This window comes from Micromonospora sp. NBC_01638, assembly GCF_045209745.1.
Classification (GTDB): Bacteria; Actinomycetota; Actinomycetes; order Mycobacteriales; family Micromonosporaceae; genus Micromonospora.
This window is the reverse complement of sequence record NZ_CP109273.1, coordinates 6,179,122-6,640,494: the sequence shown is the minus strand read 5'-3', so window position 1 is coordinate 6,640,494 and position 461,373 is coordinate 6,179,122. Positions and strand designations below refer to the sequence as shown.

Annotated in this window: 380 protein-coding genes and 4 pseudogenes (2 of these 384 cut by a window edge); 236 read left to right on the top strand and 148 right to left on the bottom strand. The window is 70.5% G+C overall.

Annotated elements, in window-relative coordinates; genetic code table 11:
- A protein-coding gene (locus OG811_RS30860; protein ID WP_406070776.1) for a dihydrofolate reductase family protein crosses the window boundary here: on the top strand, positions 1-310 show its 3' portion. The gene continues 272 nt to the left of window position 1, outside the view; the window shows 310 of its 582 coding nt (coding positions 273-582); its start codon lies beyond the left edge, outside the window; it ends in the stop codon at positions 308-310.
- A 161-nt stretch (positions 311-471) separates the two neighbouring features.
- Here the strand turns inward: OG811_RS30860 and OG811_RS30855 are convergent, their stop codons facing one another.
- Entirely contained in the window at positions 472-798 is a 327-nt protein-coding gene (locus OG811_RS30855) for a TraR/DksA family transcriptional regulator (RefSeq protein WP_406070774.1), read from the bottom strand.
- A gap of 150 nt (positions 799-948) precedes the next feature.
- Positions 949-2,211 carry an NAD(P)/FAD-dependent oxidoreductase gene (locus tag OG811_RS30850; RefSeq protein WP_406070772.1) on the bottom strand — a complete coding sequence of 421 codons (1,263 nt, stop codon included), beginning with the start codon at positions 2,209-2,211 and terminating at the stop codon, positions 949-951.
- A gap of 131 nt (positions 2,212-2,342) precedes the next feature.
- Between OG811_RS30850 and OG811_RS30845 the strand changes: the two genes are divergently transcribed.
- Complete coding sequence (locus tag OG811_RS30845; protein ID WP_406070771.1) at positions 2,343-3,899, top strand: PucR family transcriptional regulator; 1,557 nt, start codon at positions 2,343-2,345, stop codon at positions 3,897-3,899.
- A 223-nt stretch (positions 3,900-4,122) separates the two neighbouring features.
- Entirely contained in the window at positions 4,123-4,956 is an 834-nt protein-coding gene (locus OG811_RS30840) for a mycofactocin-coupled SDR family oxidoreductase (RefSeq protein ID WP_406070769.1), read from the top strand.
- A 35-nt stretch (positions 4,957-4,991) separates the two neighbouring features.
- On the opposite strand, the gene OG811_RS30835 is transcribed toward OG811_RS30840, so the two are convergent.
- The 5 genes from OG811_RS30835 to ccsA all read right to left on the bottom strand — a co-directional run bounded on the left by OG811_RS30835 (position 4,992) and on the right by ccsA (position 9,594).
- On the bottom strand, positions 4,992-5,861 hold the full coding sequence (locus OG811_RS30835; protein ID WP_406070768.1) for a cytochrome c-type biogenesis protein CcmH: 870 nt from the start codon (positions 5,859-5,861) through the stop codon (positions 4,992-4,994).
- A 74-nt stretch (positions 5,862-5,935) separates the two neighbouring features.
- Entirely contained in the window at positions 5,936-6,499 is a 564-nt protein-coding gene (locus OG811_RS30830; protein WP_406070767.1) for a TlpA family protein disulfide reductase, read from the bottom strand.
- Positions 6,496-8,439 carry a heme lyase CcmF/NrfE family subunit gene (locus tag OG811_RS30825; protein ID WP_406070766.1) on the bottom strand — a complete coding sequence of 648 codons (1,944 nt, stop codon included), beginning with the start codon at positions 8,437-8,439 and terminating at the stop codon, positions 6,496-6,498. Before OG811_RS30825 ends, OG811_RS30830 begins: the two co-directional genes overlap by 4 nt.
- On the bottom strand, positions 8,429-8,839 hold the full coding sequence (locus OG811_RS30820; protein WP_406070764.1) for a cytochrome c maturation protein CcmE: 411 nt from the start codon (positions 8,837-8,839) through the stop codon (positions 8,429-8,431). The genes OG811_RS30825 and OG811_RS30820 overlap by 11 nt, the downstream gene beginning before the upstream one ends.
- The gene (ccsA, locus tag OG811_RS30815; protein ID WP_406070762.1) at positions 8,836-9,594 is read right to left on the bottom strand and encodes a cytochrome c biogenesis protein CcsA; all 759 of its coding nucleotides are present in this window, start codon (positions 9,592-9,594) and stop codon (positions 8,836-8,838) included. Before ccsA ends, OG811_RS30820 begins: the two co-directional genes overlap by 4 nt.
- Before the next feature lie 165 nt (positions 9,595-9,759).
- Here ccsA and coxB point away from each other — a divergent pair, with 165 nt between their 5' ends.
- The 14 genes from coxB (at position 9,760) to hypF (ending at position 22,887) form a co-directional block, all read left to right on the top strand.
- On the top strand, positions 9,760-10,788 hold the full coding sequence (gene coxB / locus OG811_RS30810) for a cytochrome c oxidase subunit II (protein WP_406070760.1): 1,029 nt from the start codon (positions 9,760-9,762) through the stop codon (positions 10,786-10,788).
- Between the two features lie 4 nt (positions 10,789-10,792).
- Positions 10,793-12,721, top strand: a complete 1,929-nt coding sequence (ctaD, locus tag OG811_RS30805) for a cytochrome c oxidase subunit I (protein WP_406070759.1) — start codon at positions 10,793-10,795, stop codon at positions 12,719-12,721.
- Positions 12,718-13,347, top strand: coding sequence for a heme-copper oxidase subunit III (locus OG811_RS30800; protein ID WP_406070758.1), 630 nt, complete (start codon positions 12,718-12,720; stop codon positions 13,345-13,347). Before ctaD ends, OG811_RS30800 begins: the two co-directional genes overlap by 4 nt.
- On the top strand, positions 13,347-13,748 hold the full coding sequence (locus tag OG811_RS30795) for a hypothetical protein (protein WP_405431444.1): 402 nt from the start codon (positions 13,347-13,349) through the stop codon (positions 13,746-13,748). Before OG811_RS30800 ends, OG811_RS30795 begins: the two co-directional genes overlap by 1 nt.
- Positions 13,745-14,668: a cytochrome c oxidase assembly protein gene (locus tag OG811_RS30790; RefSeq protein ID WP_406070757.1), complete on the top strand. Its 924-nt coding sequence runs from the start codon at positions 13,745-13,747 to the stop codon at positions 14,666-14,668. The genes OG811_RS30795 and OG811_RS30790 overlap by 4 nt, the downstream gene beginning before the upstream one ends.
- Positions 14,668-15,054 carry a c-type cytochrome gene (locus OG811_RS30785; RefSeq protein ID WP_355392089.1) on the top strand — a complete coding sequence of 129 codons (387 nt, stop codon included), beginning with the start codon at positions 14,668-14,670 and terminating at the stop codon, positions 15,052-15,054. Before OG811_RS30790 ends, OG811_RS30785 begins: the two co-directional genes overlap by 1 nt.
- A 3-nt stretch (positions 15,055-15,057) precedes the next feature.
- Positions 15,058-15,831 carry a c-type cytochrome gene (locus OG811_RS30780; protein ID WP_406070754.1) on the top strand — a complete coding sequence of 258 codons (774 nt, stop codon included), beginning with the start codon at positions 15,058-15,060 and terminating at the stop codon, positions 15,829-15,831.
- Positions 15,828-16,691, top strand: a complete 864-nt coding sequence (locus OG811_RS30775; RefSeq protein ID WP_406070752.1) for a Rieske 2Fe-2S domain-containing protein — start codon at positions 15,828-15,830, stop codon at positions 16,689-16,691. Before OG811_RS30780 ends, OG811_RS30775 begins: the two co-directional genes overlap by 4 nt.
- Positions 16,688-18,457, top strand: coding sequence for a cytochrome bc complex cytochrome b subunit (locus OG811_RS30770; protein ID WP_406070751.1), 1,770 nt, complete (start codon positions 16,688-16,690; stop codon positions 18,455-18,457). The genes OG811_RS30775 and OG811_RS30770 overlap by 4 nt, the downstream gene beginning before the upstream one ends.
- Positions 18,458-18,635: 178 nt before the next feature.
- The gene (locus OG811_RS30765) at positions 18,636-19,013 is read left to right on the top strand and encodes a helix-turn-helix transcriptional regulator (RefSeq protein WP_406070750.1); all 378 of its coding nucleotides are present in this window, start codon (positions 18,636-18,638) and stop codon (positions 19,011-19,013) included.
- Between the two features lie 10 nt (positions 19,014-19,023).
- Positions 19,024-19,638 carry an SIS domain-containing protein gene (locus tag OG811_RS30760; protein WP_406070748.1) on the top strand — a complete coding sequence of 205 codons (615 nt, stop codon included), beginning with the start codon at positions 19,024-19,026 and terminating at the stop codon, positions 19,636-19,638.
- Positions 19,635-19,877 (top strand): HypC/HybG/HupF family hydrogenase formation chaperone, encoded by a 243-nt coding sequence (locus OG811_RS30755; RefSeq protein ID WP_406070747.1) that lies wholly within the window; start codon positions 19,635-19,637, stop codon positions 19,875-19,877. The genes OG811_RS30760 and OG811_RS30755 overlap by 4 nt, the downstream gene beginning before the upstream one ends.
- A gap of 55 nt (positions 19,878-19,932) precedes the next feature.
- Positions 19,933-20,598 (top strand): SIS domain-containing protein, encoded by a 666-nt coding sequence (locus OG811_RS30750; protein ID WP_406070745.1) that lies wholly within the window; start codon positions 19,933-19,935, stop codon positions 20,596-20,598.
- Positions 20,599-20,607: 9 nt separating this feature from the next.
- Positions 20,608-22,887, top strand: coding sequence for a carbamoyltransferase HypF (gene hypF / locus OG811_RS30745; protein WP_406070743.1), 2,280 nt, complete (start codon positions 20,608-20,610; stop codon positions 22,885-22,887).
- Between the two features lie 95 nt (positions 22,888-22,982).
- On the opposite strand, the gene hypE is transcribed toward hypF, so the two are convergent.
- Positions 22,983-24,134 (bottom strand): hydrogenase expression/formation protein HypE, encoded by a 1,152-nt coding sequence (gene hypE / locus OG811_RS30740; protein WP_406070742.1) that lies wholly within the window; start codon positions 24,132-24,134, stop codon positions 22,983-22,985.
- 98 nt (positions 24,135-24,232) lie between these two features.
- Here hypE and OG811_RS30735 point away from each other — a divergent pair, with 98 nt between their 5' ends.
- Positions 24,233-25,369, top strand: coding sequence for an RNA-guided endonuclease InsQ/TnpB family protein (locus tag OG811_RS30735; RefSeq protein WP_406070741.1), 1,137 nt, complete (start codon positions 24,233-24,235; stop codon positions 25,367-25,369).
- Between the two features lie 122 nt (positions 25,370-25,491).
- On the opposite strand, the gene hypD is transcribed toward OG811_RS30735, so the two are convergent.
- From hypD to OG811_RS30675, 12 genes are read right to left on the bottom strand one after another with little or no spacing between them, the layout of a single operon-like run.
- Positions 25,492-26,619, bottom strand: a complete 1,128-nt coding sequence (gene hypD / locus OG811_RS30730; protein ID WP_406070739.1) for a hydrogenase formation protein HypD — start codon at positions 26,617-26,619, stop codon at positions 25,492-25,494.
- Positions 26,620-26,632: 13 nt separating this feature from the next.
- Entirely contained in the window at positions 26,633-26,905 is a 273-nt protein-coding gene (locus OG811_RS30725; protein WP_354973770.1) for a HypC/HybG/HupF family hydrogenase formation chaperone, read from the bottom strand.
- A gap of 22 nt (positions 26,906-26,927) precedes the next feature.
- Positions 26,928-27,029, bottom strand: a complete 102-nt coding sequence (locus tag OG811_RS30720; RefSeq protein ID WP_405431469.1) for a DUF6893 family small protein — start codon at positions 27,027-27,029, stop codon at positions 26,928-26,930.
- 27 nt (positions 27,030-27,056) lie between these two features.
- A complete protein-coding gene (locus tag OG811_RS30715) occupies positions 27,057-27,260 on the bottom strand; it encodes a hypothetical protein (protein WP_302764264.1) in 204 nt (67 codons plus the stop codon).
- A 14-nt stretch (positions 27,261-27,274) separates the two neighbouring features.
- On the bottom strand, positions 27,275-27,910 hold the full coding sequence (locus OG811_RS30710) for a DUF5947 family protein (protein WP_406070737.1): 636 nt from the start codon (positions 27,908-27,910) through the stop codon (positions 27,275-27,277).
- Positions 27,907-28,506 carry a hypothetical protein gene (locus OG811_RS30705; RefSeq protein ID WP_405431473.1) on the bottom strand — a complete coding sequence of 200 codons (600 nt, stop codon included), beginning with the start codon at positions 28,504-28,506 and terminating at the stop codon, positions 27,907-27,909. Before OG811_RS30705 ends, OG811_RS30710 begins: the two co-directional genes overlap by 4 nt.
- A complete protein-coding gene (locus tag OG811_RS30700) occupies positions 28,499-30,298 on the bottom strand; it encodes a nickel-dependent hydrogenase large subunit (protein ID WP_406070735.1) in 1,800 nt (599 codons plus the stop codon). Before OG811_RS30700 ends, OG811_RS30705 begins: the two co-directional genes overlap by 8 nt.
- Positions 30,295-31,419 (bottom strand): hydrogenase expression protein HypE, encoded by a 1,125-nt coding sequence (locus OG811_RS30695; RefSeq protein ID WP_406070733.1) that lies wholly within the window; start codon positions 31,417-31,419, stop codon positions 30,295-30,297. Before OG811_RS30695 ends, OG811_RS30700 begins: the two co-directional genes overlap by 4 nt.
- Positions 31,416-31,955, bottom strand: coding sequence for a hemerythrin domain-containing protein (locus OG811_RS30690; RefSeq protein ID WP_406070732.1), 540 nt, complete (start codon positions 31,953-31,955; stop codon positions 31,416-31,418). The genes OG811_RS30695 and OG811_RS30690 overlap by 4 nt, the downstream gene beginning before the upstream one ends.
- Positions 31,955-32,311: a hydrogenase/urease maturation nickel metallochaperone HypA gene (locus tag OG811_RS30685; RefSeq protein WP_406070730.1), complete on the bottom strand. Its 357-nt coding sequence runs from the start codon at positions 32,309-32,311 to the stop codon at positions 31,955-31,957. The genes OG811_RS30690 and OG811_RS30685 overlap by 1 nt, the downstream gene beginning before the upstream one ends.
- On the bottom strand, positions 32,304-32,900 hold the full coding sequence (locus OG811_RS30680; protein ID WP_406070728.1) for a hydrogenase maturation protease: 597 nt from the start codon (positions 32,898-32,900) through the stop codon (positions 32,304-32,306). The genes OG811_RS30685 and OG811_RS30680 overlap by 8 nt, the downstream gene beginning before the upstream one ends.
- On the bottom strand, positions 32,897-34,306 hold the full coding sequence (locus tag OG811_RS30675) for a hypothetical protein (RefSeq protein ID WP_406070727.1): 1,410 nt from the start codon (positions 34,304-34,306) through the stop codon (positions 32,897-32,899). The genes OG811_RS30680 and OG811_RS30675 overlap by 4 nt, the downstream gene beginning before the upstream one ends.
- Positions 34,307-34,817: 511 nt before the next feature.
- Here OG811_RS30675 and OG811_RS30670 point away from each other — a divergent pair.
- Positions 34,818-35,165 (top strand): hypothetical protein, encoded by a 348-nt coding sequence (locus tag OG811_RS30670; protein ID WP_406070726.1) that lies wholly within the window; start codon positions 34,818-34,820, stop codon positions 35,163-35,165.
- Between the two features lie 26 nt (positions 35,166-35,191).
- On the opposite strand, the gene OG811_RS30665 is transcribed toward OG811_RS30670, so the two are convergent.
- The 10 genes from OG811_RS30665 to OG811_RS30620 all read right to left on the bottom strand — a co-directional run bounded on the left by OG811_RS30665 (position 35,192) and on the right by OG811_RS30620 (position 62,197).
- Positions 35,192-36,247 (bottom strand): zinc-binding dehydrogenase, encoded by a 1,056-nt coding sequence (locus OG811_RS30665; RefSeq protein ID WP_406070725.1) that lies wholly within the window; start codon positions 36,245-36,247, stop codon positions 35,192-35,194.
- A 72-nt stretch (positions 36,248-36,319) separates the two neighbouring features.
- A complete protein-coding gene (gene ygiD / locus OG811_RS30660; RefSeq protein WP_406070723.1) occupies positions 36,320-37,201 on the bottom strand; it encodes a 4,5-DOPA dioxygenase extradiol in 882 nt (293 codons plus the stop codon).
- On the bottom strand, positions 37,198-37,350 hold the full coding sequence (locus tag OG811_RS30655) for a hypothetical protein (RefSeq protein ID WP_406070722.1): 153 nt from the start codon (positions 37,348-37,350) through the stop codon (positions 37,198-37,200). The genes ygiD and OG811_RS30655 overlap by 4 nt, the downstream gene beginning before the upstream one ends.
- Before the next feature lie 62 nt (positions 37,351-37,412).
- Entirely contained in the window at positions 37,413-38,591 is a 1,179-nt protein-coding gene (locus OG811_RS30650) for a trans-sulfuration enzyme family protein (RefSeq protein WP_406070720.1), read from the bottom strand.
- A complete protein-coding gene (locus OG811_RS30645; protein ID WP_406070718.1) occupies positions 38,588-43,888 on the bottom strand; it encodes an amino acid adenylation domain-containing protein in 5,301 nt (1,766 codons plus the stop codon). The genes OG811_RS30650 and OG811_RS30645 overlap by 4 nt, the downstream gene beginning before the upstream one ends.
- Positions 43,885-44,898, bottom strand: a complete 1,014-nt coding sequence (locus OG811_RS30640) for a TauD/TfdA family dioxygenase (protein WP_406070716.1) — start codon at positions 44,896-44,898, stop codon at positions 43,885-43,887. The genes OG811_RS30645 and OG811_RS30640 overlap by 4 nt, the downstream gene beginning before the upstream one ends.
- Complete coding sequence (locus OG811_RS30635) at positions 44,895-45,962, bottom strand: TauD/TfdA family dioxygenase (protein ID WP_406070714.1); 1,068 nt, start codon at positions 45,960-45,962, stop codon at positions 44,895-44,897. The genes OG811_RS30640 and OG811_RS30635 overlap by 4 nt, the downstream gene beginning before the upstream one ends.
- 1 nt (position 45,963) lies before the next feature.
- Positions 45,964-49,047, bottom strand: a complete 3,084-nt coding sequence (locus OG811_RS30630) for an amino acid adenylation domain-containing protein (RefSeq protein ID WP_406070712.1) — start codon at positions 49,045-49,047, stop codon at positions 45,964-45,966.
- 89 nt (positions 49,048-49,136) lie between these two features.
- Complete coding sequence (locus OG811_RS30625) at positions 49,137-61,043, bottom strand: amino acid adenylation domain-containing protein (protein ID WP_406070710.1); 11,907 nt, start codon at positions 61,041-61,043, stop codon at positions 49,137-49,139.
- Positions 61,044-61,540: 497 nt separating this feature from the next.
- Positions 61,541-62,197: a helix-turn-helix domain-containing protein gene (locus OG811_RS30620; protein WP_406070708.1), complete on the bottom strand. Its 657-nt coding sequence runs from the start codon at positions 62,195-62,197 to the stop codon at positions 61,541-61,543.
- A gap of 328 nt (positions 62,198-62,525) precedes the next feature.
- Here OG811_RS30620 and OG811_RS30615 point away from each other — a divergent pair, with 328 nt between their 5' ends.
- The 10 genes from OG811_RS30615 to OG811_RS30570 all read left to right on the top strand — a co-directional run bounded on the left by OG811_RS30615 (position 62,526) and on the right by OG811_RS30570 (position 73,378).
- Positions 62,526-63,728, top strand: a complete 1,203-nt coding sequence (locus OG811_RS30615; protein WP_406070707.1) for a dipeptidase — start codon at positions 62,526-62,528, stop codon at positions 63,726-63,728.
- Positions 63,725-65,350, top strand: coding sequence for an ABC transporter substrate-binding protein (locus OG811_RS30610; RefSeq protein ID WP_406070705.1), 1,626 nt, complete (start codon positions 63,725-63,727; stop codon positions 65,348-65,350). Before OG811_RS30615 ends, OG811_RS30610 begins: the two co-directional genes overlap by 4 nt.
- A 31-nt stretch (positions 65,351-65,381) precedes the next feature.
- Positions 65,382-66,335 carry an ABC transporter permease gene (locus OG811_RS30605; RefSeq protein ID WP_405431489.1) on the top strand — a complete coding sequence of 318 codons (954 nt, stop codon included), beginning with the start codon at positions 65,382-65,384 and terminating at the stop codon, positions 66,333-66,335.
- Between the two features lie 118 nt (positions 66,336-66,453).
- Complete coding sequence (locus OG811_RS30600; protein ID WP_406070703.1) at positions 66,454-67,335, top strand: ABC transporter permease; 882 nt, start codon at positions 66,454-66,456, stop codon at positions 67,333-67,335.
- Between the two features lie 3 nt (positions 67,336-67,338).
- The gene (locus OG811_RS30595) at positions 67,339-68,520 is read left to right on the top strand and encodes a M24 family metallopeptidase (RefSeq protein WP_406070701.1); all 1,182 of its coding nucleotides are present in this window, start codon (positions 67,339-67,341) and stop codon (positions 68,518-68,520) included.
- Positions 68,517-69,353 (top strand): alpha/beta fold hydrolase, encoded by an 837-nt coding sequence (locus OG811_RS30590; RefSeq protein WP_406070700.1) that lies wholly within the window; start codon positions 68,517-68,519, stop codon positions 69,351-69,353. Before OG811_RS30595 ends, OG811_RS30590 begins: the two co-directional genes overlap by 4 nt.
- Positions 69,350-70,333 (top strand): ABC transporter ATP-binding protein, encoded by a 984-nt coding sequence (locus tag OG811_RS30585; protein ID WP_406070699.1) that lies wholly within the window; start codon positions 69,350-69,352, stop codon positions 70,331-70,333. Before OG811_RS30590 ends, OG811_RS30585 begins: the two co-directional genes overlap by 4 nt.
- Positions 70,317-71,306: an ABC transporter ATP-binding protein gene (locus OG811_RS30580; RefSeq protein WP_406070697.1), complete on the top strand. Its 990-nt coding sequence runs from the start codon at positions 70,317-70,319 to the stop codon at positions 71,304-71,306. The genes OG811_RS30585 and OG811_RS30580 overlap by 17 nt, the downstream gene beginning before the upstream one ends.
- Positions 71,307-71,339: 33 nt before the next feature.
- Entirely contained in the window at positions 71,340-72,542 is a 1,203-nt protein-coding gene (locus OG811_RS30575; RefSeq protein ID WP_406070696.1) for a dipeptidase, read from the top strand.
- Positions 72,543-72,631: 89 nt separating this feature from the next.
- Complete coding sequence (locus OG811_RS30570; protein ID WP_406070695.1) at positions 72,632-73,378, top strand: GntR family transcriptional regulator; 747 nt, start codon at positions 72,632-72,634, stop codon at positions 73,376-73,378.
- Positions 73,379-73,751: 373 nt separating this feature from the next.
- On the opposite strand, the gene OG811_RS30565 is transcribed toward OG811_RS30570, so the two are convergent.
- Positions 73,752-74,723 carry a LuxR C-terminal-related transcriptional regulator gene (locus OG811_RS30565; RefSeq protein WP_406075987.1) on the bottom strand — a complete coding sequence of 324 codons (972 nt, stop codon included), beginning with the start codon at positions 74,721-74,723 and terminating at the stop codon, positions 73,752-73,754.
- A 480-nt stretch (positions 74,724-75,203) separates the two neighbouring features.
- Here OG811_RS30565 and OG811_RS30560 point away from each other — a divergent pair, with 480 nt between their 5' ends.
- From OG811_RS30560 to OG811_RS30510, 11 genes are read left to right on the top strand one after another with little or no spacing between them, the layout of a single operon-like run.
- Positions 75,204-75,464: a hypothetical protein gene (locus OG811_RS30560; RefSeq protein ID WP_406070694.1), complete on the top strand. Its 261-nt coding sequence runs from the start codon at positions 75,204-75,206 to the stop codon at positions 75,462-75,464.
- 25 nt (positions 75,465-75,489) lie between these two features.
- Entirely contained in the window at positions 75,490-77,298 is a 1,809-nt protein-coding gene (locus OG811_RS30555; protein ID WP_406070692.1) for a BTAD domain-containing putative transcriptional regulator, read from the top strand.
- Positions 77,298-79,481, top strand: coding sequence for a TOMM precursor leader peptide-binding protein (locus tag OG811_RS30550; protein ID WP_406070691.1), 2,184 nt, complete (start codon positions 77,298-77,300; stop codon positions 79,479-79,481). Before OG811_RS30555 ends, OG811_RS30550 begins: the two co-directional genes overlap by 1 nt.
- Positions 79,478-81,385, top strand: coding sequence for a TOMM precursor leader peptide-binding protein (locus tag OG811_RS30545; RefSeq protein WP_406070689.1), 1,908 nt, complete (start codon positions 79,478-79,480; stop codon positions 81,383-81,385). The genes OG811_RS30550 and OG811_RS30545 overlap by 4 nt, the downstream gene beginning before the upstream one ends.
- A gap of 9 nt (positions 81,386-81,394) precedes the next feature.
- Complete coding sequence (locus OG811_RS30540; RefSeq protein WP_406070688.1) at positions 81,395-82,990, top strand: nitroreductase family protein; 1,596 nt, start codon at positions 81,395-81,397, stop codon at positions 82,988-82,990.
- Between the two features lie 8 nt (positions 82,991-82,998).
- Entirely contained in the window at positions 82,999-85,719 is a 2,721-nt protein-coding gene (locus tag OG811_RS30535) for a lantibiotic dehydratase (RefSeq protein WP_406070686.1), read from the top strand.
- A complete protein-coding gene (locus tag OG811_RS30530; protein WP_406070685.1) occupies positions 85,716-86,786 on the top strand; it encodes a lantibiotic dehydratase C-terminal domain-containing protein in 1,071 nt (356 codons plus the stop codon). The genes OG811_RS30535 and OG811_RS30530 overlap by 4 nt, the downstream gene beginning before the upstream one ends.
- Entirely contained in the window at positions 86,783-87,982 is a 1,200-nt protein-coding gene (locus tag OG811_RS30525) for a peptidase M50 (RefSeq protein WP_406070684.1), read from the top strand. Before OG811_RS30530 ends, OG811_RS30525 begins: the two co-directional genes overlap by 4 nt.
- On the top strand, positions 87,979-88,905 hold the full coding sequence (locus OG811_RS30520; RefSeq protein WP_406070683.1) for an ABC transporter ATP-binding protein: 927 nt from the start codon (positions 87,979-87,981) through the stop codon (positions 88,903-88,905). The genes OG811_RS30525 and OG811_RS30520 overlap by 4 nt, the downstream gene beginning before the upstream one ends.
- Positions 88,902-89,657, top strand: coding sequence for an ABC transporter permease (locus OG811_RS30515; protein WP_406070681.1), 756 nt, complete (start codon positions 88,902-88,904; stop codon positions 89,655-89,657). Before OG811_RS30520 ends, OG811_RS30515 begins: the two co-directional genes overlap by 4 nt.
- Positions 89,654-91,594 (top strand): TOMM precursor leader peptide-binding protein, encoded by a 1,941-nt coding sequence (locus OG811_RS30510; RefSeq protein WP_406070680.1) that lies wholly within the window; start codon positions 89,654-89,656, stop codon positions 91,592-91,594. Before OG811_RS30515 ends, OG811_RS30510 begins: the two co-directional genes overlap by 4 nt.
- Before the next feature lie 148 nt (positions 91,595-91,742).
- Here OG811_RS30510 and OG811_RS30505 read toward each other — a convergent pair whose 3' ends face one another.
- Entirely contained in the window at positions 91,743-91,919 is a 177-nt protein-coding gene (locus tag OG811_RS30505; RefSeq protein WP_073827725.1) for a thiazolylpeptide-type bacteriocin, read from the bottom strand.
- Positions 91,920-92,068: 149 nt separating this feature from the next.
- On the opposite strand from OG811_RS30505, the pseudogene OG811_RS30500 reads away from it, so the two are divergent.
- Positions 92,069-93,346, top strand: a pseudogene (locus tag OG811_RS30500) (amidohydrolase); the annotation flags it as partial.
- A gap of 431 nt (positions 93,347-93,777) precedes the next feature.
- On the top strand, positions 93,778-95,391 hold the full coding sequence (locus tag OG811_RS30495; protein ID WP_406075985.1) for a beta-1,3-glucanase family protein: 1,614 nt from the start codon (positions 93,778-93,780) through the stop codon (positions 95,389-95,391).
- A 131-nt stretch (positions 95,392-95,522) separates the two neighbouring features.
- On the opposite strand, the gene OG811_RS30490 is transcribed toward OG811_RS30495, so the two are convergent.
- The gene (locus OG811_RS30490) at positions 95,523-96,194 is read right to left on the bottom strand and encodes a response regulator (RefSeq protein ID WP_406070679.1); all 672 of its coding nucleotides are present in this window, start codon (positions 96,192-96,194) and stop codon (positions 95,523-95,525) included.
- The gene (locus tag OG811_RS30485; protein ID WP_406070678.1) at positions 96,191-97,846 is read right to left on the bottom strand and encodes an ATP-binding protein; all 1,656 of its coding nucleotides are present in this window, start codon (positions 97,844-97,846) and stop codon (positions 96,191-96,193) included. Before OG811_RS30485 ends, OG811_RS30490 begins: the two co-directional genes overlap by 4 nt.
- A 99-nt stretch (positions 97,847-97,945) precedes the next feature.
- On the opposite strand from OG811_RS30485, the gene OG811_RS30480 reads away from it, so the two are divergent.
- The 5 genes from OG811_RS30480 to rraA all read left to right on the top strand — a co-directional run bounded on the left by OG811_RS30480 (position 97,946) and on the right by rraA (position 102,231).
- On the top strand, positions 97,946-98,953 hold the full coding sequence (locus OG811_RS30480) for a Bug family tripartite tricarboxylate transporter substrate binding protein (RefSeq protein WP_406070677.1): 1,008 nt from the start codon (positions 97,946-97,948) through the stop codon (positions 98,951-98,953).
- 5 nt (positions 98,954-98,958) lie between these two features.
- A complete protein-coding gene (locus tag OG811_RS30475) occupies positions 98,959-99,687 on the top strand; it encodes a tripartite tricarboxylate transporter TctB family protein (RefSeq protein ID WP_406070676.1) in 729 nt (242 codons plus the stop codon).
- Positions 99,687-101,189 (top strand): tripartite tricarboxylate transporter permease, encoded by a 1,503-nt coding sequence (locus tag OG811_RS30470; protein ID WP_406070675.1) that lies wholly within the window; start codon positions 99,687-99,689, stop codon positions 101,187-101,189. The genes OG811_RS30475 and OG811_RS30470 overlap by 1 nt, the downstream gene beginning before the upstream one ends.
- Positions 101,186-101,578 (top strand): universal stress protein, encoded by a 393-nt coding sequence (locus OG811_RS30465; protein ID WP_406070674.1) that lies wholly within the window; start codon positions 101,186-101,188, stop codon positions 101,576-101,578. The genes OG811_RS30470 and OG811_RS30465 overlap by 4 nt, the downstream gene beginning before the upstream one ends.
- 164 nt (positions 101,579-101,742) lie before the next feature.
- Complete coding sequence (gene rraA / locus OG811_RS30460; RefSeq protein ID WP_406070673.1) at positions 101,743-102,231, top strand: ribonuclease E activity regulator RraA; 489 nt, start codon at positions 101,743-101,745, stop codon at positions 102,229-102,231.
- Positions 102,232-102,499: 268 nt separating this feature from the next.
- Here the strand turns inward: rraA and OG811_RS30455 are convergent, their stop codons facing one another.
- Complete coding sequence (locus tag OG811_RS30455) at positions 102,500-104,680, bottom strand: APC family permease (RefSeq protein ID WP_406070671.1); 2,181 nt, start codon at positions 104,678-104,680, stop codon at positions 102,500-102,502.
- A 430-nt stretch (positions 104,681-105,110) separates the two neighbouring features.
- On the opposite strand from OG811_RS30455, the gene OG811_RS30450 reads away from it, so the two are divergent.
- Positions 105,111-106,529 (top strand): acyltransferase, encoded by a 1,419-nt coding sequence (locus OG811_RS30450; protein WP_406070669.1) that lies wholly within the window; start codon positions 105,111-105,113, stop codon positions 106,527-106,529.
- 270 nt (positions 106,530-106,799) lie between these two features.
- Here OG811_RS30450 and OG811_RS30445 read toward each other — a convergent pair whose 3' ends face one another.
- Together OG811_RS30445 and OG811_RS30440 are read right to left on the bottom strand one after the other, a co-directional pair.
- Positions 106,800-107,591: an SDR family NAD(P)-dependent oxidoreductase gene (locus tag OG811_RS30445; RefSeq protein ID WP_406070668.1), complete on the bottom strand. Its 792-nt coding sequence runs from the start codon at positions 107,589-107,591 to the stop codon at positions 106,800-106,802.
- Positions 107,592-107,684: 93 nt separating this feature from the next.
- Positions 107,685-109,397: a flavin-containing monooxygenase gene (locus tag OG811_RS30440; protein ID WP_406070667.1), complete on the bottom strand. Its 1,713-nt coding sequence runs from the start codon at positions 109,395-109,397 to the stop codon at positions 107,685-107,687.
- 189 nt (positions 109,398-109,586) lie between these two features.
- On the opposite strand from OG811_RS30440, the gene OG811_RS30435 reads away from it, so the two are divergent.
- A complete protein-coding gene (locus OG811_RS30435) occupies positions 109,587-110,228 on the top strand; it encodes a TetR/AcrR family transcriptional regulator (RefSeq protein WP_406070666.1) in 642 nt (213 codons plus the stop codon).
- A gap of 134 nt (positions 110,229-110,362) precedes the next feature.
- Here the strand turns inward: OG811_RS30435 and OG811_RS30430 are convergent, their stop codons facing one another.
- Entirely contained in the window at positions 110,363-111,322 is a 960-nt protein-coding gene (locus OG811_RS30430) for a phosphotriesterase (RefSeq protein WP_406070665.1), read from the bottom strand.
- Between the two features lie 25 nt (positions 111,323-111,347).
- Positions 111,348-112,223: an LLM class F420-dependent oxidoreductase gene (locus OG811_RS30425; protein ID WP_406070664.1), complete on the bottom strand. Its 876-nt coding sequence runs from the start codon at positions 112,221-112,223 to the stop codon at positions 111,348-111,350.
- 117 nt (positions 112,224-112,340) lie between these two features.
- On the opposite strand from OG811_RS30425, the gene OG811_RS30420 reads away from it, so the two are divergent.
- From OG811_RS30420 to OG811_RS30365, 12 genes are all read left to right on the top strand, one after another.
- Positions 112,341-114,515: an acetate--CoA ligase family protein gene (locus OG811_RS30420; protein WP_406070662.1), complete on the top strand. Its 2,175-nt coding sequence runs from the start codon at positions 112,341-112,343 to the stop codon at positions 114,513-114,515.
- The gene (locus OG811_RS30415; protein WP_406070660.1) at positions 114,512-115,297 is read left to right on the top strand and encodes an enoyl-CoA hydratase/isomerase family protein; all 786 of its coding nucleotides are present in this window, start codon (positions 114,512-114,514) and stop codon (positions 115,295-115,297) included. Before OG811_RS30420 ends, OG811_RS30415 begins: the two co-directional genes overlap by 4 nt.
- Positions 115,290-116,438 carry an acyl-CoA dehydrogenase family protein gene (locus OG811_RS30410; RefSeq protein ID WP_406070659.1) on the top strand — a complete coding sequence of 383 codons (1,149 nt, stop codon included), beginning with the start codon at positions 115,290-115,292 and terminating at the stop codon, positions 116,436-116,438. The genes OG811_RS30415 and OG811_RS30410 overlap by 8 nt, the downstream gene beginning before the upstream one ends.
- Positions 116,438-117,523 (top strand): acyl-CoA dehydrogenase family protein, encoded by a 1,086-nt coding sequence (locus tag OG811_RS30405; protein WP_406070658.1) that lies wholly within the window; start codon positions 116,438-116,440, stop codon positions 117,521-117,523. Before OG811_RS30410 ends, OG811_RS30405 begins: the two co-directional genes overlap by 1 nt.
- A complete protein-coding gene (locus tag OG811_RS30400) occupies positions 117,517-118,308 on the top strand; it encodes an enoyl-CoA hydratase/isomerase family protein (RefSeq protein WP_406070657.1) in 792 nt (263 codons plus the stop codon). Before OG811_RS30405 ends, OG811_RS30400 begins: the two co-directional genes overlap by 7 nt.
- Before the next feature lie 68 nt (positions 118,309-118,376).
- Positions 118,377-119,663 (top strand): ABC transporter substrate-binding protein, encoded by a 1,287-nt coding sequence (locus OG811_RS30395; protein ID WP_406070656.1) that lies wholly within the window; start codon positions 118,377-118,379, stop codon positions 119,661-119,663.
- Positions 119,664-119,681: 18 nt separating this feature from the next.
- The gene (locus tag OG811_RS30390; protein WP_406070655.1) at positions 119,682-120,413 is read left to right on the top strand and encodes an ABC transporter ATP-binding protein; all 732 of its coding nucleotides are present in this window, start codon (positions 119,682-119,684) and stop codon (positions 120,411-120,413) included.
- 3 nt (positions 120,414-120,416) lie between these two features.
- Positions 120,417-121,286 (top strand): branched-chain amino acid ABC transporter permease, encoded by an 870-nt coding sequence (locus OG811_RS30385; RefSeq protein ID WP_406070653.1) that lies wholly within the window; start codon positions 120,417-120,419, stop codon positions 121,284-121,286.
- A gap of 38 nt (positions 121,287-121,324) precedes the next feature.
- Positions 121,325-122,380, top strand: a complete 1,056-nt coding sequence (locus OG811_RS30380) for a branched-chain amino acid ABC transporter permease (protein ID WP_406070652.1) — start codon at positions 121,325-121,327, stop codon at positions 122,378-122,380.
- Positions 122,373-123,083 carry an ABC transporter ATP-binding protein gene (locus tag OG811_RS30375; RefSeq protein WP_355174570.1) on the top strand — a complete coding sequence of 237 codons (711 nt, stop codon included), beginning with the start codon at positions 122,373-122,375 and terminating at the stop codon, positions 123,081-123,083. Before OG811_RS30380 ends, OG811_RS30375 begins: the two co-directional genes overlap by 8 nt.
- Before the next feature lie 89 nt (positions 123,084-123,172).
- Positions 123,173-124,390, top strand: coding sequence for an acetyl-CoA C-acetyltransferase (locus tag OG811_RS30370; protein WP_406070651.1), 1,218 nt, complete (start codon positions 123,173-123,175; stop codon positions 124,388-124,390).
- Between the two features lie 125 nt (positions 124,391-124,515).
- A complete protein-coding gene (locus OG811_RS30365; protein WP_406070649.1) occupies positions 124,516-124,968 on the top strand; it encodes a MaoC family dehydratase in 453 nt (150 codons plus the stop codon).
- Positions 124,969-124,977: 9 nt separating this feature from the next.
- On the opposite strand, the gene OG811_RS30360 is transcribed toward OG811_RS30365, so the two are convergent.
- A complete protein-coding gene (locus OG811_RS30360) occupies positions 124,978-125,196 on the bottom strand; it encodes an NAD(P)-binding domain-containing protein (protein ID WP_406070647.1) in 219 nt (72 codons plus the stop codon).
- Positions 125,193-126,050: a helix-turn-helix domain-containing protein gene (locus tag OG811_RS30355; protein WP_406070646.1), complete on the bottom strand. Its 858-nt coding sequence runs from the start codon at positions 126,048-126,050 to the stop codon at positions 125,193-125,195. Before OG811_RS30355 ends, OG811_RS30360 begins: the two co-directional genes overlap by 4 nt.
- A gap of 138 nt (positions 126,051-126,188) precedes the next feature.
- Between OG811_RS30355 and OG811_RS30350 the strand changes: the two genes are divergently transcribed.
- The 9 genes from OG811_RS30350 to OG811_RS30310 all read left to right on the top strand — a co-directional run bounded on the left by OG811_RS30350 (position 126,189) and on the right by OG811_RS30310 (position 137,601).
- Positions 126,189-126,872 (top strand): SDR family NAD(P)-dependent oxidoreductase, encoded by a 684-nt coding sequence (locus OG811_RS30350; protein ID WP_406070644.1) that lies wholly within the window; start codon positions 126,189-126,191, stop codon positions 126,870-126,872.
- A 707-nt stretch (positions 126,873-127,579) separates the two neighbouring features.
- Positions 127,580-128,542 (top strand): ABC transporter substrate-binding protein, encoded by a 963-nt coding sequence (locus OG811_RS30345; protein ID WP_406070643.1) that lies wholly within the window; start codon positions 127,580-127,582, stop codon positions 128,540-128,542.
- Entirely contained in the window at positions 128,539-129,423 is an 885-nt protein-coding gene (locus OG811_RS30340; RefSeq protein ID WP_406070641.1) for an ABC transporter ATP-binding protein, read from the top strand. Before OG811_RS30345 ends, OG811_RS30340 begins: the two co-directional genes overlap by 4 nt.
- Complete coding sequence (locus OG811_RS30335) at positions 129,420-130,250, top strand: ABC transporter permease (protein WP_406070639.1); 831 nt, start codon at positions 129,420-129,422, stop codon at positions 130,248-130,250. Before OG811_RS30340 ends, OG811_RS30335 begins: the two co-directional genes overlap by 4 nt.
- Before the next feature lie 53 nt (positions 130,251-130,303).
- Positions 130,304-132,313 (top strand): hydantoinase/oxoprolinase family protein, encoded by a 2,010-nt coding sequence (locus OG811_RS30330; RefSeq protein WP_406070637.1) that lies wholly within the window; start codon positions 130,304-130,306, stop codon positions 132,311-132,313.
- A 2-nt stretch (positions 132,314-132,315) separates the two neighbouring features.
- Positions 132,316-133,881 (top strand): class I adenylate-forming enzyme family protein, encoded by a 1,566-nt coding sequence (locus OG811_RS30325; protein ID WP_406070635.1) that lies wholly within the window; start codon positions 132,316-132,318, stop codon positions 133,879-133,881.
- Entirely contained in the window at positions 133,881-135,239 is a 1,359-nt protein-coding gene (purB, locus tag OG811_RS30320) for an adenylosuccinate lyase (protein WP_406070632.1), read from the top strand. The genes OG811_RS30325 and purB overlap by 1 nt, the downstream gene beginning before the upstream one ends.
- Complete coding sequence (locus OG811_RS30315; RefSeq protein WP_406070630.1) at positions 135,236-135,985, top strand: enoyl-CoA hydratase/isomerase family protein; 750 nt, start codon at positions 135,236-135,238, stop codon at positions 135,983-135,985. Before purB ends, OG811_RS30315 begins: the two co-directional genes overlap by 4 nt.
- The gene (locus tag OG811_RS30310; protein ID WP_406070629.1) at positions 135,982-137,601 is read left to right on the top strand and encodes a thiamine pyrophosphate-binding protein; all 1,620 of its coding nucleotides are present in this window, start codon (positions 135,982-135,984) and stop codon (positions 137,599-137,601) included. Before OG811_RS30315 ends, OG811_RS30310 begins: the two co-directional genes overlap by 4 nt.
- 5 nt (positions 137,602-137,606) lie before the next feature.
- Here the strand turns inward: OG811_RS30310 and OG811_RS30305 are convergent, their stop codons facing one another.
- On the bottom strand, positions 137,607-138,434 hold the full coding sequence (locus OG811_RS30305; protein WP_406070627.1) for an IclR family transcriptional regulator: 828 nt from the start codon (positions 138,432-138,434) through the stop codon (positions 137,607-137,609).
- A 120-nt stretch (positions 138,435-138,554) separates the two neighbouring features.
- Here OG811_RS30305 and OG811_RS30300 point away from each other — a divergent pair, with 120 nt between their 5' ends.
- The 22 genes from OG811_RS30300 (at position 138,555) to OG811_RS30195 (ending at position 166,619) form a co-directional block, all read left to right on the top strand.
- Complete coding sequence (locus OG811_RS30300; RefSeq protein ID WP_406070626.1) at positions 138,555-140,594, top strand: hydantoinase B/oxoprolinase family protein; 2,040 nt, start codon at positions 138,555-138,557, stop codon at positions 140,592-140,594.
- Entirely contained in the window at positions 140,591-141,577 is a 987-nt protein-coding gene (locus OG811_RS30295; protein ID WP_406070625.1) for a tRNA U-34 5-methylaminomethyl-2-thiouridine biosynthesis protein, read from the top strand. The genes OG811_RS30300 and OG811_RS30295 overlap by 4 nt, the downstream gene beginning before the upstream one ends.
- On the top strand, positions 141,570-142,397 hold the full coding sequence (locus OG811_RS30290) for a 2-amino-5-chlorophenol 1,6-dioxygenase subunit alpha (RefSeq protein ID WP_406070623.1): 828 nt from the start codon (positions 141,570-141,572) through the stop codon (positions 142,395-142,397). Before OG811_RS30295 ends, OG811_RS30290 begins: the two co-directional genes overlap by 8 nt.
- Before the next feature lie 20 nt (positions 142,398-142,417).
- On the top strand, positions 142,418-142,708 hold the full coding sequence (locus OG811_RS30285; RefSeq protein WP_406070621.1) for a BMC domain-containing protein: 291 nt from the start codon (positions 142,418-142,420) through the stop codon (positions 142,706-142,708).
- A 20-nt stretch (positions 142,709-142,728) separates the two neighbouring features.
- The gene (locus OG811_RS30280) at positions 142,729-143,055 is read left to right on the top strand and encodes a BMC domain-containing protein (RefSeq protein ID WP_406070620.1); all 327 of its coding nucleotides are present in this window, start codon (positions 142,729-142,731) and stop codon (positions 143,053-143,055) included.
- The gene (locus OG811_RS30275; protein WP_406070619.1) at positions 143,055-143,306 is read left to right on the top strand and encodes a EutN/CcmL family microcompartment protein; all 252 of its coding nucleotides are present in this window, start codon (positions 143,055-143,057) and stop codon (positions 143,304-143,306) included. The genes OG811_RS30280 and OG811_RS30275 overlap by 1 nt, the downstream gene beginning before the upstream one ends.
- 55 nt (positions 143,307-143,361) lie before the next feature.
- Positions 143,362-144,840 (top strand): 2-hydroxymuconic semialdehyde dehydrogenase, encoded by a 1,479-nt coding sequence (locus OG811_RS30270; protein ID WP_406075984.1) that lies wholly within the window; start codon positions 143,362-143,364, stop codon positions 144,838-144,840.
- On the top strand, positions 144,837-145,631 hold the full coding sequence (locus OG811_RS30265) for a 2-keto-4-pentenoate hydratase (RefSeq protein ID WP_406070617.1): 795 nt from the start codon (positions 144,837-144,839) through the stop codon (positions 145,629-145,631). The genes OG811_RS30270 and OG811_RS30265 overlap by 4 nt, the downstream gene beginning before the upstream one ends.
- Positions 145,628-146,539 carry an acetaldehyde dehydrogenase (acetylating) gene (locus OG811_RS30260; RefSeq protein WP_406070616.1) on the top strand — a complete coding sequence of 304 codons (912 nt, stop codon included), beginning with the start codon at positions 145,628-145,630 and terminating at the stop codon, positions 146,537-146,539. Before OG811_RS30265 ends, OG811_RS30260 begins: the two co-directional genes overlap by 4 nt.
- Positions 146,536-147,558 carry a 4-hydroxy-2-oxovalerate aldolase gene (dmpG, locus tag OG811_RS30255; protein WP_406070614.1) on the top strand — a complete coding sequence of 341 codons (1,023 nt, stop codon included), beginning with the start codon at positions 146,536-146,538 and terminating at the stop codon, positions 147,556-147,558. The genes OG811_RS30260 and dmpG overlap by 4 nt, the downstream gene beginning before the upstream one ends.
- Complete coding sequence (locus OG811_RS30250) at positions 147,555-148,268, top strand: 2-keto-4-pentenoate hydratase (protein WP_406070612.1); 714 nt, start codon at positions 147,555-147,557, stop codon at positions 148,266-148,268. Before dmpG ends, OG811_RS30250 begins: the two co-directional genes overlap by 4 nt.
- Complete coding sequence (locus tag OG811_RS30245; protein WP_406070611.1) at positions 148,265-148,681, top strand: RidA family protein; 417 nt, start codon at positions 148,265-148,267, stop codon at positions 148,679-148,681. The genes OG811_RS30250 and OG811_RS30245 overlap by 4 nt, the downstream gene beginning before the upstream one ends.
- 453 nt (positions 148,682-149,134) lie before the next feature.
- Positions 149,135-150,001, top strand: a complete 867-nt coding sequence (locus OG811_RS30240; RefSeq protein WP_406070609.1) for a CPBP family intramembrane glutamic endopeptidase — start codon at positions 149,135-149,137, stop codon at positions 149,999-150,001.
- On the top strand, positions 150,001-151,284 hold the full coding sequence (locus OG811_RS30235) for a sensor histidine kinase (RefSeq protein ID WP_406070607.1): 1,284 nt from the start codon (positions 150,001-150,003) through the stop codon (positions 151,282-151,284). Before OG811_RS30240 ends, OG811_RS30235 begins: the two co-directional genes overlap by 1 nt.
- Entirely contained in the window at positions 151,272-151,916 is a 645-nt protein-coding gene (locus tag OG811_RS30230; RefSeq protein WP_406070606.1) for a response regulator, read from the top strand. The genes OG811_RS30235 and OG811_RS30230 overlap by 13 nt, the downstream gene beginning before the upstream one ends.
- Positions 151,917-152,563: 647 nt before the next feature.
- A complete protein-coding gene (locus OG811_RS30225; RefSeq protein WP_406070605.1) occupies positions 152,564-155,443 on the top strand; it encodes an ATP-binding protein in 2,880 nt (959 codons plus the stop codon).
- A 151-nt stretch (positions 155,444-155,594) separates the two neighbouring features.
- Positions 155,595-156,611 (top strand): hypothetical protein, encoded by a 1,017-nt coding sequence (locus tag OG811_RS30220; RefSeq protein ID WP_406070604.1) that lies wholly within the window; start codon positions 155,595-155,597, stop codon positions 156,609-156,611.
- Between the two features lie 143 nt (positions 156,612-156,754).
- The gene (locus OG811_RS30215; protein ID WP_406070603.1) at positions 156,755-159,031 is read left to right on the top strand and encodes a TOMM precursor leader peptide-binding protein; all 2,277 of its coding nucleotides are present in this window, start codon (positions 156,755-156,757) and stop codon (positions 159,029-159,031) included.
- A gap of 81 nt (positions 159,032-159,112) precedes the next feature.
- The gene (locus OG811_RS30210) at positions 159,113-160,576 is read left to right on the top strand and encodes a SagB family peptide dehydrogenase (protein ID WP_406070601.1); all 1,464 of its coding nucleotides are present in this window, start codon (positions 159,113-159,115) and stop codon (positions 160,574-160,576) included.
- Positions 160,573-161,382, top strand: a complete 810-nt coding sequence (locus tag OG811_RS30205) for a hypothetical protein (RefSeq protein WP_406070600.1) — start codon at positions 160,573-160,575, stop codon at positions 161,380-161,382. The genes OG811_RS30210 and OG811_RS30205 overlap by 4 nt, the downstream gene beginning before the upstream one ends.
- Complete coding sequence (locus OG811_RS30200; RefSeq protein ID WP_406070598.1) at positions 161,379-163,562, top strand: NHLP family bacteriocin export ABC transporter peptidase/permease/ATPase subunit; 2,184 nt, start codon at positions 161,379-161,381, stop codon at positions 163,560-163,562. Before OG811_RS30205 ends, OG811_RS30200 begins: the two co-directional genes overlap by 4 nt.
- A gap of 24 nt (positions 163,563-163,586) precedes the next feature.
- Positions 163,587-166,619 (top strand): ATP-binding cassette domain-containing protein, encoded by a 3,033-nt coding sequence (locus tag OG811_RS30195; RefSeq protein ID WP_406070597.1) that lies wholly within the window; start codon positions 163,587-163,589, stop codon positions 166,617-166,619.
- Positions 166,620-166,627: 8 nt separating this feature from the next.
- Here OG811_RS30195 and OG811_RS30190 read toward each other — a convergent pair whose 3' ends face one another.
- Complete coding sequence (locus OG811_RS30190) at positions 166,628-167,407, bottom strand: MerR family transcriptional regulator (protein WP_406070596.1); 780 nt, start codon at positions 167,405-167,407, stop codon at positions 166,628-166,630.
- Between the two features lie 333 nt (positions 167,408-167,740).
- On the opposite strand from OG811_RS30190, the gene OG811_RS30185 reads away from it, so the two are divergent.
- From OG811_RS30185 to OG811_RS30165, 5 genes are all read left to right on the top strand, one after another.
- Positions 167,741-168,103, top strand: a complete 363-nt coding sequence (locus tag OG811_RS30185; protein WP_406070594.1) for a hypothetical protein — start codon at positions 167,741-167,743, stop codon at positions 168,101-168,103.
- Positions 168,104-168,251: 148 nt separating this feature from the next.
- Positions 168,252-168,626 (top strand): hypothetical protein, encoded by a 375-nt coding sequence (locus tag OG811_RS30180; RefSeq protein ID WP_406070593.1) that lies wholly within the window; start codon positions 168,252-168,254, stop codon positions 168,624-168,626.
- A 27-nt stretch (positions 168,627-168,653) separates the two neighbouring features.
- Positions 168,654-169,820, top strand: a complete 1,167-nt coding sequence (locus OG811_RS30175) for a YcaO-like family protein (RefSeq protein ID WP_406070592.1) — start codon at positions 168,654-168,656, stop codon at positions 169,818-169,820.
- Complete coding sequence (locus OG811_RS30170; protein WP_406070590.1) at positions 169,813-171,210, top strand: TfuA-like protein; 1,398 nt, start codon at positions 169,813-169,815, stop codon at positions 171,208-171,210. Before OG811_RS30175 ends, OG811_RS30170 begins: the two co-directional genes overlap by 8 nt.
- Before the next feature lie 10 nt (positions 171,211-171,220).
- Positions 171,221-173,353, top strand: a complete 2,133-nt coding sequence (locus OG811_RS30165) for a B12-binding domain-containing radical SAM protein (protein WP_406070588.1) — start codon at positions 171,221-171,223, stop codon at positions 173,351-173,353.
- A gap of 22 nt (positions 173,354-173,375) precedes the next feature.
- Here the strand turns inward: OG811_RS30165 and OG811_RS30160 are convergent, their stop codons facing one another.
- Both OG811_RS30160 and OG811_RS30155 read right to left on the bottom strand, forming a co-directional pair.
- The gene (locus tag OG811_RS30160; RefSeq protein WP_406070587.1) at positions 173,376-175,223 is read right to left on the bottom strand and encodes a glycoside hydrolase family 15 protein; all 1,848 of its coding nucleotides are present in this window, start codon (positions 175,221-175,223) and stop codon (positions 173,376-173,378) included.
- A 324-nt stretch (positions 175,224-175,547) separates the two neighbouring features.
- Positions 175,548-176,429 (bottom strand): fructosamine kinase family protein, encoded by an 882-nt coding sequence (locus OG811_RS30155; protein WP_406070586.1) that lies wholly within the window; start codon positions 176,427-176,429, stop codon positions 175,548-175,550.
- A gap of 347 nt (positions 176,430-176,776) precedes the next feature.
- Here OG811_RS30155 and OG811_RS30150 point away from each other — a divergent pair, with 347 nt between their 5' ends.
- Positions 176,777-177,355 (top strand): DinB family protein, encoded by a 579-nt coding sequence (locus OG811_RS30150; protein ID WP_406070585.1) that lies wholly within the window; start codon positions 176,777-176,779, stop codon positions 177,353-177,355.
- A 128-nt stretch (positions 177,356-177,483) separates the two neighbouring features.
- Here OG811_RS30150 and OG811_RS30145 read toward each other — a convergent pair whose 3' ends face one another.
- The 3 genes from OG811_RS30145 to OG811_RS30135 form a co-directional block, all read right to left on the bottom strand.
- Positions 177,484-179,055, bottom strand: a complete 1,572-nt coding sequence (locus tag OG811_RS30145; RefSeq protein ID WP_406070583.1) for an alpha/beta hydrolase — start codon at positions 179,053-179,055, stop codon at positions 177,484-177,486.
- A gap of 69 nt (positions 179,056-179,124) precedes the next feature.
- Positions 179,125-181,950: a BTAD domain-containing putative transcriptional regulator gene (locus OG811_RS30140; protein ID WP_406070581.1), complete on the bottom strand. Its 2,826-nt coding sequence runs from the start codon at positions 181,948-181,950 to the stop codon at positions 179,125-179,127.
- Positions 181,951-182,028: 78 nt separating this feature from the next.
- The gene (locus tag OG811_RS30135) at positions 182,029-183,153 is read right to left on the bottom strand and encodes an FAD-dependent oxidoreductase (RefSeq protein WP_406070580.1); all 1,125 of its coding nucleotides are present in this window, start codon (positions 183,151-183,153) and stop codon (positions 182,029-182,031) included.
- 28 nt (positions 183,154-183,181) lie between these two features.
- Between OG811_RS30135 and OG811_RS30130 the strand changes: the two genes are divergently transcribed.
- On the top strand, positions 183,182-183,955 hold the full coding sequence (locus tag OG811_RS30130; RefSeq protein ID WP_406070579.1) for a TetR/AcrR family transcriptional regulator: 774 nt from the start codon (positions 183,182-183,184) through the stop codon (positions 183,953-183,955).
- 75 nt (positions 183,956-184,030) lie between these two features.
- Here OG811_RS30130 and OG811_RS30125 read toward each other — a convergent pair.
- Positions 184,031-184,422, bottom strand: a pseudogene (locus OG811_RS30125) (DUF1877 family protein).
- Between the two features lie 450 nt (positions 184,423-184,872).
- On the opposite strand from OG811_RS30125, the gene OG811_RS30120 reads away from it, so the two are divergent.
- Positions 184,873-185,583 (top strand): ThuA domain-containing protein, encoded by a 711-nt coding sequence (locus OG811_RS30120; RefSeq protein WP_406070577.1) that lies wholly within the window; start codon positions 184,873-184,875, stop codon positions 185,581-185,583.
- On the top strand, positions 185,553-186,671 hold the full coding sequence (locus OG811_RS30115) for a Gfo/Idh/MocA family protein (RefSeq protein ID WP_406070576.1): 1,119 nt from the start codon (positions 185,553-185,555) through the stop codon (positions 186,669-186,671). The genes OG811_RS30120 and OG811_RS30115 overlap by 31 nt, the downstream gene beginning before the upstream one ends.
- 78 nt (positions 186,672-186,749) lie before the next feature.
- On the opposite strand, the gene OG811_RS30110 is transcribed toward OG811_RS30115, so the two are convergent.
- The 3 genes from OG811_RS30110 to OG811_RS30100 form a co-directional block, all read right to left on the bottom strand.
- Positions 186,750-187,187: a hypothetical protein gene (locus OG811_RS30110; RefSeq protein ID WP_406070574.1), complete on the bottom strand. Its 438-nt coding sequence runs from the start codon at positions 187,185-187,187 to the stop codon at positions 186,750-186,752.
- A gap of 331 nt (positions 187,188-187,518) precedes the next feature.
- Complete coding sequence (locus OG811_RS30105; RefSeq protein WP_405425881.1) at positions 187,519-188,052, bottom strand: DUF3592 domain-containing protein; 534 nt, start codon at positions 188,050-188,052, stop codon at positions 187,519-187,521.
- A 340-nt stretch (positions 188,053-188,392) separates the two neighbouring features.
- The gene (locus tag OG811_RS30100) at positions 188,393-189,331 is read right to left on the bottom strand and encodes an AraC family transcriptional regulator (RefSeq protein WP_406070573.1); all 939 of its coding nucleotides are present in this window, start codon (positions 189,329-189,331) and stop codon (positions 188,393-188,395) included.
- A 72-nt stretch (positions 189,332-189,403) separates the two neighbouring features.
- On the opposite strand from OG811_RS30100, the gene OG811_RS30095 reads away from it, so the two are divergent.
- Positions 189,404-190,243 (top strand): NAD(P)H-binding protein, encoded by an 840-nt coding sequence (locus OG811_RS30095; RefSeq protein ID WP_406070571.1) that lies wholly within the window; start codon positions 189,404-189,406, stop codon positions 190,241-190,243.
- Positions 190,244-190,429: 186 nt separating this feature from the next.
- Here OG811_RS30095 and OG811_RS30090 read toward each other — a convergent pair whose 3' ends face one another.
- The 5 genes from OG811_RS30090 to OG811_RS30070 form a co-directional block, all read right to left on the bottom strand.
- Positions 190,430-191,089: a DUF2306 domain-containing protein gene (locus OG811_RS30090; protein ID WP_406070570.1), complete on the bottom strand. Its 660-nt coding sequence runs from the start codon at positions 191,087-191,089 to the stop codon at positions 190,430-190,432.
- Positions 191,090-191,298: 209 nt separating this feature from the next.
- Entirely contained in the window at positions 191,299-191,961 is a 663-nt protein-coding gene (locus OG811_RS30085; protein ID WP_406070569.1) for a response regulator, read from the bottom strand.
- Complete coding sequence (locus OG811_RS30080) at positions 191,958-193,097, bottom strand: sensor histidine kinase (protein ID WP_406070567.1); 1,140 nt, start codon at positions 193,095-193,097, stop codon at positions 191,958-191,960. Before OG811_RS30080 ends, OG811_RS30085 begins: the two co-directional genes overlap by 4 nt.
- Positions 193,098-193,264: 167 nt before the next feature.
- On the bottom strand, positions 193,265-193,882 hold the full coding sequence (locus tag OG811_RS30075) for an STAS domain-containing protein (protein ID WP_406070565.1): 618 nt from the start codon (positions 193,880-193,882) through the stop codon (positions 193,265-193,267).
- Between the two features lie 79 nt (positions 193,883-193,961).
- A complete protein-coding gene (locus OG811_RS30070; protein WP_406070564.1) occupies positions 193,962-194,264 on the bottom strand; it encodes an STAS domain-containing protein in 303 nt (100 codons plus the stop codon).
- Positions 194,265-194,515: 251 nt separating this feature from the next.
- Here OG811_RS30070 and OG811_RS30065 point away from each other — a divergent pair, with 251 nt between their 5' ends.
- The 3 genes from OG811_RS30065 to OG811_RS30055 are packed head-to-tail and all read left to right on the top strand — an operon-like array spanning position 194,516 to position 197,117.
- Positions 194,516-195,205, top strand: coding sequence for a response regulator transcription factor (locus tag OG811_RS30065; protein ID WP_406070563.1), 690 nt, complete (start codon positions 194,516-194,518; stop codon positions 195,203-195,205).
- Positions 195,202-196,557 (top strand): sensor histidine kinase, encoded by a 1,356-nt coding sequence (locus OG811_RS30060; RefSeq protein WP_406070562.1) that lies wholly within the window; start codon positions 195,202-195,204, stop codon positions 196,555-196,557. Before OG811_RS30065 ends, OG811_RS30060 begins: the two co-directional genes overlap by 4 nt.
- Entirely contained in the window at positions 196,554-197,117 is a 564-nt protein-coding gene (locus OG811_RS30055) for a GerMN domain-containing protein (protein WP_406070561.1), read from the top strand. Before OG811_RS30060 ends, OG811_RS30055 begins: the two co-directional genes overlap by 4 nt.
- A 91-nt stretch (positions 197,118-197,208) precedes the next feature.
- Here the strand turns inward: OG811_RS30055 and OG811_RS30050 are convergent, their stop codons facing one another.
- Entirely contained in the window at positions 197,209-198,255 is a 1,047-nt protein-coding gene (locus OG811_RS30050; RefSeq protein WP_406070559.1) for a fatty acid desaturase family protein, read from the bottom strand.
- 279 nt (positions 198,256-198,534) lie between these two features.
- Between OG811_RS30050 and OG811_RS30045 the strand changes: the two genes are divergently transcribed.
- Positions 198,535-198,768, top strand: coding sequence for a hypothetical protein (locus OG811_RS30045; protein WP_406070557.1), 234 nt, complete (start codon positions 198,535-198,537; stop codon positions 198,766-198,768).
- 521 nt (positions 198,769-199,289) lie between these two features.
- On the top strand, positions 199,290-200,546 hold the full coding sequence (locus tag OG811_RS30040; protein ID WP_406070556.1) for a cellulose-binding domain-containing protein: 1,257 nt from the start codon (positions 199,290-199,292) through the stop codon (positions 200,544-200,546).
- 374 nt (positions 200,547-200,920) lie between these two features.
- Here the strand turns inward: OG811_RS30040 and OG811_RS30035 are convergent, their stop codons facing one another.
- Positions 200,921-202,120, bottom strand: coding sequence for a DUF418 domain-containing protein (locus OG811_RS30035; protein ID WP_406070554.1), 1,200 nt, complete (start codon positions 202,118-202,120; stop codon positions 200,921-200,923).
- 111 nt (positions 202,121-202,231) lie between these two features.
- On the opposite strand from OG811_RS30035, the gene OG811_RS30030 reads away from it, so the two are divergent.
- Both OG811_RS30030 and OG811_RS30025 read left to right on the top strand, forming a co-directional pair.
- A complete protein-coding gene (locus tag OG811_RS30030) occupies positions 202,232-202,990 on the top strand; it encodes a TetR/AcrR family transcriptional regulator (protein ID WP_406070553.1) in 759 nt (252 codons plus the stop codon).
- 528 nt (positions 202,991-203,518) lie between these two features.
- Entirely contained in the window at positions 203,519-203,839 is a 321-nt protein-coding gene (locus tag OG811_RS30025; RefSeq protein ID WP_406070552.1) for a TraR/DksA family transcriptional regulator, read from the top strand.
- Positions 203,840-204,005: 166 nt separating this feature from the next.
- Here the strand turns inward: OG811_RS30025 and OG811_RS30020 are convergent, their stop codons facing one another.
- Positions 204,006-205,127 carry a cellulose binding domain-containing protein gene (locus tag OG811_RS30020; RefSeq protein ID WP_406075982.1) on the bottom strand — a complete coding sequence of 374 codons (1,122 nt, stop codon included), beginning with the start codon at positions 205,125-205,127 and terminating at the stop codon, positions 204,006-204,008.
- Positions 205,128-205,506: 379 nt separating this feature from the next.
- Entirely contained in the window at positions 205,507-205,923 is a 417-nt protein-coding gene (locus OG811_RS30015) for a hypothetical protein (RefSeq protein WP_406070550.1), read from the bottom strand.
- A gap of 126 nt (positions 205,924-206,049) precedes the next feature.
- Between OG811_RS30015 and OG811_RS30010 the strand changes: the two genes are divergently transcribed.
- The 5 genes from OG811_RS30010 to OG811_RS29990 all read left to right on the top strand — a co-directional run bounded on the left by OG811_RS30010 (position 206,050) and on the right by OG811_RS29990 (position 211,465).
- Positions 206,050-207,057 carry an NBR1-Ig-like domain-containing protein gene (locus tag OG811_RS30010; RefSeq protein ID WP_406070549.1) on the top strand — a complete coding sequence of 336 codons (1,008 nt, stop codon included), beginning with the start codon at positions 206,050-206,052 and terminating at the stop codon, positions 207,055-207,057.
- A 397-nt stretch (positions 207,058-207,454) separates the two neighbouring features.
- On the top strand, positions 207,455-208,183 hold the full coding sequence (locus OG811_RS30005; protein WP_406070547.1) for a peptidoglycan-binding protein: 729 nt from the start codon (positions 207,455-207,457) through the stop codon (positions 208,181-208,183).
- 53 nt (positions 208,184-208,236) lie between these two features.
- The gene (locus OG811_RS30000; RefSeq protein WP_406070545.1) at positions 208,237-209,013 is read left to right on the top strand and encodes a peptidase inhibitor family I36 protein; all 777 of its coding nucleotides are present in this window, start codon (positions 208,237-208,239) and stop codon (positions 209,011-209,013) included.
- Between the two features lie 77 nt (positions 209,014-209,090).
- Complete coding sequence (locus OG811_RS29995; protein ID WP_406070543.1) at positions 209,091-210,017, top strand: SpoIID/LytB domain-containing protein; 927 nt, start codon at positions 209,091-209,093, stop codon at positions 210,015-210,017.
- Positions 210,018-210,436: 419 nt separating this feature from the next.
- On the top strand, positions 210,437-211,465 hold the full coding sequence (locus tag OG811_RS29990; protein WP_406070541.1) for a PP2C family protein-serine/threonine phosphatase: 1,029 nt from the start codon (positions 210,437-210,439) through the stop codon (positions 211,463-211,465).
- On the opposite strand, the gene OG811_RS29985 is transcribed toward OG811_RS29990, so the two are convergent.
- The gene (locus OG811_RS29985; RefSeq protein ID WP_406070539.1) at positions 211,466-211,831 is read right to left on the bottom strand and encodes an STAS domain-containing protein; all 366 of its coding nucleotides are present in this window, start codon (positions 211,829-211,831) and stop codon (positions 211,466-211,468) included.
- A 198-nt stretch (positions 211,832-212,029) separates the two neighbouring features.
- On the opposite strand from OG811_RS29985, the gene OG811_RS29980 reads away from it, so the two are divergent.
- Both OG811_RS29980 and OG811_RS29975 read left to right on the top strand, forming a co-directional pair.
- Entirely contained in the window at positions 212,030-212,452 is a 423-nt protein-coding gene (locus OG811_RS29980) for an ATP-binding protein (protein WP_406070537.1), read from the top strand.
- Positions 212,453-213,055: 603 nt separating this feature from the next.
- Complete coding sequence (locus tag OG811_RS29975; protein WP_272612109.1) at positions 213,056-213,358, top strand: MerR family transcriptional regulator; 303 nt, start codon at positions 213,056-213,058, stop codon at positions 213,356-213,358.
- Positions 213,359-213,528: 170 nt separating this feature from the next.
- Here OG811_RS29975 and OG811_RS29970 read toward each other — a convergent pair whose 3' ends face one another.
- Positions 213,529-214,125 carry a VanZ family protein gene (locus OG811_RS29970; RefSeq protein ID WP_406070535.1) on the bottom strand — a complete coding sequence of 199 codons (597 nt, stop codon included), beginning with the start codon at positions 214,123-214,125 and terminating at the stop codon, positions 213,529-213,531.
- A 124-nt stretch (positions 214,126-214,249) separates the two neighbouring features.
- Here OG811_RS29970 and OG811_RS29965 point away from each other — a divergent pair, with 124 nt between their 5' ends.
- Positions 214,250-214,873 (top strand): hypothetical protein, encoded by a 624-nt coding sequence (locus OG811_RS29965; protein WP_406070534.1) that lies wholly within the window; start codon positions 214,250-214,252, stop codon positions 214,871-214,873.
- A gap of 41 nt (positions 214,874-214,914) precedes the next feature.
- On the opposite strand, the gene OG811_RS29960 is transcribed toward OG811_RS29965, so the two are convergent.
- Both OG811_RS29960 and OG811_RS29955 read right to left on the bottom strand, forming a co-directional pair.
- Positions 214,915-215,553, bottom strand: a complete 639-nt coding sequence (locus tag OG811_RS29960; protein ID WP_406075980.1) for a DNA alkylation repair protein — start codon at positions 215,551-215,553, stop codon at positions 214,915-214,917.
- A 394-nt stretch (positions 215,554-215,947) separates the two neighbouring features.
- Positions 215,948-216,829: an IclR family transcriptional regulator gene (locus OG811_RS29955; protein WP_406070532.1), complete on the bottom strand. Its 882-nt coding sequence runs from the start codon at positions 216,827-216,829 to the stop codon at positions 215,948-215,950.
- A 94-nt stretch (positions 216,830-216,923) separates the two neighbouring features.
- On the opposite strand from OG811_RS29955, the gene OG811_RS29950 reads away from it, so the two are divergent.
- Positions 216,924-218,135, top strand: a complete 1,212-nt coding sequence (locus OG811_RS29950) for a fumarylacetoacetate hydrolase family protein (protein ID WP_406070531.1) — start codon at positions 216,924-216,926, stop codon at positions 218,133-218,135.
- Entirely contained in the window at positions 218,132-219,649 is a 1,518-nt protein-coding gene (locus OG811_RS29945) for an aldehyde dehydrogenase family protein (RefSeq protein ID WP_406070529.1), read from the top strand. The genes OG811_RS29950 and OG811_RS29945 overlap by 4 nt, the downstream gene beginning before the upstream one ends.
- A gap of 262 nt (positions 219,650-219,911) precedes the next feature.
- On the opposite strand, the gene OG811_RS29940 is transcribed toward OG811_RS29945, so the two are convergent.
- Entirely contained in the window at positions 219,912-221,435 is a 1,524-nt protein-coding gene (locus tag OG811_RS29940; RefSeq protein ID WP_406070527.1) for an alpha-N-arabinofuranosidase, read from the bottom strand.
- A gap of 700 nt (positions 221,436-222,135) precedes the next feature.
- Between OG811_RS29940 and OG811_RS29935 the strand changes: the two genes are divergently transcribed.
- From OG811_RS29935 to OG811_RS29905, 7 genes are all read left to right on the top strand, one after another.
- The gene (locus OG811_RS29935) at positions 222,136-223,176 is read left to right on the top strand and encodes a LacI family DNA-binding transcriptional regulator (RefSeq protein WP_406070525.1); all 1,041 of its coding nucleotides are present in this window, start codon (positions 222,136-222,138) and stop codon (positions 223,174-223,176) included.
- A 173-nt stretch (positions 223,177-223,349) separates the two neighbouring features.
- Entirely contained in the window at positions 223,350-224,237 is an 888-nt protein-coding gene (locus OG811_RS29930) for an alpha/beta hydrolase-fold protein (RefSeq protein ID WP_406070523.1), read from the top strand.
- Entirely contained in the window at positions 224,234-225,451 is a 1,218-nt protein-coding gene (locus tag OG811_RS29925) for an alpha/beta hydrolase-fold protein (RefSeq protein WP_406070521.1), read from the top strand. The genes OG811_RS29930 and OG811_RS29925 overlap by 4 nt, the downstream gene beginning before the upstream one ends.
- 154 nt (positions 225,452-225,605) lie before the next feature.
- Positions 225,606-226,913, top strand: coding sequence for an ABC transporter substrate-binding protein (locus tag OG811_RS29920; protein WP_406070520.1), 1,308 nt, complete (start codon positions 225,606-225,608; stop codon positions 226,911-226,913).
- A 76-nt stretch (positions 226,914-226,989) separates the two neighbouring features.
- On the top strand, positions 226,990-227,931 hold the full coding sequence (locus OG811_RS29915; protein ID WP_406070519.1) for a carbohydrate ABC transporter permease: 942 nt from the start codon (positions 226,990-226,992) through the stop codon (positions 227,929-227,931).
- Positions 227,931-228,815 (top strand): carbohydrate ABC transporter permease, encoded by an 885-nt coding sequence (locus OG811_RS29910; RefSeq protein ID WP_406070518.1) that lies wholly within the window; start codon positions 227,931-227,933, stop codon positions 228,813-228,815. The genes OG811_RS29915 and OG811_RS29910 overlap by 1 nt, the downstream gene beginning before the upstream one ends.
- Before the next feature lie 87 nt (positions 228,816-228,902).
- The gene (locus OG811_RS29905) at positions 228,903-230,630 is read left to right on the top strand and encodes an IlvD/Edd family dehydratase (protein ID WP_406070517.1); all 1,728 of its coding nucleotides are present in this window, start codon (positions 228,903-228,905) and stop codon (positions 230,628-230,630) included.
- Here the strand turns inward: OG811_RS29905 and OG811_RS29900 are convergent.
- The 5 genes from OG811_RS29900 to OG811_RS29880 all read right to left on the bottom strand — a co-directional run bounded on the left by OG811_RS29900 (position 230,627) and on the right by OG811_RS29880 (position 235,256).
- Positions 230,627-231,337, bottom strand: a complete 711-nt coding sequence (locus OG811_RS29900; protein WP_406070515.1) for a DNA alkylation repair protein — start codon at positions 231,335-231,337, stop codon at positions 230,627-230,629. The two genes, OG811_RS29905 and OG811_RS29900, sit on opposite strands and share 4 nt — an antisense overlap.
- Positions 231,338-231,710: 373 nt before the next feature.
- Entirely contained in the window at positions 231,711-232,328 is a 618-nt protein-coding gene (locus OG811_RS29895; RefSeq protein ID WP_406070514.1) for a lactate utilization protein C, read from the bottom strand.
- On the bottom strand, positions 232,325-233,800 hold the full coding sequence (locus tag OG811_RS29890; protein WP_406070512.1) for a lactate utilization protein B: 1,476 nt from the start codon (positions 233,798-233,800) through the stop codon (positions 232,325-232,327). The genes OG811_RS29895 and OG811_RS29890 overlap by 4 nt, the downstream gene beginning before the upstream one ends.
- Positions 233,797-234,507 carry a (Fe-S)-binding protein gene (locus tag OG811_RS29885; protein WP_406070511.1) on the bottom strand — a complete coding sequence of 237 codons (711 nt, stop codon included), beginning with the start codon at positions 234,505-234,507 and terminating at the stop codon, positions 233,797-233,799. Before OG811_RS29885 ends, OG811_RS29890 begins: the two co-directional genes overlap by 4 nt.
- A gap of 29 nt (positions 234,508-234,536) precedes the next feature.
- Positions 234,537-235,256: a GntR family transcriptional regulator gene (locus tag OG811_RS29880; RefSeq protein ID WP_406070509.1), complete on the bottom strand. Its 720-nt coding sequence runs from the start codon at positions 235,254-235,256 to the stop codon at positions 234,537-234,539.
- Positions 235,257-235,355: 99 nt separating this feature from the next.
- Between OG811_RS29880 and OG811_RS29875 the strand changes: the two genes are divergently transcribed.
- From OG811_RS29875 to OG811_RS29865, 3 genes are all read left to right on the top strand, one after another.
- Positions 235,356-236,195, top strand: a complete 840-nt coding sequence (locus OG811_RS29875; RefSeq protein ID WP_406070508.1) for a fumarylacetoacetate hydrolase family protein — start codon at positions 235,356-235,358, stop codon at positions 236,193-236,195.
- A 187-nt stretch (positions 236,196-236,382) separates the two neighbouring features.
- A complete protein-coding gene (locus OG811_RS29870) occupies positions 236,383-237,147 on the top strand; it encodes an SDR family NAD(P)-dependent oxidoreductase (RefSeq protein WP_406070507.1) in 765 nt (254 codons plus the stop codon).
- Between the two features lie 12 nt (positions 237,148-237,159).
- Entirely contained in the window at positions 237,160-238,071 is a 912-nt protein-coding gene (locus OG811_RS29865; protein WP_406070505.1) for a hypothetical protein, read from the top strand.
- 18 nt (positions 238,072-238,089) lie between these two features.
- Here OG811_RS29865 and OG811_RS29860 read toward each other — a convergent pair whose 3' ends face one another.
- On the bottom strand, positions 238,090-238,239 hold the full coding sequence (locus OG811_RS29860; protein WP_406070504.1) for a hypothetical protein: 150 nt from the start codon (positions 238,237-238,239) through the stop codon (positions 238,090-238,092).
- A 217-nt stretch (positions 238,240-238,456) separates the two neighbouring features.
- Between OG811_RS29860 and OG811_RS29855 the strand changes: the two genes are divergently transcribed.
- Both OG811_RS29855 and OG811_RS29850 read left to right on the top strand, forming a co-directional pair.
- On the top strand, positions 238,457-239,257 hold the full coding sequence (locus tag OG811_RS29855; RefSeq protein WP_406070503.1) for an ABC transporter transmembrane domain-containing protein: 801 nt from the start codon (positions 238,457-238,459) through the stop codon (positions 239,255-239,257).
- Entirely contained in the window at positions 239,167-239,790 is a 624-nt protein-coding gene (locus OG811_RS29850; protein WP_406075979.1) for an ATP-binding cassette domain-containing protein, read from the top strand. Before OG811_RS29855 ends, OG811_RS29850 begins: the two co-directional genes overlap by 91 nt.
- 12 nt (positions 239,791-239,802) lie before the next feature.
- On the opposite strand, the gene OG811_RS29845 is transcribed toward OG811_RS29850, so the two are convergent.
- Entirely contained in the window at positions 239,803-241,236 is a 1,434-nt protein-coding gene (locus tag OG811_RS29845) for a PepSY-associated TM helix domain-containing protein (protein ID WP_406070502.1), read from the bottom strand.
- A gap of 225 nt (positions 241,237-241,461) precedes the next feature.
- On the opposite strand from OG811_RS29845, the gene OG811_RS29840 reads away from it, so the two are divergent.
- Positions 241,462-242,040, top strand: a complete 579-nt coding sequence (locus OG811_RS29840) for a sigma-70 family RNA polymerase sigma factor (protein WP_406070500.1) — start codon at positions 241,462-241,464, stop codon at positions 242,038-242,040.
- 84 nt (positions 242,041-242,124) lie between these two features.
- Here the strand turns inward: OG811_RS29840 and OG811_RS29835 are convergent, their stop codons facing one another.
- Together OG811_RS29835 and OG811_RS29830 are read right to left on the bottom strand one after the other, a co-directional pair.
- A complete protein-coding gene (locus tag OG811_RS29835; protein ID WP_406070498.1) occupies positions 242,125-247,590 on the bottom strand; it encodes a carboxyl transferase domain-containing protein in 5,466 nt (1,821 codons plus the stop codon).
- Between the two features lie 351 nt (positions 247,591-247,941).
- Complete coding sequence (locus tag OG811_RS29830; protein WP_406070496.1) at positions 247,942-248,226, bottom strand: hypothetical protein; 285 nt, start codon at positions 248,224-248,226, stop codon at positions 247,942-247,944.
- Here OG811_RS29830 and OG811_RS29825 point away from each other — a divergent pair.
- Positions 248,219-248,773, top strand: a complete 555-nt coding sequence (locus tag OG811_RS29825) for a cellulose binding domain-containing protein (RefSeq protein ID WP_406070495.1) — start codon at positions 248,219-248,221, stop codon at positions 248,771-248,773. The two genes, OG811_RS29830 and OG811_RS29825, sit on opposite strands and share 8 nt — an antisense overlap.
- Positions 248,774-248,829: 56 nt before the next feature.
- On the opposite strand, the gene OG811_RS29820 is transcribed toward OG811_RS29825, so the two are convergent.
- From OG811_RS29820 to OG811_RS29800, 5 genes are all read right to left on the bottom strand, one after another.
- Positions 248,830-249,627 (bottom strand): SAM-dependent methyltransferase, encoded by a 798-nt coding sequence (locus OG811_RS29820; RefSeq protein WP_406070493.1) that lies wholly within the window; start codon positions 249,625-249,627, stop codon positions 248,830-248,832.
- A 126-nt stretch (positions 249,628-249,753) separates the two neighbouring features.
- On the bottom strand, positions 249,754-249,981 hold the full coding sequence (locus OG811_RS29815) for a response regulator transcription factor (RefSeq protein WP_406070491.1): 228 nt from the start codon (positions 249,979-249,981) through the stop codon (positions 249,754-249,756).
- Positions 249,982-250,027: 46 nt separating this feature from the next.
- A complete protein-coding gene (locus OG811_RS29810) occupies positions 250,028-250,441 on the bottom strand; it encodes a hypothetical protein (protein ID WP_406070489.1) in 414 nt (137 codons plus the stop codon).
- A gap of 109 nt (positions 250,442-250,550) precedes the next feature.
- Complete coding sequence (locus OG811_RS29805; protein ID WP_406075978.1) at positions 250,551-253,337, bottom strand: BTAD domain-containing putative transcriptional regulator; 2,787 nt, start codon at positions 253,335-253,337, stop codon at positions 250,551-250,553.
- A gap of 940 nt (positions 253,338-254,277) precedes the next feature.
- Positions 254,278-254,658 carry a YccF domain-containing protein gene (locus OG811_RS29800; RefSeq protein ID WP_406070488.1) on the bottom strand — a complete coding sequence of 127 codons (381 nt, stop codon included), beginning with the start codon at positions 254,656-254,658 and terminating at the stop codon, positions 254,278-254,280.
- A gap of 191 nt (positions 254,659-254,849) precedes the next feature.
- Between OG811_RS29800 and OG811_RS29795 the strand changes: the two genes are divergently transcribed.
- Positions 254,850-255,446: a hypothetical protein gene (locus OG811_RS29795; protein WP_406070487.1), complete on the top strand. Its 597-nt coding sequence runs from the start codon at positions 254,850-254,852 to the stop codon at positions 255,444-255,446.
- Between the two features lie 34 nt (positions 255,447-255,480).
- Here the strand turns inward: OG811_RS29795 and OG811_RS29790 are convergent, their stop codons facing one another.
- From OG811_RS29790 to OG811_RS29765, 6 genes are all read right to left on the bottom strand, one after another.
- The gene (locus OG811_RS29790) at positions 255,481-256,179 is read right to left on the bottom strand and encodes a cellulose binding domain-containing protein (RefSeq protein WP_406070486.1); all 699 of its coding nucleotides are present in this window, start codon (positions 256,177-256,179) and stop codon (positions 255,481-255,483) included.
- 107 nt (positions 256,180-256,286) lie between these two features.
- Entirely contained in the window at positions 256,287-256,667 is a 381-nt protein-coding gene (locus OG811_RS29785; RefSeq protein WP_406070484.1) for a DUF742 domain-containing protein, read from the bottom strand.
- On the bottom strand, positions 256,645-257,094 hold the full coding sequence (locus tag OG811_RS29780; RefSeq protein WP_406070482.1) for a roadblock/LC7 domain-containing protein: 450 nt from the start codon (positions 257,092-257,094) through the stop codon (positions 256,645-256,647). The genes OG811_RS29785 and OG811_RS29780 overlap by 23 nt, the downstream gene beginning before the upstream one ends.
- The gene (locus OG811_RS29775) at positions 257,091-259,019 is read right to left on the bottom strand and encodes a nitrate- and nitrite sensing domain-containing protein (RefSeq protein WP_406070481.1); all 1,929 of its coding nucleotides are present in this window, start codon (positions 259,017-259,019) and stop codon (positions 257,091-257,093) included. Before OG811_RS29775 ends, OG811_RS29780 begins: the two co-directional genes overlap by 4 nt.
- Positions 259,020-259,062: 43 nt before the next feature.
- Positions 259,063-261,621: a LuxR C-terminal-related transcriptional regulator gene (locus tag OG811_RS29770; protein ID WP_406070479.1), complete on the bottom strand. Its 2,559-nt coding sequence runs from the start codon at positions 261,619-261,621 to the stop codon at positions 259,063-259,065.
- A gap of 5 nt (positions 261,622-261,626) precedes the next feature.
- The gene (locus OG811_RS29765) at positions 261,627-262,892 is read right to left on the bottom strand and encodes an Hsp70 family protein (RefSeq protein ID WP_406070478.1); all 1,266 of its coding nucleotides are present in this window, start codon (positions 262,890-262,892) and stop codon (positions 261,627-261,629) included.
- A 298-nt stretch (positions 262,893-263,190) separates the two neighbouring features.
- Between OG811_RS29765 and OG811_RS29760 the strand changes: the two genes are divergently transcribed.
- The 6 genes from OG811_RS29760 to OG811_RS29735 all read left to right on the top strand — a co-directional run bounded on the left by OG811_RS29760 (position 263,191) and on the right by OG811_RS29735 (position 273,179).
- Entirely contained in the window at positions 263,191-264,075 is an 885-nt protein-coding gene (locus OG811_RS29760) for an IniB N-terminal domain-containing protein (RefSeq protein WP_406070476.1), read from the top strand.
- A 115-nt stretch (positions 264,076-264,190) separates the two neighbouring features.
- Entirely contained in the window at positions 264,191-266,047 is a 1,857-nt protein-coding gene (locus tag OG811_RS29755) for a dynamin family protein (protein WP_406075976.1), read from the top strand.
- Positions 266,044-267,504, top strand: coding sequence for a GTP-binding protein (locus tag OG811_RS29750; RefSeq protein WP_406070475.1), 1,461 nt, complete (start codon positions 266,044-266,046; stop codon positions 267,502-267,504). The genes OG811_RS29755 and OG811_RS29750 overlap by 4 nt, the downstream gene beginning before the upstream one ends.
- 222 nt (positions 267,505-267,726) lie before the next feature.
- Positions 267,727-271,656 carry a ThuA domain-containing protein gene (locus OG811_RS29745; protein ID WP_406070474.1) on the top strand — a complete coding sequence of 1,310 codons (3,930 nt, stop codon included), beginning with the start codon at positions 267,727-267,729 and terminating at the stop codon, positions 271,654-271,656.
- A 105-nt stretch (positions 271,657-271,761) separates the two neighbouring features.
- Complete coding sequence (locus tag OG811_RS29740; RefSeq protein WP_406070472.1) at positions 271,762-272,109, top strand: PadR family transcriptional regulator; 348 nt, start codon at positions 271,762-271,764, stop codon at positions 272,107-272,109.
- Positions 272,106-273,179 (top strand): hypothetical protein, encoded by a 1,074-nt coding sequence (locus tag OG811_RS29735; RefSeq protein WP_406070471.1) that lies wholly within the window; start codon positions 272,106-272,108, stop codon positions 273,177-273,179. The genes OG811_RS29740 and OG811_RS29735 overlap by 4 nt, the downstream gene beginning before the upstream one ends.
- Here OG811_RS29735 and OG811_RS29730 read toward each other — a convergent pair.
- Positions 273,176-273,670 carry a septum formation initiator gene (locus OG811_RS29730; RefSeq protein ID WP_406070470.1) on the bottom strand — a complete coding sequence of 165 codons (495 nt, stop codon included), beginning with the start codon at positions 273,668-273,670 and terminating at the stop codon, positions 273,176-273,178. The genes OG811_RS29735 and OG811_RS29730 overlap by 4 nt on opposite strands.
- Positions 273,671-273,772: 102 nt before the next feature.
- Between OG811_RS29730 and OG811_RS29725 the strand changes: the two genes are divergently transcribed.
- The 4 genes from OG811_RS29725 to OG811_RS29710 all read left to right on the top strand — a co-directional run bounded on the left by OG811_RS29725 (position 273,773) and on the right by OG811_RS29710 (position 277,334).
- Positions 273,773-274,468 carry a response regulator transcription factor gene (locus OG811_RS29725; protein ID WP_406070469.1) on the top strand — a complete coding sequence of 232 codons (696 nt, stop codon included), beginning with the start codon at positions 273,773-273,775 and terminating at the stop codon, positions 274,466-274,468.
- The gene (locus tag OG811_RS29720; RefSeq protein WP_406070468.1) at positions 274,465-275,754 is read left to right on the top strand and encodes an ATP-binding protein; all 1,290 of its coding nucleotides are present in this window, start codon (positions 274,465-274,467) and stop codon (positions 275,752-275,754) included. The genes OG811_RS29725 and OG811_RS29720 overlap by 4 nt, the downstream gene beginning before the upstream one ends.
- A gap of 28 nt (positions 275,755-275,782) precedes the next feature.
- Positions 275,783-276,337, top strand: a complete 555-nt coding sequence (locus OG811_RS29715; RefSeq protein ID WP_406070466.1) for a DUF5872 domain-containing protein — start codon at positions 275,783-275,785, stop codon at positions 276,335-276,337.
- 481 nt (positions 276,338-276,818) lie between these two features.
- Positions 276,819-277,334: a PepSY domain-containing protein gene (locus tag OG811_RS29710; RefSeq protein WP_406070464.1), complete on the top strand. Its 516-nt coding sequence runs from the start codon at positions 276,819-276,821 to the stop codon at positions 277,332-277,334.
- Positions 277,335-277,429: 95 nt separating this feature from the next.
- Here the strand turns inward: OG811_RS29710 and OG811_RS29705 are convergent, their stop codons facing one another.
- A complete protein-coding gene (locus OG811_RS29705) occupies positions 277,430-279,322 on the bottom strand; it encodes an ABC transporter ATP-binding protein (protein WP_406070463.1) in 1,893 nt (630 codons plus the stop codon).
- A gap of 252 nt (positions 279,323-279,574) precedes the next feature.
- Positions 279,575-281,200 carry a glycoside hydrolase family 43 protein gene (locus OG811_RS29700; protein WP_406070462.1) on the bottom strand — a complete coding sequence of 542 codons (1,626 nt, stop codon included), beginning with the start codon at positions 281,198-281,200 and terminating at the stop codon, positions 279,575-279,577.
- A 249-nt stretch (positions 281,201-281,449) separates the two neighbouring features.
- On the opposite strand from OG811_RS29700, the gene OG811_RS29695 reads away from it, so the two are divergent.
- The 4 genes from OG811_RS29695 (at position 281,450) to OG811_RS29680 (ending at position 285,726) form a co-directional block, all read left to right on the top strand.
- Complete coding sequence (locus OG811_RS29695) at positions 281,450-282,742, top strand: extracellular solute-binding protein (RefSeq protein ID WP_406070460.1); 1,293 nt, start codon at positions 281,450-281,452, stop codon at positions 282,740-282,742.
- Between the two features lie 52 nt (positions 282,743-282,794).
- The gene (locus tag OG811_RS29690; RefSeq protein ID WP_406070458.1) at positions 282,795-283,793 is read left to right on the top strand and encodes a carbohydrate ABC transporter permease; all 999 of its coding nucleotides are present in this window, start codon (positions 282,795-282,797) and stop codon (positions 283,791-283,793) included.
- On the top strand, positions 283,790-284,626 hold the full coding sequence (locus OG811_RS29685; protein ID WP_406070457.1) for a carbohydrate ABC transporter permease: 837 nt from the start codon (positions 283,790-283,792) through the stop codon (positions 284,624-284,626). Before OG811_RS29690 ends, OG811_RS29685 begins: the two co-directional genes overlap by 4 nt.
- Before the next feature lie 89 nt (positions 284,627-284,715).
- Entirely contained in the window at positions 284,716-285,726 is a 1,011-nt protein-coding gene (locus OG811_RS29680) for a LacI family DNA-binding transcriptional regulator (protein ID WP_406075974.1), read from the top strand.
- Positions 285,727-285,732: 6 nt separating this feature from the next.
- On the opposite strand, the gene OG811_RS29675 is transcribed toward OG811_RS29680, so the two are convergent.
- Positions 285,733-286,440, bottom strand: a complete 708-nt coding sequence (locus tag OG811_RS29675; protein ID WP_406070455.1) for a vancomycin high temperature exclusion protein — start codon at positions 286,438-286,440, stop codon at positions 285,733-285,735.
- A gap of 301 nt (positions 286,441-286,741) precedes the next feature.
- The gene (locus tag OG811_RS29670) at positions 286,742-288,094 is read right to left on the bottom strand and encodes a PHB depolymerase family esterase (protein WP_406070454.1); all 1,353 of its coding nucleotides are present in this window, start codon (positions 288,092-288,094) and stop codon (positions 286,742-286,744) included.
- A gap of 344 nt (positions 288,095-288,438) precedes the next feature.
- On the opposite strand from OG811_RS29670, the gene OG811_RS29665 reads away from it, so the two are divergent.
- Positions 288,439-290,499: a cellulose binding domain-containing protein gene (locus OG811_RS29665; protein ID WP_406070452.1), complete on the top strand. Its 2,061-nt coding sequence runs from the start codon at positions 288,439-288,441 to the stop codon at positions 290,497-290,499.
- An 81-nt stretch (positions 290,500-290,580) separates the two neighbouring features.
- Here OG811_RS29665 and OG811_RS29660 read toward each other — a convergent pair whose 3' ends face one another.
- Positions 290,581-293,340, bottom strand: coding sequence for a BTAD domain-containing putative transcriptional regulator (locus OG811_RS29660; protein WP_406070450.1), 2,760 nt, complete (start codon positions 293,338-293,340; stop codon positions 290,581-290,583).
- Positions 293,341-293,489: 149 nt separating this feature from the next.
- On the opposite strand from OG811_RS29660, the gene OG811_RS29655 reads away from it, so the two are divergent.
- Positions 293,490-293,867 (top strand): hypothetical protein, encoded by a 378-nt coding sequence (locus tag OG811_RS29655; RefSeq protein ID WP_406070449.1) that lies wholly within the window; start codon positions 293,490-293,492, stop codon positions 293,865-293,867.
- Positions 293,864-294,235 (top strand): hypothetical protein, encoded by a 372-nt coding sequence (locus OG811_RS29650; protein ID WP_406070447.1) that lies wholly within the window; start codon positions 293,864-293,866, stop codon positions 294,233-294,235. Before OG811_RS29655 ends, OG811_RS29650 begins: the two co-directional genes overlap by 4 nt.
- A 250-nt stretch (positions 294,236-294,485) precedes the next feature.
- Here OG811_RS29650 and OG811_RS29645 read toward each other — a convergent pair whose 3' ends face one another.
- Positions 294,486-297,302, bottom strand: coding sequence for a M14 family zinc carboxypeptidase (locus OG811_RS29645; RefSeq protein ID WP_406070446.1), 2,817 nt, complete (start codon positions 297,300-297,302; stop codon positions 294,486-294,488).
- A gap of 175 nt (positions 297,303-297,477) precedes the next feature.
- On the opposite strand from OG811_RS29645, the gene OG811_RS29640 reads away from it, so the two are divergent.
- On the top strand, positions 297,478-297,852 hold the full coding sequence (locus OG811_RS29640; RefSeq protein ID WP_406070444.1) for a hypothetical protein: 375 nt from the start codon (positions 297,478-297,480) through the stop codon (positions 297,850-297,852).
- 318 nt (positions 297,853-298,170) lie between these two features.
- Here OG811_RS29640 and OG811_RS29635 read toward each other — a convergent pair whose 3' ends face one another.
- On the bottom strand, positions 298,171-298,590 hold the full coding sequence (locus OG811_RS29635; protein WP_406070443.1) for a PPOX class F420-dependent oxidoreductase: 420 nt from the start codon (positions 298,588-298,590) through the stop codon (positions 298,171-298,173).
- A gap of 261 nt (positions 298,591-298,851) precedes the next feature.
- Between OG811_RS29635 and OG811_RS29630 the strand changes: the two genes are divergently transcribed.
- Together OG811_RS29630 and OG811_RS29625 are read left to right on the top strand one after the other, a co-directional pair.
- Positions 298,852-300,078 (top strand): PP2C family protein-serine/threonine phosphatase, encoded by a 1,227-nt coding sequence (locus OG811_RS29630; protein WP_406070442.1) that lies wholly within the window; start codon positions 298,852-298,854, stop codon positions 300,076-300,078.
- 317 nt (positions 300,079-300,395) lie between these two features.
- The gene (locus OG811_RS29625; RefSeq protein WP_406070441.1) at positions 300,396-301,292 is read left to right on the top strand and encodes an acetyltransferase; all 897 of its coding nucleotides are present in this window, start codon (positions 300,396-300,398) and stop codon (positions 301,290-301,292) included.
- A 98-nt stretch (positions 301,293-301,390) separates the two neighbouring features.
- Here OG811_RS29625 and OG811_RS29620 read toward each other — a convergent pair whose 3' ends face one another.
- Entirely contained in the window at positions 301,391-301,861 is a 471-nt protein-coding gene (locus OG811_RS29620; protein ID WP_406070439.1) for a hypothetical protein, read from the bottom strand.
- Between the two features lie 268 nt (positions 301,862-302,129).
- On the opposite strand from OG811_RS29620, the gene OG811_RS29615 reads away from it, so the two are divergent.
- Positions 302,130-302,297 (top strand): hypothetical protein, encoded by a 168-nt coding sequence (locus OG811_RS29615; RefSeq protein ID WP_406070438.1) that lies wholly within the window; start codon positions 302,130-302,132, stop codon positions 302,295-302,297.
- 182 nt (positions 302,298-302,479) lie between these two features.
- Here the strand turns inward: OG811_RS29615 and OG811_RS29610 are convergent, their stop codons facing one another.
- From OG811_RS29610 to OG811_RS29600, 3 genes are all read right to left on the bottom strand, one after another.
- Entirely contained in the window at positions 302,480-303,121 is a 642-nt protein-coding gene (locus OG811_RS29610; protein ID WP_406070436.1) for a DUF305 domain-containing protein, read from the bottom strand.
- Between the two features lie 72 nt (positions 303,122-303,193).
- Positions 303,194-304,087 (bottom strand): DUF1996 domain-containing protein, encoded by an 894-nt coding sequence (locus OG811_RS29605; protein WP_406070435.1) that lies wholly within the window; start codon positions 304,085-304,087, stop codon positions 303,194-303,196.
- 514 nt (positions 304,088-304,601) lie between these two features.
- Positions 304,602-305,138: a helix-turn-helix domain-containing protein gene (locus tag OG811_RS29600; RefSeq protein WP_406070433.1), complete on the bottom strand. Its 537-nt coding sequence runs from the start codon at positions 305,136-305,138 to the stop codon at positions 304,602-304,604.
- Between the two features lie 288 nt (positions 305,139-305,426).
- On the opposite strand from OG811_RS29600, the gene OG811_RS29595 reads away from it, so the two are divergent.
- The 10 genes from OG811_RS29595 to OG811_RS29550 are packed head-to-tail and all read left to right on the top strand — an operon-like array spanning position 305,427 to position 315,633.
- Positions 305,427-307,031 carry an ABC transporter substrate-binding protein gene (locus OG811_RS29595; RefSeq protein WP_406070432.1) on the top strand — a complete coding sequence of 535 codons (1,605 nt, stop codon included), beginning with the start codon at positions 305,427-305,429 and terminating at the stop codon, positions 307,029-307,031.
- 10 nt (positions 307,032-307,041) lie between these two features.
- The gene (locus tag OG811_RS29590; protein WP_406070431.1) at positions 307,042-308,127 is read left to right on the top strand and encodes an ABC transporter permease; all 1,086 of its coding nucleotides are present in this window, start codon (positions 307,042-307,044) and stop codon (positions 308,125-308,127) included.
- The gene (locus OG811_RS29585; protein ID WP_406070429.1) at positions 308,124-309,041 is read left to right on the top strand and encodes an ABC transporter permease; all 918 of its coding nucleotides are present in this window, start codon (positions 308,124-308,126) and stop codon (positions 309,039-309,041) included. The genes OG811_RS29590 and OG811_RS29585 overlap by 4 nt, the downstream gene beginning before the upstream one ends.
- A 1-nt stretch (position 309,042) precedes the next feature.
- Positions 309,043-310,020 carry an ABC transporter ATP-binding protein gene (locus OG811_RS29580; protein WP_406070428.1) on the top strand — a complete coding sequence of 326 codons (978 nt, stop codon included), beginning with the start codon at positions 309,043-309,045 and terminating at the stop codon, positions 310,018-310,020.
- A complete protein-coding gene (locus tag OG811_RS29575) occupies positions 310,017-310,994 on the top strand; it encodes an ABC transporter ATP-binding protein (protein ID WP_406070427.1) in 978 nt (325 codons plus the stop codon). The genes OG811_RS29580 and OG811_RS29575 overlap by 4 nt, the downstream gene beginning before the upstream one ends.
- Before the next feature lie 10 nt (positions 310,995-311,004).
- On the top strand, positions 311,005-312,243 hold the full coding sequence (locus OG811_RS29570) for an amidohydrolase family protein (protein WP_406070426.1): 1,239 nt from the start codon (positions 311,005-311,007) through the stop codon (positions 312,241-312,243).
- Positions 312,240-313,883, top strand: coding sequence for a DUF885 domain-containing protein (locus OG811_RS29565; protein ID WP_406070424.1), 1,644 nt, complete (start codon positions 312,240-312,242; stop codon positions 313,881-313,883). The genes OG811_RS29570 and OG811_RS29565 overlap by 4 nt, the downstream gene beginning before the upstream one ends.
- A 48-nt stretch (positions 313,884-313,931) precedes the next feature.
- Entirely contained in the window at positions 313,932-314,306 is a 375-nt protein-coding gene (locus OG811_RS29560; RefSeq protein WP_406070423.1) for a nuclear transport factor 2 family protein, read from the top strand.
- A complete protein-coding gene (locus tag OG811_RS29555; protein ID WP_406070422.1) occupies positions 314,303-314,629 on the top strand; it encodes a TIGR04076 family protein in 327 nt (108 codons plus the stop codon). Before OG811_RS29560 ends, OG811_RS29555 begins: the two co-directional genes overlap by 4 nt.
- Positions 314,626-315,633, top strand: coding sequence for an LLM class flavin-dependent oxidoreductase (locus tag OG811_RS29550; protein ID WP_406070421.1), 1,008 nt, complete (start codon positions 314,626-314,628; stop codon positions 315,631-315,633). Before OG811_RS29555 ends, OG811_RS29550 begins: the two co-directional genes overlap by 4 nt.
- 18 nt (positions 315,634-315,651) lie before the next feature.
- Here the strand turns inward: OG811_RS29550 and OG811_RS29545 are convergent, their stop codons facing one another.
- Positions 315,652-316,401, bottom strand: coding sequence for a hypothetical protein (locus OG811_RS29545; RefSeq protein WP_406070420.1), 750 nt, complete (start codon positions 316,399-316,401; stop codon positions 315,652-315,654).
- 457 nt (positions 316,402-316,858) lie between these two features.
- Here OG811_RS29545 and OG811_RS29540 point away from each other — a divergent pair, with 457 nt between their 5' ends.
- Both OG811_RS29540 and OG811_RS29535 read left to right on the top strand, forming a co-directional pair.
- Positions 316,859-317,074 carry a hypothetical protein gene (locus OG811_RS29540; RefSeq protein ID WP_406070419.1) on the top strand — a complete coding sequence of 72 codons (216 nt, stop codon included), beginning with the start codon at positions 316,859-316,861 and terminating at the stop codon, positions 317,072-317,074.
- 94 nt (positions 317,075-317,168) lie between these two features.
- Positions 317,169-317,609, top strand: a complete 441-nt coding sequence (locus tag OG811_RS29535; protein WP_406070417.1) for a DUF1801 domain-containing protein — start codon at positions 317,169-317,171, stop codon at positions 317,607-317,609.
- A gap of 45 nt (positions 317,610-317,654) precedes the next feature.
- Here OG811_RS29535 and OG811_RS29530 read toward each other — a convergent pair whose 3' ends face one another.
- From OG811_RS29530 to OG811_RS29515, 4 genes are all read right to left on the bottom strand, one after another.
- Positions 317,655-318,155 carry a DUF2231 domain-containing protein gene (locus OG811_RS29530; RefSeq protein WP_406070416.1) on the bottom strand — a complete coding sequence of 167 codons (501 nt, stop codon included), beginning with the start codon at positions 318,153-318,155 and terminating at the stop codon, positions 317,655-317,657.
- A 116-nt stretch (positions 318,156-318,271) separates the two neighbouring features.
- Positions 318,272-319,321: an SEC-C domain-containing protein gene (locus OG811_RS29525; protein ID WP_406070414.1), complete on the bottom strand. Its 1,050-nt coding sequence runs from the start codon at positions 319,319-319,321 to the stop codon at positions 318,272-318,274.
- Between the two features lie 301 nt (positions 319,322-319,622).
- Positions 319,623-320,459, bottom strand: coding sequence for an aldo/keto reductase (locus OG811_RS29520; protein ID WP_406070412.1), 837 nt, complete (start codon positions 320,457-320,459; stop codon positions 319,623-319,625).
- 130 nt (positions 320,460-320,589) lie between these two features.
- Positions 320,590-322,329 carry a M14 family metallopeptidase gene (locus OG811_RS29515; RefSeq protein ID WP_406070411.1) on the bottom strand — a complete coding sequence of 580 codons (1,740 nt, stop codon included), beginning with the start codon at positions 322,327-322,329 and terminating at the stop codon, positions 320,590-320,592.
- Positions 322,330-322,956: 627 nt separating this feature from the next.
- Here OG811_RS29515 and OG811_RS29510 point away from each other — a divergent pair.
- The 3 genes from OG811_RS29510 (at position 322,957) to OG811_RS29500 (ending at position 325,986) form a co-directional block, all read left to right on the top strand.
- Positions 322,957-323,406: a VOC family protein gene (locus tag OG811_RS29510; protein WP_355174911.1), complete on the top strand. Its 450-nt coding sequence runs from the start codon at positions 322,957-322,959 to the stop codon at positions 323,404-323,406.
- A 145-nt stretch (positions 323,407-323,551) separates the two neighbouring features.
- Positions 323,552-325,504: a beta-propeller domain-containing protein gene (locus OG811_RS29505; RefSeq protein ID WP_406075973.1), complete on the top strand. Its 1,953-nt coding sequence runs from the start codon at positions 323,552-323,554 to the stop codon at positions 325,502-325,504.
- A gap of 131 nt (positions 325,505-325,635) precedes the next feature.
- A complete protein-coding gene (locus OG811_RS29500) occupies positions 325,636-325,986 on the top strand; it encodes a hypothetical protein (RefSeq protein WP_406070410.1) in 351 nt (116 codons plus the stop codon).
- Between the two features lie 102 nt (positions 325,987-326,088).
- Here OG811_RS29500 and OG811_RS29495 read toward each other — a convergent pair whose 3' ends face one another.
- The 3 genes from OG811_RS29495 to OG811_RS29485 form a co-directional block, all read right to left on the bottom strand.
- On the bottom strand, positions 326,089-326,958 hold the full coding sequence (locus OG811_RS29495; protein WP_406070409.1) for an NAD(P)-dependent oxidoreductase: 870 nt from the start codon (positions 326,956-326,958) through the stop codon (positions 326,089-326,091).
- Positions 326,918-327,064, bottom strand: a complete 147-nt coding sequence (locus OG811_RS29490; RefSeq protein ID WP_406070407.1) for a MerR family DNA-binding transcriptional regulator — start codon at positions 327,062-327,064, stop codon at positions 326,918-326,920. Before OG811_RS29490 ends, OG811_RS29495 begins: the two co-directional genes overlap by 41 nt.
- Before the next feature lie 107 nt (positions 327,065-327,171).
- Positions 327,172-328,377, bottom strand: a complete 1,206-nt coding sequence (locus OG811_RS29485) for a D-alanyl-D-alanine carboxypeptidase family protein (protein WP_406070406.1) — start codon at positions 328,375-328,377, stop codon at positions 327,172-327,174.
- Between the two features lie 467 nt (positions 328,378-328,844).
- Between OG811_RS29485 and OG811_RS29480 the strand changes: the two genes are divergently transcribed.
- Complete coding sequence (locus tag OG811_RS29480) at positions 328,845-329,969, top strand: TIGR03118 family protein (protein WP_406070404.1); 1,125 nt, start codon at positions 328,845-328,847, stop codon at positions 329,967-329,969.
- Positions 329,970-330,832: 863 nt separating this feature from the next.
- On the opposite strand, the gene OG811_RS29475 is transcribed toward OG811_RS29480, so the two are convergent.
- On the bottom strand, positions 330,833-331,705 hold the full coding sequence (locus tag OG811_RS29475) for an anti-sigma-D factor RsdA (protein WP_406070403.1): 873 nt from the start codon (positions 331,703-331,705) through the stop codon (positions 330,833-330,835).
- On the bottom strand, positions 331,702-332,280 hold the full coding sequence (shbA, locus tag OG811_RS29470; RefSeq protein WP_406070401.1) for an RNA polymerase sigma factor ShbA: 579 nt from the start codon (positions 332,278-332,280) through the stop codon (positions 331,702-331,704). Before shbA ends, OG811_RS29475 begins: the two co-directional genes overlap by 4 nt.
- A 166-nt stretch (positions 332,281-332,446) precedes the next feature.
- On the opposite strand from shbA, the gene OG811_RS29465 reads away from it, so the two are divergent.
- The 13 genes from OG811_RS29465 to OG811_RS29405 all read left to right on the top strand — a co-directional run bounded on the left by OG811_RS29465 (position 332,447) and on the right by OG811_RS29405 (position 346,713).
- Positions 332,447-333,430 carry an ABC transporter ATP-binding protein gene (locus OG811_RS29465; protein ID WP_406070399.1) on the top strand — a complete coding sequence of 328 codons (984 nt, stop codon included), beginning with the start codon at positions 332,447-332,449 and terminating at the stop codon, positions 333,428-333,430.
- Positions 333,431-333,436: 6 nt separating this feature from the next.
- Positions 333,437-334,207 carry an MlaE family ABC transporter permease gene (locus tag OG811_RS29460; RefSeq protein WP_406070398.1) on the top strand — a complete coding sequence of 257 codons (771 nt, stop codon included), beginning with the start codon at positions 333,437-333,439 and terminating at the stop codon, positions 334,205-334,207.
- A 1-nt stretch (position 334,208) separates the two neighbouring features.
- Entirely contained in the window at positions 334,209-335,012 is an 804-nt protein-coding gene (locus OG811_RS29455; protein ID WP_406070397.1) for an MlaE family ABC transporter permease, read from the top strand.
- A 2-nt stretch (positions 335,013-335,014) separates the two neighbouring features.
- Positions 335,015-336,295: an MCE family protein gene (locus tag OG811_RS29450; RefSeq protein ID WP_406075972.1), complete on the top strand. Its 1,281-nt coding sequence runs from the start codon at positions 335,015-335,017 to the stop codon at positions 336,293-336,295.
- Complete coding sequence (locus OG811_RS29445) at positions 336,292-337,323, top strand: MCE family protein (protein ID WP_406070396.1); 1,032 nt, start codon at positions 336,292-336,294, stop codon at positions 337,321-337,323. The genes OG811_RS29450 and OG811_RS29445 overlap by 4 nt, the downstream gene beginning before the upstream one ends.
- Entirely contained in the window at positions 337,320-338,300 is a 981-nt protein-coding gene (locus tag OG811_RS29440) for an MCE family protein (protein ID WP_406070395.1), read from the top strand. The genes OG811_RS29445 and OG811_RS29440 overlap by 4 nt, the downstream gene beginning before the upstream one ends.
- Positions 338,300-339,550, top strand: a complete 1,251-nt coding sequence (locus OG811_RS29435) for an MCE family protein (RefSeq protein ID WP_406070393.1) — start codon at positions 338,300-338,302, stop codon at positions 339,548-339,550. The genes OG811_RS29440 and OG811_RS29435 overlap by 1 nt, the downstream gene beginning before the upstream one ends.
- Entirely contained in the window at positions 339,547-340,965 is a 1,419-nt protein-coding gene (locus OG811_RS29430; protein WP_406070391.1) for an MCE family protein, read from the top strand. The genes OG811_RS29435 and OG811_RS29430 overlap by 4 nt, the downstream gene beginning before the upstream one ends.
- The gene (locus tag OG811_RS29425; protein ID WP_406070390.1) at positions 340,962-342,218 is read left to right on the top strand and encodes an MCE family protein; all 1,257 of its coding nucleotides are present in this window, start codon (positions 340,962-340,964) and stop codon (positions 342,216-342,218) included. The genes OG811_RS29430 and OG811_RS29425 overlap by 4 nt, the downstream gene beginning before the upstream one ends.
- Entirely contained in the window at positions 342,215-342,958 is a 744-nt protein-coding gene (locus tag OG811_RS29420; RefSeq protein WP_406070388.1) for a hypothetical protein, read from the top strand. Before OG811_RS29425 ends, OG811_RS29420 begins: the two co-directional genes overlap by 4 nt.
- A gap of 14 nt (positions 342,959-342,972) precedes the next feature.
- The gene (locus tag OG811_RS29415) at positions 342,973-343,500 is read left to right on the top strand and encodes a hypothetical protein (protein WP_406070387.1); all 528 of its coding nucleotides are present in this window, start codon (positions 342,973-342,975) and stop codon (positions 343,498-343,500) included.
- A gap of 101 nt (positions 343,501-343,601) precedes the next feature.
- Positions 343,602-344,981, top strand: a complete 1,380-nt coding sequence (locus OG811_RS29410; RefSeq protein WP_406070386.1) for a hypothetical protein — start codon at positions 343,602-343,604, stop codon at positions 344,979-344,981.
- 550 nt (positions 344,982-345,531) lie between these two features.
- Positions 345,532-346,713, top strand: a complete 1,182-nt coding sequence (locus tag OG811_RS29405; protein ID WP_406070385.1) for a Cmx/CmrA family chloramphenicol efflux MFS transporter — start codon at positions 345,532-345,534, stop codon at positions 346,711-346,713.
- A gap of 385 nt (positions 346,714-347,098) precedes the next feature.
- Here OG811_RS29405 and OG811_RS29400 read toward each other — a convergent pair whose 3' ends face one another.
- Complete coding sequence (locus tag OG811_RS29400; RefSeq protein ID WP_406070384.1) at positions 347,099-348,193, bottom strand: DUF5937 family protein; 1,095 nt, start codon at positions 348,191-348,193, stop codon at positions 347,099-347,101.
- A gap of 91 nt (positions 348,194-348,284) precedes the next feature.
- Between OG811_RS29400 and OG811_RS29395 the strand changes: the two genes are divergently transcribed.
- The 12 genes from OG811_RS29395 to OG811_RS29340 all read left to right on the top strand — a co-directional run bounded on the left by OG811_RS29395 (position 348,285) and on the right by OG811_RS29340 (position 361,363).
- Positions 348,285-348,935, top strand: coding sequence for an MFS transporter (locus OG811_RS29395; protein ID WP_406070383.1), 651 nt, complete (start codon positions 348,285-348,287; stop codon positions 348,933-348,935).
- A gap of 44 nt (positions 348,936-348,979) precedes the next feature.
- On the top strand, positions 348,980-349,618 hold the full coding sequence (locus tag OG811_RS29390; protein WP_406070382.1) for an MFS transporter: 639 nt from the start codon (positions 348,980-348,982) through the stop codon (positions 349,616-349,618).
- 76 nt (positions 349,619-349,694) lie between these two features.
- A complete protein-coding gene (locus OG811_RS29385) occupies positions 349,695-350,771 on the top strand; it encodes a LacI family DNA-binding transcriptional regulator (RefSeq protein WP_406070381.1) in 1,077 nt (358 codons plus the stop codon).
- A 4-nt stretch (positions 350,772-350,775) separates the two neighbouring features.
- The gene (locus OG811_RS29380; RefSeq protein ID WP_355174927.1) at positions 350,776-351,711 is read left to right on the top strand and encodes a sugar ABC transporter permease; all 936 of its coding nucleotides are present in this window, start codon (positions 350,776-350,778) and stop codon (positions 351,709-351,711) included.
- Between the two features lies 1 nt (position 351,712).
- Positions 351,713-352,552, top strand: a complete 840-nt coding sequence (locus tag OG811_RS29375; protein ID WP_406070379.1) for a carbohydrate ABC transporter permease — start codon at positions 351,713-351,715, stop codon at positions 352,550-352,552.
- A 34-nt stretch (positions 352,553-352,586) separates the two neighbouring features.
- The gene (locus OG811_RS29370; protein WP_406070378.1) at positions 352,587-353,876 is read left to right on the top strand and encodes an ABC transporter substrate-binding protein; all 1,290 of its coding nucleotides are present in this window, start codon (positions 352,587-352,589) and stop codon (positions 353,874-353,876) included.
- 2 nt (positions 353,877-353,878) lie between these two features.
- Positions 353,879-355,063: an ADP-ribosylglycohydrolase family protein gene (locus OG811_RS29365; protein ID WP_406070376.1), complete on the top strand. Its 1,185-nt coding sequence runs from the start codon at positions 353,879-353,881 to the stop codon at positions 355,061-355,063.
- Positions 355,060-356,412 (top strand): ADP-ribosylglycohydrolase family protein, encoded by a 1,353-nt coding sequence (locus tag OG811_RS29360; protein WP_406070375.1) that lies wholly within the window; start codon positions 355,060-355,062, stop codon positions 356,410-356,412. Before OG811_RS29365 ends, OG811_RS29360 begins: the two co-directional genes overlap by 4 nt.
- A 31-nt stretch (positions 356,413-356,443) precedes the next feature.
- Positions 356,444-357,382 (top strand): ribokinase, encoded by a 939-nt coding sequence (locus OG811_RS29355; protein WP_406070374.1) that lies wholly within the window; start codon positions 356,444-356,446, stop codon positions 357,380-357,382.
- The gene (locus tag OG811_RS29350; RefSeq protein ID WP_406070372.1) at positions 357,379-359,358 is read left to right on the top strand and encodes an SUMF1/EgtB/PvdO family nonheme iron enzyme; all 1,980 of its coding nucleotides are present in this window, start codon (positions 357,379-357,381) and stop codon (positions 359,356-359,358) included. Before OG811_RS29355 ends, OG811_RS29350 begins: the two co-directional genes overlap by 4 nt.
- A complete protein-coding gene (locus OG811_RS29345) occupies positions 359,355-360,542 on the top strand; it encodes a CaiB/BaiF CoA transferase family protein (protein WP_406070370.1) in 1,188 nt (395 codons plus the stop codon). Before OG811_RS29350 ends, OG811_RS29345 begins: the two co-directional genes overlap by 4 nt.
- Positions 360,542-361,363 (top strand): HpcH/HpaI aldolase/citrate lyase family protein, encoded by an 822-nt coding sequence (locus tag OG811_RS29340; protein WP_406070368.1) that lies wholly within the window; start codon positions 360,542-360,544, stop codon positions 361,361-361,363. Before OG811_RS29345 ends, OG811_RS29340 begins: the two co-directional genes overlap by 1 nt.
- 143 nt (positions 361,364-361,506) lie before the next feature.
- On the opposite strand, the gene OG811_RS29335 is transcribed toward OG811_RS29340, so the two are convergent.
- The 3 genes from OG811_RS29335 to OG811_RS29325 all read right to left on the bottom strand — a co-directional run bounded on the left by OG811_RS29335 (position 361,507) and on the right by OG811_RS29325 (position 365,530).
- Positions 361,507-362,166, bottom strand: a complete 660-nt coding sequence (locus OG811_RS29335) for a C39 family peptidase (RefSeq protein ID WP_406070367.1) — start codon at positions 362,164-362,166, stop codon at positions 361,507-361,509.
- Positions 362,167-363,000: 834 nt separating this feature from the next.
- The gene (locus tag OG811_RS29330) at positions 363,001-363,432 is read right to left on the bottom strand and encodes a hypothetical protein (protein ID WP_406070366.1); all 432 of its coding nucleotides are present in this window, start codon (positions 363,430-363,432) and stop codon (positions 363,001-363,003) included.
- A 217-nt stretch (positions 363,433-363,649) separates the two neighbouring features.
- Positions 363,650-365,530, bottom strand: a complete 1,881-nt coding sequence (locus tag OG811_RS29325; RefSeq protein WP_406070364.1) for a Xaa-Pro dipeptidyl-peptidase — start codon at positions 365,528-365,530, stop codon at positions 363,650-363,652.
- A gap of 259 nt (positions 365,531-365,789) precedes the next feature.
- On the opposite strand from OG811_RS29325, the gene OG811_RS29320 reads away from it, so the two are divergent.
- Positions 365,790-366,470 carry a DUF998 domain-containing protein gene (locus OG811_RS29320; RefSeq protein ID WP_406070362.1) on the top strand — a complete coding sequence of 227 codons (681 nt, stop codon included), beginning with the start codon at positions 365,790-365,792 and terminating at the stop codon, positions 366,468-366,470.
- 239 nt (positions 366,471-366,709) lie between these two features.
- Here the strand turns inward: OG811_RS29320 and OG811_RS29315 are convergent, their stop codons facing one another.
- The 6 genes from OG811_RS29315 to OG811_RS29290 all read right to left on the bottom strand — a co-directional run bounded on the left by OG811_RS29315 (position 366,710) and on the right by OG811_RS29290 (position 372,482).
- Complete coding sequence (locus OG811_RS29315) at positions 366,710-367,105, bottom strand: DUF4190 domain-containing protein (protein ID WP_406070361.1); 396 nt, start codon at positions 367,103-367,105, stop codon at positions 366,710-366,712.
- Positions 367,106-367,145: 40 nt separating this feature from the next.
- Positions 367,146-367,550 carry a hypothetical protein gene (locus tag OG811_RS29310; protein WP_406070360.1) on the bottom strand — a complete coding sequence of 135 codons (405 nt, stop codon included), beginning with the start codon at positions 367,548-367,550 and terminating at the stop codon, positions 367,146-367,148.
- Complete coding sequence (locus tag OG811_RS29305) at positions 367,547-370,000, bottom strand: AAA family ATPase (RefSeq protein WP_406070359.1); 2,454 nt, start codon at positions 369,998-370,000, stop codon at positions 367,547-367,549. Before OG811_RS29305 ends, OG811_RS29310 begins: the two co-directional genes overlap by 4 nt.
- Positions 370,001-370,212: 212 nt before the next feature.
- The gene (locus OG811_RS29300) at positions 370,213-371,031 is read right to left on the bottom strand and encodes a ribonuclease HI (RefSeq protein WP_406070358.1); all 819 of its coding nucleotides are present in this window, start codon (positions 371,029-371,031) and stop codon (positions 370,213-370,215) included.
- Positions 371,032-371,075: 44 nt separating this feature from the next.
- Positions 371,076-371,690 (bottom strand): hypothetical protein, encoded by a 615-nt coding sequence (locus OG811_RS29295; protein ID WP_406070357.1) that lies wholly within the window; start codon positions 371,688-371,690, stop codon positions 371,076-371,078.
- Positions 371,691-371,957: 267 nt separating this feature from the next.
- Positions 371,958-372,482 (bottom strand): DUF4352 domain-containing protein, encoded by a 525-nt coding sequence (locus tag OG811_RS29290; RefSeq protein ID WP_406070356.1) that lies wholly within the window; start codon positions 372,480-372,482, stop codon positions 371,958-371,960.
- A gap of 102 nt (positions 372,483-372,584) precedes the next feature.
- On the opposite strand from OG811_RS29290, the gene OG811_RS29285 reads away from it, so the two are divergent.
- Positions 372,585-374,489: an N-6 DNA methylase gene (locus OG811_RS29285; RefSeq protein ID WP_406070354.1), complete on the top strand. Its 1,905-nt coding sequence runs from the start codon at positions 372,585-372,587 to the stop codon at positions 374,487-374,489.
- 2 nt (positions 374,490-374,491) lie between these two features.
- Here OG811_RS29285 and OG811_RS29280 read toward each other — a convergent pair whose 3' ends face one another.
- Together OG811_RS29280 and OG811_RS29275 are read right to left on the bottom strand one after the other, a co-directional pair.
- On the bottom strand, positions 374,492-374,893 hold the full coding sequence (locus OG811_RS29280; protein ID WP_406070352.1) for a hypothetical protein: 402 nt from the start codon (positions 374,891-374,893) through the stop codon (positions 374,492-374,494).
- Entirely contained in the window at positions 374,890-375,201 is a 312-nt protein-coding gene (locus OG811_RS29275; protein WP_406070351.1) for a hypothetical protein, read from the bottom strand. The genes OG811_RS29280 and OG811_RS29275 overlap by 4 nt, the downstream gene beginning before the upstream one ends.
- 160 nt (positions 375,202-375,361) lie before the next feature.
- On the opposite strand from OG811_RS29275, the gene OG811_RS29270 reads away from it, so the two are divergent.
- From OG811_RS29270 to OG811_RS29250, 5 genes are read left to right on the top strand one after another with little or no spacing between them, the layout of a single operon-like run.
- Positions 375,362-376,426, top strand: coding sequence for a serine/threonine-protein kinase (locus OG811_RS29270; protein ID WP_406070349.1), 1,065 nt, complete (start codon positions 375,362-375,364; stop codon positions 376,424-376,426).
- A gap of 12 nt (positions 376,427-376,438) precedes the next feature.
- Positions 376,439-379,240 (top strand): SNF2-related protein, encoded by a 2,802-nt coding sequence (locus OG811_RS29265; RefSeq protein WP_406070348.1) that lies wholly within the window; start codon positions 376,439-376,441, stop codon positions 379,238-379,240.
- Positions 379,237-384,162, top strand: a complete 4,926-nt coding sequence (locus OG811_RS29260; RefSeq protein WP_406070347.1) for a class I SAM-dependent DNA methyltransferase — start codon at positions 379,237-379,239, stop codon at positions 384,160-384,162. The genes OG811_RS29265 and OG811_RS29260 overlap by 4 nt, the downstream gene beginning before the upstream one ends.
- Positions 384,163-384,196: 34 nt before the next feature.
- Positions 384,197-384,445 carry a hypothetical protein gene (locus tag OG811_RS29255; RefSeq protein WP_406070345.1) on the top strand — a complete coding sequence of 83 codons (249 nt, stop codon included), beginning with the start codon at positions 384,197-384,199 and terminating at the stop codon, positions 384,443-384,445.
- A gap of 21 nt (positions 384,446-384,466) precedes the next feature.
- On the top strand, positions 384,467-384,691 hold the full coding sequence (locus tag OG811_RS29250) for a hypothetical protein (protein WP_406070344.1): 225 nt from the start codon (positions 384,467-384,469) through the stop codon (positions 384,689-384,691).
- Positions 384,692-384,752: 61 nt separating this feature from the next.
- Here the strand turns inward: OG811_RS29250 and OG811_RS29245 are convergent, their stop codons facing one another.
- From OG811_RS29245 to OG811_RS29215, 7 genes are all read right to left on the bottom strand, one after another.
- The gene (locus tag OG811_RS29245; RefSeq protein WP_406070342.1) at positions 384,753-384,950 is read right to left on the bottom strand and encodes a DUF397 domain-containing protein; all 198 of its coding nucleotides are present in this window, start codon (positions 384,948-384,950) and stop codon (positions 384,753-384,755) included.
- Complete coding sequence (locus OG811_RS29240; RefSeq protein WP_406070341.1) at positions 384,943-385,824, bottom strand: helix-turn-helix domain-containing protein; 882 nt, start codon at positions 385,822-385,824, stop codon at positions 384,943-384,945. Before OG811_RS29240 ends, OG811_RS29245 begins: the two co-directional genes overlap by 8 nt.
- Positions 385,825-386,041: 217 nt before the next feature.
- Complete coding sequence (locus OG811_RS29235; RefSeq protein WP_406070340.1) at positions 386,042-386,329, bottom strand: hypothetical protein; 288 nt, start codon at positions 386,327-386,329, stop codon at positions 386,042-386,044.
- Between the two features lie 172 nt (positions 386,330-386,501).
- A complete protein-coding gene (locus OG811_RS29230) occupies positions 386,502-387,926 on the bottom strand; it encodes a hypothetical protein (RefSeq protein ID WP_406070338.1) in 1,425 nt (474 codons plus the stop codon).
- A gap of 88 nt (positions 387,927-388,014) precedes the next feature.
- On the bottom strand, positions 388,015-390,369 hold the full coding sequence (locus tag OG811_RS29225; RefSeq protein WP_406070336.1) for an ATP-binding protein: 2,355 nt from the start codon (positions 390,367-390,369) through the stop codon (positions 388,015-388,017).
- Between the two features lie 48 nt (positions 390,370-390,417).
- Positions 390,418-391,029 carry a DUF6879 family protein gene (locus tag OG811_RS29220; RefSeq protein WP_406070335.1) on the bottom strand — a complete coding sequence of 204 codons (612 nt, stop codon included), beginning with the start codon at positions 391,027-391,029 and terminating at the stop codon, positions 390,418-390,420.
- Positions 391,022-391,294, bottom strand: coding sequence for a hypothetical protein (locus OG811_RS29215; protein ID WP_406070334.1), 273 nt, complete (start codon positions 391,292-391,294; stop codon positions 391,022-391,024). The genes OG811_RS29220 and OG811_RS29215 overlap by 8 nt, the downstream gene beginning before the upstream one ends.
- A 115-nt stretch (positions 391,295-391,409) precedes the next feature.
- Here OG811_RS29215 and OG811_RS29210 point away from each other — a divergent pair, with 115 nt between their 5' ends.
- Together OG811_RS29210 and OG811_RS29205 are read left to right on the top strand one after the other, a co-directional pair.
- Entirely contained in the window at positions 391,410-391,808 is a 399-nt protein-coding gene (locus OG811_RS29210; RefSeq protein ID WP_406070332.1) for a hypothetical protein, read from the top strand.
- Between the two features lie 1,121 nt (positions 391,809-392,929).
- Positions 392,930-393,397, top strand: coding sequence for a hypothetical protein (locus tag OG811_RS29205; protein WP_406070331.1), 468 nt, complete (start codon positions 392,930-392,932; stop codon positions 393,395-393,397).
- A 257-nt stretch (positions 393,398-393,654) separates the two neighbouring features.
- Here the strand turns inward: OG811_RS29205 and OG811_RS29200 are convergent, their stop codons facing one another.
- On the bottom strand, positions 393,655-395,358 hold the full coding sequence (locus tag OG811_RS29200) for an AIPR family protein (RefSeq protein WP_406070329.1): 1,704 nt from the start codon (positions 395,356-395,358) through the stop codon (positions 393,655-393,657).
- A gap of 293 nt (positions 395,359-395,651) precedes the next feature.
- On the opposite strand from OG811_RS29200, the gene OG811_RS29195 reads away from it, so the two are divergent.
- The 5 genes from OG811_RS29195 to OG811_RS29175 all read left to right on the top strand — a co-directional run bounded on the left by OG811_RS29195 (position 395,652) and on the right by OG811_RS29175 (position 406,410).
- Positions 395,652-402,080, top strand: coding sequence for a DEAD/DEAH box helicase (locus OG811_RS29195; protein WP_406070328.1), 6,429 nt, complete (start codon positions 395,652-395,654; stop codon positions 402,078-402,080).
- Entirely contained in the window at positions 402,077-404,260 is a 2,184-nt protein-coding gene (locus tag OG811_RS29190; protein ID WP_406070326.1) for a UvrD-helicase domain-containing protein, read from the top strand. The genes OG811_RS29195 and OG811_RS29190 overlap by 4 nt, the downstream gene beginning before the upstream one ends.
- Positions 404,261-404,312: 52 nt before the next feature.
- Complete coding sequence (locus OG811_RS29185) at positions 404,313-405,575, top strand: protein kinase domain-containing protein (protein ID WP_406070324.1); 1,263 nt, start codon at positions 404,313-404,315, stop codon at positions 405,573-405,575.
- 284 nt (positions 405,576-405,859) lie between these two features.
- Positions 405,860-406,162: a DivIVA domain-containing protein gene (locus OG811_RS29180; protein ID WP_406070323.1), complete on the top strand. Its 303-nt coding sequence runs from the start codon at positions 405,860-405,862 to the stop codon at positions 406,160-406,162.
- Positions 406,159-406,410, top strand: coding sequence for a hypothetical protein (locus OG811_RS29175; RefSeq protein ID WP_406070321.1), 252 nt, complete (start codon positions 406,159-406,161; stop codon positions 406,408-406,410). Before OG811_RS29180 ends, OG811_RS29175 begins: the two co-directional genes overlap by 4 nt.
- A gap of 69 nt (positions 406,411-406,479) precedes the next feature.
- Here OG811_RS29175 and OG811_RS29170 read toward each other — a convergent pair whose 3' ends face one another.
- From OG811_RS29170 to OG811_RS29130, 9 genes are all read right to left on the bottom strand, one after another.
- A complete protein-coding gene (locus tag OG811_RS29170; RefSeq protein WP_406070320.1) occupies positions 406,480-406,677 on the bottom strand; it encodes a DUF4926 domain-containing protein in 198 nt (65 codons plus the stop codon).
- Position 406,678: 1 nt separating this feature from the next.
- A complete protein-coding gene (locus OG811_RS29165; protein ID WP_406070318.1) occupies positions 406,679-407,839 on the bottom strand; it encodes a WXG100 family type VII secretion target in 1,161 nt (386 codons plus the stop codon).
- A complete protein-coding gene (locus OG811_RS29160; protein ID WP_406070317.1) occupies positions 407,836-408,156 on the bottom strand; it encodes a type VII secretion target in 321 nt (106 codons plus the stop codon). Before OG811_RS29160 ends, OG811_RS29165 begins: the two co-directional genes overlap by 4 nt.
- Complete coding sequence (locus OG811_RS29155) at positions 408,143-408,541, bottom strand: YbaB/EbfC family DNA-binding protein (protein ID WP_406070315.1); 399 nt, start codon at positions 408,539-408,541, stop codon at positions 408,143-408,145. The genes OG811_RS29160 and OG811_RS29155 overlap by 14 nt, the downstream gene beginning before the upstream one ends.
- Before the next feature lie 162 nt (positions 408,542-408,703).
- Complete coding sequence (locus OG811_RS29150; RefSeq protein ID WP_406070313.1) at positions 408,704-409,330, bottom strand: response regulator; 627 nt, start codon at positions 409,328-409,330, stop codon at positions 408,704-408,706.
- Positions 409,327-410,568 carry a sensor histidine kinase gene (locus OG811_RS29145; RefSeq protein WP_406070311.1) on the bottom strand — a complete coding sequence of 414 codons (1,242 nt, stop codon included), beginning with the start codon at positions 410,566-410,568 and terminating at the stop codon, positions 409,327-409,329. The genes OG811_RS29150 and OG811_RS29145 overlap by 4 nt, the downstream gene beginning before the upstream one ends.
- Before the next feature lie 4 nt (positions 410,569-410,572).
- Positions 410,573-411,019 (bottom strand): ABA4-like family protein, encoded by a 447-nt coding sequence (locus tag OG811_RS29140; protein WP_406070308.1) that lies wholly within the window; start codon positions 411,017-411,019, stop codon positions 410,573-410,575.
- Complete coding sequence (locus OG811_RS29135) at positions 411,016-411,945, bottom strand: hypothetical protein (RefSeq protein ID WP_406070306.1); 930 nt, start codon at positions 411,943-411,945, stop codon at positions 411,016-411,018. Before OG811_RS29135 ends, OG811_RS29140 begins: the two co-directional genes overlap by 4 nt.
- Before the next feature lie 357 nt (positions 411,946-412,302).
- A complete protein-coding gene (locus OG811_RS29130) occupies positions 412,303-412,650 on the bottom strand; it encodes a DUF1330 domain-containing protein (RefSeq protein WP_406070304.1) in 348 nt (115 codons plus the stop codon).
- Positions 412,651-412,793: 143 nt separating this feature from the next.
- Between OG811_RS29130 and OG811_RS29125 the strand changes: the two genes are divergently transcribed.
- From OG811_RS29125 to nrfD, 7 genes and pseudogenes are all read left to right on the top strand, one after another.
- The gene (locus OG811_RS29125) at positions 412,794-413,603 is read left to right on the top strand and encodes a helix-turn-helix domain-containing protein (protein WP_406075970.1); all 810 of its coding nucleotides are present in this window, start codon (positions 412,794-412,796) and stop codon (positions 413,601-413,603) included.
- Between the two features lie 121 nt (positions 413,604-413,724).
- Positions 413,725-414,438 (top strand): annotated as a pseudogene (locus OG811_RS29120) (CDP-alcohol phosphatidyltransferase family protein); the annotation flags it as partial.
- A gap of 242 nt (positions 414,439-414,680) precedes the next feature.
- Positions 414,681-416,351 (top strand): sulfatase-like hydrolase/transferase, encoded by a 1,671-nt coding sequence (locus tag OG811_RS29115; RefSeq protein WP_406070303.1) that lies wholly within the window; start codon positions 414,681-414,683, stop codon positions 416,349-416,351.
- 45 nt (positions 416,352-416,396) lie between these two features.
- The gene (locus tag OG811_RS29110; RefSeq protein WP_406070301.1) at positions 416,397-417,176 is read left to right on the top strand and encodes an FkbM family methyltransferase; all 780 of its coding nucleotides are present in this window, start codon (positions 416,397-416,399) and stop codon (positions 417,174-417,176) included.
- 199 nt (positions 417,177-417,375) lie between these two features.
- Complete coding sequence (gene fdh / locus OG811_RS29105; protein WP_406070299.1) at positions 417,376-420,651, top strand: formate dehydrogenase; 3,276 nt, start codon at positions 417,376-417,378, stop codon at positions 420,649-420,651.
- A gap of 3 nt (positions 420,652-420,654) precedes the next feature.
- Positions 420,655-421,584 (top strand): 4Fe-4S dicluster domain-containing protein, encoded by a 930-nt coding sequence (locus OG811_RS29100; protein ID WP_406070297.1) that lies wholly within the window; start codon positions 420,655-420,657, stop codon positions 421,582-421,584.
- Positions 421,581-422,591 (top strand): NrfD/PsrC family molybdoenzyme membrane anchor subunit, encoded by a 1,011-nt coding sequence (nrfD, locus tag OG811_RS29095; RefSeq protein ID WP_406070296.1) that lies wholly within the window; start codon positions 421,581-421,583, stop codon positions 422,589-422,591. The genes OG811_RS29100 and nrfD overlap by 4 nt, the downstream gene beginning before the upstream one ends.
- Positions 422,592-422,652: 61 nt before the next feature.
- On the opposite strand, the gene OG811_RS29090 is transcribed toward nrfD, so the two are convergent.
- Positions 422,653-424,209 carry an OFA family MFS transporter gene (locus OG811_RS29090; protein WP_406075968.1) on the bottom strand — a complete coding sequence of 519 codons (1,557 nt, stop codon included), beginning with the start codon at positions 424,207-424,209 and terminating at the stop codon, positions 422,653-422,655.
- Between the two features lie 275 nt (positions 424,210-424,484).
- Positions 424,485-425,024, bottom strand: coding sequence for a winged helix-turn-helix domain-containing protein (locus OG811_RS29085; protein WP_406070295.1), 540 nt, complete (start codon positions 425,022-425,024; stop codon positions 424,485-424,487).
- A gap of 329 nt (positions 425,025-425,353) precedes the next feature.
- Here OG811_RS29085 and OG811_RS29080 point away from each other — a divergent pair, with 329 nt between their 5' ends.
- A complete protein-coding gene (locus tag OG811_RS29080) occupies positions 425,354-429,727 on the top strand; it encodes a S8 family serine peptidase (RefSeq protein ID WP_406070293.1) in 4,374 nt (1,457 codons plus the stop codon).
- 73 nt (positions 429,728-429,800) lie between these two features.
- On the opposite strand, the gene OG811_RS29075 is transcribed toward OG811_RS29080, so the two are convergent.
- Both OG811_RS29075 and OG811_RS29070 read right to left on the bottom strand, forming a co-directional pair.
- Positions 429,801-430,316 (bottom strand): winged helix-turn-helix domain-containing protein, encoded by a 516-nt coding sequence (locus OG811_RS29075; protein WP_406070292.1) that lies wholly within the window; start codon positions 430,314-430,316, stop codon positions 429,801-429,803.
- A 325-nt stretch (positions 430,317-430,641) separates the two neighbouring features.
- Positions 430,642-432,903: a catalase gene (locus OG811_RS29070; RefSeq protein WP_406070290.1), complete on the bottom strand. Its 2,262-nt coding sequence runs from the start codon at positions 432,901-432,903 to the stop codon at positions 430,642-430,644.
- Between the two features lie 184 nt (positions 432,904-433,087).
- On the opposite strand from OG811_RS29070, the gene OG811_RS29065 reads away from it, so the two are divergent.
- The 10 genes from OG811_RS29065 to OG811_RS29020 all read left to right on the top strand — a co-directional run bounded on the left by OG811_RS29065 (position 433,088) and on the right by OG811_RS29020 (position 443,520).
- Complete coding sequence (locus OG811_RS29065; protein ID WP_406070289.1) at positions 433,088-433,987, top strand: alpha/beta hydrolase family protein; 900 nt, start codon at positions 433,088-433,090, stop codon at positions 433,985-433,987.
- 139 nt (positions 433,988-434,126) lie between these two features.
- On the top strand, positions 434,127-434,909 hold the full coding sequence (locus OG811_RS29060; protein WP_406075967.1) for an ABC transporter ATP-binding protein: 783 nt from the start codon (positions 434,127-434,129) through the stop codon (positions 434,907-434,909).
- Complete coding sequence (locus tag OG811_RS29055; RefSeq protein WP_406070287.1) at positions 434,906-435,628, top strand: ABC transporter ATP-binding protein; 723 nt, start codon at positions 434,906-434,908, stop codon at positions 435,626-435,628. The genes OG811_RS29060 and OG811_RS29055 overlap by 4 nt, the downstream gene beginning before the upstream one ends.
- A gap of 31 nt (positions 435,629-435,659) precedes the next feature.
- The gene (locus tag OG811_RS29050) at positions 435,660-436,538 is read left to right on the top strand and encodes a branched-chain amino acid ABC transporter permease (RefSeq protein ID WP_406070285.1); all 879 of its coding nucleotides are present in this window, start codon (positions 435,660-435,662) and stop codon (positions 436,536-436,538) included.
- Positions 436,535-437,635: a branched-chain amino acid ABC transporter permease gene (locus tag OG811_RS29045; protein ID WP_406070283.1), complete on the top strand. Its 1,101-nt coding sequence runs from the start codon at positions 436,535-436,537 to the stop codon at positions 437,633-437,635. Before OG811_RS29050 ends, OG811_RS29045 begins: the two co-directional genes overlap by 4 nt.
- Before the next feature lie 84 nt (positions 437,636-437,719).
- The gene (locus OG811_RS29040) at positions 437,720-439,000 is read left to right on the top strand and encodes an ABC transporter substrate-binding protein (protein ID WP_406070281.1); all 1,281 of its coding nucleotides are present in this window, start codon (positions 437,720-437,722) and stop codon (positions 438,998-439,000) included.
- A 129-nt stretch (positions 439,001-439,129) separates the two neighbouring features.
- The gene (locus OG811_RS29035) at positions 439,130-439,333 is read left to right on the top strand and encodes an SDR family oxidoreductase (RefSeq protein WP_406075965.1); all 204 of its coding nucleotides are present in this window, start codon (positions 439,130-439,132) and stop codon (positions 439,331-439,333) included.
- Positions 439,334-439,403: 70 nt separating this feature from the next.
- Positions 439,404-440,039, top strand: a complete 636-nt coding sequence (locus OG811_RS29030) for a TetR/AcrR family transcriptional regulator (protein WP_406070280.1) — start codon at positions 439,404-439,406, stop codon at positions 440,037-440,039.
- A 64-nt stretch (positions 440,040-440,103) separates the two neighbouring features.
- Positions 440,104-442,914 (top strand): AAA family ATPase, encoded by a 2,811-nt coding sequence (locus OG811_RS29025; RefSeq protein WP_406070279.1) that lies wholly within the window; start codon positions 440,104-440,106, stop codon positions 442,912-442,914.
- A gap of 141 nt (positions 442,915-443,055) precedes the next feature.
- Positions 443,056-443,520, top strand: coding sequence for a MaoC family dehydratase (locus OG811_RS29020; protein WP_406070278.1), 465 nt, complete (start codon positions 443,056-443,058; stop codon positions 443,518-443,520).
- 200 nt (positions 443,521-443,720) lie between these two features.
- On the opposite strand, the gene OG811_RS29015 is transcribed toward OG811_RS29020, so the two are convergent.
- Positions 443,721-445,598 carry a transketolase gene (locus tag OG811_RS29015; protein ID WP_406075963.1) on the bottom strand — a complete coding sequence of 626 codons (1,878 nt, stop codon included), beginning with the start codon at positions 445,596-445,598 and terminating at the stop codon, positions 443,721-443,723.
- 32 nt (positions 445,599-445,630) lie between these two features.
- Complete coding sequence (locus tag OG811_RS29010) at positions 445,631-445,762, bottom strand: hypothetical protein (RefSeq protein WP_406070276.1); 132 nt, start codon at positions 445,760-445,762, stop codon at positions 445,631-445,633.
- Positions 445,763-445,906: 144 nt separating this feature from the next.
- Between OG811_RS29010 and OG811_RS29005 the strand changes: the two genes are divergently transcribed.
- The gene (locus OG811_RS29005) at positions 445,907-446,314 is read left to right on the top strand and encodes a nitroreductase family deazaflavin-dependent oxidoreductase (RefSeq protein WP_406070275.1); all 408 of its coding nucleotides are present in this window, start codon (positions 445,907-445,909) and stop codon (positions 446,312-446,314) included.
- Between the two features lie 37 nt (positions 446,315-446,351).
- Here the strand turns inward: OG811_RS29005 and OG811_RS29000 are convergent, their stop codons facing one another.
- The 5 genes and pseudogenes from OG811_RS29000 to OG811_RS28980 form a co-directional block, all read right to left on the bottom strand.
- Positions 446,352-446,858 (bottom strand): polyketide cyclase, encoded by a 507-nt coding sequence (locus OG811_RS29000; protein WP_406070273.1) that lies wholly within the window; start codon positions 446,856-446,858, stop codon positions 446,352-446,354.
- Positions 446,859-446,982: 124 nt separating this feature from the next.
- Positions 446,983-447,321 (bottom strand): annotated as a pseudogene (locus OG811_RS28995) (recombinase family protein); the annotation flags it as partial.
- Between the two features lie 120 nt (positions 447,322-447,441).
- Complete coding sequence (locus OG811_RS28990) at positions 447,442-448,611, bottom strand: cellulose binding domain-containing protein (protein ID WP_406070272.1); 1,170 nt, start codon at positions 448,609-448,611, stop codon at positions 447,442-447,444.
- Between the two features lie 276 nt (positions 448,612-448,887).
- Positions 448,888-449,907, bottom strand: a complete 1,020-nt coding sequence (locus OG811_RS28985) for an acetylxylan esterase (protein WP_406070270.1) — start codon at positions 449,905-449,907, stop codon at positions 448,888-448,890.
- A 21-nt stretch (positions 449,908-449,928) separates the two neighbouring features.
- The gene (locus OG811_RS28980; protein WP_406070268.1) at positions 449,929-450,966 is read right to left on the bottom strand and encodes a LacI family DNA-binding transcriptional regulator; all 1,038 of its coding nucleotides are present in this window, start codon (positions 450,964-450,966) and stop codon (positions 449,929-449,931) included.
- 223 nt (positions 450,967-451,189) lie between these two features.
- Here OG811_RS28980 and OG811_RS28975 point away from each other — a divergent pair, with 223 nt between their 5' ends.
- The 7 genes from OG811_RS28975 to OG811_RS28945 form a co-directional block, all read left to right on the top strand.
- Entirely contained in the window at positions 451,190-453,565 is a 2,376-nt protein-coding gene (locus OG811_RS28975; protein WP_406070267.1) for a glycoside hydrolase family 3 N-terminal domain-containing protein, read from the top strand.
- A gap of 10 nt (positions 453,566-453,575) precedes the next feature.
- A complete protein-coding gene (locus tag OG811_RS28970; protein WP_406070266.1) occupies positions 453,576-454,556 on the top strand; it encodes an ABC transporter permease in 981 nt (326 codons plus the stop codon).
- Positions 454,553-455,461, top strand: a complete 909-nt coding sequence (locus OG811_RS28965) for a carbohydrate ABC transporter permease (RefSeq protein WP_406070264.1) — start codon at positions 454,553-454,555, stop codon at positions 455,459-455,461. The genes OG811_RS28970 and OG811_RS28965 overlap by 4 nt, the downstream gene beginning before the upstream one ends.
- Positions 455,462-455,511: 50 nt before the next feature.
- The gene (locus OG811_RS28960) at positions 455,512-457,149 is read left to right on the top strand and encodes an extracellular solute-binding protein (RefSeq protein WP_406070262.1); all 1,638 of its coding nucleotides are present in this window, start codon (positions 455,512-455,514) and stop codon (positions 457,147-457,149) included.
- Between the two features lie 116 nt (positions 457,150-457,265).
- Positions 457,266-458,807, top strand: a complete 1,542-nt coding sequence (locus tag OG811_RS28955) for a GH39 family glycosyl hydrolase (protein ID WP_406070260.1) — start codon at positions 457,266-457,268, stop codon at positions 458,805-458,807.
- Positions 458,804-459,493, top strand: a complete 690-nt coding sequence (locus tag OG811_RS28950) for a DUF624 domain-containing protein (protein WP_406070259.1) — start codon at positions 458,804-458,806, stop codon at positions 459,491-459,493. The genes OG811_RS28955 and OG811_RS28950 overlap by 4 nt, the downstream gene beginning before the upstream one ends.
- Positions 459,490-461,373, top strand: the 5' portion of a protein-coding gene (locus OG811_RS28945; protein ID WP_406070258.1) for a beta-galactosidase. 150 nt of this gene lie beyond the right edge of the window; the window shows 1,884 of its 2,034 coding nt (coding positions 1-1,884); it begins with the start codon at positions 459,490-459,492; its stop codon lies off the right edge, out of view. The genes OG811_RS28950 and OG811_RS28945 overlap by 4 nt, the downstream gene beginning before the upstream one ends.

Here is a 461,373-nt window from a genome sequence, read left to right as displayed (position 1 = left end):
GCACCGGCCGGAGCCCGAGGGCTGGGACCCCGAAGCTCCGTTTCACTTCGTCGACGGCGTCGAGGCAGCCGTGGCCAAGGCGCAGGAGCTTGCGGGTGACCGCATGGTCGAGGTCGCCGCTGGCGACGTCGGTGGCCAGGTGCTTGCCGCGGGCCTGATCGACGAGGTACGCATGGACGTCGTACCCGTCGTGTTCGGGTCCGGCAAGCGCTACTTCGGGTCGGTCGACGCGCAGCACCTGTTGGAGGATCCTGACGTGGTGATTCAGGGCAACCGGGTGCTTCACCTGCGCTATCGGGTGCGCCGTTGACCGATCTGAGCGGGTACGCGAAGAAGTCCACTGCGAACGGTGACACAAGATCGGGCCTCCGGCCGCGTTCAACAGCGCACCGGGGGTGCGCCGGCGGGCCACCGGGTTCGCGGAACAGTGGTTCCCGGGCGAGCGCGTGAGCCCGGAACCGGCATCCACGGCTATGGACGGCGGGGGTGGGGAGCCTTGGGCTGGCAGGTGGTGCAGAACTGGGCCGCCGGCCGGATCGCCAGCTGCTCGATCGGGATGTCGCTGTGGCACCTCTCGCAGGTTCCGTACCGGCCCTGTTCCAGGTAGTGCAGCGCCCGGGCGATGTCGCCCAGGGCCCGTCGCGACGCTGCGGCCAGCGCGGACGCGGCGGCCAGGTCGCCCTCGTCACCGGGTGCCTGGCGGGCCTGCCGGGCCAGCAGCGCGAGCTGGGTGCTGTGCCGCTCGTACTGCTCCTCCAGGACGATCCGCAGTACACCCAGCTCGTCCTGCCTGCTCACGACGTACACCTCGGAGTCCTTCCTGCTCATGAAAGAGCGGGCGGAGCGCTGTCGCGCTCCGCCCGCTGATGCCGGTCAGGCGAATGTGTTGGGACGACCATGGGGTGACCGGGTCCGGCGATCGCGAGCGACCGCCGGACCGACCAGGGCTCAGCGCAGCGGGTCGAAGGGGTGCAGCTCCGCAGGCTGCCGGCCCGTGGTGATCTGCTCGGCGAGCAGCTTGCCGGTGAGCGGGCCGAGGGTGATGCCCCACATGCCGTGGCCGCCGGCGGCGAAGACCCGCGGCGACCGGGTGCGGCCGATCAGCGGCAGCCCGTCCGGGGTGCAGGGGCGCGAACCGACCCATTCGTCGGTGCGGGCGTCCAGGTCGGCGCCGCGCAGCAGCGGTCGGGCGGCCTCGGCGATGGCCAGGACACGGCGACGGTCCAGGGGCGCCTCGGCGTTGCGGAACTCCATCATCCCCGCGACGCGCAGCCGGTCACCGAGCGGGGTGCACGCGACGCGCTGCGCCGGGAAGTACACCGGACCGGAGGGAACGTGCTCGAGCTGGATGCTGAAGCTGTAGCCGCGGCCGGCCTGCACGACGGTCCGGACCCCGAAGCGCCGGGCCAGGTCACCGAGCCAGGTGCCGGTCGCCAGCACCACCGCGTCGTAGCGCTCGTCCGCGCCGGCCGAGGTCACCACGCGGACCCCGGCTCCCTCGTCGTGAACGGTCACCACCTCCGCCCCGATCTCCAGCGCGCCACCGCGCGCCCGGACGGACTCGGCGAGTGCCTGCACGTACTCCCCGGGGTTGATGAACCGCTGGCCGTGGAGCCGGATCGCGGCGCCGATGCCGTCCGACAGCGAAGGCTCGACCTCGCGTGCCTCCGCCCCGGTCAGGACGTCGAATTCGATCTCCTGGCCGGCGGAGTGGATGTGCGCCAGCTCGTCGAGCAGGACCGACCGTTCGGTCTCGGTCCGGTACGCCGCGATGAACGACTTCGCCTCGTGCGTCGTCGCGTCGACCCCGCCGGCCGTCAGCGCGTCGAACGCGTCGAACGCGCGTCGGTTCATCGGGATGTACGCCCGCATTGCGGTCCGCCACTTGGCCGCGGTGCTGTGCCGGGTGAAGCCCGCCAGGAACCGCAGGAGCCGAGGGTCGGCGCGCGGCGGCACGTAGACCGGCGACGACGGGCTCAGGACGGCGCGCAGGCCGTAGCGGAGCACCGCCGGCTCCGGGAGGGGAGTGGTGATGCCGGGGGTGAGCCAGCCCGCGTTGCCCCAGGAGGCGCCGGCCGCCACACCCTTGCGGTCGAACACGGTGACCTGGATCCCCCGCTCCTGCAGGAACCAGGCGGTGGCCAGCCCGACCATCCCCGCACCGATGACGGCGACGCGCTGAGGGCTGGGCGCGGACTCGATGGCAGGCATCTTTGTCTCCTTCACGGCAACTGAGATCGGCCCCATCCTGTCTCCACTGCGGCGAAACGTCATTGTTCCGCCAGGCCAATGCTCGTCCGTACGATTGGTCGAAACGAACAATGCTGAGGCACAATTCGGTCATGATCACCGTGGCTGGCATCGTGGACGCCGTCGGCGCCGCCCTGCTCAAGGTCGTCGTCGCCGCCGGAGCGGCGGAGGTCCGCGACGTGACCCTCGCCGAACTCGACGAAGCGCCGATCGGTCAGAGCGGCGACCTCGTCCTCGGCGCGGGCATCGCCACCCCGGATCAGGCCCTTGCCGTGATCGAGCGCTGCGCGGCGGCTGCGGCGGCCGGCCTCGTCCTCAAGCCGCCGCTCGCCTCGCACCCCGACGTGACGTCGTCCGCCGCCGATCGTGACCTGACCTTGGTCGAGTTGCAGAGCCACGGGTCGTGGACCCAACTCGTCTGGCTGCTCCGCGGCGTGATCGACCGGGCCGTCGCGCCCGGCTCGCTGGAGACCGGGGAAACCGGGGTGTACGACGAGCTGTTCGCGCTCGCCGACGCGACCGCCGCCATCGTCGACGCGCCGGTGACGATCGAGGACGCCCAGTACCGGGTGATCGCCTACTCGTCGCGTCAAGATCGCACCGACTCCGCGCGGGTCTCGACCATCGTCGGACGGCGGGTTCCCGGTGATGTGATCGCACATTTCCGTTCCCGTGGCGTCTTCCGCGAGTTGGCGAAGGGTAGGCAGCTGATCTTCGTGCCGCAGGGTCCGGACGGGACGCTGCCCCGGCTGGTGATCCCGATCCGCGCCGGAGGTGAGCTGCTCGGCTCGATCTGGGCCGTCGTGGACGGTCCGGTGCCGGACGAGCGCCTGCGCGATCTCCAAGGCACGGCGTCCGTGCTGGCGCTGCACCTGCTCCGCCTCCGGGTGCAGGCGGACGTCGCCCGCCGGGTGTCCGCCGAACGCCTGAAGGCCGCCCTGCGTGCCCCCGCCCGGATGAGCCGCGAGGAACTCGGCCTGCCCCAGGGGCCGTGGCGGGTCGTCGCGCTCGGGGCGCACGGGGGGACCGAGGAGATCGTGCACAACCTGGCCCTGTGGGAGTCGATCACCCGTCGGCACGGTTGGCGCCAGCCGCTGATCGCCGACGTCGGAGACGTCCTGTTCGCCGTCGTGGTCGACCGGGGCGAGCTGCCCGGCTCCTGGCTCTGGATGGAGCGGCTGATCCGCGACATCGCCGTGCACGACTCGGGGCTGGGCGCCGGGTCCGGCGGCGTCGCCGCCGAGCTGACCGACCTGCCCCGATCACGCGCCGAGGCGGCGGAGCTGCTCGCGCTGCGCGGCTCGGCCCGGCAGCGCGGTTCCGTGCTGCGGTTCGAGGACGCCTGGGCCGACGTGGTGGTGCACCGCGTGGTCACCGCCGTACCGCAGCCCGACCTGCTGGTCGGCGGGCCGCTGCCCGCCCTCGTCGACCACGACCGCAGGCACGGCACCGACTACGTCGCCACGGTCGCCGCCTGGCTCGAGCAGCAGGGTGACCCGAACAAGGCGGCCCGGCAGTTGCACGTGCACCCCAACACGCTCCGGCACCGGATGCGCCGCCTCGCCGAGGTCGCCCACATCGACCTGGAGTCGCCGCGTACCCGGCTGGCGCTGCAGATCCAGCTCGCGGCGCGGCGGCCAGGGTCCTGACGGCCGGCTCGGCAGCGGACGCGGGGAGCGCCCCTCCATCACCTGCCGGGCGGCCCTGGGGTGCGCGGGTCAATGGGGCGGGCTGCCTGCTTCACGAGCCCGACAGACGCCGTCCGGCGCTGCCGTTTCGTCGGACAGGTTGTGGGCATCACGTTGTCTCGGGTGCGAGTACCAACATCGGTGGGCGAGCTTCGCCTACCTACCAGGAAAAGGACGAACCGCCATGGGGCGCGTTGAGGGAAAGACAGCGTTCATCACCGGGGCGGCGCGCGGCATGGGTCGGGCGCACGCGGTGCGGCTTGCTCAGGAGGGCGCGGACATCGTCGCGGTCGACCTGGCCCGGAACGAGCCGGACCTCGATTACCGCCAGGGCACGCCGGCAGATCTTGCCGAGACCGCCGCCCTGGTCGAGGCTGCGGGCCGGCGGATCATCGCACGCACAGCCGACGTGCGTGACCAGGGTGCACTTGATGCCGCGGTCGCCGAGGCGACCGAGAAGTTCGGCGGGATCGACATCCTCGTCTCGAACGCCGGCATCGCGAACCAGAACCCCGCTCTCGAGTTGACCGACAAGCAATGGCAGGACATCCTCGCAGTCAACCTCGTCGGCGCCTGGCACGCGGTCAAGGCCGTCGTGCCAGGGATGATCGAGCGTGGCCGCGGCGGATCGGTCGTCATCATCAGCTCCACGGCCGGGCTCATCGGCGCTCCGAACCAGGCCCATTACACCGCGTCGAAGCATGGGCTCCAGGGGCTCATGGGCACCCTCGCGAACGAGCTGGGGGAGCACAACATCCGGGTGAACACCGTCAACCCGGGGATGGTCAACACCGAGATGGCGATGAACGAACGCCTGCTGAGGGCGTACATCCCCGGTGTGGAAACCCCGACCCTCGACGACGTGGCCCGGGTCTTCGGCGGCCTGGCCCTGCTACCGGTGGCGTGGGTGGAGCCCGAGGACGTGAGCAACGCGATGCTCTGGCTGGCGTCGGAGGAGTCCCGCTACGTCACCGGGGTCGCGATTCCCGTGGATGCGGGCCTGCTCGCGAAGTTCTGATTCCCCGCGACCGACGGTGATCGCGTCACGGGCTGTCAGCGCCCGGTGGACTGACCTGCGGCGAGCAGCCGCTTGATCTCTGCGGCGGCCGGATGGGCCGGTGCGACGGCCAGAAAACGCCGCAGCGTCTGCTCCGCCTCGGCGGACCGGCTGTTCCGCTGCGCCAGCCCCAGCACCAGCAGGCCGTCGGGGGAATCCGGCTCGCGGGCCAGGACCTCTCGGGCGGTTCGTTGCGCGCCGACGCCGTCGCCGGCCCGCAGCAGCGCGAAGGCGAGCCGCAGGCGGATCCCATCGTCGGGCCGATCCCGCAACGCCTCCTGGTACATCTGCGCCGCGGCGTCGTACCGGTTCTGCGTCTCGAGGTCGTGGGCGAGCTGGAGGGCGACCGCGACCGGGTCGGCCGGGGCCGGCCGGGCGGGCGGGTCGAGCCGGTCGGCGACGACCGCGACGGACGCCACGAGCGCCACCACGCCCACCGACGCCACCCGCCACACCCGCCGCGCGCCCCGGGCGTCCGGTCGCCAGGGCGCGGCGGGACGGGCCCGGGCGGCGCCGGGCCGCAGCGTCCGCCGGGCCGCCCAGCCGCCGCCCAGCAGGGCCAGCAGGGGTACGCCCCACAGCAGCAGCCGGACCCCGCGAGCCGGCGGATCGGTCAGCACGTCCGCGCCGTACCGCTGGACGAACCACCGCCGGATCTCGTCGCGGTCCCGCCCCTGGGCGACCTGGTCCGTCACCACCTGCCGCATGGCCGCCGCGATCGGTGACCGGGAGTCCGCCACCGACTCGCCCTGGCAGGCCGGGCAGCGCAGCTCGGCGGCGACCGCGAGGACCGGGTCCGGCCGGCCGTGGTCGTCCGCCGAGCGGGCCAGCCCCACGCCGGCCGCGACGGCCAGTGCGCTGAGCACGAACGCCACCACCAGGGAATGTCGCCTGGATCCCGTCGAGATTCGGGAGACGCGCCCCAAGGCGCGCCGCCAGCTCATCCGGCCAGCAGCGGCGTGATCCGCTGCTCCAGCCACTGCCGGGTCACCACGCCCTGCCACCGGTCGACGAGCCGGCCGTCGCGGCCCACCACGAACGTCTCCGGTACGCCTCGCACCCCCCACTCGACCGCCCGGGTGCCGTCCGGGTCCGGCACCACGGTGAGCCCCGTCGCGCCGGTGTCGTCGAGCAGTGCCCGGACCGCGTCGGTGCCGTCGCGGATGTTCAGCCCGACCAGCCGCAGGCCGCGCGTGGACCAGGTCCGTTCGGCGTCCACCAGCAGCGGCAGCTCGTCGCGGCAGGGCCCGCACCAGGAGGCGAACACGTTGACCAGCACCACCTGGCCCCGCACGTCGGCGAGCGCGAAACGGCCACCATCCAGGGTGGCCCCGGACAGTGCCGGGGCGGGCCTGCCCGCCACCGCCGGAGTCTGCTCGGGATTCGACGGGTCGGGCGCGCGCAGGCCGACGACGACCAGCGCGCCGACGGCGACCGTGAGCGCGAGCACCATCGCCGGACCCGTCCGCAGCCACCCGGGGCGCCGCAGGGCCGGGCGCCTCACGTCTCGGCTCCGGCGCCGACCGCCACCGGGGTGGGCCGCGGGTGCTCGCCGCGGTCGGCCGGCCGGGTCCGTGAGCGGGCGGTGGCGGCGGCCGCGAGCAACCCGCCGGCGGCGGTCAGCGCGCCGCCGGCCCAGAGCAGGCCGACCAGCGGGTTCACCGCCAGCCGTACGGTGGCGCTGCCGCTGTCCGCGGCGACGGCGATCAGCGTGACGTACGTGTCGCCCAGCAGGCCGGCGCGGATCGCGGGCACCGTGACGGCGGTGTCCCGGGCGGGGTGGTAGCGCAGCGCCGGGGTCAGCGCCGGAGCGGCCCGGCCCGATGCGGTGACCGCCAGCCGGGCCCGCACCGTCATGGTTTCCTCGCCGCCGGTGCGCTCCACGCCGTCCAGGCGGACCGCGACGTCGCCGACTCGCAGGGTCTCGCCGACCCGCAGCGTCCGTTCCGCGTCCCGGGCGTACGCCGACGATCCGGCCACGCCGACCGCGACGAGGGCGAGCCCGGCGTGTGCGGCCAGCCCGCCGAGCCGGCCGGGTCGCCGGTGCGGGCCGGACCGCCGCAGCCGGTGGGCCGCCTCCCCGGTCAGGCCGGTGAGGACGAATCCCGCCGCACCGAACGCGGTGAGCGCGGCCAGGCCGGGCCGGCTGAGCAGGCCGACCAGGGCCACGGTGCCCAGACCGGCGCCGGCGGGAACGGCGAGCCGCCGCAACGCCGCCGAGCGGTCGCGGACCCGCAGCGCGGGCGCCACACCCATCACCAGGAGCACCACGACCGCCAGCGGCACCGCGGTCCGCTGGTAGTAGGCGGGCCCCACCGAGGCGCGCGTGCCACTGACCGGGGCGGACAGCAGCGGCAGGATCGTGCCGATCAACACCACTGCGGCGATGGTCACCAGGAGTACGCCGTTGACCAGCGCGAGGGTGGGGCGGGACAGCGCCGGTGGGCGCCCAGGACGGGCCGGCTCGGGGGCCCGACGGCCGGTCAGGACGGTCGACGCGAGCACCGCCAGCAGCACGAAGCCGAGCAGCATCGGGCCTAGCGGCGAGTCGGTGAAGGCGTGCACGCTGGCCACCGCGCCGGAGCGGGTGAGGAAGGTGCCGAGCAGTACCAGCAGGAAGCTGGCACAGGCCAGCGCGCTGTGCCAGGCGGCCCGGCCGCGTACGAGGGTGGTGTGCAGGAACGCGGTGGCGGTCAGCCAGGGCAGCAGGGAGGCGTTCTCCACCGGGTCCCATGCCCAGTAACCGCCCCAGCCCAGTACCGCGTACGACCACCAGGCCCCCAGGCCGATGCCGCCGGTGAGTGCGGCCCAGGCGACCAGCGCCCACGGGCGGGCCACCCGCACCCAGCCCGCGCCCTCCCGCCCGGCCAGCGGCGCTGCCAGCGCGAAGGCGAACGGTACGACCAGGCCGAGGTAGCCGGCGTAGAGCAGCGGCGGGTGCACACCCATGGCCGGGTGCTGTTGCAGCAGCGGGTTCGGCCCGGGGCCGTCGACCGGGACCGGGCTCATCGAGCGGAACGGGTTCGCGGCGAAGGTGGACAGCGCGAAGAAGAAGAGCATGACCACGCTGACCACCACCATGGCGTACGCGTGCAGCCGGGGCGGGTACGCGCGCCGGGCCAGCAGCGCCGCGTACCCGCCGAGGACCAGCAGCCACAGCAGCAGCGAACCGTCCAGTGCGGACCAGAGGCTGGTCACCGTGTGGTAGAGCGGGACGTGCCGGCCACCGTTCTCGGCTACGAACCGTACGCTGAAATCGTGCCGTAGCAGCGCCGTCTCCAGCAGGGCGCAGGCCAGGGCGGCGGCGGCCAGGCTGGCGGCGGTGCCGATCCGGGCGGTGCGCACGGCCGTGCCGAACAGGGCCACCCGCAGCCAGAGCAGCGCGGTCAGGGTCGCGCAGGCCAGCCCGACGGCCAGCCCGGCGGTGCCGAGGTCACCGAGCATCGACGGGAGCCACGGGTGCGGACGACGGCTGGTACTCGTTGCCGTGGCGGACCACCACCTGATCCGAGCGGAACACGCCGTCGGTGGACAGGGTGCCCTCGACGATCGCCTCGGTGCCCTCCCGGAACGTCTCCGGAGGTGCGCCGCGCTGCTCGACGGTGATCTCGTGACTGCCCTCGGCGAGGCGGAACACGACCAGGTCACCGTCGTGGCGCAGCGATCCGGGCACCACGTCGCCGCCGAGGCGGACCCGGTGCCGCGCGACGTCCGGGTCGGCGAGCAGTTCGCCCGGCGTCCGGTAGTACGTGACGGTGTCGCGGAGCGCGCTGGTGACCAGCAGCCCGCCGGTGGCGAGCAGCACCGCGAGGAGGGCCACCCGGCCCGCCCGGCGGCGCATCATCCGACGTCCATCGGGGTTCGCTCGGCGGCGGGGGAGGGCTCGGCACCCAGGCGGCGCTCCAGGCAAACCACGCGGTGCAGCAGGACGTAGGAGCCGGCGAGGGTCGCGGCGGCCACGGCCAGCAGCAGCGCGGTGGCCATCCGGGGGTCGATCGGGGGCCGGTGCGGCGCCAGTATCGTCGCCTGCTGGTGCAGCGAACGCCACCAGACGACGGAGAAGTGCACCACGGGTATGAGGAGGGAGCAGGCCACCCCGACGACGGCGGCGGGCTTCGCCACCCGGTGGTCACCCCCGTCGCGCGCCCCCGTCCGCTCGACCAGCGTCCGGCGCACCGCCAGGTAGCCGCCGTAGGCGAGCAGCAGCAGGGCCGTGCTGACCAGGCGGGGGTCCCAGGCCCACCAGGTGCCCCAGACCAGGTGCCCCCAGAGGGCACCGGTGGCGATGGCGGCGGCGGTGAGCACCACCCCCAGCTCCGCCGCCGCCCGGGCGAACCGGTCCCAGCGCAGGTCACCACCTATCAGGTACGCCCCGCTGGCCGCGAGCACGACCGCGAACGCGGCGTACGCCACCCAGGCGGCGGGGACGTGCAGGTACATCAGCCGCTGCGCGTCGCCCTGCAGTTGGTCGGGGGGTGCGAGCCACCCGCCGGCCACCGTGGCCGCCGCGGCGAGCCCACCGGCGGCCCACGCCATCGTCCGACGCGCGGCGGCCGCTCTGGCGGTGTCCGCGGCCAGGTCCACCGTGGAGGGTTGCATGATCTCCCTGTCCGCGTCCCGGAGGCGCTTTACCGCTGTCCGCGTCCCGGAGGCGCTTGACCGAAGGTGGGGACTGGAGCCCACCATAAGGGTCTCAACCCCCTATTCTTCTGCGTTCGGAATAAAAGGGATGAAGTCGGACGACCGCGGCTAGGGTTCTCCCCGGTGAAGACGACGGCGGAGACCAGTTCACGCCCGGCCCGGCGGCAGCGCCGACCCCGGCCGGTGCTGCCGCTGCTGTCCGGCGTGCTGCTGCTCGCCGGCTGCTCCGGCAACAGTCCGTCGGCGTTGAATCCCGCCGGTGCCGGGGCGACCCGGGTCAACGGCCTCTGGTGGCTGCTGTTTTGGATCTCCGTGGCGGTGTTCGCCGAGGTCATGGCGCTGCTCGCCTGGGCGCTGGTGTTCCGGCGGGGCGCCGCCCGGGTGCGCCACAGCCAGCCGCTGCGGTTCGTGGCGATCGCCGGAGCCGGGCTGCCGTTCATCATCCTGGTGGCCGTCTATGGAGTCGGCCTGCGGGATCTCGCCGCGCTCGGTGCCGGGCCCGGCCGGGACGCGTTGACCGTGGAGGTCACCGGGCACAAGTGGTGGTGGGAGGTGCGCTATGAGGGCTCCTCCGGAGCCACTGCCAACGAGATCCACATTCCGGTGGGGGAGCGGGTCAGGGTACGTCTGCGGACCGACGACGTGCTGCACAGCTTCTGGGTGCCACAGCTGATGCCGAAGACGGACCTCATCGCCGGCGAGACCCGGGAGACCTGGCTGGAGGCGCGCCAGGCCGGTCGCTACCGTGGCCAGTGCGCCGAATACTGCGGCACCCAGCACGCCCACATGGCGTTCCTCGTGGTGGCGCAGCCCCGGGCCGACTTCGACACCTGGCGGGCCCGGCTGGACGCCCCGGCCCCGGCGCCCCGGACCGACGCCGAACGGCGGGGTCAGCAGACCTTCGTGCAGGGCACCTGCGCCGCCTGCCACTCGATCCGGGGTAGCGGCGCCCAGGGGCGGGTGGGGCCCGACCTGTCGAACGTAGGTTCCCGGTGGAGCATCGGCGCCGGCGCGGTGCCCAACGACGCCGGGCACCTCGGTGGTTGGATCGCCAACTCCCAGACCGTCAAGCCGGGCAACGCCATGCCCCCGCAGCCCGTCGACGCTGCCCGGCTGCCCGACCTCATCGTCTACCTGCGGTCACTGGAGTAGGGGCATGTCCACGACCACCAGCACACCGTCCGGCGTCAGCCGGGACGACCTGGCCCGGCTCACCGAGCACTGGGACGAGCCCCGGTCGCTGCGCGCCTGGTTCACCACCGTGGACCACAAGAAGATCGGTCGACGCTACCTGGTCACTGCCGGATTCTTCTTCGCCCTCGCCGGGCTCAGCGCCCTGATGATGCGTACGCAGCTCGCCAGGCCCGAGGCGGGCATCCTGTCGCCGCAGGAGTACAACCAGCTCTTCACGATGCACGGCACGGCGATGATCTTCCTGTTCGCCACCCCGATGCTGTTCGGCTTCGGCAACTTCCTCGTCCCGTTGATGATCGGCGCCCGGGACATGGCGTTCCCGCGGCTGAACGCCTTCGGCTACTGGGTGTTCCTCTTCGCCGGGCTGTTCATGTGGGCGAGCCTGCCGTTCGGGGCGGCGCCGAACAACGGCTGGTTCGCGTACGCGCCGCTCAGCGACGTGCGCAACAATCCCGGCCTGCACATGGACGTCTACACGCTCGGCCTGCTCTTCCTCGGCATCTCCACCACCTCGGCGGCGATCAACTTCATCGTCACCGCGCTCAAGCTGCGCGCGCCGGGGATGTCGCTCAACCGGGTGCCGTTGTTCGTCTGGGCGATCGTGGCCACCGCGTTCATGGTGGTCTTCGCGTTGCCGGCGTTGAACGCGGACAACGCGCTGCTCTTCCTCGACCGCCGGTTCGGCGCCCACTTCTTCGACCCGTCCGCCGGCGGGAACGTGCTGCTCTGGCAGCACCTGTTCTGGATCTTCGGGCATCCCGACGTGTACATCATCGTGATGCCGGCGCTGGGCATCGTCTCCGCCGTGCTGCCCGCGTTCACCCGCCGGGGGGTCGTGGGCTACCCGTTGATCGTGCTGGCGATCGTCGCGATCTCCGTCATCTCGTTCGGCGTCTGGGTGCACCACATGTTCGCCACCGGGCTGCCGCAACTGTCATACAGCTTCTTCAGCGCGGCCAGCACGGTCATCACCATCCCCTCCGGGATCCAGATCTTCGCCTGGCTGGCCACCATGCTGCTCGGCCGGCTGGTGCTCCGGGTGCCGCTGCTGTTCGTCATCGGGTTCATCGTGACCTTCGTGCTCGGTGGCTTCACCGGCGCCATGTTCGCGCTGACCGCATTCGACCAGCAGGTCACCGACTCGTACTTCGTGGTGGCCCACTTCCACTACGTGCTGATCGGCGGGGCCGTCTTCCCGATGCTCGCCGGCCTCTACTACTGGCTGCCGAAGATGACCGGCCGGATGTACAACGAGCGGCTCGGCCGGTGGTCCTTCTGGCTGTTCTTCATCGGCATGCACGTCACGTTCTTCCCCATGCACCTGTACGGCCTGTTCGGCATGCCCCGACGGGTCTACACATACGGTGGCGACCTGGGCTGGAATGTGGGAAACCTGATCAGCACCGTCGGGGCCTACCTGCTCGGGGTCAGCCTGCTGCTGGTGCTCATCGGGGTGGTGCACACGGTGCGGTGGGGCCGGCCGGCGCCGGCGGACCCGTGGGAGGGTGACACTCTGGAGTGGTCGGCGGCCTCACCGCCCGAGCCGTACAACTTTCCCGTCATCCCCCGGGTGCACAGCGTGCATCCCGTCTGGGACGAGCGCACCACAGAGTCGATCACCTCCGGAGCGACCGAGGACCGGATCCTCAGCGACGGCCGGCGCACCCTGTTCACCAGCGAGTTGGACGCGCGCCCCGAGCGGGCGGTGGAGATGCCGGAGTCCTCCTTCAAACCGCTCATACTCGCCGGCGCGCTGCTGGTTTTCTTCATCGCCATGCTGCTGGCCTGGTACCCGATCGCCATCATCGCCGCGCTGGCGGTGCTGGCGACCATCGCGGCCTGGCTCTGGCCGGCGCACTGCCCCGACGAGGAACTCGGAGTCGCGTCATGACGGACCGGGGCGGCATCGTGACCGCGGCCACCGGCGCCGAGGCGCTGAGCACGGAACTGCCGGTCGGCCGGCCCACCGGCTGGTGGGGCATGGTGATGTTCGTGGCCACCGAGGCCACCCTCTTCGCCTGCCTGCTGGGCAGCTACTTCTACCTCCGCTTCCAGTACGGCCCGCAGTGGCCGCCCCCCGGCATTGACAAGCCGAAGCTGCTCATCCCGCTGGTGATGACCGCGGTGCTGGTGCCCAGCAGCCTGCCCGTGGTCTGGGCCGAACACGGCATCCGGCGTGGCCAGCGCTGGCGCCTGCAGGCCGGCCTCGCCGCGACCCTGGTGATGGGGCTGTCCTTCATGGCCCTGCTGGCCATCGAGTACCACGAGGACCTGGCGCGCTTCACCATGACCACCAACGTCTACGGCTCGTTGTTCTACGTCGTCACCGGATTCCACGGGCTGCACGTCCTGGTCGGCCTGACCATGATCGGCTGGCTGCTCGCCGCCTCCCTGCGCGGGGGCAGTTTCGGCGCCCACCGCCACGAACGGGTCCGCAACGTCGCCATCTACTGGCACTTCGTCGACACGGTGTGGGTAGCCATTCTGTTCACCATCTACCTCTCCCCGCGGCTGTGATGAGCGTCCAGCCCGGTCCCCGGGTCCGCCTGGCCGGCGGGCTGCTGCTCTGGTACGGCGTGCTCGGCGGCGCCGTCGCCTGGGCGGTGCACCTGCTCGCCGCCTGGAGCCTGGACGAACTGGCCTGCGCCGCCGGATCCGACCGGGTCTCCGGCCTGCCGCTCTGGCAGGCCGTCGGCATCGCCGTGGTCGTTCCGGCCGTGGCCACCGCGGGATCGCTCCTGGTGGCCGCGCTCATCTGGCGGCGGACCGCGCAGGCGCAGTCGGCCGGCGATGAGGACCGCGCGATCGGCCGTTCCCGGATGCTCGCCGTGGTGGGCCTCTGGGCGAACCTGATGTTCCTCACGATCATCGTGCTCGGTGGGGTCGCCGTGCTGGTGTTTCCACCATGTCAAGGGTGAGCGGCTACGGGGCCCACGGGCCCGGCCCGAGCGACGTCGCGGACGGCCTGCTGACGATGCTGGTCGTCGCCGTGCTCTGTCTGATCGCGGCCGGCTACGGCCGGGGCGTGCAGGAGCTGTGGGCACGCCGGGGCCGGGGCCGGATCGTGTCGGGTTGGCGGGTGGCCGCGTTCGCCGGCGGGCTGCTGGTGGTGCTGGCGGCCGACCAGGGGCCGCTGCACCGGCTGGCGGAGGCGTCCTTCGCCGGGCACATGGCCCAGCACATGCTGTTCGTGCTGGTGGCCGGCCCGCTGCTGGCGGCCGGCACGGCGGGGCTGCCACTGACCCTGGCCGCGCCCCGGTCGCTGCGCCGGCTGCTGGCCCGCTGGCGGGCCGCCGGGCCGCTGCGCTGGTTGCGCCGCCCGGCCCGGTACGCCCTGCTGGCCGGAGCGGGGCAGACCGCCGCCCTGTGGCTGTGGCACCTGCCCGGCCCGTACGTCGCCGCGGTGGACCACCCGGTCGTGCACGCCGCGGAGCACCTGAGCCTGGTGGCGGCGGCCTGGCTGCTGTGGGTGCCCGTGCTCGGCGCGGCTCGGCACCACACCCCCGCGCCAGTGTCGGTGCTGCTGTTGGTCGGCACCATGCTGCCCGCCTCCGCCCTCGGCGCGGCCCTCACCTTCGCCCCCGAACCGGTCTATCCGGCGCGCGTCCTCGGCCCCGAACCGCTGGCCGATCAGCAGCTCGCCGGGCTGCTGATGTGGGCACCGATGGACCTGGTCGTGCTGGTGGCGGCGTTGTCGGTCTTCCTGGGCTGGCTGCTGCGCCTGGAGCGGGAGCGACCCGACCGTCTGGTCGCGGCACGCCCGGGCCGGCCCGCGGCGACCGGCGCCGCAGACGCAAGGGACGGTGCGTTGACATCCTCCCGGTTGAAGGAGTCCTGATGAGCCGTCGTCTCTGGATGCTGGGAGCCCTGCTGGCGGCGCTGCCGGTCGTCGCCGCGACCGGCTGCGCGTCGACATCGCCACCACCGCCGCCCGAGTCCCGCGCCGGCCGGCCGGACCGGGGTGCGCAGTTGATCGCCCAGTACGGTTGCGGCTCGTGCCACACCATCCCCGGCATCGGGCGGGCCGACGGGCTGGTGGGGCCGCCGTTGACCCGCTTCGGCGCCCGTTCCTACGTCGCCGGGGAGCTGCCCAACAACGCGGACAACCTGCAACGGTGGATCACCGACCCGCAGGCCGTCGAGCCGGGTACCGCCATGCCGAACCTGGGCGTCAGCGCGATCGACGCGCAGGACATCGCCGCGTACCTCTACACCCTGGACTGACGGATGCGACGACGAGAGGTGACCCTGCCCGCCCTGCACCCGCGCCGGATTCTTGCGGCCGGGTCCGTCCTGGTGCTCGCCGTGGGTCCGGTGGCGTTCGCGTCCGCGCCCGGCCCGGCCACCCCGACCCCGGCCGCCACCGACCTGGGCACCCAGCTCTACCTGGAGCAGTGCGCGAGCTGCCACGGCCCGCAGGGGCAGGGGTCGCAGCGGGGACCGTCCCTGCTCGGCGTCGGCCCCGCCTCGGTGGATTTCCAGCTCTCCACCGGCCGGATGCCCCTGTCGCAGGAGGTGCCACAGGCCGAACGCCGGCCGCCGGTCTTCTCCGCGGAGGAGATCTCGGCGCTGGTCGGCCACGTGGCCAGCTTCGGCGGCGGTGGCCCGCAGATCCCCCGCGTCGCGCCCGGCGACATCGTGTCCGGCCGGGAAATCTTCGCCGCCAACTGCGCGCCCTGTCACGGGGCGACCGGCTCGGGCGCCGTACTCACCAACGGCTGGATCGCGCCGCAGCTGTACGACGCTTCGGCCGTCCAGGTCGCCGAGGCGGTCCGGGTCGGGCCCGGGCTGATGCCGGCCTTCCCGAGCCAGGTGCTCACCGACCGGCAGGTGGACGACCTGACCGGCTACGTGCGGCGGCTGCGCAGCGAACGGCTGGACCGGGGCGGCGAGCCGCTGGGCCGGCTGGGTCCGCTGGCCGAGGGTCTGCTCGCCTGGGTGGTGGTGCTCGCACTGCTGGTCGGTGCCGTGCGGTGGCTGGGCCGGAGGGCGGGACAGTGAGGGGCCGGACTCCGTCGCGGGCCGAGCGGGCCGCGAGCCGTCGGATCGTCGGCGCGTTCCTGGTGAGCGCCGCCGGGGCGGTCGGCTTCGCGGTGACGTACGGGCTGGGCGGCGACACCCAGTGGGAGGGGGTGTGCCTGGCGGTCGCCTTCGCCGGCCTCGCGGTGGGACTCGCGGTCTGGTCCCGGCGGCTGATCCCGACCGGCGGCTACGTCGAGGAGCACGAGGGTTTCACCCCGCCCCCGGCCGAGCAGGCGATGACCGCAGCCGTGTTCCACGAGCCGGACAGCCCGACCCGGCGGTGGGGTCTGCTCGCGGCGCTCGGGTTCGCGCTGACCGCCCTCGGCGTCGCCGCGCTGTTCCCGCTGCGCTCCCTGCTCCCGTGGGACCGGCAACGCCCGGGGCGGGCGCTGAAGGACACCCCGTGGGGGCCGGGCGTCCGGCTGGTCGACGGCGAGGGACGGCCGTTGCGGCCGGCGGATGTGCCCGCCGACACGCTGGTCGGGGTCTTCCCCGAGGGAAACCTCGACATCGGGGATGCTCCCGCGTTCGCGGTCCGCCTCGACCCCGAGCGGTTCACCCGCCAGCCCGCCGGTGGGCACCTGGGCGGACTGGTCGTCTGGTCGGTGCTCTGCACCCACGCCGGCTGTCCGGTACGGCTCTACCTGAAGGGCACCGGACGGGTGCTCTGCCCCTGCCACCAGTCGTCGTTCGACCTGCTGGCCGGTGCCCGGCCGGTCGCGGGCCCCGCGGCGCGGCCGCTGCCAGGGCTGCCGATCGAGGTCGGCCCGGACGGCTTCCTCCGGGCCACCGACGACTTCACCTCGCCACCCGGCGCGGGATTCTGGAGCCGGCCATGATCATCGATGGCCTGGCCCGGGCACTGGACGACCGGCTCCGGCTCTCCCCGATCACCCGCCGGGCGCTGGCGAAGGTCTTTCCCGACCACTGGTCGTTCATGCTGGGCGAGATCGCGCTCTACTCGTTCGTCGCGCTGATCCTCACCGGCGTCTACCTCACCTTCTTTTTCGACGCCAGCTCCGCCGACCGGGTCTACCAGGGCTCCTACGCCCCGCTGGACGGCGCGACCACCTCCGCCGCGTACGCCTCCACGGTGCGGCTGAGCTGGGACGTGCGGGCCGGCCTGCTGATCCGGCAGACCCACCACTGGGCGGCGCTGGTCTTCGTCGCGGCGATCGTGATGCACCTGGCCCGGATCTTCTTCACCGGGGCCTTCCGCAAGCCGCGCGAGCTCAACTGGCTGATTGGCGTGACCATGCTCACCCTCGCCCTGGCCAACGGCTTCACCGGCTACTCGCTGCCCGACGACCTCCTCTCCGGGCTGGGTCTGCGGATCCTCACCTCGGTGGTGGAGTCCATCCCCCTGGTCGGGACGTGGCTGGCCGCGCTGGCTCTGGGCGGCGAGTTCCCCTCCGACGCGATGATCCCCCGGTTGTTCGTCACCCACGTGCTGCTCGTACCGGCCGTCCTCGTCGCTCTCGTCTCGCTGCACCTGGGCATCCTGGTGCGGCAGAAGCACTCCCAGTTCCCGGGCCCGGGTCGGACCGAGCACAACGTGGTCGGATCACGGCTCTGGCCGGGGTACGCCCTGCGCTCGCTCGCCCTCTTCCTCTGGCTGCTCGCGGTGCTGTTCGCCCTCGGCGGGCTGGTCCAGATCAACCCGGTCTGGCTGTACGGCCCGTTCGAGCTGGCCCAGTCCACCTCACCGGCCCAGCCGGACTGGTACATCGCCTGGGGCGACGGCGCGCTGCGCCTGTTCCCGTCGTGGGAGTTCCGCATCGGCGGGTACCTGGTGCCGCAGCCGTTCTTCCCCGGCGTCGTCCTCGGCGGGCTGACCTTCGTCGCGCTCTACCTGTGGCCGTTCGCCGAACGGCTGCGCACCGGCGACCGCCGCCAGCACCAACTGCTCGACCGGCCCCGGGACCACCCGGTCCGGCTCGGCATCGGCGTAGGCGCCCTGACCTTCTTCGTGGTCCTCGTGGTGGCCGCGGGCGACGACATCCTCGCCCGGCTGCTCCGGGTGCCGGTCTACGATCTGCTGTCGCTGTTCCGGGTTCTGGTGCTCGTCCTGCCGTTCCTGACCGGTGCGCTCGCGTTCTTCATCGCCCGGGCGCTGCGTCGCGGGGAGGCGGCCTCGCTCGGCGAACTCACCCGGGCCGACCTGCGCCGGGCGGCCCGTCCCGCGCCCCGTCGCCCGAGCGGCGAGGGCGAACCCGAGGTCCCCGTCCTGGACCGGCCGGGGGAGCGGATCGAGCTGTGGCCGGTGGGGGAGGTGTGGCGGTGGCGCTACCGGGACGAGGCTGGGCTGACCCTCACCGCCAACCGGGCGGTCAGGTCGGAGGAGGAAGCGGTCGAGGCCGCCCGGCTGGCGTACCCCGGTGTGGACAGGGTGGTGGTGCCGGGACCGCCTTCGCCGCCGGTCCGGGCGGTCCGGGCGGCCCTGCGCCGCTGGGGGCGCGCGGTGGCCGTCGGGTCGTTGCTCATCGCGGCGCTGATCGAGCGCCGGCGGGACCGCCGCCGCCAGCGCGACGGCGACGACGAGTCGCCTTCGACGAAGAAGGCGGAAATCACCTCGGGCGACGGTGACCCGACGTGTCTACCGTGATCCAGGCCTTACGCCTTTGCACGATCGTGCCGCAGCCCGCCGTTGCGGGAGTTCGATCCGGCCGTGGGCCGCGGCGCTGCTCATCGCGCCGAGCCAAACCGGGCATTCCGCCTCGTTTGGGAACGAACATGTGTTTAGCTGTTGAAAAGGTGGTGCCCTGCGCCGGAAAGGGATTGGCATGCACGGACGTGAGCTGCGTGGTCTGTTGCATCCGTTCCTCCTGCTCCTGATCTTCGAGCGGCCCGGTCACGGGTACGACCTGATCGACCGGCTCCGGGACCTGGGACTGGCCGATGTGGAATCCGGCCATGTCTACCGCGTGCTGCGCGGCCTGGAACGCGACCGGTCGCTGGTCTCCGGGTGGGAGACCGCCGAAGCGGGGCCGGCCCGCCGGTGCTACCAGCTCACCGCCAAGGGCCGTGACGATCTCCGGTCGTGGACCGTCCAGCTGGCGCAGCTCGACCAGGTCATCGGCGCCTGTCTGCGCCGCTCGGCGGGCGCCTTCCAGAGGGCGCATCCCGGCGGCGCTGACCGGTACGTCGCTGCCCGACCCTGAATGGAGGAGCATGGAGTCGTCTGTCCTGCCGGCCGTTGGCCGCGCGTTCGCCCGCCGGGTGGCACCGGCGCAGGCGCTCGCCGGCGACGCGCCGCAGATCGCCCGGGCCTGCTACGAGATGGCCGTACGCTTCCATCGCGGCGGAAAGCTGATCGTCTTCGGCAACGGCGGGCCGGCGACCGACGCCCAGCACATCGTGGTGGAGTTCGTTCACCCGGTCATCGTGGGCAAGCGAGCCCTGCCGGCGATCTCGCTGACCAACGACGCCGCCACCCTCACCGGGATCGCCCGGGCGGAGGGCTTCGACGAGGTGTTCGCGGCTCAGCTGCGCCTGCTCGCCGCCCCGGAGGACATCGCGCTCGGCCTGTCCGCCGATGGCCGGTGCACCAACGTGCGGCGCGGTCTGGCGACGGCCCGCGACCTCGGTCTCCTCACCGTCGGGCTCCTCGGTGGCGATGGTGGTGACATCGCTCGGGACGCCGTCGCCGACCACGTCGTCGTCGCCCGCACCGAGGACCCGTGCATCGTCAAGGAGGTGCACGTGACGATCTATCACATCCTGTGGGAGTTGGTGCATGTGTTGTTCGAGCAGCCCGGACTGCTGGAGCCGGAGCTGGTCCGGTGAACCCACAGCCGGTGACGACGACCTGGGCCGTGCCCGAGTGCCACGACGACGTGTGCATCACCTGTTCGGATGCGGCGGTCGCCGTCCGGGTACGGGAGGTGCTGGCCGGCGGCTTGGCGATTGTCGACACGGACGCCGGGCCGGAGGAGGTCAGCGTGGCCCTGGTCGACGCGGGACCGGGCGACGTGGTGCTGGTGCACGCCAAGGAGGCCATCGCCGTGGTGGAGAAGCGGTCGTGAGCGCGAGGAGTGAGCCGGGTCTGCGAGCTCCGCAGCCGCGAGCTGAGGTGGCCCCGTGAGCGCCGGGATCGAGGGCGCGATCGGAGCGCTCTACCCGTTCCTGGACACCCGACCGACCGACGTGGACGCGGTGCTCGCCGAGGTGGCGCAGTCCACCGCGACGAAGGCAGCGGAGATCGTCGCCCTGCGCGAATCCCTTGTCGCCGAGCACGGGCAGCAGCTGGTCGACTGCGCCCGCCGGTGCTCCGCGGCTTTCCGGGCCGGCGGCACGCTGTTCGCGTTCGGCAACGGCGGCAGCAGCACCGACGCGCAGGACATCACGCAGTTGTTCCTGCACCCACCGGCGGCCGCCCACCCGTTGCCGGCCATCTCATTGGCCCACGACGTCGCGTTGATCACCGCACTCTCCAACGACGTGGGGTTCGAGGTGGTCTTCGCCCGGCAGCTGGCGGCGTTCGGCCGGGCCGGGGACATCGCGGTCGGGCTGTCCACCAGCGGCGGATCGAACAACGTGCTGCGCGCATTCGAGGAGGCGTCCCGGCGCGGCATGCTCACCATCGGGCTCGCCGGGTACGACGGCGGCCGGATGGCCGAGTCCGAGTTCGTCGACCACCTGTTCGTGGTGCCGTCGGCATCGGTGCACCGGGTCCAGGAGGCGCAGACGACGGTCTACCACGTGCTCTGGGAACTCACCCAGCAGGCGCTGGCCGACGAACTCTGACCGGTCGTCATGGACCTGGCCAGCGTGCGGCGGGTGCACGTCCGCGTCGAGGGCATCGTGCAGGGGGTGGGCTTCCGGCCGTTCGTGCACGCGCTCGCCACCGAGTACGACCTGGCCGGCTTCGTCGGCAACGACACCGCGGGCGTCTTCGTGGAGGTCGAAGGGGACGGGGAACGGCTGGCTGCCTTCGTGGCCGACCTCGGTCGGCGGGCGCCGACCCTCGCCGAGGTCGAGCGGCTCACCACCGAGCCGGTCCCGCCGACCGGCCGGCCCGGCTTCGCCATCGTCAGCAGCGTCATCGGCGCCGGCCGGGACGCCCTGATCTCCCCGGACACCGCCACCTGCCCGGACTGCCTCGCCGAGCTGGCCGACCCGGCGGACCGGCGCCATGGCTACCCGTTCACGAACTGCACCAACTGCGGCCCGCGGTTCACGATCGTCGAGGACGTCCCGTACGACCGCCGCACCACCACCATGGCCGGGTTCCCGCTCTGCGTCGAGTGCACCGCCGAGTACGCCGACCCGCGGAACCGCCGCTTCCACGCCGAGCCGGTGTGCTGTCCCGCCTGCGGTCCGGCCCTCCGGTTCGTCACCGCCGACGGCGCCCCGGTCCCCGGTGACCCCCTGGACACCGCCGTACGGTGGCTGCGGGACGGCCGGATCGTCGCGGTCAAGGGCCTCGGCGGCTACCACCTGGCCGCGAGAGCCGACGACGATCGGGTCGTCACGACGCTGCGCGCCCGCAAGCACCGCGAGGAGAAGCCGTTCGCCGTGATGGCCGCCGACCTGCCGACGGCACGCACCCTGGTCGACGTGGCGGCGGCGGCCGAGCCGGTGCTCACCGGCGCCCGCCGTCCCGTGGTGCTCCTGCCCCGCCGCGCCGACGCCCCGGTCGCCGGGTCGGTGGCGCCGGGCAACCGCGAGCTGGGGGTGCTGCTGCCGTACACGCCGGTGCACCAGCTGCTGCTCGGGCGGCTGGGCATGCCGATCGTACTGACCAGCGGCAACGTCTCCGACGAACCGATCGCGCACCGCGACGACGACGCCCGTCGCCGGCTTGCGCCGATCGCGGACGGCTTCCTCGTGCACGACCGGCGGATCCACGTCCGGACCGACGACTCGGTGGTCCGCGTGTTCCGCGGCCGGGAACTGCCGGTACGGCGGTCCCGCGGTTACGTGCCCGCCCCGATCACGTTGCCGTGGCGGTTCGACCGGCCGGTGCTGGCCTGCGGCGCGGAGCTGAAGAACACCTTCTGCGTGGCGAAGGGACGGCGCGCGTTCGTGTCGCACCACATCGGCGACCTGGAGAACTACGAGACGCTGCGGGCGTTCACCGACGGCATCGCGCATTTCACCCGGCTCTTCGACGTCCGGCCGGCGGTCGTCGCCCACGACCTGCATCCCGAGTACCTGTCCACAAAGTACGCCCTGCAGCGCGATGACGTCGAACTGCTCGGCGTCCAGCACCACCACGCCCACATCGCGTCCTGCCTGGCCGACAACGGCGACCCCGGCCCGGTGATCGGCGTCGCCTTCGACGGTCTCGGTTACGGCCCGGACGGCACCCTCTGGGGCGGGGAGTTGTTAATCGCGGACCTCACCGGGTTCGAGCGGGTCGGTCACCTCGGCGCGCTGCCGATGCCGGGTGGGGCCGCAGCGGTACGCGAACCGTGGCGGATGGCGGCGGCCTACCTCGACGAGATCTACGGCGACGCCGTACCAAAGCTGCCGGTGCTGCGCCGGCACGAGCGGCAGTGGCCCGCGGTGGTGGCGCTGGCGCGGACCGGGACGAACTCGCCGCGTACCTCCAGCGCCGGCCGGCTTTTCGACGCCGTCTCGGCGCTGCTCGGCCTGCACGACCGTGTCACGTACGAGGGGCAGGCCGCGATCGCCCTGGAGCAGCGGGCCGACCGTGACGAGCACGGCGGCTACCCGGTTGAGGCGGGCGGCCCCGTGCCGCTGCTGGAGGCCGGGCGCGGGCTGGTCCGGTGCGTGGTCGACGACCTGCTCGCCGGCGTGGATCCCGGCCGGATCGCCGCACGCTTCCACCATGGCCTGGCGGACGCCGTGGTCCGGTCGGCCGGAGCCGTCCGGGAGAACACGGGACTGACCACCGTCGCGCTCTCCGGCGGGGTCTTCCAGAACGTGCTGCTGCTCGACCGGGTGGTGAGCGGGCTGGAGCGGGACGGCTTCCGGGTGCTGGTGCACTCGCGGGTGCCACCCAACGACGGTGGTATCTCACTCGGCCAGGCCGTGTTGGCCGCGGCGTGGGCCGCACCGGCCGGCTGACCTCGCGGCGCGATCAGCGGTGGCCGCGGCGCGCGCCGTGCCCGCCGGGTGGCCGCGGCGCGCGCCGTGCCCGCCGGCTGGCCCCGCGACCGCCGTCAGCAGATGCGGGGGAGTGGGTCGCCGACCAGCATGTCGACCACCCGGGTGCCCCCGAACGCGGTCCTGAGCAGCACCATTCCGGGCGGGTCGGCGGCGACGCGGCCGATCACCGCCGCACCTTCGCCGAGCGGGTGGCCGCGCAGCGCCGCCAGAGCGGCGTCCGCCTGCGTGCCGTCCACCACGGCCACCAGGCGTCCCTCGCACGCCACGTAGAGCGGGTCGATGCCGAGCAGCTCACAGGCGCCGGTCACGGCCGGACGCACCGGTACGGACGCCTCGTCGACGATGACGGAGACCTGCGCCGCCTGCGCCATCTCGTTGAGGACGGTCGCCACACCGCCGCGGGTGGCGTCGCGCAGCAGCCGCACCCCGGGAGCCGCGTCCAGCAGGGCGTCCACCAGTCCGGGCAGCGCCGCGGTGTCCGAGGCGAGGTCGGCGGCGATGTCCAGTTCGCCGCGGGCGAGCATGATGGTGATTCCGTGGTCGCCGATCGGCCCGGAGACGACGACCGCGTCACCCGGGCGGATGTGCGCGGCGCCCAGGCTCAGCGGCCGCTCCAGCACCCCGACGCCGGCCGTGCTGACGTAGCAGCCGTCGGCCTTGCCCCGCTGCACCACCTTCGTGTCGCCGGTGACGACCTGGACTCCGGCGCGCGCGGCGGCGGCGGCCATGGAGGCGGTGATCCGCCGCAGGTCGGCGACGGGGAAGCCCTCCTCCAGGATGAACCCGGCCGACAGGTACAGCGGCCGGGCACCGCTGACCGCGAGGTCGTTGACGGTGCCGTTGACCGCGAGGTCGCCGATGTCCCCGCCGGGGAAGAACAGCGGCGACACCACGTACGAGTCGGTGGTGAACGCCAGCCGGCCGGTGCCCACGGAGAGCACGGCGGAGTCTTCGAGCGCCTCCAGCGTCGGGTTGCGGAACGCCTCGACGAACAGCCCTTCGACCAGGCTGTGCGTCGCCTTCCCACCCGCGCCGTGCGCGAGCGTGATCCGGCTCTCCCGAATCTTCGGCGCGCGCCGGCGGGCCCGTTCGATGCGCTTCAGCACCTGCTGCTCCGGCGACAGCCGCCCCGGCTCGCGCTCGGTCGTCGCCTCCGCCTCGGCCACCGGGCGCTCGGCCCGCCCGGCGGTGCGTTCGGTCGTCATCGGAATTGCGGCGTGGAAACTCGGCCGTTCGGGGCCGGGAGGAAACGCCGCTCCCTCCCTTCGATGGGTTGTCGTACGTGGACGGTAAATTGTGAGGCGTGGGTGGGGTGGTGAAGCGGGCGTACAAGTACCGCTTCTACCCGTCTGTTGAGCAGGCTGGGCAGTTGAACCGCACCTTCGGGTGCGTGCGGAAGGTGTACAACCGGGCGTTGGAGGCGCGTACCCGGGCGTGGGTGGTGGACCGTCAGCGCACCACGTACGTGCAGTCCTCGGGGTGGCTGACGGAGTGGAAGCGCACGCAGGAGTTGGCGTTTCTGAACGAGGTGTCGTCGGTGCCGTTGCAGCAAACGTTGCGGCACTTGCAGGCCGGGTTTGCGGCGTTTTGGGACAAGCGGGCCCGGTACCCTCGGTTCAAGTCCAAACGCAAGTCGCGGGCGTCGGCGGAGTACACCCGCTCCGCCTTCCGCTGGCGCGATGGTCAGCTCACTCTGGCCAAGATGAACGGCCCGCTGAACATCGTGTGGTCCCGGCCCCTGCCCGAAGGGGCGCAACCGTCCACGGTCACCGTGTCCCGAGATGCGGCCGGCCGCTGGTTCGTGTCCATCCTGGTCGAGGACCCGACCGTGAAGCCGCTGCCATCTGTCGATGCCGAGGTTGGCGTGGATGCGGGCATCACCAGTCTGCTCACGCTGTCCCGCCCGATCCCCGGAATAAGCGACGAGGAAGGGAAGGTGGCCAATCCGCGTTACGGGCAGGCCGATCGGCGCAAGCTCGCCAAGGCCCAGCGGGACCTGGCCCGCAAACAGAAAGACTCCAACAACCGGGCCAAAACCCGGCTCACGGTGGCCCGTATTCATGCCCGTATCGCCGACCGGCGGCGGGACCACCTGCACAAGCTGACCACCCGACTCGTCCGTGAGAACCAAACGGTCGTGATCGAAGACCTCAGCGTGCGTAACATGCTCCGCAACCGCCGCCTTGCCCGTGTCATCTCCGACGCGGCCTGGTCCCAGTTCCGCGCCATGCTGGAGTACAAGGCCGCCTGGTACGGGCGTGAGGGGATCCCCGTCGACCGGTGGTTGCCGTCGTCCAAGACCTGCTCGGTGTGCGGGCGGATCAACACCACGCTCACCCTCAACGTGCGCACCTGGACGTGCCCGGGTTGCGGGGCAGGGCACGACCGGGACATCAACGCTGCCAAGAACATCCTCGCCGCCGGGCTGGCGGAGAGGTGAAACGCCTGCGGAGCTGATGTAAGACCTCAAGGGAAAATCCTCCCGGAAAGGCAGTCGGCGATGAAACAGGAAACCTCACGGGTGACCGTGAGAATCCCGGCCCCTTCAGGGCCGGGAGGATGTCAAGCTCGGACCGCCTCCGTCAGCCGCTGCCTGGTGAAGCGGCCGAAGTTGTAGTAGGCCGCGCACGCGCCCTCCGAGGAGACCATGCACGTGCCGATGGGGGTCTCCGGCGTGCACGCGGTGCCGAACACCTTGCACTCCCAGGGCTTGAGCACCCCTTTGAGCACCTCGCCGCACTGGCAGGCCTTCGGGTCGGCCACCCGTACCCCGGGCACGTCGAAGAGCCGCTCGGCGTCGTACGCCGCGTACTCGTCCCGCATCCGCAGCGCCGAGTGCGAGATGAAGCCGAGGCCGCGCCACTCGAAGTACGGTCGCAGCTGCATGACCCGGCCGATCGCCTCCAGCGCCCGCAGGTTGCCGTCCCAGGGCACCACCCGGGTGTACTGGTTCTCCACCTCGCAGCGGCCCTCGGCGAGCTGCTTGAGCAGCATGAAGACCGACTGCAGGAGGTCCAGCGGTTCGAACCCGGCACATACGAGCGGCTTGCCGTAGTCGCGGGCGATGAACTCGTACGGTCGGCAGCCGATGACGGTGGAGACGTGCCCGGGCCCGAGGAAGCCGTCGAGTCGCAGGTCCGGTGAGTCGAGGATCGCTTTGATCGCCGGAAGGATGGTGACGTGGTTGCAGAAGACCGAGAAGTTGTCGATCCCCTCGGCTGCCGCCCGCAGCACGGTCACCGCGGTCGACGGTGAGGTGGTCTCGAACCCGATCGCCATGAAGACCACCCGGCGGTCCGGGTTGTTTCGGGCGATCTTCAGCGCGTCCAACGGCGAGTACACCATCCGGATGTCCGCGCCGGCCGCCTTGGCGTCGAGGAACGAGCCGGTGCCACCGGGCACCCGCATCATGTCGCCGAACGCCGTCATGATGACGTCCGGCTCGTGGGCCAGGGCGATGGCGTCGTCGATCCGGCCCATCGGGATCACGCAGACGGGGCATCCCGGCCCGTGCACGAGTGAGACCTGCTCCGGCAGGTAGTCCTCGATCCCGTGCTTGTAGATGGTGTGCGTGTGACCGCCGCAGACCTCCATGAACTTGTACTGCCGTCCCGGTTCGCACAATGCGGCGATCTGGGTGGCCAACGCCTGGGCCTTGTCCGCGTCGCGGTACTCGTCGACGAAACGCATGGAACCACCGCTCCTAGGTGATGTCGGATTCGGCGAGCGCCTGCAGCTCGTCGGTGTACGCCTGCCCGAGGCCGGCCAGCATCGCCAACGTGGCGGCCGCCTCGGTCTCGTCGATCTTCGACATGGCGAACCCGACATGGACGAGCACCCAGTCTCCGATGCCTACCTGATCCTGACCGAGCAGGCCGATGCTGATCGCCCGCCGGACGCCGACGACGTCCACGATGGCGAGGTCGTCGCGGCCGGCCTTGATTTCGACGATCTCGCCGGGGATTCCTAGGCACATCGGCTCGTTCGTCCTTCCCCGGTCACATTCTCTCGATCTTCATGTAGCGCCGTAGCGCGGGAAGTTCCTTCCAGAACAGTCCCACCACGGCGACGCCGGCCACCAACGCCAACAGCTTTCGCACAGCTCACCTCCTTCGGACCACGCCGGCTCAACCCGGCGGCAGGTTCGGCATGATCGGCAGGATCGGGCCGTGCTTCTTGGGCCGGATGCCGGTCGAGCGGCGGGCATCCACCGTCCCGTCATCGTGATGGCCCGACTGCCTCCTTCTCCGCGAGTTGCCCTCCTCGACGCCCTTGGTGTGCGCCGGCGCGTCGAGTTCGACATCGGGATCGCCCACTCGGATCTCGCCCATCACCGTTCCCTCCATCAGTCGTTACCGGACGGCCGACCATGCCGTCGGCCGAGATCGTCGAAGAACTTCGCGATCTCCCGCCACACCGCGCTTCCCCCGGACATGCCCGTCCAGTGCTGCCGGATGAGCGCCACGAGCCGGAAGCAGTCGTCGAGCGGCACCACCCACTGTTGGTCGCCGCCGTGCCGCTGTTGGCCGCCGCCGTGCGGCGTGCCGGTCCACACCAGGAACGCCTCCAACCGTGGCGTCAGCTCGGCCAGCGCGGGTGAGCGTGCCTCGATGGCCCGCCAGGCGCCGGCATGGATCTCCGACTCGGTCGTGCCGAGGGGGCTCGGGTAGTGCCCGAGCACCCGGCCGTCCGGCTGCTTCACGAAGAACACCAGGCCGACCGGCACGCCGAGCTCGTCGGCGGACAGCCCGGTCAACCGCCTGCCCTGGGTGGGGAGGAGCTGGTACCGGCCGCCGCCGGCCGCCTCGCGTTCGAACAGCAGGGAGCACGGGGTGCAGGCGCACATCAGCTCCCCGTCCTGCTCGTCCCACACGTGCCGGTGTTCGGGGCCGACCGGCCCGGCGCACATGCCGCAGCGGTCGACCGTGGCCGCGCGCTGCCCGGCGCGGCGGATCGCCCGCTGCAGCGCGCCCGTGGTCATGTCGCGCCACCCAACGCCAGCGGCCCGGCGGCGCGCGTCGTCGCCGCCTCGGGCCGGTCCGGCCGCTGCCACAGAGCGGTGACCGGGATCAGTGCCGGAGCCGGCGCGGGCGCCACCACGTCGACGGCGGACAGCTCCGGCGCGAACGTCAGCACCTGCTCCCGCACCAGATCCCCCAGGGCCGCGCCGCCACCGCCGCACGACCTGGCGGACAGGCTGATCCGCGCCACCTCGTCCTGAACACCGATCAGCGCGATCTCGGCACCCTGCGCGTGCAGCTGCGGCCGGAGGTCGTCGACCGCCCGCGCCACCCGCCGGTCCAGCGGATCCGGATGGACACGGTGCAACAGCAGCAGGTGCCGCAGCAGCTCGTCGTCGGTGAGCCGGTCGAGCGCGCGGGGGCTGCCGGCGGCGAGGTCGGTGACCCGGGCCAGCGCCTCGCCGTACACCTCGGTCAGCACCTCGACGGCCTCCAGCGCCAGCTCGGCGGTGCGGCCCGGGGTCTGCTCGAGCTGGGCGAGCACGGCGTCCAGGCGGGCCAGCCGCGGCTCGACGGCGGCATCGTCGAGCCGCGGGAGGTCCGGCTGCTCACCCATGCGACGCGCCGAACATCGGCGAGTGGATCTTCTTGAGGGTGCGGCCGCCGCCCACGTACATGTGCACGCCGCAGGGCAGGCAGGGATCGAAGCTGCGCACCGCCCGCATGATGTCGACGCCCTTGAATTTGTCCGGGCCGTTCTCCTCGAAGATCGGCATGTTCTGGATCGCGTCCTCGTACGGCCCTGGAGTGCCGTAGCTGTCGCGGGGACTGCCGTTCCACGGCGTAGGCGGATACGGGTGGTAGTTGGCGATCTTGCGGTCCCTGATCACGAGGTGGTGCGACAGGGTGCCGCGTACGGCCTCGTGGAAGCCGCACCCGATGGCCTCGTCCGGCACGTCGAACTCGGTGAAGACCCGCATGTCCCCGGCGCGCATCCGCTCCATCGCCCGCTCCAGGAAGTACAGCGACATGGCCGCCGCGTACGCGATGAAGTAGGCCCGCGAGCGGTCCCGCTCCAGGGCGTTCGACCACTTCGGAATCTTCCACTCCAGCGTCATCTCGGGCAGGGTCTGGCTCTTCGGGAGCGAGATCAGCACGCTCTGCCCGGTCGACTTGACATACGGGGTGTCGACCATCTTCGCCAGCGCCGTGGTGTACAGCCGGGCGAAGCAGCCGCCACCGGTGTCCAGCGCGAGATGGTCCCCGGTGTTCTTGTCGAACCAGCGGGGGCTCATCACCCAGCTGTACTTGTCGCCGAAGTCGCGCTTGCCGGGATCCGGGAGGGTGGTCTGGTTCCACGGGTGGCGGATGTCGACCGGATTGCCGAGCGGGTCGTATTTGACGAAAGGTTCCTCCTCGCCCACCCAGTCCTTGTAGTAGGAGCTGCCGAGCAGGATGCGGATGCCGAGGTTGATGTCGACCAGGTCCGTGGTGAGCAGCTTGCCGTCGACGACGATGCCGGGCGAGACGTGCATCGCCCGTCCCCAGTTCGTCATGGTCTCGTACCGGTAGTCGACAACATCGGGGTTCTGGAATGCGCCCCAGCAGCCGAGCAGGACCCGGCGCCGGCCGACCTCCTCGTAGCCGGGCAGCGCCTCGTACCAGAAGTCGAAGATGTCGTCGTTCAGGGCGACGGCCTTCTTCACGAAGTCCAGGATGCTGATCAGCCGGCTCAGGTAGTCGGTGAACAGCGACGGCTGCGGCATGGTGCCGACGCCGCCGGGGTAGACCGTCGACGGGTGGACGTGCCGGCCCTCCATGAGGCAGAACATCTCCCGGGTCGTCCGGCTGACCTTCAGCGCCTCCTTGTAGACCTCGCCCTCGAACGGGTTGTAGGCCCGCATGATGTCGGCGATCGTCCGGTAACCGTGGATGTCCCGGCCGGGCGCGGCGGTCTTCTCCGCCAGGGCGAGCACACTCGGGTTGGTCTGCTTGACCATCGCCTCGCAGAAGTCGACGAAGACCAGGTTGTCCTGGAAGAGGGTGTGGTCGAACATGTACTCGGCGGCTTCGCCGAGGTTGATGATCCACTCGGCCAGAGGCGGGGTCTTGATGCCGTACGCCATGTTCTGCGCGTACACGGAGCAGGTCGTGTGGTTGTCGCCGCAGATGCCGCAGATCCGGCTGGTGATGAAGCCGGCGTCCCGCGGGTCCTTCCCCTTCATGAACACCGAGTAGCCGCGGAACAGCGACGACGTGGTGTGGCATTCGGCGACCACCCGATTCGTGAAGTCGATCTTGGTGTAGACGCCGAGGTTGCCGATGATCCGGGTGATCGGATCCCACGCCATCTCCACCAGCTCGCTGGATTCCTGGCCAACGGCCGGCTTCGGACTCGTCGCGGTCACGGCTTGTTCCTTTCCATTGCCGCCTGCCGACGGGGATCTGCTGGAGCGTATGGGCGCCACCGGGGGTTGTAGCCGCTGGTGAGCTCAGGACCGTTGTGGTGCCACTTCGGTTCCTTGTTCGCGGTCACGTTGGTGATGCTGCGCAGGCGGCGGATCAGGGCGCCGTACGGCTTGATCATCAGCGTGGAGAGGCTGCCACCGGGAGGCATGTCCATGAACGGCATGAACTTGTCGGGGAAGCCCGGCATGGTGCAGCCGATGCAGATGCCGCCGACGTTGGGACAGCCACCCACGCCGCCCATCCAGCCGCGCTTCGGGACGTTGCAGTTGATGACCGGCCCCCAGCAGCCGATCTTCACCTGGCACTTGGGCGAGTTGTAGTCCTTGGCGAAGTCGGCCTGCTCGTAGTAGGCGGCCCGGTCGCAGCCCTCGTGCACGGTCTTGCCGAACAGCCACTGCGGCCGCAGCATGTGGTCCAGCGGCGGAGGCGGTGCCGAGCCGGCGGCGTGGTAGAGCACCCAGGTCAGGGTCTCCATGAAATTCTCCGGCTGGATCGGGCAGCCGGGCACGTTGACGATCGGCAGGCCGCCCTGCGACCGGAAGTCCCACCCGAGATAGTCGGCCAGGCCCATGCAGCCGGTCGGGTTGCCCGCCATGGCGTGGATGCCGCCGTACGTCGCGCAGGTGCCGGCGGCGACGACCGCCCACGCCTTCGGCGCCAACTGGTCGATCCACCAGTTCACGGTCAGCGGCTCGCCGGTGGTCTCGTCGTTGCCGAACGACGTCCAGTATCCGTCGCCGTTGATGTTCTCGTTCGGGACCGAACCCTCGATGACGAGGATGAACGGCTCGCGCATCTCCCCACGGGCCGCTTTCCGGTACGGCGCCAGAAACTCCTCGCCGCCGGCGGTCGGCGACAACACCTTGTTGTGCAGGTTGACCTTCGGCAGACCGGGAATGAGCCCGAGCACGACGTCCTCGATCGCCGGCTGACCGGAGGCCGTCATCGACACGGTATCTCCGTCACAACTCATGCCCTCGGAGATCCACAGAATGGTGACCTCGTCGAACCCGTTCTCCTGCGGAATCACCGCGGTGTCGTCGCCCGTGCCCTGCGTCATGTGGGTGGCCTCCCTTGCATCCGATCCCGCAGCCGGTCGTAGATGGCCGCCACCGGCACCGCGAGGGCCAGCGCCGGCGGCTTGTCCGGCGCGTGCGGGTGCGGGCGCGTCGGGGCCCGCTGCTTGCCGTGGTCAATCTCCTGGCCCAGCTCGCGGAGGGCCTGCTCGTCGGCCCGGGCGCTCAGCTGCGGCATGAGCTCGTTCTCGTCGTCCTGCACATGCCGGGCGACGGCGGACGCCAGCCGCTCCATCAGCTCGTCCTGCGCGTGATCACCGGTCCGGCTGCGGTCCAGCTCAAGGAGCAACTCCTTGATCGGCCGGTGCCCGGAGAGGTGCCGGTCGACCTGGCCGTCAGCCAGGACCTTCGCGGCGAACGGGTAGAAGAGAACTTCCTCCAGTGCGGCGTGCTTCGACAGCTCGCGAATGAGGATCTCCACGACGCCGCGGCGCTGCGCGTCCGATTCCGCTGCCCGATAGTCCCGAAACAGCTGTTCCACCACGCGGTGGTCGTGCCGGAGCAACTCCGTGGCGTCCATCAGACCGCCCCCCGTCCGGCGCTGTCCACCGTGATCGATTCCAGTACGACGTCGTCGCTGCCGGTGACGTCGATGTCGACGCCCCCGCACTGGGGGCAGGACACCATCGCGAGGTGGTCGTCGACCGGCCCGCTGCGGCCGCAGCCGTTGCAGGCCACCGTCATCGGTTCGAGCACCAGGTCGACGGCGGTGTCCGCGGCGACCGTGCCGGCCGCGGCCAGCTGTATGCCCTGCGTGACGACGTCGCGGTCGACCGGATGGCCACCGATGCGCACCCGCAGCCCGGTGACCCGGCGGCCGGCGGCCCGCCGTACCGCCGCCGCCACGATCGCCTCTGACAGACCCGTTTCATGCATGCGTGCTCACCCCCCGTTCGCTGCCGTCTGCGGGCGTGCCTGGTGCAGGCCCCTCGCCGCGCCCCAGCCGCGCGGCTTCCTCCCGTAAAATGCCCGTCACCGTCCGGACCGCCTCGTCGACTGCGGCAGCCACCGGAGCCGACAGCTCCATGCGCTCGTCGAGGACCGCGGGACGGCAACCCACCACGAGGACCCGGTCGACGCTCCCGCCCAGGCCGCGCAGCAGGCGCAGCACCGACTCGGGATCCATGCCGTGCGCGTCGGCGGCGGGCGCGTCCAGCACGTCGGCCGGCCGTAGCGTCCAGCCCGGATCGTCGAGGTCCACCTGGAGTACGGCCAACGTCCCGGGCGGTTCGTTCATCGGCAACGCGTCCACCAGGACCAGCACGTCGTGGCGGCCGTCCAGCAAATCGTAGGCCAGGTGCATCCCCCGGATGCCGTAATCGGACACATCCACCCCTGGTGGGAGGACCGCGTCCCTCAGCCGCCGGACGACCTCGACGCCGAACGCGTCGTCGCCGAGGAAGATGTTGCCGATGCCGGCGACCAGGATCCGCCCGCCGCCGGGGCTGCTCACGGCGCCGCTCACGGGGTCGCCACCTCTCCGGTCAACGGTTCGACCTCCTCGGGACGGAAGTGGCGCAGGCGCCCGTACCACTGGTGCAGCTCCGCGCCCGGGTCGTCGTCCACCGTCACGGCCAGGAATCGTGACCCGTCCACGTCGAGCAGCACCTGCTCCACACGGGCGGTACGACCCTCCAGGAACATGTCGTGGGCGTCCGTGCCCCGCCGGCGGGGCCGTAACCGGACCCGGCTGCCCCGCGCCAGCAGAGCGCCCGCGACCAGCACCGTCTCGGTCTTCGGTGCGATCCCGTCATCGGCGCCGGGCTCCCACCACGGCTGTTCCGGGTCGGGGGCGGCATCGCCACCCCGGCGTACGGGCGCCAGGGCCCGGATGGCGCCGTGCAACCGTTCGAACACCGCAGGCGGCATGGCCTCGACCCGGTCGACGATCGCGGCGGCCCGGGGATCGGTGGCCCGCGCCTCGCGCTTCTCGGCGTCGGAGAGCGTGAGCGTCCGCAACGAGAGGATCTCGTCGATCTCGGCCGCGTCGTGCAGGTCACCCGGGCTCTCCGGCGCGATCTGCGGGTGGTCGTAGAGGATGATGGGCGACGAGAGCAGCACGTCGGCGCTGCCAGTTTCGCCGGCGAGCACCGGGAACGTGTGCACGTTGCGGCACTCCCGGGCTGCGCACTGGGCCCACTCTGGCGGGTCGAGCAGGGACAGGAACCGCCCCCGGCTGACCGTGGCCAGCGTGTGGGCCGCCAGCAGGCAGTGGCGCAACATCTCGTCCCGTGGGCTGTCCGGCGGGATGGTCCCGTCCGTGTTCTCGACGCGGATCGCGAGCCGCAGCAGGGGGAACGGCGCTTCGGCCGGGGCGGCGGAGACGGTGACCGACGCGCACAACGGCCAGCGCCGGCGCACCACCCGCCCGACCGGCTCGCCCCGGTCGTCGACCAGCGGCTCGACGTCCTCCCCACCCGGCACCCGGACGTCCAGCCGGCGGCCCCGCCGCAGGTCACCCACCGACGCCTCGATGTCGAACTCCCGCGGCACCGCCTCGTCGAAGCTGAGCTCCGTGCGGCCACCGACCTCGATCCGGTCGACCGGCCGGTACCCGCCGGCCGTCCGCTGCTCGGTCAGCTTGCGTTGCAGGTGCAGGAACCGCAGCCGGATCCGGACGGTTGCCAGGTCTGGCGCTTCCAGCAGGCACTCGGTCTGCTGCCACGGCGACTCCGCGGAGCCGGCCACGCCGCTGTCGACCAGGCCGTGCGCCGCCGCCCAGATCGGGGGCACCAGGACCCCGAACTGCCAGCGGACCCGGTTCTTGCCCGATGAGCGCCGATAGGGATAGAGCAGATAGCCCTCGTACAGGATCGCGTCCGCGACCGCCTCGGCGCGGTCGATCCGGGAACTGGGGCGATCGGTCGGCACGGTGCTCAACCCCCTTCAGGGCCTGCTCGAAACCCGCTGCGGCAAGCGGTCACCCTGGTCTAACCCGTCCCAGCAGGCGGCCGTAAGTGCGTGCCGCCGGTAGGTGCCGAGCGCACTCACCGGACCAGGTGACCCGGCGGCAGACATCGAGATCAGCGGCTACCAGCAATCCGCGGAGCGGTGATCGCGCACGTGCGGAGGGAATACCAGCTTCAGATGGCGTGTCAGACGCGAGCTCGCCTGCCCAACCTGCTGATCCGCTGCCCACCTATGGGCAGCGGACGGTTGGTGAGCCCGCGTTACCGGGTGTCGTCAGTGGAGCGACCCGCGACCTGTGCGGTTCTGGCTGGCTGAGCGTGCTCGCCGAGCTGAAGAACCGTGGCGTCGCGGGTCAGGCTGGAAACACCAACTTGTTCCATGCTCCCTCACGATTCGCCTGAACAGCTCTCGTAAGTTTCCATAGGCTTGCTCTGGGACGTACCGCCGATGGGCCTTGAAAGGGAATCGTGTCATGAGCGACGACCAGGTCACCCGTAACCTGAAGAGCATGGACGAACTCGACTTCAAGGGGTGGAACCCGGCGGACTGGAACGGAGTGTTCGCTCGCTACCACACGGATGATGTGCTCGTGGACTTGAAAGGGCAACCGCAGACTCACGGCGCCCAGGAGCACATCGACGCCATGGAGGCGTTCGCCGAGAGCACCGGGGGCAGGCCGGTCCAGATCAAGTCGCACCCCATCGGTTTCGGGTCGGGAGAGTGGACCTGCGTGGTGGGCGAGTTCGAAGACGGCAGCCGGATGGTGACAGTAGCGAAATGGCGCGACGGCGCCATCGCTGAGGAATACATCTGGATGTAGCCGGATCGTCGTCGTAGACGGCCAGGTCAGTTCTGGCCCTTCTGCTTCGGATCGATCAGCACCTTGGCGTGTTCGCTCTTGCCCGTGTCGAGTTCCTCAAGGACGTCCCTCAGCGACGACAGACCGAAGGTGCCCGTGTGTAGTGGTGCCACGTCGACGCGACCCGCGGCGATGGCACGCATGGCGCCGACGAAGTCCTCGTGGTGGTAGGCGAGGGAGCCAATCACCGTCAGCTCGCGGCTCTGCCAGTCGCCGTAGCTGACGCTCGAGTTTTCCAACGGATAGCCGAGCAACGCGAGCGTGCCGCCCCGCCGTACCAGTTCCGCCGACGGCTGGAACAGCGAGGGAACGCCCGTGCACTCATAGACCACGTCGGCACCCATGCCTCGCGTGAGGTCGTCCAGCGCGGGCCAGAGCTCCGCGGGCTCGACCACCTGGGTGAAGCCGAGCCTGGCGGCCAGCGCACGCCGGGCCGGTGAGGGCTCAGAGATGATCATCGGCCCGGCTCCAGCATTGCGCGCGTTCTGGGCGGTCAGCAGACCGATCGGGCCGGCACCTTGGACGACAGTGGTCACGCCGTACTCCGCCGCCACACGCCGCACCGCGTGGAAGGTGACCGCGGTCGGCTCCACGAGCGCTGCCTCCACATCCGAGAGGCCCTCCGGGACCGGGATCACCCGCCGCACCGAGACCTGTACCTGGGTGGCAAAGGCTCCGTACGCCGGCGCGTCGGCGTCGACCCCGTTGGCCTCGGCGAAAACCGTGTCGCAGTTGCTGGTGTGGCCGGCGACGCACTGGAGGCAGTGGCCGCACGCCGGCCCCACGCCGCCCACCACCCGCTGGCCGACCCGCAGCCCCTGCACCCCGTCACCCACGGCTGAGATAGAGCCGGTCCATTCGTGGCCGAACACCGCCGGTGGCAGCATGTGGCCATCGGTGTAGCCGTGGACATCCGTGCCGCAGATGCCGGTGTAGGTGATGTCCACCAAGACGTGGCCGGGGCGCGGCCCAGTGGTGGTGACGGCACCCTCGCGAAGCTCGCGTGGACCGGCGACTGCAAGATAACGATCGGTGGTCACCATGGAGGCTCCTTCTGACAGCATGATCGCGGGCGCGGCGCCGAGTAGGTGCTTGCCGTCAGGTCGCGCACAACCCTAGATGTTCGAGCCGTCGGGCGGCAGATCGTCGGGCGGCTGTGGGGATCCGCCTTCGCCAGCTGCGTCGGGGCAGGGAAGCCCGAGCGTGTAGGCCGTCATCGACAACGATCCGTAGGCGTAGCCGTGCACGAGGACGTCGGTGTCCGGTGCGTCGGCGGTCGCGGCCAGACCGGCGAGGTAGAGCGCGGGAATGAAGTGATCCGGTGTCGGCACCGCGTGGCGGAAGTCGCGGTGGGCGTCGAGCGTCGCGAACTCGCCCGGATTGGTCAACATGCGGGTTTTGGCGTCCTCGTCGAAGCGCTGGGCCCAGTCGTAGCCGTCGTCGGTCAGCTTCCAGTCCATGCCGCGTAGGTTGTGCACGACGTTGCCGCTGGCGATGATGAGCACTCCGCGCTGTCTCAGTGGAGCGAGTTTGGCGCCGAGCTGGAAATGGTAGTCCAAGGGCTTGTCGGCGTTGATGCTGAGCTGTACGACCGGGACCGAGGCGTCAGGGAAAGCGTGCGTCAAGACAGACCAGGTGCCGTGGTCAATGCCCCAGCTGTCGAGGTCGGTACCGACCCAGGTCGGGTGAACTGCGTCGCTGATCTCCGTAACCAGCTCGGGCAGCCCCGGCGCGGGGTACTGCACCTCGAACAACGCCTGTGGGAAGCCGTAGAAGTCGTGGATGGTCCGCGGCCGGGGCATCGCGGTGACGGCGGTGGCGTTGGTGTACCAATGCGCGCTGATGACCAGGATGACACGGGGCCGAGGCACCGCGGCGCCGAAGGCCTTCCACGAGGTGGTGTATCGGTTGACCTCGAGAGCGTTCATGGGGTTGCCATGGCCGATGAACGCGGCGGGCATCAGTGCAGCTGAGCCGTCGGGGGTGTCTGCGTTCACGTCGGGCCCTTCCCGAGTTGCCGTCGGAGCGTCACCTGAAGTGTCGGTAGATCTTCAGAGTAGACCCCTGACGGCCGGTCGACAGCGAACTCCGGATCGGCGACGACCTCGTCGAGGGCCCCGTCGTAGGTGAGGTCGGTGCTCGGCATCGAATCCGTGGCCTGGTTGCCCGACGGCACCCGTTTCGAGGCGGGACGGCCACTCCACCGGGCTACCCCACCGCGGTCGCCCTGTCCGCCGCCGCGAGAAAGTCGTCCACCAGGTCGGCGGTGTCCTCGATGCCGGTGGAGACGCGCACCAGCCCGTCCCCTATGCCGGTGGCGGCCAACTGCTCGGCGTCCACGATGCCCGCCCACATCGACCGGGGGTGCACCACCAGCGTGCTGACGCTGCCCAGGCTGGCCGCTCGTGTGGCCAGCCGCAGCCCGGTCAGCAGCGCGGCGGCACCCGCCCGGCCCGCCCTCAGGTCGACGCTGAACACCCCGCCGAAGCCGGTCATCTGTCGGCCCGCCAGCGCGTGCTGCGGGTGCGACGGCAGCCCCGGGTAGCGGACCCGGGCCACCGCCGGGTGCTCCTCCAGGGCGCGGGCCAGGGCGAGGGCGTTGGCGTTGTGCCGCTCGACCCGAAGCGGCAGCGTACGGATGCCGCGCAGCAGCAGCCACGCGTCCACCGGGCCGAGGGTGCTGCCGGTGACGATGGCCGTCTGCCACACCCGCTCGACCAGCTCGGCGGAGCCGACGACCACCCCGGCCGACACGTCGGAGTGACCGCCGAGGAACTTGGTGCCGCTGTGCCAGACCAGGTCCGCCCCGGCAGCCATCGGACGCTGGTTGATCGGCGTGGCGAAGGTGTTGTCGACCACCACCAGCGCGCCGGCCGCATGGGCCAGCTCCACCACGGCTGTCAGGTCGGTCAGCTCCAGCAGCGGATTGCTCGGCGTCTCCACCAGCACGAGGCGGGTCCGCGGCTGGAACGCCCGTTCGAACGCCACGGTGTCGGTCTGGTCGACCTGGGTGTACGACACCCCGAACCGTGGCAGCAGTCCGGTGGCGAGCGAGGTGGTGCCACCGTACGTGCTGCGCTGCACCACCACGTGGTCGCCGGCGGAGAGCAGGGCCAGTGCGACGGTGCTGATCGCGCCCATCCCGGAGGCGGTGACCAGGCCCGTCTCCGCGCCTTCCAGCTCGGCGACGACGGCTGCCACCTGGGCGTGGTTCGGGTTGCCGTAGCGCGTGTAGAAGCCACTGCCCCGCGTCTCGGTGGCGATCGCGGTGAACTGCTCGTCGGATTCGGCGCTGAAGGTCACGCTCTGCATGATCGGCGGCGCCACCGCTCCACCGGGGATCAGTCCGTCGTCGGCGTGCACGGCGCTGGTGCTGAAACCGGTCACTGTCGCTCCTTTTGGACCATTCGGTCCACCAGGCTACCGTAACTGCCCAGCGTCACGAACTCGGGCAGCGTGAGGTCGCTGCCGTGGCGCTGCCGCAGCACGGTGACCAGGCGCAACGCGCGCAGCGAGTCCCCGCCGGCGGCCGACCAGCCGGTCGCCGGATCACCCGGTGCGACCCCGAGCACCTCCTGCCAGGCCGCCGCCACCCGGGTCGCCCACCGCGCCCGCGCGTCGCCGTCGGCCGCCTGTCCGCCGGTGGATACGGCGGGCAGCGGCGCGTCCGGGTCGGCCGCGAGCAGCCGGCGGAAGCCGTCGGCGAAGGTGTCCACCCGGTCCGCGGTGACGTTGCGGTGGTCGTACTGGAGGGTGAGGGCCAGGCGGCCGCTGTCCGGGTCCAGTTCGGCGTCGACGGCGAGGCTGAACGCCACGTCTACGGTGACGCCCCGACTGTCCACGATGCGGGTTCCGCCGCCGGCCGGTCCGTTCGGGAAGTGGGTCCAGTTGAAGAAGTGGTCGAAGCGCGGCCCGGCCCCTCCGGCGCGGACGATCTCAGCGAGCGGGAAGCGATGGTGCCCCATCATGTCCCGTTCGACCCGCCACACCTCGGCCGCCAGCTCGGCCGGCGAGCGGGTGCCCAGCTTCACGCTGACCGGCAGGGTGTTGAGAAACAGCCCGAGGGTGGCGTCGCTGCCCTCTCCCTCTGGCCGGCCGCCGACCACCAGTCCGCTGATCACGTCGTCCCGACCGGCGAGCTCGCCGACCATTCGCAGGTGGATGGCGAGCAGCCAGGACTTGACTGGCACCCCGGCGGCCCGCGCCGCCTCGGTGACCACGTCGGTGGTGCCCGCTCTCAGCGGCACCTGTTGGGTGGTGGTGGTCCGTGGGTCCGCCCCACCGAGCAGCAGCGGCGGCGCCGCGCCCGGGCCGTCCAGCCAGAACCGGCGGGTGGCCTCCTCGGCCCGAGCGCGTCGCTCGGCGGCCACGTACTCCCGAAACGGCAGGCCGGGGCGGGCCTGGTGCGTCGTGCCGGCCCGCTCCCGGTCGTACGCGGCGAGCAGGTCGGTGCGGAACAGGTGCAGACTCCAGCCGTCGAGGATGGCGTGGTGCTCGGCGATGATCAGAGTGAAGGCGTCGGCGTCCTCCCGGACGGCGTGCAGACGCAGCAGCGGGGGACGGGCCCAGTCGAAGGGGCGTACCCGTTCGGCCGCGACGAGCTCGTCGATCCGGGCCCGGCGGGTCTGCGGGTCGGCGCCGGCCAGGTCCGTCACCGGCATCTCGACCGGCACGTCGGCGTGCACGAGTTGCAACGGCTCGGAGTACGCGCCCAGTGCGAACCCGGTCCGCAGGACCGGGTGGGCGGCCACCAGACCGGCCAGCGCGCGCCGCAGGGCGGGCTCGTCCAGCGGCGCGGCGATCCGGTGCGCGGTGACGTTGTGGTACATCGCCGGGTCGCCGGTCAGCTCACAGTGGTAGACCATGCCCTGCTGGAGGGTGGTCATCGGGTACGCGTCGGCGAGCCCGGCGGGCAGCAGTGCCCGGTCGGCGTCGGCCACCAGCGTGCAGCGTCCGGCCGGTTCCACCGCCACCGTCGCGCCGACCGCGTCGGTGGCGCCGAAGGTGATCTGACCGTGCGTGACCAGCTCGCGGATCGTCTGGTACGTGAAGATGTCGCCGAGCCGGAAGGACAGCCCGCGCTTGTTCGCCGCGACCTGCATCTGAATGCTGCGGATGGAGTCGCCGCCGAGCGCGAAGAACGAGTCGGTCACGCCGACGGCCGCCGCTCCCAGAACTTCCCGCCACGCCTCGACCAGGATCTCCTCGGCCCGGTCCGCGGGCGCGACCGCCGTGCCGGCATGCGGCCGGTCGAGGCGGGGCGCGGGCAGCGCCGCCCGGTCGAGCTTGCCGTTGACAGTCAGCGGCAGCTCGTCGAGGAGCACCACCGCGGCCGGCACCAGGTGGGCTGGGAGCCGGTCGGCGAGCCAGCCGGTGAGCCGCTCGTCGAGGGGCCCGGCCGCCGGTCCGGCCGGGACGACCACGGCGGGGCGCGGATCGGCCGCGTACTCGGGCCGTACGGCGTGCAGGGTGTGTCGGTCGGTGCCGGCCAGCAGGTCGTCCTGCCGGGTCACCACGTCGAAGCCCCGCGCCTCGAAGAGGGCGACCAACTCGGCCAGCCTGCCCTCGGTGTCGGTGCCGGCCGCGTCGTGCACCTCCATGGCGACCTGAGCGACCAGCGGCCAGTGTCGATCCTCCAGCCCGGCGAGCACGTCCGCCTCGGCGCGCTGCACGTCGATCTTCAGCAGGTCGATCCGCGCCGGGGCGATCTCGTCAAGGACAGCCGACAGCGGCCGGACCGGCACAGTGAGCTCCCGACCGGCGAAGCGGTCCGCGAGCAGTTCGTCGACCCGGTCGAGCAGCACGTCGCGCGCGTCCGCGCCGGCGTCCCGCTCGTTGGCGAGGAACCGTTTGATCACCGCCACCTCGGCGTCCGGATCGGCGTACGCGGCGTGGCCCGACATCATCGAGTAGCCCGGGTAGTAGGTGAAGGAAACGTCCCGCGCCGCCCGGGACAGCCCAACCCCGTGCACGGTGGCCGGTACGCCGAACTCGGCGACGTTGCGGCGCAGCACGTCCGCCACCGACGGCACCGGCTCGAACGCGTGGATCGTCGCGTCCGGGCAGACCGAGTGCACGAACAGCGAGAACATGCCGATGTTCGCGCCCACGTCGAGCACGGTGGCCCCGGGCCGCAGCACGATCCCGTCGCGCAGGTAGACCTGCTGGACGAAGATCTCGTCGTACAGGTAGCGGGTTTCGTGTGGGTTGACCCCCGCGACGCGGTCGACGTCGACCGGCGGGCCGCCCGGCCGCACGTAGGCGACGAGCCGAGCACCCTGTCCGTCGTCGTCGCGGGCCACCACGGCGGCGTCGGCGACCTCCGGGTGCTCGCGCAGGGCCGCGGCCACCTCGCCGGGCTCCACCCGGAATCCGCGGATCTTCACCTGGTCGTCCAGTCGGCCCAGGTAGCGCAGCCGCCGGTCGGCGTCGAAGCGGACCCGGTCGCCGGTGCGGTACACCCGCTCGGTGCGCCCGGACGGCAGCGCCACGGACACGAACCGCCGCGCGGTGGCCTCCGGGTCGCCCCGGTATCCGTCGGCGAGCTGGGGTCCGCTGACGCAGAGCTCCCCGGCCACGCCCGGGGGCACCGGCCGTAGCTGCTCGTCGAGCACCCACACGGCGACGCCGGGCAGCGGCCGGCCGATGGTCGGGGCGTCCCCGGCACGCACCTGCGCGGCGCTCGTGTCCACGGTGCACTCCGTCGGGCCGTACAGGTTGACCGCGCGGACGCCGGGCAGCGCCGCCACCGTCTCCCACAGGTCCGCCGCGATCGCCTCCCCGCCGAGCAGCAGCAGGCCGGGCAGCCGGGTGTCGCCCGCCCCGGCGAGCAGGATGCGCAGTTGGGAGGGGGTCAGGTCGAGCACGTCGACGTCATGTTCGGCCAGCGTGGCGGCCAGCACGGCCCCGTCCCGGCGGGCCTGTTCGGGCACCAGATAGAGGCTGCGGTTGTGGCCGAGCTGCACAAGCTGCTTCACCGCGGCGTCGAAGGTGAGCGGGGCGTTCACCGCCACGCGCAGGCCGGGGCGGCTGTCCGCGTACACGACTCGCTCCAGGGCGTCGGCCAGGTGCGCGGCAGCACCGTGCGACACCTGTACCGGGCGGGGCTCGCCGGTGGAGCCGGAGGTGAAGATGACGTACGCCGGGTCGCTCGGAGCCGGCACCGCGGCGGGCGGTCGGTCGCCGGCCGCGACGAGGTCGTCGACTGTCACGGTCGCCGGGCCGCCATCGCCAACGACGATCTCCGCGCCGACCGCGCGGGCCTGGGCGGCGAGCCGGGACGCCGGGGCTTCCGGGTCCAGCGGAACGAAGATCGCCCCGGCGCGCAGCACGCCGAGGAACGCCACGACCGTGTCCCGCGACCGGGCGGCCAGCACCCCGACCGGGGTGCCCGACCGGCCGCGCGTGGCCAGCGCGCCGGCCACCCGCGCGGCCCGCTCCCGCAGCTCACCGACCGTGTACGCGCCGTCCGCGTCGACCACCGCCACGGCCTGCTGGTCCATTCCCGCGAGGCCCGCGTCGAAAAGGTCGACGAGGGTACGCGTCGGCGTCTCCGACGGCGCCCCCGCCGCGTCGGCCAGCCAGCGGGCCTCGGCGTCGCCGAGCACGGCCGGCGCGGCGGCGGTGGTGAGCGCGGCGGGCAGGGTCCGCAGGGTCGCCAGCACCGCGTCGAGCAGCCACTGGCCGCCGACCACGGCCAGGGTGATCCGGTCGCCGTCGGTCAGTGCGGTCAGTTGCGGACCGGCCGCTGCCGGTGGGGTGGCGACCTCCACGACGACGCCAGCGAGTCCGGCCACCGTGGCCGGGGCGGCGGTGGGCGGCGCCGCGAAGCCGGCGACCGCCTCGGACTGCTCGTCCACCGGGTCGACCAGGTGGAACGTGTCGTCGGCGGTGGTCTCGGCGGCGTGGACGAGGGCCAGCAGTTCGGCGGGTGCGGCGGGCAGCGGCAGGGCCAACCGGAGCGGGCCGTAGCCGCCCAGCGGGCCCACCACCTCGGCCGTCCCGGCGGCCTGGCGCCCGTCGCTCCACCGGGCCAGCACCAGGTCCACCTCGTCGGCGCCCTCCGGCCCCTCGGCCCGGCGGGACACCGCGAGCGCCCACGCGGCCAGCAGCACGGTGGACGGCTCGACGCCGGCGGCCCGCGCCACGTCGGTCAGCTCGGCGGCCGACACGGTCGCGGAGACCACGGTGCTCGGGTCGCCCCCGTGCGGGGTGACCAGCCGCGCGGCCGGCGCGGTAGGTGTGCCGGCGGCCGGCGCCTGCTCACGCTCCTCAAGCTGCCACTCGGCGACGTCGAGGAACTGCAGTGCCTCCGGGTCCTCCGGCAGAGCCTCGCCGGCGTACGCCCGGGCAAGGTCGGCGAGGATCAGGCGCAGGCTGGCCGGGTCGGCGATCAGCGGTGTGGCGGTCAGCTCCAGGGCATCGTCGGTGAGGGTGACCGACAGCTCGCCCTGCGCGCCGAGGGTGACGGTGCGGCTGTCGTCGACGTCCTGCATCGGCACCCGCAGGCCCGGGTGGTGCACCAGGGTCAGGCGCAGCGCTTCGTGCCGGGCCACCACCGCGTCCAGGGCGGTCTGCAGCCGGGCCCGGTCCAGCGGGCGGTCGAGCCGCACCCGCGCCCGGACCAGATCCTGCTTCCCGGACCAGGCGAGTCGCTGGACGGGGGACAGACGGTAGCCGTTCACAGGACGCTCCGGTTGATGTAGAGGTCGGACATGGCGACCAGGATCTGCCGGTCGCCGCTGAAGGGTTCGCGACCGTGGGTCGCCAGGAAGTTGTCCACCACCAGCACGTCGCCGCGCTGCCAGGGAACCGACACCGCGTGTTCCCGATACAGGTCGCGGAGCCCGGTGACCAGCTCGTCGGGGATCGGTGCACCGTCGCCGAAGTACGCGTTGCGGGGCAGCCCTTCCGGGCCGTACTCGCGTCTCAGCGCGCCGGACACCTCCGCCGGCATGTTCGACACGTGGAACAGGTGGGCGTGGTTGAACCACACCGTCTCCCCGGTACGCGGGTGCGTGGCGACCGCCTGCCGCCGGGCCCGGGTCCGTAGCCCGTCGGCACCGAGCCAGGTGAACTCGGTCGCCGACGCGGCGCAGTACGCCTCCACCTCGGCCCGGTCGGTGGTCTGGAACGCCTCCTGCCAGGGCAGGTCCAGGTGCGGGCCGTAGTTGCGCACGTAGCAGACCCCGGAGCGGAGAAACCGTTCCCGCAGGTCGGCGGGGATCAGCGGGGTGATGACCCGTTCGCTGGTCAGCGGGGTGGCCCCGCCGCTGCCGGTGGCTGGTTGCGCGCACCAGAAGTAGAGGTAGCTGGGCCAGTTGTGCGAGTACGACATTTCGTGGTGCAGCGGGATCCACTGCTCGGCGTTGAACTCGGTGGAGGTGAACACCCGGTCGGCGACCTCGTGCCGGGGTGCGGCCCGTTCCAGGTAGCCGAGCAGGTCCGGGCTGACCGCCCGGGCGGCCTGGCTGAAGTCGTCGGGGGTGCGCACCTCGAAGCCGCGGAAGAACACCGCCCCGTAGCGGTCCAGATCCCGCAGCAGGTCCGCGCGCCTGCCGGCGAGCCATTCGGCCAGGTCGAGGTCGGGCACGGCGGCCTCGACGAGCAGCACGAACTCCTCGTCCACGAGCACCCGGCGGGACACCGGCGAGCTGACCGTGCCGGTGCCGCGCCGACGCGCCGGCCCGCTCATGCCCTGTCCCCGTGTGGCACCGCGCCGGATCGGACCGCCTCGGTCAGCTCGGGCGCGGCGACCGGGTCGGACATCGCGGTGAGGATCCGCCGGGGCGGGGTGAACGGCTCCCGGGCATGTGCGGTGAGCATGTTCTCCACCAGCAGCACGTCGCCGCGCTGCCAGTCGAAGGATCGGGTCTCGGCGGCGTACGCGGCCCGCAGCTCGGCCAGCACCTCGTCTTCGATGGGCGTGCCGTCGCCGTACGCGGTCTGGTAGGGCAGGTCCTCCTCGTCGAGGGCGGCCCGTAGGCCGGCGCTGACGTCGTCGGGCAGGGAGGTGACGTGGAAGAACAGCGCATGGTTGAACCAGGTCCGCTCGCCGGTGACCGGGTGGCGACGTACCGCCGGGCGGACCTGCCGGGTCCGCAGCTGCCGGTCACCGATCCACTCCACGTCGACCAGCGCGCGGGCGCAGTACGCCTCGACGTTCTCGCGTCGCTCGGTCTGGAACGCGGTCTGCCAGGTCAGGCTGATACCGGGCAGGTAGTTGCGCCGGTAGAGCACCCCGCGCCGCTCGAATGCGGCAACGGTCTCCGGGCGGAGCCGGGCGAGCACCCGGCGGCTGTCCGCGAGGGGCGTACGCCCGTCTGCGGCCGGCGCCACCTCGCAGTGGAACACGATGCGCAGCGGCCAGTTCACCGTGTACGACTGCTCGTTGTGCAGCACGATCGGCTGGTCGGCGGGGTGCTCGGTGGACGTGTACACCCCCTCGGTGACCTGGCTGCGCGGTGAGGAGCGTTCGCCGTAGCTGAGAACGTCGTCGGAGAGCGCGGCCATCACGGTGCGGAAGTCGTCGGCACCGGCCACGGCGAAGCCTCGGAACAGCACGGCCCCGTGCCGGCGGGCCAGCTCGTCGACCTCGTCGCGGTGCCCGGCCAGCCAGCCGGCCAGATCCACGTCGGGCATGGTGGCCCGGACCAGCGCCGGCAGTGGGCCGCCGGGCCAGTCGGGGCGGACGTCCACCAGGTTTCGTTCACGGCCGCGACGGGGAATGGTCCGCGCGACCCGGGTCTGCTCAGTCATCTCACGCTCCCAGGGTGTCGACGCAGTCGGCGAGACTGCGCCGGGGGTCGGCGGCGGCGGTACGCAGCAGCGCCGTGAACCGGCGGTGCCACGCGACCACCCCGTCGTGGTCGAACAGGTCGGTGCGGTACGTCCACAGCGCCGCCAGCCCGTCCCGCCGTTCGTCGAGCCAGAGGGTCAGGTCGAGCCGGGCGGTGTCCGGGGTCAGCTCCACGCCGGTGAACTCGACGCCGGCCGCGCAGCGGTGCCGGGCCGGCGGGGCGTTCTGCACGCCGAAGGCGACCTGCACCAACGGGGTGCGGTACGGCCGGCGGGTGGGCCGCAGCCGTTCCACCAGCAGGTCGAAGGGAACGTCCTGGTGGGCCGCGGCGAACAGGGTGACCCGGCGGGCCTCGGCGAGCAGGTCGGCGAAGCAGCGCTCAGGTGCGGGGCGCAGCCGCAGCGGCACGGTGTTGACGTGGCAGCCGACGCTCTGTTCGGCGGCGACGCTGGTCCGGCCGGCGAAGGCCACACCGATCAGCAGGTCGTGCCGGCCGGTGGCCGCGCCGAGCAGGGTCGCGAAGGCGGCCAGCCCGACCATGTGCAGGCTGACCCGTTCGGCCCGGGCCAGCTCGCGTACCGCGTCGGCGGTGGCGGGGTCCACGGTGGTCCGCAGCGCGGCACCGGACCGTGCGGTGGACGGCGGTCGGCCCGGCCCGGCCTCGGCCGCGCGGTGGTCGAGCCGGTCCGGTGGGGCGGCGGGCAGGTCGAGCAGGTCGGGTGCGCCGCGCAGCTCGTCGAGCAGGTCGGCCAGCGCCCGCCGCCCCGCCGGCCCGGCCAGCCAGTCCCGCTGGGCCAAGGCGAACGCCGCCGGGCCGGCCGCCGAGGGCTCCGGCGCCGCCGCGCCGTCCCCTTCAATCTCGTACGCCCGGGCCAGCTCCCGCACGATCAGGCCGAACGACCAGTCGTCGCAGACGATGTGGTGCACGACCAGCAGCAGCGCCACCGCAGGGCCGGTGTCGTCCGGCACCAGGTGGGCGCGGAGCAACGGCCCGGTGGCCAGGTCCATGGGGGCCCGGGTGGCCTCGGCGGTGAGCCGGGTGAGCCGCTCGTCGAGCGGCGTGCCCGGTTCGGGCGGCGCGACGACCGGCGGCGGTCCGGTGGTGGGGCGGACATGCTGCACCGGTCCGTCCGGCCCGGACGGAAACACCGTGCGCAGGGCCGGATGCCGGTCGACCACCCGACGCAGCGCCCGGGCCAGCCGGTCGGGGTCCAACGGCGCGTCGAACCGCACCGCGAAGGCCAGCAGATAGGAGGTGTCCGCCGGGTCGAGCCGGTGCAGGAACCACAGCCGGGTCTGCGCGGCCAAGAGCGGAGCAGGGCCGGCCGGCGCCGGGCCGACCGGCTCCCCGACCGGCGTCGGCTCGGCGGTCAGCCCGTCGAGGTGCGCCGCCAACGCGGCGACGGTCGGGTGCGCGAAGAGGTCTCCCGGTCGGACCGGCCGCCCGGTCGCGGCGGCCAGCCGAATGGCGCAGCGGACCGCGAGCAGAGAGTCGCCGCCGAGGGTGAGGAAGTCGCTGTCGGCGGCGGTGACCGGCACGCCGAGTACCTCGCGCCAGACCGCCGCCACCGCGCCGACCGTCCCGTCGAGCGCCCCGGCGTCAGGCCCGGCGTGCGCGCCGAGGGTGGGGGAGGGCAGCGCCGACCGGTTTACCTTGCCGTTGGGCAGGGTGGGCAGCCGGTCCAGCCAGATCACGGCCGCGGGGACCAGTGGCGCGGGCAGCACCCCGGCCAGCCGGGCCCGGACGTCGTCGCGCCGCTCGCCGACCAGGTAGCCGACCAGCAGCGGATCCCCGCTCGGCCCGTCCCGCACGGCGGCGGTCGCCTCGCGTACGCCGGGCAGGGCGGCGAGGCGGGCGGAGACCTCACCCAGCTCGATCCGGTAGCCCCGCAGCTTCACCTGGTCGTCGAGTCGACCCAGGTACGTCAACTGCCCGTCCGGGCGCAGCCGGACCCGGTCGCCGGTGCGGTACATCCGCTCGCCGGGGCGGAACGGGTCGGGCCGGAACCGGGCCCGGGTCTCCTCGGGACGGTTGAGATAGCCCCGGGCCAGGCCCGCCCCGGCCAGGTGCAGCTCGCCCGGATCACCCGGCCGGACCGGCCGGCCGTCGGGGTCGAGAACGTACGCCCGGGTCTGCGGCAGCGGCCGACCGATCGGTGGGTCCCCGCTGTCCGGCGGCACCTCCGCCCAGGTGGAGTAGGTGGTGTCCTCGGACGGGCCGTAGAGGTTGCAGAGCCGGCGTACGTGCGGACGCGCCCACACCCGGGCGGCCAGCGCGGCGGTGAGCGGCTCGCCGGCCAGGCAGACCGTCCGCACACTCGCCGGCAGGGCACCGGCGGTGAGCAGTTCCCCCATCGCGGAGGGCACGGTGTTGACCAGGGTGACGGGCAGCCGGTCCGCGCCGGGGGCGGCGAGGGCCAGCACGTCGTCGACGAGCAGCACCCGGCCGCCCCAGCAGAGCGGGCCGAAGATCTCGAAGACGGACAGGTCGAAGCAGACGGAGGTGGCGGCGAGCAGGCCCCCGAGTTCGGCGTCGTCGAAGGTCTGCCGGGTCCAGTGCAGGAGCACCGACGCCGAGCGGTGTTCGATGGCCACGCCCTTGGGTTGCCCGGTGGAGCCGGAGGTGTAGATGACGTACGCCAGATCCGTCGGCGTCGTCGGCACCGCCGGGTCGGTGCCGTCGCCGACGAGGTCCAGTCGGTCGATCGGGACGGCCCGGTCGGGGAACCGGTCGGCGAGGCCCGCGTGGGTCAGCACCAGCCGCGCCCCGGAGTCGACGGTCATGAAGGCAACCCGGGCAGGCGGGTACGCCGGGTCCAGCGGGACGTAACAGGCACCGGCCTTGAGCACGGCCAGCAGGGCGACCACCAGTTCGGGCGTTCGCGGCAGGCAGACGCCGACGCGTTCCTCCCGGGTCACTCCGCGTGTGAGCAGCACCCGGGCCAGCCGGTTGGCCGCCTCGTCGAGCTCACGGTACGACCACGCGCGGTCGCCATGCCGTACCGCCTCGGCCTCCGGGGTCCGGGCGGCCTGTGCGGCAACCATCCGGTGCAGACAATCCACTTCGGTGGACCCACCGGCGGCGCGTCGGCCGCCGGTTCGGCGGGTCGGCGCGGCAGGTCGGGCGGGGGCGCTCATCGCCGACCACCGCGCCCAGCCGCCCGGACCGGTCCGGCCGGGTCGACACCTCCGCTACGGTGCAACGCGAGTTGGCGGTCGGCCTCGGCCTGCAGGCGGTCCTTGTCGGCGACGATGACCGTGCCGGGATCATTGTCGGGCAGCTCGTCCTCGACGTCGCGGATCGGTCGGTAGGCGATGCCGACGGCGGCGAGGGCGAGCGAGCAGAGCCCGGCGACGATCGCCGCGAGCGCCATGCCGCGACCCGGTCCGGTGCCGACGACGGCCGCCAGCACACCGTCGGGCGACACCATCGGGGCGAAGACGTGCTCGGCGAGCGGACCGGCGGAGAGGAAACCGGCCGGCACCATCAGCCAGGACAGCATCTGACCCATGGACAGCACCCGTCCCTGCAGCTCCAGCCCGACCTTGGCCTGCACGATGGCCAGCCAGTGCGTGTTCACCAGGGCCGTGGCCAGGCCCATGCCGAACAGGCCGAGGGCCGGGAACAGCGGGTGCGGGTGCAGGCCGACGGTGAGCAGCGACGCGCCGAGGAGCACGACGCTGGCCAGGATGCCGGTGGTCCGCCGTGCCGTGCCGCCCCACACCCCCATGAGGACCGAGCCGACGAGCATGCCGATGCCGCTGGCGGCGAGCACCCGGCCGAGCACAGCCGGGTCGCCGAACGACAGGGTCAGCGGGGTGACCAGGACCTCGACCATGGCGAAGAAGTAGTTCAGCGACGCGGTCAACACGACAAGCGCCACCAGGCCGTGCCGGCGGACGATGAACCGCCAGCCGCCCAGGACCGCCCGTCGGAACGACTCCTCCTGCCGCACGAACAGGGTGTTCGGGAAGCGGACCGACAGGGTCACGGCCACCGCGGCGGTGAAGGTGAGCAGGTCGATGACGACGATCCCACGCAGCCCGACCGCGATCACCAGCGCACCGCCGAGCAGCGGTGCCAGCACCGTGCTCGTCGCGGTGGCGAGGGAGACGATCCCGTTGGCACGCCCGTAGTACCGCTTCGGCACCAGTTGCGTGACGGCCGCCAAATAGGCGGGTAGCTGGAAGGCGGTCGCCACCGCGGTGACGGTGATGGCGGTGAACACGTGCCAGAGTTGGAGCTGGCCGAGCCACAGCAGCAGGGCGAGGCTCACCGTGCCGGTCGCGGCCAGGCAGTCCGCGATGATCATGATCATCCGTCGGTCCCACCGGTCGGCCAGCGCACCCGCCACGGGGGACAGCACCACGGCGGGCAGCAGCGCCAGGACGGTTGCTGTGGCGAACAACGAGACCGACCCGGTCTGCTGGTATACCCACAGGCCCATGCCGAAGCCGGTCAGCCCGCTGCCGATGAGCGAGACGAGCTGACCCATGGCGATCAGGTAGAACACCGTCAGGCTGGGCATCGCACGACGTGCGGCGGGCGGGGTGCGATCCTTCGCCGGCTCCGGGACCGCCGCCACAGCCGCGTCGGCCTGCGGGGGCGCGGCGTCGGCCGGCGGCTGGACGGGCATCGCGGTCGACGGATCGCAGGTCGCCAGGATGATGCGCGCCACCTCGGCGGGCTGGTGTTTGGCGAAGTAGTGCCCGGCCCCCTCGATCACCTCCAGCGAGACATCGTCGGAGAAGAACTCCCACTCCAGGTGCCGCTCCTGGTACAGCTCCGTGGCGCGGTCGCCGCTGCCGACGACACTGACGATCGGGGCGGACAGCTTCCGCGGCAGACCCTCGGCGTAGACAGCGGTGTAGTAGTCCTCGACCCTCGCGGCGTCGGCCAGCACCACCCGCATCACGAAGTCCTTCTCGCGCTCGTCGAAGACCTCGGTGAAGAAGCCCATCGCGCGCAGCGCCTCCAGGGTCCGCCGCTTCGACCACCAGCGTTCCATCGGGAACCATCGGCGCAGCCAGGTGAACAGCCGGCCGGGCAGTCGCGGGGCGGGGAAATGGGCGCCGACGACCACCCCGGTCAGCTCGACGCCGGCCGCCTCCAGCCGGCGGGCCAGTTCCACCGCCTCGGCACCGCCCACGCAATGCCCGTACACCGCTACCGGACCGGTGATCTGGTCGAGGACCTCGGTGACACAGCGGTCCACCAGCTCGTCCATGCCGAGCAGGGGCTCGTCCGGGCGGTTCAGGTCGTGGCCGGGCCGCTCCAGGGCGTACAGCGCCACACCCGCCGGGAGGGCGTCCGCGAGCGGCTGGAAGGTGATCGCGCTACCACCGCCGAACGGTACGCAGAGCAGTGTCAGCCGCGTCGACGTCGCCGGTCGCGACGGGGTCAGCTCGTGCAGCAGCCGCCCGGCGGACCCCCCGGTGGCGTCCAGGTGTTCGGTCAACGCCCGGATCGTCGGGTGGCGGAACAGGTCGAGGACGCTGATCGCCGGATCGTTCCCGGCGAGCGCCTTGATGGCCTTGAAGGAGTCGCCGCCGAGGTCGAAGAAGTCGTCGTCGATGCCGACGGTGTCGTAACCGAGCACCCGCGCCCACCGCTCGGCGAGAGCCTTCCGCAGCGGGGTGTCGGGCGGCGCCGCGCCGACACCGGCCCCGTCGCGGACCGGTGCCGGCAGGGCGGCCCGGTCGACCTTGCGGTTGGCGCTCAGCGGCATCCGGTCGAGCACCACGAACGCGGAGGGGATCATGTAGTCGGGCAGGTAGGTGCGGGCGAACGCCCGCCAGGGCGTCGGGTCGACGTCGAAGTCGGGTACGGGGTCCGGTGCTGCCGCGCTGTCCGCTCCGTCCACGTCGGTGGGTGTCCCGGTGGTCAGCGTCAGGTAGGCCACGACACTCTTCTCGCCGTCGTCCTCGCGGAGCACCACGGCGGTGTCGCGGACAGCCGGGTGGCGGCGCAGCACCGCCTCGATCTCACCGAGTTCGATGCGGAAGCCGCGCACCTTGACCTGCGAGTCGCTGCGGCCGGCGAACTCGATGCGGCCGTCGGCCAACCACCGGCCGAGGTCGCCGGTGCGGTACAGCCGGCCAGCGGAGAACGGGTCCGACACGAACCGCTGCGCGGTGAGCTCCGGGTCGCCGAGGTAGTCGCGGGCGAGTCCCGCGCCGCCGAGGTACAGCTCACCGAGTACGCCGACGGGGGCGGGGGCGAGCTGCGGGTCGAGTACGTAGGCGCGCACATTGCCGATCGGGCGGCCGATGGTGAGGTGCGTGAAGCCGGGCTCGATTCGTTCCATCGTGGACCAGACGGCGGCCTCGGTCGGGCCGTAGAGATTCCACAACGCGCCCACCCGTTCGGCGAGCTGCCGGGCCAGCGGTGCGGACACCGCCTCGCCGCCGCACACGGCTGTCAGGCCGGGCAGTCCGGTCCAGCCGGACTCGATCAGCAGCCGCCAGGTCGCCGGGGTGCCCTGGGCCAGGGTGACCCCCTCCGCGCCGAGGAGTGCGGCCAGTCGCGGCGCGTCGTAGCCGACGTCGCGGCCCACCAGCAGCATCCGGGCGCCGACAACGAGGGGCAGGAAGAGTTCCGGTACGGACATGTCGAAGGCGAAGCTGGCCATCGCGAGCATCGTGCCGTCGCTGGTCAGGCCCGGCCGTTCGCGCATGGTGGACAGGGTGTTGACGACCGCGCCGTGCGTCACCCGGACCCCCTTGGGGTGGCCCGTCGAGCCGGACGTGTAGATCACGTACGCGAGGTGGTCCGGCCCGGCGAGCGGCTCGGGGTCGGTGTCCGGCCCGCTCTGCCGAGTTGCGTCGCTGAGCAGTACCTCGCCGGCGTACCCGGCGAAGCGGTCGGTGAGACCAGCCTCGGTGACCAGGACCGTGGCGCCGCTGTGCGTCAGCACGTACCGCTGCCGCTCGATCGGATAGTCCGGGTCCACCGGGACGTACGCGCCGCCGGCCTTGAGCACACCGAGCAGCGTGACCGGCAGGTCCGCGGAGCGGTTGAGGCAGACGGCGACCGTGGCGTCGGGGCCGACGCCGACCCGGCGGAGCCGGTGCGCGAGCCGGTTGGCCCGGGCGTTGAGCTGGGCGTAGGTGAGGGTGGTCGCCCCGAACGTCACGGCGGGCCGGTCGGGGTTCGTGGCGACCTGGTGTGCGATCAGCTCGACCAGGGTCGGTGTCGCACCGTCCCGGCCGGTCGTGCCCCAGCCGAGCGGGGCGGCGGTGTCGTTCCACTCGGTGACGCGGGCCAACTCGGTGGGGGTGAGGACGGCCAGGTCCGCCAGCCGGACGCCGGGGTCGGCGACGGCGGCAGCGAGCAGCGTCTCCAGGTGTCCCATCATCCGCTCGGCGGTGGCCGCGTCGAACAGGTCGGTGTTGTACTCCAACCGGAACCGCAGCCCCTCGGCCACCTCGTACGCGTACAGGGCGAGGTCCTGCTGGGCGATGCCCGGCTCGACGGCGAACTGGACCATTCGCAGCCCGGTCGTCCCCAGGTCCCGCTGCTCGGGGAGGTTCAGCAGGTTGAACATCACCTGGAACAGCGGGTTTCGGCTGAGGTCGCGGGGCGCGTCGACGAGGTCCACCAGTCGCTCGAACGGCACCTCCTGGTGGTCGTACGCGCCCAGCGCGGTGCGCCGTACCTGCCGGAGCAGTTCCTCGAAGGTCCACTCGCCGTCGATCGAGGTCCGCAACGGCAGCATGTTGACGAAGAAGCCGACCATGGGTTCAAGCTCGGCGCGGACCCGCCCGGCGACCGGCGTGCCGACGCAGATGTCCCGCTGGCCGGTGTAGCGCCACAGCAGCGCCTTCAGGGCGGACAGCACCGTCATGGCCAGGGTGGCACCCCGGGCCTGGCTGAACCGGCGCAGTTCGTCGGCGGTCTGCGGGGGCAGGACCCGGGCGTGGACCGCGCCGTGGAAGGTCTGCACGGGAGGCCGGGGCCGGTCGGTGGGCACCTCCAGGACACTCGCCACCCCGTCGAGCTGCTCGCGCCAGTACCGCATGTCGTCGCTGTCGGCGTCCGCCAGCCGGCTGCGCTGCCACCGCGCGTAGTCGCCGTACTGGACGGCCAGTTGGGGTAGCGGCGAGGGGCGACCGTCCAGGGCAGCGTCGTAGAGGGTGGCCACCTCACCGGCGATGATGCCGAGCGACCAGCCGTCGGAGACGTTGTGGTGCATGGTCAGCGACAGCACGTGCCGGTCGTCGGCGATGCGCAGCAGCACGGCCCGGAACAGCGGCCCGCGGGCCAGGTCGAACGGGCGGCCGACGTCGGCGGCCAGGGCGGCGTGGGCCCACTGCGGCACCGCGTCGGCGACCGCCGGCTCCACGATGCTGCGGGGAACCGGGGACGTGTCGTCCGCGCCCGTCGGCGCGGTCACGATCGGCAGGTCGACCGGGCCGGGCGGCAGCACCTCCTGCACGGGGTCGCCGTCTGCACCGAGCGGGAAGACGGTACGCAGCGACTCGTGCCGTCGGGTCAGCTCCGCGAGGGCCCCGCGCAGCGCGTCGACGTCGAGGGCGCCGTCCAGCAGCAGTGCCGTGCCGACGGTGTAGGCGTTCTGCTCGTACGCCTGGTCGAGGAACCACAGCCGGTGCTGCCCGGAGGCGAGTGGCGCCGGTCCGACGTCGGGTTCGGCGCGCGGGATGGTCGGCACGGAGGTGGGCTGCTCGGGCGCGGCGGCGGGCGCGGTGCCGGTCGCTGGCAGAGCCGCCGCGATCCCGGCGACGGTCGGTGTCGCGAAAACCGCCTCCAGTGGCAGCGCGACGCCGAGCCGGGCTCGCAGCCGTACGACGAACTGGGTGGCCAGCAGCGAGTGCCCGCCCAGCTCGAAGAAGTTGTCGAGCGCCCCGATCGGCCGGATTCCGAGCAGCTCGGTCCAGAGTTCCGCCACGCACTCCTGCGGGGGCGTGCTCGGGGCGACGTAGGCCGTACTGACTGCCGGCCGGTTGCCGACGTCGACGGGCTCGGGCGCCTGCGGGTCGACCCGGGCAGCGGGCGTGGGATCCGCCGTGCTGTTCCGGGACGCCAGCTCCACCCAGTAGCGGTGCCGCTCGAAGGGGTAGCCGGGCAGCGCCAGACGGTTGCGGGGCCCACCGTGAAACGGTCGCCAGTCGACCTGCACGCCGGAGAGCCACAGCCGGCCGACCGCGTCGAGCATCGTGGTGAGGTCGTCGGCGTCGGTACGCGGATGCCGCATCGCCGCCACCACCTGGCCGGGTCGCACTCCGGCCAACCGGGCCAGGCCAGCGAGGGCGTACCCGGGGCCCAACTCCGCGAGGACGACGTCCTGCTCGGCGAGCAGCGCGGCCGACTCGGCGAACCGGACCGGCTCCCGCAGGTGCCGCACCCAGTACGCGGGGTCCGTGACCTGCCCGGGAGTGACCGGACCTCCGGTCAGGTTGGCCAGGTACGGGCGATCCGGCTCGTGGTAGGTCACCCGGCGTGCGTGGTCGGCGAACTCGTCGAGCACCGAATCGAGCAGGGGGGAGTGGTATCCCCGGGTGACCCGCAGCGGGCGGCACTCGACCGCGTCGGCGGTCAGCCGTCGGCGCAGCTCCTCGATCGCCGTCGGAGCGCCGGACAGCACGCACAGCTCGGGTGCGTTGACGGCGGCCAGCGACAGACCGTCCGTCAGCAGCCCGGCCACCGCCGTCTCGGGCAGGCCCACCGCGAGCATCGCCCCGACCGGGGTCCGTTCGACCAGCTCACCGCGGGCGCTCACCAGCCGCACCGCGTCGTCCAGGGAGAAGACACCGGCGAGGCACGCCGCGACGTACTCGCCGAGGCTGTGTCCCACCATCAGGTCCGGGGTGACCCCGCGGGCGAGCAGCGACCGGGCGAGGGCGTACTCGGTGACGAACAGCGCGGGCTGGATCAGCCGGGGCCGCGCGAGCAGCCGCTCCGCCTCCGGATGGCCGTCGGGCGCCGGGCACAACAGCGTACGCAGGTCGAGGCCCAGGTCGTCGCGGAGCAGTTCGGCGCATTCGTCCACCACCGCCCGGTAGGTCGGCTCCGCGCGGTACAGGCCGGCGCCCATCGCCACGTGCTGGGCGCCATGCCCCGGGAAGGCGAACACCAGCGCCCGCCGGCCGCCAGGATGAGCGCCGGTGAACTGACGCTGCGGCTCGTCGAGGGCGACCAGCGCGTCGGCGCGGTCCGCCGCGACGAGGAAACGCCGGTGGGTCATCGGCTGGCGCCGACCCAGGTTGGCCGCCACGTCGGCGAGGTCGACCTCGGGGTACGCGCCGAGCCAGTCGCGGACCTGGCGCGTCTGCTGCTCCAGCGACTCGACCGTACGCGCCGACACGACCAGCAGTTGCGGCCCGGTGGCCGGCGTGGCCGGCGGCGCGGCGGCCGTGGCCGGCGGTTCCTCCAACACGACGTGGGCGTTCGTGCCACCCATGCCGAACGAGCTGACCCCGGCCCGGCGTGGGCCGTCGCCGGGCCACGGCCGGGCGGTGTCGTTCAGGTAGAACGGGCTGTTCTCGAAGTCGATCGCTGGGTTGGGTCGGCTCACATTGATGGTCGGCGGCAACGTACGGCTGTGCAGCGCCATGATCGTCTTGAGTAGGCCGGCCACACCGGCCGCGGCGTCGGTGTGCCCGATGTTGGCCTTGACGGAGCCGAGGGCGCAGAAGCCCTGCTCGTCGGTGCCCCGCCGGAACGCCTCGGTCAGGGCGGTCACCTCGATGGGGTCGCCGAGGCTGGTACCCGTGCCGTGCGCCTCCACATAGCTCACCGACCGGGGGTCCACGCCGGCCGACGCGAGGGCGCTGCTGATCACCGCCACCTGGCCGTCGACGCCCGGCGCGGTGTAGCCGGTGCGGCGGGCGCCGTCGTTGTTGATCGCGGAACCGCGGATCACCGCGTAGACGGTGTCGTTGTCCGCGACCGCGTCCTCCAGCCGCTTGAGCGCGACGATGCCGACCCCGCTGGAGGCGATGCTGCCGCGCGCGTCGACGCTGAACGGCCGGCAGTGCCCGTCAGGGGAGTACACCCCGCCGTCGTGGTAGAGGTAGCCGCGCCGCTGCGCCGGGAAGACGCTGACCCCGCCGGCCAGGACCAGGTCGGACTCGCCGGTCAGCAGGCTCTGCCGGCCGAGGTGCACGGCTACCAGCGAGGTCGAGCAGGCCGTGGCCACGGTGACCGCGGGGCCGGTCAGGTCGAGTTTGTAGGCGACCCGGCTGAGCAGGAAGTCCTTGTCGTTGCTGATCGACAACTGGTGCTCGCCGATGGTGTGCACAAGCTCCGGGTGGCTGCTCAGGTTGTCGAGCAGGTACGTGCTGCGACCCGACCCGGCGAACAGGCCGATCCGGCCGGCGTAGTCGGACGGGTCGTAGCCGGCGTGCTCCAGCGCGTGCCAGGCACACTCCAGCAGCATCCGGTGCTGCGGGTCGAGGGTCTGCGCCTCCCGGGGCGTGAAGCCGAAGAAGCCCGCGTCGAACTCGTCGATCCCGGGCAGCCAGGTGCCGGCCCGGACGTACGCCGGATCGTCGAGCCGGGTCGGGTCCGCCCCGTCGGCCAGCATCTCCTCGACGGTGAACTCCCCTACCGACTCCACCCCGGTGCGGATGTTGTGCCAGTACTCGTCGATGGTCTGCGCGCCGGGGAAGCGACAGGCCATGCCGACGACGGCGATCAGTCCGCCGGGCTGGCCGGTGTGGCCGGTCGCGCCGGTCGTTGGTCGGGCGTCGCGGACCGGCGCGGCGGCCGGGGCGGTCGTGCCGGTGGTGGCGGTGGTCAGAAAAGTCGCCAGGGACTCGACCGTGGGGTTCCGGAACAGGTCGGTGACCGTGACGACGTCACCGAGCTGCGCGCGCAGCCGTTCGAGGACGGCCAGCAGGCGCATCGAGTGGCCGCCGAGGTCGAAGAAGTTGTCCCGCGTCCCGACCTGCGCGACGCCGAGCACCTCGCCCCACACCTGCACGACCAGCCGTTCCAGGCGGATCCGGGCGGAGTCCCAGTGCGCTGGGCCGGGCTCGGCGAGGGCGGTCGCCGGTGGCGCTGGTTCGACAGTGGTCCGCCGCCGTGGCACGGTTCGACCGGCCGCGGGCAGCGCCGCAGCGTCCACTTTGCCGTTGCGGGTCAGCGGCAACGCGTCGAGGAAAACGAAGGCCGCGGGCACCAGGTAGGACGGCAGCTCGGCGGCGAGCGCCGTCCGCAGGGCCGCCGCATCGGTCTCCGACCCGCCAGCCACGTACGCGACGAGTCGCGGGTCGTCCGGGTCGTCCCGGCGCAGCTGCACCGTCACGTCGCTGTCCGGCCGGCACCGTCGGATCGCCGCCTCGATCTCGCCGCACTCGACCCGGTAACCGCGCAGCTTGACCTGGTTGTCGGTGCGGCCCAGGTATTCGAGGTTCCCGTCGGGGCGCAGTCGCACGAGGTCACCGGTGCGGTACAGCCGCGCGCCGGGGACGGACGAGAACGGGTGCGGGACGAACCGCTCCTCCGTCAACGTGGGCTGGTGCAGGTAGCCGCGCGCCACGCCGGCTCCGCCGACGTACAGCTCGCCGACCACGCCCACCGGGACCGGATTCAGCCAGGTGTCCAGCACGTACAGCTCGGTGTTGGCGATCGGTCGGCCGATCGGCACCGACCCGTCCTGCGGGGTGGCCGGGTCGACCTCGTACGCGGCGCAGCCGACCACGGTCTCCGTCGGTCCGTATTCGTTGACCAGCTTGGTGTCAGGGGCGTGCGCCCGCCACGCCGCCACCTGGTCGGCCCGCAGGTTCTCGCCGCCGATGACGAAGCACCGGGTGCGGTCGGCCATCTCGGCGGGGCCGAGCTGGTGGCTGACGAGGTCGAGCTGGGCCGGGGTGATCTTGACCAGCCCGAAGGCCGGCCGCTGGTGGCGCAGCGCCTCGCCGAGCGCCTCCGGGCCGAGGTGATCTCCGAGCATCAGCACGGTGGCCCCGCTGGTGAGCGGGACCAGCAGGCTCGTGACGGTCAGGTCGAACCCGACCGACGAGTGCAGCGGGACGTTGTCCCCGGGCCGCAGCCGGTAGGCCTGGGCGGCCCAGCGCACGTAGTTGCAGACGCCCCGATGGGTGACCATGACGCCCTTCGGGCGGCCGGTGGACCCTGAGGTGTGGATGACGTACGCGAGGTCGTCCGCCGAGGGCACCGGACGTCGTCGCGGCCGTCGCCGCGGGCCGGCGGCCTCCCGACCGGGTTGGGCCCGCGCGACCGGCGTGTCCACGGCGGGCACCAGCAGCGCCCTGCCGTCGGGCACCAGATGTGCCAGCTCCGCGCAGGTGAGAACGACCGGGGCGGCCGCGTCGTCGATCAGGTGGCGCAGCCGGGCGGGCGGGTTCGCCGGATCCATGGGTACGTAGGCCGCGCCGGCTCGCAGTGCGGCGAGCACCGCCACCGCGAACGACACAGAGCGCGGCAGCAGCACACCCACCAGGCTGCCGACGCCGACGCCCCGCCCGCGCAGGGTCTCCGCCAGCGCCTCGGCCGCCGTGTGCAGCTCGTGGTAGCTCAGCACGGTGCCCTCGTCGGTCACCGCTACGCCGTCGGGGGTCCGGCGCGCCTGCCGCTCGATCAGTTCGTGGACCAGATCGTCGGGTTCGGCGCAGGTAGCGGTCCCGTTCGCCTCCACGACGAGCTGCCGGTACTCCTCGGGGATGAGCATCACGGCCGAGCCGACCGGTGCGCCCGGGTCGGCCACCAGCGAACGCAGCAACGTCTGGAAGTGTCCGGCGAGGCGGGCCATCGCGTCGTCGTCGAACAGGTCGGTGCGGTACTCCAGCACGGTCCGCACGCCGTCGTTGTTCTCCCGTACCGAGACGGTGAGGTCGAACTTGGCGGTGGTGCAGGGCATCTCGATCGGGGTGACGTCGAGGTCGTCGAGGCTGGGCGGTGTGGCCTCGCGGCCGTACACGAACATCACCTGGAACAGCGGGGTGAAGCCGGGCCGGCGGGCCGGGCGCAGCGACTCCAGCAGCGTCCCGAAGGGAAGCTCACCGTTGTCCAGGGCGTCGAGGGCGGCGGTGCGCACCCGTCCGAGCAGCGTCTCGAACGAGGGGTCGTCGTCCAGTCGGGCCCGGACGGCGACGGTGTTGAGCAGCAGTCCGACGAGCTTCTGCGCCTCGCCCCGCCGACGGTTCGCCACCGGCGTGCCCACCACGACGTCGCGTTGCCCCGTCCAGCGCGCCAGCAGCACGTGCAGGACGGTGAGCATGACCATGTACGGGGAGACGCCGACGCGTCGGCACAGCGCCAGCAGGCCGTCGGTGGGCACGTCCAGCGGGACCGACAGGGTGGCACCCGCGCCGGACGGCACCTCGGGCCGGGGGCCCCGGTTGGGCAACTCCAGGACGGCGGGCGTGTCGGCGAGCTGCGCGTGCCAATGGTCGCGCTGCGCCGCTGCCTCGGCCCCGCGGAGCCAGTCGTGCTGCCACGCCGCGTGATCGCGTTGGTCGACGGCGACCGGATCGAGGTCCGCGGGCCGTCCGCCACGGTGTGCGGCGTAGAGCCGTTCCCACTCGTCGTGAAGGATGCCGAGCGACCATTCGTCGACGGCGACATGGTGGAACGTCAGCAGGAGCACGTGCTCCTCCGGCGCGCAGCGCAGCAGGCTGGCCCGCAGCACCGGTCCGCGTTCCAGATCCAGCGGGATGCGCGTCTCCGCGTGCATCCGGGCCTGCATCTCCTGGTCGCGTTGCCACGCGGGCAGCCCGCTCAGGTCGTGCACCCGCAACAGCCCCGGGTGCGGCTGGTGGACGACCTGGACGAGGCGCTCCGACGGCCCCACGGTCGCGTCGGCAGGTGCCAGGGTGGTACGTAGCGCGGCGTGCCGGGCCACCAGCTCGTCGAGCGCCGCGGCCAACGCCGCCACGTCCAGCGGCCCGATGAGCCGGTACGCCAGCGGCACCAGATAGCTGGCCGGCTCGGGGTCGAGGCGGCTCAACGACCACATCTGGCGTTGCTCGTGAGTGGCCGCGACCGGGTCGCCCGCAGGGTCGAGCCGGCGTGACGTGACGGGCGCCGCCTGCCGAGACCTCATGACGTCGGTCATTGCGTCCGTCTCCTCCTTGGTGCCAGCAGCGGCCGGGGCCCGGCCCAGCAATGCTCGTGACATGGGTGTCCGACCCTGCTTCGACGGTCGGCCGACGTGGGTGGGCCGGGCTGTCAGAGCGGCCACGGACACGGTGCGGGCCTGCTGTGACACGACCGACCGATTGGTGGCCCGCGGCTCGGAAGCTACCCAGACCGGTGTCGGTGAACAGTCGCTCATGCGACAGCTGTCGTTCTTCTGATGCGGTTCCCTGTCACATAATTGCACTCATGATCTTTGATGGGATCCGCAGAAAGTGCTGGCCGTCGATGCGTTCGGTGCGGGCCGTTGCGCGTTCGTCCATTGCCGTCGGTCGCACGGTTCGAAACCGTGCACGGTCGACTGGATAAGAGAACTCCGACGGGTCAAGGCTGCCCCGCGTCCAAGCCGTCGTTCTCGCCCACCAGAACGGCCTCGGCTGAGTGGGAGGATCACCTGCGCCTCCAGCCGGGCGGCGGTCACGGCCCCAAGGTTCCCAGGCGACGTCCGGAAATGGGCGACCGGCCCGGCCGGAGCCGAGGCGGTCGGTTGCGGGGCGTGCCCCGATAACGAGCGACCTGCTCCTCCAGTGCGGTCGGCGGACGATCACCCGGTCCCGCCAGAGCGTTGACGAATCCGGCGAGCGCTGTGCTCGGGTTGACCGGGGTGCCGCCCGGGTCAAAGCCGCGCAGGTTGACGTAGAGCTGGCCGTCGGGAAAGTGCGAGGCGACGCGGTGCGCCCAGTGCACCGCGAGCGCGGTCTTACCCACCCCGGCGGTGCCGGAGACGATCGCGAGACCCATCGCGGTCGGCTGATCCGCCGCCCGGGCCAGGATCTCGTCGAGGCGAGCCAGCGCGCCGGCTCGGCCGACGAAGCCGAAGCCGTCTGCGGGCAGCTGCGCCGGCATACCGCCCGAGGCGGCCGGCGTCGGCGCCCCGGCGAGGAACCGGTCCCGTTCCGGCCCCCGCAGGCCGAAGGCGTTGGCCAACAACAGCATCGTCGCGGGTCGCGGCCGCGCGATCCGTCCCGCCTCCAGGTCCCGGAGGTGCCGGACCGACAGCCCCGTCTTCGCGGCCAGACCCTCCTGCGTCAGCGCGCTGCACCGCCGAAGCTCCCGTACGGCCTCCCCGAACACGGGGATCACGGTATCGACGGCGGTCAGCGTGGGCAGTCGGGCATGCGACGCAGGACCCTCCGATCCTCGGTCGGTAGCGGGGTGAACCGATGCACCCACACCGGATCACGGTGACGTAATCGACCGCGAGGCCGCGTTCGGGGTGATTCGACTCCGTCGACCGCTGCGGTTCCCTGACCCCCGTCCCGACCAGCGGGAAGGTTGGCGTTTTCCGGTAACGGTCAGGTCACGAGGTATTCCCAAGCCGGGTGCCTCTCGCTAACTTCAGCCAAGGCATGAGGTCAGACCTCATTCCTCATGCCTCCAACCTGATGAGGTGAGTTGACGAGTGCAGGAACCCGCCCCCCGCTATGCCGGATACCGGTCCTTCGACTACTTGACGGAGCACGTTGACTACAAGGTCTTCGAGCTCGCGCCACAGATTGGCCGGGTGCCAGAACATGACCTCGGCCTGAGCGACGACCAGCGAGCCCGGGTCTCCCGGCTGCTGCACGAGCACATGGCCATCTCGCTGCACGAGCACCCGAAGATCCTGCCGGCCGACGTGTCGCAGCTGCGCGACTACAACCGCACCGGCCGCAACTCGTTCGGTTTCGAGGGCCTGGCCCGGTCCGGCCTGACCGCGGTCCTCGACAACTTCATGAACGGCACCGGCTGCGTGACCAGCGAGCACGCCTGGAAGTGGGACGACGTCATCTACGACATCGGCCTGCGCTTCGCCGACGTCGCCAAGCAGGACCACGTGGTCGTGGCGACCACGCTGGAACAGATTTTCGAGGCCAAACGCAACGGCCAGATCGCCCTGGTGGCCGGTCTGGAAGCGGCCACGATGATCGAGAACGAGCTGGACCGGATCGACATCCTGTACGGCTTCGGCGTCCGCCAGATGGGCATCGCGTACAGCCAGGCGAACATGCTCGGATCCGGCCTCTCCGAGGACCGCGACGGTGGGCTGACCCACTTCGGTCGGCGCGCGGTGGACCGGATGAACAAGCTCGGCATCGCCATCGATATCTCGCACTCCGGCGACCAGACCTCGCTGGATGTGATCGAGGCCAGTCGGGTGCCGGTGTTCATCACCCACGCCGGTGCCCGTTCGGTCTGGAACACCCCTCGGATGAAGCCGGACGAGGTGATCCGGGCCTGCGCCGAGCGGGGTGGCGTGATCGGCATCGAGGCCGCTCCGCACACCACCCTCTCGGCAGGCCATCCACACCATTCGATCGAGTCGGTGATGGACCACTTCACCTACTGCGTCGAGTTGGTCGGCATCGACCACGTGGCGTTCGGCCCGGACACCAACTTCGGTGACCACGTCGGGCTGCACGACAGCTTTACCCAGCACCTGGCGATCGGGAAGGCCCACGGCGTGGTGGACCACCCCCGGGTGCCCTACGTGAGCGGCATGGAAAACCCGGCGGAGTGCTTCAGCAACATCGTCGGGTGGCTGGTCACGCACGGTTACTCCGACGACGAGATCGCCAAGGTCATCGGCGGCAACATCATCCGGGTTCTTCAGGAGGTTTGGTGAAAAAGACAGTCAAAGGTCGGTGGCGGCTCGCTGTCGCGCTCGGCGTGGCGGCCACGCTGGCTATCTCCGGCTGCGGTCTGAACGAGGACAACTCGTCCTCCAGCAGCTCGCCGTCGGACTCGGTGTTGCGGATCGGCACCACCACCGACGTGAGCAACTTCAACCCGCTCCAGTCGCTCAGCAAGACCGACTCGTGGATTCTCAACGCGATGTACCCGCACCTGCTGCGGATCGACGAGAACGCGAAGAAGGCGCCGGAGCTGGCCAAGGAGTACCGCTACGAGGACGACGGCAAGACCGCTGTCTTCGTGCTGCGCGACGACTTCAAATGGACCGACGGCAAGCCGGTGGTCGCGGACGACGTCAAGTTCAGCGCCGAGATGATCATGAAGTACAAGCTCGGCAACGTCGCGGCGAAGCTGACCTGGGTCGAGTCGATCGAGGCGCCGGACGCGGCCACGGTCAAGTTCAAGCTCTCCCAGCCGTACGCGCCGTTCGCCGAGGGCGTCGGCTTCTGGATGTCGATCGTGCCGAAGCACATCTTCGAGCCGGCCGGCGACCTGTCCAAGTTCCCCAACGACTCGAACTGGGTCGGTGCCGGGCCGTTCGTGCTGGAGAGCATGACCAAGGGTCAGCGCTATGTCATGAAGCGCAACGAGCACTACCCGCTCGCGCCGAACGGCAAGGCCGCGGTCAGCCAGGTCGAGTACCGGGTCTACCCGGACGTGAACACCATGATGCTGGCGCTGCGCAACGGTGACATCGACATGATGGGCACCCCGGTGCCGATCTCGGCGGCGAAGACCTTCGAGAACGACGAGAAGATCAAGCTGAAGAAGGTCGGCGCGCTCGGCTTCGCGCACCTGACCTACAACATGAAGAACAAGAACCTGGCCGCCCAGGAGGTCCGGCAGGCGCTGTCGATGGCGGTCGACACCAAGTCGATCATCTCGGCTGTGCTTCAGGGCGACGGCCAGCAGATGGCCGGTCCGATCTCGCCGATCTTCTCGGAGTACGACAACACCGAGATCCAGCCGTACCCGTTCGACCCTGAGGGCGCGAAGGCCAAGCTGAGCGCGGCGGGCTACAAGGACGCCAACAACGACGGCTTCTTCGACGAGCTGAAGTTCGGTGTGGCGTGCGACCAGTCCAACGCGAACCTCACCCGCGTGGTGCAGCTCTTCCGGGAGAGTGCGGCCAAGGCCGGCATCAAGCTGGAGAACGAGTGCGTGGAGCGGAACACCTTCCTCACCCGCACCAAGAACGGCGAGTACGACATCGACGCCTCGCAGTGGGGCGTGTTCGACAACCCGATGGACCAGCTGCGCAGCACCTACCTGTCCAGCAACCCGGGTGGCATCAACTACAACCTGCTCAAGTCGGCGGAAGTGGACGCGCTGATCAACGATGCGGCCGGCACCACCGACCCTGAGGCGTTCAAGACCAAGATCAAGAACCTTGACAAGGTCGTGCACGAGCAGGCGTACCTGACCCCGCTGTACGTGGAGAACTTCCAGTTCGCCTACAACGCCAGCAAGTTCACCGGCTTCGTCCCGTCGCCGTCGGACCTGCTCGGCATGGTCACCGCGTACTCGCTGGCCCAGGTCACCCCGGTCAAGTAACCCAGAACTAGAGGGAAAGGAGGGGTCCCCCATGGTGCGTTTCGTACTCAGCCGGGCGCTGAAGGCAGTCCTGACCATATGGATTGCGATCACTTCGACGTTCTTCCTGCTCCGGCTCCTGCCGGGGGACCCCACGACCCTCATGGTCGAGGGAGACATGACGCCGGAGATGCAGGCGGCACTGCTCAAGACGTACGGCCTGGACCGTCCGCTGTGGGAGCAGTACGTGTCGTACCTGCGCGAGTTGGTCCAGGGCAACCTGGGCATCTCGTTCCGGCAGATCCAGCCGGTCACCGACATCATCCTCGAGCGGCTGCCCTGGACGTTGCTGCTGGCCGGCAGCGCCTTCATCCTCACCATCGCCGTCGGTATCCCGATCGGCGTGACCGCCGCCGTCAACCGCGGCAAGTGGCTCGACCGCGCGTTGCAGGGCTTCGGGATCAGCGCGAACGCGCTCTTCGTGCCGAGCGTCGCCATCCTGCTGCTGGTCTTCTTCGGGGCGCAGCTCCGCTGGTTCCCGATCGGTGGGGCGATCGACCCGGACACCCGGGGCGTGGCGGCCTACCTGAGCCTGGCCCACCACCTGGTGCTGCCGGTGCTGTCCCTGGTCCTGGTGCAGCTCGGCCCGTACGCGCTGACCCTGCGCACCAACATGATCGAGGTCCTCGGTGAGGACTACATCCGCGCCGCGCAGGCCCGTGGTCTCTCGGCCCGGCGTCGAGTCTGGAAGCACGGCCTGCGCAACGCGATCCTGCCGGCGCTGACCCTGATGGGTCTGCAGTTGGGCACCCTGGTCGGTGGCGCGGTGCTGACCGAGACGGTTTTCGCCTTCCCAGGGGTTGGCCGGCTGATCTACGAGGCGGTCGGGCAGCAGGACTACCCGGTGATCCAGGGGGCGTTCATCATGCTCGCCGTCACCGTGGTGATCGCCAACGCGCTGACCGACATGCTCTACGCGGTCCTCAACCCCCGGATCCGGCTGTGAGCGCGCGGAGCCTGGCGGGGCGGATCCCCGCCTCCGCGAACACAGAACTCGACGCGAGCGCCCCGGCCGGTGCGCGTCGCCCGGACCCGTTCGCCGCCACCAACGAAGGGAGGGTGCCGTGAGCGCCCCCGTGCTGACCGAGCAGGCACTGCCGCCGGCCCCGGCCGCGCCCAAGCGGTCCTCCTGGTCCGGCTACCTGCGTCAGCCCACTGTGGCGCTGTCGGTGCTGGTGCTGCTCGTGATGGCGCTGATGGCGGTCTTCGCGTCGGTGATCGCCGACGAGCCCAGCGGCGCCGGCCCGGACGTGCTGCAACCCCCGTCCGGGGCGCACTGGTTCGGCACCGACGACCTCGGGCAGGACATCTTCGCCCAGGTGGTCTGGGGCACCCGGACCAGTCTGGTGATCGGCCTGGCCGCCTCGCTGATCGCGATCGTTCTGGGCACCGCGATCGGCCTGGCCGCGGCGTACTTCCGTCCGATCGACTCGGTCGCCATGGTGATCACCGATGTGATGCTCGCGCTGCCCACCCTGCCCTTGATGATCATGCTGGCTGCGGTGGTGAACCCGAGCGTCTGGACGCTGACCCTGATCATCGGATTCTTCGCCTGGCCGGAGGTGGCCCGGCTGATCCGATCGCAGGGCCTGGTGATCAGCTCGATGCCCTACATCGACGGGGCCCGGGTGCTCGGTGCCACTGGCTGGCGAATCGTCACCCGGGAGATCCTGCCCGCGGTCGTCTCGCTGATGGTCGTCAGCGTGCTGATCACCGCCTCCCGAGCGGTGATCTCCGAGGCTGGCCTGAGCTTCCTCGGCCTCGGTGACCCGGACGCCTGGTCCTGGGGACGCATCCTGCTCAACGCCCAACGCAGCGGCACGATCGCGATCGCCTGGTGGCAGACGCTGTTCCCGTCCCTGGCGATTCTGTTCCTGGTGCTGGCCGCGACCCTCGCCGGTACGCGGTTCAACGACACCCGCGACCCGCGCCGCAACGGAGGCTGACCCATGAGACTGCCTGAAACCTTCTACACCAGCGTCCGCAGCCGACTCAGCGAGGCGCTCGACGCGCGCGGCTTGGATGGCTTCCTGGCCACGTCCCCAGCGGACGTCGCCTTCCTCAGCGGCTTCTTCTACATCGCCACCGAGCGTCCGGTCTACCTCTGGATGCCGCGTGCGGGAGACCCGCTGCTGGTGATCCCGCGCCTCGACGAGGAGTACGCCGCCCAGCAGGGCGTGACCATCCCGATGGTCACCTACTTCGAGTACCCGGGCGTGGTCACCGCCGAGCAGACGCTCGCCTCGGCGCTGTCTCGTCCCGGCGGCCCGGTCCGCCGGGTCGGGGTGAGCGCCGGGGTGTCGGTCGGCGCGTTCAAGGCGCTGTCGCAGGCCATCGCCGGGGCGACCCTGGAGACCACCGACGCGGTGGCGAAGCTGCGGCTGCGCAAGTTCCCCGAGGAGATCCCGTTCCACGAGGCCGCCGCGCGGATCTGCGACGAGATGCTCGGCGCCGGGCGGGCGCTGATCGAGGAGGCGCTGGCCAGCGGGGGATCGCTGCCCCGCGAGGACGAGATCGCCCGGCACGTGATCGGCTACGGCACCGACCGGATGTACGCCGAGTACGACCTGGTCCTCTACACCACCAAACTGGCCGGCGGGCTGGTCTACGCCGGTCCGAACTCGGCCCTGCCGCACGGCCTGCCGACCCGTCGGCGGATCCAGCCGGGCGACACGCTGATCCTCTCCCTCGGCGCGGCGGTGGCCAGCCGGTTCGTGGAGAGCGAGCGCACCTTCATCATCGGTGAACCCACCGCCGAGCAGGTGCGCTACTACGAGGCCGACCGGGAGGCGCAGGAGGTCGGCACCCAGGCGATGATCGCCGGTCGTACCTGCGCCGAGGTCAACAAGATCTGCCTGGACGTGCTGCGTGAGCAGGGACTGGGCGACTACATCCGGCACCGGCAGGGGCACGGCATCGGGCTGCAGAACCACGAGGCACCGTGGGTCGAGGACGGCGACGACACCGTGCTCGCGCCCGGGATGCTGCTCTCCAGCGAGCCCGGTGTCTACGTTCCCGGCCACGCCGGCTACCGCATTTCCGACACGGTCCTGGTGCAGGAGGCCGGTCCGCGCCGGCTTACCGGCTACCCGCGCGACCTGGCATCCAACGTCATCGAGGGGGTCCGATGAAAATCAACGGCGCTGAACTGGTCGTCGAGGCGTTCGGCCCGACCGACGCACCGGCGATGATCGTGCACCATGGGGCGCCCGGTCTCGGCTCGCGCAACGAACCGAAACGTTCGTTCGGCCCGTTCGCCGACCGGATGCGGGTCATCGTCTTCGACGCCCGCGGATCCGGCGAGTCCAGCGACGACGAGCCGTTCACCCACGAGCAGTGGGTGGCCGATGTGGATGCCATCCGGGAGCACTTCGGCTACGAGAAGATTGTCATGGCCGGCGGCTCGTACGGCGGGTTCATCGCCCTGGAGTACGCCATCGCCCACCCGGACCGGGTCTCCGCGCTGGTGCTGCGGGACACCGCGGCGGACACCGCGTTCGACTACCTGGCGGTCGAGCGGGCCCGCAACACCGACCGTGGGGTGATTCCAAAGTGGGCCATCGACCGGATCGGCACCGGCCGGTTCGAGAGCAACGAGCAGCTGCGCGAGTACTGGAAGGCCATCCTGCCGCTCTACGACCACCAGCACGACCCGGCCAAGGACGAGGCGCGGCTGGCCGCCACCCGGTTCCACTACCGAACCCACAACGCGGCCTTCGGGCAGAACATGCCCCGCTACGACCTCAAGCCGAAGCTGCCGTCGATCACCTGCCCGACCCTGGTCACCGTGGGCCGGCACGACTGGCGTACCCCGGTGGAGGCCTCGCAGGTCATCGCGGACCTGGTCCCGAACGGCGAGCTGGTGGTCTTCGAGAAGTCCGGCCACTCGCCGCAGCTTGAGGAGCCCGAGAAGTTCCAGCAGGTGGTGCGGGACTTCCTGGGCAGAGCCGGGGTGCTGCGATGACCCTGTTGGAGATCGCCGACCTGCAGGTCGCGTTCCCCGGCCCGGGCGGGCCGGTCAATGCGGTCAACGGGGTGTCGCTCCAGGTCGACTCCGGACAGACCCTGGCCATTCTCGGCGAGTCCGGCTCCGGCAAGAGCGTCACCGCGCAGGCGGTGATGGGCATCCTCGACGTGCCGCCGGCCACGATTACCGGCTCGGTCCAACTGCGCGGCCGGGAGCTGCTCACTCTGCCGCGCAAGCAGCGCGACCGGCTCAGTGGTGAAGAGATCGGCATGGTCTTCCAGGACGCGATGGCCGCGCTCAACCCGGTCTTCACCGTGGGGCACCAGATCATGGAGGTGCTGCGGGTCCGCCGGGGCATGTCCAAGGGCGACGCCCGGCGCCGGGCCATCGAGCTGGTCGACCGGGTACGGATACCGGCGGCCAAGGACCGGATCCGGGACTACCCGCACCAGTTCTCCGGCGGTATGCGCCAGCGCATCATGATCGCGCTGGCCGTCTGCCTGGAGCCGGACCTGCTGATCGCCGACGAGCCCACCACCGCCCTGGACGTGACCGTGCAGGCCCAGGTGATGGAGTTGCTCGCGGAGATCCAGCGGGACAGCGGAATGGGCCTGCTGCTGATCACCCACGACCTCGGGGTGGTCGCCGAGGTCGCCGACGACGTGGCGGTGATGTACGCCGGCCGGATCGTCGAGCGCGGCACGGTCGAGCAGATCTTCGCCGGTCCGGCCCACCCCTACACCGAAGGGCTACTCGCCTCGATGCCCCGGGTGGACCGGCGCGACGAGCAGCTCTACGCGATCCCGGGCGTCCCGCCCAACCCGGCCCGGCTCCCCGCCGGCTGCCCGTTCCACCCGCGTTGTCCCCGGGCTACCGACGAATGCCTGGGGACCCTGCCGCCGCTGCGGGCACTGCCGGCCAACCGGGCCAGCGCCTGCCACCACCACGAGGAGGTGCTCGGTGCCACCCAGCGATGATGTGGTGCTACGGGTCGAGAACCTGGTCAAGCACTTCCCGGTCAAGGGGCGGATTCCGTTCACCTCCGGCGGGGTGGTCAAGGCCGTCGACGGGGTCTCCTTCGACCTGCGCCGAGGCGAGACGCTCGGCGTGGTGGGCGAGTCCGGCTGCGGCAAGAGCACGTTGGCCCGGATGCTGGTCGGGTTGGAGCAGCCCACCTCGGGCGCGGTGCGCTTCGGCAAGTCGGTGGTGCACCAGGCCAAGGGGCGTGAGCTGCGGGCGCTGCGCCGACGGATCCAGATCGTGCTCCAGGACCCGTACACCTCGCTGAACCCCCGCCGCACCATCCGGGAGATCCTGCTCCAGCCCTTCGAGATCCACCCCGACGTGCTGGACCGCCGGCGCCGGATCGAGCGGATCAAGGAACTGCTCGACCTGGTCGGTCTCGACGCCAGCCTGCACCTGGACCGCTACCCGCATCAGTTCTCCGGCGGGCAGCGCCAGCGCATCGGCATCGCCCGGGCGCTCGCGCTGAACCCCGACGTCATCGTCTGCGACGAGCCGGTCTCCGCGCTGGACGTGTCGGTCCAGGCCCAGGTGGTCAACCTGCTGGAACGGCTCCAGGAGGAGCTTGGCGTGGCGTATGTCTTCATCGCCCACGACCTGTCGGTGGTGCGCCACATCTCCGACCGGGTGGCCGTGATGTACCTCGGCAAGCTGGTGGAAACCGGTCCCGAGATCAACCTCTACGAGTCGCCCCGGCACCCGTACACCAAAGCGCTGCTCTCCGCCGTGCCGGTGCCCGATCCGGCCGGCCGTCAGCAGCGACAGCGGATCCTGCTGGCCGGCGACCCGCCCAGCCCGGTCAACCCGCCGTCGGGTTGCCGGTTCCGGACCCGCTGCTGGCAGGCGACCGATACCTGCGCCACCACCGAACCGCTGCTGGCCGTCGGTGAGCATCCGGTTGCCTGTCACTTCCCGCTGGCCGCGTAACGGCCGGTGACCGTCCTCAAAGGAGAAAGTTTCTTGCTGCAAGAACCCGCCCCCCGGCACCAGGGCCACAGGTCGTACTCGTACCTGGAGCCGCACACGGACTACCGGGTGTTCACGTTGGCGAAGGAAGTCGGTCGGGTACCGGAGCACGACCTCGGACTGAACAACGCCCAGCGTGAGCGGGTGACCCGGCTGCTCACCGAGCACGCAGCGATCTCGCTGCACGAGCACCCGGTGATCCTGCCCGAGGACGTCCGCGAACTGCGGGCCTACAACCGGACCGCGCGCCAGCGCACCGGCTACGAGGGCCTGGCCCGCTCCGGTCTGACCGCGGTCTTTGACAACTTCATGGCCGGTGCCTCCTGCGTGACCAGCGAGAACGGCTGGAAGTGGAACGACCTCATCTACGCCCTCGGGATGCGGATGAGCGACCTCTACAAGCAGGACCACGTCTTCCTGGCCACCTCGCTGGCCGACATCCACGCCGCGAAGCGGGACGGTCGGCTGGCCCTGGTCGCCGGCCTGGAGTGCAGCAGCCCGATCGAGAACGAGTTGGACCGGATCGACATCCTGTACGGCTTCGGTGTCCGCCAGCTCGGTATCGCGTACAGCCAGGCGAACATGCTCGGCGGTGGCCTCTCCGAGAAGCACGATGGTGGACTGACCCACTTCGGTCGGCGCGCGGTGGACCGGATGAACAAGCTCGGCATCGCCATCGACATCTCGCACTCCGGCGACCAGACCTGCCTGGACGTGATCGAGGCCAGCCGGGTGCCGGTGTTCATCACCCACGCCGGTGCCCGTTCGGTCTGGAACACCTCCCGGATGAAGCCGGACGAGGTGATCCGGGCCTGCGCCGAGCGGGGTGGCGTGATCGGCATCGAGGCCGCTCCGCACACCACCCTCTCCGAGGCGCACAAGCACCACTCGATCGAGTCGGTGATGGACCACTTCGCCTACTGCGTCGACCTGGTTGGCATCGACCACGTCACGTTCGGCCCGGATACCATGTTCGGCGACCACGTCGGGGTGCACAACACGTACGCCGGCAACTACGCCCACGACGCCGGCAACCGGCCGGAGCACCCTCGGGTGGAGTACGTGTCCGGGCTGGAGAACCCGGGCGAGGCGTTCGGAAACATCGTCGGCTGGCTGGTCACGCACGACTACTCGGACGACGAGATCGCCAAGGTGATCGGCGGGAACACCATCCGGGTGCTCGAACAGGTCTGGTAATGCCCTCCTGGCCGATCGGCCGAGAGGGCACCGACGAACTACACTCCGTACGCCGCTGGCGGCAACGGAGAGCGATGAGGTGAGGGCGGATGGCTCGGCGCGAAACCGCGCTACAGGCCGCGCACGGTCGGCTACGGGAGTTGATCGGCAGTGAGTTCCGGTCGGGCGACAAGCTGCCCAACGAGCGGGACCTGGCCGACCGGTTGGAGGTCAGCCGGGCCACCGTGCGTGAGGTGCTGGGCCAACTCGCCGTAGAGGGAGTGGTGACCCGTACCTGGGGGATCGGCACCTTCGTGCACGACGGCGCCGAGCGGGTGCCGGTGTCGATCGGTGACGTGACCGCGCTGCGGGACCGGATCACCGCCTCGGGCCACCAGCCGACGCTTCAGGACGCGGCGGTCAGCCGGGCGAAATGCCCGGCTGACTGCGCCAAGGTGCTCGGGTTGGAGCCGAATTCGCCGGTGTGGCGGGTCGACCGGCTCTTCGCCGTGGACGGCGTCGCGGCGGCCTGGATCCGTGACCATCTGCCGCTCCGTTTCGACGGCCGCGACCTCGACCCGTCCGGGTTGGTCAGCATCGACCTGGACATGTTCGAGTTCCTCGCCAGCGCGACCGGCATGCCGGTGCGGCGGGCGGAGATCGAACTTTCCGCCGTGCTCGCCGACGAGGAATCCACCGCCCGGCTCGGCGTGGCGGTCGGGCATCCGCTGGTCACCGCGACCCAGATCGGTTACGGGACGGATGGCGCAGCCCTCTTCCACGGGCACATTACGGTCCGCACCGATGTGCTGACCCTGCGGATCAGTCGGGGAGTGGAGCCCCAGCCGGCGCGGTGAGCGCCGACAGCGGTCAGATCAGCGGCGGCGCGACCGGCCGAGACCATGAGCGATGATGACACGGCGAGCACGGTACCCCTTGCGGATCTTGATGCCTGGATCCACCGGTGCCGTGCTCGTCAGTCACTTTCAGTGAAGACCTTGAATCTGAAAGTGCGGCTCGAGTGCCAAGTGGGTTCATTCGCCGACCCGCGATGCGGGGTCACGCATAAGTGGATTCCCGCCGTGCCCGCGTACAGTGTCGATTAATTACCCCACCGGGATAGTTGCATTCCGACAAATTGTCGTCGATGGAACTGATCACGTAGGTGCCTATCGAGTCACCCCGGCGTCGGGCAGGTGTCCCGGCGGGCCACGGGATCGGTCGGTGGGATCAGATCCAGCCGCGCAACGCCGCCTCCGCCCCGGCCTGGAAGCGGCTCTCGGCGTCGAGGCGCTGCATCAGGTCGCGGACGGTGCGGCGCACGGTGCGCTCGGAGAGCCGCAGCTGGCGGCCGATCGCCTCGTCGGTGCGTCCCTGTCGGAGCAGCCGCAGGATGGCGACGGCCTGGTCGGTCAGGCCGTGCTCGTTCGCGGTGGACGGCCGCGGGAACGGCGTGCTTTTGTCCCAGAGCATGTCGAAGAGCAGGCACAGCGCCGAGACCACGCAGTTGCCGCGGATCTCCAGCGCGCCCCGGCCAGAGCGCGGCTCGATCGGAACGAGCGCGAACTGCCGGTCGACGAGGGTCATCCGCACCGGTGCCTCCGTCATCACCCGGCTCTGCTCGCCCTGCTCGGCCATCAGCTCGGCGTACGCTCGGGAGGCGGAGTCGTGCAGCGTGCTCTCCTGGTAGATGTGCCGGATCTTCACCCCTCGGGAGAGAGCGATCCGGGTCAGCGTCTTGCCGGTCTCGATGGCCTCCGGCGGCATCGCCCGGCCGGTGGTAAGCGTCATGAAGCTCTCGGCGGCGGTGCGGGCGTGTTCGGCGAGGCGGTCCCGCACCGCGTCGACCCCCTCCAGCCGGACAATCTCCTCCCGCTCGCGGTGCGTGTCGCGGCTGGCGGCGCGGGCGAGGACCGAGGCGCGCGCCGCCTGCAGGTTCGCCTGCTGCGTGATCATCTGCTGCTCGGCCTGGTCGAGCAGGGCGAGCAGGCCGATCTGCGGGCTCACCGCGCGTAGGGTGCCCGGACGGCTGGTCGACGGCGTGATGAGCGCGCGGTCGGCCAGGGCGGAAAGGGCATCGTGGACGACCGTCTCCGGGATGTCGAGGTTCGTCACGAGCTCGTCGACGTCCCACGCCGGATGATCCAACATCGCCCAGTAGACGGCCTCGGCAGCTGCCGACACACCCAGCCGATCGAGCAAGTCGTCCTCCAATGTGTTAACCGCATGATCACATTAGTGGAATTCAGGTCCTCCGCAAGGTCTCGAAACTGATGTTCGTTTGGCGGCGAGACCATGTCCAGAGGGAGGCGAAACGATAAACGCGGGCAGGCGCACCCCCTCATCGCGACAAGTGGGTTCACCGTCCACAAATCGGCAATCTTTGAGTTCGGGTGTCCACTGGGCGTGCCGGAACCGGCCACGGCCGGAACCGGCTGCGCCCGGAGTGATGACGCGGACGACGCCCGGACCGCAAGCTCATCCCGGCACCGCAACCAGGCGGGCGGCAAACGAGGGGGTCCCCGATGCACATCAGGCGGGAGTGGACAGTCGACGCGTTCGCGATCACGGCAGCGAACACATCGTGGACCCGATTCATCGAGGTGCCCGACCCTCGCCCTGGGTTCGGCTCACCGGGGCACGCGCGTAGACCTGGTCGGCCCGGCTCAGCGGAGGCTCGCCGTGCAGCTCACCCGGATCGCGCTGCGGCCGCCGCGCGATGACCACGACCTGTCCGCCGGCGAGCTGACGGACCTGCTGTGGCTCAACGCCGCCGCGGCCGACGGTTTCCGGCACATCCATGCCCGCGCCTTCGCCGGGCAGGTGGAGGTCGCGGTCTTCACCATCGCCTCGGAGCAGGCGATCTCGGACTACATCGTGCACCGGGTCTGCCAGCGCGCGATCCGCAGCGTGCCGGCGCTGTGGGGCTGGACGGTCACCTAGCGTCCGCCCAGGCGGGGAGGTCGTGATGGAGCGCGTCGCGGTGACCCTGGCCGCGTCCGACCGGCCGGCCCGGCCCGCGGCGTTCCGGGTGCTCGGTCCGCTGACCCTCACCAACGGCGCGGACGCGCTGGTCCTGCCGCCGTCGAAGGTGACCTCGCTGCTCGCGGCGCTGCTGCTGCACCCCGACGAGGGGGTGTCGGTCGGCGCGTTGCAGCAGGCGATCTGGGGCGACGAGCGGCCCGCCTCGGCCAAGGCCGCGCTGCAGACCTGCGCGTTGCGGCTGCGGCAACTGTTCAGCCGGCACGGCATCACCGGCAGCGTGATCAAGACCGTGCCGGGGGGCTACCGGATCACCGCCACCGCCGAGACGGTCGACCTGATGCGCTTCCGCGAACTGATCGGCCGGACCCGCGACGAACCGGACCCGGAAGCGGAGCTGGCCATGCTGGAGGAGGGGCTCGCGCTGTGGAGCGACCCGATGCTGGCCAACGTGCCGTCGGAGGCGCTGCATCGCGACGTGGTACCCCGGATCAGCGAGGAGCGGGTCCGGGCGATCGAGCGCGTCTGCGACCTGAAGATCGGCCTGGGTCGGGATCGCTCCGTGCTGGTGGACCTCTGGACCGCGACCCGCGCCTACCCGGCGAACGAGCGCTTCTTCGCGCAGCTCGTCTCGGTGCTCTACCGCACCGGCCGGCAGGCCGACGCGCTGGCCGAGCTGCGCCGGGTCCGGGAACACCTCGGCAACGAACTCGGTGTCGCCCCCGGCCCGGCGCTGCGCGGGCTGGAGCTGACCATCCTGCGCGGCGAACCGCCCACACCGCCCGGCCCGGTGGCCCGACCCGCCACCGCACCGACCCGGCGCCCGGTCGCGCCCGCCTTCGTCGGCCGGGACGCGCTCGGCCGTACCATCGCCGACCGGCTCCGCGCGGGCTGCCCGATCGTGGCGCTCAGCGGCCCGCCCGGCGTCGGCAAGAGCGCGCTGGCGCGGCACGTCGGGCAGCTCGTCGCGGACGACTTCCCCGGTGGTCAGCTCCGGGTGGAGATGGGCTCGGCCACCGGGTCGGCGTCGCCACTGGAGCACGTTGAGCGGCAGCTGCTCGCCGCGCCCGGCCGGGGCGGCGGTGCCGGCGGCGGCCGGCGACTGCTGCTGGTCGACGACGTGGTCGACGCCAGCCAGGCGCGGGACCTGCCCGCCCTGTTGGAGCCCGGCGACGCACTGCTGCTGACCAGCCGGCAGAGCCTCTCCGGTCCGGTCGCGCGGCTCGGCGGCTGGCTGCACCGGGTGGAGCCGCTGGACCCCGCCGACTCGCTGCAGGTGCTCGGCGCTGTGCTCGGGCCCGAGCAGGTCGACGCCGACCCGCAGAGCGCCGGGAACATCGCGGCGCTCTGCGAACACCTGCCGCTGGCGCTGCGCATCGCGGCCACCCGGATCCTGCTGCGCGCCCGGATGAGCCTCGCGGAGGCGGTCGAGTGGCTACGCGCAGACCCGCTGGGCCGGTTGAGCCTGCCCGGCGAGCCGGACATGTCGCTCGGCTACCGCTTCGACGAGGCGCTGTCCCGTACCGGCGGGGCGCTGGCGGCGGCGTTCGTCCGCCTGGCCACCGCGGCACCCACCCCGATCACCGTGGGCCGGGCCGCGGAGCTGCTCGACGTCGAGCCGGCCACGGCCCGCGACCTGCTCGACGGGCTGGTCGACCACAGCCTGGTCGAGGAGGCCGCCGACCACTACTGGATCCGGGGGCTGCTGCGGCACCACGCCCGGGCCGCCGCCGACCGGCCCGCAGCCCACCCCGGCTCGCCACCACACCCGTACCAAGCGAAGGGATCCCTGTGATGAGCACTGCCTACGAGACGGTGGCGCAGACCCGGCCGCGGATGCGCCACGACGTGCTGTTCACCCGTACCGAGGACGGAGTGCTGTTCCACAACGCCACAAGCGGTTTCCGGCTCTCCTCCGCCACCGCGTACCGACTGGCGTCGCTGCTCGTCCCGCACCTGAACGGGCGCAGCCGGGTCGCCGACATCTGCGCGCCGCTGCCCGCCGCGCAGCGCGCCATGATCGGCGAGCTGGTGAGCGCGCTCTACGCGCGTGGCTTCGCCCGCGACACTCCCGAGGCGGAGGGCGACCCGGCGGCGATCCTCGGGTCGGCGGTGGCCGCCCACTTCGCTACCCAGATCGCCTACCTTGACCACTACACCGACCGGGCGCCGCAACGCTTCGCCACCTTCCGAGCCACCCGGGTCGCGGTGCTGGGCACCGGGCCCGTCGCCGTCGCGTGCGCCACCGGCCTGCTGCGCAACGGTGCCGCCACGGTGACCGTCGCGCCGGCGGTCGCGCCGGCGGTCGCGCCTGAGCTGGCCGAGCTGGCCGCCGCGGGCTGCGGCGCGACCGTCGAGGCGCTGCCCGCCGCCGGCGGCGAGGTCGGCTGGCCTGAGCTGGCGGCAGCGGAGATCGTCGTGGTAGCCGCCGGCGACGACGCGCCCCGCGACACCCTGCGGCTGCTCGCGGCCGGCATCCCCGCCGACCGGCTGCTCCTGCCGGCCTGGGTCGCCGGGGGGCGGATGCTGGTCGGTCCGGTGCAGGGCACGAACCGCACCGGTTGCTGGTGTTGCGCGATGCTACGGCTCGGCGACAACGACGAAACCGGCGCCGCCGGGCAGGTGTGGCGGGCTGCGGCGTTGCCGTCCGGGGCCGCGCCGGCCGCCGCCCAGCCGGACGGGCCGCTCGCGGCGATGGTCGGCAACCTGCTCGCGTACGAGGTGTTCCGGCTGACCACCGGCGCGCTGCCGGCCGAGACCGACGGCAGCGTGATCGTGCAGCACCTCGCCTCGCTCGACGTGCTGACCGAGCCGCTGCTGCCGCACCCCCGGTGTGCCTTCTGCCGGCCGGGGCCGCCGGAGCCGTCCTGGGCCGCCGTCGAGCTGGACGGGGCGCCCGTCGAGGCTGACGAGGCGGCGGACCAGTCCGCGCAGGCGCAGGCCGCGGTGGCGCAGCTCGCCGCCCACCAGCCGCTGCTCCAGCCGCACCTGGGGGTGTTCCGCCGCTACGACGACGAGCGGTGGGACCAGACCCCGATCAAGATCGGCGCGGTCGAGTTCACCGACGGCAGCGGCCGGCGCCGCACCGTGAGCGCGTTCGACGTCCACCACGTTGCGGCGGCCCGGCTGCGGGCGCTGCGGGTGGCGGCCGTCGCCGGCACCGGCCACACCGCGGTCGGCAGCGCCGCCCCCGACGATGCGCCGCGGATCGGCGCCGCCCGCCTCGGCCTCGCCTCGGGTTGGGGCGACACCGCCGTCGGCGCCTGGGGCGCGGCCCGGTCACTGCTCACCGGCGAGGCGGCGGCGGTGCCGGCGGCGGTGCTGGAGCCGTTCGGGGCGGCCAACCGCGGTCGCGGCGCGGAGCCGACCAGCGCCGGCGGGGGAGCGGGCGGCGACCTCGCCGAGGCGGTCCGGTCCGGGCTCGCCTCGGCGCTCGCCGGACACGCGCTGCGGCAGGTCGTCACCGGCCAGGCCACCGCCCGGCGGATCCGCCTTGACACCATCGGCACCGACCCCGAGCTGGTCTTCCTGACCAAGTCGGCGGCGAACCTCGGCGTCGCCGTGGAGCTGCTCGACCTCGGCGGGCAGCCCGACACCGGGATGACGGTGCTGCTGGCGCGCTCCTTCGACCCGACCCGCGGCCAGTGGTCGTCGGCGCTGGCCGCCGACCCGGCGTGGACGGCGGCGGCTGTGGCGGCGCTGCGCGACGTGCTGGGCCAGGCGCAGTTGCGCGTCCAGGACCCCAGCGCGGTGCCGGATATCGGTGACCCCGTGCTCGTCGACTTCGACGCGGGCACGGTGCCGGTGCACGGCGAGGCGGATGCGGCCGCCGGGGTGGTCCACCGCTGGGCCGACGTGCTGGACCGGCTGCGGGGGCACGGGTACGACGTGCTGGTGACGCCGGTCGGCGGCGGGGACCTGGCCGCGGGCGGGCTGGTCGCGGTAAAGGTGCTGCTGGCCGCCGGGGACGACCGATGAGCGGCGGCGGGTCCGCGACCGACGAACTGGTCTGCGCAGGGCTGGCCCGGCTGCTCGCCGAGCGGGGCTGCGACGCCGAGGTGGTCGCGCTGGGGGTCCGCGACGAGCTGAGCGCAACCGCCCGGCCGGCGGGCACGCCCCGGGTGCTGCTCTACGGGCAGCTGGCGTTGCTCGGGCCGATGCCGCCGACCGCGGCCTGCCCGACCTGCCTGGCGCGCCGCTGGCAGGCGGTACGACATCGCGACCTGCGCGACGCGGTCGAGCTGGGCGGCGACACCGTCGCGGCGGGCCCCTGGCCGTACGCGACCCCGTTCGTCGCGGACTTCCTGCACGCCCTGATCGAGGCGTACCGCGCCGCCGGCGCTGCCCCGCACGGGCCCGGTGCCCCCAACGCCGCCGCAGGGGGCGCCGGCATGGTGCTCCAGGTCGACCTGTCCACCCTGCGGGTGCACCGGGCTGCGCTGCTGCCCGACCCGGAGTGCCCGAGCTGCGGCGGCAGGGTCGCCGACGAGCCGGAACTGGCCACGATCGAGCTGTCCGCCACCCCGAAGTCGGCACCGGGCACATTCCGCAGCCGAGACCTGGACGACTACCCGCTGAACGTCGAGGCGTTCGCCAACCCGGTCTGCGGCGCGCTCGGCGCCACCCTGTGGCAGGACGTCACCTCGCTCTCCACCTCCCCGGCGGTCGGCTCGTTCACCCTGCGCAGCGGCCGTTACCTGCGGGAGACGCTGTACGGCGGGCACGCCGACGGCTATCGGCGCAGCGCCCGAATCGCGGTGCTGGAGGGGCTGGAGCGCGCCGCCGGCCTGCGCCCGCGCGGCAAGCGCACTGCGGTCACCGCGACCCTACGGGAGCTGGGCGGCGACGCCCTGGACCCGCGCGAGTGCGGGGTCTACACCGACGCGTTCTACCAGGCCAACCCGTACCTGCACCGGTTCGACCCGGACCGGCCGATCACCTGGGTCTGGGGCTGGTCGCTGCGCGACCAGCGCGCGCTGCTGGTACCGGAGATCCTCGTCTACTACCACGCGGCGAGTGTCGAGGAGCGCTTCGTGCAGGAGACGTCGAACGGCTGTGCCTCCGGCGGATCGCTGGTGGAGGCGGTCTACCACGGCCTGATGGAGGCGATCGAGCGCGATGCGTTCCTGCTGGCCTGGTACGGGGGCCGGTCCCTGCCGGAGATCGACCCGGCCAGCATCGACCGGCCGCAGACCCGGATGATGATCGACCGGCTGGCCATGTACGGCTACCGGGCCCGGTTCTTCGACACCCGGATGACCTTCGACATCCCGGTGGTGACCGCGGTGGCCGTCCGCGAGGATGCCGGCCTCGGCACCCTCGCCTTTGGCGGCGGGGCGAGCCTCGACCCGCAGGCCGCGATAACCGCGGCGCTCTGCGAGATCGCCACCGACTCGGTCATGGTCCGGATCCGCGCCGGTGCCGACGAGCCCCGGCTGCGCCGCATGGTGACCGACTTCTCCCAGGTGCAGGGCCTGCACGACCACCCCCTGCTCTACGGCCTGCCGGAGATGGCGCGACACGCCGCGTTCCTGCTGAGGCGCGGCCCCCGGCCGGTGCCGATGGCGCAGTTGTACGAGCGGGACCGCCCCGCCCCGCCGGTCACCGCAGACCTGCGCGACGACCTCGAACACTGCCTGAAGACGGTGACCGCGCAGGGCTTCGACGTGATCGCCGTCGACCAGACCACCCCCGAGCAGCGTGATCTGGGCCTGGCGACGGCGAGCGTGGTGGTTCCGGGGCTGCTGCCGATCGACTTCGGCTGGCTGCGCCAGCGCGCCCCGCACGCGCGGCGGCTGCGGACCGCGTTCCGCACCGCCGGGCTGCTCGACCGCGACCTGCGCGACGCCGAGATCCACTCCGTTCCCCACCCATTTCCGTGAGGTGCTGCCATGACGCCTGAAAACCCCGGCTTCGCCCACGCGTACGCGACCGCGATCCTGCGCCGCGGCCGTGAGCCGATGCCTCCGGTCGACTTCACCCCCAACTGGGGCGACGCACCCCGGCGCGGCAAGTACTACCCGCACGCCAGCACCTTCGGTCTGCCCGCCCCGCCGACCGCCGGCGGCGACCTGGACGCCGCGCTGCGCGGCCCGGGCGACGCCGACGAGCCGTTCACCCTGCCGCTGCTGTCCGGCCTGCTGCAGCACTCCTACGGGCTGCTCGGACGGCGGCTCGGCATCCAGGCCAACACCGACCTGGCCGCGCTGCCGTCATACGCGCACGCCAACTGGCACCGCGGCACCGCCTCCGGTGGTGGCCTCTATCCGTGCAGCGTCTACTGGGTCGCCGGACCCGGCGCCGGAGTCATCCCGGGCGTCTACTACTACGCGCACGCCCGGCACGCGATGCAGCGGCTGCTCACCGGCGACGTCAGCGCCCGGGTGAACGCGGCGGTCGACCCGCCCCGCCCCGCCAGCCAGTTCCTGGTCATCGGAGTGAAGTACTGGCAGAACGCATTCAAGTACAACAACTTCTCGTACCACGCCGTGTCGATGGACGTGGGCACGCTGCTGCAGACCTGGCGGCTCTGGGCCGGCGCCCAGGGCCGGCAGATCCGGCCGGTGCTCTGGTTCGACCAGGCCGCCGTCGCCGAGCTGCTCGGGCTCGCCCCCGACGACGAGGCGCTCTTCGCCGTCGTACCCCTGGCCTGGGCCGCGCCCGCCCCCGCCGGCCCGGCGGAGTCGGCGCCGCAGCCGGCGACCGCCCGGGTCCGTCACCGTGACCAGGAGCGGTCCCGAACCCGGCTCAGCTTCGACACCCTGCAGCAGATCAACCGCAGCACCGCCGCAGCGGTCGACCGGCCCTCCACCGGGGCGCTGGCGCCCGCCGCCGCCCATCCGACGCCGCCGGGCGGGACCCGCCTGCCGCTGCCCACCGCCGCGCCGATGACGCTGCCCGTCGAGGCCGCCCTCGCCGCCCGCCGCAGCAGCTTCGGCCGGTTCCTGGCCCGCCGGCCGATGGCGACGGAGCAGCTCGCCGCGCTGCTGCAGGCCACCGCCGCCAGCACCGTGCCGTCCGAGATCGACGGCCCCGCCGATGGCGCGTTGGCCCGGATCTACGCCTTCGTCAACCACGTCGCCGGCGTGCCCGCCGGGGGGTATGTGTACGACCCGCAGGAGCACAGTCTGGTCACTGTCACCAGTGGCCCGCCAGGGGCGTTCCTGCAACGCAACTACTTCCTGGCCAACTACAACCTGGAACAGGCCGCGGTCGTGCTCGTCCCGACGGTGCGTACGCACGCCGTGCTGGACGCCACCGGCGACCGGGGCTACAACCTCGTCAACGCCACCGTCGGCGCGATCGCCCAGACCTTCTACACCACCGCCGCCGCGCTGCGCCTCGGCGCGGGGGTCGCGCTGGGCTTCGACAGCGTCTCCTACATCGAGGAGCTGAAGCTCACCGCAAGCGGCGAGTTCCCGCTGCTCATCATGCTCGCTGGCGACGACCGCGGGCAGCTCGGCGACTACCGTTACGAGCTGCGGTGACCCCGGCCGTGTTGTCGCAGAGTCCGTCGCGCAGCGCCGCCCCCGCCGGCTGGCGCACCGGCGCCTACTTCACCGCCCGGGTCGCCGGCCTGCCACTGTCGGTGGTCGATTCGCTGCGCTGCCCGACCGCGTGCACCTGGGTCGACGAGGTGCTCGCCCTGGAGCATCAGCTCGCGGCTGATGGGGCGCAGCTCAGCCAACTCCTCTACGAGCTGGTCAACGACAACGAGGACGAGTCGGCCCGGCGGCGGCTGCTGACGCTGCGCCGGCAGATCTTCAACAACGTCCTGCCGGCCGCGCCCGAGCCTGCGCTCGCCGCGGTCGAGCAGACCCGACCGGAGGCCCTACCCGCCGTGCGGCGCTGGCTAAAGCGACGGGCGCGGCTCGCGCAGCGGCACGACGAGGGGGGCGCGATCTTCGCCGCCGACGTCACCCGGGCCCGCGCGCAGCTGTGGCGGCTGGCCGACGAACCGCGCCTGCGCGGCGGGCTCCAGCTCGCCTCACCGACCCTCGACGAGCAGCTCGCCGGCGGGGCCCCGCCGGAGCTGACCCGGCCCGCCAACAAGCGGACCCGCCGCGTCGAGCGCTCGCTGCTCTCCTACCTGTACCGCACCGCGTGCAAGACCAGCCCGTTCAGCACCTTCACCGCGGTCGCCCTGGGCCGCTTCGCTGACACCGGGTCGGGGCTGGAGATCACCGTCGGCGAGCAGTGGCAGCGGCACGTCCGGCTCAACGTCGTCCTGATCGCCCGGCTCGCCGACCTGATCAGCGCCGATTCGCAGCGCCGCGGCGACCTGTCGGTGGCGCTGAGCCCGGGGTGGCGCCGCGACGCCGACCGGATCCGCTACGTACGGCACTGGGTCACCGCCGGCGACGACAGCGCCGCGGTCAGCTTCGACTCGGTCCGCGACGGCCTCTTCTTCCTACGCCGCAGCGGCGTCCTGGATGAGCTCACCGCCCTGCTCAAGGAGCGCGGCACGATCCGCTGCGCCGACCTGGTGGACCGGCTCTGCGCGGAGACCGGGGCAGAGCGAACCGACGGCGAGGCGTACCTGTCGACGCTGCTGCGGCTGGGCATGCTCCGGCTGGTCGGCCTCGACACCGACGTGCACGTCGCGGACCCGATCCGGGTGCTCGCCGGTACCCTGGGGCGGCTCGACCGGCCATGGGCCGAGCGGCTCGCCGGCCGGCTCCACGAGATCACCGAGCTGGTCGACGCCTACCGGGACGGCGACCTCGGGCAGCGCCGCGAGCTGCTGCACCGGCTGCGGGCCGCGCTGCGCGCGGTGATGCAGTCGCTGGGCGAGGAGAATCCGCCCTTGCCGCAGACGCTGCTCTACGAGGACAGCCGGGTCGCCGGCGAACCCGTCGCCGTCGCTGCCGAGCCTTGGCGGCGGCTGGTCGGTGCGGACCTTGCCGCCGTGGAGCGGGTGCTGCCCGCCTTCGACCAGAACCTGCCGCACCGGATCATGTTCCACGGGTTCTTCCTGGCCCGGTTCGGCGTCGGCGGCCGCTGCGATGACCTGCTGCGGCTGGTCGAGGACTTCCATGACGACCTCTACGACCAGTACTCCTCCTTCACCGCGGGGCGCCGCCCGTTCGCCGACGACGGCAGCTACAGCCCAGAGGAGAACTGGCTGGGCCGGCCCGAGATGACCGCGCTCGACCAGGCCCGGCAGCTTTTCGCCGGGCGGCTGGCCGCGCTCGCCGACGCCGACCCGCAGCGCAATGAGCTGCCGCTGCCGGCCGAGCTGCTCGACGAGGTGGGAACGCTGCTCGGCGACACCACCCCCGGTGTCCACCCGCAGGGGCACTTCGTGCAGCTGGCGCTGCGTGAACCCGACCCGCTGCTGGTGCTCAACCAATCCTTCGGTGGGCTCTCCTTCCCGTTCAGCCGGTTCACCCACTGCTTCGACGCGGACACCCCGACCCTCGCCGAGCGGCTGCGCGCCCAGGCGGCCGAGGTCACCCCACCGGGTGTGGTCTTCGCCGAGCTGACCGGGGGCGCGGCCACCACCAACCTGAACCTGCACGCCCGGCTCACCGACTACGTCATTGTCTGCCCGGGCGAGACCAGCAGCGTCCCGGCCGAACGGCAGCTCACCCTCGATGACCTCTACCTGGTGCACGATCCGGAAACCGACCGGATCGTGCTGCGCTCCACCCGCCTCGACCGGGAGGTCGTGGCCGTCTACCTGGGTTACCTGGTACCGATGGCCCTGCCGCAGATCCCGCGTACCCTGCTGCTGCTGTCGCCGGCATCGATGGTGCGCCTCGACGTGTGGCGCGGGGTGCCCGCCGCGGCCACCGCCGACGGGGTCACCACCCGGCCCCGGCTGCGCGCCGGCAACGTCGTGCTCAGTCGCCGCAGCTGGTCGGTACGGGTACGCGACCTGCCCGAAACGGGCGACCCCGGTGTCGACCCGGCGGCGTTCCTCGACTGGCGCCGGTGGCGGGCCCGACACGGGGTGCCCGAGCAGGTCTTCGCCACCGTCTACCCTGCCGACCCGGGTCGGCTGGTGACCAACCCGAAGCCGCAGTACGTCGACTTTGGCAGCCCGCTGTCGATGCAGGCGCTGCGGGTCGCCCTGGACGGGCCGGACGACCGGGTCGTACTGCGTGAGCTGCTGCCCGCAGCCGACGAGCTGGCCGCCCACGGTGAGCACGGCGGGCACGTCAGCGAGCTGGCCGTGGAGACCTTCCGCACCGAGGAGAGGGAGACCCGATGACCGCGACCGCCGCCGCGCCCACCGACGCCGAGCACGCCGCCGACCCGCGCGGGCAGTGGCTCGCGCTGCACGTCTTCTACGCGGCCAACCCGCAGCCGCTGCTGGTCGAGTGCGTGGCGCCGCTGATCCGGGAGCTGACCGAGCAGGACCTGCTCGCCGGCCACTTCTTCATCAACTACTGGCTGGAGGGGCCACACGTGCGGCTGCGGCTGCGGCCGCGTACCCCGGCCGACGCGCCGGCGGTGCGGGCGCACGCCGAGGCGGCGGTCAGCCGGTTCCTCGCCACCCGCCCCGCGCTGTACACGATGGGCGCCGGCTACCTGCGGGAGCTCTACGACATCCTCTTCGCGCTGGAGTTCCCCGCCGGTCGGCCGGCGGAGCTGGTTGACGCGAACGGGCAGATGCTGCTGCAACCCAACAACTCCTACAGCTACCGGCCCTACGAGCCGGAGTACGGCAAGTACGGCGGGCCGGCGGGCATCAAGGTCGCCGAATGGCACTTCCAGCACTCCAGCGACACCGTGCTGCGGGCCATCTCGTCGATGAACCTGCACCTGCGCCCGGTGCTGCTGGGCACCGCCGCGCAGCTGATGGCGGTGCTCGCCGGCACGTTCCTGCCCCACCGGGAGGAGCTGGTCGGGTTCCTCGACCGGTACCACCATTTCTGGCACCGGGCCTTCGCCGGCACCAGCCTCATCGGGGTCGACGAGTACACCCGGATGTACGACAGTGTCGCCGGTGAGCTGGGCCGCCGGGTGCGGCAGATCCTCGCCCTTGTCGCGCAGGGCGAGACTCAGCGCCTGCCCGGGTTTCTGCGCGACTGGGCCGAGCACGCCGTCCAGCTCCGGGAGAAGGTGCTCGCGCTGGCCGCCTCCGGTGAGCTGACCGTCGGCGCGTGGAGCGGAGGCGGCGACCGGGTCATCACCGACCCGGGGGAGGCGCTCGCGTCGCTGCTCTCGCCGTACCTGCACATGACCAACAACCGGCTGCACGCCACCATCCGCGACGAGGCGTACCTGTCCTACCTGCTCGCCAGGGTGCTGCGTGAAGAGGCGGTGCCGGCGTGACCGGTTCGGGCCTGCTGGCCAAGCGCCCCCGGCTGCGCGAAGATCTGATCTTCTCGCGGCCGTTGCAGCGCGGCCCCACCACGGTCTATCTGCTCAAGGACCGGCGCAGCGGCCGGGCGTTCGAGATCGCGCCAAAGGAGCAGTTCCTGCTGTGCCGCCTCGACGGCGCCCGGTCGCTGGCTGAGGTCGGCGCCGAGTACGCCGCCGAGTACGGTCGTCGCCTCGGCGACGAGCACTGGACCCGGCTGCTGTGGCTGCTGCACGAGCGCGAACTGCTGTCCGTGCACCCCGCCGGTCCGGCCACCGCGCCCGGCGGCGACGGCGAGCGCGCGGCGGCCGGCCCGGTGCGGCCCGGCGCGCTGGGCCGGTGGGCGCGCCGGCTGCGGTGGCTGCTGCGCCCGGCGGTCTTCGCGCTGCTCGCCGTGCTCGTCGCCGCCCTGCTCGCGGTGGTCGGGCTGCGACTCGGCCCGCTCTGGCAGGCTGCCCGCCCCGCCTTCACCGACCCGGTCAGCCTCGTCACGCTGGCGCTGCTCGCCTGGTTCGGCGCGGCGCTGCACGAGTTCGCCCACGCGCTGGTTGCCGTCCACTTCGGTGCCACCGTCAACCGGATCAACCTGATCACCCTCACCTGCAAGATCGAGGATTACCTCTACCTTCCGCAGCGATCCCAGCAGGTGATGATCGCGGCGGCCGGCGCGGTGGCGAACGGGCTGGTCCTTCTCCTCGTCGGCGCGGCCCTCACGGCGCTGCCGGGTGCCTTCGCCGGCCGGCTCTTCAGCGCGTACGTGCTGGTCGGCGCTGCCCAGACGTTGGTCAACGTCATCCCCCTGCCGCCGCTGGACGGCTACAAGATCATCAGCCACCTGCTGGGCCTGCTGAACCTGGCCCCGGAGAGCCGCCGCTACCTGACGACGGCCCCCCGACGGCTGCTGCGCCGACCCGGCCCGCGCTACCCGCGACGGACCGCGGTCTTCCTCGGACTCTTCGCCGCGTGGTGGTTGCTCGCGGTCGCCGCGGTCGCCAGCGTCGTGATCTTCTTCGTGGGCGCACTGCTCCAGCCCGATTTCGGCGCGCTCGCCTACGTTCCGCCCGCCGCGATCGTCGGCCTGACGATCGCCGGCTGGCTGGCCCGGCCACGTCGGGAACGCCCCGCGGACCGGACCCCGTCGCAACCACTCAGTCAGGACAACCAGTGAAAGGCGAGCCGATGTCACCCACCGACGGTCCAGCGATTGTGCTGGACGCCGTAAGTAAGTCGTATGGCGAGGTCAGGGCGGTCGACGAGATCTCCATCACGATCGGCCGCGGAGAGTTCTTCGGTCTGCTCGGCCCCAACGGCGCGGGCAAGACCACGCTCATCGAGATGATCGAGGGCCTGCGTACCCCCACCACCGGCAGCGTCACCGTGCTGGGCATGTCGCCGGCCCCGCGCAACCTCGACCTGCTGCCCATGATCGGTGTGCAAACCCAGCGCTCGGCGTTCTTCACCCGGCTGACCGCCCGCGAGCACCTGGTGACGGTCGCCGCCCTCTACGGCCTCCCCCCGACCGCCGCCGAGCGGGCGCTGGAGCTGGTCGGGCTGACCGGCTCGGGCGACGTCCGAGTCACCAACGTCTCCGGCGGTCAGCGTCAGCGCCTCGCCATCGCCTCGGCGCTCGTGCACGACCCGCAGGTGATCTTCCTGGACGAGCCCACCGCCGCGCTGGACCCGCAGGCCCGCCGCGACCTCGGCCAGATGCTGCGCAAGCTCAAGGCGATCGGCAAGACCATCGTCTACACCACCCACCACCTCGACGAGGCGCAGGGGCTCTGCGACCGGGTCGCGATCCTCTCCGCCGGGCGGATCCTCGCCCTCGACACCCCCCGCGAATTGATCGCCCGCTCCGGCATCGGCACCCGCCTGGTCGTCCCCGCTGGCCGGCTCAGCGCGGAGCAGGCCGGCAGCCTCGACGGCGTCGACGGAGTCGGCGTTGAGGATGACGTGCTCGTGCTGCGCACCACGCATACCGCCCGGGTGCTCGCCGCCCTCGGCGCCGAGGCCGACCTGGACGATGTGGAGACTCGGCCGGCCACCCTGGAAGACGTCTACCTCGACCTGATCGGAGCGCCGCAGGCATGAGCGCATACGCCGCACTCTCCCGAGCCACCTACAAGGCGACCGTCCGGGACGCCACGACGCTCTTCTTCACCTTCGCCTTCCCGCTGGTCTTCCTGGTCATCTTCGGGCTGATCTTCCGCGACCAGGAGGTTAGCGACACCGGCCGCGGATACGTCGACTACATCGCGTCGGGCGTGCTCTCCTGGGGTCTGGCCAGCGCAGCTCTCTTCGGGGTGTCGTTCACCCTGATGCAGTGGCGCAACGACGATCTGTTGCGCATCATCCGGCTCTCGCCGACCAGCATCTGGTCGGTGATCGGCTCCCGCTACGTCGTCGCGCTGGGCATCGGGGTGGCGCAGAGCCTGCTCTTCGTCGGCGTCGCCATGCTGCCGCTCTTCGGCATGCGCCCGGATCCCACGTGGCCGCTCTCTATCCCGATCATGCTGCTCGCGGTGACGGCGTTCCTCGCCCTCGGCCTGATCGTCGGCTCCCGGGCGAACACCCCGGAGGCGGTCGCCGCGATCGCCAACTGCATCGTGGTGCCGATGGCCTTCCTCTCCGGCTCGTTCTACCCCCTCGAGCTGATGCCGGGCTGGCTGCAGGGGATCTCCCGGGTGCTGCCGCTGCGCTACGTCAACGACGGCATGGCGTATGCCTTCACCGGCGCCGGCACCCTGAACGACTACTGGCTCTCCTGCGCCGTGCTGGTCGCCTTCGCCGCCGTATTCGTGGTCATCGGGGTACGGACCTTCCGCTGGAGCAACGACTCATGACCGCCACCGCGGCGGCGGCAGAGCGCCCTGCCCCGCTCTCCGCCGCCGCGGCTCGGCTGCGGGAGCACCTGCGCCGCCGCTGGACAGCGCAGCCGGTGGGCGGCGAACCGCGGGTGGTGACGCTGGGCGACACCGACGCGCTCGCGGCGCCCGCCGCGGCCGAGCCCGACCGGCGCGACGCCACCGTGCACCTCAGCGCCACCGCCGTTCTGATCGGCCCGGCCGGCGGCCCGGCGGGCCGGGCTTGTGGGCATTGCCTGGCCATCCGGTGGCAGCGGCTGCGCACCCGCAGCGAACGCGACGCCCTGGAGGTCGGCGACCAGATGACCGCGGTCGGCCCGTGGCCGCAGCTGACCACCTACCAGCTCGACGCCGTCTGGGGCCTCTACCGCGCCGTCCACACCGGCCCGCCGCTGCTGCCGCCGCAGAGCTGGGACCGGCACAGCAGCCCGCTGCCCCGGGTCAGCCAGCTCGACCTGGGCAGCCTGCGGGTACGCAGCTACCCGATGCTGGCCGAGCCGCGCTGCCCCAGCTGCTCCGCCGCGCGGCCCGACACCCCCGACGGTCCGGTGCTCGCGCAACAGCCCCGGCCCAAGCCACGCCCCGACGCGTACCGGCTGCGCGCCCCGGGCGGCTACCCGCTGCCGGAGGCCGCGCTGGTCAATCCGGTCTGCGGCGCGCTGGGCGCGGGCACCCAGCTCACCATCACCTCACCGACCACCGCGCCGGTGACCGGCAGCGTCTTCATCCGCGGCTACGGCGGGCTGCTCGACGTCTCCTGGAGCGGCCAGTCCACCGGCTACGACGCGAGCCGCTCGCTGGCCTACCTGGAGGGGCTGGAGCGCTACGCGGGCACCCACCGTCGGCGCAACGTCACCCCGGTCGTCGCCGCGTACGCCGACCTCGGCGCGGAGGCGCTGCACCCGGACCGCTGCGGCAGCTACCCCGACGCGGTTTACGACGCCGACCCGATCCTGCGCCAGTTCGACCCGCAGCGGCCGATCCCCTGGGTGTGGGGGCAGAACCTGCACACCGGCAAGCCCGTGCTGGTGCCCCGCCGGCTCTGCTTCTACAGCTCGCCGGCCGCAGGCGACACCTTTCTGCTCTCCTCCTCCAGCGGCTGCGCCACCGGCAGCTGCCTGGAGGAGGCCGCCCTCTTCGGGCTGTTGGAGCTGATCGAGCGCGACGCGTTCCTGCTCGCCTGGTACGGCAACCTGACGCTGCCCCGGATCGACCTCGACACCTGCCCGCCGGCGGTGCGCGCGATGGCCGACCGCGCCGAGCTGCAGGGCTACCGCCTCTACGCCTTCGACAACCGGATCGACCTCGACGTACCCGTGGTCACCAGCCTCGCCGTCCGCCACGACGGCGGTCCCGGCCTGCTGTCGTTCGCCGCTGCGGCGCACATCGACCCGGAGCAGGCGGTCGCCGGCGCGCTCGCCGAGGCGCTCACCTACATCCCCCACCAGCCCGGCACGGTCCATCGGCGTCGGGCCGAGCTAGAGCGGATGGCCGACGACTACACCCTGGTCCGTCGGCTGCCGGACCACTCGGCGCTCTTCGGCCTGCCGCGGATGGCGGTGCACGCCGAGAGCTACCTCGACGGCGGTAACGCGCTCCCCGCCGGGCAGGTGTTCGCCGGCTACCGGCCCCCGGGCACCCGGGACCTGCGCGACGACCTGCACCGGGTGCTCGATCTGCTGGGCGCGCGGGGATTGGAGGCGATCATGGTCGACCAGAGCACGCCGGAGCAGGAGGCGGTGGGGCTCCGCTCGGTCTGCATGATCGTGCCCGGCCTGCTCCCGATCGACTTCGGCTGGATCCGGCAGCGGGCACCGCACCTGCCGCGGCTGCGAACCGCGCCCGCGGCGGCGGGCCTCGCCGACGCCGAACTCACCGACGCCGACCTCCGCCTCGTACCGCACCCCTTCCCGTAGCGCCGGTCTCGCGGGCGGGACGGAAGCCGCAGTGCCGCGAGGTCTGCGGCGACGGCGCGGGCGTGTCCGCGCCGGTAGTGGACACCACGCCGGGCACGCAGAGACGTCGGGCCGCCCACCGGGCGGCCCGACGTCGTTTCGCCGTGGCTCAGGCCGAGCAGCTGGTGGTGGAGGTGGTGCTGCTGCAGGTCGAGGTGGTGCCCGACGAGGAGCAGGAGGCGAGGATCGCCTCGGACGCGTCGGCGTAGTCGGAGATCGCGAAGGTCTCCGACTCCAGCTCCAGGATCTCCTCGGCGAGGGCGTTGAGGTCGGTTTCGGGCGCCATGGTGACTCCTATTGTTCGGTGTCCGGCCGGCTCGTCCGGCCCCGCCACAAGCACACCTCAGCGCGCTCACCGATCGCCCACGGCCGCCATCGCAAACCGCTGTCATCCGATGTCAGCAAAGTGACAGCGGCCTGAGCTTGGCTGACGCCATGGCACCACCCGGAGCGCAGACCGCAACCCGCCCCGCCGGCCCGACGGTCGATCCGGAGACCGTCGCCGACGCGACCCGGCTCTACCGCGACCTGCACGCACATCCGGAGCTTTCCGGGATGGAGGAGCGCACCGCCGCCCGCTTCGCGGCCGCGCTGGGCAAGATCGGCTGCCAGGTCACGACCGGAGTCGGCGGGCACGGCGTCGTCGGCGTCCTCGGCAACGGGGCGGGCCCGACCGTGCTGATCCGGTCGGAGCTGGACGCGCTTCCGGTCGCCGAGGAGACCGGCCTGCCGTACGCGAGCACCGCCACCGGCGTGGACGCCGACGGCCGGACCGTACCCGTCATGCACGCCTGCGGGCATGACCTGCACCTGGCCGCGGCAGTCGGCGCGGCCGCCCAACTGGCCCGGGACCGGGACGGCTGGCGGGGCACGCTGCTGATCCTGGGGCAGCCGGCCGAGGAGACCATGCAGGGTGCGGCGGCGCTGCTCGGCGACGGCCTCTACGAGCGGTTTGGCCGCCCCGACCTGCTCCTTGCCCAGCACGCCGCGCCGCTACCGGCGGGCATGGTGGCGCACGGCGCCGGCCCGATGACGGCCGGCTGCGTCACCCTGAACATCACCGTGCCCGGACGGGGCGGGCACGCCGCCACCCCGCACCTCTGCGTGGACCCGGTGGTGCTCGCCGCGAACATCGTCGTGCAGCTGCAGGCCGTTGTGGCCCGGCAGGTCAGCCCGGCCGATCAGGTGGCGCTCACCGTCGGCACGCTGCGCGCCGGCGACCATCCGGGAGTCATCGCCGAGCACGCCACCCTCGGGGTGACGATCCGGGCGTTGCACGAGCCGACGCTGGACCACGTGCTGTGCAGCGTGACCCGCACCGTCCGAGCCGCCTGCGAGGCCGCCGGCAGTCCGCGCGAGCCGACGGTACGGGTCGTCTCGCGTACCCCCGCCTATGTGGGGGACCCGGCCGCGACCGCCCGGGTGCGGGCCGCCCACGAGCGGGTGTTCGGGCCGGAGCGGGTCGGCTGGTGGCCGCCCTCCCTGGCGTCCGAGGACTTTCCGCTGCTGACAGCCGGGGGGATGTCGAGCTGCTACTGGATGCTCGGCACCGTCGGGCCGCGCCAGTGGCGGGCGGCGCCCGGCGCAAGCGCGGCCGAGAAGCTCGGCAACCTGCCGACGAACCACAGCCCGGCCTTCGCGCCAAGCGTCGAGCTGGCGCTGCCGGCTGGTGTGGTGGCCCTGGTGGCCGCCGCCCGGACGCTGCTCGCCACGGATCCGCGACCGTCGGGCGCCGCTGCCCCGCCGTCGTTGCCCCCGGCACAGCCCGCAGCACCGGAGCCGGAGGCGGCGGCGTAGGGGCCGGACCGGGCCGATTGAACCAGTAGCGGGCACGTGTTACTTTCCGGCAGGAAGCGGATCTTCCCTCTCGCGAGCGACGCCTCCGGGCGAGTTGCGCCGCCTGCTGTCGCCGGGAGACCCGCGACTGGCGCCCATCGCCACGGGACCGCGGGGCTACTCGATCATGGTGCTCCCGGGTTGTCTGGACCTGATGACCTCCGCACCATAAGGCAACAAAGTTAACGATTGCCGTTGACTTTGCCATCCATGACTATCAGGCTGTGAGAGCGCTCTCTCGCACTCATTCTGGCCGTCAGGATGGTCCAGGCCGATGTCAGGAGGTTCCGGTGAACAAGAGCTTGTCGATGCTAGGCCGCCTCAGGGTGGCTCTCGGCGCCGCCGCGGCGGTCCTTGTCACCGCGGTTCCGATGGTCACCGTCATGCCGCAGTCGGCCCACGCGGTGGGGCCTGATCTCCTACCCGTCACCGTCACGAACAACTCCGGCCGCGGCGAAGCGGTGTTCCTCTACATCCTGGGACAGGATATCCGCCCCGGCGGTCGGCTCGGCTACGTCAACGCCGCCGGACAGTTCTCGGCCTGGCCCGCTGGTGGCCTGCCACCGACCCCCGCTCCGGATGTCGCGATCTCGGGCCCAGGCAATGGAGGCAGCGTCACCGTACGCTTCCCGCGGTTCATCTCGGCCCGGATCTATTTCTCCTTCGGCCGGAAGTTGGACTTCCGTCTCAGCCCCGACGGGCTTGTCCAACCCGCTCCGTGGGCCGGCGGTGACCCGAACCGGGACATCCTGTTCGACTGGTCCGAGTTCACCTACAACGACTCGGGTCTGTGGCTGAACAGCTCCCAGGTGGACATGTTCGCCGTCCCGCACGCGGTGAGCGTCACCGGCGCCGACGGACAGACGATCCGCACCGGCGACCCGGTCGCCAACGGCCGGGAGAACGTGATCAACCAGATCCGGGCCAACGCGGACTTCGCCCGCTCCGTGTACACTCGCTCCGACGGCACTGTCCTGCGGGTCCTCGCGCCCGGCAAAGCGATGGACGCCGGCCTGATGAGCCCGAATTACCTGGACGGATACATCACCTCGGCGTGGAACGCCTACACGGGCCGAACCCTCACCGTCGTGCCCCGGGTCAACGAGCCGAACCGGCGGTTTTTCGGCCGGACCAACGGCAACACCATGGTCTTCACCGACTCTGCCGGCGCTCAAGTCGCCACGGTGGCCAAGCCCAGCACGGCCAACGTCTGGGGCTGCGACGGGGTGTTCAACGCCCCCAACACGCCGCCGTTCATCGAGCCGGAGATAAAGCGGACGCTGTGCACCGCGCTGAACCGAGGCACCCTGGGCACCTCGTCGCAGGAGCCGGTGCTGGATGCGAACCAGTTCTACCGCAACAGTGCGCCCAACCACTACTCGCGGATCGTCCACGCCAACATGGCCGACGGCAAGGCGTACGGCTTTGCCTACGACGACGTCGGCGGCTTCGAGTCGCTGGTGCACCACGGTGACCCCCGCTCGGCGGCGATCATCCTCTCGCCGTTCACCGGCGGCAACCCGCCGCCCCCGGCCACCGACTCCAGCCGGATCGTCAGCAACTGGCACAACAAGTGCATCGACGTACCGAACTGGAACTTCAACGACGGTCAACGCCTGATCGTCTGGAACTGCACCGACGGCACGAACCAGCGCTGGGAGTTTGTCGGCGGCACGCTGCGCACCCAGAACAACAAGTGCATGGACGTGGCCTGGGGCTCCACTGCCGACGGCGCCGCCATCCAGATCGCCACCTGTTCCGGCAACCCCGCCCAGCAGTTCGTTCTCAGCGGCGCCGGTGACCTGGTCAATCCGCAGGCCAACAAGTGCGTCGACATCAAGGACTGGGACCCGAACAACGACGCGGTCCTGCAGCTGTGGACCTGCAACGGCGGCGCCAACCAGAAGTGGCGACGCGGCTGACCAACCCCCGCAGGGGCGGGTGCCCGGAGGAGCACGTACTCGGGTGCCCGTCCCCAGCGTCCTACGCTCGGCGAACTGTTTCAAACTCGTCGTCCCCGGCGGCTGGTCCGCCGGCACGCCCGCAGCAGCGGTCAGCCGACCCAGCTGTAGCGGCGTTCCGGCCGACCGGCCGCGCCGTAGCGCAGGGTCACCGCCGCCCGTCCGGTATCCGAGAAGTGCTCCAGGTAGCGACGGGCGCTGACCCGGGAGATTCCCACCCGGTCCCCGCATTCGGCTGCCGAGAGGGTGCCGGAGTTCTCCCGGAGTGCGCGTTCCACCAGCTCCGCGGTCTCGGTGCTGAGACCCCGGGGGCGGGCGGAGGTGACGTGCGAGCTGCTACGGGACAACACCCGGTCCACGTCGGCCTGGCCGCTGACCACGGCCGCACGAAGCGAGTTTCGTCGCGCGGCGTACTGCTCCAGCCGGGTGCGCAGCTCGTCGAACCCGAAGGGCTTGAGCAGATAGTTGACCGCACCGTAGCGGACCGCCCGGCGGACCGCCTCGGCCTCCCGGGCGGCACTGATCACCAGGATGTCGCAGTCGTGCCGGGCGGCGCGTAGCCGGGTCACCACGTCGAGGCCGAACATGTCCGGCAGGTAGAGGTCGAGCAGCACCAGGTCGGGCCGGAACTCGTCGACCGCGGCGACGGCCTGCTCGCCGGTGCCCGCGGTGCCGATCACCCGGAAGCCGTCCATCCGCTCGACGAACCCCCGGTGGATCCGGGCGACCATGAAGTCGTCGTCGACGACCAGGACGTCGATCAACGAACTCCCTCCAGCATGGTGGCCACCGACATCCGGGCGGTGAACATCGCGCCCTCCTCGGTGTTCGTCACCGCGATCTCCCCGCCGCGCCGGTTGCAGACCAGCCGGGTGAGCGCCAGCCCGATACCGCGCTCGCCGCCCTGCGCCGCCTTCGTGGTGAAGCCCTGGGTGAAGACCTCCTGGGCCAGCTCCGGGGCGATCCCCGGCCCCGAGTCCCGGACGATGATCTCCACGGACGAGGCGTCCTGGCGCAGCTCAACCTCCACCCAGGCCGGCCCGTCCGCCGCGCCGGTGCCGCCGGCGTCCCGGCCGCCAGCGACGGCATCCACGGCGTTGTCGACCAGGTTGCCCAGCACCGTGGCGACGTCCGCGGTGAGCTCCGGCTCCATCCGGCCCAGGCTGGTCCGTTCGGAGACCCGCAGCTCCACCCGACGCTCGGCGGCCACCGCGGACTTCGCCATCAGCAGCGCGGCAACCGCGGTGTCGTGGATCCGGCTGGTCACGGTCAGGTCGAGCGACGCCCGGTGCCGGCTCAGCGCGTCCACGTACCGGACCACCTCGTCGTGTTCGCCGATCTGGATCAGCCCGGAGATGGTGTGCAACTGGTTGGCGAACTCGTGGGTCTGCGCGCGGAGCAGCTCCGCGGTGCTGCGGAATGACCCGATCTCCCGTTCCAGCCGGGCCAGCTCGGTGCGGTCCCGCAGCGTGGTCACCGAACCGAGCCGGCGACCGTCCTTGTTGACCGTCATCCGGTTCATCACCAGTACCCGGCCGGCGCGGACGACGACCTCGTCGCGGGCCTCCGGACCGTTGTCGGTGCCGGCCAGCACGTCCCGCAGCCGACCGGAGATGCGCAGGTCGGCGAGGCTGAGCCCGAGGCAGTGCTCGGGCAGGTCGAGCAGCCGCCGCCCGACGGCGTTCACCAGGGTGACCCGCAGTTGCGGGTCCAGCGCGATGACGCCCTCGGCGATGCCGTGCAGCAGTGCCTCTCGGTGCTCCGCCAGCCCGGCGATCTCCCGCGGCTCCAGGCCCAGGGTCTGCCGCTTGATCCGCCGGGCCAGCAGCCAGGACCCGACCACCCCGAGAGCGCTGGCGATGCCGAGATAGGTGAGGAGGTACGAGGAGGCACCGACCATGCGCTGTGACCAGGTCGGCGAGGCCTCACCGATCACCACGGCACCCAGGTAGCGGCCGAGGTTCTCCTTGCGGTCGCCGAGCACCGGAACCTGGGCCACCAGTTCCCGCGATCCGTCGACCTCCAGCTCGCCGAACCAGCTGCTGCCGTCGGTTACTCGGGGATCGCCTAGCACTACCGGGGTGCCCACCAGGGTGGGGTTGGTGGAGCTGACCACCCGGCCGCGGGCGTCGGCGACGCTGACCGTGGTCACGCCGGCCTGATTCAGTACGTTCTGCACCAGCGGCGCGATCGTTTCCGCCGGGGCCGGCTGGGTGAGGCGGTCGCGCAGCAGCCGGTTGCCGGCGAGCTGCTCGCCGAGGGCGGCGACGCGGCGGCCCTCCACCCGGTTGAAGGTCGCCGCCGACTGAGCCAGGGACACGGCGGCCACGGCCAGCAGCACCACGACGATGATCGCGAGCTGGAGGACCAGCAGCTGCCCGGCCAGGCTGCGGCGGCGGGAAGTGATCGCGACCACAAAGACCTCAATTTCCGCTGGTGACAGAAGGCAGACACGGAGTCCGCCCGGAGGCCATCATCTTGCCGCCGGACTCCTTCGAAACGGAAGTGAAACATAATGGCAACTCGGAGAAACGTGCTGGTCATGGGCGTCGCCGCCGCGACGGCGCTGGCGCTGGGCGCCTGCGGCGCCACCGCCGGACAGAACGAGGGCGGGTCCGGCGACGACGGAAAGCCCGTCGCCGGCCTGCGGATCATGGTGCCGAACACCCCCGGCGGCGGGTACGACACCACGGCCCGCACCGCCGCCAAGGTGATGGAGGACGCGAAGATCGCCACCGGCGTGCAGGTGTTCAACCTGCCCGGCGCGGGCGGCACCGTCGGCCTCCAGCGGATGGTGAACGAGAAGGGCAACGGCAAGCTCGCCATGCAGATGGGGTTGGGCGTCGTCGGCGCCTCCTACACCTCCAAGTCGTCCGCGACGCTCACCCAGACGACCCCGCTGGCCAAGATGATCGAGGAAGCCGGTGCCATCGTGGTGCCGAAGGATTCGCCGTACAAGACGATCGACGATCTGGTCGCCGCCTGGAAGAAGGACCCGAAGAAGATCGCCGTCGGCGGCGGCTCCTCGCCGGGCGGCCCGGACCACCTGCTGCCCATGCAGCTCGCCAAGACGGTCGGCATCGACCCGCGCCAGGTCAACTTCGTCTCGTACGACGGCGGCGGCGAGCTGCTGCCGGCGGTGCTCGGCGGCAAGGTGGCCTTCGGCGCCAGCGGCTTCGGCGAGTTCCTCGACCAGGTCGAGGCGGGCCAGCTCCGGGTCCTCGCGGTGACCAGCGAGCAGCCGATCGCGGCGCTCAAGGAGGTGTCGACCCTCAAGGCGTCCGGGATCGACCTGGTCTTCACGAACTGGCGCGGCATCGTCGCCCCGCCCGGGATCAGTGACGGCGACAAGAAGGTCTGGATCGACGCGCTGACGAAGATGCACGAGTCCGAGGAGTGGAAGGCCGAGCTGGCCAAGCGGGGCTGGAGCGACGCCTTCGTGACCGGTGACGCCTTCGCCACCTTCCTCACCGAGCAGGACAAGTCCGTGGCCGACCTGCTCAAGCAGCTCGGGCTGGCGTGACCGGCATGACGACCCGATCGGACCGGGGCGGCGACCCGCCGCCCCGCCCGGCGGCACCGGGCAAGACCGCCCCGGTCGTACCGCCGATCCCGGCACAGCCGACCGTGGGGGCCGCCGATGCGGCGCCATCCACGACGGGAGCTGTGACGGCCGCGGAGCGTACGCCGGACCTGCCCCCGGTGGCGCGGCCAACAGCGGCCGACGGCGGGCCGCCGGTTGCGGACGCCCCCGACGGTGCGGCCCGGACCGCGAAGCCGGACCGGGCGCAGTACGGCGTCTGTGCGTTCCTCGCCGCGGTCGGCGCACTGGTCATCGTCGACGCGATCCGGATCGGGCACGCGATCAGCAGCGCCGACCCGATCGGGCCGAAGCCGGTGCCGATCCTGCTCGGCGCCCTGCTGCTGGTGGTCGCCGTGATCTACGCGGTGGACGTGGCGCGCGGCGGTGCGGGTGAGCCCGAGGCCGGCGAGGACGTCGACCTGAGCAGCCCGATCGACTGGCGGACGGTCCTCCTGCTGATCGGCGCCTTCCTGGTCAACGCGGTGCTGATCGACCGGCTCGGCTGGGTGATCAGCGGCACCCTGCTGTTCTGGGGTTCGGCGTTCGCGTTGGGCAACCGGCACTACATCCGCAACCTGCTGATCGCCATCGCCATGTCGCTGATCACCTTCTACACGTTCGCCATCGGGCTGGGCGTCAACCTGCCCGCCGGCGTCCTGCAAGGAATCCTCTGATGGACAATTTCGGCCACCTGCTCGACGGGTTCGCCAATGTGCTGACCCCGATGAACCTGCTGATCGCGCTGCTCGGCGTGACCATCGGCACCGCGGTCGGTGTGCTGCCCGGCATCGGCCCGGCGATGACGGTCGCGCTGCTGCTGCCGGTCACCTACGGGATGGAGCCGACGCAGGCGTTCATCATGTTCGCCGGAATCTTCTACGGTGGCATGTACGGCGGCTCGACCACCTCGATCCTGCTGAACACCCCCGGCGAGTCGTCCTCCGTGGTGACCGCGATCGAGGGCAACAAGATGGCGAAGGCGGGTCGGGCCGCGCAGGCGCTGGCCACCGCCGCGATCGGCTCCTTCGTCGCCGGCACCATCGCCACCCTGCTGCTGGTCGTGGTCACCCCGCCGGTGGTGGCATTCGCGATCAGTCTCGGCGCGCCGGACTACTTCGCGCTGATGCTGCTCTCATTTGTGGCGGTGACCGCGGTGCTCGGCGCCTCCCGGGTGCGCGGCTTCGCCTCGCTGCTGATCGGCTTGGCCATCGGCGTGATCGGGATCGACCAGACCGGCCAGCAGCGGCTCACCTTCGGTATCCCGCAACTCGCCGACGGCATCGACGTGGTGGTGGTCGCGGTGGGCATCTTCGCCGTCGGCGAGGCGCTCTGGATCGCCGCGCACCTGCGGCGCAAGTCCGCCGAGGTGATCCCGGTGGGCCGCCCCTGGATGGGCCGGCAGGACTGGAAGCGGTCCTGGAAGCCCTGGCTGCGCGGCACCGCGTATGGGTTCCCGTTCGGAGCGCTGCCGGCGGGCGGGGCGGAGATCCCGACCTTCCTGTCGTACGCGACCGAAAAGAAGCTGTCGAAGCACCCGGAAGAGTTCGGCAAGGGCGCGATCGAGGGTGTCGCCGGGCCGGAGGCGGCCAACAATGCCTCCGCCGCCGGGACGCTGGTGCCCATGCTGGCGATCGGCCTGCCGACCAACGCCACGGCCGCGGTCATGCTGGCCGCTTTTCAGCAGTACGGCATCCAGCCCGGCCCGCTGCTCTTCGAGCGGGAGTCCGGCCTGGTCTGGACCCTGATCGCCAGCCTGTTCGTCGGCAACCTGATGTTGCTGGTGCTCAACCTGCCGCTCGCGCCCGCTTGGGCCCGGCTGCTGCGGATTCCGCGACCGTACCTCTACGCCGGGATCATCTTCTTCGCCTCGATGGGCGCGTACGCGGTCAACGCCCAGCCGTTCGACCTGTTCCTGTTGCTCACCCTCGGCCTGATCGGGTTCGGGATGCGGCGCTTCGGGCTGCCGGTCCTGCCGCTGATCGTCGGGGTGATCCTCGGCCCCCGGGCGGAACTTCAGGGCCGGCGGGCGCTGCAGCTCTCCGGCGGCGAGTTCTCCGGTCTGCTCGGTGGCTGGGTGTCCTGGCTGATCTACGCCACCGTGCTGGTGGTGCTGCTCTGGCCGCTGCTCCGCCGGTTCCTCGTACGACCGCTTCGGGAAAGGTTGGTGACCGGATGACCGTGCTGGTGGGGTATGTGCCGTCGGCGTTGGGCGAGGCGGTCCTGTGCGCGGCGGTTGAGCAGGCCCGGTTCCGCGATGAGCCGGTGCTCGTGGTCAACACCTCGCGCGGGGATGCGTACGTCGACCCGCGGTTCGCTCAGGACCACGACCTCGAACGTGTCCGCCGGGAGCTGACCGGGCTGGGCGTGCGGCACAGCGTCCGGCAGTTGGTGCGGGGCCGTGACGCGGCCGAGGAGATCATCGAGTTGGCCGAGTCCGAGGACGTGTCGCTGGTGGTGATCGGGATCCGGCACCGGACGCCGGTGGGCAAGCTGATCATGGGCTCCACCGCGCAGGAGATCCTGCTCGGCGTCCGCTGCCCGGTGCTCGCCGTCAAGGTCGACTGAGCGCGACGCTTCCTGCCGTCCACGGAGCCCCCTTCCTGAATCAGCCGGAGCGGAAGGGGGTTCCCGTGCCAGCCTCGAACCGCGCCCAGCGGCCGTCGCCGCCACCGGCCTGCACCCGGCACCGCCCCTGCATCCGACACCCGAAGTGGAAAGAAGGACGAACCATGCAGACGCCCACCCCCACGGCGGACCTTTACGACCGGCACATGGACGAACTCGGTTCGTGCGACACGCAGCTGCGTCAGTTCGGCGGAGTCCACGCCTTCAGCGGACCGGCGGTCACCGTGCGCTGCTTTGAGGACAACGCCCTGCTGAAGTCGGTCGTCTCCGCACCGGGTGCGGGACGGGTGCTGGTGGTGGATGGTGGCGGGTCCCTGCACACGGCCCTGATGGGCGACGTGATCGCCGGCATGGCGGCGGATAACGGCTGGGTGGGTGTGGTGATCAACGGCGCCGTCCGCGATGTCGCCGCCCTGCGCGCCCTTCCGATCGGCATCAAGGCGCTCGGCACCAACCCACGCAAGAGCGCCAAGACCGGGGCCGGCGAGCGGGACGTGCCGGTGGAGTTCGGAAACTGCACCTTCAATCCCGGCGCCGAGGTTCACAGTGACGACGACGGCATCGTCGTCCTGCCCCTGGGCCAGCGGGCGTAGGCCTGGACGGAACACGTCCCCGTCGGCCAGGTGCCAGTGGCTTGATCATCAAGGCATTTCCGGCTGCTCGACCGCGAGCGTCCCGCGGTGATCCGGCCGCAGCGGCGGCACCGGCCGACAGCGCGGCGGCTCGCGCCGACATCGGGGGCCGGCAACGGCACGTAACAGCCACCCCAGGTCGTCGCCGGCGCGGTGCGCAACCGCCGGGCGTACGTGCTGAGCAGCGCGTTGCGGATGAGTCAGGGCGCGCGGTCGACCCGAGCGCGCGTCAGCGAGCGGTCTGGGGAGGGGCCTCGGACAGGTGTATGGGCATGCTGGTGATGACGACGCGGGGTAGGCGGCGCAGGGCCTTGCGGAGGCGGTGCTCGATTTGTGTGTGCAGGACCTTCTGCCAGGGATGGTCCACCACCACCTCGGGTATGACCACCGTGAGAGTGATGTCGGGACTTCTGTCGTGCAGTTCAGCGATGTACTGGGCCAGGGGTTCGAGGATCTCACGGTGCGGTGACGTCACGATCTCCAGCCGGATGTGGTCGCCCCAGGCTGTCCACTCGTCGCGGAGCCGGTCGGCTTCCTGATCTTCGGGGCTGACGTGCACGGCGAGTGACGGCTGGCCGAGCGACACCACGTAGGCGAGAGCACGCAGGGTTGTCTGGTCGAACCGGGCGACCGGGACGACGAGTAGGTGGCGTATGTGTTGGGGTAGGAATTCTTGTGTCATGTCCGGCTCACTCCTGTTTTCGGAGGGCAACTGTGTTGGCGCGGGGGCGGGGCGCAGGGACACCGCCTGCCGTACCTGGTCGTAGTGCCGTCGTATCCGGAGGCACACGAGCACCAGCACCGGCACGGCGATGACGACCACCCAGGCGCCCGCGGCGAACTTGGTGATTGCGGCGGTCACCAGCACGATCGCCGAGAGCACCGCTCCGAACGCGTTTATCGCGGCTCTGCGCCGCCAGCCCGGTTCACGGTGGCGCCGCCAGTGGTTCACCATGCCGACCTGCGAGAGCGTGAACGCCAGGAAGACACCGACCGCGAAGAGCGGGATCAGGGCCTGCGTGCGGCCCCCGAACGCGGTGAGGATCACCGCGGCGGCGACCGAGAGGGCAATCAGGCCGTTGCTGAGGGCCAGCCGTTCACCCACGTGCAGGAATCGGCGCGGGACGTAGTCGTCGCGGGCCATGAAGTACAGCAACCGGGGCAGATCGTTGTACGCGGTGTTCGCGGCCAGCAGCAGGACCAGCGCGGTGGCTGCCTGGACGATCGCGTACCACGGTCCGTGGGGGAAGGTGCGGTGAGCGAGTTGGGACAGCAGGGTCTCGTCCGCTCGCGGGACCAGGCCGTTGAGGTGGATCAGGAACACCAGGCCCGCGAAGAGGAGGACCAGGAGGGTGACCATCCAGGTGAGCACGGTGCGGGCGTTGCGCCACTCGGTGGGGCGGAGGGCCGGTACGGCGTTGGACACTGCCTCGATACCGGTCATCGAGGTGGCGCCGGAGGCGAATGCGCGCGCGATGAGCAGCACGCCGAGTGACTCCGTCGGGGGCACCGGTGGCGTCGGGGTCACGGTATAGCCGCGTGCCCCGGCCTGCGCGAGCCCGACAAGTATCAGCCCCCCGATCGCGATCAGGAACAGGTAGGTGGGGGCGGCGAAGATGTTTCCCGCGACGCGGATCCCGCGCAGGTTCCCGGTCAGCAGGGCGGCGATGGCCGCCAACGACAGAGGTACGGACAGTGGGGTCAGCGCCGGCAGAGCCGAGGTGATCGCGGCGATTCCGGCCGCCACCGACACGGACACGGTCAGCACGTAGTCGAGGATGAGACCGGCCGCCGCGGTCAGGCCGGCCCGGGGGCCGATGCTGTCGCTGGCCACCAGGTAGGAGCCCGCGCCGTGCGGGTAGGCGCGCACGGTCTGCCGGTACGAAACGCCGACCGTGATCATCAACACCAACAGAGCGCCGGCGATCGGCAGGGACAGCCCCAGGGCCGCACTTCCGGCGAGGACCAGAATGGTCAGCATCGCCTCCGGCCCGTACGCCACCGACGACAACAGGTCGGACGAGAGGATCGGCAGCGCGATCAGTTTGCGCATGCGTTCCCGCAGCATGGACGCGCTGGACAGGGGCGGCCCGAGCAGCACCCGACGTGCCCGGACGGCGAGCCGGCCCAAGAGCGTGTCGGGTTGCTCCGCCGCTGGCGTCGCGGTGAGCTCACCGGGTTGGTCCGGCCGGAACTCTTCGTTCGACCCTCGGGCGTGGGCAGCGCCCGGCCTGAAGGGGCGAAGCTCGGGGTCCACCGGCAACGCCCGCACCGGTTCCTCGGCCCGCCACTGGCCACCGAGCCGGCGCAGCGCCTCAATGTCCTGCGCCGAGAGGGGCGGAAACTCCGCTGATGGGCTCAGAAAAGTCGTCGGCCGATCTCGACCCGCACCGTCCCGCTCCTTGCCCACTCCCGCTCCTACTGCTCAACACTCGCCAGCCGTACCGACGATGTCAGGAACAGCCGGCCCGGCGGCGGTGATCCAACGCATTGGTGCAACCCCATCGGCGCCGCGGGGTGCGCGCGGCGGATGCCTGGCCAATGCCGAGGGCATCGGATCGTGGCGGGTTCAGGGCGACCGCGCCGTGGCGGGAAGATCAGGTTTCTGATCACGTCTTCACCAACGACGCCTGGCGGGACTCACTCCTCAACTCCATCCTCGATGACGAGTGGCGGAGCCGGCGCCGCACGATCGGTCAACAGCACGACCAGGTGACCATTCCGACCCGGCAGGACGGGCAGGTGGATCCGCAGGCATTACCTACTCGAACACACCCTCGCTTGCGGGGGTGTTCTTCGCTCTGCCGTCGCTGGTCGCCGCCGGAAAGTAGGGTGGGTGCATGCGTCGGGTGCGCATGCTGGCGGGGCGGACCTCGGCGCAGCGGGAGCGTTACGTCGACTTCCTGCGGGCGGCGGCCATCGCTCTGGTGGTGCTGGGCCACTGGACGGTTACTGTCGTCACCTACGACCGGTCGGGTAACCTGACCGGTTTTTCGGCGTTGACGGATCTGGTGTGGGCCCGACCGATCACCTGGCTGTTCCAGGTGATCCCGGTGTTCTTCCTGGTCGGGGGGTTCGCCAATGCCGCTTCGCTGGTCAGCAGCCGGATGCGGGGGCAGACGGCGACGCAGTGGTTGCTGGCGCGCAGCGGGCGCTTGGTGCGTCCCACCACGGTTCTGCTGCTGGTAGTCACGGCGGGCAGCCTGGTCGGTCGGCTGGCTGGCGTGGACTCGGCCGAGATTCGGACGGTCGTGGGGTTCGCCACGATCCCGCTGTGGTTCCTCAGCGCCTACATCGCCGTGGTGGCACTCACTCCGGTGATGTATCGGCTGCACCGGCGTGTCGGGTTCGTCGTGCCGGTGACGCTGGTGCTGCTCGTGGCATTGGGCGACATCGGTCGCCTGCTCGGGCACGGACCGCTGTCTGGTGGGAACTTCATCGTGGGCTGGCTGGCCATCCATCAGATCGGGTTCGCCTGGTACGACTCCTTCTCCGCCGAGAAGCCGACCATGTCGCCGGCCGGCGAGGACCGGCGTCAACGGCTGCTGAGCCACCGGTTGCCGATGGGCCGCCGCACGGCTGCACTGCTGTTCCTGGTGGGGTTCGCTGTCCTGTGCCTCCTCACCGTCGTCGGCCCCTACCCGATCAGCATGATCACGGTGCCGGGCGAGCGGTTGGACAATTCTTCGCCGCCCAGCCTGGCGTTACTCGCTCTGGCCGCGGTGCAACTCGGGCTCATCCTGCTGTTGCGTCGTCCCGCCGAACGGATGCTTCGCCGTTCCCGCCCGTGGCGGGCGGTGGTCGGGGTGAACGCTGTCGTTCTCACCGTTTTCCTGTGGCATCTCAGCGCGGTGGTGGTGCTCGTCGGCGGGTTGAATCTCGTGCACTGGCTGCCTCCGTCGTCGGTGGGCACCGGAACGTGGTGGGCGTGGCGGGTGCCCTGGCTGGCGGCGTTGGCCGTCATCCTGGCGGGTCTCGTCGCGATTTTCGGCCCAGTCGAGGCCCGCACCGCTAGATCCGCCGTCGGCCGCCGACCCGCTCGGCTGCTCGGGCGGCTCACGCCGACGCTGCGCACAGTTCTGACAGCGGTCGGCTACGGCGCTGTGGTGGCCGGCTTGTTGATCAACAGCAGCGTGCGGATGTCCGCGCCCGAGCCGCTCGGGCTGCCACCTGGCGCGCTTGTGGCCTACCTGGTCGGCGCGGGGCTCCTGCGGCTGCTCCGATCACCTTATGGGCGGACCGGCCGGTCGGGCAGTTGATGGCCGTGCCAGCCTGATCCAGGCGGGAAAGGGTACCCGCGCTGGTGGCGGTTGCCTGGAGGCGGGGACTTGCGTGCGGGCGTTGATGGTAGGTACCGCTGCGGTCGTGGTGGCCGGGACAGCGGTGCAGGCATTGCCGACGGTGGCCACCCGCGGAGCGGTGGTCCGCCGGCTGTGTCCGCGCATGTCGGGGCGGGGTCCGGTGACCCGGATCGCGTTGACAGGTAACCACCGCTCCGCGAAAGCGGGGGCGACCTCATCAGCCAGCCGTCAGATGGATATACCGCCGTCGACAGGCAGGACGACGCCGGTGATGTAGGCCGCGCTGTCAGAGGCCAGAAATGCTACGGCGTCGGCCATCTCGTCGGGGTGGGCGAACCGTCCGAGGGGAATCGCGGCTGCCAGCTCGGCCTTCCTGGCGTCGGGGATCGAGGCGACCATCCGGGTCTCGGCGTTGGGAGAGATTGCGTTGACGGTCACGCCGAACCGGGCCAGCTCCTTGGCGGTCGTCTTGGTGAAGCCGATGATCCCTGCCTTGGCGGCGGCGTAGTTCGACTGGCCGATGTTCCCGCGCAGACCCGTGTATGAGGTCACGTTGATGACGCGTCCCCGGTTCTGGGCCCTGAACGAGGGCGTGCAGGCCCGCGTGAACCGGAACGTGCCCCCAAGATGCACTCCGAGCACTGCGTCCCAGTCCGCGTCGCTGAGTTTCCAGACGACCTGGTCGCGCAGGATGCCGGCATTGTTGACCAGGACGTCGATCCGGCCGCAGCTTTCGAGGACCTGGGCGACGACCGCCTCCACGTCGGCGGTGCAGGAGACATCCGCGGTCACCGGCACCCCGTCGATGTCTGCCGCAGCCCCCTCCAGTTCCTCGCGGTCGAAGTCGACCATGAACACCTGTGCGCCGGCCGTGGCGAACCTGGTCGCGATGGACAGTCCTACCCCGCGGGCGGCGCCGGTGACGATGACCGACGCCCCGTCGAAGTCGAATGTGGTCGAAGCCTTCATCAGAATGCCACCTCCAACAGTCCGGTTGCTCCTGTAGCGCCACCGACGCACGCCGGTGTGGCGAGGTGCTGACCCGGGGCGTCGTTGAAGGCTCCGGGGTACGTCTTGCTGATCGGGTTCCGCGCGGTCGCGGCGACGGCAGCCTCAACCATGTGTCCTCGCCTGGTAGCCGGGGCTGATGTTCTGGAGAGCGGCCTTGATCTGGACCGCCAGATACTTCGAGTACCCCCGGCAGGCGGCGAGGCTGCCGGCGTTGAACCAGAGGCCGCGCTGTGCCGTGGGGCGCCACACGTTGCGCATCTCGCCGCCGTCGTCCACCCCCCAGATCGGGCCGACCTTCTCGGCGACGGTGTCGCCGAAGAAGAGTCGGACCTCCTCCTGCTGGTTGCGGTAACCGGTGGCCAGCACCACGAGGTCGTACTCCTGGACGGTTCCGTCGGCCAACTTGATCCCCTGAGGGGTGAACGAAGCGATCTGGTCCGCCTGGAGCAGGCCGATCTCGCCGTCGGCGATCAGCTCTGAGCAGCCGACGTTGATGTAGTAGCCACCACCGCGGCGGTTGTACTTGAGGTGGAAGCCGGTGCCGTCCTCGCCGATGTCCGTGCGGAAACCGACGGCGTGCAGGCGGTCCAGGATCTCCTTGTCGGCCTCGAGCATCCGCTGGGCGAGGATCTGGTTGGCCTTGATCAGGGTCGGTATCGAGTTCGCTGCCGCGATGAGGTCGACGTCTTCGGTGGGGGTGCCTTCTGAGTAGAGGGCGTAGACCATGATCCCACTGGGTTCGAGGCTCACCACGGTCGTGGGCTGCCGCTGCACGATGACCACGTCGGACCCGAGGGCGTGCAGATCCTGCGCCACGTCGTGTCCACTCGTTCCCGTCCCGATGACCAAGGCCTTCCGGTTCTGGAACTGGGCCCCGGAGGTGTACTGCGTGGAGTGCAGGACGTCGCCGCGGAAGTCTTCGAGTCCGGGAAGGCGGGGGCGATTGGGTACCCCGCTCACGCCGCCGGTCGCGATGACGACGTGCCGGGGTCTGAGGACCCGTTCGGCACCGTCGCGCCGAACGGTGACCGTCCACGTTTGCTCGTCCTCGTCGTAGGTCCCGCCGGCGAACTCGGTTGCGGTCCAGACGTTGAGTTCCATGATGTCGGCGTAATGCTCGAACCAGTTGCCCAGCTTGTCTTTCGGTATGTAGGTGGGCCAGGTGTCGGGGAAGGGCAGGTATGGCAGGCTGGCCACCCAGGACTCGTTGTGCAGGGTGAGCGAGTGGTAGCGCTTGCGCCAGACGTCACCCACGCGTTCGTGTTTGTCCACGATCAGGGCGTCAACACCGATGGTGCGCAGCCGGGCAGCGATCGACAAGCCTGCCTGGCCTGCACCGACGATCAACACCTCGGGGGAGTGGTCGTCGTAGCGCTGCTCGTCCTGGCGGAGGTCGAGCCAGTTCTTTCCGCCGAATGTCCGCGAGTACGCCGTGCCGTGTGGCCGGTTGGCTCCGCGACGCTCCTCGAAGCCGGTCAGCTCCTGCAAGGTCGTCAACATGGTTCGGGCCCGCAGCGGCAGCCCCGACCCCAGATCGAGCCGCAGGACGCCGGTGCCGTGACCGAACGCCGTCTCGAAGGTGAACAAACCCTCGACGACGTCGTCGCCGGCGCGGACGACGACTCGGGGTGGTGTGCGTCCGTGATCCGGGGCGAAGGCGTGCGCCTTCACGTCGCGGTTGCGCGCGATGAGGCCGGCGGCAGCCTCTCGGCCGCCGAGTGTGGTCCGGACGTCCCAGGTGAACGAGACGAGATCACGCCAGTCGGCATTTGGCATGAAGAGATCGGCGAGCCGGTCCAGGTCCTCTGTGTCCATAGCGGCTTCGAGGTTCTGGAGCCACTCCGCGACGACTCGGAGGCACTCAGGTGCGGGCATGTCGGAGCGAGTCATCGGCCCTCCCGGAGACGTCTAAGTAATCTCGAACACAGTAAGCTGAACATGGCGTCACAGTCAACTTGGTGGTGCTACGCTGCGTTCCGGAAACGTCGATCGATAGTGGGGGCCATGTCAACGACGGAGCAGGCCTCTCCGGTGACCGAGCGGGGCCGGCGGACCATGACCAAGCTGGTCGATGCGGCCGCAGTGGTCTTCGCGCGCAAAGGCTTCCTGGATACCAAGATCACTGACATCACGGCGGAGGCCGGCGTCGCCAACGGGAGCTTCTACACCTACTTCGAGTCGAAGGAGGGGATCTTCCGCGCGGTCATCGATGAGGTGAACGAGCGGATGTTCACGAAGTCGCGGGTGCCCGCCGGCGCCGGTTCCAGTCCCTACCAACGCATCGAGCACGCCACGCGGGCATACGTCCGGGCCTACCGCGAGGAGGCTGGCCTGCTGATGATTCTGGAGCAGGTCGCGAGCTTCAGTCCCGCCTTTCGGGAGATGCGTCGGGAGACGCGGAAGTCCTTCCGCTCACGTACCGAGCGCGGCATCCGCCGCTTCCAGGAGGCGGGCCTGGTCTCGCCGAGCTTGCCGCCGGACTACACCGCGGCCGCGCTCATCTCGATGGTCAGCAACTTCTGTTATATGTGGCTGGTCCTGGACGAGGACTACAACGAAGAGACGGCCATCCTCACGCTGAGCCGGCTCTGGGCCCAGGCGCTCGGTATCGAGGTCGAACCGTCGACCGCGCCCAGCGACTCCTAGCCGTTTCGCCCGCAAGGGTGGGGAAGGCCTCCGCAGGCGGCTGTCCGGCAGCTCCACAGCCGACTGCGAAGGCCCTCCGTTCACCAAGATCCGACCATGTCAAGATGTCGCGCGTGCACCATCCGCCGTGCGGCTCAGCCGAGAATCCGGGCGGGATTGGTCACGAGCATCGTATCGATCTGCTCGGGCGTCACACCACGCTGGAGCAGGGCGGGCAGGACATCCTCGTGGAGATGGTTGTAATGCCAGTTCGGGAGCAGGCGAGCCTTGTCGGCGACGTCGAAGTTGTGTGTGAAGCACGAGGCGTCGTGCGACAGCACCATGCGGTCCGCGTAGCCCTGCGCGCAGAGGTCGGCAACGGTCTGCACCCGTGCCTCGAACGGCAACATCAGGTCCAGGCCGAAGCGGTCCATGCCGATAAAGGATCCGGCGTCCATCAGGGAGCGTAGGTAGTCAAGGTCGGTCGTGTCGCCGCAGTGACCGATCACCACGCGTTCGAGATCCACCCCTTCGCTCCGGAAGACGAGCTGCTGATCGGTGCCCCGCCGCGTGCCGGCATGGGTGTGGGTGGAAATGGGTGCCCCGGTCTCGCGGTGCGCGATAGCCGCCGCCCGGAGCACACGTTCGACTCCAGGCGTGAGGCCGCTCTGGTCGGTGGCGCACTTGATGATGCCCGCGCGGATGCCCGTCTCGGCGATCCCGGTCGTAAGGTCCTTGATGAAAAACTCGGTCAGCAGCTCCGGGCCGTCGACGAGCTTCCCGGGGCCCCGGAAATTGAAGAACATCGGGACATCGTTGTAGGTGTAAAGGCCGGTGGCGACGACGATGTTCATCCGGACCTGCTGGGCGACCTCGGCGACCCGCTCCACGTCACGGCCAAGTCCGATCACAGTGAGGTCGACGATGGTTCGGATGCCGTGGTCGTAGGCGCTCTCCAGCTTTTGGACGGCATCGGCCCGGCGGGCCGACTCGTTCCAGCGGCCGGGGTAGTTGCGCTCGACCTCGGTGTCGAGCACGAAGACATGTTCGTGCATCAGCGTCTGGCCGAGTTCGCTGGAGTCAACAGGGCCGCGAACGGTGGGGACGGTACTCATGCTCTGCGCTCCTTGGTCGGGTGGCTCAGGCGAAGGTGGGGAGGACATTGGAGCCGAGTTCCGCGATGGTTCGCTCCAGGCCGTTCTCGGCGATGGTCTGTGCGGGCAGCAGGACCCGGTCGACGCCGAGATCCTGCATGAACCGCAGGGTCTCGTGATCCCCGAGCCGGCTCGGGTCCTTCGTCCAGCGGGCAGTGATCTCCAAACTGCCCACGCGTCCGGACGCCTCGAATTCCTTGCGGGCGCAGGCGACCAGCGACGCCACCGCCTCACGGTCGTAGCCGCCCGGGAAGAACCCGTCACCGGTCCGACCGGCCCGCCGCGCAGCCACAGTGCTTGAGCCGCCGATATGGATCGGCACCGAGGCCCGGTGCGGTGAGGGTTCGCTGTGCACCAGGTCGAAGGTGAAGACTTCTCCCCGGTACGTGCGGGGACCCGGACGCCAAAGCTCGCGCATCACGGCGATTGACTCGTCCAACGCTGCTCCGCGCCGGTCGAAGCTGGCGCCCAGGGCCTCGAACTCCTCGCGGAGCCAGCCCGATCCGACGCCGATCTCGATGCGGCCGCCGCTGAGTCGGTCGAGGGTCGCGATCTCCTTCGCCGTGATCAACGGGTTCCGCTGCGGGGCGATCATGATCCCGGTGCCGAGACGGAGCCGGGTGGTCGCGGCCGCGACGAAGGCCATCCAGATCAGGGGGTCGGCGAGCGGCAGGTCGTGCCGGAACCAGAAGCGTCCGTCAGGTGTCTCGGGGTAACGAGGCTCGTAGACCTCCGGGATGACCACGTGCTCGACGGTCCAGAGCGACTCGAAACCGGCCTGTTCGGTCAAGCGTGCCAGGTCACGTGCGCGATCGGGCTCGGCGAACTCACCGACGTTGCAATGGCTGATGCCGAATCTCATTGCTTCGCTCCAGACCTCGACTGCTTCGTGGCGACTACTTGACTCCGACGCCAAGTTCAACTTAGCTGTGAGTGCTACCACACTGTCAAGGCTTCAGCTCCAGCAGAAGGAGGGGGTATGCGAGTTCCACTCGGGCGACCCCGCGACCTCGACGCACCGCACGCGGGCATGGATGCGCTTTTCCACCCGCGGGCGGTGGCGGTCCTGGGTGCGTCAGGTCGGGAGGCGAACCCGTTCGCTCGTCCCCTGCACTACCTGGCGCAGTTCGGATTCGCCGGCGACCTCTACCCGGTCAACCCCGGGTACGCCGAGCTCGCCGGCATGCGCTGCTACCCCTCTCTCGCCGCATTGCCCGGCCCGGTCGATCTGGTGCTGATGCTGATTCCGGCGGCACGGGTGCTGGAGGAACTGCCCGCCGTCGCGGCGGCCGGTGCGCGCGCCGCCGTTGTCTTCGCCTCCGGCTTCGGGGAGATGCAGGAGGGCCAGGCGCTGCAGGCGCAGCTCCGGGACACCGCACGCAAGCTGGGCGTCCGACTGCTCGGGCCCAACTGCCAGGGCGTGATCCACACGGGCGAAGGGATGTTCGGAACGTTCACCGCCGCCCTCGAGCCTGGCCCCATCGCCACCGGAGGGCTGGCCTACATCGGCCAGAGCGGCGCGGTCGGCGGATCGATCCTCAGCTTGGCCCGCGAGCGCGGCCTCGGAATCACCGCCTGGGCGAGCACCGGTAACCAGGCCGACCTGACGGCCGTCGAACTCGCCCGCTACCTGGTGGAGGAGGACGAGACTCGCGTCCTCGCCCTCTACCTCGAGACCGCCGTGGACGACTACGCCTTCCGCGACCTCGCCCGACGGGTCGTCGAGCTGGGAAAGAAGCTGGTCGTCCTGCGCTCCGCGGTCAGCCCTGCCGGTGCTCGCGCCGCCGCCTCACACACGGGCGCGATCGTCGGCGACGACGCCGGCTACCGGGTGACCGTCCACGAGTTCGGGGTAATCGAGGCCGAGGACGTCGACGACCTCATGGCGCTCGCGCATGGCCTGACAATGTCTCCGCCGATCGCCGGCGAGCGGATCGCGGTCGTCACCACGTCAGGCGGCGCCGGTAGCCTTGCCGCGGACCAGCTCTCGGCTGTCGGCTTCTCGGTCGACGACCTCCCCGAAGAGACCCGAGCCGAGCTGGTCACACTCGTGCCCAATTTCGGCGCCGTTGACAACCCGGTCGACGTCACGGCCCAGATCTTCCACGATAGCGACCCCTCGGCCTTTGTGGACGTCTGTGATCGCGTTTACCAGGCGGACGGCATCGACGCCGTGATGATCACCCTCACCCTCGTCACGGGGACGCTGGCCACTCGGATGGCCGAGTCCTTCGTAAAGGCCTGGCGTGACCCGGCAAAGCCCATCGTTCTGGTCTGGCTGGCGGCCCACGAGCAGACCGCCGAGGCACGGGACCTTTTGGCGAAGGCCGGATGGCCGGTTTTCGACTCCACCCGTCAGGCAGCCCGTGTGCTGGCCGCGCTCCGACGTCCGAAGGTGGTGGAGAACAGCTTCGCCTCAGCGACTTTCCCGGTCGACCAGATCCAGCAGGCGGCCGCGGGGATCGGTGCGGTGGTCACCGAGTCCGAGGGTGCGACCCTGCTCGGGCTCGCCGGGGTGACCCGGCCCGACTCGGTCCTGGTGCGTTCCGTGGACCAGGCGGAAGCGCTGGCCTCCCAGGTCACCGGGTCGAGCGTCCTGAAGATCCAGGCGAGCAGCGTGCTCCACAAGTCCGAGCGTGGCGGCGTGCGGTTGGGCGTACCTGCCGAACAGCTGGTGCGGACCTACCGCGAGCTGATGACGTCCTTCGAGGCCGAGCAGCCCGCGGGGGTATTGGTCCAGGAGACGGCCCCGACGGGCGTCGAGCTGATCGTGGGCGTTACGCGGTCCACCGGCGGCCTGCCGATCGTCACCGTGGGCCTGGGCGGATACGCCACCGAGATCTACCGGGACGCGGTCTCGGCATTCGCGCCGGTGTCCCCGCAGCGGGCCGAGCAAATGGTGCGTTCGCTGACCGCGGCCCCGTTGTTGACAGGTTTCCGCGGCAGCCCTCCGGTGGATCTGTCCGGTGCCGCACAGGCCATCTCCAAGATCAGTCTGCTGGCGGTGGCGATCGGTGAGCGCCTGAGCGACCTGGAGGTCAACCCGCTGCGGGTGACTCCCGACGGCCAGGCGATCGCCCTGGACTTCCTCCTGCTCCAACAGCCGGCAGCGACGCATGTTCCAACCGAAGAACTGGAAGGAGAAGCCCGATGAACCCCTCGGTCACCCTTGAGCGGCACGGCAACGTGGCGCTCGTGACCATCTCCAATCCGGCGATCAAGAACGCGCTGACCATGGACATGGCCGGGCAGCTGGCGGATTGCTGCGAGCGGATCGACGGCGACGAAACCTTCGGGGCGGTGGTGATCCGCGGCGACGCCGGGACGTTCTGCTCGGGCGCGGACACGAACTCATGGCGAGACTCCTACGCCGAGGACGCCCTTAGCGACCGCGCGTACGCCGAGACCGACCAAATGTACGGTTCGTTCGTCCGGGTGGGGAAGCTTCGGGTGCCGACGATCGCGGCGGTGCGCGGGGCCGCCGTCGGGGCGGGACTCAACCTGGCGCTCGCCACCGATCTGCGGATCGTCTCCTCCAGCGCGCGGCTGCTGGCCGGCTTTCTGCGCGCCGGCATCCACCCCGGGGGTGGATTCTTCACGATCCTGAGCCGGCTGGCCGGGCGTGAGGCCGCGGCCGGGATGGGGTTGTTCAGCGACGAGATTGACGGCGACCGAGCGCGCGACCTCGGCTTGGCCTGGCGATCCGTGCCAGACGGCGAAGTGGAGGCCACAGCGCTGGAAATGGCCGGGCGGATCGCCGCTGACCCGCTGCTGGCCACTCGGGTCGTGCGCTCGTTCCGCCTTGAGACCTCGGATCAGCCGCTTTCCTGGCCGGTCGCCTTGGAGTTGGAACGCGGGGTCCAGCTGTGGACGCAGAACCGTCGCCTCAACCGTCTGGCGGCCTCCGACCGCGCTGAGGCGGCCAGCCATGATTGATTTCGAGGCATCTCGGTTGACCGGGGCGGAGATCGCACTCCGCGACGAGGTACGTGAGTTCTTGGCCGCCGCGCGGCGCGAGAACCGCTTCTCCGTTGGTCTGGGCATCAACGCGGAGGCGAACACCGAGTTCAGTCGCGAGGTCGCCCGTCGCGGCTGGGTCGGGATGGTCGTCCCCAAGGAGTACGGCGGCCCGGGACGCAGCGCCGTCGACCGCTTCGTGGTGGCGGAGGAGATGCTGGCCGCCGGGGCCCCGATCAGCGCCCACTGGGTCGGCGACCGGCAGACCGCCCAGATCCTCCTGCGCTTCGGCACCGAGGAGCAGAAAAGGCGCTTCCTTCCGGCGATCGTTGGGGGGGAGGTCTGGTTCTGCCTGGGCATGAGCGAACCCGGCAGTGGATCCGACCTCGCCTCCGTACGCACCCGGGCCACCCGGACGGCGGGCGGCTGGCTGGTGACCGGGCAGAAGGTGTGGACCTCGGGCGCGCACTACGCAGACTTCGCGGTGACCCTCTGCCGGACGTCGGCCGAGGGAAAGCACGCCGGGCTCAGTCAGCTGATCGTCGATCTGCGTGCCGACGGTGTCACCATCCGCCCGATCCGCCTGCTCAACGGGTTCCACCACTTCAACGAGGTCTACTTCGACGACGTCTTCGTTCCCGACGACATGGTGCTGGGAGAAATCGGCGACGGGTGGCGCCAGGTCACATCCGAGCTTGCACACGAGCGCTCAGGCCCTGATCGGTTCATGTCGGTCGTCCCGGTGCTGGAACTGGTCTACACGGCGCTGGCCGAGACAAGCCCGTCGGAGGAGACGGAGCGTCTCATCGGACTGGTCACCGCGCGCTACTGGACCCTGCGCAATCTGTCGCTGTCCATCGCCCGCGCCCTCGACCGGGGTGAGACCCCTGCCGTCGAGGCGGCCCTCGTGAAGGACATCAGCACGCAGTTCGAGAACGACGTCGTCGAGATCCTGCGCGAACTCGTGGCGGACGACCTGGATCCCTCAGCCGGGGGGTTGCGGTCCCTGCTGGCGGACGCCGTGGTGACGGCCCCGACCTTCACGCTGCGCGGTGGCACCAACGAGGTCCTCCGCACCGTCATTGCCAAGCATCTGACCAGCACGTCGAGGAGCACCTGATGTCGGAGACGTCCGAGATGCTCGAGCAGGCACTCGCCTCCATCTTCACCCGCTCCGGCTTGGGTCCGGCGCAGCGGGGCGCGATGTGGCCGGGTGACGTCTGGTCGGCCGTGGAGGCCGGCGGATTCACCTACTTTGACCTCGATGAGGGCGACATCGGCCTGGAGGAGATCGTCGGTGTCGCGACCTGCGTCGGCCGGCACGCTGTCCCGATCCCCCTGGTCGAGACCACCGGCCTGGTGTCCTGGCTGATCGCCCGATCCGGCCTCGACCGCCCGGAGGGCCTGACCCTCAGCGCCGTCGCGCATCCGCTGGACGACCTCCGGGCGGAGCCGCTGCCCGGCGGCGACGTCGAGATCTCCGGGACACTCCATCGAGTCCCGTGGGGGCGCAGGGCTGATCATCTGGTGGCGGTCGCGGATGTCCGGGGCACCGCCCGCACGGTTCTCCTGCCGCGCCCGGCTGAGGTCCGGACCGGAGAGAACCTGGCAGGGGAGCCGCGCGACACCGTCCTGTTCGACCGGGTACGAGTACCCTCTGCGGCGATCTCGGAGTCTGCGGGGCCGTCGTCCAGCGAGTTGCGCGCCCGCGGAGCCCTGCTGCGTGCCGCCTCTGCCGCCGGCGCCATGGAACGGGTCCTCGCCATGGTGCTGGCCTACGCCGACACGCGCGAGCAGTTCGGCAAGCCGATCCGGACCTTCCAGGCGGTGCAGCACCACCTGGTCGACGTGGCCGAAGCTGCGGCCGGAGCGATGCTCGCGGTCAGAGCCGCCGTGTTGGCCGACCCTGGTCAACGACTGCTGGCCGCCGCGTCTGCGGCCGTGACCGCCAAGGAGGACACGCGCAAGTTGAACCGGTCGGCTCACCAGGTGCTCGGCGCGATCGGCGTGACCGATGAGCACGAGCTGCCGGCCTTTACCACGCGGTTGTGGAGCTGGCAGGGGGAGTTCGGCACCAGCCGGGACTGGTCGATCTTCATCGGCCGTGCGGCGCTGAATAAGAGCCTGCCGAGCCTCTGGAGCTTGATCTCCGCGACAGAGGGGACCCAGGTCGGGTCTCCCCTCGGCGAGGTGGTCCCATGGTAGACCGCCAGCCCGAACTCCTGGTCGACGTCAGCGCGGACGGCGTCGCCTTCGTCCGGCTGAACCGTCCCGAGCACCTCAACGCCCTGAGTCGCGGCCTGCTGAGCGACATCACGACGGTCTTCACCGAGCTCGACCGGCGTCGCGACGTCCGGGCGGTCGTGCTGCAGGGGGCCGGTGGACGGGCATTCTCGGTCGGAGCCGACCTGAAGGAGATGCACGCCCGGGACACGGCCGAGGACCTGCCGTACGAGCCGATGCGCGAGGCCACCCGCAATCCGTACGAGACAGTGCTGGAGTGCCGCAAGCCGACGATCGCGGCGCTCGAGGGCTGGGTCGTCGGCGGCGGATTCGAGCTGGCAATGGCGTGCGACCTGCGCATCGCCACAGACACCGCGCGGTTTCTGATGCCCGAGTCCAAGGTGGGCCTGGGCGCCAACTTCGGCAGTCAGATGCTTCCGCGGCTGGTACCCGCCGGCTTCGCCTTTGAGGTGCTCTACCTCGCCGAACCGTTCGACGCTGAGACCGGCCTCCGGATGGGGCTGCTCAACAGGGTCACGTCACCCGAGCAGCTCGACGCGACGGTGCAGGCCATGGTGGCGACCCTCGTGAGCAGGGCCCCGATCACCCTGCAGCGGTACAAGGCGATGGTGCACCTCGGGTCGTCCCTACCGATCGCCACCGCACTACGCCTCAATCCCGGTCCCAGCCCTTACCTCAGCGAGGACCGCGCGGAGGGCACTGCAGCCTTTCGGCAGAAACGGTCTCCGCAGTGGTCCGGCCGATGAAATCCCACCCCGTCTCCGACTGCGATCACCCCACCGCACTCGGCCCCACCGGTTCGAAGGGAACAGCAATGAAGCCACCCCAACGGTCTCGCACCAGATGCCGCTCGATCGCCGTGGCCCTGGCCGCCAGCCTCGTCCTTTCCGCATGCGGAGGCGGTTCCTCGGGCGGCAGCGAGGGCGGCGGTGACATCAAGGTCGGCGTGATCGCCGCCCTGACCGGCATCGCCGCACCCTACGGCGTACAAAGTGTCAACTCCTTCCAGATGGGCATCGCCGACCTCAACGCGGCCGGTGGTATCAACGGACGCAAGCTCACGGTGGAGGTGCTCGACAACCGCTCGAAGCCAGAGGAGGTCCCCGCTCTGATGCGCCGGCTCGCATCTGGCGGTGCGAACGTCATCGTCGGAGCGTCGTCCAGCCCGGTGACCATCACCGCAGCTCAGACCGCCGACCAGTTGAAGGTGCCCCTGATCGTGCCGATGGAGGCAGCCGACGACATCATCGGAGCCGGTCGCAAGTACGTCTTTAAGCTGGCGCCCTCGGTCCTTGCAGACAACGGCTGGGCAGCACAGTCGGTCCGCGCCGTGATGGGGGCCGCGGAGAAGAAGGGCGAGACGCCGAAGACGGCGATGTTGATTTACGCCAGCGCCGGGGCCTTCCCGGACGCAAAGGAGGCGTGGAGCCGAACCTTGCAGAAGGAATACCCGGGCGTGAAGGTGCTCGACTCCACCTCGTATGACGAGGCGGCGACGACGGACTTCGCCCCGCTGGTCAGCAAGGCGAAGAATGCCAACCCTGACATCCTGCTGTTCGGTGGCAACCCGCAGGGCGCATTCCTCTTCTACCCGGCGCTCGCCCGATCGGGCTGGAAGCCCAAGGCGACGGTCGGTGTGCTGGGCGGGAACACCAACGCGCAGTTCATCCCGACGGTGGGTGCCATCGCCGATGGTGACATCACCGGCAACTACTGGACGTCCCTGCTCAAGTCGGCAGACGGCGCCAAGCACACGCCACAGGGCTACGCGGACGCCTACAAGGCCAAGTACAAGGGGCAGACACCCGACGGCGTCGGTGCCTACTACTACGCGTCAGTCGGGGTGCTGGCGGACGCCCTCTCGGCGGCGGGCAACCCGGACGACAAGGAGTCGATCACCTCGGCCCTCCGGGCCGTCGACATCGCCGGCATCAACGGCGACAAGAACGGGCTCTGGATCGTCAGCCACGGCGTGAAGTTCGACGCCAAGGGTACGAACGAGCGGGCAATCGGTCTCGTCACCCAGGTTCAGGACGGCAAGTACGTCCCGGTGTACCCGGCGGACGCGGCCGCGAACTCGACCGTCTACCCGCGGCCATAGGCGGGTCGGGGAACCATGATGAAGACGGCCCTGTCGGTCGAAGGATTCAGTGTCTGGCGCGGACGGTCGGAGATCGTACGATCCGTCGATCTTGAGGTCGGTGAGGGCGAACTCGTCTGCCTGCTCGGCTCCAACGGAGCAGGCAAGACCACGCTCACCGAGGGGCTGCTCGGCGTCATCCCCGCCCGCGCCAGAAAGCTGGAGTTCCACGGTCGTGCGATTGCCGGTCTGCGGCCTTGGCACCGGGTGCGGGCGGGAATCGTTCTGGTCCCGCAGGAACGGTCGCTGTTCGCGGGGATGACCGTTCAGGAGAACCTCCTGGTCGGCGCGAATCCGAGGTCCAAAGCGGGCCCGTTCGACCTGGCGGCCATGTACGAACTCTTTCCGCGATTGAAGGATCGGGCCGGTCAGTTCGCGGGAACCCTGAGCGGTGGCGAGCGCAGCATGCTCGCCATCGCGCGGGGGCTCATGCTTCAACCGCGAACCCTGGTCCTCGACGAGCCTTCGCTCGGCCTGGCGCCGGTCATCGTGCAGACGATCATGCAGACGATCGGCGACATCAACGCCTCCGGCGTCTCGGTCCTGCTGATCGAGCAGAACGTCCACCAGGCGCTGCGTTTGGCCTCCCGCGGCTATGTGCTCGACGGCGGAAAGATCATCGCGGCCGGCACCGCGGAATCACTGCTCGCCTCCAATTTAGTGGAGAACGGATACCTCGGATCCACGACCAGCACACGAGAGGAGAGGTAGGTGATGACGCTTCTCCAGATCGCCACCACCGGGGTGCTCCAGGGACTGATCTACGCCCTGATCGGACTGGGCCTCTACCTGATCTTCAATGTCATGCGGGTGGTGAACTTCGCCCACGGCTATTTCGTCCTCATCGGAATGTACGGGGTGCTGTCCCTGGCGCCTCGGTCACTGGCCGACTATGCCGTGGCCCTGATCTTCGTGGCCGCGATCGCGGCAGCCTTCGGCTATGTCGTCGAACGCTTCCTGATCGAGTCGACCCTCGACAAGACCGGCCACGCGCAGTTGGTGATCACGCTCAGCATCGGCGTCGCCCTGCAGTATCTCTTCCAGGTCCTCTATCCCGAGCCGTACCAGACCATCCGGAACCCCTGGCCGATGGAGGCCATCAACGCATTCGGCATCACGATCAGCTTCGCCCGGCTGGCGGCCGGGGCGGTGAGCCTCGTCCTGGCGCTTGCCCTGTCATGGTTGATCTACCGGACCCGCCTGGGCGTCTACATGCGGGCCTGTGCGGAGAGCCTCAACGGCGCCATATTCGTCGGCGTCAACGTTCGTCGGGTGTACCGCTTGACCTTCGCGCTGGGTGCGGCCGCCGCCGCAGTGGCCGGCGGGCTCCTGATCCCGTTCCAGCCGGTGTCCCCCCTGTACGGCTTGGAGTTGACGGTCAAAGCGTTCATCGTCGTCGTGATTGGTGGCAGCGGCGCGCTGTGGGGGACGGTGGCCGCCGGCATCCTCCTCGGTATGGCCGAGGCGGCCAGCAGTGTCTACATCAGTGGTTCCCTGGCCTCCTCCGTGATCTACACCCTTTTCCTCCTGGTCATTCTGTTCCGCCCCCAGGGCCTGGCGCGAAGGACGGTGGCCTCGGCATGAGATCTGTTCGTGGGCTCGTGTCCACCCCGCTCAACCGGGTGAACACCCTCGTCGTGGCCGTCGCACTCGTCGTGGCGGTAGCCTTTCCGCTGTTCGCCGAGGCGCCGATGATCGGCGTCGGCTTCGTCGCCCTGGTCTTCGCGACACGCAACCTCACCTGGAACATCGCCGGTGGCTTCGCCGGGCTGCTGTCGGTCGCGCACGCCAGCGCGTTCGGCATCGGTGCGTTCTCCGTCGCGGTGCTGACCTGGGGGCAGGGCTGGAACGTCTGGTTGGCGATCGTCGTCGGCATCCTGCTCTCGGCGACGATCGGTACGGTTGTCAGCCTGATCATGAGCCGATTCGGCGTCAGTGCGCTGTTCTTTACCCTGGGCACCTTGGCCCTGGCGATCGCGGTGTCCGGGATCGCGGCCTCGTGGAGCGTCACAGGCGGCGTCGACGGTCTGCAGAATCTCACGATGCAGGAGGGCTTTCTGCATCTGCAATGGTTCACGGATGCCACCCCGCTGTACTACGTCGCCCTCGGCTTCCTGATCCTCCTCACGGTCGGGGTGTCGTTCATGATGCGCCGCACCCGCTTTGGCCGTTCGCTGCCGTTCATCCGCGAGGATCCGGTGGTCGCGGCGAGCATGGGCATCAAGGTGGTCCGAAACCAGGCGATCGCCATGGCCATCAGCATGGGTCTCACCGCGATTCCCGGTGCACTCATGGCGCAGTACACGAACTTCGTCAGCTATGACTCGGTCCTCACCGTGGAGGTCGGTATAGCGATGCTCGTGGGCGCGATCATTGGCGGATCGGCCACCCTCGCAGGGCCGATCGTGGCCGGGATCGGCATTGCAGTGCTCGAAGAGTTGATGCGCTCCTTTGCCGTGTCCAGTTCCAACGTCTCCAGCTACACACAGATCGCCTACGCGATCTGCGTCATCCTGATCCTTCGATTCGGAGGCGCCGGCATTGTTCCGCTATGGAACCAGCTGATCGTCCGCCTCTTTGGTACCGGCGCGCCGCGCGCCCCGAAGTCCGAGGCTCCGTCCGACCGGCACGCACCCGATCGCAGCCACGACCCTGGAATGGTGAGCGAGCATGCTTGAGGTCACGACGATCGCCAAGAACTTCGGCGGTCTCAAGGTACTGCAGGACGTCTCCTTCACGGCTGAGCCCGGGCTGGTGACCGCCCTGATCGGCCCAAACGGCGCCGGCAAGTCGACGCTGGTAAACCTGATCGCCGGCGTGCTGCGACCGACGAGTGGATCGATTTTCCTGAACGGCGCGGACATCACCGGTCTGCCGCCAGCGAAGGTGTTCGAGGCGGGCGTCGCGCGGACATTCCAGGTGTCGGGCAACGTAGCCGGGCTGAACGTCTTCGAGTGTGTCGCACTGGCGGCTTACCGACGCGCGAGCGGTTACCGGGAGGCGAATCGACTGGCTCGCGAGCAACTTGAGCGGTTCGACCTCTGGCAGTATCGGCGGGAGGCCATCGGCGACATCCCGTCGGCAATGATCCGGATCGTCGACTTCGCCCGCGGCATGGTCTCGAAGCCGAGGGTGCTCCTGCTCGACGAGGTTATGGCCGGGCTGACCCCGCACGAGGTGGACATTGTGATCGAGCGAGTGCGTGAGTGCCGCGCGGACGGAATCGCCATCGTGATGATTGAGCACGTGATGCAGGCGGTGAATGCACTGGCGGACACCGCGGTGGTGCTCAATCATGGGCGGATCATCACCCAGGGAACGCTCGCCGAGGTGACCGGTCATCCCGATGTTCGTGAGGCGTACCTGGGCGCTGCCGGCTGAGCATCGACGAGTGAGCAGCGGCTGAAAGTTCCGCTGTTTACCCCAGCGCCAATCCCTACACCTGCACACCCCACCCCGGAAGGGTCAGCATGCCCGAAGCAGTTATCGTCGCCACCGCCAGGTCTCCGATCGGCCGGGCGTTCAAGGGATCCCTCAAGGACGTGCGCCCCGACGACCTGACCGCGCAGATGCTCCGCGCCGCACTGTCCAAGATCCCGGCTCTTGACCCCGCTGACATCGACGACCTGATGTTGGGCTGTGGGCTGCCGGGCGGCGAGTCGGGCTTCAACATGGGCCGCGTCGTCGCGGTCCTGGCCGGTTTCGACCACCTGCCGGGCACCACGGTAACCCGGTACTGCTCCTCAAGCCTGCAGACGACCCGCATGGCCATGCACGCGATCAGGGCGGGCGAGGGTGACGTGTTCGTCTCGGCTGGTGTTGAGACCGTCAGTCGCTTCGCCAAAGGCAACGCCGACAGTCTTCCGGACACCAGGAACCCGGTGTTCGCCGAGGCCGAGGCCCGTACCGAGAAGCTCGCAAGCGGGGAGCAGACCTGGTTCGACCCGCGCGGCTACGACGCGGTTCCGGACGTCTACATCGCCATGGGACAGACCGCGGAGAACGTCGCCCAGCTCAAGAGTGTCACCCGCGCGGAGCAGGACGAGTTCGGTGTCCGTAGTCAGAATCTGGCCGAGAAGGCGCTCGCGAATGGGTTCTGGGAGCGCGACATCACCCCGGCGACCCTGCCCGACGGCACGGTTGTCAGTAAGGACGACGGCCCTCGGGCGGGGGTGACGATGGAAGCGTTGTCGCAATTGAAGCCGGTCTTTCGTCCTAATGGCACTGTCACCGCCGGCAACTGCTGCCCGCTGAACGACGGAGCCGCCGTGGTCGTGATCATGAGCGATACAAAGGCCAGGGAGTTGGGCCTAACCCCCCTCGCCCGGATCGTGTCTACCGGCGTATCCGCCCTGTCGCCCGAAATCATGGGGCTCGGCCCGGTCGAGGCGTCGAAGCGGGCGCTCGATCGGGCCGGCCTGACCATCGACGACATCGACCTGGTCGAGATCAACGAGGCGTTCGCCGCCCAGGTCATCGCCTCCGCCCGCGACCTCGGGATCAACTTCGACAAGCTCAACGTCAATGGCGGGGCGATCGCGGTCGGCCATCCGTTCGGTATGACCGGCGCCCGGCTCACCAGCACGCTCATCAACTCCCTGCAGTACCACGACAAGCAGTTCGGTTTGGAGACCATGTGCGTCGGCGGGGGTCAAGGCATGGCGATGGTCCTCGAACGCCTGTCCTGACCTGTCGAAACACCGACCGCGACACGTCCCAGCGAGCACCAGGCCGACGCGGTCCCGCAGACATCGAGGAATTCGCCAATGGCCCCGCGACTGACCTCGAACGGAGCGTACGGAGGAAGAAGATCATGAAAACATTCAACGGGATCGACGAGTTCGAGCGGGCCGTCGGCAGTCACCTCGGCGACAGCGACTGGCATACCATCACCCAGGAGCAGATCGACCTGTTCGCCGAAGCGACCGGCGACCACCAGTGGATCCATACCGACGCCGAGAGGGCGGCCCGTGGACCATTCGGCAGCACCATCGCGCACGGCTACCTGACCCTCGCCCTGGTCCCGAAGATGATCTGGCAGATCTACACCGTCGAGGGGCTGAGCATGGGCGTGAACTACGGAGCCAACAAGGTCCGCTTCCCCTCCCCGGTGCCGGTGGGGTCGAGGGTCCGCGCAGGCGCCGAGCTCGTCGAGCTCGTCCGTGGCCGAAACGGCGCGCGAGCGACGGTCCGTGTGACTATCGAACGCGAGGGCGGCGACAAGCCGGTCTGCGTCGCCGAGGTCCTCTCGGTGCTGGTTTCCTGAGCGTCGCGTTCAGGTTTGACGACCTTGAGGGGCACGGCGACGACCGCGAAGTCTCCGGCGGCCGCTGCGGCGTAGGCGGCGCGCGGCCGGTCCGAGGTCGGCGATGAGGCCGTCCAGCGTCTCCGGTCCCCGCGAGTTGGCGATGACGACGGTGTACCCGTTGACGATCGTTGCACGGGCGATCTGGCTACCGACCTCGCCGGCGCCGATGATTCCGAATGTCGTCACGCGTGCTTCATGATCTTGTCCTTCGCACTTGAGGTGGGCAGGACGGCAGAGGCAAGCAGAGCCAGCTTGTCCGCATCGGTGGAGCCGGCGTCCGGGTGGTAGACGACCAGCATCAGGTCCTCGGTGCCGTTGATCGCCAGTCGCTCCCGGTTGAGGGTCATCTCGCCGACCTGCGGGTGGTCGAGCCGAAGCGGTGTCCCGCGCTGTCCACGCACTTCGTGCCGTGCCCAGAGCTGCCGGAACCGCGGACTCGCCAGCGACAGCTCGCCGGTGAGTTCGATGAAGCGGGAATCGTCGACGTGGGTTCCCACGGCCTGCCGCAGGTTCGCGATGAAGCACTCCGTCACGTTCTCCCACTCCGGATGCAGCGCCTGCTCGGCCGGGTCCAGGAACAGGTCACGCAACTGATTGCCGCCGACGGCAAGGCCGGGTGAGAGCGCTGTGGCCATGCGGTTCACGGCCAGGATGTCGAAGTACCGGTCTTCGATGAAGGCAGGCTGCACGAGGCTCTCCAGGAGCTTCAACGCTCCTGCCGGCGGTGTCTGCTTGCGCGGTCGGCGCCTGCGCCGCCGGGGAACCTCCGCGACCAGGGTCAGCAGGTGGGCGAAGTGGTCATCGTCGAGTTGCAGCACGCGGGCGATCGACTCGAGCACCTGGACGGAGGGGTTGCGGTCACGGCCGCGTTCGAGCCGCAGATAGTAGTCAGCGCTGATGCCGGCGAGCATGGCGACCTCCTCCCGCCGCAGCCCCGGCACACGCCGCACACCGATGTCGGGGATGCCCGCCTGCTGCGTCGTCACCAGCTCGCGCCGGGCTCGCAGGTAGGCCCCGAGGGCGTTCGTCGACTCGCTCATGAGGGCGACCCTAGCTCTGTGCGCAGCGATCAAAGGGGTCCTGTCGCACCCCAGGCTGCAGAGGGCTCTGGGTGAGCCGGCGTACCACTCATAGCGTTCACGACGGCCCGTCCGGGCCACGCAGCTTGAGGGGGAGCCATGACCGTCACACTGATCACCGGAGCCAACAAGGGCATCGGTTACGAGACCGCCAGGCAGCTGCTGGAGCTGGGGCACGAGGTCTACATCGGCGCGCGTGACGCCGAACGCGGTAAGAAGGCCGCCGCCGAGCTCGGGGCGCGGTTCGTCCAGCTCGACGTGACCGACGACGCCTCGGTCAGCAGCGCACTGGCGAGCATCGACGCGGCCGAGGGCCGTCTCGACGTCCTGGTGCACAACGCCGGCGTCCTGGAGACCGCGCTCGACGGCCCTGCGGCACTGCGTTCCTTCGACACGAACGCGGTCGGCATCGTGCGTGTCACGCAGGCGGCACTGCCCCTGCTCCGCAAGTCCTCGAACGCCAACGTCGTCACCATCTCCAGCAGCGCCGGGTCGTTCTGGGCGGTGAACAACCCCGAGCGGCCGGAGTTCGGTCTGCCGCTCGCGCTGTACTCGGCGTCGAAGTCGGCAGCCACCATGCTGACGGTGCACTACGCCAAGTCGCAGCCGGGCATCAAGTTCAACGCCATTGAGCCGGGCACCACCGCCACCGACATGACCGCCGCCTTCGGCATCGGACGACCGGTCGAGGAAAGCGCCCGATTCGTCGTACGTCTGGCCACCCTCGACGCGACCGGCCCGACCGGCACCTTCCAGGACGAGGCGGGACAGCTGCCGTGGTGAGCCCGCGCGAACAGCTCGAACGCACGCCCGCTCGTGGCGACGGGCGCAAGCGGCAGGCTGGTAACGCCGATGGCCCGCGCCGAGACCGTGTCGCCGAATAACCGCTCAAAGGGCTGAAGGTGCCGGAGCGGGAGGTTGTCGAGGATCAGGAGGGGGCTCGCTCGCTACTGGCATGCGGTGGGGAGGAGTACGGTCGTGAGCAAACCTCGATGCCGCGGTCGGGAGGCAGTTCCTCGACGGCGTGGGGAGCACCGGCGGTAGCGCATCGCCAGCACGATCACCTCGGCCGGAAACTGGAACCCGGCGAACGCCGAGAGCACGCGGACAGAATCGAGACCGGGCTGCGGACCGCATAGCCAATCCTGCCTGGTGACTCGATCAGCAGCGCAACGAGCCCCAGCTCGGCTGCGGGGTCGTGCGGTCCCGCGCCGACACCGAGGGCGTAAAGCACCGGGTCGTGCTGCTTCCATGCCGTTTGCCGGTGCGCCGGCGGCGTAGCGACGTGGAGCAGGGGCGGTCCCGGGGCGGTCCCGGGGCACCTCGGGCCGGCACTCAGCGTCGCGTAAACCTCGTTCAGGAAGGTAGGTCCTTACCGAACCGCTGGTCAGCGGACCGGAATCTCTTGACGATGTGCTCAGCGGCACAGTACCGTCCCATATTAAGAAACGCGGACCACCATATGAGCCGGTCGAAGGACTGAGGTAGTCATGAAGATGCGAACGTTGCGGGTAGCGGCCGTGGCTCTGCTGATAACGGTCTCGGCGGGCGCGTGTGCCGAGAACCAGACGGCCGACGAGGCTGGTGGCTCCGCCGCCGCACCGTCCGCCAACGTCACGTTCGGTGTGGGCGTCGACCCGGCGTACTCGCCGATCTACCTCGCCGACCAGGACAAGCTGTTCGCCGGGGCGGGCGTCAACGTGACGGTGACCCAGTTCCAGGAGGGCACCGGCGGCCTGGACGCGATCCTGGCCAAGCAGGGCCAGTTCACCGCCAGCACCGAGTCCAGCCTGCTCAACCGGGCCACCCGCGGTGACATCAAGGGCCTGGCCGTCTTTTCCCAGTCGCCCAGCTTCATCAAGCTCGTCGCCCGCTCCGGGATCGCGGACGTCGCCGGCATCAAGAAGTACGGTGTCGTGCCCGGCACGGTGAACGAGTACGCCACCAACAAGGTCCTCGCGGCCAAGGGCATCAGCCGTGACGCCGTCGAGTTCGTCAAGGCGTCCCCGGCCGAGATGCCGGCGCTGCTACAGCGCGGCGACGTCGACGGCTACATCATGTGGGAGCCGTGGCCGTCACGCGGCGTGGCCAACGGCGGCAAGGTGCTGCTCACCAGCGGCGACATCGGGTACGTCTACAACCTCGTGATCGGCGTCGACGGTGCCTGGTACGAGGCGAACAAGGACACCGCCAAGAAGGTAGTCGACACCGTCGGCAAGGCGTGCGAGCAGCTCACCGCTGACGCCGCAAAGTCCGGCACGGTCACTGAGAAGGCGATCAAGGTTCCGGCGGCCGAGGCGCAGGCCCTCCTGCAGGGCGTGGAGTGCAAGGTCCGCGACTTCACCGACGACGACCTGCAGCGGTACGCCGAGATCGCCAAGTTCCAGCAGGACAGCAAGATCGTGCAGAAGGCAGCGGACCCTGCGACGGTGATGATCAGGGGCCTGGTGTGACGTCCGACGGCACGCGTACGGCAGTCCCGACCGGCCGGTCGTCCTCGACCGGCCGGGGCGGGGACCCCGTCTCCCTGCGCGACGTCGACATCCGCTTCGGCGACTTCGACGCGGTGCGCGGCGCGACGCTCGACATCGCGGCGGGCGAGTTCGTCTGCCTGCTGGGGCCCAGCGGCTGCGGCAAGTCGACCCTGCTCAACGCGGTCGCCGGCTTCGTCACGCCGGCCGGCGGCCAGGTCACCTGCGGCGGCGCAACCGTCACCGGGCCCGACGTGGCGCGCGGTGTGGTGTTCCAGAGTGCGGAGGCGCTGTTTCCCTGGCTCACCGTCCGGCAGAACGTCGCGTTCGGGCCCCGGATGCGGCGCATGCCCAAGGCGCAGCGCACCGCACTGGAGGACCGCTACCTGGCGATGGTCGGGCTCAGCCACAGCGCCGACCGGTTCCCAAGCCAGCTTTCCGGCGGCATGCGCCAGCGGGCGCAGCTCGCCCGGGTGCTCGTCAACGAGCCGTCCGTCGTCCTCATGGACGAGCCGTTCGGGGCCCTGGACGCACAGACCCGGCTCGTCATGCAGATCGAGCTCGACCGGATCTGGCGCGACACCGGCGCCACCATCCTGTTCGTCACCCACGACATCGGCGAGGCGATCCTGCTCAGCGACCGGATCGTCACCATGACGGCCGGTCCCGCCGCCGCCATCAAAAACGTCTACCCGTGCGACCTGCCCCGGCCGCGCGACCTCACCGACCCGGCCAGCGCCGCACTGTTCCGGCTGCTGCGCGAGGACATCGGCGAGGAGGTGGCCCGCACGCTGCGGGCCCAGGGACTCGACGACGGGCACGACGGCCGGCCGGCCGCTGACCAGCGAGAGGCGGAACGATGACCGTCGACGTGCGTACGGACCCGGCGCCCACCCCCGTCGAGCCGCGCCGCCCGGCGCGTCGGCGGACCGCCCGGCCCCGACTGACCCGGATTGGGCTGTCGGTGCTCTCCGTGGCCCTCGGCATTGCCGTCTGGGACCTGGTGAGCCGCAACTACACCGCGTTCTTCCTGCCGTCGCCGATGCTCACCGGGCAGGGCGCGGTCGACCTGATCCGCGACGGCACCCTGTGGGCCTCGATCAGCGCCTCGTCGACCCGCATCCTGACCGGCTGGCTGCTCGGCGTCGTGATCGGCGTGCCGGTCGGGCTGCTCATGGGGTGCATCCCCTGGCTGCGGCTGATGCTCGACCCGTACATCCAGTTTTTCCGGTTCGTGCCGCCGATCGCGTTCGTCACGCTGGCGATCATCTGGCTCGGCCCGGGCGAGGCGTCCAAGGTCGCGCTGATCTTCTACACCACCGTCTTCATCGTCGCGCTCAACACCCTGGCCGGTGTGCTGGCAGTCGACGAGCTGCGGTTGCGCGCGGCCCGCGCCCTGGGTGCCTCGCCGCTGCGCAGCCTCGTGTCGGTGGTGCTGCCCTCGACAGTGCCGCACGTGGTCACCGGCGCCCGATTGGCCATGGGCAACTCGTTCCTGACGATCGTCTCGGCCGAGATCGTCGCGGCCCAGAGCGGGCTCGGCTCGCTCATCTGGACCGCCCGCAACTACGCCAAGACCGAATGGGTCTTCGTCGGCATCCTCGCCCTCGGCCTGCTCGGCTACCTCTTCGACTGGATTTTGCGGGTCACCACGCGGACCACCCTGCGCCGCTACGGCGTCACCTTCTGACGCCCTGCAGCGTCACCGCCTGACGGTCCCCCTCCCACGAAAGGCACCTCCGCATGCTCTGCATCGGCGTCGACATCGGCGGCACGTTCACCGACGTGATCGTCTACGAGCCGGCCACCGCACGGCTCGCCGAGGCGAAGACCCTGTCGACGCCACACGATCCCGCGACCGCGATCTTCGAGGGGCTGGCAAAGCTCGGCGTCTCGCTGGACGCGGTGGAGCGCTTCGTGCACGGCACCACGCGGGTGACGAACGCATTGTTGGAGGGCTCCGGAGAACCGGTAAGCGTGGTCACCACCGCAGGCTTCCGCGACGTGCTGGAGATGGGCCTCGGGCACCGGCCGCGGCTCTACAGCGTCAAGGAGTCAGCACGCCCGTCGCTGGCGCCCCGCTCGCTGCGGCACGCGCTGCGGGAGCGGATCGCCGCCGACGGTGAGGTCACCGAACCGCTCGACCCCGGCCACCTGGACGAGGTGCTGGACCGGGTGGCGGCTGCCGGGCCGGGGGCCGTCGCGGTCTGCCTGCTGCACTCGTACCGCAACCCCGCCCACGAGCGGGCGGCGGCGCGGCGGCTCGCCGAGCGCTACCCGAACCTGGTCTGCACGGTCTCCTCGGACGTCGTACCGGAGCAGGGCGAGTACGAACGGTTCGCCACCACGGTGCTCAATGCCAGCGTCCGCGGCACCGTCGCCGACTACCTGCGTGGGCTCGGCACCGCCCTGGCGGACGCCGGGTACGTGCACCCGCTGTCCATCATGACCAGCAGCGGTGGCGTCGTCTCCACCGATGAGGCCAGCCGTCTGCCGATCAACCTGGCGCTCTCCGGCCCGGCGGGCGGTGTCGCGGCCGCCGTCCACGTCGCGGGCCTGGCCGGATACTCGAACGTGATCACCTGCGACATCGGCGGCACCAGCACCGACGTCTGCCTGATCAAGGGCGGCGCGCCGCTGATGACCAGCGACGGGACGATCGCCGGGTACCCGAACCGCACATTCCAGGTGGAGATCAACACGATCGGGGCGGGCGGCGGTTCCATCGCCTGGCGCGACCTCGGCGGCGAGCTGCGGATCGGGCCGCGCAGCGCCGGCTCCGCGCCCGGCCCGGCCTGCTACGGCCGTGGCGGCACCGAGCCGACCACCACCGACGCGCACCTGCTGGTCGGGCACCTCGACCCGCAGGAGAGCCTGGGCGGCGAGGTACGGCTGGACCCGGCGCCGGCGGCCGCGGCCGCGGCGGTGCTCGCCGGGCAGCTCGGGCTGGACGACATGGAGCTGGCGTACGGCATCCTGCGCCTGGCCACCATCAAGATGACCAGCGCGATCAAGGAGATCTCCGTCGCACGCGGGCACGACCCGCGCGACTTCGTGCTGATGCCGTTCGGCGGGGCCGGGCCGATGCACGCCACGGCGCTCGCCGACGAGCTGGGCATCCGCCGGGTGCTGGTGCCGCCGGTGCCGGGCAACTTCTCGGCCCTGGGGTTCGTCACGGCCCGCGCCCGGCACGACTACGTGCGTACCGTCCTGATGGCCGCCGACGAACCCGGGCTGGCCGCGGCACGGGCGGTCGTCGCGGAGCTGCAGGACGCCGCCCGGGCGCAGCTCAAGGCGGAGGACGGCGTCGAGGCCGACCAGGTCTCGTTCGCGCTGACGGTGGGCATGCGCTTCCGCGGACAGAGCCACGACCTGGCCGTCGCGGTGGACGGCCTGCCCGCCACGGCCGAGGACCTGGTAGCGGCGTTCCACGACGCGTACGCCGAGCGGTACGCCTACGTGCGCACCGGCCACCCGGCCGAGATCGTCAACTGCCGGCTGACGGCGTTCGGGCCCAGCCCTGAGGTGCGCTTCGCCGCACCGTCCGGCGGCGAGGCCCAGCCGGGCCAAACCCGGCTGTACGGGCCGGACGGCTGGGTGGATGCCGCGGTGTGGCGGCGGGCCGAACTGGCGCCCGGTGTCGCGGTGACCGGCCCGGCCGTGGTGCGCGAGAACGGCAGCACCACCGTCGTCGGGGCAGGCTGGCGCGGCGCGGCCGACGAGCACGGCAACCTGCTGTTCACCCGGGACTGACCATGCTGCCACTCGCCCTCGACGCCGTCCTGCTCGATGGGGCGGCCCGGCACCCGGACCGGCCGCTGTACGCGTTCGCGGAGCTGGACCACCCGGTCACGCACGCCGAGTTCGCCGAGCTGGCGGGTCGGGGCGCGGCCGTGCTCGCCGCTCAGGGGGTCGGCCCCGGCGACCGGATCGCGGTGTGGGCCGAGAACAGCCTCGCCTGGCTGACCCTGTTCGCGGCGGCGGCCTGGCGGGGCGCGGCGCTGGTGACGCTGCACCCCGGCCTCACCGGGGCGGAGCTGGCCGAGGCGGTGGCGCGCTCCCGGCCCCGCCGGTTGTTCGTGGCCGAGCGGATCCGCGACCGGGCCGCACCCGCGGAGGCGGCTGCCGCGCTGGCCGGTCTGCCGCAGGCGCCGGACGGCATCCACACACTCACCGACGACGGTGGCCGAGCCGCGCTGGCAGGACTGCCCGGCTGGGCCGACGCCGCGCCGGAACCCATCGGTGACGCCGACGCCGTGCTGAACATCCAGTTCACCTCCGGCTCCACCGGCCCGGCCAAGATGGTGGCGCTGAGCGCGCGCAACCTGGTGCGCAACGCGCAGTGGACGGCCCGGTCGGCCGGGCTGCGCGCCGCCGACACCATCGCCTCGCCGCTGCCGCTCTCGCACGCCGCCGGGCTCAGCAGCGGCGCCGTCCTGGCCCTGGCTACCGGGACGCTCTGGGTGTCGATGCGCCGGTTCCGCTCCGAGAGCGTGCTGGACGCGATCGACCGGCACCGCTGCACCGTGCTGCAGGCCGTCCCCACGATGGCCACGATGCTCGCCGACCGGGTGGAGAGCGAGCCCGGCCGGTGGGACCTGTCGTCGCTGCGGGTGGGCTTCCTCGGCGGGGCACCGTGCGCGCCTGCCCTGCGCGAGCGCACCGTACGCGTGCTCGGCCTGGACCGCGCGGCCGTGGTCTACGGCCAGACCGAGGCGGGCCCGACGATCAGCGTCGACCCGGGCGACGGCAGCTGTACGCCGGTCGGCCTGACCGTCGGCCGGATCGTGCCCGGTCTCGACGCGGCCGTGGTCGAGCCGGGTACCCACCGCACCCTGCCGGCAGGCGAGGCGGGGGAGCTGCTGGTCCGCGGCGAGTCGGTCACGTCCGGGTACGTCGACGACCCGGCCGCCACCTCGGCCGCATTGACCTCCGACGGCTGGCTGCGTACCGGTGACCTCGGCGTGCTGACGGCCGGCGGGGTGTTCACCCTGACCGGCCGGGTCAAGGAGCTCATCATTCGCGGCGGCGAGAACGTCAGCCCGGCCGAGGTGGAGGCCATGCTGCTCGACGACGCCGCCGTCGGCGAGGCGTGCGTGCTCGGGGTGCCGTCGGACCGCTGGGGCGAGGAGGTCGGTGCGCTGCTGGTGGCCGCGCCCGGCGCCCGGCTGGACACCGACGTGGTCGTCGCGGCGGTCGCCGGGCGGCTCGCCCGGCACAAGCTGCCCACGCGGGTGCGTACGGTCGCCGGGCTGCCCCTGCTGCCGTCCGGCAAGGTCGACCGGCGCGCCGCGCTGGCACTGCTCGAGGGGGAAAACTGATGCAGCTGGGCTCGTGTTTCCTCGACTCGCTGACCGTGACGAGCTTCTTCGGCAACGCCGAGATGCGCGGCGTCTTCAACGACAGGCAGCTCATGCAGTCCTGGCTGGACGTGGAGGCCGCGCTGGCCCGCGGGCAGGCGTCGCTCGGGATCATCCCGCACTCCGCCGCGGAGGCGATCACCGCGACGGCCCGGCTGGAGAAGCTGGACACCACGGCGCTGGTCGCCGACGCCGAGGACACCGTGCACCCGCTCGTGCCGCTGGTCCGAGCCCTGACCGCCGCCTGCCCGGACGACGCCGGGCGCTACGTGCACCTGGGCGCCACCACGCAGGACGTGATGGACACCGGGTTCGTACTGCGCGCCCGCGCCGGCCTGGACATCGTCAGCCGTCAGCTGGACGAGCTGGTACGGGTGCTGCGTCGGCTGGCGCTGCGGCACCGCAGCACCCCGATGCCGGCGCGCACACACGGCCAGCAGGCGCTGCCGACGACGTTCGGGCTGCGTTGCGCGGTGTGGCAGGGCGAGCTGCAGCGGCACCGCGACCGGCTGCGGGAGCTGCGTGCGCGGCTGCTGGTGACCAGCATGGGCGGAGCGGCCGGCACGATGGCCGGGTACGGGCCGCAGGCGTTCGCCCTGGAGCGGGCCGTCGCCGGGGAGCTGGGCCTGGCCGTCGCGGACACCCCGTGGCACGCCACCTCCGACCGCTTCGCCGAGTGTCTGATGGTGTTCGGGATGGTGGCGGCCAGCGGCGAGAAGCTTGCCCGCGAGGTGTACTTCCTGGGCCGTACCGAGGTCGGTGAGGCGTACGAGCCGCAGCGCTCCACCCAGGTGGGCAGCAGCACCATGCCGCACAAGCGCAACCCGATCCGCTGTGAGGCGGTGATCGCGGCGGCCGGCACGCTGCGGGCGCAGGTGCCGCTGGCCCTGCAGACCATGGTTGCCCAGGACGACCGGGACATGGGCGTCGGCATGACGCTGTGGAAGCTGCTGCCGGAGTGTTTCATCCTCATCGGCGGCGTGCTGGAGCGCCTCGTCGAGGTCTTCGGCGACCTGGGCGTGAACCCGGACCGGATGCGGGCCAACCTCGACCTCACCGGCGGGCTGGTGCTGTCGGAGGCGGTGATGCTGCGGCTGGCCGGCGCGCTGGGCCGTGAGCAGGCCCACCACCTGGTCATGCGGGTGGTGCGCGACAGCCTGGAGCAGGAACGGCCGTTCGCCGACGTGCTGCGCGCGGACCCGGAGGTCGCCGCCGCCCTACCCGGCGAGGATGTCGCCGGGCTGCTGGACCCGCTGTCCTACGTCGGTCACGCCGCCGCCCTGGTGGACCGTGCCCTGCTCACCTCGGAGTCGCCATGACCACGCAATCGTCCGTCCTGCTCGAGCGGGCAGGCCGGCTGGCCCGGATCACGCTGAACCGCCCGCACCGGCGCAACAGCTTCGACCTGGCGATGCTCGCCCGGTTCGAGGACGTGCTGCACGAGCTGGGCCGCGACCCGGAGGTGGAGGTGGTGGTGCTCACCGGGTCCGGGCCGGCGTTCTGCGCCGGCACCGACCTCGACGAGCTGGCCACCCTGGACGCGGCCGCCACCATGCAGGTGCAGCGCCGCACGGCAGAGCTGGTGGAGCGCTGGTACCGGCTGGAACAGACGACGGTGACCGCGTTCAACGGCCCCGCGATCGGTTCCGGCGCCGTGCTCGGGCTGGCGGCCGACCTGCGCGTCGCGGCGGACAGCTGCTTCTTCACCTTCCCCGAGGTGACCTTCGGGATCCCACTGACCTGGAGCGGCATGGCGATCCTGGCAGATCTGGCGGGGTCGGACCGGGCCAAGCGCTGGCTGCTGCTGGGCGAGCGGATCGGCCCGGACGAGATGCTGCGCCACGACCTGGTCACGGCGGCGGTGCCGGCGGCCGAGCTGAGCGCCCGGTGCGATGCGGTTGTCGACCGTCTGCTGGCCGTTTCTCCGGTGGGACGGTCTATGACGAAGCGGGCCGCTCGTCTGGCCGGGCCGAGGTTCGAGGCCGCCGCCAACGACTCCTACCTCGGTGCGCTGAGCGTCGCGTTGCGCCCGGCGGGCGCCTACCCGAAGGGCGGGCAGCGGTGAAGGTGCACCAGGTGCTGGCGGACGCGCTGGTGGCGCACGGCGTCGACACGGTGTTCGGCCTGCTCGGCGACGCGAACATGTTCCTGGTGACCGACCTGGTGAGCCGGCACGGCGTGCGGTTCGTCGCGGCCCGCAACGAGAACGCCGCCGTGATGATGGCCGACGGGTACGCCCGCGCCACCGGCCGGTGCGGGGTGGCCACGGTGACGCAGGGTCCGGGGCTGGCCGTGGCGGGCGCGGCGCTGACGATCGCTCGCCAGGCGGGCACCCCACTGGTGCTGGTCGCGGGCGACACCCCGCCGGGCGACCCGGGGCATGTGCAGAATTTCGCGCAGGAGCCGTTCGCCCTGGCGACCGCGGGCCGCATGGTCGCGGTGGTGACCGCGGCGGGAGTGGCCCGCGACGTCGCGACGGCGTTCCGGCTCGCCCGGTCGACGACCGGGCCGGTGGTGCTGAACGTACCCCTGGATCTGCAGGACGAGGACATCGTGGGCGAGGCGCCGGCGGCCGCGGTGGCCGTGCCGCGCCCGGCCGGGCCGCCCGCCCCGCACCCGGACGACGTGGCGATGCTCGCCGAGCGGCTGTCCGCCGCGCGACGGCCGGTGCTGCTGGCCGGCCGGGGCGCGGAGCCGGCCGCTGCGGCGGTACGCGCGCTGGCGGACCGCAGCGGCGCCGTACTGGCCACCACGCTGATGGGCGCTGGTCTCTTCCCGGACCACCCGTACAATCTGGGGGTTGCGGGTGGCCTGTCCCGGCCGCTGACCCGGCGGGTCCTCGGCGAGGCCGACCTGGTGCTGGCATTCGGCGCCGGGCTGAACCGGTGGACCGCGGACCACGGCCGGTTGTTCGGTCAGGCCGAGGTGGTGTGCGTCGACCTCGACGCGGCGGCGCTGGGGGCCCGGTGGCCGGTCGACGCCGGGGTGGTCGGCGACGCCGGCGCGGTGGCGACCGCCGTCGCGGGGCGGCTGCCGGTGCTCGAGCGGCCGCAGTGGCGCTCGGCGGAGCTGGCGCGCGAGGTGGCGGCGGCGGATCCGTTCGCCGGGCTGGTGCCGTTGCGGGCCCCGGACCGGATCGACCCGCGGGCGTTCCTGCGGGTCTGCGCGCGGCGGCTGCCGCAGCGCCGCACCACCGTGGTGGGCGTCGGGCACTTCGGTGGCTGGCCGAACCTGCTGCTGGACTCGCCGGCGGTGGACCGGGCGCTGATCGCCCCGTGGGACTTCGGCAGCATCGGGGTGGGGCTGCCGTTCGCGGTGGGCGCCGCGACTGGCCGCCCGGACCGCCCGGTGGTGGCGTTCGAGGGCGACGGCAGCCTGCTCACCGGGCTGGGGGAGCTGGACACGCTGGCCCGCACGGGCGCCGCGGTGCTGCTGATCGTGCTGGACGATGCGGCGTACGGCGCGGAGGTGCGCAAGCTGCGTCCGCGGGGCGTGGATCCGTCGCTGGCCCGGTTCCCCGAGCGTGACCTCGCCGCTGTGGCGCGGGCGCTAGGCGTGCCCGCCTGGACGGTGACGGACGAGGCCGGTGCCGACGCCGCGTTCGACGCGGTGCTGCCGGTCACCGGCCCCTGCCTGCTGCATGTGCGGGTGCATCCCGACGCCGTCCAGGAACACTTCTGAGCCGGTCAGTCCCCCCAGATCGCGCCCACGCCGTGGCCGAGCTGGCGCGACAGCTCGTCCGCGGTGCGGGCGGCTGCGGCGGCCAGCTCGGCGACGCGGGCCTCGTCGAGGCGGAAGATCGGCCCGGAGACGCTGATCGCGGCGGTGACGTGGCCGAGCCGGTCGCGTACGGGCGCGGCGACCACGCGCAGGCCCTCCTCGCTCTCCTCGTCGTTGAGCGCCCAGCCGCGCTCGCGTACCTCGCGCATCCGGTCGGCGAACGTGTCGAGGTCGGTGATGGTGTTGGGGGTCAGCCGGGTGAACCGGGTGTCGGCGAACGTGGCGCGGATCTGCTCGTCGTCGAGGTCGAGCAGCAGCGCCTTGCCGGCCGCGCTGCACCACAGCGGGATGCGCCGCCCGAGCCGGGAGACGAGCTGCACGTTGCGGCTGCCGTGCTCGATGTAGATCGACAGGGCGTCCAGTTCGTCGCGGATCGACAGGTTGACGGACTCGCCCTCGGTCTGGGCGAGCTCGTGCAGCAGAGGCCGGGCCAGGGCGTGCATGTCGAGCCCGGCGAGGAAGCGGGCGCCCAGCTCGAAGACCGTCACGCCGAGCCGGTACGCGCCGGTCTCGTCGTTGCGCTGCAGGAACCCGGCGTCGGCGAGGGCCCGGAAGAGCCGGCTGGCGGTGGACTTGTGCAGCCCGAGTTCGCGGCTGACGTCGCTCACCTTGCGCTCGACGGTGCCGGTGCGAAACGCCAGCAGCACGTTGAGAGCGCGGTCGAGCGCCTGGGTGCCGGACTCCCGGGCGGCGGGCTCCTCCGCAGCTGGGGGCGGTTCTGGGGCCTGCGACATCTTGCTTCCCACTTTCTCCGTTGGTAGTGTTTCATAATATAAACCGCGGACCACATTATGGTCCACTCAGTTTCAAGTCAGACCACTCGGCACCACGAGCCGGAACACGTGAGGCGTCGCATGACCAAGACGTTGAACCCGATCGACCTCGAGATCGTCACCGAGGGTCTGATCTCGATCGTGCGCGAGATGCGCCAGACGATCTTCCGTACCGCGCACTCCCCGGTCATCGCCGACGCGCAGGATTTCTCCTGCGCATTGTTCGACCCGCAGGGCCAGATGGTCGCCCAGGGCCGCGACATGCCCGGGCACGTCATCGCCATGCCGGCTTCCGTCGCCGAGATCTTCGCTGACTTCGCCGAGGAGATGCGCCCCGGTGACCTGTACATCGTCAACGACCCGTACCGCGGCGGCAGCCACCTCAACGACGTCACCCTGATCACCCCGGTCTTCATCGGCGACGAGCTGTTCCTCTTCCCCTGCGTGCGCATGCACTGGGCGGACATCGGCGGCATGACCCCCGGGAGTGTCTCCGGGCAGGCCACCGAGATCCTCCAGGAGGGACTGCGCATCCCGCCGATCAAGCTGATCGAGCAGGGGCGCCCCAACGCCGCCGCGTACGCCATCGTCTTCGCCAACGTGCGGATGGCCGACGAGCGGCGCGGCGACCTGGAGAGCTGCATCGCCGCCTGTCACACCGCCGAGCGCCGGCTGCGCGAGATCGTTGGCCGCTACGGCGCCGAGCTGGTGCTCGACAGCGTGGCCGCCAACATGGACCGCACCGAGCAGCGGCTGCGCGACCGCATCCGTGAACTGCCCGACGGCGTCTACCGCTACGAGGACTACCTCGACCTCTACACCGACGGCCGGTACGACCCGGCGCTCGTGCGCTGCGTGCTCACCGTCGACGACGACGAGATCGATGTCGACTTCCGCAGATCATCCACACAGGTCGCCGCCGTCGTCAACTCGTCGCGCGCCATGACCGTCGCCGGCGTCTTCATCGCCGTCAAGAGCGCGCTCGACCCCGGCGGCCTCGTCAACCACGGCGCCTTCCGCCCGCTGCGGGTGCACACCGAGCCGGGCACCGTGGTGCACGTCGCCTATCCGGCCCCGGCCAACGCGCACAGCGAGGTGCGCAAGCGCGTCATCTCGGCCGTCATGGCGGCGCTGAGCCAGGTCGCACCCGACCTCATCGCGGCGGACCAGTTCGGCACCACCTTCCAGAACCTGATCGGCGGCGTGGATCAGCGCACCGGCCGGCCGTACCTCTACTACGACTACCCGGCGGGCGGCAACGGCGGCTTCCTGGAGTCGGACGGGCCGAGTGCGATGAACCCGGTCGACCTCGGCGACATCTCCACCATCCAGTCCGTCGAACGGCTGGAAACCGAGATCCCCATCCTCGTCGAGGCCTCCGAGCTGCGCATCGGATCGTGCGGCGACGGTGCCCGCCGCGGCGGGCTGGGCAGCCGCCGCGCGACCCGGTTGCTGGCCAGCACCGGGTCGTACTCGGTGCAGACCGACCGCACCACCGTCCCGCCGTACGGGTTGCGTCACGGCGGCCCCGGCGCACCCACCGTGACGTTCATCCGCCGCCCCGACGGCGAGCGGGTCGACTTCGCGACCCCTGGCAAGATCGGCGGCTTCCCGATGCGGTCCGGCGACGTCCTCGTCATGGAGTCCGCGGGCGGTGGCGGCTGGGGCGACCCGCTGGACCGCGAGTCCGCGGACGTCGCCGACGACGTGACGCAGGGCTACCTGAGCGCCGCCGACGCCGAACGCCGGTACGGCGTGCGGCTCGGCGACAACGGCGCCGTCGACCTCGGCGCGACCGCGGCGACCCGTCAGGACATGCGCGGCCAACGGCTGTGGCTGCGCGTCACCACCAACGAGGGGGAGCCGTACGCCGGTGAGCGCGGCAGCCGACGGCTCGTCTACGTGGCCCCCGGCGCGGGGCTGGCCGAGGGCGCCCTCGTGGAGATCCACGGCACGCACCCCGCGCCGCTGCGGGCCTGGATCCGGCACGACGCGGACCTGGCCGACGACCAACTGGCCCTCGACGACGACGGGCTGCAGGTCCTCGGTGCCGAACCCGACGATCGCACGTTCGTGCGGGTGCTGGCCGACCGGGGCACGACCGGGGAGGTACCGGCATGAGCAGAGTCTTCCGGGTGCCCGTGGCGCCCGCCCGTACGGGCGGCGCCCGCCGTATCGAAACCGCGGACCGGGTGCCGGAGGCGGCGCCCGCCCGTGCCGGCATCGTCGCCGGGGTGCTGAGCCCGCATCCGCCGCACCTGATCTACGCGGAGAACCCGCCGCAGAACGAGCCGCGCTCCACCGGCGGCTGGGAGGTGCTGCGCTGGGCGTACGAGCGGTTGCGGCAGCGCATTCGCGAGGTGCACCGGCCGGACGTGCTGATCGTGCACGCCCCGCACTGGATCACGATGGTCGGCCACCACGTCAACTGCACGCCCAACCCGCGCGGCACCTCGGTCGAGCCGATCTTCCCGCACCTGTTCCGCTACTCGTACGACTTCCGCTCCGATGTGGAGCTGGGCGAGGCCATCGCCGACGAGGCCAGCGACCTGGGCCTGGTCACCCGCAAACTGCGTGACCCGCGGGTACGGGTCGACTACGCCACCATCGGTGCCCTGCACTTGGCGAACCCGGCCTGGGACATCCCGGTGGTGTCGCTGTCGGCGAACAACAACCCGTACTTCTACTCCGACGCGTCGCTGGCGGAGATGGAGGTGCTGGGCGAGGCGACCCGCCGGGCCGTCGAGCGCACCGGCCGGCGCGCCGTGCTGCTGGCCTCGAACTCGCTGTCGCACCTGCACTGGCACGAGGAGCCCGAGCTGCCGGAGGACATGGAGCGCGAGCACCCGTACAACAACCACCAGTACCGCTGGGACATGAAGCTGCTGGAGGCGATGCGCAAGGGACCCACCGCGCCGCTGCGCGAGCTGATCACCGAACACATCGAGGCGACCGCGTCGGAGACCAAGGCGGGCAGCCTCACCTGGATGCTGGCCGCGATGGGCTGGCCGCAGGTGTCCGGAGACGTGCTGGGCTACGGCACGATCATCGGCACCGGCAACGCAGTCGTCGAGTGGGTCCCCGAAGGAGGACACCGTGGCTGAGACCGGGATCATCGCCGGGGCGTTGCTGCCCGGCATGCCGCACCTGATGGCGGAGAAGCCCGCGCAGTGCTGGGCCGACCTGGCCGCGGCCGCACGCGACGTCGGTGACCGGCTGCGCCGGCTGAAGCCCGACGTGGTGCTGCTGCTGTCCACGCAGTGGTTCACCGTCCTGGGCCACCAGTTCCAGTGTGATCCCAACCCGCGCGGCGAGCACGTCGACGAGAACTGGTACTCCTACGACTACGGCCTGCTCCGCTACGACCTGCGCTTCGACGTGGGGTTCACCGAGCGGTGGGTCGACAAGGTGCAGGCGGGCGGCATGCAGGCCCGGCGTACCCGCTACGACGGCTTCCCGATCGACACCGGCACGATCATCACCTCGGCGCTGCTGGACCCGGGCCACGAACTGCGCTGGTCGCAGGTGTCCTGCAACCTTTACGCCGACGCCGAGACGCTCGCCGACGTCGGCGCGGCCGGTGCCGCAGCGGCCCGCGAGGCGGGCGTGCGCGCCGCCGTGGTCGTGGTGTCCGGCATGTCGTCCGGCCTGATCCAGCAGTGGATCGAGCCGCACGAGGACCACATCGGCGACCCCGCGCACGATCGCTGGAACCGGCGGGTCCTGGATCTGCTGACCGCCGGCAAGGTCGACGAAGTGCTGAAGATCCGCGAGGACTTCGCCCGCCAGGCGCAGGCCGACAGCCAGTTCCGCGCGCTGGCGTTTGCCGCCGGCGCCGGTGCGGCAGCCGGTCCGGCGCAGTTGCACGCGTACGGACCGCTCTGGGGCACCGGCGGCGCCGTCCTGTCCTGGAACCTGCCCTGAAAACCGGAAAAGGAGAACCCATGCGGAACATGGCTGCCGGCTTCGTCGAGGCCGAGGGCTACACCGCCATCTTCGACGCGGTCGATGCGATGGTGAAGGCCACCGAGGTCGAGGTCACCCGCGTTGTCCGCCTCGGCGGCGGCATCGTCGCCGTCGCACTGCGCGGTGACCTCGCCACCGTCGAGGAAGCCGTCGACATTGGCGAGGCGACTGCCAAGGCCAAGAGCCGGTCGGTGCGCTCCATCGTCTTCGCCAGCCCCTGTGACGCGGTGTCGGCGCTGGCCGTCGATCCCAGCCTCGTCGGCAACTGACCCGGTAAGGAGAACAGCACATGCCTTCTGACATCGCCATCGGCATCGTCGAGACCCGGGGAGTTGTTGCCCTGTCCGCCGGGATCGAAGCCATGATCAAGACTGCGGACGTCCGCTGCATCGCCGTCGAGCGGGTGACCAGCGGTTACCTCGCGGTGGCTGTGCAGGGCAGCCTCGCGGCCGTCCGCCAGGCCGTCGCCTCAGGCGAGGCCGCCATCCGGGTCCACGGCGAGCTGCGCAGCTCGCAGGTTTACCCGAAGCCGCACCCCACCACGGCCGCGCTGCTGGACGATCCGGAGACCGCCCGGATCCGCGAGGTCATGGCGAGCCTGCGCGGAGACGGCTGATGGTCGTCGGTGAGGTCGTCGCCAAGGTGTGGGCGGACAAGATCATCCCGTCGTTGCAGGGCCGCCGGCTGGTGCTGGTCCGGCCTCGCGCCGACGGACCCGAACTCGTGGCCGTCGACCCGCTCAACGTGGGTATCGGCTCCATCGTGCTCGTCGCCACGGACGAGGCGGCCGCCGCGGCCACGGGGGAACCGACGGCCGATGCCGCCGTCGTTGCGCTCGTCGCGGACCCCGCGACCGGACGACAGTGACCGAGAGGCGTTGTCCATGACATCCGGGCGTACCACCCGCTGGCCGAGCGGCCTGATCGACGGCCGCCCGAGCGGGGACCTGCTGCTGCCGAACTACGTCGGCGGCGAGTTCGTCACCGGCGGCACCCCGTTCGCGAAGGTGTCGCCGGTGACCGGCGAAACCCTGCTGCACGTGCTCGAGGCCGACGAGGCCACGGTGAACGCCGCGGTGACGGCCGCCCGCGCGGCGCTGCGCGGGCCATGGGGCGCGATGGGCGAGGGGGAGCGCGCCGCCGTGCTGCGCCGGGTCGCCGACGAGCTGGAGCGCCGCTTCGACGACCTCGTCGCGGCGGAGGTCGCCGACACCGGCAAGTCGGTGACGCAGGCGCGGACCCTGGACATCCCGCGGGGTGCCGCGAACTTCCGGGCGTTCGCCGACATCATCACGGCCATGCCGACGGAGTCGTTCACCACCGTCACGGCCGGCGGCGGGCGGGCGCTGAACTACGCCGTCCGCAAGCCGGTCGGGGTGGTGGCGGTCATCGTGCCGTGGAATCTGCCGCTGTTGCTGCTCACCTGGAAGGTGGCGCCCGCGTTGGCGTGCGGCAACGCGGTGATCGTGAAGCCCAGCGAGGAAACGCCGTCGTCGGCGACCGTGCTGGCCGAGGTGATGGCTGCGGCCGGCGTGCCCGACGGGGTGTTCAACCTGGTGCACGGTTTCGGCCCCGGCTCGGCGGGGGAGTTCCTCACCCGGCACCCGGGCGTCGACGCGATCACGTTCACCGGCGAGTCCGCGACCGGTGCGGCGATCATGCGCTCCGCCGCGGATGGCGTGAAGGCGGTGTCGTTCGAACTGGGTGGCAAGAACGCCGGCCTGGTCTTCGCCGACGCCGACCTGGACGCGGCCGTCGAGGGCTCGGTGCGCTCCAGCTTCACCAACGGCGGCCAGGTGTGCCTGTGCACCGAACGGCTCTACGTGCAGCGGCCGGTCTTCGACGAGTTCGCGGCCCGACTGGCGAAGCGCGCACGCGAGCTGGCGTTCGGCCGGCCGTCGGACGCGGCGACGATGACGATGCCGCTGATCTCCGCGAAGCACCGCGACAAGGTGCTCGGCCACTACGACCTGGCCCGCGCCGAGGGCGCCACCGTGCTGGCCGGCGGCGGGGTGCCCGCATTCGGCGACGACCGAGACGGCGGCTCGTACGTGCAGCCGACCGTGCTGACCGGCCTCGGGCAGCAGACCCGCACGGTCCGCGAGGAGATCTTCGGGCCGGTCTGCCACGTCGCCCCGTTCGACGACGAGGACGAGGCGTTCGCCCTCGCCAACGACAGTGAGTACGGCCTGGCCGCCGCCGTGTGGACCCGCGACGTGGGCCGCGCGCACCGAGCCGGGGCGCGACTCGACGCCGGCATCGTCTGGGTGAACACATGGTTCCTGCGTGACCTGCGCACGCCGTTCGGCGGGATGAAGGCGTCCGGCGTCGGACGCGAGGGCGGCGCGCACTCGCTGCAGTTCTACTCCGAACTCACCAACGTCTGCGTGGACCTCGGATGAGCCCCGAAATTCAGCGCGCCGCCCAGGCGCTGCGCGCCGCCTACGCCACCGGGGTCGCCTGTCCGCCGCTGCGTGACGACCTGCTGCCGGCCGGCGACGTGACCGCCGCGTACGCCGTGCAGCAGGCGCAGGTGAGCGCCTGGCTCGCCGAGGGCCGCCGGCCGGTCGGGGCGAAGGTGGGCCTGACGTCGCGGGTGGTGCAGGAGGCGTTCGGCGTCTACCAGCCCGACTTCGGCGTCCTGTTCGCCGACATGGCGGTGCCGGACGGCGCCGAGATCGACCTGCGAAGTCTGCTGCAGCCGCGCGTCGAGGCCGAGGTGGCATTCGTGCTCGGCCGGGACCTGTCCGACGAGCAGGTCACCGTCGCCGACGTCATCCGCGCCACCGATCATGTGCTGCCGGCCATCGAGATCGTCGACTCGCGGATCGCGGGCTGGGACATCTCCATCGTGGACACCGTGGCGGACAACGCCTCCAGCGGCAGGTACGTGCTGGGCACGACGCCGCGTCGAGTGTCCGACGTGGATCTGCGGCTGTGCGGGGCGGTGCTGGAGCACGCTGGCGAGCCCGTCTCCGTGGGGGCCGGAGCGGCGTGCCTGGGCAACCCGCTGCACGCCGTCGCCTGGCTGGCCGGGACGCTCGCCGCGAACGGCCGGCCGCTGCGGGCCGGGGACACCGTGCTGTCCGGTGCGCTCGGCCCGATGGTCGCGGTCACCCCGGGTGCCGCGTATGAGGCCCGGATCTCCGGCCTGGGCAGCGTCCGGGCCTGCTTCTCGAAGGGTGTCGCATGAGCACGGGTGTGGCGGTGATCGGTTCCGGCAACATCGGCACCGACCTGATGATCAAGGTGCTGCGGCTGTCGGAGTCACTGCGGATGGTGGCGATGGCCGGCATTGACCCGGAGTCCGACGGCCTCGCCAGGGCCCGGCGGCTCGGCGTGGCCACCACCGCGAAGGGCGTCGATGGGCTGGTCGCGATGCCGGAGTTCGCCGACGTCGGCATCGTCTTCGACGCCACCAGCGCGGGCGCGCACCGGCACAACGACGCGGTGCTGCGCCGGCACGGCACCCGGGTCGTCGACCTGACCCCGGCGGCGATCGGCCCGTACGTCGTGCCCCCGGTGAACCTGGACGCCCACCTGGGCGAGCGCAACGTCAACATGGTGACGTGCGGCGGCCAGGCCACCGTGCCGATCGTCGCGGCCGTCAGCGCTGTCACGCCCGTCGCGTACAGCGAGATCGTCGCGTCGATCGCGTCCAGGTCGGCCGGGCCGGGCACCCGCGCGAACATCGACGAGTTCACCGAGACCACCGCCCGCGCCATCGAGGTGGTCGGCGGGGCGGGCCGCGGCAAGGCCGTGATCGTGCTGAACCCGGCGGAGCCGCCGCTGCTGATGCGCGACACCGTCTACTGCCTGTGCCCGGACGCGGGCGTCGACCGGGGGGCCATCGCCGCCTCGGTCGAGGCGATGACGGCGGCGGTGCGGCAGTACGTGCCCGGCTACCGGCTCAAGCAGGACGTCCAGTTCACCGAGGTGGACGTTTACGTTCCGGCGCTCGGCGGGCACTTCACCGGCCTGCAGGTCTCCGTCTTCCTGGAGGTCTCCGGCGCCGGGCACTACCTGCCCGCGTACGCCGGCAACCTCGACATCATGACCAGCGCCGCGCTGCGCACCGCCGAACGGATGGTCTCGTCGTGACCGACCTCTACATTCAGGACGTGACCCTGCGCGACGGCATGCACGCCATCGGGCACCGCTACACGGTCGAGCAGGTCACCGCGATCGCGTCCGCGCTCGACGCGGCCGGGGTAGCCGCGATCGAGGTGGCGCACGGCGACGGCCTCGCCGGGTCCAGCGTCAACTACGGCCACGGCGCCGCGACCGACGCCAGCTGGATCGCGGCGGCCGCGTCCGTGCTGAAGCGCGCCAAGCTGACCACGCTGCTGCTGCCCGGCATCGGCACGATCGCCGACCTGCGCGCCGCCCGCGATCTTGGCGTCACGAGCGTACGGGTGGCCACGCACTGCACGGAGGCGGACATCTCCGCGCAGCACATCGGGTGGGCGCGGGAGAACGGCATGGACGTCGCCGGGTTCCTGATGATGTCGCACATGGCCGACCCAGCGACGCTGGCGGCGCAGGCGAAGCTGATGGAGTCGTACGGCGCGCACTGCGTCTACATCACCGACTCCGGTGGCCGGCTCACCATGATGGACGTGGCGCAGCGGGCGGACGCGTATCGGCAGGTGCTCGACCCGGCCACCGAGATCGGCATCCACGCCCACCACAACCTGTCGCTGGGGGTGGCCAACAGCCTGGTCGCCGTCGAGCACGGGGTGCGCCGGGTCGACGCCTCTCTCGCCGGGATGGGCGCCGGGGCTGGCAACGCGCCGCTGGAGGTGTTCGTGGCGGTCGCCGAGTTGAACGGCTGGGAGCACGGTTGTGACCTGTTCGCCCTGATGGATGCCGCGGAGGAACTGGTGCGGCCGCTGCAGGACCGGCCCGTGCGGGTGGACCGGGAGACGCTGTCGCTCGGCTTCGCCGGGGTGTACTCCAGCTTCCTACGGCACGCCGAGAGCGCCGCCGCCCGCTACGGGGTGGACGTGCGCACCATCCTGCTGGAGCTGGGCCGCCGCCGGATGGTCGGCGGCCAGGAGGACATGATCGTGGACGTGGCCCTGGACCTCGTCCGGGCCGCCGGAAAGGATGCGCAATGATCGACGACCTCGCCAAGCGCCTCGACGAGGCGGCCCTGTCGCGCACCGCGGTCGCGCAGTTCGGCGCCGACGCCGGCCTCGACGTGCCGAACGCGTACGCGGTCCAGGCGGCCCTGGTCGCACGGCGGCGGGCCCGCGGCGAGACGGTGACCGGGATCAAGCTCGGGCTCACCAGCCGCGCCAAGATGGTGCAGATGGGCGTCGACGAGGTGATCTGGGGCTGGCTCACCGATGCGATGTGCGTGCCTGACGGTGGCACGGTGCGGCTGTCGGAGCACATCCATCCGAAGGTCGAGCCGGAGGTGGCGTTCCTCGTCGAGGGCGGCGCGATCGCCGCCGTCGCCCCGGCCATCGAGCTCATCGATTCGCGCTACGTGGACTTCCGGTTCACGCTGCCCGAGGTCATCGCTGACAATACGTCCGCGTCCGGCTTCGTCGTCGGCCCGTGGCGTCGGGTGCCCGACGGCATCGACAACCTCGGCGTGCTGCTGGAGATCGACGGCCGGGTCGCGCAGGTCGGTTCCACCGCCGCCATCCTCGGCGACCCGCGCCGCGCCCTGCCTCAGGCCGTCCGCCTCGCCGGCGAGTTGCGCGACGGCTGGGTGCTGCTCGCCGGCGCAGCAGCCGCCGCCGTTCCGCTCACCCCCGGCGCACACGTTCGAGTCACCGTCGAACAGCTCGGCACGGCGTCGCTGCGGGCCGCCGCGTGAGCGGGGCCCGGGTCGTCGCCGGCAAGGCCGTGCCGCGCGGCCGGTTCCCACACGTCAAGGTCACGGCCGGGTTCGTCTTCATCTCCGGTACGAGCAGCCGCCGCCCGGACAACTCCATCGCCGGCGCGACCATGGACGCCCTCGGCACCACATCGCTGGACATCGCCGTGCAGACCCGCGCCGTGATCGAGAACATGCGCGACATCCTGCGCGACGTGGGGGCCGAACTGTCCGACCTGGTGCAGGTCACCACGTACCTGGTCAGCATGAACGACTTCGGCGGCTACAACGCCGTCTACGCCGAGTTCTTCGACGAGACCGGGCCGACGCGCACCACCGTGGCGGTGCACCAGCTGCCCCACCCGCACCTGCTGATCGAGATGCAGGGGATCGCGGTGCTGCCGGACCGGTGACCGGGACACCGGGCCGACGCGCACCACCGTGGCGGTGCACCAGCTGCCCCACCCGCACCTGCTGATCGAGATGCAGGGGATCGCGGTGCTGCCGGACCGGTGACCGGGACGGCGGGCGTGGTTGTCCCTGGCCGGCAGCCCGGGACCGGTGCGGCCCCACCGAGACCGCGCGCAACACCATGCCGCTACCTCTACCACTCCCAGGCCCAGATCGACGCCCCGGCGAAGGTCATGCGCGCTCGTGGCGCGGTGACTCGTGTGTTCGGCAGGCGGCCGGTGTCTGAACCAAGCTGGTGGGGGTTAACCCCCACGTAGGTCGGAGGAGAACCGCGTACCGGGCGGCGGGCAACGCTCCTAGCGTCATCGGTGTAGAGCTGACGACGCGAGGAGACGAACCTGATGATGACCGTGATCGATGCGTCCCCCGCTGGGCGAGCGCCGGGACGCCGAAACTTGATCACCCGGCTGTTCCTGGAAGCCGAGGCAAGACCGCGGCGGGGATGGCGACTGGCCGCGTATCTGGTGGTCCTGCTGGTGGCAATGGGGGCGGTGGGCAGCGCCACGCGGGGGTCTCTGGTGACGAACGTGGCCGGGCATGCGGTGGTCGCGGTGGTCGCGTTGGTGGTGACGTATGGCTTTCGCCGCTACGTCGATCGCCGGCCGTGGCACCCGATCGGGCTGTCGCCATGGCGATGGCGGCACGCCGCCACGGGGCTCACGGTCGGAGCGGCGTCGATGCTGATCGTGTTCGCGACGGCATGGGCGCTCGGGTGGGCGCGGGTGAGCGGCACGGAACTTGCCGAGCGGGGGCCGGTCGCCATGCTGGTCGTGCTCGGGGCTGGACTGTTCATGTATGCGACGAGCGCGTTTGTGCAGGAGTTGGCGTTCCGCGGGTACGCGTTGCAGACGTTGGCCGAGGGCTGGCCGCTGCGCCGGGCAGCGCTGGTGTCAAGTCTGATCTTCGCGGTCCTGCATTTCGCTGAGGTGCCGACCTCGGCCTGGTTCGTGCTGGTGTTGCTCGCCGACATCATGTGCATGGCCGGGTTTTTCGTCCTGACCCGGTTGTCCACCGGCGCACTGTGGCTGGCCATCGGCTTTCACACGACGTGGAACTGGGTGATGGACAGCGTGCTGTCGATGGACACCGACGCCGGCGCCGATTACGGTGACGCGCTGGTACACATCCAGCTGCACGCGCCCGAATTCGGCCTGGGCCACGGCGGCGGGGTGGAACTGCTGTACCTGCTGAACAGCGCATCGTTGCTCGCCGGGTACTGGCTGCTTCTGCGTCGGCGTCGGGCGCGGACGATGGAAGGCTGATGAACATTCTCCTGCGGTTGGTGACGGAACCGGTGCGGGCCCGCACGTGGCGGGAGACCGCGCATCTGCTGCTCGGCCCGTTCGTCGCGGTTGCCTGTCTGGTCGCGGTGGTGGCCACGTTGTACGCCGTGGTCGCCAGCATCACCGTGGTCGGGTTGGTCTCGCTGGCGGCCGTGGTGACCGCTGCCCGCGGGATCGGCGCGATCGAACGTGTCCGCGTTCGCCAACTGTTGGGGCTGACGATCGCGGCGCCGCCCGCGCGGACGCGGACCCGGCCGGGGCTGACCGGCTGGGTCCGTGACGCCCTCAGCGACGGGGCCGGGTGGCGATGCCTGCTGTACGCGGTGATCGCCGTCCCCTTCGGTGTCGCCCAGGCCTACGTGGTCGCACTCTGGTGGGGCCTGGCACTGGTGACCGCGACATATCCAGCCTGGTACCGCTTCGCGCCGGTGTGGGACGGGCACCGCTTCGACGAGATTGAGCTGACGTCGTCCTGGCACTGGTATCCGGACCGGTGGCCGTACCCGCTACTCGTGTGCGTCATCGGGCTCGCCGGCCTGCTGGCGGCGCCGTGGCTGGTACACGGGTTCACCGCTCTGGACCGGCTGCGGCTGCGGCTGCTCACCGTCGGGGCCCGCCACGACGAGCAGGTACGCACCTTGCAGCGGCGCCGCGACCACGCAGTGGAACAGGCCGGCGCCCATCTGCGCCGCATCGAACGTGACCTGCACGACGGCGCGCAGGTCCGCATGGTCGCCCTCGCGATGGAACTGGGACGCGCCCGGGAGGAACTCGAACAGGGCGTCGACCCGCACGAGGCCGCGATCCGGGTCGCCACCGCCCACGAGGGCGCCAAGCAGGCACTCGTCGAGCTGCGGGAACTCGCCCGGGGCATCTACCCGGCGGTGCTCACCGACCTCGGCCTGGATGGCGCGGTTCCCGCGCTGACCGCCCGCTGCCCCGTACCGGTCACCGCCGACATCGACCTCGCCACCCGGCCGCCTGCTCCGGTTGAGGCCACCGCGTACTTCTGCATCGGTGAACTCCTCGCCAACCTGTCCAAACACAGCGCAGCCACCACCGGATGGGTCCGAGTACGTAGATCCGGCAATCACCTACGCGTACAGGTCGGTGACGACGGGATCGGCGGAGCCGCCGCCCACCCCACCGGCGGGCTCGCCGGCCTGACCGACCGGGTCGACAGCATCGGCGGCACCCTCACCATCTCCAGCCCCACCGGCGGACCGACCCTGATCACGGTGGAGCTGCCGTGCGGATCGTGATTGCCGAAGACGCCGTGCTGCTGCGGGACGGACTGACCCGGCTGCTCACCGACAAACAGCACGAAGTCGTAGCCGCCGTATCCGATCCCAGCGCGCTGCTCACCCAAGTCGCAGCGCACCGGCCCGATCTGGCCATCGTGGACATCCGGATGCCGCCCACCTTCACCGACGAAGGACTGCGCGCCGCGCACACCATCCGCGAGGGCCACCCCCGGGTAGCAGTGCTGCTGCTGTCGCAATACGTCGTCGCCCAGTACGCCGCAGACCTGCTCAGCGGCGACATCCGGGGCATCGGCTATCTGCTCAAGGACCGGGTCGCCGACATCGCCGACTTCCTCGAAGCAGTGGACCGAGTAGGGTCCGGCGGCACCGTCATCGACCCCGAAGTCGTCCGGCAACTGCTGAGCCGCAGTCACCGCGGACCCCGCCTGCATGCCCTCACCGATCGCGAGCGGCAGGTCCTCACCGCCATGGCGGAGGGCCGCTCGAACACCTCCATCGCCACCAGCCTGCACATCTCGGAAGGGTCCGTCGAGAAGCACGTGGCAAGCATCTTCGGCAAGCTCGGCCTCCTGCAGGACCGGGAGACACATCGACGCGTCCTCGCTGTCATCGCCTATCTTCAATTGTGAGCCGGGGCGTAGCGAGGGAGATCACCGTGAACGCCCTGGATCGCGGGTTTTGGCTCCTGGAGTTGCGTGCGCCCCTCAACAAGGCGGTGCTCCGCCCCTTTTCGTAGGCTGGATGCCGGCGGCTTTCTGTTTTCGTCTCTTATGTGCTTGTCGCGCCGGGATGTTGCTGTGCTCGCTTGTGGAAGATCAGCAGCAGGTTGCCAATTCTGGTGGTCTGGGTTCCGGGCGGCTCATCGTACGAACTCTGAGCGTCAGGGTCGAAGGCAACGTGGAAATATGACCGCTTCGGGTGGTTCGGTATAGGCGGCCGTGATCGTGGTGATATCGGGGCGGGCGCGGCCCTCCAATGATTATCCAGCTGTCCAGGCTGGACCCGTGCAGAAGTGCTGCGGTGGCCTCGACCTCGTCGGCGGGTGCCTTGACGCGGTCGGCGATGGGCGATTTATTGGGTTTCAGGGATATCGTTCCGCCCTTCTGGTGACCGGTCCCTTTCTGCGGGTTGTGGTGCGATGTCGGAAAGAACCCGCGGCCCGACGTCGCCTGGTGAATAAGAGTTGGTCACGTCGGTATCTTCGACATTTGGCGGTGCTCCGGTATAGTGCGATCAATCCCCCTTGGAGTGTGCCGGGAGGCGTCTGATCTGCGTGATGACACCTGGGCTGGAAAGTGCGTCAACGAGCCCGCGCTTCGTCGGGCGGCGACCACAGTTGGCGCGTATCGGGAGAGCCCAGGCCACCGTGCTGAGCCGCGGCCGGCAATTGGTTTGCGAGGTCGTCGGGGAGCCGGGCATCGGCAAGACCCGGTTCGTCCGCGAGGCCCTGGAGCGGTGCGTCCCCACCGTCCCCTGGGCCGTCGGGACCTGCGCGCCGGATGAGCGAGGCGTCCCCTTTCACGTGTTTCGGCACGCCTTCACGGAGGGGCAGCCACTCCGACGCGGGCTGCCTGGCGGGCGGTCCACCGGGGAGACCTGGGCGGAGTCCGCCGCCGCGGTGCCGCCGGCGCCGGCGCGGGCGTCGGACGCCCGGCGGTTCCGGACCTACCAGTTGGCCCGTCGGCTGATCGGCCTGGCGGCCCGGGACGGTCTGGTGCTGGTCCTCGACGATCTGCACTGGGCGGATCCCTCCTCCGCCGGTCTGATCGCCCACCTACTGCGCTATCCGGTGCCCGCCCCGCTGCTGCTCGTGCTCGTCTACCGCCCGCGGCAGATGGCGACCCCGATGCCGTTCGGTCCACCAGATCCCGACGAACACGCCGATGCCGAATTGACGTCACACGATCGGATCGAACTCCGCCCTCTCAGCCTCGCTGAGGTCGCGCCTCTGCACCCCCACGTCGACCCCGTGGAGCTGCGCGCCCGGTACGACCTGACCGGCGGCAACCCCGGTTACCTGGCGGCGCTGCCGGGCGACCCCACCTCGAACAGCGCCGACCCGATCCGTGAAGCACCTGGCGCCCGGCTGTCCGATGCGGCGGTGGCCGTGCTGCGCCGCGAGTGGACGGACCTGCCGTCCGTCGAGCTGGCCTGCCTGCGGGCCGGGGCGATCGTCGATGCGCCCTTCGCCGCGGACCTGCTCGCCGAGGTCGCACAGGTCCCGGCGTCACTGGCGGTCGAGGCCGGCTGGCGGTTGGCCCGGCTTGACCTGATCCGCCACGTCCCCGGCACTGGACGGTTCGCCTTCCGGCACCCGGTGCTGCGGATGGCGGTCGCCCAGGACACCGACCCGGCGTGGCAGGTGGAGGCGTGTGCGCGGGCGCTCACCGCGCTGGTCGATCTGGGCGCGCCACCCGCAGACCGGGCCCGCTACGCGGAGCGCCTGCTCGCCCTGCCGAACGGCCGCTGGGCCGACCGCTGCGTCGACGTGCTCTGCCGGGCCGCGCAGGAGATCCGGCGCGAGACACCGGACCTGGCCATCCGCTGGCTGCGGCTGGCGCTGCGTGCGCTGCGGCCGACGGCCGGTTTGACGCAGCGTCGCCATGACGTGTCACTCGCGCTGGCCCAGATCACCGGGGAGGCGGGCGACCTGGCCGAGAGCAGGGCCCTGCTCCAGGAGATCGTGCCGCTGTTCCCCGCCGACCCGCAGGGACGACGGGCCCAAGCAGTAGCACTCTGGGCGCGCGTGGAACGCCTGCTCGGCAACTACGCGGAGGCGGCGGCTATCAGCCGGCGCGAGCTGGCCGCCCTGCCAGCCTGCGCCGGACCCACCGGCGGCTACCGACTAGCCACCGAGATCGGCGCCGCCGGCATCCTGGCCGGCCGCCCCGTGGCAGGGCTGCCCGACGCGCTCACCGGAGATCTCGGCGGCTCCGGCGCGGACCGGGCCGGCCTGCTGGCCGTCCGCAGCCTGGCCGCCGCGCACGACGGCGCACTCGACGACGCCCGGGGCCTGCTCGATGCCGGCGCCCGGATCGTCGACTCGCTGCCGGACCGGGACGTGCGGGACCACCCCGACTGCCTCACCGCGCTCGGCCTGACCGAGTTGTACCTCGAACGGCAGGCCGACGCGGTGCGGCACCTCGACCGAGGGCTGACGCTCGTCCGCGCCTCGCACCGCGACGACGGATTGTGCCAGCTGCTGCTCGGTCGCAGTCAGGTGGCCTACCACGGCGGCCAGCTGACCACAGCCATCGGATTGGCTACCGAGGCGGGCATCGTCGCCCGGCGCATCGGCAGTCGCCACCTGCTGAGCTTCGCCCTGGCGTTCGAGGCGGAGGCGACGGCGTGGCGTGGTGGCCTTCGGGACGACGACCGGGCGGTGGCGCTGGCCCGCAGCGCCGCCGGAATCGCCACCGACCTCGCCACCTGGTGCGGTCGTACCGCCGCGATGGCGCTGGCGACGGCGGCGCTGCTGTCCGGTGATCCGGCGACCTGTGCCGAACTGGTGCGCTCAGCCGGCGGTGACAGCCGGCTGAGCCGCCTCCAGACCACCCTCCGGCCGATGTGGTACGAGCTGCTCTGCGCCGCCGCGCTCGCCGCAGGTGAGGTGGCCGACGCCGAGCGGCAGGCGCGGCTGGCAATGGCCGAGGCGGATCAGGTCGGTCTCCCCGGGCAGCGGGGCTTCGCCGAGTCGGCGTACGGCGAGGTGCTGCTCGCCCGCGGCGAGGTCCCGGCAGCGCTGCTGCACCTGGAGACCGCGGCTGACCTGTTCCGCGCCGGCGGGATGGTGCTACGGCGCAGCCTTGCGCTGGCCTCCCTGGCCCGGGCGGCCGAAGCCGCGGACCAGACCGCCCCGGCGGCGCGGGCCCGCCGCCGGGCGCTGGAACTGGCCGGGTGGTGCGGGACGGAACGGGTCGGCCTGCGACTGGCCCGTCCGGTCGGCCCGCGCGAGGTCGCCGCCCTGACCGACCGGGAATGGCACATCGCGCGGCTGGCGGCGACCGGGGCCACCAGCCGACTGATCGGGCGGCAGCTGAACATCAGCCCCCGCACGGTGGAGGCGCACCTGACCCGCATCTACCGCAAGGCGGGCGTCGCTTCCCGGTCGGCTCTGGTCGCCTGGGTCGCTCGGCTCGATGACACCGATCGGTGACCGCGATCCAGGCCGGATGACGTCGTTCGGTGCAACGCCGACAGGCCGGGCAGCACGAGGCAGCGCCGCCACCGGTTTGGCCCCACAGCCGCTCACATACTCGACTGCATCGGGCGCGATTCCCGTGCACCGGTGGCGGATGGAGGACGAGATGCTGGGCAGAAGATCCGTCAGGAGCCCGCGTACCCTCGCCGCGCCGGTGCCGTTCGCCGCCGCCGCGGTGGCGCTGCTCGCGCTGACCGGCTGTGGTGGCGAGCCGGTGGACGCGGCCACCCCGGCGCCCCACGGTTCGGCCACTTTCGGTCGGGACCGGGCCGCGCTGGTGCTCACCGCCTTCGACCAGGCCGACTCGGCCGCCTCGGTGGCCGGTGACGTCGAGGCGCTGCGGGCCCAGGAGGTGTCGCCCTCGCTGGACCTCAGCATCGCCGCAGTCCGCCGGGCCACCTACAACCAGCGTCCGCAACCGTCGTTCCAGCACATCAACCCGGTCTTCGCGATGCCGCCCGGCGACCCGGCCTGCCTCCTCACCACGGCCACCCTCAGGCTGGCCGGCTCGGAGCTGGCCCCCACCGACGTCAGCCAGTTCGTGCTCGGCGCCGACGGCCAGTGGAAGCTCAGCCACAATGTTCAGGTCACCCAACCTTCGCTGGTGGTCGCCCGGAGCATCGACGGTCGGCCGGCCACGGCGGGCGGCACCGCCCTGGACGAAACCAGCCGTCGGGCCCTCGCCGCCGAGGTTTTCGCCCGCAGCATCGGGTCCACGACGAGCAACCGGTCCCTCGTGGTGTCGAGCCCGCTGCTCGACGGCCAGTTCGCCGGCGGCTGGGAGGTCTACGGGCAGCAGCTCGCCGGTGCCGGCGCGGCGGTGCAGCGGACGATGGACCGGGCGGAGTGGTCCGACTGCGCGGTCGCGGTGCCGACCGGCACGCTGACCTTTCTGACGATCCACGCCACCGACACGCTGCGTCCGGCGCCCGGCGGCCCGGCCACCGTCCAGATGGTGCCGCAGAGCCCGGACCTGATCGCCACCGGGCATCGCACGGCGATCAGCGGAAAGTCGATCCGGGTCACCCGGGTGGAGACCTTCCTGCTGCTCGTACCGGCGCAGACCGCCGGCACATCGGTGCTGGGGCTCAACGACACCGCGCTGACCGTCACCGTCGGCTGACCCGGCCACCGACCGTCCACGGCGCCGCCGACGGCAGAAACCGGTGGCATCACTCGGATCGGACGTCCCGGACCGCGACGATGGCAGCAGCCGTGATCAGGGCGGGGCCGGCGGCGGTCCGGCAACCAGGCTCGGGAGGAACCATGTGGCGTCCGCGTTTCCGATCGGACTACGTGCCGGTGCGGCTGCCCGACGGTCCGCTCGTGGTGCTGGGGGAGACCCGCAGCCTGCTCATCGACGACCCGGTCGCCGCGGACCTGGCCGACCAGCTCGACGGTGCCGCGCCGCTGGCCGAAGTGGTGGCCCGGCTGGCCACCCGGCACCCGGTCGCCGCCGTTGGCGCCGCCCTCGCCCGGCTGCGCGACCACGGCCTGCTGGTGTCCGGTCCGGCGCACACCTCGCCGGCCGAGGCCGCCGGCTGGGACGCCCGGGGTGTCCCGCCCGAGGCCGGGCGGCGGTGGATGGCCGGGGGCACGGTCACCATCGTGGACCTCGGGGCGCCCCGGGTGGCCGAGACCGCCGACGCGCTGCGCGCCCTCGGACTCGCCGTCACGGTCGTCGGGCCGGACGGGCCGCACCCCGACCCGGGCACCGCCCAGGTGCTGGTGCTGCCGTCGTCGATGCTCGACCCCCGGCTGGCGCTGATCAACGACCGTCACCTGGCCGCCGGCCGCGCGTGGACCCTGGCCCGGCCACACGGCAACGTCGTCTTCCTCGGCCCGCACCTGGTGCCGGGCCGCACCGGCTGCTGGGTCTGCCTGCGGCAACGCTGGCAGGAGAACGAGCAGGTGAACGCCTTTCTCGACGGGCAGGACCTGGTTGGTCCGTTGCCGCAGCCCGGCCGCGCGGTCCTGCCCGGACTGGCCACCATGGCCGCCGGGCTGCTCGCCGCCGAACTCGCCGTGCTCGCCGTACGGGGCACGTCGCCCCGCCTCACCGGCCGGATGGTCGCCCTGGACACCCGGGACCTCAGCACGGAGAGCCACCAGCTGGTACGCCAGCCGCAGTGCCCCGCCTGCGGCGACCCGGACCTCGTCCGCAAGGCCGAGCCGCGGATCGACCTGCCACCGAGCGGCGCCCAGCCCAGCCGGGCGGGGGACTCCCGCACCCGGGAACCCGCCGAGGCGTACGCCGCGCTCGTCCACCACGTCAGCCGGTATCTGGGCGTGGTGAGCCGGCTGACCCCGCTGGAGGCGACCGACAACGGCGTCACCCACACCTACTCGGCCGGGCACAACTTTGCCCAGCCCCGCCAGCTCGCCGCGTTGCGCCGCAATCTGCGCGGGCAGAGCGGCGGCAAGGGCCGGACCGACCTGCAGGCCCGGATGAGCGCGATCGGGGAGGCGGTGGAGCGCTACTGCGGGGTGTGGCGCGGCGACCGCCCGGTGCACCGGGCGACCTACCGGCAGCTCGGTCCGGACCGCGCGGTACACCTGCGGGAGTTGCTGCTGTTCTCGGATCGCCAGTTCGCCGACCGGGACCGGCTCAACCGCGACCTGGGCCACCTGCACCGCATTCCCCGCCCGCTGCCCGACGAGGTGGAGCTGGACTGGACCACGGGCTGGTCGCTGACCCGGCAGACACCGCGCGAGCTGCCCGCCGCGCACTGCTGGTACGGGCATCCGGAGCTGACCGGGCTCGGAGTGTGCTCGGCCGACTCGAACGGCTGCGCGGCCGGCGGCAACCTGTCCGAGGCGATCCTGCAGGGCTTCTGCGAACTCGTGGAGCGGGACAGCGTGGCCCTGTGGTGGTACCACCGCTCCCGGATGCCCGGGGTGGACCTCGCCTCGTTCGCCGACCCGTGGACCGCCGCCTGTGTCGACCATCATGCCACCGCCCTGGGCCGCGAGCTGTGGGCCCTCGACCTGACCGCCGACCTCGGCGTACCCGCGTTCGCCGCGGTGTCCCGGCGGGCCGACGGAGGGCCGGAGGACGTCCTGGTCGGCTTCGGCGCGCACCTGGACGCGCGGGTCGCGCTGACCCGGGCGCTCACCGAGGTGAACCAGTTCCTGCCCGCCGTTCCCGGACCCACCTCCCCACGCAACCGGTACGGCGTCGACGATCCGGACACCGCGCGTTGGTTCGGCACCGTGCGGGTGGTCGACCAGCCCTGGCTGTCCCCGGACCCCACCCGGCCGCCGCGCACCGCAGCGGACCACCCGGCGCTGACCACCGGCGATGTCGGGGATGACGTGCGTCGGTGCGTACGCCGGGCGGAGCGGGCCGGCCTGGAGGTGATCGTCGTCGACCAGTCCCGTCCGGATGTCGACCTGGCGGTGGTGAAAGTCGTCGTGCCGGGCCTGCGGCACTTCTGGCGCCGGCTCGGTCCCGGCCGGCTGTGGGACGTGCCGGCCCGCCTCGGCCGGGGCCCGCTGGCCGTCGACGAGACGTCGGCCAATCCGCTGAACGTCTTCTTCTAGCCGGCGCTCCCGGGCCTACCGGGAACGTGGGAGGGATGTGGGGATGACCACCGTGGTGGACCCAGTCGGTCGACGGTCGTCGTGAGCGGCTCCGTCGGCGGTCCGCCGATTCAGGAGTCGTACCGGCTCCGCCGTGACGCGGAACTGCGACTCGGCGAGGACGGCTCGCTGACCCTGCGGCAGACCCGCTTCCAGCTCACCCTGGAGCAACCGGGAATGGGCCGGCGGGCGCTGTTGCTGCGGCTCGCCGCCGACTGGGTCAGCGACGTCGAGGTCGGCCGGCTGATCAGCGGCCTGGAGGGGGAGAGCCGGGTGCTGCCCGCGCAGTTGCTGCTGCGCCGGCTGCTCGCCCACTCCTGGTTGGAGCGCCGGGTCCAGGTCGACGACCGGGCGCTGCTCGACCTGGTGCCCACCGGCCTGGGTCGGGGCAGTCTGCCGGAGAGCCGCCTGCACACAACCGGGGTCCGCTACCGCCTCTCCCGCTTCGCCACCCTGCAGCCCGAACGGGGCATGCTGGTGGCCGCATCGCCGCTGAGCACCCTCACCGTCGGCTGCGCCGACGCCGCCCTCGGCGCGGTGCTGGCCGCAGCCGTGCATGGCGTCGGAGGAGACACGGTGGCCCGCATGCTCGGCGTGCCGCCGGAGGCCGCTGGCCGGGTGCTCGACGAGTTGGCCACCGCCCGGATCCTGGTCACCGACGCCGAGTTCGAGGCGGAGTGCGACGATGCGCCGCTGGCCTACTGGTCGCCGGAGGAGCTGCGGCTGCACCACCGCTCCCGGGCCGGCCGACACGCGCTGCCGGTGGGCGGCACCTACCGGATGCGGGAGCGCTTCACCCCGCAACCGCTGCGCCGCCCGTACGACGGGGGCCGGGCGGTCGAGTTGCCGCTGCCGGACCTGGCGACGATCGCCAAGGCGGATCCCGCGTTCAGCCAGGTCGTCACGGACCGGCGCAGCGTGCGCGAACACGACGACGCGGCGCCGCTGCCCCTGGAGCGGCTGGCGGAATTCCTGCACCGGTCGCAGCACACCACCGCCGTCGGCGAGGCCGGCGGGCAGGAGGTCGGCCACCGGCCCTACCCGGGCGGCGGCGGGGTCTACGAGCTGGAGATCTATCCACTGGTCGCGCGCTGCGCCGGGCTTGACCCCGGGCTCTACCACTACGACGCGGTCGGGCACCGGCTGGAGCCGGTCGCCGGCTGGGGACCCGCCGCCGACCGGCTGTTGGCGTACGCCCGGGCGGCCGGCGCCATGCCTCGGCCACCGCAGACGGTCCTGGTGGTCACCGCCCGGGTCCAACGGCTGATGTGGAAGTACGAAGGGATGAGCTACGCCATGATTCTCAAGGACGCGGGTGTGCTGACCCAGCAGATGTATCTCGTCGCCACCGCCATGGGGCTGGCGCCGTGTGCCCTCGGCGCCGGGGACTCCCAGGCCTTCGCCGAGTTGTCCGGGCTCGATCCGCTGGTCGAGCCGAGCGTGGCCGACTTCCTGCTCGGCTCGCGCTGCGCCGCCGGCCCGGCCGGAGCGGGGGGCCGGCCATGAAGTTCCGGCGGCAGGCGCTGCGCCAGTTGGAGGCGCCCGAACAACTCGACCGGGCGGTCCGGCTGACCACAGTGCCGAACTGGCTGGCCACCACCGCGCTGGTCATCGTCGTGGTCGCCGCGGGTGTCTGGTCGGTGCGCACGGTGGTGCCCCGGACCGTCGAGGCGGCCGGGGTGCTGATCCACTCCAACGGGATCTCGGCCCTCGACGCGCTCGACAGCGGTCAGGTCACCAAGGTGTGGGCGTCACCGCACCAGCGGGTGCCGAAGGGCACCCCCCTCTACAGCCTGCGCACGTCGGACGGCAAGGTGCGGGTGGAGACTGCGCCGGGTGACGCGTACGTCGTTGCCTGGCTGGTCTCGGAGGGCGAGATCGTCACTCCGGGCACGCACCTGGCCGACCTGGAACGGCTCGACACCGCCGGGGACGCGTTGCAGGCCGTCGTCTACGCCCCCGCCGTCGCCGCGCCGCTGCTGCAACCCGGCGTGTCCGTCGAGGTGGCCGCCGCGGCCGCGCCGCGCAACGTGTTCGGCACCCTGGCCGGCCAGGTGACCACGGTCGGCGCCTTCCCGGAGACCGAGGCCTCGCTGCGCGCCTTCCTGGGCACCGGGCCGGACGTCCGACGGCTGCTCGCCCGCGGCAGCGTGGTCCGGGTGACGGTCGCCCTGGAGCCCGACCCGGCCGCCCCGGGCGGCCTGCGCTGGACCAAGTCCCCGCCACCGTTCCAGCTCAACTCGGCCAGCGAGGTCACCGCCTCGTTCACTGTGGACCGGGAACACCCGATCGACTGGTTGCTCCGCCGATGAGCGCGCCGACGAGCGCCGCCAGCGGTGCGCCGGAGCTTCCCAGGATCCGGCGTCGACGAGTCCGCACGCCCACCCTGATCCAGATGGAAGCGGTGGAGTGCGGTGCCGCCGCGCTTGGGATCCTGCTCGCGCACCATGGTCGGCACGTGCCCCTGGAGGAGTTGCGCCGGGTGTGCGGAGTGAGCCGGGATGGCTCCACCGCGGCCACCGTGCTCAAGGGCGCCCGCCGGTACGGAATGGTGGCCAAGGGTTTCCAGATGGACCTGGCCGGCCTGTCCACCGTGGCGCTGCCGGCGGTGCTGTTCTGGCGGTTCGAGCACTTCGTGGTGCTGGAAGGGCTCGGCCGCAAGGTCTTCATCAACGATCCGGCCACCGGTCCCCGCGCGGTGAGCTGGGAGGAGTTCGACGGTGCCTTCACCGGCATCGTGCTCACCATGGAGCCCGGCCCGGAGTTCCGGCCGGGCGGCACCCGCTACCGGCTGGTCCGGGCGCTGGCCGAGCGGTGGCGCGGCCCGGGCTCGGCGATCGCGCAGATGCTGCTGCTCGGCCTGCTGATCGCCGTGGTCGGTCTGACCATCCCGGTGATGGCCCAGGTCTTCGTCGACCGGGTGTTGCTGCAGGAGGATCGGGCCGCGTTCGCCGGCCTGGTGGCGGCGGTGGCGGTGGCCACCGTGCTGACCTTCCTGGCCAGCCTGCTCCAGCAACGCCTGACCGTACGCGCGGAGACGGCGCTCGCCCTCGGCAGCGCCGCCCGGTTCTTCCGACATCTGCTGCGGCTGCCGCCGACCTTCTTCGACCAGCGGCAGGCCGCCGATCTCAGCCAGCGGGTCCGCGGCAACGAGGTGGTCGCCGAGGTGCTCACCCGCCGGGCTGCCACCACAGTGGTGGACACCGGCCTGGTGCTGGCGTACGGGGCGCTGCTCTGCCAGTACGACCTGCTGCTCGGACTGTGCGCGGTGGTCCTCGCCGGGCTGAACGTCAGCGTGCTCCGCTACGTCGCCTCGACCCGGTCGACCGCCGTCGCCGGCCTCCAGGCGGACCGCAGCAAGCTGGTGACCACCGTGTACACCACGGTCCAGATGATCGAGACGGTGAAGGCCGGCGGCGAGGAGGAACGCGCCGTGGCCCGGTTCGCGGCGCGCCACGCGACCGTCGCCACCCGTCAGCAGCGGCTGGGGGTGCCCACCGCGGTGCTCTCCGTCCTGCCGGCGTTCCTCGCCTCGGGGACCACCGCGGTGCTGCTGGGGTTGGGCAGCCGGCAGGTCGTGGCGGAGGCGATGAGCGTCGGCGTGCTGGTCGGCATGCAGAGCCTGGCCGCCGCGATGAACCGGCCGTTGGGCAACCTGACCGCGCTGGGCTCGCGGCTGCAGGACATGAGCGCCGACCTCAACCGGCTGCGTGACGTGGAGCGGTACCCGCTGCCGTCGGTCGAGGACCACCCCGACCGCCCGTTGACACCGATGGAGGGGCACCTGCGCATCGAGGAGGTCACCTTCGGTTACAACCCGCTGGGCCGTCCGCTGCTGGAGAACTTCAGCCTGGACCTGCCGCCGGGTGCCCGGGTGGCGCTCGTCGGGCGGTCGGGCAGCGGCAAGTCGACGGTGGGCCGGCTGGTCGCCGGGCTCTACCGTCCGTGGACCGGCCGGGTCACCGTGGACGGCCTCGAACGGCCAACGGCCGACGACGGCCTCTGGGCGGCCACCGTCGCCATGGTGGACCAGGACCAGCGGCTGTTCGAGGGGACGGTCCGGGACAACGTCACCATGTGGGACCTCACGGTCGCAGACGAGGACGTCGTCACCGCGCTGACCGACGCGTGCCTCTACGACGAGGTCGCGGGCCGTCCGGGCGGCCTGGCCAGCCCGGTGCGGGAGAACGCCCGCAACTTCTCCGGTGGACAGCGGCAGCGGCTCGAGATCGCCCGCGCGCTCGTCCGCAACCCCCGGGTGCTGGTGCTCGACGAGGCCACCAGCGCGCTGGACGCCGAGACGGAACGCCGGATCGACCTGCACCTGCGCCGGCGGGGGGCGACCTGCCTGATCGTGGCCCACCGCCTGTCCACGGTCCGCGACTGCGACCTGATCGTCGTGCTGGACGGCGGTCGAGAGGTGGAGCGCGGCACCCACGAGCAACTGGTCGCCCGGGACGGGGCGTACGCGCGCCTGGTCCGGGACCACTGACCACGACGATCCGAGGAGACGCTGATGAGTGGCGCGGTGGAGGATTCCCCGGCCGGCAGCCTGATCGGCTTCTGCGCGGACGGCGTACGCCAGGTCTGCCGCCTGGACGGCCCGGTGGCCGGCTGGCTGGTGACCGGAGGCGAGGCCGACCTGTTCGCGGTGCGCCGGGCCGGGATGAGCCCCTCGCGTCGTCACCACGTGGCCCGGCTGCCCGCGGGTGGCCTGGTGCCGACGTCCACCGCGATCGGTGCGTGGCAGTTGATCCTGGTGCCGCTGCCCGGCACGGAGTTGCGTGGGCTGTCCCGGCGTCACCTGTCCCTGCTGGAGCGGCACGTCCGGCTCGGCCGCGTGGTGGACGAGGGGGCGTCGCTGCGGGCGCGGACCGCCGCGACGGAGCTGGTCGCTGCGGTGGACCTGGTGCTGGTCACCATCGCCGACGCGCTGCGCCGCGGGCAGGCGCCCCGGGAGGCGTCCACCCTGCGCGGACGCGAGATCGTTTCGCTGGCGCAGGGAAGCGCCCTCACCTCCACCGGCGGCGCCTGGTGGCTGCGCAGCGCCGGCGGACAGCTGCGACGCAACGACGGTGGCCCGGCGGAGATGTCGGGGGAGCGGGAGCTGCTGCTGGTCGCCGAGCGGGACTGGGTGGTGGCCGAGTCGCCGTGCGTGGTGGAGAGCCACGGCAGCTGGGACCTGCTGGTCAACGGTCAGCTCCGGTCGGCGGTCGACCAGCACGTGGCCCGGCTGCTGCGGATGGTGGAGACCCGGATCGAGGAGGCCGACGCGGCCTTGCTGAGCGCCGTGCAGCGGCGCCGGCAGACCGACGCCGCGGTGCTCGCCGCGGCGGCTCGCCGGTCGATCGGGGTGATCGGCGCGGGCGGTGCGGTTCCGATTCCGGACGGGGAGGCCGGCTTCGACCGGTACGGGCGGGCGGCCTCGGTGGTCCGGGTGGTCACCGAGGGGATGGGCAGCCCGATCAACGAGCCGGCCGACCGCAGCCGCGCGCCGCTGGACGACCGGGCGGCGGTGCACGCGGTGGCCCGAGCGTCCAGCCTGTTCCTGCGTGAGGTGCGGCTGCCGGACCGATGGTGGCGGCGGGACCTGGGGTCGCTGGTGGGGTGGCGGACCGGCGATGACCCGGAGCGCGCCGTCGCGGTGCCGCTGGTGTTCCGCCGGGGCCGCTACCACCACGTCGACCCGGACACCCGGGCGTACGGTCGGATCGACGCGACGGTGGCCGCGACGTTCGCCGCGGAGGCGACCGAGGTGCAGGCGCCGCTACCGCCGACCGCTCGGATGCGCCACCTGCTGCGGGCCGGGCTGGTCGGTGCGGCCCGCGACGTGCGGGGCCTGCTGTTCGCCGCTGCCTGTGTGGCACTGCTGGGCCTGGGCGTGCCGCTGGCCACCGGCGAGGTGCTCGGCCAGTTGGCCCGGCAGGGCGAGGTGAACGGCCTGTTCGGCTTCCTCGCGCTGATGCTCAGCGCCGCGGTGGTCGCGGGGCTGGTCGGTGTGGTGCAGAACCTGCGTCTGCTGCGGTTGGACGGCCGGATGCAGTCCGGCGCGCAGCTGGCGATCTGGGACCGGCTCATGCGGCTGCCGGCCCGGTTCTTCGCCGGTCGCAGCAGCGGTGAGATCGCCAACTCGATGTTGGGGATCTCGTTCGTCGGCGAGGCGTTGAGCGCGCTGCTGCCGCAGCTCGTCTCGGCGGCCGCGACCGTCGCGGTGACCCTCGGCATGCTCCTGGTGGTCGAGCCCGTGCTCGGGCTGTGGGGGGCGGGGATCGTCGCCGTCACGATGCTGACCTTCGGCGCGTTCGCTGTGCTGATCGTCCGTCAGCAACGGTCCGCGCTGCCGGCCGAGCACCGGGCGGCGGCGATGACCAACCAGCTGCTCGGCGGCATCGTCAAGATCAAGTTGGCCGCCGCCGAATCCCGTGCGCACGCGCGCTGGTCGGAGGTGGCCGCGGCGGCCCGGGCGGCGCTGCAACGGGTCCGGCAGAGTCAGGCGGGCCTGGTCGCCTTCGGCACCGTGCTGCCGGTCGCCGGTCAACTGGTCCTGTTCGCTGTGCTGATGGGGCCGCTCGCCGGCCGGGTTGCGCCGGCCGACTTCTTCGTTCTCAACGTCGGCTTCGCGATGCTGCTCGGCGCGCTGCTGGTGCTGGTGTCGGCCGGGGTCGAAGTGATCGCGGCAGTGCCCCGGCTGGGCAGCCTGCGGGAGATCCTGCGCGCCGCCCCTGAGGCGCGGCCGGACCGGGTGGACCCGGGCGAGTTGCGCGGCGAAGTCGCGCTGCACCGGCTCACCTTCGCCTACCAGCCGGACGAGCCGCCGGTGCTCGTCGACGTCGACCTGCACGTCCGCCCGGGTGAGTTCGTCGCCATCGTCGGACCGAGTGGCTGCGGAAAGTCCACACTGCTCCGGTTGCTGCTCGGTTTCGAACGCCAGCAGCAGGGCGCAGTGCTCTACGACGGCCAGGACCTCTCCGAACTCGACGTACACGCGGTCCGCCGGCAGTGCGGGGTGGTCCTGCAGGACGGCCAGCTCTTCGCCGGCTCGGTCCGGGACAACATCTGTGGCGCCGGCAGCTTCCCACTGGACCAGGTCTGGGAGGCGGCGCGGATGGCCGGCCTCGCCGACGACCTGGAGACGCTGCCGATGGGGATGAGCACGATGGTGCCGTTCGGCGGCGGGACGCTCTCCGTCGGGCAGCGTCAGAGGGTGCTGATCGCCCGCGCGCTGGCTCCCCGGCCCCGGATCATCTTCCTCGACGAGGCGACGAGCGCTCTGGACAATCGGACCCAGGAGGTGGTCACCCAGAGCACCGCGGCCCTGGCCGCGACCCGGGTGGTCATCGCCCACCGGTTGTCCACGGTCCGTGCGGCGGACACCATCGTGGTCCTCGAAGCGGGGCGGATCGTCCAGCGGGGCAGCTTCAACGAGTTGATGGAACACACCGAAGGGCTGTTCCACCGGTTGGCGCGGCGGCAACTGCTGGCCGAACCGGAACGGTCCGACGTCGTGGTGGAGAGCCGGCAGCCGGACGGGCAGCCCGCGACGAGCTGACGGTTCGGTCAGCCGTTGTCGATGACCGTGCTGTCCTCCAGGCACACGTCCGTGTCGAGGTGGTTCTCCAGCAGCTCCGCGACGTGCGCCTCCGCCTGGTTTTCCACGGCGAGCCGAAACGCCTCGGTGAGCACGTTGACCACGCCCTGGGTCAGCAGCAGGGTTTCCCGGTCGAGGTCGGCCCAGGACGACCGGGCGCCGCTGCGTACCAGCTCCGGAGCGAGGGCCAGCAGCCGGGCGGTGACGGCGGCGACCAGCTCGTCGGCCACCGGCCGGAGGCTGTCCAGCACCTCGCTGAGGGTCTGCAGTGCCGGCACCGTGCCCACCCGTACCCGATGCAGGTCCAGGGCGGCGCGCAGCGGGCGTGGCCGGACGGTGCGGACGGTGCCGTCGGTGGTCCGTCCGATCACGCCGTGCCGGGTCAGCGCGTGGGCCAGCGCGGGACGATCGGCGGTCAGGCGTTGCAGCATCGCGGTCAGTCCGTCGGGCGCCTCGTCACTGGCCCGGACCCCGAGCATCGCCTCGATGGACACCAGGTTGAAGCCCTGCCGCTGCAGGGTGAGGATCGCGTCCAGCCGGCGGACGTGGGAGTCGTCGTAGAGCGCGGCCCGGCCACGCCGCACCGGCGGGGGCAGCAGCCGCCGGGCCTGGTGGGCACGGATGTTGCGCGGCGACATCCCAACCTTGCGGGCGAGTTCCTCCACGCTGTACCCGGCCAGGCCGCCGGGCGTCGTCGTCACCTCGTCGATGGTCACGGTGGCCTCCGGCAGCATTCGGTGACGGAACACGGCACCCCGTCGAACCGCTGTCACGGTGGGCGGTCCGCCGATCGCAGCGTATGTGCGGGCACCGGGCGGGTGACAGGCGAGGAATTACTACTTGTCCACAGTGGTGACAATCATTAGAATCGCAATCCGCCGTAAGCCGCTGATTCCCAATTACCCGGCTTTCGCCGCAGCGCGACCTTTTCGCGGCCACATTCGATGAAATCCCCGCTCTTTGGGCGGACCTGATCCGCCGGTGGCCCACGATGAAGCGAAACAGGCAGCCCGGAACCTCCCGCGCTGCCTGTCGCCGCCCCGGTGTCTCCGCCGGCGGCCGACCATCGAAGGGAGCAGGGTGTGACACCTGTCGATCGAGCGGTCTTCGTGGCCGCGTACAGCCGGCTGGTCGCCGACGTCTGGGCCGACCCGGTCAAGGAGCAGGCGCTCGAGGAGGACCCGCGGGGGTTCCTCGCCGGCTACGGGCTTCAACTGTCCGAGGATGTGCAGGTCCGGGTGGTCCGGGACGTCGCCGACGCCGATCCGGACCTCGAGGTGCAGGTCGAGTCGTGGCAGCTGGCGGGGACCACCGGCATCTTCGTGCTCTTCGTGCCGTCGCTGCTGCCGGTGGCCCAGGCGGAGCTGGCCGAGGACGAGCTGGACAGCGTCGTCGCCGGCCTGGACTCCAGCTGTGCCTGCTGCTGCCCGTGCTGCTGCACCTGACACCGATGTCTGCCGCCCGCCGGCCGGCGCGGCAGATTCTGATGGCAGTCAGACAAAATCCTTGATTGTCGAACCTCGATCTTCCTAGCGTTCTCGCCACAGCGATTAACCGCCCGTCCTGCAGCGATCCCGAGGAAAGGACCGAACGATGAGCAACGACGAACAGGAATATGGCGCGAGGTTCGTGACCAAGTACTCGGAACTGGTCACCGCAGTGTGGCGCAGCGACGAGGAACTGCAACGCCTCCTCGCCGACCCGACCGGCTACGCGACGGCGGCCGGCCTGCCGGTCGCCCCCGGCGCCAGGGTCGAGGTCGACCGCGCCCAGCCCGCCACGCTCTACACCAAGGAGCAGGTCGTCGCCGACTGGTCCGGCACGCCCGGCCTGCACGTGCTGCACGTGCCCGAGGTGCCGCTGGTCGACCTCAACGAGCTGACCGAGGCCGAGTTGGAGACGGTCGCCGGTGGCGTGGCCCCGGTGGCCGACAACAACGTCAACATCATCGCCGTCCTCATCCTCTGAGTTTCCCACCCCCCGCCGGGAGCCTCGATGACTGACACGACCGAGACCATCGCGTTCCGATCCGGCACCTACCGGACGGCCACCGTGGAGCAGACCTGGGAACGGATCGGTGGCATGCTCGACCGGTTCCGGATCACCCGGGTCGCCGACATCACCCGGCTCGACGAGATCGGCCTACCGGTGCACGTCGCCTACCGGCCGGTCGGAGCCACCATGGCGGTGAGCGTCGGCACCGGTGCCACGGCGACGCAGGCCCGGGTCAGCGCGGTAATGGAAAGCATCGAGTCCTGGCATGCGGAGAACCTCCGGCCGGGGACCGTCGTCCGGTCCCCGGCCGAGGCGCTCGATCTGCCGTACGACGTCCGGTGGCTGCACCTGGCGGAACGGTCGCCCCTGACCCCTGCCGTCGAGCTCGACTGGGTGGCCGGCCGTGGGCTGGTGACCGGTGCGCGTTGCCTGGTGCCCCGCGCCACCATCGAACTCGACTTCACCGTCCGGCGTGGCTGGGACCGCGCCCTGTTCACCCCCAGCAGCAACGGGCTGGCCACCGGGAACACCTTCGCCGAGGCCAGCCTGCACGCCCTGCTGGAGGTCGTCGAACGCGACTGCATCGCCCCGTACTGCACCTCCCCGTTGGCCGAGCGCACCTACACCGACCCGGGCACCGCCACCAACGCGATGACCCGCACGGTGCACGAAGCGCTGGTGCGGGCCGGCTGCTGGGTGGAGGTCTGTGACATCACCAACGCAGTCGACGTACCCTGCTATGCCGCCTCGATCTGGTCCCCGGACCTGCCGGTCACCTTCGGCGGCTTCGGCTGCCACGTGGACCCGCAGATCGCCGTAGGTCGGGCCATGGCGGAGGCGGCCCAATCGCGGCTGGTCATGGTCTCCGGGGCCCGGGACGACATCGACGCCACCGCGTACCACGACGTCGGCGCACCGCCGGTGCCGCCCCCCACCGTCGACCGCCCCGTCACGCCGGTCCGCCGGGATTCCCCGCCCGCGGGGGACGTGACCCAGGTGCTGCGCGAGCTGGCGTCGCGGGTGCAGCGGGTCACCGGCGTCGAGCCGTTCAGCGTCGACCTGACGCACGACGACATCGGCATTCCGGTGAGCAAGGTGTTCGCCCCCGGCCTGCGGATGTTCGACGAGCGGGCCCTGAGTACCCGACCGGGAGTGCCCCGTGACTGACATCGTCTTCATCGGTCCGAGCCTGCCGGCCGACGAGGTCGGTCGGCTGCTGCCCGACGCGGTGGTGCTGCCGCCCGTCGCGCACGGCGACCTGCTCCGCCTGGACGTCGCCCCCGGCGACCGGGTCCTCGTCATCGACGGGTTCTTTCTGCAACACCCGCCGGTCCGCCACCGGGAGATCCTCCACCTGCTCGACCGTGGAGTGACCGTGGCCGGCGCCGCCAGCATGGGCGCACTGCGCGCCGCCGAGTTGTGGCAGTTCGGAATGCGTGGCGTGGGCGAGGTGTTCCAGCTCTACCGCGACGGCGTCGTCACGGGCGACGACGAGGTGGCGGTCGTGCACGGGCCCGCCGAGGAAGGCCACCGCGCGTTGAGCGACCCGCTGGTGAACATCCGGGTCGCGTTGCGCCGCGCCGTCGCGGCCGGCGTGCTCAGCGACGCCGAGGCCGTGCTGCTGCTGGACATCGGCCGGGACCTGCCCTTCCGACGGCGGTCGTACCGCGCGCTGGAGCGCACCGCCCCACCCGGGGCGGCGGCCGTGGTGGCCCGGTTCTTGACCTGGCACTGGCGGGACCCCTGCGACGCCAAGGGCGCCGACGCACGGCTGCTGCTGTCGATGGCGGCGGACAACGCGCCCGAGCTGTGCCCGGCGCACGCCGGCGACCAGCCGATCGACAACCTGCACACCCGCTTCCTCGACAGCTGGCGATCGCGGTTCGCCGGGGAGTCGGTCGGCGGGCACTGGACCAGCGACCGGGAGGCCGCCGCGGTGCTGATGCTGCTGCACCCCGAGACGCCGGCCTGGCACCGGCGGGGGGTGCTGGCCGGGCTGGCCGAGGTCGACATCGCCGACCCGATGGTCGAGGAGCGTGCCCGCGAGGTGGCCCGCCTGCGAGGGCTGACCGGTGCGCCGCCGAGCGGGTGGGACTGGCTGACCGACCGGGAACGGGGCCTCGGCGATCGCGAGGCGGTGCTGCGGGTGTTGGTGCGGGCGTTCGGCACCACGCCGTACCGCAGCCTGGCGCTGTGGATGGTCGCGGCGCCGCTGCGTACCCCCGCGTTGCTCGCCGCGGCGCGGCAGGTCGCGGCGACTGCGGCGTCGCTGAACGAGACACTCGTCCCGCGTACGACGGGACTCCGCCGCCCGGGTGGCCGGCTGCACTTCCGTACCGAGGTCGTCGACCAGTGCTTCGCGAGGCTGTGGGGCTGTGCCGCTGACGGGCTGGAAGCGGCGGCGTGGGACCGGGGCTTCGTCGACCTGGCGGCGTTCCGGTACGCCGCCGAACCGTTGGTGGCGTACGTCAAGGCGTTCGGCGCCCCGCGACTGCCGGCGGTGGCCGAGCGCGCGCACGAGGACACCCTGGCCGGTTCAGCGGCCCGGGTCGGCTGAGGAGGAGTCGATGAGCGGCACGGTGAAGGCGGCACTGATCTACCCCCCGCTGACCGATCCCACCTCGGGATACCACTCCCTGAACTATCTCGACTCGTACGCCCGGGCACAGGGGCACCGGCCGGCGGAGATCATCGACGCCAACATCGAGGCGTTCCACCACTCGTACACCCCGTCGGCGTACGACTGGCTGCGGCGGGAGCTGTCCCGGCTCTCGATCGACGACCTCAGCGGCCCGGACGCGCTGATGGCCCGGGCGAATCAGCTCGGCCTGCCCGACCCTGATCCGGAGCGGCTGCGCCGGTCGATCGGGGTGCTGCAGGATCCGACCCTGTTCTACGACTACCGGCACTACCAGGACGCCGTCGAGGGCGTGATTTCCTGGATGGACGCGCTTGGCGCGGTCGGGTTTCCCGGGCAGTTCTACGCCGGATTCCGGCTCCAACCGCCGCCGATGATCTCGATCGGCTCGGTAGCCGCGCTGACCGACGAGGCGCTGCTCGCTCGGCTCAACCGGCCCTTCCAGCCGTACTACGAGGACGTGCTGATCCCGCGGCTGGCCGCTGGCGGGCACCAGGTGATCGGGATCAGCGCCACCTACCAGTGGCAGCTCCCGTTCGCGCTCTGGATCGCCCGACTCGTCCGGCGGGCCTGCCCGGACGTCTTCCTCATCGCGGGTGGCACGGAGATCTCCGACGTCTGGAAGTGCGCCAGCAAGCCCGAGTACGTCTTCCAGGTGCTGGCCGACTTCGACGCGATCGTGGTCGGGGAGGGGGAGAGCGCGTACACGGAGATCCTGGACGCGGTGGCGGCCGGCACCCTGCCGGCCGGGCACCCCAACGTCCGGCTGCACCCGAAGTACGGCCGCCAGCGTCAGCTGCCCCTGCGCTACGAGCGCTTGGCGCAGGTGCCGGTCCCGGACTTCTCCGGCCTGCCCTGGGACCTCTACCTCAGCCCGGAGCGGTTCGTCTACTATTCGCCGACCCGAGGCTGCTACTGGAACAAGTGCACGTTCTGCGACTACGGCCTGAACACCGACGGTCCCACCAGCCCGTGGCGGCAGGACACGGTGGGCACGATGATCGCGGACGTCACCGAGCTGTCGAAGTTCGCCAAGTTCATCTACTTCTCGGTGGACGTGCTCGCTCCCGCGACCATCCTGCGCTTCGCCGAGCAGGTCGTCGAGCGGGGGCTGGACTTCCGCTGGGGTGCCGAGATCCGGCTGGAGAAGTACTGGTCGGACGAGCGTTGCGAGCTGTTGCGGCGCAGCGGCTGCGTGGCCATCTCGGTCGGCTTCGAGTCTGGTAACCAGCGCATCCTGGACCTGATCGACAAGGGCACCAAGCCGGAGCAGGTACGACGCACCATGACCGCGATGACCAAGGCCAACATCGGTGTGCAGATGATGGGCTTCACCGGTTTCCCCACCGAGACCCGTGAAGAGGCGCTGGACAGCATCACATTCCTGCGCGACAACCCGGACCTGTGGACCCTCGGCGGGCTCGGTGACTTCATGCTGACCCCGGGCGCCATCATCGCCAAGGAGCCGGAGCGGTTCGGCATCACCAACGTGCGGCCGGTGGAGGGCTCGGACATCGTCCGGATGCTCCGGTACGACGAGCCGGTGACCGAAGCGGCGCAGGCCGAGGTCGCCCAGGCCAAGGCCGGCTTGAATCCTGGGCACTATCACCGTCCGTGGCTGGGCAGCACCGACACCCCGCACACGTTCTTCTACCACGACCGCTACGGCACCGCGGTGCGCGGCGTACTCGCCCACGACCGGGTCCGGCACGACACCGACGACCAGACTGAGTTCCTCGCCAACGGCTCCTTCGTCGACCGCGACGACGAGCAGGTCTGGGACGCGTACCGGCGGATCCGGTCGGACGAGCAGGAGGGCGTCCCCGGCGACCTGCCGGCGGACCGGCACCTGTTCCGCCGGGTCGACGGTCAGGTGTTCGCACTCAACCGCAGCAGCCGGTTGTTCCTGGATCTCTTCACCGCGCCGCTCACCCTCGCCGAGGCGCAGCGTCGGCTCTGGATCGTCGAACCGACCGTCGCCGACCGGGTCTGGCGAACCTTCATCGGGCAGCGGCTGATCCGCCGGCATCGGCTCCCGGCCCCGACCGGGCCGGCGCGGTGACCGACCGCCGGCTGAGGTTGCTCTAATGGCGGCGCCGGGCGTCGGCCTCGACGTCGAGCAGGTCGTTCAGCGCCAGGGCAGAGTTGATCAGGGCGAGGTGGCTGAACGCCTGAGGGTAGTTGCCGACCTGCTCACCAGTGGCGGCGATCTCCTCGGCGTAGAGGCCGAGGTGGTTGCTGAAGGTGAACATCTTTTCGAAGGTGAGCCGGGCGTCGTCCAGGCGGCCCGAGCGGGCCAGCGCCTCGACGTACCAGAACGTGCACATGTTGAAGGTGCCCTCGTGCCCGGGAAGGCCGTCGGGGGAGTGGACCGGGTCGTACCGATGGACCAGGCTGTCGGAGACCAGTTCCCGTTCGATCGCTTCCAAGGTGGAGCGCCAGAGCGGGTCGTTCGGCGTTACGAATCCGAACGCCGGCATGGCCAGCAGTGCGGCGTCGAGCATGTTCTCGTCGTACGCCTGCACAAAGCTTCCGCGTTCCCGGTGGTAGCCACGGGCCATGACCTGGTTGTAGATCCGGTTACGCTGCCCGGTCCAGCCGGGTACGTCTCCGGGGCGGCCGGTGCGGGTGGCCAGGCGGATGGCCCGGTCCAACGCCACCCAGGACATCACCCGGCCGAAGGTGTAGTGGCGGGGGTTGTGGCGGCTCTCCCAGATACCGGCGTCGCGTTGGTCCCAGTTGTGGCAGAGCCAGTCGATCATCCGGACGGTGCTCTTCCACACCTGGTCCGACACCCGGATGCCCTGCTCGTCGGCGAGGTGCATGGCGTAGAGCGCCTCGCCGTGGATGTCGAGCTGTAGCTGGTCGGCGGCGCCGTTGCCGATCCGCACCGGTTGGGAGCCGCGGTAGCCCTCCAGGTGGTCGAGTATCTCCTCGTGCAGATCGGAAGAGCCGTCCACCCGATACATGATCTTGAGCGGGTTCTGATGGTCGCCGGCCTCGCGGATGCGCTCGTCAAGCCAGGTCATGTACCGGCTGACCTCCTCGGTGAAGCCGAGGCCGAGCAGCGCGTGCACCGAGAAGGACGTATCGCGTACCCAGGTGTAGCGGTAGTCCCAGTTGCGGGTGCCGCCGACCAGCTCGGGCAGCGCGGCGGTGGGCGCGGCGATCATCGCGCCGGTCGGCGCGTACGTCATGAGCTTCAGCGTGATGGCCGAGCGCTCGACCATCTCCCGCCACCGCCCGGTGTAGCGGGAGCGCTCGAGCCAGCGCCGCCAGTAGTCGCGGGTCCACTCGAACATGCCCTGGACCTCTTCCGGCGGGATGATCCGCGGGTCCGTGCCGGCCGTCTCCAGGACCACCCCGGCGGTGTCGCCCTCATTCAGAGCGCCGTAGGCGACCAGGTCGCCGTCCTCCAGCTGGATGTCGCCGGTTTGCGAAATCAACTGTCGCACCGGGTCGACCGGGTTGAAGGTGAGCGACGCCGACCGGCTGCGGAAGACGTACCCATTGGGGTGGCGCTCCAGCGTGTGCTTCTCCCGGGCGTAGTCGAACCGGGGCCGGCACTCCACCCGGAACCGCATGCTGCCCCGGACCATGTTGACCACGCGGACCAGGCGGTGCGCGTCAGTGGCCCGGTCGCCGGTGACCGGCATGAAGTCCAGCACCTCGGCGACGCCGTCCGCACTGATGAACCGGGTGATCAAAATCGGAGTGCCGGGCAGGTAGAGCTGTTTGGTGACGTACCGAACGTCGTGCGGCGCGATGCGAAAGTAGCCACCGCGTTTCCGGTCCAGCAACGCGGCGAAAATGCTCGGCGAGTCGAAGCGCGGCGCGCAAAACCAGTCGATCGTCCCGTCGCAGGTCACCAGCGCCGCGGTCTGTAGGTCGCCGATGAGCCCGTGATCCTCGATCGCCGGATAGCTCTCCACGTCGCCCCCCGGTCTCGACAGCCTTCTGAGCAGTAACCTAAAGGACGGATTGTCGAGTTAGACGCGATTTGCGGTCAGCCACCCTTCCGCGCTTCCCGCGCGCCTCGACCCGCCCGGCGGGTCCCCTCCGCAACGAGGTGTGCGTTCGACGCCGGTGCCCTATCGATTTCGGTCGAGGGGCTCCTCCGGTGCCCGATCATCACCTTGATCACCTCACCTACGAGGACGCCGACAAGTCGAGATCCGTCCATCCCGGTCCCCCGCGATCGCGTTCTTCACCGAACGTCGCCCCACCTGCCAGTGCGGCGCCAAGGTCACCCTTGGTCAGGAAATCGTCCGGAACGGGGCAAGGACGGCGCGGATCTGGTCACCTGCGCCCCAGTCGTCGTCGAACTGGGCCAGTACGGCGAGGTGTTGCCGCAGCTGGACAATCGGCATGCGAGCCCGCCAGTCGCCGTCGAGGGAGGTCAGGTCGGCATAGACCTCGAACATTCGTCGCGCCTCGGGCGGGGGCGAGGTGGACCACACATGGGCGAGGTCGACCTCGGCCCACATGTACGACACGGCCGGATCGATCAGCGCGGGCTGCCCGTCCGGAGTTGCCAGGATGTTCTGTGCCCACAGGTCGCCGTGCGTCAGGCATGCCGGCTGGTCCGGCAGCAGGTCGGGCAGCCGGTGACACAACCGCTCCAGCGCCGCCCGGTCTCCGGCATCCAGCGCCGCCTCGACGCGAGGCTGCCCGAGCCACCGAAGCAGCCGATGCTCTGCGAAGAATGCGAAGCCGTCGTCATTCCACGTATTGACCTGGCGGCGGCGGCCCAGCCAGTTGTCGTGGTGCCAGCCGAAGCGAGGATGGGTCGTGCTCATGTGCATGCGGGCGAGCACGTGTGCGAACTGCTCCCAGAAGATCTCGCTGTGCGGCCTCGGCCGCAGCACCGACAACACGAGCAGTTCCCGGTCCGCCAGGATCACCTCGGGTGTCGCCACACCGCCGAGCTCCCGTAGGGCGGCCAGCCCTGCGGCCTCCGCGACGAAGACGTCGTCGGCCGGGGCTTCGGCGAAGGCCTTGACGAACACCGACGGTGCGTCCCGGCGGGTGGCGATGCCCGCGAGCGCCGCGACCCCACCCGTCACCGGCTCCACTGTGACGACCTCGCGCATCCCGGCCCGGAGCAGGCACTCCAGCAGGACCGCCGCCGAACGCATCAGGACAGGCTCCTCATCGCGTTCGGGTCTGCCCCGGCACGCAACAGCGCAAGTACGGTCGGAAGATCGTCACGCAGCAGCGCCGCCGTCAGGCGGGCTGTGAGTTTCTTACGCTGTCGGACGTTCACCAGCATCAGATTAGGCGGTCCAGTTCGTCACGAGCATTCCAGCGCACAGCTCTCGGGCAGTCCATGCCGCGACCTACGCGCTACCCACCGTTACGGCGGACGTCGACAAAAGGGCAGGGCGCACATCAGAAACCGCAATCGCGTGACCGCCACCGAGCCGCAGTTCGGAACGCGGACGTACCTGGCATCGCGGCGGCGGGCGGTGAGATCCTGGGCGGCATGACAGACCTCGACGCCAAGGCGAATCTCTATCGGTACCTGCGGGAGGCGCGCGAGGCGCTGCTCGGGAAGCTCGACGGGCTGTCGGAGTACGACGTACGGCGCCCGCTCGTGCCGACCGGGACGAACCTGCTCGGGCTGGTCAAGCACGTGGCCTCGGTGACCGCCGGGTATTTCGGCGAGGTGTTCGACCGTCCCTTTCCCGAGTTCGTCGCGGGCCTGGACGAGGATGCCGAGCCGAACGTGGACATGTGGGCCGCGGCCGACGAGTCCCGCGACGACATCGTCGGCCTGTGGCACCGAGTCTGGGCGCACTCGGACGCGACGATCGAGGCGCTCCCGATCGACGCGCCCGGCTCGGTGCGGTGGTGGGGTCACACGCCGGTGACGCTGCACCTCATCCTCGTGCACGTGCTCGCCGAGCTGAACCGGCACGCCGGGCACGCCGACATCGTGCGCGAACTGGTCGACGGCCAGGTCGGCTGGCGGCGGCCCGGTGACAATGTGGTCGAGGGCGACGAGGCCTGGTGGGCCGCCTACCGCGGGAGGCTGGAATCCACCGCCCGCGAGTTCGCCTGAGGACGGGCGAATCGCTGACAAATGCGGTGGATTGATCCCTGACCGAGTAGGTAGCCTGCTCGACCCCGTCGGACCGGGCAGGCTACCTACCGTGTGAGCTGGGGCGTCGCCGCGACGACTTCGGTGCGTCAGGCCGGGACGGCCGGGCAGCTCGTGCCAGCCGGCGGTGTGGCTCTCTCGATCAGGTACCGCTCGACGTAACTCCGGGTGCACTCCGTCCGTGGGTAGCTGGCGTGGCCCGACCCCTCGTAGGTGAGAAGGTGGCCTTGCCTTCCGAGTTGGCGCACCACCCGCAGCGCCCCGTCGTACGGGGTGGCCGGGTCGTATCGACCGTTGAGCACCAGCAGCGGGACACTCGTCCGTACCTGCAGCCGATGTTGTGGGTTGACCGCCGTCCAGCCCAGGCAGATCGCGGCGAAGCGGACGACCAACGGGGAGGCCCGCAGGTGCGGTGCCGTAGCGCGGGACAGTTGGAGATACCGGTTCCACCCGTCGAACCCGTCGACCGGCAGCGACCAGTCCTGGCAGAACGCCGGCAGCGCGTATTCGGTGAGCTCCTCGTTGCTGTCGACGGACACCATTGGGGACGCGAGGGGCGGATCAGCGGCCTCGCCGCGCTCCAGCGCGAGAAGCATGTTCGCCAAATCGGCCCAGGTCGCGTCGAAGAAGTTGACGAATGTGGCGAACCCGAGCTCGAACCAGGTCAGCGGGGCGCCGGTGGCCGCGTCGACCAGCGTGCCGGCATCGGCGCGGCGCATCAGTCGGTCGAAGAGCGCCGGCACGTCACGTCCGTGCAGTGTGCAGCTAGGGGTCCGCTCGCACCAGGTCACGAACTCGTGGAACAGAGCCTCGTTACTGGCCGCCCCGCTGCGGAAGTACTCCCTGACCCCCTGGCTGTGGTCCATCACGCTGTCCATGGCCAGTGCGCGGACGCGGTCGGGAAACAGTTCGGCGTAGGCCTGCCCGATCAGTGTGCCGTAGGACCACTCGTAGAAGCTGAGCTGCTGCTCACCGAGGGCCGCCCGGATGGCGTCCGTGTCACGCGCGACGCTCACACTGTCGATGTGGTCGAACAGTGGGCCACTGTGAGCGCGGCAGTCGTCGCGCAACTGGCGGTTGTAGGTGCGCAGTCGCTCGTACTCGGCCGCATTGGCGGGTGTTAGGGAGGGGTGCCGGGCCAGCAGCGCCGATGAGCAGCGCACCGGGTTGCTACGGACCGTGCCCCGGGCGTCGAAGCCGATGATGTCGAAGCGGCGCAGCACGTCCGGCCCGAGCTGGCTGTCGGCCGTCAGCGCCACGTCCACGCCGGACAGGCCGGGACCGCCGGGGCTGTAGACCAGGGTGCCAATGCGGGCGGCCGGCTCGGTGGCGGTGCGCCGCGCCAGGGCCAGTTGGAAGGTTGCGCCTTGCGGCCGGGCCCAGTCCACCGGCAGGCGCAGGCTGCCGCACCGCGTTCCCGGATCGTCGGGTCGTTCCGGGCAGGCCTGCCAGTCGATCCGGCCGTTCCACCCGCCGGTGGCGCCGGCGGCGGTCGGGCCGGTGACCGGTCCGGTGCCGTCGGGCGCCGCGAACGCCGGTGGGGCGTTGAGCGACAGGGCGACGAGGACCGCGACGACGGCCGAAAGGCGGCGGAGGAGCGGCGGGCGTCGACGATCAACCCCGCGGGGATGCCAGAAGGTGGCTCTCTTCGTGGTCAGCATTCGCCCAGCCTGCCGACGTCCGATCCACGCCGGATCCATGCCGATCCGGATACGGTCCGCGGAGGGCGTTCAGCGGTACGCGGCCAGCCGCTCGGACAGCTCCACGGCCCACGGATGACCGACCCGGTCGAGGATCGTCAACGCCTGTCGCCACAGGTCGGCCGAGGTGTCGTGGTCGCCCACCGCCTGATGGGCGTCGCCGAGACGGATGAGTGTCTCGGCTTTCCCGCACTGGTCCTCGACGTCGGAATAGAGCGTGAGAGCGCGCCGGTAACAGGCGGCCGCGGTCAGGTGAGCCCCAAGGCGGTGATGGGCGAATCCAAGACTGTCCCAGGTGTGGGCTGCGCCGAGCCGGTCCTCGACCTCCTCATGAAGTGACAGCGCCTGTTCGCAGTAGGCGATCGCGCGTGTGTGCTCGTCCAGCCGGGCGTGGCCCCAGCCCAGCGCGTTGAGCGCCGCGGCTTGGCCGTGCCGGTCGTCGCTGCTGCTGGACAGTGCCAGCGCGTCCCTGGCGTGCGGCAGCGCCCCCCGCGGGTCGCCCTCGATGTCGTACAACCAGGCGAGGTGCAGGTGGGTGCTCGCCTGCCCCGGCCGGTCACCGACCTGGTCGTACCGCGCCATCGCGCGCCCGAGGTGACGGCGGGCGGCATCGTAGCGGCGGAGCTGGATGTGTGCCAGCGCAAGGTCCCGGTGCGCCAGCGCCTCGGCGCGTGGATCGCTGCGGCGTCGCGCGACCGTGACCGCGGTGGCCTGGACCTCGGCCAGGTCGTGCCACTGTGACAGCCGGCTGAGGAGAGGCGTGAGGGTCTGGGCGAGCTGCCCGGCGTGGGCGTCGAAGCCGTGGGCGAACGCTTCGTCGACGGTGGCCAGCAGCACCCGCTGTTCGGTGGTGAACCACGCCAACGCGGGCCGGTGGTCGGTGAACGCCGGGGGTGCCGCGCCGGCGGGCGAGGGCAACGTATCGGCCGGCTGCCAACTGGCGTCGACCAGACTCGCCGCGTTGCGGGCGACACGCAGGTAGTGGTCGAGCATGCGCTCCCGCACGGCTCTGCGGTCGGTTGCAGAGTCGTGTGCGTCCGTCAGCTCCTGCCCGTAGGCGCGGAGCAGATCGTGACAGCGGAAGCGGTTGGGGGACTGCTCAACCAGCAGGTTCGCCCGGGTCAACTCGTCGAGCGCCGGCCGGATCAGGTGTGGCGGCGCCCCGGCGAGGCTGGCCGCCGCCGCCGCGCTGACGTCCGCCGCAGGGTGCAGGCTGATCTGCCGGAACAGGCGGGCCGCGTCCGGGCTGAGCAGACGGTACGACCAGGAGAGCACTGTGCGCAGGTCGGTGGCGGCGTCGTCGGTGGCCAGGGCGGCGAGCCCGCCTCGGCTCGCTGCCAGATCGTCCGCGATGGCCTGGAGCGGGAACGTGGGCCGAGCGGTGGCTCGCGCGGCCACGATGGACAGGGCGAGGGGCAACCGCGCGGTACGGCTGATCAGCTCGTCCACCGCCGCCGGCTGGGCGGTGGTCCGCTGCACACCCAGTCGGCGTACGAGCAGCTGGCGCGCTTCGGTGGTGCTGGGCAGGTCCAGGGCGACGAGTTGGGCGCCTTCGGCGGTGACCAGGCCGGGCAGTGTGTGGCGACTCGTCACGATCACGCCACACCGGGTCGACCCGGGAAGCAGCGGCCGCACCTGTTGGGCGTCGCGCGCGTTGTCGAGCAGCACGAGCAGCCGTCGGTCTGCGGTCAGGCTGCGGTACAGGGCGAATTGGGCTGCCGGTTCGGCGGGTATCTCCAGGGGCTTGACGCCCAGGGCGGGCAGGAGCGAGCGTACGACGACGGCTGAGGGTGACGCCTCCTGTGTCGCGGCGCCGAACCCGCCCAGGTCGACGTGGAGTTGCCCGTCGGGGAAGTGGTGCAGGTTGTCGTGCGCCCAGCGCAACGCCAGCCAGGTCTTCCCGACGCCGCCGGTACCGGTGATGGCGACGGTGCCGGCCGCTGCGGCGTCGCCGAGCAGCAGCGTCGTGAGCCGAGCCAGTTCACGGGTACGGCCGGTGAACAGCGCCGGCGGGGCCGGCAACTGTCGGGGGACCTGCGGCGTGGGTTTCTCCGGCGGCCGCGCCCCGGATGTCAACAGCTCCCGGTCGGCCCGCAGGATGCGGGTGTGCAGGTGTTGGAGATCGGGTCCGGGCTCGACTCCCACCTCGTCGCAGAGTAGTCGGCGTAGCTGCCGGTACGTCGCCAACGCGTCCGCCCGCCGTCCGGCCCGGGCCAGGGCGACCATCAGTTGCCCCCACGGCCGCTCGCGTAGTGGATCCCCGTCGATCTGTGTGCGGAGCGGCTCAATCAGCTCGTTGTGCCGTCCGGCGCGCAGTTGGAGGTCCGCGATCTCCGCCAGCAGACTCGACTGCTGCTCTTGGAGCCGTGTTCGGACGGAGAGCAGCACCCCCCATCCGGGGAGGCCCCCAAACGGCTCCCCACGCCACAGCGCCAGCGCCGCCTCGAACGCCCGCAGTGCATCCGACCAGCGGCCCTGTCGCAACGCGTGATACCCGCGCTGGGTCAGGTCGTCGAAGGCCACGCTGTCCATCGCCTGAGCGTCGAGGACGAGGCGGTAGCCGGTGGCCCCGGCGAGGATGGCGGGGTCGGGGGAGCCCGGGGACCGCAACGCCCGGCGCAACGCCCAGACATAGGTCTTCACGTTGCCGGCCGCCGTCTTCGGCGGGCGTCCCTGCCACAGCTCGTCGACGAGTTGGTCGATAGACCACCCGGTGCCCGGCTGTGACATCAGGATGGCCAGCAGGCGCACCTGCATCGGCGTGCCGAGGGCCAGCCGTTCCCCGGCGAGAGACCACACCTCGACCGGCCCGAGCAGTCGGTACCGCATCGCCGGGGGCCCCACAGCAGGGTCCATCACCGCATCGTATGGGCCTGACCCATGCTGCTTCATCGGCTGGACGGCTGGTGGCCTCCACCAGTTCGGCGTTCGCGGTCAGTCTGCGAACGTCGGTTCGGCGGGCTGAGCTGTGAAGAAGCGGACGATGTCTTCCGCTGCGGTTGGGGACAGCATCATCGCTTGGACTCGTGCGGACATTTCGGCGATCGGGTGAATCCTGGTGAACATCACCTCCTCGTACGCCCGGATTGCCGAGTCCGGGTCGGCGGGGTTGGCGGCGAGTCGGCTGGCGAGTTCGGCGGCGTCGAGCATGGCCTGGTTGGCGCCCTCGCCGACCGGCGGCATGAGGTGCGCGGCGTCGCCGATGAGGGTGATGCTCGGCCGGCTGGCCCAGCGCGTACCGATGGGCATCGTTTCGATCAGGCGCGGCGTCGGCGCGCCGTCGCCGGCCTTGATAAGTGCGGTGAGGCGTGGGTCCCAGCCACCGAACATGCCCAGCAGGGCACGCTTACTACGGTATGTGTCGATGGGGCGATCGTCTGCGCGCAGCGAGATCCCGACACGTAGGCGGCCGTCGCCGAGGCGTTGCGCTGCCAGGATCTGGTTCACGCCGACGCACCACAGGTTCCCGGGGCCGACCAGTTCGGCGAGATCGGGATGGCGCCGGTCGACGTCTTCGATGTCCAGCTCCACGAGGGTGGCCACATAGGACAGTTGGACGTCGGTCAGCAACGACCGGACGATCGAGCGTGCACCGTCCGCGCCGATGAGGATGTCGCAGCCGGTTCGGTGGCCGCCATGGAACGTCAGTTCCCAGCCCCCGTCAGGTCGCGGGGTCGCCGCGACAAGCCGGTGCCGCCAGACAACCGTGTCGCCGGGGAGGGAATCGAGCAGAAGATCACGCAGTGCGCTCCGGTCAATCTCGGGACGTCCGGAGAATGAGCCAGGTTGCGGCTCATGGTGTACCAGGGTCTGTCCGGTCGGGCCGACGATGCGATGTTCCTCGCCCTCGGGCCGCGCCTCCGACCGGAACCGGCCGGCGAGACCCGCCTCGGCCAGGGCCTGTTGCCCGGACTCCGGGTGCAGGTCGAGCGATCCGCCCTGCGGCCGCGCGGATCGGCCTGCCTCGCGCTCGTACACCACCGCATCAATGCCGTGCCGATGCAGGATCCGTGCCAGCGTCAGGCCGCCAAGGCCGCCGCCAGCGATCGCAATTCGCATTCTCACTCCGTTGCCGTACGCTGTCTTTGTGGATACACCGTACGGTAGCGAACCGTTGCCCGTTTGGGAACGGCCCGAACCTCAGCCGCGGGCGGCGCCGGTGCCGTTGAGCCGCGAGAAGATCGTCGCTACGGCGATCCAGCTTGCCGACGCGCACGGCCTCGACGGGCTGTCGTTGCGCAAGATCGCAAAAGAACTCGGTGTCGGTCCGATGCGGCTCTACGACTATGTGATCAACAGATCCGAACTGCTCGATCTGATGGTCGACGTCGTCTATGCCCGGATCGCCGAGGTCGGCCAGCGCTCCGCGTGGCGCGCCACGGTGCTGGCCATCGCCCGCGTGACTCGCGATGCCGCCCTTGATCATGAGTGGTTTTCCGACCTGCTCGGCGGAAGGCCACACTTGGGACCGCACGCGCTTGCCGTGGGCGAAGCGACCGCGGCGGCGCTGAGCCAGGCCCCCGGCGTGCGCGGCATCGACGATCTCCAGCGGGCTTTGGGCGCCCTCAACGCCTTCATCATCGGAGCGGTCCGCAGTGAGGTCACCGAGCGGCGGACCGCCCGTGCCACCGGCACCGATGAAGCCGCCTTTCAGGCCAGCCTCGGCCCCTACCTCACACGCATGTTGAAAACCGGCAGGTATCCCACCGTCTCCCGGCTCGTCATCGACGGCGCCCACCTCAATGCCGAGGAGAGCTTCAACCACAACCTGACCACCGTCTTGGACGGCATCACCAGCCGACCCCGCACCGTGACCGACTGCTCTGCGGTCGGCGGCCGGCTGGACGCCGATGCACCTTGATCAGACATCCGGATCGGCCGCGAGCGGTGCGCGCGGGATGAGAAGCTTCATCACTGCGTGTAGGGGTTCGGTCGCTCAGCGGCATCTCGGACGGGCTGCCGCGAAGAAGCTTCGGACGCCTGGCAGATAGTGGGCCACCCACGCAAGTTCGCCGGGTCCTTCCCAGGGTCCGGGGCAAATGTCGGCCCGTTTTAACTCCTGCGGGTCGACGCCCCGGATGAGGCCGTCTTCGGTGAGCGCGGCCAGCCGCGAGGCCGCCGTCGCTACTTGGACCGGTGTCAGATAAGAGGGCGGCCCGTAGCCCCAGTCGTCTTCGAGTTCTCCAGGAATAGGAAATCAAGCCCGTTCCATGCTTTGTCGGTGGCAGCCCAGCGTTCGGAGTTGTCGTCCTGTTCCGTCGTGGCGAGTTCGTAGGCCCAGTCGAGGTCAGCCCTCGCCTGCTCCAGTTCGTCTGGCGAAACGCGCAGTCAGTTGCCGATCATGCTCACCGCGCGAGGCTAAGTGCTGGTTACGACAGTTCCCTCGACAGTGGGCGAAGGTCTCCGGCAACCCTTGGCGGCGCACTGTTCTGCCGCCGAGCGGGCGCCGTAGGCAGGGGCTCTCGTCACCCCGGATCCTCATCGCCGAAAAGGTGGGCGGTGTCGTTCGTGGATCCGATTGCCCATGGCTGGCTGTCGGACCCCGCTGCCTTGAACTCCGTCCAACGACAGCCTGTTCCTCTGCGAGGAGGTGGTACCTCCGCGTCCGTGGTCCGGCGTAAGCGGACCGGGCAAGGCGGAACCCGGAACCCGGCGAACGCCGGCTTTGGTGGCAACCACGAGTACGGTTTCGGTGCTCGACAAGCACGGGTATCGGCGGCACGTCGCCGGGGCGGGAGCGGCCAGCCCGGTGGCGACGGACCGTGGGAGGGAGCGAGGGTGGCGCAGCAGAGAGCATTGGTGGTTCGGGGCGGGTGGGAGGGGCACCAGCCGGTCAAGGCGACGGAGTTGTTCATCCCCTTTCTCGAACGTAGCGGCTATGCCGTACGGACCGAGGAGTCGACGGAGATCTACGCCGATGCCGCCGAGATGGCCGACACGGACCTCGTCGTGCAGTGCGTGACGATGTCGCACATCACCTCGGACCAGTCGGCGGGCCTCAGCGCGGCGGTCATCGCCGGTACGGGCTTCACCGGCTGGCACGGCGGTATCGTGGACTCGTTCCGCGCGTCATCCGAGTACCTGCATCTGGTGGGCGGCCAGTTCGCGACCCATCCGGGTCAGGAGCCGTGCGAGCGTCGCGGTGGTGCGGAGGACAACTTTCTGCCGCACACGGTGCGCATCACCGACCTCGGCCGGGAGCATCCGATCACTGCGGGAATCGAGGACTTCGACCTAGTGACCGAGCAGTATTGGGTGCTGCACGACGACCTGATCAACGTACTGGCCGTCACAACCCACCCAACGCAGGCGTGGCATCCATGGCACCGGCCGGTCACCTCGCCGGCGATCTGGACCCGACTCTGGGGTGCCGGGCGCATTGTCGTGACGACCCCGGGACACAGCCTTGACGTGCTGGAGCACGCAGGCGTCCGTACCGTCATCGAGAGGGGGATGGTGTGGGCGACCCGCACCGCGTCGGCGTCGTAGGTCTCGGGGTCATCTCCCGCGCGTACCTGAACACACTCGCCAACCACCCTGGGGTGAGCATCGCCGCACTGGCCGACCTCGACGCCGCCCGGTCGGCTGCGGTCGCAGCCATGATTCCCGGCGCCGAGGCGTTGAGCGTCGAGCGCCTGCTCGCCCGCCCAGACGTGCAGACGGTGCTCAACCTCACGATCCCTGCGGCGCACGCCGATATCTCGCTCGGCGCGATCGACGCGGGCAAGAACGTATATGTCGAGAAGCCGCTCGCCGTGACGTTCCCGGACGGCCACTCGATCATTAAACGGGCCGCATCGGCTGGCGTCCGCGTTGGGTGCGCGCCGGACACCGTCCTGGGTACGGGTACGCAGACGGCGCGGGCGGCGATCGACGGCGGGCTCATCGGACGCCCGTTGTCCGCGTCGGCCGTCATGGTCACGCCAGGGCACGAGCGCTGGCACCCCAACCCCGACTTCTACTACGCCCCGGGCGGCGGCCCGTTGCTGGACATGGGGCCGTACTACATCTCGGCGCTCATCCACCTGCTCGGGCCGGTTCGCGCGGTGGGCGGAGCCGTCAGCCGCCTGCGCGCCGAGCGCGTCATCGGCTCGGGCCCGCGCATCGGCCAGCGGATTCCGGCGGAGGTGGACACCCACGTGACCGGCGTGCTCGAGCACGCCAACGGTGCTCTCTCCACCATCACAACGAGCTTCGACGGCGTCGCGACGACGGCCGCACCGATCGAGGTACACGGGGAGACCGGCACGCTCGCCGTACCCGATCCGAACGACTTCGACGGTGAGGTCCGCCTCTTCGCGCTCGGCGGCACCGAATGGCGCGTTCTCGAACCGCGGGCCGGTTACGCCGAGGGTTCCCGAGGCATCGGTCTGATCGACCTTGTCAGGGCCGACGGTCAGCGCCCGCCGCGCGCTGGCGGCGACTTCGCGCTGCACGTACTCGAAACGATGACCACCCTGCTCCAGTCGGCAGCCGAAGGCCAGCGGATCGAGCTGACGACGGTGGTGGAGCGGCCCGCACCAGTTCCGCTCATTCCGGTCGAGGACTGGAAGGCGTACGACGTATACGGACACTGAACGGGGGTCGGGTGGCGGTCGGCGCTGGCCCGGCGGCGCGGCCCCGTCGCGCGTCTAAGGCGAGCAGCGTGAGGGCGGTCAGCGCAGGCGTACCCGGTGGTGTTTCCGCTGCTCGCGACGTCTCCGCGGGACCGGGCCCTGTTTCGCGCGGGAAATCTCGTGGCGATAGCGCGCGGGTGTCGGCCCTGGTGGGCCGGCGAGAGGAACTGGCGAATCTCGTCTCGATGTGGGCGGAAGAAACGCGATCACGATGCACGTCGTCGCATGTGCCCACGTCTTGGCGTGCGTGAGCCTTGCCATCGATAGGAGCAGGCTGGCCACGGCCAGGCTGGTGACAACCGTGGTCAGCTGGTCAACCACGTCGAGGCCGAGGTCCGCGAGACCATTCCCGTTGGCTGCCTCCCCTGGAGTCACGTAGTCGGCCACGTCCACAGAGGTGCGGTTGTAGACGGCCGTTGCGCCGGTTGGCGCCAGGCCGAGTACCACGACGCCGACCGCGACCGTCGGTGCCAGCACGGTCCACCGCGATACCACCCGCACGGCAAGCCCCTGCCAGCCACGGGCGTTTCTGAATTCGACGGACCTTACCCAAACCCGACCGGTTGTGAGGGCAGGTCAATCCCATGAGTCGGCAGTAGCGCCGATAGGGGCCGGCGAGGATTCTGCCGGTGCTGTGTAACGACTACCCCCGTGCCTTCTCCCCGGTTAACCTCTTCGGCGGGCCCGAAGTCGTCAGCAGAGATTTGCTCCCGCTCCAGAGGTGGGCCGACGTCCGCACATGCCGAGAACAGTGCAGCCCCTCTGCCTGCTGAACTACTCATCGCTGCACGCCCGACACCACGCCGACTCACGGCCCATCGAACTCGTCGAAGTTGAAGTCGGGGTCTCTGAAATCTCCCGGATCCCCAGAATCGGAGAATCCTCCGAAATCGCGGAACTCGCTGAGGACCAGGTCGGCCATCTGGTACGCGCACAACGAGAACGTCAGGAAGATCAGGCCGAACACCAGTGTGATGATCAGCCTCGTGTTGCCCTTGCGCACCGGTGCCGCCTCGGTGGGCTTCTGCGGGTCGTAGAGCACGTCGATCTCGGTGCCCACCAAGTGGGACCGGAACCCGCCCAGATCAGCGAGCACCGTCGTCACCTCCTGACCCGAGCTCGCCTGGAACGTGACCACGGGCCGGAACGCCGTTCTCCCGTCGGACCACGACTCCAACTGGTTGTCTACGACCTGCGCGGTCGCTCGCTGGCCCGAGGCGGCGAGCGCGCGCAGCTTGCTCCACCGTCGCGCCGCCGCGAAGATCAGCCCAGCTCCGACCAGGGCGGGAACGCCCACGACGAAGGCCGTGACGTACGGCAACCAGGCCAGGTTCTCGATCATGGCGAGACTGTAGTGGACCCTGACAAGGAGTCAGCTCATCCGGCAGGTTGACGAACCACTCCGGTCGTACCCTGCTCTCAGACGGGGCCGACCCGGAATGCAGGTCAGCGTCATCGCCAGCACGCGGACAGCGCTAATGGCAACCTCCCTGGCGGCTACCAAAGTCTGCTCGGCTGACCAGCGGCCCGGTCCGCGCCGCTACACGGCAGCCGCGGCGACGGCCATTGATGATTCATTCGCAGGCGAACGACCTCAAGATCAGGTACACGCATCTGCCGCTGACAAGGCGCGGTGACCGTGAGCGCTCCAGCAGCACAGGCCATCCGCCGCCAGCACGCGGCTACTCACGGGCGGCCACTCGGTGCTGCCGAGGGCTCACCCCGCGGCGGCGTTTGAAGGCGGTGCTCAGGGCGAAGGGGCTGCCGTAGCCGACCTGGCGGGCGACCGCACTGACGGTGGCGTCCCGCTCGCGGAGCAGATCGGCGGCGAGGGCCAGCCGCCACTCGGTGAGGTACGACATGGGCGGTTCGCCGACCAGCGCGGTGAACCGGCGGGCCAGCGCGGCCCGGGAGACCCCGGTCTGGGCAGCCAGTGACGCCACGGTCCAGGGCTCGGCGGGGTTGTTGTGGAGTATCTGCAGGGCCCGGCCGACCACGGGGTCGCTGTGTGCCTTGTACCAGGCAGGGGCCTTGGCCCCGGGGTGGGCGAACCATTCGCGCAGCGTGGCGATCAGCAGAAGGTCGAGTAGGCGGTCGAGCACGGCTTCCTGGCCGGGGTCGTCCCGCACGATCTCGGTGGCCAGCAGCGGAACCAGCGGGGAGTCCCAGGACTCGCGCGGGACGACCACCAGCGGCGGCAGCGCGCCCAGCAGCCGTTGACCAACCGCGCCCCGCATCGTGTACGTGCCGGTGAGCAGGATCGTCGGACCGTCCAGCCCATTGCCCCAGGTCCGTACGCCCAGCTTGGTCATCTCGAACAGTTCCTGCCCGTCCGGCGTGGTGCAGCGCTGGCCCGCATGGATGATCACCTGCGGTGCCGTGGCCGGGTCGTCGGCGACGATGTACGGGCCGGTGCCCCGGATGATCGCTACATCCCCGAGGCCGAGCCGCACGCCCCCGCCCTCATCGGGGACGATCCAGGCGTCGCCCCGGACGATGGCCACCAGGGTGAGCGGCGCCTCGTCCTTGATGGCTATCGACCAGGGCGGCGTCAGGATCGAGCGGAGTAGGAACGCGCCCTGCGCCCGGGGTCCGTCGAGCAGACCGGAGACAGCATCCACGTAGACGATTGAACATGAAGGCGCGCGTCTTGGCTATGTGCAGTCTCACCGGTCCGCTCTTGAATGGTTCCTATGACGAACGAGCAAGAGCGGAAGACGATCCTGGTCCTGGGGGGCACGGGCAAGACCGGCCGTCGCGTTGTAGAGCGGCTGCGGGGCAGGGGAGTGCCGGTCCGGGTCGGTTCCCGGTCCGCCGGGCAGCCCTTCGACTGGACGGACCGGACGACCTGGGCGCCGGTGCTCCGGGATGTCGGCGCCGTGTACGTGTCCTTCTACCCGGACCTCGCGGTGCCGGGCGCTCCCGAGACCATCGGCGCGTTCGCCGATCTCGCGGTGGCCTCCGGAGTCGACCGGCTGGTGCTGCTGTCCGGCCGAGGTGAGGAGGAGGCCCAGGCCGCCGAGAAGCTGATCCAGTCCTCCGGGGTCGAGTGGACGATCCTGCGGTCGAGTTGGTTCAGCCAGAACTTCAGCGAGGACTACCTGCGGGAGCCGGTGTTGGGCGGCGAAGTGGTTCTCCCGGTCGGGACCGTGCCCGAGCCGTTCGTGGACGCCGACGACATCGCCGAGGTGGCCGTGGCGGCGCTGACCGAGGGCGGACATGCGGGGCAGCTTCACGAGTTGACCGGGCCGCGGCTGCTGACCTTCGCCGACGCGGTCGGCGAGATCGCCCGGGCGGCGGGCCGGCGCATCGACTTCGTTTCGGTCTCCGTCGAGGAGTACACGGGGGCGTTGGCCGTCGAGGGTGTGCCGGTGGAGGTCGTCGAGTTGCTGACGTACCTGTTCACGAGCGTGCTGGACGGCCGTAACGCCCAGGTAGCCGATGGGGTGCAGCGTGCCCTGGGTCGTCCGCCGCGGGACTTCGCCGACTTCGCCAAGGACGCCGCGGCCACGGGTGTCTGGGACAGGGCATAGGAGGCGGAGGTTCGTTGATCGCCGTCGCGGTCATGCCGAGGGATGACCGCTCGCGAAGACTCGAATGGGGCCGCCGGAGAAAGCTCGGGGGAGCAGCCACCGGCGGCACCGAACTCGCCCAAGCGATCTGACCGCGGACCCGACCCGGGTTCAACACGTCCTTCGATCCGACAAGCAACAGCGCTGTCATCGGGCAGCAGCACGCGGCTGACGAGCCGGTCGAGGATGTGTTGTGCGGGCCGGACGCCGCAGGTACCACTCGGCCACGGCAAGGTTGATCAACCAACCGGCGAGCACCAGCCCGGCCCGAACGTTCCCGTCGGGCTGTTCGCCGGTCGCGACGAAATACGGTGCGTGCGTGAACGCCTGGGTGCCGGCGCCGAGGCCGATCGCGTAGCCGCGCACCATCCACCTGCGATGCTGGGCGAATTGCCGGCGTAGCGCGGTGGCGAGGCCGAGCAGGATCGAGCCGGCCATGGCCGAGCCGAAGACGAGCCGTATGCCGGCGAGCACGTTGTTGTCATGGGCCGGCAGGTCGTACGCGAAGGCCATCCACAGGCCGGAGAGCGCGACCGTCAGTCCGCAGGGAACAAGCACCCGGCCGGCGAGGCGGTGCCAGCGGCGGCGGCGCAGGCTGGGTACGAACTGGAAGGCGCCGAGAATCGTGTAGATCACCGCGCCGACGATGTGCAGCACGACCGGCAGCGGCTCGGCGACGAAGCGAGCGTTCGCTGGGGTGACCTCCGGTCCGGTGCCCAACTCGGTGAGCCGTGCCGCACCAGCGACCATCGGTATCAGGCCCAGCAGGATCAACGCGGCCGGTAGCCGCCACTCGCGCATTGTCATGCCATCGATGGTGAACGCCGCACCCGTCCCTGATCATCGGCACATGGGCCGCAATCGGGCCGGTCGATGGTCGTACGCCGTCGTCGTACTTACGCCGGTCACCGGTCGACGTCACTCGTCGCCAGCCCTGGCGACCGGCGGGACGGTAGGGCGGGACAGACGGGTGCTGGCGGAAATGGCGGTGGCCATCTCCTACCCGATCGGCGCCGTCACCAGCGCGCCCGTCTCCGGTTGGTCTCGTACGCCCACATCGCCACCTCGACCCGGTTACGCACACCGAGCTTGGTCATCAGGCTGGTGATGTGCGACTTGACCGTGCTCAACGTGATGTAGAGCTCGTCGGCGATCTCCTTGTTGGTGCGTCCCCGCGCGACGGCGACCAGCACCTGTTCCTCCCGGTCGGTGAGCGCCTCGATTGGCTGCTTCCGCGGCGCGGCTGGATCCGCGTCGGCGAACGCCTTCAGCAGCCGCGTGGTGACGCTCGGCGCGATCAGCGCGTCCCCGTTGGCGGCCGCGTGCACGGCCTGGCTGAGCAGGTCGGGGCCAGCCTCCTTGAGCAGGAAGCCGCGGGCGCCGGCACGCAGTGCCGCGTACACGTACTCGTCGAGGTCGAAGGTCGTGATGACGATCACCGCGAGCGGCTCCGGGACCGAGGGCCCAGCGAGCGCCCGGGTGGCCTCGATGCCGTCCATGCCTGGCATGCGAATGTCGAAGAGACACACGTCGGGCCGGAGCCGCTGGGCGAGCTCGACCGCCTGACGGCCGTCGCCAGCCCCACCGACGACCTCGATGCCGGGCTGAGTGTTCAAGATGATGGTGAGGCCGGTACGGACGATCTCCTGGTCGTCCGCCACGAGCACGCGTACCGTCACGCGCCGACTCCCTCGCGCGGGAGCACGGCCGTGACGGTCCACCCACGGCCGGGATTGGGGCCGGCCTCGCAGGTGCCGCCGAGCAGGTCGGCGCGCTCCATCATGCCCACCAGGCCGAAACCGGGCGAGCCGGTCGGTCGGGCGGCACCGGCCTCGCCATCGTCGCTGACCCGCAGGCGCACGGAGGTGTCGTCGGCCGCGACGCTGACCGCGATGCGGGTGGCGTGGCGGGCGTGGCGACGGGCATTGGTGACCGACTCCTGAGCCAGCCGGTAGAGCGCGGAGCCGACCGTGGGCGGAAGGTCGCCGAGGTCCCCGCGGAAATCCACGTCGACGGCCGGCCCGGTGCGGAAACGGCCGGCGAGCCGCTCGATGTCGGTGACCCGCGGGCTGGGCCCCAGGTCGGCGGGCTGGTCGCGGCGCAGGACGCGGACAATCGCGCGCATCTCGGCAAGCGCACGGGACGCCTCGGCCTCGATTGCGCGCAGTGCCTCGACGGCGGCGCCCGGCTGGCTCGCCGAGGCGGCGATGCCGGCCTGGGCGCGGATCGCCATCGCCGACACGTGGTGGGCCACCGTGTCGTGCAGGTCACGGGCGAGCCGCTCGCGCTCCAACAGCTTCACCTGATCGAGTTCGCGCAGACGGGCGGCGGCGCGGAAGCGGATCGCGGTACCCAGTGTGGCGGCGGCGAACATCACCGCGAAGCCAGCGACCAATTCGCCGCCGTTGATCGAGCCGACCAGGCCGGCGGCGGCCACCTTGGCCACCACGAAGAACGAACCGATTACGGCATCCCGGCCGGAGCCCCAGCGGAACAGCGCGTAAACCAGTAGGACCAAGAAGCTCGTCGTGAACATCTGACAGGCATCGCCGGGCAGCACGAATGGGCCGACCGCCGTGGAGCCGAACGCGATCGCCACCATCGCGAGCGGCTCCGTACGCCGCCACAGGAGCGTGGGCAGCAGCGCGAGCGCGACGACGACGCAGCCCACCCGCCACGGCAGATCGGGTCGGAAGAATCCTTCCAACACGATCGCCGGCGCGAAGACGGCGATCAACGCCCAGTCGCGCCACACACGGGACGGGGCGTGTGAGATACGCGGCTCGGCCAACACAGCGTGCAGGCGAGGGTGCATAGGACCATCGTACGAACGGTGGTGCGAATCCAGATCGTCCCAAAGTACGACCGATGGCTGCGGCGACACTGATCTGCTGCGACCGCGTGGGTCAGCCGCTGCTCAACCGCTGCGCGACAAGCGCCTCGAACCGTAGATCCTCGCGGTCCGGGCGGTGTCGCCGTCGATCAACTACGGGCGGCCGTCGCGGCGTTGGAGGCCACAGGATTGCTGGCCACTCCCGCGGATAGCTGGGCGAGTGCGTCGTCACGGCTGTCGAAGATCGGGAACGTCCCGTCCAGGCGCATGGTGTGCAGGACGGTGCGGATGAACCGCGACGGCGCGGCCAGGCACAGCGTGACGCCGCGGTCGCGGGCGTCGCGGTGGGCGCGGACGAGGAGACTGAGGCCGGTGGAGTCGATGACGTGTACTCGGGTCAGGTCGACCACCAGGTGCCCTCCCACGTCGGCCGCGTGGCGCAGGGCGGCGCGCAGGGTGTCACTGGTGTCGAGGTCGAGGTCCCCGGTGGCGGCGACGACGGTCACGTCGTCGAGATGGTCGATGCCGAGGATTCCGCCCGGATCGTGGTTGCCGCACGAAGCCTTGCCACCAGCAGAGATCGGCAGCAAGCTGCAGTGCGGGCAGCGGTGCGGGCCGGTGGCGAACGGGGAGCCGCTCCACCCCTGTTCGGACACCAGGGTCCAGACGACTTCCGCGTCGGGAAGCACGCAGGCGGTGGCCCTGACGGAGTCGCCGCAGGTATCACAGATCAATGTCATCAGGTGGTCGTCCGGGACGACGGTCATTCTGCTGGTCCTTCCTACGTCCCTGTCCCGCCAGTGCGGCGGACATGGCATTCGGGGCTGGCGGGGTTCGTCACTGAGGTCATTTCACCGACGCGCGGCCTCGAACGACCAGCGCCGGCTGCGCCGAGCTGGGTTCCGCCGTCGCGGTGTCGGACGACGGCGGGGGACTGATGACGATCTGCAGGACCCGGTCGAGACGGGCAGTGTGCAGGATGCGCACGATGCGAGGATTCGGATCACGGATGGTGAGGACCCCGTTGGCACCTGCCAATCGCCGGTGAACGTCGAGCAGCAGGCCGATCGCAGCGGCATCGATGTGCCGGCACCTGGACAAATCGACCACGACCTGCCCAGGATGCAGGGTCAGCAGCCGGTCGAACATCGCTCCGGCCGCCGGCAGGCAGGCCAGGTCGAGTTGGGTGACGCATACCTCGGCCAGCGGTAGTGTGCACGGCGTCGGTGCCAGTGGCTCTGTCACAGGCGTGCCCCTCCCTCTCACGGACCCCCGGTCGCCTCCGACCGTGCCGTGCCCGCTTGGCGGCCACCGTGCGGATCTATGACAGTTGCGTGACAAAGGCGTCAGTCGGCCGATGGAGTTGGCCGCGTGGCCGGTGCCTGGGGATGATGCCGGGTATGACGGCCGTGCTGGTGATCGAGGACGACGACCGCATCCGCTTGGCGTTGCTGCTCGCACTCGAGGAAGAGGGCTACCAAGCTCACGGGGCGGCTACGGCCGAGGAGGGTCTGCGCGCCCAGCGTCGTGACCCGGCAGACTACGTGCTGGTCGACCTGATGCTGCCCGGCCTCAACGGCTTCGAGTGCATCCGGCAGTTGCGCCGCGACGACGACGTGCCGATCGTGGTGGTCAGCGCCCGCGACGACACCCACGACATCGTCGCCGCTCTCGAAGCCGGCGCCGACGACTACGTCGTCAAGCCGGTGGCGATCAAGGAGCTGACCGCTCGGCTGCGCGCCCTGCGCCGCCGTGCCCGTGCCAAGGTCGCGGGGCAGGCGCCGGAGCCCGTGCCCGTGCTCGCCTTCGGCGAACTGGAGATCAGCCCCGACGCAGGAGAGGTGCGCTGTGCAGGCCAGCCCGTATCGGTCACGCGCACCGAATTCCGGCTCCTGTGCGAGCTTGCCGAACATGCCGGGCGGGTGCTGACCCGCCAGCAACTGCTCAGCCGGGTGTGGGGGTACGACAGCGGCGACGAGCGGCTGGTCGACGTGCATATCGGCCGGCTGCGGCAGAAAATTGAGTCGGATCCTGCGGCCCCCCGGCACCTGGTGACCCTGCGGGGTCTGGGCTACAAGCTTCAGCGATGAGACGTCTCGGACTGCGTACCCGGGTCACGGCAGCGTTCGCCGTCGGCGCACTCCTGCTTGCCGCGTCGATGGCCCTGGTCTCCTACGAGCTGACCAGCCGATCCCTGATCGAAGAACGGGAACGCACGGCCCTGCGCGCCGCCTACTACGACGCCAGCGTCGTCCGTGCCGGGCTGGACACCGACACCCCCGACGTTGTGGAGGTGCTTCGGTCACTGGACACGGGCGGCAGCCGGCGGCCCGTGCTGCACCTGAACGGCGCCTGGTACGCCCGCACCGCCGACCCGGGCACCACCACCCCCATCCCCGCCGACCTGCGACGGCTCGTCGCCGCCGGGGATCCGGCGGTGCAGCGCGTACGCGTCGACGGCCAACCCGCCCTGGTGGTCGGGGTGCCCCTGTCCGCGACGGCGACGTACTTCGAGGTCAACTCCCTGCGCGAGCTGGAGCATACGTTCCAGGTTCTGGCGCTCGCGCTGACCACCGTCGCGATCATGGTCGCCGGGTCTGGCGCGGCCCTCGGCTGGTACGCCACCCGGCATGGGCTGCGGCCGTTGACGGCGGTCGCCGACGCCGCCGAGAAGATCGCCGCCGGTGATTTCACGGCCCGCCTCGACCCGGCGACCGACCCCGACCTGACCCGGCTGTCCGGCTCGTTCAACCAGATGGTCGACCGGCTTGCCCATCGCATCGAGCGGGACCGGCGCTTCGCCGCCGACGTCAGCCACGAACTGCGCTCACCGTTGCAGACCCTCGCCGCGGCGGCCAGCGTCCTGGCCCGTCGCCGAGAACACCAGGATGAACGTACGGCCGTCGCCGCCGGGCTCGTCGCCGACGAGATCGACCGGTTCCAACGGCTCGTCAATGACCTGATCGATCTGGCCCGCAGCGACCAGCCAGCCCACCGGGCCCCCGTGGACGTGGTGGCGCTGGCCCGGGATGCCTGCCATGCCTTCGACCTGCCCGCGACGTTCGTCCACCTCGCACCCGACGTACCCGCGACGTGGCGGGTCGATCGGCGGCGTGTCGCGCAGGTCCTGGCCAACCTGCTCGACAACGCGGTGACCTACGGGGGCGGTCCTGCGGGCATCCGGTTGGGCCGCGACGGCAGCGTCGGCGTCATCGAGGTTGAGGACGACGGCCCGGGCGTGCCCATCGAGGACCGCGAGGCGATCTTTGACCGGTTTGTCCGGGGGCGGGCTGCGCACACCCGTGGCACCGGGGATGGCACGGGTCTCGGGCTCGCGCTGGTCGCCCAACACGCTGCCGCGCACGCCGGACACGCCACCGTCACCGACCGGCCCGGCGGCGGCGCCTGCTTCCGCATCACCCTTCCGGAAAGCCTGCCATGAACCACCGTCACCTTTTGGCCGTGGCGCTCACCGCGCTGCTGACCGGTTGCGGCGTCCCCACCGACGCCACCCCCCGAACGGTGCAACCCCCGCGGGGTCCGTTCCAAAGCTCAGCTCCCGCCGACACCAGGGCACCGGCCGGGCCTGCCGCCGAGACAGTCTGCCTCGTTCGCGACAACCGCATCGTCTCCGTGGTCCGGCCCGTCGACCGCCCACCAACGGTCGAGGACCAACTGCGGCATCTGCTCGCCGGGCCAAGTACGGCCGAACGCGACAGCGGCCTGACCAGCGCGTTGCCTGGAGCAGTTGACGCCGCGGGTGCGACAGTGACCGGTGCTCAGGCCCTCGTCGCGGTCGACGAACCCGCCGCCGACGCCGGCCGCAGCGACGAGGTCCTCGCCTTCGGGCAGATCGTCTGCACCCTCACCAGCCGCGACGACATCACCACTGTGGTGTTCCTGCGCGACGGCAAACCCCTCGGCGTGCCCCGCGCGGACGGCTTGCTCTCCGAACAACCGCTCACCCGCGCCGACTACGCCACACTTGTCACCCCACGCTGACCCCGGCCACACCGATGCGGTCGCATGTCCATGGCACTCCATGTTGCCTGTGGGAGGGCCTCGCCTTCCGGGCCGCTCGCCACCGCCAGTCTCAGTCGTCGCCCGGTCGAGTCGATGCGATCCCGATCGCCCGCAGGTGTGCCAGCCCTTGTGCCCAGGACTGAATCAGCGTGGTTTCGTGGTAGGCGATGTCGTTTTCGGTGCAGAACCGGCGGATCAGCGGCTGGGCGTGGCGCAGGTTTGGTCGCGGCATGCTGGGAAAGAGGTGGTGTTCGATCTGATAGTTGAGCCCGCCGAGTAGTGCGTCGAGGAGCCGGCCGCCACGCACATTGCGGGAGGTGAGGACCTGCCGGCGTAGGAAATCGAGGTTGTCGGCCTCGGTCAGGATGGGCATCCCCTTGTGGTTGGGGGCGAATGAGCTGCCCAGGTATAGGCCGAAGAGGGCCTGATTGACCAGGATGAACACGATCGCCTGCGGAGCGCTCAGGACCAGGAACACGGCCCCGAGGTAGCCGGCGAAATGCAGGACGAGCAGTCCGGCCTCCACTGGTCGGTGCCTGAGCCCGCCACGGCCGACGACCGCCCGAACGCTGGCGGCGTGCAAATGCAGACCCTCCACCATCAGCAGGGGAAAAAACAGCGCCGCCTGGTGCCGGACGAACAGCGCCCGCAGGCCGCGCTGCGTGACAGCCTGGCCCGCAGTGAAGGACAGCGGAGCCACCACGAGGTCGGGGTCGTGGCCCTCGGTGTTCGGATTTGCGTGGTGGCGGTTGTGCTTGTCGACCCACCACCCGTAGCTGATCCCGGTCAGCAGGTTTCCACAGATCAGGCCGACCACGTCGTTCGCCCGACGGGAGCGGAAGATTTGCCGATGCCCGGCGTCGTGACCGAGAAACGCCAGCTGCGCCAACAGCAATGCGGCGCCGGTAGCGGTAGCCGCCTGCCACCACGAGGATCCGAGTCGGACGAACACCACGCCGATAACCACGAAGCAGCCCAGCAGCACCGTCGCCCGCGTCCGGTAGCGGCGAGGGTGTCGGTCGAGGAGACCCGCGCCGCGGATCAGGCGAGACAGGTGGGCGTACTCGCTGCCCCGGTCGCTGCGGGCGCCAAGCTCCGTATCACTCACCCTCGCCACTCCTTATAAACCGGGCCGATCAGCTCGCCGGCTCCGCCGTCATCCATGATCAGGCAGCTGCGCGATCCATCCCGGTGTCACAGAGATCGACAGCGAACCCGCCGCTGACCGTTCCAGTCTTCCTCACGGCCGCGTCTCCGCAGGAGGAATCGGCAGCTCACAGCGGCCGACGCGCAAGTGGTGCTCAGCTTCATGGATATCTGGCGATTAGGTGCGTGACCTCGGCGGTCGAGGCCGACAATCAGGGCTACTCGGTCACGTTGGATTCAGGGAGTAGCCATGGCACGAAAGTGGAAGTCCTCCGCGCGGCAGGCGCTCATCCTTGCCTTCGCGGCTGGGGCGGTAACCGGAGCGGCGGGCACGCTCACGCTGCGACGTCGCCGGCAGGATGGTGGCTTCCCCACGGGCGACATCGCCAGCCAGTTCGACGAGCGCATCGCTCCGACGCTCGGCGGGCGTATCGACGCCCCCTCTCATGGGCCCGTGAGCAGGCCCGCGGCGCAGCACGGTTGACCCCCGGCAGCGCCTCGGATCACTTCCGCAGGTGAGAAAGCGGGAGTAATTGACGCCAGAACGACACCATGGTCCAGACCATCGACGCGTACAGCGCTGCCGGAGTATTGCCGCAGCGCCCCGTCGTCGACGGCGCGGATCAGCAGTGCGAGGCCCAGGAGCAGCAGCGCGGCCACCGGCATGAGAAGCCGCACCGTACGGGCCGTGATCGGCATTCTCGCAATGGTGCGGTTCCGTCATCTGAGACACCGATCCCACGCGGCGTGATCCCACCCGGAACGCTGAAGCTTGATTAGATAGGAACTTGTCAATAGATTGAGGATGGGCACCGTCGGGGTCCGGGCAACCGGGCCGTCGGCGACTGACAGGTCCACCCCGAGCCGGGCACTTCGGTCGTACGCATCGACCAGTCGCTGTGGCGCACCGCCGCGCCGCACCCAGGGCGCGTTGTCGCGCTGCGTCCGTCCAGGACGCGCGCCGCCGCGCCGCCTCCGTCCAGCTCGATGACAGAAGGACCTTTCATGACGATTCTCCGCGCCCGTCCCGCGTCGACCCTGGCGGTCGTCGCCGCGCTGGTCGCCGCCGTGGCCGCGACCGGAACGGCCCTGCTCACCGGCCCGGCAGCGGCCGCCCAAGGCTGCCGGGTCGACTACACGCCCAACCAGTGGCCCGGCGGATTCACCGCCAACATCAAGGTCGCCCCCGGCGACACCGCCGTCTCCACGTGGACCGTCACCTGGACGTACGCCGGGGACGAGCGTGTCACGAACGGCTGGAACGCCACGGTCAGCCAGTCCGGACCGAAGGTGACCGCCCGCAACGTGTCGTACAACGGCAGTATCCCGGCCGGCGGCACCACCGAGTTCGGCGTGCAGGGCACGTTCGGCTCCAGCGGCAGCGCGCCGACCGGGTTCAGCCTGAACGGGGTACCGTGCAACGGCACCGGGCCGCCGACCACTGCGCCGCCGACCACTGCGCCGCCGACGACCGTGCCGCCGACCACGGCGCCGCCGACCACGGCGCCGCCGACCACGGCGCCGCCGACGACCGCGCCGCCGACGACCGCGCCGCCGACCACGGCGCCGCCGACCGGGTGCGCCGGGGCAGTGCTCTGCGACGGCTTTGAGAACCAGACCGGCTCGACGCCGTCGGGCGACTGGACGGTGGTGAACCCGGACTGTTCCGGCGCCGGCACGGCCACCATCGACACGGCCACCACGCACAGCGGCAGCCGGGCGGTCCGGATCAACGGCGCCGCCGGGTACTGCAACCACGTCTTCATCAGGTCCACGAAGATCCTCGGCAGCGTGGGCAGTGTGCGGTACGGCCGGGTCTGGGTACGGCACACCACCGCCCAGCCCACCGATCACACCACGATGATCGCGATGGTCGACGCCGCCGACGGCAACAAGGACCTGCGGATGGGCGGCCAGAACGGCGCCATGCAGTGGAACCGTGCCTCCGACGACGCGACCCTGCCCGAGCAGAGCCCGGCCGGGGTGGCGCAGAGCGTGCCGCTACCCACCAATCGGTGGGCCTGCGTCGAGTTCATGGTGGATGGTTCGGCCGGTCAGCTCCGTACCTGGCTGGACGGCACCGCCATCACCGGGCTGACCGCGGACGGCGTACCGACGCACGACATCGACAGCCAGTGGTACAACCGCACCTGGCGGCCGCAGCTCACCGACCTGAAACTGGGCTGGGAGAGCTACGGCGGCGGGGCCGACACCCTCTGGTATGACGACGTCGCGGTCGCGTCCAGCCGGATCGGCTGCTGACCCTTCGAGATTGTGGACGGGAACCGTCAGCTGTGGCTGTCATGTCCCGGTAGATGTATCAAGGGTGTGGCCCGGTAGATGTGTCACACCCTTGATCATCTTCAACCGTCTCCGGGGGCGATGTAACGGTCTCGTATTGACCTTCCATAACGCCTGGTCGGCGGTCCTGGGCACCCTCACTCGTACGCCGACGGCCTTTTGCCGATGTCCGGTCGGGGCGCACCTTGGGAGCAGCGGGGAGCACTGAACGGCGGGGAACAGGTCCTAAAGACCCCGGGTGTCCCTACCTTTTTCTACAGGTCATGGACGCGCTGCCTCGTTGCCCGTGCATGCCGGCCGGCGTCAGACAACCTGTGCGCGGTCGGGGTGCAGTCCTAGGTCCGAGGCCCGTAGGTCAGCCGGCGTAGGACGATCTCGGCCGGTCCGGCCTGCCCGCACTTGTCGAGCAGGCGGGCGATCAGCACGGTCGCCAGCCAGATGGTGACCGCGATGAGCACGCCGGACACCGTGGGGCTGCCGAGGCGCTGGCCCAGGGCGAGCGTGAAGGGCGCCAGGAGGAGCAGCCACGCCACCGACTGGAACAGGTATCCGGACAGGGAGCGCTGGCCCAGGGCGGCGAGCGCGCCGACGACGGGGCCGGGCCGGTTCACCCGCAGGGCGATCAGGCCGAAGACCGCCACGTAGCCCGGACCGGCGAACATGCCGCTGGCGCCGTGGAGCGTGAGGATCAGGCTGGCGGTGGGCTTGTCGACGTGCAGCCATCCGGCGCTGAGCAGGGCGGCCGGCAGACCTCCGGCGATGGCGACGCCCAGCCCCAGGACGGCCGTCCGCGTGAGCAGGGTCCGGTGACGGGCCAGGTCCTCCAGGACGCGGCGGCGGGCGGCCCACATGCCCAGCCAGGCGATGACGATGAACGGCACGACGGTCAGCGTGTGCATCGGCCATTCGCCGAGACGATCCACGACGGATGCAAGGTAGCCGGACGCGGCGAGGGAGTCGACGTGGCCCGCCGGCAGCGGCGCGGACCCGCCTGAACCCGCGATTCTGCTCGCCACGATGGCGCCGAGGATCAGGATCTCCACCGCCATCAACGCCCAGAGCACCAGGACGATCCGGTGGACCTTCTCGCTGCGGCGCAGCAGCAGGACGGTCATCACGACCCCGACGATGCCGTAGGCGCCGAGGAAGTCGCCGTAGTACAGCAGCGCGGCATGCGCGAACCCGAAGGCGATCAGCCAGAGGTTGCGGCGCAACAGCACCGAGCGGACCTGCTGGGGTGTGGCGCCGGAGGCGTCCTGGCGCCGGGCGAGCTGAACCAGTCCGTAGCCGAACATCACGGCGAAGACCGGGTAGCCGCGTGCGTTGACGAGCTCGAAGAGCAGGAAGTTGAGGCCGCGTTCGATGCCCGCCGGCGTGGCATCCAGGCCGGGCTCGCCGGCGAAGACGACCCCGGCGACGTTGGCCAGGGCGATGATCAGCAGCATCGCTCCCCGGGTCAGGTCCGGCGCGAGGGCGCGTTCGGCGCGGAGGACCGGCCCTCTCAATGCCCGCCGTGGTGCCGTGTCAACGCTCATGGTCGTCCCTCTCCCCGAAGCCTGCTTTAGTTTGTTTGAGAAAGTATCACAGGCACACTAAAGCCGTCTGGCATGATGGGGCCTGATTTCCGGGAGGCGAACGAGGGGGCCATGACCAGCGAGGACTTCATTCCGGCTCGGCTGCGCAGGCTGTGGGGCAGGTTGGAGTCCTCGCGCCTCGGGCGGCCGGCGGCCCTCGACGTCAACCGGGTCGTCACGGCGTCCGTGGAGATCGCCGACCGCGACGGGCTCGGCGGCGTGACCCTTCCCAAGGTCGCCGAGAGCCTCGGCTTCACCGGAATGTCGCTCTACCGGTACGTCGGATCCAAGGACGAACTGATCGAGCTGATGGCCGACGCCGCCATGGGCACGCCACCGAGCATCCCCACCGACGACTGGCGCCACGGGCTGCGCAGTTGGGCCTTCGAGCAGCGCGCGGTGTTCCACCGTCGGCCGTGGCTGACGCGCGTGCCCACCTCCGGGCCGCCGTCGGGGCCGAACCAGATCGCCTGGATGGAGGCCGGCCTGGCGGTCCTGTCCCGCACCCGCTTCGACTGGGCGCACAAGATCGGCGTCCTGTCGCTGATCAGTGGCTACGTCGTGCAGTCGGTGCGGCTGTACAGCGACCTCGCCGAGGGCAGGGCCGAAGGCCAGGGACAGGCCGACGCCGAGCGCGACTACGGTCGCGCGCTGGTGCGGCTCGTCGAGCCCGAGCGCTTCCCCGAGACTGCCCGGCTGTTCTCCTCGACACTGTTCGAGGACGCGCCGTCGGACGCTTCTGATGCGTCGATCGCCGACGCGGACTTCACGCTCGGGCTGGACCTGATCCTCGACGGCGTCGCCGTCCGAATTGAACGGTCCGGCTCCTGAGGCGAGGTCCTGCTGAGCAGCACCAGGACACCTTCGCCCCAGAGGGCTGCTGCCGGAATGGGGAGTCGGCCCAGCCAGGGCAGCAGGGTCGCGGCCCTGCCGGTGGGTGAGGGATTGGCGGCGGTGAGCCGTCGACGGATGTCGTCGACGTGCGCATCGGAACCCCGACCCATCCCAACTGACCGAGCCGTTTCCGTGAAGACCAGCGCTGGCGAGCATTTGGCCCGAAGGCGTTGGCTTTAGGGTATGCATCGACCTATGGTGGAGGCATGCCGCCGGTGACTTTCCGCTCGCCTGCCGTCACTGAGCTGGCGGCGCTTGGCGCTGTCCGCGTGGCGACGGGGGCACGGCTGAGGGTCGGGATGCGGGTGCCGGTTGTCCGCGAGTTGCACACCACACCCACGCACAAGCTGTCGAGTCCGCCGCAAATCGGCCGAGACCCTCCTGCGGAATCGTTGCATCCCAGAACGACCGCTAGGGCGAAGCTATTCGAGCTTCGGCCCTTTTTCTTTTTCGGAGAGGTAGACCATGAGCGTCGATCATCGTGCTGTCGATCAAAGTTGGCTGGCTGACCTGCGAGCGTCCCTGGCGGAAGACTTCGCCACACAGACGGCTCGGCTGCGGGAACTGACCGAGCTCAACGCGGACACCGGCGACCCCCAAAACCAGGCCGCGCTGCTGGTGGCCACCCGCCGCAACATCGAGCAGATCACCGGTGCGCTGAGCCGGATCAGCGACGGCACCTACGGTGCCTGCCAGAAGTGCGGCAAGAACATCCCGGCCGAGCGGCTCGAGGTTCTTCCGCACGCTCGCTTCTGCGTGCCGTGCCAGGAAAAGCACAACAAGTGACGCCCGTGTGGCTGCCGCGCCGCTGGCACGGCAGCCACACACCGTTAGGTGCGAGCCAGGTCCGCGACGCCGTACGCTTCGAACCCCGCGCCGTGCTCCTGCGCGGGGCCGGTGCCTGAGTGCCGGCCCGTCGAGCGACCTGGTCCTGCTGCGGTGCTGGTGGGCTTCAGCTTCCGGTGCAGGTGGCGGTGGTTCCGCTGCCGTTTCCGGTGCCCTGGAATCCGAAACTGGTGGTCTGACCCGGGACCAGTCGTCCGTTGTAGCTCTGGTTCGCGACGGTGACGGTGCCGCTGGTGCCGCTGGCAACGCCGTTCCACACCGAGCTGACCGAAGCTCCGCTCGGCAGGTTGAGGGTGACCCGCCAGCCGGTGAGCGCGGTGGTGCCCGCGGTGACGCTGACGTTGGCGACGAATCCGCCGTTCCACTGGTCCTGGACCGAATAGACCGCAGCGCAGGTGGGGGTCCCACCGGGGGGTGGCGTGGTCGGGGGAGTGGTGGGCGGCGCGCCGTCATCGAGCGTCAGGTTCTTCTGCTGGACGTTCCACTGGCTGCGGCACAGACCACAGTTGGCGCCGACGAAGTTGCCGCCGGCGGTGGTGTCGCCCTTCAGGCGCCATTTGAGGTAGAGCACTGCCACGCGGCCGAACTCGCCGCCGTTGGGCTGGTCGTAGGTGCCACCATGCCCGACGTTCAGGTTGCCCATGAACGCGGGCAGCCCGGCCGGCAGCTTGCCCCAGTCATCCATGGCGTTCGGGTAGGCGATGTCGCTGGACCCGCCGATGAAGTAGGCAATCGGCTTAATCAGTCTCCTGAGCTGGTAATCGTCGGCATCGTTCAGCAAGCCGCTGCTGAAGATGCCGGTCGTGGTGACGCGCGGGTCGTTGGAGACGGCGTAGGCCTCCAGACCTCCGCAGGAGAAGCCCGCGACGGCGACCTTGGTCGTGTCGAGCTTGTCGTAGTACTTGCTGCCCTGCCGGGAGTTCTCCGCGACAGCCCAGTCAATGGACTGGGTGAGCATCTGGGAGGTGGTGGAGCCGGATCCGTTCGGAGCTCCGTTGGCGACGGCGAGGAAGCCGTGGGATGCGATCTCGCGGAGGAAGTTGCCCTGGGAGAGGCCGTTGGCCGAGCAGCCGCCGTTGCCCCACACGACGATGGGAAGGCGCTCGGACGGAAGCGTCTGGGGCCGAAAGACGGTGTGATTGGGCAGGTTGGCCGAGGTTTCATAGTCGGCGGGATAAGGGCCGGAGCCGCCGATCGCGGCACTGGCCGGTGTGGCGCCGATCGCCATGATCACGGAGGCGACCGGGACGATGGCGGTCGCCAATGCCACGTAGATCTTCGATCTCATTCTCATTCAACCCTCCAGCGGATCTCGCGATGGCACTCCCTGCGGCGGCGGTGGCGGTTGTTCATTCACGCCCCGACCAAGGAGGTCAGCGCTGGCCACGGGCCAGGTCGATGTGGGCGCGTCGACCACCCGGCCGCGGTCCCCACAGGCGATCCGACGGGAGCTGTGTGCAGTTACTATCACTGCCGTAACGAAAAGTGTCAATGTCTCGGTTGGCCTGACGGGTCATGACCGGCGTCAGCCTGCGAGGGGTGGGCTGCCGACAGAGCGGGGCGCTGGCGATGCCCAGCGCCCCGCCGAGGAACGTCGAGTTCGTCGGTCAGCAGCGCTCCTCGGTCTCCTTCTGCGCCACGTCCGAGATCCCGCCGAGGGCCCGGGTGCACACCGCCAGCGTGTTGGCGCCCAGGGACCAGACATCCGGGCCGCTCGAGCACTGCAAATCGCGCAGCGTGTTCCCGGTGACGATCGAGGTGCAGACCTGGTACGAGCCATGGCTCGCCCGGTACTGCTGCCACACGTACGTGTATGCGTAGTTCTTGCCGCAGCCCTTGTACTGCTTGACCGATGCGGCGGTCTGACCGCCGACGGTGACGTATGCCGTCGCGCCGATCTGCACCGAACTCGCGCAGCGCGGGTTGGTCTCGGCGTGGGCGGGTCCGGCGAATGCCAGCGTCGCGGGCACGGCCAGCCCGGCGGCCGTGAGGATGCGCACGCTACGTCGGGAAAGGCTCTTCATCGGTGACCTCCTTCAATACACCGGGACCGTCGAGCCCGGTGTCGTCGATGCACCACATTGATGACCGCCGTGGCCCGTTCGGTAGCCTCTGACACACTCTGACAACGCTTGTCGCCGGTGTCTGACATGGGGGATAGATTGAAGGACCAGCGTGCCGCCACCGAGGCAATTCAGGACAGACAAGCCGCCGAAGGTTTCGCCGAACAGTTGCGGACACTGCGGACCGCCGCGGGTGACCCGTCCTTCCGGAAAATGGCTGGGCGGTCGGGCCGGATCTCGCACACGACGCTGCACGAGGCCGCCGCCGGGACCAGGTTTCCCTCGTGGGAGACCACCCGGGAGTTCGTCCGAGCTTGCGAGGCGGACGAGGTCCAGTGGCGGTGCCGATGGGAGGACGCTCAGCGCTTGGGAACGGTCCACGCCATCCCCGCTTCGCTGACCGACGCCGAAACCGCAATCACTGTGGACGGCAGGACGACTGGCGCCGGGACGTCTGACGCCCCGGACGCTCCGGCGGCCCACGGGCCTGTCGGTTCGGGCGTCGTTGCGTCGTCGCCGCAGGACCAGGGCGCGCTGCGGGCTACGGAGTACCCGCAGGCCGAGGACGAGGCCACGGGCGCGCGAGGGCACCGTCTGCCGTGGCTCGCCGCAGCCGCGACGGTGGTGGTGGTGGCGACGGTCGCTGTCGTGGGCGTCGCCGTCCGCGGCCGGTCATCCCCGGACGGCTCCCACGCCTTGACGGCGTCGCCGTCATCGACAGCGTTCTCGGACTCGTTGATTCCCGGGGACGCGAGCAAGTTCGTCGGCGACATCACCGTCCCCGACGGTTCCCAGGTGAAGGTGAACGAGAGCTTCGACAAGGTGTGGGCCCTCGCGAACGTGGGAACGGTCGACTGGCACAACCGCTACCTGGCACGGACGAGCCCCACCGCTGACATTGGCGGTTGCCAGACACCGGATCGGGTGCCAATCGGCGACACGGCGCCCGGCGAGCAGGTGATGATCCGAGTTCGGGTCACCGCGCCGAACCGCCCCGGGAAGTGCTGGGTCAGCTGGAAAATGGTCGACGAGCATGGGCAGGCATACTTTCCCACCCGTCGGCCGGTGTACTTCATGGTCACCGTCGTCGCCTGAGCACGCCTGGCGGTAGCCGCAGTCAAGCCCGCCGGGCCGCCACCCCCGTCCATCTCCCGGGCCCCGGGTCGCCCGGACCGGTGTCAGGGTGCGAACCCTCGATGTCAGTCCGGGCGCTAGCCAAGCTGACAACACCGCATCCATCGAGGTCGGTGAGGACTGACGGATCTGACAGCACTACGGGGGTACCGAACAGTAGGCCGCTTCTCGCAAGGTGATGTTCGTTCCGAACGCGACTCACCACCTACGAGGAGGATGGACTTTGCGTCGTCCCTGGTTAACCGTCGGGCTCGCCGCGCTCTGCTTGGGCGTCGGCGTTCCGGCCCATGCGTCGGCCACGACATCCGGCGCCACAGCGCAGCGGACCATCACCACGGCCGCGCGGCCTGTCGTGGACATGGAGGCCACCGTCCTGGCCGCCCAGATCGACCCCCGCCGTGCCGACAACACACTGACCCCGGGCGCGAAGAGCTCCGTGCTCGCCGTCGAGCAGGCGCTCCAGGCCCAGAACCTGCTGAACGCACAGTGGGTCGACGGCTACTTTGGCACCCAGACCGTCTCGGCGTACGCGGCCTACCAGCGCTCTCTCGGCTACACCGGCCTGGGCGCGAACGGGCTGCCCGGCACGACGTCGCTGACGAAGCTCGGGCAGAACCGCTACACCGTCGGCAACACGATCGGCCCGGGGGCGAAGGTCCAGCGTGACGGGTACGTCGTCGACGCCCGTACGCAGGCGATGCTGACCGAGGCCCAGCGCCTGCTCGGTTACCCCCTGGTGCTCGAGCAGGGCTCGTACAACCCTGGGGGCGACCCGACCTCGGCCGGTACGCACGACGGCGGGGGCGTGGTGGACATCGCGGTCACCGGCATGACCGCAGCCAAGCGCACCGCCGTCGTTCAGGCTCTGCGCCAGGTCGGCTTCGCCGCCTGGGTCCGCAACCCGAGTCAGGGTGACTGGCCGTGGCACATCCACGCTGCGGCGATCAACGACACGGACCTGTCCAGCCAGGCGCAGCACCAGGTAGGCGACTACTACCTCGGCATGAACGGCCTGGCCAATGGTGGCCCGGACGACGGTCCCCGGATTCCGATCAAGACCTGGGAGCAGTACCAGCGCGGGCAGTGACCCGCATCAGATCCGATCCACCAACCATCGCTAACCGTCCATGAGAGGACACCATGAACATCCGTAGGAACCTCGCCGTCGTCGGCGCGGCACTCGCCATGACCACCTCCATCCTGAGCGTCGCGTCGCCGGCGTCGGCGGCGGCCCGGGACGGGGTCTGCGACAGCGGCGAGTTCTGCTACTACTACAACAGCAACTACGCTGGCTCGATCTCGGACTTCACTGCGTCGGTCGACGACTACGGCACGACTCAGCCGTCCTGCTACGACTTCAAGGGCGCGGGCGCAGGCAAGGGCCTGTGCATCAAGAACAACGCCGCGTCGGTGTGGAACCGCACCAGCAAGACCGTGAAGGTCTACTTCAACAGCGACTTCGGCGGAGCGAGCCAGTCGTTCGCGGCCGGGGCGAAGGCCAACCTCAACGCGACGCTGAAGAACAACAACGCCTCGCACGACATCGGCGGCTCGACGAGCTTCCCCGCCGACCCGCGCGCGGCCGAGGCTGTCGCGTTCGCGAAGGCGCGGCTCGGGCACACCGACTGGAACAACGAGTGCGAGCTGTTCGTCGAGCGGGCGTTCGGCACCAGCGGCCGGTTCCTCACGGCGCGCGCGCACTACGAGTGGCAGCGGGACAGCGGGCGCATTCACACCGGCTCGGTGCCGCCTGCCGGAACGGCGGTGTTCTTCACGTCCACCACGTCGGCCGGGCACGTCATGCTCTCCATCGGCGGCAACAGCGCCATCAGCACCGGACCGAGCGTCTACCAGACCAGCACGTTCCGGGACCGGTCGGACTACCTGGGCTGGGCCTACGTCCCGAGCGGCTGGTGACCCGGCATGCGCTCGCGCGTGCACTTGAGCAGCGCCCAGGCGGACTTCCAACACCTGCTCCACTTCGGCGGTCGCGGATGAACATCCTGAAGAGAGTTCCGGGCATTCTGGCCGTCCTGGCGGTGGCGCTCGCCGGCGTCGCGGTGGCGCCGGGCGTGGCGTCCGCCGCCGACCGCGACGGGAGCTGTGACAGCGGCGAGTTCTGCTACTACTACAACAGCAACCAGGCGGGCTCGGTCTCCGACTTCACCGACTCCCTGGACGACTACGGTACGACCCAACCGACCTGCTACGACTTCAAGGGAGCGGGCGCCGGTAAGGCCTTGTGCGTGAAGAACAACGCCGCGTCGGTGTGGAACCGTACCGGCAAGACCGTGCGGGTCTACTTCAACAGCAACTTCGCCGGTGCCAGCCAGGACTTCGCGGCCGGGGCGAAAGGCAACCTCAACGCCACCCTGAAGAACAACAACGCCTCGCACGAACTGCTGAGCGGGCCGACGGGCTGCAGCACGGACGGCACCAACAGCAAGCTGCCGAGCACCATCCTCGTCTACCGGGTCGGTCTCGGGCGCGTCGACCGGGTCGACTTCAAGACGTACGTCAAGAACGTCCTTCCGAACGAGTGGGTGACGAGTTGGCCGGACGCCTCGCTGGAGGCCGGTGCCGTAGCCGTCAAGAGCTACGGCTGGTACTGGGCGCTGCACTCGACCCGGAAGACTTCCGGCGGACAGTGCTACGACGTCCGTGACGACACCGCCGACCAGGTCTACCGGCCGTCGTCGGCGCAGGCGTCGACGTCCTCTGCGGTGGACCGCACCTGGTCAACCCGGATGACCCGGAGTGGCAACATCCTGCGGGCGCACTACTGCGCGACCACGACCGCGTGCGGTGGCTGGGTCGACGGGGACTGGCTGTCGCAGTACGGCTCGCGTGATCTCGCAAACGCGGGCAAGAACTACCAGGCGATTCTGCGCTACTACTACAGCGACGTGGCCCTTTCCTGACGTCACGCGCCAACCGCGCCGCCCGCCGCAGATCCGCGGCGGGCGGCGCACCGGTGGGTGCGGGCATCTCGCGAGGGTCTACGGAGATGGACGGCCGGGGCCGGCGCGTTCGCGATCGGCGAGTTGTCCCAGGAGTTGCTGCTGTCACGATCGCCGTGTTCGGCGATGGCCGTGGGATCTCGTAGGCTCCGACCAGTGGACAGCAGTCGGGGGCGGAACATGGCCGATATGTTGGATGCGGCGGAAGACGCTTCGCCGGTCGAGGCGGTCGAGGCGGTCACTCGTGAACTCGGTGTGGCGCTGGGGGCACGTACGGTCGCGTTTTTGATCGCGGACCTCAGCGGCCGGGCGCTGGTCCGGTTGGCGCACGTGCCGGTTGACGACGCCGGTGAGGTCCGTCGGCACGGTGATGAGGCACGGTGCTGCCCTTCGACGGCGGTCCCGCCGAGCAGGCGCTCCGCACCCAGTCGGTGCAGGTGGTGACGCAGTCGGACGGGTGGACGGTGTTGGCGCCGGTGACCGACCGCGGTGAGGCGATCGGCCTGCTGGAGATGGTCCTGGCGGACGAGCCCGGGCCGGGGGTGCTGAAGGAAATCGCCCGGACGGCGCACACCTTGGCGTACGTGGTGATCGCCAACCGGCGGTACACCGACCTTTTCGAGTGGGGGCAACGCACCACCCCGTTCACCCTGTCCGGGGAGATCCAGCGCCGCCTGCTGCCCTCTTCGTTCACGTGTGAGGGCAGTGCGTTCACCCTGTCCGGCTGGCTCGAACCCGCCGCCAGCATCGGCGGGGACACCTTCGACTACAGCATCGGTCGGGACGTGCTGCACTTCAGCGTCGCCGACGCGATGGGCCACGGGGTGGCCAGCGCGCTGACGGCCACCCTGGGCGTGGGCAGTCTGCGCAACAGCCGCCGTCGTTCGGCTGGTCTGGTGGAGCAGGCCGCCGCCGCGAACGCCGACGTGGCTGGACACGCCGCGGTGCCCGGCAGTTACATGACCGCGGTCCTCGGCCGTCTCGACCTGGGCACCGGGGTGTGCGCGTTGCTCAACGCCGGGCACGTGCCGCCACTGCTGGTACGCGACGGGCAAACCGAGGTGTTGCCGCTACCGGCCAACTTCCCTCTGGGCATGTTCCCCGAGGCTGATTACCGCGCCGGCGAGATCACGCTGCGGCCGGGCGACCGTCTGGTCGTGGTGACCGATGGCATGCGGGAGCGCGACGCCGCCAACCTGGATCTACCGGCCATGTTGCGGTCGATCACCGATTTGCACCCCCGCGAGGCTGTCCGGGCGCTGGCGGATGCCGTGCTGGAGGTCAGCGGACCAACTCTGCCTGACGACGCGACCCTGCTCATTCTCGACTGGCACAGCGGGCACAGCGAGGACCGGACTACCAGTGCGGGCGCGGACCAGGCGCGTGCCAGCGCCGCGCTGGCCGAATGACTACCGGCCTGTCACGTCGTCGGTCGACGGCGGGCCGGCTTCAGCCGCCTGCACGCTGTCGTAGACCTGGATGGCTCGATCCACTGACGTCACCGTCAGGACGCTGCGCACGGCGGGCTGCGCCGCGGCCAGGCTCAACCGACCGCCGACATCACGCAGCGTCTTGAACATCACCACCAGCGCGCCCAGCGCGCTGGAGTCCATGAACCCCACCTCGGCCAGATCCACGATCACCTGACGGTCACCGGCGTCAACCAACCGTTGCAGACTCTCGCGCAACTGCGGGGCAGTCGCCATGTCCAGCTCACCGCGCACCTCGAGCACGGTGCAATCCCGGCCCGGCCGGGCCGACAACAGCAGATCCACAACAACCCCTCCGCGCCGATGGTCCCGCTCACCCTATGCGCCGGGCGGGCGAACCGCCGCCGGACGTACGGCGAGCCGGTGCCTGACCGTTTCATCCCAGCGACGTCGGGTAGTGCTGATCACTGCCGGAGCATCCCGCCTTAGGGTGTGACGCAGTAGCCCGGCAGTTCACGCACGGACCGGGGGAGGGGCTGCGTAATGCGACTGAGCATGACGCTGTCGCTCCCGCGCGAGCCGTCCTCGGTGACCTGCGCCCGTCAGGTGCTCAACGCTCTGCTGAGCCTCACCGATGCCGCGGAGGACTCTCGTGGCCACCTCGCCGTGCTGATCACCGAGGCATGCGCCAACGCGGTGATACACGCCGATCCTGACAGCACCGTGGACATCACCATCATCGTCGACGACGACGTCTGCCTGATCGAGGTTGGCAACCGCGGCAGAACCCCCAGTGGGTCCGGACTCGCCGCCGACCTCCCCGCCCCGCTCACCGTCGGCGGCCGTGGACTGCCCCTGATCGCCGCACTCGCCGACAAGGCCGCCTTCATCCCCGGCCCACCGGACCAGGTGTTGCTCCGCATCACCAAACACCTCACCGACGTACGGCCGGCACCGGCCGGGTGATGCCGCCGGGACCTTCCTGGCAACCCTCGAGCGCAACGCGCCGCCGCAGAGAAAATCTATGTGCGAGGCACTAGACATCCTCTTCACCGTCGGCTAACGTTCCTGAGGTCGAGAACGAAGTAAACAAAGACGCTGACGTAACCGCCCCGCACGAGGGCGAAGGAGCAGTACGCACGAGACGTTTTCAGTGGTAACCGGACGTGATGCGCGGCCGGGCATGACAGCGGGTGGGGTCGATGCTGATTCAGGGCTGCACCCGAGGCAAGGACGGTTCGTCGTACGTGTCAGGGCCATGAAGTCGCGTGGGGCTCGGACACCGACGGACAGCACGGAGTACAACAGAGGAAATCAGAGGCAAGGGAGGGCATTACACCGTTGGATCGCCCGCCGTCAGCCGCAAGCGTGGGCTGGCGCGGACACCGTAGTTTCCCTCGAACGAGAGGTGGTCTCCGGTCACGCTTATGCGATCCTCGCACCCGATGCCTTCACTGAGGGCTGGTGCGGATACGACAAGCCGACGTTCCGTCGGTAGATGGTGTTCCTGACCCACAACCCTTGGGCCCCGGTGCTTCCGAGCACCGGGGCCCTCGTGATGGAGGTTCCATGACCCAATCAGGCGACATGCTCGACGACGAGGATTACCCCGCCTACACGATGGGCCGCGCCGCCGAGATCCTCGGCTGCTCGCAGGACTTCCTGCGCCGGCTCGGCGACGCGAAACTGATCGACCCGCAGCGTTCCGGTGGCGGGCACCGCCGCTACTCCCGCTACCAACTGCGGCTGGCCGCACGAGCCCGGGAGATGTGCGACCAGGGCACCGACATGGCGTCGGCCTGCCGCATCATCATTCTCGAGGACCAACTCGAAGAGGCCCTTCGACGCAACGAGCGACACCAGCAGAGCTGAGTGAACCCGCCCGGGGCGGCATACCCGAGCGCCACACGGTCCCACCCGTCAGGGCAGGGGCCGTTTGTCGTCCGCGGAGGGAGTAGCAGCCGGATCAAGGCGATGACCGCCGCACCCACGACAAGGGGCGGCCCCACGCCCAGGCCGCTGACCGGCATACCGGGGGCGGCTCAGCGGCCCGGTACCGGGGCCGATCGAGGCCGATCTGACGACGCTTGCACCGTAGCGCGCCACCAGCGGCGCGACGCCAGCGCGGCCAGCCCGGCGCCAGCGGTGTTGAGCAGTACGTCATCCACGGAGGACACCCGGTCCAGCTGCAGGACGTACTGCGCGGCCTCGACCAGGACCGAGCTGCCCGCCGCGAGCGTCAGGATCCGCGGCACCGACGCCAGCGCCGCGAACCGCAGCGGGGCGAGGAATCCCAGTGCCGCGAACACCAGCAGGTTGCCGACGACCTGGACGGTCGCTGTCAGTGGCCCCCCGTCGGCGAAGATCGTGACCAGGTCCCGCAGTGGTAGCAGGCTCACCCGACCGGGGACGGCACCGGCCCCTTCGCCCGGCAACATGATCATCCATACCCACGGCACCGTCCCGTAGACGATGCCGACCTCGGCCAGCGACTTCCGCCACGCCGAGGTGGTGCTGCCGGTGACGCTCCTACGGCATGCCAGAGACCACACCGCCAGGGCGGCAAACGGCAGTGCGGCCACCGTTATGAGTACCACGCCATTGAACGTGCCGAACCAGCCGTGCCACCCCTCGACCATGTCACCTCTGCTTCCATCCGACCGCGAAATCTACCGGGGCCTCGTCTTGATGATCAGGCGGGCTTCCGGCGTCGGCGCGACGAGCAGGCCGTCGCAGCCGCGCGGGTCGTACTAGCATTCGCCGATGGCCTTGCGACCGGACGAGTTCTATGACCACGCAGTCGCCGTCGCGGACGGCGAGCAGCGTCTCCCGTTGGCGCGCATGACGGGATGGGAGATCAGTCCATTCGAGCCGGACGGACTGCGCGTGGCACCGTTGCGCCCTCCAGTCCTCCCCGAGCCCGCGCGGCACGGAGAGGATCCGTCGGACTGCGACGCCTGCCGCGACCGGGACGAAGGAATCTGGCTCAACGACAACTGGCGGCTGGTCCGGATTCCGGGAGTGGGCGTCCCCCTGGTGCTCATGCTGCATCCGCGCGATCACTACGACATGGCGGATCTGCCTGACGATCTGGCCGCCGAACTGGGCCTCCTGAGCACTCGCATCGTCCGCCACATCCAGGCGCTGCCGCACATCTCGCGGGCCCACGTTTACCGCATCGGTGATGGTGGAGCCCACCTGCACGTCTGGTTCTTCGCTCGGCCCGAGGGGCAGGCCCAGTTGTACGGGTCGTGGCTGGTTGTCTGGGACGACCTGCTACCGGAGTACCCAGCGGACGTCGCGGAGGCTGATGCCGAAGTCGTGGCGGACGCGTTGGTCGCGTGCCACGGAGGCCACCGGTCACCCGCCAGCGCACCGGCCGCCTGACCGGGCTGATCCACCACCGAAGTCGAGAGGGAAACTCCTGCTTATCGCGCGCGGCGCGCCATCTCGCTGATCCAGATGGGCGCGAACGGAGACGTGCAGCCCGGGGACGTCGGATAGTCCTTCAGCACCTCCAGTCGTTCACCGATGTCGATCGCGCGGGCGCGGTGCTCGGCGTGCTCGATCCCGATCTGAGCCAGGCAGTGGTTCATCGCCCACTGCAGGCGATCCGGGGCGTTTTTCATCTCCGTCTCGATGACGTCGAGCAGCCCCGGGAGGTCGAGGCTCTCGGGCTTCTTCGTCACGCGTTCGGTGGTCAGCGCCCAGCCGGCACTCGCGACCACCGGGTCCGGATCGGCGGACCAGGCCAGGCACAGCTCTTCGGAGTGCGGGTTCTTCTTCACCACGTAGTTCACGAGCCAGTCGTGCACCTTGGGAACACGCGCCTCGCGCAGCATGACGTCCAACTCGTCGCGCTCGAACGCCTTCGGACGGCAGATCAGGATCGCCAGCAGTCTCGCTGCGGTGTCATTCGTCTGCCAGAGCTGGCACGCGAGATCCTGCTGTGTCTTCAGCCGCTTCGCGAGCGCGCGCAGCTTGCCGAGGTGCACCCCGTGATCGTCACCGCGTTTCTCGTTCACCTCGCGTGTCTTCGGGTCCTCGAGCGCGGCCAACTCGGCCATCACCTCGGCCACTGTCGTCTCGGTCAGCGTCGTCCCGGCCACCGCAGCCTCCTGCTTGTCGCGTGCGAGATGCAGCGTACGACGGAAGTCGGCTCTCCGATCCGGACCCGGCGGTGCGGTTCCAGGCCGCCGGACTGTCCCTTTCTCGCGATCTTGCACTTTCTGCCTCGACTTAGGGGGCATTCCACGCATCTCGGCGACCGAAACTGCAGATCGGCGCGGCGCGGCGTGGCGGGGCGCGCTCTGCCGATCGGCTTCACGAGGTGTTGCTTCAGCGGCGACGGTTGGTGACTTCGGCGGACAGCAGCGTGGGCCAGGGGGGACGTCCCCGTTGGCCGGCGGTATTCGCTACTCCCTCGATCATTCGCTGCGGCGTTCATCAATCGACTGGCTGTCATCTGATTTCGTCCGGGCTTGCGGAGGTCGGCGGTGTGTAGCCGAGTTCGTACGAAATCTGGTTCGCAGTCTCCAGTAGCAGCGGAAGCTTGCTCTTCAGTTGGTCGAGGCTTGCGATGACCTCGATCGCGGTGAGCGAGGCGGCGGCGATGACCGCCCCTCGCGAATCCCTGATCGGTGCGGCGACGCACATCACGTAGGCGTCGTGCTCGCCGTTGTCCGTGGTCCAGCCGCGTTCGCGGATGCGGGCGAGTTCGGCTTCGAGGGAGTCGTGATCGGCGAGGGTGGTGTCGGTGAACCTCTCGAAGACGACGTGGGAGAGGAGGCGGTTGCGTTCCTCTGGAGGTAGGTAGGCCAGGATCGTCTTGCCGACGGCGCTTGCGTAGATCGACACCGCGCGCCCTACCCGGGACGGCAGCTTGACGGCGTCGAACGCCGGGCTGTCGACCTTGTCGATGTAGATGATCTCGTCGCCGGTCAGTTGCGCCAGGTGCGCGGTGTGGCCGGTCTCGCGTTGCAGCGCACGTAGGTGCGCGGCGGCGAACTGGCGCAGGTCCATCGAGCCCAGCGCAAGCTCGGACAACTCGATCAGCCCGCTGCCGAGCACGTAGGTGCCCGCACCGGTGCGGCGCACGAAGCGCGCGGACTCCAGCGTCTGCAGGATCCGCAGGGCCGTGGACTTGTGGACGCCGAGCACGTCCGCGGCCTCGGTGAGGGACAGCGGGTGCTCCGCCGATCGGCGGATGAGGTCGATCGCGCGGCGAATCGATTGCGCCAAGGCTGTGTCCCTCCTCAGGCGACGGAGGCACAATCGCCGCCGTTGCACCATGTGCAATCTAGTCGCCGCGATGCGCAACCGCCACTTGACGCCGTTGCACATGACGCTACGATCGTTGCAATTTCATCCGACCGACGTCCACCTACGACATCCGTCCTCGGGACGAGCGGTCCTTCTTCAACCTGGAGAGCGGCTCATGACGGTGCCACGGCCCCGCGGACTGGCCGCAGACGCAGACTGGTTCGGGACCTCCGCGGAGGCGCTGCCGAACGACGCCGACGACGGCGTCCTCCTCGGCCGGATCTGGGACCCGTCCGTCGACGGCCCCTCACCCGTGACCGTCCGAGGCGGCGAGGTCATCGACATCAGCCACCGGTTCGCGACCGTCCGGGACATCTGCGAGCTGCCCGATCCCGCCGCTACCGTGGCCGGGCTCGACGGGCCACGGGTGGGCGGCTTCGAGGACATTCTGGCCAACACGGGTGCCGTGACCCGTGACCGTACCCGACCCTGGTTGCTCGCCCCGGTCGACCTTCAGGCGCTCAAGGCCGCCGGCGTGACCTTTGCCGTCTCGATGATCGAACGCGTCATCGAGGAACGGGCACGGGGAGACCTGGCGCTCGCGGCGGACATCCGTCGCCGGATGCTCGCCGACATCGGCGACGACCTGCACAGCCTGACTCCGGGCTCGGCAGAGGCGGAAGGGCTCAAGAATCTGCTGGTCGCCGAGGGCATCTGGAGCCAGTACCTGGAGGTGGGGATCGGACCGGACGCCGAGATCTTCACCAAGGGTCAGATCCTCTCCGCCGTCGGCACCGCTGTTCCGGTCGGCGTGCTCGCCGCGTCGACCTGGAACAACCCGGAACCCGAGGTCACGCTGATCATCCAGTCCAGTGGCCGGATCGTCGGCGCCACCCTCGGCAACGACGTGAACCTGCGGGATGTCGAGGGCCGCTCGGCGCTCCTGCTTCCCCTGGCGAAGGACAACAACGCCTCGTGTGCGCTCGGTCCGATGATCCGGCTCTTCGACGAGCGATTCGGCCTGGATCGGGTGCGCGAGCTCGAGGTCAGTCTGAAGGTCCGCGGTGTGGACGGCTTCCAGCTGGAGGCCGTCTCGGAGATGACGCGGATGTCGCGAGACCCGGAGGCGCTGGTGCGGCAGTTGATCGGCCCGCACCACCAGTATCCCGACGGTGCCGCGCTGATGCTCGGCACCATGTTCGCGCCCATCCAGGACCGGGACCGCCCCGGTGAGGGCTTCACCCACAAGGTCGACGACGTGGTGCGCATCAGCTGCCCGGCGCTCGGCACCCTGGTCAACCGGGTGCGCTACGCCGAGGAATGCGCGCCCTGGCAGTTCGGCGTCCGAGATCTCATGGGCAATCTGGTGAAGAGAGGACTGCTGTGAACGCGGTTAGCACGGTCGATCCGCGCGACGGCCAACGCCGCGCGACGGATCTCACGGAGACGGACGAGTCTCGGCTGGAGGTGATCGCCGGCCAGGCGTCCCAGGCCGCGCAGTGGCTGTCCGGCCTGGGGAGACTCGGCAGAGCGGAGATGCTGGACGCGATCGCCGCGTCCCTGGAGTCCCGTCGCGTGAACCTGGTCGCGGCTGCGGAGGCGGAGACCGGGCTGAGCCACGCGCGACTCGACCAGGAACTCACGCGGGCGGCGGTCCAGTTCCGGATGTTCGGCGACGTGCTGCGCGACGGAGGGTACGTCGAGGCGGCCATTGACCACGCTGCCGACACACCGCTCGGACGCGGCCCGGACCTGCGGCGGATGCTCGTACCCCTCGGGCCGGTCGCCGTCTTCGGGGCCAGCAACTTCCCGTTCGCCTTCTCGGTCGCCGGGGGCGACACCGCCTCCGCACTCGCAGCGGGTTGTCCCACGGTCCTGAAGGCCCACCCGTCGCACCCGCTGACGTCGCACGCCTCCGCCGACGCGATCCAGTCGGCCATCCGCGACATGGGTGGCCCCGAGGGTGTGATCACGACCGTGTACGGGGAGCAGGCCGGCCGCTCGCTGGTGCGCCACCCCACGGTCCGCGCCGCAGCCTTGACGGGCTCTGTCGGCGCCGCCCGCGCCATCCAGGCGGCCATCGACGAACGGCCTGACCCGATTCCCCTCTACGCCGAGCTGAGCAGCGTGAACCCGATCGTCGTCCTGCCCGGCGCGGCCGCTGACCGGGGAGACCGGATCGCCGAAGGGCTGTTCGCCTCCTTCACGGCTTCGGGTGGTCAGCTGTGCACCAAACCCGGGCTGGCGTTCATCCCGTCGGATCCGGGCGGTGAGCACCTGGTCGACGTGCTGCGGGGGAGCGTCGCCGCCTCGGGCGGCACGGTCCTGCTCAACGAGCGTATCCGTGACGCGTACGAGGACCAGGCTGCGGCGTTCGAGCGGGCCGGCGCCCGGGTCTCGGCGCGCTCCCAGGATGACCCTGGCGCGGGTTTCATCGCCGCGCCGAGGCTCCTGGAGGTCGGTCTACCCGGCCTGGCCGCCGAGATCGCCGACGAGTGCTTCGGCCCGCTCATGGTCGTGGTCCGTTATCAGGACGTCGCCGACCTCGACGCCGTGCTGGCGACCATCCCGCCGTCGCTGACCGGGTCCGTCCATCGTGGATCGAGTGACGACGCCGCAGTCGTGCGTCGGCTGGTCGACGTGCTCGCCGCCCACTCGGGTCGCATCGTCTTCGACGGGTATCCCACCGGTGTCCGTGTGTCGTGGGCCCAGCACCACGGCGGGCCCTGGCCGTCGACCAACGCCGTGCACACCTCGGTGGGCGCCACCTCGATCCGACGGTTCCTTCGCCCGCTGGCATGGCAGGACGCTCCGGAATGGATCCTTCCCGAGGAACTGCGAGACGGGTACACCGCCATTCCCCGGCGAGTCGACGGGAGGTTGGAATCAGCGGTGGAATAGCCGTGCCGGTAGGGCATTTAATTGCGAATTGATCCCGGACGGATCGGTGCGCCGTTCGCCGCACCATCGATTCCTGAGCACGGGCGGGACTGCCCCGGCCGCTCACCCCTGGTGACAGCCAGGAGTGAGCGGCCGGAGCGTGCCCGTCGTCGAACCTGCGGCGAGGTGACGAGCGGGGGGTGGCCACGCCTGCTGCGGCTCGGCCGCACCGGACGACTCGGCGTTGCCCCGCGCCAGCGCCGGTCGGCGGTTCGTCAGTCGTTCACGGGGTCGCTTCCGTGGCCTGCATCCGCAGCATGGTCCAGGACGCGGGCGGAAGCGTCAGCCGGACGCCGGCGTCGGCCTGCTGCGCCGTGCCGTTGGGACGTGGCGCGGCGTGGTCCGGGCCGGCGGGCGTGTTCCGGGCGTCGAGGTCGGTGCCGCCGATGGTGACGCACTCGATGATCCCGCTCACCCGGGCACCGCTGACGTCGACCGTCACCTCGGCAGGGATGGCGGTGACACGGTTGACGAGGAACACGGCCATCTCGCCGGTGGTGTCGTCCCAGGTCGAGACCGCGTCGACCGCGTCGACCTCACCGTAGCGGTCGGTGGTCGTCGTGCTGCCCTCACGGAGCACGTCGAGCACGGTTCCCCGGGCGTGCCTGGCGGTGCGGGCGAAGGGGTGGAAGATGCTCTGGCGCCAGGCCGAGCCCCCGGGTTCGGTCATGATCGGCGCGATGACGTTGACCAGTTGGGCCTGGCATGCGGCGGTCACCCGGTCGCTGTGCCGGAGCAGGCTGATGAGCAGGCCACCCACGACGACGGCGTCGGCCACGCTGTAGTGATCCTCCAGCAGTGGCGGCGCGACCGGCCAGTCCTCGCCACTCGGCGGCGTGGACGGGGCAGCGGACTGGTACCAGACGTTCCACTCGTCGAACGCGATCATGATCTTCTTGGTCGACCTGCGGATCGCCCCGACCGAGTCGGCGATGGCGGTGACGGAGTCGATGTACCTGTCCATGTCCTCCGCGGAGGCGAGGAAGCTGGGCAGGTCGTCGTCGACCGGCTGATAGTAGGCGTGCAGCGAGATCAGATCGATGTCGTCGTACGCCTCGGTGAGCACGTCGCGTTCCCAGGTGCCGAACGTGGGCATGCCGAGGTGTGACGAGCCGCAGGCGATCAATTCGAGCGTGGGATCGAAACGACGCATGGCCGTCGCGGTCTGTGCGGCGAGGCGCCCGTACTCGGTTGCGGTCCGCGCACCCACCTGCCACGGGCCGTCCATCTCGTTGCCGAGGCACCACAATCTGATCCCGTACGGGTCGCCCGCGCCGTTGTCCCGGCGCCGGTCGGCGAGGTGACTCCCACTGCGGTGATTGGCGTACTCGAGCAGGTCGACGGCCTCGGCGGTGCCGCGGGTGCCGAGGTTCACCGCCATGATCGGATCGACGCCCGCCTTGCCGACCCAGCGCATGAACTCGTCGAGCCCGAACGCGTTGGTCTCCAGGCTGTGCCAGGCGAGGTCGAGCCTGGCTGGTCGTTGGTCGACCGGGCCGACGCCGTCCTCCCACCGATAGGAGGAGACGAAATTGCCGCCCGGGTAGCGGACCGTGGTGACGCCCAACTCCCGCACGAGCGCGAGAACGTCGCCCCGGAAGCCGTCCGCGTCGGCCGTCGGATGCCCCGGCTCGTAAATGCCGGTGTAGACACAGCGACCCAGATGCTCCACGAACGAGCCGAAGATCCGGCGCGACACCGGCGCGACGCGGCGGCGTGGGTCCAGGAACAAGCGTGCCGTGTTCACGACAGGTCCCCGCTGACCGTCGACTCGGCCTCGGCAGGCCGGCCCCGCCAGGACCGGGCGGGCAGCCGGTAGGGGAGTGGACTTTCGGTGCCGGTCAGGTGCGCCGGCGCTCCGTTGGGGTGGGTGTTCAGGGCGGGCTCCTTCGTGCGAGGTCCCGACGTCGAGATCTCCGCCGCGGCGCCTGGACCGAGGGGTGGTGGGGTCGGTGCGAGCTCTGGACAACACGATGACCATCGATTACGTTCACGATCTATGTAAACGTTACCGATTACGTTTACGATAGGGGACGCGATGCCCGTGATCAATGTCTGCGCCGAGCGGCCTGCGCCATGCCACCTCCACACACGATCGGGTGTCTCGCTCCCGTGCACGCCTCGGTGCCGCCGCTTCCCTGCCCGCCCTCCTGCCGACGCTGGGCTGAGATGACGGCCCGAAACCGATCCTGACGATGGTGCCCACTCGTTGTCAGCGGGTCGAACCAGCGCAGGAATCGCACTCCACATGGGCCACCGAGAGTGACAGTCGTCAGCGTGTCCACGACGGCGACTGATGATGAGCCGTGCCCTCGAAAGCATCCCGGTGGGACCCCTTCTTGGAGTCGCATGAGGGCGAAAGGGCCTTGTCTTTGTTAACGCTCTCAGTTACGTTGGCAACCTCCTGGAAACGTAACCGATAACGATTGCAGCTCAGAGGGAGCGGCATGATCGAGGTCAATGTGCCGGTAACAATGAGCGATGTTGCCCGGGTCGCCGGCGTTTCCACCGCCACCGTCTCTCGGGTGGTCAATGGGCATTACGGCGTCAGCGCTCGCACGATCGCCCAGGTCCGTTCCGCCATCGAGCAGCTCGGCTACGAGTCGAGTCTGGTGGCCACGAGCCTCCGGCGCAGCCGCACCAATGTTCTGGGCCTCGTGACGCACAGCTTCCAGTCGTACACGGCGGAGGTGCTCAAGGGGGTGATGAAGGCTCTGAGTCGCTCGGGCTTCGATCTGATCATCTACGCCAACAGTGACCTCTACGGGTCGTATTCGGAGGGCTGGGAGCAGCGGCATCTCACCCGCCTGTCGGGCACCCTCACCGACGGGTGCATCGTGGTCACGCCCTGGGGTGAGGTGCGGAGCCGGACGCCGGTCGTGGCTATTGACCCGGTGAAAGGCTCGATGGCGCCCTCGGTGACGGCCGACAACCTCGCGGGCGCCACCACCGCGGTCGAGCACCTGCTCGGCCTGGGCCACCGGCGCATCGGATTCATCGCGGGCCGCTCCAGCCTGGCGGCGGCCTGGTCGCGGGAGGAGGGATACCGGGCGGCGCTGACCGCCGCCGGCGTCCCGATCGACCCGACGTTGATCGGCAGAGGTGATTTCAACCCCGAGTCGGCAGCTCCGTTGGCGCGCGCCCTGTTGCAACGCATCGACCCGCCGACGGCGATCTTCGCGTCGAGCGACGGCATGGCCCTCAAGGTCCTGGAGGTCGCCAGGGAGTTGGGGCTCTCCGTCCCCGCGGACCTGTCCGTCGTCGGGTTCGACAACATTCCGGAATCGGCGTTGACCGAGCCTGGTCTGACCACTGTGGACCAATCGATGTATCAGCTCGGATATGAAGCAGCTCGCATGCTGAAGTCACTGGTGACCGACGAATGGGAGGGGCCGCACCAGGTAGTGCTCCCAACCAGCCTCGTGGTCCGCCGCTCGACCGCGCCACATCGAGCGATCACGTCAGGTGCACCCGTGGCGAAACCGTGAAGGAGGTGCGGACACAGACCCACGGCGAAGTCCACCGATGAGTTGAGCCGGTCAGTCGGGTCGCGTCCGCTGCCGGCGCAGGAAAGGAGTGGAGCGTGACAACCGCAACGTACCACGGGCGCTTACGTCGATCGGGCGTGCGTCGGCTCCCGGCGGCATTCGCCATCGGAGTCATGGCAGTCGCGGCGGTTCTACTCGCACCGCAAGCGGCGGCGGCGGCCACGCCGTGGCTGGACGTCTCCCAGGACCGCTACGCCTCGTTCACCGTCCCGGCCGCGTACGTCCAGGAGCACGTGGGCACGGTGTCGCAGGTCGTCGTCGAGGGAAACTTCGGTCCCTCCTCCACGTTGGCGGAATTCGGTCTGACCCGCCGTGGTGACGTGTGGTCGGGCATTCTCGGCCCGCTCAAGCCCGGGCTGTACCACTACCAGGTGACCGCCGACGACACCAAGAGCCTCAAGGATCCGACGAACAGCACCAGTGTGGCGTCCAACCCGCTCTGGAGCACTGTCCTCGTCCCAGGTGACTCGGCGCGTTGGCTGGCGGACGCACCGCCGGGAACCGGCGGCAAGGTCGAGACGCTGACCTACCGGACCAGAAGCGGGCAGCGATCGGCCCTGGTCTGGACACCGCCGGGGTACGCGGCCAAGGGTCCCAAGGGTTACCCGGCGCTCTTCCTGCAGTCGGGCGAGGGCGCAGCCACCACCGACTGGCTCGACCTCGGGCGAGCCAAGCAGATCTTCGACAACCTCTCGGCCCAGGGCGCCATGAAGCCGATGGTGGTCGTGATCAACGATGACAAGGGCTCGGACGACAAGGAGCTGAAGGATCTCCGGAAGGCGGTCGCCAACAGCTACCGGGTCCTCCGCGACCCGGCGCACCAGGCGATCGCGGGCGTGTCCGACGGCGCAACGCAGGCGGTGCGGGCCGCGCTCACCAACGCGGGTCCGTTCGCCTACGTCGGCTGGTTTTCGGGCGACTCGGCCCCGAAGTCGACCGGAAAAACGCCAAGTCGATCAACCGCACCGTCAGCTTGCTGCGTCTCTACACGGGGAACGTGACCGACCCCGCGCACAACGCCACCCACCGACTGATGAAGGCGTTGGGTCGAGCCGATGTCACGTTCGAGTTCGACGGGGTCAACCCGGACGGCGGCGCCAACTGGACCACCTGGCAGGAGAACCTGGTCGACTTCGTGCCGCGGCTGTTCCGTCATGTGTCTGACCACGGCCCGAGCCCCGGGCACCGGCAGCTGAAGGGGGAGTTCGCCCCGCCGCCGGCCGGCACCACCCCGACGCCCTTCGTCACCGAGGACGGGTTCGTCACCTTCGAGACCACCACGGACTTCAAGGACGCTCAGCACGTCACCGTGTGGGCGAACTGGGCGCCGGGCGGCAGTTGGCTGCGCGTGCCACTTACTCGCGATGGCGATCGGTGGCGAGCGACCGTGGGACCGCTGGATCCCTGGTTCTACTACTACCGGCTGATCGTGGACCGGGTCGCCGTCAAGGACACCTCGAACCCGACGACGGTGACCTCCGAACCAATGTGGAGCACCTTTTTCGTTCCGGGACCGGGCGCCCGGCTGCTGTCGGACGTGCCTGCGGGTCGGGGCGGGAAGGTCGAGAGTGTGACCTATCGCAGCACGGTGGCAGGCCAGGACCGCACCGCGCTGGTGTGGACCCCACCCGGGTACGACCCGGGCCGGACACAGCCGTACCCGGTCCTCTATCTCCAGCACGGCAGCGGCCAGAGCTACACGGACTGGGTCGAGATGGGACGCGCCAAGCAGATTCTCGACCATCAGTTCCTCGACGGCGACCTGGTGCCCATGGTGGTCGTGATGGGCAACGGCAACTCGTCCAACTTCAACAGGGAACTGCTGGAGAATATCGTGCCGACGGCTCGTGCCCGCTACAACATCTCGAGCGAGCCGTCACAGCAGGCCCTCGCCGGCCTGTCGATGGGCGGTGGGCAGGCGCTGGGGGTGCTCCGGGCCTACCCGGGCGAGTTCGCCTACGTCGCGGCCCTCTCCGCCGGGTTCGGTAGCGGCACCGGTGTCGATGTGGAGGCGATCAACAACGGGACCAGGATGCTACGTCTCTACGTCGGCGACCAGACCGACTTCGTGTACCCGAGTTTCATGGCATCCCTGACCACGTTGAACAACCTCGGTATCCGTTACGAGTTCGACGGGGTGACCCCTGGCCCGCACGGCTGGGACGTGTGGCAGAAGAACCTCATCGACCTGGCGCCGCGTCTGTTCAGGCGTTAGGCGCCCTGCCCAGGCGACGCCAGCGGACGTCCCACCTCCACCCATCGTCGGCCGATCGCCCAGGTCTCGATGTCGGCGCATGGATCCTCGCGCACCGCGATCCCCGAAGGGAATCACCACTATGAAGAGGAAGCGATTACTTGCCACGGTAGCCATGCTCGCGGCCGGGACCGGCCTCGTCGCCTGCTCCTCCGACGAGGGCGGAAGCGACGCGAGCAACTGCACGAACACCATCACCAAGCAGAATCTGCCGGTCGTGACGATGTGGGGCTGGTACCCCAACACCCAGCTGGTTGTCGACAACTTCAACAAGCTGCACGACGACGTGCAGGTCTGCTGGACCAACGTCGGGCAGGGCGGCGACGAGTACGACAAGTTCCAGACGGCCATCTCGGCGGGCACCGGCGCGCCCGACGTGATCATGGTCGAGGCGGACCGGATCCCGACCTTCCAGATCCAGGGCGCGCTCGTCGACATCAAGCAGTACGGCTACGACGCGGTCAAGGCCAACTACGGCGAGGGCGCCTGGAAGGACGTGTCGGTCGGCGACGCGGTCTACGGCGTCCCGGTCGACGGTGGCCCGATGGGCATGATCTACCGGAAGGACATCTTCGACAAGTACAAGATCACCCCGCCGAAGACCTGGGCCGAGTACGAGCAGGCCGCGCAGAAGGTGAAGGACGCCGGTGGCCCGCTGTTCGGGGATCTCGGCGCGAACGTTCCGGCGGTCCTGATGGCGCTGCAGATCCAGAAGGGCGCCGCGCCCTTCACCTTCGATCCGGCGCAGCCGAAGTCGATCGGCGTGAAGCTCAACGACCAGGCGTCCAAGGACGTGCTGGACTACTGGGGCGGCCTCGCCAAAAAGGGCCTGGTCGGTACGCAGGACCAGTTCACCCCGGAGTACATCTCCGGCGTGATCAACGGCAACTACGCGACGTACATCTCGGCGGCGTGGGCGCCCGGCTACCTCACGGGCGCGGGCGTCGGTAAGGGCCAGGACACCGGCAAGTTCGCGGTGGCGCCGCTGCCACAGTGGGATCCGGCCAACCCGGTGCAGGTGAACTGGGGCGGGTCGGCCTTCTCCGTGACCAAGCAGGCGAAGAAGCCGGACCTCGCGGCGAAGGTCGCCTACGGGCTCTACGCCGACAAGGAGTCGCTCACCGACGGCTGGACCAACCAGATCATCTTCCCGCTGAACCTCACGGCGCTCAAGGATCCCGCGTTCATCGACCTGAAGGTGGCGTTCTTCGACGGCCAGCAGGCGAACAGAGAGGTCTACCTCCCCGCCGCCGAGGCCTACAAGGGTGTCGCCTACGCGCCCTTCGGTCAGTACTACCTCGACGCCATGACGAAGCAGGTCAGCGAGGTCATCAAGGGCTCCGTCACCGGATCACAGGCTGCCGACAAGCTCCAGGACGACGTAGCGAAGTACGCCAAGGAACAAGGATTCACCGTTCAGTGACCGAACAGGTGGGCCGCGCCGTCCCCGGGCGGCCGGCCCACCCTTTACCGTCGGCGTCCACGTCCCGGAGACCAAGATGACATCCCTGACCGAGGAGCGCGCTCCGCGTGCTCAAGATGCGAAGCCAAGGATCCGCGGCAAGGTGCACCTCCGTGAGCACCTGATGGGGTGGCTCTTCGTCGGGCCATTCGGGGTCGTCTTCCTGGCGTTCCTCATCGCGCCGCTGGGATACGCGCTGTACCTCAGCCTGTTTCAGAAGAAGCTCATCGGCGGCACCAGCTTCGTCCTCTTCGACAACTACGTGAAGGCGTTCACCGACCCGAGTTTCCTGTCCGGGGTGTGGTTCGTCATCCGCTTCTCGCTCGTCGCCATCCCGCTGCAGATCGTCATCGCGCTCGCGATGGCCCTCATCCTGGACGCGGTGACCTCGCTGTTCGCTCGCTTCTCCCGCCTCATGATCTTCCTCCCCTACGCCATTCCCACGGTCATCGGGGCAGTGATGTGGGGTTTCCTCTACAGCAAGGGCTTCGGCCCGCTCACCGACATCTTCGGGTTGTTCGGCGCCACCGCACCCGACTTCCTGAGCAGCAGCCTGATCTTCTACGGCCTGCTCAACGTCGTCACCTGGCAGTGGGTCGGCTACTACATGATCATCTTGTACGCGGCGCTGCAGGGAGTCGACACGACGCTCTACGAGGCCGCCCGCATGGACGGCGCCGGACGATGGCAGATCGCGCTGCGGATCAAGATTCCGCTGATCGCGCCCGCGCTGATCCTGATCCTGGTCTTCTCGCTCATCGGCACCCTGCAGTTCTTCAACGAACCGCAGATCCTGCGGTATCTCGCCGCCGGCACGATCGGGTCGGATTTCACACCCAACATGTACGCGTACCAGCAGGCGTTCTCACTCGCCAACTTCAACTATGGATCGGCGATCTCGTTCGCCCTCGGTGGAGTCGTGTTCATCTGCGTGTACGCATTCCTGTTCTTCACCCGCAAGCGGAGGAGCTTCCTCTGATGGCCAACCGCACCAGCGTCAGCGCAGGCTCCCGTCGACCGCAACGCTATCTTCCTCTGCAGATCCTGCTCGGTTTCATGGTGATCTACTTTCTCGTACCGTTCTGGTGGGTCATCGTCAACAGCTCCAAGGACGCACCGGGCCTGTTCGGAGGCGGCAACACGCTGTGGTTCTCCGACCAGATTGACTACCTCGGGAACCTCAAGCAGCTCTTCACCTACGACGGTGGCATCTACGCCCGGTGGATCCTCAACTCCACGCTGTACGCGCTCGCCGGCGGAATCGGCGCCACGGTCCTGTCGGTCATGGCCGGCTACGGGTTCGCCAAGTACCGTTTCGCCGCCAGGCGCTTCAGCTTCGCCGTCGTGCTCGGCGCGTTGATGGTGCCCGCCACGGCCCTGGTCATCCCGACCTTCATCATGTTCTCCCGGCTCGGCCTGACGAACACGGTCTGGGCGGTGATCCTTCCGTCGCTGCTCAACCCGTTCGGTGTCTACCTGATGCACGTGTACGCGCGCGACGCGGTCCCCGACGAACTGCTGGACGCGGCGCGGGTCGATGGCGCGGGAGAAATGCGTACGTTCCTCCAGATCGCTCTCCCACTGATGCGCCCCGCGGTGGTCACCGTGCTGCTCCTGTCCGCCGTGGCATCCTGGAACAACTACTTCCTGCCCCTGGCGATGCTCTCCGACAACCGGCTCTTTCCCGTCACCGTCGGCCTCGGTCTCTGGCAGGGAATCGCTTCCGCGAACAACGCGGGAGGCACGTCCCTGTGGAGCCTCATCATCCTGGGCTCGCTCGTGTCGGTGCTCCCACTGATCATCGCGTTCTTCAGCCTGCAACGACACTGGCGCGGCGGCCTGTCCGTCGGAGGCCTCCGGTAGGTCGCGCTCATGCCACCAGCCAAACCACCGAAAGCTTATTGATCGCCGTGCATCCCACGGCCGGACGGACGACGGAGAGGTGTGCTGATGTCGACGACGAGTCGACCGTTGCGCAGCGGGCAGTGGTTCGGTGCGGAGGGCCGCAACGGCTTCATCCATCGGTCCTGGATGCGCAATCAGGGGTTCGCGGACGACGTCTTCGACGGTCGCCCGGTGATCGGCATCGCCACCACCTGGTCGGAGCTGACACCCTGCAACGCCCACCTGCGCGACCTGGCCGATTCGGTGAAGCGTGGCGTATGGGAGAGCGGTGGCCTGCCGCTGGAGTTCCCCGCCATGAGCCTGGGCGAGCCCCTCATGCGACCCACGACGATGCTCTACCGCAATCTGCTGGCGATGGAGTTGGAGGAACTGGTCCGAGCCAACCCGCTCGACGGGGTGGTCCTGCTTTCCGGCTGTGACAAGACCACGCCCGGCCTGCTGATGGGCGCGGCGAGCGTCGACCTACCGGCTCTGATGATCACCGGCGGCCCGATGCTCAACGGCAAGTTCCGTGGCCAGGACATCGGGTCGGGCACCGTCGTCTGGCGCTTCACCGAGGAGCAGCGAGCCGGTCGGATGACCGCGGGCGACTGCGCGGAGGCGGAGGTCGGCATGTCCCGCAGCCGTGGCCACTGTATGACCATGGGTACCGCCTCCACGATGGCCTGCGTGACCGAGGCGCTGGGCGTGCAATTGCCGGGGGCCGCCGCCGTTCCGGCGGTCGACTCGCGAAGGTACGCGCTCGCGCAGGCCGCCGGCCGCCGGATCGTCGCCATGGTCGAGCAGGACCAACGGCTGTCCACGGTGCTGACCCGGCACGCGTTCGAGAACGCCATCCGGGTCAACGCCGCGATCGGCGGTTCCACCAATGCCGTCGTACACCTGCTCGCGATTGCCGGACGCCTCGGCGTCCCCCTGACCCTGGAGGACTTCGACACGCTCACCGCCGACGTGCCCATGCTTGTCAACCTGATGCCGTCCGGGACGTACCTCATGGAGGACTTCGCCTACGCGGGCGGTGTTCCGGTGGTGATGAAGGAGATCGCCCCGCTGCTGCACCTGGACCACATCACCATCAGCGGCAAGAGCGTGGCCGACAACATCGACGGCGTCCAGTGCTGGAACCGGCAGGTCATCGGCACCCTGGCCGAGCCATTCCAGCCCGCCGGCTCGGGCACCGTGGTGCTGCGCGGGTCGCTCGCGCCGTCCGGCGCCGTGCTGAAGGTCTCCGCCGCCTCCGCCCACCTCCTCACACACACCGGACCGGCGCTCGTCTTCGACCGGATCGAGGACTACGTCGTCGCAGCGGACGACCCGGACCTCGATGTCACCCCCGACACGGTGATCGTGGTGCGAAATGCCGGACCTCGCGGCTACCCCGGCTTCCCGGAAGTGGGTAACGTGCCCATGCCGCGACGGCTGCTCGCCGACGGCATCACGGACATGGTGCGGATCTCCGACGCCCGCATGAGCGGCACCGGGTACGGCACCTGCGTCCTGCACGTGGCCCCGGAGGCGTCCGTGGGCGGCCCGCTCGCGCTGGTGCGCACCGGCGACCTGGTCCGAGTCGACGTCCCGACGCGGCGTCTGGACCTGCTGGTCGACGACGCGGAACTCGCACAACGCCGTTCCGCCTGGCAGCCACCGCCGTCAGGGGCCGAGCGGGGCTGGGCGCGGCTGTACAGCGAGCACGTCCTGCAAGCCGATGAGGGCGCGGACCTCGACTTCCTCGTCGGCGGCAGCGGCAGTAAGGTGCCCCGTCACTCACACTAGACCGCGCCGGACAGGTACTCCCGACGCCGCTGCGGTTCGAACTTCTCGATCGCGTACCGCAGCATGACCCGCGGCATGACCCGGTAACGGCCGGCCAGGAACTCCTCCTCCGCCGCCCTGTCCCGGTTGCCCACCTCGCGCAGCATCCAGCCCACCGCCTTCCGAATGAGGTCGTGCGGGTCGCGCATGAGCCGATCGCTGACTCGGAAGGTCCAATGGAAGTCGTCGGCCTTGATGAAGGCGAACGTTGCCATGATGGCGATGCGCCGGTCCCACACCAGGGTTGACTCGGCCAACCGGTCCAGGACGCTCCGCTCCTTGTCGACCAGCCAGGGGCCGACAATGTACGGCGCGGACGAGTCCACCAGGTCCCAGTTGTCGATGTGGCCGGTGTTGGCCAGGACGATGTCGAAGATCTCGCCCCGTTCCTGCTCATCTCCTTTGGCGAACTTTCGCACCAGGATGAACAGTGACGTAAGCCTCTCCTCGTGCACGCCACTGCTCAGCAGCTTCGTTGTTTCGGCCAGGGAAAGGTCGCGCCAGTACCGGGCGGCCACCCTGCGCTGTTCCGGCACGGTTACGCCGATGGCCCGGTCGCCCTCGCCGTAACCCCCCGGAGTCATCTGCAGAAACCGGCTCGATGCCTCGGCTCGGCGTGGGTCGGCGAGGCTGGCGAGTTCGCGGCGGACGTCGGCGGTCGTAGCCATGACGTGCAAGTTACCGCGACGTGGTGCGGGCAGCGCGGCAGCTTCCCACACGGCGACATGGCGGTCTTTCTGCACAGCGGTGGACTGCCGGGGCTCTTCGGCCACCCCCGTCGGGGGCCAAGCCGTCCGGGTGACCCTCGACGACGCGAGGCGTCGGGCCTGGTCCGGGGTTCCTTTGTGCTGATCAGTGTGATGCCGGTGAGTCATCAAAATGACTCACCGGCATCGGCGTTCTCGTCTGGTCGGTCAGCGCATCGGGACAGTCAGCACCGGACCGGCCCACCAGGTCCGCGATCGGGGGATTTCGTGAAGTGGGCGGCTCAACGAACGCGAGACCGGTCACCGCGCCGGAAAGGGCCCGTCGTTCCGTTCGTCAGCGTTTTCGGGGATCGTCGTCGAGACCGACCAGGACGACTTCCAGCCTGCGGGGGCCGTGCACTCCCTCAACCCGGTTGAGCTCGATGTCGCTGGTCGCGGACGGACCCGAGATCCAGGTTTGTGGCGCGCGCGGGTCCAGCCGGGTCAGCGCCTCCGGCAGCAGGCCGACGACCTGGTCGCTGCGTACGACGCAGATGTGCCGGTCGGGCACCAGGGTGAGCGCCCGTCGCCCCTGCGCCGGGCCGGCGTCGAGAATGATGGTCCCCGTGTCGGCGACCGCCACGGCGCAGCCGGTCAGGACCGCGGCCAGGCCGTCGAGGTCGGCCGGCGACAGCGGAGGAGCGTCGCGGTGCACCTGCCCGGCGTAGCCGGCCAGCCAGTCGGCGGGGATGTCGGTCGGGACGGCGAGCCGGTCGACCTCGGCCAACAGTCCGGGAAGAGCGCCGATGCCACGGTGGACGACCGCCCGGTAGTCCGCCAACCGGTCGATGAGGATCTCGACCAGGTCGGGGCGATCATCGACCTGGCGGTATCGGCGCGGCACCTCCACCGGCGGCGGGTTGTCGGCCAGGGCCGTCCGGAGCCGCGCCAGGATCTCGTCACGTGCGGTCACTGCTGGTCCCACCATTCACGGAAGGTCTGCGGCGCGGGCAGCGGTAGGTCTCGGGAGCGGGTCCACGCCGAGGCGGGCCAGGGCAGCCGGCGCAGCGTACGAGCGCCGGTGCGCCGTTCGCGGTGCGCGCCGAGAGGACCCGCGCCGGCCCGGGCCAGCCACAGGGCGGCGGCCCAGCGCCGAGGGCTGCGCATGACCCACGACAGGGCGCGCATGGTGGTCCGTTCAGCCAGCGGATGCGGTGCCTGCTGGCGTAGATGGACCAGGATCTCCGGGATATTGATCTTTACCGGGCACACGTCGTAGCAAGCGCCGCAGAGGGTCGACGCGTACGGCAGCGAAGCGTTGTCGGCCACACCGGTCAGCTGGGGCGACAGGATCGCGCCGATCGGCCCCGGATACACCGAGCCGTAGGCGTGCCCGCCGGCCCGCTCGTACACCGGGCAGACGTTGAGGCACGCGGAACAGCGGATGCAGGACAGCGCCGGCCGCCCGACCGGGTCGGCGAGCACCGCGGACCGGCCATTGTCGACCAGCACGACGTGCACGGACTGGGGGCCGTCCCCGGGGGTGACGCCGGTCCACATCGAGGTGTACGGGTTCATCCGCTCACCGGTCGAGGATCGCGGCAGCAGTTGCAGGAAGACCTCCAGGTCGGTGAAGGTCGGCAGCAGCTTCTCGACGCCGACGACGCTGATCAGCGTCTCCGGGAGGGTGAGGCACATCCGCCCGTTGCCTTCGGACTCCACGACCACCAGCGTGCCGGTGTCGGCGATGGCGAAGTTGGCGCCGGACACGGCGACCCGGGCCGAGAGGAAACGACGTCGCAGATGGGCGCGTGCCGTCTCGGCCAGTGCGGACGGCTCGTCGCTGAGGTCGGCCGGCGCGTCGGACATGCGGCGCTGGAAGATCTCCCGGATCTGTGCCCGGTTGTAATGGATCGCCGGCACCAGGATGTGCGAGGGGGTGTCGTCGCCGAGCTGCACGATCAGCTCCGCGAGGTCGGTCTCGTACGCGGCGATGCCGGCTGCCTCGAGGGCCTCGTTGAGCTCGATCTCCTGGGTTGCCATCGACTTGACCTTGACGACCTCGTCGGCCCCGGCGGCCCGGGTCAACGCGACCACGATCCGGCAGGCCTCGGCGGCGTCGCGGGCCCAGTGCACGGTGGCGCCGGCAGCGGTGGCGGACGCCTCGAACTGCTCCAGCAGCTCAGGCAACCGGCGTTGGACGTCCGCCTTGATCGCGGCGCCGGCGTCACGCAGAGGCTCCCAGTCGGGTACCTCGTCGACGACCCGGGCGCGCTTGCCACGGATGGTGCGGGTGGCCCGGTGCAGGTTGGCCCGCAGTTGCTCGTCGGCGACGGCCGGCGCGGCTGCGGTGGGAAAGGGCAGTGGCGTGCGAATCCGCCCGCCTCCGGTGGCCGGCGCGACCGACGCGCCAGTGCCGGACTGGTCGACGCCGGGACGGTTCACGAGGTGGCCCCCGTCGCGGCGAGGATCTCGGCGTAGTGCACGGCCCGCACGCCCGACCGATGACGGTCCAGGCCGCCCCCGATGTGTGCCAGGCAGGAGTTGTCAGCGGCGGCGAGCACCCGTGCCCCGGTCTCGCGGACCCGGGCGCACTTGTCGGTGAGCATCGCCGTGGAGACGGCCGGGTTCTTCAGGGCGAACGTGCCGCCGAAGCCGCAGCACTCCTCGGCGTCGCCGAGCTCGACCAGCCGGATCCCACGAACCTGGCGCAGCAGCTTCAGCGGCCGGTCGCCCAGCCGCAGCAATCGCAGGCCGTGGCAGGTGGGGTGGTAGGTGACCGTTTCCGGAAACTCGGCACCAACGTCGGTGACACCGAGGACGTCGATGAGCAACTCGGACAGCTCGTAGGTGCGGGCGGCCACCGGCGCGGCGGGCGGGTGCAGGCGTGGGTACTGGTCACGGATCATCGCCGTGCACGACCCGGACGGTGCGACGATGGCGTCGTACTCGTCGAAGACGTCGACGTAGTTGCGCACCATTGGCATCGCCTCAGCCCGGTAACCCGTGTTGGCGTGCATCTGCCCGCAACAGGTCTGGCCGGTGGGAAAGTCGACGGTGTGGCCGAGCCGCCGCAGGATGCGGGTGACCGCGATGCCGGTGCCCGGGTATGCGAGGTCGTTGACGCAGGTGATGAAGAGGGCTATCCGCATGGCGGCTCCTCGGATGTGTCGGGGGCGGATCACACCGAGTCGTGCGGTGCTCCGGTCGCGGGAGGCTGGTCGAAGGCGGGCAGGTGACGCTCCCGGGCGGCGGCCAGGTGGGACCGCATCGCCTCGGTGGCGGCCGGGGAGTCGCCGGCGACGATGGCGGCGGCGATGCGCTGGTGCTCGGTGTTGGTGTCCCCGGCACCGGCGACCGGGAAGTACAGCCGGTGCAGGTGCAGGTGCGAGTGCAGCCGCGTGATGCTGTCGCGGAGCAGTGGGCTGCCGGCGACCTCGGCGATCAGGTCGTGAAATTTCGCGTCCAGTGCGGTGAAGGCGGCGTGCCGGCGGTATCCGTCGCCAGCCTCCACGTCGATGCGCGCCGCCGCCTCGGCGCTGATCCGTTGCCGCGCCTCCGGGGAGGCGTGCGCGGCGGCCCGTCCGGCGGTGGCGCCCTCCAACACCAGGCGGACGTCGAACAGGTCGTCGAACTCGGCGCGGCTCAGCAGCGGCGTGGTGGTGTAGCCCGACAGCGGGCGTTTGCGGACCAGGCCGTCGGCTTCCAGCCGGGCGAGGGCCTCGCGCACCGGGGTGGGGGAGACGTCGAGCTCCCGGGCGAGAGCGTCGATGTTGACCCGCTCGCCGGGCGGCAGGACGTGGTCCATGACCAGCGCCTTTATCGACTCGTAGACGTCCTCGCCGAGGGTGAGTCGTCGGGCGGGACGGAGTCGACCCTCGCGAGCTTCCTGCTGGGCCATCTCGTCTCCTCAACAACCCCTTGACTGTCCGGGTATGAGCGAGTACACACTAGCAAAGCAATATCCTATAGGAAATAGGCTGATGGTGGAGGTTGGTTCGTGAGATTCATGCGCGTCGGGCCCGTGGGGCGGGAACGCCCCGTGCTGTACGTCGACGGGCGGCACTTCGACATCTCGTCGCTCACCGCCGACATCGACGGGGAGTTCCTCGCCGGCGACGGCGTCCAGCGGGTCCGCGACGCCATCGACCTGCCCGAGATCGACATCACCGGGCAGCGGGTCGGCGCGCCGATCGCCCGCCCCGGAGTTGTTCTCTGCGTCGGGCAGAACTACGCCGCGCACGCCGCCGAGTCGGGCGCCGAGCCGCCGACCGCCCCGATCATCTTCTACAAGGCGCCCAACACGGTCGTCGGCCCCTACGACGACGTTCTGATCCCGCGTGGCTCGACGAAGACCGACTGGGAGGTGGAACTGGCGGTGGTGATCGGCCGGCAGGCCCGCTACCTCGCCGCACCGGCCGACGCCCTCGGGCACATCGCCGGGTACGTGCTGTCCAACGACGTCTCCGAGCGAGACTTCCAACTCGCCGTCTCCGGCGGCCAGTGGTCGAAGGGCAAGTCCTGCGAGACGTTCCAACCCCTCGGCCCGTGGCTCGTCACCACCGACGAGATCGGCGACCCGCAGGCGCTGCGCCTGCGCTCCTGGGTCAACGACGAGCCCCGACAGGACTCCAGCACGAAAGACATGATCTTCAGCGTGGCGTACCTGGTCTGGCACCTGTCCCAGTACACCGTCCTGGACCCGGGCGACGTCATCAACACCGGCACCCCAGAGGGGGTGGCGCTCTCCGGCCGGTTCCCGTACCTGGCCGTCGGCGACGTGATGGACGTCGAGATCGACGGCCTCGGCCGGCAGCGCAGCACGCTCAGGAGCGCCTGATGGCTGTGATCACCTCCATCTAGCTGAAGGTGGGCGCGGACGCCGACGACGACGTACGCCGCCTGAAGAGAGCCTCGCCACGTACGCGTACCCCGACGGGCCGGCATGGGTCTGACCGATTTGGACGCGCCCGACCGCACGGCCTTCTTGACGGCGGTGCGTCAACTACTCGGAGTGGGAGAGAAGCATGCGGTGTGCCGACCTTGTGGCGGTGGTGACCGGAGGTGGCTCGGGAATCGGCCACGCCTGCGTACGGGCGTTCCTGGCCGCCGGCGCCCGGGTGGGCGTTCTGGACCTGGATCTGTCGGGCCTGCCCGAGGATCCCCGCGTACACGGCGTCCGGGCCGACGTGGCCGACCGGTCCTCCCTCAGCGGGGCCGTCGCCTCGGTCGCTGAGGCATTCGGCGGCATCGACATCCTGGTGAACAACGCCGGTATCTCCGCCGTGGGCGCGGTCGAGGAGAACGACGACGAGCAGTGGAGCAGGGTGCTCGACGTCAACGTCGCCGGCGTGGCCCGAACGAGCGCGGTCGCCCTGCCGTACCTGCGTCGGTCGGCGTCCGCGGCGATCGTCAATGTCTCGTCGATCGCGGCGACCGTCGGTCTGCCTCGACGTGCCCTGTACTCGGCATCGAAGGGTGCCGTGCACGCCCTCACCCTCGCCATGGCCGCCGACCTGGTGCTGGAGGGGATCCGGGTCAACTGTGTCGCCCCTGGCACCGTGGACACGCCCTGGGTGGCCCGACTGCTCGCTGGTGCGGCCGACCCGACGGCGGAGAAGCGGCAGCTCGCTTCCCGCCAGCCCACCGGGCGCCTGGTGACCGCCGATGAGGTGGCCGCCGCCGTCGTCTACCTCGCGTCGCCCAGCACCCGTTCGGTGACCGGGTCGTCGCTGGCGGTGGATGGTGGCATGTCCGGCCTGCGGCTGCCCAGCGTCGGATCTGGCGCGTGAGATGATTGCGCCATGGGGAAACAGCAGGACGTCGGCGAGCCCGACCGTCACAGCGGGTCCGGCGCCACCGCCCACCGTCTGATCGGTGGCGGCGCTGACGAACGGCTCACCCTCGCACAGGACCCCACAACGCCACAAATGACCCTTATCGACCTGGCGTCCGACCCGTCGGCCGTGGTCCGCAAGGCGGTCGCCGCTCGGGCCGACGCACCGGCGCAGGCACTGCGACCGCTGACCAGGGACCAGGATCGTCAGGTCCGGGAGGCCGTGGCGAGAAACCCCTCCACCTCGATCGCCAACCTCATGCGCCTCGTGAAGGACGCCGACCGGTGGGTCCGCTGGGCGGTCGCCAGCAACCCGGCCTGTGACGAGTCGATCCGCCGGGTGATGTCGGAGGCATCGGACAAGGAGCTTCGCGGTCTCCTCGCGGAGAGTCGGGAGCTGGAGCCCGAATTGGCCGCCAAGCTGACCGACGACGTCTCACCCGAGGTACGGGAACGACTCGCCACCCACACCCACGACCCCGACGCGATCACCGCCCTGCTGGCCGATCGCACCGCACGCGTACGCAAGGGGGTTGCCCGCAACCCGCGGACCACCGCCGAACAGCGCAGCGCGCTCGCCGCGGACCCGGTGGTCGACGTCCGCGCCGCGCTGGTCCGCGCGGTCGAGCTGGACGAGGCTGACCTGGAGCGCCTGGTCGACGACCGTTCGGTGCAGGTCCGACTGGCGGTGGCGACATCCGAGCTCGTTCCGTCGCACATCCGGCAGGCACTCGCTCGCGACCCTGACGAGATGGTGGCCACTGCTGCCCGGGACTACCGGCCGGGATCTGGCAGTGCCTCCGCCGTGCGGGCTCCCCGGATCGCGCACCGGCCCTCCGCTGCTGGCGCGGGTCGATCGGGCGGCGGCACCTCGCAGTAAAGCGGCACCGCGCCGGCATCACCAGGGGATCGGGCCGTTGCGGTCGAAATTACCCCCGGTCGGGCCGTCCGGGCCCACCTTCGCCATCTGGACGATGATCTCCACGTCCGAGTCGGGTGTGATCCACTCGGCTTCCTGGATATCGGGGTGTCTTCGGTGGTCTGACACCGCGACTTCGCGCAAACGGAGTCGATCATGGAGGTCCTACAGGATCTTGACGCCGTGATCGGACACTCCTGTCGGTGTGTTAGGTTAGCCTGCCCTTGCAATGGAGTCTGGATCCATGCGTTCGCACAGGTCATCGTCGAGCCGCCGACGGGGACTCCGCTGATGCCGCTGATCGGCCGCCAGCGGCCCCGCGTTCCTCGGCGCGCTGCTGACCGTCGTGTTGACCGCGGCGGGGCTCTTCGCCCTCGACTGGCGGCTCGGCATCGCGGTGCTGGCCGCGGGCCCGGCGTACGCGGTGGCGCTGCGCTGGTACCTGAAGCGGTCGGTGCCTTACTACGCGCGTGAGCGGGTGGCAACGGGCGAGCGCGCCCAGGCGACCGCCGAGGCGCTTCGCGGCGCGGCGACCGTTCGCGCGTACCGGATGGAGGACGCACACGTCGCGCGGATCGCGGATCGCTCGGCCGTGGCCCGCGACCTGTCGTTGGAGATCTTCGGTCTGTACTCTCGTTTCGGCCTGCGCATCAACCGGTCCGAGCTCGTGGGGCTCGCCGCCGTGCTGCTCGCCGGGTTCCTGCTGGTCCGCGACGACCTGACCACCGTGGGAGCAGCCACCACCGCTGCGCTCTACTTCCACCGCCTCTTCAACCCCATCGGCCTGCTGCTGTTCGAGTCGGACTCGGTGCTGCAGGCCGGGGCCAGCCTCGCCCGGCTCGTCGGCGTCACCACCCTGCCGGACATCGCAACCCCCGTCGGCCCCGAGCGTGCTCGGCGGGAGCGGCCCGAGCCTGCCGCACTGGAGGTGACCGTCGCGCAGCATCGCTACGACGACGGACCGGTCGTGCTGCGGGACATCGCCCTGCGTCTCGCACCGGGGGAGCGCGTCGCTCTCGTCGGCGCGAGCGGAGCGGCAAGAGCACGCTCGCCGGCATCATCGCGCCCACCACCGGTTCGGTCAGCCTGCGCGGCGTGCCGCTGGCGCAACTCGGCAAGCACCGCCTCCGTCGCGAGATCGCCCTGATCAGCCAGGAGGTGCACGTCTTCGCCGGGCCCTTCGGCGACGACCTGCGCCTCGCCAACCCGGACGCCACCGACGCCGAGATAACCGCCGCACTCGACCTCGTCGGTGCCACCGCCTGGTTTCGTACCCTGCCTGACGGTCTTGCCTCCGCCGTGGGAGAGGGCGGACGGCGCCTCACCGCGGCCCAGGCCCAGCAGCTGACGCTGGCTCGCCTCGCCCTTGCCGACCCCGCCGTGACGGTCCTCGACGAGGCCACCGCAGAGGCGGGCAGCGCGGGAGCGCGCAACCTCGACCGCGCCGCCGTCGCGGCCACCGAAGGCCGGACCGCACTGATCGTCGCCCACCGCCTCAGCCAGGCGGCAACCGCGGACCGCATCATCGTCCTAGACCACGGGCGTGTCGCCGAGCACGGCACGCACGCCGAGTTGCTCAAGGCCGGGGGCGGGTACAGCCAGCTGTGGCGTTCCTGGAGCATGCCCGACCTCGTGGTCCCGACAGAACGCGAGAGCGCGGATCAACCCGTCGGAGGCTGAGCAGCACGCGCGTCACCCGGCCGTGGCCCGGGCCCGGCCCGCCCGCCAGGCCCCGACGGCGAGGTCGAGGACGAGGAAGGCCAGCAGGGTCACCCCGAACACCGGCAGCGCCCAACCGACGGCGACGACGACGGGTACGCCGACGACGAGGCCCCAGCGGGGCACCAGCCGCCATGCCCCGCGCTCCGGGGCGGTGCCGACGGGGGCGCGACGATCGGTGCGGGTGGGTCGACGTTGCCACCACATCCGATAGCCCCACACGGTGACGCAGAGCAGCCCGAGGGCCAGGGCGGCGAGCAGGATCTGGTTGATCGGCCCGAACAGCAGCCCCATGTGGGCCTGGATGCCGAGGCCGCTCAGTTGCGCCAGCAGCGGCCAGGACGCGAAGTCGCTGCGGGCGGTCACGGTGCCCGCGGCGGGGTCGACAGCCACCCGGTCCTTGCGGACCGGCCAGGTGTTGTCCACCTGCGTGACGGTCCACGCCGAGTGGGCGTCGGCTGCGGGTGTGATCTCGACCGGGCCGTCCAGCCCCGCGCTGCGGGCGATCGCGAGGACACGATCGGTGGCGGCCGGGTCGATCGCGGTGGCCTGCCCGCTGTGTCCGCCGCCGTGATGGCCCGTGTCGTCGGCGGGCGCCACCGCACCCGGCAGGGCCGTGGACACCTCCGGGGTACGGGAATCGAGAGCGTCGAGCCCCGCGCCGAAGGACTCCCCGGCGTGGCGGGACCAGGTCAGGCCGGTGGCGGAGAGGAACAGCAGACCGACGGCCAGCCACAGCCCGGTCGCCGCGTGCCAGCCACGGGTGCGCCGCACACCCCGACGGGCGGCGAGATCGGGGCCGAACAGCCGACGTACCCGACCTGCGCCGGGGCGCTGCCGACGCCACCACAGGACGATCCCGCCGAGCACGAGGACCCACAGCCAACTCGCGGCGATCTCCGAGTAGTACCGGCCCACGACGCCGAGGTGCAGGTTGCGGTGCAGGTCGTCCAACCAGGTGGTGACCGGCGTCGACCCGAACCAGGTCGTCAACGTCCCCTGCACCTCGGCGGTGTACGGATCGACGTAGACGGTGTGCTGGCGATCCCCGAGATCGGCGACGTCGAACACCACCCGGGTCGTGGCGTCACCGTCACCGGGCTTGACGGATGCGAGCGTGCCGTCCGGATGGGCGGCCCGCGCCGCGGCGATCTGCTCGGCCAGCGGACGCACGTCGTCGCCGACCGCGTCGACCAGGAGCTGCTCGCCGTGAACGATCTTGTCCAGTTGCGGCGTGACCGTGTACGCGAGGCCGGTCAACGCGGCCACGACGAGGAACGGGGCGACCAGGATCCCGGCGTAGAAGTGGATACGCAGCAGCAGCCCGCCCCATCCCGAGCGGGCCCCGGACGTCGTGGCTGGGGCAGGCAGGGGAGCGGACTCGGGCGTCTCAACGGTGGACGTCATCGGTTTCCGATCGACTCGATGCGCGGGGCGGTCGGAATCGGTAGTCGGACGGCGGGCGGGCCCAGTTCCCGCCGAGTCGGACAACCGGGAAATCAGCCGAACGGGGGAGCCCCGGGAACTTTTCCGGACCGCCCTCCGACCACCAGGGTGCGCGGCTGACCGGCGGCGATCCGACGACGGCATCTCGGCATGAAGGAGCGCCCGTGGCACACAGGACGGTGGTCCGTGCGGAACGGCGTCGCTGACGACGACCAGGTGACCCGGTGGGCGCGGGAGGCAGGCCAGGGCGACCGGCAGGCCGCCACGGCGTTCATCCGGGCCCTACAGGATCAGGTCTGGCGGTTCCTGTCGCATCTGGCCGGGCCGGGTGAGGCCGACGACCTGACCCAGGAGACGTTCCTGCGGGCGTTTCGCAGCCTGCCCGGCTTCGCCGGCCGCTCGTCGGCCCGGACGTGGGTGTTCACGATCGCCCGGCGCGTCGCCGTGGACCACGTCCGGACGGCGGTGGCCCGGCCGAGGTTGGCATCGGTGCCGGACTGGCAGGCGGCGGCCGAGGCCGCCGGTGCGATCAGTGCCGGCGCCGACGAGGGCGTGACCCTGCACCAGTTGATCGCCGGTCTGAGCCGGGAGCGTCGCGAGGCGTTCGTCGCCACCCACGTGCTCGGCCTGTCCTACGCCGAGGCCGCGGACGTCTGCCAGTGCCCCGTCGGCACCATCCGCTCCCGTGTCGCCCGGGCTCGCGATGATCTCGTCACGGCCTGGCAGGCCGACAGTGACCCGAGCCGCGAGCAACGAACCGGCTGAGCCAGCGACATTGATCCGCGCGGGCTTCGCCCGGTTCCTCAACCAGAACCAGTGGAACTGAGCGCGCCCCGCCCGATCTCGCCACTACCCCAGGCGGGCCTCGATGGCGTCGATGATGCGCGGACGCAGTTCGGCGGCGCCGATGACCGCGTCCACCGAGCCGACCTCGACCGCACGGTGGATGTTGTGCACCCGGTCGAACTCCGCGGCCACTTCGCCGACCTTCTCCGCGCGTACCGCCGAGCGCAGCTCATCGAGCTCCGCGGCCAACGCTGCGCGTTCGGTGCCGGCCGAAGCCGCCACGCGGGCCTCCAGCTCCCGCACCCGCGGGTCGGTCGCCGTGCGGGCGTTGACGTCGGCCGTGAACACCACCGCGGCGGCCGGGGCGCCGCCGAGCACCGACGCGTACGAGCCTTCCAGCGCGAGCACGGTCATGGTGGGGTTCAGTGCCTTCGAGAACACCACGAACGCTCCGCCGTGGTAGCGCGAGATGACGCAGAAGACGATGGGCCCGCGGAAGTTGACGATGGCCCGGCCGATTTCGGCGCCGTACTCCAACTGCAGCTTGCGCATCGACTCCGGTGAGCCGTCGAAGCCCGACAGGTTGGCCAGCACCACCAGTGGCCGGTTGCCGCTGGCCGCGTTGATCGCCCGCGCGGCCTTCTTCGACGACATCGGGAACAGCGTGCCCGCCGTGTACGTGTCCGGGCCGTCGGTGGGCGGGAAGCCGCGCCGCGGCACCGACCGTGACTCGATACCGAGCAGACACACCGGGATGCCGCCGAGGTGGACGTCCTGCACGATCGAGGTCTCCGCGTCGGCCATGCCCGCCCAGCGTTCCAGCACCGGGTGGTCCTGGTCGGACAGCGCCCGCATCACCGTCCGGATGTCGAAAGGCTTCTTGCGGTCGGGGTTGGTCTCGGCGGAGAAGATCTCGCCGACGGTGCTGAAGGCGCTGCCCACCACGTCGTGCGGGAAGGCCGAAATGTCACGGTTCGCGGGGTCGGTGGTGACCGCCCGCCGCGGTGCGTCCTCACCGGGCGCGACGTACGTGTGGTCGTAGTGCGACATCAACACGTCCTGCGCGGCGGTCAGGTTCGGCGCCCAGTACTGCGCCTGCCCGTTCGGCCCCATCACCCGGTCGTAGCCGCCGATGCCGAAGTTGTCCTCGGCGGACACCCCGCCGGAGAAGTCGAGCGCCTGCTTGCCGGTGAGCACCATCGTCGAGTCCGGCGTCATCACCAGGATGCCCCTGGTGTGCATCAGCATCGTCGCCTCGGCGTTCCAGTACGGCTGCGCGCCGACGTTGATGCCCGCGACCACGATGTTGATCTCACCGCCGTCCTGGGTGAACTCGACAATCCGCTTGAGCGCGGCGGCCACCCAGTCCATGTTCTCCGTGCCCGTGGCCATGGAGATCCGGGCTCCGGAGGACAGCGACCACCACTCCAGCGGCACCCGCATCTGCTCGGCCAGGTCCAGCGCGGCGATCACGCGCCGGCACTCCGGCTCCGACAGGGCGCCCAACGACTTCGTCGGATCGCCCAGCAGCACCACCCGGGTGACGCCCTGCGGATGCCGCTCGGTCGGCGTGGTGACCACCCCGGCGACGATCGCGGCGCGGTTACGCCCCTTCGGCCGCTCCACCGGCACCAGCGCGTGGTCGTCGTCGAGGTCGTGTTCGACGAAGTCACCGAGCCGGTCGCTCAGCTCGTACGGGTACACGGTGTTGCGGCTGCTCGCGCGCAGCACCTTCAGCCGGTACTCGTCGAGCGGCTCGACCGGCTCGACGGGCGGTTCACCGACGACCAGCTCGGCGCCGCCCGCGGCGTCGAACGAGATCCGTACGGCGATCTTGGTCAGCTCGCCGGTCCGGCGGTCGCGCTGCCGCGCGATGAACAGGATCTCCTCCAGCCCGGCGCCCACGGTCGTCGGGCGTACGCGCCCGGCGATCATCTCCATCTCCTCGCGGGTGAGCTCGCTCGGCGGCCAGACGTAGACCACGATCCGGTTGGTGTTGAAGCGCGTCTTCGACGGCCGCCGCGACTGGGCACGGCGGATCGAGTCGAGGCAGGCGGCGATGGCGTCCTCGGTCGTCGGCAGCGCCACCAGGCGGCCGTCCTGCTCGCGAAGCTCGGTCAGGTCACGGACCTGCGCGAACGCGACGAGGCGCTCGTCCGCCCGGTTTTCCCGCGCCACGCACTGGAAGAGGTAGACCTCCTCGTCGGACGACGGCAGCCGGGTCAGGTCGAACTTGTGCAGCCGCTCCAGCTGCATCCGCTGCGCGATGTACGGGTGCAGGCCGCGGATCAGCCGGTCCTCGCTCAGCTGAGTGCCCGATGGCCGGAAGGTGAAGTGGTGGTGCATCACCGCGCCACCGCGACCCGCGACGGTGGCGGTGACCCGACGGACCTGGGGCGGCAGCGGGTGCGCGGCGATGACCTCGGCCAGCGCGGCCGCCATCGCGTCGAAGTCCTCCGGCTGGTTCTCCCAGCCGAGGTAGATGTCGGCGTCGACGGAGTCCTCGCCGCTGGCCAGCTCGGCCAGCCCGCGCAGTGCGCTGCCCAGTGCGCCGAAGCTCACGGCGGCGGAGACCACGCTCGAGTCGGCCCGCTCGGCGACCACGAACGTGCAGCCCGCGACCTCGTTGGTGCGCACGCTGGTGAGCGCCCTGTTGCCGTAGTACCGGCGGGTCAGCACCTCCAGCATGACCGCGTTGTCGAGGTGGTCGCGGACCAGCCGCTGGCCGAGCAGCCGGACCAGTGGTTCGGTGCTGCGTACCATCTCGGCGATGCGCTCGGCGCGGTCCGCCGCGTCCGGGTGGGCGTCCAGGTGCCGCAGGTGCCCACGGACCTCGGCGTAGACGCGGGCGCGGTTGCGGCGCAGCAGCGGCTGGGCGAACCAGGCGAACACCACGCCACGGGCGAGGTCGGCGACCGCGGGGAAGCGGACCTGCGTCGCGGCGATCAGCCGCTCCAGCGCGAGGCCGGCCGGCTCGCGCAGCGTCTCGTCCGGCGGGGTCTCCCGCAGCCACGCGCGCAGCAACGCCGCGACGACCGTGGCGTCGGCGGACGCGCGTTGCTGGGCGAGGAAGATCCGGAAAACGGCGGCTTCGAGGGCGGGGGACCGCTCCAGGTCGATGACGCCGTACCGGCTGAGCGCCTTGGCGAGCCTGGTCTGGAAGGCATCCGGCAGCCCGGCCCGCTCGACGTCGAGGCTCTGCAGGTAGGTGTGGAAGTATTCCCGGGCGCTGTGGGCGTGCGCTGCCCCGCCGTCCTCGCCCGTCGGCCGGTTGCGGCTCAGCTCGGCGAGGTCGGCGAACACCTCGATGAGGTCGAGCTCGGCGGCCAGTGGCCGCTGTCCGGCCTCGGTGGCAGCCCGGCGCGCGGTGAGGTAGCCGTCGAGCACCCGACGGTCATCGTGCGGGTCGACGTCGAAGCCGAGCAACAGACCGCGCAGGTCCTCCTGACCGCGCCTGCTGCGCTCGTACGCCGGGATGAGCTCGGCGGCGGTGGGCAGGTCCAGTTCGACGTTCGTCTCGGCGGCCGGGTCGTCCGCGGTCTCGTTGGCCTCGTCGGCGAGCGGCTCCAGCCGCAACAGCGGCGCACCCGCCTCCACCTGGCTGCCCACGGAGACGGCGCACTCCTTCAGCCGCGCCTTGAACGGCGCCCGCAGCACCGTCTCCATCTTCATCGCTTCCAGCACCAGCACCGGTGCACCCGCCTCGACCTCGGCGCCGACCTCCACCGGAGTGGCGACGACCAGCGCGGGCATCGGGGAGCGCAGGACGCCACCCTCGTCGCGGCTGACCCGGTGCGTCACGCCGTCCACCTCGACCAGATGGGTCGGCCCGTACGTGCCGGTGAGCAGGCGGTACCGGATGCCGTTGACGACGATCTGGCCGGTGTGCCGATCGAAGCGATCGAGATCGACGTCGGCGGTGCGCACGACGGCACCCGCCTCGATGCTGACGCGGAACCGGTGTGCGCCGACCCGCGCCACGCGCGTGCGGTAGTCGACGCCACGCAACTTGAGGTCCAACGGTCGGCCGCTGGCATGCTGCACCTGCGGGCGCCCGCCGGACGCCGTCGACAGCAGCCGCTGCCGCTCGACGCGCTCCTCCTCCTCGTACGCCTCGATGGCGGCGGCCGCCAGCGCGACCGCGGAGTGGCGGTGCGTGACGAGTCGGCCCTCGCCGCGGACGCGGTCGATCCAGCCGGTGTCCGCGCTGGCGTCAATCACCTCGGGCTGGTCGAGCAGATCGAGCACGAAGCTCTTGTTCGTCGCCCCGCCCTCGATGATCACCGTGGTGTTCGCCATCGCTCGACGAAGCTTGCCGAGCGCCTCGTCACGATCACGGCCGTACGCGATGATCTTCGCGATCATCGAGTCGAAGTCGGCCGGGATGGTGTCACCCTCGCTGACGCCGGTGTCCACCCGGATGCCCGGGCCGGTGGGGAGGTCCAGCCGCGCGATCCGGCCCGGCGACGGCGCGAAGTCGCGGTCGGGATCCTCGGCGTTCAGCCGGGCCTCGATGGCGTGCCCGCGCTCCATCGGCGGTTCACCGTCGAGCCGCCCGCCCGCTGCGACGTGCAGCTGCGCCTTGACCAGGTCGAACCCGGTGGTCAACTCGGTGATCGGGTGCTCGACCTGCAGGCGGGTGTTGACCTCGAGGAACGCGAACAGTTGATCGCCGGGGTGGTACAGGAACTCGACGGTCGCCGCCCCGCGGTAACCGACCGCCACGGCCAGCCGCTCGGCCGACGTCTTGAGCTCGGCGGCCTGTGCCGGGTTGAGCACCGGCGACGCCGACTCCTCGATGACCTTCTGGTTACGTCGCTGCACCGAGCAGTCGCGGACGCCGAGCGCCCACGCCGTGCCCTGCCCGTCGGCGATCACCTGGACCTCGACGTGTCGGGCCCCGGTGACCAGGCGTTCCAGGAACACGATGCCGCTGCCGAACGCGCGCGCCGCCTCCTGGCTGGTGCGCTCGTACGCGTCGACGAGTTCGGCCTCGTTCCTGATCACGCGGATGCCGCGCCCGCCGCCGCCCGCGGTCGCCTTCAGCATCAGCGGGTAGCCGACCTCGGCCGCCGAGGCCCTGGCGGCGTCCAGGGTTTCGACGGCGCCGCGGCTCCACGGCGCGACCGGTACGCCGACCTTCTCGGCGATCAGCTTCGAGCCGATCTTGTCGCCGAGTTGGCGCATGGCGTCCGCGCTCGGCCCGACGAAGGTGACGCCGATTTTCTCGCACAGCTCGGCGAACGCCGGGTCCTCGGCGACGAAACCCCAGCCGACCCAGGCGGCGTCGGCCCCGGTTTCGGTCAGGGCGCGCTCCAGCACCGCCAGATTGAGGTACGGGCGGGCCGATGCCGGGCCGAGATCGTAGGCGATGTCCGCTTCGCGGACGAAGGTGGCGGTGCGGTCGACGTCGGTGTAGAGAGCGACGGTCTCGATCTGGATGCCGGTCTCCGCGGCCAACTCGCGGACCGCGTGGATGAGCCGCATGGCGGCTTCACCACGGTTGACGATGGCGACACGGTTGAACACCCGACTGACCCCTTAGCTAGACCTCGACCTGCGTGCCGGGAGACGACGGCCCCCAGCAGTGATCACCTTTCCGTCTGGCGGCTGCCAGCGCTATGGCGCTACCACCGAACCAACCGTCCCTCAGTTGTAGGAAGTGCACAAAAGTTTTTGGCTATCGCGCGTGACGGCCGGATCCTGCCCGGTTATCGACGTCAACGCACCGGCGTCACCTACGCTTCAGCTCCTGCGTCCGAGTTGATAGACCACGACGGCTCTTGTATCGATACTGATCGAATGCAATGCTGTGGTTCGGTCGTGCTCGGGAGCCAGCGCGCACCGCATCTTCTTCGGTCCACGGGACGCACGAGGTGGTCAGGCCACCCGTGCCGGGCGGTCCTCGTCGGTGGCCGGAAACCCGAGCGCGGCACCGGCTACCACCTCGGTCAGCGGTGCCCGGTAACCACCGGAGGTACCGATGCTTCGCATGTTCCTCGCCGTCACGACCATGGCGCTGGCCGTCTGGGGCGGAACGAGCGGCACCACAGAGGCGACGCCCTCGACCACGCCAACGCCCTCGCCGTCACCGACGATGACCTGCCCGCCGGCTTTGCCGATCACCGCTGGCGTCGCCGGGGTCACCACCACGAGCGTGACCATCTCGTACGCGATCTTCTTCCGCCCGCCCTGCGGCTACGACCCGCCGATGACCGTCAGCCTCTTCGCCAGCCGCGAGGACGCCCAACAGTGGCGGGCGCCGGTGACCGTGGCTGTCTCCGGGCCGGAGCGCAACGGCTCGGTGACCATCGACCGGCTGACGCCCGACACGGAGTACTGGTATCGGTTCACCGACGTCGACGGCCGGCGGGATCCGTACGTGGTCTCGATGGTCCGGACCGCCCCGCTGACCGCGTGCCGCGCGACGGCCACGATCGACGCCCGCTGGGGCAACGGCTTCGTCGCCACGGTCACGGTCCGCAACACCGGGACGCAGCCACTGGACAGTTGGCGTGTCTCGTGGCGGTGGTCCGGTGACGAGCGCATCCAGTCGGTCTGGAGCGGCGTGGCCGAGACCGTCGGTATGGACGTCACGGTCCGCAACGTCTCGTACAACGGAACGCTGGTGCTGGACGGTGTGACGACGTTCGGTCTGCTCGTGACGACCAGCGCGGTGCCCGACGGGTTGACGATGTCCTGCGCCCGGTGAAACGACGTCGATCCCGCTCCCGCCGTCGCGGCGGGAGCGGGGCGGCGCCCTGCGGGTCAGGGTTTACGGGCCACGGCGCCGTAGGCGTCGATCCCGGTGGCGTCGGGCTCGTCCGGTCGCCACAGGGGGATCGGCACCAGGCCCGGCTCCACCATCGTCAGCCCGGAGAAACAACTGCCGAGGTTCGCCGGGCTGCGCAGAATGTATGGAACGCCGCCGCTCTGCGCCAGCCGGGCGGCACCGGAAACCACCGCCGGGCTGGTGTTGGTGCCGTCCCACAGCACCAGGTGACTGCCGGACGGCATCGCGTCCATCGTCGTTTCGACAATCGAGCGCACCACGGCCAGGTCGGGCTCGTAGCCCAGCACACCCATGTACATCACGGCGATGGGCTGGTCGAAGTCGAGCGTCTGCGCCGCCTCGGCGAGAATCTTCTCCGGGTCGTGGTAGTCGGCGGGCACGTAGGTGGTGACGCCCTCCGACGTCGTGCTGGCCAGCAGTGCCCGCGCGTGCACCAGCACCATCGGGTCGTTGTCCACGTAGACGATCCGCGAGTCGGGCGCGATCCCCTGGGCGACCGCATGCGTGTTCTGCATGGTGGGCAGGCCGGTGCCGATGTCGAGGAACTGCCGGATGCCCACCTCGGCGGCGAGGTAACGCACGGTCCGCACCAGGAACACGCGTGACTGCTGCGCCATGAGGACGATCTCCGGGTAGACGTCGGCGACCGCGTCGCCGGCGGCCCGGTCGGACTGGAAGTTGTCCTTGCCGCCCATCCAGTAGTTCCAGATCCGCGCCGCGTGCGGCACGTCGGGCTGAAGCTTCGCGGCGAGTTCGTCGTCCGGGCCGACCATGCCAGGCTCCTATCGAGGGGTCGACAGCTGGAGTTCACAACTGCGGTACGAACGGGATCGTACTCCGGCGACATCCACTGTCGACGCTCGGCGTCACGGCGCGCTTGCCGGGTCCCGGGGCGGCTGTCACCGTCGGAACACACCGTTCTGGTACGCCCACACGACGGTCTGTAGTCGGTCCCGTGCGCCGATCTTCGCCATGGCGCGTCCGAGGTGCGACTCGACCGTGCTGGTCTCGATGAAGAGCTGGTCGGCGATCTCGGCGTTGGACAGGCCCTGCGCGAGCAGCTCGACGATCTCGGTCTCCCGCGCGGTCAGTCGCTGCGCTATCGAACGGCGTTTCCGCAGAGCCACCCTGTGCTGGCCCTGCGGAAAAAGCCCGTGCTCACCTCGCCCCAGGTCACCAATACTGGGTCAGGCTGGTCGCCGTGTACATGTGAGCGTTGTTGGCGTTGTAGAAGGCCGCCCGCGTGTACGCGTAGCCACTGGCGCACGGTTTGTTCATGGCGATCTGGGGCGAGTGGTTGGGGACGATCGTCCACCAATAGGGGTTGGTGAAGGTCGCGCTGTTGCCGCACCACGCCACGATTTGGATGTTGGCTGTTCGCTCACCGGACGGAGTGGAGTTGAGGTAGAAGTCGCCGATGAGCGGATTCGTCGTGCCACTGCGAACACTGATGCAGACGTACGGGTTCGAGAAGGCCCCGTAGTTGCGGCAGCCGCCGCCCGAGTCGGCCGACGCCGGTACAGGCGCAAGTGCCGCAGCGGCGGTGGTCAGTACGATCGCGCCGACCCGTGCCAATTTGCCGAGCATTGATCCTCCCCTTGGGTTCTTCCGGCCAGTTCATCTACGCCGGCTCTACCTGAGAGGTTGGCGCGGCGAACTGACCAAATCCTTACCAAGCCAGGGCGGCCCGGCGCGCTCAGGCCGAATTGGGCGGTGCGTGGTGACCAGCCCCCGCGAGGGCGGCGGCGGGATACTCGGCGTCGCCGCTACCGATTTCGGTCATCAACGCGTGGGACTCCTGCCAGCAGCCAACCGCCTCCTCCCTGGCGCCGAGGCCGTCGAGACCCACGCCGAGCCAGTAGAGCCCACGAGCGGTACTGAGATGATCTCCGAGGTGTCTCATCGCCACCGCTGCCCTGGCGTGCCGAACCGTGGCCGGGTACCGCGCGAGGTTCGCGTTCTGGTGGGCGAGGTGTATCTCGAGTGGTGGAATCTGCTGCCGGATGTCGTGGTCGACGGCGATCCTCAGCGCCTCTTCGAGCAGGGCGAGCGACTCCTGCGCCCTGCCCTGCTCGGTGTAGAGCCACCCAAGATTGCTGAGGCAGACGCACAGGATGAACTCGTCGTCCAGCTGCCGGGCACCAGCTGTCGCCAGCTGCAAGTGCTTCTCGGATTCGGCCCAGTCGCCCTTCTGACCGTAGGCGTTTCCGATGTTCATTCGGCTGACGACCTCGTCGCGGGGAGAACTCTGCTCCAGGTTGACCTGCGCCGCATTTTCCATCCAACGAATCGCCTGGTCGAAATCACGCCCCAACGCGTAAGCCACACCGAGCCCGTTCGCCATGAGCCGCTCACCGTCCGGCCGGCCGTCGAGGCGAGCCGCGACCACCCCCAGTTCGTGGGTCTCGCGCAGCGTCGTCAGCGCATGTCTTCGCACGAGGAAGCTGTACTGGCAATCGGCGAGCTGCCAGGTCTCCCGGGCCAGCCCGAGGGCATCGCTGATTCGGACCAGCGCCACCAGGTTGCCGCCCTCCACCTGGAACCAGGCACTGGCAGCGTCCAGGGAGTCGAATCGGGGTGCCTCCGCGAGTGGATGCGCGATGCGCATGGGCACTGATGCGCGGAGGCGGTGGAACACGGCTTGGGCGGCCACGCCCTGCTGGACATACGCGTCGGCGAGGCGTCCCACCGCCAGGTGGCGATCCTGCTCGGATTCTTCGAGCTCGGCTCGCTCCCCGCCGTACAGCCGGAGAAGATCGTGCATCTGGTAGCAGCCTGTGCCGTCGTCGTCGAGGAGGTGTCGGTCCACCAGGTCCGCGATCGACTCTCGCGTCTGGGCTGCGGGCCGGCCCGCGAGGACCGCCACGGCCGCAGCCGACAGTGCTGTGTTCGGCACGAGGCCCAACAGCCGGAACACGCGTGCCGAGGCCGCCGGCAGTGCGCGGTAGGACACCGCGAAGACGCCCCGGACCGCGGTGTCACCCTCGACGGCGAGGCCGGACAGCCGCTCCCGGGCGTTGGCGAGTTCCAGCAGCAGATCCTGGACGGTCAGGCGTTCGTCCACGACGATCCGTGCGGCGGCGACGCGCAGGGCCAGCGGCAGGTTTCCGCAGAGCGCCGCCAGCTGGAAGATCTGATCCTGGCCCGCCGATGCCGCACGATCCGTGCCGATCATCGTCGCGACCAGGTGGTTCGCCTCGTCGTCGGACAGCAGACCCAGCCGTAGGCTCTGCGCCCCTTCGTGGGCCACCAGCCCGTCGAGGCGGTTGCGGCTGGTGATGACGGTCAGGCAGTGCGCCGACGCCGGAAGTAGTGGACGCACCTGCTCGGAGGAGACGGCGTTGTCGAGCAGGACCAGCACCTTGCGGTTCGCGAGCGTCGACCGGTACAGGGCCGATGCCTCGTCGACGTCGAGGGGTATTCGCTCCGGTGGCACGTTCAGCGCTCTCAACAGCTGGCCAAGCGCGTCGATCGGACGGGTCGGCGAGTCGGGTCCGTGGCCGCGGAGATTCACGAACACCTGGCCGTCGGGATAGTGCGAGGCAACACGATGCGCCCAGTGCACCGCCAGCGCCGTCTTGCCGATTCCGCCGATTCCGCCGATCGTGCAGACCGCTGTGACGCCCGAGGACGCGCCGTCGCCACTGACGACGTCGTCCAGGGCCGCGAGATCCCCAACGCGGCCCACGAAGCCCGGGACGTCGCGCGGAAGGTGCCTCGGCGGGACGGCGGCTGTGTCAGCACTGGTGGGCGCGGGCAACGCGAGATCCGGGTTGTCGGCGAGAATCCGTTGGTGCAGGCGCTGTAGATCGTGGCCGGGCTCGACACCGAACTCCTCGACCAGCGCTCGGCGCGCGTTGCGATAGACCCCCAGGGCTTCGGTGCGCCTGCCGGCCCGAGTCAGCGCCAGCATGAACAGCTCGATCCCGTGTTCCCTGGTCGGGAACTCCCGCACCAGATCGGCCAGCAGCCCCACCACCCGGGCATGCTCACCCGCCGCCAGTTCGGCTTCCACCCGCCGCTCGAACGCGGCGAGCCGTCGCTCCTCCAGACCGCGCCCGAGCCGTCGGCGCAGATCCTCATCCCCGACGCCGGCCAGCAGCGGGCCGCGCCACAGCTCGAGGGCCGACGCCAGGGCCTGCGCACGGGCCGCTGGCTCGGCGATCGTGCGTGTCCGGTCCACCTCTGCCGTGAACCGGTGCAGGTCGACCGTCGCAGGGTCCACGTCGATCAGGTAACCCGCGCTTCGCGTGACGATGCGCACCCCGTACGGCGCGAGCCGCCGCCGCAGTCGTGCCACGTAGGTATGGAGGGTCGCGCGACGCTCCGCCGCGTCGACGTCACTCCAGAGTAACTCGATCAGACGCGACGCCAGGATCACCCGGCCGGGCTCCAGCAGCAGCAACCCCAGTAGACAGCGCTCCTGTCGTCGACCCAGCTCGACCGGGCTGCCCCGGTGGCTGGCCGCGACATCCCCGAGCACCTGAAACTCCACAAGGCGCAGCGTAACGGGTATCGATGTTCCTCCACGGCTGCGCCAAAGCCTGTCCACCACCCGGATGAGGGGTGCATCTGGACCGACCTGCGCGCCCGCAGCGTCCGTGATACCTGGCCGCCGACGCCGCCCGGCTGGGCCGAGCGTCCGGGTCGACGAGGACGACCAGGTCGAACTCGAGCCCCTTGGCCTGCTCGGGGCTCGGCGACCGGACGCGGGACGTCGACGGGAACGTCGGGTCGCCGATCACGCAGGCGATCCCGTCGGCGTGCGCGGCGAGCCAGGTGTCGAGGATCGAGCCCAGATCAGAAGCCGACCCGTGTACGACGGGCAGCCCGATGCTGCGGATGGAGGTCGGCACGTTGGCGTCCGGGAGCGCGGCCCGGATGTTGATGGTCAGGGAGGTCTGCGTGATCTGGTCGAGCCCGATCCGCTTGAGGCGTTCCTGCCACGACTCCGTGAACCCGTACCGGGCGGCTGGCGTACTGAGGTCACCTCGCCCAGGTGCCCGGACGCAGCGACGCACCTGGTGTCGGATGGGGGTTAGTCCTTGCTGCTTCGCTCCGCGAAGCGGCCCTAATCGGGAGGAAGTAGGTCTACTTCCGAGTTAGGCACCCCCGCGTCGCCGCCTTTGCTCTGCTTCAACCCACGCAACACCAGGCGTCCGATATCCGGACACCGGGTGTTGCCTCCGTTGAGGCAGAGCAAAGGCACCCGAACACCCTCGCCACCGGCCGACGACGACGCACACGAACTGTCAAGCCAAGGGTTTGATGGAGACGGGTCCAGCGATACCGGCGGCGGCTTGCATGTCGGCAGATTCAGACCTCGGCCGACGATTTTGCGGCACGACTGGGGTCTTGTCGCAAGCCCCCAGTGACTTTCGTTGGCCACCCGACGTGGTGCCGTGACGCCCGGTCCGGAGTGGTTACGGTGCGTCGACGACCTCGCGGCCGAGGGGCCAGAACGCGGCCGGGACGAGCTTGAAGTTGGCGATACCGAACGGAATCCCGATGATCGTGACGCAGAGGGTGATGCCGGCGACGATGTGCGACAGCGCGAGCCACCAGCCCGCCAGCACCACCCAGAGGATGTTCGCGAACCCGGAGGCGATGCCCGCGCCGGGCTTCGGCACCAGGGTGCGGCCGAAGGGCCACAGCGAATAGACGGCGAGGCGTAGCGACGCCACGCCGAACGGGATGGTGACGATCAGGGCGAAGCAGATCAGCGCGGCGACGCCGTAGCCGACCGCCAGCACGATGCCACCGCCGAAGATGAGCCACAGCACATTCAGTACGAGTCGAATCACCACTCCAGCATGAGCGATGCTCGCCACCCCGGCCACACCGCCCGGGCGGGTGGCCCGTCTGGCGCGCCTGCCCGCAGGTCTGGCCCTGTGGAATCGGGGTTGCTCGGTGGAAGACCTGAGACGGAACCCAGGGCCAGGCGAGGGAAGTTCCCGGAGGCCGGGTGGGCACCGACGGTCAGATGATGGCTGGCATGAAACGCGCTGCGCTCTATGTGATCGCCGGGCCGGTCGGCATCGCGGTCTACGGCCTCGTCCGTCTGTGGGCAAGATCTGACGGGGTGTACGGCCCGGGGTTCGACTGGCAGGCCGCGCACCTGGTCGCCCTCGCCGGCATGGTGTTCTTCGTTCCGGGAGTCCTCGCGCTGTCCCGCCTGCTGCCACGCAGCCGCTGGCGCACCGGGGTGGTGGCCTTCACGTTGGTGGGGCTCGCCGCGACGGTGGTGCAGTTCGTCGCCGACATCGTGGAAGGGCTTCTGGCCGCGGACCGGGCGGAGATGTCGGCGCTCGGCGCGGACTTCAAGGACATCCCCGGCGTCGAGGTGGCCTTCTACGACGTCGTACCCCAGTTCTTCTTCCTCGGTCTGGTCGTTCTCGCGGGCATGCTCGCCGCCAAGCGGCGGCTGCCGTGGTGGAGCGTTCCGCTGCTGCTTGCCGGCATCGTCCTGCCGGCGGTCACCCTCGACCTGCTCCCGATCGGCGGCCTGTGCATGCTGGCGGCACTCGCGCCGGCGCTGCCGATCCTGCGGCAGCAGCGTGAGCGGGTCGAGCCGCCCCTGACCGTCCACTGAGATGTGAGATCGGCTCCGGCCGGGGTAGGGCCGGTCAGTTCGGCAGCCCGGTGCAGGCGGCCCCGTCGATGGTGCACGCCTCGGGAGCGGAACCGGCCAGCGAACCGTTGACCCGGAACGTCACCCGGACCGAAGCGTTACCGGGCACCTGACCGGCGCTTCCGTCCGGTACGAACGTCCACACCGCACCGTCTTGGCTGGCCCGTGCGCCCTCGACCGCGCTGACGCGCAGCGACTCCCGGGACAGGGTGACGACAAGTGTCCACTGCGGCGCCGACACCGGCCCGAGATTACTGATCGTCACGGCCGCGCCATAACTGAGCAGGGCGTTGTCCGTGATGGCGAAGTCGGCGTTCAGGGCAGCCGGGCTGGTCGAAGCCGTCGAACCGGCCGGTGTGGGCCTGGCCGACGCCCCGACGGTCGGTGGGACCGAGGTGGCTGGCGGGGGAGCGGGCACCGCCGAGCTGACGACCGCCGGTTGCGCCTGCGCCCGAGGAGTGCCGGCCGGTGGCGTGCCCACCTGCTCGGCGGACGATGGCGGGTCGAGGGCCACCGGTGTCAGCTTCTCCGGCGTACGCAGCACCCCGACGACGGAGACGGCTGTCGCGACCAGCACCCCGAGCGCTGCGATGACGGCCACCCAGGTGGCCCGCGAGACGTCGTCCCGACCGGTGAGCACCCGCCGTGCGGCCGTGCCGAAAGCCACGATCCGGTCCAGCAGAATGATCGCCACGGTACGGTGTGGCTGGGGTGGTGTTGCCGGCACTGCCTGTCTCCCCTTCAGTTCGTCGCCGGGCGCGTGCCCGCGATCCGTCCGGGTCGCGGATGGCACCTGCCCTGTCACAGGCCGCGAAGCCCGACGAGGATCGCTTCGAGCAGATCCTCGGTCGGCAGCTCCGACAGCACCGGCGGGTCGTGCGTCTCGATCAGCCCGGCCGTGTGCAGGTCACCGAGCAGCACCCGGACGGTCCCCAGCGGAAGGTCCAACTCGGCGCCGACCTCAGCCACCGACACTGGATGGTGGCACAGCTCGACGATCCGCGCCTGTTCGGGGAAGAGCGGTGTGGACGGCGTGACCGCCCGCCGAGCGACGACCAGTGAGATCAGGTCGAACTGGCCGCGCGCGGGTGCGGTGCGCCCGCCGGTCATCGTGTAGGGCCTGGCCACCGGGCCCGCGTCGTCGTCGTACCACGCCTCGTCAGCGGTGCCTGTGGTGTGCACCTGTGTCCCCGATCGTCGCCGAGGAGGCCGGTCCCAAACTGATCGGCAGGTGCCGCTCGGCCTGCCCCACGAAGAGCGCCACCTCGTACGCCATGTCGCCGACCTCGACGTCGTCGCCGGCGATCCGTACGGTGAGGATGGTCCCGTTCGGGATGGTGGCGATGAACAGGAACGTTCGCGACATTTGCACCACGACCTGGCGCAGACCACCTCCCTCGCAGGTCCGGGTGGCCGCCAGCCCCAACGCGATCAGACCGGCGACCACGCCGGCGATCTGCTCGGCGAGCTTCGCCTCCACCTGCCGGGAACCGCCGAGGGGCAGCCCGTCCGGAGAGAGCACCACGGCGAACTCCGCGCCGTGCACTCGGTCGACCAGGCTGTCCAGGGCATCGGTCAGGCCGTTGTCGGTGACCACTGCAGACGTCATGGGTGTCTCCTCGCTACTCTCGCGACCGGCATCTCGACCGTGTCGAGGGCGGTCCTGCCGTGTTCGGGGCCTGTCGGCCCGGTGTGGCGGACCCGCGTCGGCAGCTCGCCGTCGCCGCTCGGGTCGGGCAGGTGGGCGCCGTTGCGGGCCGGCGGGTACGGGGTGCCGGGTGGTGCGGTGACCGGTCCACGGTCGGTGTCGCGCACCGTGACGAGCCGGGCCGGGAGGAGCACGATCGCAGCCGTCCCACCGCGCTGGCTGGGACGCAGCGAGACGTGCGCGCCGCAACGGCCGGCCAGCACGGCGGCGGCGTACAAACCCGCGGGGCCGGTGGGCGGGCCGTCCGGGGGTGGGTTGCCGAGCAGGTGGTTCGCCTCGGCCAACGCGGACGCGTCCAGGCCAGGCCCGTCGTCGATGACCAGGACGGCGCAACCCTGCGGTCGGTGCTCGCTGGTGACCCGGACGGTGGTGTCCGCGGCGGAGAAGGCCAGGGCGTTCTCGATCAGCTCCGACAGCAGGTGGATGACGTCCGTGACGGCGGGGCCCGCGAGCGACCACGGCCAGTGCGGCGCGATCAGGACCCGGTGGTAGTCCGGCACCTCGGCGACCGCACCGCGTGCGACGTCGAGCAGTGGCACCGGCCGCCGCCAGCGGCGGGCGGGCGCCGCGCCGGCGAGGGCGATCAGTTTCTCCACGTTGCGTCGGATCCGGGTGGTGAGGTGGTCGAGCTGGAACAGCTCGCTGGTCTCCTCGGCGGACCGCTCCCGGCGTTGCATCCCGTCCAGCAGGCTGAGCTGATCGCGCAGCAGGACCTGGTTGCGTCGGGTGAGCCGCAGGAACAGCTGCTGGTTGGCACCGTCCGGCGTCGGCGGGGCATCCCGGATCAGGACCGGGGTGTCGACGTCCGGCCTGGTCAGCTCGTCGATCAGACGCCGGACGGTGCCCGCCCAGCTCAACAGCAGCACGAGCACGACGATGAGGCCGAGCCCCACCACGGTGCCCGTACGCGCGGCGATCCCGGCGGCACTCGGCGTGGCCCGCTCGGCGCTGCTGCGGGCGGTGGTCGTCACCAGCGTCTGCAGCGCGTCGAGGGCAGTGTCCGCCGCGGCCCGCCAGGACTGGATGGTGATGCCAGTCAGGGCGTTGGCCGTGTCGGCCCGGAGCAGCCTGTCCTCCAACGCGAGCAGGCCCGCGAACTCGGGGCCCACCGCGAGTCGCTGGTGCTCGCCCTGGCCGTCGACGGGCAGCCCGGCTGCCGCCTCGGTGCGCGCGTACCGCTGGTTGCTGACGATTTCGGTCAGTCGACGCCGCTCGTCGACACCGAGTCGTCCACCGGTCAGGGCCGCGCTGACCAGGGTGTCCTCCCGGGCAAGCAACTCCCGGGCGCGGGCAAGCGCGATCACCGCACGGGTGTCGACGGCCAACGCGCTCTCGTACGCGCCCCACTCCGGGCCGTACACCCGGAAGGCGACGTCGATGACCTGGTCGTACCCGTCGACGGCTTTTGCCTGGTCGAGTCGCCCGGTGTCCACCTGCGACCTGATCGTGGCCAGGCCGTTGAGCCGCCGGACCAGTTCGCCGGACCGGTCGCGAACCTCGCGAGCGCTGAACAGCCGCAGGTCGTGACCCTCGGTGAACTCGCGGACCTCGGCGGCGGCCCGGTCGGTGCTCTCGCGTATCCCGACCAGCGGAGCCGCCGTCGACGCGGCCCCGGCGATCGTCTCGGTGGTGAGCCGGCGTTCGGCCTGCAGGCTGAGGATCAGGCGGTCGATGGGCTGGCCCAGGGTGTCCGCCAGGGCCCGTACGCGCAACAGGTCGACGGCGTCCTGGCTGGTCACGTAGGCCGCGTACGACCAGAGCGTGATCAGGACGGCGGCCAGCACGACCAGCCTGGCCCGGATCAGCCGGACCTCGTTGCGCGTCACGTTCCGCTCCGTTCGGCGCGGCGTCGTCCGCGTCGTGCCTGCCTCATCGGGTCGCCCGCTGTGGCCACGGCTGCCCGGCCGTGTCGCTGGCCCGGTCGGCGAGGATGGTGCGCAGCAGGGCCAGCAACTCCGCGCGGTTGGCGCAGTTCAGCCGATTGCGCATCCGCGCCACGTGATGTTCGACGGTCTTCGCCGAGATGAAGAGCCGGTCCCCGATCTCCCGATAGGTCAACCCGGCCAACACCAGCTCGGCAACCTCGTACTCGCGGTCGCTGAGCCCCTGCTGGGTGGGGCCGGTGACCCGGGCTGTGCTCGTACCGGTCGTCGGTGTCTGCCCGCCGTGGGACGGCCGCCCCTGCAATGCCCGCGCGCACTCCAGCAGGCTGGTCATCGCCCGCCGATCCGCGGTACGGATCGCGGCCTGGCCGGCGAGGCGGGCGCCGTCCCAGCACAACCCGGTGTCGTGCAGCCCTCGGGCAGCGGCCTCCACCCGGGCCGGGTCGACGACACCCCGGAGCACCTCCACCCAGCTCTGGGCGGCTGCGGCGACCACGGCGGCGTACCGGCTGTGGCCCGCGGCGGTGAGTAGCGCGGCGACATGTTCGTCGGCGACCGCCGGCTCGCCGGTCAGGATCGCGGCGTGCAGCCCACTCCAGTGCAGCGGCACACTCCACAGTGGTGGTTTGTCGAGTCGGCCGAGCAGCGCACGTCCCTCCCGCAGGTACGGTTCGAGTCGGGCCAGGTCACCCAGCCGTGCGCCGGCGATGGCCAGCTCACCCAGCGGCAGCAGCGTGAACAGGTCGACGGGGTGGCGAACCACCGCCTCCAGCGCCTGCCCCCAGCCACCCTTGAGCGCCCCGAGGTCGCTGTTGCGCCGGGCGATGCCCATTCGGATCGCGGCGGCGAAGAGCAGGTCGCGTGACTCCAACTGCCGTCCGTCGAGCGTCACCGTGGCGAGGCGTTCGGTCGCGGCGTGCGTCTCGCCCCGAACCATCAGGATCCAGGCCTGCAACAGCCGGTGGCGGCGCGCCATCAGCGGGCCGCCGACACCGGCACCCAGGGCCCGGTGCAGGACCCGCTCGGCGATCTCCAGCTCACCGCAGTGCACCGCGGTCAACGCGGCGAGCGCCGCCGGGCTGTCCGGTAGGAGCGCCGCCCGCCCGTCCGGCTCCAGCAGCGCGGCGGCCTGCACGAGCGCGGAGAGCGCGGCGGTCGGCGGACCGGACACGCTCTCGCGTACCCCGTCGGCCATGCGGCGGGCGGCGCTGGCGTGCAAGGTTGGTGGTTCGCCCGCCGGTTCGCCCGTCGGCGGCCCGGCGGTGGCGCTCAGGTCGCCGGTGGCGAGCCTGCCGACGATGGCGAACGCCACCGCCGAGGCGGTGCCCGCCCACCGGTACAGCTCCACGCTGCGACCGATGTGACCACGGTGTGCCAGGGCGGTCGCGGCCACCACTGCCGCCTCGGAGCGGTCGGGTGGAGCGGCCGTGGCCAGCAGGCGGTCCGCCAGCCGCAGGGCGTCGTCGAGGTGGCCGGCGAGCGCGGCGGCGAGCGCCTGTTGGGCGCCGGCTGGCTGTCCGGCCGCCGTGGCCGCCGCGAACAGGTCGGCGGCGAGCGCCGGCTCGTCGGCCAGAGCCTCACCCGCCGCGGCTGCCAGGGTCGAGGCCGGGCAGTCGCCGAGCGCGCCGACCGCGAGCAGGGAACGAACCAGCGGCAGCACCGCACCGCCCCGCGCGAGCTGCAACTCGGTGAGCCGGCGCCAGACCGCGGTCCGGTCGGTGGTGGGGCTGAGCGTCGTGACGGCCCGCCGTACGATCGGCGCGAGCCGGCCGTCGGCGCCGAGCAGCCCGGCCGCCCTCGTCGTGGCGATCAGTTCGTCCACCGCCGCTGGCTCCCGGCCCAGGATTGTGCCGAGCGTGCTCACCGACAGCGGCCCGCCCGCCGCGACGGCGAGCAACAGTCGTCGTACGGCTTCGGGCTGCACGTCCAGGTCCGGCCCGAGTTCGAGGACGACGGATCGGGGTGGTGTGACCACCGCGCCGGTCCCGGTCTCCGCGCCGGCCAGGCCGCGAGCCAGCCGTTCGACGTCCCGGGGTACGCCGGAGGTCTGTGCGTGGACGAACTCCACCAGGTCGTCGCGGCGGCCCAGCTCGGGCGTGGCGGCGAGGTAGGCGGCGGTCTGCTCCCGGGTGAACGGCGTGAGCAGCACGGCCTGCCCGTCGCGCCGTAGCGTGTCGACCAGCTCGCTGAGCGCCGCGGACCGGGGCCACGGGCGGTGGGCGACCACCAGCCGGTGCCGACGAGTGGCGACCAGACGCAGCAACACCCCGATCCGTGTGTCGTCGAGCAGGTGCGCGTCGTCGACCAGCAGCACCGTGTCGGGGTCGACCGGTTCGCCCGGCTCCGGGGCGGCCGTGCGGACGGTGATCCCGGCCCGCTGGTGGACCCGGGCCAGCTCCGCGAGCAGTGCGGTCTTTCCGTGACCGCCGGGGCCGGCGATGCCGACGGTGAGTGGGCCGGTCGGATCCTGTGCGACCGCGTCCAGCAGGGCCTGTGGCCCCTTGTCCAGCGTCAGCCCGGATTCGGCGATGTCATTCATGATCATTAAGGTCATCCTTCGCGTCCCCGGCTGCGGGCCAACGCCAGGCGGGACGGCTTCGGCAGTTCCAGTGGGAGGACCCGGACCGGGGGCCGCGGTGGCGGATCGCCCGGGACGGTGGTGTCGTGGTGGGTGCGGCGGGGTGCCGGGAGGGTGGCCCGCCCGGCGCCACTGAGCGGTCCCGGATCGCGAACCGGTGCCGGGTGGCGAGGGCGCGGCGACACCACCTGGCAGGCGGCCATCGCCGCCCCGGTGGCGGCGGTCAGTTGGGAATCCGGTTCCACCTCGACGGGGATCGGGAGGGCCGCGCTGATCAGTTCGGTGACGAGTGGAATGCGGGTGGAGCCGCCCGCCAGCAGGACGCCGTCAAGCTGTGCCGGCGTCAGGTTGGCGCTCTGCACGGCCCGGAGCAGGAGGTTGACGGTGGCCTGCACCGTCGGGCGGATCATCTCCTCGAACTGCGCCCGGGTCACTGGTATCCGTGCCGGGCCGCCCGGTAGGGCCAGCACCACGTCGGCCGTCAGATCGACGGTCAGCACCCGCTTGACCCGGTCACACTCCGCGCGCAGCCCGCGCAGCGCGGCCTGGGCACCGCGGCGTGCGGTGGCGGCCAACTCCCGGGCCAGCACGGTACGCGTATGCCCGGCCAGCGCCTCGTCGAAGTCTGCCCCGCCGATCGAGTCGAGCCCCTGGGGCGTGCCGAACGTCTCGTACGTGCCGCGCGGGGTGCGACGCACCAGGGCCGCCTCGAAGCTGTTGCCCCCCAGGGCGTAGACGACGGCCGTGGTGCCCGCGAACCCGCGGGCCGCGTGGCTCTCGGCAACCGTGACCGTGCGGGGCAGCAACGCCACGTGGCGTAGCCCGAAGTCCGACAGTGCCCGATGCAGCACCTCCCGCCGGTAGGGGCGCCAACCCGCCGGATGGCTGAGCACGATGGCCTCGGCCGGGCCGCCCTCCAGGGCGTGGACCCGCTCCACCACCCACGCCGCCAGTTCCGCGGTCAGCGTCTGCGGCGCGCATGCCTCGCCGCCGAGCAGCAGGGGCACGTCATCGCCGATCCGGTGGACGAAGTCCCGCGTGGTGCGGCTGCCGTCGTCGGTCACGGGCTCGCCGACGTGCAGCGAGCCGTCTTCCGACAGGCAGAGCACCGACGGCACGAGAGCAGAGTCGACGTGCAGCCCGACGGCCTCGGGGCGGGTCCAGGTCGTGCCGTTTCGCCGAGCGACCGCGGCGGCCGTGTTGGTGCTTCCGATGTCTATCCCCAGGACGTACGGCATCGTCTCTTCTCTCCCCGTGAGGTGGCCGGTCGGTGGCGATGGCGTCGGTGCTGCCCGACGACCCACCCCCGGCGGACCCCGCGGGCTCCTACGTTCGTACCAGAGATCAGTCCCTGGTCGGGACCCTAATCTCGCCGGGACGGTTTCCCCCTCTCCCCCTAACGTACGAGGTGGCGGAGCCCCTAGTTCAACCGACCCGGATGCGGGCTGAGCCCCGATGTCCGCAACTGAGCCCCGGCAATAGCGTCACTGTCGACGTACGACACTCGCCGACGCCACATCCGAGGAGAACCGGCACATGGACTCGCACCAGACCCTCCACGACTTCGTGCTCGACCTGCTCACGAACCCTGACGCGCGGTCGGCCTTCGACCTCGACCCCGAGGGTGCGCTGCGGGCCGCGGGTCTCACCGACATCACCGCGGCGGACGTGCAGGACGTCGTACCGTTGGTCGTCGACTACGCGCCGGGGCAGGGCCTCGCGCCGTTGGCTCCGCCCGTCGGGCAGCTCGGGTTTGACCCGCTGGTGACCGACGCCACCGACGTGGTGGGCCAACTGCAGAGCGTGGCGCAGCAGATCAGCGTCACCAGCTCTCCCACCGGCGTGGACGTGAAGGCCGGCGTGCTCGGCGCCATCGCGATCGACCCGTCAACCGCCGCCGCCGGGATCACCGTGCTGCCGGGGATCGGTCTGGGCGTCGGGCCGTACGGTCTCGACACCGACCTGGCCGGTGTCTCCGACGTGGCGCACACCCTCGACGCCGACGTGGTGCAGCCGGTGGACGCGATCGCGGACCCGGTGCTCGGGGACGCCACCGGGGTGGTCGGCGACCCGACCGGCCTGCTCGGCGTATCCGACCCGGGTCTGCTCGGTGGCGACCTGACCGGCGGTGTCCTCTCCGGGACCCACGGTCAGATCAACGGCATCGTCGGTTCCCTCGGTGTCGACGACACCCTTGGCGGGTTGGGCCTGGGGCACGGCGGTGGCGTTGTCGGGAGCGTCGTCGCGCCGCTCGACGTGCCGTCCGCAGTGGGCGGTGTGACGCACCAGGTGGACGGTCTGCGCCCCGGTGTCTCCGGCACGGTCGGTGAGGTGACCGGCGGAGTCACCGACGGTGTGCTGGGCGACTCGCACGCCTCGTCTGACCACGGACTGCTGGGTATCACCGGCGGTCTGCTCTGACGGGGATCTCCGGGAGGAACGGGGGGCCGGATCGTCTCGGGCGATCCGGCCCTCTCCGGTTCGACATCCGGTCCCTCTTGATAATTGAGCCGAAATCCGCACACTTGGTGCGGTGATGGCCGGGATCTGGTTGGACGTGCTGGACGAGATCTCCCGCACGTGCAATGCACACGCTCGTGGTGACCTGCTTCAGACGGTGCGGCAGAAGCGTGCCCAACTGCTGGATCCGACGCTTCGCGTCCTGGTCATCGGTGAGCCGAACCAGGGCAAGAGCCAGCTGATCAACGCGATCATCAACGCGCCGGCCTGCCCGGTCGGCGACGTCCGCACGACGGTCCTACCGACCGTGGTGCAGCACGCCGATACCCCGTCCGCCACGGTGGCGCAGGCTCCGCCACCGGCCCCGGGCCGTCCCGCCGGCACTGCCGCCCCGGTGTCGGTCGAGCGGACCCCGGTGGCGCTCAACCAGGTCGCGGCGGGCGTGGCCGGCATGGTCGGGCGCCGGTCGGGCGGCGGCCCCGCGTACGTCGAGATCGGGGTGCCCCGCGCCCTGCTCGGCGCCGGGCTGGTGCTGGTGGACACTCCCGGTACCGACGAGGTCGCCGGTATCGGCGGCGCCGCCTCGGTCGCTGCTCCCGCCCGTGCGGACACCGTGCTGCTGGTCTCCGACTCCACCCGGGAACTGTCGGTTGCCGAGCTGAACATGCTGCTGCACGTCATGCGCTCGCACCCGAACGTGGTCGTGGTGCAGAGCAAGACCGATCTGGTGGCGGACTGGCGTGCGGTCGCCGAGCGTAACCGGCAACACCTGGCCGAGGCCGGCGTCCCAGCGACGCTGATCCCGGTCTCGGCGGCGCTGCGACTGCGCGCCGCCGCGGCCGACGACCGTGGCCTCAACGCCGAGTCCGGCTTTCCCGTGCTGATCGCCCGACTGCAGCGTGACCTGGCCGGTAAGGCCGACCATCTGGCCCGGGCGTCGGTGCAGACGGTGGCCCGGACGGTGGTGGAGCAGTTGGCCGCGCCGCTGCGCGCCGAGCTGGCGACCGAGGAGGCCGAGGAGCAGTCCGGGCCGATCTCCCGGCTGCACGCGGCGCAGCGGGAGGTCGACGAGCTGCGCCGATGCTCCACCCGGTGGCAGCACACGCTCAGCGACGAGATCGCCGACCTGCTCTCCGACATCGAATACGACCTTCGCGACCGGACGCGACAGATCCTGCGCACGGTGGACGAGGCGTTCGACACCGCCGATCCGTTGGTCGCCTGGGACACCTTTCAGGACTGGCTGGACAGGAGCCTCGTGGAGGCGGCGGAGGCCAACCACGAGTGGCTCATCCAGCGCTGCGACTGGATCGCCCGCCGGGTGGCCGCCAACTTCAACCGGTACGGCTACGACGTGCTGCCGCCCTGGTCGATGACGATGCCGGACGACATCGGCGAGCGGCTGCCGGAGCTGCAACGGCCGACGATCGACCGGTTCACGACGGGCCAGAAGCTGTTCACCGGCATGAAGGGCTCGTACGGGGGCATGCTGATGTTTGGTCTGGCGACCACGCTGGCCGGGATGCCGATGATCAACCCGGTTTCGGTAGGCATCGGGGCGCTCTTCGGCGGCAAGAGCATCCGCGACGAGAGCCGGCAGTTGCTCCGTCGCCGCCAGGCGACCGTCAAGACGGCCATCCAGCGGCATGTCGACGACTTCTTCGTCCGAATGATCCGGGACTGTCGGGACGATGCCCGGCAGGTGCAGCGGATGCTGCGGGACCACTTCACGGGGCTGACCGAGGAACTCCAGGAAGCCATCGTCCAGTCATTTCGGAGCGCGAAGCAGGAGGCCGACGCCGATGCCTCCCTGCGCGAGCAGCGGCAGCGCGAGGTCCGGCTGAAGATGGCCCGGTTGGCCGCGCTCTACGAGCAGGCTCAGCAGTTGACCGACACCCGTTCCGCCCCGCTGCTGTTGGAGCCGCAGGCATGACCGTCGGGCTGCGCCTGGACGAGGCGGCCTGGGGTCTACTGCACCAGGCCATCGACCTCTACCAGGACAATCCCCGGGCGGTCGGGCAGTTGCGGCATCAGGTGGCCCGGTTGGAGCAACCGCTGCGGATCGCGGTTGCCGGCCCTTGGCGATCCGGCAAGTCGACGGTTCTCAACGCGCTGATGGGCGAGGAGGTCGCGCCGGTCGAGAGGGCGGACGGGGTCTTCACCTGGTACGAGGACGGCGCTGCGCCGCGCGCCACCGCCTACCCGGCCGGTCAGCCTCCGCAGGAGCTGACAGTGGTCAAGTCGGCAACCGGGCTGCGGGTGGATCTCGGCTGGGGGGCGGGGGACGTGCGCGACATCGTGGTGCAGTGGCCGACGCGGGCGCTGCGGCAGGTCACGCTGATCGACACCCCGGCGGTCACCGGCATCGGTGCGCAGGGCCGCGTGTCGGTGTTGGAGCGGGTGCTGCGGGACTCCGACGCGGTGTTGTACCTGACCCGCGACGGTCGGGACAGTGATCTGCGGGTGCTGGAGTCCGGCCGGGACAGCGCCGTCGGGCAGACGGCCCCGGTCAATGTGATCATGGTGCTGTCCCGGGCGGATGAGACCGGTGGAGGCCGGATCGACGGCCTGCTCACCGCTCGCCAGCTCGCGCGGCGGCACTACCGCGATCCACGGGTGAGCGCGCTCAGCGTGCACGTGGTGGCGTGCAGTGGGTTGATCGGCCTGGCGGGTAGGATGCTCGGCGAGTCGGACTTCGCCGCGCTCGCGGCCCTGGCCCAGGTGCCCCGCGCCGAGCTGGACGCACATCTGATCTCCGCCGACCGCTTCCTGCGTGGCGAGCTGCCGGTACGGCTGGAAACCGAGGTGCGTGCCGCGCTGCTGGGTCGGTTCGGGGTGTTCGGTGTCCGGCTGGCGGCCACGTTGGTCCGCGGTGGATTCGACAGTCGGGTGAAACTTTCTGCCGAGCTCATCCGGCGCAGTGGTCTCACCGAGCTGCGTGAGTCCGTGCTGCGCTGTTTCGTCGATCGCCGCGACGCGCTCAAGGCCCGGTCCGCGCTGGCCGCGGTGGAGGCGTTGCTGCGCGCCGAGCCCACCCGGGGTTCCGACGAACTGGTCGGCGCGGTCGAGCAGATCCTCGCCGGTGCGCACGAGTTCCGGGAGCTGCGCCTGCTGGTGGCGTTGCGAAACACCCGGCTCGGCTTCGACGCCGAGCTGGCCGCCGAGGCGCAACGGCTGGTCGGGGGCAACGGCGTGGGTCTCGCCGCCCGGCTCGGTGTTGAGCACGAGGCGACCGTGCAGCGGCTCTGGGAGGTCGCCGCCGACGCGCAGTGGCGATGGCGGGACCGGGCCGAGGACCCTCTGCTCCCGCTGGCGCAGCGGCGCGGGGCCCAGGTCGTCGTCCGCAGCTGCGAGGGGATGATCGCCGAGCTGGTCGCGGGCGGTCGCTGAGCGGGAGCCGTGAGCTTCCACGGGGCGGATCGTGGCCCGAAAACAGTGATTCGATCTCACTCTGCACGGTCGCCTCTGACCTGTGGAGATAACGCTCTCACGAATGCTGGGAGAGGGCTTGACGCGCCCGTGACTCAAACGCAACGATGCATTTACATCTATCGTCCAATCACCGCCAGGCGTGATCGGCGCACGCCGTCCTCGTACCACGAAAGGACTACCGTGCGCAGATCCCTGAGATCGTGGCTCGGCGTCACGCTGAGCGCGATCCTCGTGGCGAGCGGCATCGTCGCCATGCCACCCACGGCCAGCGCCGCACCGTTCACCGTGCTGGTCTTCAGCAAGACCGCCGGATTCCGGCACGGGTCCATCACCCCGGGCGTCACCGCCATCCAGCAGCTCGGCGCCGCCAACGGCTTCACCGTCGAGGCCACCGAGGACGCCGCCCAGTTCACCGACGCCAACCTGGGCCGTTTCGCCGCGGTGATCTGGCTGTCCACCACCGGCGACGTGCTCAACGCCGCCCAGCAGGCCGCCTTCGAGCGCTACATCCAGGGCGGCGGCGGGTACGTGGGGGTGCACGCCGCCTCGGACACGGAGTACGACTGGCCCTGGTACGGCGGGCTGGTCGGGGCGTACTTCGCCTCGCACCCGGCCGAGCAGACCGTCACCGTCAAGGTCGCCGACCAGGTGCACCCGTCCACCGCGACGCTGCCGCAGCGGTGGAGCCGGTTCGACGAGCTGTACAACTACCGCATCAATCCCCGGGGCAACGTGCACGTGCTGGCCACGTTGGACGAGAGCACCTACACCGGCGGAAGCATGGGGGCCGACCACCCGATCTCCTGGTGCCAGAACTACTCCGGCGGCCGGGCCTGGTACACCGGCCTCGGCCACACCGACGCGTCGTACACCGAGGCGAACTTCCGTCAGCACCTGCTCGGCGGCATCAGGACCGCGGCCGGCGCGGTCGGCGCCGACTGTGGCCCCACCGTCACCAGCAGCTTCCAGCAGGTGGAGCTGGCCAAGGGCGCGGCCGAGACCGGCGAGCCGATGAGCCTCACCGTCCTGCCGGACCGGGGCGTGCTGCACACCTCCCGCAACGGCGTGATCCGGCACACCGACGCCGCCGGCAACACCAAGGTCGCCGCCACCCTGCCGGTCTACACCGGGGACGAGGAGGGCCTGCAGGGCATCAAGGCCGACCCCAACTTCGCCACCAACCGCTGGGTGTACGCGTACTTCGCGCCACCACTGAGCACCCCCGGTGGTGGTGCCCCGGCCACCGGCACCCCGGCCGACTTCGCCGTCTGGGACGGCGTGAACCGGCTGGCCCGGTTCACGGTCAACGCGGACAACACCATCAACCTGGCCAGCGAGACGCTGATCCTGAACGTGCCCACCAGCCGGGGCATGTGCTGCCACGTCGGCGGTGACATGGACTTCGACGCGGCCGGCAACCTCTACCTGTCCACCGGTGACGACACCAACCCGTTCGACTCGGCCGGCTTCACCCCGATCGACGAGCGGGCCGGACGCAACCCGGCCTTCGACGCGCAGCGCACCGCCGGCAACAGCAACGACCTGCGCGGCAAGGTCCTCCGGATCAAGCCGAGCGCGGCCGGTGGGTACACCATCCCGGCGGGCAACATGTTCGCACCGGGCACCGCGCGGACCCGCCCGGAGGTCTACGCGATGGGCTTCCGCAACCCGTTCCGGATGAGCGTGGACAAGGCCACCGGCATCGTCTACCTCGGTGACTACGGTCCCGACGCGGGCACTGCCGACCCGAATCGGGGGCCGGCGGGAAACGTCGAGTTCGCCCGCATCGACCGGCCCGGCTTCTACGGGTGGCCGTACTGCACCGCCCGCAACGACGCGTACAACGACTACACCTTTCCCTCCGGCCCGTCCGGGCCGAAGTTCAACTGCGCGGGCGGACCGGTCAACAACTCGCCCAACAACACCGGCATCACCCAGCTGCCGCCGGCCATCCCGGCGTGGCTGCCGTACGGCGGCTCCGGCTCGCCGCCGGAGTTCACCGGCGGCGGCCTGTCCCCGATGGGCGGCCCGGTCTACCGGTACGACCCGAGCAACACCTCGCCGGTGGCGTTCCCCGAGTACTACGACGGGACCTACTTCGCCGGTGAGTTCGGTCGCCGTTGGATCAAGAACATCAAGCTCGACCCGGCGGGTCAGCCGCTGAAGATCAACCCGTTCCCGTGGACCGGCACCCAGGTCATGGACATGGAGTTCGGACCGGACGGCGCGCTCTACGTGCTCGACTACGGCACCGGCTGGTTCAACGGCGACGCCAACTCGGCGCTCTACCGCATCGAGTACGCCCGCGAGGGCAGAGCGCCCGTCGCGAAGGTGTCGGCCACCCCGACCAGCGGCACCGCACCCCTGACCGTGGCGTTCTCCTCGGCCGGCACCCTCGACCCGGACGGCGACCCGTTCACCTACGCCTGGGACTTCGACAACAACGGCACCACCGACTCGACCGCGGCGAACCCGAGCTTCACCTACACCACCAACGGCACCCGCAGCCCGACACTGACGGTCCGGGACACCACCGGCAAGACGGCCACCGCGAGCGTGGTCGTCACGGTCGGCAACAGTGCCCCGGTGGTCACCGTGAACACCCCGCTGAACGGGCAGACCTTCAATTTCGGGGACGCGGTGCCATTCACCGTCACCGTCACCGACGCTCAGGACGGTGCGATCAACTGCGCCCGGGTGAAGGTGAACTACGTCCTCGGCCATGACTCGCACGGCCACCAGCTCGGCAGCGTGCAGGGCTGCACCGGGGTCATCCAGACGTCGGCCGACGGCGAGCACGACTCGGCGGCGAACATCTTCGGCATCATCGACGCCGAGTACACCGACCTGGGCGGGGGCGGCCAACCGCCGCTGACCACGCACACCCAGGCGGTGCTCCAACCGCGGGTGCGCCAGGCCGAGCACTTCGGCGACTCGTCCGGCGTCCAGATCGTGGCCGGGGCAGCCGGGCACGGCGGCGCCGCGGTCGGCTACATCGACAACAACGACTGGATCTCGTTCCGCCCCTACAACCTGACCGGCATCCAGTCGTTCAGCGCCCGGGTCGGTGCCCCGGCCGGCGGCGGCGGCACCCTGGAGCTGCGGGTCGATTCACCCACCGGGCCGCTGGTCGGCTCGGCCACCGTCGTGCCCACCGGCGGGTACGCCAACTTCGCCACGGTCACCGGTGGGGTCACCGCCCCGACCGGCACCCGGACCCTGTTCCTGGTCTTCAAGGGCGCCGGTCCGTGGTTCGACATCGACGAGTTCACCCTCTCCACCAGCCCCGGCGGTCCCGGGCCTGGCCCGGACCCGGATCCGGGTGCCAACCTGGCCCGGGGCAAGCCGGCCCGAGCGTCCAGCTTCGAGGGCGCGTTCGTCGCGGCCAACGCGTTCGACGGCGTGGCCGGCACCCGGTGGGGCAGCGCGTTCGGTGACCCACAGTGGATCGACGTGGACCTCGGTGCCACATACTCCATCAACCGGGTCAAGCTGACCTGGGAGGCGGCGTACGGCAGCGGATACCAGATCCAGACCTCGCCGGACGGGGTCAACTTCACCACGATCCGTACGGTGACCGGCGGCGACGGTGGGGTGGACGACCTGGCCGGGCTCAGCGGGTCCGGCCGGTACATCCGGCTGCTCGGCACCACGAGGGGGACCGCCTGGGGCTACTCGCTGTTCGAGTTCGAGGTGTACGGCGGCACCGGGAACCCGACCGGCGGCAACCTGCTGCTGAACAAGCCCACCTTGACGTCGAGCAACGAGGGGGCCGACGTGGCCGGTGCCAAGGCGGTGGACGGCAGCCTCACCACCCGCTGGTCGAGCACGTTTTCCGACCCGCAGTGGATCCGGGTGGATCTCGGCAGCGCCACCGCGATCGGTCGGGTCAAGCTGAGCTGGGAGGCGGCGTACAGCAGCGCGTACCAGATTCAGACCTCGAATGACGGCACCACCTGGACCACCGTGAAGACGGTGACCGGGGCCGACGGCGGGGTGGACGAGCACACCGCGCTCGGCGCCAACGGCCGATACCTGCGGATCAACGGCACCGCCCGGGGCACCGGATACGGGCACTCGCTCTGGGAGGTGGAGGCGTACACCAGCTGAGCCACCACCGCTGACGTGGCCGGCACGGATGTCCGTGCCGGCCACGTCCGTCGCTCAGCTGTCGACCTTCTTGCATATACCGTCTACCGGTATATGCTCCTCGGTATGGCCGAGAGTCCACTTCGGGAACCGACGTTTCTGGTGCTCACCGCGCTGGCTGAGGCACCCAGGCACGGGTACGCCGTCATCGAGGACGTGCTGCGCATCTCTGACAACCGGGTGCGCCTGCGCGCTGGCACCCTCTACGCCGTCCTCGACCGGCTCCGCGTCGACGGCCTCATCGAGGTCGAGCGCGAGGAGGTGGTGCAGTCGCGACTACGCCGCTACTACCGCCTCACCGCCCTGGGGGCGCGTCGGCTCGCCGAGGAGGCGGACCGCCTGCGACACAACGCCGACGCCGCTCGCGTGCGGCTGCGCCGCGGCGGCCTGCTGACCGATGGAGGTATGGCGTGAGCAGCGACGATCTGGAGCGCCGCTACCGGCGGCTGCTGGCGGTCTATCCGTGGGAGCACCGCCGAGCGTACGAGGACGAAATGCTGGCCGTGCTCCTCGCCGGCGCGCGGCCTGGCCAACGGCGACCCGCCGCCGGCGACGTGCGGGATCTGGTCGGCGCCGGGCTGCGGGCACGGCTGCGGGTGGGCGCACGGGGGTTCACCGAGTCGACCTGGGCGGACGCGGCGACGGTGACGGGCCTGCTGGTCGGGCTCGTCCTGCTCGCTCTCGCCGGGAAATCACTGCTCGACCAGCTCATCCGGCATCCGGGTCTGCCGCCGGGGTTCGCGCCGAGCGGCCCAGACCTCGTCGACTGGCTGCGAGTGGCCGGCTGGGCGGGCGTCTGCGCGGCGGTGCTGGTCGGATGGCGCTGGGTGGCCGCCGGTCTGGCCTGGGCTGGCGTGATCGGCTGGGGCGTGCTGGTCGCCCCGCAGGTCGACGGCAATCCGGGGTACGTGGTGGACACCCTGCCGCAGTTCGCCCTCGCCGTGGTGGCGGCCGCCGCGCTGACCGTGCCGGTGCCGCGCCACCGGGTGATCGTGCTGCTGGGCGTACGCCGGTTGCTGGTGTTGCTGCTCGCGCCGGCCGCGATGGTCGCGCTGTTGGTGACGAACCGGGTGACCAGTCCCACGTTCGACCCTGTCGACGGCACGTCCTACCAGGTCTTTTACGGCCTTGAGGCCAGCAGCGAGCTGGTCGTCTGGCTCTACGTCGCTGGTCTGGCGGCCGCCGCGCTGGCCATGCTGGTCGCCCTGGCCACGCTCGACCCCGGGGTACGCCGGCGGATCGTCGTCATGCTCCTGCCGGTGGCGGCACTCGCCCTGGTGATCGACAGCGCCCTCGCCGGTTGGGCCACCTCCACCATGCACATGGGACACGTCATTCCCCTGGTGCCCGCGCAGTGGGCGATGCTGGTGCTCGTCGCACCGGTGACGTTCCTGGCCGGGGCCCTACTCGTCCGTCGTCGAGAGGAGACGCTGCGCATTGTCGCCCTCGGTCGGGCCGCTGACCGCGAGCAGCCGACGCGCTAGTCGTCGGCGACGGCCACCGGCTCCGAGCCGATGCAGCGCACCTTCAACTCGTACTCGCGGGCCGAGCCCTCGAACGTGACCTCGACGTCGTCGTCCGGGCCCCGGTCCACATCGCGGACCCGGTAGCCCTGAGCGGGCGCCCAGGAGACGAGGCGTACGCCACCGGCACTGCACTCGGCCACGGCCGTGCCGCCGCCGGTGGCGAACCCTCGGCGGACCCCGGAGCTGGCACTCGGTGCGGCACCCGTCGTGCCCGGCCCGGGTGAGGCGGTGCCCGTCGTGCCTGGCGCGGGTGAGGCGGTGCCCGTCGTGCCGGTGGGCGCCGGCTCCGGCGAGGCGAGCGCCCGTTCGATCTCGGCCTCGCTGCGCACCCCGCCCGGCGTGCCGGTGATGCTCTCACCCACCAGCCGGATCGCGCCCAACCCGATCAGGGTCGCCACGGCGGCGGTGGCCACCCAGCCGGTGGCGACGAGGATCGAACGACGGTCCATCCCCTGACTATCCCCGATCCATCGTTGTCGTCGGCACATCGGGACGCTAAGGCGTGGTTAACGCGCGCCGCGCTGCCAACCGCAGCGGTTAGCCTGCCAGCTGTGGCCCGCCTGCTGCTCATCGAGGATGACCTGACCATCCGTACCCCGCTGATCCGGGCGTTGCGGGAACGCGGCCACGCGGTGGCCGCTGCCTCGACCGCGATGGCCGGGCTCCGCGACGCCCTGGAGGACCGGCCCGACCTCGTCGTGCTCGACCTGGGCCTGCCCGACCTGGACGGACGCGAGCTGCTGCGGATGCTGCGCGCGGTCAGCTCGGTGCCGGTCATCGTGGCCACCGCGCGCGACGACGAGGCGGAAATCGTACGGGCGCTCGACGCGGGTGCCGACGACTACGTGGTCAAGCCGTTCACCGCGGCGCAGCTCGACGCCCGCGTCCGGGCGGTGTTGCGGCGAGGCCCCGTCGGCGCGGACGCGCAGGACCCGGCGCTCGTCGTCGGCGGGTTACGCGTCGACCCCCGAACCCGACAGGTCACCCTGGACGGGGTTGCGGTCGAGCTGACACCCCGCGAGTTCGACCTGCTGCACCACCTCGCCGGCCGGCCCGGCCAGGTGGTCACCAAACGTGAGCTGCTCACCGAGGTCTGGCAGATCCCGTACGGCGGCGCCGACAAGACTGTCGACGTGCACCTGTCCTGGTTGCGCCGAAAGTTGGGCGAGAGCGCCCAGCAGCCCCGCTTCCTGCACACCGTGCGTGGTGTCGGGGTGCGTCTCGAGGCACCGGCGGCGCAGCCGTGAGGGCCCGGCTCGCGCTGTTGGTCGCCGCGGTCAGCGTGCTCACTCTCATCGCGTTCCTGGTGCCGCTGGCGCTGCTGGTCCGCACCGTCGCCGAGGACCGGGCCACCGTTCGGGCCACCGCCGACGCGCAGGGCCTGGTGCCGGTGGTCGGCACGGCCGACGCGACGACCATCCGGCTCACCGTCGAGCAGCTCGCCGCGGAGTCCGGGCGACCGGTGAGCGTCTTCCTGCCGGACGGGACGGTGCTCGGCACCCAGACACCCCGTACGCCCGCGGTGGCCCTGGCCGCGCGCGGGCAGAGCCTCACCGGGGAGTCGGCGGCCGGCCGGGAGGTGGTGATCGCCGTGCAGGGGCGGGCGGACGGCACCGGGGTGATCCGGATCGTGGTGCCGCAGCACGAGCTGACCGCCGGGGTCACCCGGGCCTGGCTGGTGCTGGCGCTGCTCGGCGTGATCCTCGTGCTGATCGGGCTGCTTGTCGCCGACCGGCTGGCGCGCACCCTGGTCCGGCCGATCAGCGACCTCTCCGACGTCTCGCATCGGCTGGCCAACGCCGAGCTGGACGCCCGGGTCACGCCAGCCGGCCCGGCTGAGCTGCGCGAGGTGGCCGGGGCGCTCAACCATCTCGCCACCCGGATCCAGGTGCTCCTGGTTCAGGAGCGCGAACAGGTCGCCGACCTGTCGCACCGGTTGCGCACGCCGCTGACGGCGTTACGGCTGGAGGCGGAATCGTTGCGTGACCCGGACGACGCCACCCGGATCACCGCTGCCGCCGACGGCCTCGAACGGGCGGTCACCGGGCTGATCCGGCAGGCCCGGTGGCGCCACTCACCGACGGCGGAACCGGCCGGTTCGGACGCGGCGGCGATCGTCGCCGACCGGGTCGCGTTCTGGTCGGTGCTGGCTGAGGACACCGGCCGGGCCGTCACCCTCGACCTGGCTCCCGGCCCGCTCCCGGTCGGCGTGGCCGCCGACGACCTGACGGCGACCGTGGACGCCCTGCTCGGCAACGTCTTCGCGCACACCCCCGACGGGACGCCGTTCGCCGTCCGGCTCGCCCGCGACGCGGGGGAGGTGGTCCTCACGATCGCCGACGAGGGCCCGGGCATGCCGGCGGGCGCGGTCCGGCGCGGCGCCAGCGCGGCCGGGTCGACCGGCCTCGGCCTGGACATCGCCCGGCGTGCCGCGCAGGCCGGCGGCGGTCGCCTGGAGCTGCGGACCGGCCCGGAAGGCGGGGCGCAGGTGTTGCTCCGGCTTGGACCACCGACGTCGCCCCGGGAGGCATAGGCACCACGACCCCGGGTAGCTGCCACCTATGGCGCGGTATACGAAACCCGAGCTCAGAGAGCAGATCAAGGAAGAGATCAAGGCTTCTGACAAGGGCGGCAGGCCGGGGCAGTGGTCGGCGCGCAAGTCACAGCTGGTCACCCAGGAGTACAAGAAGCGCGGAGGGGGATTTCTGGGCGAAAAGGACGAGCGGCAGAAGTCGCTCCAGCGCTGGGGCAACGAGAAGTGGCAGACGAAAGAGGGCGATACTCGTGCGCGCAAGGGCGGCACGACGAGTCGTTATCTGCCCAAGCGGGCTTGGGAGGAAATGTCGGACAGCCAGAAGCGCGCGACCGACACCAAGAAGCGCGAAGCGTCCCGGTCCGGCAAGCAGTACGTCGCCAACACCGGGCCGGCCAAGCGAGCGCGTCGAGATGCCACCACCGCCGGCCGCATGTCGGAGATGTCGGTCGCTGAGGCGGCCAAGCTGGTCCGTGGCCTCGACACGCGGCAGCTCAAGACCGCACTGCGCAACGAGCACGCCGGCAAGGACCGCAAGACGCTCGTCCAGCGGCTGGAGGCGGAACTCGACCGGCGCGGCTGACCCAAACACCACCAGCACGACGCCGGGGCTGGGGCTGGGGCTGGGGGATCGTGCATGGTCGGCTCGTCGGCGTTGCCGGCCGTGACGAGCGCTGCGACCGTCGGGGATGCTGCCGGCCGAGCAGGCTGCACCTCAACTGGCCTGCCGCACACTAGCCAGGCCCTGCCGTCCGCCGCCCCGCCGTCCGCCGCCCTGCCGTCCGCCGCCCTGCCGTCGAATTCGCGGATCTTGGACAGTTTCCGTTAGCCGCTAACGGAAACTGTCCAAGATCCAGACGGAACCGGCGCTGCCGTCACCCCCGCGCGTGGTGTGCGGGGGTTGAAGCACGGGTCGTCGACGAGCTGCGTCCACCCGGTCCGCGTGGTCCCTCAGGTGCTGCCCTCCGCAGTCGACTTAACCCGGCCTTAGCGTCTGGACAGCGCGGTGCTATCCCAATCTGGCCGATCCTCGGAGTCGACAACGAGGAAAGGTGGACACCACGATGAAGCGCACCAATCTGCTTCTGGCGACGGTCGGCGGATCGGCGGTGCTGGCGGTGGCCGGGGTCGCGCTGGGCGTCAACGCTGCGAACGGCTCCCGAACGGGCGGCACGGCACTCGCCGCGGTAACCGTCGCCCCAACGGCCACGGACGCGCCGGACGACAGCGCCACCACGGCCACGCCGGGGACCAGCGGCACGCCGTCGAGCGACACCCCATCGAGTACGCCGGCGGCCGGCACGCCGTCAGCCGGCAGCTCGTCGGCCGGCAGCGCGGTCGACGAGAAGCGCGCCGGTGAGATCGCGCTCGCCAAGGCCGGTGGTGGCCGGATCGTCGAGATCGAGGCCGAGCAGGAGCACGGCCGACCGGTGTGGAGCGTCGAAATCGTCGCGGGCGACACCGAGCACGAGGTGGACGTCGACCGGGACAACGGCTCGGTGGTCAAGGCCGAGCAGGAGCCGGTCGACGACGACGGTGACGACCAGTCCGACGACGACGACAGCTCCGACGACGACTGACCGCCGGATGCCGCCGCCCGCCACGGGGATCACCCGGGACGGGCGGCGACACCGAGTCCGAGCAGGAGCCCCGTGACCCAGGTGCGGGATGACGCTCAGATGGCGACGCGTTGCTCCTGGACCGTCGGCTGGTCCTGGTTGAACTGGGTGCGGTACAACTCGTGGTATCTGCCGCCAGCGGCGAGCAGGTCACGGTGTCGCCCGCGTTCGACGATGCGTCCGTCCTCGACGACGAGGATCTGATCGGCCGCCCGGATGGTGGAAAGCCGGTGCGCGATGACCACGCTGGTCCGGCCCGCCAGGGCTTCGGCGAGGGCGTCCTGAACCGCTGCCTCCGACGTGGAGTCAAGATGTGCGGTGGCCTCGTCGAGGATGACCACGCGCGGACGGGCCAGCAGCAGTCGCGCGATCGTGAGCCGTTGCCGTTCCCCGCCCGACAGGCGGTATCCGCGTTCGCCGACGACGGTGTCGAGCCCATCCGGAAGCGAGCGGATCAGGTCGTCGAGCCGGGCCCGCCGGAGCACCTCCCACATCTCATTCTCGGTCGCGTCCGGCTGAGCGAACGCCAGGTTGGCACGGATGCTCTCGTGGAAAAGGTGCCCGTCCTGGGTCACCACGCCCAACGCCGTCCGGATCGAGTCGGCCGACAGATCGCGTACGTCGATGTCGGCGAGCTTCACCGCGCCGTCCTCGACGTCGTACAGGCGTGGCACGAGCTGCGCGATCGTCGACTTCCCCGCCCCGGAGGAGCCGACGAGCGCGACCATCTGCCCCGCTTCGGCGCGGAACGACACGCCGTGCAGCACTTCCTCGCCGCCGCGCGTATCGAGCTTTGCCACATCCTCGAGGGACGCGAGCGACACCTTGTCCGCTGAGGGGTAGCCGAACCGCACCCCGTCGAACTCGACCGCGACCGGCCCGTCGGGAAGGGGACGGGCGTCGGACCTGTCGAGGATCAGCGGCTTGAGGTCGAGGACCTCGAACACCCGCTCAAAGCTCACCAGCGCGCTCATCACCTCGACCCGGGCACTGGCCAGCGATGTCAACGGCGCGTAGAGACGCGACAGGAGCAGCGCGAGGGCGACCACGGTCCCGGCGTCGAGGCTGCCCCGAAGGGCGTAGAGACCGCCCAGCCCGTAGACCAGGGCCAGCGCCAGCGAGCCGACAACGGTGAGTGCGGTGATGAAGACCCACTGAAGCATGGCGGCGCGGATGCCGATGTCCCGTACCCGTCGTGCCCGCGCCGCGAACTCGGCGGACTCCTCGGCCGGCCGCCCGTACAGCTTGACCAGGGTGGCGCCGGGTGCGGAGAAGCGTTCTGTCATCCGGGTACTCATGGCCGCGTTGTGCTCGGCCGCCTCGCGCTGCAACTGGGCGAGCCTCGACCCCATCCGCCGAGCTGGGAGGACGAAGATGGGCAGCAGGACGAGCGCCAGCAGCGTGATCTGCCAGGAGAAGGTGAGCATCACGGCCAACGTCAGCATCAGCGTGACGGCGTTGCCGACCACGCTCGAAAGCGTGTCGCTGAAGGCCCGCTGCGCGCCGATCACGTCGTTGTTCAAACGGCTGACCAGCGCACCCGTGCGGGTCCGCGTGAAGAACGCCACCGGCATGCGCTGAACGTGGTCGAAGACGGCCGTCCGCAGCTGGACGATCAGCCCCTCACCGATGCTCGCGGACAGGAATCGCGTCACCAGACCCAGGCCAGCCTCGGCGAGGGCGATCAGGGCGATCAGCACCGCCAACCGGATCACGACGCCGCTCTCGGCGCCGTCGACGATCGCATCGACCACCCGACCGGCGAGAACGGGCGCCGCCACCGTGAGAACCGCTGTCACCACGCTCAGCAACAGGAACCTGATGATCAAAGCGCGGTGTGGCCGCGCGAACTGCGCGATCCGCTTCAAGGTGGCGCGGGACAGTGGCCGCTCGTCCTGCGCGTTCATTGCGTGGTGCAGGGACATCCACGCGGTAACTTCCATGCTCATGCCTTACCTCCGCGGACAGGCTAGAACCTCGCGTGAGGTTGAGGTCAAACGGCGCGCGGAGGCACAGGCGTCACCGGCTACCTCGCCCCGGCGGAACACCAGCAGGGTCGGCAGGGACATGACGGCGTAGCGCCGGGTGGCCTGCGGGTTTCGTCGAAGTTGAGCTTGGCCAGGACCATCCGGTCGCCGAACTCCCGCGCCAACACTGAAGTGCGGACGGCACCCGACTGGGCCGGGTGCCGTCCCGCGTGGTCAGTGCTCCCGGTAGGTAGCCAGGTCGAAGTCGGCGTACACGCCGTCACCGCCGAGGTCCTGCACCCAGAGGCCGAGGAACGCCCCGGTGAAGCCCCAGGCTGCCGGCTCGCCGTCGATGATCAGCGCGGCGTGTTCGTCGGACAGGATGGTCGCGTCCAGGTCGACCGGTAGCCGTTGCCAACCGGTGCCGAGGTCGTAGTCGAAGCGCACCACCGGCCCGTCGAAGACGGCCCGCAGACCGACCCGGGTGACGCCGCTGACGTCGATGGTCAGATCGGGGTACGGGGTGCGCCGCCCGTTGTCGGAGCTGAGCAGCTCCAGCACCGTCCGCCCGTCGTCGGCTCGGGTCAGGTAGAGGTGGTGCCAGTTGAGGGTGTTGTAGTAGGCGGTGATCCCGGCGAGCTGACGGTGGTCGACCGGGTCGAACTCCACCACGGTCTCCAGGGAGCAGTGGGTCGCACCGACGCGTCGCCCGACCAGGCTGGGAGCCTGTCGACCGACCGGTGACTGCCCGCCGTGCACCCGTAGGTGCGATGGGCGGGAGCGCAGGTCGATCCAGTCCGCGGTGGCCGGCCGGCGCAGTGTCGACCAGCGCAGACCCAGCTCAGGGGCATCGAAGTGGTCGGTGTCGGGCTCCGCCGGCCACGGGTGCGCGGGCAGGTCGGGCGCGACGACCTCCTCTGCTGGCACCCCTCCGGCGATCCGGGGCCAGCCACCCGACGGCCACTCGACCCGCTGGATCGCGGTCTCCCGGCCCAGCACGCAGCTGCCCAGCGGTGAGTACGGGCGGCCAACCAGGTGGGCCAGGTACCACTCGCCGTCGAGGGTCCGCACCAGGCTGCCGTGCCCGGCTTTCTGCAACCGCAGGTCAGGCCGCCCGACGGAACTGAGCAGCGGCCCGTCCGGGTCCACCTCGTACGGCCCGAACAGCTCCCGGGACCGCGCCACGGTGACCTGGTGTTCCCAGCTGGTGCCGCCCTCGGCGGTGATCAGCCAGTACCAGCCGTCGTGGCGGTACAGGTGCGGGCCCTCGGTCACGCCGACATGGGTGCCGGTGAACAGGATGCGGGGCCGGCCGACCAGGCGGCGCGCGGCTCGGTCGTACTGCTGGATCTCGATGCCGCCGAAGCGATCCCGGCCGGGTCGCCAGTCGGCGCTCATGCTCAGCAGCCACGTGGTGCCGTCGTCGTCGTGGAACAGCGCGGCGTCGAAACCGCGCCCGTGCAGTTTCACCGGGTCCGACCAGGGGCCGGCGATGTCTTTGGCGGTGATCAGGAAGTTCTGTGGGTCCCAGTAGCCGCTGGCGAAGCTGGCCACGTCGCTGTAGACGAGGTGGAATTCACCGTCGTGGTACGTCAGGTCGGGTGCCCACACCCCGTTGGAGTCACCGCAGCCGCGCAGGTCGAGCAGGCGGCGTTCGGTGATGATCCCGCCCAGCGTGTGCCAGTTCACGAGATCACGCGAATGGTGCACACGCACGCCCGGATACCACTCGAAGGTCGAGGTGGCCAGGTAGTAGTCATCGCCGACGCGCAGAATCGACGGATCCGGGTGGAACCCGGCGAGGACGGGGTTGCGGATCGACCGGGCAGCGGTCACCACGTTAGCGATGTCGGTCGACACGAGGGCTCCTCTGGACGACTGTCTGGAACTTCCGGAAACTTGCGGTCCAGGATCACTGGAAGTCCTGCATACGCTAGCCGGTCTTTTCGCAATAGGACAGAGGTCTTGACCGATGGGGCAACAGCTCGTAGCGTGCCCGCCATCGCCCGGTAATACCGGCGAAGCATTGAAAGTTCCGGAGATCCATGTTCCCACCCCGCCGGCTCGACCGGCGTCCGAACACCCCGTGAGTCCCCGAAGGGATGGATCATGACACCGCACGTTTCCCGCCGAACGCTGCTCGGTCTTGCCGGCGCTGGCGCAGGTGCATATTTCCTCAGCGCCTGCAGCGACGGGGAGTCCAGCGACCCGAACGCCCCGCAGACCATCAACTGGTGGCACATCCAGAACACCGAACCGATGCTGCCGGTCTGGGCGGCGATGGCCAACGAGTACAAGACCGCACACAGCAACGTCACGTTCTCCATCCAGCCGCTGGAGAACGAGGCTTTCAAGGCCAAGCTCACCACTGCCACCCAGGCCGGCGATCCGCCGGACCTGTTCCAGTCCTGGGGTGGCGGCGTGCTCAAGCAGCAGGTCGACGCGGGCCTGGTCAAGGATCTCACCGACGACGTGAAATCGTTGGTTGACGGCATCCTGCCCGCCGCCATGCAGCCGTACACGATCGACGGCAAGATCTACGGCATTCCGTTCGACATCGGCATGGTCGGGTTCTGGTACAACAAGGACCTCTTCACCCGCGCCGGCATCACCGACACCCCCACCACCTGGGCCGGTCTGCTCGACGCGGTCCGCAAGCTCAAGGCCGCCGGCATCACGCCGGTCGCCCTGGCCGGCAAGGACAAGTGGCCGGCCCACTTCTACTGGTCCTACCTCGCGATGCGCGTCGGTGGAGTGGGCGCGCTGCAGAAGGCCGTCGACGACAAGAACTTCGACACCCCTGACCTCGCCGCCGCAGGTGAGCGGCTCAAGGAACTCGTCGACCTGCAGCCCTTCCAGAAGGGGTTCCTCGGCGCCGAGTACGGCTCACCCGACGGGCAGGCCGCCACCATGGGCAACGGCGGCGCGGCCATGGAGCTGATGGGGCAGTGGGCGCCGGCGGTGCAGGCGTCCAGCTCCACCAGCAAGAAGGGCCTCGGCGACAAGCTCGGCTTCTTCCCGTTCCCCGCCGTGGATGGCGGCAAGGGCTCCGCGACCGAGGTCTTCGGCGGCGGCAACGGCTTCGCCGTCGGCAAGGACGCGCCGGCCGCGACCATCGACTTCCTGAAGTTCCTGCTCAGCGCCGACAACCAGCGCCGGTCCGTCCAGACCGGCGCGGTGCTGCCCACGGTGAAGGAGGCCACCTCGGCCATTCCCGACGCCAACGGCAAGGTCGTCGCGGAGACCCTGGCCAAGAACACCGGCTTCCAGCTCTACCTCGATCAGGCGTACGCGCCCGCACTCGGGCAGCAGATCAACGACAGCGTCGCCGAGATCATCGCCGGCAAGAAGCAGCCCGCGGCGATCCTCAAGGACATCACGCAGGTGGCGAAGACCGCCTGACAGTGATCCAGCACCCATCCGTAGCCGGCTGAAGAACCCGAGTGGAGTAGGAATGACCAGGCCATCGACCGTGTCGGACACGAGGCGCGGCGACACGGCGACCGATCCGCCGGCACCGGGGCCGGGCACCGCGCGACAGCGCGGCCGCCAGCCCCGGCCGGGCCGGGGCGGCGTCCTCGCCGTGTTCCTGGCGCCTGCCCTGGCGCTGTTCCTGCTGTTGGTCATCGCCCCCATCGTGGTGGCCAGCTACGCCAGTCTCTACAAGTGGAACGGCTTCGGGCTGCCGGAGAACTTCGTCGGGCTGGACAACTACACCCGTGCCTTCGGCGACCCGACCTTCCGTGGCGACCTGCGGCGCGGCCTCGTGCTGGTGGTGCTGTCCCTGGTCGTGCAGCTGCCTGCTGCGCTGGCCCTGGCCATGCTCCTCAACCAGCCACTGCGCGGCCGGGCCGTCTACCGGCTGATCTTCTTCGCACCGTACGTGCTCTCCGAGGTCACCACGGCCGTCCTGTTCACCCTGGTGTTCTCACCCAACCGAGGGTTGGGCGAGGGGGTTTCCCGGTGGCTGGGCGCCGATGCGGGTGCGGTCTTCGCCGACCCGGACACCGTGCTGTTCGCCGTCTTCCTGGTGGTGTCCTGGAAGTACTTCGGCCTCTACATGATGCTCTTCCTGGCCGCCCGGCAGGGGATCCCCAAGGAGCTGTCCGAGGCTGCGGTCACTGACGGTGCCACCGCCTGGCAGGCGTTCCGACATGTCACCCTGCCCCTGCTCGGCCCGACGATCCGCATCAGCGTGTTCCTGTCGGTGATCGGCACCATCCAACTGTTCGACATGGTCTGGGTGCTCACCGGCGGTGGTCCGATCCACTCCTCGGAGACCCTGGCCGTCACGATGTACCAGTACGGCTTCCGCCGCTTCGAGGTCGGCTACGCGAGCGCGATCAGCATCGTCATGTTCATGCTGAGCCTCGTCTTCGCCCTGCTTTACCAACGCGTCGTCCTGCGTCGTGACACTGCAGGCGCGATCACCACTCAGGGAGGCCAGCGATGACCGCCACGGCGAGTCGCGCCCAGCGGACCCGCAGCGTCGCGCTGCACCTCGTTTGCATCACCGTCGGCGCGCTCATCGTTGTGCCGGTGTGGTTCGGCGTGCTCGGCGGCTTCAAGGACAACGGCCAACTGTCCACCAACCCGCTGGGCTGGCCCGACCCCTGGGTGCCGAACTACCTCGAAATCCTGAGCAACGGGGTGTTCTGGCGGCAGCTCGGCAACAGCCTCCTCATTGCCGTGAGCAGCACTTTCATCGTCGTCGGCGCGGCGGCCATGGCAGCGTTCGTCTTCGCGCGCTATGCCTTCCGGGGCCGCGAGTTCCTGGTCACCCTGTTCGCGATCGGCTTGATGTTCCCGTTCGCGGTGGCCATTCTTCCGCTGTTCGTCCTGCTGCGCGGCCTGGGCCTGCTGGACAACCCGCTCGGCGTCATCCTGCCCCAGGCCGCCTTCGGGCTGCCGATCACCATCATCATCCTGCGTCAGTTCTTCCGTACCATTCCCGCCGAGGTCGAGGAGGCCGCCGTCCTCGACGGGTGCGGTTCCTTCGGCTTCTTCTGGCGGGTCCTGCTGCCGATGGCCCGTCCCGCACTGGCCACCGTCTCGGTGCTGGCCGTCGTCACCAGTTGGAACAACTTCTTGCTCCCGCTGGTCGTCTTCAGCGACCAGAGCTGGTGGACCCTCCCGGTCGGGGTCCAGGCGTTCCAGGGCCAGTACGCCGACGACACCGCACGGGTGCTCGCCTACGTCGTGCTGTCCATGCTTCCGGCCCTGGGCTTCTACGCCGTAGCCGAACGCCAGCTCATCGGCGGCCTGACCGGCAGCGTCAAGGGGTGACCCCGTACCAGTGCGAGCAAACCTGAGCTTTCAGCCAGATTAAGGGGCGGACCGTGGGCTCGGAGAACGGCCGAAACGTCACCATCGCCATGATCGCGCGGTTGGCCGGTGTCTCCGTGCCCACGGTCTCCCGGGTCATCAACGGCCGCTCCGATGTCGCTCCCGACACCCGGGAACGCGTCGAGGCACTGCTCAACCGGCACGGTTACCGCCGGCGGTCGCCGGCCCGCCGTACCGACGCCGCCCTCATCGACCTGGTCTTCAACGACCTGGACAGCCCGTGGGCCGTGGAGATCATCCGCGGGGTGGAGGACGTCGGCCAGAGCAGCGGCGTCGGCACCGTCGTGTCGGCCATCCACTGGCGCATCTCGTCGGCCAAGCAATGGCTCGACAACATGCGTACGCGCTCCACCGAGGGCGTCATCTTCGTGACCTCGATGGTGAACCCACCGTTGCAGGCCGAGCTGCGCCGGCTCCACCTGCCGGTGGTCATCATCGACCCCGCCGGGGTCGACCCGCAGGAGTCACCCACCATCGGTGCCACCAACTGGGCGGGCAGCCTGAGCGCCAACCAGTATCTGATCGGCCTCGGCCACCGCCGCATCGGGTTCATCGCCGGTCCACCGCACCTGATGTGCAGCCGAGCCCGGATGGACGGCTACCGGGCCGCCCTCGGCGCCGCCGACATTCCCGTCGACGACACCCTCATCCGGCCCGGCAACTTTTACCACGAGGCCGGCTTCACCGCGGGTACCCAACTGCTGGCCCTGCCCGACCCGCCCACCGCGATCTTCGCCTCCAGCGACCAGATGGCACTCGGCGTCTACGAGGCGGTCCGCAAACGCGGCCTCCGGGTGCCCGACGACATCAGCGTGGTCGGCTTCGACGATCTGCCGGAGGTCCGGTGGTGCTCGCCGCCGCTGACCACCGTTCGTCAACCACTGGCCGAGATGGGCATGCTGGCTGCGCGGACCGTGCTGCGCCTCGCCAGCGGCGAGAAGACCGAAAGCCCTCGGATCGAGCTCGCCACCGAGCTCATCGTCCGCGACAGCGCCGCACCACCACCGCGACCCGCACCGCCCGGGCGGCCACGGTCGTGACGCCGTTCAGCTGTCCCGGAGAGCGTCGTCGACACCCGTCTCCCGGCGGCCGAGGTGTGCCGGGTCCCGACCGGAGAGCAGATCCAGCGCTGCTTTCAGACACGCGCCGTTCTCGCGGAACGAACTGACCCGCCACGTCTGGGCGTAGCGCCTCGCGGTCTCGTCGCCCACTCCGCTGGCGTCGATGCCGAGACGCCGGCACAGTGCCACGGCGCGGGGGAGGTGAAAGGACTGGGTCACGACCGTCGCGCGCCGCACCCCGAAGATCCGCTCAGCCCGCGCGCACGAGTCGTACGTGTCGAAACCGGCGTAGTCGAGCACCACCTTCCGCGCCGGCACCCCCCGGTCGACCAGCCAGCCCCGCATCGCGACGGGCTCGTTGTAGTCCGCGTTCATGTTGTCGCCCGACACCAGGATCGCCCGCACCTTGCCGGTGCCGAACAGCCGTCGCGCGATCTCCAACCGGGCCGCGAGGAACGGTGACGGTGTGCCGTCCGCGTCCACCTTGGTCCCCAGCACCAGGGCGACCGGCGCGTCCGGCACGGCAGCCTCGCTGTAGATGTGACCGTCCGCCGCGTCGCGGATCCACGCCACACTGGCCGCCGTGCCGCCGGTCAGCAGCACCGCACCGACCACCAGCGCGAGGAGCGTGCCGCGGACGAACCGCCGACGCTTCCCGTACCACCGCCTGAGCGCACCGAATCGTCCCCGCATGCCGCGAGACTATTCCGGCTGCGCTCACGACGACCGGGCCGGGGCTGATCATCGTCTCTCTGACAGGTCACCGGCGAGAGCCGGTCAGTCCGCCGAGAGGGGCCGGTGACCGGGCTCGGCGGTGATCTTCCGGCCGTCAGCACCGCCGCCGGCTACCGCTGAGTCCGCTGCGGCGATCGGCCCGGCTCGGGAAGGGGCCCGAGCCGGGCCACGCGGGCGGCTCAGATCGCACGCCGCCGACGCGCCTCGTCCGACACGATCGACGGGGTACGCCGAACCGGCGCCGAAGGCGGGAGTGGACTCAGCTCCGGGTCCATTTCTGGCTGTTCCCGCCGTTGCAGGTCGAGAGAATGACCTGGGTGCCGTTGGTGGTTCCCGCGGCGTTCGGTGAGAGGCACAGACCGGACTGCAGGCCGATGATCGTGCCATCAGTGTTGACGTTCCACTGCTGGTTGGTGCCGCCGTTGCAGTCCCAGATGATCACCCGGGTGCCCGAGGTGGTCCCAGCACCCTCGGCGTCCAGGCACTTCGTGCCGTACACCTGGAGCTGTTTGCCGGCGGTCGTCGTCCACTGCTGGTTGGTGCCGCCGTTGCAGTCCCACAGGGCCAACTGGGTGCCGTTCGTCTGCGACCTCGACGGGACGTCCAGGCAGCGGCCGGCAGCGACGTTGCGCAGCGGTCCCGCCGTGCCGCCGGGTGGCGGAGTGGTCGGGTCCGGCGGTGTGGTGGGACCCGCGGTGTCGAAGCCGAGGAACCGGACGGCCTGAGCGGCGTCGAACGGGATGGAGTGGCCGTACCCCTGGAAGCTGATCGCTTCGACCGGCGCCGTGCCACCGGTGCCTCCGTACCGGGTACGGGTGGCGCTGGTCTGGGGGGAGTCGGTGTAGCTGGGGGTCTGGGACACGCCCTGCACGTTGGTCCACTGCTTGATCTGTTCGCTGAAGTTGACGTAGCTCAGCGTGGTGTCCGTGGTGCCGTGCCAGATCTGGACCCGGGGTCGCTTGCCGGTGTAGCCGGGGTAGGCGTTGCGCACGAGGTCACCCCACTGTTGCGGGGTCTTGACGATCCGCCCGCCGGAGCACTCGCTGTTCCACTCCGCGCCGTTGGTGGTGGCGAAGCAGCCGAACGGGACCCCGGAGGAGCTGACTCCCGCGTTGAACAGGTCCGGGTAGAGACCGAGCATGACGTTGGTCATCATGGCGCCAGAGGAGAACCCGGCCACGCCGATCCGGTTCGGGTCGACCGGGTAGCGGCTCTGCACGTAGTCGACCATGGACTTGAGGCCGATGGGGTCGCTGCCACCGCCACGCCGGAGGGCCTGTGGCGAGGAGACGTCCCAACACTTGCTGCTGCGGGTCACCGACGGGTAGATCACGATGTAGCCGTAGCGGTCGGCAAGGGTGCTGAGCCCGAAACCGGTGTGCACCGCCGGGCCACTGCCGGTGCAGTAGTGCAGGGCGAGGAGGAGGGCCGGTCGGGCCGCAACCCGGTCCGGCACGTACAGGTGCATCTGTAGGTTCGTCGGGTTGGTGCCGAAGTTGGTGACCTGGGTGAGCGCCGCGGCCGACGCCGGGGTGGCGACCGTGACCACGGCCGTCATCGTCGCCAGGGCCGTCGCGAGCGCGGCGGCCAGCAGTGCGATCCTTGATTTCATCGATGTTTCCTCTCGTGCTGTGCCGCCCCGCCATCGACTGTGAGCGATAACATGCTGTTCGTCAAGTTGTCACGAATGACGTCTGTCGACTCGCTGAAGCCAGCTGCTCGACCAGATCACTTGAGATCCCCGACTCGCGCATGACATTCTTTACCGTCGATTGCATGCCGCGCGCGCGGGGCTGACGCCGTCCACTGGGCAGCCGGGATCCGGACCACGGATTCGGGGGGACGGGGCACGAATGATGGGACACCGGGTCCTGTCCGTCCACGAGTCCGCCCGCGACCGCGTCGCATCCGTCCGGCTGGGCGACTCACCGTCGTTCACCGTGGAGGAACCCAGCCATGCACATCCCGATAAGCCGTGCCGCACTCCTGGCGAGCCTGCTGCTTGCCGCGAGCGCGCTGTCCGGCGTCAACCCGCCGACCGCCAGCGCGGCAGCCGACCCGGTCGCGGTGACCGTGAACGCCCGCGCAGGACTGGCGACCGTGCCCGACACCGCGCTCGGCGTCAACCACGCCATCTGGGACCAGAACCTGGGCACCGCCGAGACGTCGGACCTGCTGCGCGACGCCGGTGTGCAGATGATGCGCTATCCCGGCGGCTCGTACGCCGACATCTACCACTGGAAGGACCACACCGCGCCTGGGGGGTACGTCGCGCCGGGGACCGACTTCGACACCTTCATGGCGGCGGTCCGGCGGGTCGGCGCGCAACCGATGATCATCGCGAACTATGGCACCGGCACGCCCGCCGAGGCCGCCGACTGGGTGCGGTACGCCAACGTGACGAAGGGCTACGGCGCGCGGTACTGGACGGTGGGCAACGAGAACTACGGAAACGGCCACTACGGGTCGGCGTGGGAGGCGGACGACCACCCGGACAAGAGCGCGACACAGTACGCGCGGCAGGTCGTCGAGTACGCCGACGCGATGAAGGCGGTCGACCCGAGCATCAAGGTCGGCGCAGTGCTGACGATGCCGGGCAACTGGCCGGACGGGATCACCGCCGGCAGTGACCCGGGCCCGTGGAACCAGACCGTGCTCTCCATCGCCGGCCCAAAGATCGACTTCGTGGACGTGCACTGGTACCCGGGTGGCACCGCGGCCGAGTCGCTGACCCGCACCAGCCACATCCCCGACGCGACCTACCTGCTGCGGCAGCAACTCACCCGGTACGCCGGCCCGAACGCCGGCCGCATCGGCATCAGCTTCACCGAGCTGAACGTCGGCGCCGGCCAGAACACCCAGCCGGGGGCACTCTTCCTGGCCGACGTCTACAGCGGGCTGCTGGAGACCGGCGTCTTCACCGTCCAGTGGTGGAACGTGCACAACGGCATCGGCACCGTGTCCGAGGTGGCGGGCCAGACCGACTACGGCGACTTCGGCATGCTCTCCAGCGGCACCTGCACCGAGGACGGCTCCGTGTGCGAGCCGCCGCTGAACACCCCGTTCGCGCCGTACCACGGGCTGACCATGATGAAGCTGTTCGCGAAGGCCGGCGACCAGTTCGTCCGCGCCGGCACCGACGAGCCGCTGGTCAGCGCGCACGCGGTCCGCCGGGGCAACGGGGACCTCGCGGTGCTGCTCGTGAACAAGGATCCGGCCACCGCACATCCGGTCACCATCGACTACGCCGGGTTCACCCCGTCGACCGTCGCGCCGACGGTGTCCACCCTCACCAACGGTGCCACCGGCATCGCCACCAGCCAGTCCGGCTCCGCGACAACGCGGACGCTGCCGGCGTACTCGTTGACCACGCTCGTGTTGCGCCCGGCCGGCGCGACCGTCGGACGGCCCTCGGCGCCGGGCCAGCCCACCGCCAGCGGCGTCACCGACCGCTCCGCGACGATTTCCTGGCCGGCCGCCACCCCGGGCGGCAGCCCGATCGCCAAGTACGAGGTGTACCGGCAGAACGGCGCGGTCAGCGAGCAATTCGGCGAGACGACGACCACCTCGTTCACGGTCGGCAACCTCGTGCCGGGCAGCAGGTACACCGTCAACGTGTTGGCCCGCGACACCGCTGGCCGGGTGTCCTGGGCCTCACCGCCGCTCACCTTCGCCACCGGCAGCCCGGCCGCCGGTGCGTGCACCGTCCGCTTCACCACCAACAGCGACTGGGGCAACGGCTACATCGGCGGCGTCGAGATCATCAACAATGGGACCAGCGCGATCAACGGCTGGACGCTCACCTGGACCTGGCCGACCGGCTGGCAGCAGGTGAGCAGCGGCTGGAGCGCCACCTGGGAGCAGGTCGGCGCTGCCGTGCGGGTCACCCCGACCGACGACAACCGGCAGATCGCCGCCGGCGGCAGCGTGAGCGCCGGCTTCGTCGGCGCGTACAGCGGCCCGAACGTGTTGCCGACGGCGTTCACCCTCAACGGCACCGTCTGCACCACCGGCTGACGCCATCCTCGTGCTCCGGCTGGCCCGTTCATCAGGCCAGCCGGAGCGCCGGGGCCGCCGCCGACCCGCCGCCGACGGAATCTACGGCAGGTCGGCAAGGCCGAGTCGACGGCGGAGTTCGCCGATCTCAACGGGGTTGTCCTCGTTGAGCAGATGCAAGGCCCGCAACCAACTGCCTCGGGCTGCCTCGTCATCACCGGCACCGTGCAGGACGTCGCCGAGACGGGTCAGCGTCTCGGCCTCACCCCACCGATCATCGGACTGCTCGTACAACTCAAGCGCCTTCCGGTAGCACGCGCACGCCTCGTCGGGAACGCCCATCCGTTGATGCGCGTAGCCGAGGCTGTCCCAGGTCTTGGCCGCTCCGGTCACGTTGCCGAGCTCTTCGTGCAAGGCGAGCGCACGCCGGCAGTAGTCCACGGCCCGATGCTGGTCGCCAAGCCGGGCATGGTCCCAGCCGACCGCGTTGAGGGCCTTCGCCCGCCCCACCACGTGACCGACCTCGCCAAAGAGCGCGAGGGCTCGTTCGTCGCATTCCAGCGCCTTCTGGTGCTGGTCCTGCCCTTCGTGCACCCAGCCCAGGTAGAGCGCGACGTGGGCCGCGCCGGCCGGGTCACGAAGACGGCCGAACAGCTCACCAGCGCGATTGAGGTGGCTCAGCGCGCCGTCCAGGTCACCGAGTTGATGCAGCGCCAGGCCGAGATCGCGGTGGCCGTGTGCCTCTCCGACGAGGTCGCCCGCACGCTGTGCCGAGGTCTCGGCGGTGCGGTGCGCTGTTGCCAGATCCGTCCACCGGGACTGCCTGCTGAGGAAGGTCGCGACGGCCCAGGCCAGGCGCCAGGCGTAACCGTCCAGGCAGGAATCGGCCGCCTGCTCGACAGCGGCGAGGAGGAGAAGACGTTCGGCGTCGAGCCACCGGTGTGCCTGCTCGCCGTTTCGGAACGACAGGACGGTGGTCCCGAGCGCGAGCGGCGGCAGGTCGATGCGGTCCCGATGCGGCTCGATCGTCAACGCGGCCGCGTGAGCGCCGCGCAGATAGTGGTCGAGCAGTCGGCGCCGCGCGGGTGTCCGGTCTGCCACGTCCAACAGCTCGTCGGCGTACGCGCGCAGCAGATCGTGACAGGCGTAGCGATCCGGGCCGGTCAGGCTCACCAGATGGGCGCTGAGCAGCTCGTCGAGCGGTTCGCGCACCTGATCGACCGAAAGCCCGATGAGGCTGGCCGTCGCCGGCAGACTGACGTCCGGGCCGGGGTAGAGCGTGAGTAGCCGGAATAGCGTCGCCGCAGGGGCGCTGAGTGCCCGGTAGGATGCGGCGAAGACGGACCGTACGTCGGCGACGGCGTCGCGGTTTGCCAGGGCGTCCAGCCCATGGCGTGGCGCGGCGAGTTCGTTGGCGAGGTCCTGCAGCGACAGCGCGGGATTCATGGCGGCCCGGGCGGCGACGATCGACAGGGCGAGCGGCAGCCCCGCACAGGCTGCCACGATCTTGTTCGCCGCGTCCGCCTCTGCCGCGATCCTCCGCTGCCCGAGCCGGCCGGCGAGGAGATGACGTGCCTCGGCGACCGTCAGAAAGCCGAGTGGCAGAGGATGAAGTCCTTCGGTCGCCACCAGGCCGGACATCTGGTTCCGGCTGGTCACCAGGACCGCGCAACTGGCCGAGCCGGGCAGCAGTGGACGGACCTGATCGGGGTCTTTGGCGTCGTCGAGCACGATCAGCATCCGCCGGTCCGCCACCAGGCTCCGGTACAGGCCAACCTGGGAGGCGAAGTCCGCGGGTACGGCGGTCGGGGCGACGTCGAGCGCGTCCAGGATCGCGCGTATCGCAGTGGCCGGCGCCAACGGCAGCTCCGTGGGGTGAAAGCCACTCAGGTTGAGAAACAGCTGGCCGTCCGGATAGCGGTCCTGATGGGTGGCGGCCCAGTGCAGCGCCAGCCAGGTCTTGCCGATCCCACCGATGCCGCTGACGGCCACGGCGGCACCGGTCGTCTCGCCGTCCGTCCGCAGCGCCGCGTCGAGCTGCGCCAGCTCGCCGGACCGGCCGCTGAACGACCCGGACGGCATGGGCAGTTGTCGGGGAACGGATGAGCCGGTCTGACCGGGGCCCGCGGCGAGGTCCGGCGTCAGGATCGACCGGTGCAGCTGCTGTACGTGCGGGCTCGGCTCGACGCCGAGCTCCTCGACCAGCAGGTCCCGAAACCGCCGGTAGTGCTCCAGCGCCTCGGCCGAGCGGCCACTGCCGGAAAGCGCCAGCATCATCTGGCCGGCCAGGCGTTCGTTCAGTGGCTGCCCCGACGCGAGACGCGACAGGTCGGCCAGGACCGCGTCGTGCTGGCCCACCCGCAGCGCCGCATCGACGCGTTCGAGCTCCGCTGTCAGCTTCTCCTGCTCCAGGTCCGTCCGCATCGTGTCGAGCCAGAAGGCGTCCAACCCGGAGAACGGGTCGCCGCGCCAGAGCCCGAGCGCCCGGTCGAACAACGCGAGGCGGTCATCCTCCGACTGCTCGGCACGGGCCTCGTCACGGAGCTGGCGGAAGCGGTGCAGATCTACCGTCATCTCGTCAGCGGCCATCAGGTACCCACCGGAGCGTCGTGTGATCGCCACGTCGGGCACGTCAGCCAGGCTGCGGCGCAGGCGGTACAGGTAGCCGTAGAGGGTGTCGCGGGCGCGCTGCGGCGGGCTCTCGCCCCAGACCCGATCGATGAGCTGGTCGACCGAGACCGCCCGGTTGACATCGACGAGCAGAGCGGCCAGGACGCATTGCTGACGGGCGTGCCCGAGGGCGACGGGCTGGTCGTCGACTGTCGCCACGACGTCCCCGAGCAAGCCGAATCGCACCGTCACCGCATCTCCTCACCAAGGGCACCGTCTATGCCCTTACCCCGGTTGTGCCTGCGGATACCAGCTTCGTCCCAGACCCGCCCCAGCCCGGGCCCCGATAGTCAACATGACAGCCCAGTACGGGGCTGGCAACGAGATTGGGGAGAGCAGACATGAGATCGCTGAAACGACCGCTCGTCGTCGTAGCGACCACAGCGGCGGTCCTGGTGGGCACCGCCGGTACCGCGCAGGCCGGCACCGACCGGGTGGCCACGGGTCCGGGCGCGAAGGTGACGTTCACCAGCTACGGCGACTCGTTCAAGGTCTGCGACACGGAGACCGACGGGTTGACCGTCTACAACGAGTACAAGTACATCCGCAAGGATGGGACGGTTCAGCACGACTACGAGTACAACGGCCTCGGAAACGGGACCTGCGCCACGTACGACCACAACTTCGGCGAGGGCCGCAGTGTTACCTTCCGGGCCTGCGCCGACCTACCGGGGCCGCTCCCGGACCCTTGCAGCGCGTGGGTGGTGGGTATCGCATGAACAAGGTCGGGAAACTCAGTGTCGTGGCCGCCGCGGCGGCAGCGACGATCCTCGTGACCGGCAGCAGCGCGTACGCCGATGCGTCGTCCTCGGTGGCGGGCTCATGGTCGCGGTTCATCAGCTACGGCGACAAGTTCGAGAACTGTGACACGGCAGAGGACGGCCTCATCTCGTACGTCGCGTACGAGTACGTCCGCATCGACGGTTCCCTGCAGACCGGCTCGCACTACAACCCGGGTAGCAACGGTGACTGCTCACAGTGGGACCACAACTTCGGCGAGGGGCGTACCGTCCGGTTCCGCTCCTGCGTGGATCAGCCTGCCTGGTTCGCGGACACCTGCGACAAGTGGCGGACCGGAGTCGCCTAGCGCCGGGTGACCTCGGCGCTGGCTCCAGCGACAGGTCGCTGCCCCGCGTGCCGGACGTACACCGGCCCGTCGCCGACTGGAAACTTGGTCGGCGGCGGGCCGGCGCGGGTTGACGGACCACCGTGGACGTTCTGCTGTGGGCTCGGCGGGGGAGAGGTGGTGCCGCCGGAGGGAGGACAGCATCATTGGTCAAGACGCGAAAGCGCCCGTCCCAACGCGGGGACGGGCGCTTCGCTGTACAGGTCCGGCGTCAGCCCACCACGGACCGCAGCGGCACCTGGGCGTCGTGCAGGGCGCGTACCAGATCACCCAGGAACGGGTGTTCGTCAGCCTGGCGTCCCTCCGGGTTCGGGATCACCAGGTAGGCCGACCCGTCCGCCTCGGCCGCCTGCGCCTCCGTGGTGAACCGCTCGACGATCGCCCGGGTACGCGGCAGGTCCGTTGTCGCCACCTCGATGGTGGTCGGCCGCCACCCGCCGCCCAGCTCCGGCGTCACCGGCGCGGCCGCGGCGCTCGCGCGTGCCGCGTCGAACCCGGGCGAGCGCCGGGCGTCCGGCGCGGTGGTCGCGCCCGCGCCCGCCGGGTAGAGCAGCGCGTTGGCCACCAGGTGCAGACCATTCTCGTTGTACGCCCGGAAGAGCGGGTTGAACGCGAACAGCACCGCCCGACCCGCTCCGGTGGGCTCGTCGACCAGTGCCGCCGTCCCCTTCAGGGTGTCGCCGCCGACGGTGTAGCCGTTGGCCCAGAAGGTGTCACCCGTCGGGTAGCGGAGCACGTTGGTCCCGGTCGTGGTCGGGTTGAGGATCGGGTCGCTGTTGTTGAACTCGAAGTCCTCCGCCGGGCGACCCAGGGCGACCGGGCTGTCCTGGTCGACGTCGACCCGCAGGTGCGAGCCGATCACCGTGTAGCCAGCCGGCTTGGTCTTCTCGGTGGTGGAGGTGAGCCCGGCGGCCCGGGCCACCCAGGTGCCCTCGTTGCGCAACCCGACGTAGGTGTGGCCCTGGGCGATCCAGTCGCGCAGGTTGGCCTGCCCGGTGGCGGTCAGACCGCCGGTCGCGCTGCTGCCGTCCGGCACCAACAGCACGGTGCGTCCGGTGAACGCCTCGGTGTTGTCGTTGATGTCGGCCGTGGTCACCGGATTCAGGTCAAGCCCCCACCGCTTGCCGAGCACGTACCGGGCCTCGCCGTGGGAGCCCGACGTGGTGGAGATGCCGGTGCCCTGGAACAGCCCCACCTTCGGCAGGTCGAGGCGGGTGCCGGTGGGCCGCCCACCCGGGGTGAGGGTCACCCCGAGTGACTTGGCCAGCTCGTCGACCGTACGGCTCAGCTTGGTCGCCGGGAGCGCGACCCTGCTGGTCTTCAGGTCACGGACGAGGGGGACGCCGCGACCGAGCAGGGTGAACGTGAACTCCGCTGCCGCCGCCGAGTCCAGCGGGTACGTGTACGAGCCCCACGGCCACGCTGGCGCGGTCCGGCCGCCGGAGATCGTGCGGACCAGTTCGGCCTTCGGCCGGACGTTGTCTCCGGTGTAGATCGTGGAGACACCCATCAGCAGCGGGTTGCTCCAGGATGACACGTCGTAGAAGTAGGGGAACGGGGTGTACGGATCCTCGCCCATGATGGCTTGGATCCAGTGTTTCTGCGGTTGGTCCATCGGGATCCAGTACGCGCCCTTGGGCACGGTCAGGTTGGTGGCCGTCCGCCCGCCGAACACCCGCGCGGTGGGCACCCGGGTCGGCTTCTGCACCTCGTACACCTCGACGTCCATGCGGCGTAGCCGCTCGACGAGTTGGCGGACGTCGGCGAGCTGCCGGTCGGGCAGCAGGAAGTACGAGCGGATCTTGATGTCTGGCACCGGGAACTGGACCTCGTTGGTGGGCTGCACCACCTCGTTCGGCTCCAGCGTGCCCGCCCTGCCCTGAGCGAGCGCGTCGGTCCAGATATCGAAGTAGCCGCTCAGCACCTCAGGCTTGTTCGCGGCAGCCCATCCGAGCGTTGCCCACTGGGTGTTGAACTGCTGCTGAACCCGGTCGGCCACCGCCGATGCGCTGCCCTTCTCGTACGTCATACCGGCCGCACCGAAGCCGGTGGTCGGTACCGTGTCGCCGTAACCCATGAAGAACATGTCGTACGTGTCGTAGTTGAAGTAGCACTCGGTGGTGACGGTCTCGTCGCAGGCGCCGTTGTAGCCGAAGCCTGCCTTGTTGGCCTCGCCGATCCGGTTGATCCAGTCCACCGCCTCACCGGCGATCTCGTGGTGGATCGGGTCGGCGTTGGGCGGGAAGAAGTACTGACGGCCGCCCATCTCGTGGGCGTCGATGAAGACCTGCGGCGGGTAGCGGCGCAGGAGTTCCAGCTTGCCGTCGGTCTCCTGCTGGGTGCGGGCGAACCAGTCCCGGTTCATGTCGAAGCCGAACTCGTTCTGCCGCCGGGTCGCGTCGCGGCCGTCCGGGTTCTGAGTGGGAACGATGATGGTGACCAGGTTGTCGTTGCGGTCTGCGACCGCGCACGACAGGCCCGCCGCCAACTCGTACAGCGTCTTGAGGGCCGCGTCGGTGCCGCTCTTCTCGCCGCCGTGCACGTTCGCGGTGACCCAGACGATGGCCGGGCTGTCCTTCGCCGTCCGGGCGGCTGTCCGCGCGCTGGTCCGGCGCGGGTCGCGCAGGTCCCGGACGTCGTCGGCAATTTCGCGCAGCGCGGCGGGCCGTACGTTGCGCTCGTTGGACACCACCGCGTACGGCAGTGGCTGGCCGAGCACGCTGGTGGCCAGCACCCCGGTGGTGACGCGGTCGGAGGCACCGTCCACGGCCCCGAGGTAGGTCCGGACCTCGGCGTTCGTGACGACCCGCTCCTGCCCCGCGCCGAGCGGGAAGCCGAGCACGGCCTCCGGGGTGGGAACCGCGCTCAGCCGGGCGGTCGGATCGTTGCTACAGGGGGAGGGACGGGCGGTGCTCGCGGCCGACGTGCCGCTGAGCAGGGGAGTCATGCCGAGTAGGAGCGCGACCGTGGCGGCACTCGCCAGCCGCCTCGGGGGGACCGTCCAGAACGGACGCGACGATGGAGCCATGTCTCGGGTTCCCTTCTTGGGGGAAAGCCTCGCAGTGGCCGGAGCCTATGAACCGTCGATACGGCGGTCAAGGGCTGATCGACTTCTGTGACTGCGTGGGATGCCGACGTCGGAGTCGGCTGGCAGGATGTCGGTGTGGGGTTGTGGGGTTGTCCGCTACCGAAAGGAGGAGACGTTGCCGGCGTCTCTGGAGACGATCACGCTCTCGGCCCATCCGGATCTTCCCTCCGGCGATGCACGGCGTTCTCTGGCGTCCTGGCTGCGTGCCGAGGACCGGCTGCGCGAAAGGGTGACCGCAACGCCGCCTGGTGGGACGTCGGCGGACGGCACGGCCCTGCTGCGGGTGACGGTTGACGGTTCTGGCACCGTCATGGTGCTGGTGCAGGCGATCGCCGGCTGGCTGACCCACCGCCGCGAGGACGTGACGGTGACTCTCACCAGTCCAGACGGCTGGTCGGCCGAGTTGGACGTACGCCGGGCTCGCGACATGGACCAGGTCACCGCGCTCATCGAGGCCGCCGTGCACGCGGTGACCCCCGAGGAGAGGTAGACGGCCCGCCGCCAGCCGAGGGTCGGCCGGCGACGGGCCGGGTAGATCGGGGTACGCCTACCCCCGCCGCGCCGATCTTGCAGTTTCGGTCGCCGAGATGCGTGGAATGCCCCCTAAGTCGAGGCAGAAAGTGCAAGATCGCGAGAAAGGGGCGGCCCGGGCCCCGTCGATCATGGCTCCGCCCAGACCGGCCCGCCGGATCGTCGTACGTCCAGAGCGTCGTACCGTCGAACAACCAGGCGTGCCCGGTGCGCAGGTCGCGGTGCACGGTGTAGCCGTTGCCGGCCAGGGCTTTGAGCTGCGGACCGGGCCAGCCTCTCAGCCGACCTGGCTGTTGTCCTTGAGCGAACCCCAGCCGTGCCAGCGGTCGATCTCGATCAGGGCACTGACCCGGGCACGCTCCCGCCGGGGGTACGCATTGCCCGTGTAGTGCAGGGACAACCGGTCGATGTCCGCGAGGGCCTCGTCCGCGCGCAACTCGGCGACGTGCCCGATGATGCTGACGTGGGTGTACCAGCCGGCCTCGTCGAGCACGGTGAGGGACACCCGGGGGTCGTTGCGGACGTGCTCCAGCCGGCGGCGACTCTCGTCCAGGTTCACCAGGATCCGGCCGTCGTCCCACAGGTACCAGGTGGCGGCGGACACCGGCTGACCACCGTTGCGAAGCGTGGTCATCACGGCGGGGTTCGGCTTCTGGAGCATGGCGACCGCGGCCTCGGGAAGCGGTGGCTTGGACATGAAGTCTCCTCGTCGCGTGAGCGTTTACCCCTGCACGTTACGCACCCGGCGCCTCCGTCGCCGTTTGTTCTGAATCCTGTGCCGAAGGTCCACACCCCGACACCCTTGCGCTTCGAGGTCACCGCGGGCACCGCTGGGGCGACCGAACGCCCGGTCGTCGGTTTCGCCGTCGGCGTCGGGGTCACCCCCCGCTGCCCGGCGGACCGGTAGGACAGGTCCTCGTGGTCGGCCCTGGGCTGGGAAAGGGTTAGGCTCCTGCACGTGATTGACGTGCAGGGGAGCGGGAGCGGGAGCGGGAGCGACGAGCGGCTGCGCCGCATCGAGGTCGTCACCGACGCCGCGCTGTCCCAACTCGACGTCAAGGACCTGCTGGAAGAGCTTCTCGACCGTGTCCGGGAGGTGCTGGGGGTCGAGACCGCGGAAATCCTGCTGTTGGACGTCCACGCCCAGCAGTTCGTGACCACCGCACGGAAGGGGCTGGGGAAGGACGTCCGCCCGGGTGCTCGGTTGCCCGCCGGCCTCGGCATCGCGGGTCGGATCGCACAGGAGAAGCAGGCCGTCATCCTGGACGACGTCACCGCTGACCAGGACGACCAGGTTCTCTCCAACCAGCAGGCCCGCTCGCTGTTGGGTGTGCCCATGTTCGCCGGCGGCGAGGTTATCGGCGTCCTACTCGTCGGCTGCGTCCGGCCGCACCAGTTCACCGGCGCCGACGTGCAACTCCTGCAACTCGCCGCCGACCGGGCAAGCCTTGCCACCCGGACCCAGGCCAGCGGCCTCGACCGCACCGCCGCGCTCGCACTGCAGCGCAGCCTGCTGCCCACCCACCTGCCGCAGACGCCAGGTGTGGACATGGCCGCCCGCTACGTACCCGGTCACGACGCCGGCGTCGGCGGCGACTGGTACGACGTGTTCACCCTCCCGTCCGGCTGGCTGGGCGTCGTCATCGGGGATGTGTCCGGGCACGGTTTGTCCGCCGCAGTCGTGATGGGGCGCCTCCGCAGTGCGCTTCGCGCGTACGCGCTGGTCTGCGATGACCCGGCCAGTGCGCTGACGCTGCTCGATCGCAAGATCCACCACTTCGAGACGGGGAGCCTCGCCACCGTCCTCTACGCCATGATCTCCCCGGATCGCACCACCATTCAGGTGGCCCTCGCCGGGCACCTGCCGCCCATCCTGGCCGCACCGGGACGCCCGGCCGAGACGCTGACCCTGCCAGTTGATCTTCCATTGGGTGTTGGCGCTCGCCAGCCGGCCCGCCGCTACACGGAGGTTGCGTTTCCTGCCGGCGCGGTGCTGGTCTGCTACACCGACGGGCTCATCGAACGCCGGGGCGAAACCATCGACGTCGGCATGGAGCGGCTCCGCGTAGCCATCGAACCAGCTCGCGCCGAGACGGTCTGCGCCCGCGTCATGACCACACTCGCCGCCGAACAGACCAACGACGACATCGCCCTACTCGCCATCCACGGAGCCGAACGACTCTGAACGGGCGGAGCCCGCAGCATGACCTCGGTCGCCCACCCGGACCGATGATGCTGCTCCCGCCGGTCGCCGTCGCGGCCGCAGCGGGTTGATCCTGGCCGGCATCGCCGTCTTCGACCAGAGAGCCCACCGGCGTGGGTCGGAGACCAAGCCGACGTTGGGGCAATTCGTTGCGGGCCGTTGACCGTTGCGCGTATGTTCTTCGGGCACGCCGTCGAGCCGAGAGGAGGTCAGAACAATGTCCGATGTTCTGCGCCCCCTCCGCGCTCCGGCGTCCGCGCGGATCTGACCGGGGCGCTCGCTTCCCGGAGGACCAAGCCATGACTGATCTGGCCATTCGTCCGCTCGTCGCGGGCGAGGAAAATCTGTTCGACTCCATGCCTGATCCGCTGCCCCAACTACGTCAGGTCCCCTACGCCGACGGGATCGCCGGCGGCGGCTACCGGCCCGAGACCACCTGGGTCGCCCTCCGTGCCGGCCGGGTGGTCGGCCGGGCTGCCTGGCTCCTCCCGCCGGGCGCCGTCGGTGCCCCCTGGCTGGACCGGTTCGATCTGGACGCCGAGCCGGAGGTGGGCGCCGAGCTGCTGCGCGCCGCCCACGAGGCGCTGGGCGGTCCCGGTCTGTACTACGCGGCCCTGCCGGCGCACTGGCGGCGTCGCCCCGAGGTGCTGGCCGTGGTGCGGGCACCGATGGCGGCGGCCCAGCTCGCTGGGCTGGTCGAGCGGAGGGAGCGTATCCGGTGCTCCTGGACCGGCACGCCCCTGCCGGCGTCCTCCGGGCGCTTCGACTTCCGTCCGCCCATCGACACGGCGGAGATCAACACCCTGGTCGCCCGGGTCACCCAGCCGGACGTGCTGACCGGCGCCGAGATCGCGCGGGCGGTCAGCGGCGTCGACCTGGCCACCGACCCCCTGGCGTGGCTGGGGGACACGGCCGAGAAATGGCGCGTCGCGCTGGAGGCCGCTCAGCCCGTCGGGCTGGTCGGAACGTTCGGGGACGCCTGCTACCCACTGCTCGCCTATCTCGGCCTACTCGACGAGGCAGCCCGGCCCGAACTGCTGGCCGAGGGGGTCCGGGTGCTGGCCGCCAGCGGTGCCCGGGAGGTCATCGCCGACGTGGACGCCCACCGGGTGGCGGTGCTGGCGGAGCTGGAGCGGACCGGGTTCCGGCAGCTGCGCTCGCGGGTCGTCTTCGCGCCGCCAAACGGTCAGGAATAGCTGATCGGGGTGCGCCCTGTCACCGGGGCGCACCCCTGCGCCAGCGCCCAGTACCCGACGCGAACGCGATCCCGCTCCAGGTGCGTCTCGGCCGGCCCCTAGGTGATCGAAAAGAGACGATCAGCGGGGTCCACGACGGCGGCCAGCAACGCGCCGGGCACGAGGGCGGGGTCGTCGGCGCGGATCGTGTCCGCCTCGAACGTGGCGAAACCCGGCCCGCTGACACGCAGGTGGAGTTCCAGCCCGGGATCCTCTCCGCCCAGGTGGTTCGCCACCGTGAGAATCTCCGCCGTCGCGGCGACACCGGCGGCGGACAGCCGACGACCGTCGCGCCGCGAGCGGGTGACCAGCCGCAAGCCGAAGACGCCGAAACCGACACCGATGATCGTCGCCAGTACGCCACCGGCGAGGAGGCCCCAGAAGTCTGTGGGAGATCGCGGTGGGTCCAGCGTCACGGCGGCGGCCAGCAGGACCGGCCCGGGCAGGCAGATGGCCAGGAACGCCAGTCGGCAGAGTGTCGCGCCGATCGGACCGAGACGCGCTTCCGCTTCCCGAGGAGCACTCGTCACCCTCGCACCCTAATGCAGCGGTTGCTATCGACGCGACAGCATGTTCGCGCCCCTGGTTCGATCCGGTCCACGCCATGGCGCACCGCAACCGGGTACGTCGCCCGTGTTGCCGCCGATCTGCATCTCGGCCCGACACGAACTCCGCCTCGATGTCCTCACCATCGGCTCTCTGCGGGCAGGTGCCCGGACGGCCTGACGTGTCAGAATCTGCGCAACCGGCCGTGGCGGTCGTGGGTCGGCGACGGGGCGGTCGAGCATGTCGGGCGGGATGATCGCAGCGGTGCTGGGCGGGGGAATCCTGCTCTTCGCCATGCTGCTGCTGGCAATCGGCGTTGCGCTGGGACGCCGGGCGCGAGCCGGACGGCGGTCGGGTCGATACACCTCGCGGCCGGGCAACTCGTCGGACAACAGCTCGTCGAGCATGGGCGGAAGCTGAGAGCCGACAATGTTGAGCGCACGGGCATGGTTGACGTGCTGACCGACGTCGCCGACAGCCGACTCGCCGCCTGCGTCTCGACCAGGGCGTCACCGGGGCGTCCCTGCCTGCCGTACACCTGCACCGGCCGGTCGCCGGGCCGGGTCGCGGCGGCTAGCGCGCCGCCCTGTGTCAGCGCCCGGTCAACCCGGTGACCCTGTAGAGGGCTGGTGGGCCGGTCCGCCGGTCGGGTCGAGGCGATCGAGTCCGGCGAGGTTGGCGGTGCCGTCCCGAACCACCGTCGCGGCCATCGCGGTGGTGGCCGAGTGGACTCCGCCCTCCCGCTCGGCGACGGCGACCCGAACCGACTGCGCCAGGTGTGCACGCAGGTGCGCGGCAAGCAGCGCGTGAAACGGCAGCCCGGTGGCCGACCGCATTGCGGTCAACTGCTCGGCGGTGACCATGCCCGGCATGTCGTGCCCCTCGTGCGGGTTGGTCGTCGGCGCACCGGAGTCAGCCAGCAGCCGGTGGGCGCGGTCCAGGTTCGCCCGCTGGGTGGTCGCGACCTGGGCGGCCACGCGCCGCCAGGCCGGATCGGCGGTCCGCGTCGGCACCAGATCGAGTACGAGTAGCAGGCGTTCGATCATCGCCACCGTCAGTTGGAGCCAGGCGATGTCGGTGGGGCTGAACGCTCCTGTAGTGCCCGTGGGTGCCGGCGCGGTCATTGCTGGCGGCGCGATCGCGGGTGGTGCGGCGGTGCTGGCGACGGCGTCCCGTGGCCCCGCGGCGCAGCCGGCGACGAGCAGCACGCCGACGAGCAGGGCGGACACTGTGCTCTGGCGCATCCGGCCTCCTTTCCGCCCGGGGAGGCGTGCCCGGCGGGACCGGGCACGCCTCCGCGGTGTGAACCTGTCGGCTCAGATCGGTCGGCCGTCGTGACCGCACTTGATGACGGGACGGATGCAGTCCTGGACGCGGCGGGCCATCTCCGCCACCGGCCAGGCGTTGAAGAAGTCGCCGTGCATGGTGTAGCCCGGACCGGAGGCCAGCCGGAACCGCGACGGGTCGCCGGTGACCGGGTATCGCAGGACCTGCCGCAACTTCGGCACGTGCACCGGGTGGGTGCTCGGGCAGGCCTGGTTCACCGGGTACGCCAGGTGGCTCTTGTGGTCCGGCGAGTCCAGGTCCCGGCCGTTCCAGCACTGCGGGAAGTCCAGGTACGACTCCAGCATGGTGCCGGACGGGCAGTTGACGAAGTCCTTCGACGGCGGCACCTGCCCGGCGTGCAGGCATGACCAGCGGGCGATGCTGTCGTTCGGTCCGGTGGCTCGCGCGTTGCCGGCGACGAGTCGCAGTCCCAGCGGGAACGGCTGGGTGTTCGCGACGACGTCGGCGCGTACCCCTTCGCCCAGGTAGTAGAACGTGGAAATCGCGGGCTCCACCGGCACGTTGTCGCGGTACAGGGTCGGCACCCAGTAGGACGAGACGTCCACCTGCGGGTTGCAGGTGGTGGAGGAGCGGACCAGGTCGGGGAGCGTGGTGTGGGCGTTCGTCACCGTGCTGCCGAAGAAGCTGTGCATGTGCGAGGCCCCGGGCAGCCCGGGGAAGACGATCGGGTCGTCCGGCAGTCGGTGGCTGTAGGTGCAGTCGGCGGGGAACTCGGCGACCCGGATGGCGTTGACGCCGAGGGCGGCGTCGGCCCGTGCGGTGGTGGAAACGATGTACGTGCCGAGTAGCACCAGCAGTGCGCCGATCGCCGTGGCGAGGCGCAGCCGGCGGTGGATGCCGGAGAGGGGTGCGGCCCTGTCCATCTCGTGACTCCTGTCGGGGGGACGGGTCAGGGGCAGCTCCGGCGCCGCCGCCGAAGACATCGGAGATTGCCCTGGCCAGACTGGTGGTGGTCTGTTGAGCCGGGGTGTGAGAGAGCGCTCTCAGCAGTCCAAGCCTCACCCTGATGTCGAAACTTGTCAATACGTGCCGCAGTTGGTGGAAATGACGACGACGAAGGGCCGGGCCCCTGGTGGGGGTCCGGCCCTTCGGGACCCGGTCGGGCGCTATCGAGGCACGGCTCGTCGGCCCACGACCCGCTCGCGCGCCGTCCATCCGCGCACGCCGGCCCAAGATCGTGCTCGACCCAGGAAACAGGCCCTTCGCGGGCGGACGAGGCAACTACAACCAGGATCGAGCACGATCATCGAGGCGGGAGGCGGGAGGCGGGAGGCGGGAGGCGGGAGGCGGGAGGCGGGAGGCGGGAGGCGGGAGGCGGGAGGCGGGAGGCGGGAGGCGGGAGGCGGGAGGCGCGGTCAGGGAGTCGGGGGCGTGCGATCAGGGCGTCGGCGGCGTCACCGCGATGATCAGGTGTGCGCGTTGGTCGTTGGCGTTGCGGTAGAGGTGCGCCAGGCGCGAGTCGAAGGTGACCGATTCGCCGGCGGTGAGGGTGTACGACTCACCGCCGATCTCGGCGACGACCTCGCCGGTGATGACGATCGCGCACTCGGTCGACGGGTGGGCCCACGGTGCGGCCGAGCTGGCGTCGCCGGGCGCCAGGTGTGCCTGGAGCACCTCCAGGTCGCCGCGGCCGGGGGTGAGCCGCTCGTAGGTGATCTGGCCGGGTGGCGCGGCCAGTCGGGTCCGAGCGCCGACCCGGCTGACGTGCACCGGCGGCGCCTCGGGCTCGGAGAACAGCTCCGCGATCGAGGTGTCGAAGACCTGGGCGAGTTTTCGCAGGGTGGATAGGCTCGGGTCGGTCGCGCCGTTCTCGATCTGGCTGAGCAGTGCCGGGGACACGTCGGCCGCTGTGGCGAGCTGTCGCAGCGTGAGGGAGTGCTGCTGGCGCAGGTCGCGGAGCCGGTCACCGAGCATGTTTCCTCGTTCCAACAGTGTGACTGAATCTTGATTGACCAAACTATACGGGCGTGTTTAGCATTACTAAACATCAGGCGGCAATGTTCGACACAGCTGGACAAGCCGCGCCGAGGCGCAAACCGGACGACTGTCAGTCCGGCCTACATCCAACCCCGAGACGACGCTCCCGAAAAGCCCCGCGTCGCCGTCATCCCTCGGCCCGGCCGGTGGATGGTGTCGTCTGCCGGGGCGTCGACGCCCCGCGGACCCGCGCAGCGGGCCGCGCGATACGAAGGTAGGAACAGCATGTCGGTGTCCCCCCGCCGGCTCCTCGTCGGAACAGCCGCTCTGGCGACGCTGGCCGTCCTCTCCGTCAGCGCCTGCAGCGCCGGCGGCAGCGGTGGAAACGCGAACGGTGCCGCCAAGACCCTCACCGTGAACACATCGTTCGTGCTCAAGACCCTCGACCCCGGACGGGTCTACGAGGCGACCGGCCTGACCGCCGTGCACGCCCTCTACGACACCCTGCTCACCTTCAAGGGCTCGGACGTGAGCAAACCCGTGCCCGCACTGGCCGAGTCGTACGAGGCATCTCCGGACGCCAAGACCTTCACCTTCAAGCTCCGGCAGGGCGTGACGTTCGCCGACGGCAGCCCACTCACCGCCGACGACGTCGTCTTCTCCCTCAACCGCCTGAAGAACATCAAGGCCAGCCCGGCGGTCACCGTCAGCGGCCTGACCGTGACCAAGACCGACGACAGCACCGTCGTGGTCGCCTCGGCCACCCCCGACCCGAACATCCCGGTGGTGCTGTCGATGCCGTCGACCGCGGTGCTCAACGCCAAGGCCGCCAAGGAGCACGGCGCCACCGACGGCGCCGACGCCGCGCAGGGCGACACCGCCCAGCAGTATCTGGACACCAACTCCCTCGGCAGTGGCCCGTACGTGCTGAAGTCGTACGACCCGTCGTCGCAGGTGGTGCTGGAAGCCAACCCGAAGTACTGGGGCACCAAGCCGCAGTTCTCCCGGGTCGTGCTGCGCAACATGGACGTGCAGACCCAGAAGCTGACCATGCAGCGCGCCGAGAGCGCCGAGATTTCCCTGGACATCTCCGGCAAGCTCCTCGACGGGCTGCCGGCCAGCCTGCAGACCTCCGGGGTGCAGGACACCGTCTACTTCCTCTTCCTCAACGCCGATCCGGCCGTGTCGAAGGTGACCTCGAACCCGAAGTTCAACCAGGCCCTGCGCGCCGCCATCGACTACCAGGGGATCGCCGCCCTGTACGGCAAGGGCGCCGCCCCCGGCGCCGGCCTGGTCGCACCCGCGTTCCCGGGCGCGTTGCCGGCCGGCGAGGAGTCCAAGCGGGACGTGGCCAAGGCCAAGGCGCTGCTCGCCGAGGCCGGCCTGACCAACCCCACGGTGAAGTTCACCTACCCGGCCATCACCTACAAGGGCGTGGACCTGGGCACCGTGGCCACCAAGGTGCAGGGCGACGCCGCCGAGGCCGGCATCAAGCTGGAGTTGAACCCGCAGCCGCTGACCACCTTCCTCGACGAGATGCGCGGCGGGAAGTCGCCTCTCGGCTTCACCCCGCAGAGCCTGAACTACCCCGTCGCCGACTCGCTGATCAACAACATGGCGCCCGGGCAGGCGACCGCGCTGCGTTCGGGCTGGACCGTCGAACGGGCCGACGCGGCCGTGGTGGCCGCCGGCAAGAAGGTCACCGAGACCCTCGACCTGGCCGGTCGGGCCGCCGCGATGCAGGAGTGGCAGCGGTTGATGAACCAGTCCTCGCCGTACCTCGTGCTGGCCAGCAACTCCTCCATCGTGGTGGCGACCAGCGATCTGACCGGGGCGGACTACAACGCCGCTGGCTGGCAGGTCGACATCGCCGCCGTCGGCCGCAAGTAGTCGCGACGACATGACGACAGTCCACGACGGTGAGCCGGGCGCGGTCAGCACGACCGCGTCCCGGCCCCGGGGTGCCCACCCGCTGCTGACCTTCCTGGCCAAGCGGGTGGCGATCACCGCCGGTCTGCTGCTGGGCGTCACGATGGTGACGTTCGGGCTGGTCAACGTGGTCCCCGGTGACCCGGTCACCGCCAACCTGTCCGACCAGGCGCTCAACGACCCCGCCGCAGTGGCCGCGTTCCGCGAGAAGTGGGGTCTGGACCAGCCGCTCTGGGCTCAGTACCTGCACTACCTGAACAACCTGCTGCACGGCGACCTGGGTCACTCCCAGCAGACCGGCCGGGCCGTCCTGGACGACCTGCTCCGCTACGTGCCGGCCACCCTGGAACTGGCCATCCCGAGCATGGTGCTGGCGCTGCTGATCGGCACCGGGATCGGCATGCTCGCGGCGGTCCGCAACGGTCGGTTCACCGACCAGCTCGTCCGGATCGGCGCCCTGCTCGGGCTCTCCACCCCGCCGTTCTGGCTGTCGCTCGTCGTGCTCTACGTCTTCTTCTACAAACTCGGCCTGGCGCCCAGCGGCGGACGCCTCTCCACCGACTTCAGCCCACCGCCCACCGTCACCGGCATGTACACCGTCGACGGGGCACTCGCCGGGCAGTGGGACGTCGCCTGGGACGCCGCTCAGCACCTGTCCCTACCGGTGCTCGTGCTGACCTCGTTGACCGTGGCGATGCTGGTCCGGTTCGTCCGTTCCGCGATGCTTGAGGTGCTCCAGCAGGACTACATCCGTGCGGCGTACGCCAAGGGTCTGCCGACCCGGGTGGTGCTCCGCCGGCACCTGCTGCGCGCCGGCCTCGTCCCGGTGGTCACCGTCTCCGGGCTGGCTTTCGCCTCACTGCTCTCCGGGACGGTGCTGGTCGAGAGCATCTTCGGCTGGCCCGGCGTCGGCCAGTACGCGTACCGCAGCGCCACGGCGCTGGACCTGCCCGCGATCCTCGGCGTCAGCCTGTTCGTGGCACTTGTCTACACACTGGTCAACCTGACCGTCGACCTGCTGTACGGGCTCATCGACCCGAGGATCCGCCTGTCATGACCACACTCGTACCCGGTCCGGTCACCCCCGACCCGAAGGCCGAGCGGGCTCTGAGCCGGCGCCGCTGGCTCGGCCGGTTGCGCGGCGGCTCGACCAGCCGGCCGGTCTGGCGTCAGCCGATCACCGTGGTGGCGTTGACCATCCTCGGCGGATGGTTGCTGCTGGCGCTGCTCGCCGGAGTTCTCGCGCCGTACGACCCGCTGGCGCAGAGCCCCGATTCCTACGCACCGCCCTCCGGGGCGCACTGGTTCGGCACCGACTCGCTCGGCCGGGACATCCTCAGCCGGGTCATCCACGGCGCCCGCCTGTCCATCCCGCTGGCCCTGGCCATCGTCTCGCTGGCCCTGCTGGTCGGCGGGCTGCTCGGACTCGTCGCCGGATACGTCGGCCGGTTCGTCGACGAGGCGCTGATGCGCCTGACCGACCTGGTGTTCGCGTTCCCGCAGATCATTCTGGCCATGGCGGTGACCGCGGCGTTCGGCCCGAACACCCGCAACGCCGTGCTGGCGCTGGTCATCGTCTCCTGGCCGGTCTACGCCCGGGTCATCCGCAGCGCCGTGCTGAGTATGCGCGGCGACGACTACCTCAACGCCGCCCGACTGCTCGGCGTCGGGCCGATCCGCGCGCTGCGCCGCGACGTGCTGCCCAACAGCATCGGCCCGGCGATCGTGCTGGCCACCCTGGAGCTCGGCAACGCGGTGCTGATGCTCGCCGCGCTGTCGTTCCTCGGCCTGGGGCCCCGCCCACCGGCCGCCGAGTGGGGCTCGATGGTGGCCCTTGGCGCGCAGGACCTGTCGATGTGGTGGGTCAGCGTGTTTCCCGGTCTGGCCATCCTGACCGTGGTGATGGCCTTCAACGTGCTCGGCGACGCACTGCGTGACCGGCTCGACCCCCGCTACGCGAAGGGACGCTGAGGTGGCACCGCTGCTCGACGTCGACTCCCTGGCCGTCACCCTGCCCTCGCCCCGTGGCCCGCTGCCGATCCTGCACGACGTGTCGTTGACCGTCGACGAAGGGGAGCTGGTCGGCATCGCGGGGGAGAGCGGCTGCGGTAAGAGCCTCACCGCGCAGACCCTGCTCGGGTTGCTGCCCCCGGGTGCGGCGGTCAGCGGCTCGGCCCGGTTCGCCGGCACCGAACTGCTGAGCCTGGACACCCGAGGCTGGCAGCGGGTCCGTGGGGCCGGCATCGCGATGGTGTTCCAGGATCCCAGCGCCGCACTGCACCCGATGCTCACCGTCGGCCGGCAGCTCACCGAGCACATGCGGGTGCACCTGCGGATGGACCGCCGGGCTGCCGGCCGCCGTGCGGTGGAGCTGCTCGACCAGGTCCGCATCCCGGACCCGGAGCAGGCCCTGCGCGCCTACCCGCACCAGTTCTCCGGCGGCATGCGGCAGCGGGTCGCCATCGCCATCGCCCTGGCCGCCCGTCCCCGGCTGCTGATCGCCGACGAACCGACGACCGCCCTCGACGTCACCGTGCAGGCCGGCATCCTCGCCCTGCTGGATCGGCTGCGCGCCGAGACCGGGCTGGCCGTCGCGTTCATCACCCACGACCTTGGGGTGCTCAGCGCTCTCACCACCCGTGGGTACATCTTCTACGCCGGTCGGGTCGTCGAGACCGGCCCGATGGGCGCTCTGCTCACCGCCCCCACGCACCCGTACACGGCGGCGCTGCTCGGCGCCCGACCGCACGGCACCCAGACCGGCGGGACCCTGCGGCCCATCCCGGGTGCCCCGCCGGCACCCGGCGAAGCGCCGCCGGGATGCCCGTTCGAACCCCGATGCGGGTACGCCGAACCGTCCTGCGGCATCGCCCCGCCCCCGCTCACCCCCGCCGGTGTGGACCGGTCGGTGGCCTGCGTGGTCCGTCCGCACCTGGAGGTGGCCGCATGAACACCCCCGCGCCCGCGCGGCTGTCCTTCACCGACGTCGAGGTCGAGTACCGCTCCCGAGGGCGTGGGCGCGTGCGGGCCGTCGCCGGGGTCAGTCTGGAGGTGCTGCCCGGCCAGATCGTCGGCCTGGTCGGCGAGTCCGGCTGCGGCAAGTCCTCGTTGGCTCGCGTCGCGGTCGGGCTGAGCGCACCGAGCGCCGGCACCGTCCGGTACGCCGACCGTCCGGTCACCCCGCTGGGCTGGCGACCTCGGTCGCGCGGCGAGGTCGGCCTGCAGATGGTCTTCCAGAATCCGTACGCCTCGCTGAATCCCCGGCGCACCATCGGCTCCCAACTTCTCGACGGTGTGCCGGCGGCGGTCACCGGGGCGGCCCGCCAGGCCCGGGTGCACGACCTGCTCGATCGGGTGGCCATGCCGACAAGTGCCGCCCAGCGGTATCCGCACCAGTTCTCCGGCGGTCAACGGCAGCGCCTGGCGATCGCCCGCGCGCTCGCCCCGGAACCCCGGATGATCATCGCCGACGAACCGGTCACCGCGTTGGACGCCTCGTCCCAGGCCCAGGTGGTCAACCTGCTCGTCGGGCTGGTCCGCGACCTCGACATGGGCATGCTGTTCATCTCCCACGACCTGGCGCTGGTGCACGAGATCGCCGACGTGACCGCCGTGATGTACCTGGGCCGGATCGTCGAGGCCGCGCCCACCCGCGAGCTGTGGCGCGAGCCCCAACACCCGTACACCCGGGCGCTGATCGACGCGGTGCCGCAGATCGGTCCCACCCCGCGCCTGCCCGCTGTCCTCGCCGGGGAGGTGCCCGACCCGGCCAACGCCCCCACCGGGTGCCGTTTCCGGCCGCGCTGTCCGCACGCGTTCGACCCGTGCGGCGACCAGCCGCCCACCGTCGACCTGGGCGGCCGCAGCGTCGCCTGCTGGCTCACCGACCCCGCGGCGGCACCGACGGCCGCGCGCTCACTCTGAGGACGCCCCCATGCGCATGCCCACCGAACAGGTCCTGGTCAACCTCGCTCTCTACGACGGTGTCGAGGACGCCATCCAGCCGGATCGAGGCATCTGGATCGGTGCCGACGGGATGATCCGCGCCGTCGGTCAGGTCGACGACGTCCGCACCGAGGCCGGTGACGCCCGGGTGGTCGACCTCGGCGGCGACCACGTCATGCCCGGTCTGACCAACATGCACGTGCACCTCTCGCTCGGGCTGCCCGGCCACCTCGCCGACACGGTGCACAGCTCCAACCTGGCCGAGCTGGTGCTGCTGATGGCCGATTCGGCGCGGCGGACCCTGCATTCCGGCGTCACCACCGCCCGCCTCGTGGGGGAGAGCCGCTACGCGGACTTCGCTCTGCGCAAGGGGATCGAGGCCGGCGCGGTCGACGGACCTCGCATCTTCACCGCCGGTCACGCGCTGTGCTGCACCGGTGGGCACGGCTGGGAGGCGGACGCCCTTGAGGCTGACGGCGCGGACGGGTTCCGCCGGGCCACCCGTGAGCAGCTCCGCGCCGGTGCCGACCTGATCAAGGTCTGCATCTCCGGCGGCATCGCCGGCCAGCACGAGGCGATCGACACGCCGCAGCTGCTCGACGACGAGATGGCGGCGGTCATCCGCGTCGCCCACGACTGGGGGCGCAAGGTCACCGCGCACGCAGGCCCGGCCGACTCGGTCCGTCGCGCGGTGGAGCTCGGCCTCGACTGCGTCGAGCACGGCTACGAGCTGACCGACGACGTCACCCGGCTGATGGCCGAGCGGAATGTCTGGTACGTGCCGACGATCGTGGTGAGCCGGTGCGAGCAGTTCTTCCGCGACTCGGGGGTGCCCGGCTGGTTGATGGACCGGGCGTTGGCCGCCGGCCCCCGGCACTGGGAGAGCCTGCAGCACGCCATCCGCAACGGCGTGCCGATCGCCCTGGGCAGCGACATGCCCCCGCACGCGGGCTACGACGAGACGACGGCGACGATCCGCGAACTGGAGTTCATGGTGGACGCGGGGATGCCCGTGGCGGATGCCCTGAAGGCCGCGACGGTCCGCCCCGCGCAGTGGCTGGACCGGGCCGACACCCTCGGCACCGTCGAGGTCGGCAAGCACGCCGACCTGCTGGTGCTGCGGGACGACCCGACCCGTTCGGTCTCCGCGTTGCGCACCCTGCACGCGGTGCTCAAGGGCGGCGTCGCGTACCGCGACGACCACGGCCGGCTCGGCGTACCGCGATGACCAGCATCACCGACGTCGCCGACGGGTACCTCGACGCGCTCGCCGACCTGGACCCGCAGGCGGCCGAAGCGGCGGGGCGTACACCCGAATCGCAGGTCCCGGATCTCTCACCGGACGGGTTCGACGCCCGCGCGGAGCTGGCCCGACGCACCGCGACGGCCGCCACCGCGGCGACCACGCACGGCCCCGGCGAGCGGGCCCTGGCCGATGCCCTGCTCGACCGGCTGGCCAGCGAGGTCGACCTGTACGACGCGGGCTTCACCACCCGGCTGCTCGCCCCGCTGGCCACTCCGGTGCACCTGCTCCGGCAGGTCTTCGACAACCTGCCCAGAGACACCGAGGACGACTGGGCGGTGGTCGCCGCCCACCTGCGGCAGGTGCCCGACGCCCTGCACCGGTACGCCGCGACGCTGCGCCGGTCGGCACAGCGTGGACACGTGGTCGCCCGCCGGCAGGTGCTCGTGGTCGCCAACCAGTGCACGGCCTGGACCGTCGCCGACTTCTACGGACGGCTGGTCGACGGCTATCCCGGCGGCTCTCTCGCCGCGCAGCTGCACCTGGGCGCACGGCTGGCAAGCGCCGCGACCGCGCACTTCGCCGCGTTCCTCCGCGCCGAGCTGGCACCCGCCGCGTCCGAGGTGGACGGTGTCGGTGCCGACCTCTACCGGGTCACCGCCCGCAGTTTCCTCGGTGCGACCGTCGACCTCGACGAGGTGTACGCCTACGGCTGGGCGGAGCTGGCCCGCACCGCCGCCGAGCTGCGTACCGTCGCAGGACAGCTTGGCCACCCGGACGTGGCCGCCGCGCGGGCGGCGTTGGACGCCGACCCGGCGGGCCGGGTGCCGGCCGGTCCCGCTCTGGAGGAGTGGCTGCGCCAGCGCACCGAGCAGCTGACCGACGCGCTCGACGGCACGCACTTCGACATCCCGTCCGCCACGCGGCGGGTCGTGTGCCGGATCAGCCCCGCCACGTCGGGAGTCATGTACTACACGCCACCCGACCCGGCGTTGACCCGTCCCGGCGCGATCTGGTGGTCGGTGCCCTCGGGCGAGTCGACCGTGCCGGTATGGCGGCACGTCGGGACGCTCTGCCACGAAGGGCTCCCCGGCCACCATCTCCAGCACGCCCTCACCCTCACCACCGCCAATCTGCACCCCTGGCAACGCCACCTCTGCCAGGTGCACGGGTACGCCGAAGGCTGGGCGCACTACGCCGAGCGGCTCGCCGACGAGATCGGCCTGTACGCCGGCCCCGCTGAGCGGCTCGGCATGCTCGACGGCCAGATGTGGCGTGCCGCCCGCGTGGTCATCGACCTGGGTCTGCACCTCGGCCTGCCGATCCCGACCGGCAATGGCTTCACCCAGGAGCGGCGGTGGACTCCCGCACTCGCGGTGGACGTCCTCACCCGCGTCGCCGGCCTGGACGCCGAGACCGCGCGCTTCGAGGTCGACCGCTACCTCGGCTGGCCGGCGCAGGCCCTGGCCTTCAAGGTCGGGGCGCGGCTGTGGCAGCAGGCCCGCCGGGAGGCCGAACAACGCGAGGGCACCACATTCGACCGGAAACGCTTTCACCACACCGCGTTGGCGCTCGGACCCATGGGACTGGACCCGCTGCGCGCCCGCCTGGCCGACCTGCCCTGACCACCCGCCGCCATCCACCGGCTCCGCCCCGATCGGAAGTGACCGCCGATGACAACCGACCAGCTCACCACCACCATCACCGACCTGTACCGGTCGTTGGGCGACCGGCCCGCCTTCGACGCGCGCCTGCACCCCGACGTGACGATCTGGGAGTCGGACGCCGACGAGCTGCTGTCGGGCCTGGCCGCCCTGGACGACCTGCGGGACCGCCGGGCGACCCGGGCGTCAGGACCAGCACCGGTCGCGGTGGCGCCGGAACAGCTCCGCGCCGAGGCCTGGGGTGACACCGGCCTGGTGCGCTACGTGCTGCGCGCCCGCTACGCCGTGGACCGGCCGGACGAGTGCTTCCGGGTGACCGACGTCCTGCGCCGCGAGGGAACCACCTGGCGGATCGTGCACCACCACGCGGAGGCCGTGCGATGAGCGCCGACGAACCGACCACCGACCTGTACGACCTGCGCGTCGTCGTGGAACGCATCGAGGGCCGCTCGGTGTGCGGCCTCAAGCCGGGCGACCACTTCGACGTGACCGGCTCGAACCGACTCACCATTCCCGCAGGCAAACACTTCTGCCTGTACGCCCTCGCCGCCTGCCTGCCCCTGCTCCCGGCCAAGCAGCGGGAACTGTCCGACGGTGACTGGCTGGCCAAGGACTCCCACGTCGCCTGCCCTGACCCGGACGAGCGGGTCATCATGCGCATTGAGCGGACCGGCCGCCAACAAATCCCCACCGGAGAGTTGACGTGAGCGCAGGACCAAACCATCGGATGGTCGGCATCGGCCTGCAGTCCGACAAGTCTGCCGACGAGTACGCCGAGCTGGCCGAGCTGACCGAACGGCACGGTTTCGACGTGCTGTCGGTCTTCGGTGACCTGATGTACCAACCGCCGATCTTCCCGCTGCTGGTGGCGGCCCGGCACACCCGGCGGATCCGCCTGGGCGCGGCGTGCCTCAACCCGTTCACCATGCACCCGGTGGAGGTCGCCGGTCAGGTGGCCGCACTGGACCTGGCCTCGCATGGCCGGGCTTACCTCGGGCTGGCCCGTGGCACCTGGCTCAACGAGGTCGGTGTGCCGCAGGTCCGGCCCATCCGGCGCATCGTCGAGACCGTCGACGTCGTCCGACTGCTGCTCGCCGGCGACGACAGCGGCTATCAGGGCGGGGAGTTCACCGTGGCGCCGGGCACGTCGCTGCGGTATACCCCGGCCCGTGCCGACGTGCCGGTCCTGGCCGGTACCTGGGGGCGACAGACCGCGCGGGCGGCGGCCGGGTTCGCCAGCGAGGTCAAGGTCGGCGGGTCGGCAAACCCGGCGATGGCCAGGAGGATGCGGGCCTGGCTGGACGAAGCGGCGGCCGAGGGACGCGGCGGCGGCACCGGTGTGGTGCTGGGGGCGGTCACCGTCGTCGACGAGGACGGCGCGCTGGCGCGTCGGGTGGCCCGCCGGGAGGTGGCCATGTACCTCGCGGTGGTCGCCGCCCTCGACCCGACGATCGAGGTGGACCCGGACCTGTTGGCGCGGATCCAGCAGCACGTCACCCGCCGGGAGGACGATCTGGCCGGTGCGTTGATCGGTGACGACCTGCTCGATCTGTTTGCCTTCTCCGGCACCCCCGAGCACGTCGCGGGCCAGGCCGCGGAGGTGTTCGACGCCGGGGCGAGCCGGGTGGAGTTCGGCACCCCGCACGGGTTGACTCCGCACGGCGGGATCGACCTGCTCGGCCGGCGGGTGCTTCCGCTGCTGCGCGGTTGATGTCGCACAGGGTTCGCGTCAGCCGGGTTCGTTGATCTGGTCGATGATCTGCGGGTTGGTGGCCCGCCACTCGCTACTGGTGAGGACGCGGGTTCGTTCGGCCAACCGGCGAAGGGCTGCTACCGCCTCTTCGTCCAGCTGCGGGCCGCTGTAGCCGACGTAGGCCACGATCCCCGGTGCTGGTTCCCAGGCGAGGGTGGCGTTGCCGCCCAATTCAATTGATACGACAGCCTGTCTGCCGTGGACCGGCCCTGCGTCGTCGGTTCGGGCGGCGTAGAGCTGGTCTTCGAACCCGCCGCCGCTGGTCACCCCGGTGTAGGTCAGGCCGCTGCCGAGCGCTTCCTGCTCTCCAACCCTGGCGCTGCCATAGCGGACCTGATGGATGGTTAGCGACCGGTGCGGACCCGTAGACACCACCGCATATCCGGCCGGTTGGTGTACGACCGGCCGGCCGGCCACGACCGTGGTGCGGGCAGCGATCGCAATCAGCTCGGCCTCGCTCAGGTCACCCCGGATTCGCGCGTAGGCCCCGGCAATCGGCCACTCGACCATCCCGCCTTCCGCCCTGCCGATCACCGCGCCCACACCGACGCTGTGGCCGACTTTCGGCGCGCCAACCGGAAACGTCACCACCGCCCCGCTTCTTCCGAGTGAGCCGTCTGGCCGACGCACCACCACAGTCCACGGGCCATTCACCGCAGTGCGGTCACATTGTTCCAGGGTTGAACCAACCTCGGCCGGGACTCGATCGATGAGCAGGCCGGCCACCTCGTTCACCACCACGGGGCTCTGGGCCCAACCGACCGGCCGGCACGGCGGGCCTGCTGAGGTGGAGGTGTCCACCGGCGCCGTCGGACTCGGGCTCACACGTGTTTCCCGCCGCACCCCATGATCGCCGAAGAGAACGACGATCGCAGCGAGAACAGCGGCTGACAACACGACAACCCCGACCACGATCAGCCATCGCGGTGGCGGCCGCCGGGGGTGATCGGAGCCGAAGGTGATGATGTCCACACGGCCATCATCAATCGCAAGCCTGTCGGGAGTCCACTTCTCGGCACGAGCGCGCGATCAGCGGCTATGAGAGTAAGGGTCGACCGGCTCTAGGATCAGTCGTGTGTCGGGGCCGGGGAAAAGGACGAGACGCCAACGCAGACGGCGTCAGCGGCTGCCGAAGTTCAAGGATCGTGCGACTCCTCGGCGCGGACAGCGGCCTCGGCCTGGGATGCTGCGTTACTGGTTGCGGCGGCCGGAACCGAGCGTTGCCATCTCGGCAATCTTCACGGCGGTTTTTCTGCTGATGACCGCTGTGACGCGGAACTGGGTTCTCCTGGTCATCGTGCTGCCGGGCCTAGGCGGGGGTCTGTTCGTGTGGGTGACCCGGGATATCTGGCGCCGTAACGCCGACCGCTGGCAGCAGGGATACGACGACGTTTTCTGATCTCCAGTCCGGGTCGGAGCGCGCGAGGAGGTGGCCTGGTCGGAGCGGGCGGGTGTGGCGACTCTTCGTCGTACTCGCGTGACAGCATCAGCTGATGGGCACATCGAAGCAGCCAGTGACGGTCCCGACCGAGGTCAGCGTCCACGATTTCCTGGCCGCGATCCCCGACGAACGTAAGCGGGCCGACGCGGGGCGGCTCCGCGCGGTCATGGGCGAGGTGACCGGCGAGGCGGCGGTGATGTGGGGCCCGAGCATCGTGGGCTTCGGCAGGTACCGCTACACCTACGACAGCGGGCGTACGGGCGAGGCGCCGCTGGCCGGCTTCTCGCCGCGCAAACAGCATCTCGTCGTCTACCTGGTGGGTGGTTTCGAGGATCGGTACGGCGCGGTCCTCGCCCGCCTCGGCCCACATCGCGCCGGAAAGGGATGCCTCTACCTGAAGCGGCTCGACGACGTCGACGAGAGCGCGCTGCGCGAGCTGATCGACCGCACGGCGCGGGTGCACAAGGGTGTCGACCGGGCCAGCCAACGCTGAGACTCCGTGGCTGCGGCCAGCCCGGTCGGCCCTGATCCATGGGGGTCACTGACCCGTCCAGACCGCCTTCGCGCCGGAGTCGCCGGTGCGGACCACGTAGTACACCGCGATGCCCGCGGCCACCAGCGACAACACCTGCAACGACAGGGTCAGCGCCCGACCGGGCCGGGCACCTCCGGTGGCGTTCGGCGAGGCAGTTCGCGGCGGGACGAACCAGACCAGTGCCAGCGCCACGATCGCCAGCCCGATGGTGGCGTAGAGCGTGAAGTCGCCAAACTGCTGGTGCGCCTCGATCGTCGGGACGAACTCAGGGGTGACCCGGTTGGCGGACCGCATGCGGTCGAAGAAGGCGTCTCCGGAGAGCTTCGCCAACAGCGCGCAGAGCGGTGCGCCCAGTGCGAGCAGCCCCAGCACCCAGCGGGTGTGCGGGCGGACCAGGGGGACGAGCGCGTAGCCGATCGTCAGGAGGGCCAGCAGCGGCACGAACACGACCGCGGCGTGCAGCACCAGAGGGTGAGCGGGAATGCCCATGAACTCCTCGAACATCGGCGTCTCCTCCGGTGACATCGGGTGGACGTCGATCGTCCAGGAATGGACGCTATCGGTACCGCCAGTGGCGTGTCAGCTCCCAAAATGGCTGTCGAGGTGAATAGCTGACTCCCTCAGCTACGGGAGCGCGGCAGACAGTCCTTCTTGTACTTCAGGCCCGAGCCGCACCAGCATGCGTCGTTGCGCTCCGGTGGCCAGGGGATCCGCGCGCTGGGTCGAGCCGACACCTCGGCCGCGTAGCCCGCCCGGACCGCCGCATCGGTCGGGTCGCCGTCACGTCGACCGGCGAAGGCGTCCAGCCCGGCCACGGTCGCGCTGAAGACCCCCAGCCCGGCCTGGCCGGCACTCGTCAGCCGGACCAGCTCCTTCTCCAGCAGTGCCCGGTGCGCGTCCCAGTCCGACCCGTACACCTCGGCGAGCCCGGCGTGCTCGGACAGCAGACGATCGAATTCGGCCCGAGGCCAGAAGAGCAGATCGGACTCGCCGCCCCTGCGCTCCCCGGCCCGGCGGACGAGCTGGGTCTCCAGCCGGTCCGCCAGATCGTCCTGCCGGTCGTGCGGCAGGTTCAGATTCCGGCGTACCCGGTGGCGCTGTTGCAGCAGGAAGAAGAGGACACCGGGCGCGTCCGGCGGGCCGAGATCCACCACGGGGTCGATCGCGGTGACGGCCTGCGCGGACGCCGCGGTGGCGGGCGCACGCTCGCCGAGCAGAGTGTCGACCGCCTCGCTGAGCCACTTCTCGGCGGTCGCCGAACGACCACCGGCGTCCAGCGCCGCACTCATGTAGCTGGGGGCGTCGGGCTGCACGAGCAGAAACGGGCGCAGCGCGGTCAGCTCCGCCATCGCCTCGTCGTCCCGACCGCCGGCCCGGAACAGGGCCCGCGCCCGCAGCGCCCGGGCGAACCCGGTCCGCGGGTCATCGCCGGACGGGTACGCCGCCAGAGCCTGCTCCGCGTACCGCAGGGCGGCATCGGGTCTCGCCCGGATCTCGGCGATCTCGGCGGCCAGGCTCAGAGCGTCCCCGGCGTCGTCCGGATCTTCCAGCCGACCCTGCTCCGCCGCCTCGGCGAGACCGGCGGCCACGCCCAGCGGGTTGGCCGTCCCGAGCGCCGAGCGGCGAAGTTCGGCGAGGTCAGCCTTGGTGAGTACGTCTTTCGTCGACACGATTTCACGGTACGTCGGAGGGCTCCCGCCCGGCCCAACTACGGCCATCTACGCGGGCCACGTCGAGAACCGCACACCTGGGCCGCGTCATGGTCGGCGGCGGGTGTGCCGGTGAGCGTGATGACTCACAGGCATAAATATGCCCCTGAGTCATCACGCTCGTCGTGACATCCGCTCGTCCAGACGTCACGCTGCGCATCGCCCAGGCTGGGCTGCCGGATGCGGCGGGTTCGCGGCTGCCACAACCACGGCCAGCACCGCGATCACGACCGCGATCCGAGCAGAGGTACCCCGGTGTCGCTCAGAACTCCTCGTACACCGCCGGGTCCTGGTCCGTGAGGCGCCCGTCCGGGCGGCCCAGCGCGGTGATGGCCTCGACCTCCGCGTCGGTGAGCTTGATGCCGAAGACGTCCAGGTTCTCGACCTGCCGCTGCGGGGAGGCGGCCTTGGGTAGCGGGATCACCTGGCGGGCCACGTGCCAGGCGAGAATGGTCTGCGCCGGGCTGACGCCGTGCGCGGTCGCGATCTCCACCACGACGGGGTGCTCCTGCAGGTCGTTGCCACGGCCGAGCGGGCTCCAGCCCTGCACGAGGATCCCGTGCTCCCGGTGGTAGTCGATCGCCTCCTGCTGCGGGAAGTACGGATGTACCTCGATCTGGTTGACCACCGGGGCGACCCCGGTCTCGGCCACCAGCCGGTCGATGTGCTCGGGCAGGAAGTTGGAGAGGCCGATGTGTGTGACCAGGCCGCGCTCGCGGGCCTCGATCAGCGCCCGCCACGCCTGCACGTACAGGTCGACCTTGGGGTTCGGCCAGTGGATCAGATACAGGCCGATCCGGTCGAGGCCGGTGCGGAACACGCTCTCCTCGACGGTGGTCAGCGCCTCGTCGTAGCGGTGGTGCCGCCCCGGCAGTTTCGAGGTGACGATCAGTGCGTCCCGTACGTCGCCCGCCGAACGGGCGGCCCGGCCCACGGCGCCCTCGTTCTCGTAGTTCACCGCCGAGTCGATCAACCGGTAGCCCGCCCGGATCGCCTGACCCATCGCGTCGACACCCGCCGAGCCGTTCAGCCGGTACGTGCCGAGCCCGATCGCCGGCAACGTGGTGCCGTCGGCGGCTGTCAGGTGGGGAATCGTCATGGTTGATGTGCCTTTCGTCGACCGTGACTGGACCCTACCCGCACCGGTGTGTTGCTGAACGCACGTTCCGGCCCGCAGCAGCGCGGCGAGTCCCCGCCCCGCTGTGCGGGGCGGGGACCAGCTCAAGCGATCAGCTCAGCCGCGCGGATGCGGTATCCAGACCGCCCCGAACGCTGACCGCCTTCACCGTGACCGTGTCGCTGCCGGTCTTGATCACCCGAAGCCGGACCTTCTGCTTGTCGCCACCGTCCAGATAGAACTGCGGCGCGGCGCCGACGGTCCGCGCGCCGTCGACCTTGACGGTGTCCGGAGCGACGATCTTGATTTCCTTCGCCTGCTCGAGAGCGGTCGGAATGCGGCCGGTGTTCTTGACCGTAGCCGTGATCTCGTGCGTCGCGCCGTCGCTCTGGGTGCCCTTGAGCTTCTTGGCGGTGACCTCGGTGAGGCCGACCTGCGGCAGTGAGTCGATCAGATACAGGTTGAACTGGGCCTGGTTGGCAGCCCAGGTGCCGATCAGATCAGCTGACGGGTTCTGCGACCAGAACTTGGGGTTGATCCCGCCAATCTCGACCGTACCCAGCTTGGGGTGTTGCACCTTGGTCCACGGCAGGAAGCAGTTCGTGCGGCCGTTCTCGGCACACCACCGCGACCGCTCCCAGTCGGCGTACCTGCCGTCCTTGTCGTAGTCGACGTAGTCACCGCCGTTCCAGATCTCGTCGCCGTACCAGACCGCGCCGTACTGGAAGTAGCCGAAGTCCGGGCCGTGGCCGAACAGGGGCGTCGGCTGGCCACCGTTGCGCGTGGCGTAGTCGATGTAGACGCTTCCCGTGTTCCGGTAGCCGGTGAACGAGGCGCCCGCCTTGTCGAAGTGCTCGTAGAGCTTGCGGTCGCTGGCATACATGCACTCGACGGGGTCGCAGGTCGAGGGCCCACGCAGATGCATGGGTACCCGAGTGTCCATGCTGTTCACCGCGCCGATGTTGGTGTGCGACATCAGCCAGGTGTAGACATGCCGTGTCTCCGGCTCCGACAACGGGTATTCGCCGGCACCGCCCTGGGTCAGGTTCCGGCCGGTCGCGTCGTCCGCCGGCATGACATGCCAGTTGTACGGGTAGTTGCGGTGCAGGTCGAGGCCGCCGACGCCGTCCTCGTTGTAGCGGCCGTCGCCGTCGTTGTCGATGCCCTCGGAGAACATGAGGTAGTCGCCCTTGCCCGCGCCGACACTGAGCATGGCGTTCCCGGCCGGATCCCGCTCGTCGATGACGTGGGTTCCCTTGCCCGCGCCGACGTACTGGCGCATCTGGCTCAGGTACCCGTCGTCGTTGAGGTCCTCGCCCGGGTCCTCGTCGCGCTTGCCGTCCCCGTCGTTGTCGTCCGGGCGTACCGTCGACCGGTTCGTCTGGGCGGTGTACAGGTACATGTCGTGGCCGTCGGGGTTGTTGACCGGCCGGAGGTACACCGTCTTCGCGTCGAGCAGTTTGTCGACCTTCGCGTCCTTGCCTGCCTGCGTGATGAGGTGGTGTGCCAGCCACAGCGAACTCTCGGCTGACGAGACCTCGCCCGAGTGGCGATTCCCCTCGAAGTAGGCCGCCGGCTTGTCCGTGTCGGCACCGACGGACTTGTCCGTGATGGTCAACTGGTAGATCGGCTGCCCGCTGTAGCTCTCGCCGACGATGTGCAGGTCGACGATGTCGGGACGCTCGTGGGCCCACTTCCGCAGCCACCACTGGATCTCGATGCTGGTGTGGAAGTGGTCGAAGTCCATCTGGCCCGGGGTCTTCGGCTGCACCTGGTCGTACTTGACGACCTTGAACGTGCTCTCCCCGTCCCGCTGGCCGGCAATCGTGATGGTGGAGGACGTGGGTGTCACGCTGCCGGGAAACGGACCCGGATCCTGCGGCGGCTGCAGACCGACGGTATGGGTGGGGGTCGCGGACACGGCCGCGCCGTCGAGTCGATGCGCGCCGCCTGGGCCCCACAGTGGCATAGTTGCGAGGACGAGGGCGCCCGCTGCCACCAGCACGGAGGCCGGGCGGATGCGCCGGAGGAGGTGCTTCTTCCCCGGCGGGTGCTGGATTGTGGCGTCGTGAGAAGAGGCTTGCCGCTGACCGGATGAGCTTTGTGAGGCGTCGGAACTCAAGGCACATCTCCCAGTGTCACTTCGGTGCTTGCCCGTGCCCAGCAGACACGGTAGTCACGCTGCGTAAGGGGGCTGCCACCCATTGGGTACTCGAGTTCCGATCACCGTAGTCGATCATTACATAGATGTAAATACCTGATTGACGTTGACTCCTTACCGCCGTTGAGTGCCGGCGCGAGCAGCCGGCCATGCTGATGGGTCCAGTCACCAACGGGGGCCGAAACTGGGTCCGGCGCCCGTCTCCGGCTTGTGGGTCACCCGACACGGTGACTCGTTGTGGCCGGGCGTCGTCGAGCCGATGGGTGTGCCGGCGCCGCACGCGGGTACGCCCAGCCGAACGGACCCGGGGGAGGCGTGATGGCGAGCGAGGCACCCGACTACTTCCAGCCCGAGGCTGGGCTGGTGCTGACGCACCTGCTGATCGTGCGGGATGTGGACCGCTCACGGGAGTTCTACCGGCGGGTGCTGGGAGCGACAGTGGTGCGGGAACGCCAGCCGGCGATCCTGCGTTTCCACAACAGCTATATCGTGATCAACGACGAAGGTGGCCCGACCGACGACAAGCCGGGTGTGCAGGCGCAGGCGCCGCCGGATTCGCGGACGCTCAGCAGCGCCATGAACATCCGGGTCACCGACGTCCGAGCTGTCTACGAGCAGTGGCGGTCACGGGGTGGGGAGTTCCTGACCGAGCCCAAGGATCATGGCGTCGAAATCCGGTGCTACCTGCGCGACCCGGACGGCTACCTGATCGAGCTCGGTCAGGGCACCGGAATCCTCGCCGAGATGGGTCGCGCCGCCTCCGCCTGAGCGACCGACACCCGGACCCAGGTCGACAACTTGGCGCGGGGTCTGATGCTGGGAACCCAGCCCGGGGCAGTCACGTCGTAGGGGCATGACGCGTAGCAGCGCCCACGTACCCCATCCGACGGCCGCGACCGGCGTCCCCCGAGTCATGACTCCAGCTCGCGTCATGGGGCTGGCCCTGGTCGCGGGCCTGGCGCTGGTCACCGGCTGCACGGCGGAACCGGCCCCCGTGTCGCCACGTGACCGGGTAGTGCCGGCCGGCGGGTTCCGGCTCGTCGCGTTCGACTCCTGCCCGGAGGCGCTGCGGCAGCTGAAGACGGCTGCCAAGGCATATGTCGGGCCCTGGGGGTTCGGGCCGAACGGGGACATCCGTACCTTGGGCCGCGCCGAACAGGCTGGGGCGCCCGCCGCAGCGGGGCGGGCGGATGCGGCGCCCAAGGGCTACTCGGGCACCAACACGCACGAGGTTGGGGCCGATGAACCGGACCTGGTCAAGACCGACGGCAAGCGGATTGTCACCGTGCAGCACGGCAAGCTGTACGTGGTCGACCCGGCCACCCGCCGGCTGACCGGAGAGCTGGAGCTGGCACCGGGTGCCGATCAGTTCGGCGGGGCCGAAGACGGCCTGCTGCTGCACGGTGACCGTGCGCTGGTGCTGCGCCGCGACGGGTGGGCCGGAATGGCGACAACGGCCGTCCCCGAGAGAGGCGGGCGCGTCGCAGACGCCCCGATGCCGGACGGCATCGTCGGCCCCCGGCTGATCATGGTCGACTTGTCCGGCGAGCCGAAGATCATCGGCGAATACCGGATCGACGGCAATCTGGTGGACGCCCGCCAGGTGGGCACCACTGTCCGGGTCGTGGTCCGCTCCGCGCCCCGGCTGAACTTCCCGTACCGGGAACGGGCCACCGATGAGCAGCGCACTGCCGCCAACCGCGAGATCATCGACAACGCCACCGCCGACGACTGGCTGCCCCGGTACGAGGTCACCTCCGGCGGGCGAACCAGCGCCGGACGGGTCGGCTGCGAACGGGTGAGCCGGCCGGCCGCCTACTCCGGCACGTCGCTGGTGACCGTGCTCAGCTTCGACCTCGGTGCGGCCACCCTCGGCGCCGGCGACCCGGTCACCGTGATCGCCGACGGCGACACCGTCTACAGCAACGGACCCCGGCTGTACGTCGCCAACGACCAGCGCTGGCGGGTGCTGCCGGCGCTGACCGCGCGGAACATCGCACCCGATCCCAGGGACGAGACCACCGAGATCTATCAGTTCGACATCTCGGGCGCGGGTGGCCCGCGGTACGTCGCCGCCGCGTCCGTACCGGGCTGGCTGATCAACCAGTACGCCATGTCCGAGTGGGACGGGCATTTGAGAGTGGCCACTACCAGTGGCCGTACCTGGGGTGACAAGCCGAACTCGACGTCCAGCGTGTACGTCCTGCGCGCCGACGGCACGGCGCTGACCCAGGTCGGCAGGGTCACCGGACTGGGCAAGGGGGAACGGATATTCGCGGTACGGTTCGTCGGCGGCACCGGGTACGTCGTCACCTTCCGGCAGACCGACCCGCTCTACACCGTCGATCTGCGTGATCCGACGACGCCGAAGGTGAGCGGCGAACTGAAGATCAACGGGTATTCGGCGTACCTGCACCCGGCCGGCGAAGGACGGCTGCTCGGCGTCGGGCAGGAGGCGTCCGACCAGGGCCGTGTCCAGGGCACCCAGCTCTCACTCTTCGACGTCTCCGATCCGGCCAGGCCGACCCGGATCGCCCAGTATCACGTCAAGCAGGGGCATTCCGAGGCGGAGTTCGACCCGCATGCGTTCCTCTACTGGCCGGCCGAACGCCTGGTCGTGGTCCCACTGACCGTCCACGGCACGGGCCTGCCGAGCAACGTGGCGCTGGCCCTGCGAGCCGGCGACGGCGGGTTCACCGAGGTCGGCACGGTCGACCACACGCTGGGCACGGGGCGTCCCGAGGATCTGACGCCGATCCGCCGGTCACTGGTGGTCGACGGAGTGCTCTGGACCGTCTCCGACGCTGGCCTCAAGCCGACCAGCCTCTCCACGATGAAGACCCTCGGCTGGTTGCGTACGGCGTGACCGGGATGGTGGTGTCCGGGGTGGCCCGCCGTGGGTGGGCTCGGCGGCTGCCCGCCGTGCACCGCCTGGCGTCCGCATCGACTACGAGTGATCGGGCCCATGGTGATCAGGCGGCGGGTAACGTGAACGCCGTGGAGGATCTCGGCGCTAAGGTCTCGTACCTGGCACTCGCCGTCGGCACCCGGGTCTACGACGTCGAATCGGCACCCCTCGGCGTGGTCGAGCACGTGCTCGCCGACGAACGGGCCGACATCTTCCACGGCGTGATCGTGGCACCGCCGAAGCCGTACCGGTCCCACCGCTTCGCCCACCGGGAGCAGATCGCCGACCTGTACGAGCGGGGGGTCGTGCTGTCGGTGCCCGGTGTCGAACTGCACGAGCCGGGCGAGGACACGCCGGCCAGAAAGGCCGAGGCCGCGGGTGGCGACCCGGTGCAGGTGGGCCTCCGCCGCGCCTGGGAGTGGCTGAGTCGACCACGCTGAACCCTGGCGGGCAGCTCGCACCAGGCGGACGCATGATCGGCCCATCGAGGCAGGCGAGGAAGAGTTCACGGTCACCTGACGGGCCTGCCGCACGGTCAGGTCTCAGGCTGATCGGGCAGTGTCGGTGATGTGCGCGATTACGGCCGAGTAGTCCCGGTCGCCAAGGCCGGCCTCCTGGGCTGACGCGACCCACTGCCGTGCGGCCGCCGCGACCGGCAGTTCGACGCCTGCCGACTCGGCGGCCGACACGACCAGATTGGCGTCCTTACTGGCGAGTGACAGCGCGAACCGGAACGGGAATTGATCGGACTCGATCGCTGGTCGTCGCCGATCCGCTTGCGAGCCGACGGGAGTCGCGGACAAGACCTCGAACGCTGTGTCACGCGGCAGTCCAAGCCCATCCGCGAGGGCGAGCGCCTCACCGAGAACAGCGAGCACTCCGAAGAGGGTCGAATTGGCTACCAGTTTGGCCGCCGCGCCGGCACCGAGCGGTCCGACATGCATTGGCGAGCCAAGCGCGCCCAACACCGGCATCCACCGTTGGGCGAGTGGCTCCGGCCCTCCGACGAACATCCGTAGCGAACCGGACTCGGCCTCCGAGACGCTGCCCAGCACCGGCGCATCGAGCAGGCCAACGCCATCCGGCAGCATCGCGGCCAACCGTCGCACCGCGGGCGGCCCGACGGTGGACATCTCAGCGAGCGTCGTCGACGCGGTAGCACCGGCGAGGATGCCCTGCGGGCCCTCGGCGACCTCTTGCAGCGCGGCCGGGTCGGACAGCATGGTGATGACCAAGTCGGCCCGGCGGGCAGCTTGTGCCGGACTGTCGGCAGCGACCGCGCCACGTGCCACAAGATCGATAGCCCTCTGCGGCGTGCGGTTCCAAACAACGAGGTCATGGCCGGCATCGAGCAGCCGGCCCGCCATCCGGCTACCCATTCCACCCAAACCGATAACAGCGACCGTGGCCATGGCGCCATCCTGCCAATTTCGCCCGGGCAATGCCGCACAAAGCGCCGTAGTAGCGCAGGGTTCGGGTACTCGTGCCGGCCCGCTCAGCCAGTTCGCCGATCAGCATCTGACCTCCTCCACCAGCCCGTCGCGACCACGCTAAACCTTGTCGTTGGCGTCAAGGCAAGGTGCACTCGATCACGTGGCGACGGCTCGGGCGCCGGTGTCGGCTCCCTACCGTTGGCTGGCTTCCTGCCGCGCACCTCTGCGCCGCCACGGGGCCGCCAGGATCAGGACGGCCAGCAGCACGGCAGCGCCGAGGCTCAGCCCGGTGAGCAACGAGATTGGGGATTCCTCAGCCCGAGCATGGTGCTCGCCCTTGACGGAGACTACGAGGCTGTCGTGCTTCTTCTCTTCGGGTGTGACCAGGCGGCCGACGGACGCGTGGGGAGGCAGGGCGAAGCCCCAGTTGAGCAGGGCCGCCGCTTCTCCGAGACTCCCCAGCGGCGCGGTCTCCGCTCCGAGCAGGGTCACCACGAGCCGCCGACCGTTGCGTTCGGCCACCCCGACGTACGTCTGCCGAGCCAGGTCGGTGAAGCCCGTCTTCCCTCCGAGCGTTCCGGGATAGTGGCCCAGCAACGTGTTGTCATGGGTGATGGCGAATGCCGGGTTTGCTGGCTGTGCGGGTATCTGCGCCACCCTCGTTGCCATGTATCGCCGAAAGTCTTCCCGCGCGAAGGTGGCCCGTGCGATCAGCGCGAGGTCGTATGCGCTGGTGTTCTGACCGGGGCCGTCCAGGCCCGAGGGCGTTGCGGCGTGGGTCTGGTTCGCGCGCAGCCGATGTGCTTCGTCGTTCATCGCCGCGACTCCACCCGGTCTGCCCGCGCCGCCGCCGCCGACCCGAGCCAGCACGTTGGCCGCGTCGTTTCCCGATGTGAGCAGAAGTCCCAGCCACAGGCTCTCGATCGAGTAGCGGCCACCCTCGACCACCCCCATCAGCGAACTGGCTGGGTCGAGATCGCGCAGATCCGCCCTGGTCACCTCAACCATCTGGGCCGGGTCCAGGCGGGGCATCAGGGACGCCGCCAGCAGCAGCTTCTGCACGCTGGCTGGCGTTCGGCGCTCGTGGGGGCCGCACCCGCCCAGGACCTCACCACTGTTGAGGTCCGCCACGAGCCATGAGGTGGCGGTCAGTGCCGGCGCCATCGGTGCGCCCGCCGGGATGGTCAGGCCGGCCGTGGCCAGCGCCTGCCCCCCGACCGCCGCGTCGGTGGGGTCGACCGGCGGCGGAGACGGTATGGCCGGCGGTGGCGTCGGTGGCTTCACGGCCGGGCACGGCACGGTCGGCGCGGCCGCCGCCGGCGTCGGTGGCAGGACCGCCGCAGCGGGCAGAACCAGGATGGCGCTGAGCGTCACGGCGGTAAACCGAAAGCCGGTCACGTATACGTACGGTAATCGTCCGCAAGGCTGACGCGGTCCGATTGGCGAAAGCACGGGCCATTGCCGTCCGAGATGACGCCGTCTATGGCAGGAAACGCCGGGTGGGGTGCGCTGCGTGCAGGCACCCGCAGCCGGTGGCCGGCCCAGCAGCGGCTCGCCGTGCCAGCGCGGCGCGGACGAATCGAACCGGTCACGGACCACGCCGACGGCGGCGTCGAGTCGGTGCCCGGGGTTGCACCCGTCCCGGTATAAAACGGGCCCCACATCGCAAAAGCGACCGCTCGCTGCTGATGTTGTGGGAATGTTTCATGTACTAGGCCCACTTGGCGCCCCGATGAGGGAAATGCCCGCTTGTCATCCGCTTCTGGAGGCTAGCGGTGCCTAGAGCGTCTGTATCCCCAACATGGCGACCCGTCGGGTTTGCCATCGGATGAGGCTTGGAAACTTGCCTATGGAAGGAGCGTCAAATGATCAGAAGGCGTGGGCGGCTGTGGACCGTCGCGGCTGTGGTCAGCGCAGCGGTGGCGGTCACTGCCACGGCGGCAATGGGAGACGGGGGCGGTCACGACCGTGCGGGGAGCGAGGACAGAGGCGGACACCACGAGGGCGACCCGCGGTTCAAAGTAATCAACCAGGTCTCCGATCAGGAAGAACGAGATCCCTCGGTCGTCGACCCGGACGCTGTCAACTCGTGGGGGCTGGCCCTGGGGCCGACGACACCGCTGTGGGTGTCCAACAACGGCACGAACACCGCCACCGTCTATCGTGGCGGAGTCGACGGTGCCCCGGTCGAGAAGGTCGACCTCACCGTTGACATCCCCGGCGGCGCGCCGACCGGGGCGGTGTTCAACGACACCGACGGCTTCAAGGTGCCGGGGCCGGGCGGTGACGAACCGGCACGCTTCATCTTCGTCAGCGAGGGCGGTGACATCACCGCCTGGAACCCGAACGCGGAAACCACGGCGGTTGTGGTGGCGCACACGAACCGTGCGATCTACAAGGGTGTGGCCCTACTGGAGACCGGCGTCGGCAGTTTCCTGCTCGCCGCCGACTTTCACAACGCACGCATCGATGTGTTCGACGAGAACTTCGACAAGGCGGAGCTGCCGGACTCCCTCTTCCGGGACACGAACATTCCCGACGGGTTCGCGCCGTTCAACGTACTGGCGGTAGGCGAACGGGTCTACGTCACCTATGCAAAGCAGGATGCGGACGCTGTGGACGACGTGAAAGGCCCCGGTCTCGGTTTCGTCAACCTGTTCACCGACTTCGGGACGGAGGTTCGGCGGATCGCCAGCGAGGGCACGCTGAACGCACCGTGGGGTCTCGCCTTCGCGCCAGAAGGCTTCGGCGAGTTCACCGGCGACTTGCTGGTCGGCAACTTCGGTGACGGCCGGATCAACGTGTTCGACGGCAACGAATTCGAGGGCCAGCTGCGGGACGAGGACGGCGAGACGATCGCCATCGATGGTTTGTGGTCGCTCCTGCCGGGCACCGAAACCACCGGTGGTGAAGAGACTCTGTGGTTCAGTGCCGGGCCGGACGATGAGCAGCACGGACTGGTTGGTCAGCTGATCCCAACGACCAAGTAACTGCCGCGGATCCGCCGCGCCCCGAGCTTCGCGGGGCGCGGCGTACCGCTGTTCCGGCCCCGCCGGGTAGCGCCGGTACGGTCTATTCGGACCGTCGCCACCGGGTGGGTCAGTCCGGCAGCAGCGGCATCTTCAAACCGGGTTCGCGGCCGAGCAGCGTCGCCCGGGGTGACACCCTTACCCGCGATCGCGTCGAGTGGGACGTCGACGCCCCACTCGACGAAGATCTCGCGTGCGGCCGTGACGAGAGCTTCACGGTTGCGCTGCTGGTCCTTGCGTGGGCCGCCCCGTCGACGCACTCCGCGTCATGACCCCAAGATACGGCGTTCCGGCCGGGAGAGCCGAAACCGTATAGCGGCCTTCGTTTTGAGGATACGTTCGTACTGCGTTGGCCGTGCTGACGCTGCCGGCGAATCCGGAGTACGAGCGGTTCCTTGACCTCGCCACGCTCGCCGGCGGTCGCGTCGTGTTGGCCACCGTCGGTGGCTTGGTGACGTGCGTGAGTTGGGCGCTAATCGGCGTTGTGGTGGGCGTGCACTGGCGATGGTCGCCTCGTGCGGGTTGGCTGGCCTGGGCCGCTACGAGACTCTGGACCGGCCCTGCTCGTGCCGAACCCCACGACGGCCGGCATGGTGGAGGCGCTGGTCGGACCAGACCGTGGCTGGGCGTGGCTCGGCGTCGGGCTGGTCACCGTCCTCGCGGTCGTCGGCGTCATAAGCCCAAGCCCGACGAGCCCACCACAAACGACGGCTCAACCTCGAACTTCAACCATGATCCCGAATGGCGGCTGCCCTAGCCCGAGGTGCGGTCCCCATTCGGGACGGAACCGGTGATGGGTGCCGTCCGGGTCCGCCCGGGTTCGGTCAGCCGAGCAGATCGCCGGTCGGCAGCGGCAGTGGCAGTTCGGGTAGCGACGGCAACACCGACGGGAGCGGCGCCGACGGCAGCGGCAGTCGGGGCAGCGACGGGTTGGCGGTGGACGTCGGCGAGGGCGCCGGCGCGGGAGGCTGTGGCGCTGGTGCCGTCCTGCTCGGTCCCGGGGCGCCGGAGGGCTCGGGGGCAACGGCCGTCGACACCGCGGGCGACGGCGTCGGGATCGCCGGAGACGTCGCACAGCGAGGCCAGCCGGGGCACGCGAGCGCGGCCAGGTCCCGCAGGACGGCATCGATGTCGGTGCGCAGGCGGGTGCTGTCGGTGGGGTCGGTGATCCGGCCCAGGTCCCCCCGGGCCTGGTCGATCAGCTGCCGGGCCTCCTCGTACCGTCCGGCCGCGACGGCCTCGCGGGCGAGGCCGGTGGTGTGTTCGACGCCGAGCACCTCCGCCCGCTCGGGATAAAGCACCTTGGTCAGCGACCACAGCGGACTGGTCGGCCCGGCGTCGTGGCTGGCGACCCCCAGCCCCGTCGCCAGTATGAGGGCGGTGACCACGGCGGCGGCCAACCCCAGGGCTCGCCGCCCGTGCGGTTGCCACCGGGGCGGGCCGGCGCCGGCGGGGGCGCCGGCCCGGAACTTCCGGACCCGACGGTCGGGATGTGGCGGGTCGGCGCGGACTGTGCCGTCGACCACGGTGTCCGGCTGGTCGGTGCTGACGTCGGCGCGCCAGGCGGCCAGCAGCGCCGTGAGGCCGTCGGCGTCGGCCTCGTGCTCGCCGCGTCCGAGCGCGTCGAGGAGCAGGTCGTCGTGGTTGATCGTGGTGAGGTCCAACTCCTCGCCACCGTCGGGCCGGGGCTCGCTCATGCCGCCACCTCGTCAAGTCCGTCGCCGGCAAGCGTACGGAGCCGGGCCAGGGCACGGGACTGGGCCACCCGTACGGCCGGCGCCGACATGCCGAGGATCGAGCCGACTTCCTCGGCGGTGAGACCGACCGCGACCCGGAGGGTGATGATCTCCCGTTGGACGTCGGGGAGGCGGTGCAGCAGCACCGATAGTCGGCGGGCCAGATCGGTGGCGACAGCCTGCTGCTCCGGCCCCGGTGTGGTGTCCACGTGCTCCAGGTCGGTGTCGGGAACGGCGATGGCGGCGCCGCGGACCGCCGCGCGCTGGGCGTCGGCGACCTTGTTAGCGGCGATGGCGAAGACGAACGCGGAGAACGGCCTGCCCTGGTCGCGATAGCGGGGAAGGGCCTTCAGCACCGCCAGGCAGACCTCCTGGGCGACATCGTCGGCGGTGGTGTACGCCCCGCCGACGCGACCCAGCCGGGCCCGGCAGTAGCGGACCAGCCCCGGCCGCACGGTGGCGAGCAGGGCAGCGAGCGCCGCCCGGTCACCGTGGGCGGCCAGGTGGACGAGCTCTGGCTCGATCGCTGTGGTCATGAGGAGGCGAGACACCTTCGTTACCGGCCGGTTAACCGCACGCTATCGAGACGTACGCCACTTTGCCTAGTTCACCTTCGGTGTTGGTGGAGTAGCGCAAAGAAGTTGTTGCGCCCGGCCGCGCCGTCGCGATGTCTCAGGTAGCGACCCGAGAGTGGAGGGGCGGATGGGCGTCGAGGTGGCGGTGCAGGGACTGACCAAGTCCTTCGGTGGCCAGCCGGTCTGGTCGGACGTCAGCCTGACCCTGCCGGCCGGCGAGATATCCGTCCTGCTGGGCCCGTCCGGCACCGGCAAGTCGGTGTTCCTCAAGACCCTGGTTGGGCTGCTACGCCCCGACGCCGGGTCGATCTGGATCGAGGGCAAGGACCTGCCCCGGCTCTCGGAGCGGGCGCTGTACGAGGTGCGCAAGCTGTTCGGGGTGCTGTTCCAGGATGGTGCGCTGTTCGGCTCGATGACGATCTACGACAACGTGGCCTTCCCGCTGCGGGAGCACACCCGCAAGTCCGAGGCCCAGATCCGCGAGGTGGTCACCGAGAAGCTCGACATGGTGGGCCTGGTCGGTGCCGAGAAGAAACTGCCGGGGGAGATTTCCGGTGGGATGCGCAAGCGGGCCGGTCTGGCCCGCGCGCTCGTGCTCGACCCCCGCATCGTCCTGTTCGACGAGCCCGACTCCGGGCTGGACCCGGTTCGCACCGCGTACCTGAACCAGCTGATCATCGACCTCAACCAGCGGACCGGGGCGACCTTTCTGATCGTCACGCACGACATCAACACCGCGCGCACGGTGCCGGACAACATCGGCCTGATCTACCACGGGCATCTGGCCATGTTCGGGACGCGGGAGTTGCTGCTGTCCAGCACGGAGCCGGTGGTGCGGCAGTTCCTCAACGCCCAGCGCGTCGGACCGATCGGCATGGCCGAGGAGAAGGACGCCGAGGAGTTGCAGGCCGAGGCGGACGCCGGCGTGGAGCTGCCACCGCTGCCGCCCATCTCGCTGCAACTGCCGCCGTCGGACGGGCTGCCCCGCGCCGCCGAGCGGCCCCCGGGGCAGTGGTGCCGGGAGCACGGCGTCACGCCGCCCCCCGGCTCGTTCGCCGGGCTGGCCGACGGGGCGCCCACCGTCACGCCGGCCAGGAACGGGCGGAGGTGACCCCCGATGAGCGGACCCGTCACCGCCGTACGCCACACCGGCGAGTTCTTCGCGTTCTGCCTGGACACCCTGCGCGGCCTCGGCCGGCGACCGGTGCAGGTCCGCGAGTTCGTCCAGCAGGCCTGGTTCATCAGCTCGGTGTCGATCCTGCCCGCCGCGCTCGTCTCCATCCCCTTCGGCGCGGTCATCGCGTTGCAACTCGGCTCGCTGGTGCGCCAGCTCGGCGCGCAGTCGTTCACCGGCGCGGCGTCGGTGCTCGCGGTGGTCCGCGAGGCGGGGCCGATCGTCACCGCGCTGATCATTGCCGGCGCGGGAGGCTCGGCGATCTGCGCCGATCTCGGCTCTCGGAAGATCCGCGAGGAGCTCGACGCGATGCAGGTGCTGGGCATCGACCCCATCCACCGCCTCGTGGTGCCCCGCGTGCTCGCCTCGATGCTGGTCGCCGTGCTGCTCAACGGCCTGGTCAGCGTGGTCGGGGTGACCGGTGGCTACCTGTTCAACGTGGTCCTGCAGGGCGGCACGCCGGGTGCGTACCTGGCCAGCTTCCAGGCCCTGGGACAACTGCCCGACCTGCTGGTGGGCGAGGTCAAGGCGCTGCTCTTCGGCGCCGCCGCCGCGCTGGTCGCCTCGTACAAGGGGATGACCGCCAAGGGCGGCCCAAAGGGGGTCGGCGACGCGGTCAACCAGAGCGTGGTGATCACCTTCATGCTGCTGTTCGCGCTGAACTTCATCGTCACGGCCATCTACTTCCAGGTCGTACCGCAGAAGGGAAGCTGACGTGCCGGCGCTGCGCCACCTCGACAACCTGGGCGGACAACTCGCCTTCTACCTGCGGGCGTTCGCCTGGGCGCCGCGCACCGTGCGCCGCTACAAGCGCGAGGTGATCCGCCTGCTGGCGGAGGTGAGCTTCGGCTCCGGCGCGCTCGCCGTGCTCGGCGGCACCGTCGGTGTCATCTGCTTCCTGACCTTCTTCACCGGCACCGAGGTCGGCCTCCAGGGCTACCAGGCGCTCAACCAGCTCGGCAGCAGCGCGTTCACCGGTTTCGTCTCGGCGTATTTCAACACCCGGGAGATCTCCCCGCTGGTCGCGGCGCTGGCCCTGTCGGCCACCGTCGGCTGCGGGTTCACCGCCCAGCTCGGGGCGATGCGCATCTCCGAGGAGGTGGACGCCCTCGAGGTGATGGGGGTGCCCTCGCTGCCGTTCCTGGTCACCACCCGCATGATCGCCGGGTTCGTCGCGGTCATCCCGCTGTACGTGGTAGGGCTGCTCGCCAGTTACCTGGCCACCCGCACCATCGCCGTTTTCTACTTCGGACAGTCCGCCGGCACGTACGACTACTACTTTCACCTGTTCCTGCCGCCGGAGGACGTGCTCTGGTCCTTCGGCAAGGTGCTGGTGTTCAGCGTGATCGTGGTGCTGGTGCACTGCTACTACGGCTACACCGCCAGCGGCGGGCCCGCCGGCGTCGGCGTCGCGGTCGGACGGGCCGTGCGGCTCGCCATCGTCGCGGTCAACATCGTCGACTTCTTCCTGTCGCTGGCCATCTGGGGCGCCACCACCACCGTTCGGATCGCGGGGTGACCATGAGACATCGCATCCTCGGCATCGTCTTCATCGCCGTGCTGACCGCAGCGTTGACCGCCTCCGTGCTGCAGTACCGCAAGGCGTTCACGCCGGTCACCTGGGTCACCCTGGAGGCCGGCCGGTCCGGCCTGCAGCTCAGCCCGGGCGCCGACGTCAAGGTCCGCGGGGTCGTCGTCGGCGATGTGCGCTCGGTCGACAGCGCGGGCGCGGGCGCGACCATCCGGCTGGCCCTGGACCCGGCCACCACGCCGCGGATCCCCGCCGACGTCAGCGCCCGGCTGCTGCCCAAGACCCTCTTCGGCGAGCGGTACGTCGAGCTCGTGCCGGCCGGCGGCGCCGGCGTACCGATCCATGACGGCGCGGTCATCCCCCAGGACCGCAGCCGCACCGCCGTCGAGCTGGAACGCGTCCTCGACGAGGCGCTGCCGCTGCTCCAGGCGGTGCGGCCCGAACAGCTCGCCGCGACGCTGGGCGCGATCGCCACCGCCCTCGACGGACGCGGCGAGCAGCTCGGCGCGAACATCGAGCGGCTCGGTGCGTACCTGCGGCAGCTGAACCCGGCGATGCCGGCCATCACCGAGGACGTCCGCAAGCTCGCCGTCGTGCTGGACAGCTACGACGCCGCCCTGCCCGACCTGCTCGCCCTGCTGCGGGACGTCACCGTCACCGCCCGCACCGTCACCGACCAACGTGCACAGCTGGCGGCGTTCCTCGCCGACACCACCGACACCGCCGACGCCACCCGCGGCTTCCTCGACCGACACGGCGACCAGATCATCGAACTCGGCCAGGTGAGCCGCCCGGTGCTGGAACTGCTCGCCACGTACGCCCCTGAGTACCCGTGCCTGATGAGCGGCCTGGTCGCCCTGCAACCCCAGGTCGAGGAGGTCTTCGCCGGCGGGCGGATGCACGTGACCCTGGAGGTCACCCGCGACGGAGGCAAGTACGAGAAGGGCCGCGACGAGCCCGTCTACGGCGCGCACGACGGGCCGCAGTGCCGTGGCCTGCCCCACCCGGGGCAGCCAGCGCCCAGCGTGCCAGTCGCCGACGGTTACGACCACGGCGGCGCTCGGCCGCGTACCCCCTTGCCGGTCGGCCTGCCGGCGGCCGTGCCCGCCGCCGGTTCCCCGGCGATGGGCCGGGCCGCCACCGGCGAGGAACGCGCGCTGGTCAAGCCGCTGGTCGGGGCCGTCACCGGCATCCTGCCCGCGGAGGTCCCCGACATCGCGGTCCTGCTGTGGGGGCCGCTGCTGAGAGGAGGGGTGGTGAACGCGCGATGAGTAACAAGGCCATGGCACCTCTGCTGAAGCTGGTGGTATTCGCCGCGGTGACCCTGCTGCTGACGGCGCTGCTCGCGCAGACCCTCGGTGCCTTCCCACCGGGCGGGGTCACCTACCGGGCCCGGTTCACCGACGTCACCGGTCTGCTCCCCGGAGACGACGTCCGCGTCGCCGGTGTGCAGGTCGGCCGGGTCCGTGGCATCACGGTGGTCGACGACACGCTCGCCGAGGTGGCCTTCACGGTCACCTCCGACGTCCCGGTGGCCACCAGCGTCCGCGCCAAGATCCGCTACCGCAACCTGGTGGGCCAGCGGTACGTGGCGCTGAGCGAGGGGCCGGGGGAGGGGCGGCCACTGCGGCCCGACGGCCTCATCCCGCTCGGCCAGACGACACCGGCCCTGGACCTCACGACGCTGTTCAACGGGTTCCGACCCCTTTTCACGGCACTCAGGCCCGAGGACGTCAACAAACTCGCCTACGAGATCATCCAGGTGCTGCAGGGCGAGGGCGGCACGGTCAGCAGCCTGCTGCAACGCACCGCGTCGCTGACCAACACCCTCGCCGACCGGGACGCCGTCATCGGACGGGTCATCACCAACCTCAACGGCGTCCTGGGCACGTTGGCCGACCGGGACCAGAACCTGGACCAGAGCATCAGCCAGCTGCAGCAGTTCGTTTCCGGGTTGTCCGCCGACCGCACGGCCATCGGCGAGTCCCTGGTCAGCATCGGTGAGCTCACCACGGCCACGTCGTCGCTGCTGCGCGACGTACGACCACCGCTCGCTGCGGACGTGCGCGCCCTGGACGAGCTCTCCGGCACTCTCAACCGCAACGCGGCCGTCATCGACAGCACCCTCGGGCGGCTGCCGGAGCGGTACGAGTCCCTGACCCGCGTCGCGTCCTACGGCTCGTGGTTCAACTTTTACCTCTGCGACTTCGACGGCAACGTGGCGGTGTCGGGCCGGGCACCACTCGACCTGCCCACCTTCAGCGCCCCGGCCGCCCGATGCGCGGGAGGCAGCCAGTGACACCGTTTCGGGAACGCAACCCGGTGGTCGTCGGCACGCTCGGGCTGGCGCTGATCGTCGCCGTGCTGCTGGGCGCCTTCCAGCTCGACCGGCTGGCTGACCTCACCGGACGCGGCTACGAGGCGGCCTTCCACGACGCCAGCGGCCTCGTCACCGGCAACGAGGTGCGGGTCGCCGGGGTGCGGGTCGGCAAGGTGACCGCCGTGGAACTCGCCCGCAGCGGCGCGCCGTACGTGCGGGTCGGGTTCCGGGTGGACGACGACAGTGTCCGGCTCGGCACCGACACCGGCGCCACGATCAGGATCAAGACGGTGCTCGGCCAGAAGTACCTGGCCCTCTCGCCGGCCGGGCCGGGTCGGCTGCGCGAGGGCGGGCAGATCCCCCTGGCCCGCACCGCGGCGCCGTTCGACGTGGTGCAGGCGGTCACCGGGCTCGCCGACACGCTCGACAAGGTCGACACCGACCAGCTCGCCGCCGCCTTCACCACCCTGTCCGAGACCTTCGCCGACACCCCCGCGAGCGTCGACGCCTCCCTGGTCGGCCTCTCCCGGCTCTCCCGGACCGTCGCCGGACGCGACGCCGAACTGCGAGCGCTGCTCGACCGCGCCCGTCAGGTGACCGCCGTGCTCGCCACCCGGGACGAGGAGTTCTGCGCACTGGTCACCGACGGTGAGGCGCTGCTGAGCGAGGTGAGCCGGCGTCGGGACGCCATCCACAAACTGCTCGTCGGCACCGACGACCTCGCCACCCAGCTGTCCGGCCTGGTCAGCGACAACCGCGCCCAGCTCGCTCCCGCGCTGCACAAGCTGCGGGAGGTCGTCGCCATCGTGCAGCGCAACCGGGACGACCTGGAGAAAACCATCCAGCGGATGGGGCCGTTCGTCACCGCGTTCGCCAACGTGGTGGGCAACGGCCGCTGGTTCGACTCGTACGTCTCCGGTCTGCTCCAGCCGTACCAGCCCACGGGAGGCCGTTGATGCCCGGACCCATCCAGCGGTGGCGGCGGCCGGTCGCCGTCACCACCGTCCTGCTGGTGGCCGTCGCCGCCGGCGTGGTCGTTCTCCGCGACGGGACACCCCCACGGCAGGTCGTCGCCCACTTCACCCGCGCCGTCGGCGTGTACCCCGGATCGGACGTCCGGGTGCTAGGCGTCCGCGTCGGTGAGGTGGTCGCGGTGACCCCGCAGGGCCGCACCGTCCAGGTGAGAATGTCCTACGACCCGGGGATTGCCGTTCCCGCCGACGCCCAGGCGCTCATCGTGCCGCCCAGCGTGGTCAGCGACCGCTACGTCCAGCTCACCCCCGCCTACGCTGGCGGAGCCGCGCTCGCCGACGGGGCTGAGATACCGCTGGAGCGGACCGCCGCTCCGATGGAGATCGACGACATCTACCAGGCGCTCGACGACTTCAACCGCACCCTCGGGCCGGAGGGCGCCAACCGCGACGGCGCCCTGTCCGACCTGGTCGCCACCGGACGCGCCAACCTGGAGGGCAACGGCCAGAACCTGCACGACACCCTCGACGGCCTGTCCCGGGCCCTGGCCACCCTCTCCGACGGGCGGCAGGACCTCTTCGGGTCGGTGGCCAACCTGCAACGCTTCACCACCGCGCTGACCCGCAGCGACCGGGAGGTGCGCGCCTTCAACCGGCAGTTGGCCGACGTCGCCGAAATGTTGGTCGGGGAACGCGACGAACTGGCCGCGGCGCTGCGCAACCTCTCCACCGCGCTGGCCGACGTGACCACGTTCGTGCGGCAGAACCGCGACGCGCTGACGTCCAACGTCGCCGCGCTGGCGGACGTCACCGGCATCCTGGTCCGTCAGCAACAGGCCGTCATCGGCATCCTCGACGTCGCCCCGCTCGCCCTGGGCAACCTCAACCTGGCCTACAACCCGCGATCCGGCACCCTGGACACCCGCGACAACGTGATGGGTCCCTACGACCCGGCCGGTTTCGCCTGCTCACTGATGGTGGACCAGCTCCCCGCCGCCCAGGTGCCCGCCAAGTGCCTGGCACTCGCGCAGACCCTGCACTCCCGGGGGCTGCCCATGACCGACCAGCTCCGCAAACTCCTCAAGCTGCCGCCCGGCGCCCCGACGACCGGCGGGTCCTCACCGGGGAAACCTCCCCCCAATTCCCCCGGTGCGCCGATCCCCGACCACGCGCCGGGCGGCACCGGCACCACCAGCGACCCCACCCTCGGCGGCATCCTGCGGGGTTTGTCATGACCGCCCGCACACTGTGGACCCTGGCGTGCGCGATCGTGGTGGCGATGCTGCCGGCCGGATGCGGCCTGCCCGACCTCACCGACCTGCCGCTGCCCGGCGGTGCCCCGAAGGGCGACGGGTACGCCGTCACCGCCGAGTTCAGTGACGTGCTCGACCTGGTGCCGCAGGCCGCCGTGAAGGTCGACGACGTGACGGTCGGCAGCGTGGAGAAGATCTCCCTGACCGGCTGGACCGCACGGGTCACCCTGCGCATCGGCGCGGACGTACGCCTGCCGTCCAACGCGACGGCCGCCGTCCGGCAGAGCAGCCTGCTGGGCGAGAAGTACGTGACCGTCGCGCCGCCACCCACCGGCGCCTCCTCCGGTCGACTCGCCGACGGTGACCTCATCCCGCTGTCGCGGACCGCTCGCGGCGCCGAGGTGGAGGAGGTCCTCGCCGCGCTCGGGCTGCTGCTCAACGGCGGTGGTCTGGCGCAGCTGAGGACCATCAACCAGGAGCTCGGCGCCGCACTCGAGGGGCGGGAGCCCGCCGTCCGGGACGCGCTGGACCAGCTGGACACGTTCATCGGCGGGCTGGACAAGCAGAAAACCGACCTGGTCCGCGCCCTCGACGCCCTGGACCGGCTCAGCGGCCGGCTCGATCGTCAGAAGCAGGTGCTCGGCGATGCCGTGGACTCCCTGGCCCCGGGCCTGACCGTGCTGGCCGAGCAGCGCGCCCAACTGACCCGGGCGCTGACCGCACTGGACCGGCTGGGCGACGTCGGCACCCGGGTGGTCAACAGCAGCCGCGACGACACGCTGGCCGACGTACGGGCGCTGCAACCGATCCTGGAGCAGCTGACACGTGCCGGGGACGACCTGCCGAAGTCGCTCGACTTCATGCTGTCGTTCCCGTTCCCACCCAATGTCACCGGCGCGATCGTCGGCGACTTCGTCAACCTCTCCATCACCGCCGACCTCGACTCGGCGTCGATCCTGGCGAACCTGGTCGCCGCTGCCCCCGCCGCACCGGCCCGTCCGCACACGCCGGCAAAGGGCGCCACCCCCGGTGGGGCACCGGCGGCCGGTGGCGGCGCACCGACCATGCCGCGGCCCGGCGGCGGGTCCCGCCCGCTGCCCGACCTGCCGATCCTGAAGTGCCTGCCCGACCCGCTCAACTTCCCCGCGACCTGGACGCCGCCGAAGGACTGTCTGCTGCCGGAGGGCTGCGTCCTGCTCAAGCCCGGCTCGAAGGTGCCCATCGGCGGGCTGATCCTGCCGAAGGGCCTCGTGCCACCGGGCACGGTCTTTCCCGTCGGGACCGAACTGCCCTCCGGCACGGTCCTGACGGCACAGTGCATCCTGCCGCTGACCGGCGCGGTGATCGGACAGATCGGCACCCTGCCGGACCTGCTGTCCGAAGGGTTGAAGCCATGATCGGACGTACCGCGAAGGTGCAGGTTCTGGCGTTCGTGCTGGTGAGCGTCCTCGGCGTCAGCTACGTCGGCATCCGCTACGTCGGGCTGGGCGACCGGTTGCTCGGCGGAAGCTACGTCGTCCACCTGGACCTCGCCCGGGCCGGCGGCATCTTCCCCAACGCCCCGGTCACCTACCGCGGGGTGCCCGTCGGCCGGGTCGACGCAGTCGCCCTGCGCGGTGACGGGGTCCGCGCCGACCTGCGGTTGCAGCGCGACGTCCGGGTACCGGACGACCTGCGGGCCGTGGTGGCGCACCGCTCCGCCGTCGGTGAGCAGTACGTGGACCTGCGTCCGGAGCGCGACAGCGGGCCGTACCTCGCCGACGGCGCGGTGATCCCGGCCGAGCGGACCGGTGTCCCGCTCGCGCCGGAGGTGCTGCTGAGCAACCTCGACGCCCTGGTCCGCTCCGTCGGCCCGGAGGATCTCACCGTCCTGATCACCGAACTCGGCACCGCGTTCGAGGGCAACGAGCTGGCCTTGGCCCGGATCCTCGACCACGGGGACGCGCTGCTGACCGATGCGACCACCCACTTGCCGGAGACACTCGCGCTGATCAACGACGGGCGGACCGTGCTCACCACCCAGGCCGAGTCGGCCGAGGCGCTGCGCCGGTGGGCGGCAGGACTGGCCCAGCTGGCGGCCACCGTCCGCGACGCCGACCCGGACCTGCGGCGGCTGCTCGCCGCCGGGCCTCCCGCCGGGCGGGAACTGGTCGCGTTGCTGCGCGGGCTGGAACCGACGGTCGGCACCCTGCTCGGCAACCTCGTGACTGTCAACGGCATCGCCGCTCGGCGGCTGCCCGGCATCGAGCAGCTGCTGGTGGTGTACCCGATCGCCGTCTCCGGCGGTTTCACCGTCACTCCGGGCGACGGCACCGCCCACCTCGGCCTGGTCCTCAACGTCAACGATCCGCCGTCCTGCGTGTACCGCGGCGGCGGAACCACGTGCGGCGCGGGGGAGCGGGCGGCCGGCGCCAGCGTGCGCGGCGCCGCCAACGCCCCTCGTCCGGGTGGCCGGGAACCGGCCTCCGACCCGGGGCGGCCCGGAGCCGCCCCGCCCGCCGGGAGCGAGACCGGCGGGTACGACCCCGCGACCGGCCTGGTGCTCGGCTCGGACGGCCGGCCATTGCAGTTCGGTGGGACCGGGGGTCAGTCCCGGATGGCCGGGGACCAGTCGTGGAAGCAGTTGCTACTCGCCGGGGTGACGCCGTGAGCGACGCGAAGAAGGAGGCGCAGATGCGGGCCCGGAGGGACCACACGCTGAAAGTCATCAAGGGGGCGAAGGCTGGAGTTCCCGGCCGTGCGTCGCAGCGCCGGATCGTTCCCCGCCAGCTTCCCCGACCGACGGAGCCGATCCAGGACCTGCTGCGGCGGCTCGACCAGGAACCGGTCGAGGATCCGACGGAGTTCGAGGATCCGGCGGGCGGGGACGGTCCGTTGGGGGAGCCGGCCAGGGCCGTGCCGGGGGGATGGCGACGGATGTCCATCGTCCTGCTCGTCGTACTCCTCGCTGCCACGCTCGCCGCCGCCGGCGTGACCGGGCACCGGTGGTACGTCGACCGGGCGACGGAGCAGGCCCGGCAGGCGGCCGTCGCGGCAGCCAAACAGGCCAGCGTCAACTTCGTCTCGGTCAGCGCGGCCAGCGTCGACCGGGACATCCAGCGGATCACGACCGGGGCCACCGGCGACTTCAGGGACGAGTTCACTCGGGGGCAGTCGCAGGTGCGCGCTGCGGTCGTGGAGAACAAGGTCGACTCGCGCGGGTCCGTGCTGCGGGCCGGACTGGTCTCCGGGGACCTGCGCAGGGCGGTCGTGCTGGTGGCCGTCGACGCCACCGTCAAGAACGTCAAGGCACCCGAGGGGCGGCCGTCGCACTACCGGATTCAACTGGACCTGGTCCGCGACCGGGAATCCGACCGGTGGCTCGTGTCCCGCCTGCAGTTCGTCGGCTGAGAGAGGGAGGACCTGTGCGTACCCTGGTCGAACTCGTGCGACGGCCGCGCGCCCCCTGGCGGCGCCCGGCCCGGATCCGGCTCGTCCCGGCCCTGGCCGTCGCGATCGTGCTCGCGGCCGCCGTCGCCGGTCTCGGCTGGTGGGGCGACCACCGCGCCGGGCAGCGGGACGCGGCCGTACGACAGGCCTTGGCCACGGCGCCCGCCGCCGCCAAGGCGATCTTCTCCTACGACTACCGCACGTTCGACGACAGCGTCGCCAACGGCCGCACCTTCGCCACCGGCCCCTTCGGCACGGAGTATGAGCAGACCACGGCTGCGCTGAAGCAGACCGCAGCCACGCAGCAGGCGATCGTGGCGGCGGAGGTGTCCGCGACGGGCGTGGTGACCGCGACCGCCGAACGGGTCGAACTGCTCGTGTACCTCAACCAGTACCGGCGCAACGTGAACACGGCCGGGGAGAAGGTTGACCAGAACCGCGTGGTGCTCACACTGGTCCCGGTCGACGGGGAGTGGAAGGTTTCCAGGGCAGAGGCCATCTGACGCCCTCGCCATCCATGCAGCCACCAGAGGCGCGTTGCTGGCGCCGATGGTTCAGTACGGGACCGCGGTGAAGGGTTGAGGCCTGCAGCCACAATGAATACGTGAGCCTCGATATTGACCACATCTACGTACCCATCAAGTTCGACCTCGGTGGCACCGTGCAGGACGTGGAGCCGGCCATTCCGTTGCTGGCCGGGTTGGGCACCATCACGGTCGACGTGGTCGAGCACGAGGAGACCAGGGCATACAACATCTCGTACCTCGCCACCCATCCTCCGGTGCTGCAGCTCTCCCTCGGCACCTCGGCGGTACGGATCGGCCGCACCACGTGGGCCACCAGCACCCAGGTTGTGATCTACCCGGCGCTGGGGGTGATCTCGGTGGACCTACGGTTCGCCGCACCCGAGCCAGCGGTCAGCACCGAGGACATCTGCCAGTTCTATGACGACCTGATCCGCGAGAACACCGTCGACTACTTCCGGCACCTGCGCGACCTCGACACCTTCCCGCCGAACCTGGCCAGACACCTGAGCAAGGTCGAGGCCGAGAACTTCGAGGCGGGTGGGCTGACGGTCGCGGCCTATGTGGAGGCGATCCGGGGGATCCTTCGGGACTCGGCCGGGTTCGAGCCGCGGGAACGCCGCTACCCGTTCCAGAACATGCGGCAGTTCTTCGTGCTGCGCGGCCCCGAGCAGCATGAGAACGCGCCGATCGTCGAGTCGCTGCTGCGGCTCTCCGCTCTGCCGGTGACCCCGGGTGCGGCGGCGGACGACGGGCCGCTGCGCCTACGCGGCCTCATGGTGCGCACCACCGGCTGGTCCACGGTGGCCGTCCTGCACGACGGGGTCGACGGTGGTACGGCGGCGGTGCGGCTGGTGCAGGACATGTACGGGCAGATCCACGCGCAGTGGTTCTTCTGCCAACTCTGGGTGGGGGTGGATCCGAACGACCGCGACGAGCTGGTCGGGCCGGGGCACTCACTGGGTGCGCGCATCACCCACCTCGCGCGGGTGCAACTGCAACTCGCTCGAGGGCTGGCCGAGGTCGGCAACGTGGACCTGATGTACCGGGATCCGGTGCGGATCGCGGTGGCCACCTTCCTCATCGACGGGCTGCGGGTGTCCCGGCACCTGCAGGCCGCTCGGCAGCGCCTGGAACTGCTCCGCAGCAATCTGGGCCAGCTCTTCGGGTTGCAGACGGCGCTGTTCCAGCAACGGCTCCAGTGGCTGTTCTCGGTCACCGCGGTTGCCGGCGTCGCCGCGCTCCTGCCGGAGATGATGCAGGTCGAGAGCATGCCCTGGCGGATCGTGACGGCCGCCTTGTTCGGCACGCTGGCGGTGTTCTGCTGGCTCCTGATCCGGCTGCTCGGACGCGCCGGCCTCAAGGCGGACCGGGTGGGCTGGGCAGTCGCTCGGATCCCGGGCAGGGCACGGCGGAGGCCGCTCGGGTGGGTCCGGCGGCTCCGCCGGCGGACCGGGTGACCCCCTGTCGCACACACCCCCGCACGCCAGGAGAGGGTTCCCGTCGTCCTGCTCACCTCGCTCGGGGTGGTCCCTCACCCCGACGCCGTCCAGCACATCTCAGCCCGGTCGACCCGGGCAAGGATCTTTACGCACTCTAGACAGCCGACGCGCCGGGTTTTCACGCCGCCGATACGTCACCCGGGCCGTACCGTCGGCCACACGTGCGTCCACGACGTTCGACCCGGGGCGGTGCGGGGTTGAGAACCGGAGTCCACGACACGAGGAATGCCCGGATGAACTAGATGTTGCGGAGCACGAGGTTGACGACACGCGCCCGGGCGGAACTCAGTTGCGTGGTGACCGGTGAGTTTGAGTAGTGTTTGCGCCATGTCGAGCCCTGAGGCATCCAAGGTGGGGGCTTTCGGTCACGCCGTCAGCCCCCTGAACCACTGAGTTCATAGTCCGCTTCCCAGCAGCCTTTGCTGTATGGGCATTTGCGCGCACCCTTGGGTGCTGGCCGCGGTGACGAGACGTCTCCTCGTTCTCTCTCACCTCGGAGTTTTTCTTGATGCCTCTGCCGCTGTACCTGCTTGCCGTGGCGGTCTTCGCCATGGGCACCTCGGAGTTCATGCTCGCCGGCTTGGTGCCGGACATCGCCGCAAGCCTCGACGTGTCGGTCGGGGCCGCCGGGCTTTTGACCTCGGCGTTTGCTGTCGGGATGATCGTCGGCGCGCCGCTGATGGCGGCGCTTGCGCGCTGGTGGCCTGTCCGGGCCAGCCTGCTGTGCTTCGTGCTGGTTTTTGCCGTGGCCCACGTCGTGGGCGCTCTCACGACGAGTTTCGCGGTTCTGCTTGTTACCCGGGTGATCGCCGCCCTAGCCAACGCGGGCTTCCTTGCTGTGGCACTGAGCACGGCGGCCACGCTCGTCGCATCTGATCAGAAAGGGCGCGCGCTGGCGGTGCTGCTCTCGGGTACGACGGTGGCCACCATCGCTGGAGTTCCCGGTGGTGCGGTGCTCGGCACGGTGCTTGGCTGGCGGGCAACCTTCTGGGCGATCGCACTGCTCTGCTTTCCCGCTGCCTTCGGCGTCGTAAAGGGCATCCCGGTCCGTGTCGGAAAGGCCCCTCGGGACACTCCGACTGGCTCGTCTCTTCGGAACGAGATCGCCCAGCTCGAGATGCCCAGGCTGGTCCTAGTCATGCTGCTAGGTGCCCTCGTCAACGCTGCCACCTTCGCCACGTTCACCTTCCTGGCACCGATCGTGACTGACACCGCCGGCCTGGGCGAGTTGTGGGTCTCGGTCGTGCTGGTGCTCTTTGGGGTTGGGTCCTTCGTCGGCGTCACCCTCGCGGGACGGCTCTCCGATCAGCGTCCCGGCATCGTGATCGCAGTCGGTGGCCCGTTGCTGCTGCTCGGCTGGGTCGCGTTGGCGACCCTGGCTGCCCAACCGGTGGCGCTTCTGCTCCTCGTGTTCGTGCAGGGCACGCTTTCCTTCGCGTTGGGCAGCACCCTGATCACCAGGGTGCTCTATGAGGCAGCAGGCGCCCCCACCATGGGAGGGTCGTACGCGACCGCGGCGCTCAACATCGGTGCTGCCGGCGGCCCCGCCGTCGCAGCAGTGACCCTCGGGGCCAATGCTGGCGACCTCGGCCCGGTATGGGTCAGCGGCCTCCTGGTTACGGTCGCACTGCTCATCGCCCTGCCCCTCCGGCGATTCATCGCACCCCGCGTCGGCCAGGCGATTCGATGACCCACGCGAACGCTCCGTTGAGTGTCGAGGGACGGCGGCAACTCATCGAGCGCTGCCGAACCCGCCCAATCGCTCATGTCGTGGAGCGGTTCGACCTGGACGCCGAGCCGGAGGTGGGTGCCGCGCTGCTGCGCGCCGCCCACGACGCGCTGGGCGGGCCCGGCTTGTACTACGCCGCCAGGCCGGCGCACTGGCGGCGCCGGCCTGAGGTGCTGGCCGTGGTCAAGGCGATGGCCGGAGATCGTCGGCAGCCGCCGGGTACGTGGGTGGTCGCGGTGGCCATCCCGCCTGCCATCGGCCCGGGCAAGCCGAGCAGACCACCGCCCGACCCGCCAGCGTCCGAACATGCGTCGCGCCATGCTAGAGCTGACGATCAAGGGTTCGATCAGCGCAGGATCGCCTCGACGAAGTCGGCGCCGAGGCGGGCGCAGACCGTCAGGTCGAGCTGGTGGTGCACGTATCGCCCGCGCCTGCTCACCGTGGTGAGCCCGGCCTGCTTGAGCACGGCGAGGTGGCGGGAGACCTCGGGCGCGCTGAGCTGCCACGCCTCGGCGATCTCCCCGGTCGTGTGCGGGCCCCGGGCGAGCGTGCGGGCGATCCGCCGCCGCACCGGGTGGGCGAGCGCGTCAATCCGCCGCTGGATCAGGTCGAGCGGCACGGGGTGCGGCAGCCCGGCCTCGGCCGACGGATATTGCACGACCGGCCGCCAGCCCGGCGCGTGCACGACGAGCAGGTGCGGTCGGCCGAACGCGGTCGGGGTGAAGGTGACCCCCTGCCCCTGCGCGGTAGTCGCGTTGTCCTGCAGCTTGTCGATGAGGATCCGCCGTCCGTCGGGGGAGCGGGTCGTCGCGGGGGAGACCGCCGCGAGCACCGTGTCGAGGCTGTGCCGGGCCAGCAGGTCCGCCTTGTGCCGGGAGTCTGCGGCGAGCTGATGCTGCACCCGGGCCCACGACTCGACGAAGAAGGCCTGCTCACAGTCCTCCAGGAGGCGGCGCACCCAGGCGCGTACACCCGGAGGGTCGGCGAGGAGCTGGTCGGCGAAGTCGGCCTGGCGCGGCCCGCGAGCCAGCGCCAGCTCCCGGGCCCGGTGCCGAGCGTCGGCGTCGACCAGCGGTGAGCGCAGGCGGCGCTGGGGCGTGGAGCCGCAGCTCGTGGTGATCAGAGCAGCCGCGACATAGGTCTCGTCATCGAGCCGGTCCACGTCGTCGAGCTCGGCGGCGAGGGTGTCGCGGGGCTGGCCCGGCACGAAGAAGTCGGCCCGAGCCGACCGCCACAGGAAATCGGCCTCCAGCAGCCGGTCGCTCAGCTCCGGCTTGAGCGACGCGGCGGTCGCGGTGATCCAGCCGTGCAGCGCCGGGTGGTGCGCGGGCTCCGCCAGCGCGTGCAGCATCGCGGCCAGCTCACCCAGCGGTGAGGGAGAAAAGATAAACCGCTCATCCGGTACGCCGGTAATGTCGATCGTCAGTCCCACGCCGCCCATCGTGACACCACCCGCCGGGGCGGGCCGCGACACTTGACGAGGATCGTCAACCGGCGTGGCCCGGGACCACCCGGCGGCGACGGTGGTCGGCGTGACGAAGCAGAAGGATGAACGGCTGGGCTGGGCGGCGCTGCTGCACGCCGGCGGCGGTCCGCGATACACGCTGGCTCTGGTGATCGACTCGGTGGGCGGCGGCCTGCTCCGCCCGTTCCTGCTGCTCTACGGCATCGTCGTGCTCCACCTGAGCGCCGGTGCGGCAGGGCTGGCGCTCTCGGCCGGGCTGCTCGCGGGCCTGGTCGTGCTGCCGCTCGCGGGACGGTGGATCGACCGGGGTGCGAGGTCGGCCGTTGTCGCGGCGACGCTGCTCGTCCGGGTGGCCGGGGTCGGCGTGCTGCTCGCCGGGGACGGCGAGGCGGGCTTCCTCGCCGCGTCGGTGCTGCTGGGGTTGGGCAGCCAGGCCTGGCCGGCCGCGCACGCGGCCCTTGTCGCCGCGCTCACCACCGGCCGCCGCCGGGATGCGGCGCTCGCCGCCGGGCGTTCGGTGCGCAACGCGGGCCTCGGCGCCGGAGCGCTGATCGCCACTGTCGCGGTGACGGGCGGGGATGGGGTCCTGCGGGCGCTCGCCGCCCTGACCGGGCTGGGGTTCCTCGTCTCCGGGCTGCTCGTCGCCTCGATGCGGCTGCGGGTGCCCGACCGCCCGGCGGTGGCGAGCGAGCGGGGCGGGGCGGGGCGGGGCACCTGACCGGGCTGCTCTGGGCCAACCTGCCCTTCGCGCTCTGCTTCAGCGTGCTCGAGGTAGCGCTGCCCGCGGTGATGGTGACGCAGCTCGACGTGTCGCTGGTCTGGTCGGCGGGGATGTTTGTGGGCAACACCGTGCTCGTCATCGCGGTGCAGGTGCCGCTCGTCGTCTGGCTGGGCCGGTGGCACCGCAGATCGGTCCTAGCCGCCTCGGGGGTGGTGCTCGCGGGCTCCTATCTGGGGTTCTGGGCGGCGGCCGGGGTGGGTGGCGACACCGGTGCGGCGCTCGTCGCGGTGGTCTGCGTGCTCTACACCGCCGGGGAGATCCTCTACACGGGCAGCGGGACGGCGCTCGTCATCGCGAGCACGCCAGAGCGGCTGGTGGGGCGCGCGCTGGTGCGCTGGCAGCTCTCCACCGGGCTGGGAATGGCCGTCGCGCCCGCGATCCTGACGGGCCTGCTCGCGGTCGGCCCGTCGGCGCTGTGGCTGATGCTGGCACTCACCACACTGGCCGGCGCGGCCGTGGTGCTGCGCACGCCGACGGGAGAGGGGGTCAGGCCGGGCCGGCGGCGCTCGGCTCGCCGGGCTGGTCGAGCAGAGGGAGCGGCTGAGATGCTCCTGGACGGGCACGCCGTTGCCGGCCATCTCTCGCTGTCGGGCCGTCCACTGTTGGAAACGTTTTCATAACGAGCCCTTGACCTTGCCGCCGCAGGCGGCGCAAACTCCCGGAAACGTTTACAGCTATCGGGTGGAGGTGCCAAGCGTGGGTCGTAAACGTTTACAGGAATCGGCGGACGGCCGGCCCACGGTGCACACGGTCGCCGCCCGCGCCGGTGTCTCCATCGCGTCCGCCTCGCGGGTGCTCAACGGGATCGGCGGCAGCCCGGAGACGGTCCGCAAGGTGCGCGCCGCGGCGGCCGAGGTGGGCTACGTGCCGAACGCGATCGCCCGGTCACTGCAGTCCCAGCGCACCGGCCTGGTCGCGCTCGCCGTCGAGGACATCGGCAACCCGGTCTACGTGGAGATGATGCGCGCCATCGAGTCCGTGGTCGCCTCCTCCGGGCGGCAGCTGCTGGTGCACGCCACCGGCGGGCGGATCGACAACGAGACCGCCCTGCTGCGCCGGCTGGCCAACCGCTACGTGGACGGGATGATCGTCTCGCCGATCCGGGTCACCGACGACCACCTGACCGCGCTCGTGGACAGCCCGGTGCCGGTGGTGGTGGTCGGCCAACTCGGCGCGGACGCCGCGGTGGACAACGTGCGTACCGATTCCCGGCACGGTGTGGCGCTGGCCGTGGATCACCTCGTCGCCACCGGCCGTCGCCGGATCGGCTTCGTCAACGGCCCGCTCGACACCGTCCCGGGCGCCACGCGTGACGCCGGCTTCCGGGCAGCGCTGGCGCGACACGACATCCGGCTCGACGAGGACCTGATCGAGGTCGGCGACTTCCAGTACGCCGCCGGCCGGGCCGCCACCGAGCGGCTGCTCGCCCGCGCCGACCCGGATGCCCTGGTCTGCGCCAACGACCTCATCGCGGTCGGGGCGCTGCACGCCCTGCTCGCCGCCGGGCGCCAGGTGCCGCAGGACGTCGCCCTCGTCGGCATGGACGACACCGAGCTCGCCCGGATGATGTTTCCCCAGCTCTCCAGCGTCTCGCTCGGCTCGGCCGAGCGCGGTCGCCGGGCCGCAGAGCTGCTCCTGCAACGCATCGCCGACCCGACCCTGCCGCCCCGGCGCGAGCAGGTGCCACCGAGTCTCACCGTCCGCGCGTCCAGTGGCGCGACGCCGCCGGTCTCCCGGCCGGCCGGCCCACCCACCCGTCCAGCGAAGGGGTGACCGCATGACCACGCTGGCCGAGCAGCCGGACGTCGAGCGGGCCGAGCCGGCCCGTCGGCCGAACCGGTTCCGCTCCGACCGCACCACCATCTACCTGCTGCTGCTGCCATCGCTGCTGCCGATCCTGGTGCTGTCGGTGTTCCCACTGCTGCGCGGCATCTACCTCGGCTTCACCGACGCCCGGGCCGGGCGCAACGTCGAGGTGAGCTTCACCGGTCTGGCCAACTACCGGGAACTCCTCGGCGACGAGCTGTTCTGGAACTCGTTCAAGATCGGGCTGCTCTGGGCGTTCGGGGTGACCGTGCTCCAGTTCCTGCTCGCCCTCGGGCTGGCCCTGCTGCTCAACCAGCAGCTGCGGTTCCGAGGCGTGGCCCGGGTGCTGGCCGTGGTGCCGTGGGCCATGCCGCCCGTCGTGGTCGGCATCCTCTGGAAGCTCGTCTACCACCCGGACGCCGGGCTGATCAACGAGTTCTTCCACCAGATTGGCGCCGACGGGCTGCGGACCAACTGGCTCGGCGACTTCAGCACCGCACTGCCCGCCGTGATCATCGTCGGGGTCTGGGCCGGCATGCCGCAGACCACCGTCGTTCTGCTCGCCGGTCTGCAGGGGGTGGGCCGCGAACTGCACGAGGCGGCGGCGGTGGACGGGGCCAGCACCTGGCACCGGTTCCGGCACGTCACGCTGCCCGCCCTGGCCCCGGTGATCGTGGCGATCACGTCGCTGGACTTCATCTGGAACTTCAACTCGTTCGGCCTGGTCTACGTGCTGACCGCGGGCGGGCCGGGCGGCAAGACGATGCTGCCGATGCTCTTCGCCTACGAGGAGGCGTTCCGCTACGGCAACTACGGCTACGCCGCCGCGCTCGGCAACGTGATGGTCGTGCTCATCATCGCGCTGCTCGCCGTCTATCTCCGGCGCCGGCTGAGGGAGGCGAACTGACATGTTCGGAAAACCGAGCCGCACCGGGCGGGTGCTGCAGTACGTGGCGCTCGCCGGCTATCTGATCTTCCTTGGGTTCCCGCTGCTCTGGCTGCTCTCGACGGCGTTCAAGCCACCGCGGGAGCTGGTGCGACTGCACCCGACGTTGATCCCGGACAACCCGACGGTGCAGAACTTCGTCCAGGCCTTCACCGAGCAGGAGCTGGGCCGGGCGGCGCTGAACAGCCTCCAGGTCTCGCTCGCCTCGGCGGTGCTGACCGTGCTGGTCGCCATGCCGGCGTCGTACGCGCTGGCCCGGTTCCGCTCCAAGCTCGGCACCGCGGCGCTGGGCTGGGTGCTGCTGTCCCAGCTCTTCCCGTTCGTGCTGCTGATCATCCCGATCTTCCTGGTGCTGCGGCAGGTCGGCCTGGCCAACACGCACGCCGGGCTGGTGCTGATCTACGTGGTGTGGGCGCTGCCATTCGCGCTCTGGATGTTGCAGGGCTTCGTCCGCAACATCCCCCGGGAGCTGGAGGAGGCCGCCTCGGTGGACGGCGCGAGCCGGGTGCAGATCCTGCGGCGGGTGGTCTTCCCGCTGCTCGCCCCCGGCCTGGTCGCGACCGCACTGTTCTCCTTCATCTCGGCCTGGAACGAGTTCTTCTTCGCGCTGGTGCTGATCAAGACCCCGGACCTGGCCACCCTGCCGGTCGCGCTGGCCCGGTTCGTCGGCATCGAGGGCACCGCCCGACTCGGGCCGCTGGCCGCCGGCTCACTGCTGGCCACGCTGCCCAGCCTGATCTTCTTCGCGTTCATGCAACGCAGGCTCTCGTCCGGGTCGCTCGCCGGCGCGGTCAAGGGCTGACCATCCCCCACCCACCACCAAGGAGGTACCCCCCATGCTCCCTACCCGATTTCGTCGACTGGCCGCGGCCACCGCGGTCGCGGTCGTCGGCCTCGGCGCGCTCGCCGCGTGCAGTGACGGCGGCGACGAGGCCACGTCCGGCCCGGTCAAACTGCGCTTCCTCAGCCTCGCCTGGCAGAAGGAGTCGCTGCAGGTCAACAAGGACCTCGTCGCCAAGTGGAACACCGAGCACCCCGACATCCAGGTCGAGTACGTCCAGGGTGACTGGAACTCGGTGCACGATCAGTTGCTGACCTCCTTCGAGGGCGGCGACGCACCGGACATCGTGCACTACGAGGCGTCCGCGATCGGCGAGTTCAGCAAGCAGGGCTACCTGGCCGACCTCTCCGGGCTGGTCTCCGGCGACCTGAAGGGCCAGATCGATCAGGCCATCTGGGACACGGCCACCGTCGACGGCAAGGTCGCCGGCGTGCCGTTCCTGTTGGAGTCGCAGGTCGTCATCGCCAACAAGAAGCTGCTCGACGCCGCTGGCGTGGCGGTGCCGCCGGCCGACGGCGGCTGGACCTGGGACGAGTTCCAGGGCAACGCGCAGAAGCTCACCAAGCCCGGCCAGTACGGCGTGGCGTGGGCGTTGAAGTCGCCGACCAACCGGGTGCTCAACCTGGCGCTCAACTACGACGGGAAGTTCTTCTACACCGAGGGCGGGCGCACCGAGGTCCGGGTCGGTGACGCGGAGAAGGAGATCCCGAAGCGGATCCACGACATGATCTACACCGCGAAGTCCGCGTCCCCGGAGGCGCTCGGCATGAGCGGCGCCGACACCCTGCCCGGCTTCTTCGGCGGCAAGTACGCCATGCTGCCCGGCTCGGTGTCGCTGCGTCAGCAGATGGTCGAGCAGGCGCCGGCCGGCTTCGAGTGGGTCACCCTGCCGCCGGTCAAGGGGCTCTCCACCAAGCAGGCGGCCAACCCGCAGACGCTGTCGGTCTCCGAGGACTCCAAGAACAAGAAGCAGGCCGCGCAGTTCCTCGAGTACTTCCTGAACCCGACCAACATGGCCGCGCTGGCCAAGGGTGACTGGCTGGTTCCGACCGGCAAGCAGGCCAACGAGGACCTGGTCAAGCTCACCGCCGGCAAGCAGGGCTGGGACGTCGCCGCGGACAGCGCCGCGGACCTGACCGTCGCCCCGTTCCAGCAGGCCGACGGCTACCCGGAGTGGAAGACCAAGTACGCCACCCCGGCTCTCCAGCAGTACTTCGCCAACAAGATCACCCTCGATCAGCTCGGTACGCAGCTGGTCGACGGTGGCAAGCAGGTTCTGAGGTAGACATGTCACTCTTGCTCGACACATCGGTCGGCTGCCTGGTCGGCGCCGCGGTCGGAGACGCCCTGGGCGGCGCCACCGAGACGGCACTGCCGGAGCAGATCCGCGCGCGGTTCGGCGGCTGGGTCGAGGGCATCGTGCCCCCGTACCACGCCGACTGGGCCACCGCGCGACCGCTCGCGCCGTACCACAAGGGCGACGGGCACATCACCGACGACACGTTGATGACCCACGCCCTGGTCCGCGCCTACGCGGCCAAACGGGACCACCTCGACGCGTACGACGTGGTGGAACTGCTGGTCCCCGATCTGATCGAGCGGGTGGTCTACATCCCCGACCTGGAGCGGGACGGGGTGACCTTCCACCGGCTCGCGGCCGCCGAGCGGTGGCTGGTCACCCGCCTGCACCACGCTCACGCGGACCCGCGTGAGGCCGGGGTCGGCAACATCGTCAACTGTGGTGCGGCCATGTACATGGCCCCGGTCGGCATCGTCAACGCGGGCGATCCGGCCGGGGCGTACGCCGAGGCGGTGGAGATCGCCGGGGCGCACCAGCACAGCTACGGGCGGGAGGCCGCTGCCGTCTTCGCGGCCGCGGTCGCCGCGGCGGCGACCCCCGGCGCGGGCGTCGAGGACGTCGTCACGGCGGCGCTGGGCCTGGCCCGGGACGGCACCCGGGCGGCCATCGACGCGGTGGTCAAGGAGGCCCGGAGCCACCACGACTGGAAGCAGGCGATTCCGGCGCTGCGCGCCGCGGTCGCCCCCTACGACACGGTGGGGGAGGAGTACCGGAGCCCCGGGCTCGGCGCGCGGCGGCCCAGCCGGCTGCACGCCATCGAGGAGCTGCCGGTGGCCATCGGCATGCTCGTGGTGGCCGGCGGTGAGTTCCGCCCGGCGGTGCTCGGCGCGGTCAACTACGGCCGGGACGCCGACTCCACCGCCACCATGGCCGCTGCCATCGCCGGGGCGCTCGGCGGTGCCGCGGCGGTGCCGGCGCAGTGGTCCGAGGTGGTCGCCACCGCCTCCAAGACCGACCTGGTGGAGCCGGCCCGGGTCCTCGCGGCCGTGGCCAGCGAGGTCTTCGAGCGGGACCAGGCCCGGTTCGCCCGGCGGGCGGAGCGCTTCGCCGGGCTGGCCGGTGGCGGAGGCCGGGCCGTGGCGGACGCATCGGACGGGGTGTCGACCCGGTGAGGATCACCTGGGTTCAACCGGAGGACCTGCTGCCGCACGAGTTGGCGTCCAGCCGCGACGAGGGCCGCGACGTCGCGGCCCTCGCCCGGCGGTGGTCGGCGGCCGGCGGGGACCTGGCCCCGCCGGTCAGTGGGGCGTCGTCGACCCCGGCGTCGCCGGCGCTGCGGGCGCTCGCGGCGGAGCTGTTGGACGCCGCCGACGCGCTGCCCGCGGTGGCCGCCGACGACGAGCCGGACGACCTGAACGCGCTCCGGGCCGATTGGCCGGCGACCTGGTCGCTGCCGACCGACGTGACGCACGACCGGCTGCACGGCGCGTGGCTCGGCCGGGCGGCCGGCTGCCTGCTCGGCAAGCCGGTGGAGAAGATCCCCCGGGAGGGGATCCGGGAGATCCTCACCGCGACCGACCGGTGGCCGCTGCGTGACTGGTTCACCGCGAAGGGGCTGCCGGCCGAGGTCGCCGACCGCTGGCCGTGGAACCGGCGCAGCGCGCCGACCAGCCTCGCCGAGAACATCGACGGCATGCCCGAGGACGACGACCTGAACTACGCGCTGCTGGCCCTGCGGGTGCTGGAGACGCACGGTCGCGACTTCACCAGCGCCGACGTGGCGCAGGCGTGGCTGGACTGGCTGCCCGGCGGGCGGGTCTTCACCGCCGAGCGGGTGGCGTACCGGAATCTGTTGCTCGGGTTCGCTCCACCGCAGAGCGCCCGTCGGCACAACCCGTTCCGGGAGTGGATCGGCGCGCAGATCCGCACCGATCTGTACGGCTGGGTCAACCCCGGCCGGCCGGACCGGGCCGCTGAGCTGGCCTGGCGGGACGCCACCGTCAGCCACGTCCGGGGCGGGGTGCACGGCGCGATCTGGGCCGCCGCCCTGGCCGCCGCCGCGCCGGTCGCCGGGAGCGTGGACGAGGTGCTGGACGCCGGCGAGGCGGTGCTGCCGCCGCGCAGTCGGTTCACGGCTACGGTCCGCGAGGCCCGCGCACTCGGTGCGGGGACCGACGACTGGGAACGCGTGGTCGACGAGCTGTACGTCCGGCACGGCCACCTGCACTGGGTGCATGTGCGCAACAACGCCGCGCTGGTGGCCGCCGCGCTGGCGTACGGCCGCGGCGACCTGGAGCGGTCCATCACCGCGGTGGTCAGCGGCGGCTGGGACACCGACTCGACCGGCGCGACGGTGGGCGCGGTCACCGGTGCGCTCACCGGGGCGTCCGGGCTGCCGACGCGGTGGGTCGCCCCGCTGCATAACCGCCTGGCCAGCAGCATCGCCGGCTTCGACGGGATCGGCTTCGACGAGCTGGCCGAGCGGACCCGGGCCCTGGCCCAGCCGGGGAGCGGTTCGTGAACCAGCACCGGTGTACGGAAAGGAGCGCGGCATGAGCGCGCGCGTGGCGGTGGTGGGCAGCAGCAACCTGGACCTGGTGGTGACGGCATCGCGGCTGCCCCGCCCCGGCGAGACGGTGCTGGGCGAGAACTTCCGGACCGTGCCCGGCGGCAAGGGCGCCAACCAGGCGATCGCGGCCGCACGGGCCGGTGCCGCCTGCGACTTCGTGGGCGCGGTCGGCGACGACGAGTTCGGTACGCAGATGCGGACGAGCCTGGTCGGCGCGGGGGTCGACGTTCGCGGCCTGCGGACCGTCGCCGGTCCCTCTGGCATCGCACTGATCGCCGTCGACCGGGACGCGGAGAACTTCATCGTGGTCGCACCCGGCGCCAACGGCACGTTGACCGAGCTGGACGCCGACGACCGGGCGACGATCGCCGCGGCGGACGTGCTGCTGCTCCAACTGGAGGTGCCGCTGGCCGCCGTGGTCCGGGCGGCCGACTGGGGCCGGGCGGAGGGCACCACCGTCGTGTTGAACGCCGCGCCGGCCGCCGTGCTGCCGACAGAGCTGCTCGACCTGGTCGACGTGCTGGTGGTCAACGAACACGAGGCGGCGGTCGTGGCCGGGGTCTTCTCCGACGACCCGCCGGTGCTGCTCGACGCCCTGGTGGAGCTGGTGCCCCGGGTGGTGCTGACCCGCGGCGCGCGCGGTGCCGCGTACGCCGACCGGCGCGGTCTGCGCCTGACGGTCCCGGCCCCGCGCATCGACGCGGTGGACACCACCGCGGCGGGTGACGCCTTCACCGGCGCGCTCGCCGTGGGCTGGGCCGAGCGCGGCGGCGCCAGCACCGAAGACACCGTCACGGCGAGCCTGCGCTGGGCGTGCGCTGCCGGTGCGGCCTGCGCTCAGCGTCCCGGCGCGTCCACCTCCCTGCCCGAGCGGTCCGCCATCGACGCCCTCTACGACGCGACCTACCGAGGTACCCCGTGAGCTTCAGCCCGTACGTCCCGCGCCCGATCGACCGGCCGACGGAGGTGCCACTCGGCGGGCACGCCGACCTGACCACGCTGGACGAGGCGAAGATCTTCGCCACACCGGACGACCCGGCCGACTGGCCGGCCTGGCGGGAGCAACTCACCCGCTGGCGGGCCGATGCCAGGGCCCGGATCGGCTACACCGGCGCGCACTACGACGAGATCGCCGGCGACTGCTTCAGCGTCTGCCTGGCCTGGCTCTGGGACGAGGCGCTCTATGACCACGAGCGCGGTGTCTTCACCGTCGCCGAGTTCCTCGACGCGGCCGGACGGGACTTCGGGGGCTTCGACGGGGTGGTGCTCTGGCACGCGTACCCGGTGGTCGGCCTGGACGACCGTAACCAGTTCGACTGGTACCGGGACGTGCCGGAACTGCCCGAGGTGGTGCGGGCGTTTCAGGAGCGTGGGGTGCGGGTCTTCATCGACTACAACCCGTGGGACACCGGCACCCGCCGCGAGCCGGGCAGCGACGCCGAGGAGGTCGCGGCGCTGGCCGGCAAGCTCGGCGTCGACGGAGTCTTCCTGGACACCCTCAAGGAGGGCGCCGGAGAGCTGCGGGCCGCGCTGGACGCCGTCCGCCCCGGCATGGTCCTCGAAGGCGAGAGCCGGGTCCCGCTGGCCCGGATCGCCGACCACGCGATGTCCTGGGCGCAGTGGTTCGCTGACTCCGAGGTGCCCGGCGTGCTGCGGGCGAAGTGGTTCGAGCGGCGGCACGTGCTGCACCACACCCGCCGCTGGCACCGCGACCACCTCGACGAGTTGCACTCCGCCTGGCTCAACGGCGTGGGGGTGCTGGTGTGGGAGAGCGTCTTCGGCGTCTGGGTCGGCTGGAACGACCGGGACCGGGCGGTGCTGCGGGCGATGCGCCGGGTGCAGGCCAGCCACGCGGCGTGGTTGCGCGCCGAGGACTGGGTCCCGCTCGCCGACCACCCCGGCGCGGGCCAGGTGTACGCGTCCCGCTGGACGCACGACGACGAACCACTGTGGACGGTGGTGAACCGGGGCGCGGACCACGACGGACCGTGGCTGGTCACCGAGGCCCGGGCCGGCCGACGCTTCGTCGACCTGGTCACCGGCGCCGAGCTGAGCGTCACCGAGACCACCGACGGTCGGCTGGCGGTGGGCGGGCCGCTGCCGGCCGGCTCCATCGCCGCCGTGGTGGTGACCGGCGCCGCCGCGCACCGGCACGAGCCGCCCACCGGTGACCCGTCCTTCCCGGCCCGCGCCGCGGTGCGCGTCCGGACTCCGTGGGCACCCCGGCCGCAGGTGCCGGGAGGCATGACCGCCGTCGAGGCCGGCCGCCGGGAGCTGGTGGTCCGGCACCGGGTGCGGGAGACCGGGCTGTACGGCGAGGCGCCCTACGTCGACGAGTGGAAGCCACTGCCGCCCCGGCTGCACCACACCGGCACGCTGCGCCGCAGCGTCCGGCTCGAACGGTTCGCCATCGCCACCTACGAGGTCACCCACGGCGAGTACGCCGAGTTCCTGCGCGCCACCGACTACCGGCCGGTGCGTCCCGAGCGGTTCACCGCGGGGCGCGGACCGGCCGACGCCGCGGTGACCGGGGTGGAGTTGGCCGACGCCAGGGCGTACGCGGCGTGGGCCGGGCTGCGGCTGCCCACCGAGGACGAGTGGCAGGTGGCCGCCGAGGCGGGACTGCTCGTCCGCCGGGAACCGCTGGTGTGGAACCTGACCGAGAGCGAGCACTCCGACGGGCGTACCCGGTTCGCCATCCTCAAGGGCGGCGCCGGGCACCGGGCGGACGGCTCCGACTGGTACCTCGACGGCGGCCCGCAGCCCGCAAACGTCTCGGTGAAGCTGCTGCTGACCGGCGCCGGGCTCACCCGCTCCGAGCAGGTCGGCTTCCGCTGCGCCGCGGACCTGGTGCCCGACCCTGCTGTGGCGCCCGAGACGGTGGAGGTGACCCGGTGACCGCGCCCCTGGACGGGATCAAGGTCGTCGACCTGGCCACCCTCTTCGCCGGGCCGCTCGCCGCGGCGTTCCTCGGCGACTTCGGCGCCGACGTGGTCAAGGTGGAGCACCCCGCCAAGCCGGACCCGTCGCGGGGGCACGGCCCGGCCCGCGACGGCGTCGGGCTCTGGTGGAAGGTGCTCGGCCGCAACAAGCGGACCGTCACCCTCAACCTGTCCGATCCGGACGGCGCCGCGCTGCTGCGCCGGCTGCTCGCCGACGCCGACGTGCTGGTGGAGAACTTCCGCCCGGGCACGCTGGAGCGGTGGGGGCTCGGCCCGGCCGAGTTGCACGCGGTCAACCCCCGGCTGGTCATTACCCGGATCAGCGGTTTCGGGCAGGTCGGCCCGTACGCCCGCCGGCCCGGCTTCGGCACCCTCGCCGAGGCGATGAGCGGCTTCGCCGCAGCCACCGGGGAGCCGGACGGCCCACCCACCCTGCCCCCGTTCGGGCTGGCCGATTCGGTGAGCGCGCTCGCCGCCGCGTACGCGGTGATGCTGGCCCTGCGGGCCCGGGACGCCACCGGTGTCGGGCAGGTGGTGGATCTCGCCATCATCGAGCCGATCATGGCGATGCTCGGTCCACAGATCACCTGGTACGACCAGCTCGGCTACATCCAGCCCCGGCTGGGCAACCGGTCCAACAACAACGCCCCGCGCAACACCTATCGGTGCGCGGACGGGCGCTGGGTGGCGGTCTCCACCAGCGCACAGAGCATCGCGGAGCGGGTGCTGCGGCTGGTCGGCCGACCCGAGCTGATCGACGAGCCGTGGTTCGCCACCGGCAGTGGCCGAGCGGCGCACGCCGACGAGTTGGACGCCGCGGTGAGCGCCTGGGTGGCGAAGCGGGACCGGGACGAGGTGGTCGCCGCGTTCGAGGCGGCGCAGGCGGCGGTCGCGCCGGTCTACGACGTGCGGGACATCCTCGCCGACCCGCAGTACGCCGCGCTGGGCACCGTGCACAGCGTCCCGGACGAGGAGTTGGGCGAGGTGCGGATGCAGAACGTGCCGTTCCGGCTCACCGACACGCCGGGGGAGATCCGGCACGCCGGCCGGCGGCACGGCCAGGACACCGACGCGGTGTTCGGCGCGCTCGGCCTGAGCGCCGACGAACTGGCCGCGCTGCGCGAGCGGGGCGTGCTCTGATGCTGCTCAGCTGGCTCTACGTGCCCGGCGACCGCCCGGACCGGTTCGCCAAGGCGGTCGCCTCGGGTGCTGACGCGGTCATCCTCGACCTTGAGGACGCCGTCGTCGCCGGGCGTAAGACGTACGCCCGGGACGCTGTCGCCGAGTTCCTCGCCGAGGTGCAGCCGGTGCCGGTGCAGGTCCGGGTCAACGAGCTGACCGGGCCGGACGTCGACGCCGACCTGGCCGCGGTGTCCGGTCGGCCCGGGCTGGCCGGGCTGCGGCTGCCGAAGGTGGAGTCGGCCGCGACGGTGGCGGCGCTCGCCGACCGGGTCGACGTGCCGCTGCACCCGCTGGTCGAGTCGGCGCTCGGGCTGGAGGCGGCGTACCCGATCGCGTCCGCCCACCCCGCGGTGGCCTCGATCGGGCTCGGCGAGGCCGACCTCCGCTCGGACCTCGGGGTGAGCGACGACGACGGGTTGCTCTGGGCGCGAGGTCGGGTGGTGGTGGCGGCCCGCGCCGCCGGTCTGGTCCCGCCGGCGATGTCGGTGTACGCGGACGTCGCCGACGTCGCCGGTCTGGCCGCCTCCTGCGCGGTGGGTCGGCGGCTCGGCTTCCTCGGCCGCGCGGCGATCCACCCGCGCCAACTGCCGGTGATCGTCGAGGCGTTCCGGCCGGCCGATCGGGAGGTGGCCCGCGCCGCGGAGCTGCTGGCCGCGGTGGCCGAGGCGCACCGACGGGACTCGGGGACGGTGGTGCTGCCGGACGGCCGGTTCGCCGACCGGGCGATGGTCGCGGCGGCCCGACGCACCGTGGACCTGGCCGCCCGCTACACCGCCTGAGCGTCGCTGTCGGCGGGCTCGGCGTTGCCGCCCCGGGACCACGGCCGCGGCCAACGCGGTGGTCGCCGACGACGAAGGGCCGGGCCCCTGGTGGGGTCCGGCCCTTCGTGGTGTGGTGCTCGTGTGGTGCGTGGCGCGGTGGGTCAGCTGGTGGCGTAGCCGCGGGTGGCGATCCAGTCGGCGAGGCGCTCGGTGGTGATCTCGTAGGAGGCGGTGTTGGGGTCGGCGGAGTCGGCGATCTTCACCACGTTGCCGCCATCGCGGTAGCCGACGACGCTGATGTAGTGCCCGCCTTCGAAGGAGTGCACGTCGCCGTTGGTGTCGACGCTGGTGCCGGCGATGTTGGCGACCATGGCGCGGCCGTCGTCGACGGTCTTGACGATGTCGGCGCGCAGGGTGTCGGTCTGCTTGGTATCAGCGGCGGGGGTGCTGATCTCGACGCTGCGGTAGGCGTCGTTCTTACCGGTTTCCTTGTTCAGGACCGGGGTGATGTCGTTGATGGAGTCGGTGCCGGCCTCGGTGGTGCCCATTTCCTTGGCCATGGCGTCGATGCTGATGTCCTTGCCCTGCACGCTCAGGGCGTTACGGGCGGCGGCGGGGCCGCAGTAGTAGAAGTTCGGCTGCGCCTCGTAGCGCACACCCAGCTGACGCTCACCGGCGGGCTTGCGGTCGGTCTGGGTCTGGGTGGCGGGCTTGGCGTCGGACGCGGCGTAGGCGGCGGTGACGGGGCCGGCGATGGCGCCGCCGGTGAAGGCGAGCCCAGCAGCGGTCAGAGCGGTCTTACGGATCAGATCGGTACGCATGATGGCGTGCTCCTCTGCATCGGGGGTGTCCGCACGGCACTCGACGGGGATGCGACCGTGCGAAGAAGTTCAAGGGGATCTGCCCGGCGGCTCGGGGGCCGGCGTCGGGTGTCTCAGGGGGATGTAACCGTGGCGGCCCGGCGGGTGTTCCCGGCTGGGGCGCCGCACACCAAAGCCCGGGGGCTACGGCGGCATGCCAGGTATAACGACCCGGGCCGGCCCACGATTCCACCCTGAGGGTGGCCCCGACCACGGGACGGCCCATCCCAAACGGGACGAAGCCCCCGGCCCGTCGCGGGCAGACAACCCCGGTTCCGCCCGCTCCGCATCCCGAACCGGACACCACGCCCACCCACCCGCCCACGTCGACCGGCATCCAGCCGCGCACTTTCCAGGGAAACTGCTGCCTGCCGACGCGCCGAGGCCACACCTTCAGGGAAAGTGCGCAGATCTAGGAGGCCCTAGCCGCGCGCCGGCCGGCGGGCGGGCGGGGTTGGCGTTGAGCGTGATGACTCTGAGGCATCAATATGACTCTGAGGCATCACGCTCAACCGTGCGGGTATCCCGCCGCCGTCGACACCCGGACTGTCGGTCTCCCAGCCGGGCTCGCTTGCCCGCGAGGTCTGGGTGACCGGTGACGTGACGTCGCGGGCGTAACGGGGGCCGGTGGGCGTGACGGGGCCGGCGGGCGTGACGCGGGCTGCTGGGCGTGACGCGGCCGCGCCCGTGAGGGGGTGCGCGTGTGTGACGGCGGGGTGAGGGTGGTGCACGCCTGCGGCGACGCCTCCCCGACGGTCAGCGAGCTGGTGCGACACATCGGGTAGGCGTCGAAGTTCAGGTCTTCCGCGCCGTACGCCGGTTGCCGAACGACTCCATGGTGGTCGCCTTCTTGGCCGGCGCCGTGGTGGCGGACGTGGTGCGGGCCCGGGTCGGCGCGGCCTTCTTCGCCGGTGCCTTCTTCGCCGGGGCCCTCGCCGTGGGTGCCTTCTTTGGTGGTGCGTTCTTGGCGGCGGCCGCCTTCGCCGTCGGCCTGCGGCTGGGCGAGGCCGTGGTGGCGGAAACGTCCTTCTTCCGGGCGACGCGGGGCGTGGTCGGCGTGGGCTTCTCGCCGGGCGTCTTGGCTGCGCTCGCGCCGGTGGCCCGCTTCGTGGCAGCGGCGACCTTCTTGGCCGCCACCTTCCGGCTCGGCGGCATCTTCGTCGCCCCGGTGGCCTTGGTGGGCCCGGGCGATCTGCGTGCCGGGACGGTTATCCTGCGTGGGCTCATCCTCGCTCCTCCTCGGGTCTCGCCGGCATCGCCAGCGCTGCCGGACGACGGACGTGGCGGGTCGCCTGGGCCCGATCGGCGAGGTCTTCCCGCGCCTCCGGCCGCCAAACGCGGGACGGAAGGGCCGCGTCCAGCAGCCCGGACGGGTCAGTGCGGTCGGAACGCGCAGGTGGGGCAGCCCGACGCGTCGGACTGCCCCACCTGTTCAGGACTTGTGTCAGAACCCGAGCACGGACCGACCCCCGACCACCGGCAGCCGCAGCTCACTGTCGTTCGGTGCGACCCGCAGTTCGGTGCCACCCAGCGGCAGCAGGGTGTACTCCTGATCGCTGGAGAAGACGACCACACCGATGCGGTGGCCCGCCGGGAAGATGTAGTCCTTCGGCTCCAGGGTCCACCGGTAGTCGTACAGCTTGCCCTGTTTGACCGGCTCGGTGCGCGCGGCGCTCTTGCGGTTCTGCGGGTCCATCCAACCCCGGGTCACCACCGTCGGCGCGGCAGTCGACCCGGCCGGGCCGTAGTCGACGAGGTACGCGGTGAGGTTCGCGTCCGGTTTGTTGTCGATCGCCATCCGCAGCCGCATCTCTGGACGTCCGGAGATGCGGACGCTCTGGGTCAGCGCGGGGGAGCGGTAGGCAAGTCGGTTCGGGCTCGCCGTGTCCGGGTTGGCGACCAGGGTGTCCGGGTGGATGGTCCGGCCCTCGTCGACGAAGCTCTGCTCGACCTTGCCCTTCGGGGGCTTGCCCGTGGTGAGCGCGCCCGGGGCGGTGGCGTCGGTGGCGGCGAACCGCAGCCCGACCTCATGCGCGGCCGGGTCGGGCCAGTTGGCGTACGTGGTGTAGGCGCGGTCCTCGCGCTGCAGCACCGCCGTCGGCTCGTCCATGATGCCGTTGCGCACGTTCCACAGCCAGAAGTCGAACCAGCGGTTCTCGGTCTGCTTGTACGTCCAGGTCTGCCCGCTGGGCAGGGTCACCGAGGCGCTGCTGCCCGGGCCGCCATGCGCACCCTGGTGCAGCCAGATCTTGCGCGGTACGTCGCGCTTGGCGAGCTGGTCCCACCAGCCGGCGAAGTGATCGGTCTTCACGTTCCAGTCGTTGAGGCCGTGCACGACGAAGACGCTCGCCTTGACGTTGCGGGCGTCGAGGTAGTCGCGATCCCGCCAGAAGTCCGAGTAGTCGCCGGTGACCCGGTCCTGCTTCTCGGTGATCGTCGTGAGCTCGTCGGCGCAGGGCCCCTCGGCCCGCGCCTGCCCAGCGGTGTACTGAGCCAGGATGTCGGTGTCCTCGCCCTGGAACGTCCCGGGTGCGACGACCAGACCGTTGGCCCGGTAGTAGTCGTACCAGCTGCTGATCGCGGAGACCGGCACGATGGTCTTGAGTCCCTTGACGCCGGTGGTGGCCACCTGGTTGGGCAGCGTCCCGTTGTAGGAGACGCCGGTCATGCCGACCGCGCCGGTGGTCCAGCCGGCGGTGACCGGGGCGCCGTTCGCGTCGTACCCCTTCGCCCGGCCGTTCAGCCAGTCGATGACCGCCTTGGTGCCGAGCGTCTCGGCCTGGTCGCCGCTGGTCGGGCAGCCGTCCGAGTCGCCGGTGCCGACGCTCTGACCAAGGACCACTGCGTACCCGCGTGGCACGTAGTAGTCGTCCAGCGAGCCGGGCAGGTTGGCCTTCGCCTTCGCCCGCTGCGCCTCCACGTCGGGCGCCCGCAGCCCGGAACGGTTCGTCGAGCCGTTCTGCGGCAGGTCGTCGACCAGCACGCTCGGGTACGGCACGTCGCCCCAGGTGCCCTTGCGGTACGGGCTGTGCTCGAAGATGACCGGCACCTTGAAGCCCTGCGTGGCGGTCTCCCGGGGCCGGGAAATGTCGATCGCCACCCGGTCGAGCCGGCCGTCGTGATCGGTGTCCAGGGGCGTCTGGACGAACACCCGCTCCTCGATCGCGTCGGCGAGCGAGAACACCGGCTGGGTCATGCCGTCGCTGACCACGATGCCGGTCGGTGGGGTCGCCGCAGGCGGGGCGGCCGTTGCCGCCGGAGCTGCGCTCAGCAGTAGTGCGCCGGACACAGCGACGCCAAGTAGTGCCAAGGGGGTTCGACGCACGCGCGTTTCCCTTCGGTCGGACTGGTTGCCGGGGTCGGCCGGGGGTGGATCCCGAAGATCCATTCGTGCCCATGCTAGGTCCGGGCCCGCCGTCCCGTCGATTCCTTCGAAGGCGCATTCATCCACATAAGACGCGCCGCCGGGAAGCCCGTCTCGCCGCGGACCTGGTGCCCGATACTTCTTTCGCCGGAGGTGTCGATCCGGCGGGGCCTCGTTCGTCGTGACGGCAGCACGTGACGCCGAGACGAGAGGTGCGCTCATGACGTCCTTGACCACTGCCCCCGACAGGGCGGTCTCCGCCCGGCGCCGCCGAACCCGGTACCTCCTCGGTTGCGGCACGGTCGCCGGCATCCTCTTCCCGGCCCTCTCATTCGGGCAAGCCTTCACCCGACCCGGGTTCGACCTGCGCCGGCACGCGCTGAGCTCGCTCACCCTCGGTGACCTCGGTTGGCTGCAGTTCATCGCGTTCGTGGGCACCGGCCTGCTGGCCGTCGCGTTCGCGATGGGCCTGCGGCGTGCGCTTCGACCAGGCCGGGCCGCCACGGTGGGGACGCTGCTGGTCGGCCTGTACGGGGTCGCGATGGTCGGCGGCGGGGTGTTTGTCCCCGATCCCGCGCTCGGCTGGCCACCGGGAGCCCCGGCGGGGCTTCCCGAGCAGGCCAGCACGGGCAGCATCCTGCACACGGTCTGCGGCGCGGCGGCGTTCCTGTCGCTGATCGCGGCCGGTCTGCTGCTCGCCCGGCGGTTCGCCGGGCAGGGGCGACGGGGCTGGGCGGTTTACAGTGCCGCCAGCGGCGTCGTGGCGTTCGTGCTCACCGCGCTGCCGTGGAGCGACGAGAGCGCGAGCTTCCGCTTCGCTGTCGGAGCGGTGATCATCTCGGGTTGGCTCGTTGCCCTCTCCTGGCGAGCGCGCGAGGAGGTGGCCTCGCGTCAGCTATGACCACGACGGCGGGGGTGGGCCAAATGCGCGACGACCGGCCCGCACAGCCAGAGTGGCGAGGGCAGCGTTGGCGCCACCACCAATCACAGCGCCGATACCGAACGGTGCCACTCGACCGAGAACGATGATTCCCTGCTTGGTCCCGAACTTCGCGCGTGTCCAGACGCGAGTGGCTGAACAGATCGAGCACGTGGTGCGAGCGGGTCGGGTCGCCACAGTGACGGGCGGCCGCCGTGTACTCACGGGGCTGACGTCGGCGTCGGAGTTGCCGCGCCGATCACACCGCCGAAGAAGACCAGGACCGTGAGCGCGATCATCGGACCGACGAAGACGTAGCCAAGGATCAGACCCGTCACGGCCATGCCCCGCCCGGACTTCATGCCGTTTCGAGTCTCGTAGAGGCCAACGTGGCCGAGGATGACCGCGAGGATGCAGGGCAGCCCGAACAGGCACCAGCCACCGAGGACGCCGAGGACGCCGAGGACCATCGACGCGGTGGCGGTGCCGGACGAGGGCGGGGCCTGCACGACGACCTGGGACAGCAGCGGGTGGTAGTGGACCGGATGAGGGCTGGCGGGAACGGCCGAGATCGGTGGCTGCGGGCGGGTCGGGTCGTATCCAGGCTGGTATGACACAGCGGTATCCCTCTTGGTCGATAAGGCATCTGTCGGGGGTTCAGCTCGTGGTGCTGGCGGTCGCCTGGAGTTGCGTGAGCAGGGTGCTCACCTCGCTGTGCAGGCGACGCAGCTCCGCCGCCGTGGGGGCCAGCTCATAGCAGTGGTGGTGGGTGGCGGCGGAGAGCGTCGCCCAGGCGAACGCCACCCGGCGGGCGGTTTCGGTGCCCGGACCGAGCCGGCCACGCAGCATCAACTGCTTCGCGCGGCCCTGCCGGCACGCCGCCACGGGCGGCTTCACCCGCCGCCAGTAGGCGTCGATGCCGCCTTCGAGGGCGAGCCGGATCAGGCAGGCGCAGGCCCGCGGCCACCAGCCCGCGGTCACCGCCGTGGCGCCGAGCAGACCGGCCCCGCGCAGCAGTTGGTCGGCCGCCGCCAGGCAGCGCTGTGGCGTCGGCGCGGTCACGACAGCGCCCGCGCCAGGAAGCGGGCGTCCGCGACCAACCCGGGCAGGTCCGCCAGGTACGCCCCGTGCACGCCTTCCCGGCACGCCTGGTACGCGTTCACGGCCCGTCGTCCGTGCCGGCGGAGGAGCTCGTTGCGCACGTCACCACCCCGATCGGCCTCGTCGAACAGCGCCAACGCGACGATGGTGGCGAGCCGTCGGGACGCCGCCTCGATAGCCGCCTCGATGTCGTCATGCGGGACGCCCCGGGCGACCCGCACCCGCCAGACCACCCGCTGGCAGGCCGCCTCGACCGCCGCTCGGCACAGCTCCGCGACCACCGGCCCGCGTACCTCGGCGGGGATCTCCTCGTTGCGCGCCAACGCGGACGCGTCGTCCAGGTAGCGGGTCACCGGGTCGGAGCCGGGCCGCAGCGTCACCACCGACCGCTCGGCGCGGGTCACCTCGATGATGCGGGCGTCGCCGAGACCGAGCCGGCGGACCGCGTCCGGCAGCCGGGTGTCGTGGGTGAAGACCACCACCTGCCGCTGCTCGGCCAGCTCAGCGAGCACGCGGGCGAGACCGTCCACCTTCGACGGGTCCATGCTCTGCACCGGGTCGTCGACCACGATGAACCGGAACGGGCTCTCCGGGGCGCAACTGCGCGGCAGGAAGGTGGCCAGCCCGAGCGCCTGCATCTCGCCCTGGCTCATCACCCCCAGCGCGGTGCCGTTGTCGGCGCCGTCCACACTGACGGGAAAGACCACCCGCCGCCGGGTGTTCGCGCCTTCGAGCGTCATCGCCCCCAGCTCGACGTTGCTCTCCTGCCGCAGCTGGGCCCAGATCCGCTGGGAGTGCCCGGCGAACGGTGCGACCCGCTCGTTGCGGATCTTTCCCGCGGTGTCGCTCAGCCACGCGCGCGCGGCCTTCAACCGGGTCAGGGCCGTCTCCCGTGCCGGCATCCCGCCAGCAGCGGCCACCCACTCGCGCACGTCGGCCGCCGCCGCCCGCCAGCCGGTGTCGCGCTGCCGCAGAAACCCCTCCGCGTACGCGCGGGCCGCGTCCGCCGCCTCCACCACCGCCGGGTAGAGCGCGGCCAGGTGGTCGGCCAGCTCGGCCGGCTTCCCGGGTACGCGTCGCAGCGCGGCCATGGCGTCGCGCAGTGCCCCGACCGTCGGCTCCGACCTGGGGCTCTCGGGCACCGGGAGGTCGTCGATCAGGTGGTGCGTCTGCCGCAAGAGGGCCGTCAGGCGGTTCGTCGCCGTCTGGGCGGCGACGCTGCGCTGCCGAAGGTCGGTGAGCGACTGTGCGGCGGCGGCACGCCACCCACCGTTGAGGGTGCCGGTGGCGCAGACCGGGCACGACCCGTCGCCCTGATCGTCGTGGTGTTCGAGGGCGAGGCGGAGCAGTTCGGCGCTGCGCAGCGCTGCCCGGGACCGGCCGCCGTCGTACCGCTGCGCCTCGACCGTCGCGTCCCGCAGCTGACCGGCCAGCCGGGTCACCTCGTCGACCGGCGGCGGGGCGAGGGCGGCAAGCTCCCGGCAGAGGAGCACCGCCTGGTCGGTGGTCGCCTCGTCGGGCTCGTCGAGGATCGCCGTCACCGTGGCGAGGTCGACCGCGCCCCGGCCGCGCAGCAGTGCGGCGGTCCGCCGGGCCCGGTCGTCGGCGATCCCTTCGAGCGTGCCGACCAGGGCGGAGCGCTGTGCGCGTACCTCCTTGATGGTCGTGCCGTGCGGCCGGGCGGCGCGCAGCAGACGCTGGTCGGCGTCGGTGAGCGCGTCCAGCCCGAGGATCGCGAAGAGCGCGTCGAAGAGCTGACTCTGCGTGCCGGCGGCGAGCTTGCCCAGCTCGGCGGCGGTGAGGAACGGCCGGTACAGCTCCAGCGGGCGGGCCAGACCCAGCTCGGAGAGGCCAGCGTGCTGACCTTCAGCGCTGCTGACGGTCACCTCGGCGTCGGCCAGCTCGGCCCCTACCGGCCAGGCACGGTTCACTCGGGTCGGCGTGGCCACCCCGTCGACCCGCAGCTCCACACCGACCCAGCACGGGTCCGGGTTGTGCAGGTTGCGCCACCCGGTCCGCCACACGCTGGTCTTGTCGGCCCACCGGGCGCTGTCACCGGTGAGGGCGAGCTCGGCCGCCTCAGCGAAGCTGGACTTGCCGGAGCCGTTGCGGCCGACGACCAGGGTGAAACCCGGACCGGGACCGATCTGGATGGTCCGTTCCGGGCCGACGCCGCGGAACCCGGCGACGGTCACCGACTTCAACCAGATCCGTTCCGCCGGACCGTCGCCGGTCGGGGCGCGGGGGCCGAGCCGGGTGGGAGTGCCAGCCAGCGCGGCGGTCAGGTCGTCTTCGCCGGTGAGTGCGGCGAGGACAAGCTCGGCGGTCTCGGCCGGTAAGCCGTCAGCGTCGGCCAGCCGGTCGAAGATCAGCTCGATCAGGGGCGCGGTGGGCTGCGGGGGCTGGGTCATGGTCGTCTCCAGGCGTGTGGTGTCCGCGGGCCGACGACTCGTCGGCCCGCCCGGGGTGAGCGGTGGAAGGGGGGGGAGGCTGCTGTCGCCCCGGCTGGGGCGAGCAGCGGAGTCGGGAGGCGGTGGTGGCCGTCGGACGCTGTAGAGCTGATGTCGCAAACGAATCAGTGGCTCAACGTCGGCCGCTTTCGCTCCGGGCACCCGGCGAGCGGTCAGAGCGTGGAGTTCGCGTGCCAGTCGCCCAGGAACGCGTCGACCAGGGCGTGCGCCCGAGGACGCAGGTCGAAGGACTCCTCCCGCCGACGGCGGGCCATGTGCGACAGGCCGTCGGCGGCCTCGTTGAGGGCGTGGCCGCTGTGCCCCTTGACGTGCGCGAACGTCAGGTCGGGGCGGCGGGCCACCTGCTCGGCGAGCCGGACCAGGGTGGGCTGGGCCGACCAGCGGCGCTCCCGCAGGCTGTAACCGGCCGGCATCGCGCCGGTCTCGCCGGCCTGCCAGCGGTGCAGGTAGCGCAGGGCGGCGAGGCAGTCCAGCAGCACCGTCATGCCCACCGGCGCCTCGTCGTACCCGGTCAGCAGGTAGTCGACCGCGCGTAGCTCGTTGATCAGCACCCGGGAGACGCCGGTCGGGTCGAGCCGGCCGGTGCCCCGGCCGAGCAGGCCGTAGTGGCCGTCGCTTACGACGTACCCGATGCCGCCGACGCGGCCCTTCCAGCTGGCGTCGGTCGCGGCGACCAGCGGCGCGGACGTCGTCGCCCAGCGGACCACCCGGCCGCGGCCGCGCTGCGGGTCGTCGCCGGACCAGCGGTGGATGCCGTGGTCGGCGGCGAGCCGTTCGGCGGTGTTGAGCAGCTCGCCGGCGGAGGTCAGCTCGTCGTAGTGGGCGGCGGTGAGGGCCAAGCGAACGGCGTCGCCGATGCGCTGGCAGGCGTCGCAGCGGGTGGGACGGGTGAAGGCGCGCAGGGTGAGGGCGCGGTCGTGCAGCGGAGGGGGGAGCAGGGCCAGGGCGCGGAGGAACTCATCGGGGCGCACGACGCCTCCTGACGTCTTGTGATGGGGACACGCTCATGGAGTTCTCACAGCTCCGACACGTCGGTCGCGACGGCGGTCAGCTTGTCGCCGGAGCGCTTCGTGCTGGCCGTCTCCTCCTGCCGGACGGAGGCGGAGTCGCCGGTCACCTCGAAGGTGTTGATGATCGGGTCCTCCGCGCCCTTGACCTCGTACGTCACCTCATAGGTGCTGGACGGGTCGAGGCCATCGCCGGTGTAGGTGACGTCGATCCGGTAGGTGATGTTGCAGCCAGCGCTGCCGAAGCACTTCTTCCGCAGCGTCTTGACATTCAGCTTGAAGTCGCCCTTCGTTGGGGCGTCATAGACGGGTGCGGGCGGCGCCGTCGTCGCGGGCGCGGTAGTCGGTGCGGCGGCACTGGTCGGGGCGGACGTGCCGGCCCGCGACTGGGAAGCAGCAGTGGGGGCAGGCTTCCCTTGATCGGACGACTCCTCACCGTTCGTCGTGGCCAGCAGCACGCCGCAGCCGCCGAAGCAGAGCAGCAGCACCAGGACGGTGCCGGCGACGATCCACCGGAGAGGGAACCTCGTTCGGGTGACGGGCTGCGGGCTGGTGATGCCCAGGATCTGGGGTTGAGCCGGCGGTTCGGTCTGCTGGTCCGGCTCGTGCTGGGGCTCGGTCACGGTGTACTCCTCTTCGAGCGGCGGTGGGACAGCTGGTTCGGGGATGCTGTGGAGCTGACGTCGTGAACGGATCAAGCCGACGGGATGCCGACGACCTCGACCTCGACGCCCTCGTTGCGCAGGGACTTCATCGCCCGGTAGAGCGCGACCTGGGCGAAGGTGAAGAGCGAGTCCACGGTGAGCGGCTTGCCGGAGCCGAGGGCGATCGCGGCGGGGGAGGGGTGCGCCGAGGGCGAGCTTCGCGGGACCCGCCCTCGGCGCGGGTGTTCAGCTGAGGGCGACGTCGACGCCGCCGGAGAACATCGAGTCGTGCAGCTCGAGTTTGGTGAGCTTGACGTTCTTCGGGATGTCGAAGACGACGACGCCGTTGACCTGGTTGCCGGGGTTGATGTCGTTGAGGAAGGTCTCGGCGTTCTTGTTCGCGTAGATCGCCGCGCCGCCGTCGGCGGAGTACTCGGTGCCGTCGGCCGCGTACGCCTTCTGGCTGCTGCCGTCGAACATCTGCGCTTCCTTGCCGATGTTCTTCACGTTGACCGTGACCAGGCAGAACTGGCCCTGCGCCTTCGCGCCGATCAGGTCGGTGCCGATCTTGGCGACGCCGCACTTGGTCGACTTGACCGTGAACTCGAACTTGCCGTCCCGGGCCGCCTCGCCCACCTTCGCGGTCTTCGCCGGGGCGTCCTCGCCCTTGTCGCTGCCGCCGGAGCTCGTGGACTTGTCGGCGGCGCCGGAGCCGCAGCCCAGGGCGATGAGGCCGGTGGCGAGCAGAGCGAGAGTAGTGGTCTTGCGCATCGTTGTCCTCCTGATGTGAACGTTGCGGGGTCAATAAGAGCATCGTCCGAGAACACTGTCAACAGACAATCTCACGCTTGACAGACGTGCGAGACTTTCGGCGTGCAGGAGAACCCGACCATCACGGCAGCGGAGATCGCCCGGCTCGCCGGCGTCGGTCGCGCCGCGGTCAGCAACTGGCGCAAAAGGCACCCCGACTTCCCGGCCCCGGTGGGCGGGACGACGGCGAGCCCCGAGTTCGACCTGTCGCAGGTCGAGCAGTGGTTACGCACCCAGGGCAAGCTCCCCGAGCTCGCCACCTCCGACCGGCTCTGGCGACACCTCGCCGCGGCCAGCGACTCCCCAGCAGCCGGGCTCGCGGCCGTCGGCGCGCTGCTGTTGGCCCGCCAGCGCGGCTCCCGGAGCGGCCACCCTGATGCACAGCTCGCGCCGCTGCTGCCCGACGTCGACGCTCTCGCCGACGAGCTGAGCCCGCAGGGCGCGTTCGACGAGCTGTGGCAGCGGTTCTCCGCACCAGGCCCCGGCCGCCCCTTCGCCACCCCCGACGACCTCGCCGACCTGATGATCGGGCTGGCCAGCGTCGGCGGCGGCTCAGTGCTCGACCCGGCCGCCGGCTCCGGCGCCATCCTGCGAGCCGCCGTCCGCGCCGGCAGCACCTCGGTGTACGGGCAGGAACTCGACGAGGACCTGGCCCGGCTCGCCGGGTTGTGGCTGGCCCTGCACGACGTACCCGGGGAGGTCAGCGCCGGTGACTCACTGCGCGCCGACGCCTTCGCCGGCCGCGCCGTCGACGCCGTCGTCTGCCATCCACCGTTCGGCGCCACCAACTGGGGCGACGAGGAGCTCGGCCACGACCCCCGCTGGATCGTCGGCACCACACCCCGTACCGAACCGGAGCTGGCCTGGGCGCAACACGCCCTGGCCCATGTGCGGGTCGGCGGGCACGCCGTCCTGCTGATGCCACCCACGGTCGCCAGCCGCCGCGCCGGCAAACGGATCCGCGGCGAGTTGCTGCGCCGAGGCCACCTGCGCGCCGTCATCGCGCTCCCGCCGGGGGTGGCGGCGCCGCACGGCGTACCCCTGCATCTGTGGGTGCTGCGGCGCGCTGCGGCCGAGGCGCCGCCACCGGCGCGGGCGCTGCTGATCGACGCCGCAGGCGGCGACCTGGCCGACACCGCGCCGCGCGTGCTGGCCGCGTGGCGGGCCTTCGCCGCCGCCCCGGACGGCGACGTCGAGGAGGCCGGGTTCGCCCGCGCGGTCCCGGTCATCGAACTGCTCGACGAGGATGTCGACCTCACCCCCGCGCGCCGGCAACCGGCCGTCGGGGGCGAGGCATCAGGAGAGCATCTGGTACGCACCAGAGAACGACTGGCCGTCATCGTCGGCGAGCTGCCGGCGCTGCTCCCGCAGGTCACGCCCGCGCCCGATGGGCCGGACGGCCTCTTCCTCACCGTAGGGGAGCTGGCGAAGACCGGGGCGCTCCAACTGATCGGCCCGGTCCGCGCCGGCACGTCCACACCCGTGCCCGAAGGGCTGCCGGTGCTCACCGTGCCGGACGTGCTCGCCGGGGTGGAGGCGTCCGGGCGGGTCGACGACCGGTTCGGGCAGGAGATCTTTCTCGCGGTGGGGGACGTGGTGGTGCCGATGATCGCGCGGCAGCTCACCGCGCGGGTGGTCACCGCCGAAGGGGCGCTGTTGGGGCGCAACCTTTATCTCCTGCGGCCCAATCCGGCGGCGTTGGATCCGTGGTTCCTGGCCGGTCAGCTGCGAACGTCGGCGAACGAGAAGCAGGCGTCGAGTCTGTCGGGGACGATGCGGTTCGACATTCGACGGGCGCAGGTGCGGCGGCTGTCGCTCGACGAGCAGCGGGTGCATGGAGACGCGTTCCGGCGCCTCGACGCCTTCGAGTCAGCGATCCGGCAGGCCGCCTCGCTGGGAGCGGAGTTGGCTCAGCTCACCGCCGACGGTCTGGCGCGCGGCTCGATCCGGCCGGACAACCCGCAGTGACCTCAGACCTCGACGATGGGCCAGTCGTCGCCGAGCACCTTTCGCACCTGATCGGCCCGAGACGTGATGAGGCCGGCAGCGCTGCTGATCGCAACGAAGACCGCGTGGCCGGCACCGAGGCGGCCGGCCTGCCGGGCCATGCCCCCAATGACCGGGCAGTCATCGGCCCGGTCGATGTGCAGGGCCGGTGTGACAACCCGCACGGCCGGGTTGCGACGCAGCATCGACAGGTACTCGTGCTCGGTGTGGTCGAGCAGGCTGTATGCCTCGATGAGGCAGACCAGCGGCACGGCAACCGTCGCATCGGCATCGGCCGCCGCCACCATCAGTTCACCAACGGTGTCGACACCCTGGGCGTAGGCCATCAGAGCGCCGGTGTCGAGCACGTAGACCGGTGCGCTCACGCCGCACTCGGCCGGTCGAAGTCGGCGCGGACCTCGTCGACCGGGCGCTCCAGCAGCTCGGCCACCCGGGCTATCGCCGCGTTGCGCATCTCCGGTGTCACCTGGCGGGCCGCCAGCCGCCGTGCCGCGCCCGCTGGGTCGTACGGGAACTCGCCGTGCCCGGCCGCCCGCAGAGCGGCCCGCATGTCGTCGGATATCCGACGGCGGCGCAGCGCTTCGGTGACGTACGCGGAAACCTGGCGGGCCGGGAGCGCATCCAGTTGCTCGGCCACGTCATCAGGAACGGAGATCGTCACACGCCGACTCATACTCGTGAGCCTAGCGAAGTATGAATTCAAGGCCCAGTAGGAACCGCCATTCGGACGCTTCCTCGTTGAAAGTTCACCGTTGTACGGTCATGCGTCCGCCAGGCGTCGCGCCGACAGGGCAGACGAGCAGTTCGGGTGGGTGTCATCGTGAGGGGGACGAATGACGCTGGGCAGAATCGGCGGCTATGACCTGGTTCGGCCGCTCGGCTCAGGTGGTATGGGCGACGTTTTCTTCGCGGTGTCGCCGACCGCCGAGCGGGTCGCCGTCAAGGTGATCAAACAGCATCTCATCGAGGCGCCGACGGTGCGCGAGCGGTTCGCCGCCGAGGTCGACAGCCTCAAGCTGGTCTTTGGCTCCCGGGTGGCCCGACTGGAGGGCGCCGACCCGTACGCGAACCCGGCCTGGCTCGCTGTGGAGTACGTGCCCGGGGCCACGCTGCGTCAACACGTCGACGCGCGAGGGCCGCTTCCGCTGCCGTTGGCTGCCATGGTCGGCGCGATGCTCGCCGAAGGTCTCGCCAAGGTGCACCAGGTCAAGCTGCTGCACCGCGATCTCAAGCCGCAGAACATCATCCTCGGCCCCGACGGGCCCAAGCTGATCGATTTCGGCTTGGCGGTGCTGATCGAGCGGGACGACTACCTGACCGAGCCCGGCGCCCTGGTCGGCACTCCCGCCTACATGTCGCCCGAGCAGGTCAAGGGTGAACGGGACCTCACGCCGGCGGTCGACGTCTATGCGCTCGCCGCGACGCTGGTCTTCGCACTGACCGGGCATGGGCTCTACCCGCCGACCAACTCCTGGAACCTGCTGCTGCGCATCAGCGAGCCGAGCGACCTTCCCGACCTCTCCGAGGTGCCGGCCGAGCTGGTGCAGTTGCTCGGCACGATGCTCGCCTTCGATCCCACGGCCCGACCCGGCCTGACCGACGTTCGCGCCCGGTTGCTCGCGGTCGCCACCGCCACCAGCGGCAAGGGCGTCCACGCCCTGCGGCAGGAGGTGGCGGCGCTCACCTACGACGGCAACACCGAGCTGCTGGTCCCTCCGGACCTGGATGATCCACGACAGGACCCGGAGGCCACACCGGTCACCGAGGCGGACACCGTCCCGGTGCCGGAGACGACACCCACAAAGGTCGACCCCGAGCGGCCCACCAACCCTCGTGCAGACGTCACCTGGCTGGTCGACAAGATGCGCCGCCAGTACGCCCGCCGCTCGACCCTGTAGGAAGGCACACCGTTGACCACCACCCAGGCCGCGACGTTCGCTCCGGGCTCCCGCATCGTCGTCCGCGACGAGGAGTGGCTGATCCGCAGCGTCAAGACCGGCACCGCGGACGGCACGATGGTGAAGGCGGTCGGCGTATCCGAGTTCGTGCAGGACGTCGAGGCGACCTTCTTCACCAAGCTTGAGGACATCACGCCGCTGGTGCCCGAGGAGACGGACCTCATCCAGGACACCTCGTCGCGGTTCCGGCAGAGCCGCCTCTTCCTGGAGGCGGTGCTGCGGCGTACCCCGTTGCCGCGCACCGAGCGGGGGTTGGCCCTCGCCGACCGGTTCCTGCTCGACCCGCTGACCTACCAGCAGCGTCCCGTCGAGTTGGCGCTGTCCGGCCTGCGGCCACGGATCCTGCTCGCGGACGTGGTCGGCCTGGGCAAGACCCTGGAGATCGGGCTGATCCTCGCCGAGCTGATCCGTCGGGGTCGAGGTGACCGCATCCTGGTGGTCTCCCCGCAGCAGGTCCTGGAACAGTTCCAGCGGGAGCTGTGGACCCGGTTCGCGATCCCGCTGGTCCGGCTCGACTCGACGGGCATTCAGCGCATCCAGCAGGAGATCCCGGCTGGGCGTAACCCGTTCACCTACTTCAAGCGGGCCATCATCTCGGTCGACACTCTCAAGGACGCGGGCCAGTTCGGCCACCACCTCGACGCCACGACCTGGGACGCCGTCGTCATCGACGAGTCGCACAACCTCATCAACAAGGGCACCCAGCGCAACGAGTTGGCCCGCCGTCTGGCCGCGAAGACCGATGCGCTGTTGCTGGCCAGCGCCACCCCGCATAACGGCGACAAGGAGTCGTTCGCGCAGCTGATCTCACTGCTCGACCCGGCGGCGATCGCCAACGAGAAGGACTACCAGGCCAGCGACATCGCGCACCTCTATCTGCGCCGCACGAAGATCAGCCCGGAGGTACGCGACCAGATCGGCGACCGCTGGGCCGACCGCGGCCCATCGAAGGCGCTGCACTGCGCGGCGACGTCGATCGAGGAGGAGATCTTCGACGAGCTGACCGATGTGTGGCTGGCCGGCAAGTGGACCGACGAGGCGATCACCGGGCAGCACCGGCTCTTCCCGTACACCTTGTTGAAGTCGTTTCTGTCCTCGCACCGGGCGCTGCACGAGACGGTGACCAACCGGCGCAAGAAGGCCACCGGCGTCGAGCGGGCGGCGCTGGACCGGCTCGCGGAGCTGACTTCCGCGATGACTGACAGCGACTCCAGCAAGCTCAAGGGGCTGGTCGACGAGCTGAGGAAGATCGGCGTCGGCAAGGGCAGCGACATCCGGGCCGTGGTCTTCTCCGAGCGGGTGCCGACCATCAAGTGGCTCGCCGAGGTCGTCCCCGGCATGCTCGGTCTCAAGCCGACCGCGATCCGGGTGCTGCACGGCGGGGTGGCTGACTCCGACGAGCAGACGATCCTGCAGGAGTTCGAGTTGGCCGGCAGTGAGGTCCGGTTGCTCTTCACCGGCGACGTCGCCTCGGAAGGCGTCAACCTGCATCAGCAGTGCCACCACCTGATCCACTACGACATCCCGTGGAGCCTGATCCGCATCGAGCAGCGCAATGGCCGCATCGACCGCTACGGGCAGAAGCACCAGCCGCAGTTCCGCGCGCTGATCCTCACCTCCGACCGTGAGGACGCGAAGGACGACCGGACGGTCTCCGAAAAGCTGCTCAAGCGGGAGGAGACCGCGCACCGCAGTCTCGGCAGTGTCGAGGCCGTGACGGGCCAGTACGACGCCAAGGCCGAGGAGGACCGGCTGGTCCGGGATCTGCTCGCCGGCAAGTCGGTGGACGAGTCCTACGAGGCTGCCCACGCCGAGGTCGACGTGATGGCCGACCTGTTCGGCGACGTTGGCACCGCGCCCGTGGCGGCGGACGTGCCGCTGGCTCGGGTGCCGAAGCTCTTCGACTCCACTCAGGATTTCGTCGACGCCGCCCTGTACGAGATCTACGAGGACCGGCCCGAGGACCACATCGACCTGCGCCGCGAGGACGAGCTGCTGACCTTCCGCGCCCCTGACGACCTGGTGCACCGGCTCTCCGACCTGCCCCGCACCTACCTGCGTGCGCACCGGGAGGGCGAGGACCTGCGGCTCAAGGTCACCTTCGACCGCGCCCTCGCGCAGCGCAAGCTCGACCAGGCCCGGCAGAGTAAGACCCCGATGTGGCCGGACATCGCCTTCCTCAGTGACGTGCACCCGATGGTCGACTGGTTGGTCGACAAGGTCCTGATCCGGCTCGGCCGCCAACAGGCTCCGGTGCTCACCGCCGACGTGGCCGCGCCGACGTTCCTGATCCAGGGCGTCTACGCCAACCGCCTCGGCCAACCCACCGTCGTCCAGTGGATGGCCATCTCCGACCTGCCTGCATCGCCGACAATCCGGCCCATGGACGAGGTGCTGCGCGAGGCCAACGTCGGCCCCACGATGGTCAACCGCGCCGAGGCCATCGCGATCGACCCGCTGAAGGATCTGCTGCCGGCGGCCGTCCATGTTGCCCGGCAGTACCTGGAGGGCAAGCGCGCCGAGTGGGCCGAGGCCAACGCCGAGCCGTTGCAGAAGCACCGCCAGCAGTTGAGCACCTTCAAGCAGGCCAGCCTCATCAATGAGCTGCCCGGCGCGCATCGGGAGAAGCGACGCCAACGCGTCGACACCACCGTGCAGGAGCAGCACGACCTGCTCGACCGTTTGGAAACCGCCGGTGACCCGCTGCTGCGAGTGCTCGCCGTCCTCGTACCGCCCTCGGAGAGTGCCGCATGAGTTTCGAGTCGCTGACCAACCGCGGCGAGTATCTCTCCGCGCACTACCTCGCCGAGATCCTGCCCACCACCCTCAAGGGCGGTCTGCTCAAGCAGTGGGCCGAGCAGGAGAAGGCCGGGGAGGGCACGCCACGCACGAAGCTGCGCGGCATGCGCCGGCAGTACTTCGACGCCAAGACCGAGCTGACCGACGTCGACTTCTTTGACCCCGAGCGGCTGCGCAAGCAGCACCAGGACGTGCTGCGGGCGCTTGGCTTCGACCCGCAGCCGCAGACCATCACCGTCGAGCGCAACGGCCAGGAGTACGAGGTCCGCGTCGCCCACGCCGAGCTGACCACCGCGCACGGCATCGTCGCGTTGGACTGCGGTTGGGCGGTCGACACCGAGGCGGCACAGGACCCGGACGACGCCGGCCGCCTGCTCGACCCGCTCACCCTGTCGAGCACCGAGACCATCGAGACGGGCGCCAAACTCGCCTCCCTGCTTTTCGCCGCCGACAGCCCCAAGCCCCGCTACGTGCTGATCCTCAGCGGTGGCGTGATCACCCTCGCCGACCGCACCGTCTGGGGGGAGGGCCGCTATCTGGCCGTCAGCCTCGACACCGCGTACGCCCGCAACGACGACAAGGAACTCGACGTCGTCGCCGCACTCTTCGGCGCCGACTCGCTGCGCCCACCGGCCGAGGGTGGCACCGAACCCCTTGCCGACCTGGTCGCCGGCTCCCGCCAGCACGCCGTGGGCGTGTCCAGCGAACTCCGCGAGGGCCTGAAGGTCTCCGTCGAACTCATCGCCAACGAGGTCCTCGACCAGATCCGCCAGGCCGGCCACCACCCGCAGCAGGTCATGGACCTCGACGAGCTGGCCAAGGAGTTGGGCCGGGAGTCGCTGCGCTACCTCTACCGGATCCTGTTCCTGCTCTACGCCGAGGCGCGACCCGAGTTGGGCGTGCTGCCGGTCAACGATCCCCAGTACGTCGAGGGCTACAGCCTCGCCCGTCTCGGTGACCTCGTCTCCCGCCGTCTCGCCCCCTCCGCCGAGGATGGCACCCACCTGTACGAGTCACTCGACCTGCTCTTCCGCATGGTCAACGAGGGGCACCGGCCGCGCGGCGGCGCGGACGTCGAGGAGAAAGCCAGCGAGGGGGAGGGGCTGCGCTTCGAGCCGATGCGCTCCGACCTGTTCCTGCCGGAGAAGACCAAGCTCATCGGCCGACTGATCCCGGTGCCGAACCTCGACGACGACATGGACGATGACGAAGCTCCGAAGATCGACACTCGGCTGCGCAACAAGGTCCTCTACGAGGTGCTGCGCCGGCTGATGCTCACCAAGGGTGGCAAGAAGCGCCGCGGCGGCTTCATCTCGTACGCCCAGCTCGGCATCAACCAGCTCGGCGCGGTCTACGAGGGCCTGATGTCGTACACCGGGTTCGTCGCCACCGAGCAGCTCTACGAGGTCGCCAAGAACGGCGACCCGAAGGACGGCTCGTGGATGATCCCGGCCTCGAAGGTCGACGAGTACGACGACGGTGTCTTCGTCTACAAGGAAGACCCCTACACCGGCGTCCGCAGCCGGGTCAGCTACCAGCCCGGCCAGTTCGTCTACCGGCTCGCCGGTCGGGACCGGCAGACCAGCGCCTCCTACTACACCCCGCAGTCGCTCACCGAGGTCACCGTCCAACTCGCGCTGAAGTACCGCCTCGACCAGGACGACACGGTCACGCCCGCGCGCGAACTGCTGGACTGGACGATCTGCGAGCCCGCGCTCGGCTCCGGCGCGTTCCTCAACGAGGCGATCAACCAGGTCGCCGCCGAATACCTGCGCCGCCGCCAGAAGGAACGCGAGATCACCCTCGACCCGGAGGACTACCACCTCGAACTCCAACGGGTGAAGGCGTACATCGCCCTGCACAACAGCTACGGCGTCGACCTCAACCGCACCGCCGTCGAACTGGCCGAGGTGTCGCTCTGGCTCAACGTCATGCACGCCGGCCTCCAGGCCCCCTGGTTCGGCCTGCACCTGCAACGCGGCAACTCCCTCATCGGCGCCGGCCGCAAGACCTACGGCCCGAAGCAGCTCGCCGACAAGTCGTGGCTCACCACCGCCCCGAAGGAGCAGCCCTTCCGGGACGGGCCGATCGACGAGGGCACCATCCACCATTTCCTGCTCCCCGCTGACGGCTGGGGCGCGGTCGCGGGGGAGAAGGAGGCCCGCGAGCTGGCGCCGGCCGAGACCGCGAGATTAAAGGCATGGCGTACGGCGATGAAGCGCACGCCGTCCGCCAAGGGCAAGAACTCGCAGGTCCAGCGGTTGCAGGCCCTCGCTCGGCGGGTCGAGTTCCTGTGGGGGCTGGTGCAGCAGCGGCTCGACATCTCCGAGCGGGAGATCCGCCGCGATATTGCGGTGTGGGGCGCCGACGACCTGCCGCCGGTCACGGAGGCGGTGCCGCGGGAGGAGATCCTCGCCGACCTGACCGCGCCGGGCACGCCGTACTGGCGGCTCAAGACGCTGATGGACGTGTGGTGCGCGCTGTGGTTCTGGCCGCTGGACAAGGTCGGGCTCCTTGACGGCTCCGACCCGGCCTACCCGGCCGCGCCTGTCCAGGTCTCACACATCAAGGACGAGCCGGCGTACGAGGAGCCGGCCGTCTACGAGACCGCGGACATCTTCGGCAACGTGCAGCCACAGCAGATGAAGCTGCCGACCAAGCCGACCGGTGGTACGCGGCGGATGACGGTGGCGGAACAGCTCCGCCAGCAGGTGCCCCTGTCTGACCTGGATGACTGGCTGACGTTCGCCGAAGCGCTCATCGGCCGGAGCGACCTGGATGAGAACACCGAGCGCTTCTACGGACGGACGCTCACGAGCTTGAGCGAGATGAGCGAGTTCGAGCGGAAGCTCGACGGCGTCATCGGCGTCGACTCGCCGTGGACTCTCTCTGACCGGTTCCCCTGGCTCCTCGGCGCCGAGCGGATCGCCGAGCAGCAGGGCTTCTTCCACTGGGAATTGACGTTCGCCCAAGCGTTCGCCAAGGGTGGCTTCGACCTCCAAGTGGGCAACCCGCCGTGGGTACGGCTGGACTGGAAAGAGGACATTGTCCTTGCTGAACATGAGCCATGGTTCCGACTAGCAGATAAGCCTTCCGTCGAATCGTGGCAGGCTCGCGAGATTAAGCTGCTATCAGCGGAGCATTTCCGGTGGAGTTACCTGTCGGAGTTGGTGAACAATGTCGCGCAGGTTGCATTCTTGGGGGGTGCTGCAACATTCCCGTTGCTCGCCGGCACGCGTCCCGATCTTTATCGTGCTTTCATGTGTAGAGTCTGGAGTCAGATCGGCGTTACTGGGTGTAGTGGTTTGGTCCATCCCGATACTCACTTCGGCGGGACTAAAGACGGTCCGTTGCGAGCGGCTGCTTACAGACACCTGCGGATTCATGGTGGCTTCATCAATGGGGCGAACTGGGCCTTCGCGGATGGCAGCCGCGATCTGGAGTTCGGGGTGCACATTTATGGGCCCGAAGCGGATATAAATTTCCTGCATCTGAGTCAGTTATATGCTGCGAACGTCTTGAACGAGTCCTTGGTGCATGACGGAAGTGGGTCTGTTCCCAGTCAGAAGTATCAAGGGTCGTGGGATCGGCGGCCGCATCGCGCCAGGGTTGTGCGGGTGAACGAGAGGGCTTTGGCGATCTGGCGCAGGCTTCGAGGTGAGGGTGATGGTCAGGTGGGCCAGACGCCACTGCTGCAGCCCATTTCCATTAACGAAGAGAAGGCAATTGCCGCTCTAGCATCTTATGGTCAACGGCTCTCGAGTTTGCAGCCACGGATTAGCTTCGGCTATGACGAGGCGAAGTCGAAGAAGCAGGGCCTCATCGTCTTCGAGCAGACCGTTCCGGCGTCCTATCAAGACGTTATCCTCCAGGGCCCTCATTTCGGAATCGCTAGCCCGGTAAATAAGCAGCCAAGGGTCCCTTGTAGGAGTCAAAACGATTGGGACTCCTTGGATGTCTCTTCGATCGCGGCCGACTTCATACCGCGTACGAATTACGTCCGTGGTGGCACGGGTGTCGCCGCCCGCGACGCCGAGGACATGTGGGAAGGTGCTAGCTACACCCAGTATTATCGCCTAGTCTGGCGGGCCATGATTAACCCAAAGAGTTCCGAGCGATCTCTTTTTGCTGCGTTGCTTCCCCCTGGTCCAGCGCATGTGCATGCGGTTCATAGCATGGCACTCAAATCGAATTGCGAAACCGCTCTAGCCGCCGGCTTTTGGGCTGCCCTGCCTTTGGATTACATGTTGCGGATTACGGGTCGCACGAATCACGGTGCCACCGAGGCTAAAGGCATGCCGGCAGGAAGTGTAGATCACCCCTTGGCGCCGGCACTGTTGTTGCGAGCTCTGCGATTGAATTGTCTGACCTCGGCCTATTCCGGCCTCTGGGCGGAGTTGTCCGATGCTTCGTGGGAACGGGAGATTTGGGCGGCAGATTGGACCGGTCTTCCTTCGCTGAACACTGTAAGCCGGACCTGGGAGCGCGGAACGCCGCTGCGGACTGAGCGCGCGCGTCGGGCTGCCCTCGTGGAAATCGACGCCCTGGTGTCGGTATGGCTTGGTATGGACGTCGATGAGCTCATCGCAATTTTACGTTCTCGGTACCCAATCCTCGCTGGCAGGGAGGAGCAAATGTGGTTTGATGCAGCAGGTCGAAGGATTGCGGCAGACCCGTATGCATCTGGATTTGGACAGGCCAGGGAACATTGCGAGCAGTTGATGGCGCACCTAGATGATCCGCAGCGAAATTCGGTGCCAGAGGGGTATAGGGCGCCGTTTTACAAGGCGGATCGGGAGAACGAGTATCGGCAGGCGCATGCCGTGTTCAGCAAGCGGCTCCAGGATGCGATCGACGCGGGCTGGCAGCCTTCGTAGCCCGCTATCCCTCTTCAATCCCGAAGGAGAGCAGATGGCTCCGAGTACCCACCAGAAGCACCAGGCTGGGCGGCACCTCGCGGTGGCTGAGGCACTGTTGCACGGCCTTTCGGCGAGCCTGCACGGTGCGCAGACCTTCGTGACGATCAACGGAAGGACGGCGGCTGTGCAGGTCGCCGCGCAGGGAGGCTGGATGTTCGCGGACATCGACAGGATGACGGCGATGTCGGTCTACACCGGGCAGGCCGTGGCCACCACGGCAGCGGAGCCGCCGGCCCGCTAGGTCCTCTACGTCCTCGTGGACGTGACCGACGGACGCCGGGACTTCTACGTCGTGCCTGGAGACGACCTGCGTGCCGGGGTGCGCGAGCGGCACGATGAGTTCATGGCGAGCGTTGGCGGCGTTCGCCCGCGCAACCCGAACAGCCGACATGCCGCGATCTACCCGGCGAACGTGGAGGCATGGCGGAACCGGTGGTCGTTGTTCGAGGACGTGGCCCAGCCCGCGACTGGGGACGCGGTCTCCTGATCGATTGCGCGACGGGAGCGTCCGGCGGGTCCGCCGGCTGCGCTCCCGTCTGATGTGCGGCTCAGCGCCCAGACTTGGTGACCCGGACGAAGCTGGTCCAGGCGGCGGGGGAGAAGGTGAGGGCGGGTCCGGCCGGGTCCTTGCTGTCGCGTACCGCAACGAGGCCGGGCAGGTTGTCGGCGACCTCCACGCAGTTGCCGTTGTTGTCGCCACTACGGGTGCTCTTCCGCCACTGGGCACCGAGCAGGTCGTCAGCCATGGTGGACCTCTTCCTTGATCTTGCCGATCATCCTCCTTGATTGTTCCTCATCGAGTGCGAGGTCGAGGAGGCTCGCCCAGACCTTCTCGTAGACCGCGAACTCGTCTGGCCTGTCCAGGTAGAGGGCCCCGGTCACCGACTCGCTGTAGACAACGGACTGATCAGGGACGACTCGGTTGACGAGTGGGAAGTCGAGCATGACGAAGGCCCCCGCCAGTGCGCCGTAGTGGGCACCGGCCGACAGCGGCAGCACGCGGATCGACACGTTGGGTAGCTCGCTCCGTTCAAGAAGGCGGTCCAGTTGCTCGGCCATGATTGCTGGACCGCCGACGCGTCGAAGCAAGACGGCCTCCGACAGGACCCATTCCAGCTTGGGTGCCTTCGGCAGCCGACGAACAAGTACCTCCTGTCGGCGTCGGCGGACTTCCAGAACCTCTTCCAACTCGTCAGCCGGCATGTTGAGGCGGTTTTGGTAGACGCCGCGCGTGTAGTCCGGAGTTTGGAGCAGCCCAGGGACCAGGGTGTCGTCGTGCTCCCGGAGCCGTGATGCGGCGGATTCCAGGCCGACGTACAGCTCGAACCAGTCGGGGACGGCGTCGCCGTACGAGTGCCACCAGCCCTTGGCCTTGGTTTCGTTGGCCAGGGCGGTGAGGGCGCCGGCCAGGTCGGGTGTCGCCCCGTACAGCTCGCACATGCCCTTGACGTCGAGTGCGCGGACCGGGCCGAGCCCGGTCTCGATGCGCCACATCTTCTGTCGACTGCACTGCAGCGCCTCGGCCGCGCCGTCCAGCGTCATCCGCGCCTCGGTGCGCAGCTCGCGCAGCGCCCGCCCGAGCTGCCGTCGCGGCACTGTCGATCCCATGTCGTCGGCCATCGGCTCCCGCCCTCTCCACGTTGCATTTTGTTACATCCGGACGCCATCGGTGAAACACGCGGCCGTTGCCGCCGAGAATCAATGTGATTGGGTGCTGCCACGCAAAGCGATTATGTGTCTGACCATACAAGACACCCCCGACAGTAGCCATGAACGCGCAATTCCTACGCGCGTCTGATCGGCGTACTGTCGGGGGTGGAATGTTGTAGAGCGAGGTTTAGAGTTCGTGGCGGATCCGGGCCAGGCCGCAGGTGAGCAGGATGCCGAGAATGACCAGCCCGACCCTCATCCAGGGCACGTCGTTGCTCGGCCGGACGCCGATGGAGACCGCCACCGCCAGTTGGGCGGTGAGGATGAGGCAGATGACGACACTCAGCACCCGGTATCCGACCCCGTAGAAGGACCACCAGGTCACGGTGCCGAACACCGCCGGGACGGCCATCAGCAGGCTCAGCCCGATCAGCGGCGTAGCGAGTTTCCACCGCAGCAGGGCGCTTGGAGCCATGGGCGATGTCTGTCGGATCACCTGTCGATCACCAGCAGGAAGAACGGCGCGTCGGTCGGGCAGGGGACGCCCGGGTGTCAACCATCGGAACGCTCATCCGCCGAATTCTGCCAACCAGGATGGATTCCGTGGTGCCTGGAAGCGGTAGCACGTTGAGCGCAGGAATACCGTCTCATCCGCCGCCGTCGAGGACCCGGACGACCAGGACGGTGCCATCCCGGCCGAACGAGTACACGCTGCCGTCGGCCGGCGGCGCCGCTTGCCTGCCGAAGAAGGTCGGCGCGTCCCTCAGGTAGGCGCTGATCCGGCCCTCGGCCAGCTCGCGGTAGAGGTGGCTCTCCACGCCTCGGAACACCTCCAGGACCCTACGCCGATCCAGGGGTGCGCGGTGTCGGGTGCCCTCCGCGAAGAGCCCGTTGGGTAGCGCAAGCGTCGCCGCGCTGTTCGTCGCCCACGCCGGGTCCAGGTCGAACAGCACTGGCTGGGATCTCGGACCCTCCGTTCCGCGCTGGCGGGGCGTGGCATAGCCGCTGGCGGCTTCGCTGTTTCCGGCGAAGAGCAGGGCGGTGGCCGCCACAGCGCGGGTCAGGATCTGGGTGAACCAGCCGCGCTGTTGCTCGGGAATGTCGAAGACCTGGGGTGCGCCGGGCGGCAACTCCTCGGCCAGGTCCGGCTCGGCGGTGGTCTCGTTGGTCGGGGCCGGTACGCCGGTCGACGCCTGTCTCGCTTCCGCCTCGTCGGGGGTGGCCGTGCGCGGTCGCCAGAACTGGTCCTCGGGGCTGGTGCTCAACAGGCCGTCCAGTTCCTCGTCATCACCGAACCACAACTCGTCATCCCCGGGCGGATCGAGCACGTAAGCGGTGATCCCGGCCTGGGTGAGGTGCGAGGCGACCATCAGCGACGGTGGGTGACTTCCGCCCACCGACAGCGCCTCCACCTGCACGGCGGCTCGGGCGAGTTGCCCGTGGATAAAGCTCGGCGGCCCGTGAGTGCCCTTGCACTCCAGGATCACGATCTTCATCCGCCTGCGGGTCTTCGTGGCGTGATGGCCAAGCAGGATGTAGTCCGGCCGCATCTTGGTGCGCGAGACGGACTCCACCGCGCCGACGCCGTCCACGAAGCCAGCCTTCAACGCCACCTCTGCGTCAACCGCGTGGAACGTCCACCCTCGGTACTGTGTGCGAAGCAGACGCTTGGCGACCACGAGGGCCAGGCCGATGCCCAACTGCTCGGACTGGGTCACCTTGTGGTGATAGACGACCTCGTTGGCATCCGGCGTCAGAGCGAGACGCCCACCGTTCTTGGTCAGCGTGGCGCAGTAGCGGACGGCGGCCCAGTGCCGAGCCACCTGCGACAGCGGGGACGCGGTCAACAGGGTGGTGGCCACCCCCAGCTCATGCAGCACCTGCGCGGGCGTGGTCCGCATGCCGCCCTTGCCGACGTCCACCGGGGTCAACGTCTTGTGGTGCCAGTACGCCTCGCGCTTCTTGGCGTGGGTCTCGGCGTACCGGAGCACGTCGTCGACGAGCTGATCGGAGGAGTTGAGCGCCAGCAGCGACTGGTAGCTCAGAGACCGTACGAGGGAATCAATCTCCACGCCCACCCCCGGTGCTGACGCACTGCACGAGACAGGCACCCAGAGTGATCGAAAAATCTCAGAGTGTCAATGCGAAAAGCCTTCGGTCTCAGTCGGTGCCGTCGGGCATCGACGCCGCGATGCGCTGCCGTGTTGCGGCCGCACGAGCGTCATCAAACCCGGATAGCAGCGAGTGAGCCTCCCGCCGGTGCTGTCCGGCCTCATCGGGGCGGCCCGCCGCCGCCAGCGCGGTGGCCAGGTGGTCCAGCGTCAGGGCGAGGTGCCAATCGTCCCCGAGTTGGCGGTGCACCGCCGCCGCGCGCAGGTGGAACACGATCGCCTCGTCGGCCTGCCCAAGCTCCCGGCATGCCTCCCCGGCGCCATCCAGGGCCATCGCCTCCCGGCTGCGGTCACCGAGCCGGCGCTGAATCGTCGCGGCCCGGTGCACTGCCTCCAACGCCTCGGCCGGCCGGCCGAGGGCGCGCAGCACCCGCGCGTACTCCACCAGCCAGTGCCCCAACCACAGCTGGCTCGCGCCCTCGGCGATGGCGATGGCCGCCTCGATCGCGGCGAGCGCCTCCCCGGTGCGTCCGAGTTCCCGCAGGGTCATGCTCAGGAAAAAGAGCGAGTTTCCCTCCTGCCCCCGGTCGTCAATCTCCCGCTGCACCACGAGCGCCCGTCCTAGCAGGTCGGCAGCCTCGGGCAGGTCACCCAGCTCGTAGCGGGTCTCGGCGAGGTTGCTCAGCAGCAGGGCCTGCCACCGCTGATTGCCGAGCCGTTCGAAGATCGCCAAGCTCTCGCCGAAGTGGGTGAGCGATTCGGTGAGGTGACGGCGGCGCAGGCCCAGCAACCCAAGAGCGTTGATTGACACTGCTGTGCCGTACTCGTCGCCGATCTCCTGCCGAATGACCAGCGCGGCCCGATGGTATTCGGCGGCCTCGGTGAGCTGGCGGGCCTGGAAGTGGGCCTTGCCGAGGCTCTCCAGCGTCTCGGCTTCGCCCCGCCGGTCGCCGAGCGTGCGAGCCGCGGACAGCCCAATCCTGGCCGTGGCGAACCAGCTTTCGAAGGCGTTCTGATGCATGAAGACGCTACGCAGCAGCGCCGCCAGCTGCCAGGCGATCTGCGGTAGGCCGGCCTCCGCGGCCACTCGTGTGGCCGCCACCAGGTTGTCCCGCTCGGCGTCGAACCAGGCGTCCGCCTCGGGGTTAGTCGTGAAGGCGAGCGGCGTGACGTCGGTCGGAGGATCCAACGGTACGGTCCGGTAGAAGGGCAGAGTACGGGTCAGCGCGGCGTCGGCGGTGTGCAGATACCAGTCCAACCCACGGCGCAGTGCCGCCTGCCGATCCTCTGTGCTCTCCAGGTGCCGGACCTGGTCGACCGCGTAGGCGCGCAGCAGGTCGTGAAGTTGGTAGCGCCCCGGCGCGCTCTGCTCCAACAGGTGCGCGCTGACCAAAGCGTCGAGCGGCTGCCGTACCCGGGACACCGGCCCGCCGGTCAGCGCGGCGGCGGCCGGGGCGGTAACGTCCGGGCCGGGGTGCATCCCGAGCAGTCGGAACAGCCGGGCGGCCGTCGGGTTCAAGGCGCGGTAGGACCAGGCGAAGACCGCGCGTACCGCGTCGGACTCCTCGTCCTCCTCAGCGGTGAGCGCGTCCCACAAGGCCGACTCGTCGCGCAGATCCTGAATGAGCTCGCCGAGAGGCATGAACGGTCGGCCCGCCGCCCGCTCGGCAGCGATGCGCAGAGCGAGGGGAAGCCGGGCGCAGAGTCGCGCCAGCTCGGTCAGCTCGTCGGGGTCGTCGCCGCTGCGGTAGGCCGAGGTGATGTCCCGCAGCAGGGCGACCGCGTCCTCCTCGTTCAACATGCGCAGGGTCAACCGTCGGCCGCCGTCGCGGGTGGCCAACCCGGAGAGCATGTTTCGACTGGTGACCACGACCAGGCAGCGGTCCGTGCCCGGCAGCAGCGGGCGCACCTGCCGAGCCGTGGCGGCGTTGTCCAACACCACCAGTACGCGCCGTCCGGCCAGTCGGGAGCGGTACAGCGCCGCCCGTTCGTCCGGGTCGGCGGGCACCGCCGAGGGCGGTACGCCGAGGGCCCGCAGGAAGCGGTCGAGAATCTGTTCCGGCTTGGCCGGCTCGCCCGGGTCGTAGCCGCGCAGGTTGGCGTAGAGCTGCCCGTCGGGAAACCTGCTCCGAATGCTGTGCGCCCAGCGCAGGGCGACTGAGGTCTTACCGACGCCGGCCGTTCCGGTGATCACCGACAGGCTGACATTGACGCTCCCTTCCCCGTCGGTCAGCAGCCGGTTGAGCGTTTGTAGCTCCTCCACCCTGTTGACGAAACCGCGGACGTCACCGGGGAGTTGTTGCGGTCGCTCCTGGGAAGCTGCCTCGCCGTGGAAGTGCACACCGCCGTACACGTCGCGGGCCTGGACCAGCTCCGCCGGTCCGGACAGCTCGGACCGATTCACCTGAGCGGGCCGCTGTCCGGCTCCGTCCGACCCGGCGCCTTCCATCTCTCACCCCGGGTGGGGAGGTCCCAATGGCGCCACCACACGGGCGAAGAACTCGTCGAGCGGCTCACCGCCCTGGTAGAGCGACTCGATGAAGGATTGGCAGCTTGCCACCAAGTCGGGGTCACGCCAGCGGCGGGCGGACGCCAGCACACCGTCGGCGTCGTAGACGGCCTCGTACATCACCTCGGTGCCGAGCGTGTAGATCTCCGGAACCTGGCCGTCCGACTCGGCTGCCGCCACCGCGTCCGCGCCGATCACATGGGTCAGACCGCCGTACTCGTGCCGCAGCCGCAGCACATGCAGCTCCCATTGAAGGTAGGGCGTGAGGGGCTCTTCGATGACCCGTACCCGGCGGGTGGCGAACCCGTTCTCGGCAATCCGCCGGTAGTAGCTCTGGAACTCGGGACGGCGCGCGTCGAGAATCCGAAGCGAATCCTTCCACCGCCCGTCGGCAAACGCCTGCCAACCCTCGTCCCCGGGCTCCTTGAAGGTCTGCTGGCGTTCCAGCTTCCAGAAGCCCGGATCGCCGGTCTGCCAGAACCGATCCTCAAAGTCCGCCCAGTAGTCCTCCAGGCGGAGTCGCTCGCCAGGATCCCCGCGGAACAGGTCATGCATCAGGTATATCCACCTTCGCCGCGATCATTGTCGATCGGGGAATGATGATAAGCCGCTCGCCCGGATCCACTGAGACACCGGCCGGAAGTCGTTCCTGGTACGTCTCGGTGAGGTCCTGCCCGATCACCGCGATGTCGCCGTTGCTCAACTCCCAGACGTCGGGGCAGCTGCCGTCGCCGGAGGTGTTGCCCAGCTCGTGGGAGGACCTACCCCAACGGCGCGTGAGCTCGGCGGCAGGGTCCGCTTCCCAACGCTGTCCGCTCATGTTGACCTCCGAGGCTGGGTGTTCGCGTGAGCACCCAGGGTAACATTGAGCCCGCTTGATGACTGCCGCCCGTGTTTTGTCTCCCCGAGCGGGCGCGATGGCGGGAGGCGGAATTATGACCGACCCGATCATGGTCACCGCGGCGACGACGCTCGTCGCGTGGGCGACCACCGAGCTGGCCCAGACCGGACGGGCGGCGGTGTCCTCCCTGATCGGATTCCTGCGTACCCGGTTCCAGCACGAGCCAGCATCGCGTGCCGCCATCGAGGGCGCCTTGCAGCAGCCTTCGCCCGAAACCGTGGGCCGTCTCGCCGAGCTGCTGGACCGTGAGTCGCGCCGCGACGCGGCCTTCGACGCCGAGTTGCGTGCGCGGTGGTCGCAGGTCGAGGCCACCATCGCCGAGAGTGCCGGCGGTGTAGCGAACTCGGTCTCCGGTGACGTGCACGGGCCGGTGGTGCAGGCGCGGGACGTCCTCGGGGGAATTTATCTCGGCGACGGCCCGGCCCGAGCCTGACGACAGGGCGCAGCCGGCGGACATCTGACGCGCTCGGTGTCGGTCCAGTGCTCGTCAGCGGGCTTTCCTGTGGCATCAGGAGCAACGGCACGTTCCCAGAATCGACGGCACCACCCCGCACGCGAAACATGTGTCTGGCTGAGGTGCCCGCACCGCCGAAAAGGACATCGACGCTGGCCGGCTGCGAACCGGTCGTGTGGCTCGCGGTTCCTGGAGAGCCGCTTCCACCTGTTTCAAGGTCGCCATCGGCCAGCCGCGCCCCTGTACCTGCTTGGTCAGCTTCTTCATACCGAGCTGCGGATACTTCGCCCGCATCGCGCGAGCCACCTCGGCGAGGGTTTGCCTTCCTCGTGCGGCCGCCGGCGTGCTCGCTGGCTTGGCCGCGGTGCGTGGACTAATCACGGTGACGGTGTCCTGCTGCTGCTTCGGTGCAATCTTCGGTGCTTCCGAAGGGCGATTGGGTAACGGTTGGCGCCGAGGCGGGGCAGGATGGGCGCGCAAAGCTGCGCGAACCTGGTCAACGGAAACCTGTGACCAGCCGTCCTGACGAAGATGCCGGACAATCGTCGAGTCCTTGATACCGGGCATTCGTTCCCGGAGACCGCGTGCGGCGTCTGCCAGGTCCCGCCGGGTGGGCACGGTTCGGCGACTGGCCTTCCCCGACGTGCCCGTCGACGCGGATCCACGGGAGGAGCGGGTGTAGCCCGCGCGATCCGTGGGTTTCAGTCGGTCGAGCCATACATCGGGAGTACGGTCGGGCTGGTCGTCATTCTCCCAGTCATGCCGGGAATCGGATGAATTCCGACCCTCCGCGTTGGTGTACCAGTCGCTGATGGTTCGCCTGACTACCACGCTGCCCTCCGATGCCGTCGGACCGGGACTTGGCCACAGAGGAGCCGAGCGCATGTTCGTCTCCGCCATGCAAGGAACTCGATGCTATTCGTGGCGGAGTCGTCCCCGGAAGCGGCTGTTCGTCCTACTCGGATGACGAATGGTTGACTGCGATGAAAGTTCGAACGCAAACTCTCCACCACGCGGTGCCTCGTTCCACCGCTCGTCCGTCGACGGCAGCCACCGGCAATGCCCATGCCGCGCCCGCCAGGAGCAGTCGGAGGTAAGAGTTGCGCTACCAGATCCACTTCCAGGGCGAGCTGCCCGCCGACGCTTTGCGCCGATTCCTGAGCGAGGAATTCGGCGTCTCACCGGATGCGGTCTACGTCGGGCGAATCGAGGACCGGGCGGTCGATGATCCTCGGCCGGTCGCCATGCTCAATCCTCCAGACAATGACGAGGAATTCGGCTGGATCCTGACCGGTGACACCGAGCTCGCCGACGCCACCGGTCAGGGGGAGCGAGAGTTGGCGGCCACCCTCGCCCGAACCTTCGGTGTGCGGGCGCTGGCCGACTACGGCAGCATCTACCCCGACCGGTGGGTGCTGGTCAGCACCGACGGCAGCAGTGGCCGGGTCCTCACCGACGAGGATGCCGCGGCCGACGGGCACCTGCGGGTCGTGCATGCTCTCGAACCGATCAGCGGAGAGCCGCAGCTCGTCGTCGTACCGCCACCGGACTCGGCCCGCGACTGGTGACCGCCTAACTGGTGGCGATCCGCCGCCGCTTGGCCACCGTCGTCGCGCGGTATGCCGGCAGTTCGACCCGGACACCGGCGCGACTCTCGCCGCACCGCAGCGAAGCCGACCCACGCTCCTAACTGGCGAAATCCACACTGCTTCGACAAGGTTGAGCGATCCGGAGAAGGGTCGTGAGTCCGAATCGTCGCGGAATGTCGAGCAGGCTTCGGGGTGGATCCGATTATCCTGCTCACGGAGTTGTAAGGTGAGCTGCATCAATCATAATCCGGCGAATTTGCCGGACTCTTTTCGAGGTCGCCGCGAGTGAGCCTCACCAACCGGCGGCAACGACTTGCGTTTTTGAATAGACTAGTGATGTAGTTGTCTGCGAACTCGTCGTTGACGTGTTCCGTAACGAAGTGCAAGACAATGGGCGTGATGATGTCTACAATCTTGAGTTGGGTTTGCCAGTCCGCGAAGGGATCGTCAATTATAGAAACGTTGATCCAGTCAAGAACCAGGTGAGCAACGATCCTGTTGCCCTGGATCGCGATTGATTTCTCGCGACCCACGCGCTTGGCGACTTCTTTGCTCAGCGATGCGTCGACATGTCTCAAGACCTGAACGCTATGCCACACCCGAGCGGCAGTTATATCGGGCGGAAATAGGCGCCGATACGGTTCGCTGTTGGTTTCCCAAAGACGTCCGATGCTGCTCTTGGCCAACACGGCATAGCCCGTATCTGATGCGCAGGCGAGGGCTACGGTCGCTTCCTCAACCGAACAGCCTTCATCTCCGGTCGGGCTCTGCTCGCCGCGTTTGATCGCGTATCGACGCCCCAGTAGAGACGCGAATTCCAATCGCAGTCGTTCCTGCACCGAATCGAGGGCAACGAAGTCGCGATTCTCTACACTGTTTTGTGTGTTCGTGGCCCTAGTGACCTCGACGCCAAAACCGTCCGGGCATCCCTCTAGAGATATCAGGCGAACCCACACCCGGGCATCCGCTACTGCCTCTGCATCCTGTCGAGCTGCCGCGTCAATGCTTGCGACAGTCTGTGCGCCGTTGACGACGCTAATTCCCGTGAGGCCAAATTGCCCAACTTCACGTGCAGAGATGCCAGTGGGGGTGAGCCGTTGCATCCGTTTACAAAGCACAGTGATGCCGTTGTTGAAATACCAGAAGTCGCTCGGACGTTCGCGAAGAGTCCGGACCAAAGCGGCGTTGACCGCAGTGCCACCGAGCGCCCGTCGGATGTTCCTCTCAAACAGCTTGTCGCCGTAATCTTTATACCAGGCTGCGATCTCGGACCCGCTTACCATCCCATAAAGCGCTTCGTAGGGTTCGGAAAGCTTCCCCCACTGTTGTAGTGTGACGTGAAGATTGACCTGAGGTGGCGTGACGCCTTCCACGAGCATTGCACGAAGCTCGCGCAACCCGAGCACGCGTTGCTCGATGATCTCACCAGCCTCGTTCATGTTGCCGCAGGTTTTGTCCAGTACTGCTTGCGCCTCTGACCCCAGCTTCGAGGGGCCGTTGGTTGCGACGACAAGGCAAATCTTTAGTTGCGGCGTCTCTAGCGCGGCTTCGATTTGCGGGATGAGTGGCTTCAGTTTGGCATTGAAGGCCTCGTAGTTTCCATCGGTAAGCGCCTTCAATCCCTCAATAAACTTGAGCGTGTCTCCGAGGTCGATTGTCTTGGTTCCGGCTTCATGCCACTTGGTTTGAACCAGAATGATCTTTGCTGTGGCGCCGTCAATGGCAATGGCGTCGATGCCGTGGTCCCCGAACCCGTCTACGCTTGCCGCAGCCGCCTGGTCCAGGCTGCAGCCAGTAAGATGTTGGACCACAAAGGCTGCCAATCCCCGTGAGAGCAACGCGCTCGGACGGGCCGTTGCTGGCGCGTCGGACACATCGATCCGCTCAGCGAAATCTCGAGTGATGGCCGCCTTTAATTGGCGGATATGAATTGCAGTCATGATCTGCGTCCTTTGAAGGGGAGTGGCCATAGTAGAACGTGGACAGGCAGATTGCCAGGGGTGGCGGACCGATGAGGGCTTCCCGCAACTTCGATCGTCCGTGGGTGCCGGCGGCGTCATTCCAATTTCCCTGATCCTTGTTATGGCGGGCCAGGTCGTTGACAGAGGCCCATGCATCTCGCCCACGGGGGCCAGGGGGTCGAGGTGTCGCGAATCTGACTCGGCCTGCCGGAAGGCTGTCGACCAGGTCAACCCTGGTAAGGGGTGCAGTAGCATGCGGCAGTGATCCGCTCATGAGGCCGACCATCGCCGCCGACACCCTGCGTCGGACCCTCACCCAATACCTGACCACCACCTTCGGCTTGACCGAGGACGGCGTACGTCATGGTCTGGAAGGCTTCCTCTCCCACCCGGAGCAGGGCATCTTCCGCGGCCCGTACCTGCGGATCCGCACTCCCTTTCGCCCGGCGGAGGGCGACTGGCGGGCGAGCCTCGACTGGGCACCGGCTGACTTCGCCCCTTACCTGCACCAGGCGAACGCGTTCGCCCGGCTGTCGACGAAGGGCAGGGCGGCCGAGCCGACCCTGATCACCACCGGCACGGGCTCGGGCAAGACGGAGTCGTTCCTGATCCCGGTGCTGGATCACTGCCGTCGGCAGAAGCAGCAGGGCAGGGCCGGGGTCAAGGCGATCCTGCTCTATCCGATGAACGCCCTCGCGACGGATCAGACGTCTCGCATCAACGAGTTGCTCACTGACCCGGCGCTCAGCCAGGTCACCGCCGGTCTCTACATCGGCGACGTCGCGGCCATCGAGTATCCGCACGTGTTCACCAAACGGTCGGAGATGCGGCGCACGCCGCCGGACATCCTGATCACCAACTACAAGATGCTGGACCTGCTGCTCCAGCGCGCCGACGACCTGCCGCTCTGGGAGGGCGCCGAGCCGGCGTACGTGGTGCTGGACGAGTTCCACACCTACGACGGCGCGCAGGGCACCGACGTGGCGATGCTGCTGCGCCGGCTCGCCGCCGCGCTCGACCTCGACGAGCCGGGGCGACCGCTCGGGCCGATCTGCCCGGTGGCGACCTCCGCGACGCTCGGTGAGGGCGGCGGCCGGGACGGTCGTACCGCGATCCGTGAGGTCGCCGAGCAGGTCTTCGGCATCGCCTTCGACGCCGGTTCTCTGGTGGGGGAGGACCGGTACGAAGCCGGCGAGTTCATCACCAGCCAGGACTTCAGCCTGCCGCTGCCCACCCCGGAACAGCTCGCGGCCGTCGATGACCGCGACGCCAAGGAGATGATGGCCAAGGTCGCCGAGCTGGTCGTCGGCGAGCGCTGTCTCGGCGACCCGACGCGCCTCGGTGGTCTGCTCCGTCAGCATCCGTTGACGAAGGCGGTGCTCGACTCGCTCCAGACGCGGCCGTGCACCCTCGACGAGATCATCGACGTGCTGCCCCGCAAGAACGCCACCGGCTGGGGCAGCGTGATGAAGACCCCGCCCGAGATCACGGCGAAGGCTCTCGCCCGATTCGTCGGTCTGCTCTCCGTTGCGCAGAACCCGGCGGCTCCCGGCCGCCCACTGCTCAACATCGAAACCCACCTGTGGGTACGCGCCGTCTCCCGCCTGCTGCGCGGCACCTCCCACCAGGCGGCCTTCGGCTGGTACGGCGAAGCGCCGCGCGAGCTGGACCCGTACGCCACCGACGCCGACGTGGTGGTGGCCGACAACCGCTATCCCCGACTGCCAGCCATCTACTGCCGGCACTGCGGTCGCTCGGGCTGGATGGCGCTGTCGCCGGAGAAGGACCCGCAGGAGCTGGAGACCGACCCGGACAAGATCTACCGCGCCAGCGTCGGTCGGGACAAGCGCCGGGTCCGCGCGCTGATCGCCGCGACCGAAGACGAGGTACGCCAGCGCTCCCGTGGCCTGCTGGTCCTGGAATACGGCCGTCGGGTGCGCCCCTTCGACGAGCAGCGCGACCGCAAGCCCACCGACGACGCGATCGTCGTGCTCGGTGACGTTCTCGACGTCGACGGTGCCGAGAAGGACCGCTGCCCGTCCTGCGAGCTGGACCACGGCATCCGCTTCCTCGGTGCCGGCCTGGCCACCCTCGCCTCGGTGGCGATCACGCAGCTCTTCACCGGTGGGGAGCTTGACGAGGCCGAGAAGAAGACGTTGCTCTTCAACGACTCGGTGCAGGATGCCGCGCATCGCGCCGGTTTCGTCGCCAACCGGTCCTACTCGTTCTCGCTGCGCTCCCTGCTCGCCGGCCGGCTGACGGCCGGGGAGTCGATCGGGCTCGACGACCTCTTCGTCAAGATGATCGAGGAGGCGGCGCAGCCGGAGATCCTCTCCACCGTCGTGCCGCCGGACCTGCACGACCAGCCCGGTGTCGACAGCCTGCTCGCCGGTGAGCACACCGGCAGCCGGGAGACCTGGGAGCTGATCAGCGAACGGCTCGTCTTCGCCACCGTGATGGAGACCGGGCTGCGCTCCCGTCAGGGCCGCACCCTGGAGTTGACGCGCAGCGTCGCCGTCGAGGTCGCTCTCGATGATCCGGCGGGAGCCGCCGCGATCTGCCGGGACGTCCACCTGACCGGCCCCGGCAATATCGCCGGATCACCCCCGGACGACGTCCGCTACCTCGCCTTCCTCCGTGGTCTGCTGGAACGGCTGCGTATCCGGGGCGCGGTGTTCCACGAGTGGCTGGTGCCGTACCTGAAGCGCGGTGGCACCCGGTGGCAGATCTGGGGCGGTCGTCCCGCCGGGATGCCCGCGTTCCCGAAGGGTCTGTCTGCGCCCGCGTTCCTGCTCGCGACGCCGAAGTCCCGCTCGGAGTTCGACGTGATCACCGCGCGGGGCAACTGGTATCAGGACTGGACGTCCCGCTGCCTCGGCCTCGACTCCGGCGACGCCGCCGGCTTCCTCAGCCGGCTGCTGCCGGCCCTCGCCGCCGCCGACGTGGTCGCGGTCGGCGACACCGAGGATGGCAACACGGTGTACGGGCTGATGCCCGGCCACCTGCGGGTGACCCGACTCGACGACGCGTCCGCCGCAGCGGCCGGGGTCGGCTGCGACACCTGCCACTGGCAGCAGACGGAGCATCCCGACCGGGTGGCCGACTGGATCGGGCAGCCGTGCCGGCAGTACCGCTGCCGTGGTCAGCTCCAGGCCGCCCACGACGACACCGCTCCCGACGACTACTACCGGCGGCTCTACCTCGACAGCCCGGTGTTCCGGGTGGTCACCGGCGAACACACCGGCATGCTCACCCGCGCCCAGCGGGAGACGGTGGAGAAGCAGTTCCGCGACGGCGAGCGCTACACCGACCCCAACGTGCTCTCCTGCACGCCCACCCTGGAGATGGGCATCGACATCGGCGCCCTCTCCGCAGTGGTGCTGGCGTCGCTCCCGCACGGCCCGGCCAACTACGTCCAGCGAGCCGGCCGCGCCGGTCGCAGGAGCGGAAACGCGCTCGTGCTGACCCTGGTCGGGCGAACCGAGCGGGACCGCTACTACCTCACCGACCCGCGTGACATGATCGCCGGCCAGATCGTCCCGCCCGGCTGTTTCCTCTCCGCCGTGGAGATCCTGCGCCGCCAGTACCTCGCCCACCTGATCGACCTGGCCGCCCGCGGCCGCCTGGCCGGAGTGCTGCCGATGCCACGGCGGGCGCACGTGCTGTTCGGTCCGACCGGTTGGCTGACCGGCCTCGCTGAGGCTGGTCGTCGCGACGGTGGCCGGCTGGTGGAGGAGTTCCTGACCCTCTTCGGCGACAAGGTCCTGCGGGCCGCCGCCGACCAACTGCGGGAGTTCGCGGTGGACGGCATCGTCCACCGGGTCAAGGAAGCCGACGAGGTATGGGAATTCCGGTTGGCCGACCTGCGTCGTCGAATGCAGGAACTCGCCACCGCCCGGGGCACGCTGGTGCCCAGCGACCCGGACCACGCCCGCGAAATCAAGATGTTGAAGGCCGAGGAGGGTGCGGTCCGTCGCCGGCTGCGGGAGGTCAGCGCGGCTGCCGCACACGGCACCCTGGTCGAGTTCGGTCTGCTGCCCAACTACGCGCTCATCGACACCCGGACCGACCTGGAAGCCACCCTCACCTGGGAGGACAAGACCGACGGCGACCGCCGGTTCCACAGCGAACTCCGCGAGTACGCGCGCCCCGCCCGCCAGGCGCTGGTCGAGATCGCCCCTGGCAACAGCTACTACGTGCGGGGTTACAAACACGAGATCTCCGGGCTCGACGTCGGTCCGGTGGACCGGCCGGCGTACGAGCAGTGGCGGGTCTGTGCCCAGTGCGGCTACGTCCGCACCCACCTCGCCAAGGAGGACACCAGCGCCTGCCCGCGTTGCGCGGACCCGGGCATCGCCGATCACGGACGACTGTTCCAGGTCCTGCAACCGACCCGGGTGCTCAGCCGCGACAAGCGCGACGACGCCCGGATCCGCGACGACAGCGACGATCGGGACCGGCGCTTCTACGCCACCACGGTCGCCGTCGACGTCGATCCGGCAAAGGTCGATTCGTCCTGGCGGCACGCCCATGACACCTTCGGTGTCGACTACAGCCGGCACGCGATGATCCGTCATTTCAATTTGGGCGCGCAGCGTTACGACCGAGCAGCCGAACTCTTTGCTGGCGAGGAGGTGCGGATCAACCGGTTCCACGCCTGCACCTCCTGCGGCGGGACCACGGTCGACGGTGCCCCCGCGGTGAGTCAACAACTCGCCGCGCAGGCCTCCGGCTCCGCCGTCGTGCAGGGTGCCGAGCACCACCGGCCCTGGTGTCCCTACCGGCGCTCGCCAGCCGCCGCGGACGCCCATGTCGACCTGATCCTCGCCCACGAGCTGGAAACCGAGGCGCTGCGCATCCTGATCCCCGCCGCGACCGCCGTCGTGCAGGAGCGCATCGCGTCGTTCACCGCCGCCATCCGCCTCGGCATCGCCGCGCAGTACGGCGGCGACCCCACGCACCTTCAGGCCGTGTCGGCCACCATGCCGGACGGGCAGAGCGACGGGACGCGCAACTTCGTGGTCGTCTACGACACTCAGCCGCAGGGCACCGGCTATCTGCACCGACTCGCCAAGCCGGAGGAGTTCCGCGCAATCCTGGAGCTGGCGCGGCAGCGGATCGCCGACTGCGTCTGCCGACACGAAGGCAGGGCGGTGTGTCACCGCTGCCTTCTTCGTCACGCGCGCAACGAGCACTTCGCCCTGATGAGCCGCGACGAGGCGCTGGGCATGCTGGACAAGCTCCTCGACAACTGGGACGTCCAGGAGGGCACCCGCACGGACGAGATCTCGCTGATCCACCAGGTGGAGAGCGAGCTGGAGATGCGTTTCCTCACCAAGTTGCTGGCGCTTGGCGAGACACCCAACTCGGGCCTACGCATCGATCGGCGGACCGATCACGACGGTGCCCGCATCGCCGACCTGCGGTTCGTCCGCGACAACGGCCAGAGCGTCACCCACTGGCAGATGAAACTGCAGAACACCGTTCGAGGCACCCGCCCCGACGTCCACTTCAAACGCCTCGACGCGCCGTCACCCGAAGTGGCCGTCTACCTCGACGGATTCAAGTACCACGCCTCGTCCCAATACAACCGGCTCGCCGACGACGCGGAGAAGCGGGCCCGGCTGCGCGCCCACGGCTACCTGGTCTTCGCCGCCACCTGGGACGACGTCAAAACCTGGGGGAGCGCGGACGGGCAGGGGCGGTGGACCCCGTACGGCGGGGTCAGCAAGCAGGCGGCCCGGGAGCGATACCGGCAGTTCCTTCCCGGCGCCGACCCGGACGAGCTCGAGGAGACCATCTGGGTCAATCCGATCGAGCAGCTGATGCGCTTCCTCGCCAATCCCGACCTCACCCGGTGGCAGCGTCGGGCCGAAGCCACTCTGGCGGGCATGCTCAAACAGGCCCGGAACAACACCGCCACCGATTCCGGGGGCGTGGCGGAGCGGCTCTTGGCGGCATTGCGCGGCGAGCCCCTGCCCAGCCCGACCGTAGGGAAGATCATGATCGCCCGCGCCCGGGACAACGCGGACTGCCCGGTGACCCTCGTCGTCGACGGGCGTAGCAAGCCTCTGCCGACGTGGTCGGCGCTGACTGTCCTCGACGACCTGCCGGCCGCCGTGACCGGGGCGGGTCACAAGGACCGCTGGGCCGGGTGGCTTGCCTGGGGCAACGTCATCCAGTTCCTCGGCAATGGCGGCGGTGACGCCGGCCAGCTCGCCGTGTCCACCCTCGACGTCTTCGAGCCGGCCTCGATGGCGGTCACCGAGGGCACCGGCCTCGTGCTGGCGCAACGCGCGCTGCCGCTCGACGAGGAGACGGCAACGTGGCTCGGCGTCGCGGCGCAGCCGGTGGCGGCCGAGCCCGAAACGCTCGACACGGAGTCGCCGTGGCGGGACGTCCTGCGCTACCTGGACCCGGGCGAGAACACCCTGGATCAGCTCGTCCAGCAGCTCGCCCGGCAGGATCTGCCCGCACCGGTCGTCGGCTACGAGCTGGGCGACCAGGGCTGGCAGGCTGAGCTGGCCTGGCCGGATCGGCGGATCGCCATCGTGCTCACCGGCCCGACCGACGACCCGGAGACGGAAGACCGCGACCGGGCGTACGCGGAGGCGGGCTGGCACGCCCGTACCGCTCGGGACTGGTCGGTTGACGAGCTGGCGGCAGAGATCAAGGCGACGAGCGGGGGAGAACGTCGATGAGCATCGGAGCAACAACCCTGCGGATGCTGGACCGCGCCGACAAGGAGGTCATGAAGCTCACCCGCGCCGACATCGGAGCGGTCTACGAGTTCATGCACAAGTTTCGGCACAACCCGGAGAACCCCGGGCTCAACCTGAAGGCGCTCAACAGCGACTCCCGGCTGATGTCCGCCCGGGTCAACAAGGACTATCGGGCGCTGCTGCTGCACATCGCCGAGCGTGACTACCTGCTCGTCGCCGTCAAGCACCGGGGTGAGGTGTACGACGACCTCACCCGCTACGCGTACCGCATCAACCGGATCACCGGCGGCATCGAAGTCGTCGACATGGCGCCCGTTGGTGACAGCATCATCGGCCGGGTCGTGCCGCCGGATGTTGAGCCTGAGCCGGCGCAGAAGCCGCTCTTCGACACCTACACCGATACCCAACTGCTGGATCTCGGCGTCTCCGAGCCGCTGCTACCACAGATCCGGGAACTGACCACCGAGGCCGAGCTGCTGGAACTGCTCGACCGGGCGCCGCAGCTCACCACCGACGTGCTCTTCGCGCTCTTCGACGGCACCCCCTACGACGACGTGCTCCAACAGGTCACCGACCCGGTACGCGCCGACGAGCCGGTCGACCCCGAGGACTTCGAGGCGGCGGTGCAACGCCCCGCCACGCAGGTGACCTCCGACGACGAGGCTTTGCAGGCGATGCTCGGCGAAGCCTTCGAGCGGTGGCAGATCTTCCTGCACCCCACCCAGCGGAAGCTGGTCGAGCGCCGTTACAACGGCCCAGCGCGGGTTGGCGGTGGCCCAGGCACCGGCAAGACGATCGTCGCCCTGCACCGGGTGGCACACCTTGCCCGGCAGTTGTCGCCGGGCGTGGACAAGCCGATCCTGCTCACCACCTTCAACCGGAACCTGGCTGCCGACCTGCGGACCCGCCTGATGGCGTTGGGTGGGCAGGAGCTGGTGTCGCGCGTCGACATCGTCAACATCGACCGGTTGGCCAGCCGGGTGGTGGCCGAAGCCAAGGCGGGCGGCAGCCGACGCGTGGTGGACGACAATCGCGTCCTTGAGCTGTGGGACGAGTTCCTCATCGAGGCTGGGGAGACGGCCTGGGAGGCGGAGTTCCTGGTCGCTGAGTGGACCCAGGTGATCCTCGGTCAGGTGCTCAACTCGCGGACGGACTACTTCAAGGCCCGCCGCCCCAACCGCGGCCGCAGCCTGTCCCGGATCGAGCGGGACCAGATCTGGCAGCTGACCGAGCGCTTCACCACCTGGCTGGAGAACCGCGGCGTCTGGACCTGGCGACAGGTGGCACAACGGGCTGCCCGCCTTGAGATGGACCGCACGGCCCAGAACGCCGGCGTCACCGGCGAGTCGTCCGGCGGGTTCTACCGGCCGCGCTACCGCCACGTGGTGGTCGACGAGGCGCAGGACCTCAGCGCCGCCCACTGGAAGATGCTGCGTGCCATGGTCGCGCCAGGCCCGGACGACATGTTCCTCACCGGCGACACCCACCAGCGCATCTACGACAACCACGTCACGTTGAGCAGCCTCGGCGTCAACATCCGCGGTCGGTCGTCCCGGCTCACGCTGAGCTACCGCACCACCCGGCAGATCCTCGCCGACGCCCTGCAGATCATGACCGGGGAGGTGTACGACGACCTCGACGGCGGTGAGGAGGACCTGGCGGGCTACCGGTCGCTGCTGCGTGGCGGCCGCCCGGTCTTTCGCGGTGCCGCGACGTGGGCGCAGGAGCGGGACCTGATCGTCGAGCAGTTGCGCAGTTGGGGCAACCCGACCGACGGCTCGGTTGCTATCTGCGTACCGACCAAGGACCTGGCGGCGGACGTCATCAGCCGGCTGGAGGCTGACGGGTTGTCGGTGGTGGAGATCGGCCCGGACGGCCCGAAGCGGCCCGACGGCGTGCACATCGGCACGATGCACCGGTTCAAGGGCCTGGAATACCAGCGCATGATCATTGCTGGGGTTACTGACGGCCTGGTGCCTCGGCAGATGATCAACAGGTACCGGGACACTGACCCGAAGCGCTACCAGCGTGAACGCCAGCGCGACCGGTCGCTGCTCTTCGTCGCCGCCACCCGTTCGCGCGACGAGCTTGCGGTGTTCTGGCACGGCACGCCCAGCCCGTTCCTGACCGGGCGACTCGTACAGCGACAGCTAGCCTGATTGCCGGCTCCTGCTCAGGCGGGGCCGGCGTGCGATGCGGGGGAGGCTGTAGATGCAGGCGGGGGATCGTATCGGTGATCGGTACGAGTTGACGTATCCGGTCGGTCGCGGAGGAATGGGTCAGGTCTGGGCCGGCTTCGACGAGCGGCTCGACCGGCCGGTGGCGATCAAGTTTCTCCGGCAGTTGGAGGTGCCGGAGGACGAGCGCGAGACGGCGGGCAAGCGTTTCCGGCGGGAGGCGAGAGCGACCGCCAGACTCGACCATCCCGGCGTGCCGGCCGTACACGACCTGGGCGTACACGGTGAAGACCTCTTCCTCGTCATGCAGCTTGTGCCGGGGATTGTCCTCGCCGACCACATCGCCGAGCAGGAACGACTGCCTGTCGGCGAGGCGGCTTCCATTGCCGCGCAGGTCTGTTCCGTGCTCGCGGCTGCCCACGCCGCCTCCCTCGTGCACCGTGACCTGAAGCCCCAGAACCTCATGATCACCCCGACGGGGGTGGTCAAAGTGCTCGACTTCGGCGTGGCCGCGCTGCTTGGCGCGGCCGAAACATCACGCCTCACCGCGACCGGGCGCACGCTCGGCACCCCCACCTACATCGCACCCGAGCAGGCCCAGGGCGGCCCTGTCGGGCCTGCCGCCGATCTGTACGCCTTGGGCTGCATCTTTTTCGAGATGATCGGCGGGAGCCCTCCCTATGAGGCGGCGAACGCCCCGGACATGATGCGCCGTCACCTAGATGCGCCGATTCCCATCATCACTGAGTTTCGATCGGACGTGCCTGACGACCTGGCGCACCTTCTCTACTGCCTGCTAGCCAAGGATCCAGCGGAAAGGCCAGCGTCGGCTGCCGAGGTTCGTCAGCTCCTTTTGCCGTTCCTCGACGGCGGGGTGGTGGACGCCCGAACCGACAAGAAGCTCACCAGCGCTGTTCGGCCCCCCGCTCCCGTCTCCGTGCCGCCGCAGAGGTCCCCGCAGGAGCTGATGGAGCTGCGGGCGCAGGCAAGGGAGCTCGCCGAGAACGAGCGCTTCGTGCAGGCTGCCGAGGTGTTGAAGCGGGCCCTCGGCTCAGTGCCACAGGGCGGCGAGCCTTTCGCTAACGAGATCGTCGTGCTGCGAGTGGATCTCGCGAACCTCTTGATGCTCGCGGGTGATTTTCGACAGGCCCGTCATGCATTCGAGGCGTTGGCCAGAGACCTGGACCAGTCGGAAGGACAACAGGATCTCGTCGAGGAGTGCCGCCACCAGGCGTTGGCCTGCCAGCTTGAGATGGGCGAGTCCGACTCTCTGGTTCCAGCACGCAACACTGCATGATCCGCTCCTGCAACCCCCACCGGTTGCAGCGAAGAAAATCAATGCAAAGCGGCTAAATTGCTGCCTGAACCGTTGTGTCTCCACCCCGGACCGTCGCACGCTGATCACAGCACGGCGGCCGCCCGGTCCCCCCGAACGGCCGCCGTGCTTCCCCGAACACCCCCTCGCTGAGCAGCCGCGATGCCGTACCGCCGAGTGGAGCTGCGGCGTCAGGGCGGGTTGGGTCTGCCCGCACGGGATGGGCGGGCAGGCCCACCTATCCACGACCAGAAAGGCGGACGGACATGAACGCTCGTAACCAGCGACCAACCTCGACGGGTGGTGGTGCGACCTACCGCTCTGCCGCGTACACCAGTCTGCTGCCATGGCAGGTGCGCGAGCGCCGCTTCGCGCCGACCGGGCTCGGACGTCGCGGTCTGAACCCCGACGATGTGTACGCCTTCCTGGACCGGGTCGCTGTCGACATGGCCGCGCTCCACGCCGCCCTCGGCGAGAGCCGTCGAGAGACCGCACGGATCAAGGACGCGCTGCGCCGATGGCAGACCGACCAGAATCGTGCCGGCAACGAGCGGGACCACACCCGATGAGCCAGCGGTACGTCATCCACCTGCCCGTCGTTGCCACCGACCTCCCCGCCGCGCAGCGCCTGGCCCGGGTCATCGGCCGCTTGATGCTGGTGCTGCCGATGGCGGATCCGGGGGAGACCACCGTCTCCGAAGAGGACCAGCAGTTCCTCCGTCACCGCGCCTTCTGCGACCTGCGGCTGCCTGGCGGCCGGCGCTGCCTCCTCCGCGACGGCCACGACGGCCCCTGCGCCCGCCGGCTGCGCCGCTGACCAGACACTTCGAGACCGGTGGGCATGATCGACTTAGCGATCTGCGACGCCAAGTCATACAGCGATTAATTACCCGTCTCGGTGAATTACCTGTTCGGCCCGGAGCGTGACCATGGCGACGGTACGGCCATCGGCGTCGGCAAACTCGACCTCGTACGCAGTCGGCGGGCCACGAAAGATGTGAACGACGGTTCCCACTGCCCCGGCAGGCAGTTGTTCCCCCGGAATGGCTTCTCGGAGCTCAACCACGTCGTACAGCTCCAACATTTCATCCTTCCTTGGGCGGGAACGAGATGGTCACCATCCGAGGTGCAGATGCCCCGTCCTCCATTATCCAGGCTGTGCGGACGATGATCGTGCCACCGGGGCCGGTCAGGGGAAGGTCCACGGACCACCGCTGGCCGAACTCGTCCGCCTTGCCTGGCAAAGGCTTGCCGGCGAGTACGCCTTCGCGGATCTGCTGCATGATCACGTCAGAGTCGTCCGGGCCGAGGCCAGTGGTGGAGTTGATGACGCGATACTTGTTCTTGCCGACAGGGTGGTCCGGGTTCATGGCGTACGCGGTGATCTTACGTGAGTCGATCTCGGCCTTAGTGAAGTCCGGTCGGCTGGGATCACCCGGGATCTTTGTCGGCTCGGGACCGTCGGGCCTCTGCGGACCGGGTGCTTGCTTCTGGAGTCGCCCCAACGCCTGCTTGAGCTTCTCGATGAGGTCGCCGAGCCGGCGAACCTCCGGGATCAGCCGTCGCAGGCTGGCCAGCAGCCCGCGCAGCAGCCGCGCGATCCGCGCCCCCCAGGACGCGACCGTCGTCGTCACCTGCTCCACGACCAGCGGTGTGGCCAGCCCACCGGTGACTACGAGTTCGCCCGCGTACACGATGAGGCGGGAGACGCAGGTGGCGATGGCGTCGCGGACCAGGAGCCGGACGGCGGCCACCAGGCCGGCGGCGCCCTCGGTGATCGCGGCCATGGTGTCGGCGCCCTGGGCGAGGCCGGTGATGGCCTGCTGCTGCTCGGCGGCCCAGGCCCGGTAGGCGGGGCCGGCGCTGCCGCCCCAGCCGGCGACGTCGGTGCGGACGGCGCGCGCCAGCGCGGCGGCTTCCTCGCGTAGCGACCCGGCGACGTTGCGCCAGGTCTGGGCGTGGGCGGTGATCTGCGCGGGGTCGCCGGCGAGCCAGTCCAACGCCTCACTGAGCGGCTTGACGTGTTCGATGAGCCAGGCGATCCCGTACTGGAGCAGGGCACCGACCGGATCGGAGACGAAGGCGAGGGCGTCCAGACCGGCACTCACCACACCAAGGCTGCCGTCGATCCAACTGCCGTTGCGCACACCTTGCGCGATGAGCTCGATGTCCTCGCAGATCCACAAGCCCGCCCAGGCGCTGGGTGGGGTGTCCGCTGCGGCGGCGACGAGGGGATTGGACGTCACCGGCGCTGCCGCACCCCATCAAGGAACTGCTTGGCGTGGGCGTCGGAGCTCCGGTAGCGGTCGGCGCCGGTCCGCAGCTTCCCGGCGGTGTCCCGCACCGACTCGGCGGCGGCACCGATGCCGTCGACCAGGGTCCGCTGCAGGCCGTCGAGCAGCATCGGCATCATCGCGCAGAGCTGCCCGTAGGCGTCGGCGCCCAACCGGACGTGCTGGCCCGCCTGCTGGGCGGTATCGAGGCCGCCGGCGCAGCGATCGAGGCGTGCGGCGTGGGCGGTCAGGTCGTCCGGGTCGACCTGGATGCCGTCACCGGCGGGCATCGTCTGACCCCGGGTCGTGGATCAGCCGGGTGCGGTATGAGTCGACGATGGCCTGGGCGCCCACGTCGTCGCCCAAGGAGTCCGCAGCAACTGCACCGATCTGCCGCAGCAGGTCGGTGTGCGCGGCTCTGGTGGTATCCAGGATCTGCCGGGCGGTTCGCGCCGCGGATTGTTCCCGGATGCGCTCGTCGAGCCACAGGTTGACCAGCAGGCCAGCCGAGTCGACGGTGACGTCAACCGTCCGATCGGCGTTGCGGGCGGTCCCGGTCAGGCCCTGCACTCTCGCCGACAGCGTCTTCGCCCGCTCCGCCCGTTCGGCGAGTGAGGTCTCCCACTCGTCGAGCCGGCGTCCCGCAGCGTCGAGCGCAGCGTCGTCCGCCCACATGTCGACCCTCCCCAGGGGACCACTGCCGGCGTGGGCCGGCGAGATCACCGGTACGCTACCAACCGGTGGCGCAGCGTGCATGCCCCGATTGCTGGGCTGGCGTGGCTCGGTGAGTCCGACTACGCGTGCGGCCGTTAGCGCCCGACGTACCTGCCCGAGCCCTCAGACGCCGCGAGCGAACAGGGCGAGGCGTACCCGGTTGGGGCTGTCGGTCTTGGTCATCAGGCTGGTGATGTGGGTCTTGACCGTGGTGACGCCGATGTGGAGCCGGTCGGCGATCTCGGTGTTGGACAGGCCCTCGGCGACCAGGTGCAACACGTCCTGTTCGCGGCCGGTCAGGCCCGGTAGCGGCCGTGGTGTCTCGGGGCGGGCGTGCACCGCGCGCTGCACGAGGCGTCGCAGCACGTCCGGGCTGAACGGGCTGTCACCCACGGCGGCCCGGCGGATGCCGTCCAGCAGCTCGGTCGGGGGCGCGTCCTTGAGCAGGAACCCGCAGGCTCCGGCGGTCAGGGCCGGGTAGAGGTGATCGTCGTCGCCGAACGTCGTCAGCACCAGGATGCGGGTGGCGGGGCGTTCGGCGAGGATCCGGCTGGTCGCGGTGATCCCGTCGACACCGGGCATCCGCAGGTCCATGACGACGACGTCGGGGAGGAGCCGCGCGGCGAGCGGGATCGCCTCGCGACCGTTGCCGGCCTCCCCGACGACCTCGATGTCGGGCTGGGCGTCACAGAGCATGCGCAGCCCGGCTCGGATGAGGTGCTGGTCGTCGACCAGCAGCACCCGGATCACGCCGGCTCCGGCGCGGGCGAACCGGCCGGGGACTCGCGCTCACGGGGCACCGACAGGACCGGCGTCCCGACGGCCAGGGCCGGGAGGACGGTACGCACCCGCCACCCGGTGCCGGTCGGGCCCGCCTCCAGCCGGCCGCCGAGCACCTCGACACGTTCGCGCATCCCGGTGATGCCGTGCCCGCCACCGGCCGGCATACCCGCCGGCACGCCACCGCGCCCGTCGTCCGCGACCTCCCAGTGCACAGCCCCGTCGCGAACGGTGACCACGAGGCGCGCGAGCGCGGACGTCCCCGCGTGTCTGGCCACGTTGGTCAGCGCCTCCTGGGTCAGTCGCAGCACCGCCATGCCGCGTACCGCGTCGAGCGCACCGATCGCCGGGTCGAGGTCGGCCTCCACGGTGACGCCGGCCTGACGGGCCCGGTCGATCGCCGCGCCGATCGCCGCCGGCAGCGCGGAGGGCTCGATCGCGGTCAGCGCCGCGTCACCGCGTACCCCATCGGGGTTTCGCAGCACCGCGACCAGCTGGCGCAGCTCCGCCAGGGCTGCGGTGCCCGTGCCGTGCACGTCGTCGAACACCTCGCCCACCCGAGGATCCAGGTCGGTGAGCACGTGCCGGGCCACGCCGACCCGTAACACCATCGACGCCACGTGATGCGCAACGACGTCGTGCAGCTCGCGGGCGATGGCGCTGCGTTCGTCGGCGCGCGCCGCTCGGCTCTCCGACTCGCGCTGGCGCTGCTCGGCCACCGCCCGTTCCACGGCCTGGAGACTGAGCGCCCGGTTGGTGCGGATGACCAGCCCGAGCAGCACGGGAACGCCGACCTCCAGGGCCAACCCGACGACGCCGGAGGCGACCCTGCCGGCCGGGTCGCCGATCGAGTCGCTCAGGTCGACCATGGCCAGCAGCGCGGCGGCCAGCCAGATGGTGGGGCCGGGACGTGCCCGCATGGTGACCTCGAGCAGAGCCCAGCTCGCGCCCACCTGGTTGATCGTGATGTCGTCGACCAGGCAGATTGCGACCGCCAGCAGTGCCGCCTGCGCCACCAGGTTGACCACCGGCCGGCGGTGCAACACCAGGGCGACCGCGAACGCGACCACCGCGAGGACCCACTGTGTCACCGTCGGCTCGCGACCGGCCTGGGTGCCGAAGACCAGGTAGCCCACCCCGCTGAGGTCGAGCAGCACCATCCGCACGAGCGTGTCCCTCGCGTCGAACAGTCGTCCCGACCACCCCATCGGGTCAGCCTAGGTGCTGCGGCTCGGCGGCACGAGCGCCGCGCCATCGGGGTCGCACGGCCAGGTAGGCGGCCAGGCCGAGCGGCCCGAGCAGGATGGTCAGCACCAGCACCGGAGCCATGACCAGCGCCGGCACCCCCCGTTCACGGCTGTCCAACCACGCCCAGCGGCCGACGAACAGATCGAACGCAATCATGTGCGCCCAACCCGCCGCCGCGCCGTCGGAGGTACCGAGCAGGTCGCGCACCCCGTCCAGGGTCGGTGACGTCACGGCCGGCAGCACGTCGCCGAACGCCGGGACCACCAGCAGGCCGTAGAGCGCGACGACCGGCAGCACGATCAGCGGCGAGGAGATGATCCGGGCGGTCCACGACCAGCGCGGCAGCAGGATCATCAGCGCCCAGAACGGCGCGGCCACCGCGAACGTCAGGGTGAACAGCGTCGCGGTCATGCGGCCAGTGCCAGTTCCGGCCGGGTCCGGCGAGCCAGCACCGTCGCGGTGGCGGTCGCGGACGCGACCACCAGGGCCGCGACGGCGGCCAGCGTGAGGGCGTCCGGGCGCAGCAGCGGCTGCCCGCGCAGAGCCTGCCAGGTCAACAACAGCGTGAGTACGCCATACGCGCCACCCGCGACGACCATCAGCCGGGCGCGAGTGTGCGCGTCCAGTCGGGTGCCGAGGAACCGGGTCAGCAGGATCGCCAGGATCGGCAGGGCCTGCAGGGCGTGCAGGCCCACGAAGTGCCCGATCCGCAGGTCACCCCCGGTGGTGCTCCAGCCGACCACCGGCAGTCCCGCACCGCCATCGGGTACGCCCACGCTGTGCGCCCCACTGACCCCCTCGATCCCCGGGTCCTGGGCGGGCAGCACCATCGGCACCGCCACCAGCATGCCCAGCAGCGACAGGCCGAGCCCCCACCCGACAGCGCGGGCGGCGACCCGGTCGGGAATTCGCCGCATCAGCACCACGATCCCGACGACGACGTGTGCGAGGAACAGCACCATGATCGACGCGCCCATCGCCGCGAAGATGGCGGCGTTCAACGGGGTGGTGTCGTTGAAGTGGCTGGTCGTCCCGCGTGCCACCTGCACGACGATCAGTACCATCTCGATCACCGCCGTCGCGACGATGACCGTGGCCGCCCACTGGGCGACCCGGGCCCGGCGTGGCAGCAGGGAGAGCATCCAGGCAAAAGTAGTGCCGTACAGCATGAAGGACACCGCGAACTTGAACGGCTTGAGCCAGATCGGCGATCCGGTGAGGACGCGCGAGTCGACGACAAGGCCGACCAAGGCGACGACGGCGAGCGCCGCCATCGCGGCGACGAGGAGCATGAGTGGGCGGTGCCATTGTGCCGCCCGGCGCAGATCGATTGTCATGTCTGTAGATGATCGCGACCGTTTCCGCCGGTCGCGTCCGACCTCGAGCCCCGGTTACGGCCGGCGGTCGGAGCGGGTCTCCTCCCTGGGTAGGAGACGACATCCGTCGGAACGCGTCGCCGGTGCTGGCACAAAGGCCGGACCTGCCGAGTGGAAAGCCCGCCTCCAGGCACTGTCCCTGACCGCGAGCTGATCTCCCGACGACCGCTGGCCGCTGCCCGAACCGGGCGCGGTGTCGTTCGAGCGTGATGACTCTGAGGCATATTGATACCTCAGAGTCATCACGCTCGTTGCCGACCACCCGGTGCCTCGCCTGACCGACGGAACTTGCGCCCCGGCTCTGCCTCGCAGGCGACGCTACGAACGATCAGCTCGACTGAGTTCGGCGGCCATCTGCGCTGAGCTGTGATCGGCCTCAACCCCGTCGACGAGGATCACCTCACCGGCGAGGTGCCTCGCCCGCAAGGGTTTGATCTCCTGGTACGCGCTGGAGTGGTACCAGGAGCGAGCCTTGGTCAGGTCGGGAAATTCGATGATGACCACATCGCCCGGCCAGTCGCCTTCCAGGACGTCGATGGACCCACCGTGGACGATGAACCGGCCACCGAAGGGCACGAGGGTGGACTGGATGCGCCCCAGATATTCCAGCACGTCGGCGTGAATGGGCGCCTTTCGCAGGTGAGCAAGCGCGTACGCGGCAGCCATGAGTCTCTCCTCGTTGCGGGGAATGAGGCGGGGTCGTCGTCCCCTGCGGTGAGATGATTTCGGGTGCTCGCGCTCGTTGTCGATTACGTCGCAGGTAATGGTTTCTGCCCGGGCGCGGTCATTAGGGTCGGGGCGTGACGACCATGACCAGGCCGGGGCGACCGGTTGGAGAGCTGCTGCGCGACTGGCGCCGAACTCGCGGCATGAGTCAGCTCGACCTGTCGATCGAGGCGGGCGTATCGGCCCGGCATCTGAGCTTCGTCGAGACCGGGCGATCCCGGCCGAGCCCGGAGTTGATTCTGCGGCTGGCGGAGCAGCTCGACATGCCCCTGGCCGAGCGCAACACGATGCTGCTCGCGGGCGGATACGCCCCCGCCTATCCCCGCCACGAGCTGACCGACCCGGAGTTGGCTCCCGTACGTGTCGCCGTACGGCAGATCCTCGACGGACACGACCCGTACCCCGCAGTGCTCATCGACGAGCACTGGCAACTCGTCGAGGCCAACGCTGCCGTCGCTCTGTTCACCGCCGGTGCCGAGCCGCACCTGCTGGCCCCACCGGTCAACGTGCTGCGGCTCAGCCTGCACCCCGGCGGCATGGCCCCGCGAATCCTCAACCTGCCCGAGTGGCGCGCCCATCTGCTCAAGCGACTGCGCCAGCAGGCCGCGACGACCAACGACGCGGCGCTTTCCGCACTGCATGAGGAGCTTCGCGGCTATCCCAGCGGCAACGACGTCGCGGCGCCGATCAGCGACGCCGTTTCGCGTGTCGTCATCCCGCTCCGGTACCGCCACGGAGACCAGGAGCTGTCCTTCTTCAGCACCACCACCCTCTTCGGCACCCCGCTGGACGTCACCGTCTCCGGGCTGGCCGTCGAGGCGTTCTTCCCTGCCGACCCGGCGACCACTGCCGCCCTCCACGCCCTTGGCAAGCCCGCAGCCGGGATGGGCTGAAGTCCGTACGTGCGGCCGGGACTGACCGCACCACTCTGCTGGCTTGCGTTTCGGAATGAACCGATCGGTCGTATTTTCCGTGTTGCCGGTCAGGGTCACACACCAGAGCCACGGAGGCACGATGTCAACGGTTCGAACTGGTCCGGTCATCGGACTGATCGTGCAGATCGTCGCGCTGGCGGTGCTCGCGGGAACGGTCGGTCTGGGCGCGGTGGGGTGGTTGGCGGGGCTGGCGTACGGGGTGGCCCTCTGCGTCCTGCTCAGCCGGGGGATGTCCCGGTCGGGTGCGCGTGGTCTGAGTCCGGCCGACCAGGTGACCCTGAGCCGGGCGATCCTTGTCGGCGGCGTGACGGCCCTGGCAGCCGACTCGATCGCCCGGCCGGCGCCGGTCGCGTTGATGGTCGCTCTCACCACCGTGGCGCTGGTCCTCGACGCGGTGGACGGGTACACGGCCCGACGCACCGGGACCACCAGCGAGCTCGGCGCGCGCTTCGATATGGAGATCGACTCTTTCCTGGTGCTGGTGCTCTGCCTCCACGTGGCACCCTCGGTCGGCGGCTGGGTGCTCACGATCGGCGCGATGCGGTACGTCTTCGTCGCGGCGAGCTGGGTGCTGGGGTGGATGCGCGGATCCCTGCCGCCGCGCTACTGGCGTAAGGTCGTCGCGGCGATCCAGGGCGTGGTGCTGACCGTGGCGATGGGCGATGCGCTGCCCGGGGCGCTGACAACCGCCGTGCTGATGGTGTCACTGGCGCTGCTGATCGAGTCGTTCGGGCGCGACGTCACCTGGCTGTGGGTGACCCGTCACCTCCGCCGCGCCTCCACCACCATGAAGGGCGCGTTGGTCCACCCGAGCGGGCAGGCGAGCCACCGCGCCGGCTCTCCGCTGGGCGGGCTGAGCGCGGGGAAGACGGAGGGGCTGCCCTGGCAGCCGCACCCGACGGTCGCTGTGGTCCGAAGCGACATCGCCCGGGTCTGAGCCGCGCGCGTGCCTTACTCACCAGCGATCATGGAAGGATGCCCGGGTTGTCGCTCTTGACGCGAGTACGTCAGCTGCCGAGCCAGGGACGGAGGGCGATGAGGGGCGAACGCTCGGGCGCTCCCGCCAACGGCGACACCGACGTCGAGGGTCGGACGAAGCGCTCCATCCGGGCCCGGATGGCGACCGTCCTGGCCGTTGTGTTCGCGCTGCTCGTGCTCACCGCGCCGTACGACTTCGGCCGCCTCACCCCGGCGGCGTTCGTGCGGATCCCCCTGGAGGCACTGCTGGTCGTCGCCCTCCTGCTGGCTCTGCCGACGCGCGGGAGTCGGCTGGTCGCGACGCTCGTCGGCGTGGCCCTCGGCCTGCTCGGCCTGCTGAAGCTGCTCGATCTGGGGTTCTCCGCGTCGCTCAGCCGGGCGTTCGACCCGGTGCTCGACTGGGCGTTGCTCGACGACGCGTTCGCCTTCCTCAGCGAGTCGTACGGCCGGCCCGGCGCTGTCGGCGCCGCAATCGTCCTGGCGGTGGTGGCTGTCGGCCTGCCCGTCCTGGTCATGCTGTCGGTGCGGCGATCGAGGCGGTTGGTGATTCGGCACCGCACCGGCACCACCCGGATCGTCGCGACGCTGGTGGTCGTCTGGGTGGTGTGCGCCGCGTTCAACGTGCGGGTGAGCCCGGGTGTACCGGTTGCCGACACGTCCGCGACGACCCTGGTGAACGGCCACGGATTTCAGGTGCGCCTGCGTCTCAACGACCGGAAGACGTTCTCCACCCTGGTCGGGGCCGACAGGTTCCGCGACGTTCCCGACGACCAACTACTGACCGCGTTGCGCGGCAAGAACGTCGTCATCTCCTTCGTGGAGAGTTACGGCCGGGACGCCGTCGAGGATCCGGAGTTCGCCCCCCAGGTCGGTGCGGTCCTCGACAGTGGCACCAGCCGGCTGCACGCGGCGGGCTTCGCCGCGCAGAGCGGCTTCCTCACCTCGCCGACGTTCGGCGGCGGCAGTTGGCTCGCCCACGCCACGCTGCTCTCCGGCCTGTGGATCGACAACGACCAGCGTCACCGCACCCTGCTGGCGAGCGACCGGATGACCCTCAACGGTGCCTTCCGGCGGGCGAACTGGCAGACCGTTGGCGTGATGCCCGCCGTCACCAGGGCCTGGCCGGAGGGCTCCTTCTTTGGCTACGACCGTTTCTACGACGCCAGAACGCTGGCCTACCAGGGCCCCAAGTTCAGCTTCGGTACCATGCCCGACCAGTACACCCTGTCCAGTTGGCAGCGCCTGGAGCAGGCGAAACACGACGGCAACCCGGTGATGACGGAACTCGCGTTGGTGTCCAGCCACGCGCCCTGGACCCCGGTCCCGCGGCTGATCGACTGGACCACCGTCGGCGACGGCTCGATCTTCCGCGCCGCCGCCGCCGGTGGTGGTGGCGCGGAAGGCGAGAGGCGGCGCACCACCGCCCAGATCCGGGCGGACTACCGGCACTCCATCGAGTACACGCTGAGCACGCTCATCTCCTACGTGGAGACCTACGGCGACGACGATCTCGTGTTCATCTTCCTCGGTGATCACCAGCCCGCCACGGTCGTCACCGGCGACAATGCCAGTCACGACGTCCCGATCACGATCATCACCCGGGACCGGGCCGTACTGGACCGCATTTCCGGGTGGGGCTGGCAGGACGGGCTCAAGCCTGGCCCGCAGGCCCCGGTCTTCCGGATGGACACCTTCCGGGACCGGTTCCTGACCGCCTTCGGACCGTAGTCACGGCCCACCCCGCGCCCCTCTCATGGATGGGAGAACAGAGAGATGACGGTTTCCATCGGCACCAGGATCGCGGCGCTCAGGACCGATCCGGCCATGTCCCTGCTGCACCGGTCGTTGGATGTCTACTACGGCGACGCCGAGCGCGACGCGCGGATGGACGCCTTCTATTCCCGGTTCGTCACGAGTGGGGATCTCGTCTTCGACATCGGCTCCCACGTGGGTGACCACATCGGCAGCTTCCGCCGCCTCGGGGCCCGGGTCATCGCCGTGGAGCCGCAGCCGCTGTGCCTACGCGCCCTGCGGGCGATCTACGCCGACGACGACCAGGTGACCCTGGTCGAAGCGGCGTGTGGCGCACTCCCCGGGAGCGCAGGCTTTCACGTCAACTCTGCCAACCCCACTGTGTCGACCGCCTCGGCCGACTTCGTACGGGCGGCGAAGGGCTCGGGCGGGTGGGAGAGCGAGGTGTGGGACTCGGCCATCGAAGTTCCGATGGTCACCTTCGACGCACTGATCGACCAGTACGGCGTGCCGACCTTCACCAAGATCGACGTGGAGGGTTTCGAGGATGAGGTGCTGACCGGCCTGAGCCGCCCGCTGCCGGTCCTCTCCTTCGAGTTCACCACGATCGCGCGTCCGGTCGCCTACCGGTGTCTTGATCGCCTGACCGCGCTCGGCTTCGACGGCTTCGACGTCGCGCTGGGCGACATCAAGTCGATGACGTTCCAGCGCTGGGTTTCCGCGAACGACATGGCAGCACACCTCCTCGAACTGCCGCACCAGACGAACTCCGGCGACGTGTACTGCGTGTCCCGCTGCTAGTCCAACCCCGACGCGTCGACGGGGACGGACGACCTCTTTACTGCGTCCCTTGCTCTGCGTCACCCCACGCAACACCACGTGTCCGATATCCGGACACCCGGCGTTGCGCCCGTTTTTGTGATCCCGCTGCGACCAGGCCGACCCCTCATCTAGCGTCAGAGTGTTCATCTTTGTTGGGGTTGGTCGGGAAGGTGTGGCGATGGGGGTGCGGAGCTGGATCGAGGGCTGGCCGGTCTACCGCCAGCTCACCGGCACCGACCCGCTCGGCCGGGGCGCCGCAGCGAAGTCCGACGGATCCCGGGCGCTCACCGCCCGCACCGAAACCGCCGACAGCGTGGCCCGTTCGGTGTGCCCGTACTGCGCGGTGGGTTGTGGCCAGCGGGTGTTCGTCAAGGACGGGAAGGTCAGTCAGATCGAGGGCGACCCGGACAGCCCGATCTCGCGGGGTCGGCTCTGCCCGAAGGGCGCGGCCAGCAAGGGTCTGGTGACCAGCCCGTTGCGGCAGACGAAGGTCCGCTACCGCCGGCCGTACGGCACCGAGTGGGAGGACCTCGACCTCGACACGGCGCTGAACATGATCGCTGATCGGCTCCTGGCCGCCCGGGACGAGACCTGGGAGGACGTCGACACGCAGGGTCGGCCGCTCAACCGGACGCTGGGCTTTTCCAGTCTGGGTGGGGCGACGCTGGACAACGAGGAGAACTACCTCATCAAGAAGTTGTTCACCGCGATGGGGGCGCTCCAGATCGAGAACCAGGCCCGTATTTGACACTCCTCCACCGTCCCCGGTCTGGGGACCAGCTTCGGTCGTGGCGGCGCCACCCAGTACCAGCAGGACCTGTCGAACTCCGACATGATCGTCATTCAGGGTTCGAACATGGCCGAGGCTCACCCGGTGGGCTTCCAGTGGGTGATGGAGGCCAAGCGTCGCGGCGCGAAGGTCTTCCACGTCGACCCCCGGTTCACCCGCACCAGCGCGGTGGCGGACGCGTACCTGCCGATCCGGGCAGGCACCGACATCGCCCTGCTCGGTGGCGTGATCCGCTACATCCTGGACAACGAGCTCGACTTCCGGGAGTACGTGGTCTCGTACACGAACGCGGCGACCATCGTGACCGAGGAGTACGTCGACACCGAGGACCTGCACGGGCTCTTCTCCGGCTTCAAGATCGAGAACGCCACCTATGACCAGGCCAGTTGGCGGTACGCGGGCATCGGGCAGAACATGACGACCCGGGACACCGAGACGCAGCGGGAGACCGCGGCCGGGCTGGAGCACGAGTCGCACGGCGCTCCGGTCGACGCCGATACCGAACGCGACGAGACGTTGCAGCAACCGCGCTGCGTCTACCAGATCCTCAAGCGGCACTACGCCCGCTACACACCGGAGATGGTCGAGCGGGTCTGCGGCATCTCCCAGGACAAGTTCCTGGAGCTGGCCCAGGCGTGGACGCGAAACTCCGGCCGGGAACGGACCAGCATGCTCGTCTACTCGGTCGGGTGGACGCAGCACAGTGTGGGTGTGCAGTACATCCGCACCGGCGCGATCATCCAGCTGTTGCTCGGCAACATGGGGCGCCCGGGTGGCGGGGTCATGGCGCTGCGCGGTCATGCCAGCATCCAGGGCTCCACTGACATCCCGACGTTGTTCAACCTGCTGCCCGGCTACCTGCCGATGCCGCACCACGCCGACCACCCGACCCTGGACGAGTGGGTGGACAGCATCCGGCATCCGGGGCAGAAGGGCTACTGGGGTAACGCCCGCGCTTACGCTGTCAACCTGCTCAAGGCGTACTGGGGCGATGCCGCCACCGCCGAGAACGACTACTGCTACGGTTACCTGCCGCGGATGACCGGTGATCACGGCACCTACCAGCAGGTGCTCAACATGATCGACGGCAAGGTCAAGGGGTACTTCCTGCTGGGCCAGAACCCGGCCGTCGGCTCGGCGCACGGCCGCGCCCAGCGGCTCGGGATGGCCAACCTGGACTGGTTGGTGGTCCGGGACCTTTTCATGATCGAAAGCGCGACGTTCTGGCAGACCGCGCCCGAGATCGAGACCGGTGAGATCGTGCCCGAGGAGTGCCGCACGGAGGTGTTCTTCCTGCCCGCCGCCTCGCACGTGGAGAAGGAGGGCACGTTCACCCAGACCCAACGGCTGTTGCAGTGGCGGGAGAAGGCCGTCGAGCCGCCCGGCGACGCCCGCTCCGAACTGTGGTTCTTCTACCACCTCGGGCGCGTCCTCCGGGAACGGTTGGCGACGTCGACCGTGCCCCGCGACCGCGCGTTGCTCGACCTGAACTGGAACTACCCGACGCACGGCCCGCACGCGGAGCCGAGCGCCGAGTCGGTGCTGCGCGAGATCAACGGGTACGAGGTGACGACCGGCCGGCCACTGTCGTCCTTCACCGAGATGAAGGACGACGGCTCCACCGTCTGCGGGTGCTGGATCTACAGCGGGGTGTACGCGGACGGCGTCAACCAGGCCGCCCGTCGCAAACCCGCCAGCGAGCAGTCCATGGTCGCCCTGGAGTGGGGCTGGGCCTGGCCGGCGAACCGGCGCATCCTCTACAACCGTGCCTCCGCCGACCCGGACGGCAACCCGTGGAGTGAGCGCAAGCGCTACGTCTGGTGGGACCCGGACAAGGGCGAGTGGACCGGCTACGACGTGCCGGACTTCGAGAAGAACAAGCCGCCGTCCTACCGACCGGCCCACGACGCCTCGGGCGTGGCCGGCATTGCCGGCGACGACCCGTTCATCCTTCAGGGCGACGGCAAGGGCTGGCTGTACGCGCCCACCGGCGTACTCGACGGGCCGATGCCCACCCACTACGAGCCCGTCGAGTCACCGGTGCGCAACCCGCTCTACCGGCAGCAGTCCAACCCGACCCGCAAGGTCTACACACACCCGATCAACACGCTCAACCCGAGCCCACCGGAGCCGCACAGCCAGGTGTTTCCGCACATCTTCACGGTCAGCCGGCTCACCGAGCACCACACCGCCGGGGCGATGAGCCGTAACGTGTCGACCCTGGCCGAGCTGCAACCAGCGATGTTCGTCGAGGTGTCGCCGGAGCTGGCGGCCGAATGCGGCCTCGACCACCTGGGCTGGGCGCACCTGATCACCGCCCGCGCGGCCATCGAGGCGCGGGTGCTGGTGACCGACCGGCTGACCCCGCTGCGGGTCGACAACCGGATCATCCACCAGCTCTGGCTGCCGTACCACTTCGGCCCGGAGGGTCTGGTGACCGGTGACTCGGCCAACGACCTGTTCGGCATCAGCCTCGACCCGAACGTCCTGATCCAGGAGAGCAAGGTCGGCACCTGCGACGTGCGGCCCGGTCGACGCCCGAGAGGACCGGCACTACTGGAACTTCTCGTCGACTACCGGCGGCGGTCCGGGGACCTCAGCCCGCACTATCCGCCGCAGGTCACGACCGGCGACCCCGACAGCGGCCACGACCAGGAGGTCTGACCGATGCCGCATGCCAACGCCCTGTACGGGCCGCTCGACCCGGCGCCCGACGCCGGTTACGTGGACGCGCCGCCGCGGATGGGGTTCTTCACCGACACCAGCGTCTGCATCGGCTGCAAGGCCTGCGAGGTCGCGTGCAAGGAGTGGAACGGCGTCCCGCAGAGTGGCCTCGACCTGCTCGGCATGTCGTACGACAACACCGGTGCGTTGACCGCGAACTCGTGGCGGCACGTCGCGTTCGTGGAGCAACCCCGTCCTTCCGGCAGCTCGCCAGCGGCGGCAGCCCGGATGTCGGGCGGGCCGGAATTCCTCGGGATGCCGGGTGCACAGCCGCCGGGTCGGGGCACCGGCGTCGAGGAGCGCACCGATTTCCGCTGGCTGATGATGTCGGACGTGTGCAAGCACTGCACGCATGCGGCCTGTCTGGACGTCTGTCCGACGGGTTCGCTGTTCCGGACGGAGTTCGGGACGGTGGTGGTGCAGGAGGACATCTGCAACGGCTGTGGCTACTGCATCTCCGCCTGCCCCTACGGCGTGATTGATCAGCGTAAGGATGACGGGCGGGCGTGGAAGTGCACGCTGTGCTACGACCGGCTCGGCGCGGGCCAGACTCCGGCGTGCGCCCAGGCGTGCCCGACCGAGTCGATCCAGTACGGCCCGCTGGACGAGTTGCGGGAGCGCGCCGCCGCACGGGTGGAGGTCCTGCATGAGCGGGGAGTTCCCGAGGCGCGGCTGTACGGGCACGACCCGAATGATGGTGTGGGTGGTGACGGTGCGTTCTTCCTGCTGCTGGACGAGCCGGAGGTGTACGGGCTGCCACCGGATCCGGTCGTGACCACGCGGGACCTGCCGGCCATGTGGAAGCGCGCCGGCCTGGCGGCGATGACGATGGCCGTCGCCACGGCGGTCGCGTTCCTGGGCAGGCGGCAATGACTGACGCGACGCGCCACCGACGGCTTGGCAGGCGGGGCGGCGACGGCGGCGAGCAGCTCACCGTGCCGCCCGCCGACTTCGCCTCCTATTACGGCCGGCCGGTCCTCAAACCGCCCGTGTGGAAGCACGACATCGCCGGCTACCTGTTCACCGGGGGCCTCGCCGCCGGAAGTGCGCTGATCGGCGCGGGCGCCCAACTGACCGGACGACCCGGGCTGCGCAAGGTGAGCCGCTGGGCTGCCCTCGGCGGCGTCGCCGCCAGCACATACCTGCTGGTCCACGACCTCGGGCGGCCGGACCGCTTCCACCACATGCTCCGGGTGGCCAAGCTGACCTCGCCGATGTCGGTCGGCACCTGGATCCTCGCCGCGTTCGGGCCGCTGGCCGGCGTGGCTGCGGTCGCCGAGCTCGCGCCACTGCTTCCGCAGCACGGTGCGCTCGGCCTCGCCCGCCGGATCGCACCGCCCATCGGCACCGTCGCCGGCCTGGCCGCCGCGGCCACCGCGCCGGCGCTGGCCACGTACACCGGGGTGCTGCTCGCCGACACGGCCGTACCGTCCTGGCACGACGCGTACCCGTCGTTGCCGTTCGTCTTTGCCGGCAGCGCGCTCGCCGCCGCGGCCGGGGTCGGACTGATCGCGGCACCGGCCGCGGAGACCGCCCCACTGCGACGACTCGTCCTGGCCGCCGCGGCCATCGAGTTGGGCGGAGGGCACTGGTTGGAGCGGCAGGGACTGACCGCCGAGCCCTACACGCGCGGACGCAGCGGCCGGCTGGTCAAGGCGGGGCGCGCCCTGCTCGTCGTGGGCACCGCCGCGGCGCTGGTCAGCCGAAAAAGCCGGGTCCTGTCGGCGATCTCCGGCGCGGCCCTCGTGGCATCGTCCGTCGCCACCCGGTTCGGCGTCTTCGAAGCCGGAAGGGTCTCGGCACGCGATCCGAAGTACACGGTCGTGCCACAACGGGAGCGGCTCGATCAGAACGGCTCGGCGGCCTTCCGTCAGCCCTGAGCGACTCGGCGCGCGGCCGGGCCGCAGCTCGACTACCCGCCCAGCCCAGGTCCGGACGACATCAGCCGGTGAACAGCTTCGCGGCGGTGATGGCGGTCTGGACGATGCCGTATCCCAGTAGCGCCGCGACCAGCAGCCACGACAACCAGAGTCGCCCGGTCTGGCTACCGACGTGCTCGGGCGTCGGGGGCATGCTCTCCGGGCCGAGGGCGACCGGATCGGTGATACTGGCGCGCGCCACGGGAGACGTTGGTCCCCGGTCGGGTTCGTGGAACCGCTCGGGCACGGGACGGACCAGCAGGTTCGCGATGAACCCGATGGCGAGGATGCCGACCATGGTGAACAGCGCGGGCCGGTACGCCGACGCGGTGAGGGTGCCGGGCTTGCCCTGCATGTCGAGGATCCTGTTGACGATCAACGGCCCGGCGATGCCCGCGGCCGACCACGCGGTCAGGATTCGGCCGTGGATGGCGCCGACCTGGAAGGTGCCGAACAGGTCGCGCAGGTAGGCGGGCATGGTGGCGAAGCCACCGCCGTAGAAGGAGATGATGGCGGCGGCGATCAGCACAAAGAGCGCCGTCGCGGAGTAGCCGGCCACGGCGAGCAGTGCGTAGAGGATCATGCCGAGACCGAGGTAGATCATGTAGATGGGCTTGCGGCCGATGACGTCGGACGTCGTCGACCAGACGAACCGCCCAGCCATGTTGAACAGCGACAGCACCCCCACGAAACCGGCCGCCGCCGACACCGAGACGGCGGTGGACCCGTTGTCCCGGAAGAAGTCCTGGATCATCGGGCTGGCCTGCTCCAGGATGCCGATGCCCGCGGTGACGTTGCAGAACAGCACGATCCACAGCAGCCAGAACGACCGGGTGCGCACGGCGTTCGACACGGACACGCTCGCCCTTGTCACCAGAGGCCGGGCAGCGACGCTCGCGGGGTCGAACCCGGCGGGCCGCCAGTCCGGCGGGGGGACCCGGACGTTGAAGGGGCCGAACATCATGATGACGAAGTACCCGATGCCGAACGTGATGAAGAGCCCCACGAGGGCATGTCCCGACGCCACGGCAGCAGGGTTGGCGGGGTTGTAGTTGCGGTCGTAGAGGGAGAGCAGTTGACGTGCGAGGGGGCCGGCGACCAGGGCGCCGCCGCCGAAACCCATGATGGCCAGCCCGGTGGCAAGACCGGGCCGGTCCGGGAACCACTTGATCAGGGTGGAGACGGGCGAGATGTAGCCGATGCCGAGCCCGATGCCGCCGATGACGCCGTATCCGAGGTAGAGGAGCCAGAGTTGGTGGGTCGCGATGCCCAGCGCGCCGACCAGGAACCCGACGGCCCAGAAGCAGGCGGAGAGGAACATCGCCCGGCGCGGTCCGTTCCGCTCCACCCACCTGCCACCCACGGCCGCGGACGAACCCAGCATGACGATGGCGATACTGAAGATCGCCCCGATCGCTGTCTGGCTGGTGTCGAAATGCGCGATGAGGGAGTTCTTGTAGACGCTCGTCGCGTAGACCTGGCCAATGCACACGTGCACGGCCAGTGCCGCGGTCGGGATGAGCCAGCGGCTGTATCCCGGGGGAGCGACCGTGTGCCGAGGGTTGAAGACCGACAGCATGGGCATCGTCCGCACCTCCTGCGGCTGGAAACGCCAACAGCGGTGCAGAGCTGTCCGCCCCGACAGTTGGCCGAGCGGCGCCGCCACGGTGGCGGCCCGGCGCGCGTCTGGCTGTAGCCGCTGACCGGCTGTACCTCACGTTACGTGGCAACGGGTTCGCACCTTGTCGGTACCGGAAAACGTGGAGACGAAGACGTCGGCTCGCCCCGCGGCGCAGCGGCAGCGGCAGCGGCAGCGGCAGCGGCTTCTCCTCGCCGGCCGCGAAAATGTGCGGCTCAGGCTCGTTCGACCCGTGCCTGCTGGTGATCGGTCAGCCGGAGCCCCACACCTCGAACGACATCGATGGTGGCCCCGGTGCCGAGGTTGTTCAGCTTGCGGCGCAGCCGCTTCACCAGCGACTGCACGTCCGCCTTGCGTTCCCGCCCCTCGTCACCCCACACCGACCGGTGTAACTCCGCGTAGCTCCAGACCCGGGCCGGCTCGGTGATCAGGCAGGTCAGCAGGTCGTGTTCCAGTCGGGTGAGGTCGGCTTCGCGGCCCCCGCAGCGTGCGCTGGACCGGCCTGAGTCGATCACCAGGGCGGCGGCGGGCGCCGGGGCGGCGGCGGGCGCCGGGGCGGCGGCCACCTGCTGCGGAGCAGCGATCAGTCGGCGTAGCTCGTCGAGGTCGGCCACCAGCAGCAGCGGTGCGATGCCGTCGAGGAGCTCCGCGAGCCTGATGCGTTCGGCCGGCGACGGGGTCACCGCGATCAGCAGTGGGAACGGCTCGTCGACCGGATCACCCCTGTTCGACGTCGCCTCGTCGTCTTCGGCCACAGCACCGCCCGGGATCGATGGGCATCCCTGCCCAGCTCTCGTCATGGTCCTGACAATGATTGGCAAGCGCGCCGCCAGCAGGGCAACTCTTAGCGACAAGTTGCTCACGGCAAGTTCTTGATCGTCCGTTCCTCTCGATCATAGTGTCCACTCGGGCAACCGGCGTGACCCGCGCGGTGCATGGGGAGGCATGGAGGGGTTTGTCCGCTCGGTTCCATCGAGGCGAACCTTCCGCATCTCCACTGTGGCCCGTCACACCCTGGGTCGTTCTGAGGGAGGCGGCACCAATGTTCAGACGTCCACAATGGCAACGCGCAGCCAGATCACTGGTGAGCGCCGGAGCGGCGACGATCCTCGCCGCGACATGCTTGGCCACCATCGGCTCCGGCGCGCAGGCCGCGCCGGGCGGCGCAGTGGGGGCGGGCGCCCCCACGGGGGACAAGATCCGACCGGAGCTCGCGAAGCAACTCCAGGCCAAGAGTGAAGGGGACTTCTGGATCCGGTTCAAGGACCGGGCGGACCTCAGCAAGGCCAGTGCCATCAAGGACTGGTCGAAGCGTGGCACGGCGGTTGCGGACGCTCTGCGTACGACCGCCGCCGCGAGCCAGGGCAAGATTCGGGCCGACCTCGACAGCTCGGGCGCGAAGTACCAGACCTTCTGGGCCACCAACGCGATCAAGGTGAGCAGCGGCTCGCTGGCGATGGCCCAGAAGTTTGCCGACCACCCGGAGGTCGAGGGCCTCTACGCCCCGGTTGCCTACAAGGTGCCCGAGACCACCAAGGGCACCGACGAGAAGACCGTGAACGCCCTCGAGTGGGGCATCGCCAACATCAACGCCGACGACGTCTGGTCCCAGCACGGCGTCAAGGGCGAGGGCGTCACCATCGCGAACATCGACACCGGGGTCCAGTTCAACCACCCGGCGCTGGTGAACTCCTATCGGGGCAACAACGGTGACGGGACGTTCGACCACAACTACAACTGGTTCAACGCCGCCGACAGCTGCGCGGCCGCACCCTGTGACAACGATGGCCACGGTACGCACACGATGGGCACCATGGCCGGCTCCGACGGCGCGAACCAGATCGGTGTCGCCCCCGGGGTGAAGTGGATCGCGGCGAACGGTTGCTGCCCCAGCGACGCCGCTCTGGTCGAGTCCGGTCAGTGGATGCTTGAGCCGACCGACCTGAACGGCCAGAACCCGGACGCGAGCAAGCGGCCGAACGTCATCAACAACTCCTGGGGCACCCGGGACCCGTCCAACGAGCCCTTCATGGAGGACGTGACGCTGGCCTGGGCGGCGTCGGGCATCTTCGGGGTCTGGTCCAACGGCAACAGCGGGCCGGCCTGCCAGACCAGCGGCTCGCCGGGCAGCCTCGTCAGCAACTACTCGACCGGCGCGTACGACGTCAACAACAACGTCGCCGGCTTCTCCTCCCGTGGTGCCGGGCAGAACGGCGAGATCAAGCCGAATATCTCGGCGCCTGGCGTGAACGTCCGGTCGAGCATTCCGGGCAACGCCTACGGCAGCATCAGCGGCACCTCGATGGCCGCACCGCACCTCGCGGGTGCGATCGCGTTGCTGTATTCGGCGGCTCCGTCGCTCGTCGGCGACATCGACGCGACCCGCGCGCTGCTCAACGGCGCCGCGGTCGACAAGGCCGACAGCCAGTGTGGTGGCACCGCGGCCGACAACAACGTCTACGGCGAAGGCCGGCTGGACGCCCTCGCACTGCTCAACGCCGCCCCGACCGGCGACATCGGCACCCTGGCCGGCACGGTCACCGACGCGACCACCGGTGCCCCGATCGCCGGCGCGACCCTGACGCTCACCGGCCCGACCGCGCGTGAGCTGACCACCGGTGCCGACGGCAGGTACTCCACCCAGCTCTCCACCGGTGACTACCAGGTCGCCGTGGCGTCGTTCGGGTATGCCAACACCACGAAGTCGGCAACGGTCGCCAAGGCGGCGACCACGACGCTCAACGTCGCGCTGACGCCGGTGCCGAGTGTCAACGTCACCGGAGCGGTCACCGACGGCTCCGGCCACGGCTGGCCGTTGTACGCGAAGGTGACCGTGTCCGGCGGGTCCGGCGTCTACGACTACACCACGCCGTCGAACGGCCGCTACAGCCTCAAGCTGCCGGCCGGGCAGACGTACACCCTGACGTACGCGTCGCAGTACCCGGGCTACCAGACCGTCACCAAGCAGGTCGTGGTCGGCTCGGGCAACGTCACCGCCAACGTCGCCGTGCCGGTGAACACCACCTCCTGCACCACCGCGCCCGGATACGCGTTCGGCTCCGACGGTGAGTACGAGACGTTCGACGGCACGACCACGCCGGCCGGCTGGACTGTCGTGGACAACGCGGGCAGCGGTCAGGTCTGGAAGTTCACCGACGACGGCAAACGGGGCAACCTGACCGGCGGCAGCGGCAACTTCGCGATGATCGACAGTGACGCGTACGGAAGCGGTGGGATCCAGGACAGCTCGCTGGTCAGCCCGGTGGTCAACCTGACCGCCGTCACGGCCCCGGTCATCCGGTTCAACCAGGACTTCAACCAACTGAGCCCCGATCGCGCGGACGTCGACCTCAGCATCGACGGTGGTGCCACCTGGACGAACGTGCTCCGGCAGGCAACGGACGTTCGGGGACCGAAGGTCACCGAGATCCCGATCCCGCAGGCGGCTGGCAAGGCGCAGGTGCAGGTCCGGTTCCGCTACTACAACGCCTCGTGGGAGTGGTGGTGGGAGATCGACAACGTCCTGATCGGCAGCCAGCTCACCTGCGTGCCGGTCGACGGCGGTCTGGTCGTCGGTAACGTCCGCGACAAGAACGACGACAGCTACGTCAACGGTGCGACCGTCACCAGCAAGGACCGGCCCGCTGAGAAGGCCGTCACCGTGGCGACGCCGGACGACCCGGAGCTCGCCGACGGCTTCTACTGGATCTACTCGACGCTGACCGGAGCGCATCCGTTCACCGCGACCGCCAGCACCTACGTCAGCCAGACCAAGCAGGTCGACGTCGAGGCCGACTGGGCCACCGCCGCGAACTTCCAACTCGCGGCCGGTCGCCTGTCGGTGACGCCGACGCAGCTGAGCGCGACGCTCCAGATGCCCAGCGGCAAGGCCAGCAGGACGTTCACGGTGACCAACACCGGCGGCGCGCCGGTCGAGGTCAAGTTCAGTGAGCGTGACAACGGGTTCGAACTCCTCCGGGCGGACGGGTCCAAGATCACCAGGCAGGAGGTACTCGGCTCCAGCGGCGCGCCGGAGCAGCGGCTCACCGTCCCGACGTCGTTCGCCGCCAAGGCGTCCGGCAAGGAGGCCAAGGTCGCCGCCGCTGCGGTCGCCCCGCAGGCGGCACCGTGGACCGGCATCGCCAACTACCCGGCCACGATCATGGACAACCGGGTGGTGAACCTGGACGGCAAGGTGTATTCGCTCGGTGGTGGCGACGGTAGCGCCTCCACCACCAAGAACTACGCCTACGACCCGGCCGCGCAGACCTGGACGGCGATCGCCGACCTTCCCGGCGCCCGCAACGCCCTGACGGTGGGCGTCGTGGACGGGAAGATCATCGCTAGCGGTGGCTGGGCCGACGCCGGTCCGGACTCCGCCACCTGGTCGTACGACCCGGGGGCCAACGCCTGGACGAAGTTGGCCAACAACCCGGCACCGCGGGCTGCGGCCGGTCAGGCCGTCGTCGACGGCAAGCTGTACGCGATCGGTGGCTGCACCACCGCGAGCTGCCTGCCGATGTCGAACAGTGTCGTCCGGTACGACCCGGGCAGTGACACCTGGCAGACGTTGGCCAACTACCCGAAGTCGGTGGCCTTCGCCTCCTGCGGCGGGATCGACGGCATCGTCTACTGCACCGGCGGCAACGACGGTGCCGCCGCGCAGAAGTCCAGCTACGCCTTCGACCCGGGTGCCAACACCTGGACCGCCATCGCCGACGCGCCGACCGACAACTGGGCCAGCTCGTACGCTGTCGCCAACGGCAAGCTCCTCGTCGTCGGTGGTTCGCAGGGTGGGGCCATCAGCAACGCCGGCTTCGCCTTCGACCCGGCCGCCGGCTCGTGGTCCAACCTGCCGAACTCCAACACCGCGCGTTACCGGGGCGGCGCGGCGTGCGGCTTCTACAAGGTCGGCGGCTCGTCCGGCAGCTTCAACGCGGCTGCGGACAGCGAAGCCCTGCCGGGCTTCGAGGGATGTGCCGAGGTGGGGACCGACGTCAGCTGGATGACCATCGACAAGTCGGCGGTCACCCTCGCGCCGGGTGCGAAGGTCACGGTCACCGTCGGACTGACGGCGAACGTGGACCAGCCAGGCACCTACTCCAGCGCGATCGGGATCTCGGAGAACACGCCGTACTCGGTGGCGCCGGTCGCGGTGACCATGACCGTGAACCCCCCGAAGACCTGGGGCAAGCTCATGGGTACGGTCACCGGCACCAGCTGCCAGGGTGCGACCTCGCCGCTCACCGGCGCGGTCGTCCAGGTCGACTCGTGGGCGTCGTCGTTGACCTTCGCAACGGACGCGGAGGGCAGGTACGCCCACTGGTTGGACCGCCGCAACAACCCGCTCACGATGATCGTCGCCAAGGACGGCTGGAAGCCGCAGACCCGTCAGACGAGGATCGACACCGCCACTCCCACAGTGGAGAACTTCGGGTTGGCGCCCATCCGGTGCTGACGCCTGAGCGGTAGCGAAAAAGTCCGGCCCGCCTGGTCACTGACCGGGCGGGCCGGGCCACGTTCGTCGCCGGTCAGACCGGGGCGAGCCGGAAGCCGACGCCACGGACCGCGTGGATCGTCGCCGCGGCGTTCAGCCAGGCGAGTTTGCGGCGTACCCGGCGGACCACCGAGTGCATGTCCGAGCCGCGGCCGAGGTGCCTGTTGCCCCAGACCTTGAGGTGCAGTCGCTCGTAGGTCCAGACCTGGCCGGGTGCGTCGACCAGGCAGAGCAGGAAGTCGTGCTCCAATCGGGTCAGGTCGATCTCCTGGTCGCGCCACCGCAGCACCCGGCGGTCGGAATCGACGGCCAGCTCAGGTGGTGGTGGCGGTGACGTGCTCTGCGCCGCCTCGGCGATCACGGTCTGGGCCGGGGGAGTCACCGTTGCGACGGGGGGCATGTCGGCCACCCCGAGGAACTCCCGTGCTTGGTCGACGTTCGACACGATCAGGAAGGCGTCGCTCGCGCCGAGCAGCCGCGCCAACTGTCGGCGTTGCGCCGGCGATGACGCGATGCCGATGACGAGGGAGGCGAACGGAATCCCCTGCATTCCCCAACCCCTTCCGGTTCCCCAACTCACTCCGGATGGATTTTCGCTACGTCGACCGAAACATCGATCGGCGTCCTGACCCTAGTGGTGGCTGATCTCGGCTGGGTAAAACATAGTCACATGTAAGCATGTGAATTCCATCGCGCCGTCGAGGTTCCTCCGGCCCGCCCGCCGACGAGCACGGTCGCCATGCCCATCGGATCGCCGGACCCCGTCGATCGGCACGCCGCCGACGGGGGCAGCACTAGGCCAGAACGAGGGCTGCCCTCCCGGCGAAGCGGAGGACAGCCCTCGTCAGTGATCGGCTGTGTCAGGCGACCCTGCGTCAGACGACCGAGGCCGGAAACCGTTCCCACACCCGGTGTGCGGCCAGCAACTGCTGCACCGCCGTCAGGGCCTCGGCACCGGAGCCCGCCGTCACGATGCCGGGGGTGCCGGCCACCCCGGCCTGCTCCAACACCGTGACGCCGGCACCCCAGGCACCGACGACCTTGGCGTGCCGCCAGCACTCCTCGACGAGGAGCAGCACGCGGGGATCCACGGCGGCCGGGCGCGGCGTACCGGCCTTGTCATCGCGGGCGGGAATGGCATCCGGTGCGGGTGCCGGCGCTCCGGCCAGCAGGACCGCGTCGAACTCGACCGACCGTCCGGTGGCGAAGGTGCGCTGCACCGGGAGATCCGCCACCATGCCGCCGTGCGGGGCGATCAGCAGCGGCACCATGCCGGCCTCGAACACGGCTCGGCGGACGTCGTTGACGCCATCGAGGTCGCCGTCGGGGTCGACCACGATCCCGATCGTGCGACCGTCACTCGGCCACTCCCGGCCGACCTGCGACAGCGCTGGGCTGGGCGTGACGTCGGCGAGCGGCACGGTCGGTTGCGGAGCGGGCAGACCCAGGCCGGTGGCGACCTCCGCGCACAGCACCGGGTCGATGTTGGCGAGGCTCTGCAGTTGGCGTTCCTTGATCGCCTGGTGGTAGCACTTGCCAAGCTCGAAGGTGTACGCCCGGATGATGTGCTCCTTCTCGACCGGCGACATGCTCAGCCAGAACAGGCGTGCCTGGCTGTAGTGATCGTCGAACGAGGCCGGGTTCGCCCGTACCTTCGGTGCCTGTGCCACCGTCACCGGCACGTCGAGGAACGCGTGCTCGTCGTCGCCGGCGGGGAAGGGGTTGCCGCCGTCGAGCGAGTTCGGTCGGTACGGCGCGACGCCCGCGTGCACGGCGTGCTGGTGGAAGCCGTCCCGCAGCATGTCGTTCACCGCGGCATGTGGGCGGTTGATCGGAATCTGCGAGAAGTTGGGCCCGCCCAGGCGGGTGAGTTGCGTGTCGACGTACGAGAAGAGCCGGCCCTGCAACAGCGGGTCGTTCGTGACGTCGATGCCCGGCGGGAGGTGACCGAGGTGGAACGCGACCTGCTCGGTCTCCGCGAAGAAGTTCGTCGGCGTCCGGTTGAGCACCAGCTTCCCGATGGGCTGCACCTCTGCCAACTCTTCCGGCACGATCTTCGTCGGGTCCAGCAGGTCGATCCCGTCGAAGGTCTCCTCGGGGGTGTCGGGCAGGACCTGGACGCCCAGCTCCCACTCGGGGTACGCGCCGGCCTCGATGGCGTCGTAGAGGTCCCGGCGGTGGAAATCCGGGTCCATCCCGCTGAGCATCTGGGCCTCCTCCCACGTCAGGGAGTGCACACCCAGCTTCGGCTTCCAGTGGAACTTGGCCAGCACCGTCTCCCCGGCCTCGTTGACGAGGCGGAAGGTGTGCACACCGAAGCCCTCCATCGTCCGGTACGAACGCGGGATGCCCCGGTCGGACATGTTCCAGATCGTGTGGTGCTGCGCCTCGGTGTGTAGCGACACGAAGTCCCAGAAGGTGTCGTGGGCGCTCTGCGCCTGCGGGATCTCCCGGTCGGGGTGCGGCTTGGCGGCGTGGATGATGTCGGGGAACTTGATCGCGTCCTGGATGAAGAAGACCGGCATGTTGTTGCCGACCAGGTCGAAGGTGCCCTCGTCGGTGTAGAACTTCGTGGCGAAGCCGCGGGTGTCGCGGACCGTGTCGGCCGACCCGCGCGAACCGAGCACGGTGGAGAACCGCACGAAGACCTCGGTCTCCCGCCCCTTCTTGAGGAAGCCGGCCCTCGTGACCGCCTCGGCGGTGCCGTACGCGGTGAACACACCGTGCGCCCCGGCGCCACGGGCGTGCACCACGCGCTCCGGGATGCGCTCGTGATCGAAATGCGTGATTTTTTCGCGCAGGTGGTGGTCCTGGAGCAGCACCGGGCCGCGCGGGCCGGCCTTCAGCGAGTGGTCGGTGTCGCGCAGCCGCGCCCCCTGCGCGGTTGTGAGGTAGGCGCCCTGCTGGCCGTTCGCGGTCGTCGGTGCGCCGGTTTCCGCGCCGGTCGGCGTACGCGTCTGCGGCGCTCCCTGTTCCGGTTTCGGTGGCAGCGGGTCGTGGGGCGTCGTCGGCTCCTCGACGGTGGGTGGTGCGTTACCCGGTGCGCCGGGGATCTCCGGGTTCAGGGCGTCGGCGATCTTTCCCGAGGCTGTCTTCACGGCGTTCTTGACCGCCTTGGCGGGCTTGCTTGATTCCACTGGACGAACCTCTCCATGGAGCGTGTGCGGGCAGGCAAGTGCGCTGCTACCCCTGGTCAGAGGGTCGAAACACAACTGACCCAGGCGTCCCCGGCCGGGACTGGTGATTTCACCGATGCGTGGACCGGCGGAGCGGTCGAAACTGACACACGTCGATATCCCTCGACTCTAGGGAGTGCCCGACGTGTCGTCACCAACCACCACCCGTCCCCGTTCCGTCGCAGCCCGAGCCACCCGGCTCGCGGTGGCCGCCGTCCTCGTCGCCGGCGGTGTACTGACTGGTTCGCCGGGCGCCGCGCAGGCGGCGGGCCCGTACGAGCGGGGCCCCGCCCCGACCACCGCGATCCTGGAGGCCAGTCGCGGTCCCTTCGCCACGTCCTCACAGAGCGTGTCCGCGCTGAGCGTCACCGGCTTCGGCGGCGGCGTCATCTATTACCCGACCAGCACCAGCGAGGGCACCTTCGGCGCCATCGCCATCTCGCCCGGTTACACCGCGGCCTGGTCCAGCATCAGTTGGCTCGGGCCGAGGCTCGCCTCGCACGGGTTCGTGGTGATCGGCATCGAGACCAACAGTCGGTTGGACCAGCCGAGCAGCCGTGGCCGGCAACTGCTCGCCGCGCTGGACTACCTCACTCAGCGCAGCTCGGTGCGTACGCGGATCGACAGCAGCCGGCTCGCGGTGGCCGGCCACTCCATGGGTGGCGGTGGCAGCCTGGAGGCGGCCTCGTCGCGGCCGTCGTTGCAGGCCGCGGTGCCGCTCGCGCCATGGAACACGGACAAGAACTGGTCCGAGTTGCGGGTGCCGACGCTGATCATCGGTGGCGAGAGCGACACCGTCGCGCCGGTCTCGTCGCACTCGGTGCCGTTCTACAACAGCATCCCGGCCTCCGCCGAGAAGGCGTACCTGGAGCTGAACGGTGCGAGCCACTTCTTCCCGCAGACGACGAACACGCCGACCGCGCGGCAGATGGTGGCCTGGCTGAAGCGGTTCGTCGACGACGACACCCGCTACGAGCAGTTCCTCTGCCCGGGCCCGAGCGGCTCGCAGATCGAGGAATATCGCAACACCTGCCCCAGCGTCTGACCGTGGGTCCGGGGCGGTCGCCGATGGCGGCCGCCCCGTTGGCAGGTGGACGGTGACGGCATCGAAGGGTCTTGACGCGATACCCGAGAAACGTACACTGCGAGTGTAAATAACACCCGCCATGACCGAGGGATGGGTGATGGAGCGCGGCCTTGAATTGCACCACATCGGCGTCAGTTTCGGCGGCCTCACCGCCCTCGACGACGTCTCCCTGCGGGTGCCCCCGAACCGCGTGGTGGGCGTGATCGGGCCCAACGGCGCCGGCAAGACCACGCTGTTCAACGTGATCTGCGGCTTCGTCGCGCCGGAGACGGGTTCGCTCACCCTCGATGGCCGGCCGCTCCGGCCACGGCCGCACCGGCTGACCCGGCTCGGCATCGCCCGGACGTTGCAGGGCACCGGGCTCTTCGCCGGGCTGAGCGTGCTGGAAAACGTGATGACCGGCGCCGCACACACCGCCCGTGCCGGCTTCGTCTCGGCGCTGCTCGGGTTGCCCGCCAGCGACCGCGACGAGCGCCGGCTTCGTCGGCACGCTCTGGACATCCTCGACGACCTGGGGATCGCCGGACATTCCGACGCCGCACCGACCACACTGCCCTTCGCCGTACGCCAGCGGGTGGCGCTGGCCCGTGCACTCGCGGCCCGGCCCCGGCTGCTCCTGCTCGACGAGCCCGCCGGTGGCCTCGGCGCCGACGACATCGCCGAGCTTGCGGACCTGATCCGCCAACTGCCCAAGCGCGATGAGGACCGGTGCGCGGTGCTGCTCGTCGAGCACCACATGGACCTGGTGATGGCCGTCTGTGACGAGCTCGTGGTGCTCGACTTCGGCCGGGTGATCGCCGCCGGCACCCCGGACGAGATCCGCGACGACCCGGCGGTCACGGACGCCTACCTCGGTGCCACCATCGAGGACGCCGCATGAGCGCCCCGGACCTGCTCGTCGTGCGCGGGTTGGTGGCTGGTTACGGTGCCGCGCCTGTGCTGCAGGCCATCGACCTCACCGTCCCGACCGGCACGATCGCCGCGGTCGTCGGCGCCAACGGCGCCGGCAAGACCACCCTGCTGCGCGCGCTCTCCGGCATGATCCGCCCGGCCGCCGGCCAGGTGCTCCTCGCCGGGGAGGACCTACGCGGTACGCCGGTGGAGCAGCTCGTCCGACGCGGCATGGCGCACGTGCCGGAGGGGCGGGGCGTGATCAGCGAGCTGACGGTCGACGAGAACCTGCGGCTCGGCGGGTTGTGGCGGCGTGACCGGGCCGACGCCGGTCGCGCCCTCGACGAGGTCTACCAGCTCTTCGAGCCCCTTGCTCGCCGTCGCCGGCACCTCGGCCACCAGCTTTCCGGCGGTGAGCGGCAGATGCTCGCGCTCGGCCGGGCCCTGGTCGGCCGGCCCCGTCTGCTGTTGCTGGACGAGCCGTCGCTCGGCTTGGCTCCGCGGGTCGTCGCCCGGACCATGGCCCTGCTTCGCCAGCTGCGCGACCGTACCGGCCTGACCGTGTTGCTGGTCGAGCAGAACGTCCGCAGCGCACTCGCCGTCGCCGACCAGGGCGTCGTGATGTCCCTCGGTCGGGTGGTGATCGCTGCCCCGGCGGCGCAACTGGCCGACGACGTCGACCTGCGCCACGCGTACCTCGGTTTCTGACCACCCACCTCGTCCCCCAAAGGGAGGACTGTTGGACCGCTTCGTCTTCCTCACCATCGACGGCCTGTCCCGGGGCGCGGTGTACGCCGCGTTCGCGCTGGCCCTGGTGCTCATCTGGCGGGCGGCGCGGGTCGTCAACTTCGCCCAGGGGGCGATGGCCGTCGCCGCCGCGTATGTCGCCTACACGGTCTCCGCCGCGACCGGCTCCTACTGGCTGGGCTTCGTGGTCGCGATCGTCGCCGGCCTGCTGCTCGGTGCGCTGGTGGACCGCGTCGTGATGCGGCACGTCGACCACGCCTCACCGCTCAACCCGGTGATCGTCGCGCTCGGGCTGGTGCTGTTGATCCAGGCCGTGCTGGGCATGGTGTACGGCAACGAGTTCCGCCCCGCCGAGGCGCCGTTCAGTCGGTCCGCCCTCACCGTGGGCGGGTTCGCCGTGCTGTCGCCGTACGACCTGTTCGTCTTCGCCACGATCGGCGTGGTGGTCAGTGGTCTGGCCTGGCTGTTCGCCCGTACCCCGGTCGGGCTGCGGATGCGCGCGGCGGCCTTCGCACCCGAGGTCTCCCGGCTGCTCGGGGTCAACGTCGGTGGCATGTTGACCCTCGGGTGGGCACTCGCCTCCGGGGTGGGCGCACTGGCCGCCATGCTGGTCATGCCGACCGAGCTGGGCCTGCACCCGCACGCGATGGACCTGGTGTTCGTCTCGGCGTTCACCGCGGCGGTGGTCGGCGGGCTGGACAGTCCACCAGGGGCGGTGGTCGGCGGCCTGGTGGTGGGTCTGCTGCTCTCCTATGTGAGCGGCTACGCCGGCAGTGACCTCACGCCGCCCGCGGTGCTGGTCCTGCTGCTGGCGGTGCTGCTGGTCCGGCCCGGCGGGCTGTTTGCCCCGGTCACGGCGAGGCGGGTGTGAGCGCCACCCGGGCGGCCCTGCCGCCGCAACACCTGCTGGCCGACACCGGCGACCGGCCGGTCGACCGGCGACGCGGCTCCACCCTGCTGCGCCACCTCGCGGTGGTGCTCGCCGCCGGGCTGCTGCTGGTGGCGGTCAGCTACGCCGTCGAGCCGTTCCGCAACTTCCAGCTTGCCACCGTGGCCGCCTACCTCTGCGCGACCGCCGGGCTGACCGTCCTCACCGGCCTCAACGGTCAACTGTCGCTCGGGCACGGCGCGTTGATGGCCACCGGGGCGTACACCGTGGCTCTGTGCCAGAACGCGTTCGCCGACCGGGGGATGACCGGCGGCTGGCTGTTGCCGCTCTCGCTGGGCGCGGCGATCGTCGCTACGGTCGCGGTCGGCGCGGTGGTCGGGGTGGCCGCGGCCCGGCTGCGCGGTCCCTACCTGGCCGGGGTCACCCTCGCGGTGGCCGTCGTCGTGCCGGCGTTGGCCGTCACCTTCGACGGCGTGTTCAACGGCGAGCAGGGGCTGTCGGTGCCGGTGGAGCCGCCGCCGCTGTCGCTCGGCCCATACTTCCCGTACGAGCGGTGGCAGCTCTGGCTCACCGGCGCGGCCACCCTGCTCGCCCTGCTGCTGCTGGCCAACCTGATCCACAGCCGGTACGGGCGCACCTTCCGGGCGGTGCGCGACGACGAGGTGGCGGCCCGCCTCGCCGGCATCCACGTGGCCCGCACCCAGGTCATCGCATTCGTGGTCAGTGCCGCCACCGCCGGGCTCGGCGGAGCGTTGCTGGCGGTGCTCGCGCAGAGCGTCTCCCCGGGCGCGTTCTCGCTGACCCTGTCGCTGTTCCTGCTGATGGCCGTGGTGATCGGCGGTCTCGGCCGTCTCACCGGCGCACTGTGGGGGGCCGTCCTGCTGGTCGCCCTGCCCGACCTCACCCACTCCGCGACCGAGCTGCTCACGCTCTCGCCCGCGGTGGCGCAGCGGCTGGAGGGAAACCTCCCGCTGGCGATCTTCGGGCTCACCCTGATCGTCGTCATGATCGCCGCACCCGGCGGCGTGCAGGGCCTGCTGTCCCGTCTTGGCCGGCGTCTGCGGACCGGGCGTTCCTGAGCTGTCCCGGGCCCGGCCTCGGCCGGGCGTCTCACCACCACACCATTCCCGAAAGAACCGGACCGAGAAAGGTCGGTGTCACTCATGCACCGTATGGCACAACATGGTCTCGCGATCGCCAGCACCATCGCCCTGTTGGTCACCGCTGCCGGTTGCAGTGGTGACAACGGCTCCGGTGCGGGAGGAGCATCGGTGCCGGGCGTCACCGACACCGAGATCACCGTCGGCACGCACATGCCGCTCACCGGGCCCGCCTCGGCCGGCTACTCCAAGATCGCCCCGGCCACGAAGGCATACTTCGACTACGTCAACGCCAACGGCGGTGTGCACGGCCGGAAGATCACTTACAAGATCATGGACGACGGCTACAACCCGGCGAACACGCAGCAGGTGGTCCGCCAGCTCGTCCTGCAGGACAAGGTCTTCGCCATCCTCAATGGTCTCGGGACACCGACGCACACCGGGGTGCTCGACTTCCTCAAGAGCAACCGGGTGCCCGACCTCTTCGTCGCCTCCGGCAGCCGCAGCTGGGACCAGCCGGACAAATATCCCGGCACGTTCGGGTTCAACCCGGACTACACCGTCGAGGGCAAGATCCTCGCCAACTACGCGAAGGAGAACCTGGCCGGCCAGAAGGTCTGCTTCCTCGGCCAGGACGACGACTTCGGCCGGGACAGCCTGGCCGGCGTGGAGAAGGTGCTCGGTGCCGTGACGGTCAAGCAGACCTACGTCACCAGCAACACCAATGTCGCGCCGCAGATCGGCGCGTTCAAGGCGGCCGGCTGCCAGGTCGTCATGCTCGCCACCGTGCCCGGCTTCACCGCGCTCTCCATCGGCACCGCCGCGCGGCTGGGCTTCAAACCGCAGTGGCTGGTCTCCAACGTCGGCGCCGACCACCCCACCCTGGCCAAGCAGCTCGGCGCCGCCGCCCCGCTGCTGGAGGGCATGGTCGGCACCAACTACCTGCCAATGCAGAACGACACCGCGAACCCGTGGATCCAGCTCTTCGCAAGGGTCAACAAGTCGCACAACGGGGACGCGCCGTTTGACGGCAACACCGTCTACGGCATGTCGGTCGGCTATCTCTTCGTGCAGGCACTGCTCGCCGCCGGCAAGGACGTCACCCGGGAGAAAATGCTGGAAGCCGTGCAGAAGGGTGGCTTCCAGGGCCCCGGTCTGGCGCCACTGCGCTTCTCCGCCAAGGACCACTCGGGGTATGGCGGGCAGCGTTTGTCCCGGGTGAGCGGGGGAGTGCAGAGCTACTTCGGCCCGACGTACGAGACCGACGAGGCGGACGGGGCGGTCAACGAGTACGCCGCCACGCCGGCCGCGCCGCCGGCGAACGGGGTGCCGACCGTCTCCTGACGACCCGTCGTACACCCGGTGTCCGACCGGGCGTGGTCGCGCGTGACCACGCCCGGTCGGACGGCTGTGCCCGCCGCCGGGCCGAGCGGGCAAGGGTCGAAGCGGCCTCCCAGACGTTGACCGACACCGATCACTGCTCCTACTATCTGCACCGTGAATGCATATTCGGGCCGGCTCGCGGGTCGTGTCACCAATGCCGGGCCCGGCCGCTCCGACGATCCCGAGCATCGGGCTGGCGCGGTCGCCTTCCTCGCCTCCGACAACGCCACCTGGATCACCGGGCAGACCATCGTCTGCGACGGCGGCGTCTGGCTGACCGGCCGGGCCGGATGACAGCGCCGACGGTCGGTCCCGGGTCGCTGATCATCGCCTGTCTAGACTCGGCGGTGCGTCGGGAGACGCCATGGCGATGAAGGGGCGGGGGCGGATGGACGGGGTCGAGGTCGTGAGCCGGGTCGACGGGCGTACCGCCCGGGCCGAGCGCACCCGCGCGGCCATCGTCGAGGCGCACCTCGCACTCATCTCCGAGGGCGACCTCCGCCCGACCGGCGAGCGCATCGCCGAACGGGCCGGCATCTCGCTGCGGACGCTCTGGACCAACTTCAAGGACATGGAGACGCTCTTCGAGGCGAGCGGCGCGGAGGTGCTCCGCCAGCAGGACGCCGCCTACCGGCCGATCTCACCCGGGCTGCCGCTGGCGAAGCGGGTCGACGCGTACTGCCGGCAACGGGCCCGGCTGCTGCAACTCATCACACCGTCGGCGCGGGCCGCCCAGATGCGGGAACCGGTCTCCGACCAACTGCACCGCAACCGCCTCAAGCACATCGACCGGGTCCGGGACGAGGTCGAGGAGCTCTTCGCCGTCGAGCTGACCCGGGCCGGTCGGGGTCGGGACCAGCTGCTCAACGCCCTGGTGGCGGCCAGCATGTGGCCAGCCTGGTCGATGCTGCGCTACGGCCTCGGGCTGGGCGTCGATCAGGCCCGCGCGGTGATGACCCGGACCGTGGGCGCGCTGCTGGCCGAGGTCGCGGCCGACTGATTCCGGCTCGGCCCGATATCGCCCCCTCTTTCCATCCGGTTACCAATGGGTGACACTGGCAGGCATGGTTACTGCATCAAGAGTGCAACTAACCGCGCTGCGTGGGCGGGACGACGAGTGCCGGGCTGTCCGGAGCCTCCTCGACGGCGTGGCCGACGGCGGCGGTGCCCTGCTGGTGCACGGGGAGCCCGGATCGGGCCGGACCGCGCTGGTCAGCTACGCCCACCGGCACGCCGCGGGCTGCACCGTGCTCGCCGGGGCCGGCCTCACCGAGGAGGCCGCCCTGCCGTACGCCGGCCTCCAGCGTCTGGTCGACCCGGTGCTCGATCGGGCCGCCGCCCTGCCCGACGAGCAGCGCCAACTGCTGCGGCGCGCGCTGGCCGGGGAGAGCTGCCCGGCGGAGCGCCAACTGACGCTGTCGATGGCGGTGCTCGGATTGCTCGTCGCCGCCTCCGGGAACCGGCCGCTGCTCGCCACCATGGACGACGTCGACCGAGGTGACCCGCAGACCGCGCAGGTGCTGGCCTTCGTGGCCCGCCGACTGCGGCACTCTCCGATCGCCGTCCTGCTCACCGCAGATGTCACCACCATGGTCGACGGGATACCGGCGTACCGACTCCGCGCGCTGACCGAGCGCGAGAGCGCCGCCGTCCTCACCGACCAGCTCCGCCCGTTGACCGAGCGGGAGAGCACCGACCGGCCCGTCGCGTCCGTGCTGACCGCGCTGGCCGCGATCGGCGGCGGCAACCCGCAGGCCCTGGTGGATCTCGCCGAGGTGCTCAGCCCAGGGCAGTGGCGGGGGGAGGAGTCGCTGCCCACCGCGCCGCCGGCGGACGGCGCGCTGGGCCGCGCGTACCGGGCTCGGCTGGACCGGTTGCCGCCGGACACCCGGCGGATGCTGCTGCTCGCCGCGCTCGACGAGGACGGTGAGCCGGGCACCCTGATCCGGGCCGCGGGAGCCGCCGGCACCGAGGTCGAGGCGCTCGCCCCGGCGGAGGTCGCCGGCCTGGTCCGCGTCGAACCGCGGGGCGTCACCTTCCCGCAGCCATTGGTGCGCACGATGATCGCGGCCAGCGCGCCACTCGCGCAGCGCCGGGCGGCACACCGGCTGCTCGCCGGGGTGCTGGTCGCGGACGGGCAGCGGCTCCGCCGGGCGATGCACCTCGCCGCCGCGACGGCGGGTGCCGATCCGGCCCTCGCCAGCGAGCTGGAACAGGCGGCGGCCGGTGGAGTTGGCGGCTGGGCAACCGCCTCGGCGGCGCTGCGCTGGGCGGCCGAGCTCAGCGACCAACCGACCCAGAGCGCAGCCCGACTGCTGACCGCCGCCCACTATGCCTGGGCCGGTGGTCAACCCGGCGTGGCCCGGCTGCTGCTCGACCGCCTCCGCGCGGTGTCCACGGATCCGGCCGTCAGGGGTCGCGCCGACCTGCTGCGCGGTGAGTTGGAGCTGCGGTGCGGTGCCGCGCCAGGTGCGTCGGCCACATTGCTGGCCGCCGCCCAGGTGGTGGCCGGCACCGACCGCACCCTGGCGTTGTCCGGGCTGGTACGAGCCGGCGAGGCCGTCTGCTTCGCCGGTGACCAGTACCGGTACGCCGAGGTCGGCCGCCGGGCGCTGGCGTTGCGGCGCCCGAGCGACCCGCCGGTCCTGGAACTGATGAGCTGTCTGATTGCCGGGGTCGCGGCGACCCTGCGGGGCGATCACGAGCGGGCCGGGCCCGCGCTGCGCCGCGCCGTCGTGCTGGGCGGCCGGTTGACCGGGCCGGCGCTGACCCCCACCGCGCTCACCTGTGCGGCGGCGGCCGGCCTGCTGGTGGCCGTGGACGGCGCGGCGCACCGGCTCGCCGAGCGCGCCGTCGGGCTGGCCCGGGAGCGGGGCGAGCTGTCCATGTTGTCCCGGGCGCTGGAGTTGCGAGCGATCGCCGAGTATTGGCTGGGTCGGCACGAAGCGGCGGCGGAAACCTCCCGCGACGGGTTGCGGGTGGCCCGTGCCAGCGGTCAGGTCAACTGCGCCAACGTCCATTTGGGCATGCTGGCCGTGCTCGCCGCGATGCGGGCCGACCGCGACACCAGCCTGCGGCGGATCCGCGAAATCGGCGAGTCGCCGACGCCGGGTAGCCGTCCGCACGCGCTCGCCGGGTGGGCCCTGGCGGTGCTCGACCTGGTCGACGGCCGGCACGCCGAGGCCGCGGACCGACTGGCGTCGCTGGCCCGCCTCGGCACCGGCCGAGGTCAGGTCCTCGTGCAGGTGATGGCCACGCCCTACCTGGTGGAAGCGGCGGCGCACCTGGCGCACCGACCGGCGGCAACGGCCGCGCTCGCCGTGTTCGACCGGTGGGCCAGCAGCACCGCGAGCCCGTTGCGCCGGGCCCTGTCCGCCCGGTGCCACGCGCTGCTCGCGCCGCGGGGCGGCACCGAGGCGGAACGGCATTTCCAGACCGCCTTGCGGTTGCACCCGACGGAGGCCGGCACGTTCGAGCGGGCCCGCACCGAGTTGCTGTTCGGCCAGGAGCTGCGCCGCAGCCGACGCCCTCGCGACGCGCGCACGCACCTGCACCAGGCCCGCGAGATGTTCAGCCTGCTCGGGGCGGCTTGCTGGGCTGAGCAGGCCACCAGGGAGCTGCGCGCAGCCGGGGAGTCGGTCGGTCCGCCGGACCTGCCGGCGGCGCGACTGCTGACCGGCCAGCAACTGCGGATCGCCGAGCTTGTCGCGGAGGGAGCCACCAACCGGGAGATCGCCGCCCGGCTGTTCCTCTCCACCCGTACGGTCGATCACCACCTGCGCAACGTGTTCCACCGGCTGGGCATCCGGTCGCGCACCGAGTTGGCCCGTGCCTTCGCCGCCGAACGGCACGTCAGGTTGGCCTCCGACCGGTGACCGTCCGGTCTGGACGCGTTTAACTATCACCGCTAGTTTAAGGGCCATGGAGCTCACCCTCTCCGCCGAACAGGCCGCGGTCCGCCAGCTGGCCGCCGCGCTCACCGGCGTCAGCGCCTTCCAGCTGCAAGGAGACCCGGCATGAGAGTCTTCAGCTCGTTCGAGGAGTTGGCCGCTGCGGTTGGCGAGACCGTCGGGCCCGGTCCGTGGCTGCGCATCGAGCAGGGCCGCGTCGACCTTTTCGCGGACGCCACCGACGACCACCAGTGGATCCATCTCGACCCGGCCCGGGCCGCGGCGGGGCCGTTCGGCGGGACGATCGCGCACGGGTATCTGACCCTGTCGCTGCTGCCGGCGCTGGCCGGCCAGCTCTACCGGGTCGAGGGGGTGGCGATGGGGGTCAACTACGGGCTGAACCGGGTGCGTTTCCCCGCCCCCGTTCGGGTCGGCGCCGCCGTACGGGCCACCGCCACCATCGCCGAGGTGTCGCCGGTGAGCGGCGGCGTGCAGCTGGTCGCGGCGGTCACCGTGGAGAGCGACAGCGGTGGCAAGCCCGTCTGCGTGGCCGAATCGGTGAGCCGACTCTACCGAGGCGCAGGTCGTTGATCGCCTAGCTCGTACGCGTACCGTCGCTGTGTCGCGCCGGCGGCTAGGCGTTGCGGGGAGATCGGCTCGGCCAGCGTCGGTGACATCTTCGGTCGCGTCGACACCGACTGGATGAACTCCGCGTACTTCACCTCGAACCCCCTTCTGCCGCGAATGCTGCGTCTACCCGCGCGTCCAAGGGTGAAACGGCGCCCGCCGCGTCATTGGCCGGGGGCCTCCACGGCGCGTACCGCGGCGACGATGGCGCTCACCCCGATCCCGGCCTGGTCCATCAGCTGGGTCGGGGTACCGGAGGTGGGAAGGCCCCGTACCGCCAGGTGCTTCACCCGCACCGGCTCGGCGAGGTCGGCCAGGGACTCGAGGACCGCCGACCCCACGCCACCCTCCGGGTAGTGATCCTCGACCACCAGCAGCCGACCGCCGGTGGCCCGGACGGCGTCGAGCAACCGGTCCCGATCCAGCGGCTTGACCGAATACAGGTCGATGACCCGGGCCTTGATCCCCTCGCGCGCCAGCTCGTCGGCGGCGGCGAGGCAGTTGTGCACCGTCACCCCGGCGCCGATCAGCGCGACGTCGTCGTCGCCGCCGCCGCCGCGGAGCAGTTTGCTGCCGCCGACCGGGAAGGCGTCCTCGTTGTCGTAGAGCACCGGGTACTTGCCTCGGGTGGTGCGCAGGTAGTTGACGCCCTTGCGGTCGACCATCTGCGCGACGAGGGCCGCGCAGGACACGGCGTCACTGGGATACAGCACCGTCGACCCCTGCACGGCGCGCATGGCCGCCAGGTCCTCCAGCCCCATCTGCGAGGGACCGTCCGCCCCGATCTCCACCCCGCAGTGCGACCCGGACAGGGCGATGTCGGCCCGGGAGATGCCGGCCATCCGCACGAAGTCGTAGGCGCGGGAGAAGAACGCCGCGAAGGTCGCGGCGAAGGGCCGATAGCCGCGTACCTGCAGCCCGACCGCAGCGGCGACCAGTTGCTGTTCGGAGATGAACATCTCGAAGAACCGGTCGGGATACGCCTCGCCGAACTTGTCGGCGCGGGTGGAGTCGCTGACCTCACCGTCTAGGGCGACCACGTCCGGCCGCGAGCCCAGCGCGCGCAGCGCGTCACCGTACGCGTTCCGGGTGGCCACCTTCGCCCCCTTGTCGTACCGCGGCAGCGTGAGCGGCTCGCCGACGGGGGCGCCGGCGGGCGGGGCGGACTCGGGTTGCGGCCCGGTGACGCGGATCTGACGTACCCCGCCGAGAGCCTCCACGGCCCGCTCGGCCATGTCGGGTTTCAGCGGCTTGCCGTGCCACCCGGGCTGGTTCTCGACCTCCGGCACCCCCTTGCCCTTGACCGTCCGGGCGAGCACCACGGTCGGGCCCGTCGCCTGCCGCGCCCAGCCGAACGCCTCGTCGATCGCGGCCAGGTCGTGGCCGTCGATGACGAGCGCCTGGCAGCCGAACGCCTCGACCCGGCGGCGGTAGGTGTCCAGGTCCCATTCCAACTCGGTCGGACCCCGCTGCCCGAGCCGGTTGATGTCGATGATCGCGGTGAGGTTGCGCAGTCCGTAGTGGCTGGCCTTGTCCAGCGCCTCCCAGATGGAGCCCTCGGCCATCTCGCTGTCGCCGCACAGCGCCCACACGTGGAACGGCAGGTGGTCGAGGTATCGGCCGGCGAGCGCGATCCCGACCCCGACGGGCAGTCCCTGACCGAGCGACCCGGTGGCCACGTCGACCCAGGGCAGGGCCGGCGTGGGGTGTCCCTGCAGGCGCGACCCGAACTGGCGGTAGGTCTCGACCAACTCCTGATCGGTGATCGCGCCCACCGCCTTGAAGACCGCATACAACAGCGGCGAGGCGTGGCCCTTGGAGAAGATCAGGTGGTCGTTGGTCCGACCGCGCGGGTCCGTCCACTGGTAATGCAGGTGCCGGGAGATCAGCACCGCGAGCAGGTCCGCGGCGGACAGACTCGAGGTTGGATGTCCCGATCCCGCCCTGGTGCTGCACCGGATCGCGTCCACTCGGAGCTGGGCGGCGAGCTCACCCAGTCGGGTGAGCTCCTCCGCCCGCAGGGTGCGCTCTGCTTCTTCCATCGTCACCGGCATCGCCTCCGCAGATACCGTAATCAGGAAAGACCCGCATTACCCGGTAACCACCGATTTGCCAGGGGCTCGCCGTCCGGAGTCATCCGCACGATCACACTGCGCCGCCGGTGCAGGTCGATCCCCACATACTGGCGGCCGTCATACTCGTCCACAGCGGGCCTCCTTCGTCGTGGTACGTCGTGACAACCCCAGGGAAACCCCTGACCAGGGTGACTGTCACGAGAAGCGGAGGCCCCGCTCCTTCATCGCATCAGAATCGTGTTCAAGGAGTCGGTGCGCGGAGGCGAGGAGAGGGCATGAGCGACTGGAACGACAAGATCATCGTTGAGTTTCGCGCCAACGGTGGGCAGGTCGGCGGTCAGTTCGCTGGCGCGCCGCTGCTGCTGTTGCACACGACCGGCGCCAAGAGCGGCCAGCCCCGCGTGAACCCGGTGATGTACCAGAAGGTGGACGGCGGCTACGCCGTGTTCGCGTCCAAGGGCGGTGCGCCCACCAATCCCGACTGGTACTACAACCTGCTCGCTCATCCGCAGGCCCAAGCGGAGATTGGTACGGACAAGGTCGAGTTGGTCGCCAGAGTTGCCGCCGGGGACGAGCGGGAACGGATCTGGAGCGCGCAGAAGGTCGCGTATCCAGGCTTCGCCGACTACGAGCAGAAGACCACCCGCCAGATCCCAGTCGTCGTACTGGAACCTGCGCCGTAGGCAGAGGCGGCACAACCCCATTGCCCGCCTGTGCGGGCTACGCCGCTGGTCCCGCGAGGCGCTCGGCGAGTTGCTTCAGGTTCAGTAGCTGACGTCGAGCCATGATCAGGTCGCCGACGGACAGCCCGAGGGCGACCCAGCGGGTGGTCTGCATGACGACCTTGAGCAGCAAGCGTGTGTCGTGCTCCTGGGGCACGAGGACGTAGGACATGAAGGCGCCCATGATGGTGCCCGTCAACTGTTTCCCCGGGTCGACCGAGACGATCCTGCCCAGCTGCCGCCCGCCAGCAGTAGTGAATCCCTCTCCGACTTGCGGCTCGGGAAGGCCTACCAGCTCTTGAGGTGAACGGCGGCCGAGGTTGTCGATCCAGTCATAGGAGTATGGCGCAAGCCTCACTTGTGCGACCCACGGCCACACCACTTCGGCGGACGCCTCGACGTGCACACCCCGCCACGCCTGTAGCGCGGGTGAGACGACGAAGTCGTCGCACGGATAGCAGCGCAATTTCTCGCTGTCGGTCACGCCCCACCGGTCACCGATCATGCATCCATCCTCCACCAACGCCCGGCATCCGGATCTGCTGCCGATAACGCGCGGGCACGCTCAATCAGCCCGTCACTCTACGTACAGCGGGCTTCGCAACGTCCTGAACTTCCTCGGCCTGCAGCTACTGGACTGCCGCGGCTCGCAGATAGCTGTACACGGTCTCGCGGCTGATGCCGAATTCCTTGGCCAACACGGATTTCCGCTCGCCGCCGGCGACGCGCTGGCGCGCCTGCTCGTCGGTGAGGGCGGGTTTGCGGACGGTGTAGACGCCGCGCTGCTTCGCCGCGACGATGCCTTCGCGCTGGCGTTCGGGGATGAGGGCACGCTCGAACTCGGCGAAGGCCCCCATGGCTGACAGCAGCAGGGGCGCCATCGGCGAGTCTGCGCCGGTGAAGGTGAGGTTCTCCTTGACGAACTCCACCCGTACGCCCTTACCGGTCAGGGCCCGCACGAGGAGACGACCGCGAGCACCGACAGCGGCTCCCGGCAGGTCTTCCGCCTTTCCGTCACCTGATCCAGGCGGGGATGCCTACGGCGCGGTGCCGGGCCCTCGGTGTGCCCGGCACCGCAACGAGAGGTGTCAGGCGACCGCGCAGGCGGTGCCGTTGAGGGTGAATGAGGACGGTCGGGCCGTGCTGCCGGTGTGGGTCGCCTGGAAGCCGATGTCGACCGAGGTGTTCGGCGCGATCGTCGCGTTGTAGGAGACGTTGCGGGCGGTTACCGCTCCGCTCGACGGGGCGTAGGTGGCGTTCCAGCCGCTGGTGATGGCCTGTCCACCCGGCAGCGTGAACGCCAGCGCCCAACCGTTGACCGGCGTGCTGCTCGTGTTGGTCACCGAGATGGACGCGGTGAACCCGCTGTTCCAGGCGTTGACCGTGTACGCGACGCGGCACCCGCCGGATGCCGGCGGGGTGGTCGGCGGGGTGGTGGTGGGCGGGGTTGTCGTCGGCGGGGTCGTGGTCGGTGGGGTGGTGGTCGGCGGCGTGTCGCCCCCAATGCTGCCGGGCACCGTCCGGAGAGCGTCGTACCAGGCCGCGGCCATCTTGCGGTAGCCCGTGGCGTTGGGGTGCACGCCGTCGGCCAGGTCGCTGAGCGTCAGGGCGCGGTACATGTCGACCAGGTGGACGCGTTTGCCGGCGGCGGCCCTGGTCTGCACGATCCCGGGGATCGCGGCGTTGTAGCCCCGGACCTGGTTGTCCGCACCGGACTTCGGGATGATCGTCGCGACGAACACGTCCGCGTTCGGGGCGTTGGTGGTGATCCGGTCGACGAGGGTGGCCAGCCGGGCCGGGGCGCCGGACGTGTCTCCGTACATGTCGTTGGTGCCGATGTGCAGCAGCACGGTCCGGGGATTCGTGGCCCGCAACCAGTTGACGACGTTGGCGTCGATCTGGGCGATCGTCCAGCCGGAATGGCCCTGGTGGTCGTGGTCGCCCAGGCTGGCTGGGCCGTTGAACTGGGAGCCGACGAAGTCGATCCGGTAACCGCCGGTCGTGAACCGCTGCCAAAGCTCGATCCGGTATCCGCCGGGGACGTTGAATCCGTCGGTGATCGAGTCACCGAGGGGCATCACGCGTACGCCGCCATTGGACTCCGCGCTCGCGGGAGTGGTCGCGATCGGTACGGCGGCGACCATGGCGGCGACGGCGGCCAGGGCCGTCCACCACAGGCGAGCCCGTCGGGGCCTCGGTGTCGTTGCGACAGCGGTTGGGGAGGGAGGGACAGGATGGCCGAGCGTCGAACTGCTCATGGGACTTCCTCTGGTGGTGGGTGCGCGACGGCAGCGGACGACGAAGGGACGGATGCCCGCGCCATGACGCGGTATGCCGGAGTGGGCTCGCGGAACGACCAGAAACCCGGACGTCTTCACTGGTGGTCGTAGCGCTGTATCTGGCCATCGACGGTCGGACGCGACAGGCCGATGAGCGTGGCGGAAGTGTGCCCTGCACCTCGCCTGACGCACCATAGCGTGTTATCGCTAACATCAGCAATAGATCGGAGTTCGGCTATGGCGGCGGTCTTCGACCTACGAACGCCCCGCAGGCAAGAGCTGCCCTCGCGGGTGGAGCACCGCGTCGAGCCAGCGCAGCTGACGCCGGACGTGCGTGGCCTCGCCGCCCTCGTGGCCGTTGAACGGGTAGACGTGCATCTCGCGCGCGGGCGGGACCGGCAGCCGGGCCGCCGCACCGTACTGGTTGTAGGCGGCGAAGCCGGTTGTCGGTGGACAGACGGTGTCACGTAGACCGACCCCGAAGTGCGCCGGCGCCGTCGCACGTCGCGCGAAGCTGACCCCGTCGACGTAGGACAGGGTGCGCCACACTGCGTCCTCAGCCTCCCGGTGCACGGCCAGATACCGGGCGATCTCGCCGTACGGCGCGGGTTCGCAGAGCTGGACGGCCCGTTTCATGTCGCAGAGGAACGGGGCGGTGGTCAGCACCGCGCTGAGGTCATTGACGAGGCCGGCCACCGCCAGGGCGAGGCCGCCGCCCTGGCTGTTACCGACCACGGCGACCCGGTCTGCGTCGACCCCCGGCAGGGCCCGGACCGCCTCGACGGCCCGGACCGCGTCGGTGATCAGGCGGCGGTAGTGGTAGTCACGCGGGTCGAGGATCCCCCAGGTGACCGGCCAGGGCCCGCCGGGCGCGCCGTGCGGGTCGGCGGTGTCCCCGGGACCGTACTGCCCCGCCTGGCCCCGGTTGTCCATCAGCAGGTGCGCGTACCCGGCCACCGGCCAGGTCAGCCGCTCGTGTGGCAGGCCGCGGCCGCGACCGTAGCCGGCGTACTCGACCACGGCAGGCAGCGGCTCTCGAACGCCAGCCGGGCGGGTGTACCAGGCCCGTACGGGGTCGCCGCCGAAGCCGGCGAACGTGACGTCCCAGGAGTCGAGCAGCCGCAGATCAGTGGGCTCCGGGCGGACGTCGGCGAGCACCGGCCGAGCGGCCGTCGCGGCGAGCGTGTCACGCCAGAACTGGTCGAAGTCGTCGGGTTCGACGATCTCGGGCGCATACCGCCGGAGTTCGTCGGGAATGGACGCGGAGTGGGACACGGGTCCTCGCAGGGGCCGGGGTCAGTGCGGGGTGGCGGGGGGTGCGGTGCTCTCCCGGACGACCAACTCGGTCACCAGGTCGATCCGCCTGGTTGCCGGCTCATTGCCTCGCGTCAGGTCGAGCAACATCTGAGTGGCGATGCCAGCCATGTCGCGTAACGGCTGGTTGATCGTGGTCAGGGCCGGGTCGGTCCAGGCGGAGACCGGCAGGTTGTCGTACCCGATCACCGAAAGTTCCTCGGGCACACGGAGGCCGCACTGGCGGGCGGCCCGGAGCACCCCCATGGCCTGAATGTCGGAACCGGCGAAGATCGCCGTGGGCCGGGACGGCTGGCGTAGCAGTTGCAGCCCGTGGGTGTGCCCGGCGCCTGCCGAGAAACTGCCGTAGCGGATCAGTTCGCGGTCGACCGCGATCCCGGCTTCCTCGTGGGCCGACTGGAAACCGGCGGCGCGGGCGCGACTGCAGAGCACGTCGGGTGGCCCGGAGATGATGGCGATCCGCCGGTGTCCCAAGTCCAGGAGGTGCCGGGCGGCGAGCAGGCCGCCGTTCCAGTTGTTCGAGCCGACGGTGGGCACGGAGGCCGAGGTCGCGCTGTCGGTGTCGACGACGACGAACGGTATGCCCTGGCGCCGCAGGTGCTGTTGCTGGGCCTCGGCCAGATGGGAGAGGACGAACACCACGCCCAACGGGCGGTCGGCGAGTAACGCCTCCAGCCATCGTGCCGGCGGGCGGTGCGCGCCGTCGAGCTGGGCGACCGACAACCCGACGCCGGCCGCGGTGGTCACCGCCTCGACGCCGCGCAGGATCTCCATCGCCCATCCGGTGTCGAACTCGTGGAACACGAGCTCGATCCGTCCGCCGCTTGTCGAGGGTCGCCGGGTGCGGCGCTGGTATTGGTGGCGGTCGAGGCTCGCCTCCACGCGGGCTCGGGTGTCGGGGGCGACATCGCCACGTCCGTTGAGGACCTTGGACACCGTCGCGACCGAGACACCGACATCGGTGGCGATGGTGGCGATGGTGGTGGAGGCGGGTGGGTCGAGCGGGCGGTGCTCTGTCATTGCGGCCTCATACAGCATCCGAAAGTTTCGGAGGACCTTAACACGATCGTTCGTCCGTGCCCGGCGATGCGGCAGCCAAGGCTCTTGACACACATCAATGGAGGCCCTTAGGTTGCCGAAAAGGTTACGCGGGTTTCCGGAAAGTTTCGGATCGTGAAAATGTCCGCCACGGAACTGGTTCCACGAGGACACGGGGAAGTGGCCGGAGCTAAGGGGTCTTGGCATGAGAAGTCAGTCGTCCGTGGACAGCGGGGCCGCGCCGTGGCGGGATTCGCGGCTGTCGCCGACCGAACGGGCCGAGGCGCTCCTGCCGTTGATGTCGCTGGAGGAGAAGGTCGCCCAGCTCGTCGGGGTCTGGGTCGGCGCCGAGGCATCGGGTGAGGGTGTCGCCCCACATCAGTCCGACATGATCGACAACGCTCTTCCGTGGAGCGGCATCATCCAGCACGGGCTGGGCCAGCTCACCCGCCCGTTCGGCACCGCACCGGTCGACCCCGTGCTCGGCGCCCGGTCGCTGGCGGCCTCGCAGGCGCAGATCGTGGCCGCCAGTCGGTTCGGCATTCCGGCGCAGGTGCACGAGGAGTGCCTCACCGGGTTCGCGGCGTGGCGCGCCACCGTCTACCCGACCCCGCTCAGCTGGGGCGCGTCCTTCGACCCCGATCTGGTCGAGGCGATGGCCGACCGCATCGGGCGTTCGATGCGCGCTGCCGGCGTGCACCAGGGGCTCGCCCCGGTCCTCGACGTCACCCGCGACTACCGCTGGGGCCGCACCGAGGAGACGATCGGCGAGGATCCCTACCTGGTGGGGACGACCGGTGCCGCGTACGTGCGGGGCCTGGAGAGGGCCGGCGTGGTGGCCACACTGAAGCACTTCGCCGGCTACTCCGCCTCCCGCGGCGGACGCAACCTCGCGCCGGTGTCGATGGGTCGCCGGGAGTTGGCCGACGTCATCCTGCCGCCGTTCGAGATGGCGCTGCGCCACGGTGGCGCCCGTTCGGTGATGAACTCCTACGCCGAGATCGACGGCCTGCCCGTCGCCGCCGACGAGGAGCTGCTGACCGGCCTCCTGCGCGACGAGTGGGGCTTCACCGGCACCGTGGTCGCCGACTACTTCTCCGTGCGTTTCCTGCAGACCCTGCACGGTGTCGCCGATAGCGGCGTCGACGCGGCCCAGCTTGCCCTGCGGGCCGGGATCGACGTCGAGTTGCCCACCGTGGACACCTTCGGCGCCCCGCTGGTGGAGGCGGTGCGCGGCGGCGAGGTCGACGAGGCGCTGGTCGACCGCGCGTTGCGTCGGGTGTTGATCCAGAAGATCGAGGTCGGACTGCTCGACGAGGGTTGGCAGGAACTGCCCGACGATGTGGCGTCCCTGCGCCTCGACGATGAGATCAGCCAGGACGTCGCCCTACGCCTGGCCCGGGAATCCGTCGTCCTGCTGCGCAACACCGATGTCCTTCCGCTGCCCGTCGGCAGCCGGGTCGCCCTGGTCGGCCCGGTTGCCGACGACCCGATGGCCATGCTCGGCTGCTACTCCTTCCCCAACCACGTGGGCGTCAACCACAGCGAGTACGGGCTCGGCCTGGACATCTCCTCGCTGCGCGGCGAGTTGGCCCGACGCGTTCCGCGGCTCAGCTACGAGTTGGGCTGCACCATCACCGGCGAGGACACCTCGGGCATCCCGGCCGCGGTCGCCGCGGCCGCCGCCGCCGACGTGTGCGTGCTCGCCGTCGGTGACCGGGCGGGGATGTTCGGCCGCGGCACCTCCGGCGAGGGCTGCGACGCCGCCGACCTTCAGCTGCCCGGCGTGCAGGCCGACCTCGTCCGGGCCGTCCTCGCTACCGGCACCCCGGTCGTCCTGGTGCTGATGACCGGTCGCCCCTACGCGCTCGGCCCGGAGTTCGACTCCGCGGCAGCCGTGGTACAGGCGTTCTTCCTCGGTCAACTCGGTGGGCAGGCGCTCGCCGAGGTGCTGACCGGCGCGGTGAACCCGTCCGGTCGGTTGCCGGTCAGCGTTCCCCGCGACGCCGGCGGAATGCCGAGCACCTACCTGTCGCCGCCGCTCGGCCAGCGCAACAAGGTCTCCTCGATCGACCCGACCCCGGCATACCCGTTCGGCCACGGGCTGAGCTACACCACCTTCGAGTGGTCTGACGCCACGGTCGTGGAGCCGGCGGGCGAGACGCCGGATGAGCCGGCCGCCTGGCCGGTCGACGGCGAGGTGCGGGTGCGGATCACCGTCGCGAACACCGGTGACCGGGCCGGCACCGAGGTGGTGCAGCTCTACCTGCACGACCCGGTCGCGCAGACCACCCGCCCGGTGGTCCGGCTGGTCGGTTACACCCGACTGCCGTTGGAGCCCGGCGAGGTGGCGCACGTGACGTTCGGCGTACCGGCTGACGTGGCGTCGTTCGTCGGGTTGTCCGGCCGGCGGGTCGTCGAGCCCGGCGAGGTCGAGCTGCGGTTCGGCCGGTCGAGCGGCGACGCGGCGGCGACCCTGCCGCTACGGCTCACCGGCGCCGAGCGCCAGGTCGGCCACCAGCGGGAACTGCTCACGTCGGTGCGGGTGGAGCCCCTCGTGGCCGTCCCGCATTCCGCCTAGGAGACCGAGGATGACCTCGACGTTGCGGCCGGTGCCGCCCGGTTCTCCGGCGGCGGCTCCCCGCCCCACCCGGCGGTCGCCGCGCCGCCGTCGAAGCTGGCGGCAGGCGCTGCGCCGGGACTGGCAGCTCTACTCGCTCGCCGTCCTGCCGCTGCTGTTCTTCCTGGTCTTCCGCTACCTGCCGATGATCGGGAACATCATCGCGTTCCGCCGTTTCAAGCCGGGCGGCAGCATCTTCGGTGAGTACTGGGTCGGGCTGCGGTACTTCCGGATGTTTTTCACCGACCCGACGTTCTGGGAGGTCTTCACCAACACCCTGGTGCTCGGGGCGTTGACCCTGCTGTTCTGCTTCCCGTTGCCGATCCTGCTGGCGCTGCTGCTCAATGAGGTGCGGGCCCGCCGGTTCAAGCGGTTCGTCCAGTCGGTGTCCTACCTGCCGCACTTCCTGTCGATCGTGATCGTGGCGGCGATGGTCATGCAGTTGACCTCGATCGACGGCACGGCCAACCAACTCGTCCGGTTGTTCGGCGGCGACGCGGTGGCGTTCCTGCAACAACCGGAGTGGTTCCGCACCATCTACGTCTCGTCCGAGGTCTGGCAGACCGTCGGCTGGGGCACGATCCTCTACCTCGCCGCCCTCACCACCATCGACGAGGACCTGTACGAGGCCGCGCGGATCGACGGCGCCAGCCGGCTGCGCCAGACCTGGCACGTGACGCTTCCCGGCATCCGGCCGACGATGGTGACGTTGCTCATCCTCAACATCGGCAGCTTCATGGCGGTCGGGTTCGAGAAGATCCTGCTGCTCTACAACCCGTTGACCTACCCGACCGCGGACGTGATCTCCACCTACCTGTTCCGGATGGGCTTCCAGTCCAGCAACTTCAGCTACGCCGCTGCCATCGGTCTCTTCGAGGCGGTGATCGGGTTGATCCTGGTCCTGTCGGCGAACCTCATCTCGCGTCGCACCGTAGGGACGAGCCTGTGGTGACCCTCGGTACGAAGAGCGAGGCGCCGAAGACGCGCGGGCCGGTGGACAGCCGGGGCTACCGGGTCTTCCGGGTCGTCAACACGGTCGTCCTGATCGGCGTCGTGATCGTGACGCTGTACCCGTTCCTCAACATCGTGGCGCGCTCGCTCAGCGAGGAGGCGTACATCATCGCCGGGAAGGTGAGCATCGTCCCGCGCGGGTTCGACGTGACCGCGTACAAGCTGCTCATGTCCGACGCGATGTTCTGGACGAACTACCGCAACACGGTGGTCTACACGGTGGTCGCCACGCTCATCTCGATCGTGCTGACCACGTGTTACGCGTACGTGCTGTCGAAGCCGCAGCTCAAGGGGCGCGGCATCCTGGTCGGCGTCGCGCTGTTCACCATGTTCTTCTCCGGTGGCCTGATCCCCAACTACGTGCTGGTCACCAGTCTGGGGATGAAGAACACCATCTGGGCCGTGGTGATCCCCAACGCCATCAGCGTGTTCAACCTGCTGGTCATGAAGGCGTTCTTCGAGAGCCTGCCGACCGAGTTGGAGGAGGCGGCGGCGGTCGACGGGCTGAACACGTACGGCATCCTGCTGCGGATCGTGCTGCCGCTGTCGAAGGCGATCATCGCCACGATGGTGCTCTTCTACGCGGTCTCCTTCTGGAACTCGTGGTTCACCGCGTTCCTCTACCTCGACCAGCAGGACCTGCTGCCGGTCACCGTCTACCTGCGCAACCTCATCGCGGGTGCCACCAGCGCCGAGTCGGCCGCCGCCGACGCCGACAAGGTCCAGGCAGCGGCCACCCTCCAGGCCGTGACGATCGTGCTCACCACCCTGCCCATCCTGGCGGTCTACCCGTTCGTCCAGCGGTACTTCGTCCGTGGCGTGATGCTCGGCGCGGTCAAGGGCTGAGCTGGGAACGTCGCAGCGTTTCACCCCCCCCCCCACCGAAAGGACCAGCCATGCTCCACCAGACGTGGCGCCGGGTGGCGATAGCCACCGCGGGTCTGCTCGCGCTCACCCTCACCACCGCCTGTTCCGAGGACCCCGGCGAGTCCAAGGACCTCTCCGAGAACCGGGCCGGCGCGATGGCCAACTACGGCGTCGGCGACCAGTTCAAGGCTACCGAGGCGCTCTCCTTCTCCACCCTCTACAACAACCACACGTTCTATCCGCTCAAGGAGGACTGGCTGTTCTGGTCGGAACTCACCAAGCGGACCAACGTCAAGATCGATCCGGTCGCGGTTCCGCTGAGCGACTACGAGCAGAAGCGCAGCCTGCTGATCGGCGCCGGTGACGCCCCGCTGATCATCCCGAAGACCTACCACCCGCAGGAGAACGCGTTCGTGTCCTCCGGGGCGATCCTCCCGGTGAGCGACTACCTGGATCTGATGCCCAACCTCAAGGACAAGATCGCCAAGTGGAACCTCAAGCCGGAGATCGACAACCTGCGGCAGTCCGACGGGAAGTTCTACCTGCTGCCCGGCGTCCACGAAAAGCCCACGCAGGACTACACGGTGCTGGTGCGCACCGACATCATGCAGGAGCTGAACCTTGCGGTCCCGAAGACCTGGGACGAGCTGTACACCGTGCTCAAGGCGATGAAGGCGAAGTACCCGAACGTCTATCCGTACTCCGACCTCTTCAGTAAGCCCAACCCGACCGGCGCTCTGCTGAACATCCTCGGCTCGGCCTACGGCACCCAGGCGGGCTGGGACTACCAGCACGCCACCTGGGACCCGGCGGCGAAGAAATTCACCTACACCGGCGCCTCCGAGCAGTACAAGCAGATGGTCACGTACCTGCACAAGCTCGTCGCCGAGGGCCTGCTCGACCCGGAGAGCTTCACCCAGACCGACGACCAGGCACGCCAGAAGCTCGCCAACGGAAAGTCCTTCGTGGTCACCGGCAACGCGCAGACCCTGGTCAACAACCACCGGCCCGACCTGGCCAAGACCCTGCCGAACGCGAAGATGGCCAAGATCCCGCTGCCGGTCGGCCCGGCCGGTGAGATCAATCCCTTCCCGCGGCTGGAGAACGGCATCATGATCTCCTCGAAGGCCCGGGAGAGCAAGAACTTCGTGGCCATGATGCAGTTCATCGACTGGCTGTGGTATTCCGACGCCGGCCAGGAGTTCGCCCGGTGGGGCGTGGAGGGGACGACCTTCACCAAGGACGCGTCCGGCAAGCGTTCGGTCACCGCCGACGTCGACGTCCTCGGGCTCAACCCGAAGGCCACCAAGCACCTGCAGAAGGATTTCGGCTTCTACAACGGTGTCTTCACCTACGGCGGCACCCCCGACCTGGTCCGTGGCTTCTTCTCGCCCGAGGAGCTGGAGTTCCAGAAGGTGATGGACGCCCGCCCGCCGAGGCAGGTGTCCCCGCCCGCCCCGTTGACCGACGAGGAGCGCGAGCAGGTGTCGCTCTGGGAGACCCCGCTGAAGGACTTCGTCACCCAGAACACGCTGAAGTTCGCCCTCGGCCAGCGTCCCCTCAGTGAGTGGGACGCGTACGTGGCCGAGCTGAAGGCCAAGAACTCCGAGCAGTACCTCGACATGGTCAACAAGGCGTACGAACGGTTCCAGAAGAACAACGGCTGATCAGCGGGAGATCCGGTCGGGCAGCGCAGCGCCGCCCGACCGGACTTCCGGCGACCACCGGCCGGTGCGACGCGCGCGACCCGCCCGCCCTCCGGCAGGACGACCAGAGGACAGCAATGCGCATCACCGTTTCCGACCAGCCCTCCGGCCGCCTCACCGACGCCTGGCGGCACTGCGTCGGCACCGGCCGTTTCGAGTTGGCCCTGCGCCGCGACTATCAGGACTCGCTGGCCCTCATCCAACGCGACATCGGCTTCCGACACATCCGTGGGCACGGGCTGCTCAGCGACGGCGTCGGCGTGCACCGCCCGTACGAGCACGAGGGTGAGCGCCGCGTGCACCACTCGTTCACCTACGTCGACCAGGTCGTCGACGCCTACCTTGAGCTGGGCATCCGACCGTTCATCGAGCTGGGGTTCATGCCCTCTGGTCTCGCCTCCGGTGACCAGACGGTGTTCTGGTGGCGGGGCAACGTCACCCCGCCCCGGTCCTTTCCGGAGTGGGCGGACCTGGTCGGTGCCACCGTCGCCCACCTGGTCGACCGCTACGGTCTCGACGAGGTCCGCGGCTGGCCGATCGAGGTGTGGAACGAGCCGAACCTGGTGCCCTTCTGGCAGGGCGCCGACCGCGACGCCTACCACCGGCTGTACGAGGTGAGCGCGCACGCGGTCAAGGAGGTCGACGCGTCGTTACAGGTCGGCGGCCCGGCGATCTCCCCGGGAGCGGACGAGTGGCTGGTGCCCTTCGCCGAGTTCGTCACCGACCGCCAGGTGCCGGTCGACTTCGTCAGCCGGCACGCATACACCTCGGGGCCGGCCCAGCACGTGCCGTTCGGCACCCACCAGACCCTCACCCCGGCGGCGGAGCTGCTCACCCAGTTCGCCGCACCGCGCCGGCACCTGGCCGGCACCGCGTTGGCAGAGCTGCCGGTGCACATCACCGAGTTCAACTCCTCCTACCGCCCGGACAACCCGATCCACGACACGGCGTTTCACGCCGCGTACCTCGCACCAGTGCTGGCCGCGGGCGGTGACCTGGTCGACTCGTTCTCGTACTGGACCTTCAGTGACATGTTCGAGGAGGCGGGCATCCCGACCGCGCTGTTCCACGGCGGGTTCGGCCTGCTCACCCACCGCCAGATCAAGAAACCCACCTACCACCTGTACGCGTTCATGGCCCGCCTCGGCGACGAGGTGCTGGCGCGCGGCGACGACCACCTGGTCACCCGCCACGTCGACGGCCGGATCGCCGTACTGGCGTGGGCGCCGGTGGACGTCACCGGGCTGTCACCGGTGACGGACCGGCACCCGTTGGCCCTGTTGATTCCGCTCGGCCCGCCCGGCACGACGTCGGCGTTCCTGCTCCGCTCGTCGGTCAGCGAAGAGGCGGGCAACGCGTGGGCGGCCTGGGCCGAGATGGGTCGCCCCCGTTCACCCCGGGCCCGCCAACTCGACACGCTGCGGGAGGCCGCCGAGCCAACCCGGACCCACCGCGCCCTGCCGGTCGCCGGCGGCCGGGTCGAGGTGGACCTCACCCTCAGCCGGCACGAGGTCACCCTCCTGGAGCTGAGCCCGGTGGTGGACGAGACCCCGCCGTGGTGCAACGCCGACCGCCTGCTCGGACTTCCGGTCGGGACCGACCGGAAGGAGCAACTGTGAGCGGCGCCGCCCATGCCTGGCGACAGCTTGGCGACGGGCCACTGTCGCGGATCGCCTCCCGGGTCTACATCCTGCTGGTGGTCGAGTTGCTGCTCCTGCTCACCACCCTGCCCGGCCTGCTCCCGATGCTGCTGCTGAGCCGCGACCCCAGCAACCTGCCGCTGGTCGCGGCCTTCCTGGTGCCGGTCGGCCCCGCGATCTCGGCTGCCCTGTACGCCCTGCGCCACCAGCGCCCCGACCTGACCGACCTGCGGCCCGCCGCCCTGTTCTGGCGGGGGTACCGGTCCAACCTGTCCGGCGTGCTGCGCGTCTGGGTGCCGACGTTGCTGTGGCTGGCCGTCCTCGCCGTGAACCTCGCCTACCTGGGTGCGGTCGGCCTTCCCCGGTGGTGGGCGGTGCCGCTGGTCCTGATCGGAGTGGGGGTGACGCTCTGCGCGGCCAACGCGCTGGTGGTCACCTCGCTGTTCGACTTCCGCCTTCGGGACGTGCTCCAGCTGGCCGTGCACTTCCTCGTGCGTACCCCCGGTGTCGCCGTCGGCAACGCGCTGCTGGTGGCCGCGGCGGTCGGGATCACCGCCGTCTTCTCCGAGGCGGTGCTGGCGATGCTCGCCTCAATCGCGGTCCTGGCGTTCCTGCGCGTCAGCGACCCGATGATCCACCTGATCCGGAAGGAGTTCACCGCGTGAGCCTGCCCGGCACCGCCAAGGTGCCCTTCGGAGGTGACTACAACCCGGAACAGTGGCCCGAGGACGTGTGGAAGCAGGACTACCGGCTCTTCGACAGCGCCCGGATCGACCTGGTCACCATCGGTGTTTTCGACTGGGCGCTCACCCAGCCCGCCGAGGACGTCTACGACTTCTCACTGCTGGACCGGATCGTCGAACGGGCCGCCGCGGAAGGGCGCGGGATCTGCCTGGCGACCGGCAGCGGGGCCCACCCGGCGTGGCTGGCGAAGGCGTACCCGGAGGTGACCCGGACCGACTTCGAAGGCCGCAAGCACCGATTCGGTCAGCGGCACAACTCCTGCCCCAGCTCCCCGGTCTTTCGCCGGCTCTCCGCCGAACTGGCCCGCCGGGTCGCCCGCCGCTACGCCGACAACCCGGCGGTCATCGCGTGGCACGTCGGCAACGAGTACGGGGGCGCCTGCTACTGCGAGCTCTGCGCGGCCGGCTTCCGTGACTGGCTGCGCAACCGCTACGGCACCCTCGACGAGCTGAACGCGGCCTGGTATGCCACCTTCTGGTCGCACACCTTCACAGACTGGGACGAGATCGAGCCGCCGTCGGCGCTGACCGAGCACTGGCGCGGCCCGGACCACACCGCATTCCAGGGCATCACCCTCGACTATCTGCGGTTCTCCTCGGACGCGATGCTGATCAACTTCCACGACGAGAAGGTCGCCATCCGGGAGTCCAGCCCGGACCTGCCGGTGACCACCAACTTCATGGGCATGTACCGGCCGATCGACTACCACCGCTGGGCTGCGCACCTGGACTTCGCCTCCTGGGACAACTACCCGCCCGACGACGAGTCGGCGGCCCGGATGGCGCTGACCCACGACCTGATGCGCGGGCTCAAGGACGGCCAGCCGTTCTGGTTGATGGAACAGTCTCCGAGCGTCACCGCGTGCCGGGACGTCAACCCGCTGAAGCGTCCCGGCCTCATGCGGTTGTGGAGCTGGCAGGCGGTGGCGCACGGGGCCGACGCGCTGCTGTTCTTCCAACTGCGTGCCTCCCGGGGCGCCAGCGAGAAATACCACGGCGCGATCATCGGCCACGCCGGCCGCTCCGACACCCGGGTGTTCCGGGAGGTCGCCGAGCTGGGCGCCGAACTGGACCGGCTCGGCCCGGCGTCGCTGGGCGCGCGGACCCCGGCCCGGGTGGCGCTGCTGTTCGACTGGGACAGCTGGTGGGCGTTGGAGATTTCCGACGGCCCGTCCCGGCTGGTCCGCTACCAGCAGGTCGTGCTCGCGTACCACCGGGCACTCTGGGACGCCGGCGTGGACCTGGACGTCGTTCCGGTGACCCATGACCTGTCCGGCTACGACGTGGTCGTAGCGCCAGCCCTGCACATGCTCAAGGGTGACCTGCCGCAGCGACTGGAGGCGGTGGCGACGCGCGGCGGTTCGGTGCTGACCACCTACCTGTCGGGTCGGGTGGACGAGAACGACCAGTCCTTCCTGATGGACGTGCCGGGCCCGCTCGGGCAGCTGATGGGTGTCCGGGTCGACGAGTGGGACGCGCGCGGCCCGGAGGTGGTCAACCCGGTCCGCCTCGGCGACGGCGCGGATCAGGTCGACGTCGAGGCACGGCTGCTGTTCGAGTTGGTTGTTCCGCAGGGGGCGGAGGTGGTCGGCACCTACCAGGCCGACTTCTACGCGGGCACCCCGGCGGTGACCCGCAACTCCTTCGGTGCTGGCGACGGTTGGTACGTGGCCGCCGGTCTGGACCAGGCCGGGGTGTCCTGGGTGGTTCGGCGGGTGTTGGCCCGGCACGACGTGCTCGGGCCCTACCCGGACACACCTGATCTGGAATCCGCGGTGCGGGTCGCGCCGGACGGGTCGCGG

Coding starts and splice junctions, on each gene's coding strand:
- OG811_RS29290 (WP_406070356.1), bottom strand. CDS start 372,482: ATGCGCAAGACCACTACTCTCGCTCTGCTCGCCACCGGCCTCATCGCC.
- OG811_RS29670 (WP_406070454.1), bottom strand. CDS start 288,094: ATGAAATCAAGGATCGCACTGCTGGCCGCCGCGCTCGCGACGGCCCTG.
- OG811_RS29870 (WP_406070507.1), top strand. CDS start 236,383: ATGCGGTGTGCCGACCTTGTGGCGGTGGTGACCGGAGGTGGCTCGGGA.
- OG811_RS29255 (WP_406070345.1), top strand. CDS start 384,197: ATGGCTCCGAGTACCCACCAGAAGCACCAGGCTGGGCGGCACCTCGCG.
- OG811_RS30145 (WP_406070583.1), bottom strand. CDS start 179,055: ATGCTGACCACGAAGAGAGCCACCTTCTGGCATCCCCGCGGGGTTGAT.
- OG811_RS30220 (WP_406070604.1), top strand. CDS start 155,595: ATGCTGGGCAGAAGATCCGTCAGGAGCCCGCGTACCCTCGCCGCGCCG.
- OG811_RS30370 (WP_406070651.1), top strand. CDS start 123,173: ATGCCCGAAGCAGTTATCGTCGCCACCGCCAGGTCTCCGATCGGCCGG.
- OG811_RS30400 (WP_406070657.1), top strand. CDS start 117,517: ATGGTAGACCGCCAGCCCGAACTCCTGGTCGACGTCAGCGCGGACGGC.
- OG811_RS29900 (WP_406070515.1), bottom strand. CDS start 231,337: ATGGCTACGACCGCCGACGTCCGCCGCGAACTCGCCAGCCTCGCCGAC.
- OG811_RS30260 (WP_406070616.1), top strand. CDS start 145,628: ATGAGCACGGGTGTGGCGGTGATCGGTTCCGGCAACATCGGCACCGAC.
- OG811_RS30105 (WP_405425881.1), bottom strand. CDS start 188,052: ATGATCGAGAACCTGGCCTGGTTGCCGTACGTCACGGCCTTCGTCGTG.
- OG811_RS29135 (WP_406070306.1), bottom strand. CDS start 411,945: ATGACAATCGATCTGCGCCGGGCGGCACAATGGCACCGCCCACTCATG.
- OG811_RS29400 (WP_406070384.1), bottom strand. CDS start 348,193: ATGGGCGGCGTGGGACTGACGATCGACATTACCGGCGTACCGGATGAG.
- OG811_RS30325 (WP_406070635.1), top strand. CDS start 132,316: ATGCTGCCACTCGCCCTCGACGCCGTCCTGCTCGATGGGGCGGCCCGG.
- OG811_RS29210 (WP_406070332.1), top strand. CDS start 391,410: ATGACCGACCCGATCATGGTCACCGCGGCGACGACGCTCGTCGCGTGG.
- OG811_RS29960 (WP_406075980.1), bottom strand. CDS start 215,553: ATGGCCGAGTTGGCCGCGCTCGAGGACCCGAAGACACGCGAGGTGAAC.
- OG811_RS30395 (WP_406070656.1), top strand. CDS start 118,377: ATGAAGCCACCCCAACGGTCTCGCACCAGATGCCGCTCGATCGCCGTG.
- OG811_RS30630 (WP_406070712.1), bottom strand. CDS start 49,047: ATGGTTGCCGCACAGGCCGCCCGGACCCCGGAGGCCGAGGCGGTACGG.
- OG811_RS29270 (WP_406070349.1), top strand. CDS start 375,362: ATGACGCTGGGCAGAATCGGCGGCTATGACCTGGTTCGGCCGCTCGGC.
- OG811_RS30685 (WP_406070730.1), bottom strand. CDS start 32,311: ATGCATGAAACGGGTCTGTCAGAGGCGATCGTGGCGGCGGCGGTACGG.
- OG811_RS30345 (WP_406070643.1), top strand. CDS start 127,580: ATGAAGATGCGAACGTTGCGGGTAGCGGCCGTGGCTCTGCTGATAACG.
- OG811_RS29795 (WP_406070487.1), top strand. CDS start 254,850: ATGAAACGCGCTGCGCTCTATGTGATCGCCGGGCCGGTCGGCATCGCG.
- OG811_RS30150 (WP_406070585.1), top strand. CDS start 176,777: ATGACAGACCTCGACGCCAAGGCGAATCTCTATCGGTACCTGCGGGAG.
- OG811_RS30550 (WP_406070691.1), top strand. CDS start 77,298: ATGAGCACTGCCTACGAGACGGTGGCGCAGACCCGGCCGCGGATGCGC.
- OG811_RS29615 (WP_406070438.1), top strand. CDS start 302,130: ATGATCGCAGCGGTGCTGGGCGGGGGAATCCTGCTCTTCGCCATGCTG.
- OG811_RS29780 (WP_406070482.1), bottom strand. CDS start 257,094: ATGACGTCTGCAGTGGTCACCGACAACGGCCTGACCGATGCCCTGGAC.
- OG811_RS29555 (WP_406070422.1), top strand. CDS start 314,303: ATGAGCGCCGACGAACCGACCACCGACCTGTACGACCTGCGCGTCGTC.
- OG811_RS29880 (WP_406070509.1), bottom strand. CDS start 235,256: ATGGCCCAGCAGGAAGCTCGCGAGGGTCGACTCCGTCCCGCCCGACGA.
- OG811_RS30375 (WP_355174570.1), top strand. CDS start 122,373: ATGCTTGAGGTCACGACGATCGCCAAGAACTTCGGCGGTCTCAAGGTA.
- OG811_RS29430 (WP_406070391.1), top strand. CDS start 339,547: ATGACCGCCCGCACACTGTGGACCCTGGCGTGCGCGATCGTGGTGGCG.
- OG811_RS30415 (WP_406070660.1), top strand. CDS start 114,512: ATGAACCCCTCGGTCACCCTTGAGCGGCACGGCAACGTGGCGCTCGTG.
- OG811_RS30090 (WP_406070570.1), bottom strand. CDS start 191,089: ATGACAATGCGCGAGTGGCGGCTACCGGCCGCGTTGATCCTGCTGGGC.
- OG811_RS29650 (WP_406070447.1), top strand. CDS start 293,864: ATGAACAAGGTCGGGAAACTCAGTGTCGTGGCCGCCGCGGCGGCAGCG.
- OG811_RS30005 (WP_406070547.1), top strand. CDS start 207,455: ATGGAGGCCACCGTCCTGGCCGCCCAGATCGACCCCCGCCGTGCCGAC.
- OG811_RS29755 (WP_406075976.1), top strand. CDS start 264,191: ATGGCCGGGATCTGGTTGGACGTGCTGGACGAGATCTCCCGCACGTGC.
- OG811_RS29215 (WP_406070334.1), bottom strand. CDS start 391,294: ATGAGCGGACAGCGTTGGGAAGCGGACCCTGCCGCCGAGCTCACGCGC.
- OG811_RS29030 (WP_406070280.1), top strand. CDS start 439,404: ATGGCGATGAAGGGGCGGGGGCGGATGGACGGGGTCGAGGTCGTGAGC.
- OG811_RS29665 (WP_406070452.1), top strand. CDS start 288,439: ATGCACATCCCGATAAGCCGTGCCGCACTCCTGGCGAGCCTGCTGCTT.
- OG811_RS29690 (WP_406070458.1), top strand. CDS start 282,795: ATGACCAGGCCATCGACCGTGTCGGACACGAGGCGCGGCGACACGGCG.
- OG811_RS29820 (WP_406070493.1), bottom strand. CDS start 249,627: ATGGTCGGCCCGGACGACGAACTCGCCGCGAAGCTTCAGCCCGACGTG.
- OG811_RS30030 (WP_406070553.1), top strand. CDS start 202,232: ATGACCAGCGAGGACTTCATTCCGGCTCGGCTGCGCAGGCTGTGGGGC.
- OG811_RS30450 (WP_406070669.1), top strand. CDS start 105,111: ATGCGTCGGGTGCGCATGCTGGCGGGGCGGACCTCGGCGCAGCGGGAG.
- OG811_RS29740 (WP_406070472.1), top strand. CDS start 271,762: ATGGCCGAGAGTCCACTTCGGGAACCGACGTTTCTGGTGCTCACCGCG.
- OG811_RS29340 (WP_406070368.1), top strand. CDS start 360,542: ATGCTGCTCAGCTGGCTCTACGTGCCCGGCGACCGCCCGGACCGGTTC.
- OG811_RS29975 (WP_272612109.1), top strand. CDS start 213,056: ATGACCCAATCAGGCGACATGCTCGACGACGAGGATTACCCCGCCTAC.
- OG811_RS29955 (WP_406070532.1), bottom strand. CDS start 216,829: ATGTGCAACGGCGTCAAGTGGCGGTTGCGCATCGCGGCGACTAGATTG.
- OG811_RS30385 (WP_406070653.1), top strand. CDS start 120,417: ATGACGCTTCTCCAGATCGCCACCACCGGGGTGCTCCAGGGACTGATC.
- OG811_RS30585 (WP_406070699.1), top strand. CDS start 69,350: ATGACCCTGTTGGAGATCGCCGACCTGCAGGTCGCGTTCCCCGGCCCG.
- OG811_RS29970 (WP_406070535.1), bottom strand. CDS start 214,125: ATGGTCGAGGGGTGGCACGGCTGGTTCGGCACGTTCAATGGCGTGGTA.
- OG811_RS30715 (WP_302764264.1), bottom strand. CDS start 27,260: ATGGGCGAGATCCGAGTGGGCGATCCCGATGTCGAACTCGACGCGCCG.
- OG811_RS30285 (WP_406070621.1), top strand. CDS start 142,418: ATGCGGAACATGGCTGCCGGCTTCGTCGAGGCCGAGGGCTACACCGCC.
- OG811_RS29055 (WP_406070287.1), top strand. CDS start 434,906: ATGAGCGCCCCGGACCTGCTCGTCGTGCGCGGGTTGGTGGCTGGTTAC.
- OG811_RS30430 (WP_406070665.1), bottom strand. CDS start 111,322: ATGAGTACCGTCCCCACCGTTCGCGGCCCTGTTGACTCCAGCGAACTC.
- OG811_RS30695 (WP_406070733.1), bottom strand. CDS start 31,419: ATGACGCAGGGCACGGGCGACGACACCGCGGTGATTCCGCAGGAGAAC.
- OG811_RS30710 (WP_406070737.1), bottom strand. CDS start 27,910: ATGACCACGGGCGCGCTGCAGCGGGCGATCCGCCGCGCCGGGCAGCGC.
- OG811_RS30235 (WP_406070607.1), top strand. CDS start 150,001: ATGAACATTCTCCTGCGGTTGGTGACGGAACCGGTGCGGGCCCGCACG.
- OG811_RS28960 (WP_406070262.1), top strand. CDS start 455,512: ATGCTCCACCAGACGTGGCGCCGGGTGGCGATAGCCACCGCGGGTCTG.
- OG811_RS29590 (WP_406070431.1), top strand. CDS start 307,042: ATGACGACAGTCCACGACGGTGAGCCGGGCGCGGTCAGCACGACCGCG.
- OG811_RS30010 (WP_406070549.1), top strand. CDS start 206,050: ATGGGGGATAGATTGAAGGACCAGCGTGCCGCCACCGAGGCAATTCAG.
- OG811_RS29950 (WP_406070531.1), top strand. CDS start 216,924: ATGACGGTGCCACGGCCCCGCGGACTGGCCGCAGACGCAGACTGGTTC.
- OG811_RS30275 (WP_406070619.1), top strand. CDS start 143,055: ATGGTCGTCGGTGAGGTCGTCGCCAAGGTGTGGGCGGACAAGATCATC.
- OG811_RS29090 (WP_406075968.1), bottom strand. CDS start 424,209: ATGCTGTCGGTCTTCAACCCTCGGCACACGGTCGCTCCCCCGGGATAC.
- OG811_RS30280 (WP_406070620.1), top strand. CDS start 142,729: ATGCCTTCTGACATCGCCATCGGCATCGTCGAGACCCGGGGAGTTGTT.
- OG811_RS29510 (WP_355174911.1), top strand. CDS start 322,957: ATGGCGAGCGAGGCACCCGACTACTTCCAGCCCGAGGCTGGGCTGGTG.
- OG811_RS28955 (WP_406070260.1), top strand. CDS start 457,266: ATGCGCATCACCGTTTCCGACCAGCCCTCCGGCCGCCTCACCGACGCC.
- OG811_RS29060 (WP_406075967.1), top strand. CDS start 434,127: ATGGAGCGCGGCCTTGAATTGCACCACATCGGCGTCAGTTTCGGCGGC.
- OG811_RS30420 (WP_406070662.1), top strand. CDS start 112,341: ATGCGAGTTCCACTCGGGCGACCCCGCGACCTCGACGCACCGCACGCG.
- OG811_RS29365 (WP_406070376.1), top strand. CDS start 353,879: ATGTCACTCTTGCTCGACACATCGGTCGGCTGCCTGGTCGGCGCCGCG.
- OG811_RS29330 (WP_406070366.1), bottom strand. CDS start 363,432: ATGAGCCCACGCAGGATAACCGTCCCGGCACGCAGATCGCCCGGGCCC.
- OG811_RS29460 (WP_406070398.1), top strand. CDS start 333,437: ATGAGCGGACCCGTCACCGCCGTACGCCACACCGGCGAGTTCTTCGCG.
- OG811_RS29935 (WP_406070525.1), top strand. CDS start 222,136: ATGATCGAGGTCAATGTGCCGGTAACAATGAGCGATGTTGCCCGGGTC.
- OG811_RS29375 (WP_406070379.1), top strand. CDS start 351,713: ATGTTCGGAAAACCGAGCCGCACCGGGCGGGTGCTGCAGTACGTGGCG.
- OG811_RS29040 (WP_406070281.1), top strand. CDS start 437,720: ATGCACCGTATGGCACAACATGGTCTCGCGATCGCCAGCACCATCGCC.
- OG811_RS30655 (WP_406070722.1), bottom strand. CDS start 37,350: ATGCCGAGCACCGACCTCACCTACGACGGGGCCCTCGACGAGGTCGTC.
- OG811_RS29705 (WP_406070463.1), bottom strand. CDS start 279,322: ATGAGCATGGAAGTTACCGCGTGGATGTCCCTGCACCACGCAATGAAC.
- OG811_RS29675 (WP_406070455.1), bottom strand. CDS start 286,440: ATGCGGGGACGATTCGGTGCGCTCAGGCGGTGGTACGGGAAGCGTCGG.
- OG811_RS30055 (WP_406070561.1), top strand. CDS start 196,554: ATGAACCACCGTCACCTTTTGGCCGTGGCGCTCACCGCGCTGCTGACC.
- OG811_RS30165 (WP_406070588.1), top strand. CDS start 171,221: ATGAGCGGCACGGTGAAGGCGGCACTGATCTACCCCCCGCTGACCGAT.
- OG811_RS29540 (WP_406070419.1), top strand. CDS start 316,859: ATGCTGCGTTACTGGTTGCGGCGGCCGGAACCGAGCGTTGCCATCTCG.
- OG811_RS29885 (WP_406070511.1), bottom strand. CDS start 234,507: ATGCGGATAGCCCTCTTCATCACCTGCGTCAACGACCTCGCATACCCG.
- OG811_RS30705 (WP_405431473.1), bottom strand. CDS start 28,506: ATGGGTGAGCAGCCGGACCTCCCGCGGCTCGACGATGCCGCCGTCGAG.
- OG811_RS30225 (WP_406070605.1), top strand. CDS start 152,564: ATGACACCTGGGCTGGAAAGTGCGTCAACGAGCCCGCGCTTCGTCGGG.
- OG811_RS29930 (WP_406070523.1), top strand. CDS start 223,350: ATGGCAGTCGCGGCGGTTCTACTCGCACCGCAAGCGGCGGCGGCGGCC.
- OG811_RS29605 (WP_406070435.1), bottom strand. CDS start 304,087: ATGGACAGGGCCGCACCCCTCTCCGGCATCCACCGCCGGCTGCGCCTC.
- OG811_RS29475 (WP_406070403.1), bottom strand. CDS start 331,705: ATGAGCGAGCCCCGGCCCGACGGTGGCGAGGAGTTGGACCTCACCACG.
- OG811_RS29695 (WP_406070460.1), top strand. CDS start 281,450: ATGACACCGCACGTTTCCCGCCGAACGCTGCTCGGTCTTGCCGGCGCT.
- OG811_RS29245 (WP_406070342.1), bottom strand. CDS start 384,950: ATGGCTGACGACCTGCTCGGTGCCCAGTGGCGGAAGAGCACCCGTAGT.
- OG811_RS29965 (WP_406070534.1), top strand. CDS start 214,250: ATGGCCTTGCGACCGGACGAGTTCTATGACCACGCAGTCGCCGTCGCG.
- OG811_RS30080 (WP_406070567.1), bottom strand. CDS start 193,097: ATGCACCCTCGCCTGCACGCTGTGTTGGCCGAGCCGCGTATCTCACAC.
- OG811_RS29220 (WP_406070335.1), bottom strand. CDS start 391,029: ATGCATGACCTGTTCCGCGGGGATCCTGGCGAGCGACTCCGCCTGGAG.
- OG811_RS30035 (WP_406070554.1), bottom strand. CDS start 202,120: ATGAGCGTTGACACGGCACCACGGCGGGCATTGAGAGGGCCGGTCCTC.
- OG811_RS29585 (WP_406070429.1), top strand. CDS start 308,124: ATGACCACACTCGTACCCGGTCCGGTCACCCCCGACCCGAAGGCCGAG.
- OG811_RS30595 (WP_406070701.1), top strand. CDS start 67,339: ATGAGACTGCCTGAAACCTTCTACACCAGCGTCCGCAGCCGACTCAGC.
- OG811_RS29495 (WP_406070409.1), bottom strand. CDS start 326,958: ATGGCCACGGTCGCTGTTATCGGTTTGGGTGGAATGGGTAGCCGGATG.
- OG811_RS29980 (WP_406070537.1), top strand. CDS start 212,030: ATGCGACTGAGCATGACGCTGTCGCTCCCGCGCGAGCCGTCCTCGGTG.
- OG811_RS29200 (WP_406070329.1), bottom strand. CDS start 395,358: ATGACTGCAATTCATATCCGCCAATTAAAGGCGGCCATCACTCGAGAT.
- OG811_RS29190 (WP_406070326.1), top strand. CDS start 402,077: ATGAGCATCGGAGCAACAACCCTGCGGATGCTGGACCGCGCCGACAAG.
- OG811_RS30355 (WP_406070646.1), bottom strand. CDS start 126,050: ATGAGCGAGTCGACGAACGCCCTCGGGGCCTACCTGCGAGCCCGGCGC.
- OG811_RS30825 (WP_406070766.1), bottom strand. CDS start 8,439: ATGCTCGGTGACCTCGGCACCGCCGGGCTGGCCGTCGGGCTGGCCTGC.
- OG811_RS29600 (WP_406070433.1), bottom strand. CDS start 305,138: ATGCTCGGTGACCGGCTCCGCGACCTGCGCCAGCAGCACTCCCTCACG.
- OG811_RS29530 (WP_406070416.1), bottom strand. CDS start 318,155: ATGTTCGAGGAGTTCATGGGCATTCCCGCTCACCCTCTGGTGCTGCAC.
- OG811_RS29180 (WP_406070323.1), top strand. CDS start 405,860: ATGAACGCTCGTAACCAGCGACCAACCTCGACGGGTGGTGGTGCGACC.
- OG811_RS29140 (WP_406070308.1), bottom strand. CDS start 411,019: ATGACCGCGACGCTGTTCACCCTGACGTTCGCGGTGGCCGCGCCGTTC.
- OG811_RS28970 (WP_406070266.1), top strand. CDS start 453,576: ATGACCTCGACGTTGCGGCCGGTGCCGCCCGGTTCTCCGGCGGCGGCT.
- OG811_RS30155 (WP_406070586.1), bottom strand. CDS start 176,429: ATGCGTTCGGCGGCGGTCCTGCTGGAGTGCCTGCTCCGGGCCGGGATG.
- OG811_RS30670 (WP_406070726.1), top strand. CDS start 34,818: ATGAGCGACGACCAGGTCACCCGTAACCTGAAGAGCATGGACGAACTC.
- OG811_RS30570 (WP_406070695.1), top strand. CDS start 72,632: ATGGCTCGGCGCGAAACCGCGCTACAGGCCGCGCACGGTCGGCTACGG.
- OG811_RS29490 (WP_406070407.1), bottom strand. CDS start 327,064: ATGCTGATCGGCGAACTGGCTGAGCGGGCCGGCACGAGTACCCGAACC.
- OG811_RS30350 (WP_406070644.1), top strand. CDS start 126,189: ATGACCGTCACACTGATCACCGGAGCCAACAAGGGCATCGGTTACGAG.
- OG811_RS29915 (WP_406070519.1), top strand. CDS start 226,990: ATGACATCCCTGACCGAGGAGCGCGCTCCGCGTGCTCAAGATGCGAAG.
- OG811_RS29625 (WP_406070441.1), top strand. CDS start 300,396: ATGACTGATCTGGCCATTCGTCCGCTCGTCGCGGGCGAGGAAAATCTG.
- OG811_RS30000 (WP_406070545.1), top strand. CDS start 208,237: ATGAACATCCGTAGGAACCTCGCCGTCGTCGGCGCGGCACTCGCCATG.
- OG811_RS28980 (WP_406070268.1), bottom strand. CDS start 450,966: ATGACAGAGCACCGCCCGCTCGACCCACCCGCCTCCACCACCATCGCC.
- OG811_RS30470 (WP_406070675.1), top strand. CDS start 99,687: ATGGACAATTTCGGCCACCTGCTCGACGGGTTCGCCAATGTGCTGACC.
- OG811_RS29370 (WP_406070378.1), top strand. CDS start 352,587: ATGCTCCCTACCCGATTTCGTCGACTGGCCGCGGCCACCGCGGTCGCG.
- OG811_RS29450 (WP_406075972.1), top strand. CDS start 335,015: ATGAGACATCGCATCCTCGGCATCGTCTTCATCGCCGTGCTGACCGCA.
- OG811_RS30135 (WP_406070580.1), bottom strand. CDS start 183,153: ATGCGAATTGCGATCGCTGGCGGCGGCCTTGGCGGCCTGACGCTGGCA.
- OG811_RS30845 (WP_406070771.1), top strand. CDS start 2,343: ATGATCACCGTGGCTGGCATCGTGGACGCCGTCGGCGCCGCCCTGCTC.
- OG811_RS30305 (WP_406070627.1), bottom strand. CDS start 138,434: ATGTCGCAGGCCCCAGAACCGCCCCCAGCTGCGGAGGAGCCCGCCGCC.
- OG811_RS29730 (WP_406070470.1), bottom strand. CDS start 273,670: ATGGACCGTCGTTCGATCCTCGTCGCCACCGGCTGGGTGGCCACCGCC.
- OG811_RS29355 (WP_406070374.1), top strand. CDS start 356,444: ATGAGCGCGCGCGTGGCGGTGGTGGGCAGCAGCAACCTGGACCTGGTG.
- ctaD (WP_406070759.1), top strand. CDS start 10,793: ATGTCCACGACCACCAGCACACCGTCCGGCGTCAGCCGGGACGACCTG.
- OG811_RS30465 (WP_406070674.1), top strand. CDS start 101,186: ATGACCGTGCTGGTGGGGTATGTGCCGTCGGCGTTGGGCGAGGCGGTC.
- hypE (WP_406070742.1), bottom strand. CDS start 24,134: ATGACGACCGAACGCACCGCCGGGCGGGCCGAGCGCCCGGTGGCCGAG.
- OG811_RS29760 (WP_406070476.1), top strand. CDS start 263,191: ATGGACTCGCACCAGACCCTCCACGACTTCGTGCTCGACCTGCTCACG.
- OG811_RS30530 (WP_406070685.1), top strand. CDS start 85,716: ATGACCGCGACCGCCGCCGCGCCCACCGACGCCGAGCACGCCGCCGAC.
- OG811_RS30665 (WP_406070725.1), bottom strand. CDS start 36,247: ATGGTGACCACCGATCGTTATCTTGCAGTCGCCGGTCCACGCGAGCTT.
- OG811_RS30765 (WP_406070750.1), top strand. CDS start 18,636: ATGCACGGACGTGAGCTGCGTGGTCTGTTGCATCCGTTCCTCCTGCTC.
- OG811_RS29520 (WP_406070412.1), bottom strand. CDS start 320,459: ATGACGATTCCCCACCTGACAGCCGCCGACGGCACCACGTTGCCGGCG.
- OG811_RS30300 (WP_406070626.1), top strand. CDS start 138,555: ATGACCAAGACGTTGAACCCGATCGACCTCGAGATCGTCACCGAGGGT.
- OG811_RS30250 (WP_406070612.1), top strand. CDS start 147,555: ATGATCGACGACCTCGCCAAGCGCCTCGACGAGGCGGCCCTGTCGCGC.
- OG811_RS29905 (WP_406070517.1), top strand. CDS start 228,903: ATGTCGACGACGAGTCGACCGTTGCGCAGCGGGCAGTGGTTCGGTGCG.
- OG811_RS29335 (WP_406070367.1), bottom strand. CDS start 362,166: ATGCGTACCGATCTGATCCGTAAGACCGCTCTGACCGCTGCTGGGCTC.
- shbA (WP_406070401.1), bottom strand. CDS start 332,280: ATGACCACAGCGATCGAGCCAGAGCTCGTCCACCTGGCCGCCCACGGT.
- OG811_RS30075 (WP_406070565.1), bottom strand. CDS start 193,882: ATGACCGTCGTCCCGGACGACCACCTGATGACATTGATCTGTGATACC.
- OG811_RS29115 (WP_406070303.1), top strand. CDS start 414,681: ATGAGGGGCGAACGCTCGGGCGCTCCCGCCAACGGCGACACCGACGTC.
- OG811_RS30410 (WP_406070659.1), top strand. CDS start 115,290: ATGATTGATTTCGAGGCATCTCGGTTGACCGGGGCGGAGATCGCACTC.
- OG811_RS29445 (WP_406070396.1), top strand. CDS start 336,292: ATGAGTAACAAGGCCATGGCACCTCTGCTGAAGCTGGTGGTATTCGCC.
- OG811_RS28975 (WP_406070267.1), top strand. CDS start 451,190: ATGAGAAGTCAGTCGTCCGTGGACAGCGGGGCCGCGCCGTGGCGGGAT.
- OG811_RS30555 (WP_406070692.1), top strand. CDS start 75,490: ATGGAGCGCGTCGCGGTGACCCTGGCCGCGTCCGACCGGCCGGCCCGG.
- OG811_RS29465 (WP_406070399.1), top strand. CDS start 332,447: ATGGGCGTCGAGGTGGCGGTGCAGGGACTGACCAAGTCCTTCGGTGGC.
- OG811_RS30515 (WP_406070681.1), top strand. CDS start 88,902: ATGAGCGCATACGCCGCACTCTCCCGAGCCACCTACAAGGCGACCGTC.
- OG811_RS29110 (WP_406070301.1), top strand. CDS start 416,397: ATGACGGTTTCCATCGGCACCAGGATCGCGGCGCTCAGGACCGATCCG.
- OG811_RS29320 (WP_406070362.1), top strand. CDS start 365,790: ATGACGTCCTTGACCACTGCCCCCGACAGGGCGGTCTCCGCCCGGCGC.
- OG811_RS29155 (WP_406070315.1), bottom strand. CDS start 408,541: ATGTGGGCGGACGACGCTGCGCTCGACGCTGCGGGACGCCGGCTCGAC.
- OG811_RS29425 (WP_406070390.1), top strand. CDS start 340,962: ATGATCGGACGTACCGCGAAGGTGCAGGTTCTGGCGTTCGTGCTGGTG.
- OG811_RS29025 (WP_406070279.1), top strand. CDS start 440,104: ATGGTTACTGCATCAAGAGTGCAACTAACCGCGCTGCGTGGGCGGGAC.
- OG811_RS30295 (WP_406070625.1), top strand. CDS start 140,591: ATGAGCAGAGTCTTCCGGGTGCCCGTGGCGCCCGCCCGTACGGGCGGC.
- OG811_RS30625 (WP_406070710.1), bottom strand. CDS start 61,043: ATGACCGACGTCATGAGGTCTCGGCAGGCGGCGCCCGTCACGTCACGC.
- OG811_RS29920 (WP_406070520.1), top strand. CDS start 225,606: ATGCTCGCGGCCGGGACCGGCCTCGTCGCCTGCTCCTCCGACGAGGGC.
- OG811_RS29480 (WP_406070404.1), top strand. CDS start 328,845: ATGATCAGAAGGCGTGGGCGGCTGTGGACCGTCGCGGCTGTGGTCAGC.
- OG811_RS30015 (WP_406070550.1), bottom strand. CDS start 205,923: ATGAAGAGCCTTTCCCGACGTAGCGTGCGCATCCTCACGGCCGCCGGG.
- OG811_RS29195 (WP_406070328.1), top strand. CDS start 395,652: ATGAGGCCGACCATCGCCGCCGACACCCTGCGTCGGACCCTCACCCAA.
- OG811_RS30180 (WP_406070593.1), top strand. CDS start 168,252: ATGAGCAACGACGAACAGGAATATGGCGCGAGGTTCGTGACCAAGTAC.
- OG811_RS30510 (WP_406070680.1), top strand. CDS start 89,654: ATGACCGCCACCGCGGCGGCGGCAGAGCGCCCTGCCCCGCTCTCCGCC.
- OG811_RS30025 (WP_406070552.1), top strand. CDS start 203,519: ATGAGCGTCGATCATCGTGCTGTCGATCAAAGTTGGCTGGCTGACCTG.
- OG811_RS29810 (WP_406070489.1), bottom strand. CDS start 250,441: ATGCTCGGCAAATTGGCACGGGTCGGCGCGATCGTACTGACCACCGCC.
- OG811_RS29125 (WP_406075970.1), top strand. CDS start 412,794: ATGACCAGGCCGGGGCGACCGGTTGGAGAGCTGCTGCGCGACTGGCGC.
- OG811_RS29715 (WP_406070466.1), top strand. CDS start 275,783: ATGGCGCGGTATACGAAACCCGAGCTCAGAGAGCAGATCAAGGAAGAG.
- OG811_RS30335 (WP_406070639.1), top strand. CDS start 129,420: ATGACCGTCGACGTGCGTACGGACCCGGCGCCCACCCCCGTCGAGCCG.
- rraA (WP_406070673.1), top strand. CDS start 101,743: ATGCAGACGCCCACCCCCACGGCGGACCTTTACGACCGGCACATGGAC.
- OG811_RS29710 (WP_406070464.1), top strand. CDS start 276,819: ATGAAGCGCACCAATCTGCTTCTGGCGACGGTCGGCGGATCGGCGGTG.
- OG811_RS30605 (WP_405431489.1), top strand. CDS start 65,382: ATGGTGCGTTTCGTACTCAGCCGGGCGCTGAAGGCAGTCCTGACCATA.
- OG811_RS30020 (WP_406075982.1), bottom strand. CDS start 205,127: ATGGCGATCGGCGCCACACCGGCCAGTGCCGCGATCGGCGGCTCCGGC.
- OG811_RS29405 (WP_406070385.1), top strand. CDS start 345,532: ATGCCTCTGCCGCTGTACCTGCTTGCCGTGGCGGTCTTCGCCATGGGC.
- OG811_RS29170 (WP_406070320.1), bottom strand. CDS start 406,677: ATGTTGGAGCTGTACGACGTGGTTGAGCTCCGAGAAGCCATTCCGGGG.
- OG811_RS29995 (WP_406070543.1), top strand. CDS start 209,091: ATGAACATCCTGAAGAGAGTTCCGGGCATTCTGGCCGTCCTGGCGGTG.
- OG811_RS30435 (WP_406070666.1), top strand. CDS start 109,587: ATGTCAACGACGGAGCAGGCCTCTCCGGTGACCGAGCGGGGCCGGCGG.
- OG811_RS30140 (WP_406070581.1), bottom strand. CDS start 181,950: ATGGACCCTGCTGTGGGGCCCCCGGCGATGCGGTACCGACTGCTCGGG.
- OG811_RS30800 (WP_406070758.1), top strand. CDS start 12,718: ATGACGGACCGGGGCGGCATCGTGACCGCGGCCACCGGCGCCGAGGCG.
- OG811_RS30195 (WP_406070597.1), top strand. CDS start 163,587: ATGAGTGGCGCGGTGGAGGATTCCCCGGCCGGCAGCCTGATCGGCTTC.
- OG811_RS29645 (WP_406070446.1), bottom strand. CDS start 297,302: ATGGCTCCATCGTCGCGTCCGTTCTGGACGGTCCCCCCGAGGCGGCTG.
- OG811_RS30265 (WP_406070617.1), top strand. CDS start 144,837: ATGAGCCCCGAAATTCAGCGCGCCGCCCAGGCGCTGCGCGCCGCCTAC.
- OG811_RS30545 (WP_406070689.1), top strand. CDS start 79,478: ATGAGCGGCGGCGGGTCCGCGACCGACGAACTGGTCTGCGCAGGGCTG.
- OG811_RS29685 (WP_406070457.1), top strand. CDS start 283,790: ATGACCGCCACGGCGAGTCGCGCCCAGCGGACCCGCAGCGTCGCGCTG.
- OG811_RS29865 (WP_406070505.1), top strand. CDS start 237,160: ATGGGGAAACAGCAGGACGTCGGCGAGCCCGACCGTCACAGCGGGTCC.
- OG811_RS30540 (WP_406070688.1), top strand. CDS start 81,395: ATGACGCCTGAAAACCCCGGCTTCGCCCACGCGTACGCGACCGCGATC.
- OG811_RS30390 (WP_406070655.1), top strand. CDS start 119,682: ATGAAGACGGCCCTGTCGGTCGAAGGATTCAGTGTCTGGCGCGGACGG.
- OG811_RS30065 (WP_406070563.1), top strand. CDS start 194,516: ATGACGGCCGTGCTGGTGATCGAGGACGACGACCGCATCCGCTTGGCG.
- OG811_RS30840 (WP_406070769.1), top strand. CDS start 4,123: ATGGGGCGCGTTGAGGGAAAGACAGCGTTCATCACCGGGGCGGCGCGC.
- OG811_RS30330 (WP_406070637.1), top strand. CDS start 130,304: ATGCTCTGCATCGGCGTCGACATCGGCGGCACGTTCACCGACGTGATC.
- OG811_RS30635 (WP_406070714.1), bottom strand. CDS start 45,962: ATGACTGAGCAGACCCGGGTCGCGCGGACCATTCCCCGTCGCGGCCGT.
- OG811_RS29635 (WP_406070443.1), bottom strand. CDS start 298,590: ATGTCCAAGCCACCGCTTCCCGAGGCCGCGGTCGCCATGCTCCAGAAG.
- OG811_RS29435 (WP_406070393.1), top strand. CDS start 338,300: ATGCCCGGACCCATCCAGCGGTGGCGGCGGCCGGTCGCCGTCACCACC.
- OG811_RS29910 (WP_406070518.1), top strand. CDS start 227,931: ATGGCCAACCGCACCAGCGTCAGCGCAGGCTCCCGTCGACCGCAACGC.
- OG811_RS29305 (WP_406070359.1), bottom strand. CDS start 370,000: ATGACCCAGCCCCCGCAGCCCACCGCGCCCCTGATCGAGCTGATCTTC.
- OG811_RS29160 (WP_406070317.1), bottom strand. CDS start 408,156: ATGCCCGCCGGTGACGGCATCCAGGTCGACCCGGACGACCTGACCGCC.
- OG811_RS29845 (WP_406070502.1), bottom strand. CDS start 241,236: ATGACGTCCACCGTTGAGACGCCCGAGTCCGCTCCCCTGCCTGCCCCA.
- OG811_RS29075 (WP_406070292.1), bottom strand. CDS start 430,316: ATGCAGGGGATTCCGTTCGCCTCCCTCGTCATCGGCATCGCGTCATCG.
- OG811_RS29560 (WP_406070423.1), top strand. CDS start 313,932: ATGACAACCGACCAGCTCACCACCACCATCACCGACCTGTACCGGTCG.
- OG811_RS29240 (WP_406070341.1), bottom strand. CDS start 385,824: ATGGCCGACGACATGGGATCGACAGTGCCGCGACGGCAGCTCGGGCGG.
- OG811_RS29145 (WP_406070311.1), bottom strand. CDS start 410,568: ATGGGGTGGTCGGGACGACTGTTCGACGCGAGGGACACGCTCGTGCGG.
- OG811_RS30425 (WP_406070664.1), bottom strand. CDS start 112,223: ATGAGATTCGGCATCAGCCATTGCAACGTCGGTGAGTTCGCCGAGCCC.
- OG811_RS29680 (WP_406075974.1), top strand. CDS start 284,716: ATGATCGCGCGGTTGGCCGGTGTCTCCGTGCCCACGGTCTCCCGGGTC.
- OG811_RS29005 (WP_406070275.1), top strand. CDS start 445,907: ATGAGCGACTGGAACGACAAGATCATCGTTGAGTTTCGCGCCAACGGT.
- OG811_RS30505 (WP_073827725.1), bottom strand. CDS start 91,919: ATGGCGCCCGAAACCGACCTCAACGCCCTCGCCGAGGAGATCCTGGAG.
- OG811_RS29505 (WP_406075973.1), top strand. CDS start 323,552: ATGACTCCAGCTCGCGTCATGGGGCTGGCCCTGGTCGCGGGCCTGGCG.
- OG811_RS30405 (WP_406070658.1), top strand. CDS start 116,438: ATGTCGGAGACGTCCGAGATGCTCGAGCAGGCACTCGCCTCCATCTTC.
- OG811_RS30640 (WP_406070716.1), bottom strand. CDS start 44,898: ATGAGCGGGCCGGCGCGTCGGCGCGGCACCGGCACGGTCAGCTCGCCG.
- OG811_RS29015 (WP_406075963.1), bottom strand. CDS start 445,598: ATGGAAGAAGCAGAGCGCACCCTGCGGGCGGAGGAGCTCACCCGACTG.
- OG811_RS30795 (WP_405431444.1), top strand. CDS start 13,347: ATGAGCGTCCAGCCCGGTCCCCGGGTCCGCCTGGCCGGCGGGCTGCTG.
- OG811_RS29020 (WP_406070278.1), top strand. CDS start 443,056: ATGAGAGTCTTCAGCTCGTTCGAGGAGTTGGCCGCTGCGGTTGGCGAG.
- OG811_RS29830 (WP_406070496.1), bottom strand. CDS start 248,226: ATGGTCACGCTCGTGGTGGTGACCCCGGCGACGCCAGCGGTGATCGGC.
- OG811_RS29175 (WP_406070321.1), top strand. CDS start 406,159: ATGAGCCAGCGGTACGTCATCCACCTGCCCGTCGTTGCCACCGACCTC.
- OG811_RS30060 (WP_406070562.1), top strand. CDS start 195,202: ATGAGACGTCTCGGACTGCGTACCCGGGTCACGGCAGCGTTCGCCGTC.
- OG811_RS30215 (WP_406070603.1), top strand. CDS start 156,755: ATGTGGCGTCCGCGTTTCCGATCGGACTACGTGCCGGTGCGGCTGCCC.
- nrfD (WP_406070296.1), top strand. CDS start 421,581: ATGACTGACGCGACGCGCCACCGACGGCTTGGCAGGCGGGGCGGCGAC.
- OG811_RS30785 (WP_355392089.1), top strand. CDS start 14,668: ATGAGCCGTCGTCTCTGGATGCTGGGAGCCCTGCTGGCGGCGCTGCCG.
- OG811_RS30850 (WP_406070772.1), bottom strand. CDS start 2,211: ATGCCTGCCATCGAGTCCGCGCCCAGCCCTCAGCGCGTCGCCGTCATC.
- OG811_RS30175 (WP_406070592.1), top strand. CDS start 168,654: ATGACTGACACGACCGAGACCATCGCGTTCCGATCCGGCACCTACCGG.
- OG811_RS29595 (WP_406070432.1), top strand. CDS start 305,427: ATGTCGGTGTCCCCCCGCCGGCTCCTCGTCGGAACAGCCGCTCTGGCG.
- OG811_RS30200 (WP_406070598.1), top strand. CDS start 161,379: ATGAGCGCGCCGACGAGCGCCGCCAGCGGTGCGCCGGAGCTTCCCAGG.
- OG811_RS30590 (WP_406070700.1), top strand. CDS start 68,517: ATGAAAATCAACGGCGCTGAACTGGTCGTCGAGGCGTTCGGCCCGACC.
- OG811_RS30070 (WP_406070564.1), bottom strand. CDS start 194,264: ATGTTCGACCGGCTGCTGACCCTGCATCCTGGGCAGGTCGTGGTCGAT.
- OG811_RS29100 (WP_406070297.1), top strand. CDS start 420,655: ATGCCGCATGCCAACGCCCTGTACGGGCCGCTCGACCCGGCGCCCGAC.
- OG811_RS30690 (WP_406070732.1), bottom strand. CDS start 31,955: ATGGACGCCACGGAGTTGCTCCGGCACGACCACCGCGTGGTGGAACAG.
- OG811_RS29575 (WP_406070427.1), top strand. CDS start 310,017: ATGAACACCCCCGCGCCCGCGCGGCTGTCCTTCACCGACGTCGAGGTC.
- OG811_RS30725 (WP_354973770.1), bottom strand. CDS start 26,905: ATGTGCCTAGGAATCCCCGGCGAGATCGTCGAAATCAAGGCCGGCCGC.
- OG811_RS29000 (WP_406070273.1), bottom strand. CDS start 446,858: ATGATCGGTGACCGGTGGGGCGTGACCGACAGCGAGAAATTGCGCTGC.
- OG811_RS30820 (WP_406070764.1), bottom strand. CDS start 8,839: ATGATGCGCCGCCGGGCGGGCCGGGTGGCCCTCCTCGCGGTGCTGCTC.
- OG811_RS29235 (WP_406070340.1), bottom strand. CDS start 386,329: ATGGCTCCAAGCGCCCTGCTGCGGTGGAAACTCGCTACGCCGCTGATC.
- OG811_RS29610 (WP_406070436.1), bottom strand. CDS start 303,121: ATGCGCCAGAGCACAGTGTCCGCCCTGCTCGTCGGCGTGCTGCTCGTC.
- OG811_RS29750 (WP_406070475.1), top strand. CDS start 266,044: ATGACCGTCGGGCTGCGCCTGGACGAGGCGGCCTGGGGTCTACTGCAC.
- OG811_RS30475 (WP_406070676.1), top strand. CDS start 98,959: ATGACGACCCGATCGGACCGGGGCGGCGACCCGCCGCCCCGCCCGGCG.
- OG811_RS29570 (WP_406070426.1), top strand. CDS start 311,005: ATGCGCATGCCCACCGAACAGGTCCTGGTCAACCTCGCTCTCTACGAC.
- OG811_RS29130 (WP_406070304.1), bottom strand. CDS start 412,650: ATGGCTGCCGCGTACGCGCTTGCTCACCTGCGAAAGGCGCCCATTCAC.
- OG811_RS29260 (WP_406070347.1), top strand. CDS start 379,237: ATGAGTTTCGAGTCGCTGACCAACCGCGGCGAGTATCTCTCCGCGCAC.
- OG811_RS30780 (WP_406070754.1), top strand. CDS start 15,058: ATGCGACGACGAGAGGTGACCCTGCCCGCCCTGCACCCGCGCCGGATT.
- OG811_RS29185 (WP_406070324.1), top strand. CDS start 404,313: ATGCAGGCGGGGGATCGTATCGGTGATCGGTACGAGTTGACGTATCCG.
- OG811_RS30495 (WP_406075985.1), top strand. CDS start 93,778: ATGCTAGGCCGCCTCAGGGTGGCTCTCGGCGCCGCCGCGGCGGTCCTT.
- OG811_RS30365 (WP_406070649.1), top strand. CDS start 124,516: ATGAAAACATTCAACGGGATCGACGAGTTCGAGCGGGCCGTCGGCAGT.
- OG811_RS30095 (WP_406070571.1), top strand. CDS start 189,404: ATGACGAACGAGCAAGAGCGGAAGACGATCCTGGTCCTGGGGGGCACG.
- OG811_RS29770 (WP_406070479.1), bottom strand. CDS start 261,621: ATGATCATGAATGACATCGCCGAATCCGGGCTGACGCTGGACAAGGGG.
- OG811_RS30770 (WP_406070751.1), top strand. CDS start 16,688: ATGATCATCGATGGCCTGGCCCGGGCACTGGACGACCGGCTCCGGCTC.
- hypD (WP_406070739.1), bottom strand. CDS start 26,619: ATGCGTTTCGTCGACGAGTACCGCGACGCGGACAAGGCCCAGGCGTTG.
- ccsA (WP_406070762.1), bottom strand. CDS start 9,594: ATGCAACCCTCCACGGTGGACCTGGCCGCGGACACCGCCAGAGCGGCC.
- hypF (WP_406070743.1), top strand. CDS start 20,608: ATGGACCTGGCCAGCGTGCGGCGGGTGCACGTCCGCGTCGAGGGCATC.
- OG811_RS29535 (WP_406070417.1), top strand. CDS start 317,169: ATGGGCACATCGAAGCAGCCAGTGACGGTCCCGACCGAGGTCAGCGTC.
- OG811_RS30315 (WP_406070630.1), top strand. CDS start 135,236: ATGACCACGCAATCGTCCGTCCTGCTCGAGCGGGCAGGCCGGCTGGCC.
- OG811_RS30040 (WP_406070556.1), top strand. CDS start 199,290: ATGACGATTCTCCGCGCCCGTCCCGCGTCGACCCTGGCGGTCGTCGCC.
- OG811_RS29565 (WP_406070424.1), top strand. CDS start 312,240: ATGACCAGCATCACCGACGTCGCCGACGGGTACCTCGACGCGCTCGCC.
- OG811_RS30480 (WP_406070677.1), top strand. CDS start 97,946: ATGGCAACTCGGAGAAACGTGCTGGTCATGGGCGTCGCCGCCGCGACG.
- OG811_RS29655 (WP_406070449.1), top strand. CDS start 293,490: ATGAGATCGCTGAAACGACCGCTCGTCGTCGTAGCGACCACAGCGGCG.
- OG811_RS29380 (WP_355174927.1), top strand. CDS start 350,776: ATGACCACGCTGGCCGAGCAGCCGGACGTCGAGCGGGCCGAGCCGGCC.
- OG811_RS30440 (WP_406070667.1), bottom strand. CDS start 109,397: ATGGACACAGAGGACCTGGACCGGCTCGCCGATCTCTTCATGCCAAAT.
- purB (WP_406070632.1), top strand. CDS start 133,881: ATGCAGCTGGGCTCGTGTTTCCTCGACTCGCTGACCGTGACGAGCTTC.
- OG811_RS29275 (WP_406070351.1), bottom strand. CDS start 375,201: ATGAGTCGGCGTGTGACGATCTCCGTTCCTGATGACGTGGCCGAGCAA.
- OG811_RS30205 (WP_406070600.1), top strand. CDS start 160,573: ATGAAGTTCCGGCGGCAGGCGCTGCGCCAGTTGGAGGCGCCCGAACAA.
- OG811_RS30760 (WP_406070748.1), top strand. CDS start 19,024: ATGGAGTCGTCTGTCCTGCCGGCCGTTGGCCGCGCGTTCGCCCGCCGG.
- OG811_RS30045 (WP_406070557.1), top strand. CDS start 198,535: ATGGCACGAAAGTGGAAGTCCTCCGCGCGGCAGGCGCTCATCCTTGCC.
- OG811_RS29765 (WP_406070478.1), bottom strand. CDS start 262,892: ATGCCGTACGTCCTGGGGATAGACATCGGAAGCACCAACACGGCCGCC.
- OG811_RS28990 (WP_406070272.1), bottom strand. CDS start 448,611: ATGAGCAGTTCGACGCTCGGCCATCCTGTCCCTCCCTCCCCAACCGCT.